Below are 461,373 nucleotides of genomic sequence, written 5' to 3'. Positions count from 1 at the left end.
CGCGCCCTCTGGGCGTCTTGTTGCAGGCCGGGACCACCGAACTTGCCCAACGCATCATGACCTCGGGCGCGGTCGGTATTCTGCCCGCCGATATTGATCCCAACCTGCTGGGCCACGCGGTGCATCTGCTGGCGGGCGGCATGCGCCTGTCGATGCTGGACGGGCATCGTGACGAGACCGCCAACGCGATCACCTCGCAGCTGTCCGACCGCGAGCTGCAGGTGCTTGCGGGGATCTGCAACGGCATGCAGAACAAGGAAATCGCCCATGATTTCAACGTGCAGGAAGTCACGGTGAAGATGCATGTGCGGGCGATCATCCGCAAGCTTGGCGCGCGCAACCGCACCCACGCGGCGATGCTGGCGCGCGACCTGCATCTGATCTGACATACGGTAGCGTTTGGCAGGCCCGGAGCGTCCGGGTCAGTCCCGGATCAATCCTCGGGCGGGGCGTCGTCCCAGCGATCCGACAGGATGCGGTGGCTGTCGCCATCCGGGTCGTCGTACTGGCTGCTCTTCAGGGTCCAGAAGAAAGCGGCCAAGCCCAGGCCGCCCAGCAGCAGCGAGATCGGGATCAGATAAACCAGGACGTTCATGATTTCCTCAGGCGCAGCGCGTTGACGGACACTGTAATCGAAGACAGCGACATGGCCAAGGCGGCGGCCAGCGGGGTGGCCAGGCCAATCAGCGCAATCGGGATGGCGATGGCGTTGTAGCCCGCCGCGATGCCGAAGTTCTCCTTGATCCGGCGGGTGGCGGATTTCGCCAGCGCGACCGAGCCGCCGAGCGGCGCAAGCGAGCTGCCCAGCAGAACGATGTCCGACACGACCCGCGTGGCCTCCAGCGCCGAGGCCGGAGAAATCGACACATGGGCGGCAGCCAGGGCGGCGGTGTCATTCAACCCGTCGCCCACCATCAGCACCTTGTGGCCCGCTTTCGCCAGCTGGCCCACGTAGGCCGCCTTGTCCTCGGGCAGCGTATCGGCCTGCCAGTCGGCAATGCCCACGCGCCCGGCAATGTCAGCGACGGCGGCGGGCACGTCGCCCGAGATCAGCGTGACCGCAATGCCCTGCGCCTTCAGCGCGGCAATCGCCTCGTCCGCGCGGTCCCGCAGCGCGTCGGTGAAGGTAAAGGGCACCGCATGGCGGTCGCCGATCTTGAGGTAGGTGGCGGTCTGCCCTACCGCATTGGCGCCCAGCCATTCGGCCCGGCCCAGACGCACTTCGCGCCCCTGCCAGTCGGCCACGATACCCTTGCCCGGGATCTCCTTCACCCGCTCCAGCGTGGCGGGGGTGACCCCGGCGGCGCGGGTCGCGCGGGTCAGGGCCTGGGCCAGCGGGTGCGAGCTACCCTCGGCCAGGGCCAGGGCCACCGACAGGTCGTCAGACTTGTGCGTGCCCAGATCGTCCAGCTCCGGCTTGCCCTCGGTCAAGGTGCCGGTCTTGTCGAACACCACATGGTCAACCTCCGCCAGACGCTCCATCGCGGTGGCGGATTTCAACAGCATACCCTGTTTGAACAGGGTGCCCGAGGCGGCGGTGGTCACGGCGGGAACAGCCAGGCCCAGCGCACAGGGGCAGGTGATGATCAGTGTGGCAACCGCGATGTTCATCGCCATGCGCCAGTCACCGCCCGAGTACCAGACCCAGAACAGGAAAGCCGCCAGCGCCAGCAGATGCACGACCGGCGCATAGACGGCGGCGGCCTTGTCGGCCAGCGAGGTGTATTTGTTACGCGCGGTTTCCGCGATGGCGACCAGATCGGCCATACGGTGCAGCGTGCTGTCGCGCCCGGCGGCGGTCACGCGCACGGTCAGGGGGCCGGTCAGGTTCACTTCGCCGGTCATCACCGTGCCCTCGGGCGCGGTCGGCACAGGCAGGCTTTCGCCGGTCAGCAGGGACCGGTCCAACTCGCTTTCGCCGGTCACAACCACGCCGTCCACCGGCACGCGCGCACCTGGCACCACGCGCACGATGTCGCCGACATTGAGTTCGGCCACCGAGATCACCTCTTCACCCTCATCCGTCAACCGATGGGCACGCGGCACTTCCAGCGCCGACAGTTCCTCGGCGGCCGAACGGGCCACGGAGCGGGTGCGGTAGTCCAGATAGCGCCCGGCCAGCAGGAAGAAGGTCAAGGACAGCGCGGCGTCGAAATAAGCGTGTTCGCCCGAGTTCATCGTCTCGAAGATCGACATGCCCACCGCCAGCAGGATCGCCAGCGAGATCGGCACGTCCATGTTCAGCCGCCCAACGCGCAGTGCGGACCAGGCGGATTTGAAGAAGACCTGGGACGAGAACGCCACGGTCGGAATGGCGATGCCTGCCGAAATCCAGTGGAACAGGTCGCGTGTCGCATCGGTGGCGCCGGACCAGACCGCGACCGACAGCAGCATGACGTTCATCATGGCAAAAAACGCCACGCCCAGACGCATCAGCAGATCGCGGCCCTGCTTGTCGGTCTCGGTCGCCGACAGGGCCACACCGTCCAGCTCATAGGCCTCAAAGCCGATGCCGGTCAGGTAATCGGCCAGGTCCTGCGCCTCGACATCCGGGTCGGCCTCGACCGTGGCGCGTTTCAGGGTCAGGTTCACCCGGGCCGAGCGCACGCCCGGCTGCGTCGCCAGGCCCCGTTCCACGCCCGAGATACAGGCCGCGCAATAGATCTGCGGCAGCGACAGCATCAGCCGCTGCGCCTCCGCCCCGTTGCCCCGATATCCCTTGCCCGCCTGCTCTTCGGCAAGCGGTGCGGCGTCACAGGCCGGACAGGCGGAAATCGGCACGGACATGGCTCAGCGCCCCGCGATATAGATCTGGTGAAGCTGCTGGAACGGTGTTCCGTCCTTGGCGGTGGCCTCCATGCGGAAGTTCCAGTATCCCCCGCCCAGCGCGCCCACATGGGCCACATAGGCGCCGGAAGAGCTGCGGTTGAACTCCGGGGTCTGGTCGTCCTTCACATGGGTGGCACGGCCGAAAATCCCGGCAATGCGCAAGACCTCGACCGCCTCGCCTTCGGCATCCTTGATGTCGATGATCAGCTGCTCGCCCTCGATCTCCGCCTGTACCGTCCAGCCCAACGCCTCCTGCGCCTCGCGCAGCCGGTCGAACTGCTGCGAGGCGACATAGGAGTTCTTGGTCTCGAGCCCGGGGAAAGTGCCCACGGCGCTGAACGCCATGAACAGGTTTACCCCGATGATCACGGCAAAAGCCGACACCGTGATGGCCAGCACATGCTTGCCCTTCAGCTCAAACTCCGGCTTTTCCCCGTTCTCGCTCATCGCTCAGCGCCCCCGTCCGTTGAACACCGTGTCCTTGAAGGTCCGGTCGCCGGTCACGCCATCCTTGATCCAGATGCGCAGGTCCGACCGATCCCGTGTCGCCATGTCGCTGCCCTTGGGCGCGATGACATAGACGCGGACCTTCTTCTCTTCGTCGGCTTCGGCAATTACCACAAGCTCGTCGGTGCCTTCCAGTTCGATCTTCAGATCGGTGCCGTCGGACAGCGCGAAATAATAGGGCCGGTCGTCGCCATGACGGTTGCGCACACCGATCTCATAGGTGTTGCGGATCGAGCCATCGGCCAGGGTCACATAGGTGGGGTTGCGCACCGGGCGAATGGTGACCTCCAGCGCCGGGCGGATGAACAGCGCCACGGTCAGCGCCACGCCGACCAGGGCCCAGAGCCCGGTGTAAAGCAGCGTGCGCGGGCGCAGCATGTGCTTGATGATCGGCGTCTTCGGGTTGCCCGCGCGTTCGTTCTGTTCGTCCTTCAGCGCGATGTAATCCACCAGCCCGCGTTCGCGACCCAGTTTCTTCATGATGTCGTCGCAGGCGTCGATGCACAGGGCGCAGGTAATGCATTCCAGCTGCTGGCCGTCGCGGATGTCGATGCCCATCGGGCAGACGTTCACACAGGCCATGCAGTCGACGCAATCTCCATACTCCGTCGTATCGCCCTTGCGCGCCTTGCCGCGGGGTTCGCCGCGCCAGTCGCGATAGGCAACGACGATCGTATCCTCGTCCATCATCGCCGCCTGAATGCGCGGCCAAGGGCAGGCATAGATGCAGATCTGTTCGCGCGCGATGCCGCCGAAGAAGAACGTGGTCGCGGTCAGGGTAAAGACGAAGGAATAGGCCATGGGGTGGGCGGTGCCGGTGACCAGCTCAACCGCGATGGTCGGCGCGTCGGCAAAGAAGAACACCCAGGCGCCGCCTGTGGCCAGGCCGATCAGCAGCCAGGCCACCCATTTGGTCAGGCGCAGGCGGATCTTCTGCAGGTTCCATTTCTGCTTGTGCAGGCGCAGGCGGGCGTTGCGGTCACCCTCGATCCAGCGTTCGACCAGGATATAGAGGTCGGTCCAGACCGTCTGCGGGCAGGCATAGCCGCACCAGACCCTGCCGAAGGCCGAGGTGAACAGGAACAGCCCCAGCCCCGCCATGATCAGCAGCCCGGCGATGAAATAGAACTCATGCGGCCAGATCTCGATCCAGAAGAAGAAGAAGCGGCGGTTGGCCATATCGACCAGCACGGCCTGGTCCGGCAGGTTCGGGCCACGGTCCCAACGCACCCAGGGCAGCAGGTAATAGATGCCCAGCAGCACCCCCATCGCCCACCACTTGAAGGAGCGAAACGGTCCTTTCACGCGTTTTGGAAAGACGGGTTCGCGGGCTGCATATAGCTGTTCAGGGGCGTCTGACATGGACGGTATCCGATCCTGGTATTGGCTGCCCCCTTCTAGAGAAAAGCAGGCCGGGGGGGCTTTGACCTGAATCAATAGATATATTCTAAAAACAGGTTTGGCATTGCGACATTCGGCCACCGTTAGCTACAGTGTTAAGCAATCGGTCGCGGCGCCGCGCCAGACCCTTGTTTTAAGGGGTGCCGCACAGGTGGCATCACGGGGGATGCCACCTCGCGCAGATATGACGGCGGAGGATGTGGCTGGGGGCTGGACTTCGTCAGCCCAGCCCCCCGTATCTGGTGGCACCGACCCCGGAGAAACGCGCGAACAGGATCAGGGATCGGTGCCGTCCGGGGAGTGAGGCCCCGGATCAGGAACTGGCCAGCTTATTCGCCGCCGCCCAGTTGGTGTACATATGCCGCAACAGCGTTGATCTGGCTATCGGACAGTTTGACGCTCCATGCGGGCATCACGCCGAACGGACCTTCGGACACGATCGCGGTGACCTCGGCTTCGCTTTTGCCATACAGCCAGATCGCGTCGACCAGGTTCGGGGCGCCCTGCTCGCGGTCGCCGGTGCCGTCTTCCATGTGGCAGGACGAACAGTTGTCCAGGAACACTTCTGCGCCAGCCGCCGCATCGCCATTGACCGCCGACATGTCCGACAGGGACATGACATAGGCCACGACATTGGCGATTTCCGCGTCTTCCAGGAAATCGTCCCCAAAGGCGGGCATCTCCGAATAGCGCGTGTCATCGTCATCCTCGGACCGGATCCCGTGACGGATCGTGGTCGCGATGGTTTCGATGTCACCACCCCAAAGCCAATCGTTGTCGATCAGGCTCGGGTAACCGTTGCCCTCGGCGATACCGGAGGCACCGGAGCCGTGGCACTGCGAACACCAGGTCGCGAAGGTCGAGGCCCCCGACTGGATCGCATAGTTGTGCAGGCCCGAGCCCGGTTCCAGCGTGGTCAGGTCGACCGAGGCCATCTGCGATTCCAGCTCGGCGTTCATCTCCTTGAACGCTTCGATGTCAGCCGCAACCTCGGCGCGGGTCGAGAAGCCCAGGTAACCGGCGGTCGCCCCCTGGATCAGCGGCCAGGCGGGATAGGCGATGGTGTACCAGACACCCCAGACGATGGTCGCATAGAAGACCCACACCCACCAGCGCGGCAGCGGGTTGTTGAACTCCTGAATACCGTCCCACTCGTGGCCGGTCGTTTCGACCTCTTTCTTTTCAACAGGTTTTTTACTCATTGCCGGGTCTCCTTAGTGCTGAGCGCGGGGGAGTTCCCCGTCACCGGCAGGTTTGTCTTCGTGACGAAACGGGATGTTGGCGATGTCCTTGTGGGTCTCGCGTGCGCCCGGGCGGAAAGCCCAGGCACAGACGCCGAGAAAGAACAGGAACATGGCCAGGAGCACCCAGCTATCGGCGATTTCGCGGAAAATGGAATAGGTGTCCATGTCCGCCCCCTTACCGGCTTGCGTCAGGCGTGAAGGTCGAGAAGTCGACCAGGGTGCCCAACATCTGCATATAGGCGATCAGAGCATCCATCTCCGACACACCCGGCTTGCCGTCGAAATTGCGCACTTGCACATTTTCGCCGTAACGCTCCAGCAGACCGTCATAGTCGCTGTCCGGATCCGCCTGAGCCAGCCAGTCGGCTTCGGCGTTCTCCAGCATCTCGTCGGTATAGGGCACACCCACGAAGGCGTTGGTGGCCACCACATCGGCGATATGGCTGCTTTCCGGGGTCAGCAGGTTGTCCAGCAGGAACGCGTATTTCGGCATCACCGATTCCGGCACGACCGACTGCGGGTTCACCAGGTGATCCACATGCCATTCGTCCGAATACCGGCCGCCGACGCGGGCCAGGTCCGGCCCGGTCCGCTTGGACCCCCACTGGAACGGGTGGTCGTACTGGCTTTCTGCGGCCAGCGAGTAGGGACCATAACGTTCCACCTCGTCGCGCATCGGACGGATCATCTGCGAGTGGCAGACATAGCAGCCTTCGCGGATATAGATGTTCCGGCCTTCCAGCTCGAGCGGCGTGTAGGGGCGCATGCCTTCCACATCCTCGATGGTGTTTTCGAGGTAGAAGAGCGGCGCGATTTCCACGATGCCACCGATGGTGACGACCAGCAGCGAAGAGACCAGCAGAAGCGTTGCGTTCTTTTCAAGAACGACGTGTTTGTCGAGAATTGCCATCTGTCCGGCCCTCCTTATTCAGCCGGAGCCGCGGCAGCGCCGGTGCTGACTGCTTCCGCAGCCGGCGAACGCTTCACGGTCATCCACAGGTTGTAGCACATGATCAGTGCACCAGACAGGAACAGCACCCCGCCCAGGCCACGCACCACGTACATCGGGAACTTCGCGGCCACGGTGTCGGCGAAGGAGTTCACCAGGAAGCCCTGCGCATCAACTTCACGCCACATCAGGCCTTCCATGATGCCGGTGACCCACATCGACGCGGCGTAGAGCACGATGCCGATGGTGGCCAGCCAGAAGTGCCAGGACACCAGGGTGTTCGAGTACAGGCGCGCACGGCCCCAGAGTTTCGGGGTCAGGAAGTACAGGACACCGAAGGTGATCATGCCGTTCCAGCCCAGAGCACCGGAGTGCACGTGACCAATGGTCCAGTCGGTGTAGTGCGACAGCGAGTTCACCGCGCGGATCGACATCATCGGACCCTCGAAGGTCGACATGCCGTAGAAGCCGATCGAGATGACCATCATGCGGATGATCGGATCGGTGCGCAGCTTGTCCCAGGCGCCCGACAGGGTCATCAGGCCGTTGATCATGCCGCCCCAGCTGGGCATCCACAAGACGACCGAGAACACCATGCCCAGGGTCGAGGCCCAGTCCGGCAGAGCGGTGTAGTGCAGGTGGTGCGGACCGGCCCAGATGTACAGGAAGATCAGCGCCCAGAAGTGGATGATCGACAGCTTGTACGAGAAGACGGGGCGTTCGGCCTGTTTCGGCACGAAGTAGTACATCATGCCCAGGAAGCCCGCGGTCAGGAAGAAGCCCACCGCGTTGTGGCCGTACCACCACTGCGTCATGGCGTCCTGCACACCGGCCATCACCTGCACCGATTTCGAGCCGAAGATCGACACCGGAATGGCCAGGTTGTTGACCACGTGCAGCATCGCGACGGTGATGATGAAGGACAGGTAGAACCAGTTGGCAACGTAGATGTGGGGCTCCTTGCGCTTCATCAGCGTGCCCATGAAGACCAGCAGGTAGGCAACCCAGACGATGGTCAGCCACAGGTCGGTGTACCACTCGGGTTCGGCATATTCCTTGCCGTGGGTGGCGCCCAGCAGGTAGCCGGTCGCGGCCAGCAGGATCACCACCTGATAGCCCCAGAACACGAACCAGGCCAGCCCGTCATTCCAGAGACGCGCGCCCGAGGTGCGCTGCACCACGTAGAAGCTCGAGGTAATGAGCGCGGTGCCACCGAAGGCGAAGATCACCGCCGAGGTGTGCAGCGGGCGCAGACGCCCGAAGTTCAGGTAGCCTTCGGCCCAGCCGAAGTTGAGGCTCGGAAATGCCAGCTGGAAGGCGATGAACGTGCCCACCAGGAAGCCGACCGCGCCCCAGAAGGCGGTCAGCGCCACACCGATGCGGATCGGTGCGTCCAGATATCCGGTCTTTTCGGCTTTCGGCTCGCCAATTCGCCGCAGCGAATAAACGAACATGCCGCCCCCGATCAACATAACCAGAATGGCGTGAACCAAGTAGGCTACGTCGCGGGCTTGACTTGCTGCATAGGCGGCAAGGACGGCCACAAGGCCGAATGCCACCAATTTCAGGTAATCCCACATTTTGCGTCCCTTCGTCTTTGTCTTTGTGCGCCCCACCCAGGTCGGTCAAAGGGGCACTTCGCGACTGTCGACGGTTTGAACCCCTGGGGTCCAGACCGCCTTGATCCATGTCAAATGCAACGGATTGGCCCGCCGAGCAATGCCCTTGACCCATGTCAAAGCGCCGCAGGGGGTTGAAAGGCACTCTGTCAGCGATAACGAAACCGCTTGGAAAAGAGTGCCATGGCCTATCGCACCATCACGACCCTTCTGACCGACCCGAAACTGAACCAATCCTCCTTCGCCGCAGCGGGCAGGCTTGCCAGCACATGCGAGGCGCATCTGGACGTGCTCTGCCTGGGGCTCGACCGCACCCAGCCGGGGTTCTACTACGCCGGAGCCTCGGCGATGGTGGTGCAGGACAACATGGCTCAGGCCCGCGAGGATGCGGTCAAACTGGAAAAACACGCCGAGGAACAGCTGGACGGGGCGCTCTTCCCCTGGGCCGCGACCGGCCTGTCGGCACAGATGGTCGCCCTGCCCGGCCTGGTCGCCCATCGCACCCGGTTCACGGATCTTGTCGTCTTGCCGAAGCCTTACGGCGAAGGGCGTGGCCATGATCTGGAGGCAATCACCGAAGCTGCACTGTTCAATGGCGCCGTGCCGGTCATGATCGTGCCGGACGCGGTCGAGGTGCCCGCAAAGTTCGAACGGATCGTCATCGCCTGGAACGAAAGCGCCGAGGCGCTGCGCGCGATCCGCGCCGCCCTGCCCTTCCTGCAGGCGGCCGAGCTGGTGTCGATCGCCATCATCGACCCGCCGCAGCACGGGCCGGAACGCTCGGACCCCGGCGGCGCGCTGAGCCAGATGCTGGCCCGCCACGGGGTGCGCGCCGAAGTCTCGGTGCTGGCCAAGACCATGCCGCGCGTGTCCGACATCCTGAACCGCCATGTGCGCGACAAGAACGCGGATATGGTTGTGATGGGCGCCTATGGCCACTCGCGCTTCCGCGAATCGATTCTGGGCGGCGCCACCCGACATATGCTGGAAGTGGCCGAAGTTCCGGTGCTGATGGCCCACTGACGGGCCCCGATTCGCCTGTTAAGCGAATCGCCTCGCCCGAACGTTGCACCGGCAAAGGGAGCGCTCCCGCCCCCTGCCCGCGCCTGCGGCTTGCCAGGGGTTGGGCGTAGCGCGTTTTGCTCGGCAAAACGCGCGGAGGGCGACAGCGGTGCTTGCACCGCGAGAGCCGCGTAGCTTGCGGAGGGCGACAGCGGTGCTTGCACCGCGAGAGCTGCGTAGCTTGCGGAGGGCGACAGTGGGCTTTGCCCAGGAGGGCCATGTCGCTGGCACGGAAGTTGGAGGGGCACTGCCCCTCGGCCTATCGGCCTCACCCCGGGATATTTCAGGAAAGATGAAAGGGCCCGACGGCGCCGAAGCCGGGGCCGGGGCTCGCCCTGCTCAGACGATCAGCCCGCCATCCATGTCGTCGCCGGTCTCGTCGATCAGCGCCTCGAGGTCGGGCACCATGACCTTGCGCTTGCCTTCCAGCACGATCACGCCGGATTTCTTGAGGGCCGAGATCTGGCGGCTCACGGTTTCCAGTGTCAGCCCCAGGTAATCCGCCATCGCCTCGCGGGTCAGGGGCAGATCGAAACTCATCCCGTCCCTGGGCGCCTGTTTGCGCAGGGAGGCATCGCGGCGGGCCAGGATCGACAGCAGGCTCGCGATCTTCTCGCGCGCGGTCTTGCGCCCCAGTACCAGCATCCATTCGCGGGCCGAATCAAGTTCGTCCAGCGTCATCTCCAGCAGCCGCGCGCCAATGTGGGGCGTCGAGGTCATCAGCCCCTCGAACGGCTTCTTGCGGAAACAACAAATCGTGAGGTCGCTCACCGCCACCACGTCGAAGGGCGCCGCGTCGCGCCCCGGGCGGCCGATGAAATCCGACGGCAGCAGCAGGCCCACCATCTGGGTGCGCCCGTCTTCCATCGTCTGGCTCAGCGAGGCGATGCCGCTGACCACCGAGGCGACGAATTCCATTTGATCTCCGGCCCATAGCACCGGTTGCCCGGCCTCATAGGTCCGGTAGAACTTGATTTCTTCAAGCCGCTCCAGCTCGTCCGCCTCACAGCGGGCGCAGACGGCGCGGTGGCGAATGGGGCAGGAGCCGCATTCCCTCGAAGCAAAGGCAATGTCGTTCATGTTGGGGTAACTTGATCCTGATCAAGGAAGTGCGCGTCGGTTCCTCTAAATCCTATTCGAATGCAGACCCTGACGCAACTCAGACAGCTGGGGCTATTTGACGCCCGTGTGCCTCGATACACCAGCTACCCGCCCGCCACGCATTTCAAGCCGGGTTTCAGCGCCGACACCGTCGGTGACTGGATCCGTGCAATCCCCGAAAATGCGACGATCTCCTTCTACGTGCACGTGCCCTTCTGTCGGCGCCTGTGCTGGTTCTGTGCCTGTCGCACCCAGGGCACGGCCAATGCCGAGCCGGTCCAGGCCTATGTGGACACGGTCAAGATGGAGCTTGCCCAGATCGCCGAGCGCCTGGCGCCCGGGGTCAAGATCGAGCACCTGCACTGGGGCGGCGGCACGCCGACCCTCTTGCGACCCGAGATGATCACGGACCTCGCCGCTGCAGTGAAGGACATGGCGCCGCTCGCGGACAATGCCCAGTTCTCGGTCGAGATCGACCCGAACGAGATCGACGGCGACCGTCTGGACGCGCTGGCAGCGGCCGGCATGAACCGTGCCTCGATCGGGGTGCAGGATTTCGACCCGATGATCCAGGAAGTCATCGGCCGCCCGCAGAGCTATGAGATCACCAAGGACGCAGTCGAAGGGCTGCGCGAACGCGGCATTACCTCGCTGAATGCCGATATCCTTTACGGGCTGCCGCACCAGACCAAGGAACGCATGGCAGATTCGGTGCAGAAGCTGCTGTCGTTGGGCCCGGACCGCGTGGCGCTGTTCGGCTATGCCCACGTGCCCTGGATGGCCAAGCGCCAGACCCTGATCCCGACCGAGGCCCTGCCCTCGCCGGAAGGTCGCCTGGAGCTGTTCAACACCGCGCGCGAGCTGTTCCTCGCCGATGGCTTTGCCGAGATCGGCATCGACCACTTCGCCCTGCCCACGGACGGGCTCGAGGTCGCCCATCAGAACGGCAGCATGCGCCGCAACTTCCAGGGCTATACCGAGGACAAGTCCGAGGTGCTCATCGGTGTCGGCGCCAGTTCGATCAGCCGCTACCCGCAGGGCTATGCGCAGAACGAACCGGCCACCGGCAAGTACCAGGGCCGCGTGCGCGCGGGTGAACTGGCCTCGGCCCGCGGTCACGTGTTCGACCGCGACGACCACCTGCGCGGCCGCATCATCGAGCTGATCCTCTGTGACTTCCGCGCCGACCTGAACCAGGTGGCCGTCGAGCTGGACGCCAGCCTCGACGAGCTACTGGCCATGTGCGCAGGGCTGGATGAGGCGATGCCGGACACCACCACGCTGGTGGACGGGGTGCTGACCATCAAGGAGCACGCCAAGCCGCTCGCCCGCATCATCGCGCGTCACTTTGATGCCTACGAGATGAACGCGTCCGGGCACAGCCAGGCGGTCTGACGCAATCGACGAGCAGAAACGATAACGCCCCCGAAGCCTGGCTCCGGGGGCGTTTTTTGTCTTGCGGTGAGGTCAGTTCAGAACAGGCCGAACCCGGTGTAATCCGTAAAGGTAAAGCGGGCGTCATGCGCCGGTTGCGTACGGCCAAAGGGAATGACCACGCCGAACTCGAACTGGTCATCGTCATCGTCGTGGAATTTCACATATTCCGCCTTCAGGATCACGCGGTCTGTGGTGTAGGACACCAGCACACCGGCGGAATGAAACCCTTCGTTATACCGCGCCGCATTCAGGCCAAGCGTGAACCGGTCATTCGGCGTGTAGATGAGCGAGATCCCCTGGTGGTCCGCCGCATCCTCACTTTCATCCAGGTCTTCGACGATCGCCAGGTGCACCGCGAACTGGTCGTTCAGCTTGCGCCCGATCAGGATACCCAGATCTTCGGAGTCGTTCTCATATCCCACCGCCACGGCATAGGCGCCGAACCGGCCTCGATATCCGAACTCCCAATCCGCATTCACCCCGTTGAAGTCGTTCGAGAAGGCGATCTGGTGGTTGCCGAATTTCAGGTCGACACGCAGCGTATCGTCGTCGGTCGAGGTGGTATCATCAAAGCCGAAGTACTCTTCGGGAAACAGGTTGCCCGCGCCCCAGATGTCGCCATAGCTCACCGTGACTTCGCCAAAGCTGGAAATGCCATCGCCGAAAGAGACCAGGCCATAGACCCCGCCGCGACGCCGTTCGAAGCCCGAGGTATCCCCTGAATCCTCCAGGTCGCCCCTCAGGCCGACACCAAAGGTCAACCCACCTTGGGTGCCATAGGTCGCCAGCACGTCCCCGCGCAGGGTCTTGCGGTAGTCACCGTATTGATCTTCGTATTCCAGGTTGACCCAGCCGCCCACGGCGAATTCTGCCTGGGCAATCCCGGCCGACAGGCCAACGGCGGTTGCCGCCAAAAGAAGTGTCTGTTTCATCATTGTCCCAACTCATCTCCGCCTACGCGCCACCCCGAAAACGGGGCGGACAATCTTGCACAGCAGTGACAGGTAAGACGGGGGATGGTCCAGTTCCCGCCGGCAATGAGTTGGGCCGCGTGACCGCAAGGGCACGCAACCCTCAGCTGAATATATAGCAATTCGAATGTGTTGCGCCCAAAGGCTCAGCGGTACCCCGCCTCTTCTGCAATCCGTTCCAGCACCGTGGCAAAGGTCAGACCGTGTTCGAAGGTGCCCTTGTCCAGAAAGCCGATCACCTGGGCGACGACCAAGGGGTTCACCATCATGAACGTATGGGTGACCGGCAGCACGATATGATCCGTCATGCCCTGGATGCGCGTGCTTTCCACGCTGACCTTGCCGTCGTCCTCGCCCTCGATCACCGCCGAATAGATCGGGTTCATCGACCGGTTTCCGGCGATCACGCCCAGCTCGAATGCGGGCAGGCCGGTGGCATTGGGCACCGAATCCGCGCCGGTGCCCAACTGCAGCCCGGCCGGGCCGTTGATCCAGGCGAAGGGCTCCAGATCACCAAAGGCATCCACCAGTTCGCTGCCATGGTTGGGCGGGGCCATCATGACGACGCGGCCCATGTCGGCAGGGCGGTTTTCTTCCAGCCAGACCCGGGCCAGGATACCGCCCATCGAATGGGTGACGAAATGCACCTTCTGGTCCCCGCACAGGGTGACCGCGGGCGGGATCGCCGCCTCGACCAGGGTCTCGATCGGCGCCTCGGTCGACGGATACCCCATGTTGACCACGTCATGGCCTTCCTGACGCAGCGCCTCCTCCATCACCAGCAACGATGTCGGGCTGCGCGCCAGCCCATGCAGCAGGATCACGCAATCGGCCAGGGCCGGAAGCGGCAAGAGGCACAGGGCCAGGGTGCTCAGGAGACGTTTCATGCCCCCAAGATAGGGTCCCTGCGGTGGCATTGGGAGGGGCAGCGGGTCGCAGGTCGGGAAAACCCGCCCCCATCAAGCCCCCGATCCCGGCGGGGTGGGCGGCCACGCGCCCTCCGCCCGCGCAGGGGCCTGCCAGGGTGGGAGCCGGGATCGGGGGCTCAGCCCCGCCTCAGCGACAGTCCCACGCCGCCCAGCACCAGCGCCGCCGCGATCCAGAACCGCCCGCTCAAGGCCTCGCCCAGGGCCAGCCCACCCACGGCGGCAATCACCGGCACACTCAGCTGCGCCACCGCCGCGCGGGTCGCGCCCAGCCCCGGCAGCACCGAGTACCACAGCGCATAGCCCAGTCCGGAGGTCACCGCGCCCGAGGTCACGGCCAAGCCGGCCCCGGCCCATGACATCCCGTCGGGCAGCACGCCCCAAATGATCAGCCCCGCGGGCACCGCCACCAGGAAACTCGCCGCCGTGGTTGCCAGCGGGTCCGCGCCTCCGCGTCCGCGCAGGGAATAAAGCCCCCAGCCGACCGCCGCCGCCGCCATCAGCGCCACACCGCTGGGCGGCAAACTCACCGCCCCGCCCGGCCAAACCAGCACCGCCAAGCCAGCCAAGGCCACACCTGCGCCCAACCAGCGCGCCCGGGGTACGGGTTCTCCGCCGATCAGCGCGCCCGCAAACATCGTCACCTGCACACCGCCAAACAGGATCAGTGCGCCGACGCCCGCGTCCAGGCTCACATAGGCAAAGGAAAACCCCAGCACATAAAGCGCCAGGGCCCCCGCATTGCCCAGATTGAACGCGCGCCCGATCCGCCCGGGATCGCGGAGCACCACCAACAGGCACAAGACCACGGCGCCCGAGATCAGCCGCACCGCCGCAAAACTCGCGGGCCCCGCCTCGCCGCCCGCCAGGGCCGCGCGGTTCAGGATCGAATTGGCCGCAAAGGCCAGCATGGTGAGGGAGGTCAGAAGGATCAGGCGCATGGATCACGCCTAGCGCGCCTACGCAGCGCTGGAAAGACATGAATGGCGCGGGGCGGGCGCTGCCCCGCCGTGCCGCCGGGCGGGTTGTATTGCGTCAGCCGACCCTGAACCGATCCCCAAACGCAACAAAGGCGCCCCGGGGGACGCCTTTGCGTTTGTTTCTGGCGGTGAACCCTTTCGGCAAATTGGGCCAATTGGCCCAATCGCCTGTCGGGCTGGCTTTCGTGACAAAGGCGCCCGATGGGCGCCTTTGCACTATCGCATCACAAGTCCTGGGGACCTGTGATTACATCATGCCGCCCATGCCGCCCATGTCGGGCATGCCGCCGGCCGGGGCGCCGCCGTCTTTCGACGGCTTGTCGGCGACCATGGCTTCGGTGGTGATCAGCAGACCAGCGACCGAGGCCGCGTCTTCCAGAGCGGTCCGGGCCACCTTGGCCGGGTCGATCACACCGAAGGCGAACATGTCGCCGTACTCTTCGGTCTGAGCGTTGAACCCGAAGGAGGTCTCATCGCTTTCGCGGACCTTGCCAGCCACCACGGCGCCGTCGACACCGGCGTTTTCGGCGATCTGACGCAGCGGGGCCTCGATGGCCTTGCGCACGATGTGGATACCGGCGTTCTGGTCGCTGTTTTCACCTTCCAGGGTTTCCAGCGCCTTGCCGGCCTGCACCAGGGCAACACCGCCGCCGACGATCACGCCTTCCTGCACGGCCGCACGGGTCGCGTTCAGGGCATCATCGACACGGTCCTTGCGCTCTTTCACTTCCACTTCGGTCATGCCACCGACGCGGATCACGGCAACACCGCCAGCCAGTTTGGCCACGCGTTCCTGCAGCTTCTCGCGGTCGTAATCCGACGAGGTCTCTTCGGCCTGGGTGCGGATCTGGGCCACGCGGGCTTCGATCTCGGCCTTCTCACCGGCGCCGTCCACGATGGTGGTCTCGTCCTTGGTGATTTCGACCTTCTTGGCGGTGCCCAGCATGTCGACGGTGACATTTTCCAGCTTCATGCCCAGATCTTCCGAGATCACCTGGCCGCCGGTCAGGATCGCGATGTCCTGCAGCATGGCCTTGCGGCGATCACCGAAGCCCGGCGCCTTGACGGCAGCGATTTTCAGACCGCCACGCAGCTTGTTCACCACCAGGGTGGCCAGGGCTTCGCCTTCGACGTCCTCGGCAATGATCAGCAGCGGCTTTTGCGACTGGATCACCGATTCCAGCAGCGGAACCATAGCTTGCAGCGACGAGAGCTTCTTCTCGTGCAGCAGGATCATGCAGTCATCCAGCTCCGCGATCATCTTGTCGGCGTTGGTCACGAAGTAGGGCGACAGGTAGCCGCGGTCGAACTGCATGCCTTCAACAACAGTGGTCTCGGTTTCCAGACCCTTGTTTTCCTCGACGGTGATGACACCCTCGTTGCCGACCTTCTGCATCGCGTCCGCGATCTGCTGGCCGATTTCGGCTTCGCCGTTGGCCGAGATGGTGCCGACCTGGGCAACCTCAGCGGAGTCTTTGACTTCGCGGGCCATGTCCTTGATGCCTTCGACGACCTTGGCGGTGGCCAGGTCGATGCCGCGCTTCAGGTCCATCGGGTTCAGACCGGCGGCAACCTGCTTCAGGCCTTCGCGCACGATGGCCTGGGCCAGCACGGTGGCGGTGGTGGTGCCGTCGCCGGCTTCGTCATTGGTGCGGCTGGCGACTTCTTTCACCATCTGCGCGCCCATGTTCTCGAACTTGTCTTCCAGCTCGATTTCCTTGGCGACGGAAACGCCGTCCTTGGTGATGCGCGGGGCACCGAACGACTTGTCCAGAACCACGTTGCGGCCTTTCGGGCCCAGGGTCACCTTGACCGCATCGGCCAGGATGTTGACGCCGCGCAGCATCGCGTTACGGGCATCGGTATCGAACTTCACGTCCTTGGCAGCCATTATGCTGTCTCCTACGAATTCTTTTGGATGTTTGTGATTGAAAGGTCAGCGGATCAGGACAGGACGCCCATGATGTCGCTTTCTTTCATGATCAGCAGCTCTTCGCCGTCGACGGTGACCTCGGTGCCCGACCATTTGCCGAACAGGATCTTGTCGCCTTCCTTGACGTCCAGAGCGATGCGGTTGCCAGCATCGTCACGGGCACCGGCACCGACGGAGACCACCAGGCCCTCGGCCGGCTTTTCCTTGGCGCTGTCGGGGATGATCAGCCCGCCCGCGGTTTTTTCGTCGCTTTCAACACGGCGGACCAGCACGCGGTCATGCAGCGGAGTGAATGCCATTGTCTGAGACTCCCTAAGCTCAGTTGCGTTAATTCGGTGTTAGCACTCACTCTTCGCGAGTGCTAACGGCGCATAGTTAGGGCTGGGATTTGGACGAGTCAACAAATGGGGTCGAACTTTTTCCGCCGCAGTGCAGCAAGAGGAACTACTACCCGTATCCTGGACGCAAGCAGCGGGGCGGCGCCCGACCCTGGGCGGGCGCTTAGAAACAGTTCAGTGGGGCGATCTAGTAGCAACTTCCGAAACGGTAGTTCGGGTTGATACGTTGCAAAAGCGCCCTCCCGTGGGGAGGGTCGGGCGCCGCCCCGCTACGCGGTGCGAAGGGAAAGTTACTTCCCCTTGGCATCCCTTGCTTACCTGCCCCTCACTCCTCCAACAAATGCTCGTACCGCGCGTCCGTCAGCGTCTTCAGAAACGCTACCAGGGCATCCACCCGCTGATCGTCCAGCGCGGGGCCGTGGGTCAGTTCCTCGACCGACAGGGTCATCGGAATCTCCGGCTGGCGCCACTGCTCGCCCGTTTCCGGGTTGATCTGCCGCGCCGGGTCCGGCGTGTTGTACTTGTTGTAGAACAGGATGACCGTGCGCAGATCCTCGAACACGCTGTTGTGCATGTAAGGCCCGGTCACCGCCACATTGCGCAGGGTCGGCGTCTTGTAGCGCCCCCCGGCCTTGGGGTCGCGCACCTCGGGGTTGTTCACCAGCCCCCAATCGACGCCCGTGACACCACTCATCTCCCGCACCTCGGCGTTCACCGGCACGCCGATATTGTGGTATTCGTAGTTGCTGAACGTCTCGTCCGCCGCAATCGGGCTGGTGCGCAGTTGGTGGCACTGGTTGCAATTGGTGAACTGTTCGGAGAAGAACAGGAGCCGCCCCAATTCCTCTTCCTTGGTCAGCTCCACCTCGCCGCGCAGGAAGCGGTCATATTTGCTGTCAAACGGCGCGAACTCTTCCGTGCTTTCGAAGGCCGCAATGGCCTGGGTCATCGCCGCGTAGGCGCCGTCGGCATCCTCCCAGATCGCGTCGCCATAGAAGGCCTTGAAGGCCGCAATGTAATCCTCGCTCTCCAGCAGGCGTTCCACCACGCTGGCCTTGTCGGGCATGCCCATCTCGATCGGGTTCAGGGGCGGGCCGCCCGCCTGCCCGGCCAGGTCCGGTTCGCGCCCGTCCCAGAACATACCGCCGCCCCAGATCCCCTCTTCCGTCATGTGGAACCCCGGGGTGAACGTTGCATAGGCCGCAGTGGGCGCGGTGCGGTCGCCGAAGCTTTCCCCATCATCGCCCAGCGACACCGGCCCGCGCGGATCGACGAAACCCGCCGCCGGGTCATGACAGGTCGCGCAGCTTTGCGTGCGGTTCTTTGACAGGTTCACATCGAAAAACAGCGCCTCGCCCAGGTCTTCGACCGTATCGAAGGCGGCAACGGGGCTGGCGCAGAGCGTCATGGCGACGGCGAGAGCAATGCGGGTCATGGGATGTCCTTTGCGATTCCCCGCCTGTCTAGCGCAGAGGCCCGGGGAGGGTAATTGATCCCGATCAATTTTCTCAGATATTCAGCTCGTAATGTCGAACAGACGATAAACGCCCTTTTCCACCTTCTCGAACCAGCCATAGTGATTGTCGCGCATGATCGTCGTGGCGCGCTCCACCCCGGTCGCCTTCGCCACATCCCGCCCGCGCGCGGCCCCGTGTTCGGCCAGATAATCCCGACAGCGCTCCGCATCCTGGCGGTAGGCGGTCACCACCTTGCCCCGCGTGCCGCCTTCATTCGGATCGCCCGCACGCTTGGCAAACTCGCCCAAAAGGCGCGATTTTCGCAGCTTGGACTTGCGTGGCTGATAGGGGCCCGGGTCTGCGTGGACTTGCACAAATCCATCCTTCAGGCGCACAGACAGCACGCCCAGGCCCAATCTCTTGCACAATCCCGTGTTTCCCTTGAAGGCGCGCCACCCGGCCTTGCCCGCCCACCTGGGCACCGCGACATAGACCGCATCCGTCACCGCCTGCCGCGCGCAGGCCTGTTGCAGCAGCGTCAGCGAGAAGCCCGTCTTCAGTTCCACCACCACCGGCTCCGCACCGTCCTGCACCGCAACGACATCCGCCGCGCCGACCTCACCCTTGACCTCATAGCCCAGCCCCTCCAGCCAGGCCTTCACGGGGGCGTAAAGTTCGGTTTCCTTGATCCCTGCCATGGCGGCACATTAGCCCCTTTCTGCGAGCGCGAACACCCGTGACAAGCCCCGCCCCCGCGCCTATAAGACGCGCAAAATCGACCAGATACGGATGACCCTCATGACCACGCTTGTTTTCGGCCACAAATCCCCCGACACCGACTCGACCGGCTCGCCGCTGATCTGGTCCTGGTACCTGAACGAGGTGAAAGGCACCCCCGCCAAGCCCGTTCTGCTGGGCCAGCCCAACACCGAAGCCGCCTTCATGCTCGACCGCTGGGGCTTCGACATGCTCGAGATCATCGAGGACGTGGCCGACGACCAGGCTTGCGTCGTCGTTGACACCAACAACCCGGCCGAACTGCCCGCCAATATCAACGGCGCCGACGTGCAGCAGATCATCGACCACCACAAGCTGGTCGGCGGCCTGGAAACCAAGGGCCCGATCGACATCACCATCCGCCCGGTGGCCTGCACCGCGACCATCATGTTCGACCTGATGGGCGACGACGCCGCCAAGATGCCCGAGAACATCAAATGCGCGATGCTGACCTGCATCCTGTCCGATACGCTGGAGTTCCGCTCGCCCACCACCACCGAGCGTGACCGCGAGGTTGCCACCCACCTGGCCACCGAACTGGGCATCTCGATCCCGGACTATGCCGCCGAGATGTTCGCGGCCAAGTCGGACGTCTCCTCCTTCTCGGACGCCGAGCTTCTGCGCATGGACTCGAAGGAATATGAGGTCGACGGCACCAAGTTCCGCGTCTCCGTGCTGGAAACCACCTCGCCCGCGACCGTTCTGGACCGCAAGGCCAGCCTGATGGACAGCATGGTCACCGTCGCCGCTGAAGACGGCGTCGACCAGGTGCTGCTGTTCGTCGTCGACATCCTGAACGAGGAAGCGACCCTGCTGGTGCCGAACGATCTGGTCAAAACCGTCGCTTCAAAAAGCTTCGCTGCGGACGCCGCGGGCGACACCGTGGTCCTGCCGGGCGTCGTCAGCCGCAAGAAGCAGATCATTCCGAACCTGAAGGTCTGATACGGGATTTCTGAAAGAAAAGGCCCCGCTGGAGCGATCCAGCGGGGCTTTTTGTTGGAAAAGTGAAACTTGCAGCGCTGCTTGTGCAGCACCTACTCTACCGCCACCGGCCGATAGCCCTCCCGCATCAGCCGCTTCATCCCGCCCTCGACCGAGGTCACCTTGTTCTCGATCCGCCCGGCCAGCGCACCCGCCGCCGCCTGGGTCCGGTTGCCCGACCGGCAGATCAGAACCACCTCGCGCCCATCCGCGATCTTGTCGCCCAGGGCCGCCAGAAAAGCACCGGCAAAACTGCCCGTGCCCTCGAAGGTCACCAGCTCTGCCCCCTCGATCACGCCAGTCTGCGCCCATTCCGGCGGGGTGCGAATATCGACGATCAGGGCGCCGCGCGCCCGCATTTCCTCCACCGACATGGGCTCATGCATATAACCCGCCCCTGCCAATTCACTCGACCGCCCCTGCCCGGCCAGCAAAGACACCACACCGACACCAGCGACCCCCGCGGCCCCACCCAACATCAAGAATCCACGTCGATCCATCACACCCTCCAATCCTTTCCCAACAGATAGGCCCGCACCCCGCACCACACACTGGTCAATTCTGTCGCAGCCCCTATAGATGGGGGCAACTTTTGCCAGCCGAGGCCCCAATGACCCGCATCATCCAGTCCCTTGCCGAGATTTCCGAACCCTATGACGCGCTGTTCTGCGACCTCTGGGGCTGTGTGCACAACGGGGTTGAACCCTTTGACGAAGCCGTCGCGGCGCTGCGCGCCTTTCGCGCCAAGGGCGGCGTGGTCGTATTGGTGACCAACGCCCCGCGCCACCGCGCCTCTGTCGAGGCGCAGCTCACCGCCATGGGCCTCCCGTCCGATTGCTGGGACACGATCGCCACCTCAGGCGACTCGGCCCGCGCCGCGATGTTCACCGGGGCGGTCGGATCGAAGGTCTGGTTCATGGGCGAGGCGCATGATCACAGTTTCTTCGACCCGCTGGCCCTTATCGAAAATCCCGTGGACATTCAGGAGGTTACCCTGGAGGACGCCGAGGGGATCGTGTGTTGTGGCCCCTTCGATCCCCATGCCGATCCGTCCGACCTGCGCCCGCAACTTCTCTATGCCAAGCAGAAGGGTCTGCCGCTGCTATGCGCCAACCCGGACATCGTGGTGGACCGGGGCGAGAGCCGTGAGTGGTGCGCCGGGGCCATCGCCGCGCTTTATACCGAGATGGGCGGGCAGAGCCTCTATGTCGGCAAGCCCCACCCGCCGATCTATGACCTGTCGCACCGCCGCCTGGCCGCCCTTGGCCGCGATTTCAACAACGCCCGTATCCTGGCGGTGGGCGATGGCATTCACACCGACATTCGCGGGGCGTTGGGGGAGGACATTGATTCTCTTCTGATCACCGGCGGATTGGCCGCGGCCGAGACGAAAACCGTCACGCAACCGGAAGCCGAGGCGCTAACTGCCTATATCGAAAAGGAAATGGTCACGCCGACCTATGCCATTGGCTTCCTGAGATAAGGCAAATCGGGGCTTGATTTTCTGCAACTGCAAAGTAATAATGTTGCCGAACGTCGCACCCAAGGGTGCTTTTGTTACCCGGAGGATCAGATGTTGGACAATCACGCCCGTGGCACGATCTGTATCGAAGATCTTGAGATCGGCATGATGCGCTCGCTCACCAAACAGGTGACCGATCGGGATATCGAACTGTTTGCCGAGGTCTCGACAGACCGCAACCCGGTGCACCTGGACGACGATTTCGCGCGCGATACGATCTTCCAGGGGCGCATCGCCCACGGCATGCTCAGCGCCGGTCTGATCTCGGCCGTGATCGGTGAACAGCTGCCCGGCCATGGCACGATCTACATGGGGCAGCAGCTGTCCTTCCTGGCCCCGGTGCGTCCGGGCGACGTGGTCACGGCCGAGGTCACGGTGATGGAGATCGACCACCAGAAGCGTCGCGTGACCCTGAAGACCGAATGCAAGATCGACGGCAAACCGGTCCTGAAGGGTGAGGCAAAGGTGCTCGCACCGTCGCGCAAGTTCGACTGATTGCGCCCGTTTACACCCGTTAATGTCTTTAAACCCCGCCCCCTGCGGGGTTTAACAACTTGCCAATTCCCCCCCGCGACCCTTTAAAGACTTGCAAGTTTCGGCGTGGCTTGGCAAAGCCCTGACCATGCAGATCGTTCGAGACTTCCAGTTCGTCCACGCCCGTGACCGCGGCGCCTCCGCCGCGATCGGTAACTTTGATGGCCTCCACCTGGGCCACCAGTACGTGATCGACCTCGCCCGCGAAAAAGCCAATGAAATCAATGCACCACTGGGGGTTATGTGTTTCGAACCCCACCCGCGCCAGTATTTCGCGCCCAAGGCCCCGGCATTTCGCCTGATGAACGCGGAAACCCGCGCGCACCGGATGGAGAAACTGGGCGTCGATACGCTCTACGAACTCAGCTTCAACGACACGCTTTCCGCCCTCTCCCCCCGCGAATTTGCCGAGCAGGTGATCGTCGAGGGACTGGGTTTGAAACACGTCGTGGTGGGCGCGGATTTCCATTTCGGCAAGGGCCGGGCGGGAAGCCCGGATGACCTGCAAGCCCTTGGAAATAAACTTGGATTCGGCGTGACCGTGGCTCCGCTGATGAAGCTCGACGTGGGCGAGGTCAGCTCCACCGCGATCCGCGACGCGCTGTCTGATGGCCGCCCGCAGGATGCGGCCAACATGCTTGGTCACCTGCATCGGATCGACGGAAAGGTCATCCGCGGCGACCAACGCGGCCGCGACCTGGGCTTCCCCACCGCGAACATGTCGCTGATGGGTCTGCACCTGCCCAAGTTCGGCGTATACGCGGTAAAGATCGACGTGTTGACCGGCCCCCATGCGGGCGAACACGGTGGCGCGGCCAGCCTGGGCACGCGTCCCATGTTCGGTGAGAACCAACCGAATATCGAAAGCTATATCTTTGATTTCAAAGGGGATATCTACGGCGAACATCTGTCAGTAGCGCTGGTGGATTACCTTCGTCCGGAACAGGTGTTCGACAGTCTGGACGGGTTGATCACCCAGATGGACGCCGACTGCGCCCGTGCGCGCGATATCCTCGCCGGTCTGTGACCCCTTTCCTTTTCGCGCACCGTGCGTAATCTGCCCCGATGAAAAAGCCTCTTCGCCCCAAGTTCTGGGACCTGCCCCTGGACCAGCTCACGCGCCCCGAATGGGAGGCGCTTTGCGACGGCTGTGGCAAGTGCTGCCTGAACAAGCTGGAGGATGAAGAGACCGGCCAGGTTGTCTTTACCCGGCTGGCCTGCCGCCTGCTGGACGGAGAAACCTGTCAATGTTCTCAATATGATATCCGTCTCTCCCTGGTGCCGGACTGTATCGTCTTCACGCCCGAGAACATCGAGACGAGCCGCTATTTCATGCCATCCTCCTGCGCCTATCGGCTGCGCTACGAAGGCAAGGCCCTGCCCGACTGGCACCCGCTGATCAGCGGCGATGCCGAACGGATTCACCGCGAAGGGCGCTCGGTCCAGGGGTGGACAATTCCCGAATACGAGGTCCCGGAAGAAGACTGGGAAGACCATCTAATCGACGAGGATCACTGATGTTTTTTGCTTCCGACAACACCGGCCCGGTGCATCCGAAAATCATGCAGGCGCTGGTCGCCGCCAATGACGGCTATGACATGCCCTATGGGGTCGACGGGCCGATGGAGCGGGTGCGCGATCAGGTCCGTGAAACGTTTGAAGCGCCCGAGGCGGAGGTCTTCCTTGTAGCCACCGGCACCGCGGCAAACGTGCTGTCGCTGGCCACGCTGACCCAGCCCTGGCAGACGGTTTTCTGTGCCCCCCAGGCCCATATTAACGAAGATGAATGCAACGGGCCCGAGTTCTACATGGGCGGCGCGAAGCTGACCCTGGTCGACGCGCCCGACGCCAAGATGACGCCCGACGCCCTGCGCACCCGGATCGAGGGCGAAGAGACGCGCGGCGTGCATGGGCCGCAGCGCGGGCCGGTGTCGATCACCAATGTGACGGAACGGGGCACCGTCTATTCCGTCAGTGAAATCAGTGCCTTGAGCGAGGTCGCGAAGAGTTACGACCTGCCCGTGCACCTTGACGGGGCGCGGTTTGCCAATGCGCTTGCCACCACCAACGCCAGCCCCGACGAGATGACCTGGAAGGCCGGTGTGGACGTGCTCAGCTTCGGCGGCACCAAGAACGGTTGCATGGGGGTCGAGGCGGTGGTGCTGTTCGATCCGAAACTGGCCTGGGAGTTCGAGCTGCGCCGCAAACGGGGGGCGCATCTGTTTTCCAAACACCGGTTCCTGTCGGCGCAGATGGCGGCCTATCTGGAGGACGGGCTGTGGTTGCAGCTGGCACGCCAGGCAAATGCGGCGAACGCGCGGCTGTGCGAGGGGTTGCGTGACACCGGTGGGGTGCGGTTTCTGCACGAACCGGATGCCAACATGAGCTTTGCGGGATGGACCCGCGCGGGACACCAGCGGCTGCATGAGGCCGGGGCGAAATACTACATCTGGGAGGGTCAACTTGACGGCTCCGACCCCCAGGAGGAGTTGACCGCGCGCATGGTCTGCGACTGGTCCGCGACGGATGAGAATGTCGATCAGTTCGTCGAGCTGGTGCGCGGATAACTGCGTGCAGAACAACGGAAAATTCGAATTTTCCGGTCCGGAAAACGGCTACGCCCAACCGGGTGTGCCCGACAAGGGCAAAGCCGGACGGGAGCGTTACGCCCGCGCCCGGACCAGTCCCATGTGGTCAGAGATCGCCGCGGCCACCTGACGCGGGTGAGTAATCGGCACCATGTGCCGCGCGCCTTCGACCACCACGCGGGAGGCCTCCGGCAGGCGGCTCTGCAAGACGTCGTGAATGGCCGCGACGATCGGCGGCGACCCCGCCCCTTCGATCAGCAGGACCGGGCAGGCAACGGCCTCCAAGGCGCCGGGGGCGGCCTGGTGATTCACATCTCCGTCTGTCACCGCCGAGCCAGCCGCGATCAGGTGCATGCGGGCGGCCATGGCCTGTTGATGGGCGGCTGGCACCTCGTCCCAGGGGGCACCGGCGCCCCAGACGCGGTTAAACAGACGGGCCGCCAGCATCGTATCCCCTTGCCACAAGGCATTGAAACAGGGCGCGATTTCGTCGTGGTAGGCGTCATAGATCGGCTGACCCTTGGTGAGGTGGAACATCACCGGTTCGATCAGGGTCAGGCTGCGCACCTTCTCGGGGTGCATCTGCGCCACGCGCAGGGCGATGGTCGCGCCGTAGCTGTGGCCAATCAGGTCGGCTCCTCCGTCGATCAGGCTCTCGGTGACCTCGGCGGCCACGTCCTGAAACTCCGTCTCGCCATCCCAGGGGCCGCTTTCGCCGTGACCCGGGAGGTCGAAGGCGCGCATCGACAAGTGGTCCTGCAACTGCCGCTGCACGCCGCGCCAGGCGCCGCGATGGGCCAGCGAACAGTGGATCATCACCGCGCGGCGCGCGCCTTCCGTGCCCTCGTGGGTCCAGCAGATGCGATGCCCGGCCCGCGTCTCGATCCCCGCCATCAGGCGTCGGCCAGGAATGTGTCGAGCATGTCCAGGCGGTCCTGGCCCCAGAACACCTCGGTCCCATCGACCACATAGGTGGGCGAGCCGAAGACGCCCGCGGCGACAGCGTCCTCAAGGTTGCGCGGATAGGTCTCGGCGCCGGCCAGGAGGGACGTGTCGGCCAGCGCGGGGTCGAAGCCGGCGCTTTCCAGGCAGGATTTGATCACCGCGTCCTCGGCAATGTCCTTCTCCTCGGCCCAGCAGGCGCGCAGCACGGACTGCACCAGCGCGCCAGTGTTGCCCCCGCCCGCCACCTGGGCGCCGATGATTGCATAGGAGGCCGGGGCCGCGTTGGTCGGCCAATGGGCCGGTTGAAAGGTCAACGGCAGTCCGGTCGCCTTTTGCCAGCGCTTCAGCTCCTGCATCCGGTAGTCCAACCGCGAGGAGTGCCGATCCTTGGGCGCCGCCCCCCCGGTGCGCGGAAACAGAGCCATGATATCCAGCGGTTTGTAGGTCACCGTCGCGCCATGTTTGGCGGCGATCTTTTCCATCCGGTCCCCGGCCAGATAGGCCCAGGGCGAGAGCACTGTGAAATAATAGTCGATATGGGCCAATTTTGCCTCCCCGTTTGCGCGTGAGCGGTTCCCCGAAACCTATCCCGGTGGTATGGGGTGTCAACGTCACGATTCTGTCATATGGACCAGCCCGGGGACACTGCTGCCATGCCTTCCATCACTGAACCGAAACTTATTTCCGGCAACGCCAACCAACCGCTGGCGCGCTCCGTTGCCAAGCGCATGTCGATGCATCGCGGCACGGCCATGGGCCTGGTCGACGCCCGTGTCGAGCGTTTCAACGACGGCGAGATCTTCGTCGAGGTTTACGAAAACGTGCGCGGCGAGGACATGTACCTGCTGCAAAGCACTTCGAACCCGGCGAATGACAACCTGATGGAGCTGTTGATCATGGCCGACGCGCTGCGCCGGTCGTCTGCCAGCCGGATCACGGCGGTCATGCCCTATTTCGGCTATGCCCGCCAGGACCGCCGCACCAAGGCCCGCACGCCGATCAGCGCCAAGCTGGTCGCCAACATGATCGCCGAGGCCGGGATCGAGCGGGTGCTGACCATGGACCTGCACGCCGCTCAGATCCAGGGTTTCTTCGACATTCCCGTCGACAACCTCTATGCCAGCCCGATCTTCGCGCTGGACATCAAGCATCACTTCAAGGACTGCCTGTCCGACGTCATGGTGATCAGCCCCGACGTGGGTGGCGTGGCCCGCGCGCGCGAGCTGGCCAAGCGCATCAACGCCCCGCTGGCGATCGTCGACAAGCGCCGCGAAAAACCCGGCGAGGTCGCCGAGATGACCGTGATCGGCAATGTCGAAGGCAAGAAATGCATCATCGTCGATGACATCTGCGACACCGCCGGCACCCTGTGCAAGGCCGCCGAAGTGCTGATGGAGCACGGCGCCACCGAGGTGCATTCCTATATCACCCACGGTGTCATGTCAGGCCCTGCGGTCGAGCGCGTGTCGAACTCGGTCATGAAGAGCCTGGTAATCACGGATTCGATCGAACCGACCGACCCGGTCAAGAACGCCGAAAACATCCGCATCGTGCCCACGGCGCCGATGTTTGGCCAGGCGATCCTGAACATCTGGGGCGGCACCTCGGTCTCGTCGCTGTTCGATCACGGCACGCTGGAGCCGCTTTACGAAGGCATGTATTCGTAAGCTTGCGATCATCCGGAATTGCAAACGCCCGCGCGGATCAGCGCGGGCGTCTTGCGTTCCGGGGCTGGTGGCCTCAGTAGAGCGACCAATCCTCCTCGTCCGCGACCTCGCCCATGGCGATCCAATCGGCGCGCACGCGCGCCACGCGGGTGTCGCCCCAGGTTCGAAAGACGATCTCGAACCCCAGTTCGGTGATATTTTCGGCGGCAATGTCGACGCGCTGGTTGGTCTTCTGGTCCAGGTCCCACATGGACATGCCGACCTGCACAATGGGCAGATCGGTAAAACCGCCGTCCTTGAAGCTCACCCCGACCCGGAACTCGCGCGGGCCTTCGCCGGTCCACATTTGGCCGTCATGTTCGAAATCTGAAAAAAGGACCTGGCTTCCCTGGTCCACACCCAGCCTATGTGTTCGAATTCGACGCATCCGCCGTATGCTCCTGTTCCGTCCCGAGCCTCAGAATGGCCCGAAACACCTCAGGTCTTCAACCCTTGGACGCCTTTCCCGGGTCAAGGCGCAGCCGCCAGAAGAACGGCAGCGTCGCCAGCACGATGACCCCCGCCATCAGGAAGGGCGCACCGGGCAGGTAGAGCACGGCGTCGGGGGCAGCAAAGCGCTGGAATACCCCGGTGACGATCATCGGCGCGATCACTGCCGCGATGGAGCCGAGCGAGGCGATCACACCCTGAAGCAGCCCCTGCCGATCCTCGGCGACCATGTTCGACATCATTGCCGTGACCGTGGGAGGAGCCATGTCGGCCAGCGCTGCCACCAGGATGAAGGCGAACAGCACCCAGGCCGAAGCGGTCAGGCCAAAGACAACGAAGGCAAAGACGGCGCAGAAAAGAGCGAACATCAAGGTACGCCATTCCCCCAGCCGCGCCACCAGGTGGCGCAGCACAACGCCCTGGGTAAAGGCCACGCTGGCGCCATAGGCGGCCAGGGTGATACCAATCAGCGCGGCGCTCCACCCGAACACCTCGCGGGTCCAGAAGGACCAGAGCACCGGGTAGACCATGTTGGCGAACTCGAACAGGAACAGAAGCACCAGGGGCAGCGCCAGACCGGGCAGTTTCAGCGCGTCCAGGATCGAGCCGAACGGGTTCAGGTCCCGGCGACGAAAGGCGCGGCGTTTCTCGGGCGCAAGGCTTTCGGGCAGGACGAAGAAGCCGAAGGCCACGTTGATCCCCGCAAGGGCCGCCGCCAACCAGAAAGGCGCGGTGATGTGCCAACTGGCCGCCAGCCCACCGATCCCGGGCCCCAGGACAAAACCAAGACCGAAAGCGGCACCCACCAGGCCGAAGTTGGCCGCGCGTTCTTCTTTTGAAGAGATGTCGGCAATGTAGGCCGATGCGGTGATATAGGTTGCCCCGGCAATGCCCGCCAGGACACGGCCAACCAGCAGCCACCAGAAAGTGGTGGCCAGCGCCATGACAATGTAATCCACCGTCAGCGCCACAAGCGCCAGCAGCAGCACCGGGCGTCGCCCGACACTGTCCGAGATGCCACCAATGATGGGCGAGAACAGGAATTGCATCGCCGCATAGGCTGCCATCAGGACCCCGCCCCAGACCGCACCATCCGCCGTACTGCCAGCCCCGACCCGTTCCATCAGGTCGGGCATGATCGGAAAGACAATGCCGATCCCGACCGCATCCAGAAACAGGGTCGCCAGGATGAAACGCGTGGCCATTGTGTTTTCCATCGAACCCTCCGACCCGCGGACCTGATGGTCCCTGCGTGCGTCCCTATGTGAGGGTTTGCACGCCCTGGGGCAAGGGGGGCCGCGCCCTCCAGCAGATGTTTACCTGTTGTTTGCTCTTTTCAGCGAGACTCGCCCCATGATTGAAGGTCGACATCAGATAAAGCCGCGCCTCATTCTCGCGGTGCTGTTCAGCCTGCTCTTGACCGGGCAGACAGCGGCGCAGTGCATTCTGACCGCCGAGGTTGGGCGGCTTGTCGAGGCGATGGAAAGTGCCATGGCGCGGCCTGACGGGATCAGCAGTTCCGACGCAGCCGACCTGTACCGACGCGCCCAACGGGTGTCCCCCCCGGACGTGGCTGACCGGTTGCGCGAGGCAGGCTACCCCGCAAATACCCACGCCGTCGACATGTTGATCCGTGAAGCGCGCACCGTGGCGCAGAACCGGCTTGTCATGAGCCAGAACGTCACCCGGCTGCGCCTGCGGCGGGTCGAAAAGCTGCGCGAACGTGTCTGCGCCGCAGAAGCGCGGCTGGAGATGGCGGGCAACGGCAGCAAGACACATGGCGGCGCGGGCCCGTCCGGTGACGAAGCAGGGTTGTTCACGGGCAGCGGCGGGGCAGGCAATGTTGCTCTGCGCCTGGGCATGGTTCCGGTCACGCTGGTATCCGTGGTTGGCACCATCTACCTGATGCGGCTGGGCTATGTCTGGATATTCGCTCTGCTGTTCAACCGCCGTAAATGCTGGGTCCCGGCCCGATTGAAGATTGGGGTGGACGTGATCCCTGGCCATATGTCGATCCTGGGGCGTAAAGGGTGCCGGTTCCAACCGGAAAGCCCCGAACTGTCCCTGCGCATGGAGGCGCAGGCTCCGTGTATCGATGCGCATCTTATCGTGAACCACCTGGTCCTACCCGCCCGGTTAGAAGCGGTCCATGAGGGGTTCGGGGTGGTCTACTTCGGAGGGATGCTCGGACCAGGAACACAGAAGTCCTTGCTGGCAAAATCCCGGATTGAACCCACGCTGGTTCCGAAATCCACCCCGCGGCCAAAGCACGCACGAACCCGGCAACCGCGCAGGTCCCCGATGGGAAGACCGGAAACCTCCGGGGCAGACTAACCCGAAATCCCACCTCTGGAACAAACGAAAAGCCCCGCCGTCGGGCGGGGCTTCCTTATCTCGTTCGCGCTGCGTTCAGCTGTTGGCGTTCAGGCCAAGCTCGGCAGCCACGCCAGCCAGTTCGGTCGCCCGTTTCGCCAGGTCGTCCAGCATCTCGGGCGTGGCATTGTCGCGGGCGTTGACCGCATCGGTCATGAACTCGTCCAGGGTATCCTGGTTGAACTCCGACACCGGCACGGCGCGTTCGGCCAGAACCGAGGTGCCAGCGGCATTGATCTCGGCGAAACCACCGGTCACCACATAGTCCGCGTCACCTTCCGGCGACTGGACACGCACGATGCCCGGCCGCAGGGTGGTGATGGTCGGCGCGTGATCGGGCATTGCCGTCATGTCGCCTTCGGCCCCGGGCAGCTGCACCGCGCTCGCCTGGACGGAAGACAGCTTCCGCTCGGGCGAGACCAGGTCGAATTGCATCGTGTCAGCCATGATGGGCCTCCTTCAGATTAGGCGGCGTCCGCGGCCATTTTCTCGGCCTTGGCGATCACCTCGTCGATGCCGCCAACCATGTAGAAGGCGCCTTCGGGCAGGTGGTCGTATTCGCCGGCCACAACCGCCTTGAACGAGGCGATGGTGACGTCAAGCGGAACCTGCACGCCGTCCGAGCCGGTGAACACTTTCGCCACGTCGAAGGGCTGCGACAGGAAGCGCTGGATCTTACGCGCACGGGCCACGGTCAGTTTGTCTTCTTCCGACAGTTCGTCCATGCCCAGAATGGCGATGATGTCCTGCAGCGACTTGTAGCGCTGGAGGATCTCCTGCACTTCCGAAGCCACGGCGTAATGCTCTTCACCGACGATGGCCGGGTCCAGCAGGCGCGAGGTCGAGTCGAGCGGGTCAACGGCCGGGTAGATGCCCAGTTCCGAGATCGCACGCGACAGAACGGTGGTGGCGTCCAGGTGGGCAAACGACGTGGCCGGCGCGGGGTCGGTAAGGTCGTCCGCGGGCACGTAGATGGCCTGCACCGAGGTGATCGAGCCAGCTTTGGTCGAGGTGATGCGTTCCTGCAGGGCACCCATGTCGGTGGCCAGGGTCGGCTGGTAGCCCACCGCCGAGGGGATACGACCCAGCAGAGCCGACACTTCCGAACCCGCCTGGGTGAAGCGGAAGATGTTGTCGACGAAGAACAGAACGTCGGTCCCGGACTGGTCGCGGAACTGCTCGGCCAGGGTCAGGCCGGTCAGAGCAACACGGGCACGGGCCCCCGGAGGCTCGTTCATCTGGCCGTAAACCATGGCCACCTGCGAGTTTTCCAGGTTTTCCGGGTCGATAACGTTGGATTCGATCATCTCGTGGTAGAGGTCGTTGCCCTCACGGGTCCGTTCACCCACACCGGCGAAGACCGAGAAACCCGAGTGCACCTTGGCGATGTTGTTGATCAGTTCCATGATCAGAACCGTCTTGCCCACACCGGCGCCGCCGAACAGGCCGATCTTGCCCCCCTTGGCGTAGGGGGCCAGCAGGTCGACGACCTTGATGCCGGTGACCAGAACTTCCGATTCAGTCGACTGTTCCGAGAACTCGGGCGCGTCCTGGTGAATGGCGCGTTTTTCGTCCGCCTTGACCGGGCCCTTTTCGTCGATCGGCTCGCCGGTGACGTTCAGGATGCGGCCCAGGGTGGCATTGCCGACGGGAACCGAGATCGGTTCGCCGCTGTCGACCACTTCCTGACCACGAACGAGACCTTCGGTCGCGTCCATGGCGATGGTGCGCACGGTGTTCTCACCCAGGTGCTGGGCAACTTCCAGCACCAGGTTGTTGCCGTTGTTGTCGGTGGTCAGGGCGTTCAGGATTTCGGGCAGCGCGTCTTCGAACTGCACGTCCACAACGGCGCCAATGACCTGGGTCACCTTGCCTTTTGCGTTTGCCATGTTGTTACTCCGGTTCGGTTAGAGCGCCTCGGCGCCCGAAATGATTTCGATAAGCTCGTTGGTGATGACGGCCTGACGCGAGCGGTTGAACTCGATGGTCAGCTTGTCGATCATGTCGCCCGCGTTGCGCGTCGCGTTGTCCATGGCGGACATCCGCGCGCCTTGCTCGGACGCGGCGTTCTCCAGCAGGGCCGAGAAGATGGCCGTGGCAACACCGCTGGGCAGCAGCGTGGCCAGGATGCCTTCTTCCGAGGGCTCGTAGTCATAGACGGTCGAGCCTTCGTCAGCGCCTTCTTCCGCCTCGAAGCTGGCCGGGATGACCTGCTTTTCGGTCGGGATCTGGGTCACGACGTTTTCGAACGTGTTGTAGAAGATCGTCGCCACATCGAACTCGCCACCGTTGAAACGGTTGATGAGGTCGGTCGCGATGCCTTGAGCGTTGGCGTAGCCGATGCGCTTTACTTCGGTCAGATCGACGTGGTCGACCATCATGTCCTCGTATTCGCGCTTCAGCTGCTCGCGGCCCTTCTTGCCAACGGTCAGCATCTTCACCGTCTTGCCCTGGGCGAGCAGCTCTTCAGCTTTCGCACGGGCCATTTTGACGATCGAGCTGTTGAAGCCACCGCAGAGGCCGCGTTCAGCGGTCATGACCACCAGAAGGTGGACCTGATCGCTGCCGGTGCCTGCCAGAAGCTTGGGCGCATCTTCGCCGCCCGCCGACGCCGCCAGCCCCGCCATCACGGCATTGAACCGTTCGGCATAGGGGCGCGAGGCCTCGGCTGCTTCCTGTGCCCGCCGCAGTTTTGCGGCGGCCACCATCTGCATGGCCTTGGTGATCTTCCGCGTCGACTTGACGCTTTCGATCCTGTTTTTAAGGTCCTTGAGACTCGGCATTGCCCTTAGTCCCCCTTAAGCGAAATCAGCGGCGAACGCGTCCAGTGCGGCCTTGACCTTGTCTTCCAGCTCACCTTTGACCTTGCGGTCGTTGTCGGTGATGTCGGCCAGCAGATCGGCGCAGTTGGTGCGCAGGTGGTTCAGCAGGCCCTGCTCGAAGCGACCGACCTCTTTCAGGTCGACCTTGTCCAGGTAGCCGTTGGTGCCGGCGTAGATGACGCAGACGATCTCGGCGTTGGTCAGCGGCGAGTACTGCGGCTGTTTCATCAGTTCGGTCAGGCGGGCACCACGGGCCAGCAGCTGCTGGGTGGCGGCGTCCAGGTCCGAGCCGAACTGCGCGAAGGCAGCCATCTCGCGGTACTGAGCCAGCGACAGTTTCACCGGACCGGCAACCGAGGACATCGCCTTGGTCTGGGCCGACGAACCCACGCGCGACACCGACAGACCGGTGTTCACGGCGGGGCGGATGCCCTGGTAGAACAGTTCGGTTTCCAGGAAGATCTGGCCGTCGGTGATCGAGATCACGTTGGTCGGAATAAACGCCGACACGTCGCCGCCCTGGGTTTCGATGATCGGCAGAGCGGTCAGCGAACCTGCACCGAAGTCTTCGTTCAGCTTGGCCGAACGTTCCAGCAGACGCGAGTGGAGGTAGAAAACGTCACCCGGATAAGCTTCACGCCCCGGCGGGCGGCGCAGCAGCAGCGACATCTGACGGTACGAGACGGCCTGTTTGGACAGGTCATCGTAGATGATCAGGGCGTGCTTGCCGTTGTCGCGGAAGTATTCCGCCATGGCGGTGGCGGCGTAGGGGGCCAGGAACTGCATCGGCGCGGGGTCCGAGGCGGTGGCGGCCACGACGATCGAGTATTCGATCGCGCCGGTTTCTTCCAGCTTCTTCACCAGCTGGGCAACGGTCGAACGCTTCTGGCCGACGGCGACATAGACGCAGTACAGCTTTTTCGATTCATCGTCGCCGGCGGCGTCGTTGTAGGATTTCTGGTTCAGGATCGCGTCCAGGGCCACGGCGGTCTTGCCGGTCTGACGGTCGCCGATGATCAACTCGCGCTGGCCGCGGCCGATCGGGATCATCGCGTCGACCGATTTCAGGCCGGTTGCCATCGGCTCGTGCACCGATTTACGCGGGATGATGCCCGGGGCTTTGACGTCAGCGATCTTGCGCTCTTTGGCTTCGATCGGACCCTTGCCGTCGATCGGGTTGCCCAGACCGTCGACAACGCGCCCCAGCAGGCCTTCGCCGGCGGGAACGTCCACGATCGAGTTGGTGCGCTTGACCGTGTCACCTTCTTTAATGTCGCGGTCCGACCCGAAGATAACCACACCGACGTTGTCGGCTTCCAGGTTCAGGGCCATGCCCCGGATACCACCGGGGAATTCGACCATTTCACCGGCCTGCACGTTGTCCAGGCCATGCACGCGGGCAATACCGTCACCGACGGAAAGCACGCGGCCGACTTCGGCCACTTCGGCCTCCTGGCCAAAGTTCTTGATCTGCTCCTTAAGGATCGCAGAGATTTCGGCTGCTTGGATACCCATTATCCGACCTCTTTCATGGAATTCTGCAGTGCATCGAGTTTCGAAGCGATCGACGTATCGATCATCTTCGAACCCACCTTGACGACAAGACCGCCGATGAGAGCTTCATCGACGGCCACATTAACTTTCACATCCTTGCCGATGGTCGCTTTCAGCGCCTTGGCGAGTTTGTCTTGTTGGGCCTTGGTCATCGCCTTGGCGGCGGTCACTTCGGCGGTCACTTCGCCCTTGTCCTCGGCGATCGCGGCGCGCAAGGCGGCGGTCAGCTGAGGCAGCACGAACAGACGACGCTTCTCGGCCATCAGGCCCAGCGTGTTCGTCATCGTCGGCGAGAGTTTCATCTTCTTGGCGATGGCAGCCATCGCGGTGGCCTGTTCCTCGCGGCTCAGAACCGGCGAGTTGATCAGGTCAACGAATTCGCTGCTTTCGGTCAGTGCGGCGTCCAGGGCGTCGACATCGCCCTCCACCGCTTTAAGGCCTTTGCCTTCTTTCGCCAGGTCGATGATCGCCGTGGCGTAGCGTTGGGCAATACCCTGTGAGATCGAGACTGGTTCGGACACGTCCACCCTTCCATGTCTTTGAGCCCCATCGTGACCTGCCGGGCGGCAAGTCGGGGCGGCCTGCGATGCCGCGCGGTTGCACGGTTTCATCAAAATCGCGTGGGGTGTAACAGAGCAATGCTATTGAGGCAACGGGCTTGGCGTAGTTTAACGCCAACATTCTCGCCCTTGTTTTCAAGGCATTCGCCACCGTGTGGGCGTAAAGCCCACTGAGCAAGGCAAAATCACTTATTGAACAGATGCAGAATCGCCTGACATTTTTTGCATACCACCGCATACCGGCCTGCGATATTGCGTAGCTTTCACAGTGCGTTTCCGGATCTGCGCTTTATCGTTCCGTCGTCACGAACTAAACTCTTGCGAGACTCTTTGTTCGTGATTCACGAGGTGCGGCCGTGGGACCGTTGTTGCTGTTGGGATTGTTGGGCCTGGGTGCGGGCTGGGCCATGTGGGATATACTCGACGAAAAGGATGATGCCGAACCCGCCCCTGAACCAGAACCCCAAGTGTCACATGGCAGCACCGATCCCGTCGACACGGACACACTGGACGAGCTCAATACCTTCTTCGATGAGTTCCGCCCCAGTTTCACCGACGATTTCCACGATGCGACACAGGGAACCGCGGGGGATGACCTGCTGCTGGTTCATGGCGCGACCGCGTCGGACGGTGTGCTCGACGCCGGGACTGGCGATGATCTGATTTCGTTGAACCACGACCCGTTCTCGGCCTCGGGTCTGTATGACAGCACGCTCGACAATGACCAATCGCTGCGTTTCGCCGGGGGCGAAGGGCGCGATGTGGCGGTGATCAGCCTGAACGACATAGGCCATGTCGGGTTCCCCGAGTTCCTGGATTTCAATCCGGATGAGGACGAGATCACCATCTGCGATGCACTGGACGGTGGGCTGGACAGTATCACGACCATCGCAGGCGGCACGGATGACGCCCCCTATGTGGACCTTGTTTTGACACGGGACGATGCTGAAACCACAATCCGCCTGCACGGGATCAGCGAATTCGACCCCGACAGCATCCGCTTTGTCGAGGAGTTTGACCAGCCCGATGCCCAGCCAGGCATCCCGGATTTCTTCGATCCCCTTGCCCTCAGCACACCGACCACCTGGGTCGAGGCCGGCAGTGACGAAGCGGACGTCGAGACCCAGGAGGCGGGCGGTTACATGGACCTGGGCGCGGGCGATGACCTTGTGGATATCACGGGGGCTGCGGGCAGCATCACGGTGCTGGGGGACGGCAATGATACCCTGACTGGCGCCGTCGGTACGTCAGGCGCGGCGGGAAGCATCGCGGTGGACGGCGGCGCAGGTGATGACGTGATAGACGTCACCCATGCCACGGGCACGCTTTTGGGGGGCGAAGGCGATGACATGATCACCTTCGGCACGGGCGCCGAGGTTGATGGCGGTCCGGGGGTGGACAGCCTGACCCTGGTGGTCACACCCGACGCGCCGAGCGACCCGGCAATTATCAACCTGACCGATGAAGAGGACAGCCTGCACATCGCGGTGGATGAGGACCTGCCCCAAGGCGCACATATCAGATACAGCACCGTCACAGACACCTCCTATGGCCAAACCCACGAAGGCACGGTGCATCTGAACGTCTATCTGAGCGACGAGGCGGACCCCGACCTCGATGCCCTGACCCCGATCGCGACAATCGAGATTGGCACGTTCGAGCTGCGGCAGAACTCCGACGACGGCAGTTTCTACTACGCCTACGAAGACAATCTGGACCCGGATATCAGCTACGGCATACCAGTCCTGTCGCAGGACACGCTGTCCGTTCACGCGGCGTGATGCGACATGGAGTCCGCGCCGCTGACCCTTCGTTCGACCCACCGGACCGCTAAACTGCCGATTGAGTGGATTCGATTTTAAGCGAGATAAAACGTGGGCTTGACAGTACTGCTCGGCCTTCTGGGGCTCGGCGCCGGTTGGGCGCTGTGGGATGCGTTTGACGGAAATGGCTCGGCAGAGGACGAGACCGCGCTTGATACATCCGATCCCGAAAGCATCGAGGAGTGGGTCGACACTTACCGTGCAGGTGAAGGCGCGGGTGGCGCGGAGGTGCGACACATCAGAGACACGGCAACCGAAGGGAACGACATATTGGAGTCGGACGCGACCCGTCACGATGCTCCAGTCGAGGGCGGCGGCGGTGATGACCTGTTTCTGCTGCAGCGTAACCTCTCCAGCGGCGACCCGGTTCTGACAGGCGGCGAAGGATCCGATTTCTTCCTGTCTGATGACTCCTACCGCGCCGGGCGCGACGAGGTTTTTGAGATTACCGATTTCGACCCCGAAGAAGACCTGTTGGCGGTCTCCCCTCCGGCTGGCTTGTCGTGGCAGCCAAGCGGCGTCACTGCAACACCATCCGAGGATGGGAGTTTCACGGATGTCATCGTATCCTACGAATTCGAAGCGAAAACCTTTTCCACCATATTCCGCCTGCAAGGGGTTTCCGAATTTGATCCAGATGACGTGATCTTTACCCGTGGAACCTTCTGGGAAGCAACGGACGACGGGTGGGTCTTGGGAGTGCATGAACCGCTTGACCTTGTCCACGCCCCTGGCGGCGATGTGACCATCGAGGACGCCAGCTGGCTGGTTGGCAGCGCTGGGGATGACAACGTGACCCTGATCGACCAGAGCGCTGGCGTCATCAAGACCGCGGGCGGGAATGACAGCGTGATCGGGACGGCGGACAACATGATCATCAACACGGGGGACGGAGATGATGTCATCGACGTCACCGCGCCGGACCAAATCTTGTCGGGGCATGGGGCGGACCAGATCACCCTTCATGTGACCGCCGACAGTGTTGCGGCGGGCACGACCACCGAAATCGATTACTTCTCGGAAGAAGACAGCCTGACAATCGAGTTGGACAAGGATGTGGAGGGCCAGGTCTATGTGCAACTGGAGTGGACGAGCGAGAGTGGTGAGGATTGGTATCACCGGGAGCACCGCATCGTGTATTACTTGGGTCAGGGGGACGCGCATGACCCGGAAACAGATCAGAGGTTCCTGGTGATGGATCTGGGATCGTACTCGGTTTTAGACGGGGCGACGCCAGACATCAGGGACGGCTATAACGAAGACCCGGACATCACCGTGAACCGCGAGGTTACCCAGCTTCCCACAAGTTGGGTTCCTCCATGGGCCTACTAGCGGAAGCGTGCGCCCTGGCTAGGCGGACCTCCCCGTCGGTTCCGGCACCGGCTGGCCCAGCCCTTCGAGCACCTTGAGCGGCTTGCGCACGCGCTGCGCAAGGCCCGGGCGGCGCGGCGCCGGGATCTGTTTCGAGGCTTCGACCATCAAGACGCCCCCCGCCATCAGGATCGGGGTGCGGGTGCCCAGGCGTTCCCACATCGGGCCGGTCTTCAGCCAGAACCGCCGAGCCGAGGGCGGCTGATAAAGCGCGGTCATGTGGCGTTCCGGGATCAGCCCGTGATAGCGCAGCTGGCTTTCCAACTGCGAACTTGTATAGGGCCGCCCAAAGCCGAAGGGCGTCTTGTCAGACCGCGACCAGAGCCCGGTCCGGTTCGGCACCACGAACAGCGCCCGCCCACCGGGGCCGAGCACCCGGTAGCATTCCTCCAGCAACAGCGCAGAGTCGGAGGCGGTTTCCAGCCCGTGCATCAGCACCAGCTTGTCCGCCACCCCGGTATCGACCGGCCAGAGATACTCCTCGACCAGCGAAGACACATTGGGCATGCCCGCGGGCCAGGGCATCACCCCCTGTGGCGCGGGCATCAGCCCCATGACCCGGCGGGCGTGGTTCAGATAGGGGCGCAACAGCGGCACGGCAAAGCCAAAGCCCACCACCGTTTCGCCCCGGGCCCGCGCCGGATCCCACAGCGCGGTCACCTGGTCGCGCACGGCCTTCTGCGCAGCACGGCCCAGCGTGCTGCGATAATAGAAGTTGCGCAGATCCTGAACGTCCAGATGCATGGGGCCTCTCGCCGGGTTTCAGGGACGATTTGTCAGGGGCGAGCTTAGCGGATTGTTGCAAAAGGTCCATGACCCTCGACACCGCCGCACCCGCCCGGTGAGATCAACTGCGTTCGGTGATCAGCATGAGATTGTTGGCGGGCATTTCGACCAACTCGCGGCGGGTAAGCCCTACGTCCCGCGCCAGGCCCTCGACCCATTCCAAGTCCTTGTAGCCAATCGCCGGATCATGGGCTGTCAGGCTTTCGTGGAAGGTCAGATCTCCCTCACTGCGGAACCCGCCGCCAGTGCGGAACGGACCGTAGAGCGCCCAGCGCCCGCCGGGTTCCAGGCTGCGCGCGATGCCACGGATCAGGTTCTCGACCGCCGCTTCAGGGATCAGGTGCAAGAGGTTCACGGTCAGGAAGAAATTGAACCCCGGCGCGCACCAGTCCGGGGTCGAGGCATCCAGATGCTGCGCCAGCCGCATGTTGCGGTGCCCCTTGACCGCACGCCAGCTGTCGATCGAGACCAGCCGGTCCGCGTCGATATCCGTGGGCTGCCAGACCACGCCCGGGAAAGCCTTGGCGCAGGCCACCGCATGTTCGCCAGTTCCCGAGGCGATCTCCAGCGCATAGCCCGCATCAGGCACGTGACGGGCCAAAACCTCCAGGATCGGCGCCGCATTGCGGGCCGCCGAGGGGGCCGAAAGCCGACCATCGTCGCGGGCGTGTGCCGTGGAATGGGGACGCTCGCCCGCCTGGGGTGCAGGTGTTGTCATACCCCCAGTATTGTCCCCGTCGCGCGAATGGGCAACAGTTGGCGCTATCGAATGGAGCGCAAAATGACCCTGACTCTCGTCACAATCCCCTGCCGCGAAGACAATTACGCCTTTCTGCTGCATGACGCCGCGACCGGCCTAACCGCCCTGGCCGATGCGCCGGAGGCAGCACCAATCCGCGCGGAGCTTGACATGCGCGGCTGGAAACTCAGCCATATCCTGATCACCCATCACCACTATGACCACGTGGACGGGGTCGAGGAGTTGCGCGAGGCGTTCAAGCCGCAGGTGATCGGCGCCAAGGCCGACGCACACCGCCTACCTGCGCTCGACACGGCGGTGTCGGACGGCGATGTCTTTGACTTCGCGGGCCATGAGGTGCGGGTGATGGATGTCTCGGGCCACACGGTCGGCCACATCGCCTTTCACATCCCCGCCGCCCAGGCCGTGTTCACCGGCGACAGCCTGATGGCTCTGGGCTGTGGCCGCCTGTTCGAGGGCACCGCGCCGCAGATGTGGGGCAGCCTGTCGAAACTCGCGGCCCTGCCGCCCGAGACCCAGGTCTGTTCCGGCCATGAATACACCGCCGCCAACGCCGCCTTTGCCCTTACCATCGAGCCGGACAACACCGCGCTGACGGATCGAAGCGCCGATATTGGCGAGGCACGGGAGGTGGGCATTCCCACCGTGCCCTCCGCCCTGTCGCTGGAGCTGGCCACCAACCCCTTCCTGCGCGCCCACCTGCCCGAGGTCAAAGCCGGGCTGGGCATGGCGGGCGCTCCCGACGCCGAAGTCTTTGCCGAGATCCGCGCCCGCAAGGATCGTTTCTGATCCGCTCACCTAGGAGCCTGCCATGACCGACTTCCTGCTGCTTGCCTTCATCTTCCTCTGCGCCGGTGTGGTCGCGGTGCCCATCGCGTCACGCTTCGGGCTTGGTTCGGTCCTGGGCTACCTGATCGCGGGTATCGCCATCAGCCCGATCCTGGCGGTGCTGGGGGTGGATGTCGTCTCGATCCAGCATTTTGCCGAGTTCGGCGTGGTCATGATGCTTTTCCTCGTCGGGTTGGAGCTGGAACCCAAGCGCTTGTGGGAGATGCGGGCGAAACTGTTGGGGCTGGGCGGCATGCAGGTTGGCGGCACGGCGGCAATTGTTACGGGGTTCGCGCTGCTCTTTGGTCTGCCCTGGACGGTCGCGCTTGCGGTCGGGCTGGTGCTGGCGCTGAGTTCGACGGCCATTGTGCTGCAAACGCTGAATGAAAAGGGGTTGATGAAGTCCGATGGTGGGCAGTCGTCCTTTTCCGTGCTGCTGTTTCAGGACATCGCTGTCATCCCGATGCTGGCGCTGATCCCGCTGCTGGCCATGCCCGAGATCACCGAGATGGCAGGCCATGCGGCGGACTCGGCCCATGGCGCCACGGAGGCACATGGGACGGACAGCCATGGCGACGCAGGTCACGGCATCAGCTTGGTCGACGGGCTGACCGGCTGGCAGACCGCGCTGGTCAACCTTGCCGCCATCGCCGCCGTGGTCTTCATCGGCTCGCGCCTGACCCGCCCGATCTTCCGCTTCATTGCGCTTGCCAACCTGCGCGAACTCTTCACTGCAACCGCCCTGATGATGGTGATCGGCATCGCCCTGTTGATGAGCCTTGTCGGCCTGTCACCCGCGCTTGGCACCTTCCTGGCGGGCGTGGTCCTGGCCAACAGCGAATATCGCCACGAGCTGGAAAGCAATATCGACCCGTTCAAGGGGCTTCTGCTGGGCGTCTTCTTCATCACAGTGGGCGCAGCAATCGATTTTGATCTGCTGTTCGACCAGTTTGCCGCAATCCTCGGCCTGACCCTGGGGCTGATGGCGATCAAATGCCTGGTGCTTCTGATGCTTGCGCGCAGCTTCAAGCTGACCGGCTATGACAAGTGGCTGTTCGGTCTGGGACTGGCCCAGGCGGGCGAGTTCGGCTTCGTGCTGCTGTCCTTTACGGTGGCGAACTCGGTCATCCCGCAGCCTCTGGCCGATCAACTGTCGCTGGTGGTGGCCCTGTCGATGCTGCTGACTCCTGCGCTGTTCATCCTTCTGGACAAGGTCATCGCGCCGCGTTTCAGTGCGCCTGAAGAGCGCGAGATGGACGAGATCACGGATCCCGCCAAGATCATCATCGCGGGCCACGGGCGCATGGGCGGTATCATCAATCGGGCCCTGCGCGGCGCGGGATACGAGACGACGGTGATCGACTTTTCAATCGAACAGCTGGAGATCCTGCGCAAGTTCGATTTCCATATCCACTACGGCGATGCGACCCGGCCCGACCTCCTGCACGCCGCAGGCATTGCCGAGGCCAAGATGCTGGTCGTCGCCATCGACGGCAAGGAGGCAATCAACACCCTGGTTAGACACGCCATGGCCACCTACCCGAACTTGCATGTGGTCGCGCGCGCGATGGACCGCAACCATGTCTATGACCTTTGGGGGCACGGCTGCCGCGACATCATCCGCGAGACCTATGACAGCTCGTTGCGCATGAGCCGGTCGGCCTTCATGGCTCTGGGCCACAGCCAAGCCGAGGCCGAACGCATGGTCGCCGCCTTCGACCGCATCGACCGGCGGGTCATGCTGGACGCGGCCGAAGCCTATGATCCGACCATCCCCGCGCATGAGAACGAAGCCTATCTTGCGCGCCTTCGTGAAATGCGCGACGATTGGGAAGAACAGCTACGTGGCGACATGCGCCCGGCCTCTTCTGCGTCGGGGGAATGAGCGATTTGCCATTGCCCGCCTCTTTTCCACAGGAATTTCACCCGATCAGGCGGATGTGAGCAGTTTTTGAAGGAATGGGGGTTGAAGTACCGGTCGGAAAACCGAACCTTAACCATATGAGTCCACGGTTGTACGTGAGGGACACGAGGACCATACGGGCAACCACATGGACGAGGAGCAAGAACAAGTGCCATCCTTTTCGACCACGCTGGAAACAGCAATCCACCAGGCGCTGGCCCTGGCGAACGATCGCAAGCACGAACTTGCGACGCTCGAACATCTTCTGCTGGCGCTGATCGACGAGCCGGATGCGGCCCGGGTCATGCAGGCCTGCTCGGTCGATCTGGAAGACCTGCGCAAGACCCTTGTCACCTTCATCGACGAGGAGCTGACGACGCTCATCACAGATATCGACGGATCCGAAGCGGTGCCGACCGCCGCCTTCCAGCGCGTGATCCAACGCGCGGCGATCCACGTGCAAAGCTCGGGCCGAACCGAAGTGACCGGCGCCAACGTGCTGGTCGCGATCTTTGCCGAACGCGAAAGCAACGCCGCCTTCTTCCTGCAGGAACAGGAAATGACCCGCTATGACGCGGTGAATTACATCGCCCATGGCGTGGCCAAGGACCCCGCCTTTGGCGAGGCGCGGCCGGTCTCCGGCACACCTGAGTTTGGCGAGACGGTCGATGAACCGGAGGCCGAGGAAAAAGACAGCGCACTCGCGAAATACTGCGTCGACCTGAACGCCAAGTCGCGTGATGGTGACATCGACCCGCTGATCGGCCGCGACCATGAGGTCGAACGCTGCATCCAGGTCCTGTGCCGCCGCCGCAAGAACAATCCGCTCCTGGTCGGTGACCCCGGCGTGGGCAAGACCGCCATTGCGGAAGGCTTGGCCAACAAGATCGTCGAAGGCGAAACGCCCGAGGTTCTGGCCAGCACCACCATCTTCTCGCTCGACATGGGGGCACTTCTGGCGGGCACCCGTTATCGCGGCGATTTCGAAGAACGCCTGAAAGCTGTGATGAAGGAGCTGGAGGATCACCCCGACGCGGTTCTGTTCATTGACGAGATCCACACCGTGATCGGCGCCGGCGCCACTTCCGGCGGGGCGATGGATGCCTCGAACCTGCTGAAACCCGCTTTGCAGGGCGGCAAGCTGCGCTGCATGGGCTCGACAACCTACAAGGAGTTTCGCCAGCATTTCGAAAAGGACCGCGCGCTGAGCCGCCGGTTCCAGAAGATCGACGTGAACGAACCCACGGTGGATGACGCAGTCAAGATCCTGAAGGGGCTCAAGCCCTACTTCGAGGAACATCACGGCGTGAAATACACCCAGGATGCGATCAAGACCGCAGTGGAACTGTCCGACCGCTACATCAACGACCGCAAACTGCCCGACAAGGCGATCGACGTGATCGACGAAGCCGGCGCGGCGCAGCACCTGATCATCGCCTCGAAACGGCGCAAGAGCATCGGCACCAAAGAGATCGAGGCGGTCGTCGCCAAGATCGCCCGCATCCCGCCGAAATCCGTGTCCAAGGACGATGCCGAAACCCTGCGGGACCTGGAAAAGTCGCTGAAACGCGTGGTGTTCGGTCAGGACAGTGCGATCGAGTCGCTCTCCTCGGCCATCAAGCTGGCCCGCGCGGGCCTGCGCGAACCGGAGAAGCCCATCGGCAACTACCTGTTTGCGGGTCCGACCGGCGTCGGCAAGACCGAGGTCGCGCGTCAGCTGGCCGACAATCTGGGTGTGGAGCTCCTGCGTTTCGACATGTCGGAATACATGGAGAAACACGCGGTCTCGCGCCTGATCGGTGCGCCTCCGGGTTATGTCGGCTTTGACCAGGGCGGCCTTCTGACCGACGGCGTCGACCAGCACCCGCATTGCGTGCTGCTGCTGGATGAGATGGAAAAGGCCCACCCGGATGTCTACAACATCCTGCTTCAGGTGATGGACAATGGGCGCCTGACCGACCACAACGGCCGCACGGTCAGCTTCCGCAACGTGGTGCTGATCATGACCTCGAACGCGGGTGCTGCCGAACAGGCAAAGGCTGCCGTGGGCTTCGGTCGCGACCGTCGCGAGGGTGAGGATACCGCCGCCATCGAACGCACCTTCAGCCCGGAATTCCGCAACCGTCTGGATGCGGTGATCAGCTTTGCCCCGCTGGGCAAGGAGGTGATCCTGCAGGTGGTCGAGAAATTCGTGCTGCAGCTCGAGGCCCAGCTGATGGACCGTGGCGTGCATATCGAACTCACCCGCGCGGCCGCCGAATGGATTGCAGATCGCGGCTATGACGACCGCATGGGCGCGCGCCCTCTTGGCCGGGTGATCCAGGAACATATCAAGAAGCCCCTGGCCGAGGAGCTCTTGTTCGGCAAGCTCGCCAAGGGTGGGCTGGTCAAGGTGGGCGTGAAGGGCGGGCAGCTCGATCTGCGCATCGAGGAGCCGCAAAACGCCCGTATCGGCTCGAAGAAGAAGCCGCCGCTCTTGACCGCGGACTGATGCGTCTTCCCTGGGCCCCACTTTGGGCATGTGTTCTTGCCGCCGCCGCGTCCCCCGCGGCGGCGCGCGACCCTTTGCTGGGGCTGCCGATCGATTGCAGCTTGGGCGAGGACTGTTTCATCCAGAACTATGTCGATGCGGATGGCGGCCCGGGTGCCGCCGATTTCACCTGTGGCGGCCTGTCCTATGACGGGCACAAGGGTACAGATTTCGCCGTGCGTTCCCACGCGGTGGCACAGGCGGGCGTGAATATTCAGGCCGCGGCACCCGGCGTGGTGCGCGCTGTACGTGATGGGGTAGCAGACCACTGGCGCGACACCCCGATGACCTTCCCGGACGGGCAGGATTGCGGCAACGGGCTGGTGATCGATCATGGCGGTGGATGGGAGACCCAATATTGCCACCTACGCGAAGGCTCGCTGCGTGTACAAAAGGGCCAGCGTGTCGCCATGGGAGCGGTACTGGGTCAGGTCGGCATGTCCGGCCGAACCGAGTTTCCCCATCTGCACCTGTCGATCCGAAAGGACGGGTCCGTGGTCGATCCGTTCAACACGGATGGCATAATTTCGTGCGGGGAAACCGGCAACGACCAGCTGTGGCAGGTCCCTATTGACTATGAACCAGGCGGGTTGCTCCAGGCAGGTTTCGCCCCCGGCCTACCCGAGTTCGGCCCCATCAAATGGGGCGAGGCCCATGCGCAGACATTGCCTGCCCAGGCCCCGGCCCTGGTGCTCTGGACCCATGTATTTGGCGCGCGTGCAGACGATCATATCCGCCTGCTGATTGAGGGGCCTGGGGGCGTTTTCTCAGACAAGACAGTCGAAATTGACGCCGCCAAAGCGCAGCTTTTTCGTGCGTCCGGGCGCAAGCTTCACGCGGACAATCACTCTCCCGGCCTCTACACGGGCACGGTGATCCTGCTGCGCGACGGAGTAGAGATCGACCGGATGAAAACCTCCACCACGCTTGGGAACTAGCGCTCGGTCAGCTTCAGCTCGATCCGGCGGTTCTGTGCCCGCGCCTCGGGCGTATCGGCCGGGTTGACCGGTTGGAACTCGCCAAAGCCCGTTGCTGCCAGGCGGTCGGGCGGGAAACCCAGTTCCTCGGTCATGTAGGTCACGACCGAGAGGGCGCGGCCCTGCGACAGTTCCCAGTTGTTGGCATATTCGCCCGTGCCCGCCAGCGGCACGTTGTCGGTGTGACCATCAACCCGGATGATCCAGTCGACCTCGGGCGGGATCTCGCCCGCCACTTCGGACAGCAGCGCGACCACGCTGGCGATCTGGGCGCGGCCTTCGGCGGCCAGCTCGACCTTGGCGGGCTCGAACAGCACTTCGGAGGAGAAGACGAAGCGGTCGCCGACAATGCGCACACCTTCGCGGTCACCCAGGATCTGGCGCAGCTTGCCGAAGAATTCGGAGCGGTAGCTTTCCAGCTCCTTCGCCTCTTCCTCGAGCCGCCGACGTTCGGCCTCTTCCAGTTCGGCGCGGCGGCGCTGTTCGCTGGCAACCTGGGCCAGGGCCGCGTTCAGGCGATCCCCCAGCGATTGGATCTGCGTCTGACTTTCCGCATCCCGCGCCTCGGAAGCATCCAGAACCGCCTGCAGCGATCCCAGCTGCACCCGCAGCTCGGCGATCTGGGCGTTCAGCAAGGCCAGCGTGCGTTGGTCATCCGCACTTGCAGCCTCCTGTTCGGCCAGAACCTCGTTGGCCGTGGCGAGCAGCGCGGCCTGGCGTTCGGCGCGATCCATCGCGTCTTCGGCGGTCTGTTCGGCGGCAATGCGCGCGGCCAGCGCAGCGGCGAGTTCCTCTCGCAGAGTATTTTCGTCCCCCGATGCGGTGCGCAGGCCTTCCAGTTCCAAAAGGGCGGCGGCGAGTTTCGTATCCAGGTCGCTCTGGGCAGCCTCGGCGGCGGCCAGCAGGGTCAGGGTGTCCTCGGCCCGCTGGCGCTGTTCCTCCAGCGCCAAGGTCATCGCGGTCAGCTCGTCCTGGGAATTTGCGAGCTGTTCGCGCAGGGCCTCGGCGGCGGCGAGGTCGGCCAGGCGGGCAGCCTCGGCCTCGGTCAGCGCCCCTTCGGCATCGGCCAGGCGGGTGCGCAGTTCTTCGGCGGCAGCCAATTCGGCAAGGCGGGTGGCTTCCGCTTCGGTCAGATCCTGTTCGATCCCAACAAGCCGTTCACGCAGGGCTTCGGCGGTGGCCAGATCGGCCAGGCGGGCGGCCTCGGCGGCCGAGAGTTCCTCTTCCACCCCTTCCCGCGCTGTGCGTTCCGCCAGAACCGCGGCCTCGGCGGCATCCAGGGCGGCCAGCGCGGCGGTCAGGTCGCTGCGCAGCCCGGCCACTTCGGCGTCGCCGCTTTCAAGGCGCGCCAGGGCGGCCGCCAGAGAGGTCTCGCGTTCGACCACATCCGCTTCGAGCTTCGTGATCAGCGCCTCCAGCGCCTCGCGACGGGCCGCGGCCAGGCGGGCGGCCTCGGTCTGGGCGTCGATCTCGTCGCGTGCCTTGGCAAGTGCCAGGTTCAAGGCCTCCTGTTCGGAAATCAGCCGCGCCTGGGCGTCCTCCAGGTCGGCCAGAGAGGCCGCCAGCGCAGTGCCTTCGGCCCGGGCTTCGTCACGTTCGGCTATCAGCGACGCCACCTGCGCCTCGAAGGAAGTGATCGCGGCCGCGCGGGCGGCGAGTTCATCCTGCTGCCCGGAAATGGTGGCATTCAGCGAGGCGATCAACGCCTCCTGCGCAGCGGCGGTGTCGCGCGCCTCGGACAGGGTGGCCGACAGGCTGACCACGCGCCCCTCAAGCGCATCGGCGCGGCCCTTTTCCAACCCCAGTGCATCGGCCAAAGACGCCACCTGCGCCGAGAGTTCATCCAGCTCATCCGCCTGACCCGAGATCGTCTCGCGCAGCACGAATTGCACCACCATAAAAATGGTCAGAACGAACATCAGAACCAGCAGAAGCCCGGTCATCGCATCCACGAATCCCGGCCAGATCGAACCCGCCATGCGGTTGACCGATCTGCGTGTCAGGGCCATGGATCAGGCCCGCCCGCTTTGACGAATGGCCTTGGTCAGCTGGGCCAGGTCCATGCGCAGCTCGGCCAGGCTTTCCTGGCGACCGGCGGCCATTTCCTCGAGGATGCGCAGAAGCTGCACATCAATCGAACGCAGGCGCATACGGCTTTCGGCATCGGTGCCAGCGCTGCCCTCTTCCTCCGCCCGGGCCTCGGCCTGGGCTTCCATCAGGGCCAACATGCGGTCCTGCCCTTCGGCCATGCGGATCAGGATCGGGGTGGAGACGCCTTCGGCCTCAATCCGGTGGCTCAGGCGGTCGACAGCCTCGGCCAGAGTGCCCAACCGCTCATCCACCAGCGCGCGCGAAACGTCGGATTGTGTGAACAGGTGCTGCAATGCTTCCATCTGTTCGGCCATGTGGGCGGCGAGGGCTGCCACCAGACCAGCATCGCCAGAGGCTTCCTCGCTGTCTCCGGTGGTGAAGCCGACGGTGGTGATAGTGGACAGCCATTCCTCCAGTTCCCGATAGAAGCGGTTCTGTCCATGGCCCGCGAAAAGCTCCAGAAGGCCGACGACCAGCGAACCGGCGAGGCCCAGCAGCGACGAGGAAAACGCCGTGCCCATGCCGCCCAGCTGCTCTTCCAGCCCGGTCATCAGGCGGTTGAACACCTCGACGCCTGCCTCGCCCTCGCTGGGGGCCAGCGAGCGGATCGTGTCAACGACGGCGGGAACCGTGGTGGCGAGGCCAAAGAACGTGCCAAGAAGGCCGAGAAAAATCAGCAGGTTGGTGATGTAGCGCGTGATGTCGCGCGCTTCGTCGATACGGGTGGCAACGGAATCGAGGATCGACCGCGACGAGGCCGCACCGATTTGCATCCGTGCCCCCCGCGAACCCAGCAGCGCGGCCAAAGGGGCCAGAATGCGCGGGGCGCGGGCGGCGTCAAAGCCCTCGCGCTCGCCGGTAAAGCCCTTGATCCAGCTGACCGAGGTGCGAATCTGCCAGACCTGCCAGAAACAGGCGAACAGGCCGATCACGAAGACGAACAGGATGAACCCGTTCAGATACAGGTTCGCCTCGATGACCGGCCGGACCCGTGGCAACGCGACAAACACGCCCGCGCCGACCAGCCCCAGCACAGACAGCATCAGAATCGTTTGTGTCACCGGGCGGGTGAAATTCAATTCGGCCCTCACGCGAGGTGCCTGATCCGGCTGCTCCATCCCGGACCCCCTGTCGACGTTATCGTTGTCGCGAAGGATAGGCCGGGCGCGCGCCGCTGCCAAGCGGCGATTATGCGGTCAGTTCGCGCACACGGCCCGCCAGCCAGGTCAGGTCGGCGTCTTCGATACCCAGCTCTTCCAGGTGGTCGGCGGTGTTGTAGAGGTATTCGGTGTTCGGCCCGCGCCCGCCGACGGCGGTCGAGATGATCTGCGCCTGTTCTTCAAGCCCGAGCGAGCAATATTGCACGTGGTCGGGGTCGATCACATAGGTCACCGCCTGCACCCGGCGCCCGTCGTGCAAAAGAATTTCCAACTCGCGCTCCAGATAGGCCGAGGAAATCAGCTCGCGTTCGCGCAGGGCCGCCATGGTCTTGTCATGGCTTTCCGGGCAGACGCGAAAGGCCAGCCCGTCACATTCGGCGCCGCCGTGTTCGTCCAGCGCAAGCACCAGGCCCGGGTGATCCTCGGTCCCGCGATGGTGGATCGAGCGCATGCAGAAGCTGCGCCAGTAGCCCGGCAGGGTGGCGGTCAGTTTTTCCACATGGGTAAAGCCCGGGTGCCACATCAGCGATCCATAGCCGAACACCCACAGTTCCGATTTGCTCATCCGTCTGGTCCTTGTTGCGCGGGGTCTATAAACACGGGTTGAGATCGAAGGGAAAGAGGCGAAATGCGCAAAATTCTGGCAGTGGCCCTTCTGTTGGGTGGTATCTGGGGCGGGTATTGGTTTGTTGGCTCCTCGGCGATGGAACGAGCGCTGGTGGCCTGGATCGGGGATCGGCAGACTGACGGGTGGGTCGCCGAGTACGAGACGCTGAACACACGCGGCTTTCCGAACCGGTTCGACACCACCGTGACGAACCTGGAGTTGGCCGACCCGCGCACTGGTGTCGCCTGGTCGGCACCCTGGTTCCAGATCCTTTCCCTGTCCTATCGGCCGCATCACGTGATCGCGGTCTGGCCAGACAAGCAAGTGCTGGCCACGCCTTTCGAGCGGATCGACATCACCGCGGCGGACATGCGTGGATCGCTGGTGTTGGAGCCGACAACGGCACTGGGGCTGGACCGATCATCAGTCGTGGCGGAACGGGTCGAGTTGGCCTCGACCCTGGGCTGGACCGCGTCGATGGAACATGCGCAGCTGGCGGTGCGCCGCACGCCCACGGTGGTGAATTCCTATGACCTCAGCCTTGAGGCGCGGGGCGTGAAACCGGCCTCGGGCCTGGTGCAGATGGTCTCACGCGGAGTGCTGCTGCCGGAGGTGTTCGACGGGCTGGAAATCCGTGCCACGGTGGAATTCGACGCGCCCTGGGACCGCTTCGCCGTCGAACGCGCACGGCCTCAGCCCAAGCGCATTCAGCTGGACATCCTCAAGGCGCAATGGGGCGAGCTGGACCTGTGGATGGCAGGTGAGCTGCAGGTGGACAGCGTTGGTTTGGCAACCGGAGAGATCACCGTGAAGGCCAAGAACTGGCGCGACATGGTGAAGATCGCGGTGGGCGCGGGCGTGATGGCGCCGGAGTTCGAAGGCACGATCACCTCGGCACTGGAGTTCCTGGCCGGGCTGTCGGGCGACCCCGAAACGCTCGATACGCCGTTGAAATTCGACCGGGGCCGGGTTTGGTTCGGCCCCGTCCCGCTGGGCCAGGCCCCGCGTTTCGTCATCCGCTAGGGCTCAGCGGCAGTAGGACCCGCCGCGATGGCGGGCGGTGTCCATGTGCAGGTGATCCTGGTGATACCGGTCCGCGTTCGGGCCCAGCACCGTGCCGAAGGGCCCGCAGGCGGCAGCGTGAGCGGCCTTCAGAACCTTGCCCTGCACCGGATCACGCCAACCGTTCAGTACCGAGATCGTGACCCCGTTCTTCAACACGAAACCCGAGATGTCGATGGCATGGCCCTTGCCATGTTCGCTGATCTTCGCACCCGGCTGGTTGTTGCGGGTGCGGCAGGAATAATGCGCGGCGACGCGCAGGCTGGAAAGTCCACCGCCCAGACGTCCGACCGCCGGTTTCACGCCGGTCTCGACCCAGCGGTTCAGCGCCTTGGCCGTGTCGCAATCCATGACCGATGCCTGGCTGAGCGTTACCCCTGCAATCTCGGTCACGCGCACGGCGTCCGAGATGCCGCAACCGGGCAACCGTCCGGGGATCGGGTCGATCTTCTGGCCGCGGATTTCCCGCACGCCGCAGACTGAGCCGCGGCGGGATTGGCGGCGGGTGCGCGTCTCGCTCACCGGTGTCGGGGCTGGCGTGGCAACGGTGGCGGTGCGGACCGCCGGGCGCCGTTTCGGACGCGGGGACCGGCTAACTGCAGCCTCGGTGACGGGCCCAGTTGCCTGCGTGACGGCGGTCTCGATGGCCGCAGTCGTAACCACTCGGCTGCCAGGTCTGCGCTGCGGGCGCGGCGAGCGGCGCGGGGCCTCGGCAGTGGCCGTCGCGACCGAGCCGACAATGGGCGGGGCGACGGTTTCCGTTCCGGGCCGCTTGATCGGACGCGGTGACGTCGCGGGCGCATAGGCCACGGCCTGCCCCACCAGCGAGAAGGTCAGCGTTACAACCAGAGCTGCCAGCGATTTCACTTCTGCGTCCCTCCGCGCCCGAAATCCGGGGCGTCGGTGTCCTGCCCCGCCTCGATGATACCACGACGGATCGCACGCGTATGGGTGAAATAATCGTGAAGCAGCTCACCATTGCCAGTGCGGATCGCACGTTGCAGGGCGAAAAGCTCCTCGGTGAAGCGGCCAAGGATTTCCAGCGTGGCTTCCTTGTTGGTCAGGAAGACGTCGCGCCACATGGTCGGGTCCGAGGCGGCGATGCGGGTAAAGTCGCGGAAACCGGCAGCCGAATACTTGATGACCTCGCTGTCAGTCACCCGGCGCAGGTCGTCGGCCACGCCGACCATCGTATAGGCGATGAGGTGCGGCGTATGGCTGGTCACGGCGAGCACCAAGTCGTGGTGATCGGCATCCATCACGTCGACATGTGAGCCCATGCCCTTCCACAGGTCCCCCAGCCGCTCGGTCGCGGTCTCGTCCGTGCCCTCGACCGGCACGATCAGGCACCAGCGGTTGTCGAAAAGCTCGGCAAAACCCGAGGTCGGGCCGCTGTGTTCGGTGCCTGCCAGTGGGTGGCCGGGGATGAAATGCACGCCCTCGGGGATGTGCGGCTGCACGGCCTCGATCACGGCTTTCTTGACCGAGCCCACGTCGGTGACGGTCGCGCCCGGTTTCAGATGCGGCCCGATCTCGGCGGCAACGGCGCCCATGGCGCCCACGGGCACCGCGAGCACGATCAGGTCAGCGTCCTTAACCGCCTCGGCGGCGGTTTCGGTGACGCGGTCGACCAGGTTGATCTGGGCGGCCACATTGCGGGTCTCGGCGGATCGGGAGGTGCCGACGATCTCGCCGACCAGACCACCGCGACGCATCGCATGGGCCATGGAACCGGCGATCAGGCCCAGCCCGATCAGGGCAACACGTTGATAGATCACGCTCATTCCACCGTCCCCTTGAACCGTCCGATCACATGGGCCACGCGGCGGCAGGCCGGTTCGTCACCGACCGTAATGCGTAGCGCCTCGGGGAAGCCATAGCCACCCACGCGGCGCACAATCAGCCCGTCGGCTTTCAGCGCTTCATCGCAGGCGACGGCCTCTGCCTCGTCGGCAAAGCGCACCAGCAGGAAGTTGGCGTGGCTTTCATCCACCTCCAACCCATGGCCGATCAGCGCCTCGCGCAGCCAGGCGCGCAGGCGGTCGTTTTCCCGCACGCAGCGGTCCACGTGGTCACGGTCGCGCAGCGCGGCTTCGGCGGTGGCCAGCTGCGGCTCGGACAGGTTGAACGGCCCGCGGATGCGGTTTAGCACGTCGATCACCTCGGCCGGGCCATAGCCCCAGCCGACGCGCAACCCGCCCAGACCATAGGCCTTGGAGAAGGTGCGCGTCATCACCACGTTGTCGCGGCTGTCCACCAGCGAGGCGCCGCCGTCGAACCCATCGGCGAACTCGGCATAGGCGCCGTCCAGCACCAGGAGCACTTTTTCGGGCAGGCTTTCGGCCAAGCGTTTCAACTCGGCAGGCTTGACCATCGTGCCGGTCGGATTACCCGGGTTGGCAATGAACACCAGGCGCGTGCGCGGGGTGCAGCCCGCCAGGATCTTATCCACGTCGACCACGCGGTCGGACTCGCCGACCTTGACCGGCGTGGCGCCTGCGGCCAGCGCCGAGATCTTGTACATGGAGAAGCCGTGTTCGGTGTAGATCACCTCGTCCCCCACGCCCGCATAGGCCTGGCAGAGGAAGGCAATGATCTCGTCCGAACCGACGCCGCAGATGATGCGGGTCACGTCCAGGTCGTGCTGTTCGGCGATGGCTGTACGCAGGGGCGTGTGATGCGTGTTGGGGTAGCGATGCAGGTCGTGGCTGGCGCGACGGAAGGCTTCCGTCGCCTTTTCGCTGGGCCCGAACGGGTTTTCGTTCGAGCTGAGTTTCACCACGTCAGTCACGCCCTCGATCTTCGAGGCCCCGCCCACGTAAGGCGCGATCTCCAGAATTCCTGGCTGCGGCTTGATATCGCTCATGTCCCGGCTCCTTGATTGCGCCTCTCTTAACGCCGGGCCGGGGTGGCGAAAAGGGGCAAAGGAGGGCACGCGCAGATTGCGGCCCCCTGTGGCGCTTAGGCCGCTTTGGCGCGGCGCGACCATTGGCCGCTGGCCGGGTCAAAGGCGTATTTGGGCCGGTGCTGGTCGATCTGCGCGGTCAACTCGGTGATCGCATCCAATATGCGCGCCACCTTTGCGGTGTCGTCCAGATAGGTAAAGTTCAGCCGCGTCCAGCCCGGTTTCTCGACCATGTCGCCAGCCGCCAGCGCATCGTGGATCGCCTGGGACTGCGCCTGTTCAATGCCCAGCAGCCGGTGCCCATACGGCCCCGCACAGGCACAGCCCCCACGCGCCTGGATGCCATATAGGTCCGACAGCATGCGGGTGAACAGCTGGGGAGAGACCACCTCCCCTGCCCCGTCGCGAATGATCAGCGAGAAGATTGGCAGGCGGTGCGGCTTGTCCGCGCCTAGGATTGTGATCTGCGGGTTGGCGCCCCAGGCGGCTTCGGCCATGGCGCGGAACTGCGCCTCACGGGCCGCGATGGTGTCCTCACCCACTGCCTCCTTGACCAGGAAAGCAAGCCCCGCGCGGATGTCACCAACAATGTTGGGCGTGCCCGCTTCCTCGCGTGCGGCCAGGTCATCGACATAGTCATGCCGCCAAGGCGAGACGAAGCTGACCGTACCACCGCCTGGCCAGGAGGGGCAGCGTGCCCGCACAGCTTCCTTGCGCAGAATCAACACACCCGAAGCGCCCGGCCCGCCCGGGAACTTGTGTGGGCTGACAGCGATGGCATCCATGCGCGTCGCGTCGATGTTCAGGTAGGGACCGGCGCCCGCATAGTCCCAGACCGCCAGCGCGCCATGCGCACGCAGGAGGTCGATCACCGGATCCGGATCGGTGATGATGCCGGTCACGTTCGACGCCGCCGAGAAAGCGCCGATCTTCAGATCAGCCTGGCCGTGTTCATGCAGCGCCCGGGCCAGCGCCTCCAGGTCGGGACCACCTTCGGGGGCCTCGGGGATCTCCACCACCTCCGCCCGGCTTTCGCGCCAGGGCAGGATGTTTGAGTGGTGTTCATACGGCCCGATGAAAACCACCGGCCGTTCGGCACGGTTCACGCCCAGAAGATGCACCAACCTGTTCAGCCCGGCGGTGGCACCGGAGCCGGTAAAGATCACCTCATGCGCGTCACCTGCCTTGGTGATACGCGCGATCTCGGCCCGGGCAGCTTCCCGCAGCGCCGTGGTATGGGCGCCGCAGAAAGAGGCATCGGTGTGGGTGTTGGCATAGAAGGGCAGCACCTCGTCGCGGATGAAATCCTCGACCTGTGTCAGGGCGCGGCCGGAGGCGACGTTGTCGGCGTAGATCAGCGGCACATCCCCCTCGGGACCCGGGATCAAGCGCCCCTCGCCAATGAGCCCTGCGGACAGATCGCGCACGGCGTGAGTGGTGGTGATACGTGTGCGAAAGGCGGCAAGGCTCATGGCGGGGACTCCTGTGTTTCATACAGGATGACCCGCAGCGGATGGGAAATCGTTACCTATTTCTGCGTTGTTAACACGTTGTTTGGGTCATATGATCGCGTTATGAACTTAAATGTAGACCAAATTGATCGTGCCCTCTTGGCGGAGCTGCAAAAGGACGCCTCCCTGTCGCAGCGCGAATTGGCGGAGCGCGTGGGCATGTCACAGAACGCCTGCTGGCGACGATTGCAGGCGCTGACAGCCAAGGGCGTACTGGACGGATCGCGCGCCCGTATCAACCGCCAAGCCCTGGGGCTGGACCTGGTGGTGTTCGTGATGCTGCGCACCCGGCACCACTCGGCCGAGTGGCTGGCCACCTTCCGTCGCCACGTATTGACCATTCCCGAGGTGGTGGATTTTCACCGCATTGGCGGCGACTACGACTATCAGCTGAAGGTCGTGACCCAGGACATGGCCAGCTATGACCGGGTCTATCAGCGGCTGATCGAGGGGGTCGAGCTGGACAGTGTCACCAGCTACTTCGCAATGGAGGCGATTGCCGAGAACCGCCCCCTGCCGTTGTAGGTCGCCTTAGCCAGCGAATTCGTAGGCGGTCTTGACCACCGTGTAGAACTCGGCGGCGTAGCGCCCCTGCTCACGCGAGCCGTGGCTGGAGCCTTTGCGCCCGCCAAACGGCACGTGGTAGTCCACGCCCGCCGTCGGCAGGTTCACCATGACCATGCCCGCCTTCGACCGACGCTTGAAGGCACGCGCGTGTTTCAGGCTGGATGTGCAGATGCCCGAGGACAGGCCGAACTCGGTGTCATTCGCCACCGCCAGCGCCTCTTCATAGTCCGCAACCTTGATGATCGACGCGCAAGGGCCAAATATCTCTTCGCGCGACGAGCGCATAGCGTTGGTCGCATTCACGAACATGGCCGGAGCCTGGAAAAAACCTTCGGTGTCACGGTTCAGGCGTTCGCCGCCGATGACCTCGGCGCCCTCTTCGCCCGCAATGTCGACGTAAGACAGGTTGTTCGCCAACTGCTTCTCCGACACGACCGGACCCACTTGGGTGGTGGTGTCCAGTGGGTTGCCAATGGTCAGCGCCTGCATTTCGGTGGTCAGGCGTTCGACGAAAGCGTCGTGAATGCCCGCCTCGACCACGATACGCGACGACGCGGTGCAGCGTTGACCGGTCGAGAAGAAGGCGCCGTTCAGAACAGCGGGAACAGCCACATCCAGATCGGCATCGTCCAGCACGACCATGGGGTTCTTGCCGCCCATCTCCAGCTGGATCTTCTTCATCCCGCGCGCGGCTTGGGCAGCCAGGTTCTGACCCACGGGCACCGACCCGGTGAAGGAAATCGCATCGACCTTCGGGTGGTTGACGATGGCGTCGCCGACAACCGAGCCACGGCCCATCACCAAGTTGAACACGCCCGCGGGGCAGCCCGCGGCATCGATGATCTCGGCCAGAGCATGGGCCGAGGCCGGGGTCAGGTCGGCGGGTTTGAACACCACGGTGTTGCCATAGGCCAGCGCCGGGGCGATCTTCCACGCAGGGATGGCGATGGGGAAGTTCCAGGGGGTGATCAGACCGACCACACCGACCGGCTCGCGGGTGACTTCGACGGCGACATCCGGGCGGACCGAGGCGACGGCATCGCCGGTCACGCGGATGGCTTCCCCGGCGAAGAAGCGGAAGATCTGCGCGGCGCGGACGGTTTCCCCCTTGGCCTCGGCCAGGGTCTTGCCCTCTTCGCGGGCCAGAAGCGTGCCGATCTCATCCGCGCGGGCAAAGAGCTGCTGCGCGACCGCTTCCAGCAGGTCCGAACGCACCTGCGGCGAGGCCATGGCCCAGCCGTCCAGCGCCGCATCTGCGGCGTCGACGGCGGCATTGACCTGGTCCACATCGGCGCGGGCATAGGTGCCAATCACATCGGACAGGTCGGCGGGGTTGCGGTTTTCGGACGCATCGGACGCACCGATCCATTCCCCGGCAACGAGGTTCTTTTTCATCGTCATGTCTCCGAAAGGAAAACGGGCGGCCTCTTCAGGCCGCCCGGGGTGAGTTAGCCGAACGCCTGCAGTCCGGTCTGTGCGCGTCCGAGGATGAGGGCGTGCACGTCGTGGGTGCCTTCGTAGGTGTTCACGGTCTCGAGGTTCACCATGTGGCGCATCACGTGGAAGTCCTGGGAAATCCCGTTGCCGCCGTGCATGTCGCGGGCGTGGCGGGCGATTTCCAGCGCCTTGCCGCAGTTGTTGCGCTTGATCAGGCTGACCATTTCGGGCGCGGCTTTCGCTTCGTCCATCAGGCGGCCGACGCGCAGCGCGGCTTGCAGGCCCAGGGTGATCTCGGTCTGCATGTTGGCGAGTTTCAGCTGGAAGAGCTGGGTCTGCGCCAGCGGCTTGCCGAACTGCTTGCGATCCAGCCCATATTGCCGCGCGCCGTGCCAGCAGGCTTCGGCGGCGCCCATCGCGCCCCAGGCGATGCCATAACGCGCGCGGTTCAGGCAGCCGAACGGGCCTTTCAGCCCCTCGACATCGGGCAGCAGCGCGTCTTCGCCCACCTCGACATTATTCATCACGATCTCGCCCGTGATCGACGCGCGCAGCGAGAGTTTTCCTTCGATTTTCGGGGCCGACAGCCCGGCCATGCCCTTTTCAAGCACGAAACCCTTAATTTTCCCCTCATGGGCGTCGGATTTCGCCCAGACGACGAAAACATCCGCGATCGGCGCGTTGGAGATCCACATCTTGGACCCGTTCAGAACGTAGCCGCCATCGGTCTTCTTGGCGGTGGTTTTCATGGCTCCGGGATCCGATCCCGCGTCCGGTTCGGTCAGGCCGAAACAGCCGATCCACTCGCCTGATGCCAGCTTGGGCAGGTATTTTTTCCGTTGTTCGTCAGTGCCATAGGCGTAGATCGGGTACATGACCAGGCTGGACTGGACCGACATCATCGAGCGGTAACCTGAATCAACACGCTCCACCTCGCGCGCGACCAGACCATAGGTCACATAGCCCGCGCCGATGCCGCCATAGGCCTCGGGAATGGTGGTGCCCAAGAGGCCCATCTCGCCCATCTCGCGAAAGATCTCGGGGTCGGTGGTTTCCGTCGCAAAGGCGTCGGTGACGCGGGTCATCAGCCGGTCCTGGGCATAGGCGGCCGCGGCATCGCGCACCATGCGCTCGTCCTCGGCCAACTGGTCTTCGAGGAGGAAAGGGTCGGACCAGGTAAAGCCCGCGAGCGCCGGTTGCGACTGGGGGGAAAGGTCTTTTGCCATGATCTAAGCTCCTTATTCAGCCGCTTGGGCGGTGGTGTTTACGGCAGCCTCGACCGAGGCTTCGATGATGTCCAGGGCCTCTTCGACCTGGTCCATCGGGGTGGTGAGTGCTGGCAGCAAGCGCACAGCGTTGGCGCGGGTGCCGCAGGGCAGGATGATCAGACCGCGGGCCTCAGCCTCGGCCACGATGGCCTGGGTCAGCGCCGGGTCCGGGTTGTTGGTGACCCGGTCGGTGACCAGCTCGAAGGCCACCATCGCGCCCAGGCCGCGCACGTCGCCGATGGCTTCCATGCCCTGGCGGTCGGCGATCGCGTTCAGGCGGGCCTTGATCACCTCGCCAATCTCGGTCGCGCGGGCACAGAGGCCCTCTTCCTCGATCACCTCCAGCACGGCGTTGGCCGCAGCCACGGCCAGCGGGTTGCCGGCATAGGTGCCGCCGATGCCGCCAACGGGGGCGGCATCGACGATCTCGGCCCGGCCGGTCACGGCTGAGAGCGGGAAGCCGCCCGCCAGGCCCTTGGCCATGGTCACGAGGTCCGCGGCCACGCCTGCGTGTTCGAAGGCGAAGAGCTTGCCGGTCCGGGCGATGCCCGCCTGCACCTCATCCGCGATCAGAACGATGCCATGGTCGTCACAAATCTTGCGCAGGGCGCGCAGGAATTCGGGCTGTGCGATATTGAAGCCACCTTCACCCTGCACCGGCTCGATGATCATCGCGGCGACACGCTCGGGGTCGATCGAGCTTTTGAACATGTTGTCCAGCACCGCCAGCGACGCCTCCATGGTGACGCCGTGGAACTCATTCGGGAAGGGGGCGTGCAGCACTTCGGGCGGCATGGCGCCGAAGCTTTTCTTGTAGGGGGTGACCTTGCCACAAAGCGCCATGCCCATCAGGGTGCGGCCATGGAAGGCGCCCGAGAAGGCGATGACACCGGAGCGGCCGGTATAGGCGCGCGCCATCTTGACGGCGTTTTCAACGGCTTCGGCGCCGGTGGTCACCATCATGGTTTTCTTGGCAAAATCACCGGGGGTCGCGGCGTTCAGACGCTCAGCCAGGGCCACGTAGCTTTCATAGGGCGCGACGTGGAAGCAGGTGTGGGTGAACTGTTCTGCCTGGGCGGCAACGGCGGCCATCACCTTGGGATGACGATGGCCGGTGTTGTTCACCGCGATCCCGGCGGCGAAGTCGATGAAACGCTTGCCATCGGCGTCCCACAATTCCGAGTTTTCGGCACGAACGGCATAGATGCCACGGGTGGCCACACCATTGGCGACAGCAGCGTCGCGGCGGGCTTTCAGATCCTGACTGTTGCTCACAGCGTCCTCCTCAACGAAAGTCGATACGATTCCCAGCGTGTATTGCTCAAAAATTTGAGCATTGCTAGTAAAAAACGAGCAGTATCCTGCGATTCGCCGCTTGGCACAGCTCGGCCAGACCCAAAGGAGGGCCAAAGGTGACCAATGATTTTGATGTGGGCTCACGACTCAAGGAGCTTCGCACACAGTTCAATCTCTCGCAAAGACAGCTTGCGGAGGCGGCTGGCGTGCCACACGGACAGATCTCGATGATCGAAACGAACCGGTCCTCCCCGTCGGTTGCAAGCTTGCGCAAAATTCTGGGCGGATTTGGAATCACCATGTCCGAGTTCTTCGAGCCAGACGAGGCGCCGATGCAGCAACCCTTCTTTACCCCGAACGAATTGCGCGACCTGACCTCGCAGCTTTACGCGGACGGGGACGGCATGATCCGCCTGAAACAGGTGGGTGATGCGAAGGCGCACGGGTTGCAGCTGCTACATGAACGTTACGAGCCCGGTGCGGACACCGGCGAAAGCATGATCGAACACGAAGCCAACGAGGGCGGGATCGTCATCGCGGGCGAGTTGGAGGTCACCGTGGGCGACGAGGTTCGGGTGCTGAAGGCGGGCGATGCCTATCTGTTCGACAGCCGTAATCCACATCGTTTCCGCAATATCTCGGATCGGGCCTGCGAGGTCATCTCGGCCTGCACGCCCCCCTATCTGTAAAGGACGCACATGCACCCTCTTGAAGGCCTGAAGGTCGTTGAACTTGCCCGGATCCTGGCCGGGCCATGGATTGGTCAGGCACTGGCGGATCTGGGCGCCGAAGTCACCAAGGTCGAAAGCGCGGCCGGGGATGATACCCGCAGCTGGGGCCCGCCCTTCATCGAACGCGATGGCGACAAGACGGCAGCCTATTTCTATGCGGCAAACCGGGGCAAACGTTCGGTCGTGGCGGACTTCCGTACGCCGGAGGGGCAGGAGCTGGTGCGCGATCTGATCAAGGATGCCGACATCCTGATCGAGAACTTCAAGGTGGGGGGCCTCGCGAAATACGGGCTGGATTATGACAGCGTGAAGGACCTGAACCCGCGGCTGATCTATTGCTCGATCACCGGGTTTGGGCAGGACGGACCCTATGCGCAGCGCGCGGGATATGACTTCCTGTTGCAGGGCATGTCGGGGCTGATGTCGATCACCGGGGAACCTGACCGCCAGCCGCAGAAGGTCGGCGTGGCGGTGACTGATGTGGTCACCGGGCTTTATGGCACAATCGGTGTGCTGGCGGCGGTCGAACAGCGTCACCGCACCGGCAAGGGGCAACATGTGGATATGAGCCTGCTCGACTGTGCTACGGCGATGCTGGCGAACCAGGCGATGAACTACCTGGCGACCGGCGACAGCCCGATGCGCCGCGGCAACGCCCACCCGAATATCGCGCCCTATCAGGTGCTGCCGGTGAAGGACGGGCATTTCATCCTGGCGGTGGGCAATGACGGGCAGTTCCTGCGCTATTGCGGTGTAATCGACCGGCTGGACCTGGCGGGCAATCCGGATTATGCGACCAATCAGCTGCGCGTACAGAACCGGGTGGCGCTGACCGCCGAGATCGAGAAATCGCTAGCCGGTTGGACCGCAGCGGGCATCCTTGAGGCCTGCGAGAAGGCGACGGTACCGGCGGGGCCGATCAACTCCATCGGGCAGGCGTTCGACGACCCGCAACTCCAGCATCGCGGGATGGAGATCGCGCCGGAGGGCGTGAAGGGCGTGCGTGGGCCGTGGCGGTTCTCGGAGGCCGAGCTGAAGCTGGACACGACTGCGCCGGTGCTGCCGAAGGGCTAAGGACCGAAGCGGGGCGGCGACCGACCCTGGGTGGGCGCGTGCGCAACGAAGATGTGAGGCAAAAAGAGCGCCCAAAGCGCACCGGAAGTTCTGGTTGAAACGTCGCATTGCGCCCTCCCGTGGGGATGAGGAGGGGACCGTCGCCCCAGTGGGGCGGCGAAAGCCCCGACGAACGGGCGCCGCCCCGCTTCGCGGTGCGAGGGTTGCACCGTAAAAAAGAGGGCCGCCTTGGGGAAAGGCGGCCCTAAGTCGGGGAGAAAACCCGGAAGATACGGCGCCCTACGCAGGCGCCGTTTTTCGTTTCAGAACAAGAGGCTCGGCAGCCAGAGCGCGATCTGCGGGAAGGCCACGACCAGCCCCAGCCCGATGATCTGCAACGCCACGAAGGGCAAGGCTGCCTTGTAGATGTCGCCGATGGTGATCTCTGGCGGCGCGACCGAGCGCATGTAGAACAGGTTGTAGCCGAAGGGCGGCGTCAGATAGGCCGACTGCATCGACAGGATGAACAGCACGGCAAACCAGGTCGTATCGAAGCCCATCTCGCGCACGATCGGCACGAAGAGCGGTACGGTGATGAAGACGATGGCGAAATCATCCAGGAACATGCCCAGGATGAAATAGGTCGCCAGCATCGCCACGATGACCATCATCGGCGGCAGGTCGAAATCCTCGATCACCTCGCCAACGATCATGCCCGCGCCAAGGCCGACGTAGATCTTCGAAAAGAACACGGCGGCGATGGTGATCCACATCAGCATGCCCATGAGCTTGGTCGTGGTCAGCATGACGTAACGCATCATGTCCCAATTCACCCGCCCATGCAGCGCGGCGATCACCAGGGCGCCGAAGGCACCGATGGCCGAGGCCTCCGACGGTGAGGTCACGCCGCCGATGATGCAGCCCAGCACGGTGGTGATCAGCAGGCCCGGCGCGATCAGGTGGCGCAGGGATTTCAACTTCTCGATGCCCGAGAAGCGTTCCTCCGGCGGCGCGGGCGGGCCGAGCTCCGGGTTGATGCGGCAGCGGGTCAGCACATAAAGCATGTAGATCCCCGCCAGCATCAGCCCCGGCATCAGACCGGCAGCAAAGAGCTTACCGACAGAGTCGCGGCTGAGGAAGGCATAGATGATCATCAGCACGGACGGCGGGATCAGGAAGCCCAGCGCACCCCCGGCCATGATCGTGCCGGTCACCAGTTTCTTGTCATAGCCCCGGTTCAGCATGGCGGGCAGCGCGATGATGCCCAGGGACACCGTGGCCGCGCCCGACACGCCCGCCATGGCGGCAATCAGCGCACAGATGATGACCGTGCCGATCCCCAGACCTCCGGGCACGCCGCCCATCAGCTTGTGGATCATCTCGAACAGGTCATCGGTTATGCCCGACCTTTGCAGCACCAGCCCCATGAAGATGAAGAGCGGCAGGGCAACCAGCAGGAAGTTGTCCATCGCCGAATAGGTCGAGCTGACCAGCAGGTCCAGGCCGCCCGGCCCCCAGAGCACATAGGCGCTGCCGACGCCCGAAATCGTCAATGCCCAGGCCAGCGGCGCACCCAACGCCATCAGGGCCAGCATCGACAGGAACATGATTGCCGTGATCGTCAGCGGATCGAGTTCGGCCATGAGTTTCCCTCCCCCGGACGACGCCCGCGTCGCCCGTCCGTTGTTGTCAGCCTTTCGGCGTCTCGCCTTGCGCCTTGTCCAGGAGCTCGGGGTCGATGTCGCTCTCGACCGAAGACTGGCGTGGATCGACGAACTCGATCCCCAGCATGGTCAGAAGCGACCGCAGCCATTCGGCGATGTTCTGCAGGATCACCAGCGCGACCGCGATCGGGATCACCGTCTTGATCGGATAGACCACCGGTTGCCAGATCGACTTGTTGGAATATTCGCGCACCTCCCAGGAATGGGCGGCGAACTCCACGGCCAGTTTCAGGAACACGCCCAGCACGACGAGGCCCAGCGTGTAGACCAGGACGTCACAGGCGGCCTTCACGCGCGGATGCATCAGGCCATAGATGACCTCGGACCGCACATGGCCACGATGGCGCAGCGTGTAGCCGCCCGCCAGCATGCAGAAGGCACCGTAGAGCATGGTCGAGGTCTCATGAGCCCAGATCGTCGGCGCGTTGAGAAAATAGCGCGCCACGATTTCCAGCATGAGCACGCCGATCATCGCCAGCGTCAACCACGAAATGGCCCGCCCGACAAAGTCGGACAGGCCATCCTGGAGGACAAGATATCTTGTCACCAGCTTCATTATTGCAGGCGACCCTGCGCCTTCGCGTTGGCGATCAGCACGTCGATCATGGCCTGGTTGCGCGCCGAACGGGCGGCCTCTTCCTGCCAGACGCCCTGGGCGGCAACGGTGATCTCAGCCGAGTCCGCTTCCGGCAGGGTGGCGTATTCGAAAGTGCCTTCGGCCACGCCCTCGTTGCCTTCGGCCAACCAGTTGTGGATGTCATCGGCGAACATGGCGATACCGTCCGACAGGATCTGCTTGTGCTCGTCGGACAGGGCTTCCCACTTGGCCGGGTTGGCGAGGAAGGTTTCGGTCCAGCCGGGCATCAGCATGTTCATGAAGGTGTAGTGGGTGGCGGTCTCGTGCAGTTTCAGCTGCTCGTATTCCACCGGGCCGCCGTAGATGGCACCGTCGATCACGCCGGTCGACATGCCGATATACAGCTCCTGCGCGGGCAGATAGACGGTCGGGATACCGAAGTGGTCCAGCACCTTGGCGACGTTCGAGGTGGCGCGGATCTTGCGGGTCTGCAGATCGGCCAGCGAGGTCACCGGTTCCTTGGTCAGCAGGTCGTAGTTGTGGCCGTAACCCTTGCCGAGGAAGACGGTGTCGGCTTCGGCATAGGCTTCGGTCAGGATCGACTGCATCTCGTCCGAACCGAACAGGGCCTTGGCTTCCTCGACCGAGGTCCAGGCGCCCGGCAAACCGGCTTCGATGTTGCCGATATCGACCTGGCCGGACCAGTAACCACCGTGGCCGTGCACAATGTCCAGGGTGCCCTTGGCAACCGCATCGGCGAACTGGTCGGAGGCCACCAGCTCACCACCGCGGAAGTACTGGATGCGCAGCGACCCGCCCGAGGCTTCCTTGACATAGTCCTTGAACTTGTCGGCGATCGGGTCGATTTCGGTGCCGTAGAAGGTGTGGAAGCGCAGGCGCACGGTCTCGGCGCTGGCGGCGGTGGCCATGGCGCCGAAGGCCAGCGCACCGGTCATCGCACCCAGGACGGCGCGGCGGGTGATGGTCGTGAAGTTCATGATGTCTCCTCCTCAATGGGCGCACAAAAGGCGCCCGGTTCCTTGCGCTGCCGGGGCGAAGGCGACCCGCCCGGAGTGACAGCATGCTCGTCCCCTACACAGCGAAAGCATGTCGCGCAAGATTTTAGGCATTATTTTGCGCAGAAAAGGAACTGAACGCTCGCTATTTCTGAGCACCACCTTATCGCATATTGCGATTTTCTTAGGATTTTATGGCATTCTGCTCAAACACGACTCGGGGAAGTCGAAAGCGGCACGCTTGGAATTTCAAGCGCAGCATTCATGAATTCACCTAGAAAATGCACATGTTTTGATTCGACACCTTTCGGGCGCGCGCAAAAGAAAAGCCGCCCCGAGGGGCGGCTTCGATGTCAGCGAAGGTGGCAGGCGACCTGTTGTCCGTTGCCCAGATCCTTGAGCGGTGGCTTGGACTGCCCGCAGCGCTCTTCGGCAATCGGACATCGCGTGCGGAACACACAGCCCGAGGGCGGGTTCAGCGGCGACGGCAGGTCGCGGTCCAGCAGCATGACCTCCTTCTCGCGTTCCGCCTGCGGGTCCGGGATCGGCACCGCCGAGATCAGCGCCTCGGTGTACGGATGTCCGGGGGATTTGTAGAGCTGCCCACTTTCCGAAATCTCGGCCACATTGCCCAGGTACAGCACCATGACCCGGTCCGAGATATGTTTCACCACGCTCAGGTCATGGGCGATGAAGATCAGGCTGAGCCCCAGTTCCTCCTGCAACTCCATCAGCAAGTTGATGACCTGCGCCTGGATCGACACGTCGAGCGCCGAGACGGGTTCGTCACAGATGATCAGCTTGGGCTTCACGATCAGCGCACGGGCGATGCCGATACGCTGACACTGCCCGCCCGAGAACTCGTGCGGGTAGCGGTTGATCATGTTGGGCAGGATGCCGACCCGGTCCAGCACCTCGCGCACACGGTCCTTGACCTCGGATGCCGAAAGCCCCGGGAAATGGGTCTTGAGCGGTTCGGCAACGATCTGGCCGATGGTCATGCGCGGATCAAGCGAGGCCAGAGGATCCTGGAAGATCATCTGCATTTCCTTGCGATGCGCGCGCATTTCCCGCTTGGACATTTCCAGCAGGTCCTGCCCCAGCCACAGCGCCCTGCCCGCCTCGGTCGGGACCATGCGCATGACGGCGCGCGCCAGCGTGGACTTGCCACAGCCGCTTTCACCGACGATGCCCAGGGTCTCGCCCGGCTTCAGGTCGAAGCTCACGCCATCCACGGCCTTGAGCTTGTCGACCGGCGTCCAGGGCATGGCGCCGGCGCGTTTCACGTCGAACCAGACCTTCAGATCGCGAACGGTCAGAAGGGGGGATTGCTCAGTCATTGCTCAACTCCTCCAGCACACGGTGACAGGCCCGGCGGCGCACCTCGCGCCCCGGCACACCGGCCAGGGCCGGTCGGTGATGCAGGCAGGTCTCGTCCGAAAAGCCGCAGCGCGGTTCGAACGGGCAGCCATGGGGCATGTTCATCATGTTGGGCGGGCTGCCCGGGATGGTGGCCAATTCCGTGCTTTCCACATCCAGACGCGGCACCGCCTTCAAGAGACCCATGGTGTAGGGATGGGTCGGCAGTTCGAACAGGCCCTCGGTGGTGCCATATTCCATCTGCTGCCCGCCATACATGACCAGGGTCTCCTTGCAGGATCCCGCCACGACGCCCAGGTCGTGGGTGATCAGCACAATGGCCATGCCGAACTCCTGCTGGAGGTCGGCCATCAGTGTCATGATCTGCGCCTGCACGGTCACGTCGAGCGCCGTGGTGGGCTCGTCCGCGATCAGGATGTCGGGCTTGCACAGAAGCGACATGGCGATCATGACCCGCTGGCGCATCCCGCCCGAAAACTCGTGCGGATACATGTTCACACGTTTCTTGGCCTCGGGAATGCGCACCGCATCCAGCATGCGCACGCTTTCCTTCACCGCATCCCGCTTGGACATGCCCTTGTGCAGTTGCAACACCTCGGCCATCTGGTCGGAAACCTTTAGGTACGGGTTTAGGCAGGTCATCGGATCCTGGAAGATCATCGCGATACGTTCCGCGCGGATCGAGTTCAGGATCGGCAACGGGGCGTTCAGGATCTCCTGCCCGTCCAGTTTCACCGAACCGCCCGCGCGACCGTTCTGGGCCAGGAGGCCCATCATGGCGAACACAGTCTGGCTCTTGCCCGACCCGCTTTCGCCGACGATGCCCAGGGTCTCGCCGCGACGCAGGTCGAAGCTGATCCGGTCCACCGCGGTCACGGTGCCATCGGGGGTGTCGAATGTGACGCTCAGGTCACGGACTTCAAGAAGTGCCATCGTCAAACCTCAGCGATCCTTGGGGTCGAGCGCATCGCGCAGACCGTCCCCGATGAAGAAGAAACAGAAGATCGTGATCACGAAGAAAAAGAGCGGGAACATGAGCTGCCAGAGCGTTCCGTAGTTCATGCTTTTCACCCCTTCTGCGATCAGCGCCCCCCAGCTTGTATCCGGTTCCTGAACACCCAGGCCCAGGAAGGAAATGAAGCTTTCCGTCAGGATCATCTGCGGCACCAGCAGGGTGGCATAGACCACCACCACGCCCAGAAGGTTGGGCACGATATGGCGCAGGATGATGCGGTGGGTGGGCACGCCGATGGCCACGGCGGCCTCGACGAATTCGCGGTTCTTCAAGGACAGGGTCTGGCCCCGCACGATGCGGCTCATGTCGAGCCAGGCGGTCAGGCCGATACCCACGAAGAGCATCGAGATCGAGCGCCCGAAGACCACCAGCAGCAGGATCAGCACGAACATGTAAGGGATCGACATGAAGATATCGACGAAGCGCATCATGATGCCATCCACACGGCCGCCAACGAAGCCCGCGACGGAGCCATAAAGCGTGCCGACCATCACGGCGATGAAGGCGCCGACCAGGCCGACCGACAGCGAGATACGGCTGCCCTGCACCACGCGGGCGTAAAGGTCACGCCCGCTTTCATCGAAGCCGAACCAGTGGCCGTTTGCCAGCGACGGCGCACCCAGCTCCTTGACCGAACCCATGACGTCCCAGTCGATGGTCTCGTTGTCGAATTGCGTCAGGTAGTCGCCGAAGAGTGAGAAGGCGAAGATCAGTGCCAGCACCACGACCGAGGCCATGGCGGCGCGGTTCGCGACAAAGCGGCGGCGCGCGTCGGCCCAGAGGGAACGCCCCTTGACCTCGCCGCCGGCCGAGAGGTTCTCGGCCAGTTCGGCGGTGCGCTTCTGCGAGAAGGGTTGTGCGAGTTTGTCAGTCATTTCACCCTCCTCACAGCCGGATCTTCGGATCGATCCAGGCGTAGAGGATATCGATCACCATGTTGAACAGGATCGTCATCGAGCCCAGAAGGATCGTCAGCCCCATCATCACCGCATAGTCGCGGTTGAAGGCCGAGTTGACATAGAAATAGCCGATGCCGCCGGTGCCGAAGATCGCGTCGATGATGAAGGATCCCGTGACCATGCCCACGAAGGCCGGGCCGAGGTAGGAGATCACTGGCAGAAGCGACGGCTTCAGCGCGTGGCGCAGGATGATGGTGCGGTCCGGCAGGCCTTTGGCGCGGGCGGTGCGGATGAAGTTCGACCGCAGCACTTCCAGCATAGACGAGCGCGTCAGGCGCGCGATCGAGGCCATGTAGGAGGTCGACAGCGCAATGACCGGCAGGATGATGTGGTCCCACTGCCCGCCGTTCCAGCCACCACCAGGCAGCCAGCCAAGCCAGAGGGTAAAGACCAGGATCAGGATCGGACCCATAACGAAGTTCGGCAGCACTTGGGCGCCGATGGTCACGCCCACGGCGAAATAATCCAGCCAGCTGTTCTGGCGAATGGCCGCGGCCACGCCCAGCGCGCCACCAACGATCACGGCCACCAGGAAGGAGATCACGCCATAGGTCAGCGTAACCGGGAAACCCTGCGCGATGATGTCGTTCACCGTGCGGTCCTTGTATTTGTAGGAGGGGCCGAAGTCGAATTCAGTGAAGATGCCGACCAGGTAGTTCCACAGCTGCGTCCACAGCGGGTCGTCCAGGCCGTATTTCGCGTTGATGTTGTCTAGAACCTGCTGCGGCAGCGGGCGTTCCGAGGTGAAGGGGCCACCTGGGGCCGTCTGCATGAGCCAGAAGGACGCCACCAGCAGGATCAGCAGCGTCGGGATTGCCACGGCAACCCGGCGAAGGATGAAGTTGAACATAGGGTCTCGGGCCTTGTGTCTGGGGGCGGCGCGTCGGGGCGCGCGCTCTCCGGGAAGGCGAAGGGGCACCGCGTGGAGTACACGCGATGCCCGGTTTCAGGTCAGATCATTCGGCAATCTTGTACAGGTTGCGCGAATACCAGTTCTGCTCGACGTTCTTGATCGGCCAGTTTTCCAGGTCCGAGGCGATCATGAACTTGCCGGTGTAGTGGTAGATCGGGATCAGCGGCATATCGACGGCTATGATTTCCTCGATCTTGGTGTAGTTGGCTTGCGGGTCGGCCATGGTCTTGGCTTCGGCCAGCAGCGCATCCACTTCAGCGCTCGCATATTTCGCGTCGTTGTAGCCCGAGCCCGACTGGACCAGGTCCAGGAAGGTCGAGGCTTCGTTGTAGTCGCCACACCAACCGGCACGCGCGATTTCGTAGTCCTGGTTGCCGCGGGTCTCCAGGAAGGTTTTCCATTCCTGGTTCGACATGGTGACCTTCACACCCAGGGTCTGCTTCCACATTTGGGCAATCGCGATGGCGACCTTCTTGTGGGCTTCCGAGGTGTTGTAGATCAGGTCGATCTCCAGCGGGTTCGACTTGTCATAACCAGCTTCGGCCAACAGCTCGGCCGCGCGCGCGTTGCGTTCGGCCTGGGTCATGCCCGCAATCTCGACCGCCGGAACCTGGAAGTTCGCCGTGGCGGCCGGGGTAAAGGTATAGGCCGGGAACTCACCGCTTTGCAGAACCTTCTCGACAATGATGTCGCGGTCAACGGCCAGCGACAGGGCCTGGCGCACGCGAACGTCCTTCAGGAACTCGGGCGCGTTATCCGACACGTTGATCGTGTAGTAGTAGGAACACAGGCGCGGGAAGACGGTTGCCTCGTCCGGGTGCGCTTCTTTCAGCGACGGGTATTGACCGGCGGGGATCTCGGTGCGGTCCAGCTCACCAGCCATGTAGCGGGTCAACGCGACGTTCTCGTCGTTGATGACCAGGGCGACGACCTTGTCGATGATGGTGGCGTCGTTGTTCCAGTACATCGCGTTGCGCTCACGCACAGAGCGTTCGTTCGGCACATGCGCGGTGAGGGTATAGGCGCCGTTCACGACGATGTTGCCCGGCTTGATCCAGTCCGACCCATGGGCCTCGATCGCCCAGGCGGGGGCGGGGAAGGTCGAAGTGTGGGTGGTGGTCAGCGCGAAATAGGGCATCGGGCTTTCCAGGGTGACTTCCAGGGTGTGGTCGTCGATGGCTTTCACACCCAGTTCTTCAAGGCCCATCTCACCGGCCATGACACCGGCGGCGTTCTTGAGGTTCATGACCTCGACATACCACTGGTAGGCCGAAGCGGTGGTCGGGTCGGCCAGGCGGCGCCACGCATAGACGAAGTCACCAGCGGTGACTGGCTTGCCGTCCGACCATTTGGCGTCGGGGCGCAGGGTAAAGGTGTAGACAGTGTTGTCGTCGTTCACGGTATGCGACAGCGCCACGCCCGGCTCCAGGTTGCCGTCGGCATCCTGGTTGTAAAGCCCTTCGAACAGGTCGCGCACAATCTCGGAACCGGTCACGTCCTCGACGATCTGCGGATCAACCGAAGTATGCTCGTCCAGCACGCGGTAGGTGAAGGTCTGATCGTCGGCCAGCGGCTCGCCGGTCACGGGGTGGGTGCCAGCGGCGAAGGCCGGGCTGGTCAGCGCAAAGGCCGAGGCCAGCAGAAGGGCTTTGGTGGAAAAGTTCATGAACGAGACTCCCTTGTCATGTGTCCAGAGCGCGGGGCCGGTCTTGTTTTCAAGGACAAGACTCACCTCTCCCCGCGGATGGAGGAAAATAGGCGCGTTGTTAGCGGGGAAACAACCGCTTTGGTCAAGGCGTGGCAACGGGCCAGATTCGGCTGTCGATCTGCTTGGACATGAGGCACTTTGACGTCATTTCAACGAAGAGTATGGGCATTACGGCGGCGAATCAACTCATTCCTGCGCGTGCAGTATGCCGGAGTGTCGGCGAAACCCCGCCACATTGCTGCGACCTCGAGTCGCAATCTGCCTGTTTCTCTCAGGTTTCCGGGCGCTCGGCGGGGCGGTGATACACCCCAAGCCTCACAACGCGGGGCCAAGCGTCAGCGAAATCGGCTGAAGCCCCTCGACCCCGCCGGTCAGGCGATCTCCGGGGGTGACCGACCCGACCCCGGCCGGGGTGCCGGTCAGGATCACGTCTCCCGCGCGCAGATGATAGTAGAGCGACAGGTCGGCGATGATCTCGGGCACCGAATGCACCATCTCGTCCAGCCGTCCGTCCTGCCGGGTTTCGCCATTTACCGCGAGGTGGATGCGCTGTGTGCCGGGCGCAAAGTCATCCGCCCGAGTCAATGGGGCCAGCACTGCCGAGCCCTCGACATCCTTACCCAGGTCCCAGGGCCGCCGCTTGTCCTTCGCCCGTGCCTGCAGGTCACGCCGGGTCATGTCCAACGCGGCGGCGTAGCCAAAGACCATCGCCCCGGCCTCGTCCACCGACACGCGAAACCCGCCCGCGCCCAGTGCCACGGCCAGTTCGACCTCGTGGTGATAGTCCGACGTGCCTGGCGGATAGGGCTGCACCTGACCCGACAGTGCCAGCGCGCTCAGGCTCTTGGTGAAATAGAATGGCGCCTCGCGGTCCACTTCCGCCCCCATTTCGGCGGCATGGGCGGCATAGTTGCGCCCAACGCAGAAGATGCGATGCACCGGGTAGAGCGCTTCGGTGCCTTCGACCGGCACCGTGCGCACTTCAGGTGCGGGAAACAGCAATTCCGCCATGATGGACCTCCTGTCAGCCTGACCCAGCCATAGCGCGCAGCCGCCCACCAGAAAATACCCGTTTCGAGTTTTTCGAACATAAGGGGGCGAAACTGCGTTAGCCTGCGAAAAACCGCGATGTGATGGAGAGGATATGCAACGCTCACGGCTCAGCCTCAATGCACTGGAGATCTTTCAGCACACCGCACGCGGCGGCTCGATCCAGGGCGCGGCAGAGGCTCTGGGTCTTTCGGTCAGCACCGTCTCGCACCACCTCAAGCGGCTCGAAGACAGTCTAGGCTGCGCTCTGCTGGATCATGGCCGCCGCCCGATGGTCCTGACCCCGGCGGGTGAACAGTTCCTGCGCCATGTGGACGAAGCGTTGAGCCTGCTTCAACGGGGCGAGGCTGCGGTGGCTTCTGGCCAGCTGGCCGAAACTGCCAGCCTACGCTTAGGTCTGATCGAGGATTTCGACAGCCAGGTCGCGCCGGAACTGGCCCACACGTTGGCGCGCACCCTGCCCGTCTGCAGCTTTCGCCATTTCACCCGCCCCAGCCATGACATCCTGCAGCTGCTGAAGGACCGGCGCATCGACATGGGCGTGGCCACGCGCCCGCCGGGCGGCAGCGGCGGATTGGTCGAATTCCCGCTGCTGCGCGACCCTTTCGTGATCGCCCTGCCCCGGTCAGCTTCTGAGACCGCGGCTGCGCATCTGGCGGACCGGACAGACCGCCCCCTGCTGCGATATGCCCAGACCCAGATCATCGGACGGCTAATTGAAGCCCAGCTGCGCCGCCTGCGCGTTACGCTGCCCAACCGGTTCGAACTGGAAAGCAACCAGAGCCTCATGGGCATGGTGGCCGAGGGCCAGGGCTGGGCCATCACAACGCCCACCAGCTTTGCCCGCGCCGCCCGCTTTCACGACCGCATCGCCCTGCACCCATTCCCCGGCAAAGGCTTTGCGCGCACCCTGTCGCTCTTTGCGGGCGAGGTCCACGTGGCCGCCTTGGTCGACCTTGTGCATGGGCAGCTGAGCGAGCTTCTGGCCCGCCACATCATCACCCCGGTGATCGACCGCGAGCCCTGGCTGGCGGAGGGTTTCGAGCTGCTGCATTAACCGGGATTTTCGAATATCATCCCATATAATCTTCGATTTTATCGAATTCATAAAACGTGCGTTGACCCACCGCGCCACCATGCCCTGATTGGAAGGCAACTCCCACGGGTGCCCGTATGAAAACTCAGACTCGCGTCGTCGTGATCGGCGGCGGCATTGCCGGATGTTCCACGCTCTACCACCTGACACAGGAAGGGTGGAGTGATGTGATGCTTCTGGAACGCGACGAACTGACCAGCGGCACCACCTGGCACAGCGCGGCGCAGGTGACCAATTTCGGCATGACCCAGACCATGGTCGGGCTGAAAAGCCATTCGATCCGGCTCTACAAGGAACTGGCTGACGATCCCGATTACCCGATCAACTACCACCACGGCACCGGCGGCATCCGGCTCGCCAACCGGCCCGAGCAGATGGACGGCTATCGCCATTTCGCCTCCATGGCGCGGGGCATGGGCGTGGAGTTCGAGGTGATCGATGCGGAGGAATGCGCACGCCGCCATCCTCTGTTGGCGACAGGAGATCTGCTGGGCGGGCTCTGGGATCCGCTGGACGGCGATATCGACCCGGCACAGCTGTGTCAGGCCCTGGCCCGGCGCGCCCGCAAGGCCGGGGCCGAGGTGCACCGCCACACGCCGGTCACGGGCCTCACCCAGCACAGGGATCACAGCTGGACGGTGCACACACCCAAGGGCGACATCCGGGCTGAGATCGTGGTCAACGCCTGCGGCTACCGCGTCAACGAGGTCGGTGCGATGATGGGGGTACATCACCCCGTCGCCTCGATGGAGCATCAGTATTTCCTGACCGAGGAAATCCCCGCCATCCGCGAGGCCGGGCGCCGCATGCCTCTGATCCGCTGCCCGATCAGCGACTTCTATTCGCGACAGGAGAAAAACGGGCTGCTGGTCGGGTTCTATGAACAGGATTGCCGCACCTGGGGCATGGACGGGATCGACCCGGGCTTTGCCAATGCGCTCTGCCCCGATGATCTGGACCGGGTGACGGATGTGCTTGAAGGCGCGATCGACCGCATGCCCGCTCTGGCCGAAGTCGGCATCCATACGGTGGTGAACGGGCCGATCACCTATACAATCGACGGCGCGCCCCTGGTCGGGCCGATCCCCGGCAAGCGCAACGCCTTCTGCATCATAGGTCTGCGCGCCGGGCTGGGCGAAGGCGGCGGGCACGGCTGGCTGCTGGCGCAACAGATCGTACATGGCGAGGCGGAGCTGGACACCTGGGTGATCGACCCGCGTCGCTTTGGTCCGCATTGCAACACCGAACTGACCGCGCTGAAGGCGGTGGAGGATTACCAGAACGAGTTCCGCTTCCACTACCCGCATGAACACCGCCCCGCCGGGCGACCCGCGCGCACCACGCCGATCACGCCCCTGCTGGCGGCTGAGGGCGCCGCGTTCACCGTGGCGAACGGCTGGGAGCGGGTGGACTATTTCAAGCCTTCGCCAGGTTTTACCGAACCGCACACATTCCGCAAAAGTCCGGTCGAAGATCTGGTCGCTGCCGAGGTTGCCGGGGTACAGACCGGCGTCGGCCTGACCGAGGTGAACGGCTTTACCCGCTATGAGCTCACCGGCGCGGATGTGCGCGGGTTCCTTGACCGCATGACCCCGTCTCGCCTGCCCTCGCGGGAGGGCCGCGTGTCGCTGACCTACCTGCTCAATCACCATGGCTGCGTCAATAGCGAAGCGACGATCGCCGCCCTGCCCGATGGTCGCTTCTGGTATGGCGCGGCGGCCGCGGCGGAGCGACACGACATGGATTGGCTCCTGGCCCATATCCACGCAGACGAAGACGTGCAGATCCGCGATCTTACCGGCAGCCATACGATCTTGTTGCTCGCCGGGCCAAAAGCCCGCGGGGTTCTGGCGGAGGTGAGCCGGGACGACTGGTCCGCCAGCGCATTTCCTTGGCTGTCTGTCCGCGAAGGTTACATCGGCATCGCCCCTGCCGTGGTCATGGCCGTCAGCTTCTCCGGCGAACCTGCCTTTGAAATCCATGTCGAAACCCAATACGCCGCCTCTGCCTGGACCACATTGCGAAGAGCGGGGGAGGCGCATGGCCTGACCTTGTTCGGCGCCCGCGCGGTGGAAAGCATGCGGCTGGAAAAGGGCTTTCTGCACTGGAAATCCGAGCTTCTGACCGAGTTCGATCCGTATGAAACCGGACTGGATCGTTTCGTCACCGACAAGCTGGATTTCATAGGCAAAAAGGCCCTGGCGGCGCGCCAGCCCACCCGCCGCCTGGTCACCCTGCAGATCCACGGCGACATCCCCGCCCATCCCGGCAGCTCGGTCGAGCTGGACGGCCAGGTGGTCGGCACCGTCACCGCAGGCGCTTTCGGCCACCGCACCGGTCTGAACCTGGCCATGGCCTTCCTCCGCCCGGACCTTGCTGCACCGGGGACCACTCTGACGCTCGACCTGATCGGCGAGAACGTGCCCGCCATCGTCATTCCCCCCTGCCCCCACGACCCCAGCCACGCCCGCCTGAAGGAGGCCCCATGATCACCTATCTCAAACGCGCCACGCCACGCCCGCCCGAGGAAAACAGCGACCTGCGCGACCAGGTGCGTCTCATGCTGGCCCGGATCGAGGCCGAGGGCGAAGCGGCCGTGCGCGACTACGCCCGGCGACTGGATGGCTGGCAGGGCGACATGATCCTGTCCGAAGACGCCCGCCGGGCCGCCTGCGCGCGGGTGCCCCAAGCGTTGCAGAACGACATTCGATTTGCCCATGACAACATCCGCCGCTTTGCCGAGGCGCAGATGGCGACGGTGCAGGATTGCGAGGTCGAGCTGTTGCCGGGACACTGGGCAGGGCAGCGGCAGATCCCGGTGGCGGCGGCGGGCTGTTATGTGCCGGGGGGGCGGTATAGCCACGTGGCCTCGGCGTTGATGACGATCACCACGGCGAAGGTGGCGGGCGTGGGCCACATCACCGCGGCATCGCCGCCACGCGACGGCGGGCTGCCCGACGCGATCGTCTTTGCCATGGACCTGGCCGGGGCCGATGCGATCCTGACACTGGGCGGCGTGCAGGCGATTGCAGCGATGGCGAACGGGCTGTTCGGCCTGCCCGAGGCCGATATCCTCTGCGGCCCGGGCAATGCCTACGTGGCGGAGGCAAAGCGCGCACTGTTCGGGCGGGTCGGGATCGACATGTTCGCGGGGCCCACCGACAGCCTGGTGATTGCCGACGAAACCGCCGACCCGGAGACCGTGGCCTGGGACCTGATCGGCCAGGCCGAACACGGGCCGGACAGCCCGGTCTGGCTGGTCACCACGTCCCGTGCCCTGGCCGAGCACGTGTTGGCCCGCGCGCCAATGCTGGCCGAGACCCTGCCAGAACCCAACGCCGCAGCCGCGCGCGCGGCCTGGGCGGACCGGGCCGAGGTGGTGCTGTGCGACACGGCCGAGGAAATGGCCCAGGTCGCCGACCGCTACGCCCCCGAGCACCTGCATGTGCAGGCCGCCGATCTGGACTGGTGGCTGGGGCGCCTCACGGCCTATGGCTCGCTGTTCCTGGGGGCGGAGACAACCGTGGCCTTCGGCGACAAGGTATCAGGCCCGAACCACGTGCTGCCGACCTCCGGCGCGGCGCGCTATACCGGCGGCCTGTCAGTACATAAATTCACCAAGACAGTGACCTGGCAGCGCAGCACGCCAGAGGCGCTGCCGGCGCTTGCGGGCACCACGGCACGGATCAGTCGGCTCGAAGGGATGGAGGGTCACGCCCGCAGCGCCGACATCCGTCTGCCGCGCGCAGCGGAGTGACGCCCGGGCTCAGCCCCGTGCGTACAGAAGCCGCTGCAAGGCGCTCTCCAAGGGCATGGTGACCCGTCGGCCGGAACACTGCGCCAGCCCCTCGTCGGCCAGACGCTTGAGTAGGCGCGACAGTGTCTCGGGCTGGATGCCCAACATGTCGGAAATGTCCTGACGCGAGATCGGCAGGCGCATCTGACGCGCGCCGTCCACCTCGGCGCCGTGGGCCTCCATCATCTGTTCCAACAAGGCGTGCAGGCGGTCACGGTTGGACCGGGTGGCCGCGGCCTGCAGGCGATCCTGGTAGCTGTCGAGCTCATCCGCGCAGCGGGTCGCCAGGCGTTCCATCACCTGGGGCGTCGCGCGGATGATCTGCCTGGCGTCTCGGGCGGCCACGGTGCAGACCCGCGAGGGCAGAAGCGCCTGCGCCTCGGTCCGGTGCTCGCGCCCAGTCAGGAAGGCGCGGTAGCCGATCAGCTCGCCGGGATAGGCCAGGCGCAAGAGGTGCGAGCGGCCATCAGGCGCAAAGGCGCGCAGGGCGATGAGCCCGCGCGAGACGCAATAGACACCGGTGCTGGGCGTGCCCTGGCTGAACACGACCTCGCCTGCCGCGAGGTCACGGCGTACGAAACCACGCGCGAGGGTGGACAGGGGGCTGCCTTCGACCGGTTGCCACAGGCTGTCCTGTTTGAACCGGCACAGGGCGCAGGGGTGTTTCGGATCGGTCATCGAACCTCGATGCAGAAAACCAACGTACCGATGGGGTACGGCACAGTAGAGGCGGTTTACACGCCTCGGGCCGCCTTTTCCTTGATCCGCGTCAAGCGCGCCCGGCACGGCACCAGGCGGCCAGGGCCTGCGCGTCAGCAGGCAGGGCTTCGGCCATTCCGGCGGTGAACTCCTCGAAGGCTGCGCGGGTCTGCGCGCCCAGGCCAAGGCCCACCAGGACCGGCACACCCGCCTCAAGCGCCGTGGCGATGGCGGTGCGGAAGCCGCGCCCTTCGGCCTCTTCGGGCCCGAACTTGTTGAGGATCATCAGGTCGGCATTGGCCAGGTCCCCGCCCTCGACCGCCGCCACGGACGCGGCGATGCCCGCAGGGTCCAGACGGCAGGCGTCCGACCCCGCGCCCAGCGCCTGGGTGATCGGGATCACCGGCCCGTCCGGCAGCACCCGCACATGCATGTCGCAGCCATTGTCGAACTGGCTTTCATGCGCCATGTGCTTGACGATCCCGGCGGCGTTCACGCCCTCGGCGATCAGGGTCTCGGCCAGCTCCGCCAGCAGGCGGTCGGTTTCACCCCGCCCTTCGGCGGTCAGGGTCGCAATTCTCATGCAGTCTTCCTTTCGTCACGCGCGGACCAGTCTGCCCCACGCGCGCCGGTAAGGAAACCGTCGGAAAGTCGCATGCCCTCCACCAGCCCTTCAAGCCGGTCGGCCAGGGCGTCACCATCGAGCCGCCCGGCCACACGGTCGGCCCAGGCGGTGCAGACACCCATGAAATCGCCCGTTTGCGGCGATAGGCGCAGGGCGGTGACGCCGGCGTCCTTTAGGGCCTCGTACTGCAGCGCCATCGAGGCGCAGCTGTCCGACAGGGTCTGCACGCCGTTCATGGCGAGGAAGGGCTGATCCTCCATCGTCTTCACCGACAGCCCGTCCGGGTCATCCTCGCAGGCGAATTGACAGTTGTCTTTGGTGCGCTTGTGCAGGCGGGCGTGGTAGCAACGGCCGGAGATCGCCAGAGGCAGGCGACCGTGGGCCCAGACCTCAATTGTCACACCGCGTGCGGTGCCCTCGGCAGCCAGGGTCGCGACGGAAGACAGCGGCAGTTCCGGCGGGATGCAGATGCGGGTGGCGCCACGATCTGCCAGCCAGGCCAGCGTGCCCTCGTTGTAGACATTGACCAACGGACCGACGGAAAACGCCGCGCCTTCGGGCAGATAGGCCAGCGCGGTGAGGTCGTTCACTTCGACCTCCACACCCGCCTCAGCCAGTTCCGCCATCGCCTTGCGTTCGCGTTTCAGCGTGATCAACGCGAGCGAGGTCAGGCAGACCTGCTTGCCCGCCGCCATCAGCGTTTCGACCGCGGCCGGGATACGGTCCTGATAGAAGGGCATGCGTTTCGAACAGACAAGCTCGCCCAGCACGACGCGGTCGACGGGGGCGTCGGCCATCTGGTCATAAAAGGCGGTCCAGTCGTCGGCTTTCCAAAAGAACTGGTTGGCTCCAAGCGTGAGTTCCATACGCGTTACCTCCAGGTCTTCTTGTAGGCGCCGGTGGTGGCGGCCTGGCCTTCGGTGAGGCGGGCCAGCATGCCCTCCGGCAGCGGGCGGCCTTCGGCCTGGGCATCCACGGCGGCGCGGAAGTTCTTGACCACCTGGGCCACATAGCTGCGCGAGCGCTGGCGCCCTTCGATTTTCAGCGCGGTGACCCCGGCCTTGGCAAGCGCCGGGATCAGTTTCTCGGCGTTCAGGCTGACGGGGTCCTCGAACAGGTGGCCGGTTTCCTTGCCCGCACTGAAACAGCCCTTGCAGAGCGTCGGATAGGGCGCGGGTTCATCTTTGCCCACCTGGTGGATCACATAACCGCCCAGCTTGGCCGACAACGCGCCCTGGTCTTCCTGGTATTCCACATGGCTGGCGGGCGAGCAGACGCCGTTCATGTTCGGGCTTTCCCCGGTGGCATAGGAGGACAGCGAGCAGCGGCCTTCCGCCATCACGCAGAGGCCGCCGAAGACGAAAACCTCGGTCTCGACCTCGGTTTCCGCGTTGATGGCAGCGATTTCAGGCACGGACAGGACGCGCGGCAGGACCACGCGTTTCACGCCGAACTCGCTGGCGTAGAAGTTCAGCATGTCGGCATTGGCGGCGGCGGCCTGCACGGACAGGTGACGGCGCAGCCCGGGGTGGTTCTTGGCGGCGTAGGCCAGCAGCCCCAGGTCGGCCAGGATCACCGCATCCACGCCACAGCGTTCCGCATCGGCCACGGCGCGATGCCACAGGGCCTCGGCGCCCGCACGGGGATAGGTGTTGATCGCCACCAGCACCTTGGCGCCGTGGTCATGGGCGAATTTGACGCCCTCGCGCATTTCCTCGCGGTCGAAGTTCAGCCCTGGGAAGTTACGCGCGTTTGTCTCGTCGGCAAAGCCGCAATAGACCGTGTGCGCCCCGGCCTTCACAGCGGCCCGAAGCGAAGCGGGCGTGCCAGCGGGGCAGACGATTTCCATTACCATTCGTACATGTCCTCCTGGCGCGACAGGGCCACGCCGGTTCTGCGTTCAGCAAAGTCGATCAGGCGGCGCACGCGGGCACCCAGGGGGCCCGAGATCGCCTCGGCCTCGGCGGCCAGGTCCAGTTCGGCATTGTCCATGGCATTGCGCAGGGCCAGAACAGCGGCCGTGTCCCCCTCGATCACCAGATCGCGTGAAAAGAACAGCGCGTCGCCGTCATAGGCGCCGTGCACCATGCCCAGAAGAGCGGCGAGCGGGCCCGCGATGCGCGCGTCCCCCTCCAGCGGCGCGCGGGAAAGCTGCACACGCGGGCGGCCTTCAGCGGGCTCCAGCGCCATGCAGATGGGCAGGTCCGTCGGGTCCAGCACGAAGCGCGCCTTGGCGTGGTCTCCCAAGCGGCGGAACATCGAAGGGTGGCGCGTGGCCATCCGGCGGGCGAAGGCCGACAGGGTCAGGGACAGGGGCGCCAGCGGCAGGCCCCTCAGGGCCAGTGCAGGCAGGCGCGGGAAACGGGGAAGCTCGACAGCGTGATCGTGCAAGACGGGGTCCTTTCAAGCGCGGACGGGGCCGTGTTTGGCGGCCCTGCGTCCGACCTGTCCTACCGGCTTTCAAACCGCGCGACTTGACGATGATCAATTTTTGCAAGGGCGCGCATGATATGGCGCAGAGGTTGTCGCGAAAGGAGCCCGCATGCGCAGCCTGCCCCCCTTCCCCACCCTGCGCGCCTTCCTGGACTGGGCCGAAGCGCGTGGCGAGCTGGCCGCGCTGCCTGATCCGGTGGAGGTGAAACACCAGATGACCGCCGTGCACCGGCAGGTGCTGGAGGCGGGCGGGCCGGTCTTGCGCTTCGATACCCCGATCCTGGCGGATGGCGCGCAGTCGGAGGCCCCGGTGGTGGTCAACCTCTTCGGCACCACGGAGCGTGTGGCCGCCGGGCTGGGCGTGGGGCTTGACGGGCTCGACGATCTTGGCGCCTTCCTGGCCGCATTGCGCGCGCCGACACCGCCCGAGGGCATGCGCGATGCGCTGTCACGCTGGCCGATGTTGAAGGCGGCGCTGTCGACCCGCGCCAAGATTGTGCGCAAGGCGCCGGTGCAGCAGGTGGTGGATGAAACGCCGGACCTGGCCCGCGTGCCGATCCAGACCCATTGGCCGGGGGACGCCGGGCCGCTGATCACTTGGCCTGTCGTGCTGACCCGACCGCATGGGTCGGATGCCGCCGACGTCAACCGCTACAACGCCGGGGTCTACCGTGCGCAGGTGATCGGGCGCGACAAGATCATCATGCGCTGGTTGGAGCATCGCGGTGGTGCCGCCCATCACCGGAGCTGGCAGGCCGCGGGCGAGAAGATGCCCGTGGCCATCGTGCTGGGCGCCGATCCCGCAACGCTGCTGTCCGCCGCCCTACCCCTGCCCGAAACCGTGTCGGAGCTGACCTTCGCCGGTGTCTTCTCCGGCGCGCGGCCCCGGCTGGTGCCCGCCAAGACCGTACCCCTGATGGTGCCTGCGGACGCCGAGATGATCATTGAAGGCTGGGTGGATCCGGCTGAGACCGCCCCCGAAGGCCCCTTCGGCGACCACACCGGATATTACAACCCGGCCGAGCCTTTCCCGGTCATGACCGTCAGCGCGCTGACCACGCGGGAAAACCCACTCTATCTGTCCACCTACACCGGTCGCCCGCCGGATGAGCCCGCCATCATCGGCGAGGTGTTCAACCAGCTGGCCCTGCCGGTGATCCGCGACCAGATGCCGGAAATCCGCGACCTCTGGCTGCCGCCCGCCGCCTGCAGCTACCGAATGGCGGTGATCTCGATCAACAAACGCTACCCGGGTCAGGCGCGGCGGGTGATGATGGGGCTGTGGGGCATGCTGCCGCAGTTCAGCTATACAAAGATGATCGTGGTGGTCGATGATGACATCGACCCGCGCAATTGGGATGACATCGCCTGGGCGCTGGCCACGCGCATGGACCCGTCGCGCGATGTGATGATGTTGGAGAACACGCCGATGGATTACCTCGACTTTGCCTCGCCCGAGCCGGGGCTGGCTGGCAAGATCGGCATTGATGCCACCACCAAGCTGGGGGCCGAGACCAGCCGTGAATGGGGCACGGTGATGAAAACCGCGCCCGAGGATGCGGCCTTTGCTACCGAGCTGTTGGCAAAACGGGGGCTGGCATGAGCGCGCGCGTCGTTTTGGGCGTCGCCGGGGCCTCGGGCGCTGCATTGGCGCTGGCCTGCGGGCGGCACCTGGCGAAACTGGGCGTGGAGATCGACCTTGTGGTCTCTGCCGCCGCTGAACGCACTTTGGCCGAGGAATGCGGGCCGGAGGCGTTCGACACCCTGACCGCCATGGGCACCTTGCACGCACGCAGTAATATCGGCGCAACCATTGCCTCTGGCTCGGCGCCGGTGGCGGGCATGATCATCGCGCCCTGCTCGATGCGGTCACTGGCAGCCATCGCGAGTGGGCTGGACGACAACCTGCTGACGCGGGCCGCCGGCGTTCAACTAAAGGAACGCCGACCACTGGTGTTGCTCACCCGCGAGGCGCCCCTGACACTCGCGCATCTCAGGAACATGACGTCGGTCACCGAGATGGGCGGCATCATTCTGCCCCCGGTGCCCGCCTTCTACCTGCACCCGGAAAGCCTGGACGCCGTGGTCGACCAGATCGCCGCACGGGCGGTGGACCTCCTACGCCTGGCCCCACCCGTGGCCCGCGACTGGAAGGGCTAGGCAAGTTCCGCTTTCGCCTTCAGGTGGTATCGGCCTATAGTGAGCCTCCGACACACAGTTTCCGGAGCACCCCTTGGCCGAATTCCACCGTCACAACCTGACCCCTTCCGCCAATGGCGTGTTGGACATGGCGCACAGGTTGAAAGGCGTGACGGACGCTGACGGGATTGCCGAGGTGCTGACCGAAGTCATCCACCCCTTCGGCTATGACAGTTTTGTCTATGCCCGCATTCCCACAGATGCCGATGGCGCACTGGAGGACTATGTTCATCTGGATACGCTCGATCCCGATTGGATGCAGCATTACCTCGAGCATGACATGTTCCGCGACGACTGGCTCGCGCAATACTGCCAGACCGGCACCCGCGCGGTGCTGTGGAGCGACGTGCGACACAGGATTGATACGGGTCAGATTACCGGGGCTGAAGCCCATGTGATGAACAGCGCGCGCGACTGGGGGGTGCAGAATGGCATCACACTGCCTCTGCCCTGTCTGGGTCGCGTCTTTGCCGGTATCAGTCTGGTTGGCGATCCAATGGCGGATCAGGCCGATCAGGACCGGCAATTCCGCGCCGCCGAACAGCCCATCGCCGCCACGCTTCACGTGTTTCACGCAGGCGTCGAGATGGGGGCCGTGGCGCGCGACTTCTACGGGTTGACCCGACGCGAGATCGAGGTGCTGAAATGGCAGTCCGAGGGGTTTCGCACCCGGGACATCGCCCTGAAATTGCGCACCAGCGTGCATACGGTTGAGAAACAGGCCAAGAGCGCGCGCAGTCGGCTGAACGCGGCCTCGACCAGCCAGGCCGTGGCAAAGGCGGTGCTGATGGGGATCATCGACTGAGCATAACCATTGTCGCGGCGTCCAAGCGCGAAATGCACTTGTGTTTCGTGCCCCTGCGACGCCAAACTTGCTACACGCAGGACGTGCGCCTATGCAACCTGTGCGGTGCCAAGTACAATTCGAAGCTGAGCCAACGTCCGAGCCTGAGGAAAGAGATCGAGATGCCGCAATTGACCTCCGTACTCGCAGGGCGCGCCGCCCTGCACGGAACACTTGCGCATGCCGGGCCGGGTTCTGGCGGGCGGTTCGAAGGCGCAGGCGGATGATCACAGGGCTTCGCAACATGGATAGTGATGGGCGCGAGATGATCCGCAGCGCCGGGCTGGCCTTTACCCTACGCGGCCTGGGCGCGGGTCTGGCCTTTGCCTTCAATGTCGCATTGGCCCGCCTTCTGGGGGCCGAGGGTGCGGGGCTCTATTTCACCGCCCTGTCGGTGGTGGCGCTGGCGACCATCGTCGTGCGCATGGGGCTGGACAATGCCATGTTGCGCCTGATTGCCGCCAATGTGGCCGAGGGCAACTGGCCCCGCGCGCTGGGCGTGTACGGATTGGGCATGCGCGCCGTCGCCATCCTGTCGCTCGCGACCTCGGTCGCGCTGGCGGTCAGTGCGCCACTGCTGGCCGATCACATCTTTGCCAAACCCGAAGTCACCCTGCCACTGAGGGTCATGAGCCTCGCGGTTTTTACCTTTTCCATGATGATGCTCGGCGCGACCTGCCTGAAGGCGATCAAACACATCCGTGACGCGATGCTGGTCTCGGGCGTGATCTATCCGCTGGTTGGACTGGTGCTGATCTGGCCGCTTGCCAGCCAGTTCGGCCCGGCAGGCGCCTGCTTGGCCTACCTGCTGGGTACAGGCCTGTCCGCCGGGATCGGACACATCGTCTGGACCCGTTCGCGACCGGCAGGGGCGCCTGATTTTGCCGTCGGCCCCGACCTGCGTCAGTCGGCAGCGCCCCTGTGGCTGATGACGGTGATCACCACGGGTGTCATGCCCTGGGCGCCGCTTCTACTTCTGGGCATCTGGGGCACCACGGAAGAGGCCGGGCTCTACGGTGCAGCCAACCGGTTGTCACTGCTGGTTTCTTTCTTCCTGGTCGCGGTGAATACTGTGGTCGCCCCCCACTTCGCCGCGCTTTACAAGCAAGGTAAAATGGCCAAACTGAAGCGTACCGTGCAGCGCGCCTCGGTCCTGATCCTGACCTTGTCGAGCCCAATGCTGCTGGTCCTGCTGGTCGCCAACAGCTGCGTGATGAGCCTGTTTGGTCCGGAGTTCGCCAAGGGCGGAACCGCGCTGGCGATCCTGGCCGTGGGTCAAGCGGTCAGCGCGGCAGTGGGCTCGGTCAATCTGCTTCTGATGATGTCGGGTCATGAGCGAGAGGCGCGTAACACCGCCCTCATCGGCGTAGTCGTCATGCTGGCCTGCGCGGTGACGCTGATCCCCGCCTGGGGGCTGATCGGCGCGGCCACCGCCACCTCAGCGGGCGTCATCTGTGTTAATCTCAGCGCCTTGTGCTACGTGCGCGTACGCCTTGGTTTTCTGACCCTGCCCTTCTGGCCGGGTGGAAAGGCCGCCCAATGAGGGGGGGCAGGACAGGTCACAACAATGCCGAACCGGTGTTCATGCTGGGCTGCCCGCGCTCGGGCACCACGCTGTTGGCCAGCCACCTCGGCCGCCATCCCGATGTCCTGGCCCTGCCCGAAACGCATTTCTTTCCCGGCTCCTATGGCGGCAACGCGCTGAGCCGTGCCCGCGCCCAGCGTGATCCGGCACGATTTTTCGAATACATCTGGACGCGCAACCCGCGTATCCAGGACGTATCGATCGACCCCATGGCATTGAGAGAAGATTTCGTCGCACAGGGCATTCACGACGCGCGCGCGGCACTGGACCTGATCTTTGCTCATGCCCTGAAAGGCACCGGCAAGCGTCGGATCCTGGAAAAGACCCCACGCCATATCGAACAGATCGACCGCATCCTGCGCTGGTATCCGCGTGCAAAAATTCTGTGTGTTGCCCGCGACGGGCGCGATGTGGTCAATTCGCTGATCGACGCGCCCTGGACCCATTCGAACGCCGCGCGTCACACCGCGCTCTGGCGCTGGTGCACACAGGTCAGCCTTGATCGTGCCGCGCGCCACCCGGATCGGGTGAAGGTGGTGCAATACGAGCGTTTTGTCTCCGATCCCGAGGCCAGCCTGCGCGAGATCTGCGCCTTCATCGGCACGCCATATGACGCGGCAATGCTGGACAGTTCGATCCGGACCGACACCGCCCCGGAGTGGGAAAAGGCCTGGAAGGGCACAGCGACAATGGCGGCGGACACATCCGCCCTGTTCAAGTGGAGGCACCACGCCGATCCCGCCCTGATGGCTCGCCGCGAGGGCATCATGCGGGCCGAGCTGGCAGCCCTGAACCTGCCCCTGACCGGCGCACCCGCCGCGCGCGCGCCCCTGCGCTGGTCGCGGCCCGTCTTTCGCCTGACACATGCCCTGCGCAATGCCCTGCTGACCCATGTGATACACAGGTCCGGCGCCTTTCGAACCCGAAAGCCCAATCCGACGAAGGGAGCTGACGCCGCGTGACCTGCCCCCGCCCAGCATATATGACACCCCTGGGGGAGGTCAGCCGATGATCGCCGTAGCACAGTTGTCGGTGGTACTGGGCGCGGCGGTTTTACGCTATCGCTGGGCTGTCTATCTGTTCGTGTTCTTCCTGGCCTTTGCACCACGGTCGCTGGGGGTAATCCTTGGCGGAGGATCCCTGTCGCTGACCTTCGCCCGCCTGGCCTTTCCCCTGTTGATCATCGCTTTCGCCATGTCCCGGCTGTTGAGCCGCGCGCCGCGGCTGCCCGGAAAGCCGAACCTTTGGGGCGAGCCGCCATTTCAGATTCTCCTGATCCTGTCCCTGATCAAGATCGCCGCGACGCTGCTGAACGGGCTCACCCCGATCTATGCGCTGGATGACATGCTATTCACCACCGTGGCCTTCGCCATGTTCTATCACCTGTCCACCGAGCGGATGATCGAGGGGCTGCGCCTGGTGGTGGTCCTCGCCGCAATCGTGACGGCGCTTGTGGTGCTGCAGGAAATGGCCATGCAGCGCCCGCTGCACTATGTGGTCGCCAACCTTGCCCTGTTGGCCGAGGATCAGGCCAGCGGCGTTGTCCGTGACGGCGTCTACCGCGCGCAGGGGATCTTCGACAACCCGCTGTCGATGTCCGAGTTTGCGGTCTACGCGCTCCCGATCTCCCTGGGCGCAGCGCTTGGTCCGCGGGGCACCCCGCGCAAACTGGGCCTTGCCGGGGTTCTCTGCGCCGCTTTCCTGATCCTGGCGTCTGACAGCCGCTCAGGCATTCTGGCGGGCGTCACCTCGGTTCTGGCTTTCTGGCTTGCGCTGATCTGGCATCGGTTCTCCACCGCCACAAAAGTCATCGTCTCAACCCTTTTGCTGATGCTGTTTTCCTATCTGCTGATCCTGTCCCTTGGTTGGTTCAGCTCCCTGATCAGCGAAGCGCAGGGCGTGGAGTTCTTCCGGGTCGAGGATGGCGGCCATCGCTCGACCCTCAGTCGTGCCCTGCAGTTCGTCGAGGTTTCGGCGGCTGTTGCCGAACGCCCTCTGACCGACTTCGGCGTGATCCAGAACTTTGCCCAAAACCTGGAAGAGGTGCGAAAGATCGACAACTACTACCTGCGCACGGCGCTGGAGGCGGGCGTGCCCGGCGTCGCCCTGTTCATCACCTTCCTCATCGTGCTGTTTCGCCGGTTGACAACCCATCTGCGCCGTACCGGCTGGCGGCGCGAGGACCTGCTGCATTACGCCATGTGCACGGGCCTTTTGGCAGGGTTTGCAGCGAAGAAGCTCTTTGTCTCCATGCCGACCAACAATGTCTATTTCTACGCCCTGATGGGCGCGTTCTTCGGGCTGCTGGCCAGCCGAACCCTCAAGCAAGACGGGATCTGATGCGCATTCTTCTGGCTCATAACAACTACACGATCCAGGGCGGCGCCGAGGTGTTTTTTCACGAGATTGCCCGGGTGCTCGAAGCCCAGGGGCACGAGGTTGCCATGTTTTCGGCCGCCGAAGGGGAGGAGTTGGAAACGCCCTGGGCGGATTATTTCCCCGAGGTGGCCGACCACAAGGGGGGCGGGATCCTGACCAAGGCCGCGCGCCTGCCCAAGGTGATCTACAACCGCGACGCCAAGGCGGCCTTCGCCCGGCTGATTGCTGATTTTAAACCAGACGTGGTGCATGCCTTTGCGATCTACGTCCGCCTGACCCCGTCGATCCTGGACGCCGCCCGCGAAGCGGGCGTGCCGGTCGTGCTGTCCTGCAACGACTACAAACACATCTGCGCCAACTACAAACTGTTCCACCACGGGCACACCTGCGAGGACTGCCTGGGCGGCAAGTTTACCTCGATCCTGAAGAACCGCTGCTGCCACGGCTCCACCGCGCTCAGCGCTGCGTCGATGTTGGAAGCCATGGCCCATGACCGACTGGATATCTGGCGCAAGAATGTGGACATCTTCCTGTTCGCCAGCCGGTTCATGGCGCGGAAGACCGAGGGGTTCTGGGGCAAGGGCCGCGTTCAGATCGATTTCCTGCGCAATCCGTTCGATGCCGAGAAATACCATGTCCCCCCCAACGTCGGGGACTATTTCCTCTATTTCGGGCGCCTGATCGACGAGAAGGGCGTGGACGTTCTGATCGAGGCCGCGCGCCTGCGGCCCGAGGCGCGTGTGGTCGTGGTCGGTGACGGGCCGGACCTGGCCAAGCTGGAGGCAGAGGCCGCAGGCATGGACAATGTCGATGTGGTCGGCCCCGCCTGGGGCGATGAGCTGGCGAAGTGGCTGCACGGCGCGCGCGCGGTCGTCGTGCCCTCGGTCTGGCACGAGAACTTTCCTTATGTGATCTTCCAGGCCTTTGCCGCCGCAACCCCTGTGATCGGTTCGCAGCGCGGGGGCATCCCGGAACTGATCGAGGCAGGCGATCATGGCTGGACCTATGAGGCAACCAATGCCGCCGCGCTGGCGGATCGTTTGGGCGAGGTACTGGCGCTGCCCGACGAGAAAATCGCTGAAATGGGCGCGGCCGCCGCAGATTACACGCGACGTGAATTCAACGACGACAGCCTCTATGCGACGCTGATGAAAATCTATCAACGGGTGGTGAACTGACATGAAGATCCTGGTTCTGGGCGGAAGCGGCTTCATCGGCTCCCACGTGGTCGATGCCCTGCTGGCGGCGGGCCACGCGGTGCGCGTCTATGACCGCGCGCCGGAGCGGTTTCGCCCCACCCCTGCGGGGGTCGAATTCATGCAAGGTGAGTTCGGCGATACCGCGTCGCTGGCCGAGGCGTTGGCTGACGTCGACATGGTGTTCCACCTGGTCAGCACCACTGTCCCCTCGACCGCGAACCTCGACCCGATTGCCGATGTGCAAGGCAACCTGATCAATACGATCCGCTTGATGGAGCTGATGCGCGCACAGGGTGTCGAGCGGCTGCTTTACCTGTCTTCGGGCGGGACGGTCTATGGCGTGCCATCCGCGGACCCGGTTCCGGAAACCCATCCGCGCAACCCGGTCACATCCTATGGTATCGTCAAGGTCGCGATCGAGAACTACATTCGCGCCGAACAGCATCTGCATGGGCTGAAACCGGTGATCCTGCGCCCTTCTAACCCCTATGGGCCGCGCCAGGGCCACGGCGGGGTTCAGGGCGTGATCGGCACATTCCTGTGGCGTGTGGCCCGGGGCGAGAGCATGCAGCTTTGGGGGGATGGGTCAATCGTGCGTGACTTCATCCACGTACGCGACCTGGCCGCGCTTTGCCTCGCTTGCGCCGAGCAGGGCATCACAGGCACCTTCAATGCAGGCGCGGACGAAGGCCGTTCGATCCGCCAGGTGCTGGACGAGATCGCCGAGGTCTCGGGCCAATCGGTGGACCCCGAAATGAAACCCGGCCGTGCGTTTGACGTGCCACGCGTGGTGCTGGATGTCAGCGCTGCGAAGGCCGCCACCGGTTGGACCCCGGGTATCAGTTTTCGCGATGGGCTGGCACAGACCTGGGACTGGGTGCTGGCCCAGAAGGAGGCGGAGGGATGAACGCCGCCGTTACAGACAAGACCTTCCTGATTGTCGCGGGGCAGCCCAAGGCCGGCACGACCTCGATCTTCGACTGGATTGCACAGCACCCGGATGTCTGCGCCTCACGTACCAAGGAAACGCGATTTTTCCTGGATGCCGACTACCCTCTGCCGCGCAGCTTCGGCTTCGACGGGACGAACCTCGGGGACTATGCCAAGCTCTTTGAACACCCCGAACGCCGGGTCATGCTGGAGGCCACGCCGGATTACATGTTCAGCCCGCAGTTCCTGAAGGTGGTAGACCTGCTGCCCAATGCCCGCATCGTCGTGCTGACCCGCGACCCGGTGGACCGGGTGACCTCGGCCTACAATTTCTACAGCCAGCGCGCGAAACTGCCCAAGGGCTGGTCGCTGGACGACTATGTGTCCCACATGGCAGCAACCCCGGTCACGGCTGACACACCTGCTCCCCTGCGGGTGCTGGAGCAATGCAGGCCCCACTACTTGGACCGACTGCGCGTTTGTTTCGGAGAAAGGCTCAAGGTCATCGAGTTCCAGGCCCTGCGCGACCGCCCCGCCGAAGTGCTGGCGGAGATTTGCGCCTTTGCGGGCCTACCGCCAATCACAGACATTACCTTCGACAACCGCAACAAATCGCGCGGCGTACGCTATCGCAGCTTTGCACGGGTCTTCTATTCACTGCGCCCGCGGTTGGTCTACCTGTTGCAACGCCTCCGCCTGGATCGCCTGATCCCGCTGCTCAGGCGCGCCAAGAACCGGTTCGAGGCCGCCCTGTCCTCGGACCTGGAAAAAACCGAGGTCTCGGAACAGACCGCCGCCGCGATCCGCGCCTATCTGGAGCCCCAGCCATGAAGAAGGACCAGACCACCACCCAGCGCGGTTATTCCCCCAAACGGGCGCTGCGCAAGATTGTCATGAGCCTGGGGCAAAGCGCGCTGATCCCCTCCCGTCTGCGCGCGCGGCTGCTGAAATACACGGGCGTCAATTTCGTCGACCCGAAATCGACCTTCATCGGCGCTGGCGTCTATTTCGACAACATCCATCCGGAACTGATCACGATCGGGCGGCGCTGCCTGATCACCACCGGCAGCCGGTTCCTGAGCCATTTCCTGGACACCCGCCACGAAGGCACGCCCGATTGGCCCTTTCACTTCCAATCCGGCAGGGTCGCGGTCGGCGATTATGTGTTCATCGGCTCGGGTGCGGTGATCTCGAAACCGCTGACAATCGGCGACTGGGCCGTTGTGGGGGCCAATGCGGTGGTGACGAAGGATGTGCCGGAGGGCGCCATCGTCCTGGGATCGCCCGCCCGAGTGGTCGGCTACCGCGCCGGGTTCTCGGCGCCCGATGAGGCGCCAGTCACTGCCGAGGCGTCTGTCATATGACCCCCGCCATGCACATGCCGAAAGCCGCACCGTCCCCCACCTTGCCGAACCTGATCATCGCGGGTGTCAACAAGGGTGGCACAACTGCGGTCTTTCGCTACCTCGCCCAACACCCGGACGTCTGCGCCTCGGCGGTGAAAGAGACCTGCCATTTCCTGCCTCCTCGCTACGGTAAGCCAATGGCGCCTCTATCCAGCTATGAAGCCCAGTTCAGCCATCACGCGGGCGAACCTCTGGTGATCGAAAGTACGCCCGGGTATTTCTACGGCCGCGCGGCGGTGGCGGATGAAATCCTGCGCTGCCTGCCTGACGCCCGTCTGGTGCTGATCCTGCGCGATCCGGTGGAGCGGTTCCTATCGTTCTTCCACTTCACCCGGTCGAACCAGGCCTTGCCGGCCGATCTGGATGCCGAAGCCTACCTGCGACAATGCCAAAACACGTCGCCCAAGGCCCTGCGGGATCAGGAGATGAACCCCTGGTTCGGCCTCGAAGGTGGGTATTACGCCCGCTATCTGGATCCGTGGATCGAACGGTTCGGCGACCGGTTGTTCATCACGTTTTTTGAGGCGCTGAAGGCTGATCCACAGGGGTACATGCGGGATCTGGCACAGTTTTCCGGGATTTCCCCGAGCCCGTTCGAACAGGTGGAATTCACCCACGAGAACAAGACACGCGCCTATGGAAACGCTCGGCTGCATGGGCTGGCGCTGGCCGCCTACCGCCGCCTGTCGCCCATGCTGAACCGTAAGCCTCGGATCAAATCCTTGGCTGCCGGGGCCTATCGCAGGGTGAACGAAGTGCCGATGGAGCGCGACCGGGTGGCCGAAGACAGGCTGCGCGCCGACCTGCAGGAGCTGTACGCCAATAGCAACCGCGCCCTTGCGGGCAGGCTGGCTGCCCCGGGGGCGGCCCGGGTGCAATCCCCCCTACCCGCTTGGCTTTGCGAGGGGTGAACAGGTCTTGCGTGCATTAGATTTCGGAGAGCGGCATGGTCGCACAGATTGACAGGCACTACATCCGCACCCGCCCCTCGCGGCTCTGGTCGCGATTGATCAGCTATGGGCTGTTCGAAGGCCGCCCTCTGACCACGCGCGGGCAGTGGATCAACCCGTTGGTCTTCGCCCATTTCGCGCTGGAAGCCCAGTTGCCGCCGCTGAAACGCTCGAAAGCCCCGATCTTCGTTCTGGGCGCCGGGCGCAGTGGCACGACCATTCTGGGCATCCTTCTGTCGATGCATCGCGATGTCGGGTTCCTCAATGAGCCCAAGGCAATGTGGCACGCGGCCCTGGGCGGCGGCGAGGATTTGATCGGCAGCTATGACCGCGGCGCAGCCCGCTACCGTCTGGACGCGGCGGACGCCACACCCGAGGTCATCCGCACCCTGCACCATATCCAGGGCGCCTATCTGCGCCTGACCGGAACGCGTCGTGTGGTCGACAAATACCCCGAGCTCGTCTTCCGCCTGCCCTTCGTCAAGGCGATCTTTCCCGACGCGCGCTTTCTGTTCATCGCCCGCAATGGCTGGGACACCTGCGCCTCGATCAAGGGCTGGTCCGGGCGCCACGGCACCGAAGCGGATGGCGAAAGCCATGATTGGTGGGGGGCGGACAGCCGAAAATGGCATCTTCTGGTCGACCAGATCGTTCCCGAGCATGCCGACCTTGCCCTCCACGCGGCCGAGATGCGCGGCTGGACGGATCAGGAGCAGCGCGCCATTGTCGAATGGATCGTGACCATGCGCGAAGGCCACGCGCTGGCCCAGGCCCATCCCGACGAGGTGCTGCACGTGCCCTATGAGGAGATGTGCGCAGCCCCGCGTGACTGGATGACCCGGATCGCCAATTTTGCGGGGCTGTCCGGCGACGAAACCTTCCTGTCCTATGCCGAAGAGAAATTGACCGAGGCCCCACGCCACGCGTCTTTCGCCCTGGCCCCTTGCCTCGAAGCGCCTTTCGACGAAACCATGCGCCGCCTCGGGTACGAGAATTCCTTGCCATGACCCGTACCGCGCCCTTCCAAACCGCCCCCGTCCAGGCGGCCTCCGCCGCAAACCGCACCCGCGTCGCCATCATCGGCACCGTCGGCGTGCCCGCCAATTACGGCGGGTTCGAAACCCTGGTGGAAAACCTCTTGCGCCACCACCAGGCGGTCGGCGCGGATGAGGTGCTGACGGTCTATTGCTCGGACAAGGCCTATGAGGCGCGCCAGGTGCGCTTCCTGGAGGCTGACCTGGTCTACATTCCGCTGAAGGCCAATGGCGCGCAGAGCATTCCCTATGACATGTGGTCGCTTCTGTCTGCCGTGCGGCGTGGGGTGGATGTGATCCTGTTGCTGGGCGTTTCAGGCGCGCTGATCCTGCCGTTCCTACGCCGCATCACCAAGGCACGCATCGTGACCAATATCGACGGCATCGAATGGAAGCGCGACAAATGGGGCGTGGCGCAGCGCAAGCTGTTGCGGACAAGCGAAGCGATGGCCGTGCGCCATTCCCACCAGGTCATCGCCGACAATGGCGCGATTGCCGATTATGTGCGCGAGACATATGGCACCGACTGTTCGGTCATCGCCTATGGCGGCGATCATGCCCTGGCCGCCGATCCCGCCCCGGTGACCGAGGTCGAGCTGCCCGATCGCTACGCCTTCAACGTCTGCCGGATCGAGCCTGAAAACAACGTGCACATGCTGCTGGAAGCCTTTGCCGACAGCGCCGACTTCCCCCTGATCGCGGTGGGGAACTGGGATCGGTCGGACTATGGTCTGGAGCTGAAACGCCGCTACGCCGATGCGCCGGGGCTGCGCATCCTCGACCCGATCTATGACATCGGCAAGCTGCGCACCCTGCGCCAGGGTGCCTCGGCCTATCTGCACGGGCATTCGGCGGGCGGCACCAACCCGTCACTGGTCGAGATGATGCATTTCGCCATCCCGGTCTTTGCCTTCGACTGCACCTTCAACCGGCACACGACCGAAGATCGTGCGCTGTTCTTCTCGTCTACCGACGAGTTGAAGCGTTTGGTCAAGGACACACCCGCAGATGTGCTGGAAACGGTCGGCCAGGACATGCTGCGCATCGCCCGCGACCGTTACACCTGGGAAGCCGTCGGCGCGGCCTATTTCGACCTGTTGCGCCGGGCCTGAGGAAACGGGGGCCAGCCTGCGCCAGCCCCCGATTTTTCTTACCGACGCTTTTTCTTTTTCCGGTTCAACCAGAAGGGCGGCACGTCGCCTGCCATGATGCAGCCGTAGGGATCAATGTAGTCCTCGATCTCAGCCAGGTCATAGGACTTGATCTGGCGCACCACCGCATCGGCCCGCTTGTAGGAGGACGGCAGCTCCGACGCGTCCACCTTACCCGCGAAGAACCGCACGTCGAGCCCCTCGGTCTCGGCCACAAGCGCCTGGTCCGGGGTCATCTCGCCCATGCGCCGACGATGCTCGGTCCGCGAGAAGTTGCGCCCGGCCCCATGCGGGGCAAAGCCCAGCCCATGGCCCGCATCCTTGCCGCGCACGACCAGAACCGGCTCCGCCATGTTTAGCGGAATGAGCGTATGCGGCGTCGCATCCGTCGCCCAATCATCCCAGGCCGGAGTTGCCCCCTTGCCGTGCAGATAGAGGTCGCCGCGTTTGAACACGAAGTTATGCTCATTCCAGAACCGGTCATGGCTTTCGGCCCCCGCTGCCTCCACCGTGGCCTGGTGAATGGCGTTATGGTTGGCCTTGGTCCATTTGCGGATCAGCTGCAGCGCCTCCCAATAGGCACGTCCCTCGTCGGTATCCGCCGGGATCCAGGCGTTCTGCTTCAGCGTCTCGGGCGAGAGCTTACGGCGGAACTTCTCGGCCACCTCCATGCCCAGCTTGTACAGAACCGCCCCCGGCCCGCGTGAGCCGTGATGGGTCACCATCGCCACCCGCCCGGTCGCACGCGAACGCCCGATGAACAGGAAATGGTTCCCATCGCCTTGGGTTCCCATGTGCTCCTGCGCCATGCGCAGGATCTTCGGGTGGTTCAGGAAACGGTTTTCGCGGAAAGCATCCATCAGCTTCATCGACACGGTAAAGCGTTTGCCCTGCGGTCGCCCGCCGGGCCCGAAATGGGTCACTGACTGGGCGGCGTCCAGCACTGCCTTGGGGTCAACCGCGCCCAGATCCGTCATCATCACCGAACAACAAATGTCAGCCGAATGCATCCCAGGATGGATCGCCCCACGCGCGGCGGCCACACCACCGACCGGGATCGTGCCCACCGGCCCGGCCGGACAGGCGTCCGGCATCACGGCGCCCGCCTCGATCGTCGGGGTCCGCATCAGCGCGGTCATCGTCTCGCGCACCTTGGCGACATTGTCTTCCTCATCCGGCGTTTCGGCCTCGATGGTCAGGTGAAACGGCACCTCACCCGGCGCACGCAGCGGCAGGGTCGGCGGCGGCACGATCCGGTCCGCCTCCAGCTCGGCGCGGATACGCACCAGCCCGAAACCTTCGGCGCGCAGCGCATTGGCCTTTTTCAACAGCGCCGGGAACTGTTTGCCGGGCGGATGCCCCCAGTCCTTCAGTTGGTCACCGGTGACCGGATCGAATTCAGTCGTCGTCATGATCTTGTCCTCGTTACGTCTGCCCCGGTTGTGGCATGGGTCTTCGCGCCGAATGAGGAAAAAGAGAATATCGGTTAGAGCACTGAAATAATGCAGAAAAACGCAAGATTGCCCAGAATGTCGCTCCAAAGTATGCTCTGTTCAGATAGGCTTTTATCTGATTGGATAAGATTATGCGCAACGTAGCCATCGGTTTCCTCGGCACGCAGCTCGACATGGGGCGAATGAAACGGTGGAAACCCACGGTCGGGCTCTGCACCGATCCCGGCTTTCCGCTGGATCGGCTAGAGCTCTTGCACCATGCGCGCAATATCGGTCTGGCCACGGGCATCAAGGCCGAGATCGAGGCGAAATCCCCCCTGACCGAAGTACGCCTGGTCGAGATGAACCTCGACGATCCCTGGGACTTCGAGGAAGTCTACGGCAAGCTCTTCGATTTTGCGCGCAGCTACGGGTTCGACGAGGATCGCGAGCGGTATCATGTGCATCTGACCACCGGCACCCATGTGGCACAGATCTGCTGGTTCCTGCTGACCGAAAGCCGCCACGTGCCTGCGCATCTGATCCAGACAGGACCGCCGCGTCGGGCGGGCGACCTGCCCAAGATGGACGTGATCGACCTGGACCTCAGCCGCTACAACGCGCTGCAGCAACGGTTTGACGTGCAGGCGCGAGAAAGCGGTGACCTGCTGCGCGGCGGGATAGAGACGCGGGATGCGGGCTACAACGCGCTGATTGACCGGGTGGAGCTGGTCGCGGGCAGCTCGGATGGGCCGATCCTGCTGACCGGAGAGACCGGGACTGGCAAGACATCCTTGGCGCGGCGTATTTACGAGCTGAAACTGAACCGGCGGCGGGTAAAAGGCCGACTGGTGCAGGTCAACTGCGCCGCCCTGCGCGGGGCGGAGGCACGGCCGATGCTGTTCGGCCAGCGGCGGGGTGCGACCGGCGTGGCCGGCAGTGAACGCACGGGCGCCTTGCGTGAAGCGGATGGTGGCGTGCTGCTGCTGGACGAGGTGGACGCGCTGGGATGGGACGAACAGAGCCTGATCCTGCAGGCGATAGAGACCGGACGGTATCACCCGGTGGGTGCGGATCATGAAGTCACTTGCCGATTTCAGGTGCTGGCCACGGCGGGCACGGATCTGGCCGGGCTGGTGGCACAGGGACGGTTTCGCCCCGACCTGTTCGCCGCCCTGTCCCTGTGGCAGTTCGAGCTACCCCCGCTGCGCGACCGCCGTGCGGATATTGAAGCCAACCTGACCCACGAACTGGCCCGGGTTGAAGGACTGTTGGGCCGCCGGGTCGGTTTCAACAGCGATGCCGCCGAGGCCTGGCTGCGGTTCGCCACGGACCCGGCCACGCCCTGGTCGGGCAACTTTCGGGACTTCGGCGGGGCGGTTCTGCGCCTCTGCACGCTGGCCCCACGCGGGCGCATTACCCGCGCCATGGTCGACGAGGATATCGCCGCGCTGCACGCCCGCTGGCAGGCGGCGGAGCGCAATGAGGACGCACAGCTGGTGGCGGAAGTGTTGGGGCCGGAGGCCGAGGTCGACCCCTTCGACCTGGTGCAGCTGGCCCATGTGCTGCGCACCTGTCGCCGCTCAGCCAGCCTGTCAGCGGCGGGGCGCAGCCTGTTTGCCGTGTCACGGGCGCAGAAGGCCACGCGCAATGACGCGGACCGGCTGCGCAAATACCTTGCGCGGTTCGACTTGGATTGGGCGGCGGTTCAGGAGGGGTGAGGCTCAGCCCGCCTCGACCTCACCTTCGGCCTGCATGCGCTCCAGCATCTCGCGTTTGCGCTTGCATTGCAGCTTGTCGCGCAGCGGGCTGTCCGGGTCGATATCCTTGGAGCAGACCACACATTTGTCGGCGCCCGAGATGGCATTCAGACCGCCGCAACTGCCCTTGATCGTCTTGCCCATCAGCATCACGCCAAGGCTCATGCCGACCACGACCAGCATCAGAAGGACAAAGGCCAGGATGAAAGTGCTCATGTCGGGTCTCCGGAGTTACTGCGCGGTGGCGGCGGTGAAGGCCGCGCTCTGCGAGGTGATATAGGTCTCATCCCCGCCGGGCGCACCCCGCGAGATGAAGAAAACCGCGATATCGTGATCGGCCGCGACCTCCAGCCCACGCTCGGCGCCCAGCACCAGCATGGCGGTGGCCCAGGCATCGGCCATCATCGCGTCCTCGGCCAGCACCGTGACCGAGGTGGTCAGGTGGGTGATCGGACGGCCCGTGGTCGGGTCGATGATGTGGGAATAGCGCTGGCCTTCATGAGTGAAGAAATTGCGATAGTCGCCCGAGGTCGCCATGCCCATATCGCTGACCGGCACAACCAATTCGATGGACCCCTGCACGCCCGGTTCCGGCGTCTCGACACCGATCGACCAAGGCTTGCCTTCGGGGTTCGTGCCCTTGGTGACAAGGTCACCACCAATCTCGACCATATAATTGTTGATCCCCGCGGCGGTCAGTTCGGCGGCCACGGCGTCGATACCATAGCCCTTGGCGATGGCGGCCAGGAAGACCTGCGTATCCGGGCGCCCCTTGGCCAGCGTCAGCGCGCCCTCGTCCAGGGTCAGCAGCCGGGTCTGGCCAATGGCCTCCATCGCGGCAGCTATATCGGCGTCGGCGGGGATCGGGTCGGCGGGTTCGCGCGATCCGAAACCCCAGAGCTGAATGAGCGGACCCAGGGTCACGTCGAACATGCCACCGGATTGGCTGTGCACCTCGTTTGCCGCGGCGATCACCTTGGCAAATTCGGCAGAGACCGGTTGCGGATCGGTGTTGTCGGACTTGGCAAACAGGGACACTTCGGAGTTCGGATCCCAGTTCGACATGCTGGCGTTCACGGCGGCCAGGGCAGCGTTGACACGGGTCGCCAGGGCCTCCTCGTCCAGGTCGTCGCCGATGGCGGTGATGTTGAAAGTGGTGCCCATGGTTTCGCCCGACAGGCGAACGGTTTCGGGGTCCTTGTCGAACAGACAGGCAGCCAGGAAAACAAGCGGGGCAAGCAGGATCAGACGGCGCATTTGGCGGGCTCCTTGAGGTCGCGGGGAGCTATGGCACAGGGGGTAAATCGAGTCAAATCACGCCCTGTCGCAGTCAGTATTCGAGCGGCAGAAAACCAAGGGCAAGAAGACCCAACAGGGCGGGCACGCCAAAGATCCAAGCACGGCGCTGCCAGCCGTCCTCCTGTTCCTTCCAGGCCTTGCGAAACCGGTGCCCGCAGACCACGACAAGAAAGACCAGGATCATGCCGGTGGTCGGGGTCAGGTGAAGCTCGGGCATTCTGGGTCCTTTCACTTTATTTTTCTAGTCTTTTCAGAAGGCCCAAGCGCGCTAAGATGGGGGTAAGAGGCGCGCAGAACAAGGAGAAGACCATGGCCCCCACCTCATACCAATCTCCCCATGTCGGCGACAAGGACGACAAGCACACCTATAGCCAGAGTGCGGAGTCGAACCTTTCGCATTCGCAAAGCACGGTGGCCAATATCCTGGCGCAGAAAGGCAGCGACGTGGTGACGGTACGTCCGGGGGATCAGATCGGCACCGTGGTCGAAACCCTGCGCGACCATCGCATTGGTGCCGTGGTGGTGACGGATCAGAACGGTTCGGTCGTGGGTATCCTGTCTGAGCGCGACATCGTGCGCCGTCTGGCGGATACGCCGGGCCATACCCTGCCGCAGAAGGTCGAAGATCTGATGACCCGCGAGGTGCAGATATGCCATCCCGAGGACCCGCTGTTCGAAGTGCTGAAACACATGAACGAGGGCCGCTTCCGCCACATGCCGGTGATGAAGGATGACGCGCTCGCGGGGATCATCACCGTGGGCGACGTGGTGGGCTTCCGCCTGAACGAGCTGGAGTACGAAGCCCTGCGCATGCGGATGATGATCGTGGGCTGAGTGGCGAGAACGCCGGAGAGTTTGAGCCGCTCCCTTCGGGGGGCGGCTTTTTATTTGAAGCGAGCGAAGCGAGTTTTCGAGACACGCACCGCGCAGCGGGGCGGCGCCCGACCCTCCCCACGGGAGGGCGCTTTTGCGACGTATCAACTCAAATTGGCGTTCCAGATGGGGCGAGCGGCTTGCCCCACTTAAGCGTTTCCAAGCGCCCACCCAGGGTCAGGCACCGCCCCGCTGCTACCCGCAAAACGAAAACCGCCCCCCGAAGGGAGCGGCTTCGCTTTTCTCACCTGCTCCGACGATCAGCCGCCGAAGTCATCCAGCATGATGTCTTCGCGATCCACGCCCAAGTCCAAGAGCATGTTGATCACCGACTGGTTCATGATGGGCGGGCCACACATGTAGAACTCGCAGTCCTCGGGCGCCGGGTGGTTCTTGAGGTATTCCTCGAACAGGACATTGTGAATGAAGCCAGTGTAGCCGGTCCATTCGTCCTCGGGCATCGCGTCCGACAGGGCCACGTGCCATTCGAAATTGTCGAACTCGGCGGCCAGGCCGTCGAAATCCTCGACAAAGAACATTTCGCGTTTCGAACGGGCACCGTACCAGAAGGAAATCTTGCGATCGCGATTCTCCAGCCGCTTGAGCTGGTCGAAGATATGCGAGCGCATCGGGGCCATGCCGGCACCACCGCCGATGAAGACCATTTCCTTGCCGGTCTCGCGGGCGAAGAACTCGCCGTAGGGACCCGAAATGGTGACCTTGTCGCCAGGTTTCAGGTTGAAGATATAGGACGACATCTTGCCCGCCGGAATGTCGGACGAACCCGGCGGCGGCGAGGCCACACGGACGTTGAGCATGATCATGCCCTTTTCATCCGGGTAGTTGGCCATCGAATAGGCGCGTTCGACCGGTTCGGCCACGTGGCTTTCATATTGCCACAGGTTGAAGCGGTCCCAGTCCTCGCGATACTCCTCCTCGATGTCGAAGTCGGTGTATTTCAGGTGGTGCGCAGGGGCCTCGATCTGGATGTAGCCACCGGCGCGGAAGTTCACGTCCTCGCCTTCCGGCAGGTCCAGGACCAGCGCCTTGATGAAGGTGGCGACGTTCTCGTTCGAACGCACCGTGCATTCCCACTTCTTCACGCCGAAGACCTCTTCAGGCACTTCGATGTCCATGTCCTGTTTCACGGCCACCTGACAGGACAGGCGGTCGCCACAGGAGGCTTCGCGTTTGGTGATGTGGCTTTCTTCGGTCGGCAGGATCGAGCCGCCGCCGGAATGCACTTTCACCCGGCATTGGGCGCAGGTGCCGCCGCCGCCGCAGGCCGAGGGGACGAACATCTTTTCGCCCGCCAGGGTTTGCAGCAGCTTGCCACCGGCCGGGACCGAGATGGTCTTTTCGCCGTTGATGGTGATGTTCACGTTGCCGGTCGAGACCAGTTTCGAGCGCGCTGCCAGGATGATCGCCACCAGGGCTAGCACGATCAGGGTGAAGAGGATGACGCCAAGCGTAAAGGTTTCCATGTCCTCAGCCCCCTTACAGTTTCACGCCCGAGAAGGACATGAAGGCCAGCGCCATCAGCCCCGCGGTGATGAAGGTAATGCCCAGGCCTTGCAGCCCATCCGGCACATCCGAGTATTTTAGCTTCTCGCGCACGCCTGCCATGGCGGTGATTGCCAGCGCCCAACCGAAGCCGGAGGACAGACCGTAGGTCGTCGCCTCGGCGAAGTTGTAGTCGCGTTCCACCATGAAGAGCGAGCCACCCAGGATGGCGCAGTTCACGGTAATGAGCGGCAGGAAGATGCCCAGCGCATTGTAAAGCGGCGGGAAGTACTTATCCAGGATCATCTCGAGGATCTGCACCATGGCCGCGATCACGCCGATGTAGCTGATCAGACCCAGGAAGGTCAGGTCGACATCCGGGAACCCGGCCCAGGCCAGCGCGCCCGGCTTCAAGAGGTAGGTCAGCAGCAGGTTGTTGGTCGGCACGGTGATCGCCTGCACGATCATGACCGAGATACCCAGCCCCAGCGCGGTCGAGATCTTTTTCGACACGGCGATGAAGGTACACATGCCCAAGAAGAAGGACAGCGCCAGGTTTTCGACGAAAATGGCCTTAACGGCCAGGGAAATGAGCCCTTCCATCAGTGCTCCTCCACCGTCTGGATCTTGAATTCACGGGCTTCGACCTGCGCGGGTTTCCAAGTGCGGAAGCCCCAGATCAGAAGACCGATGATGAAGAAGGCCGAGGGCGGCAGCAGCAGCATGCCGTTGGGCACGTACCAGCCGCCGTTGTTCACGGTCTCGAGAATGGTGATGCCGAACAGGCTGCCGGCGCCGAAGAGCTCGCGGATAAAGCCGACCAGCATCAGGATCAGCCCGTAGCCCAACCCGTTGCCGATGCCATCGAGGAAGCTCGCCACCGGCGGGTTCGACATGGCGAAGGCCTCGGCACGGCCCATCACGATACAGTTGGTGATGATCAGGCCGACGAAGACCGACAGGGTCTTGGAGATCTCGAAAGCGTAGGCTTTCAGGATCTGGTCCACCAGGATCACCAGCGAGGCGATGATCACCATCTGCACGATGATCCGGATCGAGTTGGGGATCTGGTTGCGCAGGATCGAGATGAACATCGACGAGAACGCCGTCACGAAGGTCACGGCCAGGGCCATGACGAAGGCGACTTTCAAGGACGAGGTCACGGCGAGGGCCGAACAGATGCCCAGGACCTGCAAGGTGATCGGGTTGTTGTCGACCAACGGGTCGAGCAGCAGTTCGCGTTTGGTCTGCGCCATCAGAACTCTCCTGCTTGCAGTTTGTCCAGGAACAGGGCGTAGCCCTCTTCGCCCATCCAGAATTTCACCAGGTTGTCCACGCCGCGCGTGGTCAGCGTGGCGCCGGCCAGACCGTCGACATGGAAGTCGGCACCGGCAGCCGGAGCCGACTTGGAGACGGTGATCTGAAGCGTGCCCGCATCGTCATGCAGACGCTTGCCGTTCCACTGCTGTTTCCAGCGCGGGTTGTCCACCTCGGCGCCAAGGCCGGGGGTTTCCGCGTGGCTGTAGAACTGCAGGCCGAAGATGTCGTTGCCGTTCTCCTCGATGGCGATGAAACCATAAAGGGTCGACCACAGGCCATAGCCGTGCAGCGGCAGGATCACCTTGTCCAGTTCACCCGCGTCGTCGCGCAGCAGGTACACGGTGCGGAACCGCGCCTGGCGACCGATCGAGGCCGGATCATCCTCCAGCGCGCGGCTGAGTTCGGGATCGTCGGCGGCAGCCAGATCGTCGAAGGTGGCGGCGTCGAAGGCGTCGGTGAACTCGCCGCTCTCCAGGTCCAGCACCTGCGGCTCAAACGCCGCGAAGGCTTCGGTCACATCGCTGGCCGGATCATAGAGCCCCGCGACCTGCAGGATGTTCACCTGCTTGTCGCGCAGCTTGTTGGCCTCCTGCGTCGGGCGCAGGGACACAGCGGCGGTGGACACGATCATCGAGGCCACAAGGCAGACCGAGATTGCGACGAACAACGTCTTGCCGACACTGTCCGGCGGCGCGGCCAGGAACTGGGCGATGGCGCCCTTGTTTTCATTCGACATGGGCTCAGACATGGCGGCGGGCCCTCCGTTTGATATTGGCTTGCACAACGAAGTGGTCGATCAGCGGGGCGAAGACGTTGCCGAACAGGATCGCCAGCATCATGCCTTCCGGGAAGGCCGGGTTCACCACGCGGATCAGCACCACCATGATGCCGATCAGCGCGCCGTAGATGTAGCGGCCGACGTTGGTGTGGGAGGCCGAGACAGGCTCGGTCACCATGAACACGAGGCCGAAGGCATAACCGCCCAGCACCAGGTGCCAGTACCAGGGCATGGCGAACATCGGGTTGGTGTCCGACCCGATCAGGTTCAGAAGGCCCGAGAAGGCCATCATGCCGCCCATACAGCCCACGATCAGGCGCCAGTTGGCGATCTTGGTGGCGAGCAGGAAGACAAGACCAATGGCACAGGCGAGCGTCGAGGTCTCGCCAAACGAGCCCTGGATCGTGCCCAAGAAGGCGTCCATCCAGGTGATCCCTTGCCCCGCCAGCGCCTGCACGCCCTCGGCAGCCGACACGCCCAGCGCGGTCGCGCCGGAGAAGCCGTCGACCGGGGTCCAGACCGCATCACCGGACATGTTGGCCGGGTAGGCGAAGTAGAGGAAGGCCCGCCCGGTCAATGCCGGGTTCAGGAAGTTCTTGCCGGTGCCGCCGAACACTTCCTTGCCGATTACCACGCCGAAGCTGATGCCCAGCGCCACCTGCCACAAAGGCGCGGAGGCCGGCATGATCAGCGTGTAGAGCATCGAGGTGACCAGGAAGCCCTCGTTCACCTCGTGACCGCGCACGGTGGCGAAGAGCACTTCCCAAATGCCGCCGACCACCAGGGTCGTCAGGTAAATGGGCAGGAAATACAGGAAGCCATGGGCGAAGTTGCCGAAGTAGCTTGCCGGGTCCAGCGAGACGCCCAGGGCGTTCAGGATGGCGATGCGCCAGCCGGTGGCCGCCTCGGCGCTCATCATCGCGATGGCGCTGTTGGCCTGGTAACCGGTGTTCACCATGCCCCAGAGGATGCAGGGGATGGTCGCGATCACCACGTAGGTCATGATGCGTTTCATGTCCACGTAGCTGCGCGCGTGGGGGGCAACCGTGGTCACCGCCTTGGGCGTGTACAGGAACGATTCCACCATCTCGTAGATGGGGAAGAGCTTTTCGTATTTGCCGCCCTTGGTAAAGTTCGGCTCGATACGGTCAAAGAAATTGCGCAATCCCATGGATCAGCCCTCCTTCTCGATCTTGGTCAGGCTGTCGCGCAGGGCCATGCCGTATTCGTATTTCGCCGGGCAGGCGAAACCGACAAGGCCCAGGTCCTCTTCGTCCAGCTCCATCGCGCCCAGCGCCTGGGCCTGGTCGGTGTCCATCACCAGCAGCGCACGCAGAAGCTGGGTCGGCAGGAAGTCCTGCGGCATCAGCTCTTCAAAGGTGCCGGTGGGCACCATGGCGCGGCGGCCACCGTTGAGGTTCGAGGTCAGCGGGAACAGCTTGCGCGCAAAGGCCGAGCCCAACACCGGCTGCACCGCGTATTTCTTGCCCATCGGAAGGATCCAGCCCATCGGGTGCTGATCACGGTCTTCGCGGATCACGGTGATCTGACGGGCAAAGCGGCCCAAATAGGCCAGCGGCCCGGCGGCCTGGCGGCCCGACAGGATCGAGCCCGAGATGACGCGCGGCTCACCGGTTTCGATCTCGCCCTCGGTCAACTCGTCGGTCGAGGCGCCCATGACGGTGCGCAGCAGGCGCGGCTGTTTCGCCTCGGGGCCACACAGCGCGACCACGATGGACGGGTCCAGGTGGCCGGTTTCGATCAGACGACCGATGGCGATCACGTCCTGGTAACCGATGGTCCAGACCGTATCTTCGGCGCGAACCGGGTGCAGGAAGTGGATGTGGGTGCCTGCCAGACCGGCCGGGTGCGGCCCTTCGAACGAAGCCACCTCGACGCCCGGCACATCGGCCAGCGCGGCGCCCGGGGCCTGACACAGGTAGGTCTTGCCCTCGGTCAGCTTGGCGATGGCAGCAAGGCCGGTGGCGAAGGCGTCAGCGGCTTCAGCGATGATCACGCCCGCGTCTGCGGCCAGCGGTTCGCTGTCCATCGCGGTGACGAAGATCGCCTGCGGGGCGCTGCCCGGCACCGGCAGTTTCGAATAGGGACGGGTGCGGAAGGCAGTCCAGAGCCCGGCGGCGCAAAGCTTCTCGGTCAGGCCCTCGGCCGTGTCGGCATTGCCGACGCCCGAGAAGTCGATGCCGGTGTCGGCTGCGTCCGAGACTTCGATCACCACGCTCTGCAACACCCGGCGGGCACCGCGGTTGATGCGGATGACCTTGCCGGTCATCGGCGCGACCATCTGGGCGGCCTCGGCCTCCTTGTGGCAGAACAGCGGCTGGCCGCGTTTGACCTCGTCGCCCTCCTGCACCGCCATGCGCGGCTTGAGCCCGACATAGTCCGCCCCCAGCACCGCCACATGGCGCACGGGTGGCGCGTCGTGAATCACTTGATCAGGGGCGCCGGTGACCGGCAGGTCCAACCCCTTTTTCAATCTGAAACTCTGCATGTTGTTATTGCTCTCTTCCGCGTGGCTGCCAACACGAAGGCGCGGGCCTTCGGTCGACGCTTCCATATATGGCTGCGCCACGCCCGACAGTCAGTCGGCGCGGCGCAACGGATCCCGGGGCTCTTTTAAGGGTGAATGTCGCAAATGGCCAGCGGGTGGCGGCCGGTTTTGCCATCACATTTGCGACCTTTCGGACACAGGAACCGATGTTAGCGCCTGTAGTGTCCAGATCGGGCCAGACCGGGGCGCCCTCAGGCCAACGCCCGCGCGGGATTCGCCCGCGCGTTCAACTTTCAGGAGTGCGTGGCGATCACTCGGTCACGGCCGCCATGAAACGTTCACGAATGGTGATCGGGTTCATAGTGATCACTGGCACTTGAACGTTACCACTGTCGCATTTGGACACGATCACGGTCATGCGCCCCGCCGCAAGCGCGTCGACCAGCGCTTGGGGCGTGTCCTCGGCTGACACCTCGATCACATTCTCACAGCCACAGGCCGTGGCCACTGCGGCCAAAGAGGTCTTGCCGCCCGAATAGGTCGGCTGATCCCCGGTCGAGCCGTAAGATCCGTTGTCCACGATCATCAGGATGTAGTTGTCACGTGGGTTGTTGGCTATGGTCGACAACGTGGCGAGGTTGGTCAGGACCGAGCCGTCCCCGTCGATCGAAATCACCGGCTTGTCCTGCGCAAGCGCCAGACCGAAGCCGATCGAACTGGCCAACCCCATCGTGCCCAGCATGTAGAAGTTCGTGGGCTGATCATCCAGCGCGTGCAGCTCCTGGCTGGGGGCGCCGATGTTGCAGACCACCAGCTGGTCACTGATCACCGGGATCAAAAGTTTCAGAAGGTCATGGCGGATCATGTGGCGGCCCTCCAGAAGCTGGCATCGGTCAGGATGGCGACGGGTTTGGAACACATCTGAGTGTGGTTCAGAATGCCCGGCAGTTCATTTGCGTCCTCGGGCTTGTGGAAGTGATAGGTCGGGATATGCAGCTGGTCCAGGATCGCCTTGGTGTGCAGGGCCATCTCGACCTGGCAGGCGACCGGTTCACCAACCTCGCCGCGATAGCTGATCAGCATCGGCAGCGGGATTTGGTAGAACTGGATCAGCGTCGCCAGCGTGTTCACCACCACGCCCAGCGCCGTGTTCTGCATGAAGATCGCAGGCCGCATCCCGCCCATGTAGGCGCCTGCGCAAAGCCCCATGCCCTCGTCTTCCTTGTTCGAGGGCACATGCGTGATCGCAGGGGTTTGGTCGAGCACTTCGATCACCCCCGCCAGTTGCTTGCACGGAACCGAGGTGACGAAATCCACCCCGTTGTCGACGAAATCGCCGATGATCCGCTTGTCCATCTCCTTGGCCATTGGTCCTCCCTGAGCCTTGTCTATCCGAGCCGCTCCAGCACGAGATCGGCGATCATCGCGCTGACGCGGGTGTTGCTGTCCTGAGTGACCCCGGCGATATGCGGGGTCAGGATGAGGTTCGAAAGCCCCTTGAAGATCTGCGCCCCTTCGGCGGTCAGGGGCTCTTCCTCGAACACGTCCAGCGCCGCGCCGCCAATGTGGCCCGCGCGCATGGCGGCGGCCAGGGCGGCTTCGTCCACCACGCCGCCACGGGCCGCGTTGATCAGCACCGCGCCTTCGCGCATCATCGCGAAGGCCTCGGCATTCATCATGTGTTGGGTCGCGCCGTTCAGCGGCACATGCAGGCTGATCACATCCGAGGTTGCCAGGACGGCCTCGAGATGCCGCGCTGTTGCGCCCTCCCAGGCCGGGTCATCCACCGGCACATGCGGGTCATAGGCGCTGACCTTCATGCCCAGGGCCGTGGCCAGCCGAGCGGTTTCTTGCGCGATGGACCCGAAGCCGATCAGCCCCAGGCGACGACCGAAGGCTTCACGCCCCGAACACTCCGCGCGCGGCCATCTCCCGGCCTTCATCGCATGCCCCGCCTGGTAGGCGTTTCTGAGCAGGATCAAGGCATTGGTCACCACATACTCGGCAACCGACAGCGTGTTCGCCCCGGTAGCCGGGATTACCTCCACCCCGCGCGCAGCGCAGGCATCCAAGTCAATATTGTCGAGGCCGACCCCGAGCCGCCCCACCACTTTCAGGTCGGGCGCAGCATCCAGAAGGGTCTGGGTGACCTGCGTCCGGTTACGTACGATCAGCGCTTGGATGCCCGCCATACGCGCCGGGATATCCTCCTGCGCATCGGCCAGCCCGGGCACATAACTGGTGGGATGGGCGGCGCGCAGGATCTCAACCGCCTCCTCATCCATGAACTCCGTGATCAGGATCATGAAAGCCCCGCGACGCACATGTATTTGGTCTCGAGGTAGTCATCGAGCCCCTGGCTGCCGCCCTCTTTGCCCATGCCACTTTCCTTGAGCCCACCGAAGGGCGCCTCGACCGTGGTGATCAGGCCCGAATTGATGCCGATCAGCCCATATTCCAGTCCGTCGTTCAGACGGAAGGTGCGGCCCAGATCGCGGGTGTAGGCATAGGCGGCCAGCCCGTATTCGGTGTCATTGGCCGCCTCGATGGCCTCCTCTTCGGTATCGAACTTGAACACGGCGGCCAGCGGGCCGAAGATCTCATCCGTTGCAAAATGCATGTCGCGGGTGGCGCCAGTCACAACGGTGGGTTCAAAAAAGGTGCCGCCCTTGGCATGGCGCTTGCCCCCCTGGACCACAGTGCCGCCCTTGGTCTTGGCATCGGCGATCATCTCTTCAACCGTCGCGACGGCGCTTTCGTCGATCAGCGGCCCTTGCTGCACGCCATCATCGGCGCCATTGCCCACGATCATGGCGCCTACAGCCTCTTTCAGTTTTGCAACAAAAGCGTCGTGAATGCCCGCCTGAACGTAGAACCGGTTGGTGCAGACGCAAGTCTGGCCCATGTTACGAAACTTGGCAATCATTGCCCCTTCAACTGCGGCATCCAAGTCTGCATCATCAAACACGATAAAGGGCGCGTTTCCGCCCAGTTCCATTGAGACCTTCTTGACGGTATCCGCCGACTGGCGGATCAGGGTCTTGCCCACTTCCGTCGACCCGGTGAATGTCACTTTTCGAACATCCGGGCTCTCCATGATCGCCCCCCCGACCTGGCGCGCGGAGCCGGTGACGATATTCACGACACCTGCCGGGAAGCCGACATCCTCGCAGAGCTTGCCCCAGGCCAGCCCCGAATAGGGCGTGGCGGTCGCGGGTTTCGCCACCACAGTGCAGCCCGCCGCCAGCGCCGGGCCGAGCTTGCGTGCCAGCATCGAGCTGGGGAAGTTCCACGGCGTGATCGCCCCCACCACGCCGACCGGGTGGCGGGTGACCATCAGGCGGCGATCGGCTGTCGGGGCTGGCACGATCTCGCCTTTCGCACGGCGGATTTCTTCGGCGAACCAGCGGATATAGGCGGCACCAATGGCGATCTCACCGCGGGCTTCGAACAGTGGCTTGCCCTGCTCGGCGGTCAACAACTGGGCCAGCGCCTCCTGGTTGTCCATCAGCGCGTCATGCAAGTCTTGCAGCAAGGTCACACGGGTCATCAGATTGGCACGCGACCAGGCGGGAAAGGCGGCCTTGGCGGCGGCGATGGCGCGCATCGTCTCGTCCGTGCCCGCGTTCGGCACGGAGCCCAGAACTGCGCCGGTGGCCGGGTTGGTGACGTCGATGGTCCCGCCGCTATCTGCCGCGATCCAGTCGCCGCCCACCAGATTGGCCTGCATCATCAAACCGTTGAAATCGCTCATGTGTTTTCCTTCGTGAAGACGAACTGCGTGTGTTGGTGATAGCGGTCCTCGGGCCGCAGAAGCGCCTGGGGAAAGTGATCATGATGGTTGGCGTCGGGCCAGACCTGCGGCTCCAGTGCGATGCCCGCATGGGCACTCATCGGACGACCGGTCAGGCCGGGCAGATCGATGTCGATCTTGGCCCCGTCGTAGACCTGCAATCCCGGCTCGGTGGTGCGGCACTCCATCGTCACACCGGAGCGTGGGCTTTTCAGCCAGGCAACCGGACGCAAGGCGGTCCGCTCATCGGACAGGCAGAAGTTGTGATCGACCGGGCTGGCCTGTCGCACTGGTGCGAAGTTTCGGAAATCAAACCCCGTACCCGCGACTTCGCGTACCTCTCCGGTCGGGATAAGCTCGTCATCCACCGGCAAATAGCTGGGCGCGGCCACCTTCAGCAGGTGATCCGAGATCGTCGGCCCGTCATCCAGAACAAAGTAGCTGTGATGCGCCAAGTTGCAGAGCGTGGGCGCATCCGTCCAGGCCTCCATGTCGATGTCCAGCACACCACCGCGCAGCAGTTGGAATGTAATGCGCGCGGTCATCGTACCCGGAAACCCCATGTGCCCCTCGGGCAGGGTCACCGCCATCACCGCGTGATGCGGCCCGTGGCCTTCGACCCGCCAGAGCCGCTTGCCCATGCTGTCGGCGCCACCATGCAGGCAGTGCTTGCCCAGGAAATTGCGGTCAAGCTGGTAGGTCGCGCCGTTGATCTCGGCATGCCCCCCCGCAATCCGATTGGCACACCGTCCCGCGATGGCCCCGAAATAGGGCGAACGGCTGAGATAGGGTTCAAAATCCGGAAAGCCCAGCACCAAAGGGGCATCATGCCCCTCCAGTCGCAAATCCTGCAACACCGCGCCGCTGGTCAACAGGTGCGCGGTCAACCCGCCCCCCGTCAGCGTCAGTTGGTGCACGGTTTCGCCCGAAGGCAGGGTTCCGAATTCCTCCATGTCTCAGCCTTTCACAGTGATCGCCTGGCCAGTACGTGCACTTTCCTCCGCCGCCTCGCCCACGATCACGGACCAAAGACCATCCGCGAGCGAGACCTCGGGCACGCCCTGCCCCGACCTTACCAGATCACGGAAGCGCTGGTGCTGGAAAAAGGTCGACCCGTGGTGATCGCCTGCGGCAAGCACTGTTTCGTCCACCTCGACCTCTTCGCGGATCACCCGTTTGGAGGCGCGATGGCTGATCTCGATCTCGGCTGCACGTTCGCGACCATCGACGGAGAAACGCGCCGGGCCGGGCACCTTGGCCTCCATCCGGGCACGTTCCCCAGTGACCGAAATGACCTCCTGCCAATATGATCCTTCGGCGAACATGCACAGGTCCAGCATGCCCCGTGCACCGTTTTCGAAGTCGACGGTAACGAAGGCATTGTCCAGGATATCCGGGATGCGGCCATCATAGCTTTCGTCCAAGTGATTCACATCCACACCGGCCGAGGCATAGACCCGTACGGGATCCGATTGCAGCGTCAGACGCATCAAGTCCCAGAAATGGCAACATTTTTCGACAAGCGTGCCGCCGGTTCGTTCGTTGAAACGGTTCCAGTCGCCGACCTTGTCGAGGAAGGGAAAGCGGTGTTCGCGAATGGCCATCATGCGTGGCGTGCCTGCGGTGCCAGCGGCGAGTTCCGCCAAAAGCCGCTGCACCGGCGGCATGTAGCGGTATTCCATCGCCACCCAGATCGGGGCTGCTCGCCCCTCGGACTTGGCCATGACCTCGCGACAGTGGGCCGAAGTCGTACAGAGCGGTTTTTCGCAGAGGATCGGCAGGTTCGTGTCCAGCACCTCCATCAGGATCGCATGATGTGTGTCATTGGGCGCGGTAATCACCAGCGCGTCCTGCCCGCCTGCGGACAGCATGTCACGCCAATCAGCAAAAGCCTGCGCGCGGCCTCCGGCGGTCTCGACCGAGCGCTGGCGCATGCCTTCATCCGGATCGGCAATCGCTGTCACCTCGCATCCCTCCAACAGGCCCAGGTTGCGAATATGCTCCTGCCCCATCATGCCTGACCCGATCAGGCCGTATCGTATGGTCATGTCATAGCTCCAGAAGCGGCAGACCCATCGCGCCAGCCGTGCCCCGCAGGACCTCACGGTGATCGCCATAGACCAGGGCCATGTGATGTTCCAAGCCGCTGGCAATGATGTCATTCAGCACCTCGCCAGCGGGGCGGTCGAAGCGCAGAACACCGGAGGTTCCGGTAAAGGCCATGGGGCGTTTCAGCATTTCCGCATGGCTCAACACCATGTGGGGCCGCCCGTGCGCCTGGCTGATACGCATCAGAGTGACCTCACCGGGTTTCAGCGGGAACTGATACAGAAGCGGTTGCTTGCGGTTGGTGTGAATCGTGGCCTCGGCAGGCACATCCGGGTCACGCATGGACATCGGTGCCTGGCCGCAATGCCAGACCACGCCAGTGTCGTCTTGGCCGTCCATGTCCACCAGGTCGGTCAGAAAGACGGGGGCCTGGGCGGCTTCCATCAACACCAGTTGGGTGAGCGCACCGTAGACGTCGGCCTCGCAGGCGCAGGGCACGCGGCCTTCTCCCATCATCGCTGCCGGGCCACAGACCGCGCCGCCGTAATCCGTGAAGGTTTCGGGCCAGCAGCGGATGGCGAAAGCATCATAGCCGCCCGTGTCGCGGAGGGTATCCAGCCCGGCCTTGAGGCGCAGCGAGCGGTCGAGCTCGTCGGGGTTGACCTCATCAAGCCCCGCCAGGTCCGCTTCTGCCTGGGCCCGCAGGCTGGCCGCAACCTTGGCCGGGACAGCGCGCGCGGTGTCGAATAGGTCGTCCAAGGCCAGCTCCTCCACCTCCACACCGGCCAACGCCTTCATGGCCGCTTTATCATAGGCGCAGGTGTCGAACCCCACGGGATGTTCGCCGATTCGCGCGATACGGCGGCCGTTCACGGCCTGTGCAACGCGCTGGCCCGCATCCGTTGCCTCGGGCACCGCCGTCAGTTCCAGCTTGCCCGCCGGGCGCCTCCCGGCCAGGAGCGCGGCCAGGTCGCCGGCCGCATTCCCGGTTGGGTCGGCGTAGAGCCAACCGAAACCGCGCCCACTCAGCGCCAAGGCGTGGGAGGCCAGGTTCAACCCACAGAAAGCGTTCAGCCGCAACCGCCCGCCGAGGCGAGGTTCGGGCACGGCCCAGACCGACAGAGGTTGGTCGAATGCGGCACCGATGGCGACGGTCATGGAAGCGTCGCTAAAGGTCACCTGCAGGATCAGGATTTGCTCCACCCTTGCGGCCCGCAACTCTGCTATCGCCGCGCGGGTGGTGTCTTCGTCGAACAGCAGGCGGCGCGGTCCAATGAGCTCGTGCCCGCTGGCCTCCAGAACGGCCAACATCGCGGCCAGGTTGTCTTCGGCAAAGGGCACGTCAAAGGTCGGACGGCCCAGGGGCAGAATGCCTAGTCTCATGGTCTTTCCTTCAGATGGCGGCATAGCCGTGTCGGAAACTGGCGTCGGCGGGGGTAAACCTTGCACCGCCGTCACCATAACACGCATGGGACGCCCAATTCGCGGCCTTCGCATCGGCCAGGGCCGAGATATCCGCCATGTAATCGGCCGCGCCGCCTTCCAGACCCGCGCAGATGGCATCCCAGTCGGGATAGGCCTGGAACGCGTCCAGCCAGATCGCACGGCCTGCCAGGAACCCCGAGGCACCGGCGGCGAAAGCGTGCTCCAGGACGCGGCGGAATTCGGGCTTGCCGGCCCCGGCCGACAGCATCACCCAAGGGCGGCCCGCCAGGCGCCCCATCTCGTCGAACACGGCCTGCACCTCGGCACTGCCATCGGCATCCGCCGCATTCACCGGGCTTTCCAATTTGAAAACATCCACGCCATAATCGGGCTTGGCGAACTCTTCGACAGAGGCAAGTACGTCATCCGCCTTTTTCCCCTTCATTTCAATGTATTCCTTGGTCTGATGCAGATCCGACGCCAGCGGGTAGACCAGCAGTTCAAAGAGGAACGAAATATCATATTTCGAACATTCCTCGCCAATGCGCTTCACATAGTCCTGCTGCGCGCGGTTCACCTCGGGTCCCGCATCCGGGCGGTACCAGGCCAGCACTTTCACAGCATCCCCACCCATGCGCTTGATCTTGGCTACCGACCACTCGTCAATGTCCGAGGACAGGCGCCCCCCAGGCGTTTCGCCGAACAGGCTGTCTTCCAGCGTGACGATCAGCCCCTTGGTGGGGGACAGCGCACCAAGGGCATGGGGGATGGCATAATGCGGGTCCAAGAGCATCGCGGTCGACTGGGCCTGCAGCGTTTCGACCAACATGCCCTTGAAGCGCGCCACCTGGTCCCAGGGCGCCTGTTCGACACCCAGATGCGCCGCGATCGGCCCCTTGATCGGCGGGCGTTGGTCCACGGCGGTCATCTTGAAAATGCCCTGTTGATCGGCCATGCGGCGCAGGCCCCAGAGCTTGCCGGGGGTAAGGGTGATCATGGCGTCGTCTCCTTCAGGAAGTCTTGCAGCTGGGCGCGGGTGGGCGCCCCCGCCCGCCCCCCTTTGGTCATGCATTTCAGGGCCGCCGCAGCGTTGGCGGTGCGGATGGCAGAAAGCTCATCTTTGCCCTCCGCCAGGGCGACGGCAAAGGCGCCATGCCACACGTCACCCGCAGCAAGGGTGTCGACCGGGCAGATGTCATGGGCCGGGATGTGGCTGACGCCGATCTTGGTCGTGAACCAGACGCCGTTCGGCCCGTCGGTCACGCAAGCCCAGGCGTCATGTTCGGTGCGGATACAGGCCAGCGCGGCCTCGATGGACAAGTCGGGGTAGAGCGATTGCAGACCTTGCATTGACAGGGCCACGTGGCTGGCCGCCGTCATCAGCCGGGGGTCGACAGGCGCCTCGCCATCCAGAACGCCCGAAATGCCGCGCGCCTTGGCGAGGTTGAGCGCCGCCAACGCGGCGTCCACCCGGCGTGTATCAGTTAACACCGCACCAAGGTCCTGTTGAGCCTCGAACCAACCAGTATCCAGCACCAACCCGGCGCCACGGAAATTGACGATCTGCCGCTCTCCTTCCGCGTCGATGAAGACCGAAGAATAGCTCGACCGCGCACCGGGCGTGCGGGTGACGTTTCCGACGTCCACCCCTTCCGCCACAAGGTCGGCCAGGATCATGTCGCCGATGGGGTCCTCGCCCAGCCGCGCACCCAGAACCGCTTCACCGCCCAGCCGGGCGATGGCCACCGCAGCATTCGCCGCGCAGCCTCCGCCAACGATCTCGGCCTCTTCGGTGCCGTATTTCTGGGGCTTGCCGGGCAGGCTGGGCAGGTGGAAGACGAAATCGACGACGGCCGCGCCAATGCAAAGGACCCGGTTCATTTCGGCACCTCCAATCCGCTGGGCACGCGGTCCGGAATACCCAGGCGGCCCTTGATCGACTCCGTACCGGTCAACGCGTGCAAGAAGGCGATGAGCTGGGTGATTTCGGTGTCTGACAGCGAGACCGGCGCGATATCCGCTCGCGCCGAAAGCCGCGCCCGTTCTCGCGGGTCATCCAACGGCAGGAAATCGGTGCGGGCCAGCCAAGGCACCTCGGGAAGAGCGGCCATCTGCGGCTGCCAGTGAGCGAAGCCCGCAGCCGGGTCCAAGTGGTGGCGCAGCATCGCTTCCAGGGTGGCATAGGCGCCATTGTGACCATAGGGCGCGGTCAGGGTGACATTGCGCAGGCTGGGCGTGCGGAAACGATAGGCATCCTCCAACCGATCTGAGGCTCCCATGCGGCCCACATCGCGCACGATCGGGTCCCATTGGCGGGTCTTCCCGGGGCCAAAATGCGGCAGCATGAGCGCGTGGAACTGGTGGTCGGTCAGAAGCGGGCCGGAATGACAGGAGGCACAACCGGCCTTGCCGTAGAACAGGTCGAGGCCAGCGCGTTGATCAGCTGTCAGCGCGCCTTCGCTCCCGGCCAGGAAAGCGTCGAAGGCACTATCATGGCTGCGAAACTCGGTCCCCTCGAAGGCTGCGATGGCGTTGACCACATGGGTGATCGTGATGTCGAGCGGGTCGTTCACGTCGTCAAAGGCCTCGGCAAACAGATGCGCGTATTCCGGCACGTTCCGCACCCGCTTGGCAATGATCGGCCAAACCGCGTCGACCCGGTCATAAGCCGCGCCGGCAACGTGGTTTTCATCCGGGTCGCCCGCCATTTCGAACTGCGAGGTCATGGGAAACAGTGCCTGGGCGGCGAGGATGGAATTCAGCCCCTCGGGCAGCCATTCTTGCGCCGGGTTGTCGAAGCCGTTGTCATAGATGTCCGAGACCGACAGGCGGCCGTCGTGGAACAGCACGTCGATCTCGCGCGCACCGAGGTTCCAGAGCGCAGGGGCGTTGCGGGGGATGCGTTTCCGGATGCGATCCGCGCCCTCGCCCGGGGTGCGCTTGGCGCCCAGCCCGTCGCCCCCTTCGCCGATCCCCAGGCTCAGACCGTCACTAGTGCCCAGGGTCGGATGGTGGCAGGTGGCGCAGGCGATGTTGTGGTTGCCGGACAGGATCGGGTCGAAAAACAGAAGTTGCCCGAGCTTGGCCTGGTCCGGATCGAAAGCGATGAAATCGGCCTCTTGCAAGGGGGCCGGAAGCGGGTTCCCATACGCGGGCGCACATGCGAGCGCCGCCAGGATGGAGACCACATGAAACACCTTGCCTCGACCCTTTTCTGCGCCCTTGCCCTTCTGACCACCCCGGCGCTGGCCGAAATCGAAACGGCACGCGACCTGATGGATGCCAAGGACTATCCTGCGGCCATGGCTGAACTTTTGCCCGCCGCGCGGTCGGGCAATGCCGAGGCCGAGGAACTGATCGGCGTCATGTATGCCCTGGGGCTGGGGGTCGAGCGCGACGACGTTCGGGCGTTCGAATGGTATCTGCGGGCCTCGATGAAAGGGCACGCAGGCGCGCAATCGGGCGTCGGCTGGTATTACGAGGTCGGCCGCGGCATGGAAGCGCCGGACCTGGTCCGGGCCTACATGTGGTACACGCTCTCTGCCATCGGGGGGGATCCCGATGCGGCCATTTCCCTTGAGGAAGTGGTGAAGAAGATGACGTCCGAGCAAATCGAAAAGGCCCATATTCTGGTGGATGACTACCGGGCCTGGCTCTACCCGTTCAGGTAGGGCCAGGAGGGCTTCAGGGCCGCAGGAGTGGGCGGCCCCGAAACGGTGTAACGCGGTTACTTGATGTCCATGGACATGCCCGCGTCGATCTCGGCCTCGGCCTCGGCCACGGCGGCAGTCAGGGCGTCAAAGATCTCTTCGCCGCCATTGATATTGGCCTTGAACCAGTCATAGACGGGCGCGGCGGCCTCCTTGAACGCGGCCTTTTCCTCGGGCGTCGGCACGTAGAGGTCCCCACCACCGGCGACGAAATCCTCATAGGCCTGGATCGACTTGCGCTTGGGCGAGGCGAAGGTGGCCTGTTGCAGGGCCGCAAACCCATCGACCACGACGCGGCGCAGGTCTTCGGGCATGGACATGAACTTTTCATTGTTCATCCACCACAGCGCACCCATGTAGGCGTGCCCGTCCAGAGTCACATATTGCAGGCCGGCATCCGGGAATTTCATGCCCATGATGTCGGTGATCCCGTTCTTCGATCCTTCAACCACGCCGGTCTGGAAGCTGGTGAACAGCTCGGGCCAGGGGATCGGCGTCGGCGAAGCACCCAGCGCACGGACCAGCTCCTGCGGCAGGTCGGCGACCACGGTGCGGATCTTCAGCCCCTCCATGTCGGCGGGCGTCTGAATGCGCCGCTGGGTGTTGGCAAAATTGCGCCAACCGCCGGTGTTGCCGATGGTCATCAAGCGGATCGCCCCGCCACTGTCACGCAAAGCCATCTCGCGCATCTTGCGGGTGAAGTCACCGGCCAGAACGGTTTCGGCGATCCGGTCATTGGCCATCAGATAGGGCAGGTCCAGCACCTGGACGTAGGGAAAGATCCCCGACGCCCCGCCGGAGGTCGAGATGTAGACGTCGATCGAGCCATCGGCCACGCCCTGCAGACATTCCGCGCCCTTGGAACAGAGCTGCGTGCCGATGAACAGCTCCACCTCGATGGCGCCGTTCGAGGCGGCTTCGACATAGTTCTTGAAGACGATCAGGCCGTCATAATCCTCGTCCGCCTCGTTGGAATTCGCGGTGGCGCGAATGGTGAAATCGGCGGCATGGGCCGCGACGGCGCTGGCGGCAAGAAGGGCCGCGGCTGACAACGCCTTGAGGGTCGATTTGAACATGGTTTCCTCCGTGTTATCTTGTTCAAGTTGTTCTTGTTATTGGACAAACCCGGTCAGACGCGGGATCGTCATGGAAATGGCCGGCACATAGGTGATCAGGAAGATCACCACGATTTCGACCAGCAGAAATGGCAGAATGGCGCGCGAGATCGTCTCGACTTTCTCGCCAGAGACCGAGCTTGCCACAAAGAGCACCAACCCCATCGGTGGCGTGGCCAAGCCGACGGTCAGGTTGACGCTCATGATGATCGCGAAATGCAGCGGGTGCACGCCGAGGTCGACGAAGATCGGACCCAGGATTGGACCCAAGATGATGATCGCGGGGCCTGCGTCCAGGAACATGCCGACGATGAACAGAAGCACGTTGATCAGGAACAGCAGGATCAACGGGTTGTCGGACAGGCCAAGGATGAACCCCGCCATGGTCTCGGGCGCATGGGACAGGCTGACCACGGTCTTGAAGGCCACCGCCGCGCCGACCAGAAGCAGCACGGTCGAGCTGGATAGAGCCGCGCGGGTCAGGATGGCCGGCAGATCGCGGACCTTCATCGACCGCAGCACGAAGAAGGCGACGATCAGCGCATAGGCGACGGCAACCGCACTGGCCTCGGTCGGGGTGAAGACGCCAACCAGGATGCCGCCCAGGATGATGATCGGGGTCTGCAGGGGCGCGACGGCCTTCTTGCAGATGATGCGAAAGTCCGAGGACACCCGCTTGCGCAGCCCCATCAGCAGCACATGGGCGATGGGCAGGAAGACCAGGAAGATCAACCAGCCGTTCAGCGTGATGTCGATCCCGGTCAGGGCCAGCAAGGACGTCACACCGGCGAAGAGCGCCATCAGGACGCCTGCAAAGTTCAGGCGCAGCAGAACGAAGCTGACGCCGGATTCCAAGGGCGTGATCGCCTGGTCCGGCGTGACGATGCGTTCGGCCTTGGGCAAGTCGTATTTGTCAGCCATCAGCCGCACGACAACCATCAACCCCACCCCCACCAGCACACCAGGCACGATCCCCGCCAGGAACAGCGCAGCCACGCTTTCGCCCATCACATAGGCATAGATGATCATGATGCCGGAGGGTGGGATGATCGGGCCGATCACCGAACTGGCCGCGGTCACGGCGGCGGCGAATTTGCGGCTGTAGCCGTTCTTTTCCATCGCCGGGATCAGGGTCGAACCCAACGCCGAGGTATCCGCCACGGCCGAGCCCGACAGGCCCGCGAACAGGATCGAGCTGAGGATATTCACATGCGCCAGCCCGCCCCTGAAATGGCCCATCAGGGCCTGGCTGAACTCCACCAGGCGGGTGGTGATCCCTCCTCGGTTCATCAGCTCCCCGGCCAGCACGAAGAATGGCAGTGCCATCAGCGGGAAACTGTCCACCCCATTGTAAACATTGCGATAAAGCAGGGCGATATCCCGCTCCTGCCCGTTCAGCCACAACAATGCGCCGGGGGCCAGAAGCAGGGCAAAGAAGACCGGCAGGCCAACCATCAAGAGGACAAGGAAGACGGGCAGGAATAGGGCCAGCATCACTCCGCTCCCCCTTGCAGGTCGACCGGAGCGTCGTCGCCGGGCAAGTCCACATCCGGGTCGATCAGGCGGGCAAGCGCGCGCAGGATCAGCTCGAACGTGACGACGGACAGCAGGCAGACGCACATGAGCAGCGCGCCGTACATGTACTTGAGCTTGACCTTCACCGCCTCCATCCCGATCCAGTCGAAAGGTAGCCGCAAGGACGAACTGTCGAACTTGCCGCCGAAGCCGAAGGTGTGCGCCCAGCCATGCCCGATTGCCACTGTCAGGACCATCAGCGACAGGCACAGCAGGACGAGAGTCAGCGCCAGCCCGGCCCGGCGGGGCAGCGCAGCGGGCAACATGTCGATCGCAACGAACCCGCTCCAACGCATGGCAGACGGCGCCATCAGACCTGTCATCCACAGCATCAGGAACCGTGCGGCCTCATCCGGCCAGGCCAGGGCGTTGTTCAGCACGTAGCGAAAGAAGACCTGGGTCAGGATCACCACGACCATCAACGCCAGGGCCATCCAAGCAAGATGGCGCCCAAGGCGCAGGATCTGGGTGTTCACCCAGGCAAGAGGCCGCAGAAGCAGCAGCATTGGCAATCGATCCTCCCGACGAGCCGGGGTCGCGAATCTAAATGCGCGAGTTTGGCTTCGTTTCTTTCGATTGCTTCACAAAACGAAGGTGTCCGTCAAGAGATTCCGTCGCGGCGACCTAGCTGGCGGTGACCAGGCGGACGCCGTGACGGGCGCAAAGGGCACGCAAATCCGAAGGGCAACCGTAGTCCGTAACCACGGTGCCAGCCTGGGCGATATCGCCAAATCGCACCGGCGCAAGGCGGTCGAATTTCGAGCTGTCCACCGCCAGGATCACATTGCGTGCAGAGGCGATAATTGCCTGGCTGACCGCGCTTTCACGGAGGTCGTAGTCGAGCAAGGCACCGGTCGCCTCCACCGCCGCGGTGCCCACCACAGAGATGTCTGCGCGGAACTGACGGATGAAATCCACGGCTGTCTCGCCCAGGATGGCGCCATCCGAACCGCGCACGATCCCGGCCGGGACCATGACCTCAACGCCGGGAAATTCCCGCATTAAATTAGCAAGATAAACGGAGTCTACGACAACCTTCAATCCAACATGATGCGCCAGATGTCGCGCCACGGCCGAGGTCGTCGTGCCTGCGTTCAGGATCACGCTGGCGTGGTTCGGAATCTCGGCTGCAACAGCGCGACCGATTGCATCCTTCTCTTCACGACGAATTGCATTGCGGACGTCGAAGCTGGCGTATTCGGTGCCCGCCGCTAGAGTTGCCCCACCATGAAAGCGGATGATCTGGTTGTTTTCGGCCAGGGTGCTCAGGTCCTTGCGGATGGTCTGAGGCGTGGTGTCCAGGTGTTCGGCCAGGTCGTCGACCAAGGCACGCCCGTCCTGCTTCAGCAGGCGCAGGATCTCGGTCTGACGGGCTTTCGTTTTGGTCCCGGATTTCATCGACACCCCTCCATTTCTTTCGATTCTTAGACCAAAACGAAAGAAAACTACAAGGCGGAGTTGCGAATCGGGCGAAAAGAAACCCGCCAACCGGGGCTGGCTGGCCTATCGCGCCTCAGTCAGCGCTTCTTCTTGAGCGCATCCTGCAAGGCGGCGCCCAGCGCTCCTTGCCCGCCCCCCTGCGGCGGGCGACGATTGCCGCCACCCGGCTTGCCACCACCCGGCTTGCCGCCACCGGGACCACGCCTGGGAGGATCATTTCGACGCGCATTGCCCTGCTCACTGGCGCGCGCGCCACCATCCTTGCGCATGGACAGGCCGATGCGCTTGCGGGGAATGTCGACCTCGGTGACACGGACCTTGACCACGTCACCGGTCTTGACCACCTCATGCGGGTCCTTGACGAAACGGTCGGCCAGCTGGCTGACATGCACCAGGCCGTCCTGGTGCACGCCGATATCGACGAAGGCGCCGAAGGCCGCGACATTGGTCACCGTGCCTTCCAGCATCATGCCCGGCTTCAGGTCCTGGATTTCCTCCACCCCATCGGCAAAGCTGGCCGTCTTGAAGCTGGGACGCGGGTCACGGCCGGGCTTTTCCAGCTCCGAAAAGATGTCGCGCACGGTGGGCAGGCCGAAGTCGTCGGTGACAAAATCCTCGGCTCTGAGGCGCGTCAGCGCCTTGGCATCTCCGGCGATGGCCCGCAGGTCGCGCCCGCATGAAGACACGATTTTCCGCGCAATATCATAAGCTTCAGGATGCACTGCGGAGGCGTCTAGCGGCTCTTCGCCATCACGGATACGAAGGAAGCCCGCGCATTGTTCAAAGGCTTTCGGACCGAGGCCCGACACCTCCAACAGCGACTTGCGCGAGCCGAAGGCGCCGTGGATATCACGGTGCGCCACGACGGAGCGCGCCAGCGACGCGCCCAACCCGGCGACGTGGGCCAGCAGCGGTGCAGAGGCGGTGTTCAGATCAACGCCCACGGCATTCACCGCATCCTCGACCACCCCTTCCAGGGCGCGGGCCAGGCGGCGTTGGTCGACGTCATGCTGGTACTGGCCGACACCGATGGATTGCGGTTCGATCTTGACCAGTTCGGCCAGCGGATCCTGCAGGCGGCGGGCAATCGACACGGCGCCGCGCAGGGACACGTCGAGGTCCGGGAACTCCTCGGCAGCCAGCTGGCTGGCGGAGTAGACCGAGGCACCGGCTTCGGACACCACGACCTTGGTGGGTTTCTTCACGTCCGCGGGCAGCAGTTTCAGCGTGTCACCGACCAGGCGTTCGCTTTCACGGCTTGCGGTGCCGTTGCCGATAGCGACCAGTTCGACCCCGTGGCGTTTGATCAGCGTGATCAACGCCGCCTCGGCCCCGCGAATGTCATTCTTGGGCTGGAACGGGTAGATCGTGGTGGTTTCCAGCAGTTTTCCGGTGGCATCCACCACGGCCACCTTGCAGCCGGTGCGAATGCCCGGGTCCAGACCCAGGGTCGCGCGCGGCCCTGCGGGCGCGGCCAGCAGCAAATCCTTGAGGTTGCGGGCAAAGACGGTGATCGCTTCCTCATGGGCGCGGCGGCGCAGCTCGGCCAGCAGGTCCATGTACATGGACAGCGACAGCTTGATGCGCCAGGTCCAGTGGGCGGCGTTTCGCAGCCAGGTATCCCCTGGCGCCTCGCCCTCGCAACCCACGGCGGCGGCAACCATGGATAGGGCGCGCGGCAGGCCCGTCTCCTCGTCGGGCGCAATCTCGATCGTCACCACGCCTTCGTTCGAGGCGCGCAAAATGGCGAGAGCCCGGTGACCGGGGATGGTGGCCCAGGCCTCGGAATGGTCGAAATAGTCGGAAAACTTGGCGCCTTCCTGCTCCTTGCCCGTGACAACCCGTGCAGAAATCTGGGCGTTTTCCATCATGAACCCACGCAGGCGCCCCAACAGGTCGGCGTTCTCTGTCAGCTCCTCGGACAGGATATCGCGCGCGCCATTCAGGGCGGATTTCACGTCCGGCACGGCTTCGGACAGATAGGTCTGCGCCAGCGCCTCCGGGTCAGCAGACCGATCCGCATCAATGGCCCGCAGCAGCGGCTCCAGCCCGTTTTCGCGGGCGATCATCGCCTTGGTGCGGCGTTTCGGCTTATAGGGAAGATAGATGTCTTCCAGCGCCGCCTTGGTCTCGGCGCCCGCAATGGCGCGGGCCAGATCGTCGGTCATCTTGCCCTGTTCGTCGATGGATTTGACGATGGCCGCGCGGCGATCCTCCATCTCGCGCAGGTAGCTCAGGCGGTCGGCCAGCGTGCGCAGCTGCGTGTCATCCAGCCCGCCCGTGACCTCCTTGCGGTAACGCGCCACGAAGGGAACCGTGGCGCCGCCGTCCAGAAGCTCGACCGCCGCGCCCACCTGATTGGTGGAAGCGTTGATTTCGGTGGCAATCGTTCGGGCGATACGCTGTGCGGTCTGATCCAAGGCTATCTTCCTCAACTGTTGGAAGATTGGTGATACCGGGCCGAGTGCGTGGCGCCAAGGGGAAAAGGCGCCTCAGGTGCGGGCTCGGCACCAAACCGCGTCATGGTCCGACAGCGGGCGGCCTGAGCCATCCAACGAGGACAGAACCCCTTTGCCAAGCGGAGTCAGATCGCGCCCGGCCAGCCAATCGAGCTTCATCACCCGGTCCGGATGCGGCGTGATCAGGCTGGGGCGGGTGGTCATGCCCTCGGCGGTAAAGGACCAGTCATAGCCCTGCCCCTCGGCCAGTTCGAACAGCGTCTCACGACGATGGTCGAAGTCGGGCGGCAGGTGGTTGCCTGTGTTCAGATCGCCGCCGATCATCACCGGCATGTCCGGGGCGAAGGCATCAATCTTGTTCATCAGCTGGGAGAACTGCACATGGCGATGCGCCGCATCCGCGTTGCTTTCCAGGTGAGTCGAGACGACACAGATCGGCCTCTCGGCCCCCGGCACCACGGCCGCAATCGCCATGCGGCCACCCAGACGGGGCTGGTCGGGATCGGACGCGCCCTCGTCCGCTGCAAACCAATGCCCCTGATCGCATAGCCGGAACAGGGCCACCTTTTCGAAGGGCACGGACGACAGCACCGCGTTGCCATGCCAGCCCAGCGCGTTGAAGTCATCCGAGCAGAAGGCGCGTTCGGTGGGGCCGCCCAGGTCGAGCTCATGGAACTCGACCCCGAAAGCGTATTGCATGCCCAGTGCCTGGGCCATGGCCTCGGTCGTGTGGCGCTGGCTGGTGCGGGCCATGCCGTGGTCAACCTCTGACAGAAGCACGATGTCGGGCGCGATGGGGGCGAGATGTTCCGCGGTCGCCTCGGGGAAAAGGCAGCGTTCGACGTTCCAGGCCGCGACGGTGAACTCGGCGGGCAATTGGCGCGCCGACGCCGCGCCGCCCAGCTGTACGGCGTTCATCGCGGGCACCTCGCCCAGGATTTCGCGATGCGCCTCGGCGGTGCGGGGGGCCGACAGGATGCGGCCCCGTTCGGCATCGGTCACCGCGGGGAGCTCAGGCAGAATGGTGGTGATCACAGCGCTTTTCCCGTGTCCTTGTCGAAGAGGCGCAGCGCCTCGGGTTTGACCGCGACGCGGGTCTCGCCCGGTTCGGCCGGGGTGTCCTTGCCCACGTGAATGGTGAAAGGCTGATCTGCCAGTTGGCCGTGCAACAGGCGATGCGCGCCCAGTTCCTCGACGATATCGACGCGGAAGGAGACATTGCCTTCGGGGGACAGCTCGACATCCTCGGGGCGGATGCCCAGGGTGATGTCGCCCTGCCCGTCTGCAGGCGCCAGCGCCGTGGCACCGTTGACCATGACCTGCCCGCCTTCCACGCGCGCGTCGATCAGGTTCATGGGCGGGGCGCCCATGAAGCTAGCAACGAAGGTCGAGGCGGGGGAATGGTAGATCTCGGCCGGTGTACCGATCTGTTCGATCTTGCCGCCGTTCAGCACGATGATGCGGTCGGCCATGGTCATGGCTTCGACCTGGTCATGGGTCACGTAGATCGAGGTCACGCCCAGGCGCCTTTGCAGCGCCTTGATCTCGATCCGCATCTGGTGACGCAGCTTTGCGTCGAGGTTCGACAGCGGCTCGTCGAACAGGAACAGCGACGGGTCGCGCACAACCGCGCGGCCCATGGCGACACGTTGACGTTGACCACCAGAGAGTTGCGAGGGTTTGCGGTCAAGATAGTCGGTCAGGTTCAGCATCTTCGCCGCTTCCTGCACCTTTGCCTCGATCACATCCGCCGGGGTTTTGCGGTTCTTCAGCCCGTAGCCGATGTTCTTGCGCACCGTCATATGCGGGTAGAGCGCGTAGTTCTGGAACACCATCGCAATGTCGCGATCCGCAGGATCCACGTCATTTACGACCCGGTCTCCGATGGCCAACTGGCCCTCGGTGATGTCCTCCAGCCCCGCCACCATGCGCAGAAGCGTGGACTTGCCGCAGCCCGAGGGGCCGACAAGCACGACAAACTCGCCATCCTGGATGTCAAAGCTGGTGGGCGTGACCGCCTCGAACCCGTTGGGGTAGATTTTTCGAACATTTGAGAGCGTTACTTGCGCCATTTTTCTGTCCTTACTTGTCCGATTCCGTCAGGCCCTTGACGAACCAGCTCTGGAAGAAGATCACGACCGCCACCGGCGGCAAGATTGCGATGAGGGCCAGCATATTGGCCCGGCCAAACTCGGGTACGTTATTGCCTTCCAGAACCTGGGTGATCTGCTTGATGCCACGCACCAGGGTAAACATGCCCTCTTCGGTGGTAATCATCGTGGGCCACAGGTATTGGTTCCAGCCAAAGACGAACATGATGATGAACATGGCCGCGATCATGGTCTGGCTGAGCGGCACCAGGATATCGATGAAGAACTTCACCGGCCCGGCGCCGTCGATCCGGGCGGCCTCGACCAGTTCCTCGGGAACCGAGCGGAAGAACTGCCGGAAAAAGAAGGTCGCAGTTGCTGAGGCAATCAGAGGCAGGATCAGGCCCGTATAGCTGTTGAGCAGCCCCAGTTGCTGGGCAATCTCATACGAAGGCAGGATGCGCACCTCCAGCGGCAACAGCAGCGTGGTGAAGATCAGCCAGAAGGCCAGCGTGGCGAACCGCAGGCGGAAGTAGACCAGCGCGTACGCGGCCATCATGCCGATGACGATCTTGCCGATGGCAAAGCCCAGACCCAGGATCATCGAGTTGATCAGCATCGACATGCCGGTGTTCTCGCCCGAGAAGCCCGAGGCGGTGAACATGGCCTTGGCAAAGTTGTCGTCGAACTGATCCCCGACGACCAACTGCGGGCCGTATTTGATCGTGTCGACATCCGTGGTGGTCGTGGTTTGCAGCACCACCAGAAGCGGGATCAGCATGAAAAGCGAGCCGGCGATCAGCACCGCGTGATCCAGCACGCGGGACCATTTGATGCGGCGGGCATGCGGGTGGGCGGCCTGTGTCATGTCAGTCATATCCAGCCCTCACGTGTAATGGATGCGGCGTTCAACCAGCCGGAACTGGAACACCGTCAGGGCCAGCACCAGCACCATCAGGACCACCGATTGCGCCGAGCTTCCGCCCAGGTCATTGCCCCGGAATCCGTCGACATAGACCTTGTAGACAAGGGTCATCGGGTTGTTGCCCGGCTCGCCTTTCACCAAGGTATCAATGATGCCGAAAGTATCGAATAGCGCGTAGGTGATGTTGATGATCAGCAGGAAGAACCCGGTCGGTGCCAGCAGTGGGAAGGTCACATCCCAGAAGCGGCGGGTCGAAGAGCGGTTGTCGATCAGGGCCGCCTCGCGCACCGAACGCGGGATCGATTGCAGGCCCGACAGGAAGAAGATGAAGTTCACCGGCACCTGTTTCCACACTGACACCAGCACCATGGCCGTAGCGGTGTCATTGAAATTCACACCCAGCTTGAAGTCCCAGCCGATGGATTGGGCCAGCTCGGTCAACGGCCCCCAGCTCTGATTGAACATGATCAAGCCGATGAAGCCCGCAACCGGCGGGGCGACCGCATAGACCCACATGAGCAGGGTGCGATAGCCGCGTGCGCCACGAATGACATTGTCCGCCTTCACCGCCAGCAGCAGCGCCAGCGAAAGCGAGAAGAAGGTGACCAGCACCGTGAAGACCAGCGTGAACTGCGCGATGTTCACATACTCGCCGTTGTTCGCCAGGTCCGTGTAATTGTCGACACCGACGAAGGTCGAGCCGAAGCCGAAGGGATCCTGCAGGAAGAAGGACGATTGCACCGCGTGGGCTGCGGGCCAGTAGAAGAAGATGGCAATGATCGAGAGCTGTGGAACCAGCAGCAGGATCGGAAGCCACCTGGTGGTAAAACCAGCGCGTTTCATGGGGGTCTCCGAGTACGGGTTGGACGGCCACAGTGTCGTGGCCGTCCGGTCAGGCGGTCAAGCCCATTCAGTTCTGGGTCTTGGCGAAGCGCACCAGCAGGGCGTTGGCTTCTTTCTCGATGTTGGCGAAGGCGTCTTCGACCGAGGTTTCACCGGTCAGGATGCGGCCGTATTCACGGTTCATCACGTCACGGATCTGCACGTAGAAGCCCATGCGGTAGCCCTTGGTGTTGTCACCGGCGGGCAGCGACAGCTGCTGGATGCCGATCTCGGCAGCCGGGGCGCGGTCATAGTGACCATCGGCCTTGGCCATCTCATAGGCGGCCTCGGTGATCGGCACGTAGCCGGTTTCCTGGTGCCAGAAGTACTGGGTTTCCGCTTTGGTCAGGAACTCGAAGAAGGCGGCAGTGGCCTTGTTGTCCGCTGCGTCATGACCGGCCATGGCAAACAGCGAGGCACCACCGATGAAGGTCTGCTTGGGTTCGGTGGTCACGCCTTCCCAATAGGGCAGGAACGTGGCCGAGAAGGTGAAGGGCAGATCTTTCTTCGACAGACCGCCGAACGAGCCCGACGAGCCCAGCCAGATCGCGACCTTGCCTTCTTCGAACGGGGTCTGGTTGTCGCCCCAGCCGGTGCCGAACCATTCGAAATAGCCTTCCTTTTGCCATTCGGTCACGGCGGTGAAGTGGGCCTTGATGGCGTCGTTGTTGACCAGGATCTCGGTGCCGTCGGTGCCTTCGTAACCGTTGTTGTTGGTGGCGAAGGGCAGGTCATGGCGCGACATGAAGTTTTCGGTGAAGATCCAGGGCAGGTGCGACTGCGACAGCGCGGTGTAGCCAGCGGCCTTCAGGGCGGGCGCGGTCACGCTCTGGAACTCTTCCCAGGTCTTGGGCGGGGTCACGCCGGCTTTTTCCAGGGCCTCGACGTTGTAATACATGATCGGCGAGGACGAGTTGAACGGCATGCCGATCATCTTGTCATCCGCGTCGGCATAGAAGTAGCGCACGCCCGAGATATAATCGTTGATGTCGAAGGCCACGCCGTTGTCGGTCAGCAGATCCTGAACCGGAACAGTCGCGCCCTTGGCACCGATCACGGTGGCGGCGCCGGCATCGAACACCTGCAGGATGTTGGGCTGCTCACCCGCGCGGAATGCGGCGATACCTGCGGTCAGGGTTTCCTCGTAGGTGCCCTTGAAGACCGGGGTGATGGTGTATTCGTCCTGGCTCGCGTTGAAGTCGGCCGCGATCTGGTTGACCGTCTCGCCCAGGGCACCGCCCATGGCGTGCCACCAGGTGATTTCGGTTTCAGCATGGACCGCAGAGGCGGCCAGAGCGACGGCGGCTGCCGCCGCGCTGAATTTCAGGGATTTCATGTCCTATCTCCGTTTCTGTTGGACCCGTATTGGGACCGTGTGCAACCGCACCTTTTTGACGAGCTTTCGGACAACACATCGAATCGCGTGGTCCAACTCAGGTTTGCACAAATTGTGCACACGTGTTCATATACTGCATGCGTGTAACAGTTCCGTCAAACTTTTCTATCATTCTTGACAAAAACACGGAGAAGGGAGGAGAGCAGGACCATGACTGGCGACAGGGATGAAACCGGGCGCGTCTCGCGCCGCGTGACCGCGCAAATGGTGGCAGACGCTGCAGGCGTTTCCCGCTCGGCCGTGTCGCGTGCCTTTACCGAAGGTGCCTATCTGGATGCCGAAAAACGCCTTAAAATCCAAGAGGTGGCCACCGAACTGGGTTACAAACCCAACGCCCTGGCGGCCGGCTTGCAGGGGGGGCGTTCCCATCTTGTGGCGATCTTCGTCGGCAATATGCGCAGCCCCTATGACACCGCCTTCGTGCGCCGTCTGGTCGGGCAACTGAACGCGCGCAGCAAATGGCCCCTGCTGATCGACGGTGGCGGCGAACAGGCCGAATCGGCCGTCTCCGAGGTGCTGCGATATCCACTGGACGCGCTGATCCTGCGGGGAGGCTCGATGGCAGAGGAGATCGTGACCCGCTGCGCCAAGGTGGGTATCCCGATGATCTCGTCGGGCCGTCTGGTCATGGCGCCGGGGGTGGACAATGTTTGCTGCCACAACGCCCAAGGCATGCGGATGGCGACCGAGGAGTTGCTGTCGCGCGGTCGCAATCGCTTCGCTTTGATCAGCGGCCCTCAGGCATTCTTCTCATCTGGTCGCCGCCGGGCCGGCCTGATCGAGACATTGGCAGAGCGGGACATGACGCTCATCGGTGAAGAGACGGGGGATTACACCGTCGAAGGCGGGTATGACGCGGCCCGCAGGCTGTTTTCCAACGCCCGCCCCGATGCGCTGTTGTGCAGCAACGACGCGATGGCCATCGGTGCACTGACCGCGGCACGAGAGATGGGGCTGTCAGTGCCCGGCGACATGTCGGTGATCGGGTTTGACGACATCCAGATGGCCAGCTGGCCGACTTTCAACCTCAGCACCGTGCGCAACCCGATCGACGCGTCGGTGGACAGGATCATGGAGCTGTTGGAACGTCGTCTGGAGACGCCGATGAAACCAGCCGAGACGGTCTATACCGATCCGGTGCTAAAACTCCGCGGGACGCACTGATCTCGGCATTGCACATTTTCAACCTTGGGGTGCTGTGCTGATCTATAACGCGAATACAAACTGCACGTTTCGAACACTCTTTGTCACAGGAAGATTATTCAGCCAGAGCTTCCAGCTCTTTCGCTTCGCTGCGTAACACGTCCTTCAAAGCCTCCAGCGGCAGGGGCTTGTAGATATTGCTGCCAACGGCCAGATGGTTGGCTTCGGCGATGACCTTGGCCGCTCGGATCGAGGTGTCGGAACCGCCGGTGATGAAGCGCAAACGAAGCGGGCGGGCCAGCGCGGCAAGCCCTTCGATCGCCTCGATCCCGTCCATTTCCGGCATGTTCACATCAATCAGAAGAAATGCAGGCCCCTCGGAAGCGGCCAGCTTGTCCAGCAGCACCCGCCCATTGGCGCAGATTTCGACCTGCCACCCTTCACGCTGTGCGACGGTGGCGATGTAATTTGCGAAATCAACATTATCATCGGCGATATAAAGTCTCTGCGCCATAATCTGGACGTTTCCCACCGTGTCCTGATCTAATTCCTTCTATCCTAGGCCGAGATTGGCAGCCCGGCTAGCCCCTAGATACGATTTGATTTTCCGAGCCGTGGGCTGCGCCCGAGCTAGCCCACCTCGACCGTGCTGGCGAAGACATAGCCTTCGCCCCGGATCGATTGGATGAGCGAACTGCGCGCCTCCGCCCGATCAATCTTGCGACGTAGACGCGAGACATGGGCGTCCACCGCCCGATCAGTGATCGCCACCGAGTTTCCGTAGAGCGCATCCATCAAATAGTCGCGGCTAACGATTTGTCCGGGTCTCTGTACGAGAATGCTGAGCAGCGTGAACTCCGCCCCGGTCAGCGCGATAACCCGATCCTCGTCCAGATGCCGCAGCCTCCGTTTCACGAGATCCAGTTCCAGCCCGCCAAAGCGCAGGCTGTCGGGCGCCTCACCGACATCCACTTCGTCCGCATTTACATCCAGCCGACGCAGCACCGCCTTGATCCGCGCCAGCAGCTCTCGCGGCTCGTAAGGCTTGGTCAGGTAGTCATCCGCTCCCAGCTCCAGCCCGACGATGCGATCGAAGACCTCGTTGCGCGCGGTCAGCATGATGATTGGCGTCTTCACTTCGGCGCGGAACTCCTTGACCAGGTCGAACCCGTCCGCATCGGGCAGGTTCAGATCCAGCACGATCAGGCTCAGGTCATCGGCACGATAGAGCCCCCGTGCCTGTGCCCCCGAGGTCGCCGTGCGCACCTTGAACCCGTGCTTGTCCAGGAATCTGGACAGGAACGAGGTCAGCTGCATGTCGTCATCAACGATGAGGATTACTTGATCCATCTCAAGTCCCGTGGCAGCGTTGGCGTTAACATGGCGCGACATCCCGACCGTTGCAAGGTGCCCCGTCATGCAGGCTCAAACCCATTCGTCCAACCGTTTCTATCTGGTCGGATTCCTGGCCTTTTTCCTGCTTCTGACCACGGTTCTTCTGGGCCTGTACCTTGGCACCGAGACCCGCCGCCAGTTCGGTGAAATCGAGGCAAGCTGGGCCCATTCCAACGGCGACGTGGGACAGAAGGGCGTCTGGATCAGCTCGATCCGCGGCTACATGGGCTATGGTGGGATCATCCATGATTTCAAGAATTACGTACTGCGCCGCGATGAAAGCTACGTTGAACGTGCCGAGGAACAGGTGCGCCAGTTCAACGCGGTGGTGGAACTCTACCTGTCGCAGACCACCGACGAACGCGAGCGCCAGGCGCTATTTGCTCTGAAGAACACCATCGACGAATACGCCAAGAACTTTGCCGTCGCCCGCGAAGGGGTGCGCCTGCGCCTGACCATTGCCGAGGTCGACACGCTTGTGCGGGTGGATGACCGCGCCGCCGAACAGGCCCTGGCGGACCTCGAAGAGGTCTGGACCGACGCGCGGCTGATCTTGACCCGGCGCACCTTCGCCGCCGTGCACCAGGGCCGTGCGCTGATCGGCATCGGTTTCATCTCGATTGTCGCGCTGGTGCTGGCGGCGGGGGCGATCGGCGTCATGCTGTTCTTCATGTTCCATGACATGGGCACCACGCTGAAACGCTTGTCGCGGGAACTGACCGCCCGGCGCGACGCGGAAGCCTCAGAAAAGCGCCTGGCCAGCGTAGTGGAACAGAGCCCGACGACCATCGTCATCACCGACACCTCCGCGCATATCCTCTATGCCAACCGGCGCTTCCGCGAGCTGACCGGCTGGGAGGAAGACGAGATCGAGGGCCGCACGCCGAAGTTCCTGCAGTCGGGGGATACTTCGACCGACACCTATGACGAGCTGCGCCGCGCGCTGGCCGAGGGGCAGGAATGGCACGGCATCTTCCGCAACCGCAAGAAGGACGGCAGCACCTACTGGGCCGAAACCCGTATCCTGCCGCTGATGGGACCGGATGGCACGGTGCAGAATTTCATCGGCATCGGCGAGGACATTACCGAGCGGCGACAGGCCCGCGAACAGGTGGCGCGCGCGCAGAAGCTCGAAGCGGTGGGGCTGCTGGCGGGTGGCATTGCCCATGACTTCAACAATGTGCTGACCACCATTGTCGGCGCGGCCCACCTGGCGGCCATGGACGCGCCCGAGGGCAGTGACCTGGCGGGCGAGATCGAACAGATCGAAATCGCGGCGAAACGCGCGCAGAGCCTGGTGCATGGACTGCTGTCCTTCGCCCGTCGCGAGCCGGGCCAGGCGCAGCCGGTCAACCTCTGCTCGGTGGTGCAGGAGGTCGCAAGGCTCTTGCGCGCCTCGCTTCCGCCAACCGTGCGCATCGACATTTGTGACGCCGAAGACAAGGTCATGGTCCTGGCCGACCACACCCATCTGCACCAGATCGTGATGAACCTGGCCCGCAACGCGGCCGAGGCCATTGGCGCTGAGGATGGGCGCATCCGCATTCGCGCCAAGACCGCCGAGGCGACACCCGAAGGTATGGCCGACCGCCCAGACGGCTGGGTCAGCCTGAGTATCGAGGACAACGGCCCCGGCATGTCATCCGAGACCCGGGCACGACTGTTCGACCCGTTCTTCACCACCAAACCTCTGGGCAAGGGCTCGGGACTGGGGCTGGTCGTGGTGGCAGGATTGGTCGAGGAAATGGGCGGCCGGATCGACGTGCACAGCGCCCCGGGAGAAGGCGCGCGGTTCGTGATCCTCCTGCCCGGCACCACCTTGGCCGAAGCCGAGGGCACCCTGCCCGGCGCCTCCGCCCCGGCCCCGCGTGGGCGCGAGCGTATCCTGGTGGTGGATGACGAGACCGAGATCGCCGCCACCTGGCGCCGTATGCTGATGCGGCTGGGCTACCGGGTCGAGGCTTATACATCGCCGCGGATCGCCGCCGAGAAACTGGCGGCAGACCCGGGACGCGTGGATCTGCTGGTCACCGACATGGTCATGCCCGAGATCAGTGGCGAGGCGCTGGCAAACCAGGCTCGTGCCCTCAGGCCCGACCTTCCGGTGATCATCTGTACCGGCTATTCCCCAGGCGCGATCGAGGTCGATGGTCTACCGCCAGACATCCTGCCCAAACCGGTCGACCCCACCCATCTGGCGCACCGGATCCGGGCCGCCCTGGACGGCGAAACGGGTGCAGCCTCCAGATGAATGTCACAAACCGTCACACTTCAGAACAGTCCGAAACCCTGCGCGCAACACATGTATCATTCCACGGGAGTAGCGTGACACCCGGAGAAACCCCGAGTCGCACAAACGAACCGGGAAGCGCAGCAAGAGCGATGATGCTTCAGCCAGCGGAAACACTTGGCTCTTGTCTAAAACCACGGTCGTCCAGCTGGCACGCCAGACGACCCGACAGGAGGCAATGATGATCCGAACACTCACCGTCATGGGGGCGTTGCTTGCGGGAACCGCCGCAATGGCCCAGGAGAGCGTTCCCATTCAGCCCATGGATGTGAACGCCGCGCGCGCCGAGTTGGGCAAGCGCATGTTCTATGACCCGCGCCTGTCCGGCGACACCAGCCTGGCCTGCGCCAGCTGTCACGACCCGGCCAAGGCCTTTACCGATGGCGAGGCGCTGTCGGCCGCCTATTCCGGCGCCATGCATTTTCGCAATGCCCCCACGCTGGCCAATGTCGGCTATCGCGCGGCCTGGATGCATGACGGGCGCCTCGGCACCAACCTGAACGATGTCGCGCGTGAGATGATCACCGAGACATACCTGATGAACATGGACATGCGCATCATGCAGGAACGCATGAAGCAGGATCCCAAGTATGTCGAGATGTTCGCCGCCGCCGGCATGTCCGAACCCTCGAACGGCGGGGCGCGCAATGCGTTGATGGACTTCATGAAGACCATCGTCTCGCGCAGGGCACCTATCGACACGGGTGAGCTGTCGGACGCCGCCCAGCGTGGTCAGGCGATCTTCGAAGGCAAGGGCAACTGCGCCTCCTGCCACTCCGGCCCGCGTTACACCGATGATCAGCCGCACAACACCGGCGTGCCGAACAACCCTGAGATCTGGGCCGACCCACAGCGCCATTCGGCATTCGTCACCTATGCCAAGTTCATGGGCGTCGAAAACTACATGAACCTGCGCGAGGACCTGGGCGCCTATATCCGCACCCACACCCCGGACACCAAGCGCAGCTTCCTGACCCCGACCCTGCGCGAGCTCACTTGGACCGCGCCCTACATGCACAACGGCACCATGGCGACGCTGGAAGAGGTCGTGGACTTCTATGACGCCGGCGGCGGGGACGATCCGCTGAAGGACGAGGCTCTGACGCCGCTGGGTCTGACGGCAGACGAGAAATCCGACCTGATCGAATTCCTCAAGGCGCTGTCGGGCGAAAGCTTTGATGTCGATGAATACGTCTGGCGCGAAGACGACTTCGGTTACGCGCTGATCGAAGACTGGCGCAATGTGCAGAACTGAGGAGCCCGGACGATGAAACACACAACCGCAATCGCCTTCGGGATGGCCTTGGTGGCAACCCCGATCCTGGCCGAGATGCCGCGCCCCGACGGGCTGGCAGCGCTCGGTGAACCGCCGATCCCGGCCTCGAACCCGCAGACCGACGCCAAGGTCGAGCTGGGCAAGATGCTGTTCTTTGAGCCGCTGCTGTCGGGCAATGGCAACATGCCCTGTTCCGCCTGTCACCTGCCGGATGCAGGTTGGGCGATCCTGTCGCCGATCAGCTTCGGTTACCCGGGCACGACCCACTGGCGTAACAGCCAGACGGTGGTGAACTCGGCCTATTACGGCAAGCTGTTCTGGGCTGGTTCCTCCGGTTCGCTGGAACACCAGGCGCGCTCGGCTGCGCGCGGGGGTGTCGCTGGCAACGGCGAAGACGACATGATGGAAAGCCGCCTGGCCTTCGTGCCGGAGTATCGCGAACGCTTCAAGGAAGTGTTCGGCGACGACTGGCCCAACATCCGCCACGCCTATGACGCCATCGCCGCGTTCGAACGCACCATCGTGCAGACCGACACGCCCTTCGACAATTACATGCGGGGCGATGACTCGGCACTGACCGAACAACAGGTGCGCGGGTTGGAGCTGTTTGCCGGCAAGGCAAACTGCATCCAATGCCACAACGGCCCTCTGCTGTCGGACGAGAAATACTACAACACCGGTGTGCCACCCTACTCGGGCTGGGAAGACGACGAGATCGCCCAGATCACCTTCCGCTTCGAGCTTTATGCCAAGGGCGTGACGGAAGAGATGTACCGGTCCACCAAGGACGACCCGGGTCTGTATTTCCGCACCAAGGAAGTGGCCGACAAGGGCAAGTTCCGCACGCCCAGCCTGCGTTACACGGTCTACACCTATCCCTACATGCACAACGGGATGATCGAGACGCTCGCGGACGTGGTGGAGTTCTACAACCAGGGTGGCGGCGAGAACGAATTCGCCGCGAACAAGTCTGACCTGATCCAGCCTCTGGGCCTGACCGACGACGAGAAAGCAGACCTGGTCGCCTTCCTCGAAAGCCTGTCGGGTGAAGAGATCCTGATCGAGGAACCCGACTTCGTCGAAATGCAACCGCTTCCCGACCCGATGGTCGCGAATTGAATAGGAGACAGGGAAAATGAAAGACCTTGATCCCAAAATCGCCGCCTCGATCAATGGCGAGAACGGCGAAGCCCAGAAAGCGGGCACGCGCAAATGCCTGATGAACCGTCGGCAATTCCTGCTGTCCTCGGGCCTGACCACCACCGTGGTCATGGTCGGCATCCCCGGCATGTCCGAGGCGGAAACGCCCGCAGTCGTGTCGACCTATCCGCGCAAGCTGATCGGCAAGCTCAGCGAGCTGAAGCAGGATGAACCGCTGACCTTCGAGTACCCCGACACGGGTGAATACGCGGAATCGATCCTGGTGAAACTGGGCACGAAAGCCGGGGGCGGTATCGGCCCGGACGGCGACGTGGTTGGCTTCAACTACACCTGCACCCACCAGGGCGGGCCGCTGCAGGGCACCTACAAGGCGGCCGACAAGGCGCTCGGGCCCTGCCCGCTACACCTGACGACATTCGACCTGACCCGCCACGGCATCTTCATCGCCGGGCAGGCCTATCAGTCGCTGCCGCAGGTGCTTTTGGAACTGGATGGCGACGACATTTACGCCGTCGGCATGTTCGGCCTGATCTATGGCCGCTTCGACAATCTTCAGGGCTGAGGAGGAACACTGATGTCCACACCATATTACATCCCCGAAGAAAGCGTACCGCTGCCGCCGCCGGATGCCGATGTCATCTCGACCGCCTGCGACTATTGCATCGTGGCCTGTGGCTACAAGGTCTACCGCTGGCCCGTGAAGGGCGGCAAGGTGGGTGGCCCCGCCGCTGACCAGAACGCCTTTGGCGAGGACTTCCCGGTCGCGCCGCTGGGTCCGTGGATCGCACCGAACCAGCACAATATCGTGCTGCACAAGGGCGAACCGCACCACGTGGTGATCATCCCCGACAAGGACGCGGAATTCGTGAACCTGTTGGGTGACAGCTCGATCCGCGGCGGCGCGATTGCGCAGAAGGTCTATAACCCGCAGACCCCGACGCGTGACCGGCTGACCCAGCCCATGGTGCGCATGTTCGGTGTGCTGATGCCGGTGACCTGGGACTTCGCGCTGGAGATCGCATCCGAGGTTGGCAAATACGTGCTCGAAAAGCACGGCACCAACTCCTATGCGGTCAAGACGTTCTCCTATGGTTACATGGAGAACACCTACGCGATCACCAAATACGCACTGGGCAATATCCGCACCGCGAACTTCACCTTCCACGACACGCCGTCCGACGTGACATCGACCCCGGGTTTCCGGGACGCGGGTTTCGACAACTTCGGCCCCAGCTATGAAGACTGGGCCAGCGCCGATACCCTGCTGATGTGCGGCACCGACCCCTATGAGACCAAGACGATCCTGTTCACCGACTGGATCAAACCGGCCATCGAAAGCGGGCAGAAGGCGATCTTCATGCTGCCGCGCCGCTCCACCGGCACGGCCTTTGCCGAGGCCAACGGCGGCATGGTCCTGGACATCCAGCCGGGCACCGACCTTCCGGTCGTGCTGGCGATCGCCCGCGTGATCGTCGAGAACGGCTGGCAGGACAAGGAGTGGATCGAGAAGTGGGTGAACAACAAGTGGGAAAGCTCCTCGGGCTTCGGCCAGGGCACCCGCAACACCCCGTGGCAGTGGCGCACGACCTGGGGCAAGTTCCAGACCGGCGGCTATGACGACTGGGTCAAGTGGCTGATGGAGCAGGACTATGCCGTGCCCGAAAAGGCCGCGGAAATCGCCGATATCGACGTGCAGAAGATCTATACCGCCGCCGAGTGGATGGCGAAACCGCGCGAAGACGGCTCACGGCCCAAGACCTCGATCATGATCGAAAAGGGCTTCTACTGGTCCAACAACACCGGCAACACCCAGGCGATTTCCTCGCTGGGTATCACCGTCGGCGCCGGTGGGCGTCCGGGTCAGGTGATCGGTCGCGCCGGTGGGCACCAGCGTGGCGGTCTGCGTGGCGGTGGCTATCCCCGCAATAAGTCGCCCGAGAAACTGCCCGGCCGCCGTCGCCGCGCCATGGATTGCGACCGCTACTTCATGGCGGGTCACACCCGTCTGGCCCATGTGATCGGCAACACCTGGGTGCAGGCCATGTGCGGGTCGCAGTCGCTGCAGGCCAAGTTCGAGGAACAGACCGTGCGCAACCCGCACCAGGTCATGTCCTTCGACAAGCAGGAGATCATCGAGACCCTGAAGGCCCGCGCCGACAGTGGCGGCACGGTGGTCTGGGATCAGGATATCTATCTGGTTGATCCCATCGGCGCCCGTTATGCCGATATCGTCTTCCCGGCCGCAGGCTGGGGCGAGGATACCTTCACGCGCGCCAACGGCGAACGCCGTCTGCGCCTGTACCCGAAGTTCTACGACGCGCCGGGCGAAGCGAAGCCGGATTGGTGGATCATCGCCCAGTTGTCGCAGCGCATGGGGTTCGAAGGCTTCGACTGGCAGGACTCGAACGATGTTCTGGAGGAAGGGGCGCGTCACTCGCGCGGCTCGCGCAAGGACTTCAACATGGTCCTGGTGGCGGCGCGCCGTGAAGGCAAGACCCTGCACGAGAAGATGGGCGAGTTCGGCACCAACGGCATCCAGGGCCCGGTCCTGATGCTGGACGACGGCACGCTCGAAGGCACCAAACGTCTGCATGATACGACGCGGAAACTGCCGGAAACCGGCCCCGCAGGTGGGAACATGTTCAACAAGAAACTGACCCACTTCAACTCGCAGACCGGCAAGTGCAACATCCAGAAAGCGCCGTGGTCGCTGTTCAGCTCCTACTGGGAATGGCTGAAACCGCGCGAGGAAGATGACGAGATCTGGATCACCTCGGGCCGCATCAACGAACGCTGGCAGTCCGGATACGACGACCGTCGCCGTCCGTATATCGTGCAGCGCTGGCCGGAAAACTGGATCGAGATCCATCCCGATTTCGCCGCCAAACACGGCATCGAAAGCGGCGACTACGTGCAGGTCTATTCCGACCGGATCCCGGTGCAGAAGGACACGATCGTAGGGGTGGAAGGCGATGACTTCGACTTCGCCAGCCTGATGAAGAACGGCCATATCGAGCTGACCAAAGCCTCGATCACCGCCGTCGCCATCGTCACCCCGGCGGTCAAGCACAACATGGGCTACATGGACTTCCTGCACACGTCCCAGCCCGCCAACGCCCTTGCGGGCCGCGTGGTCGACTGGATCAGCGGCAACTACAACTACAAGATGGGCGTCGGCAACGTGCGCAAGATCGGCGAGAGCCCGTACAAGACGGAAATGCGCTCGATGTCCTTCGCACGGCGCGACATCGCCTGATGACAGATCGGTGTCCGGGGGCAACCCCGGGCATCGTCCCCCTTTTCAAGAATTCCCGCCCAGATGACCCTCAGGAGGCCCCAGATGCTGAAACGCGCGACCCAGGTGAGTGACGATTTCGATCCCGTCCCGACCCTTCTGCATCACCTTCAGATCGGCAATGACGTGATCCGCACTGACGCGGTGCGTGCCCTGGCCGCGCAGGCGCCCGGCGACGAGCGCGTGCGTCTTGCCCTGATCGAGGCCCTTCTGGACGAAGACCCCGACGTGCGCTCCGACGCCATGGATGCCCTGCCGCTGTTTGCCCAGCCCGAGGATGCGGACCGCATCCGCGAGAACCTGGTGGGCGACCCGGTGCGAGAGGTCAAACTGGCCGCCATCAACATGTTGGCGGACCTCGGCGACACTGCCTCCATCCCGCTTCTGCGCAAGCTGGCGCTCAGCCGTTGCGAGGACGAGGTCGCCTGGGAGGATGAGATCGGCCTCTGGGACGAATGGCTCGAAATCCAGACCGCAGCGATCCACGCCTTGGGCCGTCTGGGCGCCGTGGACGCCATCGAAGACATCCTGGCCGCCCGCGATGACGAATATGGCCAGAACCTGGACCTGCCCGTCTGCGAAGCCCTGTCCGGCATGGGCGAGGCAGGCATGGTCTGGCTGCTGGCCATGGCGCAGACCGAAGGTGGGTTGCCGCGCAAACGTGCGTTGGAGGCGATGGGCAAGCTCGACGCCGAAGCCCTGCTGCCACATCTGGATTTCCTGCTGGGTGACGACAGCGCAGAAGTGCGCCGCCTGGCCCTGCCTCTGCTGGCGCCTGACGACGACCGCGCGGGCTACCTGGCCCTGAAGGACGCCGACCCCGCCCTGCGCGCCGAAGCGCTGGCCCATGCGGCACCTGCCCGCCCGGACCTGGCGGTGTCGGCCCTGTCCGACCCCGACCCCATGGTTCAAGCTGCGGCTCTGGACGAGTTGCAAACGCCTCTCGTCCCCGAGCTGGCCGAGGCGCTTTCGGCCAACATGCAGGCCTGGCTGCTCACAGACAACAGCGCCCTCGCCGCCGCCGTGGCGCGCAACTGGGTGCGCCTGATCGATAACGCCACGCCGGAACCATTGGAGATGCTCTTGCGCAATGGCAACCGCCCGCTGGACGCACGCGTCGCCGCGGTGGAGGCACTGGACGCGCTGCAGGATGACGGCGCGAACGAGCGGCTGGTGGATCTGCTGACCAACCCGGCCCAGCAAGTACGCATGGTCGCTCTGACCTGCCTGGTTGAACGGGCCAAGACGGGCGATGACGTCGCCGTGGACGCCTTGGAAGCGGCGGCAACGAACACGCTGATCACACCCGAACCCGCCACCGCGCCGCTTGCCCTGCCCGAGGGCGAAGATGTACCGCGCTTGCGCATCGACGAAGACGGGCAAATCGCCGCTACGAGCGACAAGGCGCCCTCCGCGCCCACCTCGACCCTCGAAGCGATCCAAATCAACCGGCTCGCCAAGCCCGAAGTCGCCGAGGCGGGCAAGGATGCCACCGGCCCCGACGACAGCAAGGGCAACAAGGGCAAGAAAACCAAACGTCGGCGCAGCGTCGAAGGACCAGCCGAGATCGGCGAAGACCTGACGCGGGTCTGCCTGGGGCTGATCGGCGCCCTGCCCGACCCGCGCATCGGCGCGGCCATCCGCACCATGACCGAGACCGGCCAGGACAACCTGCGCGCTGCCGCCTACCAGGCGTTGGTGGCGCGAATGGAAGCTGGCTTGGCCAATGACGCGGACCTTCGACGCCTGCGCACTGGGCTGATGGACCGACTGGACCGTGTCCGCGGGCTCTGTGCTCGCCTCGCCGTGGGGCATCTGGAATTGCATCCGGCCCTGGCCCAGCACCTAGACGATACCGATGCCCAGGTCCGGGCCCATGTGGTGGCCGTGATGGACAACCCCGAAGATTTGGGTGCCGCCCTGGGCGATCCGGATGCGCGGGTGCGTGCAGCGGCCTTGACCCGTTTGGCTACCGACCTGGATGACAGCGGTGACACCGAGGCCGCCGAAGCATTGCTGTCCCCGCTGCTCAATGCCGAGGCCACCGAAACCCTGGCACTGGCGCTGACCTTGTCGCGGCTTCTGCGGGCAAAGGCCCTTGCGTGTCTTGCCAATGAGAGCACGTCGAAACGCCACCAGCATGTGCTATTGCAGGCGTTTGCCGGGGGTGTGGCTGGCGTCGGCTGAGGTGCGGCTACTCGATATCCAACTGCAGATCCGCGGGTGACAGCGTGATCGGGCCGGTCCGTGCACCTTCGGCGCTCAACAGGCGGATCGCCGGGCCGTGCATGCCCTCGTTGTGATGCCCCTGCATCGCCTGCAGCGCCATGCGCACCCCAAGGCGACCTTGCGCCACCGGGTCGTCAAAGGGCACAGCCGCGACCTGGCCGTTACGCAGACCGCGCCGAACCGAGTGGCTGACATAGGTCGCGATCAACCGAGGGAACGCCCCGTCATACCGGGCAGCCAGCCCCATGGCGCCTTCGATCGCCGGGGCGGTGCCGACCAGGTAGTCGATAGTCGGCGCGTGGCTGAGCACATGTTCAACCTCGCGCAGCTGCTCGCGCAACCCGCTGTCCGCATGTCGAGTGATGGCGATCTCGACGGCCGATCCATCCAACCCTGCGCGCAGCCCACCCTCCAACAGGGGTGACCAACCGCTGTCCTTGGGCCCGGTCACGAAGCCGACGGTGACCGGCGCACTTCCTGCAGGGTGCCTGCCCGCCAGAAAGTCGCCAACCGCCCGCCCCATGTCACGCCAGTCGACCCCAATGGCCCCCGCAAGGTTCGGCGCGCGCAGCTCGTTGACCAGGGCCAGCACCGGCATGTCCGCGGCGGTGCGCGATACGGCATCCAGCAACACCGGATCATCCGCCGACACCGCGCCCAGCAACACTGCCCCGGCCCCGGCCGAGCGGCAGGTTTCCAACAGAGCAACCTGGCGATCCAGCGCGTGATACCCGCCGCTTTCGTGGATCATGAGCGCAACCCCGGCCGCCCGCGCTTCCTCGCGCAGGCCGAACCCGACGCTGAGCCAGTACTCGTCCTTGAAATGCGGCACCACGATGCAGATGGCCCCTTGCCGGGCGACCGCTTCGGCGCTCCCCCCCTGCGGCGCGACGCAGAGGCCGATTGCAGCCGCCAGGGCCAGCGCATAGGCTCGCCCCATGCGACATACGCGGTTCGACCAACAGCTATTGCGGGTCTTCAGTTTCATCGTGGGCCTGTCGATCCTTGTCAGCCTGGTGGCACTCGGGTCGAACAGATACCTGTCCGCACAGCAGCGCGCCTTGATACAGAACAACCTGCCAGCGGCCGCAACTGCCCGCAAGATTGCCGATGAAAGCGCCTTTGTCGCCGCCGTCGCCCCGGCCTTTGCCGAGCTCGGCAATGCCGATGAGCTGCGCGCCCTGGTCGGCTCGCTGCAATCTCAGCTGGACGCGCTTGAGGCAGATTTCCGAGCGCTCGAAGGGATCGCGGTGGCGCCGCCATCCCTGTCCCGGCTGGGCGAGCTGGTTGCACGGCTGACCGAGGCGACACGCCTGCGCCTGGAGGCCCAGGACCGCCTGGCCCGGGATCTGGACGGGGTCCGTGCGACGATGGACGAGCTGCAAGCGCTTCTGGCTGCGGAACTGGACATCGCCCGGGTGCGTGTCACCGCGACCATTTCGGACATGTATGAACAGGGCGAACGGGATCGCCGCGCCATGCTGGACGCCTTGGCCGACCGCGACTTCTTTGCCTATGATCGCCAGGTTGAACTCGGCCGCGCGGTAGATCGCATCGGCAGCCTGCTGTTGCAGATCGAGACCCTGCGCAGCCCGAACCTGCTGACCACTCAAACCAACCGGGTGACCTCCGAGCTCGCCACTGCACGCGGGCGGTTGAGCTACCTGGCCTCTGCCTCGACCCGGGAACGCGCCAGCGACCTGTTGGACGTCCTGGCCCACGAGCTCGACACAGATGGCAGCTTCGCAACCCAACTTGCGCGGATCGAAACAGAAGCACAGGCAGAGGCGTTCTTGGCCGACATCCGCCAGGAGGTCAGCGCGTTGACCGAATTTTCGCAGGCCCTGCTTACCCAGCTCAGCACCCAGGCCGTGACCTCGCAGGCCCGCACCGAGGCATTGGCGCGCCAACTGGCCGCGGGGCTTGCGCTGTTGCTGATCCTGGCCACGGGCATCGCCATTGTGACCTGGCAATATGCCCGCCGCCAGGTGGTGGGGCGGCTGCGCGGCGTGGCTGAACATATCGAAGCACTGGCCGCCGAAGATTATGGGCGCGACATTCCCGTCTCGGGTTCTGACGAGATCGGCGAGATGGAGCGGGCTCTGCACATCCTGCGCACCCGAGCCGCCCGGGCGCGCGAACTGCGTGATCAGCTGGAGGATACCGTACGCCAGCGCACGGGCGATATCGTGACCGAGATGAAGGCCCATGACGCGGCCCGCGCCGAGGCCGAGGCCGCGAACCGCGCCAAGTCGGAATTTCTGGCGATGATGAGCCATGAAATCCGAACGCCCCTGAACGGCATCATCGGCATGCTGCGCCTGATGGAAAGCGATAGTGACAAGGTACCGCCTCGCCTGGTGACCGCGCGGGCTTCAGCCGAACAGTTGCTGGGGCTGACCAACGACCTGCTGGATTATGCCTCGACCGAGCAGTCGAAACTGGCCAATGATCCGGTGCATTTCGACCTGCGCGCCCTGATTGGCCAGCTGGGAACATACCTGGCGGTGAACGCCGAAGCCAAGGGGCTGAGCCATTCGATCAGCGCGGCGTCGGACCTGCCGCCCGCCCTGTTCGGGGACGTGGCCAAGATTCGCCAGGTGCTGGTGAACCTCCTGTCCAATGCCACGAAATACACCGATGCCGGGCAGGTCAATCTGCAGATCGACCACGCGCTCGACCCCGACCGCGGACATGTGTTGTCCTTCTCGGTGCAGGACACGGGGATCGGCATTGCCGCCAAGGACATGGACTACATTTTCGATGCCTATGGCCGGGCTGACCCTGGACGGCGGGCGGATATCCAGGGCATGGGGCTGGGCCTGTCGATCTCGCGCCGCCTGACCGAGGTGATGGGTGGGCTTCTGAGCGTCGAAAGCGCGCCGGGCGAAGGCGCGCGGTTCACGCTCACGCTTGCGTTGCCCTTGGGGGACCTGGCCCGTGTGGCCCGGCTGTCCGAACGGGCGGTGCGCGCCGAACTGGGTCAGGCCGTTCTGCTGGTCGAGGACAACCCGGTCAATCGCATGGTTGCACGTGGCTATCTGGACCGGCTGGGCTGCCGGGTCGAAGAGGCCCAGGATGGTGCGCACGCGTTGGAGCTGGCCGGGAGGCATCGGTTCGACGTCGTGCTTCTGGACATCGACCTGCCCGACATGAGCGGGGACGAGGTGGCGCGACGCCTGGCTGCGGCGCTCGATCCGCTGCCCCGGCTGGTGGCCCTGACCGCCCACCACCTGCAAGACAGCCCGGAGGAACGGGCACGCCTGGGGGTCGAGAGGGTCTTAACCAAACCGATCTCACCCCGCCTGCTGCACGAAGTGTTGGAGGGCGATACCCCCATCGAGGCCCCCAAGACCCACGCTGGACTGGCCGAAGACATCGAAGATCTGGGCGTCGAGGAAACCGCCGCCATCTTGACCGAATTCCTGGCCCAGGTGGACCTCAGCCTGCCGGAACTCGAAGCCGCAGCCGACCAGGCAGACCATGAGACCGCCCGCAAACTGGCGCATCGCCTGAAAGGGGCGGCAGCGAATTTCCACCTTGCGGAATTCTGCGAGGCCCTGGCCCGGATCGAGGCACGGGCACGCGAGGGGGCTGACCTGTCCGGCACGTCAAAGGCGCTGCGTAAGACAGCCCCTCCAGCGGTGGAGCAGCTCAGGTCAACGGCTGCAGCGCTGGGGCTGTCCCTACCGGATTGATGCTCAATTGCCGTCTTCGACGAACAGGTAGCCTTCACCATGCACGGTAATGATCCAGTCCGGCCGCGCCGGGTCGGCTTCGACCTTCCGGCGCAGGCGTCCGACCAACACGTCGATGGTGCGATCCTCGGGCGCGCCCTGGCGGTGCTGGGTCATTTCCAGCAGCCGGTCGCGCGACAGGATCACGCCCGGGTGACGCATGAAAGCATCCAGCAGTTCGTATTCGGCGCGGGTCAGCGGCTCAATCTGCCCGTCCGACGCTTCAAGCCGCCGCCGTGACCGGTCAAGGGTCCACGCGCCGACCTGCGCGGCGGCCGCCGGTGCGGGAGCCGCAGCCTTGATCTGGTCGATACGCATCAACAGGTTCTTCACCCGGGCAAACAGTTCGCGCTTGTCGAAGGGTTTGGTGACATAGTCATCCGCCCCCATCTCAAGCCCGACGATCCGGTCGATCTGATCATCGCGGCTGGTGAGAAGGATGATCCCCGCGTTGGAGGCCGCCCGCTGTTCACGCGTGATCGTCAGCCCGTCCTTGCCATCCAGGTTGATATCCACCAGCAACAGGTCCGCCGGATCGCGTGCCAGGATCGCCTCCATCTGGGCGGCATCCTCGGCCTCGCTGACCCGGTACAGCTGCTTGCGAAGCGCGCCCGCCAGGCGGCGGCGGGTCACGGCATCGTCTTCGACAATGACGATATGCTGGCTCATTTCATCCTTTCCTAGCCCTTTTGCCAAAGGCTCGGAACGCATTTTTACATTCTTTCACAAACTCGAACAGCCCGTTCATGCCCGGCGAAAGACCGGTTCATCGCGCGTCCATAAGGTCGAGGTCAGACAAACGCTCTGATCCCATGGAGGACATCATGACACTCGCCACACCAACCCGCCGAGCTTTCCTGCAAGGGGGCGCCGCCTTCTTCGGTTCCGCCAGCCTGATGGGGTCCACCGCGCTGGCCTCGATCGACCCGAACAGCTTCTCGGGCCGCAGCTTCCACGCCAGCCACTATGGCCCGTTCGAGGCCGTGGTGCGCGACGGCAAGATCGTCGGCATCAACGCGATGATGGAGCTGGATGCGCGCCCGACCGAGATGCTGACCTACGGCATCCTGGATCGCACCTATGACAAAACCCGCGTGAACTATCCGATGGTGCGCAAATCCTACCTGGAAGGGTGGGAGACCGGCGACATCAAACCGGAGCTGCGCGGCAAGGAAGAATGGGTGCGCGTCGATTGGGACACCGCCTGGTCGCTCGCCGCCAAGGCCCTGCTGGACACCGCCACCAACCACGGCAACGAAGCCATCTTCAGCTCGTCCTACGGCGGCTGGTCCAACGCGGGCGTGTTCCGCCCCAACGTGCTTCAGGGTCGTCTGCTGAACCTCATGGGTGGCTGCACCAACACCGCGGGCGACTGGTCCGCCGGCGCCGGTCAGGTCGTCATGCCGCATATCATCGGTGACATGGAAGTGTACTCGGCCCAATCCGCCTGGGAAACCATTCGCGACAACACCGAGGTCTTCGTGCTGGTCGGCTGTGACCCCATCAAGAACAACCGCATCGAATATCGCGTCGCCGACCACGGCATGTATGCCCATTGGGAGGAAATCCGCGACAATGGCGTGAAGTTCATCTCGATCAACCCGCAGCACACCGCGACCGACGAATATCTGGGCGCCGAACGCACCGCGATCATCCCCAACACCGACACCGCGCTGTTCCTGGCCATGGCCTATCACGCGCTGGAAATGGGTTGGGACGACAAGGACTATATGGCGAAATACACCGTCGGTGCCGACAAGTGGATCGCCTATGTGAAGGGCGAGACCGACGGGCTGCCGAAGACGCCTGCCTGGGCCGCGAAAATCACCGGCATCGAGGAAGCGAAGATCAAGGAGTTCTGCGAGCTCATTGCCTCCTCCAACACCGCCATCGCGGGGTCCTGGGCCATTCAGCGCGCCCAGCACGGTGAAATGGCCTATTGGTCGATCGTCAACTTCCAGGCCCTTCTGGGCAAGATCGGCAAGCCGGGCCAGGGTGTGGGCTTCAGCTGGCACTACGGCAACGGCGGCATGCCCCAGGGCGGCAACGCCACCCCGGTCGGCATGAGCCAGGGCCGCAACTTCGTCAAGAAGATCGTGCCCGCCTCGCGCATCACCGAAGCGCTGGAAAACCCGGGGGTCGAGTTCTTCTACAACGGGCAGACCAACCAGTATCCCGACATCAAGATGATCTTCAACGCCGGCAACAACTTCATGTCGCACCAGCAGGATACCAACCGGCTGATCCGCGCGCTTGAGAAGGTCGAAACCATCGTCTGCGTCGACGTCTGGTGGACGGCGGCGACCCGTTGGGCCGATATCGTGTTCCCGGCGTCCTCGACGCTGGAACAGGACGATATCACCTCGGGCGGCACCTATTCGAACGACCGGGTCTACGCGATGAAGAAGGTGATCGAACCCATCGCCGACAGTAAACCGGATTACGAGATCTTCGAAGGTCTGGCCGACAAGCTGGGGCTCTGGGCGCAGTTCACCGACAGCGAAGACAAGATGTATCACATCAAGCTCGCCTACGAAGCCTCCGGCGCCGCCAAGGAGATCCCGTTCGAAGAGTTCTGGGAAAAGGGCTATGCCCGGATGCCGGTCCCGGCCGAAGCCCGCAAGTGGACCCGTCACGGCGCCTTCTACGAAGACCCGGAAGCCAACCCGCTGCATACCTCGTCCGGCAAGATCGAGATGTTCTGCGAGACCATTGCCGGTTTCGAGGTTGAGGATTGCCCCGGCATGCCGATGTGGCTGGAGAAACACGAGTTCCTCGGCAACGCCAAGGAAGGCCAGCTGCACGTCGTGTCGCCCCACCCGTGGTACCGCCTGCACAGCCAGATGGGCAACTCGGAACGGCTGCGTGACCTCTACATGGTGCAGGGCCGCGAGCCCGTGCGCATCAACGCTGAAGACGCCGCCGCGCGCGGCATCGAGGATGGCGATCTGGTCGAGCTTTACAACAAGCGCGGCACGGTCATTGCGGGTGCCGTGGTGTCGGATGACATCATGCCCGGCGTGGTCTCGATCTACGAAGGTGGCTGGCCGCAGCTGGACAGCAAGGGCCGTGACAACTCGGGTCTGGCGAACTTCCTGACCTCGACCCAGCGCGCCTCGGGCCTGTCGGAGGCGACCACGGCCAACACGACCCTGATCGAGATGCGCAAATGCGAGGACCCGGAAGGCCCGAACATGGCCTACCACCCGCCCGCCATCATCGAGGACATGGACGTGGCCGCGATCGACGACGACAAGCTGGGATTGGAGCGGCTGGATGCGCTGACCTCTGCGCTCTATGCCGACATGACGCCCGGCGAGAAGATGTTCTTCGAACGCTGCACCGTCTGCCACGCCCCGCGTGAAGTGACCCACTACACGCAACAGCAGTGGAAAGGCATCGTGCCCTCGATGTTCGAACGGGCCGGTCTGGAAGACAGCGAACGCGAGCTGGTCATGGACTACCTGATGAAGAACGCCGCCGACGCAGCAGCCCACTGAACCCAAGGTGCCGGCCCCTGACCGGGGGCCGACCCTCCTCCCGGAGACCGGTGATTGGCCCTGCGTCCCTTGGCTGACCACCGGTTTTTTTACGACGGAGACCGACATGCCCTTCGATGCCTCCCCCGCCCCGCTGATCGACGGCTTCGGCCGTCCGGTCACCTACCTGCGCCTATCCGTCACCGACCGCTGCGACCTGCGCTGCCGCTATTGCATGCCGGAACGCATGACCTTCCTGCCGAAGAAGGACATCCTGTCGCTGGAAGAGATGGCGCGCATTGCGGGGCTGTTCATTCGCCACGGTGTACGCAAGATCCGCCTGACCGGCGGCGAGCCCCTGGTACGCAAGGGTGTCATGTCCTTGGTCGAGGCACTGGGACAACATGTGGACAGCGGTGATCTGGACGAGCTTTGCCTGACCACCAACGGCACGCTCCTGTCGCGCCATGCCGAGGGTCTGTTTGCCGCCGGGGTGCGGCGGGTCAATGTCTCGCTCGACACGTTGGATGCGGCACGGTTTCGTTACATCACCCGGCTGGGCGACCTGGACCGTGTGTTGGAGGGGCTGGATGCGGCGCAGGCGGCCGGGCTGAAGATCAAGCTCAACGCCGTGGCCAGCCGGGGCGCCTTCGAAGAGGAAGTGGACGATCTCATCCGCTTTGCCCATGAGCGCGGCATGGACCTGACCCTGATTGAAGAAATGCCCCTGGGCGACACCGGCCGCGACCGGGACGCGAATTTCCTGCCGCTCTGGCAGTTGCGCCGCGATCTGGACCGCCGTTGGACGCTGGACCCGCTGGCGTTGTCGACCGGCGGTCCAGCGCGTTTCGTGCGGGTACAGGAAACCGGTGGGCGGCTGGGTTTCATCACTCCGATGAGCTGCAACTTCTGCGCCCTGTGCAATCGCGTGCGCCTGTCGGCCACCGGCAAACTCTATCCCTGCATGGGGCACGAAGGGGCCAGCGACCTGCGCGCCGCTTTGATCGACGGGGATGCCGAGGTCCTGCGCACGATCCGGCAGACAATCGCCCGCAAACCCGAACGCCATGACATGGTGGGCCAAGACGGGCAGGCCTTGGCGCTGTCCCGGCACATGTCCGAACTGGGCGGCTGAGTTTCAAGTTGTCATGACGACAGGCGTCACACCACACAACATCTGAAGCCCGTTACCAGTCCGGGGACTTACCCGCTATGCGCGACTTCCCCTAGCTTCGTTTCGCCTCTAGTCTAGCGCAAACGGAGCCATCCATGCTGTTTAGCCTTTTGCAGAACGTCGCCCTATTGACCTTGGCCGGGATCGGTATCTTGGCCATGCAGCTGCAACACAAACGGCTGGGGGATCCTTGGCTGCGGCGGGTGGTCATCGGGGGCATTCTGGGGGTTGTCACCGCGCTGATCACGGCAAACGCCTTTGTTGCCGAAGGCGTCCGGGCACCGCTGGATGCCAAGGTCGGGCCACTGGTGTTTGCAGGCTACCTCGGAGGCCCTCTTGCCGGAGCGATTGCCGGGGGCATCGGCGCCCTGGCGCGGGTCTGGATTGGCGGGCCGAACATTCTTCTGGGTGTAACCATATTCCTGTTGCTGGGTCAGGTTGGTGCACTGGTCGCGCGCATTCGCCCCCCCCACCGTCACAAACTGGTATCGCCCAAGGCCCTCGGCCTGTTGATCCTGGGCGCGATCCTGGTTCATGTTCTTCCCTTGTTCATGGCGCGGGGCATGCCTGAGGAGGCGGGTACAAGCTGGTCCGTGACAACGTTCCTGGCGTTCCAGGGCTTCGCGATCTTGTCGATCCTCGTCATGACTGCCATCCTCCACCTTTCGAACCGGTTCACGATGGAAAGCCTGCGTGCTGACGAACTGGGGCAACGGCTGGAGCTGGTTGCCCGTTCCGCCCAGCTGGGCGTGTTCGAGCGCAACGCCGGCAGTGACAGGATCCTGTTCGACAAGGGCATGATGTCGATCTACGGGCTGGACCGTGACCCGGGCCATGTGATGGCGTCGGAATGGATCGCGATGCTGCACCCGGCCGACAAGGCCGATATGCTGGACATGGTCGCGCGACTGTGGGCCGGGGATCCGGATGTGCGCCAGATGGAGTTCCGCATCCTGCGCGGCGACGGGAAAACCCGCAATATCCGTATCCACTGGGCGACCCAGTTCAACCGCAGGGGCGCCGTCACGCGTGTTCTGGGCATTCAGGAGGACGTGACCGACATTCGCCAGGCCGAACTGCAGCGCCAAATCGTCGAGGCACGACTGGAACGCATCATGGCCAACCTGCCGGGGGTCATCGTCAGCCTCGACCTCAGCGACCCCAGCAAACCCAGGCCCATTTTTGTCAGCCCGCAATGCAGGGAGATCTGGGGGTTTACCCCCGAGGAATTCCACGCTGCCGAACGTCCTCTCGACTTGCTGCACCCGCCCGCCGAACGCGCCGACATGCTGACAAAGCTGGCCTCGGCCGCCGAAAGCCTTACCCCGTTCACACATCGGTTTCGCGTCTCGTCCGAGGACGGGGTGGAAAGGTGGTTCGAGACCCACACCGGCGCCTCGCGTCTGGCCGACGGCTCGGTTCAAACCGACGGGATCATTCTGGATGTCACACCCGAAATGCGCGCTCAAGAACAGCTCGAGGCACAACGCATCGTCGCCATGCGCGCGCAGAAACACGAAAGTATCGGCCAGCTGACCGGCGGCGTGGCCCATGATTTCAACAACCTGCTGGCCGTGATCATGGGCAACCTCGAACTGTTGCGCGATGAAACCGATACACCGGAAAAACTGCGCATGATCGACACAAGTATCGGGGCGACACGGCGTGGTTCCGACCTGACCCGCAACATGTTGGCCTTTGCCAGCAAGGCGCGGCTGGAGCCCGAGGTGCTCGACCTGAACCATCTGGTGAGCGAAACACGCAACTGGGCCGGGCGCACCCTGCCCGCCTCGATCTCGGTGGAAACGAGCCTTCTGGCAGGGCTGTGGGCCATCAAGGCCGATGCAAGTTCGACCGAAAGCGCGCTTTTGAACCTGATCCTCAATGCCCGCGACGCGATGCCTGATGGCGGGCACCTAACCATCGAGACCGCACATGTGAACATGGACGACGACGCAGAAGAGCTGCACGCCGAGAACCTGGAGCCTGGCCGCTATGTCATGCTGGCGGTCAGTGACACCGGCCGTGGCATTCCTGCCAACAGCCTTGCACAGATTTTCGAACCCTTCTATTCGACCAAACCCCCAGGGGCCGGGTCGGGGCTGGGCCTGTCCATGGTCGAGGGTTTCATGCGACAATCCGGCGGCACGGTGCGGGTCGTTTCCGAACCCGGCAGCGGTACGACGTTCCGCCTGTATTTCAAAGCCCACGCCGCCAAGATGGAAGAAGAGGTCCCGATCATGGCCGGTCCGCGCCCCGAGCAACCTGTTGCGGGGCAGCGCATTCTGGTTGTCGAGGATGAACCCGAGGTGCTCTCAATCCTCGAGACCACTCTGACCCGGGCTGGGTACACGGTCGCCACCGCGCGATCCGGCGACATGGCCCAGGCCCTGTTCGAAGAGGATCCGAACTTCGACCTGCTTCTGACCGATATCGTGATGCCCGGCCGCCTACAGGGCACGGCGCTGGCCAGTGCGCTACGTGAACGCAGGTCCGACCTGCCGGTCGTCTTTCTGTCGGGCTACGCCAGCGAGACCACGGTACGGGGGATCGCGTTGCGCTCTGACGACATTCGCCTGACCAAACCAGTGGGGCGCGCCGACCTTCTGGCCGCGGTTCGACGGTCGCTGAGTGGTCAGCCTGCAAAGTGAACGCGGTTGCGGTCAGAGACGGCGACGCGCAATCACTGGCCCATCACCCTGCGCTTCGATCCGGATGATCGCCGCGTCGATCCCTTCATAGGCCACCGCCATGTGATGCGCATTGGCATGGATGATACGGTTCTCGTCCACCACCATCGCGACATGGCCTTTCCAGAACAGAAGGTCGCCACGCTGCAGGGCGCCGTCGATATCCGCGCCCAGGCTTTCCTGCATGTCACTGTCGCGCGGGCAGGCCCGTCCGGCCGCCCACAGCGCCAACTGCACCAGGCCCGAACAATCGATTCCGCTGCCACAGTTGCCGCCCCACAGATAGGGTGTGCCAAGGAAGCTTTCGGCCACGGTGACCGCATCCGCCGCGACCCAGGACAGAGGTTCAACATGTTGAAGTGGCACGAACCCACCACTGGCCAGTTCGGCAAAGCGGCCAACCTCTCCGACCACCTCCAGTTCACTGAGAAAACTCAGGCTAGCCATTTCTCGGCTCTTGAAGTCTGGCTGCGGATAGATGTGGCTTTGCCGCACGGCCAGCCGATGCGTCGGCGACTCGGCCTGGGCGATCACTTCCTGGGGCAGATAACCGACGTAATCGTCCACCGGGTCAAACCCGAAAGCCCAACCGTCATGGATGTCCAACATCGTGAAACCCTGCCCCAACAGCATCTGCTTGTCCCGCGCACCCGCAGGTGCCGCGCAGAGGTCGACCACCGGCTGGGTTATCCGCATATTCTGCCCAGGCACCAGACGCACACCGGGGGGAGGCACCTCCATGCCCTGGAACGCGACGCGACCATTTGCCGGGGTCAGACGGCGATCCATCACAGGCCCAACAGTTCTGGCAGTGCCGCCAGCACCGCCCGCGCGCCCATTCCCACACCGCCTTTCGGGCGGCCCGGCGCGGCAGTCGGGTTCCAGCCGTAGATGTCGAAATGCGCATAGCGCGGGGTTTCGGTCACAAAGCGGCGTAAAAACAGGGCAGCCGTGATCGATCCGGCGAACCCGCCCTTGGGCGCGTTGTCCAGATCAGCGATGCCGGGTTCGATCATCTTCTCGTAGGGGTCCCAGAAAGGCATTTCCCACACCGGGTCGGCGACCCGGGGCGCAGCGGCCTTGATTGCCGCGGCATCGGCGGGCTCGGTCGCGTAGAAGGGCGACAGATCCGGCCCGACGGCCACCCGGGCCGCGCCGGTCAGGGTGGCCATCGACAGGATCAGGTCGGGCTGTTCCTCATCCGCCAGGGCCAGCGCGTCGGCCAGCACCAAGCGACCCTCGGCGTCGGTGTTGTTGATCTCGACCGTCAGCCCCTTGCGCGAGGTCAGGATGTCGCCGGGGCGCATCGCATCAGAAGCAACCGAGTTTTCAACCGCCGGGATCAACACGCGCAGCTGCACCGGCAGCTCCAGCGCCATGATCATGCGCGCGAGCCCCATGACAGTTGCTGCCCCGCCCATGTCCTTTTTCATCAAGCCCATCGAGCCGCCGGGTTTGAGGTTCAGCCCACCGGTATCAAAGCAGACCCCCTTGCCGACCAGCGTCAGGCTAGGGCCACTCTCGCCCCAGCGCAGGTCGATCAGACGCGGCGCCTGTGGACCCGCACGCCCCACCGCATGGACCATCGGCAAGTTGTCATCCAACAGCGCACCGCCGGTGGTCACGCCGACCTCGGCGCCGAACTCACCCGCCAGATCCCGCGCCGCTTGTTCCAGTTGTGCAGGCCCCATGTCGGAGGCGGGTGTATTGATCAGATCGCGGGTCAGGGCCTCGCCGACTGCGATGGCTTCAAGCCGTGCTGCGTCCACCCCGTTCGGCGCCGCCAACTCCGCCTTGGGGGCGGATTGATCCCGATATCGGGCGAACCGATACCCCGCCAGCAGCCAGCCTAGCGCCGCCTCTTCCAAAGCATCACCGGTCAGGTCGGTCTCCAACCGCCAGGTTCCTTCAGGCAGTTTTGCCCGTGCCACCGCCAGACCAAAGCGCTGCCGCGCCCGTGCCTTGGCATCACCGTAGCCGACCAGCGCCCTGGCTGGCGTGCCCTCCGCACCTGGCAAAACGAGAACCTCGCCCAGGCCCGCCTTGAACCCCTGTGCCTCGGCCCAGCCCCGGGCTGCGGGCTGCAACCCGTCCAAGGCCTCTGCCAAACCTGCTTTATCCACCACCTGGAGCGGCAGGGCATCTTTGGAAGGGGAAGCGAATGTCAGGGTCATAGGGGCCTCGTCTGCAGAGTTTCGCACAGACTACAACGGTGGTCAGGGGCCGCAAGCGTCCCCTTCATCATTCCACCTTTACGCTGCAAGCCCTGGGGTCCCCAAGATCAGACAGGAATGTCCTGAATATCCCAGACCGCCATAAGACTGCCTTCACCAATTCGCCCCAACCGCGCCATGGCCGCGCAATAGGCGGCCCCGTCGGTTGTTTCGGACAGCTCAAGCACATCCCGCGCCACCCGGGCCAGCGTTGTCATGCCGATCTGCTGCGCGATCGAGACGACGCCTTTCATGCCTCTCCGCACCTCATCCATTCGGCCTGATTTGTGATGTTTCTCGACCCTCGCAAGTGCGACGGCCAATTCTTCCAAAGCATGGCTTACCAGCTTATCGGCCCCGGCGGGCCCCAACTGAACATAGAGCACTTCCAGTTGATCCCGGTCGAGCCGAACCTTTTCCTCAAGCGTCAATTGCACAATCGCGTTCACGATCACACCCCATAGTCTTGTCCCTCTAGCCTGCCAAACATGCCGCAGACGGGCATAAGAAAAGGTTTATCACCGCCACAGAAATCGCTCGAATTTCAAGCAAATGCGCCGTAAACCGAAAGGGGGCATAAGGGCGTCCTGGACGAATTGAGCCCGAACGTCTTCGGTCCGCTCCGGCGGAATATGCGGGCGCGAACGCAACCCTGATTTTCGGTGCCCGGCCAAGGGCGTTTCAAATTGTCTGAGCCGCGCAATTGGTGCGGGAGGTGGCATGTGTTGAAGAACTGGATTGCCTGGATTGCGGGCGAAGTGATCGTGATGTTTGCCCGCCTGCTGACGGCGGTGCGCGGGGTGTGGCTGGGGGCCGGGCCCACCCGACGCCAGCGCATCTATTTCGCCAATCACACCTCAAACGGGGATTTCGTGCTGGTCTGGGCGGTGCTGCCGCCCGCCCTGCGCTATCGCACCCGGCCGGTGGCGGCGGCGGATTACTGGCTGACCTCGCCGCTGCGCGCCTTTGCCGGGCGCGATGTGTTCCGCGCGGTGTTGATCGACCGCAACCCGGACACACGCGATGACGATCCGGTCAGCCAAATGGTCAGCGCCCTGGACGAGGGATCGAGCCTGATCATCTTCCCCGAAGGCAAGCGCAACATGGGCGACGTCCCCGCCCTGCCCTTCAAGACCGGGCTTTTCCACGTGGCCAGCCGTCGGCCGGAGGTCGACCTGGTCCCCGCCTGGATCGAGAACATGAACCACGTGATCCCGAAGGGTGAGATCATGCCAGTTCCGCTCTTGTGTTCCGTGCGCTTCGGCGAGGCCATCCATCTGAAGGAGGGCGAAGATAAAACCGCCTTCCTCGACCGCGCCCGCGCGGCCCTCGTGGCTCTGTCCGAGGAGGGTGCGTCATGAGCACCATTCCCGAGTTCGGCATTCTGGCCCTGGCCGCCCTGGGTCTCCTGCTGGTCGCCACGCTCATCGGCGAATGGCTGCAAGCGCAATTTTCCCCCGAGGGGGAGCATCCCGAGGTCGAGGCCTACATGTCGCGCATCCATTCCTGGTGGGGCATGGCGTTGCTTCTGGGACTGGCAAGCCTGTTCGGACGGCCCGGGCTGATCGTGCTCTTTGCGCTCATATCCTTTGCAGCCCTGCGCGAGTTCCTGTCGCTGACCGCCAAGCGCCGTGCGGATCACTGGGCACTGGTCACCGCCTTCTTCGTCATCCTACCGGTTCAGTACGGGCTGATCTGGATCGACTGGTACGGCATGTATTCGATCTTCGTGCCGGTCTATGCCTTCCTGTTCCTGCCCATGGTCTCCGTCCTGCGTGGCGACACCGATCGTTTCCTGATGCGGGTGGCCGAGACACAATGGGCGTTGATGATCTGCGTCTTCGCGGGTTCGCACATACCCGCCCTGTTGGCCCTGCCAATCGAGGGTTTTGAGGGGCGCAACCTGCTATTGGTCATCTTCCTGGTGCTGGTGGTGCAGCTGGCGGACGTTTTGAGTTACGTGGCCGGCAAGTTCCTGGGTCGACACCCGGTTGCACCCGGTCTGTCCCCATCCAAGACCCGGGAAGGGTTTGGTGTTGCCATCCTGGCCGGTGCGGTGATCGGCGCGGGGTTGAGCTGGATGACGCCTTTCGGCCTGCTCGGCTCTGCAGGCCTTGGCCTGGTCGTTGCCGCGCTGGGACTGATGGGCGGCTTGGTCATGTCGGCAATCAAACGCGACAAGGGCGTGCGCGACTGGGGGCATCTGATGGCCGGGCATGGCGGGTTCATCGACCGGCTCGACGGCGTGGTCTTCGCCGCGCCGGTCTTCTTCCACCTTGTGCGTTACGGCTGGACCTGAACCGGCCCGGCGCGGCGGGGTGGGTGTACGCAACGCAGCCACAGACGTGACACCAGCCAGGGTGGGAGCCGCGCAGGGGCCGTCCCCAACCCGCCTCAGATGCGCTCAATGGCCAGAGCGATCCCCTGCCCGCCACCAATGCACATGGTGATCAGCGCTTTCGAGCCACCGATCCGCTCCAGCTCATACATCGCCTTCACGGTAATGATCGCGCCGGTGGCCCCCACCGGGTGGCCCAGGGCAATCGCGCCGCCGTTCGGGTTCACCTTGGCCGTGTCCAGCCCCAGCCCGCGATTGACTGCGATGGCCTGGGCGGCGAAGGCCTCGTTCGACTCGATCACGTCGAAATCCTCGACCGACAGACCAGTGCGTTTCAGCAACATCTCTACCGCCGGGATGGGGCCGATGCCCATCACTTCGGGGCGCACGCCGGCATGGGCGTACCCGATCACGCGGGCATGCGGTTTCAGGCCCGCAGCCTCGGCAGCATCCGCACGCGCCAGCACCAGCGCCGCGGCGCCGTCATTGATGCCCGAAGCGTTGCCCGCCGTCACCGACCCGTCCTTCTTGAAAGCCGGACGCAGCCCCGCCAGCGTCTCGGCGGTGGTGGGTTTGGGATGCTCATCGGTGTCAAAGGTGACAAGCTCGCGACGCTTCTTCACCTCGACCGGCACGATCTGGTCCTTGAAGTGCCCGGCCTTGATGGCGGCCGCGGCCCGACTTTGGCTTTCGGCAGCAAAGGCGTCCTGGTCTTCGCGGCTCACCGCATGTTCATCCGAGACATTCTCGGCCGTGATCCCCATGTGCCCGGTGCCAAAGGGGCAGTTCAGCGCGCCCAGCATCATGTCCTGGGCGCCGACATCGCCCATTTTCTGCCCCCAGCGCGCGGCAGGCAGGATATAGGGCGAGCGGCTCATGTTTTCGGCCCCGCCAGCCAGGGCAAAATCCGCGTCGCCCAGCGCCAGGTTCTGGACTGCCGAGACAATTGCCTGAACGCCCGAGCCGCAAAGCCGGTTCACATTCATCGCCGGGGTGGTGTCAGGAATACCTGCCTCCATCGCCGCGACACGGGACAGGTACATGTCACGCGGTTCGGTGTTGATGATATGGCCGAATGCCACATGGCCGATCTGGCCACCTTCGACCCCAGCGCGAGCCATGGCTTCGCGCGCCACGATGGCGCCCAGCTGGCTGGGCGGTGTGGCGGCAAGGCTGCCGCCAAAGGTGCCGATCGCGGTGCGCGTGCCGCTCAGAATGACGATATCGTCCATGGAAAGTCTCCCGTATTTCGCAGTTGCGCGCAGGTTGCCACAGGGGCGAAACCCTGTCGCTTGTGACGCTCCGTCAGGAGATAGGGCGGGCCGCGTGACGTCCCGTCAGCTGGCTCAGCCGTCGGTCAGCGGATCGCGGGCGGCTTCGTTCAGGCTGCCAACCAGGCGGCGGAAGGTTTCATCCTCCGAGCCGATGGCCTGCAGAAGCCGTTCTTCATAGCGCAGAGCGATTGGGGTCAGGTCGGCAATCATCGCCCAGCCCTTGTCGGTCAGGCTGAGCTCGACCAGCCGTCGGTCGGTGCTGTTGGTGAGCTTGGTGACATAGCCCGCCTCTTCCAGCCGCGAGGCCGCACGGCTGACCTTGGGCTTGTCCATGTTCACCCGCTCGTGGATCTCGCGCACGCTGACCGCGTCTCCGCGCGACAGATGCGCAACCACGCGCCATTCGGCAACCGAGATCCCATAGGCCTTCTTGTAGTGGCGCGCAAAACCCGCGCTGACACGCGCGGCCAGGACGGAAAGCTGGTAGGGAAGGAACGTGTCCAGGTCGAAATCGGTCTTGAGCGTGTCGGTCATACCCTAGCAAGCACATGAATCGTTGTGATTTGCAAGGGTTGTTGACAGGGCGCCATCCCGGGCTTGCATCCGCATTGGTTCCGGTGTGTTCTTCGCCGGTTATACTTGGGGAGATTGGTATGCGAACCGGGCTCATCTTTCTGGTCCTGGCCTACGTGCTGAGCCAGTTCTACCGCGCCTTTCTGGCGGTCATGGCGCCTGTCCTGGACACGGATATTGGCGCCACTGCCGAGCACCTGTCCCGGGCCTCCGGCCTGTGGTTCATCGTCTTTGCGGTCATGCAGTTACCCGTAGGCTGGGCGCTGGACCATCTTGGGCCGCGCCGTTTGGCCGCGGGACTGTTGGCTTTGGGAGGTGCCGGTGGGGCGGCAATGTTTGCCCTGGCGCAGGGGCCTGGCCATGTGCAGATCGCGATGATGCTGATCGGCGTGGGCTGTTCGCCGGTGCTGATGGCCTCTTATTACATCTTTGCGCGCATGTATGCGCCTGCCGTCTTCGCGTCGCTGGCCGGTGCGGTGATCGGCATCGGCGCGCTTGGCAATATCGCGGCGGCCCTGCCGATGGCCTGGGCAGTCGAGATCCTGGGTTGGCGCGAGACCATGTGGGGACTCGCCGCCGTTACCCTGATCGTGGCCGTTGCGATCCTGATCTTCGTGATCGACCCACCCAATGCGCGGCGTGAAGGCGCGCCGAAAGGCTCGCTGCTGGATCTCCTGCGCCTGCCCGCACTGTGGTTCATCCTGGTGATGATGTTCGTGAACTACACCGCCCCCGCAGGCCTGCGCGGGCTCTGGGCCGGGCCGTTTCTGGAGGAAGTGCACGGCTTGGGGTCCGAAGGGATCGGCTGGGTGACCCTGGCGATGGGTCTGGCGATGGTGGTGGGCAACCTGGCCTACGGGCCGCTCGACCGGGTGTTCGGCACGCGCAAATGGGTCGTGGTGGTTGGCAATGGCCTGGCGCTTGCCTGTCTTGCGCTGCTGTGGGCGGCGCCCACGGCCAATGTCTGGGTCATAACCGCCTTGTTGGCCGGGATCGGCCTGTTCGGGTCAAGCTTCCCGATGATCATGGCCCATGGGCGCAGCTTCTTCCCGCCGCAACTGGTGGGACGGGGCGTGACCCTGGTCAACATGTTCGGGATTGGCGGCGTGGGATTGTTCCAGTTCGCCTCGGGCAGTGTCTTTGCCAGCGCGAGCAAAGGGGCCGCCAGCCCGACCCAGCCCTATCAGGCGGTGTTCCTGTTCTTCGCGGTGCCACTGGCACTGGGAATTGGCGTCTACCTGTTCAGCCGGGATCGCACCGACTGACGAAGCGGATCGCCGAAACAAAACTATTAAATGGTTTTCGATAGCGCGGCGGTGGCTGGGGGCTGCCCCCCAGACCCCCATGGCCCCCGTCAGGCGGCCTTGCCGCGCCGACGACGACGGCGCCGACCAGGTTTGGCCTCGCCTCCGGATCGCGCGGGTTGTGCAGGCTTCGGTGCCGGTTTCGCCTGCGGACGACCACCGCGGCGACCACCACCGCCACCGCGGTTTTGTCCCTGCACGCGTTTCTCGGCCTCGGGTTCTTCGCCACCCAGCACCGGGATCGAGATCTTCATCAGCTTTTCAATGTCGCGCAGCGGGCCCATGTCGACGCCAGCCACGAAGGAGATCGCATCCCCATCCGCCCCGGCCCGCGCGGTACGGCCAATGCGGTGCACGTAGTTTTCAGCCACTTCCGGCAGGTCGAAATTGAACACGTGGCTCACCCCCGGGATGTCGATCCCACGCGCGGCCACATCGGTGGCGACCAGCACCCGCGCGTCGCCATCGCGGAAGGCCTTCAGGGCGCGCTCGCGCTGACCCTGGCTCTTGTTGCCATGGATCGAGACGGCGGCGAACCCGGCCTTTACCAGTTCCTTCATCAGCCGTTCGGCGCCGTGTTTGGTGCGGGCAAAGACCAGCGACAGGCCCGAGGGCTCATCGGCCAGATACTCTTTCAGCAGCGCGACCTTTTCGGGTCGGTCAGGGGCAAAGTGTACGCCCTGGGTGATCTTGTCGGCAGCCTTGCCCGGGGGCGTCACCTGCACCTTGACCGGGTCCTTCAGATAGGCGCGCGACAGTTCCTCCATCTGCTTGGGCATAGTGGCCGAAAACAGCATGGTCTGGCGCGGCGTGCCGATCTGCGGGGCGATCTTGCGCAAGGCGTGGATGAAGCCCATGTCGAGCATCTGGTCGGCCTCGTCCAGCACCAGGAAGCGGGCCAAGTCCAGGCGAATGGCCTTCTGGTCCATCAAGTCGATCAGGCGACCCGGGGTGGCGACCAGGATGTCCACACCACGTTCCAAACCGCGGATCTGGCGGTTGATCGAGGCACCGCCGACCACGGTCATCACCTTCATGCGCGTGCCCTGGACGTAGAGGTCCAGGTTCTCGGCAATCTGGTTGACCAGCTCGCGGGTAGGTGCCAGCACCAGTGCCTTGATGGATTTCGCCACCGGCTTGCCCGGATGCGCCAGCAACTGATGGATCAGCGGCAGGCCGAAAGCGGCGGTCTTGCCTGTGCCGGTCTGGGCCAGGCCCATCACGTCACGGCCTTCCAGAACCGGCGGGATCGCACGGACCTGGATCGGGGTCGGGGTTTCATAGCCGGCATCGGCCACGGATTTCAAAAGCTTCGGGTCCAGCCCGAGGTCATCAAACGTCGTCATATTCATCTTTCTGGCACGCAGCATCGGCGCACCGTTCGTCACGGTCACGGGCCATTGCCCGTCGGATGGGTGCGGCCTGGCGCTCGCAAAGGGGCCTCGTGCCCGCCTTGCCGATCCGGCCGTCAGTACCCCCGCGTGATCTGGGAACCTTGTTTGGCGCATCCGGCGCCAATCCTTCCGGCCGTGGCGCGCAGTCGCGCCGGGCTGTTCACGCCCCAGCGGGCCGGAATGTGCCTCCATTACAGCACAGAATGGTCAAGTCAACGTAAATCCATGCCCCGCCCCCTTCCCCAAGGGCGCGGTTTCGGCTAAACCCCGCCCGTCTTTGCAAAGACAGACTCGTAAAAGGAGACCCCGTAATGGGCTACAAAGTCGCCGTCGTTGGCGCCACGGGTAACGTGGGCCGCGAAATGCTGAACATTCTGGCTGAACGCCAGTTTCCTGTGGACGAACTCGCCGCGCTCGCTTCGCGCCGTTCGCTCGGCACCGAAGTCAGCTTTGGCGACACTACCGTGACCACCAAGGACCTGGACACCTTCGACTTCGCGGGCTGGGACATTGCGCTCTTCGCCGTGGGGTCCGAGGCCACCAAGGTCTATGCGCCCAAGGCTGCCGAGGCGGGCTGCGTGGTGATCGACAACTCGTCGCTTTACCGCTACGACCCGGACATTCCGCTGATCGTGCCGGAAGTGAACCCGCAGGCGGTGCACGGCTACAAGAACAAGATGATCATCGCGAACCCCAACTGCTCGACCGCGCAGATGGTTGTGGCGCTGAAGCCCCTGCATGACCGCGCCAAGATCAAGCGCGTTGTCGTGTCGACCTACCAGTCGGTTTCGGGCTCGGGCAAGGACGCGATTGACGAGCTGTGGAACCAGACCAAGGGCATGTATGTCCCGGGTCAGGAGGTCGAACCGTCGGTCTACCCGAAACAGATCGCCTTCAACGTAATCCCGCATATCGATGTCTTCATGGACAGCGGTGACACCAAGGAAGAGTGGAAGATGATCGCCGAGACGAAGAAGATCGTCGACCCGTCGATCAAAGTCACCGCCACCTGCGTGCGCGTGCCGGTCTTCGTGGGTCATTCGGAATCGATCAACATCGAGACCGAGGAGTTCCTGGACGAGGACGAAGCGCGCGACATCCTGCGCCAGGCGCCGGGCATCCTGGTTGTCGACAAGCGCGAGGCGGGCGGCTACGTCACCCCGATCGAATGCGTCGGCGACTTTGCCACCTTCATCAGCCGCATCCGCCAGGACGTCACGGTCGAAAACGGCCTGAACCTGTGGTGCGTGTCGGACAACCTGCGCAAGGGCGCCGCCCTGAACGCGGTGCAGATCGCCGAGCTGCTGGGCCGCGAGGTCCTGAAGAAGGGCTGATCCGTCAGGACTGAGAGTTTGGAAACCCCGTCCATTTGGGCGGGGTTTTCTTTTGTGCGGCTATGGAGAGACGGAGAGAGAGAACCGTCGCCGGTGCGTGCCTGCGTGATGCTCGACCACCGGCTGGCCCGATCTGTGGTCCGTCACGGTGGTCTCGACCGGTCTGCCTTCCGGACCACCCACCACTTCGATCCCGATCACATCCGCCGCGCTGGTGTCTGACAGGTAGAGTTGGAAAACAACCTCCAGGTCTTCGATACTCTCCTGCCCGGGGAAGGCCGTGCAGATGTTGAGCAGTTGCAGGCTCGGGGTCAGCCCCGGATAGAGGCCAACCGCCCCGCGCGTCACCACCAGCGACAGGGTGCCCAACTCAGGTGTGACCTCCTGCCCGTTTACGGTGAAGCGGTAGTCCCTCAGCAGGAACGCAACGAACCCCGAATAGTCGTCCTCATAGGCGGCCTGGTCGATGTGGACGTGCGTCTTCCCTTCCCGGGTGTCCGTGACCAGAAACCCCGTCGAAACCACCCCGCCGCCGACCAGCGCCATAGGGAAGCGCAGGATCACCTCAGCCTCTCCCCAGTCGGGATCATTGATCAGATGAATTTCGCGCGACAGAGCATCCGCATCACTCCAGGCCGAGGTTGGTCCGGTGAGACCCAGGAAAACGGTCAGAACCGTCGCGAGGGCCCGAATTGGTGTGATCAGTCTCATACTGCGCATCGGTTGTCTTCCTAAGCAGGCAGGCGCGGTGTCGCAAGTCCACGGCGCATAGCGGAGCAACGCCCGCGCGGATTAGCCCCGCCCCGCGTCAGCTGTCGAAACTCAAGGTCAAACGGTCCGACCGGGCAACCGACTGGCAGGTCAACACCTGCCCTGCGGCAATGTCGGCATCCTCCAGCGCCATGCGCGCACGCATGTGCACCTCGCCAGTCCCCAGCTTGGCGCGACAGGCGCCGCAGACACCGGACTGGCAGGAAAACGGTGGTGAGATGTCGGCGGCACGCAACGCGTCCAGAAGAGTCTGTCCGGCGGCAACCGGCACCGTGTGGGTGGCGCCATCCAGCATGACCTGGGCCGCGGAGGCGATCCCCTCGACCCCGTCCGCCGCGACCTCACCACCCCCGAAACTTTCCATGTGAATACGCTCCGCGGGCACATCCAGCCCCATCAGCGCTGCCTTTACATCCGCATTCATGCTGCCCGGCCCGCAGATCCAGTACTGCACATCCTGCGCCTCGGGCGGGGTCTCGGTAATGGCCGCCGCAATGGCCTCAGCGTCCACCCGACCCTTGCGCCAGGGGGTGAACCAGCTCCACATCGAGGGGGAGGAGAGCACGTGGCGCAGGGTGAAACGTTCCGGGTGGGCGGTTTGCAACGCCTCCAGCGCCTCCTGAAACAGAATGCTGTCGGCATCGGCATTGCCGTAGATCAGATGGGCGACCGACCAGGGCTCGCGCTCCAGCACCGCGCGGATCATCGCGTAGAGCGGGGTGATCCCGCTGCCCGCGCCAAAGAAGTAGTGGGTGCGCCGGGCGGTCGCGCCCGGGTCGAGGCGGAAGCGGCCGAAAGGCGGCATGACCTCGACCAGATCGCCCGGTTTCAGGGCGTCTCCGACATGGTTCGACACCACGCCCTTGTGCACCCGCTTCACGGTGATGCGCAGCGCCGCGCCGGGCGGGTTGGAGATCGTGTAGCTGCGCCGGAGTTCCTCACCATCCAGGTGAAAGCGCAGGGTCAGATGTTGGCCCGCGCGCCAGGCGAAAGTCTCGGCAAGGCCCGGTGGCACATCGAAACTCACCGAGGTCGCCGCCCCTTCAATCTCAGACGTGACCGCAGCTACGCGCAGGGTTTGAAAGTCACGCATCACACGCCCCCTTCCATCGGCAAATATCCAAATCCAATCCAAATCAACACCAGCACGACCAGGACTCCGCCCCAGGCCCAGGCAGGCGGTTCGAAACCGGTGATCCAGATCGCCAGGTAGTCGGCCGCGAACCAGGCCAGCAGCCAGAGCGCCCAGACCGACAGACCGACGCCAGAGACGGACAGCCAGGCAAAACTGGCCAGGAATGCAGCATTAACCAGCAGAAACAGCAGCATCGGCGTCACCTGTAGTCGTAGGTTGCGTCGACCCGGCGGATCACCAACTGGCCCGCGATGCGGGTGATGTCGAATTCCTCGGTCTCGGTCATCGCACCGGCATAGCCGCCAGCGACATAGCGCACCGTGCGACGGGTCACGACGCGATAGCCCGCCTCGGTCTCTTTGATCTCATGGTGCCGATCACCGTGCGATACCTCGCGATAGTCGACCATCGTCTTGGCGACCTCGGGTGCTTCCTGCCAATCCGGCAAGCTCTCCCACTCCGCAGCCTTGTAGTTGAACCGGTCATCCGGTGTGCCGTAGCCGTATTTCACCGTGACGTGGACCTCGGCCTCCGGGTGCCAGTCGGCCCAGCTGGCCACCAGCCCGTTGGCGCCGGTGGTCACATGGTAACGGTTCACCAAGTCCTCGGGCTTGACTTCGGGGGCCGCCCAGACCAGCCCGGCGGACAGCACGCTGCCGACCAGGACCGCGAGAAGAGGTTTCATGCCATATCCTCCGTGGCGTTGATCCGCGCCGTGATTTCACTGAGGCGGGACAGCGATTGCAGGGTCATCGGCAGGACCAGGGCGGCCTCGACGAAATCCCAGGAATAGGTGACGATGGAAAAGACCCGCCCGGCGGTGACCTCGGTCACCTGGGTGGCGACCCAGAGGTTGGTCATGACGAGGCCCAGAAGCACCGCGAAGATCAGGCCATAGACCAGCGCCTCGGTGTCGGACACGCGGATTTCGGACTTGCGCAGACCCAGAAGGTGCGCGCCAAGGCGCGGCATGGAGCGGGTTTCCAGCACGCTGACCTGTTGCTCCATACGCTCGTTCAAAGCGCTGTTGAGGCGAAAGAACCGGCCATGCGCCAGGGCGTAGATCACCAGCATGGCGACAAAGGCACCGATGGTTGCCAGCCCCAGGGTGGTGTGGAACCCGGCCAGGATCACCACGGCAGCCAGGGCACGGATCACCGAAGTCATCGCCTCCGGCGCCTCGCCCTCCAGGAAATCAACCAGTTCGCGCCCCATGTCGAGCCGTGCGTTCAGGCGCGAGACCGGAAGCGCGGCGGCGCGCCGGGCCAGGGCCTTGCCCAGCTCGACCCGCATCAACCCATAGGCGCGGGTGTCATAGACGCGACGCCCGGTCGCCAGCACGATCAGCGCCGCCAGCACCCCGCCCAGCTGCCAGAACGCGGCGGGATCGGAGGCCAGAAGCCCATCAATGGCCTGGCCGATCAACAGCGGGATCAGGGCGAAGAGCGCCACCTCGACCAGGGTCAGCGCCCAAGTCACCCCGACCTGGGGCCAGAAGGCGGCAAAGAGGCTGCCGAGGGTCAGGGACCGGCCCTCCATCAGCGCGGCCCGGCGAGTGGCGAGGCTCATGTCTCCACCCCGTCGGCCGCGGCCATGAAATCCAGGATCGCCTGCTGGTGGCCCAGGATCGGGCTTTCGCCCTCCGCCGCCGGGCCGATCTCCAGATAGGGGCTGGCCAGCGCCTTCTGCTGCTGCTCGCAGGCATAGATGTCCTCGGCGGTGAAGTCGCCCGAGGCCATCGGGTCATCCTCGCCCGCCACGTCATCGCCCTGGTATTTCGGACCACCGAAGCTTTTCCAGAACGACCAGCTGCGCCATTCCTGTTTCGTGAACTCCCAGGAGGAGACATTGGCGAATTTCGTGCGGTTTTCGACCCGGGTCAGATCGGGCGCGAGCGGGATGATCGAAAACAGGTTCCAGCTGTCCTCGCTTGCGCCCAGGCCGAGGCCCGGAAACAGCATCGGCACCCAAGCGCCCACATGCGGTTTGGGGATCACGCGCGGGGTCGGCAGATTCTTTTCCAGTTCCTTGGCGTAATCCGCACTGGGTGGCTCCCAGAAATGGTAATGCGGCCCCTTCCAGCCGTACTCGCCGCGCGCGTGGTCATACATGTGCAGCGTGTTCGAATGCAGGTGGGACAGGTGGTAGACGTCGATGTAGTTCTCGACCACGATCTTCCAATTGGCCTTTATCTCATAGCTGCCGCGCGCTTCCGGGTACTCGACCAGTTCCTCGGGCCGGTGCGGGCCCAGGAAGGCGTCGACCGGGCCGAACCATTCGGCCAAGCTGGGTGCCTGCGGATCGGGGTGCACGAATAGCATGCCGCGCCAGACATCCACACTGGCCGGTTTCAACCCAAAGCATTTCTTGTCGATCCCGTTCGGATATTCGGTGGCCTCGTCGGGGACCGAGATCAGGTTGCCCTCCAGGTCATAGGTCCAGTCGTGATAGGGGCAGGTCAGCGCCTTCTGCGTCTTGCCCACGGCGCGGATCAGCTGGGTGCCACGGTGGCGGCAGATGTTGTGAAATGCGCGCAGGCGGTGGTCGCGCCCCATGACGATGAAGATATTGTTCAGCCCGGCCCGGACCGAGACGTAGTGGCCGGGTTCGGGCACATCCTCGGCCAGCCCGGCAAAACGCCAGCTGCGGGAAAAAATCAGGCGCTGTTCGCGGTCGAACCAGTCCTGCGAGGTATAGGCCTCAACCGGGAGGCGATGATACATGCGGGTCATTTACGTCTCGTCAGACGAGCCAGGGGGCGTATTGCGGGAACAGGGAGGCGGCGATCAGCATCAGGCCGAAGGCGGCCCACATAACAACCACGATCCAGAACAGGATCGGGTCTTGATCGCGGTCGACCTCGAAGACGAAATGGGCCAGGCCGGTGGCGATGGAGGGCACGAGCCACCACAGGAACAGTAGCCCCCAGACCCAGTAGAGCCCCGTGACGGCGGCGGCCAACAGGACCGGCAAGGCAAGGTAGTTGATCAGGCGGGACCGGCTCATGACGAGGCCTCCAGATGGGCGGCCAGGATCATCGCGGCCTGTTTCAATTCCGCGCGCCATTCGGCAGGCGGGGACAGTGGCGACAGCGCATCCAGGTTCACATGAGAGGCGGCAATGCCTTGCGCCACAGCCCGGACCAGACCGCGTGGCGCGGCAGGCACCGCCCTGCTAAGCGCCTGTTCGATTACGTCGAGGAACCGCGCCAGGCTGCGCAACAGCGGGTCACGCATGTCGGGGTACTCCGGCGCGGCGGTGACCAGTGCCTGGTAGGCCAGCATCAGCCGCGGATCGGTGCCGCCCTCCTCCGCAAACAGAAGCTCGACCAACTCGGGCGCGGATAGGTCTGGGGCCAGAGCGTGTTCAAGCATCTCAATTGCCTCACCATATTGCGCGACGACATGATCGGTCAGCGCGCCGATCATCTGGTCCCGGTTGCCCAAGTAATGGCGCAACAGCGGGCGCTTGACCCCGGCTTCAGCGGCAATGCGTTCCTGCGTGGCACCGTCCAGCCCGAACCGGGCAACACAGGTCAGATAGGCATCAAGTATTTCAGCGGACCGTTGGTCCTTGAGAGAGGGGCGTGGCATGGCATTTCCATTTTTTGTCACAACTGACAAATAACCATGTTAGATTTATTGTCAAGAATGACAATTATCTAATTTCACAAATGCCGTGCCGACCGGAAATCGGCGCCAATCAATGTCCGTCATAAGCTCAAAAAACAGCGAGTCGGTTGCAGGTACGGCTATCCACTCCATCCCCGACCACCGACAGGTTCGAAAATCCTATGCGCGTATGAGCAACTTCACTGGTTCAACAATTTCACTGGTTCAACAATCCGGTTAGCTTCCCTGCGCTCAGCATCGGGCTCGTAAGGAACTCACATCTGGCGCCCACGTTAACCGTCCCTGAACTCCTTTCTGCCATCGTTGTGCCATGGCCAAGCTCAGCGCACGCCCGACCCCGAGTCACAGCGGGGGGCCGCATCGCCCCTTGAACGCCGTCCGGCGGTGGTTGGATTTGCGTACCTATCTGCCAACACTGATCGCATTTGTCGTGGTCGTGGGGGCCATCACCTTCGCGGAAAGGCAAAACCGCCTGCTCGCCCTGCAGGAAAGCCGCGCCGCCGTCAGGACGGAGGCAAGCCTGATCCGCTCCCGGCTCGAAGGGTATCTGAACGCGGATATCGAACTGGTGCGCGGCCTTGTCGCGGTACTGTCGACCAATCCCGACATGGATCAGGCGCGTTTCAGCCAACTTGCCGCCCAGGTGATCGGCGATAAGGAGGGGATCCTGAACCTTGCCGTGGCGCCGGACCTCGTGATCACGATTGTGCATCCCTATGAGCGCAACAAGGCGGCTATTGGGTTGGACTACAACAAGAATCCGGCCCAACGGGAGGCCGCCTTCCGCGCACGCGACACCGGCGAAACCGTCCTCGCAGGCCCTTTGAACCTGGTGCAGGGCGGCCGAGGTTTCATTCTGCGCTTTCCGATTTTCGTACAGGAAGATGGCAAACGCCGCTTCTGGGGCCTGCTCGCCGCCGTTCTGGATGCCGATACGCTCTACGCCGACACCGGGTTGATCGATCCGAACATGGGGATCGAGATCGCCTTGGTTGGCCAGGATGGCACCGGTGCCGACGGCCCACTGTTTCATGGCGATCCCACAATCCTGAACGACAACCCAGTTCTTACCGACATCCTCTTGCCCGTCGGCAGCTGGCAGATGGCCGCGCGCCCGCTTGGCGGATGGGACACAACCCCGCCCCATGCCTGGCAGCGACGGCTGGCCTATCTCGTCGCGGGGCTGCTGATCCTCTACCCGACATTTCTGGCTGGACGCCAATCCGAAAAGCGCCGCGAAGCCATTGCCGAGCTACAGAGTCGAGAGGCCGAGCTTCGACAACTTTCACTCGTCGCACGTCATGCGACGGACAGCATTGTTCTGACTGACCCGCAGTCAATGGTCATCTGGACCAATGACGCCTTCACACGTATGACCGGGTACTCGAGCCGTGAGGCTGTCGGCAAGCCTTTGGGCACCTTGCTTAATGGTCCGGACACCGACTTGGATACGGTGCGCGACATCAACGCGCACAAGGCACGCGGGGAGCCCTTTCATGGCGAGATTCTGAATTATGCAAAAACGGGGCGCGAGATCTGGGTCGAAACCAATTCGGTTCCGATTCTGGATGAGAATGGTCAGGTATCGGTGATTGTCGGGATCGAACGGGACATCACCCGCGCAAAGGCCCACGCTCGCGAGTTGGCGGAAGCGAAACAGGCCGCCGAACAGGCCGACCGTGCCAAGTCCGAGTTCCTCGCCAACATGAGCCACGAGATCCGGACACCGATGAACGGGATCGTCGGCATGGCCGACCTGCTGGCGGAAACCGACCTGCCAGACGAGCAGAAACAATATGTTGAGGTTATCCGCAACTCCTCCCAGGCACTGCTGACGATCATCAACGACATTCTGGACCTGTCCCGCCTGCAAAGCGGCATTCCCACGATATCGGAGGTTGATTTCGACCTTCGTGGCTGCGTCGACAGCGCGGTGGATATTCTGCGCCCGAAGGCACAACAGAAGGGGCTGGCCCTGGACGTCCACTATGACCCGGCTCTGCCCGACAAGGTGCGTAGTGACGATGGGCGTTTGCGCCAAATCCTGGTCAACCTGCTGGGAAACGCGGTGAAATTCACTTCAGACGGCGGGGTGACCCTGCGGGTGGCGACGGTAGATGGCAACCCGCGGCGCCTGGAAATTGAGGTCGAGGACACGGGGATCGGCATCTCGGAGGAACAGGCCAGGCACGTTTTCGACAGGTTTTCGCAGGCCGATGCCGCGACCACCCGCGAGTTCGGCGGCACCGGCCTGGGCCTGACCATATCCAGCCTCCTGGCAGAACTGATGGGGGGCGGAATCAGCCTGCGCTCCACCCCCGGCAAGGGCAGCTGCTTCCGACTTGAGGTCCACACTTCGCCCTTGGCTGGCGACAGCCCCGCGGCCAACGTCCCCGGCGTCAGCCCCACCACGCTCCGTGGCGCCTGTATTCTGGTTGCGGAAGACAACCGCACCAACCGGTTCCTTGTACGTAAGTACCTTTCCGATCAGGATGCTGAACTGGTCGAGGCAGAGAACGGTTGCGAGGCGGTCGAGCTCTGCCGCTCCATGCACTTCGACCTTGTGTTGATGGACATGTCCATGCCCGAGCTGGACGGGATAGAAGCCACCCGGCAGATCCGCGCCCTGGACATCGCCCAACCCCCGATCGTGGCCTTGACGGCAAATGCCTTCTCCAGCGACCGGCAGAGCTGCCTTGAGGCCGGTATGGATGATTTTCTGTCGAAACCAATCAATCGCAGACAGTTGCTGGAGACGATCAGCAACAACCTCGCGATCCGCCGGGGGGAACCCACACATCAGCGCAGCGCCTAGCCCGGTAATCGGTGGCTCAGCTCATTGACAGTTGCCGCCTCTTCGCCGCTCGTTCCTCTCGCGCGGTCTGCTCCTGCCAGCACCGAAAACTCTCTTCGACAAAATCCAAATGTTTGCGCGCCGCTGCCTCGGCGCGGTCCGGGTCGCCTGCCAGAATTGCCTCGACGATCTCGCGATGCTGATCCAGCAATTTGCGCCCGGTACCATCCATCGTTCGCAAGAAGGCCCGATTGTAGAACAGGCCCTGCCGCGTGAGATCGTAGATCGAGGCCATCATGTGGATGAAGGTTGTGTTCTGGCTGGCATCGACCACGGCCACGTGCAGGGCCAGATCGGCTTCCTGGCTGGCCTCGGCGTCGCCCTCTTCCCAAGCCTTCTGCAAGGTCTCCAGAATATCCCCCAACCGAGCCAGGTCCGATTTGGTGGCCCGTTCGGCGGCCAAACGGCTGGCAAAGGCCTCCTGCTCGCGGCGGTATTCGAGATAGTCGTAGAAAGCCCGCCCATGACGGGCATAGAGCGCCAGAAGCGCGGGTGACATGGCCCGCCCGGACAGGGCAGCAATAAAGGTGCCATCCCCATGGCGCACATGCACCAACCCACGATCTTCGAGCGCCTGAAGCGCCTCACGCAGCTTCGGGCGCGACACGCCCATGGCCTCGGCCAACTCCCGTTCGGAGGGCAGTTTGCGCCCTTCTTTGAGGATGCCGTCGACGATCATCGCCTCAATCTGATGCACCACTGCGTCGGCAATCGATTCGTGTCCGACCGGATCGAAAGGGCTGGTATCGCTCATTTTGTGCACCTCCTTCGCCGGGACGCTTGCCCGGTGGTTGTCTGAAATATTTACCAACGGCGTGCATTTTTCAAGAGCCGGGTGAACGCGGAGTGACAACAGGAAAGTCGCGATTTCCCAAGTACTTTCAACGGCCTTGCGCAATTCCCCGTTTCAAAAACGCCACCTCGCACCTCGCAGTATCGGCAGCATGCACTGCACCAGTGGTAAATAAACTTGTTGACCAAAACCAGTGGTAAGATTTATTTACCAACACCATGCCGAGCCTTTCGGCACCGAGAAAAGCCGTGGAGGCGGCTTTGCGACCACTCTGGAGGAGAGATATGAAAAAGACCCTGACCTCGCTGGCCATTGCCGCCACCGTTCTGACTACCGCAGCCACCACCGCGGCCAACGCGGCCGACAAGCTGCTGCTGAAAACTCCGATCGCGTTTTCGACCGCCCTGCCCGGCCTCGGCTCGCCGATCCCGCGCGTCGCCGAACAGTTGGACCTGATGTCTGGCGGCACGCTGCGCATGAAGGTCTATGAGCCCGGCAAACTGGTGCCGCCGTTCGAGATCCTGGACGCCGTCAGCTCGGGCAAGATCAACTCGGGCTACACCACCGCCGGTTATTGGGCGGGCAAGATCCCGGCCGCGCCGCTGTTCTCCGCCGTGCCCTTCGGCCCGGAAGCGGGCGAATACATGGCCTGGCTCTACTACGGCAATGGTCTGACCCTGTATCAGGAGATGTATGACCAGGCCGGCTTCAACGTGAAGGTCATTCCTTGCGCCATCATCGCGCCGGAAACCTCGGGTTGGTTCAACACCGAAATCAACAGCCCCGAAGACCTGAACGGTCTGAAGATGCGTTTCTTCGGCCTGGGCGGCAAAGTCATGCAGCGCCTGGGTGTGGCAACCTCGCTGCTGCCGGGTGGCGAGATCTTCCCGGCGCTGGAGAAAGGCGCAATCGACGCGACCGAGTTCTCGATGCCCGCCATCGACGCCCGCCTGGGCTTCCACAAGTTGGTCAAGTTCAACTACTTCCCCGGCTGGCACCAACAGGCCACCGTGTTCGAACTGCTGGTCAACAAGGACGTCTGGAACGAAGCCACACCGCAGCACCAGGCAATCATCGAAAACGCCTGCAAGGCCTCGATGACCGACAGCTTTGCCGAGGGTGAAGCGATCCAGCACGCGGCCCTCTTGGACAATGTCGAAAACAACGGCGTGACCATCAAGACCTGGTCGGATGAGATGCTGGCGACTTTCCGCGAGAACTGGGAAGCCGTGGCCAAGGAAGAGGCCGCCAATGACGCCTTCTTCGCCAAGGTTCTGGAAGACATGACCGCCTTCCGCGAAGGCTATGCCATCTGGAAGGAAAATGCCTTCCTCCCGCGCAAGTAAACCCTGCTTGCGCCGCGGGGCGGCCCCACCTGCCGCCCCGCATTTCCCATTCGTTTCTCCCTTTATCGACCTGACGCCCGCGCAATTTCGCCGCATCGCCTGTGGAGGAGACCATGGCCCAGACCCCGCATACCCACGAAGTGGACCCCGCCGATCCCGTCGACGTGTTCGAGCACATCCTCGAGCATGAGGACCGCGACACGCAGGCCACGGCCGTTGCCATCGACAAGACCGTCAAGGGCATCGGCAATGTCGTCATGTGGGCCAACCTGTTGTTGGTCGCCGCAATCGTGACCCAGGTCAGCCTGCGCTACCTGTTCAACCTGAACTTCCCCAAGCTGGATGAGGTGCAGTGGCATTTCTACGGGCTCGTGACGATGGTCGGCATCTCCTACGCGCTGGTGACCGACAGCCATGTGCGCGTCGACATCCTGCACATGCAGCTGTCGCGTCGTGCCCAGCGGGTGATCGAGGTGATCGGCATCCTGACCCTGCTGACCCCATTCATCTACCTGATGGTCGATCAGGGCTGGGACTATTTCTATGAGAGCTGGCGGGTCAATGAACGCTCTGACAGCCCCACCGGCCTGCCCGCCCGCTGGGCCTTCAAGGCGGTGATCCCGGCCAGTTTCGTGCTGCTGGCCCTGGCCGCCGTGGCGCGGCTGATCCATGACGGCCACGCCATCCTGGTGAACTACGCCGACGAGCGCATGGGCAAGGATCTGCGTCTGATCCTCTGGGCGCTGGTCGCCTTCGCCGTGGTCGCGACCGCGCTGACCTTCGTGGTGGAAACCACCGAGGAAAAGCTGGTCATCGCCATGTTCCTGACCTTCATCGCGCTTCTGTTTACCGGCTTCCCGGTGGCCTGGACGCTGGCGGGCGTCGGCGTGGCCTATTGCGGGCTGGCCTATCTGTTCGACAATGACCTGATGGCCTGGACGGGGTTGGAAAGCACCTTTACCGGGCTTGATTACCTGACCCTGGGCGCCGTTGTGAACCGGGTCTATGCGACCATGTCCAACGCGGTTCTGGTGGCCCTGCCGATGTTCATCTTCATGGGGCTGATGCTGGACGAAAGCGGCGTGGCAGAGCGGCTCATGACCTCGATGCAGCGCCTGTTCGGCACTGTGCGCGGGGGGCTCGCGATCACCGTGACCATGATCGGCATCATCCTGGCGGCCTCGACGGGTATCATCGGTGCTTCGGTCGTGCTCCTGGGCGTGCTGTCGCTCCCGTCGATGATGGAACAGAAATACAACCCCTCGCTGGCGGCTGGTGTGGTGTCTGCCTCTGGCACGCTGGGCATCCTGATCCCGCCGTCGATCATGCTGGTGATCATGGCCGACCAGATGGCCCTGTCGGTGGGTGACCTGTTCATGGCCGCGGTGTTCCCGGGCGTAATCATCGGCGTGCTCTACCTGACCTATATCTTCGTCATCGCGCTGGTGAAACGCGACGTGGCCCCGGTGCCGGAGGGCGCAACCCGTCCCGATTGGGCCGCCATCAAGGGCGTGCTGATTGCCGTCCTGCCGACCCTGGGCCTGATCCTGGCCGTGCTGGGGTCGATCTTCGCTGGTCTCACTACGCCGACCGAAGCCTCCGGCGTGGGCGCCCTGGGCGCGACCCTGCTGGCGCTGGGATATCGCAAGCTGACCTTCCGCAAGCTCGTGAACGTGCTCAAAGCCACCTTCAACACCACCGCCTATATCTTCGCCATCTTCCTGGGTGCAACCGTGTTCAGCTATGTGTTGCGCGAGCTGGGCGGCGACCAGTTGATCGAGGACATTATCCACGGTGCGGGCTTTGGCCCCACCGGTACGGTGTTCATCATCCTCGGGATCGTCTTCCTGCTGGGCTTCGTGCTGGACTGGATCGAGATCACTTTGATCGTGCTGCCACTGATGCGCCCGATCGTGAACGGTCTGGGTCTGGACATCCCCGGCTTTGGCGCCATCGATGAACCGGCGCTGATCTGGTTCGTGATCCTGGTGGCGGTGACGCTGCAAACCAGCTTCCTGACACCACCTGTAGGCTTCGCGCTCTTCTACCTGAAAGGCGTCTGCCCGCCCGAGATCAAGCTCACGGATATCTACAAGGGCATCATCCCCTTCGTGATCCTGCAGCTGACCGGCCTGTTGTTCGTCTTCCTCTGGCCCGCGCTGGCAACATGGTTGCCCTCGGTCGCCTACTGAGGAACAGTTACGCCATGACTGAGCAGGACCTGATCGACAGGCTGAAACAAATCTGCGGGCGGCGGCATGTGCTGACCGGCGCCCGACGCACCGCGCGTTTTCGCAAGGGGTTCCGGTCGGGCGAAGGTGAGGCGCTGGCAGTGGTGCAACCCGCCACCCTGCTGGAGCAATGGCAGGTGCTGGAAGCCTGCGTGGAGGCCGACAAGATCGTCATCATGCAGGCCGCCAACACCGGGCTGACCGAGGGGTCGACCCCCAAGGGCAGCTATGACCGCGACGTGGTGCTGATCAATACCCGCCGCATGGACCAGTTGCAGCTGATCAAGGGTGGGGAGCAGGTGATCTCCTTCCCCGGCTCGACGCTCTTTGCGTTGGAGAAACTGCTGGCCCCGCTGGGGCGCCAGCCGCATTCGGTGATCGGGTCGTCCTGCATCGGCGCGTCCGTGGTGGGTGGCGTCTGCAACAACTCCGGCGGCTCGCTGGTGGAGCGCGGTCCGTCCTATACCGAGCTGTCGCTCTATGCGCAGATCTCGCTGGATGGGCAGTTGGAACTGGTCAATCACCTGGGCGTCAAGCTGGGCGAAAGCCCCGAGGAGATCCTGACCCGCTTGCAGAACGGAGACTATACGGAGGCGGATGTCGCCAGTGACAACCGCAAGGCCTCGGACACGGATTACGCCCGCAGGGTGCGCAACGTGGACGCCGACACGCCCGCGCGGTTCAATGCCGACAAGAGCCGCTTGTACGAGGCCGCTGGTTGCGCGGGCAAGCTGGCGGTTTTTGCCGTGCGCCTGGATACCTATCCGATGAATGCCTCCGAGGGGACATTCTACATCGGCGCGCCCGAGACCGGCGCCCTGGGCGATCTGCGCCGCGAGATCCTGTCGGGGTTCGAGACCCTGCCCGTCTCGGCCGAATACATGCATGAGGACGTGTTCGACCTGTCCGACCGCTACGGCAAGGACACGATGGTGATGATCGACAAGCTGGGCACGGACCGTTTGCCGATGTTCTTCGCGATGAAGGGCGCGGTGGATGCGCGGTTGAACGGGGTGCCGGGGCTTGCCAATTTCACCGACAGGTTCATGCAGGTGCTGTCGCGGATGTGGCCGAACATCCTGCCTGGCAAGATGCGTGCCTTCCGCAAGCAATATCCGCACCACCTGATCCTGAAGATGCGCGATGGTGGCGTCGGTGAAGCCCGCACCCTGCTGGAGCGCATGAAGGCCGCCGGCGCGCTGGACTTCTTCGAATGCAACGCGCGCGAGGCCAAGATGGCAGGCCTCCTGCGCTTCGCCGCGGCCGGCGCCGCCGTGCGCTACATGAATGTGCACCAGGGCGAGGTCGAGGACATCATCGCGCTGGACATCGCGCTCAGGCGCAATGACCGGGACTGGTTCGAACAGCTACCCCCCGAGATCTCGGACCAGCTGGTCAGCAAGCTCTACTATGGCCATTTCATGTGCCACGTGCTGCACCAGGACTATATCGTCAAGAAGGGTGCGGATCCGAAGGCGCTGAAGGCTGCGATGCTGGAGATCCTGGACCAGCGCGGCGCGGAATACCCGGCCGAGCACAATGTCGGGCACCTTTACCCGGCGAAACCGGACCTGGCGGCCTTCTACAAGTCGATCGACCCGACAAACAGCCTGAACCCAGGGATAGGCAAGATGTCCCGCAACAAGCACTACAGCTAAAGAAAAGGGGCGCCGCGCGCCCCTTTTTCATGCGACCTGCCGGGTCTGTTCCAGCCGGAAGGCCCGGTGGCGCAGGTCGCGCGGTGTGGCGGAATAGACCTGTTTCACACAGCGCGTCAGGTGCGAAGGCGTCGCGAAACCGGTGACCAGGGCGACCTCGGCCAGGGGTAGGCTGGTGCGGGTCAGCAGCTCATGCGCCTTTTCCGCGCGCAGCACGCGGTAGATCGCCAGCGGCGTTTCCCTGAGCACATTCATGAAGCGGCGCTGCAACTGGCGCGGCGAGACATGGAGTTGTTTCGCAATGTCATGGATCGACTGCGGGCTTTCCAGGTTCTGCTCCATCAGGTCCAGGCAGCTCGCCACCACCCGGTCCCCGCCAGAGCGGCGGCGGATGTCCAGGGCAAAGGGGCTGCGCGCCTGTTCAGGCCCGCTGTCGATCCCGACGTAACCCGCCAGCGCCGAGGCCGAGAAATCGCCATGCACCTCGCGGATGTGATCCAGCAGCAGCTTGATCACGGCAAGCGGGCTGATGGCGCTCTGAATGCGTCCCTCGCGCAGGTAGAGGTCCGTGGGGGCCGCAACCTGCAGCCCTTCCTCGCCTGCCGCCAGGGTGAAGTTCGGGTGGATCGCCAGGGTCGTGTCCTGTTCATAGGCCGACCCGGTCAACAGGAAGGCCGCGCCCCCGACCAGCACGCTGGTGTAGGACAGGTTCATGATCTGCTGCGCGCGCTGCCACAGGCGACGGTCCGTCTGCCAGCGTGATTGGATATCGCCCAGAAAGATCACCATGCGCTGACGCCAAGGGGCGGGATCACCCACGGGCGCGTCCGACAGGTGGCGCATGTCGAGCGTATAATCCGCCTCGCTGATCAGCTCGTTGGCGGCGCGAAACAGCTCGGCCAGGATCTGCGCGTGGAAACAGGGCACCCCTTCGGGCAGGATGATGGTCACACCTTGCACATCCGGCCTGGTCGAGGTCACGGCCGGGCTGTCGGGCTTGAGCTCTTCGAGATAGGACATGGGACCTCCATTCTGTCGGGGGGGAAACCTGCCCGAACACGCCGGGCAGGTCTTTGTTTTCAAAGAGGGACTTACACCTCGCCGTCGTCTTCGTAGTCCGACATCGGCGGGCAGGTGCAGATCAGGTTGCGGTCGCCATAGGCGTTGTCGACCCGGTTCACGACCGGCCAGTACTTGTCGACACCCAGGTTGCCCGGCGGGAAGCAGGCCTGTTCGCGGCTATAGGGACGATCCCATTCGCCCACCAGGTCACGCACCGTGTGGGGGGCGTGTTTCAGCGGGTTGTTTTCCGGGTCGATCTTGCCGTCGATGATATCCTGCGCCTCGGCGCGGATCGACAGCATGGCGTCGATGAAGCGGTCCAACTCGGCCTTGGGTTCCGATTCCGTCGGCTCCACCATCAGCGTACCGGCCACTGGCCAGGACATGGTCGGGGCGTGGAACCCGCTGTCGACCAGACGCTTGGCCACGTCATCCACGCTCACACCGCCCTCGTCGTTCAGCGGACGGGTGTCGAGGATGCATTCATGCGCCACGCGACCGGTGGTCGAGGTGTAGAGGATCGGATAGGCGTCCTTGAGCCGCGCCGCGATGTAGTTGGCGTTCAGGATCGCCACCTTGGTTGCCTGGGTCAGGCCAGCGCCACCCATCAAGAGCACATAGGCCCAGCTGACCGGCAGGATCGAAGGCGAGCCAAAAGGCGCGGCCGAGACCGGACCGACGGCGGTGCCGTATTCCGGGTGACCCGGCAGGTGCTCTTCCAAGTGGGCCTTCACGCCAATCGGACCCATGCCGGGGCCACCCCCGCCGTGCGGGATGCAGAAGGTCTTGTGCAGGTTCAGGTGGCTCACGTCGCCGCCGATCTTGCCCGGTTGGGCCAGGCCCACCATGGCGTTCATGTTGGCACCGTCGATATAGACCTGACCGCCGTGATCATGGGTGATCTGGCAAACCTCCTGCACGGTTTCCTCGAACACGCCATGGGTCGACGGGTAGGTGATCATGCAGCCGGCCAAGTTGTCCGAATGCTGGATCGCCTTGGTGCGGAAATCTTCCAGATCGATGTTGCCGTCGTCATCGGCCTTGATCGGCACGACCTTCCAGCCAACCATCTGCGCGGACGCCGGGTTGGTGCCGTGGGCCGAGGTCGGGATCAGACAGACGTTCCGGTGTCCTTCGCCATTCGCGATGTGGTAGTTGCGGATGGTCAGAAGCCCGGCATATTCGCCCTGCGCGCCAGAGTTTGGCTGCTGCGAAATCGCGTCATAGCCGGTGATCTGGCACAGCTTGTCGTTCAGGTCGGCGATCATCTCGTGATAACCGGCGGCCTGATCTTCGGGAACGAACGGGTGCAGGTTGCCGAACTCGGGCCAGGTGACCGGGATCATCTCGATCGTCGCGTTCAGCTTCATGGTGCAGCTGCCCAGCGGGATCATCGCGCGGTCCAGCGCCAGGTCGCGGTCGGCCAGGCGACGCATGTAGCGGGTGATCTCGGCCTCGGCCCGGTTCTGGTGGAAGATCGGGTGGGTCAGGTACTCGCTTTCACGCAGCGCATGTTCCGGCAGGCGGTACGAACGGTTGGCTTCGCTGTCATCGGTCTTGTCGATGCCGAAGGCGCCCCAGACGGCCTCGATGGTTTCGGGGCGGGTCTGTTCGTCCAGCGAAATGCCGACCTTGGTCTCCCCCACCTTGCGCAGGTTGATGCCACGGGCCACGGCGGCCTCCATGACGGTGGCCTGCAGGGCACCAACCTCGACGGTGATGGTATCGAAGAAAACCTCAGGCTCAACCTTGAAGCCGTGCTCTTCCAGCCCAGCAGCCAGGCGCGAGGTCTTGCGGTGCACGGACTGGGCGATGGCCTTGATGCCATCGGGACCGTGATAGACGGCATACATCGAGGCAATCACGGCCAGCAGGGCCTGGGCGGTACAGACATTGGAGTTCGCCTTTTCACGGCGGATGTGCTGTTCGCGGGTCTGCAGGGCTAGACGGTAGGCCTTGTTGCCACGCGCGTCGATCGAGACACCGATGATACGGCCCGGCATGGCGCGCTTCAGCTTGTCGGTGGTTGCCATGTAGGCGGCGTGGGGGCCACCGTAGCCCATGGGCACGCCGAAACGCTGGGTCGAGCCGATGGCAATATCGGCGCCCATTTCGCCGGGCGACTTCAACAGCGCCAAGGCCAGGATGTCAGCGGCGACCACGGCGATGGCCTTGTGCTCATGCAGCGCGGCGATCTGGTCGGTAAAGTCGCGCACGTGACCGTCGGTGCCCGGGTATTGGAAGATCGCACCAAAGACAGCACCGGCATCCAGCGTGTCGGGGTCGGCAACCTGCACGTCGATGCCCAGGGGCTCGGCGCGGGTCTTGATCACGGCGATGGTCTGCGGGTGGCAGGCGGCGTCGACGAAGAAGGAGGCGTTGTTGGCTTTCGAGCGCGAGCCGCGGTGCGCCATGGCCATGGCTTCTGCGGCAGCGGTGGCTTCATCCAGCAGCGAGGCGTTGGCGACTTCCAGACCGGTCATGTCGGACACCATGGTCTGGTAGTTCAAGAGCGCTTCCAGACGACCCTGCGAAATCTCGGGCTGGTAGGGGGTATAGGCGGTGTACCAGGCCGGGTTTTCCAGGATGTTGCGCAAGATCGGCGCGGGTGTCGTGGTGCCGTAATAGCCCTGGCCGATCAGCGAGGTCAGAACCTTGTTCTTCGACGCGATCTCTTTCATGTGGAACAGGGCGTCGCGTTCGGACATGGCCGGGCCCCAGTCCAGCGCCGCCTTCTGGCGGATCGCGGGCGGCACGGTCGCGTCAATCAGCGCGTCCAGGCTATCGAAACCGATCACCTTCAGCATCTCGTCCATTTCCTTGGGCGAGGGGCCGATGTGGCGGCGGTTGGCGAAGTCGTAGGCTTGGTAGGTGGTCAGTTCGAAAGCCATCGTTCGATCCTCATCAGGGCGTGGGGGGCCCGCCGGTTGCCCGGCGGGGAAGTGGGTTCAGCCGATCAGGGCCTTGTAGCCGTCCAGATCCATCAGATCATCCAGCTGCGACAGGTCGTTGAGCTTGATCTTGTAGATCCAGGCGTCGCCCTCGGGGCTTTCGTTCAGCGCGCCAGGGGTCTCTTCCAAGGTGCCGTTCACCTCGATCACTTCGCAGTCCAGAGGCGCGTAGATTTCGGAGGCGGCCTTGACGCTTTCGATCACGCCGATCTCTTCGCCCTTCTCGAACTCGTCGCCTTGGTCGCGCTGTTCGACGAAGACGATTTCGCCCAGCTGGTCGGCGGCGTGTTGGGTGATGCCCAGAGTGGCGGTGTCACCTTCGACGGTGATCCATTCGTGTTCTTCGGAGTAGTAGGTGGTCATGATGCTGGCTCCAGGTTTCAGCGTTTGTAGTTCTGTTGGACGAAGGGAAGGGCAACGATTTCAGCCGGTTGCGCCTTGCCGCGGATGATCAGGTTGACTTTCTCGCCGGGGGCGCCGTGGCCCTTGGCGACGTAACCCATGGCGACCGGGCCACCGACGGTGGGGCCGAAGCCGCCCGAGGTGACCTCGCCAATCGTGTTGCCTTCCAGGCATTGCACCTCGACGCCCTGGCGGGCGGGGGCGCGGCCTTCGGGTTTGATGCCGACCAGCTTCTTGGCGGCCCCTTCGGCCAGCTCGCGCTGGACGCGTTCGGCGCCCGGGAAGCCGCCTTCTTCCTTGCGGCGTTTCTGGATCGCCCAGGAAAGCGACGCTTCAATCGGCGAGGTGCTGGTGTCGATGTCATTGCCATAGAGGCACAGGCCCGCTTCCAGACGCAGGCTGTCGCGCGCGCCCAGACCTGCGGCTTCGCAGTCGTCATGGGCCAGGAAGGCGCGGGAAACTTCGACGGCGCGATCTTCGGGGATCGAAATCTCATAGCCATCTTCGCCGGTGTAACCCAGGCGCGAGATGCGGCATTCGGCACCCAGGATCTCGGCCACCGTGGTTTCCATGAACTTCAGATCGCGCGCGGCGGGGCACAGGCTGCCCACGACCTCTTCGGCGGCGGGGCCCTGGACCGCGACCAGGGCGCGGTCGAAAATCTCGGTCACTTCGACGCCGTCCAGGTTCGCCGCCATGTGCGGGATGTCCTGGTGACGCATCGAGGCGTTGACGACGACAAAGAAATGGTCACCGGCGTTCGAGACGATCAGGTCGTCCATGATGCCGCCGTCGTCATTGGTGAAGAAGCCGTAGCGCGCCTTGCCTTCCTTCAGCGTGGCATAGGCCTGCGGGCAGATCGCTTCCAGCTTTTCGCCGACGTTGTCGCCTTTCAGGATCACCTGACCCATGTGGCTTACGTCGAACAGGGCGGCTTTCTCGCGGCACTGCTTGTGCTCGCCCATGATGCCCAGCGGGTACTGGACCGGCATCTCCCAGCCGGCGAAATCGACCATCTTGCCGCCCAGTTCGACATGCAGGTCGTAAAGCGGAGTGCGTTTCGGGGTATCGGTCATCGGATGCCTCGTAATCTCTAGAGTGGGGTGGGAGGGGGCGGGCTGGCCGCCCCCGCCTCTGGTTATTCGGCCGCTTGGCCTTTTTCTTCGGTCTGGCCGTTCGAGGCGAAGAATTCCTTCGTCACCTTGAAGACGACCGGGCTCAGCAGCGCGAGCGCAATCAGGTTCGGCAGAGCCATCATGGCGTTCAGCGTATCGGCCAGCAGCCAGATGAAGCCCAGATCGGCGGTGGCGCCGAAGTAGATCGCGATGATCCACAGGATGCGGTAGCCCAGAAGGACCTTGGCACCCAGCAGAAAGCCCACGCATTTCTCACCATAATAGGACCAGCCCAGGATGGTGGTGAAGGCAAAGATCGACAGCGCGATGGCAATCATGTAGCCGCCGAAGCCGGGCAGCGAGGTCTCGAAGGCCAGCGAGGTCAGCGCCGCACCGGATTCACCCGAGGTCCAGGCGCCCGAGGCGATGATGGCGAGGCCCGTGATCGAGCAAACGATGATCGTGTCGATGAAGGTGCCCAGCATGGCAATCAGGCCCTGGTTGACCGGACCCTTGGTCTCGGCCGCCGCGTGGGCAATGGGCGCAGAGCCCAGGCCTGCTTCGTTCGAGAACACACCACGTGCCACACCGAAACGGATCGCGGCCCAAACGGCGGCGCCCGCGAAACCACCTTCGGCAGCCGAGGGGGTGAAGGCATGGGTGAAGACCAGCGACAGGGCGTTGCCCAGCTCACCGGCATTGATCACCAGAACAACCAGACCGGCCAGCACATAGGTCACGGCCATGAACGGCACCAGCTTACCGGCGACGGCGCCAATGCGGGTGATGCCACCCAGGATCACGGCGGCGGTCAGACCCATCAGCACGATACCGGTGATCGAGGTGTTGAAGCCGAAGTTGGTCTCAAGCACCTGCGCCACGCCGTTCGCCTGCACACCGTTGCCGATCCCGAAGGCGGCAATCGCGCCGAACACGGCAAAGGTGGCACCCAGCCAGGCCCATTTCTGACCCAGACCGTTCTTGATGTAATACATCGGACCACCGACATAGTTGCCCGCGCTGTCACGCTCGCGGAATTTCACCGCACAGACCGCTTCCGAATACTTGGTGGCCATACCGACCAGGGCGGTCATCCACATCCAGAACAGCGCGCCCGGACCACCCAGGAACACGGCCGTGGCCACGCCCGCAATGTTCCCGGTGCCGATGGTGGCCGACAGGGCCGTCATCAGCGCATTGAAGGGCGTGATCTGACCTTCGCCAGTACCCTCACGGCCCTTGAACATCAGGCCAAAGCCCATGCCCAGCTTGCGGATCGGCATGACCTTCAGGCCGATCTGCAGGAACAGGCCGACACCCAGGATCAGAAGCAGCATCGGCGGCCCCCAGACGATCCCGTTCACCCAGCCTACAAGATTTGACAACGCTTCCATGGTTTCCTCCCCTTAGCGTCCTCAGTCAGGCCCGTGCCGCAAGCGCCGCCTCACGGGCTTGCTTGAGGGCCGCGAAATCTTCGTCCGCGTGGAACGACGACCGCGTCAGCGGTGTGGCCGAGACACCAAGGAACCCCTTGGCACGCGCGGCGCGTTCCAGCGTTTCGAAGTCCTCCGGGGTCCAGAAACGGTCCACCGGATGATGCTTTGGCGTGGGCTGCAGGTATTGGCCCACGGTCAGAAAATCGACATTCGCCGCGCGCAGGTCGTCCATCACCTGGCGCACCTCTTCCATCGTCTCACCCAGGCCGACCATCAGGCCGGATTTGGTGAACAGCGACGGGTTGGCGCGCTTGGCGTCATCCAGCAGACGCAGCGATTGATAGTAGCGCGCGCCGGGACGCACGGTCGGGTAAAGGCGCGGCACGGTTTCAAGATTGTGGTTGAACACGTCCGGCGCTGCCTCGAACACCGCATTGCCCGCATCGCCCTTGCCCAGGAAGTCGGGCGTCAGCACCTCGACCGTGGTGCCCGGGTTCTGGTGGCGCACGGCGCGAATGGTCTGGGCGATATGTTCGGCCCCGCCATCGGCCAGGTCGTCGCGGTCGACGCTGGTGATCACCACATGGCGCAGGCCCAGCTGTTTCACGGCGCGGGCCACCCGGCCCGGTTCGAACGCATCCAGCGCGTCGGGCTTGCCGGTGGTCACGTTGCAGAAGGAACAGCCACGCGTGCAGGTCTCGCCCATGATCATCATGGTGGCATGACGCTTGGACCAGCATTCGCCCACGTTCGGGCAAGCGGCCTCTTCGCAGACCGTTGCCAGGTCGTTGTCCCGCATCAGGCGGCGCGTCTCGTAATATTCGTTCGAGACGATCTTCTTCTGCCGGATCCAGCGCGGTTTGCGCGAGACCGCATTGTCCGGCTTGTGAGCCTTTTCCGGGTGGCGCAGCTTGGGCGGGGTCTGGACGTTCATGGCGGGCCTCAGGCGTGCAGGGCGCGGCCAAGCGCGTCCAGGCAGGCTTCCTTGACCGCTTCGGCCATCGAGGGATGGGCATGGCAGGTGGCAGCGACCTCGGTGATCGTGGCGCCCTTGGTCATCGCCAGCACCAGCTCCGCGATCAGGTCGCCCGCATGCGCCCCGCAGATATGCGCGCCCAGCAGCTTGCCGTCGGGGCTGGCCAGCACCTTGACTGCACCGTCGGTTTCACCCGAGGCGCGGGCGCGGGAGTTCGCCATGAAAGTGAACTTTCCGGTAATATAGTCGGTGCCCGCATCCTTGAGCGCTTCTTCGGTCTGTCCGACCGAGGCCACTTCCGGGTCGGTGTAAACCACGCCCGGCACGGTGCCGTAATCGACGTGCCCGTTCAGACCGGCCAGGTGTTCGACACAGGCCACGCCGTCCTCTTCGGCCTTGTGGGCCAGCATCGGGCCGGGCACACAGTCGCCGATGGCGTAAATACCGGGAACCGAAGTGCGGAAGGTCTCGTCGACCTCGATGAAACCGCGCCCGTTCACCGCGACGCCCAGCGTGTCCAGGCCGAGGCCACCCAGAACCGGGCGGCGGCCGATGGCGACCAGCACCTTGTCGGCCTCAAGCGTTTCCTCGGTGCCCTTGCCGACGCGTTCCATGGTCAGGGTCAGGCCGTTGTCGCCCTTCGTGACCGATTGCACTGCGCGACCCAGCTGGAACTTCAGCCCGCGCTTGGACAGGGCACGCTGCGCCAGTTTCGCGATGTCACCGTCGATGCCGGGCAGGATACGGTCGAGGTATTCCACCACCGTGACCTTTGCGCCCAGGCGGGACCAGACCTGGCCCAGTTCCAGGCCGATCACACCAGCGCCGATCACCACCAGATGCTCCGGCACCTCTTCCAGCGCCAGCGCGCCGGTGGAGGAGAGCACGTCCCCCTCGTCGATCTCGACACCCGGCAGCGGGGTGGGTTCGGAACCGGTGGCGATCAGGATATTCGCGGTCTCGTAGGTCTCATCACCGACTTGCACGGTGCCCGCGGCCGGGATCGTAGCCCAGCCTTCGATCAGGTCGACACCGTTCTTCTTGAACAGGAAGGCAATGCCCTTGGTCAGGTCGCCCACGACCTTGTCCTTGCGTGCCATCATCGCGCCCAGGTCCAGGCTGGCGCCTTCGACGGCCACCCCATGAGCGGCCAGGTGTTTCAACTCGGCGTATTTGCCCGAGGAGGTCAGCAGCGCCTTCGACGGGATGCAGCCCACGTTCAGACAAGTTCCGCCCAGGCTGCCGCGCCCTTCGACGCAGGCCACTTTCAGCCCCAGCTGGGCCGCGCGAATGGCGGCGACATAGCCGCCGGGTCCAGCACCGATCACGATCAAGTCGTACATGCGTTCCTCCTTTGCCCCGCCACATTCCAGTTGTCGCATATAATGGAATGTGTTTCCTAAGCGGGAATTGCTGTTCCCTATAGGAAACTTTTGAGGAAAGTGCAACATTTGTGTGCAATTGGATACTTTGACAGGCACAGGCGCCGGAATTAAGTTTCGAGAGAACAAGGGAGAATTCCGGATGGACGTCGAGATCGAAGAGCAGGCCACCCCGTCGGCAGAGGGTGCGGAGGCGCCGGATGGCGAAGTTCTGGGGCGCATGATTCGTGAGGCGCGCAAGGCCAAGAACCTCACTTTGGAGGAAACAGCGCGGGCTGCAGGCATCGGTCGGTCAACCCTGTCGAAGATCGAAAACAACCAGACCCGGCCCAGTTTCGACATCATCCGCCGCCTGACCCAGACCCTGGGGCTGGAGACGCCGCAGCTCTTCGTGCAGGCGCCGCAGAGCAACATTTCAGGTCGACGCGATTTCACCCCGGCCGGCCAGGGCGAGGTCAAGGACACCCCGACCTATCACCATGAACTGCTGTGCAACGAACTGTCGAGCAAGCGCATGCTGCCCTATATCTCGACCATCCGCGCGCGCGATGTCAGCGAGTTCGACACCTGGGTGCGCCACACGGGTGAGGAGTTCATGTTCGTGCTCTCCGGCGAGCTGATCTTCCATTCGGAACATTACCGCCCGCTGAAGATGCGGGTGGGCGACAGCATCTATTACGACAGCGGGATGGGGCATTGCTGCACCACGGTCGGCGACGAGGATGCCGTGGTGCTGTGGATCTCGCTGGATATCTGACCCTGCGAAATCGCAAAAAGCTGCGCCCCGCCGGGATGGGCGGAGCGTCAGGTGTTTCGGGGTCAGTTGCGGCGGTGATCGTCGCGCTCGTAGTCCCGGTCTTCGAACCAGTGGCCTCGGTTCCGTTCCGTCCAGCCATCCATCTGGTGTTCGAACCGGTCGTGCCAGCCGCGGTCCCGACCGTGATGGTCGCTGTCGAAGACGAGCCCACCGAAGGCGAGGTTGGAGGCGACAGCGAGGCTCAGCACCACCGCGCCGCCGATCAGGTAGATACGCATCCTTCCCTCCTTACGCGGGCTGCGCTTCAGCGTCCGGGGCGTCCTTCTGGACCGGCTCGGCATCCACGGTCTCGGCGTCGGCCTCTTTGGCCTGACGCGCCATGGTGGTCACGGCCCCGGCGGCGATCAGCGACAGGCCGAACGCCAGCCCCAGCATGAACAGGCCAAAGAAGGCCACGAAGGGGGCGAGGATCAGCGCGCCCAGGATACCAAAGGTTACGGCAAAGAAGTTCTTGATGGACGACATCTGTTGTTCCTTTCATCGGTTCGTCTTTCGATGGAAAACAGATATGGCCCCTACCCGCGCCTTGCCTGACCGGCGGTTTACAAGTTTGTAAGCTAGGTTGACGGGGCGAATTCCGCACGGATGAACAGGCCCCTGCCGGTGGCGGGATCCGGGCTCAGCACCACCTTGGCGCCGTGCAGCTCCGCGATGGTGCGCACCAGGGCCAGCCCCAGGCCCGCCCCTTCTGTGGTGCGGCTCTTTTCCAACCGGTAGAGCGGCTGGAGCACCTTGTCATGTTCCGCCTCAGGAATGCCCGGCCCGTCATCCGCCAGTCCCAGCGCGCCGTTTCGGGCGACCAGGCGCAGCGCGGTGCCGTCGGGCGTATGGCGCAGGGCGTTCTCGATCATGTTGGCGAGCATCTGGATCAGCAGCACCCGGTCACCCGTGATCTGCATCTGCGCGTCGACATCGACTTGCAGCGAGCGGCCGGAATCCTCGACGACAGGGCCGTAAGCGGCGGTCACTTCACCCGCGAGATCCGCAAGAATCAGCGGCACAAACTCCGCCTTCGTGGCCCCGCTCTCCAGCTTGGCAATGCGCAGGAAGGCGTCGAAAATGCCGATCACCGTCTCGGTCTGCTCCAACGCAGCGCCGATCTGCTCCGCGCTGTCGCCGGTTTCCAGCTCGGCGGTCAGAGCGGTTTCCAACCGGATGCGCAGCCGGGTCAGGGGCGTTTTCAGATCATGGGCGATATTGGCGGAAAAGTCCCGTGTCTGACGCATCAGGCGGTCGAGCCGCGCGGTGGTGTCATCCACCCGGCGCGCCAGGGCATCCAGGTCATCGCGGTTGCGGGCGGGCGCAACCCGCGCGTCCAGGTCGCCCTCGGCCACCTGCGCCAAGACGCTGGAAATCGCACTGATGCGCCGCTGGTTGCGCAGCCCGAACCAGAGCCCGACCACCACGGCCGCACCGGACGACAGCAGCCCGACCAGGAGCAGGGTTTCAAAGGCGATCTCTTCAAACTCATCTCGGCGGCTGAGGTTGCTGCCGACCACCAGGTGCCCGCCCTCGATCGGGCCGCCTAGGAACAGCCATTGGTGGAAGCCACGAAAATCGCGCTCGTGGTCGTCGGCGTCGTCCTCGTGATCGTCGTCATGATCAAAACGGTCGCGATGGCGCGGCTCCCCCTCTTCGAAGAACCCACTGCGCCCTGCCTCGGTCAGGCGTACGATTTCAAGGCTGGTGATCGGATAGTCGGCCGGGTCAAAACTGCCCGCCTCGATCTCGGCCGCGACCTGATCGAAGCGCGCCTGCAGCTCTGTCTGCATCCGCCGGGTGAACTCACGCTGCAACTCGAATAGAGCGCCCGCCCCGGTCAGCACCAGCACCACCAGGAAGGCGAGCGTCAAGAGCGCGGCCTGGCGCAGGCCCGACATCTTGCGATAGGGGGTACGGTCAGGATTTCGGCTCAAAGATATACCCCGCGCCGCGAATGGTGCGAATGACGCTGTCGCCGAACGGTTTCTCGATCTTGGCGCGCAGGCGGCTGACATGAGTTTCTACGACACTGGTGGTCGGATCGAAATTCATGTCCCAGACCTTTTCCAACAGCATGTTACGCGTGAGGATGCGCCCCTTGGCCCGCAGGAAGGCCTCGAGCAGCCGGAACTCCTTGGCGTTCAGATCCACCGCCTGGCCCTGCCGGGTGGCGCGCTGTTTCAACAGGTCTAGCGTGATGTCACCCGCCGTCAGCCGCGTGACCTCCGGTTCCGGCGAGGCCATGGCGCGGCGGCCCAGTGCGGCCACGCGCGCCTCCAACTCGGTAAAGGCGAAGGGTTTCGGCAGGTAGTCGTCGGCCCCCGCCTGCAAGCCCTCGACCCGGTCATCCACATCCGACAGGGCGGTCAGGAACAGTGCCGGGGTCACATTCTTTGATGCACGCACCGCCTTCAGAACGGACAGCCCGTCAAGCTCCGGCGTCATGCGATCGAGGATCAAGAGGTCGTAATCGGTGGTCGTTGCCGCCACCAGCGCGTCGCGCCCGTTCTCGACCCAATCGACCACGTGTCCCACTCGGGTCAGCCCGTCGCGCACCCAAGTGCCGATTTCAATGTCATCTTCGAGAAACAGGATCTTCATGTGACCTTCCTAGCGTTGTCACGCGGGGGGCGCCACAGGTTTGGGCACTGCCGGGATATCAGCAATATCGCCCTTCACCCTGCCGCCTTCCTGTTGCGCGGTTTACATCTTTGTAAGGTTCCCGCCCCCACCACACCACTTTTCCAATTGAAACGCGTCGTCACCAAGGTCACTCTGCGCGGTGGGACACACGCGGGGAGGAGCATGGAACAGAAACATGTCGTCATCGTCGGCGCGGGGATCGTCGGCGCCGCAACGGCCATCTGGCTGAGACGCGCAGGCGTCGAGGTCACGCTGCTCGACAAGGGGGAACCCGGCATGGGCGCCTCTTACGGCAACGGGGGCATCCTGGCCAGCTGCGCGGTGGTGCCCGTGACCACGCCGGGCCTGCTGACCAAAGGACCGGGCTACCTGCTGGACCCGAGTTTTCCGCTGTTCCTGCGTTGGAGATACCTGCCCAAGCTGGCCCCTTGGCTGACGCGCTACTTGTCCCATGCAAACGAAATGGATACGCGCCGCATTGCGCAGGGGCTGACCCATGTGATCGGCGACAGTCTGGAACAACACCAGGCACTGACCTCGGGCACAGAGGCTGCGAAGTGGGTGCAGCCCAGCGATTACAGCTTCGCCTACCGCAACCGCGCGGCTTACGAGGCGGACAATTTCGTTTGGAAGCTTCGCGAGGAAGCCGGGTTCGTGCCCGATCTGCTGGAGGGTGCCGAGGTGCGCGAACGCGAGCCGATCCTCAGCCCCGATATGGGCCTGCTCGCCGTCATGAAGAACCACGGCTACATCCTGAACCCGGCTGGTTATGTGAAAGACCTCGTGGCGCTGCTGGGGCAGATGGGCGGCAAGTTCGTCCGCGCCGAGGTCAAGGATTTCGACCTCTCCGGCGGGCATATCCGCGCCGTCGAGACCGACCAGGGCCGCATCGCGTGCGATCAGGCGGTGCTGGCCGCCGGGGTCTGGTCCGGCCCGTTGATGGGCAAGCTGGGCTTGAAGGTGCCACTGGAGGCCGAACGCGGCTATCACATCGTCTTCAAGGGCCCCAGCGAGCTGCCACGCAGCCCGATGATGCTGACCTCGGGCAAGTTCGTGGCCACGCCGATGGACCACGGCCTACGCTGCGCGGGCGTGGTCGAGTTCGGCGGCATGACCGACAGGCTGTCTTCCGCACCGCTGAAACTCTTGCGCAAGAAGGTGGCGGAGGTTTTCCCGAGCCTCACCGCCACCGAGGAAGAGGAATGGATGGGCTTTCGCCCCGCCCCGTCCGACAGCCTGCCTCTGATCGGAGAGCTGCGCAACACTGGTGTCTTTACCGCCTTCGGACATCACCATATCGGGCTGACCGGCGGCCCGAAAACCGGGCGCATGGTGGCCGATCTGATCACCGGCACACCGACGAATGCCGACACGCGCCCCTATACCCCCATGCGTTTTTCCCGATAGGATCGCGAGCCATGCAAGCGCGATCGGCGGAGAAACATAACATGACACCAGGTTTCGCCATTCCCACGGCGCGCCGCTGACATGGGCTGGCTTCTGGAAACCCTCGCCCGGCATGGCCGTCTGGCTCTGGTCGCCGGGTTGGTGGCGGGATTGGCCCTGCCCTCCGTGGCGCTGGCCCTGAAACCCTGGCTTGCCCATCTCGTGGCACTGCTTCTGTTTCTCACTGCGCTCAGGATTGGCCCGACAGAGACCTGGCGCGGGCTCAGGCAGGGCCGCGGGGCGCTGCGCATGGTTCTGATCCTGCAACTTGCCCTGCCCCTCGCAGTCATGGCGCTGCTGGCGCTCGCGGGGCTGCTGGACACGCCCGTTGCGCTCGCGCTGCTCCTGATGCTCTCCGCCCCCGCACTCACCGGATCGCCCAACCTCTCGCTGCTCTTGGGAGCCAAGCCCGAACCCGCCTTTCGCCTACTGATCCTGGGCACGGCGCTGGTGCCGCTAACCATGCTGCCCGTGTTCTGGCTACTGCCGCAACTGGGCGATTTCGGCGCGGCGGTCTGGGGCGCGCTGCGCCTGCTCGCGGTGATCGCGGTGGCCGTTGCCTTGGGCTTTGTCCTGCGCCACCGCTGGATCCCGACGCCCACGCAGACGCGGCAGGTGGACGGCGCCATGACGCTGGCACTTGTAGTGATCGTGGTGGGGCTTATGTCCGCCCTGCGCCCTGCGCTGGAGGCCCGCCCGCTGGACGCCCTGGGCTGGATGCTGCTGGTCTTCGTGGTGAACTTTGGTCTGCAGGCAGTGACCTACCACGCCAGCCGAAGCCTGGGTCACAGGCACGAGGCCGTGCCCTTCGCCATCATCGCAGGCAACCGCAATGTGGCATTGTTCCTGGTCACCTTGCCCGCCGCCCAGGTCGAACCTCTGCTGCTGTTTCTTGGCTGCTATCAGCTGCCCATGTATCTAACCCCGCTCTTGATGCGCCGCTTCTATACCCGCGCCTAAGGGGTCAGCCACTTCTGTCTCTCAGAACCGTCCTGCAACGCGCGGAGTGCGCCGCGCAGGTGGTCGGCGAACCCCATGGCCAGCCCGGAGGGCGCCCGATGCGCCGGCTGCAAGAGCGACACGGACAAGGTGACACCGGGGCGGAACGGGCGGAACACCACAGGACGTGGACCCGGGCGGGAATTGACATAGCCAGCTGCAGTGATCGGGTCACAAATGCAGGCGCAATGCCCTCGCGCCACCAGGGTCAGGGCCGGTTCGAACGTCCGTAGCTCGAACCGCTGCACAAAGTCGGCATCCTGCGCGACAAAGGCCCGCCCGGTCGCAAGAAGATTGGGATGGCCCGCCTGCAGGGCCGCCAGCGGCCTTCCTGACAGGTCGCGCGCCTCGATCACCTCTCGGGCGACCAGCGGGTCATCCGCTGGCAGCGCACAAACGCATTCCAAGGCGAAGTCTTCGGACCGCAGCGCCGGGTTCGGCTGCGGCGTTTCGGCAAGGCCAATGTCATATTGCTGAGAGACGATCCATTCCACCACCACGGAAGAGGCGCGCATCATCAGCGATGCCTTGACCTCCGACCGCTCAGCCAGGAAATCCCCCAGCAACTGCGGCATCATCTGGCTTGCCGCCGAGGGCATGCAGGCGATGTTTAGCCGTCCCTTGGTAAGCGCGCCGATCTCTTGCATCGTTCTGGTCGACAGGGACAACCGGTCAAGGATCGCCTCCGCCTCGCCCTGAAGGAATCGCGCTTCCGGTGTCGGCTCCATCCGGCCGTGTTGGCGACGAAACAGGGGTTGCTCCAACTCGGCTTCCAGGTTGGCGATCAGTGCGCTGACCGCAGGTTGGGTCCGGCCCAGCACCCGCGCCGCCTGGGACACGGAACCGCTGCGCATGACTTCGCGAAAAGCCTGCAGTTGCCGAAAGCTGATGTTCATGGGCGTTCCCGATATCTCACGCCAACCATAAGCCAGATCTATGGATACATCAATTTAATCGCTTTGACTTGATAGGTGCAGCTTTGCATCTTGCCCCGATCCGCATCCCTGCTTCGGAGGCCCCATGTACAGATCCCTCAGACCCGATCCCCATTTGATAGAGCTTGAGATAAACGGCAAACCTGCCATGGCCGCCGAAGGCACTACCGTCTGGTCTGCCATGGCCCTTGTCGGTCAGGACGTGACCCGCAAGGCCGCCCTGTCCGAAGCAGATCGCAGCGCCTTTTGTGCCATGGGGGTCTGTTTCGAATGTCTGGTCGAGATCGACGGTGAGCCCAACCAACAGGCCTGCCTGCGCCGCGTGTCCCCCGACATGAAAGTGCGCAGCCAGGTGATTACCGACAGGTCTGTGGTTGACCATGAGTGATTTCGACTATGCCATCATTGGTGCCGGTCCTGCCGGGATGAGCGCCGCCCTGACGTTGGCGGAACACGGCCTGCGCCCCTTGGTGCTTGACCGCGCCCCGCGTGCGGGTGGGCAGGTGTTTCGCTCTGCCGCGCACTCTCCCCTGTCGGATACCACCCCCCTCGGTCCTGACTACACAGATGGCGCCGTGTTGATTGAGGCCTACGAGGCATGCGGCGCCCATCATTCCGCCGGTGCCGATGTCTGGCATGTCGGCGAGGACGGGCGCATCCTCTATTCACTGGACGGTGAGACGCACCAAGCGGAGGCGCGCGAGCTGCTGCTCTGTCTCGGCGCCATCGAACGCCCGATGCCGATCTCCGGCTGGACCCTGCCCGGAGTGATGACCGCCGGGGCTGCGCAGGTCATGCTGAAATCCGACGGGCTGGTGGCCGAAGGGGCGGTCTTCGTCGGCTCGGGGCCGCTTCTGCTGTTGATCGTCGCGCAATACTTGCGCCTTGGGGTCAAGGTTCGAGCGGTCGTCGACACCACGCCCCGCCGCAACTACCTGGACGCAGCGCCTCTGCTGCCCAGCGCGCTGAGCTCCTGGCCCATGTTGAGAAAAGGCTTGGCCCTATTGGCCGAAATCCGCCGCGCGGACGTACCGGTGTACCGGAACGCGATGAACTTGGAGGTGATCGGCACCACTCGCGCCGAAGGTTTGCGGTTCCGCACGGGCAAGGCGCGGGAAATCGCGTCCGACCACATCTTTCTACACCACGGCGTGACCCCGAACCCGAACATGACCCGCGCCATGGGGCTCGATCATGTCTGGAACGAAGACCAGTTGACCTGGCACGTGGCGACAGACCGGTTCGGCCAAAGCTCCCTGCCCCATGTCGCTGTCGCTGGCGATGGCGCGGCGATTGTCGGGGCGGAAGGCGCGCAGCATGCCGGACGGCTCGCGGCGCTCAACATGCTCCACCGTATGGGCCGGATCGACCGCGACACGCGTGACCGCGAAGCACACGGTGACCTTGCTGCCCTGACCCGGCTTGCCCGCGCGCGCCGCTTCATTCACCGGCTCTACCGCCCCACGGAGGCCCTGCGCTTGCCCAGCCGTGACGACACCCTGGTCTGCCGCTGCGAGGAACGCACGCTCGGCGACCTGCGCGAGGGTTTTGCCGAGGGCGCGCGTGACCCAAACGCTTTGAAAGCCCGCACCCGCTGCGGCATGGGTCCTTGCCAGGGCCGTCAATGCGGACCAGTCGTCAGTGGGTTGCTGGCCAATTGGCGCGACGAAAGAATGGAAACAGTCGGGTACTACCGCCTGCGCAGCCCACAACGGCTGCTGAGCCTCGCCGAGTTCAGCCGCTTCCGGACCGTTTCACCTGCACGACGGGAGGCTGCGGAATGAAGGCGGATGTGCTGATCGTTGGCGGCGGCATCCAGGGCTGCGCCACCGCCTGGAATCTGGCCCGCGCGGGGGCCTCGGTCATTCTGATCGAGAAAGACCACGTGGCCCGCCATGCCTCCAGCGTGAACGCGGGCGGAGTGCGTCTGTTGGGCCGGGACATGGCCGAAGTGCCCCTGTCCAAGGCCGCGATGGAGATGTGGCAGAGCCTTGATGAAGACTTGCAGGGTGACACCGGCTTTCGCGCCACCTCGCTGATCAACATCGCGGCGGATGAGGTGGATATCACCACGCTGAAGGCACGCGAAGCCCGGATGCAGGCCGCCGGGTTCACCCACGAGCGTATCATTTCCCGCGATGAGTTGCGCGAGCGTCTGCCCCATGTGCATCCGTCCTGTAGGGGTGGGGTGATCTCGAAAAAGGACGGGCTGGCGATCCCCTACAAGGCCACGAACGCCTTCCGCCTGAGTGCCGAGCGCCACGGAGCGCTGGTGTTGGAGGGCTGCGAAATGACCTCCCTGCGCCGAGTTGGACCGGCCTGGCTGGCCGAGACCTCTGCCGGACGGATCGAAGCGGAGACGGTGGTCAACTGCGCCGGGGCCTGGGCGGATCGCGTGGCGCTGATGATCGGCGACAACGTGCCCCTGACCCATGCCGCGCCCATGCTGATGATCACCGCGCGCATGCCGCGCTTTGCCGATCCCGTCGTCGGCGCGGTAAGCCGCCAGTTGAGCTTCAAGCAGTTTGACAATGGCACAGTGCTGATCGGCGGAGGGGCCAAGGGATTTGCCGACCGCGCCGCGAACCGGACCCGGCTGGACTATGCCAAACTCGCCAACGCCGCGCGCATCACGACGGAGTTCTTTCCGATCATGGCGCGCGCCTCGATCAACCGGATGTGGGCCGGGCTGGAGGCCTACATGCCCGACAACCTGCCGGTGATCAGCCCTGCCGTGAACGCCGCCCGCGCCTTCCACGCCTTCGGCTTCTCTGCCCATGGGTTCCAAATGGGCCCGATTGTGGGCAAGGTCATGGCCGACCTGGTCCTGACAGGGCGATGCGATTTCGACCTGTCCCCGTTCCACATTGACCGCTATGACCGCAAGGTCCTTTGAACGGAGAGCCCCATGACCATCACCCGTATCGAAACCGGCGCCCGCATGAGCAGGATCGTCAAGCACAATGGCGTTGCCTATCTCTGCGGCCAGACCTCGGACGCGCCCACGGTGGCCGAGCAGACGCAAGTGATCCTTGAGAAGGTCGAGGACCTGCTGGCCACGGCGGGCAGCGACAAGACCCGCATTCTGCAATGCGTGATCTGGCTGTCGGACATGGCCGATTTCGCCGAGATGAATACGGTCTGGGATGCCTGGGTGCCAGAAGGCCACGCCCCTGCCCGCGCATGTGGCGAGGCGAAATTGGCGCGCGACGTGCTGAAGGTCGAGATGATCGTCACCGCCGCCTGCGACTGAGTTGCCCTGGTGGCGGGATCAGCCCCGCCACCGTGAACAGCCTGCCGAACTTGGGCATCGGATCGGTGATCCCGGCCAGCCGCAACATATGCCAGGCCAGCGCCTGGTTGCTGGACAGGACGGGTTTGCCGATCTGCGCCTCGACCTCGGGGATGATCCGTAGGCAGCGCAGGTTGGTGCAGGAAATGACCACGGCGTCACAGGGCGCGGTCTCGGCCACGTGGATCGCCGCCTTGGCTATCGCCGCCTCGCTGATGCGCGCCACGACCCGGTCATCACCTTCCTCGAAAGACCCGAACCCCGCGATGGAGAAACCGGCTGCCTCCAGACGGTCCCGCATGGTCTGGCTGACCTCGGGCAGGTAGGGCGTGACGAAGCCCAACCGTTCCGCGCCCAGCGCCCGCCCCGCCGCGATCAGTGCGGCCAGTGGGTCGGTGACCTGCGCCTTCGGGTGCACGGTGCGGATCGCTGCCGCCACCCGGTCGGACCCAATCACGCTGGAGGCCGAGGTGCAGCCGTAGCCGATCACGTCGAACGTGGTCGCCTCCGGGAACTGGCGGGCGGTGGCGGGCAGGTCTGCTTCCATCCGCGCCAATGTCTCGGGGCGCACTTCCGGCACCATCGGGATGCGGTTGTGATAGAGCGCCACGCCGTCGATCCCCATGATCCGGGCGAACTCGGGCTCCAGTGTTTCGTCCGTTTCCAATACGATCACGCCGAGCGTGGCGCGGGTGCCGATGCCATCATCCGTGTCAAAGGGCAGTTTCATGGGACCTCCTCAGATCACGGGCAGGTCTGGCGCGGCGCGGCAGGTCAGTAGCTCGGCGCCGCCCGCACGGACCACGATGTTTTCCTCGTGCACCATGATACGCCCGTCACCATAAGACAGCGAGGGTTCCAGGGTCAGCGCCATGTTTTCCTCGATCACGGTCTGGTCGAATGCTGCATGCGAGGGCCATTCGGTCAGCTGCATACCCAACCCATGGCCCAGGCGACCGACGTCGCCGCCGGCCTCGTCCAGCTCGGCAATCACACTGCGCATGGCCTCGAAGAGGTCACGACAGGTGGCGCCGGGCCGGGCCGCAACAAGGCCCGCTTCGGTCGCCCGCCACAGCACGTCATAGGCCCGGCGCGAGGCGTCATCCGCTTGCCCCATGGCCCAATTGCGGTCGAAATCGCAGAAATAGCCGTCCCAGGTCGCACCGGTGTCGAGCATGACAATGTCACCGCGTTGCAGGGGCCTTGGCGTGGGCGGGGAGATCACGTCATGATAGCCGCCCTGATCCGCGCCGCCGACAAGGTAGGGCACGTCATCCGCACCTTGCGTCAGCGCCTCACGGCGAAAGGCACGGAAGAGGTCTTCGAAGGGCAGACCCTCCTGCGCAAACTCGGGCACCCTGGCGAAGGTTTGTGAGCCGATGGCGCAGATGTGGGCCAGTTTTTCGATCTCGGCCTCGGATTTCACCATGCGCAGGGCGCGCACCAGCCCAGTGCAATCGGCCACCTCCAGCCCCGGCAAACCGGCCATCAGCCGTTCGTAGTCGCCCAGAGGCATGCGCAGGCTGGTTTCGTGCCCTTTCATCACGCCAATGCGCGCCTTGCGGGCGGCGTAGGGGCTGAGCAGCTCGGTGAGCAGGGAAATCCCGTCGTCCTCAGGCGCGGGGGCCGACCAAGTGCGAATGTCCTCGACCCAGGTGCGACGCATGAGATCGGCGCCGATTTCGGGGATCACCGCGATGGGTTTGCCGCTCGCCGGGACGAACAGGAACCAAGGCCGGGTCGGGCTTTGCCAGAACAGAGTGTGAAAGCCGCTGAAATAGCGCACCTCGGGTTCGGTCAGCAGCAGCAGACCATCCAGGCCTTCGTCGGCCATCCGCGCCTGGGCGCGGGCGGTGCGGGCTGCGAACTCCGCCTCGGCAAAGCCGCGACGCGGCGCCTCAGACATGGTCAGCCCCCGCCATGATCGCGGCGAAGATGTCCGGATCGGTCACCCCTTCGGAGCCGATCAGCAACACGCGCGCGCGCGCGTCCAGGCCCAGTTTTGCCCTCAAATCCGCGTCCTGACAGGCGGCAATCACGGCGGCGAGCCCAGCCACGGCGCTTTCGCCCGCCTCGACTTTTGGGCTGCCTTGCGCCAGCAAACGCACCGTCGGCGCGACAATGTTGTCCGGGATAGTGAGGAAATCGGCGGCCTCCTCGGCCAGGATTTCCCAGGCCATTTCCGATGGTTCGCCACAGGACAGCCCAGCCATGATGGTTTCCTCGTCAATCGGCACGGCGGTGGCCGCCCCCTGTCGGGCGCTTTCGTAAAGGCAGGCCGCCAATTCGGGTTCCACGATCACCACACGCGGCGCAGCGTCACCGTAGAACTGACGCAGGGCAGCGACAACCGAGGCCGCCAGCCCGCCAACGCCGCCCTGCAGGAACACATGGGTCGGCGCCTGTTCCTGCGCCTCGCAGGCCTCGCGCGTCATCACGCCGTAGCCCGCCATCACGTCGCGCGGCGGTTCGGTGTAGCCCTCCCACGAGGTGTCCGAGACGACGAACCAGCCGTTTTCCTCGGCCTCATCCCGGGCCAGGGCGACCGAGGCGTCATAGTCACCGTCGATGCGGATCACCTCGGCGCCCAGATCACGCATGGCCGACGCGCGTCCCTCGCTAACCTCGGCGTGGATGTAGATACGGCAGGGTGCGCCAACCATTTGGCTGCCCCAGGCGAGCGAGCGGCCATGGTTGCCGTCGGTGGCCGAAACCAGAGTGACCTTGGCACATTCATCGCGCAGGGCGCCGCTGCGGATCTCTTCCAGACTGACCTCGCGACCCAACCGATTGGACAATTCGCGCTGCAAGACACGCATGGCGGCATAGGACCCGCCCAGTGCCTTGAAACTGCCCAGGCCGAAACGCGGGCCTTCGTGTTTGTAGTCGATCCGGGCGAGCCCCAGGTTGCGTGCCAGGTCGGTCAGCGCCACCAGCGGGGTGGGCGCATAGCCCGGCCAGGCGGTGATCTCGGCCCAGGAGGCGGCGAAATCCTGGTCGGACAGGACCGTATGGGCCGCCTGCCCGCCGGTCGGCTTGCCCGCCACATGGGCCAGGCGGGCATTGGTAAACGTATCGAACATCATCAGTCCTTTCCTTCCGGCAGCCGGTCGCGGACCAGCTGGACCCAGAACTCCGCCCCGATCGGCAGGAGGTCGTCGTTGAAATCGTAATCCGCCGCGTGCAGCGGTTGGCCATTGGCGCCTTCGGTGCCGTTGCCCATCAGAAGGAAGCAACCCGGCACGGCGGCGGCAAAATGGGCGAAATCTTCGGAAAAGGTCATGGGCGGGCGGTTACGGATCACCTCGCAGCCTGCGGCCTCTCCTGCACGGTAGACCGCCTGCACCGGATTCGGTGCATTGATCGTTTCCACGAACTCGGTACGAAAATCGACTGTGATCTCCACCCCATGGGCGGTGGCCACGCCCGCCGAAATCTGACGCATGAAGGCTTCGATCTTCTCTCGGTCCTCCGGGGTGCCAGCACGTACGTCGCCTTTCAACACCGCACGACCGGGCAGGACGTTTCTCTGCCCATCCGTCAGGAACTCGGTCACCGACACGACCGCCCCGGCCCCTGGGGCCAGCTTGCGCGCGACGATGGTTTGCAACGCCCCGACCAGCTCGGCCCCGACCGTGATCGCATCCACCCCGACTTGCGGCATCGAGGCATGGCCGCCCTGGCCTTGAATGGTGATCTCGAACAGGCTTTCCGAATTGCAGATCAGCCCGGCCCGGGTTGAGAGCTGGCCCAGCGGTGCGCCGGGCAGGTTGTGGATGGCGTAGACCTCTTCGATCGGGAACTGCTCCAGCACACCCTCGTCGATCATCGCCTTGGCGCCCAGCCCGTGTTCCTCGTTCGGTTGGAAGATCAGAACGACCGTGCCGTCAAACCCCTGCTCGGCCGCCAACCGCTCGGCGGCGCCCAGCAGCATGGTCATATGTCCATCATGGCCGCAGGCATGCATGACACCCGGGGTTTCGGACGGGTAGTCATGGGTCGACATCTCGGAGATCGGCAGCGCATCCATATCGGCGCGCAGCCCGATAGCCCGGTTGCCGGTTCCGACCCGCAACACGCCAATGACGCCCGTCCCTTCATATACCTCAGCCCCAAGCCCGCGCAGAATTTCGGCAACGCGCGCCTTTGTGCGGTGCTCTTGAAAACCCAGCTCGGGCTTGCGGTGAAACCCGCGGCGTATTGTGGTCAGTCTGTCGTGAAACTCGGTCATGGCACAGCCTTGGTGTTGGTTCGATAAGTCTAGGCCGGTTCTCGGGCGGGATGACATGGATTTTCGCCCACTCTGTGACGAATTTCATTGCCGGTTTTCAAGAATACGACAAAATTCGGATCATGGATGACAAGGATCTACAAATCCTCCGCCTTGTGCAGGAGAATGCCCGCCTGACCGCCGATGCCATCAGCCAGGACGTCGGCCTGTCCCCACCTGCCGTGCAGAAGCGACTGAAGAAACTGCGCGACACGGGGGTGATCGAGCGTGAAATCGCCGTGCTGTCTCCGGCCAAGCTTGGGCGCGAGATGACAATCATTGTCGAGGTGTTGCTGGAGCGCGAGAACCGTGCGCATCTGGACGCGTTCAAACGCAAGATGCGCGATGCGCCCTGCGTACAGCAATGTTACTATACCACTGGCGAGGCGGATTTTCTGCTGATCCTCACCGTGCGCGACATCAAGGAATACGAACAGTTCACCCAGGAGCATTTCTTCGACGCCTCCAACATCAGCCGGTTCAAGACGGCGGTGGTGATGGATCGGGTCAAGACTTCGCTTGACGTGCTTTGAGCTAGGCCGACCCCGTCAGCCCACCTTGGACTGTGGTGGCCAGGCCGGAAAATCCGGGCGGCGCTGAAACGCCTCCCAATCCGGGCCCAGAAGATCGGTCAGGTCACCGGTCTGCGCACGAATCTCCGCACGTTCCTGTTTGAAATCCGCACCGCCGGAATAGACGAGCTTCTTGAAGGGAACGACTTTCAGCATGGTGACCAGGCGGCGGAAGCCGACCGCGCGCATCGTGCGTGTGGTTGCGTGAAACACACGCGCCGCGATCAGGTTGCGCGGCACCTTGGCCGCGTTCACCGTCTTGTCGCGCAGCCCCGGGTCCGGCGGCACATAGGGCACGTCCAGCAGTGCGCAAAGCTCGCGGCAGAACCCCGCTGGGTCGTCACACATCTGGCGGAAGGACAGCAGATGCACGTTCTCGGCGCCAAAGGCCTCTTCCCAGCGGCGGGTGTTGGTGTGGAACAGCCCGCTTTCGATCACGTCGGGATACTCATTTGCCATGCTGGCGAGAGATTGTCGTTCGACACCCATCTTTCGGTAGTGGAAGTAGTGCGACACGGCACGATCGAACGGATTGCGCACGATGCAGATAATGCGGGCTTTGGGCACAAGGTCGAGAGCCCGTTCACAGGCATAGGGTTTGTGAAACAGCGATGGCGCGACCTCGACCCGGATACGTCCATCAGGATCGGCAGGGAACAGCGAGCAGTACCAGTCAAACCCATTCTCGAACACCTTGTCGAAGAAGAACGTCTCTTTCCGGTCGAGCGGCAAGGCCACCTGGGCGCAGGTTTCCAGATAGGCCTGCACCCAGGTCGTGCCAGCCTTCGTCGGACCGACCACCAGGGCAAATGTCTCGCTCAGCGCCATGGGTGCGCCTCCCTTTCCAAGCCCCTCCCGGGCTAGATATCAACCTCCGATGCCGAGACGCCCGCCAGCATCGCGCCAACCAGTTTCGGTGGGCCGATGCCCGCGACGGACAGCTCATGTGTCAGAGGACCCTGGCGGGTTTGTTTCCAGTCGGACACCAGGGCGAAATGCGTGACGACCTCGGACAGGACGGATGCATCCGAGGACATGGCCAGTGGCGACAGGTCCAGGACCACGTCATCGAATTCCCGCAACAGCGCCCCAACCATCTGTTTCAGACGGCTGGGGTCAAAGACCGCGGGCGACAGGGCGACCTCGCCCCCCTGTGCGCGGTTCGGCAAAACGTGCAGGCCGATCTGGTCCTCGTACCACAGCGCCTGATCCAGCGGCGCGTCGGCCGAACTCAGATCCAGGTCCGCCACCCCCTGCGTGCTGGTCGGGCAGAGCGCGCGCGACAGATACATGTCGTTCCAGTCGAAATCGACCAACAGGGTGGCACTGCCGCCAATGGCCAACATCTGTGCGAAATTCGCGGCTGCGATGCTGCGTTCGGCGCTGGGTTGGTCCGAGATGAAGCCAATCACATTGCCGCTGGCCCGCTGCGCGTCACCATAGGGCGTGGCTGCATCCACTTCGGCCTTCAAACGGCGCAGGGTCTCGCTGTAGCGCGACAAGGGCGCACGGATGGCGGTGCACATCTCGGGCGCGTCGGACAGCAGTTTCAGGTGGCGTTTCGGGTCGGCCAAGGACATGCGCGGCGATCCTGGTGGTTTCTCCGGCAGCGCAGTTAGAGGGCTGTCGGCAGCCCCGTTACGCCCCAGCCACCCCTTGCCGCGCCGCGCCTTTTCGCGGTCGGCCTTGCCGGGCAGCAGGCCCAACACCGGCGCCTGGGCGGCATTGGCCAGCTGTGCAGCGCTGCGCACGCGGCCATCTGCGGTTTCCAACAGGAAGGCCCCGCCAGTGCCCACGGTAAGGCCGATGAGCAGTCCCAGAACCGCCAGTCGCCTCAGGCTGGGACCCGCGGGAAACTCCGGCGGCTGCGCCTTCTCGATGATCGTTGCCACCGCCTTGGGGAAGCTTTTCTGCTGCACCGTGCGCAGGTAGCTGTAGAGATAGCGCTCATGCAGCTGACGATAGATGCGCGCCTCACCTTCAAGCGTGCGCAGTTCGGCATCAATCGACACCGGCACGGGCTGGCCTTCCTCGCTGCGACTGGCCTCGAAGGCGGCCAGGGCGGCGGTTTCGGCGCGGGTGGCCTCTTCGACACGCAGCTGCGCCTGGGCGAGTTCCTCGCGCAACAGATCCCGGCCATTGTCCTCAAGCGCGGCGATGCGGGCGTCAAGCTCCACGAGGATCGGATCGTCCAACGGCAGGCTGCCCGCCGCCTGTTCACGCTCCAATCGCACGATCTCCGCCTCCTGGATGATCGCATGCAGAGCGGGATGGTCGCTGGTGTCCAGAATGCCGCGCAGGCCCAGTTCACTTTCCAAAAGCGCAGTCAGACGCAGCACTTCGGCCTGCGCCAAGCTGCGCCGATCCATGGTCCGTTGCAGCTCGCTCCGCGCGGCGTGCTGGCGGGTCGTTGCCACCGCTTCCTCGACCGAGACGCGCCCCCGCCCGCGCAACAGCTCCATACGCGCTTCGGTGTTGCGGATTCGCACGCTCAATTCCTCCAGGCGCGCATCAAACCAGCCCGCAGCCTTGTCCGCCGAGCTTTGGCGCACATCAAGGCGATTGTTGATATAGGCCTCGGCGATGCCATTGACGACATCCGCCGACAGCTCGGGCGAGGCTGACGAAAACTCAACACTCAGCACCAGGGTCAAGGCGTTGCGATTGATCGCAACATTGTCGCGCAACCGGCTGACCGCGGCCTGGAACAGCTCGTCCTCGTCCATCGGCTCCACATCGGCTGCAGGCCATCCCAGAAGCACCAGGAAGTCGCCGATTGCCGTGCGTAGGGGCGTGGTAGCCTCGCCCATGAATTCCTCGTTGTGATGCAGGTCCAGCTCGCGCACGACCTGGCTTAGCAGCAAAGGCGACCGCATCAGCTGCATCTGGCTTTCCACCACCGGGTTGGTCAGCTTGAGATCCTCGAAGATCTCCTCGTCGCGGCCAAACGGGTTCAGGCTCTGTTCATCCAACAGAATGCGCGACTTGGCCGAATAGCTGTCCACCCGCGTGGCATCCAGCAGGGCGGTCACGGCCAGGCAGAAGATGGTGAACAGGACCACGGCCGGCCAACGCCGTCGCAGCACGCGCAGCACCGCCCGAAAATCGAACAGGGGCGGCGCAGCAGGCATGATGCCCCCGGACGGGCGGTCACCAGGCAGGGACGCGGGGCGCATCTCGACCCCGGTGGTGGTGTTTCGACCCATTTCGCCCATCATCTTCTCCTTCCCTCGACGTGTCCTCGGATCATTGGAGCCTCCTCCATGGATCCCGGTTCACGCTCCCCTGCCCCGCGCCCCTCCTCCGGACGCGCGGCAAAGCCCCCTTCACTCGGCAAAACGCACATGCACCACATCGCCCGGCAACAGCGACGTGCCCGGCGTGACCTCGATCTGCAACGCCTGATCGCCCAGCTTGCGGAACACAGTGATGCGCGGCGCGCCCAAAACCTCGCCCTCGCGGTCCAGCTCGGCCAGCCCGGCGGTGCTGAGGTCGATCTGAACCCGCAACTGCGACGCCTGCTGCGCCAATTCCTGAATACGCTGCTGATACTGCAGCGCGCCCTCGCGCAGGGCCTGGTTCTGCTTCAGCACCAGTTCACGCCAGCTGTCTTCAGCGCTGAGCCGGTCCGCCTGCACGCCTGAATACCGTTCGGCCGCTTGCAGATACAGCCTGCGCGCCTGGATCAACAACGTGCTTGGGCGCACCCCCCGCGCCACGAGGTTTTCCATCTGGTCGACCTCCTCGCGCTCGCTCAGCACGATACCCGACATGACTTCCTCATGGCGTAGCGCCGCCATGACGCGGGTCTCGGCCTCCTTCACGCTGCGTTCAAGGAAGGCCAGTTCCTCTTCCAACAGCGCGTTGGTTGTGGCGACCTGGCTGCGGGCCAGTTCGATCGCCGAAGTGATCAGGATCGGCGGCGCGTTCAGCTCTTCGATCTCAGTCGGGTCAATGTCCTCGGCCCCTTCCAGCAGGGCGCGTTGGACGGCCATCTCGGCCATCACGCCCACCAGTTCTGCCATTAACACCTGCGGATGTTCACGCACGCGAATATCCGGGCCGTCGGCAGAAAAGAATTGATTCTTGATCCCCTTCGCCGCGGCAATGGCCTGGCGCACATTCATTCCGACAACAAAGGGTTGCTGACCGGGCGAATTGACCGCCCCGTCGACAAAGATCGGCCGGTATTCGGCCAGGGTCACACTGACCTCTTCCGGCGAGATCGAAACCAGCAGCTCCTCACCATTTACCCGCTCGCGGAACACCGATCCGGTCATCAGCACCGGAATGTCCTTGCGCAGCTGGTTGATGGTGCGCCCGGCGACGGTCAGCTCGCCGGCGAAGGGCAGAAAGATTGTGCCATCATTGCCCACCACGACCTTTCGGTTGAATTGAGAATTCGACAGGAACGTGACCGACAGCACATCGCCTGGCCCGATCGGATAGTTCTGCTGCGCGCGGGCGGCAGGTGGGCTCAGCATGATCAACAGCGTGGCAACGAGGGCAAAAATGACGTGCGACCATCGACAGTGGACCCGGTCGGGCGTGAACGCGGAACGGGCTTGAAACAGGTGCCAAATGGGTCGCATCATATCTGTCCATCGTTGCGGTATAAGTGTCAAAATCAAGTCACTGGTCATGGGAACAAAATCCCCAGGTAAGCGTCGGTAACTGTTTCTATACCATATTTTTCTGCTCTTTTCTCGGCCCTCTCGGAAAAGTGGTTACGACGCGCCTCATCACAGATGTCCCGCATGGCTGCCGACAGGGCGCGGGTGTCCTCCATCGGCACCAGGATTCCGTGTGCCTTGTCGTCCCAGGGCGGGGCTTTGCGGGCCTCGGTGCCCAGCACTTCGGCAGGGCCGGTAGGACAGTCGGTGGCCACAACGGGACAGCCCAGGCACATGGCCTCGATCAGGGTGTTTGGGAAACCTTCGGCGCGCGAGGCCGCGATCAGCGCATGGGCCCGGCGCATGATCGGATAGGGATTGTCCGCATAGCCCGCCAAGGTCACGCGGTCGGCAATGCCCAACCGCCGGGCCTGGGCCTGCAAACGGTCCCGCTCCGGCCCCTGGCCCAGGATTACAAGGGGCGGTGGGTCGTTCAACCGTGCATAGGCATCAAGCAGCAGCGCGAACCCCTTGTTCGGCACCAAGCGCCCAACCGCCAGCAGGAACCGCGCAGGCAGGGGGATCGCCGGATCGTCCTCCGCCCTGACCCGCAGGTCAGCCGCGTCAATCGGATTGCCGATCACGGAAATGCGGTCACGCGACACGCGATAGTTTCGCGCCAGGTCATCGGCAATGCCGTGGCTGACAGCAATCACCCGATCCGCCCGGGGATAGGTGGTCCGGATCACGTGCCGCTTCAGCAAAGCCAGGCGCGAGGCGGCCGTGTGGCTGGTGGTCTGAACCCTCTCGCTGATGATCACCCGATGGCCGAACCGGCGCCCCAGCCAGGCATTCAGACTGTTGGCGCGGGTCAGGTAGCTGACGCAGGTGGCCGGACGGTGATCGAGGTCACGCCAGTGCCGGGTCAGCATGCGCAAGCTGCGCAGAGTGTTGCCACGCCCGTCCAGACGGTGCACGGGAATGTTCTTGGGCAGATCCTGCGCGATGGGCACATCATCCAGAAGGACAAGTTCGACAGGCCGCCCCTCGAGCGCGCCGCGCAGATGGCGTAGAAGGTTGGCCATGGCGCGCTCGGCCCCACCGCCCTCCATCGAGTTGATCAGGAATGTCAGCAAACCCTGGTCCTGAACAGGCACCGTAGCGGCGGGCACCCTGCGCCGCACCGTGTTCATGTCACCCCCGTGGTCAAAGCGCGGCGACGGCCGAGCTTGAGCACTCCGAACGGGTCGGAGGTCGGCCGCGGTGCTGGCGACCCATAGGGCGCATCTCGCAGCATGGCAAAGCCCACCACCGGCAGGACCCAATACAGGGTGTTGTGCAGCAGGAAAAAGGACCCGGCCCAGTTGCCGACAAAGGCAAACAGGACAATCACCAGCCCCAGGACCGAGATCTCGACCCGCACGCCATTCATCAGATTACGGAACGCCATGACCGCCAGCCAGCCAAACAGCACCAGGACCATACCCAGCCCGAAGAACCCGATGTCCACCGCCAGATCCAGATACCCATTATGAGCATGGCCGACATCTGAACCGGTCAGGGCCAAAAGCCCGGGGCCAACCACGGCCCACCCAGCGCCATATCCGCCGCCAAAGACCATCATGTCCTGCATCGAAACCAGCACGCCCTCCCAGATCGTGGTGCGACCGGTCAGCGTGGCATCCTTGCCCAGAATGCCCAGCACGGACACAAAGATGATCTGCACGGACAGGGCACTGATCACCGCAAAGGGCAGGCCCAGCAGCATCAGCACCGCACGGCCGGCCGCAGACATCCTGCGCATCGCAAACAGCACGGCGGTAGTGGGCAGGATAACCGCCGCCATCAACTGGGCCTGCGAGGAGTTGGACTTGAGGATCATGAACAGGCCCAGCACGGTCACCGACAAAAGCACGGCCTGACCCAGGCGCCCTCCCGCCCGCAGCACGACACCCGCAAACAGGACCGACACGCACAGCGCCATCAGGCGGCCGAAATCGTTCTTGTGTCCGAACAGCCCGCGCCAGCTGCCCGCGTGGCCTGCATCATTCAGGTCTTCGACCTGATGAATGCCGATCAGCGGATCGGTCTGGATCACGACAAAATTCATCACCACAAGGCCGATGCAGACGGTCAGCAGCATCGCAAAGAACCGCTGCGGCGTGAAACGCAGCACCAGCCAGAAGGCAAAGGCAGTGGTCAGCACAAGGCTGCCCGCCCGACGCAAGCTCAGGTTCGGATCCTCGGACCAGCCCAGAGACAAAACGGCCAGCCCCACCGGTACCAGCACCGGCCAGTAGAGCCCCAGGATGCGGGCCACCGCCTGACGGTGCAGCAGCAGCGCCAGCACTGCGTAGACGCCCAGAAGCGCGCCGATCAACTGCACCATGGGGGCCGATTCCGATCCTTCCGGGGTCAGGTAGGTGGTAAAGGTGCGCGACATGAAGAACAGGCCGCCCCAGGCGACCAGGTATTCGACATATCGCAGCAGACGCCTCATGCGGCCACAGCCCTGGACAGGAACGCCTGCGCGATCCGGCCGATCTGATAGCGCTCGGCAATGGCAGCCAGGCGCGCGCGTTCCGCCTCGGCAGAACCCAGTTCCTTGGGCGACAGCACCTTGTCGATAACGGCAGCCATTGCACCGGCTTCTCCAACCGGAACGATGCGATCTGGGAAATCTTGTGCCAGGATCTCCCGCGCCCCGTTGCCGGCGCAATCGGTCGAGATCGCGGGCACCCCGGCCGACACCGCCTCGATCAACGCGTTGGGAAAGCCTTCGGTGATGGAGCTGATCAGGAAAAGATCGGCCTGAACCAGATAGGCAAGACGGTTCATGCAGAAGCCCATGAAATCGACGCGGTCGTCAATTCCCAAGCTCTCAGCCTCGGCCTCCAACGCCGCGCGCTCCGGGCCATCTCCCAGGATCATAAGCCGCAGGTCCGGCCGCGCCCCAGCCATGGCGCGCAACATGGTCGAATAGTCTTTCTGCGCGACCAGGCGCCCCATGGCGATGGCGACGGGGCGATCCTCGTGAAACCAAGGGTGGTCGGCCGGATTGGCGCGGGCCTCTTCAATCTGTTCCAGGTCCGGCGCGGGATTGTGGATCACGCCGGTGCGCGCAGCGCTCAACCCCGCCACGGACGAAATATCACGCGTCACCTCACCCGTATTGCCAATCACCGCCCGAGCGGATGGGTACAGCAGCCGAACAAGCTTGGTGACAAGCACCCGACGCAAAGGGTTGTAGCCCGCCGACAAGGTCGAGAACTGGTTGCGTTCGCAGACCACCACCGGCGTCCCACACCCGGCGAGCCTGGCGGCAATCAGGGCGGTCAGATTGTTACGTGTCAGAGCCGAAATCAAGGCGGCCGGTTCATGCGCACGCAGATGCGCCACCAACCGGGGCAAAGCACGGATCGCCCGGGTCTTTCCCAGCACATGCAACTGCACGCTGCCGGACACGAGGTCACGCAGCGGGCCACCCGTATGATTGACGACCAGGTGTACCTCCTGCCCGGTTTCGGCCAGATGGTTGGCCAGGCGAATGAAGATACGCTCCGCGCCCCCACCCGAGAAGGCCGGAATATAGAAATGCACAGCGTGGCTTTGTCCAATTCGAGACACCACCATCCCTCCCAGAAAACGATGATTGTCCCGCTCGGGAATGTGACGCCGACCCCCCCGAGCGGCTGAAAGCACTTCCTAAACACGGCAAGGTTGACACCTGACCGGCCTTTAGGCAAGGATTCATTGGCATCACAGCCTTAGCCGAATTGGCGAGACCATGACCCATTTGAGCCCTTTCGCGGCGCTTCGGGGTCGCGCCCATGGGCCGATCTCCGAACGGCGTGACGATTGATGACGGGTGGGCAGGATACGCCAACGCCCGGCCCGCCGGACAGCGAACTGCCCCTTGGCAGCGTATCTGGCGACGAAAAGGGTGGCTCCCTGACCAGCCGCACCCTGCGCAATTTTCTGTGGATGTCCGGCGGCAACGGTGCCGAGGCGGTTTTCAAGATCTTGGTGCTGACCATTCTGGCGCGCTTGCTGCTGCCTGGCGAGTTCGGCTTTGTCAGCGCTGCCTTGACCGTGGTGGCTCTGGCCGAGGTCACCGGCCGCATCGGCGTCGCGCCCGCATTGATCCAGATGCAAGAGCTGCGGCGTGAACACATCGCCACCGGTTTGGTGGCAACCCTGGCCTCGGGTTTCATCGTCGCCGCGATTGTCTATGCCATCGCTCAGCCAATCGCCCGGCTCTACCGCATGCCCGAACTCGTGCCATTCGTTCAGGTCTTTTCGCTTCTGTTCATCATCAAAGGGGCGGGGCTTGTCGGCGAAGCGCTGATGCAGCGCGCCATGCGGTTTCGCGAGTTGGCGATCATCCAGCTGTCGAGCTACCTGTTCGGCTATGCGCTGGTCGCGGTGACAATGGCCAGCCTTGGTTTCGGCGCCTGGGCCCTGGTCGCCGGTCAACTCAGCCAGTTGACCATCCAGAGCGCGAGCTTTCTGATCCTGACCCGACGTGATCTGACAGTCGGCTTTCAATGGCCCGTGTTTCGCGGGCTGTTCCGCTTCGGCCTCGGCGTAACCCTGACCCAGATCGGTGGCTACCTGTCGCAGAACGGGGATTACTTCATTGTCGGGCGCTGGTTGGGAGCCGAGGCCCTGGGCTTTTATTCGCGTGCCTATCTTCTGCTGAACCAGCCCGCGCAGCTGGTCGGACGCGCCGGGGATCAGGTTTTGTTTCCTGCTCTGTCGCAGGTTCAGGATGACCGCAAGCGGGTGGAGCGCGCCTTGAACAATGCACTATCGCTGGTAGCAATGACCCAGGTGCCTCTGACCGTACTGCTGCTGGTCTGCGCCCCCGAGATCATACATCTGCTGATGGGGCCGCAATGGGGGCCGGCGGTGTTGCCCTTCCAGATCCTGGTCGGCGTATTGTTCTTCCGCACCGCCTACAAACTGGTCGGCGCGATGCTGCGGGCGACCGGCAAGGTTTATTACATGGTGCTGTGGCAGTGGAGCTATGCCGGTATGGTTCTGGCGGGGGCTCTGCTCGGCCAGAAGGTCGGCATTTGGGGTGTGGCCATCGGCGTCAGCATCGCGGTCATGTTCTGCCACCTCTTTGCGCTTCTGCTATCTTGGAAAGTGGTCGGGGTCAGCAGCCTGTCCAGCCTACGCCGACTGCTCAGCTATACCGGCCTGGCCCTGCTGGCGGCCATCGTCCTGATCGCAAGCCGTGCTGGACTGGCAGCTATTGGCCTGCCAGGCACGGCAAGCCTCCTCCTCCTCGTCGCTGGCTTTACAGCAAGCTACGCTTGGTTGTTCTTTTCCCATCCACGCCTGTTCGGAGCCGAAGGTGACATTCTGCGGGATCGTATCCTGAAGGCTCTGCACCGCAAGCGGGGGCGGAGCTGAGCCGCGTCTGACCGACACACGAAGAAGCAAGGATCGACCCAAATGCCTTCATTCCAATTCGGATCCCGGCGCATCCTTTATTTTCACATCCCCAAGGCGGGGGGCACGTCGACCGAGGCCTGGCTGTCCAGCCAGGGTGAAATGGGGCTCTATCAGAAATTCCGCTCGCCCGAGATGCCCTGCGTGCCGCAGCATTTCCACGGCGCCATGATCGCCGAGCAGTTCGGGCCAGACCATTTCGACTATTCCTTTGCCATCACCCGAAACCCCTATGCCCGCATTTTGAGCGAGTACAATTACCGCATCACACGCCCCATGCTGCGCTATCAGCTGCTGCCCAAACCCCGCTTTGCCAGCTGGTTGCGCCGCGCCTTTCGCAGCTATCGCAAGGACCCGTTTGTCTATTCCAACCACATCCGCCCGCAGCACGAGTTTCGCCTGCCAGACACCGAAGTCTTTCGCATCGAAGATGGGTTCGAACCGCTGCGGGTTCGCCTGGCAGAGGTCACGGGGATCGAGCCGCCTGACCAGGTGCCCCGCAAGAATGTCTCGGCCAAACGCGTCACCCGGCTGACCGACCGCACGGCCCGCATGATCCATGACTTCTATGCCGAGGATTTCCGCATGTTTAATTACGACCCGGAAAGCTGGCGTGCGATTGGGCAGGACTGACGCCCGCGACGATACTTGAGTCAGAGCGCTTGCAGCTCTTCGCCGGTCCAGAAAAACCGCCCGCTGACCGGAGTGTCCCCCAGCAGGACGTCGACCAGTTCCAGATACCCCGGCGCGCCCTTGACCAGGTCGGTCTCGGGATCTTTGACGATCCGCCCCCCTTCCATGCGCAGTTCAGCCAGGCGCTCGGGCGCTTGGCCCTTGCCGAAGCGGAACGGGGGCATGTTGCCCGTGGTCTCAAGCACGCAATCGCGCAGGATGACCTGCCCGGCAAGCCAGATGCAGGCACCCTCGTTGCCCGGACGCGAGATCGGCTCACGGACATGGCAGGCCTTGATCAGATTGTCGGGGTGGTGGCTCCAGATGCGAATACCCAGCTTGCAGCGGGTGGCGCTGCAGCCAATCAGCTGGACGCCGACTGTCTTCAGATCGAACCCGCCATCACCCATGTCACTCGCGTGACAGTCTTCGATCCGGGCATTATAGGTGTCTTCCTCCAGCACGATCCCGTCACCCTGGATATAGTCCGAACCGCGTTCCTCCGCCCCCAGTGCGTTCACCGCATTGGCAACACGGATGCGTTCAAAGCGCAGGTTGCGCCCGCGTGTCACGGCGAGGATCTGACACACCGCCCCCCCACCGCCATCCAGGAAATCCGCATCCAGGTCGAGGTCGCGAAACACCGCATTGTCCAGGCTACGGAACCGGGCAAATCCGCGGATCAATCCGCGAGCGCTGCAATCGGACAGCTCGAAACCGTCGATGTGACTGTCCTTTGCCGTGTCAATCACCCGGCCCGCACGGCGGGCGTGAAGATGGCGAAAACCGAGGTCGAACAGCTGCGCCTCCTTCGCGACCTTGAACACGCCATTTTCGCCCGCACGATGCACCACCGGGCCGGTCACCCGCAGATGGGCGGTGCCTGCGCGCAGAACGGCAAAAGCGGGGCCCTTGGGGTTTGGGCGCCCTTCGTCGGTTTCCAGGTCCACACCCGCCATCCTCAAGCAGGGCGGGTCGTCAATGCCCGGGCCCGGACGGACCGCCCCATCCCCATCCGGCGCACCAAAGGACAGGTGCACCGGCGCGTCGGCCGTCCCACCGCCTTTCCAGCGCATACGGGTCTCCTGCCAGGCGAACGGTTCCTTATCCTCGGGAAAGCCGAACAGCACATGCTGGCCGGGCACCGCCCGGCGTACCAGCTTGTCCGCCGTGTCGAAGGGCGCTGCGTTGGCCCAGTTGGCCCCGTTGCGCCGCCCCTGCCCGGTGGGCAGGATATGCAGGCTGGGCGGTCTAGGGGGCTCTCCCCCCTGGGCGCGCAGCACACCCGGCACGACCGTGCTGGCCAGGAGCCCCGCCAGCACCCGGCGCCGCGTGGGGTCTGCGACCCGGTATGGCTGCGCCTCAGTCATTCTTATGTTGATAAATGTCCGCCGTGCGTTGGGCAATGCTGGACCAGTTGAACTCGCTCAACAGATCACTGGGAGGCAGGGACAGCGCATCGCCTGCCAGCCGCCCGGCCAGTTCCTCGACATTGCCCACGCGGTAGTAGTGGTTGGCCTCCAGCCCCACGTCCAGATTGGGCACGATATCGCTGAGCAACAGCGGCGCGCCCATGGCCCCGGCCTCAAGTGCCGCGATCGGCAGGCCTTCGTGATGGGAGGCCAGGACGAAGAGCTTGGCATGTGCCAGCAGCTGCGCCACCTCCGCCATCGGCAGCGAGCCGGTCAGGATCACCCCCTCATGGGCCAGATCTTCCAGTTCCTGATCATGGGGCGAATGGCTCTGTCCGCCGACAATGACCAGCGGAGTGTCAATACCCGACGCTTTGTGCGCACGGATCAGATCAGCAAAACCCTTTTCCGGCACCAGCCTCCCGACCGAGACAATGTAGCCCTTGTCCGTCAACCCGAACCGCTCCAACAGCTCGGCGCCGTTCGCCGTGCGGCTGCGTTCGACAATATGATCCGCCCCATTGGGCACATAGCGGATCCGATCGGCCCGTTTTGGATAATCGGCCTTCAGCCGTTCGGCCAGCGAGGGGGAAACCGCGATCACCCGGTCAGCACTGGCCACCCCCAGACGCTCGCCCAGGCGCAGCGCACCACGGGCAATACGGTTCCACTTGGCGCGGCGGAAGTCGTCGCCGTGGTGGGTCAGCACAACCCGCAAGCCCAGTAGGCGCGCCATCGGCGCCAACAGCCCCGGACCGATCGCATGCAAGTGCACATAGTCGGGCCGCTGCCCGAACCGCGCCCGCCAGAGCGACACGAAGGTGTTGCTGATCGTCTCGAGGTACTTGTTGCGCGCGGCAAAAGTCGGAACGACCTGCAACCCCGCCGACGTGCGATAGGCCGCCTGGCCGATATAGGGCGCGCGCCCGAAGATCACGATCTCGACCTCTGGCCGGTGTTCGGCCATGCGCAGGAAGAGGTTTTCACAATGGGTTTCGATACCCCCCGGCACGTCGGGAATACCCCGCAGCCCGACCACACAGACCTTTACCACATGCACCTCCCCTTACCGGGCGTCGCGCCCGGTGACAGGGCCGGAAGGCAACAGTCAAGCCGGGCGCAGGCAGGGCCTCCCCGCAGGCCGACAACACGGAACAACCCGGGGCGATGCCCGCGCGCGCGCCATACGGCAGGGTACGGTTCACCATGGACCTTGAGCAACATCCTGCGCGTCATGGCCGACATGGCCGACATGGCCTCGAGTTTCCGTGACGTCAGCAGCATGACGTGGTAGTCCTTTCTTGACCCATATTAAGGAAGGCTTAACTTCCTCAGGCAAAGTTACGAGGCAGGCACAGGGCGCGCTGACTGGGATGACCGCACGAAAGAGACGATCGATGCATCACGACCGCAGGGCCATGTTCGACAATACAAACGCGTCGCCGAACGCGGCCTCTCCTGTTGCAGAACAACCGCTTCCGGATCGCAGCGCGACCCGCCTGCGCAGACTTATTTTCTGGGCTTCGGCCGCTGTCAGCATTGGCCTCATCACCCTCCTCGTGCAGAGCACGGTCTGACACCACCAAGGCGCCGACCCGCCGATCTGCGTGACCGGCTGCTCTGCCCCTTGAAACTCAGTACCCCGACCCGCTGACAAACTCGGTCCAGAAGGTGCGGGCCGTGATTGCAATATCCAACGGCAACGACTGACGGCGGATATAGTCCAGATCATGGTCCAACCGTCCCCGCGCCGCCTGGGCTGTCATGGTCTCACCCCGGAACCCGTTGACCTGGGCAAGGCCGGTCAGCCCGGGCTTCACCACGTGACGCCCCATGTAGCGGCTGTCGAAATCCTCATACAGTTTGCCCGCGGCCAACATGCCCGGCACATGCGGGCGCGGCCCGACCACGGACATCTCGCCCTTGAGAATGTTCAGAAGCTGCGGCAGCTCGTCAAAGCTGGTCTTGCGCAGGAGCTTGCCGATCCGTGTAACCCGCGGGTCATCCTTCACGGTCTGCTGCACGCCGGACTGGTCGCCATCATCGGGTCGCATGGTACGAAACTTGTAGACGCAGAACAGTTCGCCATTCAGACCATAGCGATCCTGACAGAAAAACACCGGCCCCGGGCTGGACCGCTTGATCGCGATGGCGATCAGCAGAAAAGCCGGCGCCAGCAGCACCAGCGCCGTCAATGAAACGGCGATGTCGAAGATGCGTTTGGCGATAAGATAAGCCCGATCGTGCCGCGCCCGTGGCATGGCAGTCACAAAGGGCACATTGGCCGCATGCCGCGCGTTACGCGCGGCCTTGCGATGGTCCAGGAAAATTACGGCCCGGTTCGAATTCGTAGCAGGCTTATGGACAGGAGCATTACGAGCTCCCTTTAAGGCACCCATATCACCACCCCCCTGATGAAAAGAGCAGATTGAATGATACTCAACCGACCATTTAAAAACTCTGGGGCTCCTCCCCGCTGAACCCCTGCAAAACAGAAACTCATTGTGGCATAACAATTCGCTTTCGCAAAATTTATGCAAAAGCGCCACAAGCTGTTGTGGATACAGAAAAAAGCGAGACTAGAATTAATCCAGCGCGTGCGCTTTTCGCTTGACTTTCAACCCAGGGTTACAGGTGTGGCCGACATTTTTCGAATCACTCCTTGTTGGTTTCTCACAAATCCCTTCAACCTGCACGGCAAAATACCGCCGAATTTGACAGAAAGCCCGGGCACCGGGATGATGAACCCACGACCTGCCACGCTGAGATTGTCCGTGGCACCAGATGGTAAGGGATCATTACTCGGGAAGATTTCAGGAAAACTTCAAGAACACGGAGCCAAGGATAGCCCCATGACAAACGTGACGCGTACCTCACTTTTTCTCTGCCTCGCCATGATGTCGAGCGGAATGCCGCTCTCGGGTACGGCATGGGCCGAACAGGCCCCGCCCTGCAGTGATCAGACCATTGGCATCAGCTGCGTGGTGATGCGCGACACCGTGGGTGACTGGCAGCTCGAAGAGGTCAAGCCGCCGGTCGGAAGCCAGAACTCGCTGGTCGCCTTTGTCGAAAGCTTTCAGGAGATGCCCGGCCTGTTCAACCGCCCGAGACGCGCCGAACTGGTGCTGTCCTGCATCGAGAACACCACCAATATCCAGTTCCGTTTTGGTGAGAATTACATGTCCGATGTTGGCGAATACGGCACTCTGATCTACAAGTTGGACGACCAGGCACCGGTGCCGCTGCAACTGCAGGCCTCACCGGACAACGACGCCTTGGGCCTCTACACAGGGGGGGCGGCCATTCCGGTGATCAATCAGTTGATTGGCGCCGATCGCCTGTTCGTCAGCGCGACCACCTTTACCGGCCGCCCGATGACCGCCAGTTTCCAGATTGCCGATATGGAAGAAGCCCTGATCCCACTGCGCGAACTTTGCAACTGGTAAAATGCACACGAACGACCGAAGGGGCACCTGGATGTTAGGGTGACGGCTGTAAAGAGCAACGCAGATCGCGTTTCTGCAAAGTGGACCACGAGGCACGCAACGGCGGCGCGACTGCATTGCCCGAGCAGGCATGTTCGGAACGATGTCAGCTGGAATAACGCACTACCACGTTTCAATCTCTCTGGCGTTTATTGACCACCACCCACTCACCAACATGGCCGTTGCAAAGCGCTCACTCGGGACTATGCGTCACCGCTGCGCCTGTTGTGCCCAAACAGAGGGGTAGCTTACTGAGCGGCCTCGCGCACCGAGATGGTCTGCAAATCTGCAGAGTGCTCCCAGTCAGAGACGTCTACACCAAAGGCCGCGTTGAGCTGCATGAAGTCATCGCGAAAGGTGCTGTAATACTCCATCGCCTCATCCCGGATCCGACCACGCCGATCCCCTTCGGGCGGCGGGCCATAGATCATGCGCCGCACTCCCGGCGTTCGGATCAGGTTGACCAGACGATGGGCCCCCAGAAAGCGCAGTGTTTCGGCCGTACGGCGCCCGGCGCGCGCCAGCCAGCGTAGCGGCGGGTCTCCGTCCTCGTTGATCCGCGCAGCCAGGACATTCGCGGGCGGCATGTTCTCGGGCAAACCCAGCAGGGCATCAATCTTCTGACAATAGGCAGCTGCATCCTGGGCCAACAGGTCATAGCGCAGAACCTTGACCTGATCGGGGCCCAGCAGATCCACCCACATCGCCAGATGCTTTGCATACATGCCGTTGCTCAGAAGCTCCGGGTGTTTCTTGGCCATGGCGCGAAACCCCATATCCCGCTCGCCGCCCTTGAGGTGGTGAAAGTAATGCGCCACCCCCCGGTCGATCGGATTGCGCAGGGTGCAGATTACCGTGACATTTGGCAGATCGCGCGCCACCCGTTTGGCCGCTTCTGGCTTGTCCAGCAGTGACGGGGCGACCTCGACGCAGATGCGTTTGCCCGGTTCACGGTCGCCATATTGCGCCTTGTACCACCCTTCACCGCGCTCATAGAGCTTGTCGAAATAGAAGGTTTCCTTGGTGAGCGCAGGCAAGGCCACGTCACCACGGTAGCGTAGATAGTGATCTATCCAGGTCGTGCCGCTTTTGTGCGGCCCGATGAAGATATACTCCGGTAACACGTCCTTCCCCTTTTCTTATCAGGGTAGTGTGGTCAGGGCTTTTTGTCACAGAAATTTCACATCACAACTGTGGCAGCAGTTGGGCGCAAAACGGGATTCATCAAGTTTTATTGGGGATTTGCGAGCAAAAGCCGGTGAAGATGGCCTTAATGTTGCCACAATCTACTCGAATCGCGCCGCGCTCGCCCGGTTTTCAAAGCCGCCCCTTCCGACGGCTGTGTATGCGTGGAAGCCTGCGCGTTTTGCGTCTTTGGGGGAGTAGATGTTGCGCAGGTCGGCCATGCGCGGGGTGGTCATGCGTTTGGCCAGGCGTTTCAGGTCCAGCGCGCGGAACTCGTTCCATTCGGTCAAAAGCACCACCGCATCCGCGTTCTGCACCGCCTTGTAGGCGTCGTCGACCCAATGCACGCCGGGCAGCAGCGCCTCGCCCTCGGAGAGCCCCTGCGGGTCGACCACGCGCACCTTCGCCCCGCCGCCCACCAGCGCCGGGATGATCGTCAGCGAGGGCGCGTCGCGCATGTCATCCGTGTTCGGCTTGAAGGTCGCGCCCAGGACCGCGATCACCTTGCCGTTCACCGAGCCGTCGCAGAGGTCCATGACCTTGTCGATCATGCGCCGCTTCATCTCGTCGTTAACCTTGATGACCGTCTCGGTAATCTGCATCGGCAAGCCCAGCTCCTGGCCGATCCGGGCCAGCGCGCGGGTGTCCTTGGGGAAACAGCTGCCACCATAGCCAGGCCCTGCGTGCAGGAACTTGTTGCCGATCCGCCCGTCCAGCCCGATCCCCTTCGAGACCTGTTTCACATCCGCGCCGGCCCGTTCGCACAGCGCGGCGATCTCGTTAATGAAGGTGATCTTCGTGGCAAGGAAGGCATTGGCCGCGTATTTGATCATCTCGGCCGATTCCAGATCGGTCGTCACGACGGGAAAATCGCGCAGGAACAGCGGGCGGTAGATCTCGTCCATCACCTCACCGGCGCGCGGCGTCTGCACGCCGACGACCACCCGGTCGGGGCGCATGAAATCATCGATCGCCGCGCCCTCGCGCAGGAATTCGGGGTTCGAGGCGACGTCGAAATCAAGCTCCGGTCGGGCCTTGTGAATGATCTGCTTCACGCGCCGGTTGGTGCCGACGGGCACGGTGGATTTGGTCACGACGACGGTGTAATCGGTGATCGCCGCGGCGATTTCTTCAGCGGCGGCAAAGACATAGGTCAGGTCCGCATGACCATCGCCGCGCCGGGTGGGCGTGCCGACGGCAATGAACACCGCCTCGGCGCCATCGACCGCGGCCTTGAGATCACCGGTGAAACTGAGCCGCCCGGCGGCGACATTCTTGGCCATCAGCTCATCCAGCCCGGGCTCATAGATCGGCACCTCGCCCCGCTCCAACATCGCCACCTTCGCCGGATCCTTGTCAACGCAGACAACCTCATGCCCGAAATCCGAAAAACAAACCCCAGAGACAAGCCCAACATAACCCGTCCCGATCATCGCTATCTTCATGATGACCTCTTCATCAAACCAGTTTCAGCCCCGACCGTTTCCGGCCGGGGCCAGAAAAATCCGTTCAGGAATGCGTGCCGGTTTTCGGCTGCGTCAATCGCTCGGCCTTGAGCATGATCACATCGGCGAAGTCTTCGGCAAAATCCGGATGTGTCAGGGCGTGATCTACAATCGCTTCGAGATAGCCGAATTTCGAACCGCAGTCGTAGCGTTTGCCGGTGATCGGAACCGCGTCCACCGCACGCTGGCTGGCCATGATGTTGATCGCATCAGTCAGCTGGATTTCCCCCCCGACCCCGGGCGGAAGATTGCGCAGATGGTCGAAGATGTCATGGTCGAAGACATAGCGGCCCACGGCGGCCAGGTTCGACGGTGCCTCGGCCAGATCGGGCTTTTCGACGATCCCGGCCATGCCGACGGCCCCGACCGAGGCCTCGGTCACAGGCTTGACCACACCATATTGGTGGATCTGGTCCTGGGCCACGGGCATCACGCTGATCGCCGGTTTGCCGGTCTGGGCAAAGTGATCCACCAGCGCCTTGGTCGGGCTGGGCGCCCCTGCCATCAGGTCATCAGGCAGCAGCACGGCAAAGGGCCCACCACCCACCGCCGGTTCGGCGCAGAGCACGGCATGGCCTAACCCCAGGGCCTCGGCCTGGCGCACAAAGACGCAGCTGATCCCAGGCGGGATGATGTTGCGCACCATCTCGACCAGCTTGTCCTTGCCGCGACTTTCCAGTGTCGCTTCAAGCTCGGCATTGCCATCGAAATGATCCTCGATGGCGCGTTTCGTGCGCCCGGTCACGAAGACCATGTCGGTGATCCCGGCCTCGATCGCCTCTTCGACCGCGAACTGGATGATGGGTTTGTCTACAATAGGCAGGAGCTCCTTGGGCATCGCCTTGGTGGCTGGTAGGAACCGGGTTCCCATGCCGGCGACGGGAAAGACTGCTTTACGAATGACTTTTGGTTTTGACATGTTCTGGTCTCACTTTCTTCAAGTCGAAACGGGAGCGGAGGAAACACCCCTCCGTGGCCGACTGATGTCTGGCCAGGCCTTCTCACGACCTCGTTCCACACCCAAATACGGGGTGGATCGGGGCGATACTCGTTTCTGCTCGAACGGCAGTGTCGCGCGCACTGCGTCTATCTGGGCCAAACCCTCGGGCCATTGAGCCAGAGGCCGGCAACACTGTCGGGAACGCCCGCCAAGCGGCAGGTACTACCTGTCCCCGTAAGTCCGAAGGGCGTCTCTTCGAACCTTTCTCCCACACGCTTCGCAGCAGCAAAATCGCGGGACCGGACGCTGGTCGAATGCTCCTTCCAAACAGGTCCATGGAAAAAGCGTAGCGCAAAAGCCCTTGTCTGCAAAGGGTTTCGTGCCCCTGCCCTGACCGCCGAGAGATCACCCGGACCTGATAAGTGCAGCAGCCTTCTCGCCGATCATGATGGCTGGCGCGTTCAGATTGCCCGACGGGATGGAGGGGATCACAGATCCGTCCGCTACGCGCAACCCGTCGAGACCATGCAGCCGCAGCTGGCCATCGACCACGGCCTCGGGGCCGCTGCCCATCCGGCAGGTCCCGCAGGGGTGATAGCCGGAACTGGCCGAACGACGGATGTAGGCGTCGATTTCTGCGCGGCTCTGGACCCCGCTGCCAGGCCGCAATTCGGGGCCGCGGTAGGGGGAAAAGGCCGGTTGTGCGAAGACGTCGCGCGCAAGTCGCAGCGCATCGCGCATGCCCTGCCAGTCGTCGGGCTCGGAAAGATAGCGCGGATCGACCAGGGGCGCGTCACGATGATCCGCACTTCGCAGCCACAGCCGCCCGCGCGACATGGGGCGTTGCGGCCCGGCATGGACCTGGTAGCCCTGTTCGCCAACCAGCTCGCCACCGCCGTTGCGTCTCATCGCATGCGGGGTGAACTGGAACTGGATGTCCGGCCAGGCGGCTTTGTCACCGGAGCGCACGAACCCGCCCGCTTCAAAGTGGTTCGTCGCACCCCAACCGCTGCGCGTCAGAAGCCAGCGCAATCCTGTGAGCAGCTGCATATGGCGGTGCGACAGGGCATGCAGGGTGACTGACTGCACGCATTTGTGGGCGACGGTGATCTGCAGGTGGTCATGCAGGTTCCGCCCGACCCCGGGCAGGTCCAACGCGACTGGGATGTTCAGTGCGGCCAGCTCATCCGCCGGGCCGATCCCTGAGCGCAACAGCATGGCCGCCGAGCCGATCGTGCCCGCGCTGAGGATCACCTCTCGCAGGGCCAACACCTCCTGCGCCTCTCCCGCACGGTCCAGAGCCACACCCTGACAACGTCCGCCGTTGATGTTCAGGCGAACGACCTGCGTATGATCCCAGACCGTCACGTTCGCCCTCCCCAGGGCAGGCCGCATATAGGCATCCCAGGTCGACAGGCGCCGACCGTGATGCACATTCATGTCCAGCAGGCCAACCCCTTCGGGATTGGGGCCGTTCATGTCGGCAATCTCGGCATGGCCCGCCTGGGTGCCCGCCTCAACAAAGACCCGGCTCAGCGGGCTGGCCCCGCTGGCTGTGCGAACCTTCATCGGTCCGCCCTGCCCCCGAACCGACAGATCGGAACCGTCGGTCGGATCATGATCCTCCATCTTGCGAAAGAACGGCAAAACACCTGCATGGTTCCAGTCGGACAGGCCGGGGTCCGCGGCCCATGTGTCATAGTCTGCCGGGTTACCGCGGACGAACACCATGCCGTTGATCGCCGAGGATCCGCCCAGCGCCCTACCCTGATACCAAGGAATGCAGCGATCATTCAGCTGTGTCTGTGGTTGGGTTGTATGCCCCCAATTGAACGGCGATCCCGTCAGTGCCATACCCTTGGCCGCAGGGATATGAAGGCTGAACTTCCACCAAGGCACCGGTCCGCCAGCTTCGACCAATAGCACCCGGACATCAGGATCTTCGCTAAGCCGCGCCGCCAGCACGCAGCCCGCGGAGCCCGCGCCGATGACGACGTAATCGAATGCCTGCTGTGGCGGCGACATGGTTGTTCTCCCCACGGGCGCGACCGGGTGTCGGCTGCGCGCCCGCCCAGACACAACCATAACGCAAGTCACCTAATCTGGAAACGGCGCATGGCCCGGAATGCTTCATACAAAGGCGATCCATCGAATCCGGGCTCAGAAATGAACCGCGGCGCGGCCGAAGCCGCGCCGCGGTGCTTTGTTGGTCGACGTCCGCCGAAGATCAGTACGGATCCTGCTGCGGCCCCGGGTTCTCGGCGACTGGCGAGCCACCGATCAAATCCACGAGGAACCCGATGCATTCGTCATCGGGTGACGTCTCAAGAAGCCGCTCAAGCTCGCGCTGCAACACTTCCGTGTCGGAGATGGTGCGATACATCGCGCACCTTTCATCAAGGTCATAAATCTCCGCTGCTTCAACTGGCGTCCCCACTTGTGTCGCCAAAAGCGTCAAGGCGGACAAAACGCCGATCTTTCTTCCAATTCTTCGTGCCATGCCACTCCTCCACAACACTGAAAGTACCCCCAAGCGTACGGAGCCACGCCGAATTGAGTCAAGTTTTACGGGATTTTCGGCGGTTGCCTGCCGGTTCAGGGTGAACGGAATTGCATCGATTTCAACCTGAGGCCCGTTTCCGAGCGAAACCTGGCACCGCCCCTTCAATTCGCGGCCGACCCGGGTTTCGGCAAGAACCCGAGGAACGGTCAAAACCATGATAGGCAAAACACCATCACAACGATTAACCCTAGGGAAACTTGAAGCAACTTCCGCCAAAGAGCCTGGCGAGGAACACACCCGGAACCGCCTGCCCAGCTCGGGTTTCGCACCCCGCCCTTGGAACCTGATCGCCACCTGCCCTTGTGGGTTTGAGGTCTGGCACGCGCAGTCGAATTCAGCGACACTCGATCAACTTAAGAACGAAGAGCGCGCAGACGACTTCGTTGCAAAACCTGCGACCACAAACGGAAAATTCGATTCGCCACGACACCGGAAGATCCCCGAAATCATATCGCGACGAATGGCACAGGCCCTATGGCGACAAGACAAGCGGCCAATCAGTTGCGCACCCGATTTTCGCTCAGGACGCTGCGCGCATCGGCGGATTGAAGCTCACCTGCGCGGGGCCGCAGATTAGCGATTGAGCCCGCGCCCCCTTCGAACTTAAGACTTCGTTCAACTTGATCTGCTAGGGCTGGGAAACAGCCAGTGGGATCTGGCCCTATTGTTGCCATTCTTCCGCCAGAATGGGAGAATATGACTGAAGGCCTGTAATGAACTTGAGTGTCCGCGTGGGACAGCGCTTGCCGGAAAAAGACGTGCAGTCAGACCGGGGACGACATGAACCGATATTCGACAAACAGGGGGTTCGAATGTCGGAAACGGAGCCGCAAAGGCCCCTTGTCGATACCTGTATGCATGGCCTTGAACCGCCGGTTGTGCGCCGACCGCGTGCAACCTGAAGAGGCAAGAGCATGAATATTCTCCGCAAAGCCGGAACCGCCGCCCTGATCTTCGGCCTGACCCTGTCGCAAGGCGGTCTGGCGCTGGGCAACAACGCCAACCCCGCATTGATGGTCGTGCATTCCGACAATGGTGGCCATGTGGTCGATTACGCGCGCACCGTCAGCAAGGTGCGCAGCCAAGGCACCAAGGTGCGCATCACCGGGCGCTGTGATTCTGCCTGCACGCTTTATCTGGCCCTGCCCACTGACCAGACCTGCATTTCGCCCGGTGCATCTTTCGGATTTCATCGCGCCTATGGCGCGTCGCAATCGGCCAATGCTTGGGGCACGGATTACCTGGTCCGCCACTACCCGGCCTGGGTCCATCAGTGGATCAACTCCCACGGCGGCGTGTCGTCGGACATCAAGCGCATGAGCTTCTCCTATGCCTCGCGCTTCATGAACGTCTGCTGAGCTGAACGCCCGTCGGCCCGTAGGGCCGTATCGAGAAACCTGTGTTCCCACCCCCAAGCCGCAGGCCGTTTCACACGGCCTGTAGGCGACCATCTGCGCCACCTCCCTACATCCCGCCGGAGGCGTCGAGCGTGCCACGGCCAGCGCAGGCCTGCCCTTCCGACCCGCTAATTTCCAGCCGCCCCAGCCGCCCATTTGGCGGACCTCTGGACCGGTCCCTAGACGCGGGATTTCCAAGTTTTCATTGACGAAACCCCGGTCGGTTCGCATCCTCAAGGCAAAAGCAAGGGGTATGAGAGCGCCGATTTAGTCCTTCAACTTCAACATTTTTCGCGAAATCCGCCATGTCGAGACACATCGAAAGCAAGGACTTCCAGACCGCCGCCGAGACGCAGGTCGATGTCCTTTTTCTGGGCGATATGACACGACCGGGTGACAGCGGATTGCGGCTGCGCCAGGACATTCTGATCTGTGACGAGATCGGTTTGAGTTGCGCGGTCATGCACCTTCCGGTTGAGGGTGCCAAGCCCCGTGTTTCGAACGATCTGCATCGGTGCGTGCGTGAGGGTATGGCTTCTGTCCTGCCCCAAGGTGCCCATGTCCACGCGCGGCTTGCCGTGGTCCAATCACCGGGCAACCTGGCGTCGCCGGGTACGGCACTGGAAGGGGTCAGGGCCGACCAGGTGGTGCTGGTCGTGGACCAGGTTCCCAACGCCGAACAGATGGGGCAGTGGTTCCATTTCGCGATCGGACCTATGCTCTGGGCCCCGACCAACCGCTGGGTGCGAGCCGGACTTTCGCAGCTGGGCATGTCTGTTCCCCTAACCCCCGCCGACTGGCGTCCAGCCGCCTGGCCGCTGGCCTTTGACCGATCCGAACGCCGCCTTGACGAGCGTCTGGTCGTTGGCCGGGTCAGCGCGCCTGGCGCGGCCCAATGGCCAAAGAGCGCAGATGAGGTCCGTGCCACCTACCCTTTTGACGAGACAGTGGATTTCCACGTTTTGGGCAGTCCACCCAAAAGCCTGAAGGACAAGATCTCGGCCACGAAATCCTGGATCGAACACACGCCTGCGCATGTCGCCGTGGAACGCTTCCTTGAGCCCCTGGATGTGATCCAGTATTTCCCTGGAGCCATCGCACCGGAAATGCCCGAGGCGGCGATCGCCGCGGCCATGGCCTCGGGCAAAATCGTGGTCCTGCCTCCCTATCTGCGGCCGCATTTCGGCGATGGCGCGCTTTATGCCGAGCCGGAAGACGCCTTTGCCGAGGTCACCCGCCTGTTCGCCGACCCCAAGGCCTTGGCCGAAGCGCAAGCGGCAGCGGCCCATCACGCGCGGTTCCAGTTCTCGCCCAAGGTCAAGGGCGAACAGATCCGTGCCCTAATCGGGCCGGGCAAAACCCGACGCCGCCGCCGGAAGCCAGCTCAACGCAAGCGCGTGCTCTTCGTGCCATCAAACGGGGTCGGCATGGGCCATGTCACGCGGCTACTGGCATTAGCGCGCCGCCTGCCGGACGGGATCGCGCCGATCTTTGCCACCCTTTCCCAATCCGCACGCATCATCGAAAGCTTTGGCTGTGCCGTGCAATACCTGCCCTCGCACAAGGAGATCGGCACGGAGATCGCCCCTTGGGACGATTGGTTTCGGCATGAGCTGGGCCAGATGATCGACCGGTTCGACGTGGACGCAGTGATCTACGATGGCAACAATCCTACGCCCGGGCTGATCGATGCAACCCGCGCGCATGGACGTGCGCGCTTGGGCTGGGTGCGGCGTGGCATGGGGGGATCGGTGCCTTCACCCTATCTGGACAACGCCCGTTACTGCGACCTGATCATTGAACCGGGCGAAATCGCTGGAGAGTTGGACACAAGCCCAACCGCCCTGCGCCGCGCCGAGGCGCTGCTGGTCGACCCAATCCGCCTGCTGGACGAAGCGGAGCTGCTGCCCCGGGCCGAGGCGCGCGCACGGCTTGACCTGGACCCGGAGGCGCCGGTGGTCTTTCTACAACTCGGTGGCGGCTCCACCCGGGATATTGTCGCGCTTGTGGACGAGATCCTGACCCAACTCCGCACCTTCGAAACATTGCAGGTCGTCGTGGCGGAATGGGGTAGTGGGCTGGCTTCCCTGCCGCAATGGCCCAATGTGCGGGTGCTCAGGGGCTTTCCGCTGAGCGCTTATTTCAACGCCTTCGACTTCTCGATCGCAGCGGCGGGCTACAACGCCTATCACGAGGTGATCAGCTTCGGCCTGCCCACGGTCTTCCTGCCCAACCGCGCGCCATCAATGGATGACCAGGCCACACGGGCCGAGTTTGCGCAGGACCATGGCGCAGGCTTTGTCCTGCCGGAGGATCAGATGTTCCACCTGCGCGCCCTGGCCGAGGTGTTGATGACCGAAGAGGCACGCGGGGTTGTGCGCGGGAACTGTCAGGCGCTGCGGCGACCGAACGGGGCGCAGAGGGCAGCGGCGGCCATATCGGAACTGGTGGGGGCGGTATGAACGATCAGGACGCAAAATCCGGCCTTCCGGGCGACCTTGGCCCAGGTGCGCGCAACCGCGCCGAGGCGATCTCACGTCGTCTGGCCGAAGAGGCGATGCAGGATCGGGTCTATGAGGTGGAATGGGCGGGCGCCCAGGCAACGGCCCCGTCTCTTGAACCGGCCTATCAGTTGGATGACGATCAGGCAGGGGCTTGGCCACTTGGTCCGGTCCCGTCGAAACCGCTGCGCCCCAAACCCGGCTATGCCGCCCCCGCCCGCGATCCAAAAGCCAAACCAGCAGTGGCCGCCGTGGCCCTGTTCGGCCAAAGCGCCGAGCGCATCCAGTCGCTGTTGCGTCAGATTGAGACCAAACAGTCCTGGGGTGCGGGGTTCATTCCGATCTTTCTGACCGACAACCCAGATCACCAGGTGCTGCGGCTCGCGGGCTACAATCTGGAGTACTTCCCCACGGGCATCTACGGCGCGCCCGACCAGGCCGCGGCCTTCCAGACCCGGTTCCGCACCGTCTATCGCAAGTGGAAGGCGGCTTTCCTGATCGACCTTGGCCAGCCCGGATTCCTGCGCGACCGGATCGAGAACCTGGATCAGCTGTTTCAGCGCAAGACGACCGGGGGCGCACATTTCTCGCCCATGCTGCCCAAGCCCGACCCGGGCTTCCCACCGCCACAGGATCTGGCCGGGCTCAGGGCGGAATATCACCTCAAGGGGCTCAACCGGCGGCCGGACCGGTTCGTGCTCTATCGTATTCTGGGCAATGACCTGCCGCCGCGCCACGAGATGGGCCAGACGGTGAAGAACCTGCAGTTCATCCTGGAGAATGAGCCGCCGCTGCCCAATGTCGACAAGCGCTGGGTGGTGAACCGGATCATCGACCCGGAACAGGAGGCGGCGATCCTGGCGCTGCTTCAGGAACACGAACAGCCCTTCCTGCACATTCCCTTCGTGCTGGAGGATTACGCCCGCATCGATTGGGACATCGAGGCCTTCCCACAACCCGGCTTCTTCCTGCGCGGCAAGTATGGCGACATGCTGCCCTATGACCAGAAACTGGCCGATTACCAGCTCCATCGGTTGAAGAACTCCTATGTCATCAACAACAACGGCGCGCGCAATGCTGCCCTGCGGGATGGGCGCGAACGGGCAAAATGGGTGCTGCCCTGGGACGGTAACTGCTTCCTGACCCGCTCAGCTTGGGAGGAGATCCTGACAGCGGTCAAGGACACGCCCTGGCTGAAATACTTCGTCGTGCCGATGGCGCGCATGATGGACAATGCGCATCTGCTGGATGACAGCCACCGGCCCGAAGCGGTGGAAGAGCCACAGCTGATCTTCCGTTGTGACGCCGAGGAGGAATTCAACGAGGAATTCTTCTACGGCCGCCGCCCGAAGGTCGAGATCTTCTGGCGCCTGGGCATTCCCGGCGGTTGGGATGGCTGGAAGGACACGATCTGGGACCCGCCCCGGCGGGAATATTCAGACGAGGCCGGGGCCTTTGGATACGCCGGTTGGGTGGCGCGGCTGTTCTCGGGCCAAGGCCAGTTGGAAGTGGCGGGCAAGGCGCAGCTGCGCTCGCGTGGCGAGGCACGGATGAGCGCGGTCTGCGACCTTCTGGGCGGGCTCGACAAACAGGCGATGGAGCTTGTTTATGACCCGACCCGGCTGACGGCCTATGACGAGGACAAGATTGCGTCCCTGACCGAGGCGCATCCCGACAGTGCACGTGGGCACCTGTTTGACCGGCTCAAGCTGGAGGCGGACCTGGCCCTGCAACGCGGCCCCTACACAGTCACCGACAAGACGGCCCTGCCGCCTTCGGGCGATCCGCAGGACTATTTCAACCCGGCGCCCTACTGGTGGCCCAACCCGGACACGCCAACCGGCATTCCCTATGTCTTCCGTGATGGCGAGCGCATTCCGGGCACACGGCTTTACGAACCCGCCAGCGACAGTTTCGACCGCACCCGGCTGCAGCGCCTGTTCGACGACACCACGGTCCTGGCGCTGGCCTGGAAGGCGACCGGCAAAGCGGAATACGCCACCCATGCAGCGGCGTTGATCCGCACCTGGTTCATCGACCCGGAGACCAGCATGAACCCGCATCTGCGCTACTCGCAGCCGCGCTCGCAGAAGCTCAATGACGAGGGCTCCAAATCCGGCCTGATCGAGATGAAAGACCTCTATTACCTTCTGGACGCCGTCCGGCTGGTGGAACAAGCGGGTGAGCTGACCGCCCCCGAACGCGCAAGCCTGCGCGAGTGGCTGGCCGAATACCTCGACTGGCTGCAAACCGCCGACCAAGGCCAGCAGGAACGCGCCACGAACAACAACCACGGCACCTGCTTCGATCTGCAGACCGGCGCGATTGCCGCCTTCCTGGGCGACACGGACCTGCTGCGCCGCACCTTCCGCACCAGCCGCGAACGGGTGCTGGAGCAGTTCGAACCGGACGGGACTCAACCTCATGAGATGAAACGCACCCAGACCCAGCACTACACGCATTTCAACCTGCAATGCTGGATGAACCTGGTCACGCTGGCCGACAGCTGCGGCGACAATCTGTGGCAATTCGAAGGGGCGGACGGGCGCGGGCTGGCCGTCGCATTCAGTTGGCTCATGCCCTATCTCGCCCAGCCCGATTGGCCGTTCGAGCAGATCGAGGCCTTCGACCGCGACCGGTTCCTGCCGCTCTTTTTCGCTGCCCGCGCCTTCTGCGGCCAGGGGCAGACCGGCGCCGGTGCCTCGCCCGACAAGGTCAAACCGCTGTTCTTCCCCCATGACGGGATCAAACCCTTCTGGATGCTGGGCCCCGACCCGCGTGATGCAGCGGAGGGCGAAAGCTGGCAGACCCTGGGCGAGCAGCTCGAGACCCTCGAAGAGGCCGCCGCCGATCAGGCCGACATCCCGCCGCTGGCCGAGGCACCCGGCGACAGCGCGGGGGATCTGGACAAGAAACTCTGGGGCGGCTTCTCGACCAGCGCCCTGGTCGAACTGGAACGCATCCGACAAGGCACCAGCGCCGAACGGCGCAAGGCCAACCTGGCCGCCCGCAACCTGGCCCGCTGGCACCACGTGCACCGGGATCGGATGCGCAGCCTGGAAGCGCTTGAAAGCATGGCCGATCTCGATCCGTCCAAGGAGCGTGAACGCCTGCTGGTTCAGGCCGACTGTCTGCAGCAGCTGGGCAACGGACCCGCCGCCCGGTCGGTGGCAGAGACGGCACTTGCCTCGCTGCGCGATGATCCGGACTTCTGCATGGTCATGGCCAACACCCACTTGGATCCAACCTCCGCCAACCCCGACGGCAATGCCGCCCTAGGCTGGCTGAACCGGGTCTTCCTGCGCAGCGGCATGGCCGGGCTGGCAATGATGGACGAGGCCGCCGGGTTCGATCTGGACAACCTGCAAGCCCGCCTCGGCGAAGCGATCCCCGCCCCGACCGACGGTGTGCCGCTGGTCTCGATCCTCGTACCTCTGGCCGACCTGTCACGCCACCTGGGCGCCACGGTGGACAGCCTGCTGGCCCAGAGCTGGCAGAATATCGAACTTCTGTTGATCGGCGATCCCGGCCGGATCAAGGACGCCCTGGGGCCGGAACGGCAGGACGACCGGCTCAATATCCTGTCCGGACACGGCCACACGCTGGAACATGAGCTACTGAACCTCGGGCTGCGCCATGCCAGCGGCGAGTTTGTCACCCCGCATCGCGGCAATGAACTTGCCCACCCCGAAAAACTGGCCGCCCAGGTCAACGCCTTCCACGGCGCCGACCGCCACGCAGTGCGGACCTGTCACGGGCTGGTGGGGGCGGACGGGCAGTTCCTGGGCTGCTGGGCGCCGGAGTTCACCTTCACCGCGACCAACAGCTCGGGCGTGATGCTGCGCAGGGCTGACCTGCGCCTGCTGGGAGGCTGGGATCCGGTCGACAGCGAACCGGACGACTACCTGCTGTGGCGCATCGAACAGGCCTTCGGCAAGAAATCGGTGTATCTGGCCGCCCCGCGCGTGCCCCTGGCCTTTACCCGTCTGAACGGCGAACACCTGCGCCCGACCCATATGCGCTTCCCCCACGGCGGGCGGCGCAACGACTTCCGCCGTCTCATGCGTCAGGCCTCCATGCGGCGGATCGAGATGGCCACCCAGGGCGACAGCACCGGCAACCCGGGCTATGTCTTCGCCCCACTGTCCCCGCGTCCTCCCACCCCGGAACAGTTGAACCACGTGCTGATTGGCGACCTATCGGTCGAGGCGGTCGGGCTGGACCAGGTACTCTCCCGGATCGAGGCCCATCTGGAAGCCGAAGAAAGCCTGGGCCTGGTGCATTGGCCCGATTATCGGTCCGGCTGGAACAGCTCAATGGACCCGCGCATCGCGGAAATGATCGATGCGGGCACGCTGGTTCTTCTCGATGGGGACAGCCGGACACACGCCAGGGCGCTGACCCTGTGCAACCCCTATCTGATTGCCCACAGGCTGGATGACCTGCCCGATCTGTCACCAGAGCGGGTTCGGGTGCTGGCCGGTCCGCCCCTGACCATGGTCGAACGTTTTGACGGCACGCGCCGCAGCCTGCCGCGCGACGCCGAGGTCGAGGCCCTGTTCGGTGCGCCCTGTGACTGGGTGTCGATCTGATTGAAGCCCCCCCGATACGCGGGGCGGAACGGAGAGAGCAATGACTGCCTTCAGGATTTTCCTGGGTGGTCCAAGCCAGTCGGGCAAGACCACCACCGCCGCGCGGCTTGCGCGCAAGATGGACTTTGTTCACATCTGTCTGGACAAGGATCCGGCTTTGCGCACGGTCATGCATGGCCCGCCGATCGAAAACAAGCACGCCCACCTGCGCCGTCGGGTGTTCGAGATCGTCGACCATGCCCGGCGAGACAGCATCATCGAAGGCAGCCAGGTCACGCCAGAGGAAATCACCGCGCATCTCGACGGGGATCCCACCGCGCTTTGCGTCTTCTGCGGCTACCCGCGTGCGAACCTGGTCGAGAAACTGCGCAGCCTGCGCGATGCCGATTTCCCGAACGCGGCCCATCTACGTCGTCGCACCCACCTGGAACGTCTGGCCCGGCTGCAAAAATATCGCGACACCGGGCGCCGGGTGGAGAAGATGTGCGAGGAGTTGGGGCTGATCTTTGGCGATTTCTCTGACCTCGACAGGCGCGACGCGGATCAGGAGGTCTTCATGACCCGCATTGCGGAACAGGTCGCCCGGCAGCGTGCACAAGGCTGAGGCAGCTTACTCCGCTGCACTGCGCCATCCGCCGCGCTGGAAGCTCAACCCCAACCGCACCGCGAAATATAGCCAGGTCGCTGCACCGACGAACTTGAACCCTTCCTCCAGCACCTGCGTATGGGCGTAGCGCCAGGGGATCATGCCCTGGAAGAAATCTGTGACGATGGACATGGCCAGAAAGAATCCGGCCAACAGGAACGCAAACCCGTCCGTACGGATGATCTGATCGAAATGGCGCAAAAGAATGGACAGGGCGATGATCGCATAGACCGGGAAGATATAGCGCTGGCTGATAAAACGGTCGTGGATCATGAAGAAATCATCGATTGCCAGAAGAATCGAGAGCGCGCCCAGCAACAGCAACAACTCACGCAGCTTGCCGTCGCGCCCGCGGCCCACCGCCAGCGCACCAAAGAAGTTGATCGCCGCAGCCGAGACCCACACCCACACGCCGATATTGGACAGAAAACCCAGAAAGCTCGACTGATCCAGCTGCTGCCCCGGATCGCGCAGGATCTGCATCAGTTGAAAGCCTTGGCCGGTCAGGCTGACCAGCGAGAGTGAATAGAAGATCAACGCAGGCAGGCAGGCAAAGGCGAAGCATTGCCAGACCCGCTCGCGCGCCAGAACCCTTGCCGTCGCCTGTTTCAACGTCATCCGCTCACCCTCCTTCCGGGATCTCTCATGGATCCTTCCTACCAGTCAGGTTAGGAGCCCAAGGGGCACAGGTGAAGCTTTTTCATGGCGGCCAATGGGCAAATTCGGGGCGGCAACCGCGCGTTCAAGCCTGCAGATCGGCCAAAATGCGCGTCATCATCGTTTCACAGGCGGCCAGTTGCGACAGGTCCAGCCCCTCGTCCGGCTTGTGCCCGTCCCGCGCCATGTCACCTGGGCCGATCACCACGGTGGGCAGGTCCAGCGCGGCGAAGAAGCCGGCCTCGGTTCCGAAGGCGACCTTGGTGACCTCCGCCCCCTCCGCCATTCCCTGCGCCCAGCCGACCACTGGCGCGTCGGCGGCTGTGGACAGGCCGGGATAGGCGTTGACCTCTTCGACCGTGATCCCATCGGGCGCGCCGAACCGGGAGGCGACGGCCTGCGCAGCGGCGTCGATCCGCGCGCGCAGCTCGGGGCCGGGCGTGTCGGTCAGGTGGCGATACTCCATCAGGATACGCGCCTGGTCCGGCACGATGTTCAGGGCGCGCCCGCCTTCCATGCGACCTACATGCACGGTGGAATAGGGCACCGCGTAGGCCGGGTCCTTTGCCTCCTGTGCCAGGGCGTCCTGCAAAGCAACCATTTCAGTCACGAAACCGCTGGCCAGGTGCAGCGCGTTGGTGAAGTTTGGGGCAAGCGCGCTGTGACCGGATTGACCGTGACAGGTCACCTCCAGCGCCGCCTTGCCCTTGTGGCCCATGGCCACCTGCATTGATGTCGGCTCCCCCACGATCACCGCGCGGGGACGACCAAGGATCGGCTCAAGCGTTGGCATCATCTGGCGAATACCCACGCAGCCTACCTCCTCATCGTAGGAAATCGCCAGGCTCAGCGCGGCATCGGGCGCCTCGTGCCTCGCCCGTTCCGCCAGCGCCAAGGCGGAGGCCAGGAACCCCTTCATGTCCGTGGTGCCGCGCCCATAAAGTCGGCCATCGTCCCGAGTCAGGCGAAAGGCATCCCGGGTCCAGTCCTGCCCGGCCACCGGCACCACATCCGTATGCGCCGACAGGCAGACCCCGCCTTCCGCCGCGCCGATCCGGGCAAACAGCCCCGCCTTCAGGCCACAGGGCGACGGGATGCGGGTCACCGCGAACCCGGCCCGGGCCAGCAGGTCCTGCACATAGTCGATCAGCGCGAGATTGCTGTCGGCGCTGACCGTGGGGAAGGCGATCAGCCGGTCGAGGATCTCCAGGGTGCGGCTCATGCGGTCGGTTCCTTATGCTCAGGTGCCCGGGTCGATCGGATGGCCTGGATAGCCCCATTCGGTGACCATCTTGCGGGCGTGTTCGGCAAAGGCGTTCACTGTCAGCACGCTGCGCGCCCCACGGGGCAGAACCAGCCCCAGTTCCATCTGCCGCACGGGGCCCGCGAGCGGAATGAAACACAGCTTGCGACCGTCCGGCGACAGGTCCGAATAGGGGCGAATGTTGGCAATGGCATAACCGAACCCATTCGCGACCAGCGAGCGCATCACCGCCATGTCGCGGGTGCGTTCGGCAATCTTCGGCTTGCGGCCCGAGGCCTCGAAGAACTCCAGGAAATAATCCGAGGACAGCGGCAGATCCAACAGGATCATGGGGTCGTCCTTCAGCTCCTCCACCGTGACCGAGCCGCGCCCGGCCAGCGGATGACCCTCGTGCACCATCGCATAGGGTGGCAGGCGGCGCAGCGGCAGGAACTCCAAGTCCGGCGGGATGGCGAGGTCATAGGACAAGGCCACATCGATTTCGGCCCGGCGCAGCGCCTCAATGATGCCCATCTGGTTCAGCTCGAACTGGCGCACCTGCACATCCGGATAATCGGCAACGAAGCGGCGACGAAGCGCGGGCAGGATCATCTGCGCGAAGGTGACAAGGCAACCGATGTTCAGCGGCCCCTGCACATTGCCCGAGATATCGCCCGCCAGCCGGTTCAACGCCTCGGCCTGGGCCAGCACCTGGCGCGCCTGGTCCAGGAATTGCCGCCCGGCCTGGGTCAGGCTCAGCCCGTGCGCGTGCTTGCGCACAAAGAGCGGCAGGCCGAACTCGTCTTCGAGCTGCGAGATCGCCGCCGAGATCGAAGGCGAAGACACGTTCACACGCTCGCTCGCCTGCGCGATCGAACCTTCCTCGCCCACGGCGACGAAATATTCCAACTGTCTGAGGGTGAACCGCAACGCCATGGGTGAATTATGCCGCCCGCCCCCCGGCGTTCAAGCCCGATCCGCACCGGCGGGGAAAATCGGTGCGGACCCGAAGGCCAGGAGGCGGGAACGAGGCACCCCGGGGAAGGTGCCGCGTGGGCGGTCAGGCGTCGGGCCTGATCATTCCGCTGCGTGGGCCGGGGCGTCCTGTGCCGCCAACCAGATTTGGAAATCACGGATTGTGCCTTCGTAATCGTCACCCGCCAGCGGCCCCTCCAGCGCGTGATCCGATGCCAGCGCGACCTGCATACGCTCCAGCTTCTCGCGGTCCTCGCGGTTCACCTCCTCCCAAAGCTTGATCCGCTGCGCGATGGTCTCGTCATCCAGGTCATCGCCGTAGGTCGACATGGTCCATTTCACCCGGATCAGCCCCGCGTTGATCGGGAAGATCGAGATCGAGACCAGCAGGCTTGCCGCCTGGCTGGCGACTTGGGTCGGAAATTTAGCAAACAGGGTCGAGCGCATGCGCTCTTCGTCGCTCAGCCCCGGCGCGCCGTGGCCGCGCGACGGGATGCCGTCCGGGTAGTTCGCACCATAGCTGGTAAAGCCGTCACCGGCCCGCAGCTTGCGCGCCAGACCCGTTGGCGTGTAGCTATGCAGGGTCTGCGGATGCACGACCGACAGATGGTAGCCCTCCATGAAGTTCTCGACCAGGCATTTCCAGTTGGTGTGCCAGTTTTCCTCCGCCACATGGACCAGGCGCATCTTTTCGGTCTCATAGGGCGCCAGAAGCCCGTCCAGATCCGGGTGCTCGAAGGGGGCGGCCGCCTTGTCCAGGTTCACGTAGATGAACCCGTTCCACAGCTGCACATTGTGGCCGTGCAGTTTGCAATTCTTGGCGTCAAAGCCCGCGTTCTCCATCCGTGCGGCCCGTAGCAGCGCTCCATCGCGACCATAGGCCCAGGCGTGATAGGAGCAGACAAACCGTTTGGCGGTGCCGCGCCCCTCGGCCAGGGGCATACCCCGGTGGCGACAAACATTTGCCAGTACGCGGATGTTGTCGTCGTCGCCGCGCACTACGATCAACGGCTCGTTCAGAAGCTGCACCGTGAAGAAGTCGCCAGGGTTCGGGATTTCATCCACCCGACCCAGGCAGTGCCAGCCATGGCGCAGCACGGTGGCCGCTTCGTGATCAAACTGATCCTGGCTGGTGTAATAGGCCCCCGGCATGCCCATCGGCCGGTCGGCCGGCAGGGCTGCCAAGGCCTGCAGTTTCTCGCGTAGATCGGTCATCGAACCCTCCCAGTTCCGGTTTCCGTTAAGTCGCTTCAGTTGAGGTTATTCGTCGGTGTCATTCATCGCCGGGCACCCCGTAGGAGGGCGCCTCGCGTGGGTCCAGCGCACGCTGGATGTAGGCGTCGAGCTGCGGTTTGTAGACCTCCCAGGCGGTGGCGATCTGTTCGATCGGGCAGTCTTCGGTCCAGTCGCAGCGCAGGTCCGCCACGGGCCAGGCGACTTCATCGACCAGCATCATGCCCGCCGAATGCACCGGCCCCGCCTCGCCGCCCGCGGCAAGCCCTGCCCGCATGGCGGCAATCAGCCGATCACCCAGATGGCCTTCGGCGGCTTCGAACCCGTCGACGATGGCCTGGGGCACGCTGTCATTGGCCAAGAGGTTCCCGCCCGAGGCAACGTCCCTGCCCTGCGCCTGGGTCCAGATGCCCAGCGAATTTGGCCCCGAATGGATCGCCGTGCCGCCCGCCCGATCCACCGCCAGCACCTGGCGATATTCGATATGCTTGCCGCGGGCCTGGACTTCCTCGATGGCTTCGGCGGCGGTCAGGCCGCTTTTCATCAGATCCAAGGTCAACGGCCCCAGCGTCGGGTCGGTCACGTTCTGCGAGGCCACCGCACCAACACCGGCCCGCGCATAGGCGCAGCGCGCGGCCACCGCCGGCGAGGACGAGGATATCGCCATGCCGAACATGCCGGTTTCTGCGCAACGTGCGACCAGGGAAAATGTCATGCGCCTCTCCTTCCTATCAGGGGCTGCCGGGGCGGGATCAGTCCGGGATCACCGCAGTGCCATCAATTTCGACCAGCCATTCGGGCCGCGCTAGCGCCTGAACGACAAGTCCTGTCGAAACCGGGTGCACCCCTTTGATATATTCACCCATGGTGCGATAGACCGCCTCGCGGTGGCGCACGTCGGTGATGTAGACCACGACCTTGACCAGGTGCTCCATCGAGCCGCCGGCCTCCTCGATCAGCTGGCGGATGTTCTGCATGACCTTGTGGGTCTGTTCGACCGGGTCGTGGCTGTCGATGTTCACAGCGTCGTCCAGATTCTGCGGGCATTGGCCGCGCAGATAAACGGTCTTGCCGCCCTGGGTGACCACGGCCTGGCACAGGTCGTTGTCCAGGTTCTGTTCCGGGTAAGTGTCCGAGGTGTTGAACTTGCGAATGCGGGTATGGGCCATGTGGGGTCCTGTGATCTTCGGGTGTCAGGCCTGACGGCCTTCTTCGATCTTCGCCATGAGGTATTGGGCGAAGTCATAGTTCGGGCGTTCGAGGTGGCTGAGGTGGCCGGGCACGGCGCGGTCCGAGCACAGGCCGTTGTAGACCTTTTCGGTGCAACCGCGATCCTCGACGTTCACATCGTCCAGCAGCGCCTTGAGGTCGGCGAAGTTCTGTTGCGCGTCGGCGTCGTCCTTGTAGTCATCCGACATGCCGCCGCCGAAACGGATATGCACCTTGCCCGGCCCCTGCGGGTGCAGCGACAGGTACCAGAAGTAGCCCGGCGTCAGAGTAATGAGCAGGCTGGGATAGATCGCCAGCAGGAAGGTGGTGCGCCGTTCCTCGCCCTTCAGACGATCGTTCTTCTCATGCGCCATGGCGATGCGCAGGCTCTCTTCCTTCAGGATCGTATGGTAGTTGAAGGCGGGCAGGCCGGGCGGGCAAACCATGTCTTCAAGCTTTGACAGCCCGCCGATGGTGCCCGCGTGACAGACCGGCAGGTGGTAGCTTTCCATGAAGTTTTCCGCCAGCACCTTCCAGTTGGTGTCCCAGACGTGCTCCTCATAGAAGGCTTCGGTATAGTTGGTCATGTCGTAGCCGACGATCAGCTCCTCGACCTGGGCCAGCTGGTCGGCCACGTCCGGCGCGTCCTCGTTCAGGGTGACAAAGACCCAGCCCAACCATTCCTGGCAACGCACCTTGGGCAGCTGGTACTGGTCCTTGCAGAACCCTTCGTTCAGGGTCATCGCAGGTGCCCCGCGCAGGGAGCCGTCCAGGTTGTAGGTCCAGGCGTGGTAGGGGCAGACGATGGCACGGGTCTTGCCGCGGCCGTGCAAGAGCGTCGACATGCGATGCAGGCAGACATTCGACAGGGCGCTGAGCTGCCCGTCGCGGTCGCGGATCACCAGAATCGGCTGACCGGCCAGCTCGCAGGTGGTGTAATCGCCGGGGTTGGCCAGGGCATCGGCGCGGCCGACGCAATACCAGTCCTTGGCAAAGATATGGGCCAGCTCCTCGTCCAGGAATTCCTGCGAGGTATAGACCGAGGGCGGCATGGCATGGGCGCGTTCGAAGGGTTGGGCAGTGTTGGCGCGCAGCTCTTCGACGGGGTCGATCTGATCCTTGGGCATGTGGCTGTTCCTCGTCAGGCGTCTTGAGTGATCTGTTCGGCGGTGACCGTTTCGGCCGAGCCGTCATAGGCCAGGTAATCGCGCTGGATCGCGATCTGGTCGGCGATGTGTTTGGCGTCGTGCCACACCCCCCACAGGAAGGTGGAGCCACGCCGGGACTGCCAGGGCAGGCCCAGGAAATAGATATCGGGTTCGACCGAGACACCGCGCTGGTGGATTGGCGCGCCACGTTCGTTGAAACCGTCGACCTTCATCCAGTTGAAATCCTGCCGGAACCCGGTGGCCCAGATGATCGTGTTCACTCCTTCGGCGGCCAGGTCGATCTGGGACAGCGGGGTGGTCAGGCAGTCGGGATCGGGCCAGGCCTTGCGGGCCTCGGGCTCTTCGGGCAGGTCCAGACCGGTGCGCGCGACATAGGCATCGGCGGCGTCCAGCATCTCATGGTAGTTCTCGTCGCCAGCGGCGACATTGTCCTGCAGGTCGCCGCGGAAACTCAGCACGCCGTCCTTGTAGCTGTCGGTCATGCCGGTCAGGGTCACGCCCTCGCCCGCCAGGCGCCGGAAGTCCATCGTGTGCCCGCCATAGGCGCCACTGACCGAGATGGTCACATGTTCGGTGCCTGGCTTCTGTGCGGCAACGTCCCACAGGCCCAGCACGCCCAGCCACCAGACGAAATCACGGTCACGATAGCGACGCGGCGGGCGGTCATGCGGGCCGACCGACAGGAAGACCTTGCGCCCGGCGCGGTTCAGCTCGTCGGCGATCTGCGCGCCGGACGATCCCGCGCCCACCACCATCACCGCACCCTCGGGCAGTTGTTCGGGGTTCTTGTAGTGGAAGGAATGGATCTGCTCGATCTTTTCGGTCTGCGGCACGATCGGCGGGATCACCGGATGCTGGAAGGCGCCTGTGGCAGCAACAATGCGCTTGGCTTCGATCTCACCTGCCGAGGTTTCGACCCGAAAACCCGCGCGGCCCGGCAGGCGTTCAGCCTTCAGCACCTCGACCCCGGTGCGGATCGGCGCCTTCACCATCGCCGCGTATTCCTCCAGGTAGTCCGCCACCCGGTCCTTGGTCACGAACTCATCCGGCGCATTGCCCTTGAATTCAAGGCTGGGAAAACGGTCATGCCAGACCGGTCCATTGGTGACCAGCTTGTCCCAACGCCCGCTGCGCCAAGCTTCGGCAACGCGGTTTTTTTCCAGGATCAAGTGCGGCACGCCGCGATTACCCAGGTGTTCGCTGAGCGCGATCCCCGCCTGTCCGGCGCCCACGACCAGGGTGTCAATCGTCTCAACAGGCATGTGCGTTCCTTCCTTCAGCGGGCCATCGGCGGGGGTTTGCGGCGAATCCGGTTCGGGGCCGAAATCCGTTTACCTGCCCTAAATTGCCGTTGGGCGCGCTTCGCGAAAGAACAGTCTGCGTCAGCACTGATTAGGCCCCCTCTAATTCGCGACACCAAAACATAGGCGAACCCTAATTTACACGTGAAGCAAGCGGTGCAACCGCCCAGCGAAAGGCACAAGATTACAGAAATGTATGGTTCGCGCAGGGGCCGGGAAAACCTGGCCTGTCACCTGTCCTAAACGAGTTTTAGAATCAGGAGCCTCCCCGTGTCCGACCTGTCACACCCCGCCCCACCCCGGCGCATGTCCGCCCGGCCTTCAAACCTGCAAGGGCTTGGCCTGCCCCTTGTCATTGTCCTGGCGCTGACCACGCTCGTCGGCGCGACCACCCAGGGGTTGAGCGGCCCTTCCACCCTGACCCAGGGGCTGGGTCTGGGTGCGGTCGTGGCGATGGCGTCCGCTCTGGTTCTGGCGTCGCGCTGGCGCTGGCTGGATGCCCTCATGGGCGGGCCGGACCGCTCCTATCGCGCCCACCGCTGGTTCGGCTACGGCGCGGTGATAACGCTCGGCCTGCACTGGGCGATGGAGCCAAACCTGCGCCTGCCCGAGACGGGCTTGGGCGAGCTGGCAGGCGGCAGAAATGGGCCGGATCACTCCGAAGGCAGAGCTATTCCTCTGCGGTCCCGAGGGGTTGAAAATCTTGACCCGCGAGGCCTGGCAGGCCCAAGGCGGCGGACGGCGCGTGCATGACGAAGCCTTCGATTTCCGTGCCGCGCTTTGACCCACGAAAAAGGCCCGCCACGTTCCCGCAGCGGGCCCTTTTCAACACGCTCCCAGCAAGTTACCCATCCCGCTCCATGATCCATTCGACTTCCGGCGCGGGGACGAAGCGCCAGTTGCGGCGGGGGCCGGCCATGACGTTCAGATAGTACATCTCGAACCCATAGGGTGCACCGCAGGGGTGGTGACCGCGCGGCACGCAGACGACGTCACCGTCGCTGACCGCCATGGTTTCATCCAGGCTGCGATCATCCGTATACACCCGCTGGATACCGAACCCATCCGCCGGGTTCAGCCGGTGATAATAGGTCTCCTCCAGGTAGGTGATACGCGGGAAATCATCTTCATCGTGGCGGTGGCTGGGAAAGGACGACCAGTGGCCCGCCGGAGTAAACACCTCGGTCACCAGCAGGCTGTCGGCATAATCCTCCGCCTCCATCGCGATATTGTTGATGTAGCGCGTGTTGGTGCCCTTGCCGCGTTCGGTCAGGGTGATGCCGTCCGGGCCAATGCGGCGGGCATCGTGCCCGCCCTTGCCCGGCGCGGCACAGACCGCGATGGTGCAGTCGGTTTCCGCCACCGCCGCCCAGTCGCTGCCATTGGGCAGGTAGAGGCAATGTGGAGCGGTCTTTTCGAACACATTCATGCGCTCACCCAGCACGCCCCAGTCCTGCCCCGCCCCGGTGACTTGCGCCTTGCCTTCGACCATCACCAGGATGACCTCATTGTCACCGGTCGCCTCGGCCACCTGGTCGCCCGCCCGCAGTCGGTGCAGTCCAAAGCCGACATAACGCCACCCGGCGCTGGCGGGGGTGATGTCATGCACCTTGCCACGGGTGCCGAAGGGTCTTTTCAAAAGCTCTGACATTTCGGCTCCTTTCACGGTCTCTGGCGCGCGGCGAGCGCGGTCAGGGTTTCGGTCAGTTTGGACGGGGCCCAGCCCTCGTCAAGGGCGCGGCGCAACAGATCCGCCTGGCTGTCGGGGGCATTGCCGCCAATCGGCGGGTCGGTATCCAGGTTCGTGGGGAAGGCATAGCCCTCGGCGCAGGCAGCAATCGCAGCGTCGATCTGGGCAGCATCCAATCGGCCCGCTAGTTTCAGCTCCGCCAAAGCCGGGAACAGGGCCTCGCTCATGGCACGACGGTCCAGCGCCTCCATGGCACGCCCGAAAGGCGACGAGACCTGCAAGAGGTTCACCATACGGTGGATATCAGAGCTGACATTGGCCCCGGCGGCGTGAAAAAGCGCCGGGTTGAAGAAGACCGCATCGCCCTTTTCCAAGGGCAGTTGGATGCAGGCCTGGTCGAAATAGGCCTGGTGGTCTTCCTCGTGAAACGCCAGGTAGCCGGGCCCGTAGAGCTGCGAGAAGGGCAAGAGCTTTGTCGGCCCGCTTTCCACCGGCATGTCCACATGGGCGACAGCGCCTTGCAAGGTCAGAACCGCGGTCACAGCATGGGAATGCGCGGGGTATTGCGCGGCCAGGGCCTGCGACTGGAAGCCCAGGTGGTAATCGCGATGCGCCGTTTGCGCCTGCCCGCCAGGACGCACCTGGTTCACCTGTGCGGTGACCTGGTAATGCGGGCCCAGCCAGGCCTCGGCCGCCGCCGCGATCGCCGGGTTGCCGAAGTAGAGCGCAAAGCCCTCCGGGTCGCGCAGGCAATGTTTCTGCGCCGAATTCCAAACCCGGTCATTGGCACCGGAGGCCGCGAAATGGTCGCCCTTGCCAGCCCCGCCTTCGCGTTCCTCGGCGATCAGTGCGCGGAACACATCGCTGGCGCGGTCGATCACGGAGGTGTCCGCATAGGCGTGTTTCAGCACAATCACACCTGCCGATTGCAACAGCACCCAGCCCCATTCGGCCAACAGTTCACGCCGCCGCGCAGGGTCCTCCAGCGCGGGTCGCAGCACCGTCATGTCATAAAGCGGTACGTTCTTTACCACATCCGCAGCCAGAGGCACGGCGGCGGGGGAGAGGGCTTGCGAGGTCAACACCTTGAACTCGTCGAGGTCGCAGGACTCCCGATCGAAATAGGGGATAAATCCGAGTTCGCGTTCTACCATGATAACCTCCATCGTCATGGTGTGGTGTTGACCCCGTTAGGGGCGGTGAAATCAGGTCTGGATGGCCAGGCCGGAGTGTTTACAGATCTCCACGATGTGGTCGTAGCCCAGCTTGGAGTAGTCGTAGGGCGCGGCCTTGGCGGGGTCCTGTTCGGCCTCGACCACAATCCAGCCCTTGTACTCCATACGCGCCAGCGCGTCCGTCACGGCCTGGAAGTCGATGGACCCGTCCGGGTCGCCGGGTACGGTAAAGGCCCCGGCGATGACACCGTCCAGGAAGCTTTTGTTTTCCTCGCGCACCCAACGGGTCACGTCCGGACGCACGTCCTTGAAATGCACGTGGCGCACGCGATGGCCCCATTTGTTCAAGGTCGCCAGCACATCGCCGCCGCCGAACAGCAGGTGCCCGGTGTCGAAGAGCAGCGTGACCTCGTCCGAGCTGCCCTCCATCAGCCAGTCGATATCCTCGGCATCTTCGATCATCGAACCCATGTGGTGGTGGTAGGCCAACACCATGCCCCGGTCGGCCATGGATTTGGCAAGCTCTGAGAGCTTGGCGGCATAGCCCGTGACCTCGTCGCGGGTCAGTTTCGGGCGATTGTTCACCGGGGTCGAAATGTCCCCCTGCACCGTGTTCGAGCATTCCGCATAAACGATACAGGGGCCATCGAGCGCCACGAATTGCTCGACCTGCTGGCGGGTGGCCTCGATTTCCTCCGCCACCGAAGCGACCAGCAGGTTGCCGGAACACCAGCCCCCGCAGAGCGCGATATCGTTGGCGGCCAGATAGGCGCGCAGCCCCTCGGTGTCCTGGGGCATGCGGCGGCCACGTTCGACACCGGTATAGCCGATCTGCCGCGCCTCGCGCAGGGCCTGTTCCATCGTATAGGCGGCAGTCAGGTCCGGCAGGTCATCATTCTGCCAGGCAATGGGGGAAATCCCGATCTTCACGGTCATGTCGTCGTCCTTTTCCGCGCGGAGGGGTTACTGGATACCCGCCAGGGCGACCGGCTTGCCCTCGGCAAGTGAGCGCGCGGCGGCTTCGGCCATTGCCAGGGCGGCGACGCCGTCGGCCAGGGTCACGGGCATGGGCGTGCCAGCTTCGACCGCTTCCACGAAAGCGGCCCATTCGGCCTCATAGGCGGGCATGTAGCGTTCCAGGAAGAACCAGGTGGGCTTCGCCCCAGTCACCCCGCCCGCGGTGGATTTCACCACCAGGTTTTCCAATTGGTTCTGCGCCTGCAACAGGCCTTCGGAGCCCAGCAGCTCGATGCGCTGGTCGTAACCATAGGCCGCGCGTCGGGAGTTCTTGATCACCGCAATACGACCGTCGGCATAAGTCATGGTCACGACCGCCGTGTCCACATCACCCGCCGCACCGATCGCCGGATCGACGATCGAACTGCCCGCAGCGGACACCGTCACCGGCGCCTCGCCCATCAGGAAATTCGCCATGTCGAAGTCATGGATCATCATGTCGCGGAACAACCCGCCCGAGACCTTTACATATTCCACCGGCGGCGGGGCCGGATCGAAGGAGGTCAGGGCCAGGAGCTCGGCCTTGCCGATCTCTCCCCCCTGCGCCGCGGCCTTCAGAGCGCCGAAGCTGGGGTCGAACCGTCGGTTGAAGCCGATCATGACCGGCTGGCCGGTGGGCTCGACGGCCGCCAGACAGGCGCGGGCCCGCTCCAGGCTCAGGTCCACGGGTTTCTCGCACAGAACCGCCTTGCCGGCGGCCGTCGCCGCCTCGATCAGCGGCGAATGGGTGTCGGTCGAGGTGGCGATCAGCACCGCGTCGATGGCAGGATCAGCGATGATCTCCTCCGAGCTCTTCACCGCAACTCCATATTCAGCCGCCAGTTTCTCCGCGTTTTCCGCAAAAACATCCGAAACCGCGACCAGTTTGCTACCCGGATGCGCCGAGATTGCCTTTGCATGCACATTGCCGATGCGCCCGGCGCCAAGAAGTCCGACCTTGAGCACGTTACCCTCCAAGAATCTGTGATCGGGCACCATCTAAGGCTGTTTTGCAACCGGATGCAATATTGTTTTGCACTCGCGTGCAAAAAGGCAATAGCCAAGCCGGCTTTTCCCCACTAGCTTGCGGGAAGGAGGCTGGGATGAGCGACGGATCGGACAAACGGACAGGCGGTGCAGTGACGGCTGATGACGTCGCTGCCCTGGCGGGCGTGTCGCGCTGGACGGTGGGCCGCGCCTTCAAGGCGGATGCCTCGATCTCGAAGAAAAGCCGCGAGAAGGTCATGGCTGCGGCCGAGGAACTGGGCTATGTGCCCGACCTGCTGGCGGCCAGCCTGGCATCCGACCGGTCCAACCTGGTGGCGCTTCTGGTCGATGACTTCATCAACCCTCACAAGCTCATGATGATGGAGGCGCTGACCCGCAGCCTGCGCAAGGCGGGGTGGGACACGCTGCTGGTCAATACTCTGGACGAGGAGGATACCTCTGCCGCACTACTGAACGCCAGCCAGCGTCGCGTGGATGCGGCGGTGTTGATCGGCAGCCGGTTCTCGGACCAGGTGCTGACCACCGCCCTGGGCGCGCGGAGGGTGCGCAAGCTGATCGTCTTTGCGCGCTATTCGGAGAACCCCGATACGATCTCAATCTGTTGCGACGACGAAGCGGCTATGGGAACAATTGCGCAGTATGTGATCGACAAGAACTATCGCCGCCCGCTGTTCTTGGCCGGGCCACAGACGCAGTCGGCTCACCTGATGCGCAAGGAAACCTTTGCGCGTGACTGGCAGACGCGCATGGGCACCGCACCCGACATCGTCGCCGTGCCCGCCTATGATCCGAACCTGGCCTATGACGCCGTCGCACGGCATCTGCGCACGCAGCCCGCGGGGCAGCAGCCGGACATCCTGGTCTGCGAAAACGACGCGCTGGCGATGGGCGCAGTGGATGCGATCCGCCACGCGTTCGGCCTGCGCGTGCCCCAGGATATCGCCGTCACCGGCTTCGACGACGTGCCCCAGGCGCAGAACCCGCATTACCGGCTGACCACCTATCGCCAACCTCTGACCGAGATGGCCGAGGGGCTGGTGGCCGTGCTGAAGGGAGACGCGGATGGCGAAGCGCTGGACCGGTTCCAGGGCGCGCTCGTTCAACGCGAAAGCGCTTGATGATCAGCCCCGCTTTCGGGCGACGATCCAAACCGGGTGGTAGGTCAGCGGCACGCCCTCTTCGGTTCCGAATGCGCGGATGTAATCGGTGCTGAACCGCGCCAGCCGCGACTTGCTCCAGGCCCCCTGTGCACGGGCGTTGACCCCGGTGCGGCGCAGGTGACGCAGGACGTCTACGGGGGTCGGGAAGAGCTGCAGCCTCCGGGCCTCACCCATCGCCATGACTTCCAGGTGTTCGGAAACGGCCTCAGCCAGGGCCTCAACCGCGCAAAGCCCAGGTGCCGCAGCCTTCGACCCAAGCTGCGCGAGCTCACGGTACTGATCCGGTCCGAATCCAGACACGGCCAACCAGCCACCGGGTGCCAACTCCTCTGCAGCCGCCCTCAACACCCGCATGGGGTCGTTCAGCCATTGAATGGTCGACGCCGAGGCCACCAGTTCCATCCCGGCGGGCCAAGCCAGCGTTTCGACATCCCCGGGCAGGAAGCTGGCCCCGTGCGCTTTGGCCGTGGCCCGCGCATCGGGCGTCAAGTCGTTCAGCGTCAGTTGATCAAAGCCATAGGCCTCAGTCAGAGCACGGGTCAAGTGGCCGGTGCCGCAGCCAAACTCGAAGGCGCGGTGAAACTGCGTCGGAGCGCCCGCATCCCGCAGCGCCGTCACCAGCCGGTCCGCCACCCAAACCTGCTGATCCGCCGCGGCGTGATAGCTGTCAAAACTGCGGCTGAAACTGCGCCGCACACGGTCGGAATGCTGCGGGGTCATGTCAGCCACTCCTGCCAGCTCTGGCCCGCACGGAAGGGCACGTGGCCGCCGCCGACCTCTCGAACATCCGGATGTCCGGCCCAGGCGGCATGCTGCGCGCGGGTCGGGATGATGCGGTCGCGTTTGGGGATCCAGACCTGGTCGAAGCCGGGGTCCGGCGCGGCACCGCGATCCGCGATGGCCAGAAGTTCGGCCCGTGCGGCCTTGATGTCGATCTCCGGCGCCGGACCGTCCAACCCGGCGCGGCGGCAGAATTTGGAGAAGGTGTCGGGGGTCAACCCCTCGGCGGTGGCGCGCACGGTTTCCGGTGCGATCCCCTTCTCGGCATCTGCCGGGTAGAGCGTTCCGGCTACGGCGACTTTGCGGTCAACCTTGGCGCCCGTCTGAGCCAGCCAATGCGCTGCCGAGGCCACGCCGAAGGAATAGGCCAACAGCGCCACGTGACCAAAGCCCGCAACTTCAGGGAGTTCATCCAGCGTCGTGTAATCCTCGACCAACAGCACATCCGCCGCGCCAGTCAGCCCCGCAAACGGCTCAGCCCCCAGCACCCAGCCGGAAAACACAAGCACCAGGTCGGAGCCGTCGCCCCTGGCCAACCACCGGCGTTGCATTCATTCGCCTTTCGCCAGGGCCACCATGGCCGACGTTACACGCGACAGCTCGTCGGGCGAGATTACGAAGGGTGGCATGCAATAGATATTGCGTGCGAAGGGGCGCAGCCAGACGCCGGTCTCTATCGCCGCGCGGTGGGCGACGGCGGGGTTCACCGTGTCGGTCATCTCGATCACCCCAATCGCGCCCAGTGTACGCACATGGGCCACGCCGGGCAGGTTCGCCGCCGGGGCCAGTTCTTCGCGCATCTGTGCTTCGATCGCGGCCACCCGCGCCTGCCAGTCGCCTTCGGCCAGCAGGGTCAGACTGGCCACCCCGGCGGCACAAGCCAGCGGGTTTGCCATATAGGTAGGCCCATGCATGAAGACGCCCGCCTCGCTGTTGCCGATCTCCATCGCCACATGGGCCGAGGTCACGGTAGCGGCGAAAGAGATATGCCCGCCGGTCAGCGCCTTGCCGAGGCAGACGATATCCGGGGTGACGCCTGCATGATCCATAGCAAAGAGCTTGCCGGTGCGGCCAAACCCGGTGGCGATCTCGTCGAAGATCAGCAGCACATTGTGCGCGTCGCACAGCTCCCGCGCGCCGCGCAAGTAGCCGGGGTGATAGAAATACATGCCGCCCGCGCCCTGCACGAGTGGCTCGAGGATCAGCGCTGCGATCCGGTCGCCCTTTTCGACCAGCAGCGCCTCCAGCGCGGCCAGACCGTTGTCTTCGGGTGCCTCGGACCAGTCGTCCTCCAGCCGCACCGTCGGGCACGGCAGGAAGTGCTGGATCGACAGGGCGCCACGGAACAGCCCGTGCATGCCGTTCACCGGGTCACAGACGCTCATCGCCTTCCAGGTGTCGCCGTGATAGCCGCCGCGAATGGTGGCGAACTCGACCTTTCCACTGCGGTCTTGCGCCATCTGGTATTGCACCGCCATTTTCAGCGCCACCTCGACCGAGACCGAGCCGCTGTCGCAATAGAAGATGCGGTTGAGGTCGCCGGGCAGCAGATCAAGCATCTTCTGCCCCAGATCCACCGCCGGTTGGTGGGTCAGCCCGCCGAACATGACATGGGGCAGCGTGTCCAGCTGCGCCTGCATGGCGGCGGTGATCGCCGGGTGACGGTGACCGTGAATGGCGCACCACCAGGACGACATGGCGTCGATCATCTTGCCGCCATCGGCCCGTGTCAGCCAGACGCCCTCCGCCCCAGTGATCAGGTGCATCGGGCCGGGGTTGGCGACGTTGGTATAGGGGTGCCAGAGGTGCTGGGCGTCAAACTCAAGCGGGGTCATAGCGCGCCTCGGATCGTGTCCATGTCGATGGCCTCGAAGGCCCTGGTGAGGCTTTCAGGTGTCACATTTGCGATCGGGTCCAGGCGGCCCAGGTGGGGGATATCGGACATCTGGGCGATGGTTTCCTCGACCAGCGGTTCGGCCTCGCCAGAGAAGGCCACACCGACCACCGGGCAGCCCGCGTTTCTGAGCGCCATCAGCGACAGGGTGGTGTGGTTGATCGTGCCCAGCTGGGTGCGTGCGACCAGGATCACCGGCGCCTTCCAGCTGGCAATCAGGTCGAGGTAATAGGTCTGGCGATTGAGCGGCACCATCAGCCCCCCAGCCCCTTCGACCACCAGCGGGCCGTCGACCTCGGGGATCACCAGCGTATCCGGGTCGATCTCGATCCCTTCGGCCTCGGCTGACAGGTGCGGCGAGGCGGGCAGTTGCAGCCGGTAGGTCTCCGGCAGCGGGGTGACCCCGGAGAGGCGCGCGACAACCTCGCTGTCGGTCTCGTCTTCCAGGCCCGATTGCACGGGTTTCCAATAGGCCGCCCCCAGGGCAGCGGTCAGGCCAGCGGAAAAGAGGGTCTTGCCGACGCCGGTATCGGTGCCGGCCACGATCAGGGCGGTCATGGCTGCTCCTGTTGGATGTCTGAAATGGCGGCGAAGAGGGCCGAGATGTCGGCCTTGGTCACATTCCCGGTGATCGAGATGCGCAGCCGCGAGGTGCCGCGTGGCACGGTGGGCGGGCGGATGCCGCGCACGTCGAAACCGCGGGCCTGCAGGGCCTTTGCGGTCTCCATCGTGCGTTCGTCATCACGGAGGATAACCGGTATGATCTGGCTGTCGAGCCCTTCGAGCCCGAGTTGCGCCTTTGCCGCGACATGGGCATGGGCCACGCGGGTCTGCGCGGCAGCTTGCAGGGACGGGTCTGATTGCAGCGCACGCAGGGCGGCGCGGACCAGCGCGGCGGTCAGCGGCGCGGGGGCCGTGGCAAAGATGAAGGGGCGGGCGCGGTTGATCAGCGTGTCGATCATCACACGCGGCCCGCAGAGGAGCCCACCCGACAGGCCCAGCCCTTTGCCACAGGTGTGCAGGGTCAGCACCTCGGCGTCGAGCCCATGGGCCAGCCCCGCGCCGTGGTTGCCGAAGACGCCGGTCGCGTGGGCCTCGTCCACCACCAGCACAGCCCCGTCGTCGCGGGCCAGGCTGGCTAGGTCTTCCAAGGGGGCAACCGAGCCTTCCATCGAATAGACGCTTTCGACCGCGATCCAGACCTGCCCCGTGCCGCCCTCGGCCCGCCAAGCGGCCAGCACATCGCGTGCAACATCCACGTCATTATGCGCAAAGGCGCGGGTCTCGGCGCGGCCCAGGCGCATGCCTTCATGCGCGCTGGCATGAACCAGTTCGTCATGCAGGATCAGGTCGCCCTTAGCAGGCAGGGTGGAAAACAGTGCCTGGTTGGCCTGAAAGCCCCCACCCATGAACAGGGCGGCCTCGGTGCCGAAGAAGGCGGCGGCCTCGGCCTCCAGCGCCTCATGTTCGGCGTGGTTGCCACGCAACAGGCGCGAGCCGCCCGCGCCCAGGGGCACGCCACGGTCCAGCGCGTCGTGCGCGGCTTGGGTCAGCAGCTCGGAGCCCGACAAGCCCAGGTAATCATTCGATGCAAAATCCAGCCCCTGCGCCGGGATCAACCGTCGCAAGCGATGGCGCGCGGCCAGGGCGTCCAGCGCACCGGAAAGCCGCGCGGTTGCGCTCATTCAGCAGCCTCGACCTTTGCAAAGGGCTTCAGATTGGGCGGCTGCACCTTCGGCGCGGAGCGGTGGTCGCAGTGATCCTCGGCCTTCATGGGATTGATGCCCAGCTTGGCAAACAGCGCCATGTCATTGTCTTCTTCCGGGTTGTCGGCGGTCAGCAGCGTGTCGCCGACGAAGATCGAGTTCGCACCGGCGAAGAAGCACATCGCTTGCGTTTCGTCCGACATGTCGGTGCGACCCGCGGAAAGGCGCACATGCGAGGTCGGCATCATGATGCGGGCAACGGCGATGATGCGCACGAAGTCGATCGGATCGACCGGTTTCGCATCGGCCAGCGGCGTGTCGGCCTGCGGCATCAACATGTTGATCGGCACGCTATCGGGCGCCTCGTCGAGGTTGGCGAGCGAGACCAGCATGTCGATGCGGTCCTGCTTCTCTTCGCCCATGCCCAGGATACCGCCCGAACAGACCTTGATCCCCGCCTCGCGCACGCGGTTCAGCGTGTCGATCCGGTCGGCGAAGGTGCGGGTGGTAATGACCTCGGGGTAATACCGCTCGGAAGTGTCGATATTGTGGTTGTAGTAATCCAGCCCGGCATCGCGCAGGCGCAACACCTGGTTATCCTCCAGCATGCCCAGGGTCATGCAGCTTTCCATGCCCAGCGCCTTCACGCCCTCGACCATGGCGATCAGCTGATCCATGTCGCGTTCCTTGGGCTCACGCCAGGCGGCGCCCATGCAATAGCGGGTGGCGCCGGCATCCTTGGCCTTGCGGGCCTCGGACAGCACGCGTTCGACCTCGATCAGTTTCGAGGCGGACAATTTCGAGCCGTTGCGCGCCGATTGCGAGCAATAGGCGCAGTCCTCGGCACAGCCGCCGGTCTTAATCGACAAGAGCTTGGACATCTGCACCTTGTTGGGATCGAAGTTCGCGCGATGGACCGTCTGCGCCTTGAAAAGCAGGTCCATGAAGGGCAGGTCATACAGGGCCTGCGCGGCGTCTCGGGTCCAGCTGGTCGCTTGATCGGTCATTTTATCTATAGAATCCCGCATTTGATTCGGTCACGGGCGAGATTTATAGATAATCCCGCCCGGCGCAACACGTTAGCGCCGAAGCCTGGCCCCGCGCGCCGCTACGTCACTTTCCCTTACCACAGCCTGCCCCTGCCCTGCCTCCGCGAATTTGCCGCATTTGGCAAAAAATGCTACCCTCCGGGTCCTTTCTGCATGTTCTGGCCGTATGCCAACCACGCCGATTGCCCCCTTCGAGGGCGGTCCAGTCAGCCTTCGAACTCTCGGGGAGGGGAGCGCGATGCTTGGTCCGATTTCCACATTTCTGCGCCTGCTTGCCTATTTGATTTTCGGCATGCTGGTCCCGCTCGTCGCCACGGCGCAATCCGACGGGCTGCCCGGTGGGCCGATGCGCCCGGACGTGCTGCGCGACATTCAGAAGGTCGCGACCATCTGCGACAAATGCCGGAACGAACAGGCGGTCTACCACGCCGCCGTCGACCACTATGACGCCGCCCGCGCGACCTATGAGGCCGGGATGGCCGAGGTCCGCAGAGCCACCGACGCTTTCCTGGCCGCGCGCCAGAAAGCGGCTGAAATCGAAGCGACCCGCAAGGCCGCCGAAGACCTTGCCCATGCGCTTCTGTTCGACCGGCCCGAGGGCACATCGCTCGACACGAATGCCTATAACGAGGCGAATTGGGCCGAAGAGGAGGCCTATGAACAGCTGGTCGAGGCTCAGGGGGTCTTGGCCCGTGCCCGGGCCGAGCTGGACGCCAAGCTGCGCGCGTTGGAACCCTTGCGCGAACAGGCGGTGGCCGCGATGCGCGCGGCCCTGCGTCTGCAATCCGCCATGCATCAATGCGAGCTGCAATGTGACGTGGCCGAGCTGGACCTCGACGAACCGATCGAGACCCCGCCACCGGTCACCCCCGGCACCATCCCCGCCAGCGCCATCCCGACGCCTGAGAACTTCCTCGGCGTCGTCGCGAAATGCGCCGAATGTCAGCCCTTTGCCAAACAGGTCAACCAGATCCGCGCGCACCGCCGCGGCTTCGCCGTGGATGCGCAATGGACCCATGAGAGCCTGACCCGCAACCACGCGACGCTGGAACGGCTGGGCCATGAGGCGCGCGATCTTCTGCTGCAGGAACAGGCGCTTTATCGTCATCTGCTGGCCAGCTTCAGCCCCTCAGCCCCGCCGGAAAGCGCAGACTGGATCGATCAGCGCTATGACCAGATGGACCAGGCCGAAGCCGAGGCCGCCCTGCGCAGCCTGCGTGACAAGCGCGCGCAGAACATGCGCGATCAGGAGGGGCTGGCGCGCACTATCGAGACACAGACACGCGCCCTGTTGGAGGCACTGGCCAACTACCAGCTGCACACGCTGCTACTGGAAGCCGCGCGGAAACGCCTGGCGGAGTGCGAGGAAAACTGTCCAGCCACCGCTGTAGATGGGCCAAAGACCAGCCTTTATGACCCCGCATACCCGGTGCCCGAGAACTTCGGCCCGATCCTGGCCGCCTGTCCGGAATGCCAGCCGCTGGCCGACGAACTGGCACGTATCATGTCCGCGCGACGCGAGGTCGCCCATGACATCCAGTTCGACGTGCAGATGTTGAAACACGCCCGCCGCATGCTGGAACACGCCATTTCCGAAGATGCCAAACTGGCCCGCGAGGAACGGCTGATGGGCCAAATCCTGCGCGTCGGGGCCGAGGGTGGCGCGAATGAGGATGCTGCGCTCGATCGGCTCTGGGAGATCGACGGTGAACGCTTCCGCCTGCTGGAAATGCGCCTGCGCGCCGAAGAGAACATCGCCGACTACGAAGCCCGCATTGAAGAAAACCAGGCCAAGCACCAGGAGTTGACCGTGCAGATCAACGCCCTGCGCGCCCAGCTGGAGATTTGCAATTTCAACTGCAACCCAGAGGCCGAAGGCAATGAAATCGGCCTGGGCGGCGGAACATTCGACCCGGCCTGGCCGCAGCCTGAGAAATACCAGTACGCCACCACCGATTGCCCGGAATGCCAGGATCACGTGGACGCGCTGAACCGGCTGATGCTGAACCGCTATATCCTCGCCCATGAAATCCAATCGACTGTGGCCGAGCTGAAGACCCATCGTGCCAAGCTGGCTGAACAGAAGGCGGCTCTGGCCGCGCTGGATACCCGAGAGGCGGAGGTGAGCCCGGTGGGCACCAACCCGCTCGACCCGGCGATCCGTCCGCAGCTGGATGCCATCGACACGGAACGGCGTGTGGTCGAACGGCAGATCGCCAGCACCGAGACGGTGATCGAAACCACCCGGACCCGGTTGCGCGAAGGCATGCGGCGTCACGCCAGCCTGAGCCGCGCCATCGAAGCAGTGCGTGGTCTGATTGCCTCCTGCGAGGCGAAATGCACCTCGCGCGGCGACGACACCGCCACCGGCCTGGGGCAAGACCCGACCTATGGGCAGGACGACTTCGTCTCCACCGACTGCCCGCCCTGCGCGGCGCTGGCAAGCCTGGTCAACGACGCCGTGGGCTCCGCCATTGCCGCCGAACGTGCGCTGGCCGAGGCCAAACAACGGCTGCGTGACCTGACCCGCGAACAGACAGACCGCGAAACGGGGCTGAACCGGTTGTCGGCCCGGGAACGGGCCCTGAACGAAGAATGGCTGACCTCCGCCGATGCCGACCGTCAAGCCGAGATCGATACCGAGCTGCATGAGGTCGATGGTGAACGCCACGCCTTGGAGGATGCCCGGGCCGCAGGCGAAATCGCACAGTCCGAGGCGGTGGAGGTCATCGAGGCCGCCGAGGCCACCTTCGACGCGGCCAACCGGCTGGTGGCGGAGCTCAAGGCGCAGCTGACCGAATGTGAGAAACAATGTGCCCCGGCCGAGGACGGCGGTGCCATCGCCGTGCATGATCCCGCCCCCTTCGTGCGCACCGATTGCGCCCCCTGCGAAGCGCTGGCCAGCATGGTCAACGATGCGGTCGGCACGCTGATCGGCGCCGACCGCGACCTGAAGGCGGCGCAGGACAAACTGGCGGGGATCCAGTCGGCCTCGGCCAAACGGCAGACCCGGTTGGGTGAGCTTGAAACCCACGAGGCCAACCTGAACGAGGAATGGTTAACCTCGAAAGACGAGGGGCGCCGCAACGAGATCGATGCCGAACTGCACCGCGTGGACGCCGAACGCCACGGCCTGGAAGATGCCGAAGAGCTCGCCCCCGCCGACACCGAACTGGCCGAACAGGAGGTCACCACCGCCCAGGCGCGGGTGGACGAGCTGACCCGACAGGTCGCCGACCTCAAGGCGCAACTGGCCGAATGCGAGAAACAATGCGCCCCCACTGACGAGGATACGAATGTCGCGCTGAATGACGATCCCTCGCCCTTCGTGCGCACCGATTGTGCCCCTTGCGAGGTGCTGGCGAGCCTGGTGAACGATGCGGTCGGCACTCTGATCGGCGCGGAACGCGACCGCGACGCCGCCCGGGCAGCACTTACTGCTCTGGACACCGCAGCCACGGCACGGGCCGAGGCATTGGCCGGGCTCGAAGCCCGTGAGGCAGCCCTGAACGAGGAATGGCTGACCTCCGCCGACGATGCGCGCAAGGCCGAGATCGACCAGGAGCTGCACGGCGTCGATGCCGAGCGGCACGAGCTGGAGGAGGCCGAAGAGCTCGCCCCCGCCGATCGCGAACTGGCGCAGCAGGAGCTGGAAACCGCCCAGGCCCGCGTCGACGAACTGACCCAGCAGGTCGCGACGCTGAAAGCCCAGCTGGCAGAGTGCGAAAAGCAGTGTGCACCGGCCGAGGACGGGTCCGAAACCGCCTTGGACGACGGTCAACCCCAGACCGATCCGCGTTTTGCCAGCACCGATTGCGCCCCCTGCGCACAGATCGTGAGCCTGCTGAACGATGCCATCGGTTCGGCCATTACCACCGAACGGCTGTTGGGCGAAGCACAGACGCGGCTGGACACCCTGCGCGGCCGGGTCGAGGCGCTGGAGGCCGACAAACGCGCGGCCCAGGACGCTTTCACCGAGGCTCTGGTCGAACGCGCCCGCCTGGAAGACGCGGGCCAGGATACCTCCGCGGCGCAGGAGATCATCGACCGCGAAAGCGCACGCGCCGCGGACCTGCTGGGCGAGATCGATGCCTTTGCCTTTGACCTCCTGACGCAGGAGGAAGCCGTTGCCGACCTCTCCACCCTGCTGGAGCGCTGGCGACAACAGGAGGCCGTCCTGCGCGCGCAACTTGAAGAGTGCGAAAAACAATGCGAACCGGCAGAGGAAGACACAGCAACCGCCGCGCCAGACCCCGAACCCGAGCCTGAACCGGTCGCACTGACGCCCGAGATGTTGTTGGACAAGCTGCAGCCCGACCAATGCCGGGCCGGGCGTGGCTGTGGGTTCGAAATCTCGCTCTCGAACCAAGGGAACGCCCCCCTGCCCGGCCCCGTCTTCCTCAGCGAGACACAGCGGGTCGATGCAGGGGCAAATGGCACCGACGTTGGCGGTTGGCATTGCAGCCCGGCCGGTGGCGGCCGGTCGCTCTGCCTGTACCCGGATCCAATCGTGCCCGGCGCTGGCAGCAATATTTCAATCACTGTACGCCTGCCGGGTTGGGTGGCCAGGGGCACCGAGAACTGTATCGAACTGGTCTATGCCGTCGATGACCGCGCCTTGGTACGCATGGTCCAGGTCGGGCTGGCCGCACGAGGATTGAACCCGGGCATTGCCGATGGCATCCCGGGGCGGCGCACCCGTGCTGCCGTGGCCGCCCTGTCCGAACAGCTGGGTCGCGAGATTGATCCCGAGGATATGGCGGCGGTCTACGAGGCGCTTTATGGCCGAGCGCCGAACGCGCAAGGCGCGCCGGGCAAGGCCTGCACACGGATGGACGTGATCAACCCGCCGCGCCGCACTACCCCTGCGCCGGCACCCGCGCAAACGGCCCCGCCCGCCGAGCCCGAACCACCTGTCGAGCAACCACGCACCCGCCCGCGTATCATCTTCGACTTCGGCATCGACCTCGGCCTAGGCCGCAGGCGCGGAGGCCGCGACCATGAGGGGGGTACGGAGGAATACAGCGAGTAGTTCCCTCCTAAAGCCGGATCGGAAAGCGCGCGCGGATCTCGACGTCGATCTCGGGCGGCACATGGGATGGGTCCGGTTCCGCCAACAGGGCGCGCGTGCGTTCGCGGGCACGCGCCAACAGGTCCTTGTCCGGCGCATCCGCCCATTCCTGCGGCGTGCGTCGGTCGGCCAGCGCCGGGTAGAAATAATCCGCCTCCATGCGCGCAAGCGTTTGTGCGTGCCCCAGGAAATGCCCCGGCCCGCCGATGCAGACATCGCGGATCACCTCCAACGATAGGGTATCGGACGTCACCTCGAACCCGCGCGTGGCCCGCATGAGCGAGCCGATCATGTCATTGTCCAAAACGAAGCTTTCCAGCGAGCAGCCCAGCAGGGATCCATACATCCCCGCCGCTTCATAAATCAGGTTGGCGCCTGCAAGGGCCGACAAAAGTTCGGTATAGCCCTTCTCATACCCCGCCTGGAAATCCGGCATCTTGCTGTCCGTCATCCCCGCCGACACCGCGCAGGGAATGCGATAGAACCGCGCCATCTGCGCGCAGGCGGCCATCAAAAGCCCCTGTTCGGCGCTGCCCCCGGACATGGCCCCGGTACGCAGGTCGCTGACAAAGGGTAGGGCGCCGAAGGTGGCCGGGTGGCCGGGGTTCAACAGGTTCACATAAACAAGTCCCGCCAGCACCTCGGCGGTTTGCTGCGCCACTGCGCCCGCCAGGGGCGCCGGGCTGGTCGCCCCCGCTTGGCCCGCCGAGACCAACTTGATCGGGATCCCATGCCGTGCCGCACATTCGATCACGCCCAGCGCCTCCTCGGCGAAGGTCAGGGGCGGCACGATGAAACAGGTGGACACGCATAGGGGCGGCCGGGCCCGCAGAGCATCGTGCCCACCCATGAGGATCGCGGCCATCTCGACAGCCTCCTCCATCACTTCGCCTGAGCCAAAGGACATGCCCACCGGTTTCGCCGTGCCCTTCAGGCAGGCATAGGCGGTGTTCAGGTCCATCTCGCGCGGGTCGGTCACGTCTCGGGCCACCACGGTGCGTTGGAACATGTGGATGTTCGGCAGCGCCTCGGCCAGACGCGCCATGTCATAGAGGTCGCGCAGGGTACTGTCGCGGACCCTGCCGGTCTCGCTGTCGATGATATGCACCGCCGCGCCGGACGTGCCGAAATGGATGCGGCTGCCGGAGGGATCGAGGTCGTATTCCGGCCTCTGCCCATGGAGCTTGAAGCCCCGCCCAGCAGTCTCCAGCACGCGCCGCACCATGTCTTCGGGCATCAACAGTCGTCCGTCCTCGGTCAAGCTGCCACCCGCTGCACAGATCGTGTCAACGCAAGTCGGAGTAGCACCTTTCACGCCGATTTCTTCAAGGATGCGCATGGCGGTCTCGTCGATCATGCGGATCTCACCTGCGGTCAGGGGGCTGTATTGCCCACCCTCGATACCTGGCCAGATCGCCTCGGTCGTGCCAGACCCGGCACCCTGGGCACGTTCCTGCCTGCGCGCGGCACGACCACCGCTTCGTCTGGGGCTATTCATTGGGCCATCTCCTTGAAGAAAAGCGAAATATCGGGGGCGGCGGGCCAGTCCAGCAGGCCATGAACAGCTTGCGCGGGCCGTGCTGTGATCGCGTGAAATTTGTCGGCCAGCGCCTCGGGGCTCATGGGGTTGCCAGGGGCACCCAACGGCAGCGCGCAGGTGGTTTCCAACGTAGTGCCATCCGCCAGGGTGATGCGCAGCCCGTCGGGCTGGTCGGGGTCGTAGTTCAGCGTGGGATTGCGCGCGGGTTCGGGCGTGACCGACGTGAGGCTGATCAGCCGGGCCACCTCGGGCGCCTGCCAAAACGCGGCCTCACTGTCCGCCAAAGTCAGACCACCGGTCACCAAAGCCTGGGCCAGGCAAGCCGGAGCCGAGAACAACGCCTCGTTACGGGATTTCGGCTGATGAAACGGCAAGATTGCGTGGTGAAAATCGGGCATCCAAGCGTGGATTCCCGCGACCTCGGACAAGCAACCAGCGAGCTGCGGGCGCAGCTCCAACGCGGCCGTCATCAGCCGGTGGGTATAGCCGCAACTGGGCCAGGGTTTCAGGATCAGCCCGTATTGATCAAGCGCCCAAGGTGCGCCCAGACGTTCTGCCATGGCCTCAAGGCGGGACGGATCATGATCCCCCATCAACCCGGCGAACCCGCGTGGATGGTCCAACACTTGGGCCTGCCCGGTCGCGCCCACACGCGCCAGCAAAGCCGCCTCGACCCCGGCACGGGCGGCAAACCCCGCCTGCAGCGGTTTGGCGTTCGAGCCAAACTGCACCGTGTAGCCGCTGGCCTGCGAACCGGCGATGGCAAGCGCGTGGGTAGCCTGCGCCTCATCCAGCCCGATCAACCGCGCCACTGCCCCGGCGGCCCCGATGGCGCCCAGGGTGCCCGTGGAATGAAAACCACGCGCGTAGTGATCGAGCGAGAGCGCCTCGCCCAGGCGCATGATGATCTCGGTCCCCACGGCATAGGCAGCGGCCAGGGTCTGCCCATCCGCCGGGTGCAGATCAGCGGCGGCAAGAAGGGCGGGCAGCAGCACGACCGTGGGGTGGGTGTTGCCCGGTTCCTCCCAATCATCCAGGTCCCAGGCATGGCCCGCCACTGCGTTGGTGAGCGCGGCATGGGGGGCGGGCAGAGACATCTGCGTGCCAAAGACGGGCGCCGTCCCGGCGCCAAGCGGCGCGATAGCCTCGCGCGTGCGCAGCGCCACCTCGCTGTCGGCGCCCGCCAGGATGCAGCCGAAGCAGTCGGCAATGGCGGGGGCGATGATCGGCATCAGCGCCTCGGGCGGCGTGGCGGTGACGGCAAACCGGGCCAGGGCCGCGGCGGCACTCATACGGCACCCGGCAGGATCAAGGCGGACAGCAAGGGGTCTTTCGACATGGATCATTCCCCGGGCATCTCTGCCCCCAGCTTTGCCCGCTTGAAACAGGTGAAAAAGGCTGAAAAGGTGAATGCATATCATTCATCAAGGGAATGACCATGCCTCTGGACCGCGCCCAGCTGCACCAGATCACCGCCTTCGAGGCCGCCGCACGCCACCTGAGTTTCTCACGCGCAGCGCAGGAGCTGAACGTGCAGCAACCCGCCATCAGCCGCCGCGTCGCCGCGTTGGAGGAAACCCTAGGGGTCGCACTGTTCCTGCGTACGAAACCGCGCCTGACCCTGACCCCAGAGGGCGAGGTTCTGGCCCGTGCAACCGCCAAGGGATTTGCTGCCATCGAAGCGGGATTGGCAGAAGTAACCACACAGGAGGTCGGGCAAGAGATCGTCGTCAACGCGCCAATCGGCTTTACCAGCCTCTACCTGCTGCCCCGGCTGGCCGAGTTCCAGGCACTGCATCGGGAGGTGCGCGTGCAGGTCATGACCCGCGACCAGAGTCCGGATTACGACCTGGCCCGCTGCGATGTGGTCATCCTGTTTGGCGACGCGGACACGGCAGGCGCGCGCAGTCGGCAGATATTCCCCGAATGCATGGTGGCGGTGTGCAACCCCGCGCATCTGGCACCCCCGGTTGAACGCCCTGCCCTCGCGGACCAGCACCTGCTGCACATGTCCGGCCCCGCCCATGTCGACGATTGGACCCGCTATCTGGAGGGGAGCGGCGCCTCCGCCGTGCCGCCACCGCCCCATGACCGGTTGCTCAGCTACATGGTCTATCTGCGGGCGATCCAGAACGGGCTGGGAATCGGCATCGGCTGGCGCCCGATGATCGACGATCTGCTGGACAGCGGCGAACTGGTGCTGGCCTGCATGCATGAACAACGCACCGCGCGGGGGTATTTCTGCACGATCTCGCCGCGCGGGGCTGCACGGCCCGAGGCGCAGCTGTTCCAGGACTGGCTCTGCACGCTGGAAGGGGCGCCACGGCCAGGATGATCCCGGCCGCGGCTTGAGTTGTTGCGTCAGCCCTGCGGGGCCAGTTCCTTGACCGCCGCCAGCAGCTTGGCCACCTCACCTTCGGTGTTGTAGTGGCACAGCGAAATGCGGATGCAGTCGGGCAGACCCAGGGGCGTCAGCACATTGCCCGAATAGTGGTCCGCCTTGCGGGTGTGGGTGCGAATGCCCTGCTGGTTCAGGGTCTCGACCACGTCCGGGCTTTCCATGCCCTTGATCACGATGGACACCAGCCCCTCGCGCGCCGGGTTGTCCTCGCCCGCCAGGATCGTCACGTGATCCATGTCGCGCAACCCGGGCAGGTTGCCGGTGCCGTTGATCATCGCGTTGGTCAGGTGGGTCTCATAGGCGTGGATGGCGCGGCCCGCCGCCTCAATCCGTTTGCGCGGCTCGGTCTCATCCGACACTTCACCGCCCAGCCAGTCGAAATAGGCCACCACGTCCGATACGGTCGCGAAGGAGCCGGTGTCGCGGGTGCCGAACTCCCACCCCGTTGCGGGGGCGTCGATCAGCATGTCATGAGGCGCAGCACTGAGCCGATCGGATATCCAGGCAATGCCATAGCCGTGGCGCGAGAAGACCTTGTAGGGCGAAATCACGTAGCCATCGACATTGTACGCGTCCAGGTCCAGCTGGCCGTGGGCGGCGTGCTGGATGCCATCGACGATGATCATGCAGTCCGGCGCCACCGCGCGGATCGCCTTGGAGATCGCAGCCACATCCATGCCCATGCCGGTCACCGGCGAGGCGTGCAGGATCGTCGCCACCGCTACATCCGGGGTCATCAGGGCCGCGTAATCCTCGGCGGTGACCAGACCAGCCTCATCGTTATGCTGAACGTTCACGTAGTCCAGCCCGGCGATCCCGGCCCAACGGCGCGCAGCCGAGCGGGTGGCGGGGTGCTCAATCGACGACCCGATCACCTTCGCCCCCTTGGGCGCGTTCACGCAAGCCGTGCGGATCAGGCGAAACAACAGCTCGGTGCCGCTTTCCCCGGCAAAGAACTGGCCCGAGGTGGTGTTCATGAACACGCCCAGGTCCGCCTTGGCCTTGTTGATCACGTCCTGCGTGCCCTGCCCCGCCGGATTGATGCGGCCCGGATTGTCGGGGATCGCGGCGTAGAAGCCCGAGGTCTCGACCACCTTCTTCAGGGTCAACGCGCCACCGGCGTTTTCAAAGAAAATGCGTTCGCCCTGGAAGGGGCAGCTGTCCACATGGGCGAACCGGTCGCGGATCGCGGCGATGAGGGCGGGGTTGTCTTGGATCATGTCGTCTTCCTGTAGATCTCAGAGCGCGCGGCTCACGATGGTGCGGCAGAGTTCGGCCACACCGATATGGCTGTTTCGGGGGAAGCCGTCGACTGCATCGTCGACGATCCCGTGGGTCGAGTTGATCAGGCCGTTCGCGACCATGGTGTCGAGCAGAAGCGCCTCGCGTTCGGGCGTGTGGAGCAGGCGCGCGTCGCCTGCGCGGGCAGCCATGGCGGCGGCAATCGCGGTGCAGCACCAGTTGGAACAGGCCGCCGTCACCAACACGTCGCAGGAGGTCACAGCCCCGATCCCGCCACCGCAACCGCATTGGCATGTGTCGCCATAGGGCACATGAGCCTTCACGTGGTCGGCCACCTTGCCCATGCCGATCTCATTCCCGCCGTCACCCACGGCGACCACCGGAATGCCACGAGTCAGCGCCTCATCGAACAGGACATCCACCCGCGCGCGGCCCATGCCGTAGTCGATCCCGCGCATGGAGTGGTACACGCCGAATTCATTGCGCCCGACCCGTTCGGTCGAAAACAGCAGGTCCGGTTTCAGGTCATCCAGCATCTGGGTCGCTTGCACCTTGCCGCCTTCGTTGTCGGTGGCATAGGGCAGCATCACGATGGTGGCGAGGCTCTTGTCCGCCTTTGCAATCGCCGCCTGTTCCAGCGTGACCGGGAACAGCCCCGCCGCCTGGCAGGTGTTGCGGATTGCGGGCAGAAGCGTTTCCTCGCAAAGCATCACGCAGGTCACATTGCGCGCCAGCACCAGGGCGCGGGCAATCGCCGCCGCACCCGACGGCCCGTCGTTTTCGCCCAGCTCAGGCGTGATCCAGGCGCGCGAGACCGACCCGGTGGTCATGATCACCGTGCCGCCTTCGGGCACCGCCATCAGCGCATCCGCCGCCGCCCCGACCAGGCTTTCGCCTTGCAGCGCGCGGGCGGCTTCGAACAGGTGTTCGACCCCGCGTTCGCCCATGTCGATATTCACCAGCTGGTCGAGCCGGTTATCAAGTCGGGTGATCAGGTCTTTGTCAGCCATTCATCCCTCCCCGAACAGCAGGTTTTGAAACCAGGTCTCATCACCCAGATGTTTCGCCACCTCGTCCAGCGCCGCAACGAGGCATTGCGCCACGGCGGCGGCCCCGCCTGCGCGCGCCACAGCGCCCGAGGTCGGTTTCAGCCGGATCGAGACGCGCCCGCCGGGCTGGCCGTGGGTGTTCACCGTGACAATACCCTTATCGCGCAGCATCAACATGCCAACGGCGGCGGTGACCTCGGCAGGCACACGGGTGGTCTCCGCCACTCCGGCCATCTCCAGCACGATCTGCATCGCGTCCTGTTCGTCGATCTTGGGGCCAAGGGCGGAGCGGGTCACGCAGTCCGCACCAAGCGCGGCCTCCAGTGCAGCGGCCAGATCCTGGCCGTCCTGGGCCTCCTGGATCAGGAGATCCGGCGTGAACCCCTGCAGGCTGCGCATGGCACCGACGGCGACGGGGGCGCGGGCTTCCATGCCCAGCTCGCTGGCCTTGGCCTGGACCGGCACGACAGCGGCCGGATCGCCGCAGAGCACACCGGCACGAGGCCCGGACAGGCCCGCCTTGTCGGCATTGGTGATGACAAGGTCCGCACCGAAGGACAGCGCGGGGGCGCCGCCATGCAGGACCGGGCGGAACCGCGCGCCATAGGCCTCGTCCAGCAGCACCACGCAGCCCGCGCGTTTGGCCAGGCGGGTGGCGGCGCCGATCAGATCGTCGGGCAGCATCGCCAATTCCGACGTCACCGTGGTTATGACCAGAAGCGCGGGCAGGTGCGCGGCCATGAGGCGTTTGACCTCGGGCAGGTCATGCGCCTCGATCACCGGCACATCGGCCAGTTTCGCCCCGCGCGTAACGGACGCATGCGAGCGATCCCCGCGCGGCACCAGCGACAGGACCGGGCGGCCCTGGCTGTGCGCCAACACGGTCGCCACGATACCTGCACTGGTGCGGTTGATTACCGCCGCGGCCTCGTCCCCATCCCCGCCCATATGGGCAATGGCAGCCTGGCGCAATTCTTCGCCGTAAAGCCCGGGCCCAACCCATTCCTCACAGAGCTCGGGCAGGTCGTCGGGTGCGACCGGGTAGAACCGCAGGTTGCCGGTGCAGATGGCGACCTTGTCGATCCCCTCGCGACCGACGAAATCAGCGGCGACGCGGCCTGCCTGGGCCAAGCGCCGCACCTCATCCGCCGAACCTGCCAGCAGCTCCCCGCGCGCGTAGCCCACGCCGGGGTCGATGGCATTGCCGAAACGATCTTCGCTCATTCACCCGCCTCGATGTTGATGGTGACGCATTTGCGATAGGTATAGGCCTCCAGCGCGCCTTCGATCGAGTATTCGCTGCCCATGCCCGACTGTTTGGTGCCGCCATAGGACATGCCGGGGATCTGCCCGCCGCCCTGGTTGACCTGGATCCATCCCGCGTCGATGGCGCGGGTCAGGCGGGTGATGCGGCTGACATCGTGGGTGAAGATGAAGGCGGCCAGGCCGTAGTGGGTGTCGTTGGCCATCTCGATCACCTCGGCCTCGGTCTCAAACGGGATCGCCACCATGACGGGGCCGAAGACCTCTTCGCGCGCAATGCGCCAGGTGTTGTCGACACCGGTGATGATGGTCGGGTTGGGGGTGAAACCGGCCGGGTCCTCGGCAGGGGTTTCACCGATCAGGAAGGTCGCGCCCTCGGCCTCGGCCTCCGCCACGAAGGCGCGGATTTCGCCGTAGCGTTCGGCGTTCACGACCGCGCCCATGTCCACATCCGGGTCCAGCGCGTCGCCGACTTTCAGGGCCGCCGATTTCTCGGCCACTTTCGGCATCAGCTCGTCCCAGATGTCCTTGTGCACGAAAAGGCGCGAGCCCGCGGTGCAGCTTTGGCCCTGACGGGCAAAACGCATCGCGTTGGCGACCTGCTGGGCGGTCGCGTCCAGGCGGCCGTCGGCAATCGCGTCGGGGAAGACGATGGTGGGGGATTTGCCGCCCAGCTCCAGCGTGACCTTGGCAATGCGGTCAGCGGCGCTATGCGCGATCAGCTTGCCCACTTCCGACGACCCGGTGAAGGAGACCTTGTCGATGCCCGGATGATTGGCCAGCGCAGCACCGGCCTCTTCGCCGAGGCCCGTGACCACGTTGAACACGCCCGACGGGAACAGGCCGTCGGCCAGCTCAGCCAGTTTCAGGATCGCCAGCGGCGCGTCTTCGGCGGGTTTCAACACCAGGCAGTTGCCAGTGGCCAGCGCCATGGAGATTTTGACGGCCCCCAGCTGCAAAGGCGAGTTCCAGGGGATGATCGACCCGACCACGCCATGCGGTTCGCGGGTCGAATAGGACAGGATGCCGGGGCCGAGCGGCAAGGTCTCGCCCTTCTGTTCCACGGCCACGCCGCCGTAGTATTTCAACACACCCGCCGCGCCCATGGCTTCACCGCGCGACTGGGTCTTGACCGCGTTGCCGCTTTCGGCCGCCAGCACGCGCGCGACCTCTTCGGCGTTTTCCTCAAGGCGGCGGCCGAGTTCCGTCAGCAGCTTGCCACGTTCGCTGGCGGCAAGCGCGCGCCAGGCAGGCTGGGCCGCGCGGGCGGCTTTCACGGCCAGGTCGACCTCGACCCCGGTGCCGCGCCCGACCTCGCAGATCGGTTGCCTGCGCGAGGGGTTTTCGACTGTCAGGGTGCGGCCATCCGCAGGCCGGTGCCAGGCCCCGTTGATATAGCTGCCGGCCAGACCGGCGTCGGGCAGTTTCGGTTCGAGAAACGCGTTCATCCCTGTTCTCCTTGCCATCAAGGGGCATTCTTACATGTGAAAGCGCCGCCCCGGGGAAATTTGGGGCGGCGCCGGGTTCGGGCGAGAGCTGTGACCCGACCCCAGGTTGGTTCAGATCTTGGTGCGGACCACGGCCCAAGCATCGTCCAGCGCGGCCTTGAAGCGGTCGGTGGCGATGTCGATTTCCTCTTCGTTAATGATGAGCGGCGGCATGAAGCTCATCCGATCGCCGATTGCGCGCAGGTAGAGGCCGCGATCATGGGCGAAGTTCTGCACCAGCTCGCCGACTTTCAGCGCCGGGTCGAAGGGCTCGCGGGTCTTGGCGTCCTTCATCAGCTCGAAGCCGCAGAACAGGCCCACGCCGCGCACTTCGGCGACCAGCGGGTGGTCGGCCATGGCGTGGCAGCGGTCGAGGAACCGCTTCGACACCTTGCGCACGTGGCCGACCAGGTCGATCTCGTCATAGATGTCCAGCGCCTCAATACCGACCGCGGCGCCGACCGGGTGACCGGCGTAGGTGTAGCCGTGGCCGAAAGTGCCGACCTCGTCCGAGTTTTTCATCATGTCGGCATACATCTCGTCCTTGAACATCAGGGCCGAGATCGGGAAGAAGGCCGCCGACAGCGCCTTGGCGCAGGAGACCATGTCGGGCTCAAGCCCCCAGGTCTGCGAGCCCCACATGTTGCCGGTGCGGCCGAAACCACAGACGACCTCGTCAGCCAGGAGCTTGATGTCATACTTGCGCAGAACCGCCTGCATTTCTTTCCAGTAGCCTTCTGGCGGCATCAGCGCGCCCCCGCCCGAAATGGCGGGTTCGGCAAAGAAGGCGGCGACGGTTTCCGGGCCCTCGGCCAGGATCAGCTCTTCGAACTTCGCGGCCATACGGGCCGAGAATTCCTCTTCGCTCTCACCATCGATGTGGAAGCGATAGTAGTTGGGCAGCTCGGTATGCTTGAACTCGGGCAGCGGCAGGCCGAACTTGGCGTGCATGTGCGGCTGGCCGGACAGGGACACGGTTGCGATGGTGTTGCCGTGATAGCCGCGCACACGACCGATGATCTTGCGGCGGTTAGGCTCACCACGCGCGGTGTTCGTGTACCACAGCAGCTTGATCGCGGTGTCGTTCGCCTCGGACCCCGAGCATTGGAACATGACCTTGTTCATGTCGCCAGGTGCAAGATTGATCAGACGCTCGCCCAGCTCGGCCACTTTCGGGTGCGAGCGGTTGTAGAAGGTCGGCGCGAAGGGCAGCGTGTTCATCTGCCGCATCGCCGCATTGGCCAGACGCTCGTTGTGGTAGCCCAGGCTGACGCAGCCCAGCCCCGAGAACCCGTCGATGATCTCGCGCCCTTCGCTGTCATAGATGAACACGCCCTTGCCATGGGTGATCATGGTCGGGCCCTGTTCGGCATGCTGGCGCAGGTTGGACTGGGGGTGCACGTGATGCGCCATGTCCTGGGCAATCGTACGGTTTGCGTCGACGTTCATTTCGCGGCTCCAATGGGAATTGTTGTCGGAGATTTCACATTCATCTTGACTGAAAACCAATCTCGAATTTCTCTTGCTTTGTTGAAAACGATTCAGGCAACTCCCGTGAAACCACTGCTCGACCTTCGTCACCTGCAACTGATCCAGGCGATCATCGAAACCGGGCGCATCACCGATGCGGCCGAGAAGCTGGGGGTCACGCCCTCGGCCCTGTCCCACCGTCTGCGCGAGGCGGAACGACGCCTGGACGTGCCGCTTTTTACACGTATGCACAAGAGGTTACGCAAGACACCGGCGGCCGAGTACATGGCCGTTGTGGCCGAGCGTATTCTCACCGATCTCAGCCGCGCCGAAGAGGACGTGCGGCGCATGAACGCGGGCGTTCAGCACGTCGTGCGCCTGTCAGTCGAGGCCTATTCGAACTACCGCTGGCTGCCCGCCTTCATCAAGTTCCTCAAGTCCCGGACCGAGGGCATCGACCTGCAGATCATGGCCGGCGCGCGGTCCGATCCGCTGACCTCGGTGCAGAACCGGCATATCGACATCGCGGTCGTCTCCGGCGACATCGCGCAGGCCGGATTGTCGTCTCTTCCGCTCTTTGAGGATCCGCTTCTTTATATCATGTCGCCCACCCACCGGCTGGCGGATCGCCACTTTGTCGAGGGCAGCGATATCGTCGGTGAGCCCTTCATCACCTACACCAAGGTGCCCGAGCCGGACCGTGAGTTCGCCCGCCTGTTCCGCCCCACCGACAGCTATCCGAAATGGGCGGCCACGGTGGAACTGCCCGAGGCGATTGTCGAGCTTGTCGCCTCGGACTTGGGCACCAGCGTCCTGTCGAATTGGGCGCTTCAGACCGCTCTGGCCGAAGGGCGTATCATTGGCGCGCAAGTCACCGAGGAGGGCATTACGGTGCCCTGGTGCGCAGTCCTGCGCACTGAGGACATGGCCGAGGATGACCCAACCCACATGGTCGCCGCCCTGCTGGCGGAATGGTGCGCTCAGCCGGATGCCGGATTTCACACCACCTGAGTGGCGCGGATGCGGGGTTAACCCCGCATCCGATCATTGGAGGGATCGATCAGGGCACGCAGGCTGGCCGTAGCGGACACGGCACGCCCCGCAACCATGATCTGATAGGAGGCCCCGGCCAGGTCCTTCAGGCTCGCGCCGTCAGACCGGGAGACATAGCCCATGCCGACACCGCCCCCGACGCTCCAACCAAAACTTGCCGAGGTCAGCCGCCCGACAATCTCGCCATCCCGCAGGATCGGTTCCTTGCCGAAGACCAGTGCCTCCGGGTCATCGAGCTTGAACAGGAGCAGACGGCTGTCCGCGCCTTCGGCCCGTTTCGCCTCGATCGCCGGTTTGCCGATGAAATCTGTGTCGAAGTCGCACGCAAAGGTCAGGCCGCTTTCCACCGGCCCGTCATGCGGCCCGATGTCGTGGCCCCAGTGGCGAAAGCCCTTTTCGATCCGGCAGCTGTCCACCGCCATGCCTCCACAAAGGCGCGGTGGGTTGTCGGCGCCCATCAGGGTTTCGAACACCTGCTGGGCGAACTCGGCGGGCACGTGCAGCTCCCACCCCAGCTCCCCCACATAGGTGATGCGCTGCGCGCGCACCGGGCTGTGGCCGATATGCAGATCCTGCCAGGTTCCAAACGGGAAGGCCCCGTTTGACAGGTCCGCGCCGCTGAGCGCGGTCAGGAAGTCACGCGACCGCGGCCCCATGACGGCGAGCGTGGCCTCGGACGAGGTCACATTGACCACCGACACACCGCTGCCCGCCAGGTTGGTCTTGAGCCAGGTCTCGCATTGCGGCTCGGCCCCGGCGGAAGCCATGACCAGGAAACGGGTGCCCGACAGGCGCGCGACGGTCACATCTGCCTCGATCCCGCCCTGGGCGTTGAACATGTGGGTATAGACCAGCGCACCCGGCGGAACGGCCAAGTTGGCCCCGCAGAGGTGCTGCATCTGCGCCTCGGCGTCGACCCCATCGACGATGAACCGCCCGAAGGTCAGGTCGATCAGCCCGAGGTCCTCGCGCAGGACGACATGTTCGGCCTGCCAGTCATCAAACCATGGCTCACGCCCGAACCCGTCGGTCATTTCGCGACCGTAATACAGGGGGCGTTCCCAGCCATTGGCGCTGCCGAACTGGGCGCCGGCATCCTTCAGCTGGGTGTAATAGGGCGTGCGGCGCAGCCCACGTGCCTCGGTCTTGCGCAGGTAGGGCCAGTGCATGCCATAGGCGTGGGACAGGGTTTCCGCCGCCTTGGTCGCGGTGTAGCTGCGCGCGTTCAGGCCGGGCAAGATGCGGCGGCTGTCGACGTCGGTCAGGTCCATGGTCATATGGCCCGCGATGATCCACTCCGCCAGGGCCTTGCCCGCACCCGGCCCGTTCTGGATGCCGGTCGAGTTGAACCCGGTCGCCATCCAGTAACCCTTCAGGTCGCCCACCGGCCCCAGGTAGTGTTTCGCATCCGGGGTAAAGCACTCGGGCCCGTTGAAGAACTTGCGAATGCCGCTTGTCCCAAGCGCAGGCACCCGTTCCATCGCCGCTTCCAAAATGGGGTAGAGGTGTTCCTCGTCACAGGGCAGTTCATCGAACTCGAAATGCTCCGGCAGACCATCTTTCGGCAGCCAGGGCGTGGCGTGGGGTTCCGAGCAACCGATCAGCAGCTTGCCCGCGTCTTCCTTGTAATAGGCGTATTCATCCATCACCCGCAGCACCGGCAGGTCGCCGGTCACGCCCTCGATCGGGTCGGTGACGACGTAGTAGTGGTTGGTGTAATGCAGCGGGATCTGCACGCCGTGTTCCAACCCGAACTCACGCGCCCACATGCCGGTGGCGTTGACCACGTGCTCGGCACGCACCAGCCCTTCGGCGGTTTCCACGCCCACGGTGCGACCGCCCTCGATCACCACGCGCGTGACCTTGGTATCCTCAAATATCTGCGCCCCGTTCATCCGTGCCCCCTTGGCCAGCGCCATGGTCGTGTCGATCGGGTTGGTGTAGCCATCCCCGGGGAACCAGAAGGCGCCCTTGGCATCCTGCAGCGACAGGAGCGGCCAGCGGTCCTGCGCCGCCTCGGGTGGGATTTCCTCGGCCTGGATGCCGCAGCCATGGGCGTAGTCGACCTTGCGCCGCAGCTCCTCCATGCGGGCGTCATTCAGCGCCAGCGTGATCGAGCCATTGCGCTTGAAGCCCGTGTTCTGGCCGGTCTCCTCCTCCAGGCTTTCCATCAGGTCGAGGCCATATTTGGCCAGAGCCGACATGATCGGCACGCCCTGGGTTTCCGACACCAGCCCGGCGGCGTGCCAGGTGGTGCCGGAGGTCAGTTTCTTGCGCTCGAACAGCGCCACCGACCAGCCCGCCTTGGCGAGATGATAGGCGGTGGCACAGCCGACGATCCCGCCGCCGATGATGGCGACCTGCACGTCCGTTGGGATAGGTTTCGCCATGGGTCAGCCTCTCAACCGATCGTTTTCGGGATCATAGAAGGGCACGGTGGCGACAGTGGCCTTGATGGGCACGCCCAGCACTTCGATGTCGAACTCGTCGCCGGGTTCGGCGGGCACAGTCAGATAGCCCAGCGCGATGCGCTTGCCGATGCGGAAGCCCGTGCCGCCGGAGCTGACATAGCCCACCGGCTTGCCGTCCTTGCATATCGGGTCCGAGGACAGGGCGTCGGCGCCGTGGCCGTCAAGAACGAAGGCGGTGAAGTGATAGCCCTTCGGCGCCTCGGCTTGCGCCAGGAAGGCGTCACGACCGACGAAATCCTCTTTCTTCTTGCTCACGAACCGGTCCAGCCCCGCGTCGAAGGCGGTGTATTCGATGCCGAAATCCGCGCCCCAACCATGGTATCCTTTCTCCAGCCGCATCGCGTTCAGCGCGTAGGAGCCGAACTCGACCATGCCCTTGTCCGCACCCTCAGCTATGATTGCTTCGTAGACCTGGACCAGGTCGGCGGAGCGCAGGTGCAGCTCCCACCCCAGCTCTCCCACATAGGACACGCGCAGGGCAATCACCGGGGCACCTGCGATGGTGATCTCGCGCACCGACATCCAGGGGGCTTCGGATTTGGACAGGTTGTTGTCGGTCAGCGCCTGAAGCACCGCGCGGGACTTCGGCCCCATGACCATCAGGGCCGCGTCGAAATCGGAGCCGCGTTTCAGGCTCACACCTTCCCCGGGCAGGTATTTCGACATCCAATCGAAGTCGCGCTGATCGGCCAGGGTGGGCCCACAGAGCAGGTATTTCTCCTCGCCCATCCGGGCAATCGTGGCTTCGGACCAGACCTTGCCCTTGGGCGTCAGCATGTAGCTGAGCTTTACCCGCCCCACGGCAGGCATGGCCCCGCAGAAGACCTTGTTCAGGAAATCGGTCGCACCCGGCCCTTCGACCTCATACCGGGTGAAACCGCCGTGATCCATCACACCAACATTGTCACGCACGCCCTCGCATTCGGCTTTCACCGCGTCATGCCAGGCCTCGTGGTGGAAGCTGAGTTGACCGTCGTTCTTGACCGTATCGGTTTCGAACCAGAAGGCGCGTTCCCATCCGGCGACCTGGCCGAATTGCGCGCCCTTGGCCTTGAGCGTGTCGTAGAGCGGGGTGGTCCGGACCGGACGGCCCGATTTCCACAGGCGATGCGGATAGGGGATGGCATATTGGTGTTCGTATAGCTCGCTCGACCGTTTCACCGTGTAGTCGAACGTGGCCCATTCCTCGCCAAAGCGGCGCGGGTCCCAGAAGGACATGTCCCACTCGGTCTCGCCCTCGGTGATCCATTCGGTCAGGGTCTTGGCCGCCGCTGCGGAATGGGTAATGCCGACGGGGAAACAGCAGGCGTGGTAGAAGTTCGGCAGGCCGAAGGCTGGACCGCAAAGCGGTGCGCCATCGGGGCTGTAGGGGATCGGGCCGTTGACGAAACGGCTGACACCGGCCTCGCCCAAGAGCGGCACGTGCTCCAGGGCGGCTTCGAGGATCTCGGCAATATCATCGACACTGTCGGGATAAAGCTGGTTGGCAAAGCAATCGGGCATCCCGTCCAGCCAGGCCGGGCGGCCTTCGTGGCCGTAGGAGCCCAAGAGCAGCCCGTTCCGCTCACGCCGCAGGTAGTACATGATGTCCGGATCACGCACGAGCGGGAAGTTCTCGGGGTTGGCCTCAAGCTCCGGCAGGCTCTCCGTCACCAGGTATTGGTGCTCCAGTGTGACGACGGGCAGCTTCTGGCCCACCATCTCACCCACCACGCGGCCGTAGTAGCCGCCCGCGTTGATGACGATGTCACAGACGACATTGCCCTTGTCGGTGACCACTTCCCATTCACCCGACGGGCGGCGGGTGATGTCGGTCACCTGCGTAAAGCGCGCAATCTGCGCACCACGATCCCGCGCGCCTTTCGCGAGGGCCTGAGTCAGCTGGCTGGGGTCCACGTCGCCCTCATAGGGGTCCAGGATGCCGCCAATGATGCTGTCGCCCGAGCTGAAATAGGGGTGCATGTCGTCCATTTCCGACGGGGTCAGCATCGCCATGTCATAGCCCAGCCCCTTGGAGATGCCGGTAAGGTGGCGGAACAGATCCATGCGCTCTTCAGTGTGGGCGGGCCAGAAGGCGCCGGTGTGCCGGTAGGTAATCGGATAGTCGACCTCGTCCGCCAGGTCCTTGTAAAGCCGCCAGGCATAGTTGCCCGCGCGCATCCCGCCCCAGCTGTTGGCATAGGTCGGGATATTGCCCGCCGCATGCCAGGTGGAGCCGCTGGTCAGCTCGTTCTTTTCGATGAGCAGCGTGTCGGTCACCCCGGCCTTGGCCAGGTGGTAGAGGGTCGAGACACCGACGGCACCGCCGCCGACAATGACTACTTTCGCTTGGGTCTTCATGGGCTCAGGCTTTCACGGGGGCAGGGTTGGTTTCGGCCAGTTGAATGGGCAGGCGCGCGCGGATCGCGGCCTCGATATCGGCGGGCAGGTGGCCAGGGGCGGGCATGGCTTCGATCTCGGCCACGCGGGTCACGGCGCGGTCCCAGATCGTCTGCGCGCCGCTGTCCAGCCAGTCGTTCACGCTTTGGCGGTCGCCCAGCGCCGGGTAGACATATTCCTTGTTCATCAGGTCGAGCGTCTGGCCCGTGCCCAGGAAATGGCCTTCGCCGGTCACCACCTCTTCGATCACGTCCAGGTCGATGGCGCTATCGAACATCTCGACCCCACGCACCGACCGCAGGATCGCACCACACATATCATTGTCGATCACCAGGGCTTCCTTGCTGGCGGCCATGATGGATCCCAACATGCCGACCGACAGGTTGATCATGTCGGCCCCGGCCTGGGCGGCGAGCGCGACGGTGTAACCCTTTTCATAGCCCGACTGGGCATCGGCGGTCTTGGCGTCGGTCATGCCCGCCGAGACAGTTGAGGGCAGGCCCAGGTTCAGAAGCAGCTGCGCGGCGGCGGCATTGGCCACGGCGGCCTCGCCGGAGCCGCCGGTCATCGCGCCGGTGCGCAGGTCCGAGATAAAGGGCAGGAAGGCGAGGATGCAGGGAAAGCCCGGCTGCATCATGTTGACCAATACGATGCCCGCCAGCGATTCCGCCAGGCCTTGGGCCAGGGCACCGGCCAGCGACGCCGGGCTGGTCGCGCCGGCCTGGGCGGCCGAGCAGAGCTGGAGCGGCATGCCCCGACGCACGCATTCAAACATCACGCCGCAGGCTTCCTCGGCCAGGGTCAGGGGCGGCACCACGTGACAGATCGAGGCAAAGCAGAAAGGCTGCGCAGCAAAGCTGCCCTGGCCGCCCAGCGCATGGTCGAACATTTCGATTACCGGGTCCACATTGGCCGGTTCAAAGAAGCTGGTGCCGATGGGTTTCGAGGTCGCCTTCATCGCCGTGAAAGCGGTATTCAGGTCCAGGGTCAGCGGGTCCTCGATATCACGCGCCACGACCGGGCGCAGTGAGTAGTGGATGCTGTCGCAGGTATCAACGATGCGCATGAGGCCGTAGAGGTCGGCCAGGGTGCTGTCGCGGAACGTGTTGGTCGCCGCGTCCAGCACCTGCACCGCCGCGCCGCCGGTGCCGATATGCACCTTGCCGCCGCCGACCTCGATACCCCGGTCGCGTTTAAAGCCGGGCAGTTCGACCCTTTTACAAGCGACCGCGATCATTTCCTCGACCAGGCTGCGCGAGAAGGTTAGGCGGCCGTCGTGGCGGCTTTCAGCCCCCTTCTCCAGCGCAAGTGCGCGGATTTCGGGTGTGGCACCAGAGATGCCGATGCGCGCCAGGATATCGAAAGCCGCGTCGGTGATCTGCGCGACTTTCTCCTGTGTCAGGGGCATGAAACGCCCCCCCTGAGGGGGCAAGGTGGCGGGGTTGGCCGGGCGTGCGCCGCCCCGCTTCTGTCTGGTTCGCCGCATGAGGTCCTCTTGGTAGTCGGGTGAGCAGTCAGGTGTGCAGTCAGTTGTCGGGCAAGTCTAGAAACGGCTTCTTGTTAGAGCAATTCCATTAAATGCGCATTTTGATGAGCCAGATTCACACATGACCGCCGCGGGACGCCAAGACCTTGTCCAGCCAGCTCGGGTCCATCTCGGGCACCGAGGACAGCAGAAGCTCGGTATAGGGCGCGTGCGGCGGGGTCAGGATGTCTTCCTTCACGCCTGCTTCGACCACCTTGCCGTGCTGCATCACCACCACGTCATCGGCAATCGCCTGCACGGTCGCCAGGTCATGGGTGATGAACATGTAGGTCAGGTCGAACTCCTGTTGCAGGCGCACCAGAAGACGCAGGATGCCCTCGGCCACCAGTTGGTCGAGCGCCGAGGTGACCTCGTCACAGATGATCACGCGGGGTTCGGCGGCCAGCGCCCGGGCAATGCCGATGCGCTGTTTCTGCCCGCCCGACAGCTCGCCGGGGAAACGGTCGAAATAGGTGTCGGGGTCCAGGTCGATGGCGGACAGCAGTTCGCGCACCCGTTCCTTGCGGGCCCGGCCGCGCAAGCCACTGTAGAAGGTCAGCGGCCTGCCGATGATATCGCCGATCCTTTGCTTCGGGTTCAGTGCGGTGTCGGCCATCTGATAGATGATCTGGATCTGCTGCAGCTGGTCCTTGGTGCGCTTGTGATAGTCTGGCGGCAGGGACACCCCGTCCAGCAGCACATCACCTTCGCGTCGGGGCAGCAGCCCCATGGCGCAGCGAGCCGAGGTCGTCTTGCCCGAGCCGCTTTCACCCACAACGGCGACGGTGCGGCCCTTGTGCAGGTCAAAGCTGACGTCCTTCAGCACATCTGGCCCAGAGGCGCCGTAGCTGGCGGTCACGTTCTTCAGCGAGACCAGCGGCACGTCATCTGCCGCCGGGCGCGGCTTGGCAGGCGCGTGGAAGGACCGCACCGCCCAGAGCGATTTGGTGTACTCCTCCTGCGGGTCCGACATCATCTTCTGCGTCGGTGCCTCCTCGACCAACTTGCCGTGACGCAGCACCATGATCCGGTCGGCCATCTGCGAGACCACGGCCAGGTCGTGGGTGATGTAGATCGCCGCGGTGCCGAACTCATGCACCGCCTCGCGGATGGCGGACAGCACCTCGATCTGGGTGGTCACATCCAGCGCCGTGGTGGGTTCGTCGAAGATGATCAGGTCCGGCTTGCAGGCCATCGCCATGGCGGTCATCGCGCGCTGCAACTGCCCGCCCGAGACCTGGTGGGGATAGCGAAAGCCGATTTCCTCGGGGTTGGGCAGGTGCATGCGGCGGTAGGCCTCGACCGCGTCCTGTTCGACTTCGCTGCGCGCGCGGCCCTCAGCCAGGACGGGGAACTCGGCATATTGGCGGATCAGCGAATAGGCCGGGTTGAAACTGGCCGCCGCCGATTGCGCCACGTAAGCGATCCGGGTCGAGCGCAGTCCGCGACGCACCTTGGGGGAGGCCGTGGTCAGCTCGATCCCGTCGAACCGGACCGAGCCCCCGGCAAAGCGGCAACCGTCGCGGGTAAAGCCCGTGGAGCCAAGGCCGATGGTCGATTTTCCCGCGCCGCTTTCACCGATCAGCCCCAGCACCTCGCCCTTGTTCAGGGTCAGGCTGAGCCCGTCGATCAGCGTCTTGGCGTCCTCGCCCTGACCCGCGTCGATAACCAGGTCGGTAATGGTCAGAAGGGGTGTGTCAGTCATGGCTCAATCCTTCAATCCGCTGGCGACATGCAGCATCCAGTCGACGATGAAATTCACGGCAAGGGTCAGGAGCGCGATGGCCCCTGCGGGCAGGAGCGGCGTGAGGTCGCCGAAGGTGATCAGCGAGGCGTTTTCCCGCACCATCGCGCCCCAGTCCGCCAGCGGCGGCTGTACGCCCAGTCCCAGGAAGCTCAGCGCCGAGATGGTCAGGAACACGAAGGTGAACCGCAGGCCGAACTCTGCCACCAGCGGCGTGGCGGCATTGGGCAGGACCTCGCGGAACATGACCCAGGCCATGCGCTCGCCGCGAATGCGCGCAGCCTCGACATAGTCCATCACGACAATACCCATCGCCACGGCGCGGGCGATGCGGAAGACCACGGTGGAGTAAAGCAGCGCGATGATCAGGATCAGGTTCAGCACCGAGGTGCCGAAGATCGTCAGCAGCAGCAGCGAAGTGATCAGCGTCGGGATCGACATCATCACATCCACCGCCCGCGACAGGGCCTGGTCGACCCAGCCCTGCATGGTCGCCGCCACCAGCGCCGCCGAACAGCCCAGCGCGAAGGCGATGATTGTGGTCGCCAATGCAATGCCCAGCGTGTTGCGCGCCGCATAGATCAGGCGCGAGAGCATGTCGCGGCCCAGGCTGTCGGTGCCCAGGGGGAACTCATCCGACCAGGGCAGATATTCCTGCCCGACGATGGCGGTTTCGGGATGGGGGGCGATCAGCGGGGCAAAGATCGCCACCACGGCGTAGATCACGATCACCACCACCCCAAACAGGGCCGTCAGCGGCATCTTTCGCAAATGTCGGGTCATGATCACTTCCTGTGCAGAAGACGCGGGTTGGACAGGATCGAAATCACGTCCGCCACCAGGTTGAAGAGGATGAAGGCCGAGGCGAAGATCAGGCAGGCCGCCTGCACCACGGTCACGTCCCGTTTGGCGACGCTATCGACCAGCAGCTGGCCCAGGCCCGGATAGACGAAGACGACCTCGACGATAACCACGCCCGCAATCATGTAGGCGATGTTCAGCGCGATCACGTTGACGATCGGGGCCACCGCATTGGGCAGGGCGTGCACGACTACCACGCGGCCCTGCGAGGCGCCTTTCAGACGGGCCATCTCGATATAGGGAAGCGCCAACAGGTTGATGATCGAAGCCCGCGTCATGCGCATCATGTGGGCGGTCACGATCATGGTCAGGGTCAGCGCGGGCAACACAGTCAGGGTGACGCGCTCGGCCAGGGACACGCTGCCGGAAATGACCGAGATCGACGGGAACCAGCCCAGTTTCACGGCGAAGATCAGGATCAGCCCATAGGCCACGAAATACTCCGGGAAGGAGATCGCGGTCAGCGTGCCCACATTGATGGTCCGATCGACCCAGCTGTTGCGCTTGAGCGCGGCCAGGATGCCCAACCCCACCGCCAACGGGACCGAGATCAGCGTCGCCATCAGCGCCAGGAACAGGGTGTTGCCAAACCGCTGCGCCAGCAGCTCGGTGATCGGGCGCTGGCTGATCACGGACTGGCCGAAATCCCCCTGCAACACGCCACTCAGCCAGGCGACATAGCGCTACGGCGCGGGCACGTTCAGCCCCAGCTGATCGCGCAGGGCGGCCAGGGTCTCGGGCGTGGCGGATTGGCCGAGGATCTGTTCGGCGACATCGCCGGGCAGGAACTCGACCGAGATGAAGACCAGCACGGACACGACCAGCAGGGTCAGTATCCCCAGGCCGATCCTCTGCAATACCATTTTTAGAACAGCGTTCATCCCCGCCCTCCCTTGGCCGATCGCAACCGGCGGCGTCTACGTCAAAATCCTGCCCGCGCGATAAGGCGCGGACAGGACCGAATGTTTCGGGGTCAGACGGATCAGGCCGTCCACCAACGTTCCATGGCGCGGTGACCGTCCAACGGCCAGTCGCTGCCCAGCTGACCGGAATGCGCAATCGCGGTCGAGCGGCCATAGACATAGCTGCGGAAAAACGGGATCACGGACCCGCCTTCGTCGCTGAGGATGCGCTGCATCTCGCCATACATCGCACCGCGCTTGGCCTCGTCCAGCTCGCCACGGGCGGCCAGAAGCAGCTCGTCGAACCGGGCGTTCGAGAACGCGCCTTCGTTCCAGGCGGCGGTGGAGGCATAGGCGGTGGTCAGGATCATGTCCGGCACCGGGCGCGGGCCCCAGGAGCTGGCGAAGAACGGCTTCTTCATCCAGACATCGGACCAGTAACCGTCACCGGGCTCGCGCACGACCTCAATGTTCAGACCGGTGGGCGCGGCATGTTCACGGTAGAGCGTCACCGCATCGACGGCACCGGTGTACAGACCATCCGAGGCGCTCAACTGCAGGGTCAGGCTGTCGTGGCCCGCCTTCTTCAGGTGGAACTTGGCGCGGTCCGGGTCATAGGGGCGCTGCTCGATCGAAGCATCGTGATAAGGCATCGAGGGCGAGACCGGGTGGTCGTTCGCCACCACGCCGTGGCCTTTCAGCACCGTGTCGACAATGGCCTGACGGTCGATGGCGTATTTCAGCGCCAAACGCAGGTCGTTGTTGTTGAAGGGCGCATTGGCCGAGTTCATCGCGAACGAGCCGTGGAAGCCCCCGGGCACGCTTTCCACTGCGATGTCGGGACGACGGCCCAGCAGCGACAGAGTTTTGTATTCCGAGCTTTCAATCGCGTGCACCTCGCCGGTGACCAGCGCATTGGTGGCCGCGGTCGGGTCGTTGATCAACAGGATCTCGCCCTCTTCGAAATGAGCGGCACCCTCTTTCCAATAGTTCGGATTGCGCCGCACGCGGGTGCGCACACCGGGGTTGAACTCCTCCAAGATATAGCCGCCGGTGCCGGTGCCCGAGACATCCACCGTGCCATCGGGGTTCACCGGGCAGATGTTGAAGTGATAATCCGACAGGATATAGGGGAAGTCCGCATTCGGCCCGTTCAGTACCACGCGCACCGCAGTGTCGCCCTCGGCGGTGATCGAGACGACACTTTCCAGCAGTGCCTTGGCGCCGGACTTGGAATCCTCACCACGGTGCAGGTTCAAGGACGCGATCACGTCCTCGGCGGTCAGCGTCTTGCCGTTGTGGAACTCGACCCCCTTGCGCAGGTTGAAGATCCAGGTCGTGGCATCATCCGAAGACCAGCTTTCCGCCAGTTCCGGTTTCAGCGCGCCGTCCGAGCCGATCTCGGTCAGGTTGTTGCGCAGGGTCCAACCCAGGAATATCTGCTGCGAGCCCGAGAAGGTCGCCGGATCCAGCGTGTCGCTGGTGCCGCCCTGGGCCAGGGCCACGCGCAGCATGCCGCCTTTCTGCGGTTGGGCCAGAAGGCTGCCGGGCAGGCCCATCATCGCGGTCGCGCCAAGGGCGGCGCCCCCTTTCAGAAGATTACGGCGGCTGACCGCACCGGCCACGGCCGCGGGAATGGATGTGTTCATGGTGTCCTCCTCTACACTCGGCGCTCCGGTTACGCGGCATACAGCTCTCCCGCCCGGTGCCGGGGTGACCGGTACCGATGGCTTGCCGGGGGCAAGTCGGATGTCAGGAACAGCGATGCGCGTGCTTCACCCAACCGGGGAAACGCGGGCCCATCTTGCACAAAACAGACTGAACGAAACTCGAAAAATTGGCCGTTTCTCGTGAATAAATTTCACACGAAACCGACACATCGGGGTCAAGAAGCGAAGGCGGCTTCCCCTAGGGCAGCCTATCCGCGCCACAAAGATCGTGGATCAACAGCTCCACCGCGCGCCGATGGGCCTGGGTGCGCCTTGTGGCCAGGTAGAAGGTCGAACTCCAGCCAGACGCGCCGGCGCTGAGCTCGCGAAAGATACCGTCCTGAACCCGGGATGCGACGAAATGGGTCGGCAGCATACCGATGTAATGGCCGCTTTCGATCAGCATCGCCATTGCTTCCATGTTGGCGACCACCGCCTTGGGTTCCGGCGTACCCAGATCGGGCGCGACCAACAGATCGTAGGACAGTTGGCAGCGCGGGTTTTCGGCCACACGCTCGGCCGTGATTTCGACCTCTGGCAGGTCGAACAGGTGATGATTGGCGCTGCAATAGAGCCTGTGTTCCTCTGTACAGAGCTCGGTATAGGAGAGTTCCGGCAACTGGTTGCGGAATGGCGCAACAGCCACGTGCAGGTCCCCCGAAATCAACCCCTGCGCCAGATCGCTGGGCGAGGCGACCAACACCTCCAACCGCACGTCGTTGGGGCGCGACAGGAACCGGCGCAGCGCATCGGCCAGACCAACCCCGGGCAGGCTGCTGATCGCGTCCACCACACCAATACGCAGATCACCGGTGATCGTGTCGCGCAGCTCCAGCAATTCGGCGTCGAAATCGCGCACGCTGCGCAGGATTTCGCGGGCCTTCTGATAGGCAATCTCGCCCCGTTCGGTCAGGCGAAACCCGCCCCGCCCGCGCTCGCAAACCCGGTAGCCCAGCGAGGTCTCCAGGTCGCGGATTCGCACGGAAATTGCAGATTGGGTGATGCCCAAGGCGAATTGCGCATCCGAGAATCCGCCGCATTCCACCACGGTGACGAAGGTTTCCAGAAGCGTATTGCGCAAGAGTTTCAAAGGGTTCTCCATTTTCTCCCAATTGTCGGGATGAAGCATGAAAGCTCTTCATGCAAAAATAAGCAATACGATATTTTTTCATGTGATGCCGTCGTGCTGTCCTAGATGCCGATACAAACCCGACATGCACTGGGAGGAGACCCGCATGCCCCTTAGCCTCAAACAACTCAAGACCACAGCCGCCGCCACGCTGCTGACACTGGCGCCGATCAGCGCCTTTGCCGAGGATTGGAAATTCGCAATCGAAGAGATCCCGGGCTCGATCATGGATGCCTATGCGCAGGAGTTCAAATCGCGCATCGAAGCCGCCACCGACGGCGAAGTGACCGTGACCGTCTACCCGATGGGCACCCTGGGCACGCCGACCGAAACCGTGGAACAGGCCGCCGATGGCGTCATCCATTTCACCAATGTTTCAATCGGCAACCTGGGCACCATCGTGCCGGAAAGCCAGGTCTTCCTGCTGCCCTACCTGCTGCCCTCGGACCCGGCGGCGATCTCGAACATCCTGTCGGGGTCGGAAACCATCTATGGCCCGCTGAACGAGGATTTCCAGAAACGCGGGTTGGAAATCATGACCATGTATTCCGAAGGCGCGCAGGTCTGGACCACCAACCGTGAAATCCGCACGCCCGAGGATTTCGCCAACTTCAAGATGCGCGTCATGGTCTCGCCGATCCTCTTGGAGACCTACAAGAACATGGGCGCGAGCCCCACGCCCCTGCCCTTCGGCGAGGTTTTCGGCGCGCTGCAACTGGGCGCGGTGGACGGCCAGGTGAACCCAATCCCCACGATTGAAGAGATGAAGTTCTATGAGGTCACCAGCCACCTGATCTGGGCCGGGGAACAGGAGCTGGTCACCACCGTGGTCGCGGGGTCTGACTGGTTTGCCACCCTGTCGCCGGAACGCCAGGCCCTTGTGCGCGACACGATGGCCGACATGACCGGCTTCATCGACGGCGTGGTCACCGACTTCAACCAGAAGCGCCTGGACATCATCAAGGAAGCCAAGCCGGACATCGGCATCGTGGTCCTGACCGAAGAAGAGCGTGACGCCTTCCGCGCCCGTTCGGGCGACACGGCGGCGGCCTACCTGGAGACGGCGGGTGACCGCGGCAAGGCGCTGCTCGACGCGCTCGAGGCCGAGCTGGCGGCCAACTGATCCCCTGTCCCAACCGCCCCGCGCCCTCCTCTCCCGGCGCGGGGCCCCTTGCAGGGAGCCCCTCATGACACAGTCAAACCCCACCCCCTTTGGCCTTCTGGGTCGGATCGACGCCGCCATCGGCAAGGTCGAGGTCGCGATCCTCGGCACCGGCATCCTGCTGATGGCGCTGAACACCATCGCCAATGTCTTCGGACGCTATGTGTTCAACCAATCCATCTATTTCTCCGAGGAGCTGAACGAGTTCCTGATCGTGATCGTCACCTTCATGGGCCTGGGCTATGCGACCCGCAAGGGGATCCATATCCGCATGTCCGCGATCTATGACGCGCTGCCGGTAAAGCTGCGCAAAGGGCTGATGGTGGTGATATCGGCCACCACCGCCGTGATGATGGCCCTTCTGGCCTGGTACGCGTTGGAATATGTGCAGAAGGTCGCCAGCCGCGGCCGGATCACCCCGGCGCTGCAGCTGCCGCTGTACCTGACCTACGTCTGGGTTGTGGTCGGGCTGGTGCTGGCTGCCTTCCAATACCTGCTGACCGCGCTGCGCAATCTGAACTTCGCCGAGGACGAGATCTATGTCTCCTACCTCGAAGTGGACAGCTACGAAGACCCGGAAACCGCCGCCGCGATCCTGCGCTATGAGGAAAGCGAACAGGAGGACAAGCCATGACCGAGTTGATGCTTGCCGTGATGATCCTGCTGCTTCTGGCAGGGTTCCCGATGAAGATGCCGCTGATCTCGGCCGCCGTGCTGGGGTTCCTGGTCTACTTCCCCGACATGAACATGCAGATCCTGATCCAGCAGATGATCGGAGGGGTGAAACCCGCAGCCCTGATCGCCGTGCCGATGTTCATCCTGGCCGCCGATATCATCACCCGTGGTCATTCGGCCAACCGGCTGATCGACGTGGTGATGAGCTTCATGGGCCATATCAAGGGCGGGTTGGCGATTTCCGTGACCTCTGCCTGTGCCCTGTTCGGTGCAGTCTGCGGCTCGACCCAGGCGACCGTGGTGGCCATCGGCGGCGCAATGCGGCCCAGGATGCTGAAATCCGGCTACAAGGACAGCTTTGCCATCGGCCTGATCGTCAATGCGGCTGACCTCGCCTATCTGATCCCGCCCTCCATCGGCATGATCATCTATGGCGTGGTTTCCGGCACTTCGATCTCGCAGCTGTTCATCGCGGGCATCGTGCCGGGGCTGCTGATCGTGGTGCTGTTCTCGGCCTATTGCATGGTCTACGCCTATCGCCATGACATCCCCGTGCTGCCGCGCGAGGGGTGGGGGCAGCGTCTGACCGCCATGCGCCGTGCGCTCTGGCCGATGGGTTTCCCGGCGATCATCGTCGGCGGCATCTACGGCGGGGTGTTCTCACCCACCGAAGCCGCCGCGATCTGCGTGCTCTACGCCGTGGTGCTGGAGCTGGTGATCTTCCGGTCCGTGAAACTCAAGGACCTCTGGGATATCGCCCTGTCGACGGGTGCCATTACCTCGGTCGTGTTCATCCTGATCGCGGCGGGTGCTGCCTTCAGCTGGACGCTCAGCTTTGCCCAGGTGCCGCAGCAGATCATCGCCTCGCTGGGCCTGAACGAGGCCGGACCGCTGACCGTGCTTCTGGCCGTCAACGTGGCCTTCTTCATCGGCTGCATGTTCGTGGACAGCATCGTGGTCATCCTGATCCTGGTGCCGATCTTTGCTCCGATGATCAAGGCCGCCGGGCTGGACCCGGTGCTGGTCGGCGTGCTGATCACGCTCCAGGTCGCCATCGGGGCCGCAACCCCACCCTTCGGTTGCAACCTGTTCACCGCCATCGCAGTGTTCAGAAGACCCTTTGTCGAAGTGGTGCGCGGTGTGCCACCCTTCCTCTTCATCCTTCTGATCGTGACCGGTCTGCTGGTCGCCTTCCCCCAAATTGCGCTGTTCCTGCCGGAACTGGCCTACAGATAAGAAAAGAAACGGAGAAACACATGTCTGGACACGGTTATGAAAGCGGCCGCCTGAACTTGCCCTTCGTCGGCATCGCCACCTTCGGCAAGAAACCCTATGTGGAAAACTGGGACGAGATCGACGCCGATGTGGCGGTGCTGGGCGCGCCGTTCGACTTCGGCTGCCAGTTCCGCTCGGGCGCGCGCTTTGGCCCGCGGTCGGTGCGCGAGGCGTCGACCCTGTTCAGCTTCGGTCATGCCGGCGCCTATGATCACGAGGATGACGCGACCTACCTGGGCGAAGACGTGCGCATCGTCGATCTGGGGGACGCCGATATCATCCACACCAAGACCGAGGAAAGCCACGCCAACATCGAATATGGGGTCAAGAAGATCCTCGATGCGGGCGCCATTCCGGTCACCATTGGTGGCGACCATTCGATCAACATCCCCTGCATCAACGCCTACAAGGAGGATTGCGCCGACAAGGGTCCGATCCACGTGGTGCAAATCGATGCGCACCTGGATTTCGTCGATGAGCGCAAGGGCGTGACCGATGGCCACGGCAACCCGATGCGCCGCGCGATCGAGAAGGATTATGTGTCCGGCATGACCCAGCTGGGCATTCGCAACGTCTCCTCGACCGCGAAGGAGGGCTATGAGGACGCCCGTGCGCGTGGGTCTGACATCCTGTCGGTGCGCCAGGTGCGCAAGCTCGGCACCAAGGGCGTGCTGGAGCGTATCCCCGAAGGCGCGCGGTACTATGTCACCATCGACATCGACGCCTTCTGCCCCTCGATTGCGCCGGGCACCGGCACGCCGTCGCATGGCGGGTTCCAGTATTACGACGTGCTGGAGATCCTGCAGGGTCTGACCAAGCGCGGCGACGTGGTCGGGATCGACCTGGTGGAAGTGGCCCCGGCCTATGACCCGTCGGAAAGCACGCAGATCCTGGCCGCTCAGCTTTTGCTGAACTTCATCGGCTTCATCTTCCACAACAAGGGCTGAGTTTCCTCCCCGAGGCGGCTCCCCTTCCCGCCACGGTCTGGCCGCGAGCGTCTCCGTTCGCGGCCTTTTTCACGTCACACGGCGGTGCGGATGGCCTGCTTCAGGGTGGCAACTGCCGGTGTTTCCGCCGCACCGACCCGGATCAAGAGACCAACCGGCCGAGCAATGTCCAGCCCCTGCAAACGCACCTTCGCCACCTTTTGGGTCGGCGCCGAGAACACGGTTTCCGGCAACAAAGCCGCGCCCATACCTTGTCCAACCAGTTCCAGCGCCGAGGTGCTGCGCCCGACCTCCATCGTCCAGACTATCGGCTGGCGCGCCCTTGCCAGCGCGTCGTCAATCAACAGCCGGTTGCCGGTGCCTCGTGCGGGCAGGATCAGCGGGGCGTCTTTCAAATCCCCCAAAGCCACCGCCTCTTGTCCCGCCAGCGGATGAGCGCCTGGCAGGGCCAGTAGAATCCGATCGTCGAACAGCGGCTCAAACAGGGTCGACGGCTCCAGGGTCGGGAGCGAACAAAGTCCGAAATCCGCCTCGCCCCCCGCGACCGCCTCGGCCACCTCATTTGCGGATCCGTCCAGAAGGCGCAGGCGCGCTGGTTGATCAGCCGCCCGGAACGCCTGCAAGGCGGGGATCAAAAGGCGCGAAAGCACCGTTGGCACGGTCGCAACCGTCACCAGAGCCCCACGCTGATGGGCAAAGGCCACGCTTTCATCGCGCATCGCCCGGGTGGTCTCGCGTGCATCATCCAAGATCGCCTCGGCCCGGGCCTGCAACCGCTTGGCCGCCAGGGTCGGATTGACCGCCCGGGTGGTGCGTTCAAAGAGCTGCGTGTCCAGCGCCTGCTCCAGTTTCGCCACCCGCCGGGTGACCGCTGATTGCGACAGGTTCAGCGCGGCTGCTGCGCCATGGAAACTGCCGGTTTCCTTAACGGCCAGAAAAGCCTCCAGGTCGCCGAAATCATAATTGATGTGCATGGCGCATCAATCTCACAAAAACCATCATTGGTCAAATCAAAGACCCCCCGTTAGGCAGGGGCCAGCCAAAGGACTTAGCCATGACAGACCATGACATTGCAGTAATCGGCGGCGGCAACGCAGCGCTCTGTGCAGCCATGACAGCAGCCGACGCGGGCGCGCGCGTGTTGATCCTGGAAACCGCCCCGAAGCCCTATCGCGGCGGCAACTCCCGCCACACCCGGAACTTTCGCTGTATGCACCAGGGGCCGTTGGGACCCCTGGTTGAAAAGTACAGCGAGGACGAATACCTCGCCGACCTTCTGAAGGTCACGGGAGGCAAGACCGACGAACATCTGGCCCGCCTCGCCATTCGCACCAGCGAGGAATGCCTGCCCTGGATGCAGGAACGCGGTGTGCGCTTTCAGCCGTCGCTGTCCGGCACCCTGTCGCTGGCGCGTACCAACGCTTTCTTCATGGGCGGCGGCAAGAGCCTGGTGAACGCCTACTACCGCACCGCCGAGGCCCTGGGGGTCGAGGTGCTTTACGAGGCCGCCGTGACCCATCTGGAGCTGGAAGGCGACCAGATCACACGAGTGGACTACACACACGGGGGGCAGGCGCATTCGATCTCGCCGAAATCCGTCGTGGTGGCCTCCGGCGGGTTCCAGGCCGATACCGACTGGCTGACGCGCGCCTGGGGGCCTGCCGCCAAGAACTTCCTGATCCGAGGCACCCCTTACAATCGCGGCGTGGTACTGGCGGATCTGCTGGACCAGGGCGTGGAAAGCGTCGGCGACGCCGATCAATGCCACGCGGTCGCCATCGACGGGCGCGCGCCTAAATTCGACGGGGGCATCGTGACCCGGCTGGACTGCGTGCCCTTTTCCATCGTCGTGAACAAACACGCCGAGCGGTTCTATGATGAGGGCGAGGACGTCTGGCCCAAACGCTATGCGATCTGGGGCCGCCTGGTGGCTGCGCAGCCGGATCAGGTGGGCTATGTGATCATCGACTCCAAGTCGCTGGAGCTGTTCATGCCTTCGGTCTTTCCACCGCTGAAAGCGGACAGCATAGAAGAGCTGGCCGCGATGATGGACCTGCCTGCGGGCAAGCTGCGCGCGACGGTTGACGAGTTCAACGCCGCCTGTGGCGACACTTCCGCCTTCCACCCGACCGAGTTGGACGGGGTGACCACCACCGGGTTGACCCCACCCAAGACCAACTGGGCGCGGCCCATCACGGAACCGCCCTTTTACGGCTATTCGCTGCGTACCGGGGTGACCTTTACCTACCTCGGCCTGAAGGTCGACGACCACGCGCAATGCCGAACCAAAGATGGCCCAATCCAGAACCTCTGGGCAGCTGGCGAGACCATGGCCGGGTCCATTCTAGGCCAAGGCTACCTGGCCGGGTTCGGCATGACCATCGGAACCGTCTTCGGACGCATCGCAGGACGGGAGGCCGCAGCCCATGCAAACCGCTGATCTAATCCAGGAAGCCCGCCGCCAGGCCGAGATCTGCAACGCCTGCAGGTATTGTGAGGGCTATTGTTCGGTCTTCCCGTCCATGCACGCGGGCCGGGCCTTCACGGACGGCGACATCACGCAGCTGGCCAACCTCTGCCACAACTGCCGGGGCTGTTACTACGCCTGCCAATACACCGCCCCGCATGAGTTCGAGCTGAACCTGCCCGGCGTTCTGGCCGAGGTGCGGCGCGACAGTTGGGAGGCCCATGCCTGGCCGCAGCCTCTGGCCCGGCGGTTTCACAGTCATGGCGGAGCAATTGCGCTGGCGTTGGTGGTCGGCTTTGCCCTGATCCTCTGGGCGCTGCGCAGTCTTGGTGGTGACGGGGAAGGCTTCTATGCCGCGCTTTCTCACAACGCCATGGTGGCAATCTTTGCCCCGGCCTTTCTGCTGCCTCTGGCCAGCCTTGCCATCAGCCTGCGTCGCTTCTGGCGCACGGTGGGTGGCGAGAAGATTCGCCTGTCCCACCTGACCGCCGCCATTGGCATGGCCGGAAAGATGAAGGACCTGGCCGCGGGCCATGGCGAGGGCTGCAATTTCGAGGATGAAGACCGCTTCAGCCAGGCGCGCCGCCATGTGCACCAGGCGATCATGTATGGGTTTTTGCTGTGTTTCGCGGCCACATCGGCTGGCACGGTGATGCACTATGTCTTCGACATGCCCGCCCCCTATCCGCTGTTCTCGCTGCCCAAGCTGCTGGGTCTGTCAGGTGGCGGGTTGCTGACCCTTGGCTGTGGCTGGATGGTGGCGCTGAAGCTGCGCTCTGCTCGTGAGCTGGGCGATGCAAAGGCCTGGAGCGGAGAGGTCGGCTTCATCCTGCTCCTGGGCTTCGTCGGCCTGTCCGGTCTGGTGCTCTACGGACTGGGATCGACCGCTCTGATGCCAGCCCTGCTGGCCCTGCATCTCGGGGCCGTGCTGAGCTTCTTCCTGCTCACCCCATTCACCAAGATGGCGCACGGCTTCTATCGCTTGGCGGCCCTGGTGCGGGATGCACAGCGCAAAACGGCAAACTGACAGGTGCTGATCGGCAGAGCGTGGTCACGCTCTGCCGGTTTTCTCAAGGGGCTCACAGCCGCATGTTTGCACCGTTCGGGTCATAGATCGGCGCGCCCAGCACCTCGGCGTCGTGGAACTCACCCAGGATCTCCACCTGCAGCCTCGTGCCGGGCTCCGCGTTCTCGGCACTGACATAACCCATGGCCATGGACTTGCCGACCCGGTGTGCATAGCCGCCCGAGCTGACATAACCGACCGCCTCGCCATCCTTTAGGATTGCCTCGTCATTGGACACGTCGATCCCGTCCACGTCGATCACCATGGTCACCAGCTTGGTCTTCGGACCAGCTTCACGTGCGGCAAGGGTAGCATCCTTGCCGACGAAATCCTTCTTCCAGTTGATGAACGCATCCATGCCGCTTTCGACCGCGTCGAAATCGGGGCGGAACTCCAGGGTCCAGACGCCCCAGCCCTTTTCCAGCCGCATCGACATCAGCGCGCGCGCGCCGTACCAGCGGTAGCCCAGATCGGCGCCGACACTCTCGATGGCCTCGGCCAGGCGTAGAAGGTATTGCGGCTTGCAGTAAATCTCGTACCCCAGTTCGCCCGAGAAGCTGATGCGGTTCAGGATCACCGGCACGCCGGCCACGAAGGTCTGGCGCAGGTCGCGGAACTTGAACGCCTCGGCCGAGACATCATCGCGGGTCAGCCGGGCCAGCAGCTCGCGTGACTTGGGGCCGGACAGGGCGATGCCGTGCCAGTCGTCGGACACATTGGCATAGGCGATGCCCTCCGGCAGGTCCTTTTCGAACCAGCGACGGTGCGCCTCTTGCATGGCACCCGATCCGAACAGCATGAAATGCTCCTCACCCAGGCAGGCCACGGTCAGATCGCCATAAAGCTTACCTTTGGGGGTCAGCATCGGTGTCAGGGTCAGACGACCAGGCTTGGGCACGAAACCCGCCAGGATGCGGTCCAGATGCGCTCGCGCGCCGGGGCCCTTGAACTCGTGCTTGGCGAAGTTGGCGATCTCGATCCCGCCGACAGCATTCTGGACGGCGGCAACCTCACGCGCGACATAGTTATGCGAGCGGTTGCGTTCGAAGGTCGGTTCCTCGTGCGCATCCTCGGGCCCATCCGCGAACCACAGCGCGTTTTCCAGACCGAACCCCTGCCCCATCCGCGCGCCCTTGGCAACCAGCCGGTCATAAAGCGCCGTGGTCTTCTGCATCCGCCCCTTTGGCAGGGTCTCGTTCGGGAAGGTCATGACGAAGCGGCGTTCGTAATTCTCGGTCGATTTGATCGTGCCCCAGTCGGGGGTCGCAAACTCGCCGAACCGCGCCACATCCATGGCCCAGACGTCGATGGACGGCTCGCCGTCGATCATCCATTCGGCCATGGTCAAGCCGACCCCACCGCCCTGGCAGAAGCCCGCCATGACGCCGACCGCGACCCAGTAGTTCTTCATCCCCGGCACCGGGCCGATCATCGGGTTGCCATCGGGGCCGAAGGTAAAGGGACCGTTGATCATGTCCTTGATGCCGGCTTCACCAATCGCGGGGATGCGTTCAAAGGACATCTCAAGCCGGTCGGCAATGCGGTCCAGGTCAGGCTGCAACAGCTCATGCCCGAAATCCCAGGGTGTGCCATCCACCTTCCAGGGCGTGCCCTTGGGTTCATAGGTGCCCAGCAGCATGCCCTGACGTTCCTGCCGGAAATAGATGTTGGCCTCGTAGTCGATCCCAGCGGGCAGGCGCGAACCGTGGTTCACCACCGCGTCGATCTTGTCCGTGATCAGATAGTGATGCTCCATCGGCTGCACCGGCAGGTGGATGCCGGACATATGCCCGACCTCCCGCGCCCAGAGGCCGCCGCAGTTCACCACGTGTTCGGCGTTGATCACCCCCTTGGGGGTGGTCAAGTCCCAGCTGCCGTCGGGGCGCTGGCTCATGGCCGTCACACCACAATGGGTGAAATACTGCGCACCATGGACCTTGGCGGACTTTGCGAAGGCATAGGTCGCGCCGGAGGGATCCAGATCGCCATCCTGATCGTCCCACAGGGCAGCATAGTAGTGTTTCGGGTCGATCAGAGGGTGGCGTTCCGCCAGTTCCTGGGGCGAGATGAACTCCTGGTCCAACCCCATATACCGCGCCTTTGAGCGTTCGCGCTTCAGATAGTCATACCATTCCTTGGTCGAGGCCGCATAAAAGCCTCCGGTGATGTGCAATCCCACGGAATGGCCCGAGGTCTCTTCAATTTCCTTATACAGATCAATCGTATAACTCTGCAGGCGCGAGATGTTCGGATCCGAGCTGATCGTGTGGATCTGCCCCGCCGCGTGCCAGGAAGAGCCCGAGGTCAGTTCGTCCCGTTCCAGCAGCACCGCATCCTTCCAGCCAAACTTGGCCAGATGGAACAGGATCGAACAGCCGACCACCCCGCCGCCGATCACCACGACCTTGGCGTGGGAGGGGAGCTTCTTGTCGCCCGCCCCGTCTTCCTTGTGAATGTTCAGGGTGGATTGCGCGAAAGTATCTGACATGTCGGTGTCCTCAGTTGAGCGGCAGGCGGCGGAAGCGGCCGGGCAGTGCGGGGTCGTGGAAATGGTCGAGCGGTCCGTTTTCAACCAAATGGTTGTGCCAATGGGCCAGGGCGTCCGGGTCAAGGGTCACGCCCAGGCCAGGGCCTTCTGGCACGGCGATCACGTTGTTTGTCTGACGGAACGGACCGCCTTCGATCACGTCGCCGACCTGCCAGCGAAACAGCGATTGGCTGGGCTCGGTGATCCAGGGCATGGCGGCAGACATGTGCAGATAGCCTGCCGTCGCGATGCCCGCGTCGCCCGAATAGCACCAGAAGCCGACGCCCATCGTCTCGCAGGCGCCAACAAATCGCATGGCACGGGAAATGCCACCCAGCACCGCGAAATTGGTCACGATATAGTCCGGCGCACCCAGTGCCACCGCACGGCGGATGTCGGGCACATGGGTCGAGATCGGGATGGTGAAATGCCGCCTGAGTTCGGCCATTTCCTCGAAAGTTGCGACCGGGTCTTCGTAGTTGCGGATGTCGTAGGGCTCGATCTCGCGGAAGACCCGCATGGCGGTGGGCAGGGACCATTGCATATTGCTGTCCAGCCGCAGCATGGCGTCTTCACCAAGGGCGGCGCGCAGGGCCTTGACCGTGTCAATTTCCAGCTTCGGGTCGCCCAGGATCAGCTTGCCCTCGAACATGGTCGACCCGTGTTCCTCGCGCATCCGCACGCAATAGTCCGCCACCGCCTGAGGGTCCATCTCGCCACCCGCGCGGAAGCCGAAATACTCAGTGAACGGGATTTCCTTGCGCACAGCCCCGCCCAGAAGGCGATAGAGAGGCTCCCCGGCCACCTTGCCGCGCAGGTCCCAAAGGGCGATCTCGATCGCGCCGAAGGCCTTCACCACCGAGCTATCATCGGTGTTCTGCACGATCTGCCAAGGCGGCACGCAGAGGCTTTCACAGCCCGCAATGTCCAGCGCATCGGCGCCGACCAGCCGCTCACCCATAGCGCGGATCGTCTCGACCACATCGACCGAGGGCGCCTCGCCCAGGCCGACCAGGCCCTGATCGGTCTCGACCTCGATGATCGTCTTCGATGTGCCGGGATAATGCCCGCCGGTCCACCACATGGGCTTTTCCAGAGGGATATTGATGGGCGTGGCACGAAGGCCGGTGATCTTGAGGGCGGGCATCCGGAGCTCCTCCAAGCGGCGGCATTTCCCATCAGGCTACCGCCTGTGCCGCGGTTTGTGACGCTTGAAAAAATATATGCTTTGGATAATTTCAAATTATGCAGGAACTGTGGAAACATTTCGGCTCCCCGCGCCACCTGGTGGTGTTCGAAGCCGCCGCACGACTGGGATCCTTTACCCAGGCGGCACGGGAGCTAAACGTGCAGCAACCCGCCGTCAGCGCCTCGATCCGGCAACTCGAAGGCTGCCTGGGCGCGGCCCTCTTCACCCGCAGCCACCGCAAAGTGGCCCTTACCACGGCCGGGGAGCGCCTGTTGGCGGATGTGACCCGTGCTTTTGAGCAACTCGCCCACTCCGCCTCCGCCATCCAACAGCTTTCCCGCCCCGAATACGTGACACTGAACGCCTCCACCGCGTTCAACAACTATTGGATGATGCCGCGCTTGGCGGACCTTCAGGCCAGTCACCCGCAGATCGATCTGCGTCTGCAATCCAGCGATCGGGAGCCTGACATCGACGCCGAGAACATTAGCCTGGCCGTGCGACGCGGGGACGGAAACTGGCCCGGATGCGACAGTGCTCTGATCGCCGAAGAAGTCATTTTTCCGGTCGCGGCCCCCCGGGTGATGGAGGCGGCCACCGGGTTGCGAAACCTACGCGACCTATTGACGCAAAGAATGATTCATCTGGAGGAACCCGTGCGTGATCGCCCCGGCTGGGACGACTGGTTTGCCCATTTCGGCATTCGCGACGCACGGGTCGCAAGCGGGCTGCGCCTGAATGACTACGCGCTGGTTCTACAGGCTGCCATGGCCGGAGAGGGCTTTGCCTTCGGCTGGCAACACGCAACTGATGGCCTTCTGCGCCAGGGCCTTCTTTCCGCCCGACAGGAGTGGCAATGGCGGACCGGACAAGGGTTTTACCTGGTCTGGTCCAAGGCCCGCCCCCTGAACTCCGAAGCGGAACTGGTGCGTGACTGGATCCTCTCGCAACGAGATGCGCCAGAGGTCTGATCGACACAAGGAACGGCGAGGAATCGATTGATTTCAGCTCAGTAATCCTTATCAAAAGCACAATATCATTAATCAAAGCTGAGCAAATGACCCAAGCCATCCCGCCGCAGCCCCGCCACGCCAAACTCTTTCAACCCGCCCCCTCCGATACCACCTTTCGCAAGATCGGGTCGGATGGCTTGCGGGAAGTCGAGTTGGATGGCGAGACCTTCCTCAAAGTCTCGACGGACGCCATCGAACATCTGACCACAGCGGCCTTCAGCGATGTCTCGCACCTGCTGCGCCCGGCGCATCTGGCCCAGCTTCAGGCCATTCTCGAAGACGCGGACGCGACCGAAAACGATCGGTTCGTCGCACTGGAACTCTTGAAGAACGCCGTGATCTCGTCCGAACGCGAGTTCCCCAGCTGTCAGGACACCGGCACCGCGATCATTACCGGCAAGAAGGGGCAGAACGTCCTGGTCGAAGGCGACCTGACCGACGCGCTTGCCCATGGCGTGCACGACACCTGGGCCGCCCGCAACCTGCGCTTTTCGCAGATGGCCCCCGTGACTATGTATGAAGAAAAGAACACCGGCACCAACCTGCCCGCCCAGATCGACATCGCAGCCACCGACGGCGCGGCGTTGGAGCTGATGTTCATGGCCAAGGGCGGCGGCTCGGCCAACAAGACCTTTCTCTATCAGGAGACCCGCCGCCTTCTGGAGCCCAAACGCCTGCTGGCCTTCTTCGACGAGAAAATCCGCACGCTGGGCACCACCGCCTGCCCACCCTATCACCTGGCCATTGTCATTGGCGGGCTGTCGGCGGAACAGACGCTGAAGACGGTGAAACTGGCCTCGGCCAAGGAATTGGACACGCTGCCCACCACGGGCGATGCGACCGGGCGGGCCTTCCGCGATATCGAGCTGGAGGCGCAGATCCTGGAGCTGACCCGCCACATGGGCCTGGGCGCGCAATTCGGCGGCAAGCATTTCTGCCACGACGTGCGGGTGATCCGCCTGCCCCGCCACGGCGGTAGCCTGCCGGTGGGCATGGGGGTCAGCTGTTCCGCAGACCGTCAGATCAAGGGACGCATCGACCGCGACGGCCTCTGGCTGGAGGAGTTGGAGCGCGACCCGGCGGCCTATCTTCCGGACCAGAGTTTCGAGGCCCGCGCGGCCACCCGCATCAACCTGGACCAGCCGATGGACCACATCTGCAAGGCATTGTCCGTGTTGGAAGTTTCCACTCCGGTCCTGCTGTCCGGCACGATGATCGTCGCCCGCGACCTGGTACACGCCGAATGGGCCCGCATGTTGAAAGAGGGGGCGCCCCTGCCCGATTACGTGCGTGACCACCCGGTCTATTACGCCGGCCCTGCGAAGACGCCGGAAGGCTACGCCTCCGGCTCCTTCGGCCCCACGACGGCGGCGCGTATGGACCCCTATGTGCCCGAGTTGCAGGCGGTCGGCGCCTCGCGCGTGATGATCGCCAAGGGCAACCGCGCGCGCCAGGTGGTGGACAGCTGCCAGACCCACGGCGGCTTCTTCCTGGGATCGGTCGGCGGCGCGGCGGCGGTGCTGGGCAAGGAGGTGATCAAGAGTATCGAGACGCTGGACTTTGCCGATTTCGGCATGGAGGCGGTGTTCAGGATCACGGTCGAGGACTTCCCCGCCTTCATCATCATCGACGACAAGGGCGGCGATTTCTTCACCCGCAAACCGGCGCTGGCCGGGGGCCAGGCGAAATGACCCAAGGGGACATGTCCAAGATCACCCTGCGCCAGTTGGAAATCTTCCTGGCCGCGGTGGAACATCGCAACTTCATCCGCGCAGCCGAGCAGCTGGGCCTGACCCCACCCGCAGTGTCGATGCAGATGACACGGCTCAGCGAAGAACTGGGCGCGCCGCTGTTTGAAAAGGACGGGCGGTCGATCCAGCCGACCGCGGCGGCCACGGCGCTGATGCCCTATGCGGAACGCGCGACCGAGACCGTGCGCGAAGGGGTCGAGGTCATTCGCGCCCTGCAGGGGCGGCTGGACAACCTGGTGCGCGTCGCCATGGTCTCGACCGCGCGCAACTTCGGCCCGCACCTGGTGCAGGCCTTCAAGCAGCAGCACCCGGGCACCAAGGTCGAGTTCACCATCGCCAACCGGCAAGGCGTGATCGCGCAGCTGGAACATGGCGAGGTCGACCTGGCGCTGATGGGCCGGATGCCGCGCCGGTTCGAGGTCGAGGCGGTGCGCTTTGCCAACCACCCCTATGTGCTGATCGCCCATCCGGACCATCCGCTGACCCGGTTTACCCGCATCCGCCGCGCCGACCTGTCGGCGCATCGCTTCATCGTGCGCGAACCTGGCTCGGGCACGCGCATGGTGCATGACCATTTCTTCGAGGCCGCAGGGCTCGACCTGCCCCGCGCGCAGGAAATGGATAGTAACGCCAACATCAAACAGGCGGTGATGGCGGGCATGGGCATGGCATTTTTGTCCGCCCATACGATCGCGCTAGAACAGGGGGCAGGCAAGCTGACCGTGCTGGACGTGACCGGCATGCCGGAGAACCGCGACTGGTTCGTGTTGCACCTGAGTGGCAAGAACCTGTCGCCTGCCGCCCGCGCCTTCCGTCAGTACGTCAAGGACGAGGGTCCGGGCTTCATGCAGGGCTTTTTCGGCGACCTGGCGTAGCCAGCAGAGCCTGGGCGCGGGCCACGATGGGCGGGTCGATCATCTTTCCGTCCAGCTCCACCGCCGCGCAGTTCTCGGCCAGGGCCTGGTCGAAGGCCGCCATGATCCGCGCGGCCTGCGCGCGTTCCTCTTCGCTCACGGCGAAGGCCGCGTTGACCTCGGCCACCTGTTTCGGATGGATGCAGAGCACCCCATCAAAGCCCATGTTTTTAGCCTGTCGGGCGGTGGCCGCAAACCGCGCCATGTCGCGGATTTCCGCGATAGATCCGGGCAGACCGACGGCCTGAACCCCGGCGGCGCGGGCGGCCAGGATCAGCTGCTGCGCCGGGGCGAAAAGGTTCTCCGGCGCGGGCGCGAACCCGCACTCCGTGGCGAAATCCTCGGTGCCCAGCGCCAGCGCGGTCAGGCGTGGGGTGGCGGCGATCTCGGGCGCTTTCAGCAGCGCCGCCGGGGTTTCGATCAGCGCAATCAGCCCGACAGAGCGATCCGCCCTCCCCGCCGCCCGTTCACAAGCGGACAGGCATTCATCGACCAGCGCCACATGGTCGGGACCAACTACCTTGGGCAGCATGACCGCATCAACGCCTGCCAGGACTGCAGCCTCCAGATCCGAGGCGCAGCCTAGAAGATCACGGTTCACCCGTACAACCACATGGACGCCCTTCCCGTGCAGCTGCGCCACGCTGCCCGCCAACGCCTCCCGCGCCTCAGCTTTGTTCGCCAGGGGCACGCTGTCTTCCAGATCCAGCAACACCGCATCCGCGCCGCGTTCATGGGCGCGGGCCACCAGCTTCTCCTGATGCGCGGGGGTAAACAGATACGACCGGATCATGAGGCCAGCACCGCGCAATCCGCGAACTCCGCCCGGATCGCCGCCGAATGCTCGCCCAGCGCAGGCACCCGGCCGAACTCCGGTTCAGCGGGTTCGAAACTGTGCTGCACCGGGGCAGCGACCAAATGGGCGGTCTCGCCATTTTCCAGCGTCACCGGGGTACGGCGCAGTTGCGGGTGGTCTGCGAAGGTCTCGACCGAGTTCACCGCGCCATAGGCGATGGCGGCGGCACGCAGCATCGGTTCCAGCTCGGCGCGGGTCTTGGTCAGAAAAAACCCGGCCACGATGGCATCCAGCGTCGCGCGGTTTTCCACGCGCCTGGCGGCATCACTGAAGCGTGCATCCGCAGCCAGATCGGGCTGGCCAAAGACCTCGGCGCAGAGTCGTTTCCACTCCCGTTCGTTCTGGATCGAGATCGCCAACACCTCGCCATCCGAGGTTTCAAACCCGCCATAGGGCGCAATGGACGGGTGGTGCAGCCCAACCGGCTGCGGCGCCTTGCCCGCATAGACCGTGTGCATCAAGGGCACGGTCATCCAGTCGGCAGCGGTGTCGAACAGGGACACCTTGACCGCGCTCCCCTGCCCCGTGCGTTCGCGTGCGACCAAGGCCTTCTGAATGCCGATGATCGCGTTCATGCTGGCACCAATGTCACAGACCGACACACCAATTCGCCCCGGCGCCCCCGGCGCGCCATTGACCGCCACCAGCCCGCTTTCGCATTGCACCAGGAAGTCATAGGCCTTCATATCCTGATAGCTGCCCGCCTCGCCATAGCCCGAGATATCACAGGTGATCAGGCGCGGATTGCGGGCGCGCAACACCTCCGATCCGAACCCGGCCCGACCAATGGCGCCCGGCGCGAGGTTCTGGATGAACACATCCGCCGTATCCAGGATCCGGTGCAACAGCGCCGCATCGCCCGGATCCTTGATGTCCAGACACAGGCTCTCCTTGCCGTGGTTGGCCCACACGAAATACGAGGCCGAGCCCTTCACCGCCTGGTCATATTTGCGCGCAAAATCGCCGCTGTCGCGCTCGATCTTGATCACCCGCGCGCCGCCCTGGGCGAAGTGGCAGGACGCGAGCGGCGCCGCCACCGCCTGTTCCAGAGAAACAACGGTCAGGCCTTCGTAGGGTTTCACGTAGTCACTCATCTCAAGCCGCCTTTCGTGCTGACAGAAGGGCCAGGTTGCGGTGCATTTCATTGGCGACGATGGTCATGCCCTCGTCGAACCCCATGCCGGGTTTGACCAGAACCCGTTCCGGCCGGGTGGCCTGGGCCACGTTGACACAGGCGCGGGCGGAGATATCGGTCTCGTTGCAAGTGCCGCCCTGGTAGGCCGCCACACCCTTGGATTTGCAGTACAAAACCGCTTCGATCGTATTGTGCAGGCTGCCCAGGTCCGGCGTCTTGATCTGCACCATGTCGCAGCAGTCGGCATCAACGAAGTCAATGACGTCTTCCAGCGTGTTGCACCATTCATCCGCGACGATGCGCACGGAGCTTCCACGCGCCGCCAGCGCCGATTTGATCTGGCCCAGCAGAGCGATCTGCCCCTCTTTCGATCCCGCATCCGCAGGTCCTTCGATGGACAGCTGAAAGGGCGCCGCGCGGCGTTCCAGCACGCAGAGGTAATCGGCGATCCGCGCTGGGTCATTGTCAAAAATCAGCCCGATGGTGCCATAGACGTCGATATGCAGTTCGGGGGTGTAGCTCGCATCCGGGCGCAGGGTCTGGATGCGGCCGGTCAGCCAGGTGACATATTCCTTCAGCTTGCCGCCGTTCTCGCCCAGCTTGGTCTGCACGTTGTTGATCAGCCCGTGGGGCAGCGCATCGACCCGTTTCAACACCATCTTGTCCACCGCACCGTAACGATCATCGCCGCTTTGGCCGAACAGGGCCAGCGGCTCCGTGATCAACGGCAGGTCATATTCGGCGCAAATCACTTCGACCTTCAGCCGCCCGGTGGCCTTGGCGGCAGCGTCCAGCAACGCCTGGCTGAGCCCGTAGCGGATGGCGGTGTGCAGACGGGTGCCCTCGACCTCCAGCGTATCGAAAAACGCGGCGGTCTCGCGGAAACAGTCGATATCGCGCCCGATCAACAGCGGCGCAACATGGGCCTGCAGATAGGGAATGAACCGCGCGGCGGTAAACAGCGGGTCGCGCCCGGCGGCGCCGGAATATTGCACAGCAGAACAGTCACCCTCGGCGATCTGGCCGTTTTCAAGTTCCAGCAGGATCGAGATGCTCTCGCCGCGCTGGCGGATCTGCTCGAAACCATCCGTTGCGGCCTCGCCCAGGTAGGTGAACCCGTCCTGCTTCGCCCCCGCCTTGATGGCGCTTTGATCGTCGAAATAGAAGGCGGCGAAGCCGGGCGAGAAGGTGATGTTTCTGATCTTCATCTGTCTGTCTCAGGTCTTGGAAGGGGCCACGCTCGGCCGCCCGATGAGTTTGCTGGCGGAAATGGCGTTCACATCATCCACCACCATGTTGAACGATGCTTCGCGCCCCTCGGCCCGGGCCCGTTCGGCGATCTTGTCGCGGTGAAAGGCGATCACATCGGCGGGCAGCGGCACGTCGCCCTGATCGAACACGCGAATGGCGCCAAAATTGTCGCGCACCGGGGTCAGGCGCCCGGCATTGGCGGCGGCGGGGGCGAAGGGCACGTCCATCACGCCCGCCTCGAAGGCCAACACCGCGCCGCGCGCAATGTCGCCTTGCCCCAGTTTCAGAATCCGACGCATGACCGCGTGAACCTCGGCCTCGATCATCTCGACCTCCTGGGCGATCTCGGTCGTGTTCATCTGGCCCTGATCCGAGACCATATTGACCATTTGCCGCGTCGCCAGCAGGCCCGCCTGGTTGGCCTCCAGTGTGGGGATGCCGCTGGCCTCATGCGGGGTTTTCACGATGATCTTGGTTGCGCGAGCGTATTTCGCGGCCATCGCCCCAAGGCAGATCACGGCGGTGGCCTTGGCTTCATCCTCGGGGAAACCTCCCATCCACTGGTGGAACACCGTGGTCAGCTGGTAATCCTCGTGGCCCGCGGCCAGGAAGTAGTGATGCGCCACCTTGCGTAGACTGCGCAGAGCGGCAATATCCTGCGCCATATTGCCTGCCTGGCCGTAGCCGAGGGTAATGCATTTCACCCCCTGCTCCAGCGCCAGCAATCCTTCCAGAATCGCAACCACGTGGCTGACGAAGGGCGGCACCAGCGTGCCGGTCAGGGGGCCGAAGGGCTCGCGGTTGATGCGAATGCCCGCTTCCTCGTAAAGCCCCACCAGCCGGTCACAGTACTGCCAATGTCGGATCGATTGCGCCAGCGGCACCTTCTTGGCATAGGGGATGTTGTAGCTGATCCCGCCGCCCTCGTAGCTGGTGAACCCGGCGGCCAGGGTGATCTCCGCCATCAGCCGCGCGTCCGGCGTGCCGTGGCGCACCTGTACGGGTTTGGGCAGGTCCTCGATCAGGCGGCGGCATCCATCGACCCCGTGGTTCACCGCTGGAAAGCCGTTCAGCAAAGAGGTGCCTGCCGCGCGCGAGCGGTCGATGCCCGCCTGCGCCTCGGCGTAGCGGTTGTGGCGGGTGTAGGCATCCACGGTGGTCGGCAGCACGTCGCAGTAAGGCGCAAGCCCGTTCAACAGCTCGGTATGTTCACGCAGCAGCGCCACACCGGCGCGTGGCTGCAAGAGCGTCTGACCCTCGGCCTCGGCCCGGGCCAAGGCGGCAGAGAAGCGTTTCTCCTCCGGCAGGGCAGTTTGCAGCGCGGTGCCCCGTTTGAAACAGGCCTCTGCCCCGGTGCGCCAGGTGTTCAGAACCTCGGCGCGTTCGGCCTCGACCGTGGTGCGGTCCAGGCGGGTGTTCGATATGTCCATTGCATCCAGCATGGGCCCATCCCTCTCGGGCCGGTGCCATGGGCACCGGGTCGCTTCGTCAGGTTGTCGGTAGTGTCAGGAAGTCTTGTCGTAGACGGCGGCTTGGCTCCACATACCGGCGGAGTTGTGACCATACGCTGCCGGACGTTTGGCGCGGATATCGTCCTTGAGCATCTGGCACACGGCATCCAGGTCCACGCTGGGCTTGAACACCCGGTCGAACCCCATCGCCTTGAACTGCGCCTCGACCGAGGCGAAGTCGCGTTTGCCGATCACCAGGTTGCCGCCAACATAGAGGATGATGTTGTCCAGCCCGCGTTCCTCACACCGGGCGCGGAAATCCTGGCAATCGATTTCGCCATGGCCGTAGATCGACGAGACCAGGATGGCGTCCGCCCCGCCCTCGATCGCAGCAGAGATGAACTCCTCCTGGCTGACCATGACACCGAGGTTCTCGACCTCGATCCCCTGGCCGGTCAGCACCGTGGTCAGGATCTTGTTCCCAACGGCGTGGCAGTCGGCGCCGATCACTCCGAGGACGACCTTGAATTCCGAGATTTCGTTCAGCATCGCTTTTGCCTTCCGAGCTTGTTCGCGTTTTTGCGTTGTTAAACGATTCCAAAATCCACTCAAAAAGATTTACTCAAAAATATCTATTGATAATTATTGTTTACCATTTAATTGCACCATGCCCGCCCAAGCATACGCTACCGTATATACTGGGAAATGATATCTGCGCGGATTGCGCAAGTTCCGCCATCGAAGCGCAATAGTGGTTTATTTCCAAAGTGATAAAGGTGCACACATACTCGCGTCGAGGCCCCTCTTAACTGCCCGTGAAGGGAACGCTCCGGACCCCGATGCCCTCTTCGAGTTGATCCAGCTGAACGTTCGCGAGGTCACCGCGATGGATGACCTGACATTCGGTGCGATAGTGATACTGTTGCCCCAGAACGGGTTCCGGCTCAGATCAACCCGCCGTTTACGTGCAGCACCTGGCCGGTCATGTAACCGGCTTCGACCCCCAGTAGAAAACAGATCGCATGGGCCACGTCCTCGGGCGTGCCAAGCCGGGCCAGGGGAATGCGGCCTTCGATCTCGGCCAGGGTGACCGCGTCCAGCCCGTCCGCCGTACCCGCGTCCTTGCGGATGTAGCCGGGCACGACGCAGTTCACGGTGATCCCATCCTTGGCCAGCGCCAGCGACAGGCTTCGTGTGGCCACTTCGACCGCGCCCTTCGACGCGGCAGAGGCGGGAAACTGCGGCATATCCGTGCGAAACACATGGGCGGTGAAACTGCCCAGGGTAACGATACGTCCCCGTTCGGAACCGCGCAGCAGCGGCAGGCAGGCCTGGGCCAGGGCGAACAGGCTCTGGCTGTTGCCACGAAAGGCATAGTCGACGTCCTGAGGTGTCATATCCTCCAAGGCGGTGAGCAGCGGGAAACCGGCGTTTGCCACCAGCGCGTCCAGACTACCGAACCGCGCCTGATGGCTAGCGACAAGCCGGGGAGCGACCTCGGGATCAGCCAGATCGCCCAGCACATAGTCGACATGGGCCCCAGCGGTGCGGGCGGCTTCGGCCACAGCTTGCAGGCGGGCCTCACTATGGCGGGTGTGCAGGGTCAGCCGCGCGCCCGGCATCGCCAGGCGCCGCACCACGGCCGCGCCGATACCCGAGGCCGCGCCGGTCACAATTGCCGAAATGGCATCGCTCATGTGGCGGTTCCCTCCCAATCCTGTGCCGTTACCCAATCGCAGAAATTCGCGACCCCGCTGACCCGCCGATGCGCGCGTGGCAGAACCAGGTAGAAGCCGGGCACCTGCGCGTCGGGCATGTCGCGGATCAGCTCAACGCCCAGGGGTGCCACCAGGTCGCCCGAACGGATGTCCTTCAGCGCGTCGGCCCGTGACACCAGCCCCATGCCCATGCCCGACAGGGTCGCGCGACGCATGGTGGCGGCATCATGAAAGGCGATTTCCGAGGTCGTTTCGGGCAGGTCCAGCCCCAGAAACCGCAGGATGTCCGACCAGAGCGTGTTCTGCAGCACCGGATGCAGCAGGGTCTGGCCCAGCAGGTCCTTAGGCGCCTTGACCTTCTCGGCCACTTCCGGCGCGCAACAGATCACCTTGTGATCCTTCAAAAGCAGCGTCGCCTCCAAATCGCCCCAGTTGCCATAGCCCCATTGCACCGCCACGTCGATGTCATCGCGGGCGAAGTCCGGCGTCTCGACCATGGTGGTCATGCGCAGGTCCGATTGCGGCACGAATTCACGAAAGGTCTCAAGCTGCGGCAGCAGGTAGCGCGTGGCGAAATAGGGCGAGACGTTCAGCGTGATGCGGTCCTTGTACTTGCGGTTGGTGACCCGGCGCACGCCCTCGGCCAACTCCTCGAACCCGGCGTCCACGTAACGCGCCAACAGGATCGCCGCCTCGGTCGGTTCGATCGACCGCCCGCGCCGTTCGAACAGTTTTACCTGCAACGTGTCCTCCAGCAGCTTGATCTGCTGGCTGACCGCCTGAGGTGTGACCAACAGCTCATCCGCCGCGCCCCGGATCGACGCATGACGCGCAGCGGCATGGAACGCTTTCAGCGCGTTCAACGGAGGCAGGCGGAGACGGTTTTCGGTCATGAGTTCAACCAGGTGATGGCGGGTCAGATCACCGCCTTTTCCAGGAAGGGTTCGTTGCGCACAACCCGATCATAGCCGATTTCCGTCAGGTCGAGCGATTTGAAGGCACCATAGGTGATCCATTCGGCCACGCCACGCCCCACGGCGGGGGATTGCTGCAACCCGTGGCCCGAGAACCCATTGGCAAAGATGAAGTTCTTCACCTCGTTATGGGGTCCCGCGATGACGTTGTGATCGAGCGTATTGAAGGCGTAATGCCCGGCCCAGAAGTTCACCAGCTTGATCGCCTCGAAAGCCTCGGACCGTTCGGCCAGGTCCATCCAGATCCGCTCGAACTCGTCATGGCGGGGTTCGAAATCATCCCAGTCCACCGCCAAATCTTCGGTCGGCACGGTGCCGGACAGGAAATACTTGCCCTCCGGGCGGCAGAAACTGCCCGAGGGGTCGATCATCAAGGGCAAGCGGCCGTTGTTCACCGTCGCCGTGCCCTCGGGCGTCTTGGCGCAGTCGAACACGAAGAGCGAGCGTTTGCGCGGCTCGACCGGCACCGTCAGCCCGGCCATGGCGGCGGTCTGTGCAGCCCGGGGACCGGAGGCATTGACCAGTGTGCCGCAGGCAATGCGCTGCCCGCTTTTCAGAACCACGCCGGTGATCCGGTCACCCTCGCGGGCAATATCGACCACCTCGTCTACCAGGTAATCCGCCCCCTGCGCGCGGGCCTTCTTGCGAAAGCCGTTCATCAGGCCGGTGTTGGAAAACCACCCTTCGCCCGACTGGCCGTAGCTGGCGAGTTGCAGGTCATCCACGCGCAGATGCGGGAAAGCCGCCTTGATCTGTTCGGGTTCCCACAGCACCACATCGGCGCCCAGACTTTTCTGCACCACGTGGTTTTCGCGCAGGATCTGCACCTGTTCGTCGGTCGAGGCCAGGAACAGATAGCCGCCCTCGTGGAAGTTCAGGTCGGGCTTTTCGCCGTCCACCTCCATCACCTCGGCGAACTCGCGGATGAACTTGGTGCCGAACTGGCCGATCTGCACGTTGATCGGGTTCGAGAACTGGTTGCGGATCGCAGAGGAACTCAACGAGGTCGAGGCCTGGGCAAAGGTCGGGTCGCGTTCCACGATCAAGACCGAGCCGTCGAAATCCGGGTTCGCGGTCAGGAAATAGGCCACGGCGGATCCGATCACGGCGCCACCGACGATCACCACGTCATAGGAAACTTGCATCATTTTGCCTCGTCATCGGGGTGGCCCAGCTCGCAGAACCAGCCGCCAATGAACTTGACGCCGGGCGCGTTGGGATCAGGGGTTTCGGTCCTGGCCTCCATCGCCTCGCGGAAAGGTTCGGCGCTGTCCTGGGGGTGGAAGCCGATATGGCCCGCCTTGCTGTCATCGACCACCTTCAGCCGGTTGTCGGAAATGCCGTGGCCGATGGTGTGGCCCAGGCGCGGGCAGGTCAGCGCGCGTTCGACATATTGCACGCAGTCGGCGAAGGAGAGCCAGCTCCACAGCATGCGCCGGTCCGCCGGTTCCGGAAAGGACGAGAATATGCGCAGGCACAGGCTTTCGATGCCAAACTTGTCCCAGTAGAGGCGGCTGAGGCTCTCGACGAAATTCTTCGACACGCCATAGAGGCTGTCGGGCCTGACCGGGCTGTCCGCGTCGATTTGCGCGCCGACCTCGTGATAGCCGATTGCATGCACGGACGAGGCATAGATCACCCGCATCGCCCCATGTTTCCGCGCCCCTTCGAAGATGTGGTAGGAGCCGCGGATATTGCTGTCGAGGATGGTCTCGAACTCCACCTCCAGCGGCGCGCCGCCGAAATGCACGATGGCGTCCACATCTTTGGTCAGGGCCATGACGGCGTCATAATCACCCAGCTCGCAAATGATGGCTTCTTCGTGCGGCTGCACGTCGGCCATTTCCACGCGGTCCGAGATGCGGATGTGCTTAGCCAGTGGCGCCAGCCCCCTGCGCAGCTCGGCGCCCAGACGGCCCGCTGCGCCGGTGATCAGGATACGGTTGAATTGGGTCATGGTCAGTCCTTAGCGCAGGCGGGCGACAGCGTCGCGGATGCGGGAAATGGCCGCCGTCAGAACCTCGTCGGCGGTGGCGGTTGACAGGCGGAAGAAGGGCGACAACCCGTAGGCTGCGCCGGGCACGGCGGCCACGCGGGCCTCGTCCAGCAGGAACTTCGTCACCTGCGGGTCGGTTTCCAGCACCGTGCCATCGGGCGCGGTCTTGCCCATGATGCCAGAGCAGTCGACATAGGCATAAAACGCCCCCTGCGGCGCATCGAGCGCCAGTCCCGGGATGGCATTGATGCCGTCGACCACCAGGTCGCGTCGGCGTTCAAAGGCATCGCGGAAGCGGGCGACCTCATCCTGCGGACCGATCAGCGCCGCCACGGTGGCGGCCTGGGCGACAGAACAGGCATTGGTGGTCGATTGGCTCTGCACCGTGGTCATGCCCTTGATCAGTTCGGCGGGCCCGGCGCCATAGCCGATACGCCAGCCGGTCATGGCATAGGCTTTCGCGACACCGTTCACGATCAGGGTGCGGTCGCGCAGCTCCGGGCAGGCCTTGCCGAAAGAGGTGAACGCCCGCCCGTCAAAGACGATATGTTCGTAGATCTCGTCGGACAGGATCATCAGGTTCGGGTGATCGGCCAGCACGCGGCCAAGCGCCTGCAATTCCTCGACCGTATAGACCGCACCCGAGGGGTTGCCCGGCGCGTTCAGGATCAGCCATTTCGATTTGGGCGTGATCGCCGCGGCCAGCGCCTCGGGGGTCAGTTTGAACCCGTCTTCCCGCGCGCATTCCACCACCACGGGCCTACCGCCCAGCATCAGCGCCATGTCGGGGTAGGAGACGAAATAGGGCGCGGCCAGGATCACCTCGTCGCCTTCCTCCAGCGTCGCCATCAGCGCGTTGAAGATGATCTGCTTGGCGCCATTGGCCACGACCACCTCGTCGGCCGAGAACTCCAGCCCGTTCTCCCGCCGGAATTTTTTGCAGACCGCCGCCTTAGTCGCGGGCGCGCCACCGGTTGCGGTGTAACGGGTGTCGCCCGCCAGCGCCGCCTGGTGGGCGGCCTCGATCACATGGGAGGGCGTGTTGAAATCGGGCTCTCCCAGCCCCAGGTCCGCAACCTCGATCCCCTGGGCGGCCAGCGCCTTGGCGGCCTGGGAAACAGCCATCGACGGGGACGGTTTCACCACTGACATTCGGTCTGCGAGCATGGTCATTTCTCTTCGCTTACATAGCCCTTCAGGCGGTCATCCGCGCGGGCCTCTTCATCACGTTCGCTGGCCGGGCCGAAACCACCGCCACCGGGAGCTTTCAGGATCAGACGCTTACCGGCGGGCACGTGCTGCCAGCCCTTGGGGCGCAGTTTCGTACCGTCGCAGAGTTCCACCACACCGGGCGCGCCGTCTTCGCCGCCATCGCGGCCACGGGCCGGGTGATTGACCCGGTCGAACATGGCCGAGAAGTCGAACTCGTGCCCCTCGGCGGGTGCGATCTCGATCACCTGGCCCAGACCACCGCGCAGGCGCCCTGCCCCGCCGCTGTCCTCGCGCAGCTCCTTGCGCCAGACGACGATCGGGCCGGTATGCTCAGTTGCTTCGATCGGCATGGTGTGCACGCCCGACGGAAACGCCGTGGCCGCCAGCCCGTCCAGCCCCGGCCGGGCGCCGGTGCCGCCGGAATTGAACATCAGCACCTCGGACCGCCGCCCCTCGCGCCCGGCCTCGGGACGGGCCGAGATATGGATGTTCCACAACGCGGCGGCGCCTTCGGCCATGATCTCGCCCGGCTTGGCCTTGGCCAGCGCGCCCAGCACCAGGTCGGGCACCATGTGGCCCATCACGTGGCGCAGGCTGACCGGCGCGGGGCGTTCGGCATTCAGGATGTTGACCGGCGAGGTGACGGTGAACGGCTCCAACGAGGCCGAGTTGTTCGGAATATCCGGCGCCACGACGCATTTCACCGCGTAACAGGCATAGGCCTTGGAATAGATCAGCGGGCAGTTGATGCCCCATTTGCTGATCCCGTCGGTGCCAGTGAAATCAACATTCACCTCACCGTCGCGCACCGACAGGGTGGTGGCCAACTTGACCGGCACGTCATAGCCATCGACCGTCATCTGGTTGTCCCAGCTGCCCTTCGGCAGGGCGGCGATACGCTCCAACGTGGCGGCACGCGAACGCGAGAAGATGAAATCGCCCAGGTCGTCCAGACTGTCCATGGCGGTCTCGTCCATCATGTCGATCAGACGGCGGTGGCCGACCTCGTTACACGCCGCGAGAGAATAGAAGTCGCCCACCACCTGGTTCGCCTCGCGCACGTTGTTGCGCAGGATGTTGATGAGGTCGCGGTTCACCTCGCCACGTTCGGCGAATTTCATGATCGGGATCAGGATGCCTTCCTCGTAGACCGACTTGCCATCGGCCCCGAAACCGCGCCCACCGACGTCCACCACATGGGCCGTGCAGGCAAAGAAGGCGACCAGCTTGCCGTCCTTGAACGAGGGCGCGACCATGGTGATGTCATGCAGGTGGCCGGTGCCCTTCCAGGGGTCGTTGGTGACATAGCAGTCGCCCTCGAACATCTCTTCACGCGGGATCTCGGCCAGGAAATGCAGCACAGCCTCGGCCATGGTGTTCACATGGCCCGGAGTGCCGGTCACCGCCTGGGCCAGCATCAGCCCCTCGGGATTGAACACGCCCGCCGACAGGTCACCCGCCTCGCGCACCGAGGTCGAAAAGGCGGTGCGCAGCAGGGTCAGCGCCTGTTCCTCGACAACCGAGATCAGGCGGTTCCACATCACCTGCATACGGATTTCTGAGATACCTGACATGCTCAACCCTCCTTCCGGGTCAAAAGAATGGTGCCGTCGCCCTGCAGCACCGCGTCAAAGGGCGCGGTCACAACGGTCGAGGTTTCGCGTTCGACGATCACCGCGGGGCCCACCACACGCTGTCCGGCGGTCAGGGTCTCGCGCGGGACAATGGCGCTGTCGCGCAGAGCGTCCGAGCTGGGGTCGAACACCGCGCGCAGGTCTGGCGCGTCAATCGCCTCGCCCTCGGTCACCAGGGCCCCGGCCTTGGGCGCGGGACGCACGTCGCTGGCCTTCATCGACCAGGTGACGATCTCGATCTCCAACCCGTTCAGCCCGTCGATGGCGCGGCCGAAGAACCGGGCGTAGTTGTCGCGGAACCGGTCGCGGATCAGGTGGATATCCGCCTCGGTCAGGGGGCGATCCGGGATCGCGACGGGGATTTCCCAGCCCTGACCCTGGTAGCGCATGAAGGCGATCACCTCGCGCTTGATCTCGCCGTCGGTGCCCGCGCGCACGAAGCCTTCGGCGGTCTCGCGCAGGTCGCCCAGCATGGCATTCACCGCCGCCACATCGAACTCGGACAGGCGCACCAGCCGCGAGGCCAGCGCCTCATAGCCGAATGGTGCCTTGAGGAAGCCGATGGCCGAGCCGACCCCCGCCCCCGGCGGGATCAGGCATTGATCGACGCCCAGTTTCTCGCACAGCCTTGCGGCATGCAGCGGCGCGGCGCCGCCAAAGGCGATCATCGTATTGTCCGAGATGTTCTTGCCGTTCTCGACCGCATGCACGCGGGCGGCGTTGGCCATGTTCTCGTCCACCACCTCGCAGATGCCGAAGGCGGCTTCCAGCGGCTCCAGCGACAGCTTGTCGCCGACATCCCTGGCAATCGCCGTGGCCGAAGCATTCTTTGACAGCTGGATCGCGCCGCCTGCGAAATTGTCCGGGTCGATCTTGCCCAGCATCACGTCGGCGTCGGTGATCGCGGGGCGTTCGCCGCCGCGCTGATAGCAGGCGGGCCCGGGTTCCGAGGCCGCACTTTCCGGCCCGGTCTGGATCCGCCCCATGGCGTCCACCCAGGCGATCGAGCCGCCTCCTGCCCCGATCTCGATCATCTCGATCACCGGGATCGAAATCGGCATGCCCGACCCCTTGCAGAAGCGATAGGTGCGCGCGACCTCGAAGGTGCGGGCAGTCTGCGGTTCGAAATCTTCAATGAGGCAGATCTTGGCGGTGGTGCCCCCCATGTCGTAGCTGACGACCTTTTCCAACCCGAAACGCGCGGCCACATCAGCGGCGAAGATCGCGCCACCCGCCGGGCCGCTTTCGACCAGGCGCACGGGAAACGCGATGGCAGTCTCGACCGAGATCAACCCGCCGCCGGAATGGATCATGAAGACCGGACAGGCCGCACCCTGGTCCTTCAGGCGGTCCTGCAGCCGGATCAGATAGTCCTCCATCTGCGGGCGCACATAGGCATTGGCGCAGACGGTGTTGAAGCGTTCGAACTCGCGCATCTGCGGGCTGACCTCGGCGGAGATCGAGATCGGCATCCCCGGCAGCTTCGCCGTCAGGATCTCGCGCGCGCGTTCCTCATGCGCGGGGTTCTGATAGGAATGGATGAAGCCGATGGCCACGGCACCGAAACCGCCGTCGCGGATCACCTCGGCCAGCTCCTCCAGCCGCGCTTCGTCCAGCGCTTGCAGCTCCCGCCCCTGCGCGTCAATCCGGCCTGCGACCGGAAACCGGTCCTGGCGCGGAATAAGCGGCGCGGGGAGTTTCAGGTTCAGGTCATATTGCTCGAACCGGTTTTCGGTCCGCATCTCGATCACGTCACGAAAGCCCTCTGTGGTGATCAGAGCGGTCTTGGCCCCGCGCCGTTCGATCAGCGCATTGGTGGCCAGCGTTGTGCCGTGGATGATGATATCCAGGTCGCCAAAGCCGATCCCGGCCTGTTCCGTGACAATGGCAATCCCGTCCAGGATCGCCTGTTCCGGCGCGGTGTAGTTGGTCAGCACCTTGGTCGAGAAGATCTGCCCGCGCAGGTCCAACGCGATGTCGGTAAAGGTGCCGCCGATGTCAGCGCCCAGGCGAATGTCTTGCGTGGTCATGCCATGGCTCCTTTCGCGGTGTCGCGCATCTGGCTGAGGGTCTGGCGCGGTGTCAGCGCCTCGGGAGAAATGTTCAACTCCAGCACAGCGCCAGTGGTCGAGATCATGGCCCGTTCGAAGGCCGCCTCAAAATCTTCCGTCTTTTCAACCCGTTCGGCATGATAGCCGTAGGACTGCGCCAGCATCACGAAATCCGGGTTCTCCAGCGAAGTGCCCGAGGTCCGCTCAGGGTATGTGCGTTCCTGATGCATACGGATGGTGCCGTAGATGCCGTTGTTCAGGACCAGCACGATGGGCTGCGCACCTGCCTGCATGGCGGTGCCGAGCTCCTGACAGTTCATCTGGAAATCGCCGTCGCCCGCGAAACAGACCACGGTGCGCTCCGGGCAGGCCACCTTGGCGGCGACGGCGGCGGGCAGGCCATAGCCCATCGCGCCCGATTGCGGCGCCAGCAGGCGCTGGTCCGGGCCGAATTTGAAGAACTTGTTGGGCCAGACGGTAAAGTTGCCCGCCCCGTTGGTCAGAACCGCGTCGGCAGGCAGCCGTTCGCGCAGGAAGGCCGTCACCTTGCCCATGTCCACCGGGCTGGGCAGATCGGGCAGATCGAACCCTGCCTCGAAGCCCTCGCGGGCTTGGGCGCGCCAGTCGGCCCAATCGCCGGACAGCTCATGCGCCGCCAACGCCTCGGCAAAGGCGTTGGGGCCCGCGTGCACCGCCAGATCGGGCTGATAGACCTTGCCCAGCTCGCGATCCGACGGGTGCACGTGGATCAGCGTCTGTTCGGGCACCGGCACGGACAGCAGGGTGTAACCGTCGGTGGTGTTCTCGCCGAACCGCGTGTTGATCGCCAGGATCAGGTCGGCCTCGCGCATCAGCGCCTTGGTTGCCGGCGTCATGCCGACGCCTGCGTCACCCGCATAGGTCTGCGAATGGTTGTCATACCAATCCTGATAGCGAAACGAGGCCAGGACCGGCAGGTCCGACGCCTCGGCAAAACGTTGCAGGGCCTGGCTGCCTCCCGGGGTCCAGCCACCGCCGCCCATCATGATCAGCGGGCGTTTGGCCTGCGCCAATGCTTCGAGCACCGCCCCCACGGTCGCATCCGCAGGGGCGGCCTCGTGCACGGATACGGGGCCGGTGAGAGCGGGAGTGGCAGATGTATCCGTGAGCATGTCTTCGGGCAGGGCCACGACCACCGGGCCGGGGCGACCGGATACGGCGGTGATCCAGGCGCGGGCGATGACCTCGGGGATGCGGTCGACATCGTCGATCTCGGTCGCCCATTTGGCCACGGGGCCGAAATAGGCGCGATAGTCGATCTCCTGAAAGGCTTCGCGCCCCTTCATGTCTCGCCCCACCTGGCCAATGAACAGGATCATCGGCGCGCTGTCCTGCATCGCCGTATGAACTCCGATCGAGGCATTGGTGGCACCCGGCCCCCGGGTAACGAAACACAGGCCCGGCTGGCCGGTCAACTTGCCATAGGCGGCGGCCATGAAACCCGCGCCACCCTCGTTGCGGCACAGGGTGAAATCCAGCGCGCCCTGGGTGTCATGCAGCGCGTCCAGCACCGCCAGATAGCTTTCGCCGGGCACTCCGAAACTGGTCGTTGCCCCCAGGGCTTGAAGGCATTCCACAAGGATCTTGCCGCCGTTTCTCTGTTCCATTCTCGGACCTGTCTGAGTGTTCGTTCTTCTGTCAGGCTACACGCCCGGTTGCGGGGGTGTCGGTGCAGAAAAACTTGGTTTCGTTCAGAATTTCTGCACCAACTGGGATCAGATCACCCCGTGGTAGGGTTTGCGCGCAAGGGTCTCGTGCACATAGTTGATCATGGTGATGAAATCGAAGACCGGCAGACCCGTGGCCGCCTGCACCGCATGGGCGTAGGGCGGCAGGTCGGAGCATTCCAGCAGGATCGCGCCAAGGTCGTCATGTTCGGCTTGCAGCTTTTGCGCCACCTCAACCACGCCCCGGCGAATTCCGTCATCGTCCAGTTCACCGATATTGGCGATGATGCCCTGCATGAAGGCCTCTTTCGTTTCCATGCCGCCAATCGCCAAGGGGATGTCATCCGCAATGCCGGTGCCGGTGAAATGCGCGGGTTTCAGGCAGGTGCTGTCGGCCGTGATGATGCCCACGCGTTTCCCGGTAATCTGGTGCACGAAGGGCACCTGCAACAGGGACGAGGCAAAGACCGGGATGTCCACCGCCGCGGCGATTTCCTTCTGGAACAGCGCCATGAACCCGCAGGCGCCGGTGATCGCCTTCACACCTTCATCCTGCAACTTGCGCGCGGCGGCAATGAAGGGCTCGATCAGGGTCGGATCGGCCTGATAGAGCAGCCGGTCGGCCGTCGCGCCCTCGACCACCGCGTAACGCACCGGAAAGTCATAGGTGGTGGCATTGGCCACATTGCCCGGCAGGAACGGGTAGTAGCAGTCCAGCACCAGGATGCCGATGGTCTCGCCAGCCCAGCTTTGGCTTTTCAGTCGGGATTTATAGATCATCTTCAGCCCCTTATGCGTAGATATAGCCGCCGGAGACGATGATGTTCTCGCCGGTCATGTAGGTGTTCTTCGGCCCGCCCGCCATCATGACCCATTCGGCCATTTCGCGCGGTTCACCGCCCCGGCCCAAGGGGCTTGCGGCGGCCAGTTCGCCCAGGAACCCGGCCTCGCGCGCCTTGTCGGTGGCCATGCCGGCCGGCGCGACGGAGTTCACCAGGATATTGTCCGGCGCGACCTCGTGGGCGAAGCTTTTGGTCAGGCTGACCACGGCGGCCTTGGTGGCGGCGTAATGGGCGTTCTGCGGATGCGCCTTGAAGGCATCGACCGAGGTGATGTTGACGATACGGCCCTTGACCACGCCATCGGTGTCCTGCGCGCGGAACTGTTTGATCGCGGCCACGCACATGTGGAACGTGCCCTTGATGTTCACCGCGTTCGAGGCGTCCCAGTCGACGTCGGTGATCTCCAGCATCGGTTTGCGCGGATAGATCGCGGCGGAGTTGATCACCGTGTCGACCCGGCCCAGGTCGGCGGCGACCTGGGCAAAGCCTGCATGCGCCGCCTCGGCCGTGCGGATGTCACAGGCGGCATAGGCCGTCTTCAGCCCTGCTTCGCGCGCCCTGGCCACGGCCGCCTCGGCGGCCTCGGCATTCACGTCGATGATCCCCAGCGCGGTCGCGCCCTGCTCCACCGCCATCTCGGCCAAAAGCAGGCCCAGACCCGCGCCGCCGCCGACGATCACTACGGACAATCCGTGCATCTCAGTCTTCCTTCTTCGCAAAGCCCCCGCCACCGACGAACTGTGCGGTGGGCAGAATGTCGAACCGCGTCACATCCACATGCGCGGGCATTTCAAGAACCGAACGCAGCATGGTCGCCACATCCTCAGGCTGGACCGCGTCAAAGGCGCCGTACATGTCGGCGCGGGCGCGGGCGGTCAGCACCTCCTTGTACAGGTTGGTCTCCACCCGCCCCGCGACGATCTCGGTCACCCGCACGCCGGAGCCGGACAGATCGCAGCGCAGCGCGGCGGCAAAGCTGGAAATCGCAGCCTTGGACGCGCCATAGACCGCCATGTTCGGAAAGGGCGCCTGCCCGGCGGTGGAGCCGGTAAAGAAAACATGCCCCCTGCCCCGCGCCATCATGCCCGGCAGCACCATGCGCGTGGTGGCGATTGCGGCGCTCAGGTTGACCTCCAGCGTCGCGTCGATGTCGGATTGGGCCATACGATCGAAGCCGACTACCGGCGGGATGACCCCGGCGTTGTTGACCAGAACATCGATTTCTTCCCCTTCAAGCGCAGTTTCCAGCGCCTCGCGATCGGTCAAGTCCAGCGCCAGGGGACGCACGCCCGACTGGGTCTGCATCTGCTCCAACGTGGCAGCGCTGCGCCCAAGGGCGATGACCTCGTATCCGGCCTCGGCCAGGGCAAAGGTAATGGCCTTGCCGATCCCACTGGTGGCGCCTGTTACGAGGGCAACGGGTCTTTTCGTCATGCTTTCACGACCTTCAACAGGCGCCCCTCGACCATGCTGACCGCGCGGGTCAGCGGGAAGCCGATGGCGAAATAGATCAGCGCGACCGCGGTCAGGATCTCGATCGGGCGGGCGACGTTATTGGCGATATTCTGGCCAACATACATCAGGTCCGCCATGCCCACGGCCGAGACCAGCGCGCTTTCCTTGAACAGGGATACGACATTGGACAACAGGTTCGGGATCGCGCGCAGCACAGCTTGGGGCAGCACGATGTAGAAGGTGCGCACGCCAGCGGGCAGCCCCAGCGCGGTACAGGCGTCGAACTGGCTCTTCTCGATCGACTTCAGCGCGGCGCGGAAGCTTTCCGAGGTGATCGCCCCGCTGTAGAGCGACAGCGCGATCACCGCCGAGATGAAGCCAGACAGTTCAAGCCCCAGGAACAGCGGCAAGCAGAAGAAGATCCAGAAGAGCTGCACCAACACCGGCGTGCCCCGGAAAAACTCAACATAGACGGTCGAAACCCAGTAGATCAGCGGGTTGGTCGAGCTGCGCGCAAGGCTGAGCACAAAGCCCCAGACCAGCCCCAGCACCACTGCGAGGCCGACGAATTGCAGCGTGGTGACCAGCCCTTTCCAGAGCACACCCGAGTATTCCAGCAGGAAGGTGAAATCGAGTTCCATGGCGCCCTCCTCAGTTGGCCAGCAGGCGTTTGGTGCGCCGCTCGATGACGGTGACGGCCTGCGAGACCGGGAAGGACACAGCGAAATAGATCAGCGCGACGGTGGTCAGGGTCTCGATCGGGCGGAAGGTCTGTGTCGCGATATAGCGACCCTGGTACATCAGGTCCTCGACCGAGATCAGCGCGACCAGCGCGGATTGCTGGAAGATGCCGATGCCGTTGGTGATCAGCACCGGCAGGGCCAGAATCAGTGCCTGCGGCAGGATCACGTGGATGATGCGTTGGAACACATTCAGCCCCAGCGCGGTCGAGGCGTCGTTATGGGCATGCGGAATGGCCTGGATCGCGGCGCGGTAGGCTTCCGCGTTGAAGGCTGCCAGGTTCAGGCCCAGCGCCAGCACGCCCATGAATTCCGCCGACCACCAGACATTGAACAGGATCGGCACGCAGAAGAAGAACCAGACCAGCTGGATCAGCGCCGGCGTGCAGCGAAAGAACTCGATATAGGCGGTCAGCGGCCAGACGATCAGCTTGACCTTGGACAGCATGCCAAGCGCGACGACGAAGCCCAAAACCAGGCCGATCAGGTTGGCCCAGAGCGTCAGCTCCAGGGTCAGCCACAACCCTTCCATCAGCTGCGGCAGGCCCTTCTTCACATAGAACCAGTCGAACTCGTAATTCATCGGCTCACCCCTCGATGTGAAGCACATTGCGCAGGAAGTCGCGGGTGCGCTCCTGCTGCGGGTTGCCGAATAGCTCGTTCGGTGGCGCCGCCTCGATCACCTTGCCGCGTTCCTGGAACACCACCTTGGTGGCGATGTTGCGGGCGAAGTACATGTCATGGGTCACGATCATCATCGGCATGCCGGCCTCGGCCAGCTCCATCATCGTGTTCTCGACCTCATTGACCAGCTCCGGGTCCAGCGCCGAGGTCACCTCGTCAAACAACATCAGCTTGGGGTCCAGCATCAGGGCGCGGGCAATGGCGACGCGCTGTTTCTGCCCGCCAGACAACTGGCTGGGATAGAAATTGGCACGGTCGGCCAGGCCGAAGCGTTCAAGCAGGCCCATCGCCTTGTCGCGCGCCTCGGATTTCTTCACCCCGCGCGAGCGCACCGGGGCCAGGCAGAGGTTGCCCAGAACGGTCAGATGCGGAAACAGCGTATAGTGCTGAAACACCATGCCGACTTCCTTCTGCACCTTGCGGTCCAGCGTCATCTTGCCGTTCTCGGCGCCTTGGATATAGGCGTCTCCGCCCAAGTGGATCGAGCCGCCGACAATGTCCTCCAGCCCCATCATGCAGCGCAGCAGGGTGGATTTCCCACAACCTGACGGACCGATCAGCACCAGCCGGTCCGTATTGCCCATCGTCAGGTCGAACCCTTCGAAGATCGACAGCGCCCCATAGCGCTTGATCAATCCGTCTATCTCGACAAAGGCCATGACGCCCTCCCTCTTGTCGTCTGCCCAGCTCAGGAATGCCGCCCCCGCGCTGGGGCCGGGGCGGCACAGGGAGCCGGGGTTATTCGGTGGTCATGGCTTCGACGGCGGCCTCGTACAGACGCTGCACGTTGCCGGTCGCGACCTGTTCCTCCAGGTAGATGTCCAGCACCTGGACATCCTCCAGCGGCACCGACTTGCGCAGGCCGAAGGCGATGCCCTGTTTGGCGATCGCGGGATCGGGCAGCACCTGCGCGGCCCAGTCCGGGTTCTGCAGGATGGTGATGCGGTGAATGTCGCTGTCGGTGGCGAAGACATCCGCGCGTTTCGAGATGATCGCCAACCGGCCTTCATTGGCACCGTCCAGACGGATGATCTTGGCGTTCTCGATCTGCGGGGTGATCGACAGATCCCCGGCGGCGCCCTGCATCACGGCAATGGTGATGCCTTCCTTGTCGAAATCGGCCAGCGAGGTCATGTCCGGCGTGATCTTCGGGTTGCGGGTGTCATAAAGCAGGCCGATCTCGTAGCTCCAGATCGGGATCGAGTAGTTCACCGCCAGCGCGCGCTGCGGCTTGCGGTTCAGCGCCGAGGAAATGTCCCATTTGCCCGCCTGAAGCCCGGCGACCATGTTGCCCCAGGTGGTTTCAACCACTTCGACCTCGACGTCGATCGAGGCGGCAAAGCCATCCATCACGTCCAGGAAATAGCCCGACCAGTCGCCGGTCTTGGGGTCGCGCACCAGCAGCGGCGGGGCCTCGGCCACGCCCACGCGCAGGGTGCCGCGTTCCTGCACGTCGGACCACAGCGCTTCCTTGTCTTGCGCCACGGCGGGCTGGGCCAGCGCGGCCGCGCTGACGGCGGCGACCGCCGCGAGGGTCTTGATATTGGTGATAAAGGACATGGTTGCTCCTCCCGTGTGGTCCTTGGGTCCCGGGGGCAGGCACAGCTGCTCCGGTATGACGAAAAGCTTGGCCGACGAAGGGCCCGCCGCAACATCAAGAAATCCGGGGCTTTGGTAAGTTATTCTTGCGCAACCTGATGGTGCAGCATCACGCCGGGGTTCAGCAGGCCGCTGGGGTCCACCGCCCGTTTCAATGCCTGCATCAGGTCACGTTCCTCCGCGCTACGCAGTTGATCTGCAAAGGCAATTTTGGATCGCCCCAGCCCGTGTTCAGCGGCAAAGGTTCCCCCTGCCCGCTCTGCCGAGCGGTAGAGGCAAAACGAAAGCGCGGCTTTGCTGTCACCGAAACCCGCCTGCCCCTCGGGCGGGCTCAGGTTGAAGTGGATATTGCCGTCGCCCAGGTGGCCGAACGGGTTCAACCGCACCCCGGGCAGAATCGTATCAAGCTCCGGCGCCATGGCGGCGATGAAGCGCCCGACCTGGTCCACGGGCACCGCGATGTCATGCTTGATCTGCGGCCCTTCCAGGCGCTGACCCTCGGGCATTTCCTCGCGCAGCCGCCACATGGCGGCGCGCTGCGTCTCGTTGGCGGCCACCGCGCCATCCTCGACCAGACCGCCCTCGAAGGCGCGTTCCAGCGCCGCCTCCAGCATGGCGTCCAGCCCGATCCCCGGCGCGGCGGTGGCCAGTTCCACCAGCACATAGGCCGGGCTGCGCGTCCCCAGCGGAAACTCCAGCCCGGGCACGTGACGCAAGGCCATCTCCAACCCGGTCTCGCCGAAGAACTCCAGAGCCGAAATGAATTCGCCCAGCTCGCGGCGCAAAGCCGCGCCCAGGCGCACCATCGCCTCCAGGCCGGGCACCGCCAGCAGGGCCGTGGCCCGGGCCGTCGGCGCCGGATACAAACGCAACGCGGCGCGTGTCACCACCCCCAACGTGCCCTCGGCGCCGCAAAAGAGCCGCCGGAGCTGGTAGCCCGCATTGTCCTTGATCAGCGGGCGCAACCCGTTCCAGGTACGCCCGTCCGGCAGCACGACCTCCAGCCCCAGCACCAGATCCTGCATCATGCCATAGCGCAGCGCATGGCTGCCGCCCGCATTGGTGGCGATCAGCCCGCCGATCTGCGCGCTGCCCTCCGCGCCCAGGTGCATGGGAAAGATCAGGCCCTGATCCGCCACGGCGTCGTGCACCTGCGCCAGCACCACACCCGCCTCGACCACAGCGGTAAAACCCAGCGGGTCAATCGCCTCGACCCGGTTCATGCGGGACAGCGACAGGATGACGTGCCCAGCCGCGCCCGGCACCGCGCCGGCACAGAGGCTGGTATTGCCACCCTGCGGCGTGACCGGCACCCCTGCCGCATGGGCCAGACGAAGCACGCCTGCGACCTCTTCGGTGCTCTGCGGTCGGGCCACCCCCAGGGGCGCATGCGATTGCATCTTCAGCCAGTCGGTCTGGTAGCTGCCGGTGTCTTCGGTCAGCCAGCCCCTGGGGCCCAGCAGGGTCACCAGATCATCACTCAACGCCATGGCATCACCCCGCGAATGTATAGGCCGTCTTGACCGAGGTGTAGAACTCGGCCGCATACCGCCCCTGCTCACGCGAACCCACCGAGGAGGCTTTGCGCCCGCCAAACGGCACGTGGTAATCCACCCCCGCGGTCGGCAGGTTCACCATCACCATGCCCGCCGCAGACCGGCGCTTGAATTCGCGCGCTTGGCGCAGCGAGGTGGTGCAGATGCCCGAGCTCAGCCCGAACTCCGTGTCATTGGCCAGGGTGAGCGCATGGTCGAACCCGTCCGCCTTGATAACACTGGCGCAGGGGCCAAAGATTTCCTCGCGGCTCACGCGCATCTCGTTTGTGGCGCCCACGAACAGCGCCGGGGCCTGGAAAAACCCTGCGCGGTCCAGACGTTCGCCACCGATCACCTCGGCGCCTTCCTCGTGGGCCAGGTCGACATAGCCCAGGTTGCCGCGCAGCTGGGCCTCGGACACGACCGGGCCGATCTGGGTGTCGGCCTCTAACGGATCGCCCAGGGTCAACTGCCCCATGGCCACGGCCATGCGGTCGACAAAGGCGTCGTGAATGCCCGCCTCGACAATCAGGCGCGAACTGGCCGTGCAGCGCTGTCCGGTCGAGAAGAAGGCACCGTTGATGCAGGCCGCCACGGCCACATCCAGATCGGCATCCGCCATCACCACCATCGGGTTCTTGCCGCCCATCTCCATCTGCAGCTTCTTGCGATGGCGCGCGCAGCCCTCGGCGATGCCCTGCCCCACGCCCTCGGACCCGGTGAACGAGATCGCGGCGACGTCGGGGTGATCCACCAGCGCCTGGCCGATCACTCGGCCCGAGCCCATGACCAGGTTGAACACGCCCGGGGGGCAGCCCGCCTCGGCCAGCACCTCGGCCAGCACATGGGCGGACGCCGGGGTCAGGTCCGCGGGTTTCATCACCACCGTATTGCCAAAGGCCAGCGCGGGCGCGGCCTTCCAGGCGGGGATTGCGATGGGAAAGTTCCAGGGGGTGATCAACCCGACCACGCCCAGGGGTTCGCGGGTGACCTCGACATCCACCTTGTCGCGGATCGAGGCGATGGCGTCCCCAGCCAGGCGCAGCGCCTCACCTGCGTAGAACTTGAACAGCTGGCCCGCTCGGGTCGCCTCGCCGGTGGCTTCCGCCAGGGTCTTGCCCTCTTCCCGCGCAAGGATGCGGCCAATCTCGGCTGCCCGCGCCAGGATCGCGCTACCCACTCGGTCCAGGATATCGGCGCGAAACTGCGGCGTGGCCTCGGCCCAGGCCGGAAAGGCGCGTGCGGCGGCGGCCACGGCCTCGTCCACCAGCCCCGCGTCGCCCCGTGCATAGGCACAGACCACGTCTGCGGGGTTTGCCGGGCTGATGTTCTCGCCCGTCGCCTCGGCCGCGCGCCATTGCCCATCCACCAGGTTCAATCTGTCCATTGCCGCATCTCCAGTTCGTTTGGCCGGAGTATGCGGCAGCCCGCGCGGGCGCATGTTCAAGAAATGCTGGCGACAGGAAACAAAAACTTGCGCAGGCGGAACCGCGGCCAGCTCGGGGTCAACTGGTGATCTTCGTCAGCCAGTCAAACACGATCCGAGCCCGGTCAGAGGCCTGGTTGTGCAGCTTCACGTAATAATCGAGCGGTGAGGACACGGTCTGCTCGATCAACTTGACCAGCTTGCCGGACGCAATCAGCTCGTTGGTCAACCCTTCCCAACCCAGCACCGCCCCCATACCGTCCTGCGCGGCTTGCAGGGCGATGACATAGTTGTTCACCCGGTGCGCCGACTTCAGCTGCCCGTCATAACCCAACGCACGGGCGAAGGCCTGCCAGTTGGTCCAACTGGTCTCTGGTGCTTCCAGGTGGATCAGCGGGATCTCGGCCAGGTCCTCGATCCGGTCGATCTTGTGATCGGCGGCGAACCCGGGGCTGCAGAGCGCCATGATGTGGTCGTGAAACAGCGCCCGGCAGACGCCGGTCTCCCTCGACATGTCCCCGTAATGTATGCTCAGGTCACACCCCGCGATATCCGTGTCCAGGTCGCTGACGATCTGCGCCACCGAGATATGGCCGTGGCTCTGCCAGAACTGCGCCAGGCGGGGCGTCAGCCACAGCGAACTGACAGCTGTCGTGGAGCGAATCGTGACCGATGTACGCCCATGCTGGGCGCGCAATTGACTTACCGCCTCGTTCATTCCCTCAAAGCCTCGCTGCAGGGCCACAAGCAGGTAGGCCCCGGCCTCGGACAGTTCGACCCCGCGGTGAAAACGGCGAAACAGGGTGCAATGCAGCTCTTCTTCCAGCGCCTTGATCTGGTGGCTGATTGCGGCTGGGGTAACGTTAAGCTCCTGTGCTGCCGCCTTGAAACTGCCGTGTCGTCCGGCCGCTTCGAAACTGACAAGCGAGGTCATGGGGGGCAGGTCATAGGGGCGGTTGGGCAATCTATCCTCGCGCAGAATGTCGATTTCCGGCCGCTCTTCTTCGCAGTTGCGGCATTTTTAGTTTAGTTGAACTAACCCTAGTTGAGTTTTTTTGCAATTGCCAGCCTGTCGCGCATCAGTCGAAATACCCGGCAACCCGCCCCTTCTCGGATGAGAAGAAATCGCCTTTCGGCCCAAAAAGCGCCGTGAGGCGGGTTGGCGTGGAGACGAAATCAGAGGCGACGCAGAAGTTACCCAAGCAACGCGAAGGAAAGCGAGAATGAAATCACATGCGAAAGTCGTGGTCGTTGGTGGGGGCTGTGTCGGCGCCTCGATCCTCTATGGCCTGACCGAACATGGCTGCACGGATGCGGTGATGCTGGAACGCACCACGCTGACGTCCGGCTCGACCTGGCATGCGGCCGGTCTGCTGGTGACTTTCGTACGTTCGCACAATGTGTCGAAGATGACGATGGAGACCATTCGCATCTACACCGAGGTCGAGGAAAAGATGGGCAGTTCGGTCGGTCTGCGCAAGGTCGGGCAGCTGCGTGTGGCGAACACGGAAAAGCGCTGGGATGAGTTCCAGTCCTACATCTCGATCGCCGAAGCCGCGGGCGTGCCCTGCAAGCTGCTGACCCCGGAAGAGATCGCCGAGGTGCATCCTCTGCTGAACCAGAGCCCCGACATTCGCGGCGGCATCCTGCACACCGAAGACGGCTATGTGAACCCGGCCGACATCACCATGGCGATGGCCAAGCTTGCCCGAGACGCCGGCGCCAAGGTCTATCAGAACACCGAGGCGCAGTCCTATGAGAAGCTGGAAAACGGCCACTGGAAAGTGACCACCAACCAGGGCGAGATCACCTGCGAGCACCTGATCTTTGCCACCGGCAACTACGCCCGTGAAAACGCCCGCCGCGTCGGGCTGGACCTGCCCTGCATCCCGATCGTGCACCAGTATTGGACCACCGATCACGTGCCGCTGCTCTTGGAGCGCAAGAAGGAGGGCCTGCCCGAGTTCCCGATCCTGCGCGACGAGGATTACGGCGCCTACCTGCGCGAGGACGTGGGGGGCATTCAGTTCGGCCCTTACGAGTTCACCAAGGATCTCAAGCTCTTCGCCGAAGATCGTGTGCCACCCGACTTCGGTGCCGACCTGCTGCCCGAAGACTTCGAGGCGGTCGAAACCCAGTGGGAACGCGCCCTTGAACGCGTGCCGACCCTGGGCGAGGTGGGCCTCAAGGCCAACACCCGCGGCCCGTTCCAGATGACCCCGGACGAACTGCCCCTGGCCGGTCCCGCGCCGGGGCACGAGAATCTGTGGCTGGCCGAGGGCATGCCGGGCGGCATCCTCTGGGGTGGCACCGTGGGCAACCGCCTGGCCCAATGGATCGTCAATGGCGATCCGGGCATGGACATGTCTGAACTCGACCCGCGCCGCTTCTCGGACTACGCGTCGAAACGCTGGACCATGGACAAGGTGCGCGAGACCTGGGGCACCCACATGGACGCCCATGTGCCGGGCGAGGATTTCCCCGCTGCCCGTCCGATGAAGACGATGGGCTCCTACGACCTCTTGACCGCCCAGGGCGCGGTCTGGACCAGCTTCAACGGCTATGAATTCCCGCGCTGGTTCGCCAAGTCGCCGGAAGAGGCCATTCCCGAGCACTCCTTCCGCCGCACCGACCACATGGAGCTGGTGCAAGAAGAGGTGCGCCGCACCCGTGAAGAGGCCGGTTTCATCGAAATGTCGCCGATGACCAAGTTCACCGTGCGCGGTCCGGGGGCAGCGAAATGGCTCGATAGCCTGATGGCCAACAAGCTGCCCAAGGTCGGCCGCATGACCCTGTCGCTGATGCTGAACACTAAGGGCGGCATGGACGCGGAATACACCATTGTGCGCTACGCCGAGGACGATTTCTATCTGATCTCGACCCCGAACTGGCGCGCCTATAACTGGGATCAGCTGAGCCGCCTGCTGCCCGCGGATGGCTCCGTGGTGATGGAAGATATCTCGGAACAGTTGGGCGTGATTGCGCTGGCCGGTCCGAAATCGCGCGAGATCCTGGAAAAACTGACCGACAACGATCTGTCGAACGAAGCCTTCCCCTGGCTGTCGGCGCAGATGGGCGAGGTGGGCTATGCCAAGGGCGTGCACCTCTTGCGTGTCTCCTATACCGGCGAACTGGGGTGGGAGCTGCACCACCCGGTCGGCTACAACCGCCACATCGTGGATCAGCTGCTGAAGGCGGGCGTGAAACCCTTCGGTCTGGAAGCGCTGGAAAGCATGCGGCTGGAGAAATCCTACCGCGCCATCAACCGCGAGATCTGCAAGGACATGACGCCCTACGAGGCCGACCTGGGCCGTTTCGTCGCCATGACCGAGAAGGTCGGGGGGCAGGTCGTGGAGCGCGACTTCATCGGCAAGGCGGCCCTGCTGAAACAGCAGGCGGAGGGCGGCTTTAGCCAGCTCGTCACCCTGAAACTGCCCTTCTGTGACACTTCGGTGATGTTCGATGAAGGCGTCTATGCGGACGGTACGCTGATCGGCCGCGTCACCTCGGGCGGGTTCTCCTACTACTGCAATCACGACATCGCCATGGCGCTGGTGCCGCAGGACATGACCGCGCCGGGCACGAAGATGCAGGTGCTCATCCACAACGAAATGCGCGAGGCGGAGGTCATCGACACCTGCGCCGTCGACCCCACCAGCGCGCGCGCCCGCGCCTGATCGGAGACAGACACATGACTGAACGCAAAGCACGAGGCGGCCGCGGTGGCGGTCGCGCAGCACGGGTCCAGGCCCGCACCAACCCGCCCCCGGTCTATCTGTCGGCCCTGAACCGTCAGATCGGCCCGATCGACCTGTTGGGTCCGGAAGGTGTCGAAAAGATTCACAATGCCGCCATGACCATCCTGGAAACCACGGGGATCGAGTTCCGCGACCCGGTCGCCCTGGCAGATTGGAAGAAATACGGCGCGGATGTTCAGGGCGAGCGCGTGCGCATCGGCCGCGACATGCTGATGGACCTGATCTCCTCGGTGCCGTCGGAATGGGCCTATGCGGCGCGCAACCCGGAACGCTCGCTGCGGGTCGGCAACCGCCACTCGGTCTTCGCCAATGCCTATGGCGCGCCCTTCGTCTATGACCTCGACGGCAAGCGGCGCCCGTCGATGCTGGAAGACGCGCACAACTTCTTCAAGATGAGCCAGATGAGCCAGTCCATGATGGTGCCCGGCATCCTGCCGGTGGAGCCGCAGGACGTGCCGGTTCCCGAACGCCATCTGGAACTGGTGCACGCGGCCCTAACCCTGACCGACAAGCCGATCAAGGGCTCGGTCCTATCCGAACAGGCCGCACTGGATACGGTCGAGATGGTGCGCATCGTCTTTGGCGAGGAATTCGTCGACAACAACGTGGTGCTGGCGGCGCTTCTGAACTGCAACACCCCGCTGGTGTGGGACGAGACCATGCTGGAGAGCCTGCGTGTCTACGCCGCCGCCAACCAGCCCTGCCTGCTATCGCCCTTCGTGCTGGCAGGCGCCTCGGCCCCTGCCAGTCCGCAAGGCGGCGTGGCGTTGCTGATCGCGGAAAGCCTGGCTGGCATGGCCTATTCCCAGATCATCCGCCGCGGGGCACCGATGGTGCTGGGCGTGGCAATCATGGGTGTCTCGATGAAAACTGGCGCGCCGATGATGGGCTCGCCGGAGCCGGGGCTCATGAACCTTCTGGTCGGTCAGATGGCACGGTTCTACCAAGTGCCCTGGCGCACCTGCACCATGTGGACAGGGTCGAAATCGCCCGACATGCAGGCGGCCTTCGACACGGCGAACACCATGTGGCCGGTCCTGCTGGGCGGGGCCAATTACATCGTGCACTCGGCCGGGTTCCTCGAAGGCGCGCTGGGCGTCAGCTATTCGAAATGGGTGCAGGACACGATGCAGCTGGAGAACTTCCACCGCTTCTTCTCGGGCCTCCAGGACGAGAACCTCGACGCTCTGCTGGGCGATATCGAGGCGATCGGTCCCGGCGGCCACTTCCTGGGCACGGATCACACCCGGGAAAACCCGATGCACATGAACCCGCTGCAGAACAACGACAGTTTCGAACAGTGGGAAGCCGAGGGTGCCAAGACCGCCGAGGTCGTCGGCCAGGAAGAGGCCCGGCGCATGCTTGACAACTACGTTCAGCCGCCAATGGAGGACGACGTGCGCGGCGCACTGGACGAGTTCGTCGCCAAAAAACGCGTCCAATACAAGCCGGACGCGGCGTGATGACGGGGGGCGGATGTGCCCCCTCAACAACACAAGGACAGGGACGGACCATGGTGGAACACTCGACGAAAACGCTCTCAATCGACACGGTGCGCGACCTGGCCCGCTCTGTCCTTGTAAAGGCGGGGATGGACGCGCACGGCAGCGGGTTGATTGCCGAGATCGTGACCCAATCCGAACGCGACGGGCCGCGCAGTCACGGGCTTCGCATGTTGCCGGTCTATGAACAGAGCTTTTCCTCGGGCTATGCCAACCCGGCCGCGAAGCCGCAGATCACCCGCATCGCACCCGGCGTTCTACGAGGGGATGGCGACAACGGCTACTATCAGATCGCCGCCGCCGCTGCGCGTGAGGAGCTGATCGCAATGGCGCGCGAGCAGGGCATCGCGTCCTTCACTTGCGCCAACTGCCACCACCTGGGCGGGCTTCGCTTCGACACCGAACCGCTGGCCGAGGCCGGGCTGGTCGCCTTGGGCGTGGTGAATTCGCTATCCATGGTCGTGCCACAGGGAGGCGTGCGCCCGGTCTTTGGCACCAACCCGATGTCCTTTGCCTGCCCGCGTGAGGGCAAACCGCCAGTGGTCTGGGATCAGGCCTCTTCCATGGTGGCGCTGATGGATATCAAGATGGCCGCCGCCGAGGGCCATGACCTGCCACGTGCGGCGGGTCTGGACCCGTCGGGCCAGCCTTCGACCGACCCAAACGCCATCCTGGAAACCCGCAGCCTGCTTCCCTTTGGCGAACACAAGGGCGCGGCGATTGCCTTCCTGATCGAGGTGCTGGGCGCGGCCCTGGCGGGCGGCACCCTGTCCGTCGACAATGCCGACCGCGAAGCCCATGGCGCCCTGAACATCAAGGGCGGCGCGACCCTGATCGCCATCGACCCGTCCCGTTTCGGCAACGCGCAGTTCGATGCCTATATCTCCCGCATCTGCGCCGAGATCGAAGGCAATGGCGACGCCCGCGTGCCCGGTGACGGGCGCCTGGCGAAACGCGCGGCCTCTCTGGCGGAGGGCGTTCAGGTCACGCCCGAGCTGCTGGCGCAGCTGGAAGAACTGGCAGGCATCGCCGGATGACGCAAGTCGTTGTCATAGGTGGCGGTGTCGTGGGCATCTCCTGCGCGCTGTCCCTTCAGGCAGACGGGCAGGAGGTCACCGTGGTCGAACCCGGCCCGGTTGGTGAAGGGGCCAGCTGGGCGTCCTGCGGCTGTATCGCGGTTGGGGAAATCGTGCCCCTGTCGCAACCAGGCATGTTGATGAAAGTGCCCGGGTGGTTGCTGCACCCCAAGGCGCCTCTATCGCTGCGCCCGACCTCCCTGCCCGGACTTCTGCCTTGGTTCGCCCGGTTCACAGCCAACGCGCGCCCTTCGAAGATGCGGGCTATTGCGGCCGACCTGGCACGCCTGACCTTTGCCGCGACCGGTGACTTCAAGGCGCAGCTGGTCGACATCGGTGCGCCCGAACTGCTGGTCGAACGCCCGGTGCTGAAGCTGTTCGACGACGAACGCGACCGCGCCACCATGGGGGCGGCTTTTGACCTGGCACGCGATCTGGGCTGCACCATCGACGAAATCACCGGTCAGGAGGCACATGAGATCGCCCCGGCCATCGCCCCGGACTTCAAATACGCTGCCATCTTGCGCGATTGGAGCTTTGTCACCGACCCCAAGCGGCTGGTCGAGGCGCTGCACCAGACCTTCACCAAACGCGGCGGCACCGTTGTGCAGGCGGCCGCCACAGGCTTCGACCGTGAAACGCGCCGGGTACGGGCCGTGCGCCTGTCCGATGGGCGCAGCCTGCCTGCTGACGAGGTCATCCTGGCCGCAGGCACGCATTCCCGCGCCCTTGCCAAAGCCCTCGACGTCCCGATCCAGCTGGAAGGCGTAGCCGGGTATTCCACCGCTCTCAGCGATCCCGGCGTTGATCTGACCCACACGGTCTTCTACCCCAAGGGCGGCTTCGGGATGACCCCATATGAGGACAGTTTGGCCGTCGCCGGCACGATCGAGTTTGCAGGTCTGAACGCGCCGCCCAACTGGAACCGGGCGGATATTCTGGTCAAAAAGGCCCTTCGTGTGCTACCAAACCTGCAAACAACCAAGCGCGAACGCCGGATGGGGCGGCGACCATTTACCCCAGATACTCGTCCGATCATCGGCCGCAGCAAGCATGTGCAAAACGTCACATTTGCGACCGGCCATGGCCAGCTGGGCCTGACTTTAGGCGCGACCACCGCCCGCTTGGTAGCGGACGATCTGGCGCGCCGCCCGCTGCACCTTGATGTGCAGCCATTCAGCCCGGACAGGTTCTCTAACTAACAAAACACCCCGGTCAACGGGGGAAACACTCACAGGGAGACACGTGATGTCAATAAAACCTCCGTTTACGGAGCTCGAGATCAAGACACAGGACTCGGGCTTCTACAAGGACAACAGCCTGCCCATTGCGCTGATCAGCAAGGGGATCATGGTGTTGTTGGTGATCTGGGCTCTGGTCTGGCCCGCCAATGCCACCAATACCCTGGGCAGCCTCAATTGGCGGCTTCTGGAAGGGTTCAACAGCTTCTACATCGTCATCGTCGGACTGTTTGCCTTCTTCCTGGCCGTGGTCGCGATCCTGCCGCAGACCGGCAAGCGCATCATGGGACGCCCGGGCGAAGGCAAGGAGTTCTCGGATTTCTCGTGGTTCTCGATGATGTTCGGCGCCGGCCTGGGCGTGGGCCTGATGGTCTTTGCCACCGCCGAACCGCTGGGCCTGTGGGGGTCGAACCCCGTCGTGGTCGCCGGTGAAGTCGCGGGCAATACCGAGGCCGCGCTGCAGTCGGGATACCGCTATACCTTCCTGCACTACGGCTTTCATGCCTGGGCGATCTACGTGATCACCGGTCTGTCGCTGGCATACTACGCCTATACCCGCGACATGCCGCTGACGATCCGTTCGGCGTTGACGCCGCTGCTGGGCCGCGCTGTGAACGGTTTCCTCGGTCATGTGGTCGACGTGCTGGGCGTGGTCGCGACCATCCTCGGCGTCTCGGTCACCATCGGTTTCGGCGTCAGCCAGTTCATCGACGGGGTCTATGCGATCACCGGCATGGAATGGATGATGGACATGACCGGAGAGGCGCCCGCACCGGGCAAGGTCGGGCTGATTGCCGGTTTGATCATGATCATGGGCATGTCGATCATCTCGGCGGTGACCGGTGTCGGCAAGGGCGTGAAATATCTGTCCAACCTGAACCTGGTGCTGTCGATCATCCTGCTTCTGACCTTCGTGATCTTCGGCTCGTTCTTCTTCGCGATGAGCACCTATGTCTCGGCCCTGATCGACTACATCCTGCATTTCGTCAGCTTGAGCTTCGGCGCCTATGGCCCGCTGGACCAAGCCAGCTTCGCGGGGGCCCTGCCCGAGGCCGCCAAACCGCTGGCCGCCGACCTCTACGGCGGGGCGACCAATGCCTGGGGCAGCTTTGACGGGTTCAAGTCGGGCCTGGAAGGCGCGTCCGCCGAGTTGGACGAAGCCACCCTGGCGGCCGTCTACGAGGCCGGAAACCAGGGCCGTCAGTTCGGCTGGCAGGCCGGTTGGACCACCTTCTACTGGGCCTGGTGGATTGCATTCTCGCCCTTCGTCGGCCTGTTCCTGGCCCGTATCTCCAGAGGCCGCAGCGTGCGCGAGTTCATTCTGGGCTGCGTCATCGCCCCGTCGCTGGTCTGCTTTGCATGGATGACCATCCTGGGCGGCACTGCCATCGACCTAGAGCTGACCGGCGGCGCGGAAGGCGCGATCATCGGCGCTTCGAACACGGCCAAGCTGTTTGTGACGCTGGGGCAGATGCTGGACGGGCCGCTGCTGTCGGCGCTGACCGTCATGTGCGTGGTGCTGATCATGACCTTCCTGGTCACCTCGGCGGACAGTGGCATCCTGGTCATGAACACCATCATGTCCGGCGGCGCACAGGAAACCGGCATCAAGCACCGCATCGTCTGGGGCCTGATACTGACCGCCGTGATCGGCACGCTCTTGATGGCGGCTGGGGACAACAACCCGATGGATGCGCTGAAGAACGCAATGATCATCGGGGCGCTGCCCTTTACCATGGTTATGGGGTTGATGATGGCCGCGCTGACCAAGGCGCTTTATCGGGACGGCAAGCGATCCCAGGTCGGCGAAGTCAAAACCACAGCAGCTGAGTAACAGGTCGAATAACTGGGACGGCAGCGGCTGTGTTGGCCGCTGCCGTCTCCCTTTTTTGAACTGGGGGAGCCGAAGGCGATAGAGGCGACGCACATGACACGGCATTTCTGCATCCTGCTGGTGGACGGGTTTTCCCACCTGGCCTTTTCCTGTGCAATCGAACCCCTGCGCCTGGCCAACCGGATCAGCGGGGCAGAGCTCTATCGCTTCAGCCTCGCCTCGGAGAACGGCAGGACCGCGGCCTGTCTGAACGGGTTGAATATGGAGGTTCACGCGGGTCTGAATGATCTGCCGGAGTGCGACCGGCTGTTTGTTCTTGCCAGCGAGGATATGGCGGCCCGGGCAACCAGCCCCGTACTGGGCGCAATCCGACGCATGCGAGCCTGCGGCACACCGGTGGGCGGCCTTTGTTCCGGCGCATGGATCCTGGCAGCGGCCGGGCTACTGACCGGACGCCGAGCCGCGCTGCACTGGGACTATCACGACAGTTTCAACGAGCTCTTTCCCGAGGTCGACCTGGTCCAGACCGTCTTTGTCGACGACCCCCGACACCCGACCGCTGCGGGGGGCACGGCGACGGCGGATTACATGCTCCACGTGATCGAACAGGACCATGGCACCGATCTGGCAGCGGCCATTGCCGATCAGATGGTCTACAGTTCCGTGCGCAGCGATACGGCCGAACAGCGCGTCTCGCTCCAGGCGCGGCTGGGCGTGCGCAATCCGCACCTGGCCCGCGCGATCCGGATCATGCGCGAGACGATCGAGGAGCCGGTGCCGCCGAGCCAGATCGCGGAAGAGATCGGCATCTCGACCCGCCAGCTCGAACGGCTGTTTGCGCAGTTCATGAAGGCAACGCCCAAGAAGTTCTATGTCGAGCTTCGGTTGGAGCGCGCCCGCAAACTGCTGCTGCAGACCGAAGCCTCGGTGATCGAGGTCGGCTTGGCCTGCGGGTTTGACAGCCCGAGCCATTATTCGCGCCTCTACAAGGACCGTTTCGGCCTTACCCCGACCTTTCAGCGTCACAAGATGACCTGACCCACCCCTGCCGCGCGGAATCGGATTGACATCCCCAGAAATTGTATACAGGCTTGTCTACACCTCATTCCAACTCAGGGCACCAAAACCATGCAAACCTGTCACGGCGGGAAAACAGTCTACGGGGCCAACCTTGGCATCCTCATGCTCGAAACCCAGTTCCCGCGCATCCCGGGCGATATCGGCAATGCCACCACCTGGCCTTTCCCGGTGCAATACCGCGTTGTGCGCAGCGCCACGCCAGAACTGGTTGTGCGCAATGACGCGCGCGAACTTGTCGATCTGTTCATTGACGAGGCAAAGGAGCTGGTTGCCTCGGGCTGCGACGGGATCACCACCAACTGCGGTTTCCTGTCCATCGTGCAGGACAAGCTGGCTGCGGCGGTGCCGGTGCCTGTCGCGACCTCGTCGCTGATGCAGGTGCCGATGGTCCAGGCGATGCTGCCCGCTGGCAAACGGGTGGGCATCCTGACGATCTCGAAGGAAACCCTAACCCCCGCGCACCTGGCCGCCGCCAATGTGCCCGCCGACACCCCGATTGTCGGTACCGACGGGGGCCGCGCCTTTACCCGCGACATCCTGGGCGACGCGCCCGAGATCGACTTCGCCGCCTGTCGCCTCGACATGCTGGACGCCGCACGCGAGCTGGTGACGCGGCATGACGACATCGGGGCCATCGTGCTGGAATGCACCAACATGACGCCATATGCAGCCGATGTGCGCAAGCTGACCGGGCTGCCGGTCTTCTCGATCTATACCTTCGTGCGCTGGTTCCACCAGGCATTGGTGCCCGACCGGTTTTCGATCGAGCTGGACGACCCGCTGCTGGGCCTGGCGGGACAGCCGCGATGAGCACGCTTCTGGACCGCGTGAATGCGGATGGGCTGGTGCTGTTCGGCTGCGGCAAGATGGGCAGCGCCTTGTTGCAAGGCTGGCTGGACGCGGGCGTGCGGCCTGATGCGATTACCGTTCTGGACCCGCACCCCTCCGACTGGCTGCAAGGGTTGCAAACGGACGGGCTGAAGATCAATGCAGACCTGGACAGCCCGGCAGTCTGCGTCCTGGCCGTCAAGCCGCAGATCATCGCCGCCGCCAATACGCTGAACGGGCCCGGGTTCGCGGGCACGCTGTTCGTCTCGGTCGCGGCAGGCACCACGCTCGTCGTCTTGGGTGACATCCTTGGACCGGAGCCCGCCATCATCCGCACCATGCCCAACACCCCGGCCGCCATCGGACAGGGCATCACTGCGCTGGTGGGCAATGCCCGTTGCCGGGCTGAAGACCTGGCCCTGGCCGAGGTCATGCTCTCCACAGTCGGGCAGGTAGTGCGACTGGACAGCGAGGCGCAGATGGATGCGGTCACCGGCACCTCGGGCTCGGGCCCGGCCTATGTGTTCCACTTCATCGAATGCCTGGCCGCCGCCGGAGAGGCCGAGGGGCTTTCGCCCGAGGTGGCAATGCAGCTGGCCAAGGCGACCATCGCGGGGGCCGGAGCGCTGGCGCAGGCTTCGGAAAAGCCGGTCAGCACCCTGCGCGAGAACGTGACTTCGCCGAACGGCACCACCGCCGCTGGCCTGTCGGTCCTGATGGCGGAACAGAAGGGGTTACCCGCCCTGGTGCGGGCCACCGTGCGCGCCGCCACCACACGCAGCGTGGAGCTGGGCAAAGGCTGACCGCTCAGACCGGGACGTAGAGCTGGGAGAACGCAACCTGCACCAGCTCGACCGTCTGTTCGCTGCGCCGTGCGATGTGGCGGCGCAGCGCCTTGACCGCGCTGTCCGCGTCCCGTGCCTTGACCGCATCCAGGATCACACGGTGCGCCGACAGGGCAGTCAGATCCTCGTCTGACTGGTTGCGCCGGTCCCGCAGCAGACGCAGGTTGATGATCCGCACATAACGAATTCGTTCGTTCACATTGCCCAGGAATTTCAGAAGCTCTTCGTTGTCCGACAGGGCCGCCAGCGTCATGTGAAACTCTTCATCCATGCGCAGCAGCTCATTGAGGTCCTGACACTGGACCAATCTATCCTCGGCCTCGTCCAGATAGGCAACCACGGTGTCGATATCTTCATCGGCTGCGTTCTCGATCGTCTGAATCAATGCCTCGATCTCCAAGGCGCAGCGCAGTTGGTAAAGCTCAAGGATCTTCTTGGGACTCAGCGGTCGGCAGAAAAACCCCTTACCAAGGTCAAATGTCAGAAAGCCCTCTGCAACCAAACGGTTAAGGGCTTCGCGCAACGGAGTTCGACTGACATTGAGCGTCTTCGTCAGGGCGGATTCGTTCAACCGCTCGCCCGGCTTGAACTCGAAGCTGATCGCCTTTTGCCGCAGAGCCTCATAGGCCCGCTCAACGCTACCCTCGGATTTGGACATCACATTCCCAACATATGAAATTGGCCTCCTTTTACCAAAGAATACACGAAAGAAAACATTTGTCTTCACAGGTGACGAAGCTTCTGTATACAGTTCAGAATACGGATTGGTACAACCGATTCTCAGGGCTGTGAGGAAGCATGGAAGCTCAGCGGAAACATGTGGTTGTTGTCGGCGCCGGGATCGTTGGCGTGTCGGCTGCTATCTGGCTGCGGCGCAAGGGGGTCGATGTCACGATCGTTGATCGCAACCGCCCGGGCAGTGCCGAGGCCACCTCCTACGGCAATGCCGGTGTGCTGGCGGCCTGTTCGGTCGCGCCCGTGACGGCGCCAGGTCTGCTACTGAAGGGGCCGCGCATGGCGCTGGATCCGAATTTCCCGCTGTTTCTGCGCTGGTCCTACCTGCCCCGTCTGATGCCCTGGCTGCTGCGTTACATGTCCCATGCAAACGATAAGGACACCCGCCGGATCGCGGCAGGGCTTGCGCCTATCACCTCGGACGCGGTCGAACAGCACCAGTCGCTGACCAAGGACACCGATGCCGCGCACTGGGTGCAGACCACCGACTACAGCTTCGTCTATCCGGACCGCGCCGCCTTCGAGGCGGACAGCTACACCTGGATGCTGCGCAAGACCGCGGGGTTCGAGCCGGAGCTGCTGGAAGGCGAAGCGGTGCGGGAGTTCGAACCGAACCTTGCCAAGGATCTGAACCTTCTCGCAGTGATGCATGACCACGGCTACACCAAGGATCCCGGTGCCTATGTCGCCGCCTTGGCCACCGAGGCTGAGAAGCTGGGCGCGACGTTCCACCAGGCTGAGGTCAAGGATTTCGACTTCACCGACGGGCGTGTGTCCTCGGTGCTGACGACGACCGGGGCGCTCGACTGTTCCGATGTGATCCTGGCGACCGGGGTCTGGTCCGGCCCCTTGGCCAGGAAACTGGGCTTGAAAGTGCCGCTGGAGACCGAGCGCGGCTATCACATGGTCTTCAAATCTCCGGAAAATGGCCCTTCGACCCCGCTGATGGTCACCACCGGCAAATTCGTTGCCACGCCGATGGACGGCGGGCTACGCTGCGCGGGTGTCGTGGAATTCGGAGGATTGGAGGCCGGGCCGTCGAAAGCACCGTTGGAGTTGCTCCAACGCAAGGTGCAGCAGAGCTTCCCCGGGCTGAAATTCGAAAGCACCGAAACCTGGCTGGGCCACCGCCCGGCACCGTCGGACAGCCTGCCGCTGATTGGCGAGATCGGCCAGACCGGCGTGCTGGCAGGGTTCGGCCACCACCATATCGGCCTGACCGCAGGCCCCAAGACCGGTCGCATCCTGGCAGGGCTTGTCAGCGGAGACCGCGAGAATACCGATCTGAGCGTCTACGATCCAATGCGCTTCTGATCCGATTTCACCAAGCAAGCCCCGTGGCACAATGCGGGGCAGTCCAGAAAGGCAACAAGGGAGTCCATCATGCCTAAAACTCTGACCAACCTCGCCGCCGGTGTGGCGGTCGCCACTGTCTCGGCCGTCACAGCCCAAGCGGAAACGTGGGATCTGCCGATGGCCTATTCGGCAACCAACTTCCATTCGGCCACTGGCGCGATCTTCGCCGAATGCGTGACCGCGGGCACCGGTGGTGCTCTGACCATCCAGACCCATCCGGGTGGTTCGCTCTATGCCGGCGCCGAAATCAAACGCGCGATCCAGACCGGCCAGGTCAACATCGGCGAGCGTCTGCTGTCCGGCCATCAGAATGAAAACGCCCTGTTCGGCTTCGACAGCGTGCCCTTCCTGGCGACCTCCTTTGCGGATTCGGAAAAGCTGTGGGACATCGCCAAGGGCCCGCTGTCCGAGATCCTGGCCGAGCAAAACCTGCACCTGCTCTATTCCGTGCCGTGGCCGGGCCAGGGCCTGTATTTCGACCGCGAAGTCAACACGCTGGCTGACGCCGAAGGCCTGAAATTCCGTGCCTACAACTCGGCCTCGGCCCGCATGGCCGAACTGGCCGGCATGCTGCCGGTTCAGATCGAAGCGGCTGAAATCAGCCAGGCCTTCGCCACAGGTGTGGCACAGGGCATGGTGTCGTCGGGCTCGACCGGCTATGACCGCAAGGTCTGGGAAAGCCTGTCGCATTACTACGGCGTGGATGCCTGGATGCCCCGCAACTACATGCTGGTCAACCTGGACGCCTGGAACGATCTGGATGACGCCACCAAGGCGGTCATGAACGGCTGTGCCGTGGCCGCGGAATACGCTGGCGACTGGCGTTCGATCCAATACACCGAGTTCACCGTGAACGAGCTGGGCAAGAACGGCATGACCACCGGTCCGGCGAGCGAAGAGCTGGCCGCTGAACTGCGCGCCATTGGCGAGACCATGACTGCCGAGTGGCTGGAAGCCGCCGGTGAAGAAGGTCAAAAGATCGTCGACGCCTTCAAGGCCGCGCAATAAGCGCATGCATCTCCCCCGGCGGCATCTGTCGCCGGGGGGGTCTCATGACAGATAGGGGGACCTGCCATGGCGCTCTTCTCACTCTTGCGCAAGACGCTGGACGCGCTTTACCGCTGGGCCGGATATCTTGCCGCGATTTTCCTGATCATGATCCTCGGCTTCGTGACCCTGCAGATGGTGTCGCGATGGGGGGGGGAGATCATCACGGGCGCGCCCGACTTTACCGGGTATTGCATGGCTGCGGCTTCGTTCCTGGCGCTTCCCTATGCGTTGAACGGCGGTAGCCACATCCGGGTAAGCCTTCTTCTCAACGCGCTTGGTCGGTTCCGCAAGTTCGGCGAGATCTGGTGCTGGGCCGTTGCCAGCTACCTGACCGTGCTGTTCGCGCGCTATGCGATCAAGCTGACCTATGAAAGCTACCGGTTCAACGACATCAGCCAAGGGCAGGACGCCTGGCCGATCTGGATTCCGCAGATGTCGATGGTTGTCGGCACGATCCTTCTGGCGATCTGCGCGATCGACAACCTGGTCACCATCCTCTTTACGGGGCAAGACAACATTCGATCCGCCGCGGTCGACGCACACGCGGAGTAAGCCCGATGGAAGAATTCTATCTCGTCTCCATTTTCCTCTTTGCCCTGTTCCTGCTTCTGGGCACGGGTGTCTGGGTGGCGCTGGCCCTGTTCGGGGTCGCCTACCTCGGCCTGGAAATGTTCACCACGCGGCCTGCGGGCGATGCCATGTTGACACGGATCTGGACGGGCTCGTCCAGCTGGACCCTGACCGCCCTGCCCCTGTTTATCTGGATGGGTGAAATCCTGTTTCGAAGTCGACTGTCCCAAGACATGTTCCGCGGTCTCAGCCCCTGGATGCAGCGCCTACCGGGCGGGTTGGTCCATGTGAACATCGTCGGCTGCACCATCTTTGCCGCTGTGTCGGGTTCGTCGGCAGCAACGCTGACGACCGTGGGCAAGATGTCGATCCCCGAACTCCGCAAACGCGGCTATCCCGAATACATGATCATCGGCACGCTCACCGGGGCGGCCACGCTGGGCCTGATGATCCCGCCGTCGCTGACGTTGATCGTCTATGGCGTGGCGGTGGAACAATCGATCTCGAAACTCTTCATGGCGGGTATCCTGCCGGGCATCGTGCTGGCGGGCATGTTCATGGCCTATGTGGCCGGCTGGTCCTTCCTGCGCCGGTCTGAAGTCCCCGAAATCGCTGACCGCATGACCTTCCTGCAAAAGCTCAACGAAAGCCGCTTCCTGATCCCGATCATCCTGCTCATTCTGGTTGTCATCGGTTCGATGTACGGTGGCTTTGCCACCGCGACCGAAGCCGCTGCTATTGGCGTGCTGGGCGCCTTTGCCCTGGCCGCGATGCAGGGCTCGCTGACCAAACAGGCTTTCATCGAAAGCCTGCTGGGCGCCACCCGGACCTCGGCCATGATCGCCTTCATCCTGATGGGCGCCATCGCGCTGACCTTGGCGATGGGCTTTACCGGCCTGCCGCGCGCCCTGGCCGAGTTCATCGAAGGACTGGAGCTGTCACGCTTCTCGCTGCTGATCGCGCTGATGCTGTTCTACATCGTGCTGGGCATGTTCCTGGACGGCATCTCGTCCGTGGTGCTGACCATGGCGATCGTGCAGCCGATGGTGGAAGGCGCGGGCATCGACCTGATCTGGTTCGGCATCTTCATCGTGGTCGTCGTCGAAATGGCGCAGATCACCCCGCCGATCGGCTTCAACCTGTTCGTGATGCAGGGGATCACCCGGCACGAGATGGGCTATATCGCCAAGACCGCTGTACCGCTGTTCCTGATCATGGTGCTGATGGTCTTCGTGATGATCGCCTTCCCGGAGCTGGCGACCTGGTTGCCTGACAACATGGTCAAATCGGCTGGCCGCTAGACGGCCAGCCTCCCCCACCAACAGTTCTACACCCAGGGGAGTCACGCAGATGACCAAACCCAAGATCCTTGCCGCCGTGGACCTGGTCCACAAGGACAGCGACGCCCATGTCATCCAAGAGGCGATCCTGCTGGCCAAGACCCATGATCACGAGGTCGAGGTCATCTTCGTGATCCCCGACCAGGAGAACTCTTATGTCCAGGAGTACATTCCGGCCGACATGCACCAGCAGGTGGTGGATGATGCCGCCGGGGACCTGAAGGCCTATGCCCTGGGGTTCGACTGGAACGGCGTGGCCCATGATACTAAGGTGCTGCGCGGAGTGGTCTATGAAAGGCTGATCGCCCGTGCCGAAGCGCAGGGCGCCAGTTTCGTCGTGATCGGCGCCAGCAGACCGTCAGTCAAGGACCTGCTGATCGGTCCCAACGCCGCGCGCGTCTCGCGCTATGCGCCCTGCAGCGTGCTGGTCGTCCGGCCGCGCTGAAACCTCCCCCACCAAGACCTCACATCCGGAGAACACCGTGAGCGACCATAAGATCGAAACCCTGCGCGTTCATCGCATTTCCATCCCCGCCAAGGCCGTGCATTCGCATGGCTCGGGCGATGTGGCGGGCATCAACGTGGCCATCCTGGAGCTGGTGACCGACACCGGCATCACCGGATGGGGCGAGGCCTCGCCCTGGCCCGTGTTCACGGGTACGGCCGAGGGCAACGCCGCCGCCCTGCATGTGCATCTGCGCCCGCATCTGATCGGCCAGGACCCGGTGCAGGTCGAGGTTCACATGAACATGGCCGAAAAGGTGCTGGTCGGCCATCCCGAGGCCAAGGCGGCGCTGGAGATGGCCCTCTTGGACATTACCGGCCAGATCACGGGGCTTTCGGTCTGCGAACTGGTCGGCGGCAAGATGCGCGACAGCATGGGCATGAGCTTCTCCGTCGCCAACCCGGATTTCGACGCCGACCTCGACGACATCGCCGCCATGTGGGACGACGGCGTGCGCATCTTCAAGTTCAAGACCGGGTTCGCCGACCACAAGTTCGACATCATGCGCTGCGAGAAGCTGCGCGAGATCTATGGCGACGAGGCCGACATCCGCATCGACTACAACCAGGGCCTGCCTGCCTATGACGCGGTGCGCTGCATTCGCGACCTGGAAGCCTTCCGTCCGACCTTCGTCGAACAGCCGGTTAAGATGCACGAACGCGAGGTGATGGCCCATATCACCCATGTCATCGACACGCCGATCATGGCGGATGAAAGCGTCTTCGACCCGAAGGGCGCACTCTATGGCGTGCAGAACAAGGTCGCCGACATCTTCTCGCTCAAGATCATGAAATCCGGCGGCATCCGCCGTGCGCTGGAAGTGGCCGCGATTGCCCGGGCCGCGGGTGTCGAGATCTACGGCGGCTGCATGTTCGAAACGGGCCTGGCCCATGCCGCAGGCACCCACCTGATGGCCGCGGTGCCGGACCTGGTGCTGCAGGCTGAGTTCTACATGGCCACCTACTACGCCGCCGAGGACATCCTGACCGAACCCTTCCCGGTGAAACACGGCCGTATCCACGTGCCGACCGGCCCGGGCCTCGGCGTGAAGGTCGACCCCGACATGCTGGCCAAATACGCCGTCGCGGAACCGCTGACGTAAACAAAAAAAACTGCGGATTCTCTGCATACAGGCCTGTGTGCGAAAATCCGATTGAGAAAGGTGCAAAGCTATGACTGACGCAGACACCCAGCGCATGAACGGCGCACAGATCATTCTGAAGATGCTGGAACTGCATGGGGTGAGCCATGTGTTCGGCCTGCCCGGAGAAACCACCATCGGCTGGTACAAGGAATGGCGCGCGCATTCGAACATCGAATTCGTGCTGACCCGCGATGAGCGCACCGCCTCCTACGCGGCCGAGGCCTATGCCAAGATCACCGGCCGCCCCGCGGTGCTGGAGGCCCCCTCGCCCGGTGTGACCCACTGTTCGCCCGGCATTACCGAGGCCTTCATGTCCTCGGTCCCGGTGATCTATTTCAGCTCGGACATTCCGATCAATCAAGACAAGAAACACGGGTTGACCGGGGTCGATCAGACCAAGCTTTACGACAGCATCTGCAAGGAAAGCTTTGTTCTGACCAACGCGCAGGAAATCCCCTTCCTGATGCGCCGCGCCTTCCGCGTCGCCACCTCGGGCAAACCCGGCCCGGTGCATATCCGCGTGCCGATCAACATCTTTGGTGAAGAGGCCGATATCAACGACCTCTATGCCGAACCCGATTACAGCGTCTACCCGGCGCACCGCCCGGTGGCGGATCACTCGAAGATCCGTGCAGCGATCGACGTTCTGCTGGCCGCCGAAAAACCGGCCATCGTCGTCGGCCAGGGCGGGCTGATCTCCAAGGCGTCCGAGGCGATCCTGGAGCTGGCCGAGCTTCTGCAGATCCCCGTCGGCACCACCACGCCTGGCAAGGGCACAATCCCCGAAGATCATCCGCTGGCCCTGCGCGTCATCGGTGGGCGTGGCGGCATGGAGTATTCGAACCAGTATGTCTTTGACGCTGACACGATCTTCTTCATCGGCACCAACACCGACAGCGCCGCAACGGATCACTGGAAGCTCTATGGCGATCCCAAGTCCAAGACCTTCCTGCATCTCGACATTGCCGAGGCCCATGTGGGCAACAACTACCCGGTCAAGGTCGGCCTGGTCGGTGATGCCCGCGCGAGCCTGGAATACATGGTCGAGATCATCAAATCCGAGCATCCCGGCCTGAAACGCGACACGGTCGACCTGACCGCGATGAAGAAAACCGCGCTGGACAAGGTGTTCAACTCGAACATTCCGATGCCCGAGGGCACCCTGTCGCCGGTCAAGCTCAGCCAGGTGCTGGACAAGATCATGCCGGACGATGCCATCGTGACCTCGGAACCCGGTGTCAGCGCAATCTATCCGTCTGCGCTTCTGACCTTCAAGAAGCCCGGACGTCGCTACATCACCAACTACTCGATGGGCGCGCTCGGCTATTCGGTGCCCGCCTGTCTGGGGGCGTCTTATGCCAGCGACGGGCCAATCATCTCCTTCACCGGCGACGGCTCTTTTGCCTTTGTGATTGGCGACATGGAGACGCTGAAACGTTCGGGCAAGAACGTCACCGTGATCCTGACCCGCAACGACGTCTACGGCTGGATCCGGGGCGAGGCGATCCTGCTGGATGACGTGGACGAACCCTGGTCGACCGACTTCGGCGCGGTGGATTACTGCAAGGTCGCCGAAGGCTTCGGCTTCAAGACCGACCGCATCACCAAGGAAGCGGATATCGAACAAATCCTGTCCAACGCCATCGCCCACCCCGGCGCGAATTTCATCGAGATCATGGTCCCCTCACAGGACAAGATCATTCCCTTCGTGCCGAACTGGGTGCGTGCGGCACGGGCCAAGAACCTGCCGCATTTCTACTGAGGCAATCGCAGCAAACGGCCCCGGGCGCACTGGGGTCATCACCAAAACAAAGGGGGCGGGATACATCGTATCCCGCCCCCGTCTTGTTCAGCTGTCCCTCAGCTCAACTCAGAAATGCACCGATTTCGCGTCAGCCGGCTTTTGCAGCGGCGGGGCGAATTTGGTGAGGTCGATGCCTTCAACGGCGGCCTTGTATTCCTCCAGCGTAGGCGTGCGGCCCAGGATGGCGGACAGCACGACCAGCGGGGTCGATGCCAGCAGGCTTTCACCCTTCTTGTCAGCCGAGTCCTCCACCACGCGGCCCTGGAACAGGCGGGTCGAGGTGGCCAGCACCGTGTCGCCCTTGGCGGCCTTTTCCTGGTTGCCCATGCAGAGGTTACAGCCAGGGCGTTCGAGGTAGAGAATGTTCTCATACTCGGTGCGCGCGGCGTTTTTCGGGAACAGGTCGTCGAACTCGAAGCCCGAGTACTTTTGCAGGATTTCCCAGTCGCCTTCGGCCTTCATCTCGTCGATGATGTTGTAGGTCGGGGCAGCCACGACCAGCGGCGCCTTGAACTCAACCTTGCCGTTGGCCTTTTCCAGGTTCTTCAGCATCTGCGCGACGATCTTGATGTCACCCTTGTGCACCATGCAGGAGCCGACGAAGCCCAGATCCACCTTCTTCTCGGCCTTGTAGAAGCTGATCGGACGGATGGTGTCATGGGTATAGCGCTTGGACACGTCGTCGTTGTTGACGTCCGGGTCGGCGATCATCGGCTCAACGATCTGATCCAGATCAACCACGACCTCGGCGAAGTATTTGGCGTTGGCATCCGGGGTCAGGGCAGTGTTTTCGCCCGACTTGATCCCGGCAATGCGCGCATCGGCCTTGTCGATCAGCCCCTGCAGGGTCTGAGCGGCATTGTCCATGCCCTTGTCGATCATGATCTGGATGCGCGACTTGGCCAGTTCCAGCGAACCGATCAGGGTGTCGTCATTCGAGATACAGATCGAGGCTTTCGCCTTCATCTCGGCGGTCCAGTCGGTAAAGGTAAAGGCCTGGTCGGCCAGCAGCGTGCCGATGTGGACCTCGATGATCCGCCCCTGGAACACGTTGTCGCCGTGTTGTTGCAACATCTGCGCCTGGGTGGCGTGCACCACGTCGCGGAAGTCCATGTGGTCGGCCATCTGGCCCTTGAAGGTCACCTTGACCGATTCCGGGATCGGCATCGACGCTTCACCAGTGGCCAGCGCCAGGGCAACGGTGCCCGAGTCCGCGCCGAAGGCCACGCCTTTCGACATGCGGGTGTGGCTGTCACCGCCGATGATGATGTCCCAGTCATCCACGGTGATGTCGTTCAACACCTTGTGGATCACGTCGGTCATCGAATGGTATTCGCCCTTCGGATCCCGCGCGGTGATCAGGCCAAAATCGTTCATGAACTTCATCAGTTTCGGGATGTTGGCTTGGGCCTTCTTGTCCCACACCGAGGCAGTGTGGCAGCCCGACTGGTACCCCACGTCCACGGACGGCGAGATCACGGTGGCGGCCATCGCCTCCAGTTCCTGCGCGGTCATCGGGCCGGTGGTGTCCTGCGAGCCCACCACGTTCACCTTCACGCGCACGTCCGAGCCCGCGTGCAGGGTCGCGCCCGGCGTGGTGCCCAGGGCATTGCGGTTGAAGATCTTTTCAACGGCGGTCAGGCCCTGGCCCTCGACCGAGACCTCTTTCGAGGGGGCATAGGCCGATTTCAGCTCCTGGCCCAGCGCGGCGGCGGCGAAGGTCTGCAGCTTCTTGCCGAAGACCACGGCGTAGGAGCCGCCGGCCTTCATGAATTCCATCTTCTGCGGGGTAAAGGCGGCGGCGACGCTCTTCAGTTCCTTGCCGTCCGCGTCATGTAGAGTCTTGGTTTTCGAGTTGATGGTCAGCACGGTGCCGGTGGCCACCGAATAGGCCTCTTCCAACACGGCTTCGCCATCTTCATCCAACACCACATTGCCGTCCGCGTCGGTCTTCTTGACCCAGTTGTCCAGGTCGATGCCGATGCCGCCGGTCACGCCCACGGTGGTCAGGAAGATCGGCGAGATGCCGTTGGTGCCCGCGACGACCGGGGCGATGTTGATGAAGGGCACATAGGGGCTGGCCTGCTTACCGGTCCACAGCGCCACGTTGTTCACGCCCGACATACGGCTGGAGCCCACACCCATGGTGCCCTTTTCGGCGATCAGCATGACGCGCGCATCCGGGTGCTGTTTCTGCAGCTCCTGGATTTCGGCCTGGGCTTCGGGGGTGATCATGCATTTGCCGTGCAGCTCACGGTCGGCACGCGAGTGCGCCTGGTTGCCCGGCGACAGAAGGTCGGTCGAAATGTCGCCCACACCAGCGATATAGGTCACGACCTTGATCTCTTCTTCCACTTCCGGAAGCTTGGTGAAGAACTCGGCCTTGGCGTAGCTTTCCACGATATCCTTGGCGACGGCATTGCCCGCTTCAAGGGCTGCGGCGAGTCGGTCGGTGTCGGCCTCATACAGGAACACCTGAGTCTTCAGCACTTCGGCGGCCTGGGTCGCGATGCCCGCATCATCACCCAGCGCCAGGTCCAGCAGCACCTTGACCGACGGCCCGCCCTTCATGTGCGACAGCAGTTCAAAGGCGAAATCGGGGGTGATTTCCGCCACCTTTGCCTGGCCCAGGATGATCTCCTTCAGGAAGGCAGCCTTCACACCAGCCGCCGAGGTCGTGCCCGGCAAGGTGTTGTAAATGAAGAACTTCAGGCTGTCTTCGCGATGTGCGTTGCCCGTGTCCTTGATCTGTTCGATCAACTCGGCAACCAGGGCGCCATCGTCGATGGGCTTGGGGTTCAGGCCCTGCTCTTTGCGCGTTTCGATTTCGGTAAGATAGTCTGTGTACAGGCTCATGGTTTTCCCGACGCTTAGGTGTCCGATATCGCTTGGAGGCCGGGGCGGTGGTCTGTTTGGCGCGCCGGGTCAAGCTAGCTGTATGCCGTTGTATACCAGAAGAGCCCTAGGTGCAAGCTGTTCCCGATGGCACCGTATCTCTTTTGCATTTTTGCGAGATATTGCCCAGCCACTTGGGACAGGTGAGCAGGGCGGTGAAGACCGCTTCAAACGTATCCGGCACCGCGTTCAGGCCACATGACGCCCTTGGTCACTCCGCCAGATGGCAAGCGACCTTTGCGGGCCCGATCTTGCGCATCGCGGGGCGTTCCTGGCGGCAGATGTCCGTCGCGATCGGGCAACGCGGGTGGAAGGCGCAACCCGAGGGTGGGTCGATCGGATCGGGGATTTCACCCTGCGGTGGCGGCACTTCGCGCCCGAAGGCATCCATGCGAGGGGCCGCATCCAGCAGCATCTGCGTATAGGGGTGCTTGGGCGTGGTGAAGAGGGTCTCGGGATCGGCCTCCTCAACCAGGCGCCCCAGGTAGAGCACCCCGATCCGATCCGCCATGTGGCGCACCACGGTCAGGTCGTGGGTGATCAGCAGGTAGGTCAGCCCCAGATCGTCCTTCAAGTCACTCATGAGGTTCAAAACCTGCGCCTGCACCGACACATCCAGCGCCGAGGTGGGCTCGTCACAAACGATCAGACGCGGCTCTGACGCCAGCGACCGGGCAATGCAGATACGCTGCCGCTGCCCGCCGGAGAACTCGTGCGGGAACTTGCCCGCGTCCGCCGCGTGCAGGCCGACCTGTTCCAGCAACCGTTCTGCCAGACCTTCGGTCTTGCCACCCTGGGCGGCCACCGGCTCGACAATGATGTCACGCACCCGCCAGCGCGGGTTCAATGAGGCGTAGGGGTCCTGGAAGATCATCTGGATGTTCGAGCGCGACTCGGCAATCTTGCCCGCATCGCTCTCGGTCACCAGGTTCACACCCTCAACCTCGACGGCGCCCTCGGACGGGTTCAACAGCCCCACCAGCATCTTGCCGATGGTCGACTTGCCCGATCCGCTCTCGCCAACGAGGGCATAGGTCGTACGTTCCTCGATCTCGAAATCGACCTCGGAAACGGCGGTCAGGAAGGCCTTGCTGCGACGTTCCAGCAGGCGGTTCAGCAGGGGTTTGGACACGTCGAAGATCCGGGTCAGCCCCTTGACGGTGACATAGGCGCTCATTGGACCTCCTCCGGCAACATCGGGAACCAGCAGGCCGCGCGCTCATTGGCGACCGGCGGCAGGGGCGCGGCGCGGCACTTGTCCTGTGCATGCGGGCAACGGGGGTGGAAAGCGCAGCCATCAGGCATGTGGTGCAGGCGCGGCATGGCGCCGGGGATCTGGTGCAGCCGTTTCTTGCCCTGCGAGGCCAGCGGGGTCGAGGCCATCAGCCCGTGGGTATAGGGGTGCTGCGGCAGGGTCAGCACCTCGCGCACGGTGCCAAGCTCGGCCAGGCGGCCCGCGTACATGACGGCGACCCGGTCGGCGGCCTCGGCAATGACGCCCATGTCATGGGTGATCAGCATCACCGCCGTGCCGCGTTCGTGGCAGAGCCGCTTCAGAAGCGAGATGATCTGCGCCTGGACGGAAACATCCAGTGCCGTGGTCGGTTCATCGGCAATCACCAGGCTGGGTTCGGCACAAAGTGCCAGCGCAATGACCACACGTTGGCGCATCCCGCCCGAGAACTCATGCGGGTAGCTGTCGATGCGTTCGGCGGCGCCGGGGATGCCGACCTCCTCCAGCGCGGCGACGGCGCGTTCCTGCGCTTCCTTGCGGCTGATCGGCAGGTGGGTCAGCATGGTCTCGGTCAGCTGGTCGCCGATGGTCAAGAGCGGGTTCAGCGAGGTCAGCGGATCCTGGAAGATCATGCCGATCTCTTTCCCGCGCAACCGGCGCATATCTTCGCCCTTCAGGGGGTCGATACGGTTGCCATTGAGCCAGATTTCCCCGCCCGAAATATGCGCGGGCGCGTTCAAGAGCCCGATGACCGCATTGCCGGCCATCGACTTGCCCGCGCCGCTTTCGCCGACCACGCCCAGGATCTCGCCCTTGCCGATATCATAGCTGACGCCATCGACCGGTTTGACGATCCCCTGGCGGGTCGGAATTTCGACCGAGAGATTGCGGATGGAAAGAACAGAATTGGTCAAGGTCAACGGAGCCTCGGATTCAATGCGTCGCGCAGCCAGTCACCCAGAAGGTTGACGCTCAGCGCCAGGGCCAGAAGGGTGCAGGCCGGGAAGAACAGGATCCACCATTCGCCCGAGAACAGGAAACCCTGTCCGATGCGAATGAGCGTCCCCAGTGACGGTTGCGTGGGCGGTGCGCCGACGCCCAGGAAGGACAGGGTCGCCTCGGCGATGATGGCCAGCGCCAGCGAGATGGTGGCAATGACCAAGACCGGCGACAGGGCGTTGGGCAGGATATGCTTGATCATGATCGCCCAGGGGCTGCGGCCGATCAGGCGCGCGGCGGCAACATATTCCTTGTTCTTCTCGACCAGGGTCGCGCCGCGCACGACCCGCGCGAATTGCACCCAGTCGGATAGGCCGATGGCCAGGATCAGCACCCAGATCGCCATCTGATCGCGGTATTCGACCGGCGTGAACCCCTTGGCTACGCCGAAGATCAGCATGGCGACCAGGATCGACGGGAAGGTCAGCTGCACGTCGGCGATGCGCATGATGATGGTTTCCGTCCAGCCGCCGAAATATCCCGACACCAGGCCGAGGATGATGCCCAGGATCATCGCGAACAGCACCGCCGAAACGCCGACGAAGAGCGAGACCCGCATACCGAACAGGATGGTCGAGAACACGTCGCGCCCCTGATCATCCGTGCCAAGCAGGAAGGTGTTCTGGGTGAAGGCATTGGGCTCCATCGGCGGGGTGAACCCGTCCATCAGGTTCAGGCTGGCCGGGTCAAACGGGTTGGTCGGCGCGATCAGCGGCGCGAAGACGGCCGACAGGACCAGCAGGCAGACCACGGTAAACGAAACCAGCGCCACCGGCGAGCGTTTGAAGGCGTAGAAGAAGTCGCTTTCCAGGAAGGCCTGCCAGCGGCCTTTATCCTTAGCTTCGGGTGTCATAGGTGCGTCCGTCATCAGTGCCCCCCATTGCGGTCAACCCGAAGCCGCGGGTCGATGAAGACGTAAAGAATGTCGACGATCAGGTTGATGCCCACGAACATGACCGAAATCAGCATGAGGTAGGCGGCCATGACCGGAATATCCACGAACTGGATCGCGTTGATGAACAGCAAGCCGACGCCGGGCCACTGGAACACGGTCTCGGTGATGATGGCGAAGGCGATGATCGCGCCTAGCTGTAGGCCGATGACGGTCACCACCGGCACCATGGTGTTCTTCAGCGCATGGCGGAAGTTCACCACCCGGCTGCGCAGCCCGCGCGCGCGCGCGAAGCGGATGTAGTCCTGACGGAGCACTTCCAGCATCTCGGACCGGACCAGGCGCATGATCAGCGTCATCTGGTAAAGCCCCAGCGTGATCGCCGGCAGGATCAGCGCCTTCAACCCACTTTCAGTGAGAAACCCGGTGGTCCACCAGTCGCCCAGCTTGACGGTTTCTCCCCTGCCAAATGAGGGCAGCCAACCAAGCTCAACCGAGAAGAGATATATCAGCAGAATGCCGATCAGGAAGGTTGGCAGCGATACCCCGACAAGGGACGCGGCCATAATCGTATGCGCCGTTGGCCCGTTTCGCCGGATCGCGGTAAAGACGCCCAGCGCGATGCCCGCGAGGATCGCCAGGACGCCTGACACGGCAGCCAGTTCCAGCGTGGCAGGCGCGCGTTCCAACAGGATCTCGGCCACCGGACGTCCCTGGCGATAGCTCACGCCAAAATTGCCCTGCGCGGCGCCTTCGAGGAACTTGTAATATTGCACCGGAAACGGCTGGTCCAAGCCCAGTTGGGCACGCAGGCGTTCGACATCCTCAATCGTACGTTCCTGACCGAGCATGTTGTCGATCGGGTCACCCACAAAGCGGAACATCGAAAAGGCAACCAGCCCCACGATCAGAAGAACGAGCAACGACTGCCCGATACGTCGAATGACAAATGCCAGCATGTTTTTCTTATGCCCTTCCTCGCACCCGGCTGGGTCGGCGTGACGCCCCGAGGTGTCCCGGGGCGTCGTCCTAAGAGATCAGTTAACGGTGACCCAGCGCAAGATGAAAAAGTTGTCCGGTCGTTGCGTCAACTCGATGTTGCTGCGCGCGCCCCAGACCAGGGGCTGCACATAGAGCGGCACATAGGCGACCTCGTCCTGCAGGATCCCAGTCACCTCGTCGATCATCATCTGGCGTTTGCCTGCGTCGATCTCGGACTGGATCATCGGCAGAAGCTCATCGACTCGGGTGTTGGAATAGCCGCCGAAGTTCCACGAACCCAGCTTGCGTTCTTCGTTCGGGGTCGAGGCCAGGAAGCGGATCGGATGTTCGGCATCAAAGGTACCCGGCGACCAGCCCAGCAGGTACATATCGTAATTGTCCGCGCGCAGCTCGGGCCAGTAGTTCTGCACCGGCATGGCATCCAGCGTCGCGGTGATCCCCACCTGCGCCAGCATGCCGGTGACCGCCTGGCAGACGCTTTCGTCATTCAGATAACGGTTGTTGGGGCATTTCAGGCCGAAGGAGAACCCGTCAGGATAGCCCGCCTCGGCCAACAGGGCCTTGGCGGCGTCGACATCGTGCGCAGGGCGCGCGGCCAACGCGGTAGAATAGCCACTCATCGCGGGCGAGACCAGCTGGCTGACCTCCTCGGCATTGCCGCGCATGATGGTTTGCAGGATCGCAGGCACGTTGATCGCATGGGCCACGGCCTGGCGCACGCGCACATCCGCGAAGGGGTTCTTGTCCGAGGTCTCGGCCGAATATTTCAGCGCTGCCGCCTCATGCGGGAAGCCCAGCATGATCACTCGCGCCTCGATCCCCTGAATGACCTTCACCTCCGCGTTGCCCTGCAGGCGGGCCACGTCCTGGATCGGCACCGGGTTGATGAAATCCACGTCCCCCGACAAAAGCGCGGCCAGCGCCGTGGCCGGGTTCTGGATCGGTTGCACGGTGGCCTTGGTGATATTGTGTTCCACCTCACCCCACCAACCTGCGTGGGGTTCCAGAACGGTGCGCAGGCCCGGCTCGCGTGTGGTGACCTGAAAGGCGCCGGTGCCATTCGCGTTCAACGTGGCATAGTTGCCGTTTTCCTTGTCCGGCAGGGTGGCATTGTTCGCCTCGGCCCAGCCGCTGTCCATGATCATCCAGTTGGCGATCGAGCTGGGAAAGATCGGGTTCGGCGCCGTGGTCATGATGTCGACGGTATAATCGTCAACCTTCACAACCTCGCTGACCGGCGCAAACCAGCTGCGCGTGTCCGATCCCTCGTCCGAGGCGCGCTGGTAGGAGAAGATAACGTCATCGGCGTTGAATTCCGCCCCATCCTGAAAAGTCACGCCCTGGCGCAGGGTGAAGCGCCAGCCTTCGCCCGCGCCGATCGGTTCCCACGAGGTTGCCAGAGCAGGTTCGACCGACATGTCCTTGCCACGGCGCACCAGCCCTTCGTAGACGTTGTTCAAGAACCCCAGCACCGGGGCAGAGTTCACCGCATGCGGGTCCATGGTCTGTGGGTCGGTGGTGACGGCCCAGGTGAACTCCTTGGCCGCAACGGGTGACGCCAGCACCGTGGTGGCCAGCAAGGTGTAAATCGCGCGTTTCATTATTCCCCCCTATCCGGTTGAATTCTTTCAATGATCAGAGCCTGCCGTTGGCAGGATCATGATCGGTGAGTGAAAAACCCGGGAAAGCACAGCCTTCCCGGGTTCAACTTTAAGCCATGCCCGTTGGGGCCCTGCTCACTTCATCGTGATGTATTTCACCTTGGGTTGGTCTTCCGGGTCGACCTCGATGCCGACACCTTCGCCCATGCCCCAGTTCAGCACCTGGTGGTGGATCGGGATGTAGAGCTGTTCGTCCTGCACCACACGCCAGATCGCGGCGATGTCCGCGTTACGGGCGTCCAGGTCGGTGTTGGAGGCCAGCGAGGCGATCTTGGCGTCGATCTCGTCATTGTCAAAACCGGTGCCGTTCCAGGTGCCGATATCGCTTTCACGACCGTGCACGAGGAAGTTGAAGATGTATTCCGAGTCATAGGTCGGAACGCCCCAGCCCAACATGTAGAAGTCGGTCTTGCTGTCGGTGATCTTCGGGAAGTGCTGCGCCTTCGGAATGGCGTCCAGGTTCACGGTGATACCGATCTGACCCAGCATGCCGACGGCGGCCTGGCAGATCGCTTCGTCATTGATGTAGCGATCATTCGGGCAGTCGAGACGGATCGAGAAACCGTCGCCGTAACCGGCCTCGGCCATCAGCGCCTTGGCGGCTTCCACATCGGTGGAGCTTTCGCCGTCCATCGCGGCGGTCCAGCCGTTGACGAAGGGCGGTGCGATCATGCCCGCAGGCTGCGACTGGCCGCGCATCACGACCTGACGGATGGCATCGCGGTTGATCGCCATCGACATGGCCTTGCGCACGCGCACGTCGGCCAGCGGGTTGGCGCCCTCGACGTTATCGGCTTCGAGGTCAGCCGCACCCTGGTTCATGCCGAAGAAGATGACGCGGTTCTGCGGCGCCTGTTTGACCACCAGACCGGCGGCGCTGTCGACGCGGGCCAGATCCTGCACCGGCATGTCCTGAAGGAAGTTCACCTCACCCGACAGCAGCGCGGCGACACGGGTCGCGGCGTTCTGGATCGGGGTATAGACGATCTCGCTCACTTCCAGCGGGAACATGTCACGGCCCCAGTAGGCCTCGTTGCGGGTCATCACGGTCTTCACGTCCGGCTCCCGGCTGGTCAGCACATAGGGGCCGGTGCCATTGGCATTCGTGGTGGCATAGGTGATCTCGCCGCCTTCGAAGTCCTGCACGTTCACCGTGTTGTTTGCCTCGGTCCAATCCTTGTCCATGATGAACAGGTTGGTCAGGTTCGAGGGCAGGATCGGGTTCGGCCCATCGGTGACCATCTCGATCGTATAGTCATCCACCGCGCGCACTTCGACAATCGAGCCGATCAGCTCTTTCATGTCCGAGTTCGGCTGCTTGGCACGTTCATAGCTGAAGACCACGTCTTCGGCGGTGAAATCAGCACCATCATGGAACTTCACGCCTTCGCGCAGCTTGAAGATCCAGACATTCGGATCATCGGCACTCGGTGCCCATTCGGTGGCCAGAGCGGCCTCGAACGCGCCGGTGGTGTCGCGAATGATCAGCGGCTCGTACATCTGGTGACGAATGGTGTGAGTCGGCCCTTCGTTCTGGGCATGCGGATCAAGGGTCAGGGCGTCGCCTGCGCGCGCCCAACGCAGCGTCTCGGCGCTGGCAGGCAAGGCCGTGACAGCAACCAGACACGCAAGAATGGTGTTCATTGCGGTTTTCATGTGATCTCCCATCAGTATTGTTGTCATTTTTTTTGATGGCCGCAGTCTTTGCCAATTCTTTTGAAATAACAAGGGCACGGGACCACTTGACGCGACGGCAGCGTGTGCCGCATCCGGGTCTGTCGCCCGCCGCAAAGGCGGGGAAAGGACTTCACCCCCGGCCCCTTGCAGAGATCCCTCTGCTCCCCAATCACGACACGGGCGGAACCTGGCGAAATTGCAATCGTGACGGCCTGCGCCTTGCGCCTACGCGCAGGAATGATAGGCAGGACTCCTACGAAGCCCGAAGCTGCCAATGTCGGATCCATTTTGCTCGGTGGGATCATGACCGACTTTAAGACGACCGTAGGAGCGCTGTTCCTCTCCCTCGCCGTGGCCCTGACGCCAACGGCAGGGGCAAGCTTTGATCAGTTGGACTTCACCGTCAGCGGAGACGACACCGCCCTGCAATCGCGGCTCGAAGAGGCCTCTTTGCTGGTCACCGCCAAGGCCGAGGGTAAAAGCGATCCGCGTGATCTGGTCGCCGCAGCCCTGGCCGACTACACCAAGCTGCTGAACACGCTTTATGCCCGGGGCTACTATGGCGGGGTGATCCATATCCGCATCAACGGGCGCGAGGCGGCGGGGATCTCTCCCTTTTCGCCGCCCGCCCGGGTTGAGGAGATCTCGGTCCAAGTGATCCCCGGCCCGCAGTTCACCTTTGGCACCGCCAGCATAACACCGCGCGTGCCCAATCCGACCCCGACACCCGAATTCGCGCGCGGCGCCCCCGCCCGCAGCACTGTCGTGGGCGACGCGGTTCAGACCGCGGCCGGGGATTGGCGCAACGCGGGCCATGCTCTGGTTCGGGTCGAGGATCAATCTGTCACAGCCGACCATCCCCGCCACACCCTAGACGCGCGGGTCACGCTGACCCCCGGCCCTCGGGTGCGTTTTGGCGAGCTGGACCTGACCACGCCTTCCGCTGTTCGTGCCGCCAGGGTCGTGCGCATCGCCGGACTTCCGAGTGGCCAGGTCTTTTCACCAGAGGCGTTGGAACAGGTCGCCGCCCGGCTGCGCCGCACCGGCGCGTTTTCTTCGGTCGTGTTGAGCGAAACCACACCCCTGCGCGATGGCGAGGTGATGGACATCGGTCTGGCGCTGGTGGACGCCAAACCACGCCGCTTTGGCTTCGGGGCCGAACTTTCCTCGCTTGAAGGGCTCAGCGTGTCGGGCTTCTGGCTGCATCGCAACCTCTTCGGCGGGGCCGAGCGGTTCCGGGTCGAGGCCGAAGTGTCCGACATGTTGGACGGGCTTGAGGGAATGGACTTCACCCTGGACACGCGGCTGGACATTCCCGCCGCTCTTGGCACGGATACCGGGGCGTTCTTCACGTCCACCCTGGCCTATGTGGACGATCCGGCCTTCCGTCTTGCCCTAGGCGGGCTGGGGGTCGGCGTGCAGCGCCGCTTTTCTGACCAGTTGGAGGGCGAGGTCGGCGTGGCCTACACCTATGCCTCGGTCAATGATGCCCTGGGTCGGCGTCGCTTTTCGCTGCTGACCCTGCCCGGAGAGCTGACCTGGGACGGGCGTGACGATCCTCTGGATGCCACCTCCGGCATCTACGCGCAGGCTGAGTTCACCCCATTTCACGACCTGTCCGGCGGGGCTACTGGCGCACGCGCCTGGGTCGACGGGCGTGGGTATCTCAGCTTTTCCGAGGCGAATGTCGTCCTGGCCGGGCGCACCCTGATCGGCAGTGTGATCGGGGCCGAGGCGGCCTCGGTCCCATCGGATTTTCTGTTCTACTCCGGCGGCGGGGGCACCGTCCGTGGCTTTCCTTACCAATCGCTGGGCATCGAGGTGGCGCCGGACACCACCATCGGCGGGCGATCCTTCTTGGGCGCCTCCGGCGAGGTTCGTTATCGCCTGAATGACAGTTTCGGCCTGGTGGGCTTTGCTGATGCGGGCACCGTCGGCGACGACAGCTTGATGGATTTCGATGGCGACTGGCAGATCGGCGCGGGGCTTGGCCTGCGATATTATACCGGGCTGGGACCAATCCGCCTGGATGTGGCCATGCCCGTGTCCGGCCCCGGCGGCTCCGGCCCGCAGCTTTATATCGGGATAGGACAATCGTTTTGAGACGTCTTGCCGCCCTCTTCCTCGTCGCCCTGTTGACCGCCTTGCCCGGCTGGGCGCAGGAGGACGGCAAATCCTTCCTGGAGGGCTGGTTGGAGACGAACCTCTCTGCCGCTGGGCGCGAAGTCCGGGTAACGGGTTTTGCGGGCGCGCTCAGCAGTCAGGCGACGCTGGAAGAACTGACCATCGCCGACGAGGACGGCGTCTGGCTGACCCTGCGCGGGGTGCAGCTCGACTGGACCCGCACTGCGCTTCTGGCCGGGCGGCTGGAGGTTGACCACCTGCAGGCCGAGGAGATCACCTTGGCCCGCCCGCCGCTGCCCGGCGAGGACGTGCCGCAGACCACCGCCTCGCGCTTTTCCCTGCCGGAACTGCCGGTCTCCATCGAGATCGGCAAGATCGAAGCCAAGCGGCTGGTTTTGGGCGAGCCGGTTCTGGGCGTGGCGGCGGTAATGACCCTGGCCGGGTCCGCAAAGCTGAACGAAGGCGCCGGGCGCGCCGAACTGTCAGTCAACCGGATTGACGGGGCCGATGGGGCCTTCGCGCTCGCCGGATCCTATGTCAACGAAACGCGGTTTCTGGATCTGAACCTGTCCCTGACAGAGGGGCCGGGCGGGATCGCGACCACGCTGACCGGCATGGCCGAGGGCGCCCCCCTGGCGCTGAGCGTCGCGGGCAGCGGCCCGATCGAGGGCTTTACCGCCGAGATTGACTTGTCCACGGACGGGCAAAGCCGCCTGACCGGTCAAGTCAGTCTGGCTGCTGACGCCCCTGCCACGGACGCGGCCCTGGGGTTCCGCGCATCGCTGACCGGCGATCCCAGCCCGCTTGTCAGCGCGGAGATGGTGCGTTTCTTTGGCAGCGATGTTCTGCTGGACGTTCGGGGCGAACGCCATCCGGATGGGGCGTTGGATCTGCAGGAGATGCAAATCCGCACGCAGGTCATGACGTTTTCCGGTGCGGCCCGGATCAATGCCCTGGGCTGGGCAGAACGCGCGCAGATCAGCGGTCACATTCAGGCGCAGGACGGGGCGCCGGTGCTCCTGCCGCTGAGCGACGGACAAACCTGGGTGGACCGGGCAAATCTGCGCTTCGACTTCGACAGCGCCTTGGGGGCGGATTGGACCGGTTCCGCCGAGGTCAACGGCCTGAAGCGCGACGACATCGCACTGGAAGCGCTGCGGCTCTCCGGCACCGGAACACTCTCACCACAGCCGCAGGGGCTGGCCGCGCAAATCACCGGAACGCTCGACCTTGAGGCCACGGGCGTTGCCCCCACCGATCCGGCGCTGGCCCAGGCCATCGGCCCGCGCCTTTCAGGACAGGTGCGTTTCGCAAAGCGCGACCAGGCTCGCATTCGACTGAATGCGATCACCCTGCGTGGGGCGGATTACGCCCTGTCAGGGCAGGCCTCCTTCGGGATCGACTGGCAACGACTCGACCTCCTAACCACCGGCGATGTGCTGCTACAGGCGCAGGATCTGAGCCGCTTTGCCGCCCTGTCCGGACAATCCTTGTCCGGGGCCGCCGACCTGCGCGTCACCGGCGCGGCCTCGATCCTGCGTGGGGGGTTCGACGTGGTGGTCGATGGCACCGGGCAGGACCTGGCCATCGGTCTGGACGCTTTTGATCGCCCCTTTGCAGGGGCAAGCAGCCTGTCGTTCCTGGCCTGGCGCGACCAGGACGCCACGCAGGTCGAAGATTTCGAAATCCAGAGTACGGGAGCCAGCGCCGCCGGGACGGCGCGCCTTGGACCTGACAACAGCCGGATCGCCGGGCGCGTCGACGTGGCTGAGGCCGGGATGCTGATCGACGGGCTCTCCGGCGCGCTGGCGCTGGACGGGACCGCTGCGCAGAGCGGGGCAGTCTGGCAGGTCGACCTGTCTGCCACTGCCCCCGGCGCGACCACGGCCAGCCTGTCGGGCACGGTCTCCATGGGGCGCACCGGCGCGGAAACGGTTGCAGGACGGGTGGAGGCCGAGGTCGGCGATCTCTCGGCCTATGCCCGCCTCGCCGGGCGCGAGTTGTCTGGCTCGGTTTCGATAGCGACCGAAGGTACTTTCACGCCCGCGACCCAAGCTGCGGAGGCCCGCGGAAACCTGACTGGTCGTGATCTTGGGTTTGGCTTGGGCAGTTTAGATCGCTTGACCGACGGGGACAGCCGCGCGGAGTTTGCCCTGCGACGTGACGCTGACGGCGGGATCATGGTTGACCTTCTGGATGTCTCGACGCCCGAAGTCACCGCGACGATTGCCGACACGGGTGATGGCACAATCGGGTTCGACGCAGGGCTGCGCGACATGGGCCTTCTGGTGCCCGGCCTGTCCGGTCCCTTCACCGCAAAGGGCAATGCCCGACAGGGGGCCAACGGATGGGACGTTGCCGTGACAGGCACCGGCCCCGGCGGCATGGGTGTCGCTGCCTCGGGCACTGTTGCCACGGATGTCAGCACGGCCAATCTGAGCCTGAGTGGTCAGGCTCCTCTGGCGCTGGCAAACCCGTTCATCGCACCACGCCAATTGGACGGCACGGCGGACTACGACCTGCGTCTGAGCGGTCCATTCGCGCTGTCCGCCCTGTCCGGCACGGTGCGGGTCAACGGCGCACGCGCCGCCCTGCCACACCTGCGCCTGTCGCTTGAACCGGTCAATGCGACGGTGAACATCTCTGGCGCGCGCGCGCAGGTGGATGTGTCAGCAGGTGTTTCCTCGGGCGGGCAGGTCACTGTCGCGGGACCGGTTGGATTGAACGCCCCCTACCCGGCTGATCTTACGCTGGGGCTGAATGCGGTCGGACTGAAGGATTCCACGCTATACGACACCACTGCGAATGGCCGCCTGAGCTTGCGCGGACCGGTGACGCGCGGCGCGGTTGTGTCCGGAACGGTGACTTTGGGCACGGTCGAGCTGCGCATCCCCGAGACCGGATTTGGCGCCGATGGGGCCTTGCCGGAGCTTCAGCACATCGGGGCCTCCGCCGCCGTTCAGGCCACCCGTGCACGCGCCGGGCTAACCGGACAGGGCAGCACGGGTGGCGGTGCGGACCTGGGCCTGAACCTGACCATTTCTGCCCCTGACCGCGTATTCCTGCGCGGTCGCGGTCTGGACGCGGAGTTGGGCGGAGAGTTGCGTTTGGGCGGCACCACATCACAAATCGAGGCCCAGGGCGGTTTTCAACTGATCCGCGGCCGCCTGGACCTGCTGGGCAATCGCCTGACCCTGACCGAGGCCACCGCCACCCTACAGGGCGCACTTGACCCATATGTGCTGGTCGAAGCGGAAACCCAGGTCGAGGAGGTCGCCGTGATGATCCGCGTCGAAGGCCCCGCAACGGAGCCCGAGGTCAGCTTTACCTCCGCCCCCGACCTGCCGGAGGATGAGATCCTTGCCAGGCTGGTGTTCGGGCGTGGGCTTGACCAAATCTCTCCCTTCCAGGCGCTGAAACTGGCCTCGGCCGTGGCCACCTTGTCGGGGCGCGGCGGCGCGGGCACGATCGGACGGCTGCGCACGGGCTTCGGCCTCGACGATCTGGATGTGACCACGGACGCCGATGGTGAACTCAGCCTGCGCGCCGGAGCCTATATCTCGGACAACCTCTATTCAGACGTCACCGTCGGCGCCGATGGGCAATCCGAGATCAACCTGAACCTCACGGTCAACCCGAGCGTCACGGTACGCGGGCAGGTGTCGTCGGACGGTGACACCGGGATCGGCGTGTTTTTCGAGCGCGATTACTAAAGCGCCTCGAACTGAACCAAGGCGTCCTTAATTGCGACGAGCTTCAGGACCCGGTCGATTGACACGGGCAGAGTTCCCTTTCAGGTCATGCCCGGTTGTCGCGCATTCTGTCGATTTTGACATCAACCTTGTCCGAAATCGCATCGGCAGGCCCCTTCGATATCATTGCTAATGCCTCGGCAAACGCACGAGGAGCCATCATGCGATATTCCGCGCTGAGATTGATCAAGGAGAGCCTGACCGGCCACAAGGGCTGGCGTCCGCAATGGCGCGACCCGTCCCCGCAAGCCGCCTATGACTATGTGATCATCGGCGGCGGCGGACACGGGCTGGCCACCGCCTATTACCTGGCGAAGGAGTTCGGCGGCGCGCGCATCGCGGTACTGGAAAAGGGCTGGATCGGCGGCGGGAACGTGGGGCGCAACACCACGATCATCCGCTCAAACTACATGCTGGACGGCAACGAGCCCTTCTACGAGTTCTCGATGAAGCTCTGGGAGGGGCTGGAGCAGGATCTGAACTACAACGCGATGGTCAGCCAGCGCGGCATTCTGAACCTTGTGCATACGGACGCACAACGCGACGCGGCGCGCAGGCGCGGCAATGCGATGATCCTGAACGGCTCGGATGCCGAGCTGTTGGACACGGACGGCGTGCGCGCGATGTACCCGTTCCTGAACTTCGCGGACGCCCGTTTCCCGATCAAAGGCGGGCTTCTGCACCGACGCGGCGGCACCGTGCGCCATGACGCAGTCGCCTGGGGCTATGCGCGTGGCGCGGACAGCCGCGGCGTGGACATCATCCAGAACTGCGAGGTCACAGGCTTTCGCATTGAAAACGGCAGCTGCCTGGGGGTCGAGACCACGCGCGGTTTCATCGGCGCGAAGAAGGTCGGCGTCTCGGTCGCGGGCAGCTCCAGCCGGGTGATGGCGATGGCCGGGATGCGCTTGCCGATTGAAAGCCACGTGCTTCAGGCCTTTGTCTCCGAAGGGCTGAAACCCTTCATCCCCGGGGTGATCACCTATGGTGCCGGGCATTTCTATTGCAGCCAGTCCGACAAGGGCGGTCTGGTGTTTGGCGGCGACCTGGACATGTACAACTCCTGCGCCCAGCGCGGAAACCTGCCGGTGGTCGAGGATGTGGTGGAAAGCGGCATGTCGTTGATCCCGGCGCTGGGGCGCGCCCGCCTGCTGCGCAGCTGGGGCGGCATCATGGACATGTCGATGGACGGCTCGCCCTTCATCGACCGCACCCATATCAACGGGCTCTATTTCAACGGCGGCTGGTGTTACGGCGGGTTCAAGGCCACGCCGGCGGCGGGTTACTGCTTTGCGCATCTGCTGAAAACCGACCGCCCGCACGAGACCGCCACAGCCTATCGCCTGGACCGGTTCATGACCGGTCACATGATCGACGAAAAGGGCCAGGGCGCCCAACCGAACCTGCATTGAGGAGGCGGCCATGATCAACACTTTCGCCCGCGACCTGATCGAACACTGGCACCTTGGCTTCGTCGCCACGGCGGATGCCGAGGGCAACCCGAATGTCTCGCCCAAGGGCACCTTCGTGGTGCATGACGACACCACCATCAGCTTTGCCGAGATGCGTTCGCCCGACACGCTGGCCAATATCGCCGCCCGTCCCCAGGTCGAGGTCAACTTCGTCGACATCCTGACCCGGCGCGGCGTGCTGATCCAGGGTGAGGCGAGCTATGTACCCCGCGATGACGCGCGCTACCCGTCACTGCGACCGCTCTACACCAACCGTTGGCCCGATCTGGAACCCATGTTCTCGGGCTTTGTCGTGATCAAGGTCTCTGCCTGCAAACCGCTCGCCACGCCGTCTTACGACATGGGTGTCAGCCAGGAGGAGCTCTGCGCCAAATGGGTGCAGCGGGTGCGCGACATCAACATCATTCACAAACAGGCGGAGGTCGACGCATGTTGATCAACCACCCCCTTCTGGGCCCGCGCGACACGCAGGAGTTTACCTATCTGGGCGACGCCAGCCTGATGAACCGGCCCGACCCCACCGCACTTGGCGCGGCGCAAGCCTTTCACGACTACCTCTACCTGCGCGACAATCCGGCGGGTGAGCACCGCGAGCTGTGGTTCCACGAACAGGGCGACCGGTCCTGGCTGGTGGTCACGCGCAATACCGTGACGCATGAGATCCTGAAGGTCGAGCTGGCCCGCGACGTGGCCCTGGCCCAACCCGCATTGGAGGCCGCGCGATGACCCAGATGAACCGTTTGAGCGGCGGGCTGATCGACCAGTCCACCCCGCTGAGCTTCACCTTCGATGGCAAGACCTATCAGGGACACCCCGGCGACACGCTCGCCTCGGCGCTTCTGGCAAATGGCGTGCGCCTGATGGGCCGCTCGTTCAAATACCACCGCCCGCGTGGCGTGCTGACCGCCGGGTCCGAGGAACCGAACGCCCTGGTCGAGCTGCGCTCGAGCGGGCGGCAGGAACCCAACACCCGCGCCACCGTGGCCGAAATCTTCGACGGGTTCGAGGCCCGCTCGCAGAACCGCTGGCCTTCGCTGGAACGTGATGCGCTGGCAATCAACGATCGCTTCTCGAACTTCCTGACCGCCGGGTTCTACTACAAGACCTTCATGTGGCCCAAAGCATTCTGGGAGAAGCTCTACGAGCCGATCATTCGCAAGGCCGCCGGGCTTGGCAGCCTGACCGGAGAGGATGACCCCGACGCCTATGACAAGGGCTTCCTGCATTGCGACCTCCTGGTGGTTGGCGCGGGTCCCGCGGGTCTGGCTGCCGCGCTGACGGCAGGCCGTGTCGGCGCGCAGGTTATCCTGGCGGATGAGGATTTCCGCCTGGGCGGGCGCCTGCTGGCGGAAACCGCGCCTCTGTCCGACCTGTCCGGCGCCGATTGGGTGGCGCAGGCACAGGCCGAGCTGTCCAGCCTGCCGAACGTGCGCGTGATGCCGCGCACGACCGTCTTTGGCGCCTATGACCACGGCATCTACGGCGCGGTCGAACGCAACGCCGACCACCTGCCCGCCCCGGCCGCCGGTAAACCGCGCCAGACGCTCTGGCGGATTTACTCGAAACGCGCCCTGGTGGCGAGCGGGGCCATCGAACGGCCCATTGCTTTCCAGAACAACGACCGCCCCGGCGTCCTGCTGGCGGGCGCGACCCGCGCCTATGCCAACCGCTGGGCCACCACGCCCGCGCGCTCGGTCGTGGTCTTTGCCAACAATGACAATGCCCACCAGACCGCCCGCGACCTGATCGCCAAGGGGGTAGAAGTGCCCGCCGTCATCGACATTCGCCCGGATGCCCCCGGCATCGACGGCACCGAGGTGCTGGCCGGGGCGCAGATCGTCGACACCAAGGGCCGCCTGGGCCTGAGCTCGGTCACCGTACGGCTGGCAAACGGTCAGACCCGCGTGATCCCCTGCGGCGCGCTGGCCATGTCCGGCGGCTGGAACCCGAACCTGGGCCTGACCTGCCACCAGCGCGGCCGTCCGGTCTGGGATGACGCCATCCACGCCTTCGTGCCCGGCGCAGACCTTCCCGTCGGCCAGCTGGTTGCCGGGGCGGCCATGGGCGATATGTCGACCCACGCGGCCCTGACCGGAGGGGCGGCCAAGGCGGTCGAGGCTCTGGCCGATCTGGGGATCACCGTCCCCCCGGCGGACCTGCCCAAAGCCGAGGATGCGCCCGTTGCCCTCACCCCCTTCTGGCACGTTCAAGGCGCCAAGCGCGCCTGGCTCGATTTCCAGAATGACGTCACCGTCAAGGACGTGAAACTGGCGCATCAGGAGAACTTTACCTCGGTCGAGCACCTGAAACGCTACACCACCCTTGGCATGGCGACGGATCAGGGCAAGACCTCGAACATGGGCGCGCTGGCGGTGATGGCCGAGCTGACGGGCAAGTCGATCCCGCAGACCGGCACCACCATCTTCCGCCCGCCCTATACGCCCGTCGCCATGGGCGCTCTTGCAGGCCGTGCGGTTGGCAAGGCGTTCCACCCGACCCGCCTGACCCCCAGCCATAAGTGGGCGGAAGAACAGGGCGCGGTCTTTGTCGAGGTCGGCAACTGGCTGCGCGCGCAATGGTTCCCGCGTCCCGGTGAAACGCACTGGCGCCAGTCGGTGGATCGCGAGGTCGTGCAAACCCGCAACTCGGTCGGCATCTGCGACGTGACCACCCTTGGCAAGATCGACGTGCAGGGCGCGGATGCCGCCACTTTCCTCAACAAGATCTACGCCAACGGGTTCGCCAAACTGCCCGTGGGAAAGGTGCGTTACGGGTTGATGCTACGCGAGGATGGCATTGCCTATGACGACGGCACCGCCGCGCGTCTGGCCGAGGATCATTTCGTTGTCACCACGACTACGGCCAATGCGGTTACGGTCTATCGCAACATGGAGTTTGCCCGTCAGTGCCTGTGGCCGGACCTGAACGTGCAGCTGATCTCAACCACCGAGGCCTGGGCGCAATACGCGGTCGCCGGCCCGAACGCGCGCAAGCTTCTGCAAAAGATCGTGGATCCCGAGTTCGACATCTCGAACGAGGCGTTTCCCTTCATGGGTTGTGGCGAGGTCACGGTCTGCGGAGGCAGCCGCGCGCGGCTGTTCCGCATCTCCTTTTCCGGCGAACTGGCCTATGAGATCGCGGTTCCCACCCGCTACGGCGACGCTCTGATGCGCGAGATGATGGCGGCGGGCGAGGAGTTCGACGTGGTGCCCTATGGCACCGAGGCTCTGGGTGTCATGCGGATCGAAAAGGGCCACGCGGCGGGCAATGAGCTCAACGGCACCACCACCGCGCTGAACCTGGGGCTGGGGCGCATGGTGTCGAAGAAGAAGGACTGTATCGGCAACACCCTTTCCGAACGGCCCGGGATGAATGGTGACGACGCGCTGAACCTCGTGGGTCTGCGCCCGGTCAATCCGGCGGATGCGGTTCCTGCGGGTGGTCACCTGATGGCCACGACCGGCCCGGTCGATGCCGCCCATGACCAGGGCTATGTCACCTCGGCCGCCTATTCGCCGATCCTTGAAAGCGCGATTGGCCTGGGCTTCGTAAAGGGGGGCAGTGCCCGCATGGGGGAACGCCTGCGCCTGGTCAATCCGCTCGAGGGCCAGGAGGTCCTGGTCGAAATCACAAGCCCGCATTTCGTGGACCCGGAAGGGGAGAAACTCCGTGCATAAACTGAAACCCATGACCGCGCTGGGTGCGGATGCCCCTCGGGTCGACACCATCGGCACCGTAACGATCGGTGAGAACCCTGACTTGGCGCTGGCCTCTCTGGCGGCGCGTCGGGGGCAAGCGGATACGCTTGCGCAGGCGGTGCAAGCGGCGCCGGGACTGGACCTGCCCGTGCCCGGCAAGTCCACCCGCACAGAGGAGCATGCCGCCTTCTGGATGGGGCCGGAACAATGGATGGTCACTGCGGCGCATGACAAGCACGAGCTGCTGGCCGCCGAGCTGAAGGCAATTGTAGGTGACGCGGGCTCGGTCACGGAACAGACCGACGGATGGTGCTGTTTCGATGTCACCGGCCCCGCGCTGGCCGATCTGTTCGAACGGCTCAGCCCCGCGCCCCTGCGCCAGATGGCGCCGGGGGACGCGACCCGTACCACGTTGGAACACCTGGGTGTCTTCCTGTGGGTTCAGGCTGAAGACAAGGTCGCGGTTCTTGCGCCGCGCTCCTCGGCAGGGTCACTGCACCATGCCTTGACCGCCGCCGCGCGGTCGATCGCCTGAGGCTCAGTCATAGGGCAGCGCGTCGCTGTCCTTGACCCGCAGGGAATTCTTGGCACGCCGGTCGCTGATCGGCGTGATCCCGAAGGTCTCGCGGTAGTGGCGCAGGAAAGTGCCGGGCGTGTCATAGCCGACCATATAGGCGACCTCGGTCACCGGGGTGTTGGTATAGAGCACCAGCTGACGCGCCTGGTTCATGCGCATCTTGCGATAGTATTTCAGCGGGCTCTGGCCGGTCGCCTCCTTGAAGCTGCGCTCCAGGGATCGGGTGGAGAGGCCGACCACCTCAGCCACTTCACTGATCTGCACCGGGCTTTCGATATGTTCGGCGAAATGCCGGATCGCCCGGGCCACCGGCTTGGGCAGCAGATCCAGGCTCTTGCCTGTGGAATGGGCCGGGGTCTTCTGCGCGGTCGCGGCGCTGCGGATGAACGGGTGCTGGAACCAGCAGGCGACCTCGGCCATGACATCGCCGCCCAAGCGCTGTTCGATCAGGGTCAGCATGTGGTCGAAGGCGGCTGAGGCGCCCGAGATTGTTGTGAGTCCACCCTCCTCGCAGATCACGGTGTCGCGAACCGGGTTCTCGGGAAAGGCGCTTTGAAACGCGGCCTCGTAACACCAATGCACCGACAGCGGCGCGTCGCCGGTCAACCCAGTGTCAGCCAGGGCGAAAACGCCCGCGCTGATCGCGCCCAGCTGCACCCCGCCGCGTCGCAGCCGTTGCAGCGCCGCATTGGCCCGCGCACGGTTGTCGAACCGGGCGTTCGGGCTGGCGGTGAACAGGATCAGGTCCAGCCCCTCCGCCTCGGCCAGCGGGTGATCCGGCGCGAAACTCACCCCTGCCGAAGAAGCGACCGGCCCGCCACCCTCGGCGAGAACGGTCCAGCGAAACGCCTCCTGCCCTGAGATTTCATTTGCCGCCCGCAGGGGTTCGATGCAGGAGGTCAGGCAGGCCATCGGAAAGCCGGGAAACAGCAGGATGCCGAGGGTGAAAGGGAGGGTGGTCTGGTTCATGACGGCCCTCCCAAGCCCATTTCGCGGGCGCATTCCCGGATATGTTGCTCCAGCAGACGGGCCGCCGGAGACATGGTGGAATCGGCCCGACGCAGCAGGTGAATCGTGCGCTTTGCGGTTGTATCTGCCAGCGGCCGGAAGGCCAGACCGGGTGAATAGCTGGTCCGCACCGCCATTTCCGGCAGGATCGTGACGCCAATTTCCGCATGCACCATCGCCAGGATCGACGTCAGGTTGTGTGCCGACAGAAGCGCCCGGTCGTGCAATTCGCGTGAGGCGTCGGCGCCGATCTGGGCCGACAAGCTGTTGGCGATCAGGCGCTCTTCGGCCAGCGCGTCCCAGCTCACCGGGCCCTGGGTCTGCGCCAGCGGATGTGTCGGCGCACAGATCACGCCGAACCGATCCGACAGCAGCGGTTCGCTGTGCAACCCGACACCATTGTCGCCCAGAGTTGCGATGCCAATATCGATGCGGTCGCGCGACAACTCGTGCAAGATCGAGCTGGAATCCATGTCTCGCAGCACGATATCAACATTGTCGAAATCGTTGATATGGCGTGAGAAAACCTGTGGGATAATGGTGCCTGCCACCGAGGGCACGGTGGCGATGCGCACATGACCATGGGTGGCCTTGGCAAAGCCTTCGATCGCCTTGACCGTATTGTCGAACTGCTGCAACTCGCGTTCGGCCTGGTCCAGAACGAATGTGCCCAGGGCGGTCAGCTTGTTCTTGCGATCGGTCTCGAACAGCGGTTCGCCCAGGTGCGTTTCCAGCTGTTTCAGCATCATCGACACAGCCGACGGGGTACGCCCCAGCCGTTCGGCGGCGTCGCTCAGATTGCCGCTTCGGGCCACGGCCGCGAAGCCGCGCAGCATCTCGATTTTCAGCGCCATCGCCTCATCACTTCAGATCAATTGAAATCAGGTTCAGTTATTTGAGTTTGATTGAAGCGCATCCCGGAGTCCATACCCGAAGAAACGAATTCCGTGTGAGGCGACACATCATGACCGATATCCAAAAGAACCTGATTGCCGGCGAATGGCTGGCTGGCACCGGCGAGATCGAAAACCGCAACCCCTCGGACCTGTCCGACCTGGTGGGCATCTTTGCCCAGGCCAGCGGTGACCAGCTGGAAGCCACCCTGGACCAGGCCCGCGTCGCGCAGCGCGAATGGGCGGCTTATGGCATGGAGCGCAAGCAGGCGGTCCTGATGGCCATCGGCAACGAGCTGATCGCCCGCTGCGAAGAGCTGGGCACGCTACTGGCACGTGAGGAAGGCAAACCCTTTGCCGAGGGCAAGGGTGAGGTCTATCGCGCCGGTCAGTTCTTTACCTACTACGCCGCCGAATGCCTGCGTCAGATCGGCGAGAACGCCGACAGCGTGCGCCCGGATATCGAGATCGACGTGCGTCGCGAGGCCGTCGGCACCGTCGCCATCATCTCGCCCTGGAACTTCCCGACCGCGACCGCCTCGTGGAAGATCGCGCCCGCGCTCTGCTACGGCAACGCCGTGGTCTGGAAACCCGCCAATGTGACGCCCGCCTCGGCTGTTGCGCTGGCCGAGATCATCAACCGTCAGGACATTCCCAAGGGTCTGTTCAGTCTGGTCATGGGCGCCGGTCGCGAGATCGGTCAGCGCCTGGTGGAAAGCCCGAAGGTCAACGCGATTTCCTTCACCGGCTCGGTGCCGGTCGGCAAGGGCATTGCCGCAGCCGCCATTCAGAACCTGACCAAGGTCCAGATGGAGATGGGCTCCAAGAACGCCCTGGCCGTCATGGATGACGCCGACCTGGATCTGGCCGTGACCCTGGCGCTGGGTGGCGCCTTTGGTGGCACCGGTCAGAAATGTACCGCTTCCTCCCGGCTCGTGGTCCACGCAGCCGTGCACGACGCCTTTGTTGAGAAACTGGTGGCCGGTGCACAGGCCATGAAAGTGGGCCACGCGCTGGAAGAGGGCACTCAGATGGGCCCCGTTGTCAGCGAACAGCAGCTGAACGAGAACCTGGCCTATGTGGACTTGGGCAAATCCGAAGGCGCCGAACTGGCCTGTGGCGGTGCGCAGCTCGATATGCCCCACCAGGGCTTCTACATGTCGCCGGGCGTGTTCCTGAACACCACCAACGACATGCGCATCAACCGCGAGGAAATGTTCGCGCCGCTGACCTCGGTGATCAAGGTCGGCAGCTATGACGAGGCCCTGGCCACGGTGAACGACACCAACTTCGGCCTGACCTCGGGCATCGTGACCAAATCGCTGGCCCGCGCCACCCATTTCCGCCGCAACGCGCAGACCGGTGTTGTCACTGTGAACCTGCCGACCGCCGGCACCGATTACCACGTGCCGTTCGGGGGTCGTGGCGACAGCTCTTATGGTCCGCGTGAACAGGGCAAGGCCGCGGCGGAATTCTACACCACCGTGAAAACCGCCTATATCAGCGCAGGCCCCGTTTGATGCGCATTGACGGTCTGCAATATGCCAATTGGTCGGAAAAGATCTTCCGCCAGCTGCGCGAGGGGGGCGTGGACGCGATCCACGTCACCATCTCGTACCACGAGAACTTTCGTGAAACGGTTCTGAACTTCGAAAAGTGGAACCGCTGGTTTGAACAATATCCCGACCTGATCATGAAGGGGCAGTGGGCCTCGGACATCGATGTGGCCCGTGAAACCGGGCGCACGGCGGTGTTCTTCGGCTTCCAGAACCCGTCACCGATCGAGGACGATATCGGCCTGGTCGAGATCGTGCACACCCTGGGCGCGCGCTTCATGCAGCTGACCTATAACAACCAGTCGCTGCTGGCGACCGGCTGTTACGAGGCCGAGGACATGGGCCTGACCCGCATGGGCAAGCAGGTCGTCAAGGAAATGAACCGCGTGGGCCTGGTCGTCGACATGAGCCATTCGGCGGATCGCTCGACCATCGAGGCGGCGGAGTTTTCGACCCGCCCCATCGCCATTACCCATGCCAACCCGCATGCCTGGTCGCCCGCCCTGCGCAACAAGAAAGACGCGGTCATTCGGGCGGTCACCGAAAACGGCGGCATGTTCGGTTTTTCGGTCTATCCGCACCACCTGAAGGACAAGTCCGACTGCACGCTGGAAAGCTTCTGCGAGATGATCGCACGCACGGCCGAGACCTATGGCGTGGAGCATCTGGGGATCGGCACCGACCTGTGCCAGGACCAGCCCGACAGCATCGTCGAGTGGATGCGCGTGGGGCGCTGGACCAAGGAAATCGACTATGGCGAGGGATCGAAATCCGCGCCCGGTTTCCCAGCCATGCCCGGCTGGTTCGAGGACAACCGCCATTTCGGCAACATCGAAAACGGCCTTCGCGCCGTGGGAATGAGCGAGGCCGAGGTCGCCGCCATCATGGGTGGCAACTGGTACCGCTTCTTTGCAGAGAATTTCGGTCCCAAAGCCGCAGGCTGACGGATCCGGGGGAGTGAAACTTGGCCTGAAGCGAACAGGACAGGCCATATCTAGGGAGGGATAGATGTCTGAAGCATCTATGGAAACCAACATGCAGGAGAGCCGCGTGAACAAGCCGCTTTTCCTGATCTCGGGGGGCTTTATCGCGCTCTTCTGCCTGGCAGCACTTGTCAATCTTGACGCGCTGTCGGCGGCTGTGGACTGGGGCTTCAATGTCTCGGCCACCTACTTCGGGCTCTACTGGCAGGTGCTGCTTCTGGCGACCTTCCTGATCGGCCTGGTGCTTTGCGTCCTGCCCGGCGGCCGCGCGATCATGGGCGGGCTGGCTGCGCCCGAGTTCACCGTGTTCCAATGGGGCTCGATGATCATGTGTACGCTGCTGGCTGGCGGCGGAGTGTTCTGGGCGGCCGGGGAGCCGATTGCCCACTTCCTCTATTCCCCGCCGCTCTTCGGTGCGGAAGGCGGCACAGCTGACGCCGTGAACCCGGCGATTGCGCAGAGCTTCATGCACTGGGGCTTCCTGGCCTGGGCGATCCTGGGCTCGCTGTCGACCGTGATGCTGATGCATTACCACTATGAAAAGGGTCTGCCGCTGGCGCCGCGCACGCTGCTTTATCCGCTGTTTGGCGACAAGGCGATCAATGGTCCCATCGGGCTGATTGCCGATGCCTCGTCGATCATTGCCGTGGTGGCGGGCACCGTGGGGCCGATCGGCTTCCTGGGTCTGCAGGTCAGCTACGGCCTGTCCGACCTGTTCGGTCTGCCCGATGTCTTCGCGACCCAGTTCGTCGTGATCGCGGGCCTGGTGGCGATCTACACGATCTCGGCCATGACCGGCCTGTCGCGCGGCATTCAGCTTCTGTCCAAGGTCAACGTGATCCTGGCCGCGGTGCTGCTGGTCTTCGTGCTGGTCGCGGGTCCGACCGGCTTCATCTTCGGCTCGTTCTTCTCGGGGTTCAGCACCTACCTGGGCAACTTCTTCCACATGGCGCTGTACCGTGGCGACGCCGGTGTCTTCGGCGAGCCGGGCTGGCTGGGCTGGTGGACCGTGTTCTTCTGGGGCTGGTTCATGGGCTACGGCCCGCTGATGGCGATGTTCATCGCCCGCGTGTCGCGTGGCCGTTCGATCCGCTCGATCATCATCATGCTGTCGCTTGTCGCCCCGATCGTGACCAACTTCTGGTTCACCATCATCGGCGGCACCGGCATCTCGATGGAACTGGCCGAAGCGGGCACGATCTCGACCGCCTTCGAAGGGTTCAACCTGCCTGCCGCCCTGCTGGCGATCACCTCGAACCTGCCGATGGGCTTCCTAGTGTCCCTGCTGTTCCTGATCCTGACCACAATCTTCGTGGCCACCACCGGGGATTCGATGAGCTACGTGATTTCCGCTACCATGAGTGACGGAGAGAACCCGCCCGCCATGGTGCGCGTGTTCTGGGGCGTGGCCATGGGGGTGATGGCGATCATCCTGATCTCGGTCGGGTCGGGCGGCGTGTCCAAGCTGCAAAGCTTCATCGTCGTAACCGCCGTGCCGGTGTCGCTGATCCTGCTGCCGTCGCTCTGGGATGCCCTGCGCATTACCTTGGCCAAGGGCCGCGAAAGCTGACCAACCTGCCGGGCGTCCTCGGGCGCCCGGCACCGCATGCCCGACCTGTTCACCCAATTTCGGGCCCCTCGAACGTCCAGACTGCAAAGGCTGACCGGAATGACCGACATTCTCTGCCGTGACCCGAACACCGTGATGCGCCTCGCGCGCCTGGGGTCGATCCACCAATCCCGCCTCTCTTTCATGCGCGTGCTGACCCGCCGCCTGGCCCGCGAGGGCTGGCGTTTCGAACAGACCGCGTTCCAGGTCAACGACAAGGGCGAGGGCCACGCGGTCTATACCGCCCATGGTCCCGACCGCGCCTATTCGCTGATCGCCTACGCCCATGACCTGCCCGCCGAGAAACGCTCGGACCGGGTCATCGCGGACGCCTGGGACGCGACCTTTACCCTGTTCGACGGGGTGCCGACGGATGCCGATATCGAACGCCTGTCGCACAATATCCCGGTGCAGGAAGCGGGCCGCGTAACCGGTTCCGAACTGTCCGTGTCGCGCGCCAACCGCTCCGTGCGGCTGTGGGAACACGTGGTCAGCGAACTGGCCGCCGGGCGCCAGCCCGATGCGGGTCAGATTGAGGCCGTGGGTTACCTGATGCGCACCACCGCCGTTTACGGATCGGGCAAGCTGGGCGCCGCGGATCGCGAGATGATCGCCGACCGCCCCGAATTCCGCGCGCCCTTCCAGGTCGAGATGCTGTCGGTCTACCTGACCCGCTGGTTCGTGCTGGACCTGGTGCAGCACATGGCCAACCGTCGCGCGGCTGCCGCTGGGGCCCAGGCCGCCACCCTGGAGCCCGAACTTGCCCGGTCGATGGGCATCGGCAATTCGACCGGCCTGGGCATGGCGCCCTTCCTGCTCAACCACCCGGTGTTGTTCAACAACTGGGTCGCCGCGCGTGAAAACGCCATTCAGGCCGTGCGCAACCTGGACAAGGCCAGCGCCGAGGAAATCGCCCTGTTCCGTCAGTTGGTTGAACGCAGCAAGGCTACGATTGCCGCCTGGCATTCGGAACACCCGATCCAGATCGAGAAACTCGCCGACCTGAACGCGGATGTGGCCAAGCTGGACGGCTACCTGGCGCAACATGACCTGGGCGGGGACCAGCCCTGGAACGCGCTTTACACCTGGGCAGAAGGCGCGCTGAGCCTCGAGGGGCAGGAATGGATCGCCTCGCTGATCCTGGAACCCTACAGCGCGCTGGTTGATGGCTTTGCCGAGGAGATGGCAGCGGACAACACCGCCACCTTCCGCATTGCCGGTGCGATGAGCATCGGTGAGCTGCGCGCGCTGCTCACGGACATCTACGCCTGGGCCATCGATACCGACTGGCAGGCGCCCGAAAACCGCGCGCGGGCCTGGTATGTCTCCGAGGAAAAGCTGGAGCCGCGTCTGGGCGAACGTTTCGAGGAGCCGATCGAGGAATACGAACAACCCCTCGCCCCGGGCCGCGATGCCGCCCAGCTTTACCGTGCACTGGCCCATTGGCCGGACGAGGCGCAGGTGTCGGATTTCCTGCTGCGCCACCCCGAACACCGCCACGTGCTGCGCCGCGCCCAGATCGTCGGCCGCGCGCCCTATGCCGAGATCCGCGACAATACGATTTCGGACCGGGTGCTGCCGATCGACATGCTGCGCTGCAAGCTTGCTTTCTTCGGCGCCACGCAGTTCGACCCGCGCTCGGACCGCTGGGTGCGCATCTGCATGTATGGCAACGCGCCGCTGCCCACCGAATTGACCCCGGAGAACGCAGATTTCTGGGTTTTCCCCGATCTCGAAACCGTGCTTGAGGAGGCAGGGGCATGAGCCATTCGCTGAACGAAATCGAAGCCATGAGCAAACGTGCCGCCCGCGGCGCGGGCCTGTCCTGGGGCCTGGCCGAGGAAGCCGCCAAGGGCACCCGCTGGCTGTCCGCCTTCGGCTTTCCGGGCACCGAGATGCTGGCCGAGCTTCTGACCCTGAACGACCGGGTGCCGCCAATCGACGTGTCGCCCGTGTCGCTCGGCGCCGATGTCTGGCATGCGCCTGCCCGCCGGATGAGCCCGCTGATTGCCGGCGCCTCGCTCAGCGACTGCGCCGTGCGCCTTCTGGAACGCGGCACGATCACGATGGAGAATGTAACCCTGCCGCTTCTGGCCGTGCCCTTCATGGGCGGCGCCGCGCTGCGCCTGGGCGTTCCGGTCTGTGCCGAATGGAACGGCGCACGCCTGGCGACGGATGGTCGGCAGCTCTGCGTACAAGGCGACCCCGAGGCGCTGCGCGCGGCACAGGCGGATCAGCTGGTGTTCTCGGCTCCCGCCGAGATGACCGGCAAGCGTGAACCGGTGATGCGCGCCGAGGTGTGCGAGGACAGCTGGACCACCCTGGGCAGTTTCGCCCATCGCACATTTGCCCCCGCGACCGAAGAAAGCCGTCTGCTGGGCGCCGGTGCCGGGCTCAGCGACAACGACTAACAGAACAACAAGAAGAAGAGTGACATGACCGCGACCGAGACCCTCTCCCTTTCCGAAATCGAAGATCTGGCCTTCCGCGCGCTGGTCAAGGCCGGCACGTCGGAGGCCAACGCCCGCCCGCTGGCCGTGGCGACCGCGATGACCGAAGCCGATGGCGTTGCCTCCCACGGGCTCGCCTATATCCCGATCTACGCCCAGCACGTCGACTGCGGCAAGGTGGACGGGCAGGCCCTGCCGGTGGTGGATCAGCCCCGCCCGGCGGTGGTGACGGTGGATGCGGCCACCGGCTTTGCCCATAGCGCCATTGACCTCGGGTTCGACAAGCTGATCCCGCTGGCGAAGAAGATGGGTGTTGCGGTTCTGGCCGTGAACAATTCGTACAACTGCGGGGTTCTGGGGGTGCATACCCAGCGATTGGCTCAGGCTGGGCTGCTGGGGATCGGGTTTACCAACGCGCCGGCCTCCATTGCGCCCTCGGGTGGGGCCAAACCGGTAGTTGGCACCAACCCGTTTTCCATCGCCGCCCCCGGTGCCGATGGCACGGCCGAGCTGCTGATCGACCAGTCCGCCAGCACCATCGCCAAGAGCGAGGTGATGAAACATGCCCGTGAAGGCAAGCCGGTGCCGGAAGGCTGGGTGCTGGACGCCGAGGGCCAGCCCACCACCGACCCGGAGGCCGGGCTGAAGGGCTCGATGGTGCCGTCCGGTGGCTACAAGGGCGTGGGCATCGCGCTGACCGTCGAGCTGATGGCGGCGGCCATGGCAGGCGCCACGCTGGGGTCGGTCGCCAGCCCCTTCTCGGGCACTGCAGGTGGGCCGCCGAAGACCGGGCAGTTTTTCATCGCAATTGACCCGGATGCCACCTCGGGTGGGGTGTTCCAGGAAAAACTGGCTGACCTCATCGCCTCGATCCGCGACCAGGACGGCGCGCGCCTGCCGGGCGACGGCCGTCAGGCCTGCCGCATCCGCGCAGCCAAGGACGGTGTGGCGGTCAACGCCGCCCTGCTAGAAAAGGTGCGCGCCCTGATTTGACCGATCCAAGCGTCGGGGTGGCCGTTGGTCACCCCCGCGCACCCGAAAGCGACAGAAGCGCGGCGCTGTGGTATCCTTCTGACCGGAGGACCGCCATGACCCCATCCACCCGCATTCTTCTCGGCACCACCAAAGGTGCCTTCGTGCTGACCCCGGACGGCGAGGGCTGGTCGGTCTCCGGGCCGCATTGTGACGGATGGAGCATCAATCATGTCATTGGTGACCCGGACAGCGGCACGCTCTGGGCGGGCGGTGGCGGGGAATGGCCCGGCGCCGGGGTCTGGCGATCCGAAGATGGGGAACACTGGGAACTGTGCAAACTGTCTAACGGTCAGTTGGACGAATGGGCGGCATCGGACCCGGATACGGCGGCCTTCTTCGATTGGACGCCCACCGATGTGCCCTTCGATGACCTCAAATCCGTCTGGTCGCTGCACCATGCGCATGGTGTGCTTTACGCGGGCACCGATCCCGCAACCCTTCTGTCGAGCACGGACGGGGGTAGGACATGGGACAGGAACACGGCGCTTGACACCCACCCGTCACGCGACAGCTGGACCCCCGGCGCGGCTGGCCTGGTGCTTCACACGATGCTCAGCGATCCTCGCGATGCCCGGAAGGTCTGGCTGGGCATTTCCGCCGCAGGCGTCTTCGCGACAGAGGATGGCGGCGAAAGCTGGGAGCGACGCAACCGCCTGTCCAATGACACGGTCTGTGCAGAGCACCACCACCCCGCCGCGCCGCACGATGGGGAGACCGGTCACTGCGTGCATAACATGCAACGGGGGCCGGGCGATTTGATCTATCAGCAAAACCACCACGGCACCTATCGCAGCGCCGATGGGGGGCGCACCTGGAGCGATATCACCGCAGGCCTGCCGTCCACGTTCGGCTTCCCGATTGCCATCCACCCACAGGACCCGGACATGATCTGGGTGCTGCCGCTGAACGGCGATGCCCAGGGGCGTTTTCCGCCAGACGCATCCGCTGCCGTGTGGAAATCCACCGACGGCGGCCAGACCTGGGCCGCCAAACGCGATGGCTTGCCCCAGGGGGCCTGTTTCTTCACCGTGCTGCGCCAATCCATGGCCACGGATGCCCAGGCAGGTCTTTATTTCGGAACCAACACCGGGTCGGTCTTTGCCAGTGCCGACGAGGGCGAAAGCTGGTCGGAAATTGCCCGGCATCTGCCGACGATCCTGTCGGTGGAGACTGCGCGCGGGTAACCGGATTCCGCCCGCACAGTTCACCGAGCCCTGTGTTCGGAGCGCAGTTCCCAGCTGGCAGCCCGGACCTTGCGAAGGTATGCGGATCGCCAAAAGGACGCTGCACTGCAAAGCAATAACCTGGCCCAGATTACCGAGGCGCTCACCGGCGACGGATGTCTGTGTTGACGCGGGAGCATCAATCGGCGGCTTCCCGACCCCGTTCCAGTTCTCCCAGAACAGCATCGGTGTCCGCCCCATGACGCGGTGCGGAAGGCAAGGGGGGACGCGGCAACCCAGGCCCTATTCGGAAAGGCAGGCGCGGCACGCAAACACCGTCATTTGCTTGTGCGACGAACCCTCTCGCCTTGACCTGTTCATGCGCCAGGCACTCCGGCAGGGTACGCAGTTTTGCCGCCGGAACCATATGCTCTGCCATGATCTCTTCCCATTCGCTCGCGTCCCGGGTCGTCAGAACCTGGGACAGCTCCCGCTCAAGCTCCTTGGCATGTTCGGTTCGGCTTTCACGATCCACAAAACGCGGGTCACGCAGCCATTCAGACCGCCCCAATGCCACGGCCAGGCGTCGGAACTGGCCTTCCTCGTTCACCCCAAGGCTCAACATGCCCTGCTTGCACGGGAAGTTCCCTGCACCGGGGGACCGGCTGTTGGCGGCGTTACCACGGGGCTCGGGCGTGTTGCCGGTGGCCAGGAAGTCGGTCACGGTCGAGGCCATCAATGTCAGTCCGGTTTCCAGCATCGAGACGTCGATGAACGTGCCCTTGCCGGTTCGCGTGCGCTGGTAGAGCGCCGCTGAGATCGCAAAACCAGCGGCCAGGGCGACCGAATAGTCCATGATCGGCGCGCCGGTCCTGAGCGGGCCGGTGGCCTCGGTGCCGGTCAGCGTCATGATTCCGCAGGCCGCCTGGATGTTCACGTCATAGGCGGGCATGTTTTCCAGCGGCCCGCCCCGGCCATAGCCGGTCATGGCGCAATGGATCAGCTGCGGATGCGCTTTCATGGTGCGCTCCTCATCCAACCCCAAACGCGCCATGGTGGCGGGCAGATGGTTTTCCACGAAGACATCCGCCGAGGCCAGCAGATCCTGCATGTGCAAACGCCCCTCCTCGCTTTCCAGATCCAGCGAGACCGAGCGTTTTCCTGCGCCCTGGGTCAGATAGGCCGTGCTCATTCCCTGTTCCGCTGCCTTGCGGTCGGTCCCGCCGCGATAGCGCATGGCATCACCGCGTGTGGTGCTTTCGACCTTGATCACCTCGGCCCCGAGCAGGCCGAGGTAAAACCCGCAGGCCGGACCGGCCAGAACATGGGTGAAGTCGATCACCCGGATCCCTGTCAGCGGCCCGGTCATGCGTCACCCAGCGACGCGGTCTTGGCCTGCTGGCTCAGACTGCGCACCCGCATGAACACGGCGGCAAATCCGATCACCAGGAACAAAAGCGCCACGGGACGGGTCACAAAGATCAGCACGCCCTGATCGGACAGCAACAGCGACTGGCGGAAGGTCTCTTCGGCGCCGCCGGCCAAGACGAAGCTGATCACGAAGGCCGCCGGGTTGAAGTCGAGCTTCTTCATCAGCCAGCCCCCAAAGCCCGCGATCACCATGATCCAGACGTCGAACAGGCTGCTGCGCGAGGCATAGGCGGCGATGAAGGCGGTCAGGAAGATCAGCGGATACAGGACGCGCGTGGGGATCTGCAGGATGAACCGGCCGACAAGGGCCGCACCGTAATAGCCGATCAGCCCGTAGGCGGCGATGCCGATCAGACCGGCAGCGAAGAGCGAATAGACCAGCTCGCGCTGTACCAGGAACAGTGTCGGGCCGACCTGAATACCATGGATCAGAAACACGCCTACCATGATCGCGCCGATGGTCGACCCGGGAATTCCGAGGGTCAGAAGCGGGGCCATTGAGGGGCCGGAGACCGCATTGTTGGCAGCCTCGGGCGCGGCCACGCCTTCCAGAGCGCCCTTGCCCCATTTTTCGGGGTTCTTCGCCCGACGCTTGCCCTCGCCATAGGCAACAAAGGCGGCGATGGCCGAGCCCAGACCGGGCAGGATGCCGATGAAGGCACCGATGAAGGACGAGCGGATGACATGGGGCACGCAGGGCTTGTACTCGGTCCAGCTGAGCCGGTTGCGCGCCCGCGCCTCGTCGCTGTCGGGCTCGCCGAACTGTTCGACCTTACCCCCCTTGCTTTCAATCTGGGTAAAGACCTCGCCCAGTACGAAGATGCCGATCATAAGCGGCACCAGAGCGATGCCGCCCTGCAGGTCGTAGCTGCCGAAGGTAAAGCGCTCGGACGTGGTGATCGGGTCGATCCCCACGGTCTTGACCAGCACGCCCAGCGCGGCCGAAGCCAGGCCCTTGACGATCGACTTGCCAATGACCGATCCGATCACGACGAAGGCGGCGAAATAGACGGCGAAAAGCTCGGGCGGGCCCAATTTCAGGGCGATGGCGGCAATGATACCGACCCCGGCGATCAGCATGATTTCGCCGGTGAAATCGCCGATGACCGAGCTGATGGTGGCCACTTTCATCGCCTTTGATGACATGCCGCGTTTCGACAGCGGATAGCCGTCGATCTGTGTGGCCGCACTGGCTGCGGTGCCGGGTGTGTTGAACAGGATGGCCGCGATGGACCCGCCGTAACGGCCGGATTTCCCGATCACATACAGGAAGGCCAGCGCGGCCAGCGGATCCATGTAGAAAGTGATCGGCAAAAGCATGGCAATGGCCGCTGAAGCGGTCAGCCCGGGAATGGCGCCGACGATCATGCCCACGAGGGCGGCCAACACCACCCAGCCCATCATCGCGGGGCTGGTCAGGATGGTGGCAAGTCCGTTCAGGATGTCCATCAGAAGCCCCCCTGGATGAGGTCAAGTAGGTCGAACCATTCCCCGAAGGGTGGGAAGACGCCCATCAGTTCGAAGAAAATCAGGTGATAGGCAGCCGGGCATATGACGGCGGCAAGGGCCAGGCCCAGAGGGTGGCGAATGCCGAAAAGCCACATGGCCAGCGGCGCGACCAGACCCGTCGACATGAGGTAGCCGAGTTTGCCGACCAGCCAAGTGTACCCGATGGCCAGCGCCAGCAAGGACAGCACCGCGCGTAGGTCCTCGCTCAGCACCAGAGGACGCACCCCGCCCTGCCAGCCACGCCGGAACTCCAGCGCGCCGAGCAAGACCAGCGCCCCTGCCCCCATCACGGGAAATATCCGGGCGTTTGCATTTCCCTGCGCGTCCGCCTCGATGGCCAGACCCGCCCCCAGGGCGAAGAGGCCAAAGACGGCAATCATGCCGCCGACGACCGTCGCTTCGTTCACACGCCCGGACATGGTCACTGCGTCGCCTTCAGCGCATCGATGACCGGCTGGGCCGCCGCTTCGACATCGCGCAGCATGGCCTCAGCCTCCGCGCCGGTGCGGTAGAGCGGCAGGGTACCCTTGGCCGCCAGCAGCTCGGCGAACTCGGGGGCTGCGACGATCTCCTTGAGGGCCTCTTCGATGCCCGCGACGATCTCGGGATCAACCCCGTTGGGTGCGAAAAGCATGATCGGCGAGCTGATGATCGGCACGTCGAAACCTGCCTCGGCAAAGGTTGGCACGTCAGGCTGGAAATCGTCACGTACGGTGTCAGCCACAGCCAGGACGCGAAGGTCGCTTTCGAAGCCCTTGGCCTGTTGAATGCCGATGAAGCCGAAATCCACCTGTGCGCCGATCAGTGCCGCGCGGCTGGCCGCGCCCCCCTTGAACGGCACGTCCACAGCGCCGAGCTCTAGCGTGTTCAGGAAGGTCTGTCCCAAGGCATGGTAAGTCGCACCACGACCATTGTGACCCCAGCGCAGCGTGCCAGGCGCGGCTTTCAGCGCCTCGACCACGTCTTCAACCGTCTGGAACGGGCTGCTGGCAGGCACCACAAGCGAGCCCTTCAGATTACCAATCTGCGCGATGGTCTGGAAACTGTCGAAGGGGCCAACCTCTGTCTCCTGGAACATGTGACGCAGCAGGAACGAGCCGGTCGAATGCATCATGATCGTATTGCCATCAGGCCGTGCCTGGGCGGCGGCAATCGCACCAGTCATGCCGCCTGCACCCGGCTTGTTGACGATGACCAGCGGCACCGGAATGCGATCCTGAGCAGCCGCGGCCAGCGCACGGGCATAAAGATCGGTGCCGCCCCCGGCCTTGTAGGGCACGATGATGTTCAGCGGGCGACGCGGTTTCCAGGCGGCCTGGGCCATCGACCCGCTGGCCACGGCAAGCGTGGTGGCGCCGGTGAGTTTCAGAAAATGACGTCTGTCCATGATGTTCTCCCTACTCGTGAGAGGGGCTCACGATTCCTCGGAAAACAGCTTACTTTACGGATCGTCTTCAAAAAAATAGAATTACCAGAACCCCACATCAGGAAATTCGAAGATGAACCTCAAGAACCTGCGCGCCTTCCTGCATGTCATGGACGAAGGCGCTCTTGTCGCCGCCTCGGAAAAGATGCACCTGTCGCAGCCCGCGGTCAGCCGGTTGATCCACCTGCTGGAGGAGGAGGTCGGCACCAAACTGTTCTATCGCGACCAGAAGACCCTGGCGCCCACGCCCGAGGCCGAGCTGTTCTACCCCGAGGCCCAGCGGGTCATCGCCGCCGTCGATGATTTTCCCGAGCTTTTTCGCCAGCTGCGCACAAATTCTCTGGTGCCATTGCGGATCATCAGCCAAATGCGGTCAGCCAACGGGCTGGTCATCCCGGCCCTGGTCAAGTTCGCCCATCGCTTTCCCGAGATCCGCACCACCCTGGACATTCATCCGCGTCGCGAGTTGGGGCGTCGGGTTCAGCAGGACAAGTTCGACCTCGGGGTTTATGTGGTGCCGATGCAAGTGGTCGGCGTCGAGTTGGTCGAACGGCGCGAGACCCGGTTGCATGTCCTTCTACCCAAGGGCCATCCCCTTGCCGAGCGTCCTTTGCTGACCCCGGCGGACATGGAGAACGAACGCTACGTGGCGCTGCGACGCGGATTGATGGCGCGCGAGGCGGTAGACCGGGCGTTGGCACGCTCAGGCGACACGCTGGAGATTTTTCACGAGGTCAGCAGCACCAATGCGGCGCTGCGCATGGTGGCGGGCGGCATCGGTTTTACCTTCAGTGATCCCACCGTGCTGGACCCGGGGTTTCGCGAAAAAGTCGTGCTGGTGCCCTGGGAACCAGAGATCCGCATGGACCTTGGCCTTTATGCCCCCAAGAACCAGTCCCAGCACGAGGCCACATCGGATTTCGTCGCCTGCCTGCATGAGGTCTGGGACGAGCAGGTGGGGCGAAGTGGACCGAAAATTCTGGAAAACGGAAGGTAGTTTCATTTAATTCGATTTTTCGGATGAAATCTCCGGCGCTACCCTATGGGCAACCCTGACCAACAGCGGAGAGAGCCCGTGAAGCATCCCGTCAACCGGCTCATCCTCATGTCGGACGAACACACCCGCCATGTTCTGGGATGCTACGGCAACCCGGTGGTGCAGCCCCCAAACCTGGACCGCCTGGCCACACGCGGCACAGTCTTTACCGACGCTTATACACCGGTGCCGATCTGCGTGCCTGCGCGGGCCAGTTTCGCCACCGGCATGTATGACCACGTCACCAGCCATTGGGACAATGCCACTCCCTATACCTGCCCCCCGCCAGCTGGGATCATGCCCTGTCGGAGGCCGGGCGCACGGCCGGTTCGATCGGAAAGCTGTATTATCGCAATGTCGACGACCCTGTGGGCCTGGATTTCCAAGAGACTCCGATGCATGTGGTCAATGGCGTTGGCGACGTGCTGGGATGTGTGCGTGAACCTCTGCCCAAACGCTGGAAGTCCCATGCCATGGCCGAAAAGATCGGCCCCGGGCGAGACCGCCTACACCGCCTACGACCGGTCCATCGCCGAGGCCGTGGCACGCTGGATGAAAGCGTGCGCGGATAGCAACAAACCCTGGACCCTGTTCGTATCAATGGTCGCCCCGCATTTCCCGCTGATCGCGCCGCAGGCGTTCTATGACCTCTATGCGGATTAGGGGCTGATGCCGACGAAGCCGCATCCGGAGCCCCCCCCTGGCACAAAGCCATACGCGCCTGCATCATGTATGACAATTTCACATCGGAACGCACCCGGATCGCCTTGGCCTCCTAATCTGGGTGGTCTCGTTCATGGATGCCAACATGGGCAAGGCTCCGGACGCGCTGGAGGTCGCCGAGCTGAGCGAAAGCACGCAAGTCATCTATACGTCGGGCCACGGCGACAATATCGGCGAGCGTGGGCTCTGGGAAAATCCAGCCTGTTCGAGGAAAGCGCGGGCGTGCCCCTGATCGCCGTCGGCCCGGTGCCTCGGTGCCCGAAGATCGCCCCGGCACCTCGCTGGTCACTCTCACGAACCAGCCCGGCGACCCCAATCGTGCCGTCTTCAGCGAATACCACGCCACGGGCGCGGCTACCGGAGCCTTCATGATCGGCGCGGACAAGGTCTATCTATCCGTGCGCGTCGGCCAGTGTCGCCGTGGTGGCTCGGCTCTGTGTTCCTTTGCCTCCCTTTGGGTCGTGACCCGACTGGACGGGAAGTGGGCCGCACAGCTGCGGTCGTCCTTTGCGAAGGACGACGAGAACAGTCGCAGCCGATGAGATCAATTGGGGGTCTCCCCCCAAATGTCACTGCCCCAAGGCAATCCCTTCCCGACGCGGGTCCGCGCCACCACGCAGAACCTCACCAACCGAAATCGCATGCAGGCCCGAGTTGAGGGATCTTGCATTAACCTCATAGCCCAGCGCGGCCAAAGGCTGTTCCAGGTCCGCAGCCCAGGTGCCCTGTTCCAGGTCATATGTCCCGAACCGGTTGACCAGATGTGGCATAGACACCGCCTGCTGGACGTCCATGCCCCAGTCGAGATGGGCGATGATCGCACCCGCCACGTAGCCGATGATCCGACTGCCGCCCGGGCTGCCGATCACCAGCACCGGCTTGCCATCGCGCAGAACAACTGTCGGCGCCATGGACGAGCGCGGCCGCTTGCCCGGTTCAACCCGGTTGGCAATCGGCACACCCCCCCGGTGGCTGCGGAAGGAAAAATCCGTCAGCTCGTTGTTCAGAAGAAAACCACGCACCATGAGGCGTGAGCCGAAGGCGTTCTCGATCGTGGTTGTCATCGACAGCGCATTTCCATGGGCGTCCACGATCGAGATATGCGAGGTCGACGGAAACTCGATGCTTTCATCATCGGCAAGCAGCAGGGCGTGATCCCACTCGGGCGCGCCGGGCGCGACCTCGGGCAATGCGTCGTCGCCCAACAGCAGATCGGATCGGGTCTCTAGGTAGCCCGGCGCGACCAACCCCTTGACCGGAACCGGCACGAAATCCGTGTCCGCCATGTAGCGCCCCCGGTCAGCAAAGGCCAAACGCGAGGCATCGCCGATCAGACGCCAGGCCTCCGGGCTTTGCGACCCGAGCGCGGCCAGGTCGTGGTGCTCCAGCATGCCCAGGATTTGCCCGACCGTCAGCGCGCCCGACGATGGCGGCCCCATACCGCAGACCTCATGCGCGCGATAGGTCACGCAGACCGGGGGCCGTTCAACCACGCGGTAGAGCGCCAGGTCGATCGTCGACAACCGCCCCGGGTTGCCCTCCGCCCCGCGCACGGTCGCGACGATGTCCTCGGCGATTTCACCGGAGTAGAACCCCGCCGCACCCTTGGCGGCCAGGGTGCGCAGGGTCTCGGCATAGGCTTCGTTCACCAAGCTATCTCCGGCGACAATGGGTTGCCCGCCGGGCAGGAAATAGGCCGCTGTCGCGGGGAAACGGCTCAGCCGCTCGGCATCCCCGGCCACAAGATCGGCCAGGCGTGGAGAAACGGTAAAGCCGCCCTCGGCCAGGGCAATCGCCTCGTCAAACAGGCCTGCCCAATTGGCACTGCCCCACCGCCGGTGCGCTTCCTCCATAAGCCGTGGCGTGCCGGGCGTGCCGACGGACAAGCCGCCGACTACGGCGTCAAAAAACCCTTTCGGCTCCCCGTCTTCGGTCAGGAACTGCCGTGGATCGGCGGCCAAGGGCGCGGTTTCGCGGGCATCCAGGGTGGTCAGCAGGCCGGTTTCCGCATCATGCCAGACCAGGAAGGCCCCGCCACCCAGCCCCGAGGATTGCGGCTCGACCAGGCCCAGAACCGCCTGCACCGCGACCATCGCATCCGCCGCCGTGCCGCCCTGCCGCAACACCCGCGCACCCGCCTCGACCGCCAGCGGGTTGGCGGCTGCGACCATCCACTCCCGCGCCTCGGTGGGGGTTCCGGCCACCTTGGCCTGCAACGCCGAACGGGCGGCCTCCGACAGCCCGTCAAAGGCGCTCGCCACACCGGTTTCCGCTTCGGGCGCCACCGCATCCGCGGCCTCCTGAGCATATGTGGGAACGGCCAGAAGCGCCGCAATAAAAGCGTATTTCCAATACCTCATGGTCGTACCTCCCAAAACCTCAGGCGTCCCCAAGAGACTATCACGGGGCGCTTAGGTGAGACAGCGTTCAGGGCTTCAACTGGATTAATTCACCAAATTGCCCTATGATAGAGCGGCTTACCAACGGACTGACTGCTGGGCACGCAAGGCGTTCAGACAGCAGGGAAAGGGGCGAGATGCCGATCGTGGTCGTGCTCGTCCTAGTCGTCGTAGGGTCTGTCGCGTTCCACATTCTAAGTCCCTGGTGGTGGACCCCAATCGCGTCGAACTGGGACTATATCGACACAACGCTGGTCATGACCTTCTGGATCACCGGCGCGGTTTTCACGGCCGTGATCCTGTTCATGGCCTATTGTGTATTCCGGTTCCGTCACACCGAAGGACGAAAGGCCGCTTTCGAGCCCGAGAACCGCCGATTGGAGCTCTGGCTGACCGCGATCACCGGTGTCGGCGTGGCGGCCATGCTGCTGCCGGGGCTGATCGTCTGGGACCAGTTCGTCACCGTCCCCGAGGGCGCGGATGAGGTCGAGGTCTTCGCCCAGCAATGGAGCTGGGATTACCGACTGCCCGGCGCCGATGGTCGGCTCGGCACCTCGGGCGCGGATTGGGTCAGCGCGGACAACCCGCTGGGCATCAATCCGCATGACCGGTTCGGCAAGGACGACATCATCGTCGAGGGCGGAGAGCTCTACCTGCCGCTGGATCGCCCGGTTCGGGTCTGGCTGCGGTCGGTCGATGTTCTGCACAACTTCTATGTGCCCGAGTTCCGCGCCAAGATGGACATGGTCCCCGGCATGGTGACCTATTTCTGGATCACGCCGACACGGACCGGCGAGTTTGAGGTCCTGTGCGCCGAATACTGCGGCACCGCACACGCCTACATGCGCGGTTCGGTCATCGTGGTGGGGGCCGAGGACTATCAGGAGTGGCTGGCCAACCAGATCACTTTCGAGGAATACGCCAAGGCCGCGCGCGACGGGCGGTCGGTGCGCGTTGCCGGACGCTGACCGGGTGGGAAAGAAGCGCGGCCCATCGAGGCACGCATAATCAAAGGGGACAAAAGGACAAGAAACGAGGAGGAGACAAATGGTCGATCACCGCTCGGATGAACACGTGGATCTACCCCCGCGCGAAGTTCCGGATGTCATGCCGCCCCATGCGCATGGCTGGATCGGTCGCTATGTCTTCTCGCAGGACGCAAAGTACATCGCCATTCAATACGCGGGCACGGCAGTGGCCATCGGGCTGGTCGCGCTGGTCCTGTCCTGGCTGATGCGGTTGCAATTGGGCTTTCCGGGTATCTTCGATTTCATCACGCCTGAAGCCTATTACCAGTTCGTCACCATGCACGGGATGATCATGGTGATCTATCTGCTGACCGCGATCTTTCTGGGGGGCTTCGGCAATTACCTGATCCCGCTGATGGTCGGCGCGCGGGACATGGTGTTTCCCTTCGTCAATATGCTCAGCTACTGGATCTACCTGCTGGCGGTGCTGGTGCTTGTCGCCAGTTTCTTTGTCCCCGGCGGGCCAACCGGGGCCGGGTGGACGCTCTACCCGCCGCAAGCGGTGCTGTCGGGCACCCCGGGCGGAGAGCAGAGCGGCATCATCCTGATGCTCCTGTCGCTGATCCTGTTCATCGTCGGCTTTACCATGGGCGGGCTGAACTACGTGGTCACGGTTCTGCAGGCGCGCACCCGTGGCATGACCATGATGCGCCTGCCCCTGACCATCTGGGGCATCTTTACTGCCACGGTCATGGCCCTGCTGGCCTTCCCGGCCCTGTTCGTGGCCTGCGTGATGATGTTGTTCGACAAGCTCTTGGGCACCTCCTTCTTCATGCCCACCCTGGTCGAGTTCGGCGAGAAGCTGAGCTATGGCGGCGGCAGCCCGATTGCCTTCCAGCACCTGTTCTGGTTCTTCGGCCATCCCGAGGTCTATATCGTCGCCCTGCCCGCCTTCGGCATCGTGTCCGACCTGATCGCGATCCACGCGCGCAAGAACATCTTCGGCTATCGGATGATGGTCTGGGCCATCGTCATCATTGGCGCGCTCAGCTTCATTGTCTGGGCCCACCACATGTATGTCAGCGGCATGCACCCCTATTTCGGCTTCTTCTTCGCCACCACCACGCTGATCATCGCCATTCCGACCGCGATCAAGGTCTACAACTGGGTGCTGACCCTTTGGCGCGGAGACATTCACCTGACCCTGCCGATGCTGTTTGCATTGGGCTTCATCGTGACCTTCGTCAACGGCGGGCTGACCGGGCTGTTCCTGGGCAATGTGGTGGTGGACGTGCCCCTGTCCGACACGATGTTCGTGGTGGCGCATTTCCACATGGTGATGGGCGTGGCGCCGATCATGGTCATCTTCGGCGCGATCTATCATTGGTATCCGAAGATGACCGGGCGGATGCTGAACGAGGCGATGGGCCAGATCCATTTCTGGGTCACCTTCATCGGTGCCTATGCGATCTTTTTCCCGATGCATTACGTCGGCCTAGTCGGCGTGCCGCGCCGCTATTACGAAACCGGCGACATGGCGTTCCTGACCGCCCCGGTGGACGGGCTGAACGCCTTCATCTCCGCCGCCGCCCTGGTGGTCGGCGCCGTGCAGGTGCTGTTCCTGTTCAACATCTTCTGGAGCATGCGCCACGGCAGGGCCTCCGGCCCCAACCCCTGGCGCGCCACCAGCCTGGAGTGGCAGACGCCGGACACGCCACCGAAACACGGCAATTGGGACGAACTGCCCAATGTCTACCGCTGGGCCTATGACTTCAGCGTGCCCGGCGCGCCCGAGGACTTCGTGGCCCAGAACGACCCATGGGTGCCGGATAAGCCGGAGGGTGCGTCATGACCGTCATTCTGACCTTCCTGGCGATCATCGCGATCGGGACCGGCTGGTGGCTATCGCAGCAACGGCTGATGTCGAAACCCTGGCTGGAGAGCGGAACTGCGCACGCTGCACATGGGCCAGCACACCACTCGGCGGGCGGCACCGGGCTGCTTGTCTTCGTGGTGGTGATCGGCGGGCTCTTCCCAATGCTGGGCAGCGCCTTCGTCATGCAGATTGACGCAACACCCTGGCAACTGGCCCCGTTGCCGCGTGTGGTCTGGGCCAACACAGGCCTTCTGGTGTTGGGCAGTCTCTTCATGCAGCTCGCGGTCCGAGCTGGCCGACAGCACAAGACACGTCTTTTACATTTCGGCCTGACTGCTGCCAGCCTGGCCACCCTGGCCTTCCTGGTCGGTCAGATCGAGGCCTGGCGCATGCTGACCGCCGGAGGATACCAACTGGGCAGCGCCCCCGCGGCGAGTTTCTTCTACCTGATCACCGGACTGCACGGGCTGCACATCCTGGGCGGGCTGCTGGTCCTTGGCGGGGTCTGGAGCGGCGGGCGTGGCGGGGCGAACCCGGACCAGAGACAGACACGCATCCGGCTCTGCGCCCTCTACTGGCACGCGCTGCTGGGCGTCTGGCTGATCCTGTTCGCACTGCTTCAGGGCTGGGGAAACGCCTTCCTGGCCCTGTGCCGCGCGGCCCTGACATGAGGAGGTTTCGATGGCCGGAAACACCATAGACAACGCACGGACCGACACGCGCAATGACATGGGCGGTTTCGTTGCCGACTGGAGCTCGGACCAGCGCGCCTTCAAACGCGTGTCCTGGGGCAAGGCGATGATGTGGATCCTGCTGCTCAGCGACACGTTCATCTTCGCCTGTTTCCTGGTGGCCTACATGACCGCGCGCAGCTCGACCCAGGTCGATTGGCCCAATGCCAGTGAGGTCTTCGCCCTGCACATCGGCGATCAGAATTTCCCGCTTCTGCTGATCGCCATCATGACCTTCGTGCTGATCTCGTCCTCCGGCACCATGGCGATGGCGGTCAACAACGCCTATCGCAAGGCGCGCGGCCCAACCGCGCTTTTGATGCTGGCCACGGCCGCGCTCGGCGCCACCTTCGTCGGCATGCAGGTATTTGAATGGAGCAAGCTGATTTCCGAAGGCGTGCGGCCCTGGGGCAATCCCTGGGGGGCGGAACAGTTCGGCGCCAGCTTCTTCATGATCACCGGGTTCCACGGCACCCATGTGACCATCGGCGTCATCTTCCTGTTGATCGTCGCCCGCAAGGTCTGGCGCGGCGACTTCGACCGGGACGAGCGTAGCTGGCTGTCCTCGGGCAAGGGCGACTACGAAAGCGTCGAGATCATGGGGCTCTACTGGCACTTCGTCGACCTGGTCTGGGTCTTCATCTTCGCATTCTTCTATCTCTGGTAGGGGGAAAACATGGCACATTCACCACAAACGAAATCCACCCTTGGCGACCACGAAGGGCAACAGCACCCTATCCGCCTCTACCTGACAGTCTGGGGGTTTCTGTTCGTGCTCAGCGCGGCCTCGTACTTCGTGGATTATGTCGGGCTTCAGGGTCTGCTGCGCTGGAGCCTCATCCTGATCTTCATGGCGCTGAAGGCGGGGCTGATCCTGGCGGTCTTCATGCACATGGCCTGGGAACGCCTGGCGCTGAGTTACGCGATCCTGTTGCCGCCGCTGGCCATGATCGGGCTGCTTGTCATCCTCATCGTGGAATCCGACTACACGGTGGCCACGCGGGTGATGGAGTTCGGATCGCCCTAGGTCTGATCCGGCTCCTCGAACCACACCAGCTTGCGATAAAGGTGCCAGGTCGCATGGCCCAGGACCGGCAACACGACAATCAGGCCGATGAGCACCGGCAGCGCACCGATCATGAGCAACCCAGCAACGATCGCCCCCCATGCCAGAACCGGCCCCGGGTTCTTGATCAGCGCAAGCGCGGATACCGACACCGCAGCGATCACCCCGACATCCCGGTCGAGCAGCAGCGGAAAGGACACCACGGTGGTTCCCAGGACGATGAAAGCAAAGACCAGGACCGCAAGGTTGCCATAAAGCAGCAAGACCCATCCCCGTTCCGTGCCGAACACGGCGGACAGAAACTCTGCTGGTCCGTCGAAGACAAGCCCGGAAAACACCCGGCCATAAAGCATCTGCGCAAACAGCAGCCAGCCCAGGAACAGAACCGCCAGCCACAGGCCCAGCGCCGCGATGGCGGGCAGCGCCGGGGAGCCCAGCACGGCGAAGATTTTCCGGGGCGCCGTGTCGAGCCCAAGCTCGCGCCGTCGGCTGAACTCATACAAGCCAAGCGAGACGAAGGGGCCAACCAGCGCGAACCCCGCAGTGAACGGATAGATCAGATGCCAGGCGCTCATCCTGGCAGTCAGGGCAAAGAGGCACAGCCCGATCAGCGGACAGATGAGCGCCGCGAAGATGTAGTGAGAGAACCCGGCGCCAAAATCATGCACCCCCAGCCGCAACGCCTCGCGCAAATCAGACAGAGGGATTCGGCGCACCAGAATCCTGGTCCCGACGGACCCGCCTGCGCGGAGAATATGCATGTGTCTCATACCGTCCCTCCCGTGATGTCTCTCGGTGCGACGTCGTCTCTTCGGCGCCGCATGTTTGGCGGGCCGGTTTGGCGCCACTTTGAGGCGGCCAGTTGCTGCCGGGTTCAAACGGGCCGAATGACGCGTGGCACCAGCCCCACGCCCCTGTTGGACGTTGAGGTTTGCCCCGCCTCCCATTTGGAACAACGGACCTCATGATAGCACGTTTTAAAGCGCAGCGCGGCATTCAAATCCCGTTCACGTTCGATTGAAACCACCCCCGCGGACCGGCGTAAACATGACAGTCGGGCCTGTTTCTGCTAGACTTGAGGGGTCTTGGCACAGGTCCGATGCGGTCATCTTGCTGAGCGGCCGCGCCTGTCGCCTTCAGATGGGTGAGGAAACGCGCATGGTCAAAACAATCGGAAATCCATTCTCCTGGACCGCACGGATGTTCGGTCAGGGCGCGCAGGGTGCAGGCGAAGCGACGAAAGAGTTTGCTGGCCGGGACACTGCGCCAATCGAAATCCGTGACATTGGGGTCTCTGACCTCAAGGTCGCATTGCAAAAGGGCGCACAGGACTTCATGGCGTTCCGATCGGACGTGATCTTCATCATCGTGATGTATCCGATCATCGGCTTCCTTCTGGTCTGGTTCGCGTCGAATACCGACTTCCTGCCGCTCGTGTTCCCGCTGATCTCCGGCTTTGCCCTGGTGGGTCCGATTGCAGCCATCGGCCTATACGAGATGAGCCGACGCCACGAACGCGGAGAGGCGGTCAGTTGGCGTCACGCCTTCGACGTCCTGCGGTCGCCCTCCTTCGTTCCCATCCTCGTTCTCGGCGGCTTCCTTCTGTCGATCTTTGTGGTCTGGATGTATGTCGCATCCTGGATTTACTTCCTGACCCTGGGGCCGGAACCGCCGACCTCGATCGCGACATTCGCACGGGACATTTTCACCACAGGCGCTGGCTGGGCGATGCTGGTCAGTGGCATCGGGATCGGGTTCCTGTTTGCCGCACTGGTGCTGGCCATAAGCGTGGTGTCCTTCCCGCTTCTCATCGACCGCCACGTGGGTCTGCCCGCAGCGGTCGTGGCCTCTGTGCGGGTCACCGCGCAAAACCCCGTCGCCATTGGGGCCTGGGGCCTGGTCGTCGTGGCATTCCTGGGCATTGGCGTTCTGACGCTGTTCATCGCGATGATCATCGTATTGCCAATCCTGGGCCATGCGACCTGGCACTTGTACCGCCAGGCAATTGCCGATCGCAGATAACGCGGCAAGGCCGGTCGTCGCCCCTTGGGTCTCAGGGACCTGGACGCAACCAAGCACAGCCAGCAGGCGCCTGAACGCTCGCTTTGATCGGCGCGGTCGCAACCGTTCCGGGTCACGTTGCAGTTTAACAAGGGGAGGAACACATGGAGAAGCTTTCTGATATTCCCGAACTGAAAACCGCACACATGGGCATGTTGCGCGAGGCGCTGCGGCTCGGATGGCGCGACTTCCGCAGCGCCCCGATATTCGGCCTGATCTGCGCCGGGCTTTGCGTGGCGGCAGGGTGGGTCATGGTCTGGATAACACTGCAGACCGGGATGATCTTCTGGCTGCTGCTGGCGGCCTTTGGCTTTCCACTGATCGCCCCCTTTGCCGCCATCGGGCTTTACGAGGTGTCGCGCCGTCTGGAGCGCGGGGAGGCGCTGTCGCTTGGCGCGGTCTTCGGTGTCGTGCTGCGCCAGAGCCGCCGACAGCTGCCTTCAATCTGCATGATGGTGCTGGGCCTGTTCCTGATCTGGGTCTGGCTTGGGCACATGATCTTCGCCCTCTTCATGGGGCGCGTGACGATGGTCAATATCATGACCTCCTTCGAAGTCTTCGTGAGTCCGAATGGCGTCGCGATGCTGGGTGTCGGCATGGCCGCCGGGGCGATAATCGCCTTCCTGCTCTTTTCAATCACGGTCCTGTCGATCCCGATGCTTCTGGACCGGGAGCTGGATTTCGTGACCGCCATGGTCGCCAGTTTCTCCTATGTCATGACCAACGGCGCGGTCATGTTGACATGGGCCCTGTTCATCGGCGCCCTCACGCTGCTGGCCCTGGCGCCATGGTTCCTGGGGCTGTTCATCGTACTGCCCCTGCTTGGGCATGCCAGCTGGCACCTCTACAGCCAGATTGCGTCGATACAAACACAGGCTACGGGCGCGGTGCAGGCCTGACCCGCCCCTGTGGCATCAGGATGCGGGGCACTTCCGGTTGTAGCGAACGGCGCAACAATTGTGCTTGCCAGACTGCTCTTGGCAAGGGCTCTCCGTACAACACGCTCAGCCAACCTATGACCACATCTGCAATAAGGTGAGGCTCACAACCAGGACCGACAGCCGGGAAGGACTCTGCACAGTACCCGGACCTGCATGAAGACAAGAAAATAGCAGCCAGAATATTCCATATATTGACAGTAGTCGCCTTTCGACCCCAATATCATGTTGCTTCGGTTCCTTCGATTCTGATCGAGGGCTAAGAGGGAAACCGGTGAAAATCCGGTACTGCCCCCGCAACTGTAAGTGGATAGCAAGGCCGATCACGCCACTGAAAGCACGCTTTCGGGAAGGCCGGTCAAGCGAGAATCCGCGAGTCAGGAGACCTGCCGCGAGCGCGAAAATATGACCACGAACGGAGGGTTCGGGGGCGTGTTCAGGGAGGTTTCCCGGCACTGCGTCCTCGAGTTTGCCAATAAAAGGACAGAGGACAGATGAGCATCATCGTTTATTCCAAACCCGCTTGCGTGCAATGCACCGCCACCACCCGCGCACTGGATGCGAAAGGTGTCGATTACGACGTGGTGGACCTGACGCAGGATGATGATGCGCTGTCTCATGTGACCGAACTGGGCTACCGCCAAGCCCCTGTTGTGGTGGCCGGTGGCGACCACTGGTCGGGCTTTCGCCCGGACATGATCGCCCAGCTGGCCTGAGGTGGGCGGCCAAGCCCCGGCGCTGGTCTATTACTCTTCAAGTTCGGGCAATACCGAACGGTTCGTGACGCGGCTGGGATGGTCTGCCGCGCGCATTCCGATTGACCCTGACGCGCCCACGCCCGCCCCGGAAGGCCCGTTCGTTCTGATCTGTCCGACCTATGCGGACGGTGAAGGGCGGGGGGCGGTCCCGAAACAGGTGATCCGTTTCCTGAACGATCCTGCCACCCGCGCGCGTCTGGTGGGCGTGATCGCGACCGGCAACCGAAACTTCGGTGCGACCTACGCCCTGTCGGGTCGCATCATCGCAAAGAAATGCCAGGTGCCGCAGCTCTATTCCTTCGAGCTTGCGGGCACCGAAACCGACATCGCCCGCGTGCGCGAGGGCCTGACCAAACTGGGGGAAAACCTATGCTCGACAGCGACCTGAACACGCTGGATTACCACGCGCTGAACGCGATGCTGAACCTCTATGATGGGGACGGCAAGATCCGTTTCGACGCCGACCGCATGGCCGCGCGACAGTATTTCCTGCAGCATGTGAACCAGAACACCGTGTTCTTCCATTCGCTGGATGAGAAACTGGGATATCTGGTCGAGGAAGGTTATTACGAAGACGCGGTTCTGGACCAATATTCCAAGAACTTCATGCGCAAGATCTGGGAAGCGGCCTATGCCAAGAAATTCCGTTTCCCGACCTTCCTGGGCGCCTTCAAGTATTACACGTCCTACACGCTGAAGACCCGCGACGGGCAGCGCTATCTGGAGCGCTATGAAGACCGCGTCGTGATGACCGCGCTGTGCCTGGCGCGTGGGGACGAAGACCTTGCCATGTCCTTCATGGACGAGATGCTGTCGGGCCGGTTCCAGCCCGCGACGCCCACCTTCCTGAACGCAGGCAAAGCGTCACGCGGCGAGCTGATTTCCTGCTTCCTGCTTCGGTTGGAAGACAACATGGAAAGCATCGGGCGGGGCATCAACTCGGCGCTGCAGCTGTCCAAGCGCGGCGGCGGCGTGGCGCTTCTGCTCACGAACATTCGTGAGCACGGCGCACCGATCAAAGGGATCGAGAACCAATCCTCCGGCGTCATTCCGGTGATGAAGCTTCTGGAAGACAGCTTTTCCTACGCCAACCAGCTGGGCGCGCGCCAGGGCGCAGGCGCAGTCTATCTGAACGCCCACCACCCTGACATCATGCGCTTTCTGGACACCAAGCGCGAAAACGCCGACGAAAAAATCCGCATCAAGACACTGAGCCTGGGCGTGGTGATCCCGGATGTCACCTTCGAACTGGCCAAGAAGAACGCGGACATGTACCTGTTCTCGCCCCATGACGTGGAGCGGGTCTATGGCGTGCCCTTCTCGGAAATCTCGGTCTCGGAAAAGTATCACGAAATGGTCGAGGACAAGCGCATTCGCAAGTCCAAGGTGAACGCGCGCGCCTTCTTCCAGACGATCGCGGAAATCCAGTTCGAGAGCGGCTACCCCTACGTGATGTTCGAGGACACAGTGAACCGCATGAACCCGGTGGACGGGCGCATCAACATGTCGAACCTGTGTTCGGAAATCCTGCAGGTGAACACGGCATCCGAGTTCAATGACGACCTGAGTTATGCCCACCTGGGCACGGATATCTCCTGCAACCTGGGATCGCTGAACATCGCCAAGACCATGGATGGCAAGGATCTGGGCCAGACCGTGGGGGCGGCGATCCGGTCGCTGACGGCGGTGTCGGAAATGTCGGCGATCGACAGCGTGCCGTCCGTGCGGCGCGGCAATGACGAAAGCCACGCGGTCGGGCTGGGGCAGATGAACCTGCATGGGTATCTGGCACGCGAACGGGTGCATTATGGCAGTCCAGAGGGGGTGGAATTCACCTCCGTCTACTTCGCTGCCGTAGCCTTTCACGCGATCCGTACCTCCTGTGAGTTGGCACAGGAGAAGGGTGAGGCGTTCAAGGGGTTCGAGAAATCCGACTATGCCTCCGGCACCTTCTTCGACAAGTACACCACCCGCGACTGGCTGCCCGAAAGCGAGACCGTCCAGCATCTGTTTGACGGGGTCGACCTGCCGACCCGCGCCGATTGGGCGTCGCTGAAGGCGGACGTGATGAAACACGGGATCTATAACCGCAACCTGCAGGCGGTGCCTCCGACCGGGTCGATCAGCTATATCAACAACTCGACCAGCTCGATCCACCCGATCGTGTCGAAGATCGAAATCCGCAAGGAAGGCAAGATCGGCCGCGTCTATTACCCGGCCGCCTTCATGGACAATGACAACCTGGACTATTACCGCGACGCCTATGAGATCGGTCCAGAGGCGCTGATCGACACCTATGCGGCGGCCACGGAACATGTGGACCAGGGGCTGTCCCTGACCCTGTTCTTCCCGGCCGAAGCGACCACGCGGGATATCAACAAGGCCCAGATCTATGCCTGGAAGAAAGGCATCAAGACCATCTACTACGTGCGCCTGCGCCAGGAGGCCCTGGAGGGCACCGAGGTTCAGGGCTGCGTGTCTTGCACGCTGTAATCGCGCTTTGATCGGAGAGAACCCATGAAAGACATGCCCACCACCACGGTCCCGCGCGCGATCAATTGGAACCGCCTGGACGACGATAAAGACTTGGAGGTCTGGAACCGCCTAACGGTGAATTTCTGGCTGCCGGAAAAGGTCCCGCTTTCCAATGACATTCCCAGCTGGGCCACGCTGACGGACCACGAAAAGGAACTGACCATTCGCGTGTTCACGGGCCTCACGCTTCTCGACACGATCCAGAACACGGTCGGCGCGCCGTCCCTGATGCCCGACGCGGTGACCCAGCATGAAGAGGCCGTTCTGACCAACATCGCGTTCATGGAGGCGGTGCACGCGCGCAGCTATTCGTCAATTTTCTCGACGCTCTGCTCGACCAAGGAAATCGACGAGGCCTTCCGCTGGGCCGACGAAAACCCGCATCTGCAAGCCAAGGCCCGCGCGATCCTGGACACCTATGCGCCGGGCAACGATCCCTTGAAGCGCAAGATCGCCAGCGTCTTCCTGGAAAGCTTCCTGTTCTATTCCGGCTTCTACCTGCCAATGTACTGGTCCTCGCGCGCCAAGCTGACCAACACCGCTGACCTCATCCGCCTGATCATCCGCGACGAGGCGGTGCATGGCTATTACATCGGCTACAAGTTCCAACGCGGCTATGAAAAACTGTCAGAGGCCGAACAGCAGGAGTTGAAGGACTATGCCTTCTCGCTGATGTTCGAGCTATACGGCATCGAGAACCAGTATACCGAAGAGCTTTATGACGAGATCGGCCTGACCGAGGATGTCAAAGTCTTCCTGCATTATAACGCCAACAAGGCCTTGCAGAACCTCGGGTTCGAGGCGTTGTTCCCGCCCGAAGTCTCCGAGGTAAACCCGGCAATCCTGGCCGCGCTCAGCCCCGACAGCGAGAACCATGATTTCTTCTCGGGCTCGGGCTCGTCTTATGTCATCGGCAAGGCGGTGGCCACGGAAGACGAAGACTGGGATTTTTGAACGCAAAGGGGCGCCGCTTTGTGCTACCCTTTTGTTCCTATCCTTAACTGGATGGTTCGTGGGCGAACAGGGGACGGGCATGGCACATTTTGAAGGACTTACGCCAAACAGCGGACTGACCGAGGTCTTGAGGGCCTTTCCCCGGAACTCCAAGCCGCTGCTCCACCTGCTCAATAGTATCATGTGCGCCGATGGAGAGCTGTCGCGGGGGCAGCGTGAAACGATTGCGGCCATCGTTTCGCAGCAGAATGATGTCGCCTATTGCGCCTTCTACCACTCCTTATTCGCCGAGGTTTTGACAGCCCCAAACGCCCAGCCCAATGTCGACGTCGAACCGCTGGCGGAATATGCACGCCGCCTGATCGTGGGCGATAGCGGAGAGCTGGATCGCGCATTCAAGGCAGCCTTGAGCGCTGGCTGGAGCCAAGCCGCACTCTACGAAACCGTTGAAGTCGTCGGGATCTTCAACTTCATCAATACCATCGTCAAAGCCGCCGGTCTTGTTCAACCGCAAGCGCGCCCCTGCCCCATGCCCACAGCTGAGGGCCTTGCGCATTCCTATATGGACATGGCTGAAAGCATTGGCAGTTGTTCTCCCGGACCAGTGTCCAGTTGCCGTTCTCGATGATCGTGCTTTCATGGACCACCTCGCTGCGATCAAAAGTGCGCAGTTCGGCACGGAGTGTAGAGTTTTTGAGGTTTCAGTGAGTGCATGTCATGCCCTGCAAGCACGAACGCCTATGGGGATGCGAAGCGGGCCGACGTCGCCAAGGAATCCTACACCTTACTGTCTTTCATTGATTTTTAGGTACGTTTTTGGCGGAGGAGGTGGGATTCGAACCCACGGAGGACTTTCACCCTCGCCGGTTTTCAAGACCGGTGCATTCGACCACTCTGCCACTCCTCCGGGGGTGCGGGCCGCATTCGCACAGGGTTAGCCCGGGTCGCGGGATTTTGAAAGGGCGAAATGCGGGCTGATTTGTGCCGAATGCACGGCGCGGCCTTTTCAGGGGCGTAGCGGCTCGCTAGACTGCGCGCAACAAGGGGTGGAAGCCCCGAACAGGGCAGTTGGGTTCAAGGGGCATGACATGAAACGCAGGACCACGCAGGCAGTGGCGCTACTTCTGGGCAGCGCGGTAGTTCTTTCGGCATGCGAACCTGGGCAGATGCCCGGTTTTCTGCAAGGCGGCGGAGGGGAAACCGCGCCGCGGGCCGGGGGCGAAACGCGGCTGGTCGAACGAGATGTCGAAGCACCTGAGGTCTTTCAGATCACCGAGAACGGACTGTGGGACGGGCGTCCCAGCCTTGGCGGCGTCTGGGTGGCCCACCCGGAGGCTCAGGACCCCGAACGCGTCATCATCCGCAATGAGGCCAACGGCAAGTTTGTCATCGGCGCCCTGTTCCGTCGCGAACGCGAGGTGCCCGGGCCGCGCTTCCAGGTCAGCTCGGATGCTGCCGACGCGCTGGGCATGCTGGCGGGATCGCCGGTCACGCTGAACGTGACCGCCCTTCGTCGCGAAGAGGTGCCAGATCCGACTGCTGAACAGGATCCCACCGCAGGAAATGATCCGCTGGAACCGGCGGAGGAGATCGCGGCAGAAACGTTGGACGACACCGGCGAGGTTGAGACGAACCCGATCGCCGCCGCTGCCGCGGCTCTGGACGAAGTCGAGGCCGCCACCGGAACCGGTGCCACCACCGCCGCAGTCGAGACACCGCCGCCCGCCGCCCCTGCCCCGCGCGCGCCGGTTGCGTCCGGCTTGGCCAAACCCTTCATCCAGATCGGCATTTTCAGCGTCGAGGGCAACGCCGCCAACACCGCCGAAAGCCTGCGCCGCGCCGGGATGGTTCCGACCATCAAGCCCGGCAGCTCCGCAGGCAAGTCCTTCTGGCGCGTCGTGGTCGGCCCGGCCACCTCGGCCAGCGAACGTGCTGCCCTTCTGAAGAAGATCAAGGCATTGGGCTTTGCCGATGCCTACTACGTGACCCACTGAGCCGGAAAGGACGCCCCACATGCGCCGTCTTGCCCTTCTAGCCGCCGCCTTCGCGGCCGTCTTGGCCGTTCCCGCCCACGCATTCGAGACCCGCGCCAGCTCGGCCTTCGTCTTGGACGTGACCACCGGCACGGTCCTGTTCGAGAAAGAGGCCGACGTGCCTCTGCCGCCAGCCTCCATGTCCAAGCTGATGACGCTGAACATGCTGTTCGAGGCACTGGCGGACGGGCGCGTACAGATGGACACGCAGTTCGGCGTGTCGGACCGGGCCCAGGCGATGGGCGGCTCGACCATGTTCCTGAACACCACCGACCGTCCCACGGTCGAGGAACTGATCCAGGGCATCATCGTGCAATCGGGCAATGACGCCTGTGTGGTCGTAGCCGAGGCCCTCGGCGGCACCGAGGACGCCTTTGCCCGCATGATGACCGAACGCGCCGAGGCCCTGGGCATGATGAACAGCTCGTTTGGTAACTCCTCCGGCTGGCCGCACCCGGCGCAGCGCATGTCGATGGAGGATCTGGCAATCCTCGCCAGCCGCCTGATCACCGAATTCCCGCAGTACTACCCCTATTTCAGCCAGACTGAGTTCCTGTTCGATGGCCGTGCGCCCGACAACCGCCGCAACCGCAACCCGCTTTTGCGGTTGGGCATCGGCGCGGACGGGTTGAAGACGGGCCACACACAGGAGGCGGGCTACGGCCTGGTCGGCTCAGCCCTTCAGGGTAAACGCCGCGTCGTCTTCGTGATCTCGGGGCTGGACAGCGAATCCGCTCGCGCCGAGGAGAGCGAGGCCGTGGTCAACTGGGCTTTCCGCCAGTTCGCCATGCGCACGCCCGTGAAGGCGGGCGAACGTGTGGCCGAGGCCGAGGTTTGGCTGGGCGACGCCCCAAGCGTTGGCCTGGTCCCCGGGGCTGACATTGAAATGCTGGTCCCCGCGATGCAGCGTGACGGGATCGAGGCCAAGGTGACCTGGAACGGCCCCATCGAGGCGCCGATCACCGAAGGTCAGGAACTGGGCCAAATGATCATCGCCCGCGATGGGCTGCCGGAAATGACCGTGCCGCTTTATGCCGAGGCCGCCGTGGGCAAGGCAGGGTTCGTGCCGCGCCTACAAGCGGCTGCCGGCAAGGTCATCGGCATGATCCAGGGCGGAAGCACAGGCGCTGCGCCCGAGGCGGCCACCAACTGATGCAGGACGGGCTGTTCATTACCTTCGAGGGCATCGACGGGTCGGGCAAATCGACCCAGGCGCGCCTGCTGGCCGAAACCCTGCGCGCAGAAGGCCACAACGTGATCCACACCCGCGAGCCGGGCGGCAGCCCGGGGGCCGAGGAAATCCGCGCCCTTGTGCTGGAAGGCGACCCGGACCGTTGGTCGGCCGAGACGGAACTGCTGCTGTTTACCGCTGCGCGGCGCGACCATCTGGAACGGCTGATCGAACCGGCCCTAGCGGAGGGCAAGACGGTGATCTGTGACCGGTTTGCGGATTCCACGCGGATTTACCAGGGCAGCCGTTCCGGCAACAAGCGCGCCCAGGTGGACGCACTTCATGACCTCATGATCGGGCGCGAACCGGATCTGACCTTCATCATCGACATGGACCCGAACACCGGCCACGCCCGTGCAAAAGGGCGTGGCGGCACCGAGGAACGGTTTGAGGATTTCGGCGCCGAGCTGCAGGCGAAGATGCGCGAAGGCTTCCTGGACCTGGCGCTGGAGTTTGCCGACCGCTGCGTCGTGGTGGACGGGGCGCGCTCGATTGACGAGGTCGCCAAGGACGTCGCCCATATCGCCCGGACCCGCATGTCATGAGCGACCCTGCCGACCTGCCGGAACCGGACCGTGTTGAAGGCGCCCCACACCCACGGGAAACCGAAAACCTGCTGGGCCAATCCGAGGCCGAGGGCCGTTTTCTGGAGGCCTACACCTCCGGTCGCCTGCATCACGCCTGGTTGATCACCGGCCCGCGTGGCGTGGGCAAGGCGACGCTCGCCTGGCGGCTTGCGCGATTTCTGCTGGCGACCCCGCCCGATGATGGCGGCATGTTCGCGCCCGAACCGCCATCGACCCTGGATATCGACCCCGAACACCCGGTGGCGCGTCGCCTGATGGCGCTGTCCGAACCCGGGTTGTTCCTGCTGCGCCGTGGGCCGAACGACAAGGGCGACAAGCTTTCCCAGGACATCCGCGTCGACGAGACCCGCAAACTCAAGGGTTTTCTGCACATGTCAGCCTCGGACGGCGGGCGGCGTGTGGTCATCGTCGACTCCGCGGATGAGCTGAACACAAACGCCGCCAACGCGATCCTGAAACTGTTGGAGGAACCGCCCGAGGGGGCCGTGTTTCTGCTGATCTCGCACCAGCCCACGCGGCTTCTGCCCACCATCCGCTCGCGCTGCCGCGAACTGCGTCTGGCCCCATTGCCACCGGACGTTCTGACCCAGGCGCTGGCCGCCGCCGGAGCCGAGGGCGACATCCAGACCGATGCCCTGGGTCAGCTGGCCGCAGGGTCGGTGGGTGAGGCGCTGACACTGACCCATCTGGATGGGCTGGGGCTCTATGGTGAAATCTGCGCGACCTTTGCCGAGGCACCGCGTTATGACCGACCCCGCGCGTTGAAGCTTTCTACGCAGGCGACCGGTGCGGCGAACGCGGATCGTTATGACCTGATCCTGCATCTTTTCGACCTGTTCCTGACCCGCTTGGCCCGCACCGGCGCCGGTCTGCCCCCCGCCGCCGAAGCCGCGCCGAACGAGGCTGCGATCCTGTCCCGCCTGTCGCCCGGCGGTCCCGCCGCCCGCGCCTGGGCCACGACACAACAGGAGCTGTCCGCCGCCGCCCAGCATGGCCGTGCGGTGAACCTTGACCCTTCTGCGCTCATCCTTGATATGGTCTTCAGGATCAATGAAACGGCGGACGCAGTTGCCGCCCGATGAGGCGGCCATGAGCATTCCCCAAATCACTGATAGCCACTGTCACCTGGACTTCCCGGATTTCGAGGGCCAGCTGGATCAGATCATCGCCAATGCGGCCGAGAACGGCGTGACGCGCATGGTCACGATCTGCACCCGCCTGCGCAACATCCCGCAGGTGCAGGCCATCGCCGAGGCCCACGCACCTGTCTTCTTTGCCGGAGGCACCCACCCAATGAGCGCCGCCGAGGAACCGCTTGCCACCGTGGACGAGCTGGTCGCTCTGGCCGAGCATCCGAAATTCGTGGGCATCGGTGAAAGTGGGCTGGATTACCACTACACCGCCGAAAGCGCGCAGGTGCAGAAGGACAGCCTGCGCATCCATATTGAGGCCGCGCGCCAGACCGGCCTGCCCCTGATCATCCACGCCCGCGCGGCGGATGAGGACATGGCCCGCATCCTGTCCGAGGAACACGCCAAGGGCGCATATTCCTGTGTGATGCATTGTTATTGCTCCGGCCCGGAATTGGCGAAAACCTGCGTGGATCTGGGTTTTTACCTGTCCATGTCCGGCATCGCGACCTTCCCGAAAAGCCAGGAGGTGCGCGACATCTTCGCCGCCGCCCCGATCGACCGCATCCTGGTCGAAACCGACGCGCCCTATCTTGCGCCGCCGCCCTTCCGTGGCAAGCGAAATGAACCGGCCTATACGATGCACACGGCCAAGGTCGGGGCCGAGGTCTTCGGCATGGACTACGCCGATTTCGCCGCCCAGACCCAAGCCAATTTCGATCGGCTGTTTTCCAAAGTCACGGCCTATGAGGCGGCTGCCTGATGGGGCGCCTGACCTTCACCATCCTGGGCTGTGGCAGCTCGGGCGGGGTGCCGCGGCTGGGCGGCGAGTGGGGCGATTGCGATCCCGCGAACCCCAAGAACCGGCGCAGCCGCTGTTCGATGCTGGTGACCCGTGAGGAGGCCGCAGGCACCACCCGCGTGCTGATCGACACCTCGCCGGACATGCGCCAGCAGCTTCTGGACGCGGGCATCGGCAACCTGGACGCGGTGGTCTATACCCACGCCCATGCCGACCACGTGCACGGGATCGATGACCTGCGCATGATCGTCTACAACCAGCGCGCCCGCCTGCCGGTCTGGGCCGACCCGCCCACCCAGGACGCGCTGTTTGCCCGTTTCGGCTACGCCTTCGTGCAGCCCGAAGGGTCGAGCTACCCGCCGATCCTGGACATGCACACGATTGACGGCGACGTGACCATCGAGGGCGCAGGAGGGGAGATCACCCTGACCCCGTTCACGGTCGGCCATGGCCGCATCAATTCGCTGGGGTTCCGGGTGAGCGACCTGGCCTACCTGCCGGATGTGAACGAGATCCCGGAAGACACCTGGACCACGCTCATGGGGCTGGATTGTTGGGTGATCGACGCATTGCGCTACACCCCACACCCAACCCACGCCCATCTGGAACAGTCGCTGGAATGGATCGCGCGATCAGGCACCCGCCGCGCGGTGCTGACCAACATGCACATCGACCTGGACCATGCCCGGGTCGAGGCCGAGACGCCGGACCATGTCACCGCCGCCTATGACGGCATGACAATCAGCTACGATATCTGAGCCATGAGCGCGCTGGTCGAGGTCATCCTGCCCGTCTTTCTGGTGATCGCGGCGGGGTATGTGACCGTGTGGCGCAGGCTGTTCACCGGCCAGGTCATGGATGCGCTGATGAGCTTCACGCAAAGCTTCGCCATCCCGGTCCTGCTGTTTCGTGCAATTTCGCGGCTGGACCTGGCGGCGTCCTATGACCCGGCCCTGCTGATCAGCTTCTACACCGGCTCGGCGGCCGGGTTCACCGTGGGGCTGCTGGGCGCGCGGTACCTGTTCAAACGGCCCTGGACGGACTCTGTTGCCATCGGGTTTGGCGGGCTGTTTTCCAACCTGCTGCTGCTGGGCCTGCCGATTACCGAACGCGCCTATGGGGCGGAGGCTCTGGGGCCGAACTTCGTTCTGATCTCGCTTCACGCGCCGTTCTGCTACACGATCGGCGTCACCGCGATGGAGTTCGCCAAGGCAGAGGGCGTCGGTCTGGGCCAGACCCTGATGAGCGTGATGCGCTCCATGGCGCGCAACCCGCTGGTGATCGGCATCGTGGCAGGCTTTGCGGTGAACCTGTCGGGCCTCACCGTACCCGGCGTGGTCAATGACGCGGTGGACCTGCTGGCGGGCGCCGCCCTGCCTGCCGCCCTGTTCGGCCTGGGCGGGGTGCTGGTGCGCTACCGGCCCGAAGGCGACATGAAGATCGTGGCCCTTATTGCCGCCACATCACTGATCCTGCACCCCACGATCACCTTTACCCTGGGCAACCTCCTGTCACTGTCCACGGGCCAAATGCGGTCTGCGGTGCTGTCGGCGTCGATGGCGCCGGGGGTGAACACCTATGTCTTTGCCAATATGTATGGTGTCGGCAAACGGGTGGCGGCGACGCTGGTGCTGGTGGCCACGGGCCTGTCGATCCTGTCGATCTGGGTCTGGTTGGCAATCCTGGATTACACAACCGGCTGAGTGCCTCAGCTGATAGCCCCCGATAGGACCGAGCGCAGCTCCCCCGTCAGCTGGTCGGTCCAGCGCCCTCCCCGATTGCGCAAAGCGGGCATCAACTTGCCGCCTTGGGGCAGCAGCTCCAACGCGCAGTGTTCAATCCGCGTCACCTGGCGCATGGCCGGACGGCTAATCATCACCAGCCCCGGATAGACCTGGCTGTCGGACAGGGCCGGGTAGGACAGAAAGCTGAAGCTCAGCCGTTTGCCCGCAGGCTGAAAGGCCTGCATGACGATCCCATCGTCCTGATCCATCAGCCAGCCGCGAATGTCACGGCCCGGACGCCCCGGGATGGCCGGGTTACCATCGCGTCCCGGATCCTCCAGCGCACGAAACATCATCGCGCCCTGATGCCAGAACAGCCGCACTGTATAGCTGTTCACCCAGTCCTTGTTCAGTGACGAGCGCTGCCAATAGCGGTGGATACCCTCCGGTGGCGGGCTACGCAGGGCCAAAAGCTCGCGCCCACGATAGAGATAGTCGAAGATCGCGTTGAACGGCTGGATCATTTCGGCCCGCGTGTCGGAAAGCTGGTGCAGCGGCTCCAGCAGAATGCGCGCGTCCACGCCGAAATGGCTGCAGATGCGTTGCAGGACCTCCGGGCGCGGGCTGGCCTGGCCGCTCAGATACCGGTTGAACTGGGTGCGATTCACCCCCAGCTCGCGGCACAGCTCGGAAACAGACCGCTGCCCCTGCGTCAGAATGCGGAGATTGTCGGCGAAAATACCGTACAGCTCACGAGTGCTGGACATGATCCATCCCAAGAAGAGTCATCCCCTAGGACGACCCGTTGTTGCGTTTTGCGAAACCACCTTTTTGCATTTTGGGAATGTTTGCCACCAAGCTCAACCCGCCGAAAAGGTCAAGTTACAGAAAACTGCTCGCGTTCCAGTTTTTGTAACAAATCTCTTGCGCCGAATCACAGGCATGATTATTGCTGACCATGCGGTCGGGTTTGTTCGCCCCGACCCGTAAGGGAGGACCACATGAACGCATTCATCTGCGACGCCGTCCGCACGCCCATCGGGCGTTACGGCGGGGCGCTGTCATCCATCCGCACCGACGACCTGGCCGCGCTTCCGATCAAGGCACTGATGGAGCGCAACCCGGGCGTGGACTGGACATCCATCGACGACGTGATCTATGGCGACGCCAACCAGGCGGGCGAAGACAACCGCAACGTGGCCCGCATGGCCGCGCTGCTGGCGGGTCTGCCGGTTGACGTTCCGGGCACCACGGTGAACCGGCTCTGCGCCAGCGGAATGGATGCGGTCGGCATGGCTGCGCGCGGGGTGAAAGCCGGGGATTATGACCTCTGCATCGCCGGCGGTGTGGAAAGCATGAGCCGTGCGCCCTTCGTCATGCCCAAGGCGACTACGGCCTTTACCCGCGCCAACGCTGTCCATGACACCACAATCGGCTGGCGCTTCGTGAACCCGAAGATGGACGAGGATTACGGCACCCATTCGATGCCCGAGACCGCCGATAACGTGGCCGAGGATTACGGCGTGAACCGCGCCGATCAGGACGCTTTCGCGGTGCGCTCGCAAGACCGCTGGCAGGCCGCACAACACGCCGGTTACTTCGCCGAGGAGATCGCCCCGGTCACCGTGCCGCAGCGCAAGGGCGATCCGATCATCGTCGACACCGACGAACACCCGCGACCCGGCACGAGCGTCGAGAAGCTGGGCAAGCTGAAGGGCGTCAACGGTCCGAAGCTGACGGTCACCGCCGGCAATGCCTCGGGCGTGAACGATGGCGCCGCCGCCATGCTGGTCGCCTCGGACGCAGCGGTCGACAAGAACGACCTCACCCCGATGGCCCGCGTGGTTACCATGGCCGCCGCCGGCGTGCCGCCCCGCATCATGGGCATCGGCCCCGTGCCCGCCGCCCGCAAGGCGCTGGCAAAGGCCGGGCTGAGCATCGAGCAGATGGATGTGATCGAACTGAACGAAGCCTTCGCCGCCCAGGGCCTTGCCACCCTGCGCGAGCTGGGCGTCGCCGACGACGATCCCCGCGTGAACCCCAATGGCGGCGCCATCGCCCTGGGTCACCCGCTGGGCATGTCCGGCGCGCGCCTGGTCATGACGGCCGCCTATCAATTGAAACGCACCGGCGGGAAATACGCGCTCTGCACCATGTGTGTAGGCGTGGGCCAGGGCGTTGCACTCATTCTGGAAAGGGTCTGACATGTATGCACAGATGATCAAGACGGCACGCTCCGGCGTGAAGACCCGCGAGGAGATGACGGATCAGGAACGCGAGTTCCAGGACCGCATCGACCGCGGCGAAAAGATCGAACCCAAGGACTGGATGCCCGATGACTACCGCGCCACGCTGATCCGCCAGATCGGCCAGCACGCACATAGCGAGGTCGTCGGTCAGCTGCCCGAAGGCAACTGGATCACCCGCGCGCCCACGCTGGAACGCAAGGCGATCCTGCTGGCAAAGGTGCAGGATGAAGCGGGCCATGGCCTGTACCTCTATTCCGCCGCCGAGACCCTGGGCGAAAGCCGCGACGAGCTGGTCAAGCTGCTGCACGAAGGTCGGATGAAATACTCCTCGATCTTCAACTACCCCACCCTGAACTGGGCCGATATCGGCGCGGTCGGCTGGCTGGTCGACGGCGCGGCCATCGTCAACCAAGTGGCGCTGCAACGGACCTCCTACGGTCCCTACTCGCGTGCCATGATCCGCATCTGCAAGGAAGAAAGCTTCCACGCCCGGCAGGGCTATCACGCGATCATGCAGATGGCCTTCGGCACGCCCGAGCAGAAGCAACAGGCCCAGGACGCGGTCAACCGCCTGTGGTTCCCTGCGATCATGATGTTCGGCCCGAATGACAGTGAATCGACCCACTCGGAACAGTCGATGGCCTGGAAGATCAAGGTGAAGTCGAATGACGAGCTGCGCCAGCAATTCGTCGACCAGACCGTGCCGCAGATCGAATACCTCGGCCTCGACCTGCCGGATCCCGGCATCAAGTGGAACGAGGAACGCGGGCATTACGACTTCTCGGATCCCGACTGGACCGAGTTCTTCGACGTGATCAAGGGCAACGGCCCCTGCAACGTCGATCGCATGAAAGACCGGGTGAAGGCCTGGGAAGATGGCGCCTGGGTGCGTGACGGCCTGATGGCTCACGCCCGCAAGAAAGCCGCACGCAAACACGCTGCCGAGTAAGGGAGAGAGAACATGAGCAACGAATGGCCCCTGTGGGAAATCTTCATCCGCGGTCAGCACGGCATGAGCCACCGTCACGTGGGCAGCCTGCACGCCCCGGACGCCGAAATGGCGATCAAGAACGCGCGTGACGTCTACACCCGCCGCAACGAAGGCGTGTCGATCTGGGCGGTCGAAGCCAAGCACATCGCCGCCTCCTCGCCCGAGGAAAAAGGCCCGCTTTACGAGCCGTCGAACACCAAGGTCTATCGCCACCCGACCTTCTTCGACATTCCCGAAGAAGTGGGGAGCATGTAATGGACGCCCTGTTTCAGTTTCTGCTGCGCATGGGGGACAATACCCTCGTGCTCGGCCACCGCGTATCGGAATGGTGCGGTCACTCGCCCATCCTGGAAGAGGACATCGCGCTGGCAAACACGGCGCTGGACCTGATCGGGCAGACGCAGCTGTGGCTGGGCCTGGCCGGTGAGGTCGAGGGCAAGGACCGCTCGGCCGATGACCTGGCCTTCCTGCGCGACGCCTGGGATTTCCGCAACGTGTTGCTGGTCGAGCTGCCCAATGGCGATTTCGGCCAGACCATGATGCGCCAATTCCTGTTTGACGCCTGGAACGTGACCATGCTGGGCCGGTTGATGAAATCGTCCGACAAGCGCGTCGCGGATATTGCCGAGAAGGCCTCGAAAGAAGCCGCCTATCACGTGGAGCGCTCCGGCGACACGGTGGTGGGTCTGGGCGACGGCACCGAGGAAAGCCATGCCCGCATGCAGGCCGCGCTCGAATACCTCTGGCCCTATGTGGGCGAGATGTTCGAAAGCGACGAGGTCGACGCGGCCATGGTCGAGGCGGGCATCGCGCCCGATCCGGCCTCATTGCGCGCCGAGTTCGACGAGCTGGTCGGCCGGGTGCTGGGCGAGGCGACGCTGACCATTCCGGCCAGCCCCTATGCCCACAAGGGTGGCCGCACCGGCTACATGCACACCGAACATCTGGGGCACCTGCTGACCTCGATGCAATGGCTGCAACGGGCCTATCCGGGCGCCAAGTGGTAAAGGGGTAACCGTTTTCTTCGAAGAAAACGGGCCGGAATTTTCGAAAATTCCGGTCACCCCGACCCAAGGGAGGAGAGCGATGGCACACCCATCGACACAACAGGTCTGGGACTGGCTTGACCAGGTGCCCGACCCCGAGATCCCGGTGATTTCGCTGGTTGATCTGGGCATCATTCGCGGCGTGGAATGGGAAGGCGACATGCTGAATGTCACCGTCACCCCCACCTACTCCGGCTGCCCCGCCACGACCCAGATCAACCAGGATATCCTGGCAGGCCTCGCCAAGCACGGGCTGACCGATGTCACCCTGCACCGGCAGCTTTCCCCCGCCTGGACCACCGACTGGCTGTCGGACAAGGGCAAGGCCGCGCTGGAGAAATTCGGCATCGCGCCCCCCGCGCCGAAAGGCACCCCCGAACGCTGCCCCCATTGCGGTGGGCAGAACCTGGAGAAAACCAGCCAGTTCGGCTCGACCCCCTGCAAGGCACTCTGGCGCTGTACCGACTGCCTTGAACCCTTCGATTATTTCAAGTGCATCTGAGGAGACCCAACATGGCGCGCTTTCACAAGCTGACCGTGACCGACATTCACAAGACCATCCGCGATGCGGTGGTCGTGACCCTGAAACCGGAAACCCCCGAGGCCTTCGATTTCACCCAGGGCCAATACCTGACCTTCCGCCGTGACTTCGACGGGCAGGAGCTGCGCCGCAGCTACTCGATCTGTGCGGGCAAGGACGAAGGCATCCTGCAGGTCGGCATCAAACGCGTCGAGGACGGCGCCTTTTCGACCTGGGCCAATGAAGAGCTGAAAGCGGGCGACACGCTGGAAGCTATGGAGCCGATGGGCACGTTCTTCATCCCGCTCGATGCCGCCGCCAACCGCCACTACCTGGGCTTTGCCGGTGGGTCAGGCATTACCCCGGTGCTGTCGATCATCAAGACCACCCTGGCCACGGAACCCGCCAGCCAGTTCACGCTTGTCTACGCCAACAAGGCGGTGAACACGATCATGTTCCGCGAGGAGCTGGAGGATCTGAAAAACCGCTATATGGGCCGGTTCAACGTGATCCACATCCTGGAATCAGACGCGCAGGAGATCGACCTGTTCACCGGCCTGGTGGACGAAGACAAATGTGCCCAGCTGTTCAAGCACTGGATCGACATCCAGCACGTGGACACCGCCTTCATCTGCGGGCCGGAGCCGATGATGCTGGGCATCGCCAAGGCGCTGCGAGATCACGGGCTGGACGACAGCCAGATCAAGTTCGAGCTCTTCGCCTCGGCCCAGCCGGGCCGCGCGCCGAAGAAGGCGGGCAAGGCCACGAAGGCGGGCGACAAGGGCACGCAGGCGGTGATCACGCTGGACGGCGGCTCGCGCACCGTGACCATGGACGGCCAGACCTCGATCCTGGACGCCGCGCTCGAAAACCAGATGGACGCGCCCTACGCCTGCAAGGCCGGGGTCTGTTCTACGTGCCGCTGCAAGGTGCTGGAGGGCGAGGTCGACATGGTCGCCAACCACGCGCTGGAGGACTACGAGGTCGAACAGGGCTATGTGCTGTCCTGCCAGAGCTTCGCCGTGTCCGACAAGGTAACCGTCGATTTCGACCAGTAAGGGGACAGACATGACCGAGATGAAGATCGAAGACTACCTGGCCCAGGGCGGCAAGCTGACGAACCCGTCAAACGTGCCCGCGCGCTACCGCGCCGAACTGATGCGCCTGATGGCCACTTTCGTTGACAGCGAACTGGCGGGCGCCGCCGGCTTTGCCGACGTGATCAACGCAGGCCCCGGCATCAAGGAACGTATCGCGGCGGCCAAGATCGTGATGGAAAAGACCGACAATGCCGACAAAGTATTGAAGATCATGGGCGAATTCGGTGCCAATACCGAAAAATACGCCAACCATCACCCCTGGGCCGACCGCCTGCCCCGCGACGCCGACATCGGCACCAACCGGACTGAGGGCGACATGCGCCTCGCGGTGTTCAACTACCCGCTGGCGGGCTGGTCCGATGCGGTGGTGATGAACCTGCTGATGGGTCTCGCCGTGGGCGTACAGATGAAGGAGTTCACCCAGGTCTCCTACGCCCCGCTGGCCGAAGCCTTCCGCGAAATCGCACCGGTCGAGGCGCGTCACGCCGAACTGGCCGCCGAGGGTCTGGAACGCATGTCTGCGGACAACCGTCAGGCTTCGGTTGACTATTGGTGGCCCCGCGTGGCCGCGAGTTTCGGCAAGGACGTGTCGACCCGCGCCACCCAGTTGGAGGCCTACGGGTTGCGCAGCGCCACCAATGCGGAACTGCGCGAGGAATGGGCCGCCACCGCCGCCAAGGCGCTTGAGAACTTCGGCCTCACGGCCCCGAAAGGATAATCCATGACGATCATGAAAGTTGCCAGCTTTGCCGCTGGCGAATGGGTTCAGCCCAACAGCGCCGCGCGTGCCATCGCCTCGGCCATTACCGGCGCGCAGATCGCCGAAGCGGGCAATGACAACCTGGACATGCAGGCGATGCTGGACCACGCGCGCAATGTCGGCGGCCCGGACCTGCGCGCCATGGGCTTCCATGACCGCGCCAAGATGCTGAAGGCGCTGGCGCTGCACCTAGGACAGCACAAGCAGGAGCTCTATGACCTGTCGTTTGACACCGGGGCCACGCAGAAGGACCACCTGATCGACATCGACGGCGGCGTCGGCACGGTCTTCGTCTTCGCCTCCAAGGGGCGGCGCGAGATGCCGGACGGGCAAGTCTATATCGACGGCGACATTGAAGAGCTGTCGCGTGGCGGCACCTTCAAGGGCATGCATATTGCCACGCCGCTGAAGGGCGTCGCTGTCCACATCAACGCCTTCAACTTCCCGGTCTGGGGCATGCTCGAAAAGCTCGCCCCAACCCTGCTGGCCGGCGTGCCCGCCATCGTGAAACCGGCGACCGCATCCTGCTATGTCACCGAGGCCTGCGTGCGCATCATGCTGGACAGCGGCATCCTGCCCGACGGTGCGCTGCAGCTGATTTCCGGTGGCACCGGCGACCTGCTGGACCGTCTGACCGCGCAGGACGTGGTCAGCTTTACCGGCTCGGCCCAGACCGCCTCGATGCTGCGGTCGAACCCGAATATCCTGAAGAACTCGGTGCGTTTCGTGGCCGAACAGGACAGCCTGAACGCGTCGATCCTGGGTCCGGACGTGACCCCGGGCACGCCCGAGTTCGACCTGTTCATCAAGGAAGTCCACCGCGAGATGACCACCAAGGCGGGGCAGAAATGTACCGCGATCCGCCGCATCATCGCGCCGGAAGGCCAGGTGCAGAACGTGATCGAGGCGCTCTCGGCCAAGCTCGACGCCACCCCGATGGGCGATCCGCGCGCCGAGGGCATCCGCATGGGCGCTCTGGTGTCTGCTGCGCAGAAACGCGACGTGTTGGAGAAGGCCGCGATGATCGGCACCGAGTCCAAGCGTGTCTATGGCGACCCCGAGGCGCTGCCGCAGCAAAACGCGATGGGCGACGTGAACCCGGACGCCTTCGTGGCGCCCATGCTGTTTCACTGCGAAAGCCCCGACACCGCCACCGTGGTGCATGAGACCGAGGCCTTCGGCCCGGTCAGCACCATCATGGGCTACCGCGACATCGACCACGCGATTGAACTCGCCAACAAGGGCGAAGGCTCGCTGGTGGCTTCCGTGATCACCGCCTCGGGCGACGTGGCGCGCGAGGTCGCGATGGGCGCGGGCGCCTTCCATGGACGGCTTTACTTCAACAACGCCACCTCGATGAAAGAATCGACCGGCCACGGCTCCCCCCTGCCCCATATGGTGCATGGCGGTCCGGGTCGCGCTGGCGGCGGCGAGGAGATGGGCGGCATTCGCGGCGTCATGCATTACATGCAGCGCACCGCGATCCAGGGCAGCCCGGACATCCTGTCCTCGATCGGCGGGCGCTGGGTGCCGGGTTCCTCCGAGGTCGAGGCCCCTGCGCATCCCTTCACCCGCCGCTTCAACGACCTGGCGATTGGCGAGACGATCCACACCGCGCCCCGCACGGTCACGATGGACGATATCGAGCTGTTCGCCAATTTCACCGGCGACACATTCTACGCCCACATGGACGAAGACGCCGCCAAGCGGAACCCGTTTTTCCCGGGCCGGGTGGCTCACGGCTACCTGCTTCTGTCCTTCGCCGCGGGGCTGTTCGTTGAGCCAAATGAAGGCCCGGTTCTGGCCAACACGGGGCTCGACAACCTGCGTTTCATGACGCCGGTGGCGGCCGGGGAAAGCATCCAGGTGCGCCTGACCGTGAAGGCCAAGACGCGCCGTACGGACGAGTATGGAGAGGTGCGCTGGCACGTGACCCTGGCCAACCAGGACGGTGACCTTGTGGCGGAATACGAGCTTCTGACCATGGTGGCCTATTGATGGATGTCGCAGCGCTCTCTCCGGCCGTTCAGGCCCTGCGTGGGGGGGAGCTGCGCGTCTGGTCCTTTGTTGTCACCATCTTCGGGGACATGGCGCGGGCGCCGGGGCAGGAACTGTCCGGCGCCCAGCTGTCTGCCCTGACCGAAGCCGCCGGGATAAAACCCCAGGCCCTGCGCACCGCGCTGCACCGGCTGCGCAAGGATGGCTGGATCGACAGCCGCCGCGTTGGGCGTGGGGCGATGCATCACTTGACCGATCACGGCCGGGCGCAAGCCGAACAGGCCGCTGCGCGTATCTATGATTTCGCCCCGGTGGCACCCGGCAGGTGGCACTTGGTGGTGCTCTGCGATCGTACGCGCATCCTGCCCGGTCATGTGCCGCTGGCGCCCGGCTGCTTCCTTGGCCATGGAGAGCCACCCGAGGTACCAGGGGCCTTGGTTCTGTCCGGGCCGGATCTGACCGTGCCCGACTGGGTGCGCGCGCAGGTCATGTCGACCGACCTCTCCCAGGACTACGAGGCATTTCAACAGGCGCTGCAACTGGCGCTGGCGGTACCCACCCCGGCCAGCCCACTGGAAGCCACGGTCCTGCGCCTTCTGGCCGTTCATGGCTGGCGCCGCCTGGTACTGCGCCATGCGGCTCTGCCTGACGGGCTCTACCCTGCCGACTGGGCCGGACCTGCCTGCCGCGCGCTGATGGCATCACTGCTTGACCGTCTAGGAGCCTCTGTCGCACCCGAATGACACAGGGGGGGGCGCCCCAGATTCCGGGTATTCGGCATTCAGCCATGCACACGCGGCAATACAGTTTTGCGCTAACATCCATTGTGCCGAGGCCGAATAACCACCAGATTGCCCGCCATGGGAGGAGCCCTTGATCCAATCCGAACCCGAGGTCTCCAATGGCACATATTCTTTCGCATCCGAACACGGGCGCATTCCACCTTTCCGACATCCTGATGGCTCCGCTGCGCGCTGTCGGTCGGTTCTTCATCACCGTGATGGAGCAGAACAGCCGCGTGCAATTGGTCGAGCGCCTGAACGCCAAGAGCGATGCAGAGCTTGCCAAGATCGGGATTGAGCGCGACGAGATCGTGCACCACGTCTTCCGCGATCTCTACTACCTCTGAGGGGCCTGCCCTTCGTTTGCGAAAGCCGCGCCAGGGCGTCCCGGCGCGGCTTTTTCATTCCGCCGCCACCGGGGCGTGGGTGGCAATCAGCACGGCCAGCTCGGGCTTGCAACTGCCGCAGCTGGTCCCGGCCTGGGTCGCGGCACCCAAGGCGTCGACGCTGTGACACCCGGCGGCAATCGCCGTTCGCAGATCATTGGCGCCAACACCCATACAGGCACAGACCACCGGACCCGGATCGGGCCTGTCAGCCGCCATGCGCCCCGCCAGAACCGCGAGCGGCTGCGCGGGTTGCCCGATCTGCGCGAGCAGGTGACTACGCGCGGCCTCCACCGGCCCCGACCCGGCCAGGAACAGTGCGGCAAGCGCCCCGTCCCGTTCCAAGGCGATCCGCACCGTGCCACGCACCGGGTCTTCAAGCAGACTCACCTCGGCCTCCGGCTCGTTCGCCAAGGCCCGCACCAAAGCGGGCCAGTCTTCGGGCGCCTGCCCGAACACCTCCGCCGACCATCCATTCGACGCAGCGGCAATGGCCCCGTTCACCCCGCCCAAAGTTATCGGACGCGTGCAGGCCAGGAAGCCCTGCCAGGCGGGATCGTGTTTCGCGATGGCGACCTGTGCCCCTTTCGAGGCGGGTTGGCCCGAGACCGGATCCGTCACCGCCGCGACCAGAGGCCCAACCCTCCCATAGGCTGCCGTTTGTTTGGTCCAATGCATCGGCACGAAGACCGAGCCCCTCTGCGCCCGGGCGGAGATCAGAACCCGCAAGATCGCTGACCCGGTGTCCGATGAGACCCGCGCCAGGTCCGCGTCCCGCAGACCCAGGGCCAAGGCGTCCTCCGGGTGCAGCTCGATATAGGGTTCGGCCATGTGGCGCGACAGGCGGGCGGAACGGCCGGTGCGGGTCATCGTGTGCCAGTGATCGCGCACCCGGCCGGTGTTCAGGGTAAAGGGAAAATCTGCGGGCAGGCCGAACGGCTTCGGCGCGGATACCGGCAGCATCCGGGCCTTGCCATCCGGGTGGTAAAAACCACCGTCCGCAAAGAACCGACCACCCGCTGTGGCGTCTTGCGGCACGGGCCATTGCACAGGTGCCAGCGCGTCATACTCCCCACGGGCCAAGCCCCTGAGGCCGGTCAGGTCCAGCTCCCGCGCGAAGTCGCGAGAGACCGATGTCGAGCGCGCGTATTCGTCGAACACCTCCGCCTCGTCCGCCCAGTCAAACCCTTCGAACCCCATGCGCTGCGCCACATCCGCCACGATCTTCCAATCGGGCCGCGCGGCACCGGGCACGGGTAGGAAGGCACGTTGGCGTGAAATCACCCGTTCCGAATTCGTCACCGTGCCCGATTTTTCTCCCCAGCCAGCGGCGGGCAGCAACACGTCGGCCAGGTCGCCCGTGTCCGTACGCTCAAGTATGTCCGAGACCACCACAAAGGGCACCGCGCGGATCACCTCGGCCACCCTGTCGGCATCGGGCATCGACACCGCCGGGTTCGTGGACATGATCCAGAGCGCCTTGATTTTGCCGTCAGCACAGGCGCGATAGAGGTCCACCGCTTTCAACCCCGGCGTCTCGCAGATGGTCGGACTGTTCCAGAACGCCTGCATGGCCGCCCGGTGGGTGGGGTTCTCGATATCCAGGTGGTTGGCCAGCATATTGGCCAGCCCACCAACCTCGCGCCCGCCCATTGCGTTGGGCTGGCCGGTGACGGACAACGGTCCCATGCCGGGACGCCCGATCCGTCCGGTCGCCAGGTGGCAGTTCAGGATCGCATTGACCTTGTCGGTGCCGCATTCGGATTGGTTCACCCCCTGGGAATAGATCGTCACGACCTTCTCTGTCCCGGCCCAGAGCGCGGTGAAGGTCTCCAATTCCTCAGCGCTCAGCCCGGTCTCTCCCCCCGCACGCGCAGCCTCCACCGCGGCGTCGATCCCGTTCACATGGGTGGCGACATAATCCGTATCCACCCGGCCGTCATCCACGATCCGACACAGCACCGCGTTGAACAGGGCCACGTCGCCGTCCGGCGCCACCGACAGGTGCATGTCCGCCACGTCCGAGGTCGCCGTGCGGCGCGGATCGATATTGACCACGCGCATTTCGGGCCGCGCCGCCTTGGCCGCGACCAGCCGCTGGTAGAGCACCGGATGGCACCAGGCCAGATTGGACCCGACCAGCACCACTAGGTCGGCCTCTTCGATGTCCTCGTAACAGCCCGGCACCGTGTCCGAGCCGAAGGCACGTTTGTGCCCCGCCACCGACGACGCCATGCAAAGCCTTGAATTCGTGTCGATATTCGCACTGCCGATATAGCCCTTCATGAGTTTGTTGGCGGCGTAGTAATCCTCGGTCAGCAACTGACCAGAGACATAGAAGGCCACGCTGTCTGGCCCGTGTTCGGCAACCGCCGCGCAAAACTTGCCCGCCACCAGACCCAGCGCGTGGTCCCAGTCCACGTCCTGCCCATGCACGCGCGGGGTCAGCAGGCGGCCTTCCAGCCCGATCGTCTCGCCCAACTGCGTGCCCTTGGAGCAGAGCCGCCCGGCATTGGCCGGGTGGGTCGGATCGCCCTTGATGGAGCCATCCGCCCCGACCAACACCCCACACCCTACGCCACAGTATGGACAGGTCGTGCAGGTGGTCATGCCGCGCGCGCCTTGAGGAAGCTGGTTTCCAGCAGGATGCGCCCAGCCTCAATGCGTGCCGGGTAGGTTGCAACGCGCCCCTCATCCGCCCCCAGCGCCTCGCCGGTTTCAAGGCTGAAGACCCAGTTGTGCAGCGGGCAGGTCACGGTCTTGCCATGCACGATGCCTTCGGCCAGCGGGCCCTGCTTGTGCGGGCAGGCATTGTCCAGCGCAAAGACCTCACCCGTGCCGGTGCGAAACACCGCGACGCAGCCATGCACCGTCTTCACCACCCGCGCCCCACGCGGGGCAATGTCATCAAGCGCGCCAATATCGATCCAGTCCGTCATTCCGCGGCCTCCAGCATCAGGTTTGCAATCGGGGTGTAGCTTTCCGCCTTCTCGGCCACATGTTCAGCCCAGGGGTCGGTCCGGTAGATGCTCTGGCTCAGCTCGAACCGCTCACAGAGCGCCTTGCGCGTGGCCGCGTCACCGACCTGCTCCTTGACCCAGTCCAGCCCCACCTTGGCGACCCATTTGTAGGGCCGGTCCAGATACTTGGCGTTCTCACGGTAGAGCTGCATGAAGGCCGTGGCCCATTCGATCACCTCGTCTTCCGTGGTCAGATCGGCCAGACGCTCGGTCTCCTTCACATCCATCCCGGCAGCCCCGGCAACGCCCAATTGATAGCCGGAGTCCACGCAGACCACGCCGATATCCTTGCAGGTCGCCTCGGCGCAGTTGCGCGGGCAGCCGGAGACGGCCAGCTTGACCTTGTGCGGCGTCCAGGAGCCCCAGAGGTGTTTTTCCAACTTCACGCCCAGCCCGGTCGAATCCTGCGTGCCGAAGCGGCAGTGATCCTTGCCGACACATGTCTTTACCGTCCTGAGCCCCTTTGCATAGGCGTGGCCCGAGACCATGCCGGCGGCGTTCAGATCGGCCCAGATATCCGGCAGATCCTCGCCCCGCACCCCCAACAGGTCGATGCGCTGGCCGCCGGTCACGTGCACGGTGGGCACCTTGTATTTCTCGGCCGCATCCGCAATGGCGCGCAGCTCGTCCGGCGTGGTCATGCCGCCCCACATGCGGGGCACGACCGAATAGGTGCCGTCCTTCTGGATGTTGGCGTGTTTGCGTTCATTGATGAAGCGCGATTGCGGGTCGTCCTGGTATTCGAGCGGCCAGTCGGCCAGCAGGTAGTAGTTCACCGCCGGGCGGCAGACATGGCAGCCGTCGGGGGTTTTCCAACCCAGCTCCTGCCAGACGGCGGCCTGGCTTTTCAGCTCCTTGGACTTGATCAGGCGGCGCACGTCCTCGTGGCTGTGATCGGTGCAACCACAGATGCTTTGCGCGGCGGGGATGACGAAATCATCGCCCAGGGTCGCGCCCAGCACTTGCTCCACCAGCCCGGTACATGTCCCGCAGGAGGCCGAGGCCTTTGTGGTCGCGCGGATCGCGCCCAGATCACCTGCGCCCGCGTTGATCGCGGCTACGATATCGCCCCTGGACACGCCGTTGCAGCCGCAGATTTCCGCATCATCCGGCAAGGCTGCAACGGCCGCCATAGGGTCCAGGGGTTCGCCCCCCTGGAACGCCGGGCCGAAGATCAGGGTCTCGCGCATGTCCGAGATGTCTTCGCCATCCTTGATCAGGCCGAAGAACCAGTTGCTGTCTGACGTGTCGCCGTAGAAAACCGCGCCGACCAACCGGTCGCCTTCGATCACCAGACGCTTGTAGACACCGCGCGCGGGGTCGCGGAAGACCACGTTCTCGCGGCCCTCCCCATCCGCGAAATCGCCCGCGCTGAACAGGTCGCAGCCGGTAACCTTCAGCTTGGTCGCAACCTCTTTCGGCACGAAAGCCGCCTCTTCGCCCAGCAGGGTCTTGGCAACAATCTTGGCCTGGTCATAGAGCGGAGCCACGAGGCCGAAGAGCTGGCCGCGATGTTCCACGCATTCGCCCATCGCCAGGATGTCCGGGTCCGAGGTCACCATCTGGTCATTCACGGTAATCCCGCGCTCCACCTCGATGGCCGCATCATTGGCCAGCCGGGTTTCGGGGCGGATGCCCACGGCCATGACCACCAGGTCGGCCGGGATCATCTCATCATCCTGCAAGAGCACACCCTCAACGCGGTCCTCGCCAACAATGGCCGCCGTGGAGGCCTGGCAGCGCACGGTAATACCCTTGCCCTCCAGCGCGCGGCGCAGAAGGTAGCCTGCCGCCTCGTCCAACTGCCGTTCCATCAGGTGGCCCATCAGATGCACCACGGTCACGTCCATGCCGCGCAGGGCCAGACCAGCGGCGGCTTCGAGCCCCAGCAGACCCCCGCCGATGACCACCGCCTTGCCGCCCGTCTTGGCGGCGTCAATCATCGTGTTGGTGTCTTCCAGGTCGCGATAGGAGATCACGCCGGGCAGGTCCTTGCCGGGCACCGGGATGATGAAGGGGGCCGAGCCGGTGGCAATCAGCAGCTTGTCGTAGGGAACCTCACCCTTCTGCCCGATCACAATCTTGCGGTCGCGGTCAATGGCGGTGACATGTTCGCCAAAGCGGCAGGTCACGCCGTTCTGGGCGTACCAATCATCGTCATGGGTGACGATCTCTTCATAGGTCTTGTCCCCCGACAGCACCGGCGAGAGCATGATGCGGTTGTAGTTCCCGCGCGGCTCGGCGTTGAACAGGGTGACGTCATAGGCGTCCGGGTCTGCGTCGAAGAGGTGTTCCAGCGCCCGACCGGAGGCCATGCCGGCGCCGATGACAACGAGTTTCTGGGTCATGTCTTTCACTCCGCTGCGAGGGCTTTGGACGATTTGGTCGGCTTGGTGGGGGCGGGTTTCGACTTCGGTGTCGCCCCGGAGGGGCGCTTTGGCGCGTTCCCGTGCTCATATTCCTCGAGGAAATCGAGCACCTCCTGCCGGTAGGTGTAGTAATCGGGATGCTCCAACAGTGCCTTGCGCGTGCGCGGACGCGGCAGGTCAACCTTGGTGATCTTGCCGATGGTCGCCTGCGGCCCGTTGGTCATCATCACCACGCGGTCGGCAAGCAGGATCGCCTCGTCCACGTCATGGGTGACGCAGATTGCGGTCACCTTGGTGCGGTCCCAGACCTCCATCAGCACCTCCTGCAGCTCCCAACGCGTGAGGCTGTCGAGCATGCCGAAAGGTTCATCCAGCAACAGCAGTTTCGGCGACAGCGCAAAGGCGCGCGCGATGCCGACCCGCTGTTTCATACCGTTCGACATGGAGTTCGCCGGGCGGTCCATGGCGTCCCCCAGCCCGACCCGTTCCAGGTAATATTCGACCACGTCCTGACGCTCGGCCTGGCTCGCGCGCGGATAGACCTTGTCGACACCGATCGCGACGTTCTCCTTGGCGGTCAGCCAGGGAAAGAGGTTGGGCGACTGGAACACCACGGCGCGTTCCGGGTCCGCCCCCTGCACCGCACGGCCATCGAGGTTGATCACGCCCTTGGAGATCTCATTCAGCCCCGCCGCCATGGTCAGCACCGTCGACTTGCCGCAGCCCGAGTGGCCGATCAGCGAGATGAACTCGCCCTTGTCGAGCTTAAGGTCGAAATCCTCGACCACCGTCAGTGGCCCCTTCGGCGTCGGGTAGATCTTGTGCAGTTGCGAGAACTCCAGATACCGGTCCGTGCGTTGGCTTTCCGTGGCGCGAGCATCCGCCTGCGCCTTGGGGATGTTGTGCACGGCGGTAATGTTGGGCAGCTCCTTGGTCACATCGAGCTTGGCGGCCATGCCCACATCCATCAGGTAGTTGGTCACCGCCAGGCGCAGCTGTTTGAACCCCTCGTGGTGGTTCATCTCACCACGATCACGCGGGCGGGGGATGGTCACCTTGAACTCCTGCCCCAGGGTGCCATCCGGGTTCAGCGCGATGATGCGGTCGGCGAGCAGGATCGCCTCGTCCACGTCATTGGTAATGAGCACGCAGGTCTTCTTGTCGGCCTGCCAGATCGCTTCGATCTCATCGGCCAGATTGGCGCGGGTCAGCGCGTCCAGGGCGGACAACGGTTCGTCCAGCAGCAGAAGCTCCGGGCTCATGGCGAGGGCGCGGGCCACGTTGACCCGCTGACGCATGCCACCCGACAGCTCGGCGGGGCGACGGGAGGCCGCGTGGGACAGGCCGACCATCTTGACGTAATGCGCGACCTTTTCCTCTTTCTCGGCCTTGGACAGACCCGGAAAGATCGCATCCACCGCCAAGGCCACATTGCCGCTGACCGTCAACCACGGCATCAGCGAGTAGTTCTGGAAGATCACCCCGCGTTCCGGCGCCGGGCCGGTGACCTTGGCGCCCTTGTAGGTGACCGTGCCCTTGCTGGGCTGCTCCAGCCCCGCCATCAGGTTGATCAGGGTCGTCTTGCCGGTGCCCGAGAAGCCCAGGAGGACAAGGAACTCACCCTCCTCGACAGTCAGGTTGATGTCCTTCAGGACCGGGGTCTCGGCCGTACCTTCCCCGAAGCTCTTGGAAACGTTCTTGAAATCCAACATGACGCTCACCGATTGTTCGAGAAGGTAAAGAGCGACTGGATCGCGTACATCAGCCGGTCCAAGAGGAAGCCGATGATGCCGATGGTAAAGACCGCGACCAAGATCTTGGCGAGGCTCTGCGAGCTGCCGTTCTGGAACTCGTCCCAGACGAACTTGCCCAGACCAGGGTTCTGCGCGAGCATCTCCGCCGCGATCAGCACCATCCAGCCAACCCCCAGGCTCAGGCGCAGCCCGGTAAAGATCAGCGGCAGGGCCGAGGGCAGCACCAGCTTGGTGATCTTGGTCCAGGTGCCCATCTTCAGCACTTTCGACACGTTCACCAGGTCCTTGTCGATCGAGGCCACCCCCAGCGAGGTGTTGATCAGCGTGGGCCACAAGGAACAGAGCGTCACCGTGATGGCCGAGGTCAGGAAGCTTTTTGAGAACAGCCCGTCATTGGTGACGTAGACGGCGGACACGACCATGGTGACAATCGGCAACCACGCGAGCGGCGACACCGGCTTGAAGATCTGGATGAGCGGGTTGATCGCGGCGTTTGCCGTGGGCGACAGACCCGCCAGGATGCCCAGGGGAATGGCCACCATGGATCCGATCAGGAAGCCGAAGAACACGGTCTTGATCGAGGTCCAGATCTGGTCGTAATAGGTCGGCTTGCCCGTATAGACCCGTTCCTTGACCTTGTCTGCGCGGCCTTCCGCGATCAGCTTGGCGTTGCGTTCATTCTGACGGACATAGAAGGCCGCTTCCTTCTCACGTTCCCGCACCGCGTCGTCGTGCAGGCTGCCCACTTGCTCCCAAACCTGCGCGGGGCCGGGGATCGCGCCCAGGCTGGTCTGTACGGTGGGGGCCAGGTTCGCCCAAAGAGCCAGGAAGCCGACGATCGCCAGGACCGGCACGCCCAGCAGACGCCAGATCTCCTTGGCCTGGGCCTTGGGGTTGTCCCCGGCCAGGGCCTTCAGGATCGGGGTCAGCCAGCTCAGGCCCAGGACCTGGAACCAGCCATCCAGCTTGTTGATACGGGTAAACAGCCGGGCCTTGCGGGCTTCGCGCTCCTCGGCGGCGATGGCTTGCGGGTCGATGGCGGTCATCTCATGTCCTCACTTGCGGGGGTGGTCCTGCGGGATGGTGGGCGGGGCGACGTTCGTTAGAACGAGCGCCGTCCCGCCAGACCGTCAGCCCTGGACCTCGTTGCCGACGACCACCTGGTCGCCCTTCAGCCCGATCGGCAGGCTGTCCAGATAGGCATTGGGGGTGCGGCCGTCGTAGCCGATGCCGTCGATCACATCCTCGGCCGGGGTCGGCGCCTTGTAGCCGTCGCTGTCCCAGGGGAAGTCACCTTCCTCGGCCAGGCCTTCCTCGACCAGCAGTCGCGCAGCCTCCAAGTAGATCTCGGGCTTGTAGACCGAGCGCGCGACCTCGTCGTACCAGCTATCCGGCTTTCCTTCCGTGATCTGCCCCCAGCGGCGCATCTGGGTCAGGTACCAGACCGCGTCCGAGTTATAAGGATAGGTCGCATTGTGCCGAAAGAAGGTGTTGAAGTCCGGCACGTCTCGCTTGTCGCCACGCTCGTATTCGAACGTCCCGGTCATCGAGTTCGCGATCACCTCGGCATCCGCACCGACGTATTCGGACCGCGCCAGGATTTCGACCGCCGCCTCGCGGTTGGCATTGTCGTTCTCGTCCAGCCACATGGCCGCGCGGATCAGCGCCTTGACAATGGCGAGCGTGGTCTGCGGGTTCTCCTCGGCGAACGCATCGGTGATGCCGAAGACCTTTTCCGGGTTGTTTTTCCACAACTCGTAATCGGTGATCACCGGCACGCCGATCCCCTTGAACACCGCCTGCTGGTTCCACGGCTCGCCCACGCAGTAGCCCGAGATCGTACCGGCCTCCATCGTGGCGGGCATCTGCGGCGGCGGCGTGACCGACAAGAGCACATCGGCGCCAATCTGCCCGGTGATATTGTCGGGCGAATAGAACCCCGGCTCCAGCCCACCGGCGGCCAGCCAGTAGCGCAGCTCGTAGTTATGCGTGGACACCGGGAAGACCATGCCCATGTTGAAGGGTTTGCCTTCGTCCGCGAATTGCTCGACCACCGGCTTCAGCGCCGAGGCCGAAATCGGATGCACCGGGCGACCATCCTCCCTCGAGGGGATGTGCGGGCGCATCAGCTCCCAGACCTCATTTGACACGGTGATGCCGTTGCCGTTCAGGTCCATCGAGAAGGGCGTGATGATATGCGCCTCGGTGCCGAAACCGATGGTCGCGGCCAGCGGTTGACCCGCCAGCATGTGGGCACCGTCCAGCTGCCCGTCGATCACCCCATCCAACAGCACCTTCCAGTTGGCCTGCGCCTCCAGGGTGACGAACAGGCCTTCGTCCTCGAAATAGCCGTTCTCATAAGCCACGGCGAGCGGCGCCATGTCGGTCAGCTTGATGAAGCCGAAGGTCAGTTCGTCCTTTTCGACATCCAGCATTTCCGCCATGGCGGGCAGGCTGATCAGCGCGGTGGTGGTCAGTCCAAGGGCGAGGGGTTTCAGCATGTTGTATCCTTTCTTTTCCGGCAGCCCGGAAACAAAAAACCGCCCATCTTGCCCGCGGGAGGACTGCGGGCAGGATGAGCGGCGTTGCTCTTGTCTGGCCGGTGGAACGCCTTTGTTCCGTGGCCTTGCTCTTGTTCTAACACTCTCGCTGCATCGCGGCGATGCAAGCGCAGCATTGCGGAAGGGCTCAGACCGGATTTGCCCGTTTTTTGAGCGGCCGGGCCGGGCTCATGTCGAAAACCTGACCGTCAAAAAACGCATCCGGGCCCAGAATCACCTCGCCACGCAGGCTGGGCGCGGCAGTCGGGCGGGGCATCGCGCCTTCCAACTTCTCCGAGCCACAGGGCAGGTTCGGCGCCAGATCAGCAAGGTTGTCGCGGTAAAGATCGGTGCGGAAGGTGGCACGCGCCACATCTGCCGCCTGGGCGACATCCAACCCGTGGCGTGCAGCCATGCGCGTGGCGATCCAGGCGGCCTGGCTGCGCCAGGGGAAGGTCGCGGCATTGTTGTGGAAACGCAGGAAATGCGGCACCCGGGCGGCCAGGGCACGCGGACGGGTCGGCAACTCCCCCCGCAGCGCCCGGTCGATCAGGGCCGCTGGCAGGTCAAGGTAGGCGCTCCGCGCAAGCACCTCCGAGGCCAGCGCGCGGTTCTCCGCCTCAGACAGCCACTCCCCAGCCCGCCAAATCGCGCGCATAAGGGCACGGGTTTCTGCTGGATGGGCGTCAATCCAGTCGCGCCGCGCGCCCAGTACCTTTTCCGGCGCAAAGGCCCAGATCGCCGCGCCGGGCAGGATCAGCTCCCCCGCCCCGCTGTCCACCGCGACCGAGCCCCAGGGTTCGCCGACACAGAAAGCGTCCACCTCGCCCGCGCGCACCGCTTCGGCCATCTGCGGCGGCGGTACGGTAACGATCTGCGGCGCCGTGTGGCCGAGCGCGCCGAGCCAGTAGTGGATCAGCTCCACATGCATGGAATGGGGAAAGGGTACGCCGATGCGCGGTGCCGGGCAGGCCGCCAGAAGGGCGCGACCGGTCTCGACTGGGGTGTCGAACCGGCCGTCCCAGCCCACCGCCCGCATCCGTGCGGCCAAGTCGGCCGAGACCCCGATCACATTGCCATTCGCCGACAGGGTCATCAGCGCATCCACCGGCGCAGCCACTCCGCCCAGGCCCAGCGACAGGGCAATGGGCAGCGGCGACAGCATATGCGCCGCGTCCAGCTGCCCCATGACCAGCAGATCACGCAGGGCCGACCAGCCGGGTTGACGCAGTAGATTCAAGGTAAGCCCCTCATCCGCCGCAAAGCCCAACTCGCGCGCGATCACCAGGGGCGCGGCATCGACCAGGGGTACATAGCCCAGATTCAGCGCAGCCCGGCTCATCCCAGCAACTCCGATGCGGTGATGAGGGCTTCGGCCACCTCGATCACCTTGCGCCCCTGATCCATCGCCGTCTTACGCAGAAGCCCATAGGCCTCATCCTCACCGATCCCCTTGGCCTGCATCAGCAGCCCCTTTGCCCGGTCGATAGTCTTGCGTTCGGCCAGCGCCTGTTTCGCCGCATCCAGTTCAGCGCGCATCTGGCTGGTGACCTGAAAACGCTCGATGGCGGTTTCCAGAACCGGCTGGATGCGATCCCGCGCCAACCCATCCACCACATAGGCGGACAGTCCCGCCCGCATCGCGGCGCGGGTCAGCTCGGGATCCGTGTGGTCGACGAACATGGCCACCGGCCGGGTGGCGGCCCCGGAGGCGGCCGAGAGGTTTTCCAGCCGGTCCCGCGACGGGTTTGCCAGATCGATCAGAACCAGATCCGGGTCCAGCTCAACCAAGCGCCGGGCCAGGGCCGATATCTGGCCGATCACGGTGACATCCTGCCAACCCGCATCACGTAGCCCGTCAATGATCAGACGGGCGCGGTCCGGGTCTGGTTCAATGACACATATGGACAACGGGGCAGCCATGCCTTGCTTGATCGCTGCGTCGCAGCGAGAAGCAAAGACGGGTACCGCGACCAGAGGGGGTTTCGTGATCGAATGCCAAAAATTTATGCGCCCCTACGCAGCGCGCTCAAATTCGCGGCAGTATCAGTTCAGCGGCACAGAGACGCGAACGCTGAACAGGTCCATGCCCGGATTTACGCGATCCAGCGAAGCGTTCGAACGGTGGTCATAGGACAGGGCAATGCGCAGCCCACGACGGTTTTCATACCCCAGTTCGATCCCCGAGCGGAACTCGACCGCATGCCCCAGATCCACCCCGTCGCCCCGCGCATATAGGCCGGGCATCAGGCTGCCTTGTGCGTACCACCCACTGTCACCGAACTCGATGGTCGAGGCAAAACCGGCCCCGACCCACAGGTCCTTCGTATCCGTGACCGAGGCGCCGATGACCGGTTGAAACGGACCATAGTTGACCGGCAAGTCATAGCGCAGGTAAACCTCGCCGCCATCCCAGCGGTCCTGACTGTGCAGCCCCCCCGTGGCGATCGAATAGCGCGCGGTTTCCTGTCCGCGCGCAAGGCACCCATCGGTCGGGCAATGGTTTATGGCCATGTCACCCAAGCTGGCCGCCAGAAAGATCAATGCGAGTGTCGGTTCCATGTCTTTGTCCTTCGCAACACCTTCAAACAGATAGTGGCCCTTGGACGCCCTGTCACTCCCCCTGCCGCAACGTCCCGAAGGGTGGTGTTTTTTCGCCATTGCCCCTGGTCAGGAAAAGGGTTTGACAAGCCCACCCTCAATTTGCTTAACATGTTAATCAATAGATCGCAGATTCGCGCTGAAGGAGCCCCGATGTCCGACCTGACCGCCAATATCGAAAAGATGACCGCCCATATGGCCCGGTTCCGCGACGGCGGCATCCTGAACCGCATCGGCGGGCAGGATGTGCCGGGATCCCTGGGCAGTTTCGACAATGCCAGCCCCGTGGATGAAAGCCATATCTGCACCGTCGCGCGAGGCGGAGCCGAGGATATGGATGCCGCCGCCAAGGCCGCCGCTGCCGCCTTCCCGACCTGGCGCGACATGCCCACAGCCGAGCGCAAGAAGATCCTGATCCGAATCGCCGAGGGGATCGAGGCCCGCGCCGAGGAAATTGCCTTCTGCGAATGCTGGGACACCGGTCAGGCACTGCGCTTCATGTCCAAAGCCGCCATTCGGGGGGCCGAGAACTTCCGCTATTTCGCCGATCAGGTCGGCTCGGCGCGCGACGGCAAGCAGCTGCGCTCCCCCACGCTGATGAACCTGACCACCCGCGTGCCGATCGGCCCGGTGGGCGTGATTACCCCCTGGAACACGCCTTTCATGCTGTCGACCTGGAAGATCGCCCCGGCGCTGGCGGCAGGTTGCACCGTGGTGCACAAGCCGGCCGAACTCAGCCCGGTCTCTGCCCGCATCCTGATGGAAATCGCCGAGGAGGCAGGCCTGCCCCCCGGCGTCTGGAACCTGGTCAATGGCTACGGCGAAGAGGCGGGCCGCGCACTGTGTGAACATCCCGACATCAAGGCGCTGGCCTTCGTCGGCGAAAGCCGCACCGGCAGCCTGATCCAGAAACAGGGCGCCGATACGCTGAAACGCGTGCATCTGGAGCTGGGCGGCAAGAACCCGGTGATTGTTTTCGAGGATGCCGACCTGGACCGTGCGCTGGATGCGGTCATTTTCATGATCTATTCAATCAACGGCGAACGCTGCACCTCGTCTTCGCGCCTGTTGGTGCAAGACAGCATCAAGGACGAGTTCGAAGCCCGCCTGATCGAGCGTGTGAACAACATCAAGGTCGGCCACCCGCTGGACCCCGAAACCGTGATCGGCCCGATGATCGGCGAGGAGCATTTCGCCAAGGTGACCTCGTATTTCGGCATCGCCAAGGAAGACGGTGCGACCGTCGCCGCAGGCGGGGAACGTGTCGGCGACAAGGGCTACTTCGTGCGCCCCACGCTGTTCACGAATGCCCACAACAAGATGCGCATCGCGCAGGAGGAGATCTTCGGCCCGGTCCTGACCTCAATCCCGTTCTCGACCGAGGAAGAGGCGCTGGAGATCGCCAATGACACGGCCTATGGCCTCACCGGCTACCTCTGGACCAACGACCTGACCCGCGCCCTGCGCATTACCGACAAGTTGGAGGCGGGCATGATCTGGGTGAACAGCGAAAACGTGCGCCACCTGCCGACCCCGTTCGGGGGCGTGAAGGCCTCGGGCATCGGCCGGGATGGCGGCGACTGGAGCTTTGAGTTTTACATGGAACAGAAACATGTCGGGCTGGCGCTCGGCGATCACAAAATCCCGCGCCTGGGCGCGTGAAGCGGAGGAAAAGACATGGGTGAAATCGTACTCGCCGCCAAGATGACCCACGTGCCGACCATGCTGATGTCGGAACAGGAGGGGCCCATTCAGGGCAAGCGCCAACCGGCCATCGAAGGCCATTATGAAATCGCGCGCCGGGCAAAGGAGCTGGGCGCCACCACGGTGATCATCTGTGACACCCACTGGGTGATCAACGCGGGCTTCCACATCAACGCCAACGCGCGGTTCGAGGGGCTGTTCACTTCGAACGAATTCCCGCAGTTCATCCAGGACCTGCCCTATGCCTATGACGGCAACCCGGAGATGGGCGATGCGATTGCCAAGATCGCGTCCGACAAGGGCGTCTACACCCTGGCGCACCACCTGGACAGCCTCGAACTGGAATACGGCACCCTGGTGCCGATGCGCTTCATGAGCCGTGAACATGACATGAAAGTCGTGTCGATCGCCGCCTGGGCAACCGTACACGGACACGATGAAAGCCGCCTGGTCGGCGAGGCCATTCGCGAGGCGGTCGAGGCTTCGGACGAGAAAGTGCTGCTGGTCGCGTCGGGCTCGCTGAGCCACAAGATCTGGGCCAACAAGGACTATGCCGCCAACAACGGCACCTTTACCATCAGCTCGGAATTCAACCGCCAGATGGACCTGCATGTGCTGGAGATGTGGAAGAACGGCGACCACGCGACCTTCCTGAAGATGCTGGGCGACTATGCGAACTTCTGCTGCGGCGAAGGATCGATGCACGACACCGCGATGCTCTACGGCGCGCTGGGGTGGGATAAGTACGACGCCAAATGCGAAGTCGTCTCGCCCTATTTCCCAAGCTCCGGCACCGGCCAGGTCAACGTGATCTTCCCGGTTCAGTAAGCACGGATCCCCGGAATTTTCGAAAATTCCGGCCCGTTTTCTTCGAAGAAAACGGTGACCGGTAGAAATGGAGACGCATCACATGCGCTTTGCCAGCTACACCGCCGAGGGCGCGCCCTTCTACGGCGCCATCACCGACGAGGGGGCCATCGCCCTGTCGCCCGATTTCCCGCAATGGCCGACCATGCTGGAGGTGATCCGCGCGGGCGGGTTGCCGGCCTTGGCCGAAGTCGCCAAGGGCCGCACGGTGACCCATCGGGAGTTCACCTACGAGATCCCGATCCCCAACGCCCCGCGCATCCTCTGCGTCGGCGTGAACTTCCCGGACCGCAACGCCGAATACAAGGACGGCAGCGCGCAGCCAAAGTACATGTCGCTGTTCCCGCGTTTCGCCAGCGGATTCACTGGGCACGGGCAAAACCTCGTGCGCCCGCCGGAAAACCACACGCTGGATTACGAGGGCGAGGTCGCCATTGTCATCGGCAAATCCGGGCGGCGCATCGCGGCCGAGCACGCATATGACCACATCGCCGCGCTGACGCTCTGCAACGAGGGCACGATCCGCGATTGGGTGCGCCACGCGAAGTTCAACGTCACCCAAGGCAAGAACTGGGACAAGTCCGGCGCCATCGGGCCGTGGCTGGTGCCCTTCACCGACCCCGCACAGCTCGATAACGCACGCATCGTGACGCGGGTGAATGGCGAGGTGCGCCAGGACGATGTGCTGTCCCGCATGATGTTCCCGATCCGCGAGGAGATCGCCTATATCTCGACCTTCATGACGCTTCAGCCAGGCGACATCATTGTCACCGGCACGCCCACTGGCGCCGGCGCACGTTTCGACCCACCGCGCTATCTGAAACCGGGCGATGTGGTCGAGATCGAGGTCGAAGGCATCGGCAAGCTGGTCAATGGCATCGAGGATGAGGTGGTGGCATGACGCCGGAGGATCACGCACAGGCCGCCGCCGACCTGCTGACGGCAGAGAAATCCCGCAGCCAAATCGGCCTTCTGACCCTGCGCCATCCCGAGATGGGCATGGACGACGCCTATAAGGTGCAGAACGCGATCCATCGTGCCAAGCTGGCCGAGGGACGCCGTGTGATCGGCTGGAAGATCGGCTTGACCTCGAAGGCGATGCAATATGCGCTGAACATCGACATTCCCGACAGCGGCATCCTGTTCGACGACATGCTGTTCGATACCGGCGCCACGGTGCCCGCCGGGCGTTTCATCCAGCCCCGCATCGAGGCCGAGATCGCCTTTGTCATGAAGGATGCCCTGGGCGGCGCAGATGTCACACGCGCGGATGTACTGGCGGCAACCGATTTCGTCACGCCCTCGATCGAGATCCTGGATACCCGCATCCAACGCGTGGATCCCGAAACCGGCAAAGCGCGCACCGTCTTTGACACGATCAGCGACAATGCGGCCAATGCGGGCATCGTGTTGGGGCGCGAACGCCACGTCGTGGACGCTTTCGACCTGCGCTGGGTCGGGGCGCTCACCTTCCGAAATGGCGAGATCGAGGAAACCGGCCTGGGCGCGGGCGTGCTCAACGACCCGGTCGAAAGTGTGGTCTGGCTCGCGCGCCGCATGGCGCAATATGGCCAGAGCATCGAGCCCGGCCAGGTGATCCTGTCAGGCAGTTTCATCCGGCCCGTGGAATGCCCCTCGGGCACAAGCATCCACGCCGATTTCGGACCGTTCGGGTCTGTTGATATCGCGTTCGCCTAAGCGCCCCGATTTCCCGTACTGGGAAATCGGACACCGCGCGCAGCGCGGCCACCGAAAGCAAAATTATTTGAAATAATTTTCCCCTGCGGGGCGGTGGCCCTCTCGCGGGCAATGCCCGCTGCCGGGCGACGCGCCCCGTAATCGGGACGCTTGCCTCGGCGCTGCGCGCCTCGGGGTGTGCCTGGCTCAGACCGGAAAACTCACCCGAAACCGCGCGCCTTGATCACCCTGCCCACCCGGTTCCAAGGTCACGCTCCCGCCATGGGCCTCAACCACATTGCGCAGGATATGCAGCCCCATCCCGGTGCCGCCCGCCTCGCGCCGGGTGGTGAAGAACGCATCGAAGACCCGGGCGTGGTTACCTTCAGAGACGCCCGGCCCGTCATCTGCGACGCGCAGCACGACCTCACCTGGAAGCTCTTCGGACCTCACCATGACCCGCCCCGCCCCATGTGCCGCCGCATTGTCGATCAGGTGCCGCAGCACCAGGCGTAGCCCGTCCGGAGACAGGGGCAACTCGGCCTCCCCCTCGACTTCGATGCGCAACCCGGGATGGCTCAACTCCAACTCCGCCACCCGTGCCCGCCCGACATGACGCGGCTCACGCGCGCGGGCCGCGTCGCGCAGGGCGTCGAGCTGGGTCTGGATCTCCGCCGCGGCGCCTTCGATCTGGCCGACCAGGGCACGGTCTTCGGCGGTCAGATCCCCATCAGACAACAACTCGGACGCCGCCCGGATCGCCGCCACGGGCGATTTGATTTCATGGGTCACATGGTCGGTATAGTTGCGAATGGTCGCCTCGCGCGCCCGCAGCGTGCCCGCCATGTCGATCACGCTGTCCGCCGTTGCCCGCAGCTCCTGCGTGCCGAAATGGTGCGGCGGATCGACCGGATCGCGCGGCCGGGCACGGACCTGGGCCGCGTAATCCTCCAACGCACGAATGGGCCGCAGCAGCAGCCGCACCAGCAGCCAGCCCAGCCCCGCCGTCGCCAGCCCGATCCCCGTGGCCAGGATCGCCGCTGCGGGACGAAAGCCGATCTCCGGCCCCAGGTATCTGAGCACCACCAGCCCGACGAGCGACAGCGCCAAAGTGCCCGCCAGTGCCCCGCCCAGCACGAACCCCAGCGACGGGCGCCACTTGCGCGCCATCAGCCCGCCCCCCGCAGGCGCACGCCGACCCCATGCACAGTTTCCACCGCATCCTCGGCCCCGGCACCCGCCAGCTTGCCGCGCAGGTTGCGCAGGTGGCTGTCCAAGGTGCGGTCCGAGACCGGGCTATGTGCGCCCCAAATTGCGTTCACAAGCTGCGCCCGGCTGCGCAGCTGGCCGGGGGCCTCGATCAACTGACCAAGAAGGGCGAACTCGGTCGCGGTCAGCGCCAGAGGGGCGCCGCCAACCCGACAGACATGCGCCGCCCGGTCGATCTCGATCCCGCCATGAGCCAGCCGATCCCGCGCAGCCCCGTTGCCGGTGCGTTTCAGGATCGCACGCACCCGGGCCACCAACTCGCGCGGAGAAAACGGCTTGGTCACATAGTCATCCGCCCCCAGCTCCAACCCCAGAACGCGGTCGATCTCGTCATCGCGGGCGGTCAGGAACAGGATCGGCACGTCCGAGCGCGCGCGGATGCGGCGGCAAACTTCGAACCCGTCCAGCTCCGGCAGGCCGACATCCAATACGATCAGATCCGGCGCCTCGCGGGCGGCGTGGGTCAGGGCCAGTTGCCCATCCGCCGCCGTGATCACCGCATAACCCGCGCGTTCCAGCGCCAGCCCGACCAGCTCGCGCAGGCGGGGATCGTCATCGACCAGCAGGATTTTCATAACGGCGTCTTTCCCTGATATGCCTCCAGAAGATAGGCCCGGACGCGCGCGGAACGAAAGCCCCATTCGCGCGGATCTCCACTGCCCGGCAAATCATCACGCCAACAGGTATGCATCAGTGAATTGCTGGCCAGATCGGGGTGTCGCAGGAACGCTTCACCAATGGCCCGGTCCGCCATGGGCCCAAGTCCGCACAAGTAGCGATAGTCCAGGGTCTGCCCTTGCCCTCGGGCCGCCAGCTCGATGTTCTCCTCGGCGATAATCGCCGCGAAGTTTACAAAGCAGCAGGCATAGAGCGTCGCCACCCCCAGCCCCGCCGCCCGCAGCATCAGCCAGCCATTCGACCGCGCGCGCAGGATTTGCCAGGCGGTCAGGCCCAGCCCGATCACCACCAGCCCCATCCAGATGCCTGCATGAATGCGCAGATAGGTCAGCCCGTATTCGCCGACATAGAGGTTCAGACGCAGCATCGCCGACAGGCCCAGCGCGACATTCTGGCCGAGCCAGAGCATCACCAGCGGCTTCAGCAACCGGTGCTCCCCCAAGAACGGTCGCGCGGCCAGGGCAAAGGCACCCGCCAGCATCGCGGTGGCCAGAAGCGGATAGGCCCCCCGATGGGCATATTCGGCGTGGCTCATCCCCTCGGGCAGGCTGGCGCCGCCCACCAGGATCGACAGGTCCATCACGCTCTGCACTGCCAGGAGCGCATTGAAGGTGATCAGCGCCCGCAGGACAGATCCGGGGTTCAGCCCGAAGCCGGGCAGGGACAGGACCGGCAGGGGCGTGGGGGCCTCTCCGGCCTCCGGCGCGTTCAAGAGCGGCCAGAGGATCAGGCCGATACCCAGCCAAAACACCGCGCGCAGCGCAAGCTCGACCAGGTCCACATCAACCGCGAAGAGTTCGATCAGCGCCAGTTCCAGCACCGGGTTAGCCCCGATCAGCAGTGCCGAGAGCACCAGCGCACCACCCAGCGGAAAGGCCCAGTTTCGCAGCCCCGCCCGAAGACGTTGGGCCAGGCCGCCCTGCCCTTCGGAGACATAGCCGCTCAACCTCCCAATCTCTGCAAGACCAAGTGCGGGCAGATGCGGAAACACCACCCTCAGCCGCTCCAGACCTGCCACGGGCAGGGCACGGATCAGCCGTTCAACACCTGAGGCGAAGGCAACTCGCCCGGCCCCTGGTGCCAGTCGCACCAGCACCAGCGCGGCGATCAGTCCTGCCAACAGGAACCCCACCGACAGGGTCTGTACATGTTCCACCACCGGCAACAAACCCAGCCCCAGCACCGCCATGGGGCCGACCAGCGACCGCCGCCGCGGACCCAGCCAGGACGCCACCGCAAAGATCAGCCCGGCGAAGATCGCCAGGGACAGGCCCGGGTTCACCTTCCAGAACAGGAGATCCGCCGCGATGATCAGTCCCAGAAGGCCAAGCCCGGCCCGCCCCAGGGGGCCCACCGCCGCACCCGGGTCCGGCGGCACTTCTTCCCGCCCGGTCACGCCACTCGCGTCGCTTGGCGTGCTGCCCAACCACCAGCTGTCATTCAGGATTGATGCGGGCACGCCCCGCAGGATGAATTCCTTGGCCATGATGTCCTCCGTTCAAAACATGGCCCCGTCATGGCCCGCCTCGCGCGCAGGTTCCGTTCAGAAGATGTGCAGAAATCGTGCAGATACATGTCTGTTGAGCGTCGTGGACCATTGGCTCTTGTCCAGCGGTTTTCTGAATCCAATCAGCGCGGCGCGTCATGCATCATTGGCCCAATCACCAAGCAATTCTGACCCAATGCCGGCTGCGCGGGACGAAGCAGACATCGACGCTTGACGGCCAATGTCCGCTCTTTGTGTCTAGAACTTGTTTATCGAATTTCCACCGTCGGCAATTATGGCACTGCCGGTCACGAATGACGCATTCTCAGAAAGCAAGAACAATGCAACTTGCGCAATTTCTGTCGGCTCAGCCATCCGTTATAGCGCATGGAGGCCACGCACGACATCGTGGAAACTGGCATCATCACCTGCCATGGGGGTCATGGTGCCTCCGGGCAAGAGGGCATTGACACGGATGTTCTCTGTACCATGTTCCGCCGCGAGCACCTGGACCATACCAATCAGGCCAGCCTTGGCGGCGGCATAGGCGGCCATGCCCGGCAATCCTATCGTATGCCCCACAAATGAAGACGTGAAGACAATGGACCCACCACCGTTTTCGCGAAGCGCAGGTATCTGGTACTTTGCGGCATAGAAGCCGCTGTTCAGATTCACATCCAAGACTGCATGCCAATTGCTGGACTGCATATCGGGGACGGGTCCCAACTCTCCCGTCATCCCCGCGTTGTTGAACGCGCCGTCAAGACCGCCGAATTCGTCCTTTGCACAAGTCACAAGAGCCTGAGAATAGGTCTCGTCACTGACGTCGCCGGACAGGCAAACTGCATGCCCGCCGCTGTGCCTGATCTGCCCTGCAATTTGTTCAAGTTCAGCTTTTCTGCGGGCTCCGAGGACAACGTTGGCTCCTGCTGAGGCGAGCAAAAGGGCGGCGGCAGCTCCAATTCCGCTACTTGCTCCGGTGACGATGAAGGTTTTATCGCTGAGTTCCATTTCTTTGCCTTTCGATCAGTGTGAATTGATCTGCTAGGGCAATGACGGGTTTTCGAGCGATCCGATTCATGCGCAGTCCGGAAACGAAAAGGTCAATGCGCAAGATCCGGGCCGATGCAACTTGAAAAATGGTGAGCCATCATTCGTGCTCACCGCAGCATCCGACAACTTGGGCTCAAACCGGATATTCTCGGACAGCCCGCATATTTGTCCGTTTTTCGAAACTTGGGTCAGTCTACGCCGCAACGGTCAAATCCGTCTGACGTTCAACGATGCCACTTCGCCGGGGTCACGAAATCATCACTTGCCCGCACGCAAGTTCGGCTGGCATTACACTTGGACCAATTGATCAATTTTGACCCGAGGCTTTCATGATCACGCATTACCTTGCGGGCATTCTGTTCCTTGGTCTGGCGCTGAAGTCGCTGGGCTACCTGGTGCGCGACGAGCTTGCGCTGCGCAGCCTGGTGGTGGCGGGCATGGTTTGCGATATCCTCTTCTATGCGCTGCAACCTGTGCCGATCCTGCAATCCGTGGCGACCAATACCTTCCTGGTGGCGATCAACACCGGACTGATCGTGCTGATCGTCTTCGAACGCACCACCCTGCGCATGTCCGACGATGCCAAGCGGCTCTATCAGCATTTTCCAACCCTGCGCCCGGGACAATTCCGCCGGGTGATGAAACACGCGACCTGGCACAAGGCCCCGACCCGCACCGAGATCATCACCGAGGGTGCAACACTTGACCGGTTCTTTTTCCTGTTCCCCACCCGGATCGAGATCGAGAAACTGGGTCGGACCTATGCGGCCCACGGTCCGGCCTTCGCAGGCGAGCTGGTGTTTCTGAACGGTGGGCGTTCGTCTGCCTCGGTTTTCGTGTCGAAGGGCAGCGCGTACGTCAGCTTTGACACGGCTGGGCTGCAGCGGGCAATGCGCCGTTCGGCACCGCTGAACAATGCAATGGTGGCGCTATTCGGCAAGGATCTGGCGGCCAAGGTCGCCAATTCGGTGCCGATCCACACGCAAGCAACCCGCGAGCAGGTATCGCCCGGCGCCGAGGTCGATCCCTCCACACACCCCAGCTCGGACCCGTCCACCGCAGCACTTGTGCCCAGCGAATGACTGCGCGGCGCTGGACCCTGGTGCTGGGGGCGGCCGTTGCCCTGATCACGCTGGCGCTTTCCTCCATCGCTCCCCCCCTGGCCACCCGTGCCACGGATGCGCTGCACGACGCATTCATGCGCGCCCAGCCACGCACCTTCGATCCGGATGCGCCGGTGCATATCATCGACATCGACGAGGTCGCGTTGCAAACCTTCGGCCAATGGCCCTGGCCGCGCAGCTATCTGGCCCGGCTGAACGACCAGCTGTTTCAGCACGGCGCGGCGGTGGTCGGCTATGACATCCTGTTTGCCGATCCCGACCGCAGCTCGCCCGAGCAGATATCCGAAAGCTGGGCGCGCTTCGGCGGACCGCAGCTTGAGCTGCCCGACCTGCCCGCCCATGATGCGATCTTTGCGACTTCCATCGGCAGTGGTCCAACCGTCCTGTCTTTCGCCGGTGCCCCGCGGGGCTCGGTGCCCGCCGCCAAGGCCGGGATCGCCTTTACCGGCACACGGCCCGATGCCGCCCTGATCGGCTGGCCCGGCGCCTTGGACAACTTGGCCGCGTTGCAGGAACCCGCCGCGGGACTCGGCTTGGTCAGCCTTGGGCGTGGTTCCGACGGCATTGTGCGCGCTGTGCCCATGGTCTCGCGCTTGGGAGACAGCCTGCTGCCATCCCTTTCCGCCGAACTGCTGCGCGTCGCCCAGGGCGCGGGCGGCTATGTGCTGCGCACCGGCCAGGGCTCCGGCGAGGGCGGCAAAGCAAGCCCCGTTGCCTTGAAAATCGGCGCGTTCGAGGCGCCACTGGATGGCCAGGGCCGTTTTCGCGTGCATTTCGCAGGCCATTATCCGCAGCGGATCACCCCGGCAGAACAGGTGCTGTCGGTATCGGATCACGACCCCGCACTGGAGGCCGCCGTGGCGGGCAAGATCGTTCTGGTCGGCAGCTCTGCCCAGGGGCTCTTTGACATCCGCGCCACGCCGCTGTCTGACCATGTGCCCGGTGTCACCCTGCATGCCGAAGTGTTGGAGCAGATCCTTGCCGGGCAGTTCCTGGCCCGCCCCGACTGGGCGCGCGGGACCGAGGTGCTGGCCCTGCTGGCGTTGGTAGCCACCTTGACTCTGGTACTGCTGCGCCAACGACCGGTGCTCAGCCTCGCCACCGCGGCCATCGCATTCACCCTTCCTCCTGCGGTAGCCTGGCTCGCCTTCGGCAAAGGGCTGCTTCTGGACCCGCTTTGGCCGATGCTCGCAGTGCTTGGCCTCTACCTGCCCGGCACCACCCTGGGCATCCTTGCCAAGGAGCGCGCCCGACGCGCGGTGCGTGACCGGTTCGCCTATTTCCTACCGCCTGCCTTACTGGCCCAGGTGGCCGACGACCCGGCGGGCGCGCTGACACCCGAAGGGGCCGACCGCACCCTTTCCGTCATGTTCGTCGACATGCGTGGCTTTACCACCCTGACCGAGAACATGCCCCCGGCGGATGTGGTTCGTCTGGTAAACGGGTTCCTCTCCACCGTGTCCGAGGCCCTGGTCGCCCAAGGAGCAACCATCGACAAGTTCATGGGCGACGCGGTGATGGCTTTCTGGAACGCACCGATCGAGACCCCGGATCACGCAACCCGCGCCTGCACCGCCGTCCCTGCCGTGACCCGCGCTGTGGATCAGGCCAACCTGATGCTCGAACGTCAGGGCCAGCCTCCGGTCCAGGTCTCTATTGGCCTCAACACCGGCCCCTGCCAGGTCGGGCTTATGGGGTCACAGAACCGGCTTAGCTATACATGCATCGGCGACAGCGTGACCCTGGCCGCACGGCTCGAAGGGCTGACCAGGCTCTATGGCGTTGGCAACTGTGCAGGCCCCGACAGCATAGGCGACCTGCCGACGGGCCTCATTGCCCCACAGCTTGACCTGGTCACCGTGAAAGGCCGCAGCGCACCAATCCCTGTGCACAGCATTGCCCCGGCCACACCCGAGACGCGCGCCCTCTGCCATCGCCTGGCCCAGGCGCGCGCCGCCTTCCTGGCCCGTAACTGGGACACCGCCGAACTGGCCTTCGCTGCCCTGGCAACGCAAGCCCTCGACGGCTGGCCACTCGACAGGCTGGCCGCGCTCTACCTCTCCCGGATCCAGACCTGCCGCACGACCCCACCCGGCCCAGACTGGACCGGCGCCCATACCGCCCGGGACAAGCGCTGACGGGTGCAGCCCCCGCGGTTTGCGCAGCAAACCGCGCCCGGCCCAACCCGTGACCAGCCCCACAGGGGCGTAGGCGCGGGGCGGGAGCACCCCGCCCGCCGCAGGCGATCAGCTCGTCAAGCAGGGCAGGCGTTTCAACTGCGCATCACGGAAGACAGGTCAGACGAGCAACTGGCAGCCCCTCTGCCTGGTCCAGCACCTGCGACGGGCTCAACGCACAGCTCGGGTCGATAGGCACCCCGCCTTCCTCCAACACGCACAGGTCAAAATCCCCCCCATAGAAGTCCGCCACATAGGTCGGATCATCACAGTTGCTCCCACCCGGATCAATCGGATCGGTCGGGTCCACAGGGTCCACAGGGGCAACGGGATCACCCGGGTTCACGCTGGGCTCCGGCAGAATGCCCGTCAGCGTGTCCCGAAGGAAGTCGCGCTCCTGCGCCCCCTCGTCCGGCTCCTCCCCGGTGGTCGACACCGGCCCGCGATCCGGCGGCGCGCCGTCTTCGATCCCAGTCCAGGGCCGTGTGCCGGGGCGCATCGGGCCGGGCGGGCCGTCGATCATCTCCAACAGCTGCGCCAGGCTCTCAGGCGCGATCCGCCCCTGGTAGCCCTCATTGGTCAACACCCCGCCCTTGCGATTGGTGCAATGGCGCGCCCCGCCCACCTCCAGGCACAGCTTTTCGCCCGCAAGGAACACCGCCAGGCTGCGCCCCGGATTCTGCACCCAGATCAGGGCCGACGATCCGCGCACGCCGATGGTCGCCGAAGGCGTGGTGATCACCCCCTCCTGCCGCTGGGTCGTCTTGCCGCCGATAAAGCGCAGCGCGCCACGGGTCAGGCCCAGCGCGACCTCACCCACCCCCCGGTCAGGGTCATAAACGAAACGATCCAGCGTGATCCGGCTGTTGGGCGCAATCGACAGGGTGGTCTGGTCCAGAAACAGCAACTGCCCGCGTCCCGAGGCCGAGCTGGTGATCTCTTCCCCGGCATGAACCGGCGCGCCCAGTGACAGGCGCCCGGCATCACCACGCAGGGTCGGGGTGAGGGACGCCACCTGCCCAATGGGTTCGGCAGAAGCGGTGTTAAGTGTCAGCAGGAAGGCAAAAACGAGTGTCAAATAACGGCGCATCTCAGAACTCCATCCCGATCATCAGGCTGACGATGTTGGCCTGGTTGTCGACCGCATCATCGGTGCTGTCACGTTCGATGTGACGCAGGCCCGTCTGCACGAACAGGTCGTCGTGCACATAGGCGCGCAGCCCCACACCCACGGACCAGACATCATCCTCGCGTCCCGCATTGCGCCAATCGACCCGATCCCAGGCCCCATGCGCCGAGACGCGCCACTTGCGGTCCGAGGCGTCGAACCCCACCGCGAACTCATGGCTCAAATCCAGCCGTGCGCCATGGCTCGACCGGCTGTCCACCGCCACCTCCGCCGACCGATCGCTGACGCGCAGGGAAAAGCGCAACCGGGTGTCGCGTGTCGGGCGATAAGCCACGCCAAGCGCCCCCGCCACATAATCCGCATCCGACCCGCCATCGAAGCTGAAACTGCGGCCCAGTTTCACATCCGCAAAACTGCTGAAAAACGCACTGTGCGTATTGGAATACTGCACGCCCAGCGCCGCCGTGCCGCGGTCTTCGTCATCGCCATCCCACCGCGCTGACACCTCCACATAGGGCCTGATCTTGGCACCATAGGCCGTGCCGTCTAGCGCCAGCCAAGGGCCCGAGCGCAGCAGAAGGCTCGATACATCCAGCCCCTCGCCTTCGAAGGCAAACAGCGCGCCCCGCGCATCCGCCTGCCAGACGGTGGTGTTCGCGTCGCCCATGTCATGGCGCCACCGTAGGCCGAGTTGGACCGCACCGCCGAAACTCTCACTCTCATCGGAATAGGACAGGCCCGCGGCAACAAAACCTCTCATCGCATCGGGCTTGTCGCGGTCTTCGCCTGCCTCGACATAACGCGCGGCCAGGCGGGCCTCCTGCGTCCCCAGCGCGCCCTTCCGCTCCAGCTGGGAAAAGTGATAGCGGGCGACCTCATAGGCGCCCAGCGCATGATAGGCCACCGCCAGCTCATAGCGCGCCTCCTGCATCTCCGGACGCAGATCCAGCAGGCGTTCCAATGTGGCCACCGCCGCCTCATAGTCGCGGATTTTCACCGAGGCCCGCGCGTAGGCCAGCATCGCGTCAATGTTCCCCGGCGCGGCCAGCATGGCCTGAAACGCCGCCTCCTGTGCGGCCACATCGGACGCGCTTGCCCAGGCCGACCCGCCGCTCATGGAAATGGAAAGCGCCGCAAGCGCTGCCAGGCAGCGCCGCGCACGCATGAAAAACTGCGTCATCAAAATCACCCCGTCGCGTTTCAATACTCGTCGCTTGGTGGCGACACGTTAACACGAGTGGGCATAGGGGATGAGTCCGGTTTTCCCCCCTCCCAAAGAGGAGGGTCAGCCTAGAAGCGTGGACAGGTGTTTCACCACGGACCGGGCCAGGGCAGCAGGCTCATAGCCGCCTTCCAGCATCGACAACACCCGGCCCTCGGCATGGGTGTTGGCGACCGTCTTCAGCTCGTCAGTGATCCATTCGTAATCGCTGTCCACCAGTTGCAACGAGGACATATCATCGGCCACATGGGCGTCGAACCCGGCCGAGATGAAGACGAATTGCGGTTTGAAATCATTCAGGTGCGGGATCCAGTGTTCCATCACCGCCTCGCGATACTCTGCCCCGCCCGCGCCGGCGGACAGGGGCACGTCGACCAGGTTGTCGGTCTCTTTCTCGTGCCCCGTGAAGGGATAGAACGGGTGCTGGAAGGACGAACAGAACAGCACGCGTTTGTCGTCCTTGAAGATCTCCTCGGTGCCATTGCCGTGGTGCACGTCGAAGTCGATGATCGCCACGCGGTCGAGCCCATGCGCCTCCATCGCGTGGGCGGCGGCGACGGCGATATTGTTGAACAGGCAAAAGCCCATCGCCTTGTCGCTTTCGGCGTGATGTCCCGGCGGACGGATCGCGCAAAAGACCGGATTGGCACGGCCCTCCATGATCAGATCGACCCCGTGTACCCCGGCGCCCGCGGCCCGTTCGGCGGCGCGCAGCGTGCCGGGCGACATCACCGTATCGCCGTCGATCTCGACCGATTTCATGTCCTGCCCCGGTGCAAGCGCATAGACCCGGTCCAGATATTCGCTCACATGCACGCGTTCCAGCTGCTCGCGGGTCACAAGCGGCGCATCGTGGTGTTGCACCACGTAATCCATGCCTGACATGATCAGTTGGTTGTTGATCGCATCAAGGCGCGCCGAGGTTTCCGGGTGCAGGGGGCCTGCGTCGTGCTCGCGGCACTCGTAATGCGAAATCATTGCCAGCATGAAAATCTCCTCCTCCGGACCGGTGCCCATGCCTGTGCCCCGGCCTGTCCTTCAATCGGTGCCCGCGCCGGTCAGAGCCAGCGTTCGACGATCACCAACTCGCGGTCGTCCGGGTCCATACGCTGGACGAAGCCCAGCTCCTTCATCAGTTTCAGCATCGGCGCGTTGTTGCGCAGCACCGTGCCCTCCATGATGTCCAGCCCGTGCTGGCGCGCCGCGTCGAACAGCGCCTTCATCAGCTTGGTGCCAATGCCCTGGTGCTGCACCTTGTCGGACACGACGATTGCAAACTCGCAGGTCTTGTCATCCGGGTTGATCACATAGCGGCAGACGCCCAGCTGGGTCCATTCGTCGGGCTCCAGCTCGGCCATGGCGACCAGCGCCATTTCGCGGCGGTAGTCGATCTGGGTGAACTGCACCAACATCTCGGGGGACAGTTCGTTCAGCGCACCCATGAAGCGGAACATCTTCGCCTCGTCCGACAGTTCGGCCACGAAGGTCTTGGTGTTTCCCGCATCCTCGGGTCGGATCGGGCGGATCACCAGCGGTGTGCCGTCGGTCAGGTGCGTTTTCCGGATCAGATGGCGCGGATAGGGATGGATCGCGACGTGGTCATAGCGCCCGTCGCGCGCGGGAGGGCGGGCGACCACCACGCGGGCATCCACCGCCAGCACCCCGTCGGGACCTGCGAACAGCGGGTTGATGTCCAGCTCCACCACCTCGGGCAATTCGCAGACCATGTCAGACACGCGCAACAGCACATTGACCACCGCCTGGCAGTCCGCCGGGTCGCGTTCGCGGAAGGCATCCAGCAAGCGCGAGACGCGGGTGCGGTTGATCAACCGGTTGGCCAGCACCTCGTTCAGGGGCGGCAGGGCCACGGCGCTGTCCTTCAGCACCTCGACCATGGTCCCGCCCGCACCGAACATGACGGTCGGGCCGAAAACCGGATCACGGGTTGCCCCGATATGCAGCTCGCGCGCGTCGCGAAGCGGCGCCATCGGTTCGACCGTTACCCCGAGGATGCGCGCCTCGGGTCGGGCGGCCTTGGCGGCTTCGGTCACCTGTTTGAAGGCCCGTTTCACATCCATCGCATCGGCGATGTTCACATGTACGCCGCCCACGTCCGACTTGTGCGAGATGTCGGGCGAGTTGATCTTGACCGCGACCGGGAAGCCCACACTTTCGGCAGCCACCAGAGCGGAGGCCGAACTGGTCGCCTCGAAGGTCGTATTGATCGGAATGTTGAAGGCGCTGAGCAGGGCTTTCGACTCCATCTCGGTCAGCACCTTGCGGCCCTCGGCCAGCACCGCCTCGATGATCATATGCGCGCCGTCCAGGTCGGGCTTGGCGTCTTCGGCCAGGGGACCCGGGATTTCCAGTGACAGGCGGCGGTTGCGATGGTGTTTGGCGAGGTAGCTGAATGCTTCCACCGCGCGTTCCGGGGTCAGGAATTCGGGCACACCCGCATCCGACAGCAGCTTGCGCCCCTCGTCCACGCGGGACTGCCCCATCCAGCAGGCGAGCACTGGTTTCTTGCGTCGCTTCGGCAGGGCACCGGCCACTGCCTTGGCCACGGCGGTGGGGTCGGTCAGCGCCTGGGGCGTCAGCAACACCAGCACCCCATCGTTATCCCGACAGTCCATCGCGGCCTTCACGGCGGCGGCGTAGGTCTCGGGCGTGGCATCGCCCAGAATATCGACCGGGTTGGCCGGGCTCCAATGGGCGGCCAGGCTCTTGCCCAGGGCCTTGGTCTGCGCCTCGCTCAGCGGCGGCAGGGTCAGCCCCAGATCCACCGCGCGGTCGGCGGCCAGCACCCCCGCGCCCCCGCCGTTCGAGATGATGGTCAGCCGGTTGCCCGTGGTCTTCTTGGTCGAGGCAAGGATTTCCGCCGCCGCAAACAGCTGCCCGAACGTATGCGCCCTGACCGCACCCGCGCGTTCCAGGGCGGCGTCGAACACCTCGTCCGAGCCGATCAGCGCGCCGGTGTGCGTGACGGCCGCCTTGGCCGAGCGGTTGTGGCGCCCCGATTTCAGCACGATCACCGGTTTCATCCGCGCCGCATGGCGCAGGGCGGACAGGAAGCGCGGCGCATGACGCACGCCTTCGACATACAGCAGGATCGCGTCCGTATGCGGGTCGGTCGCCAGGAACTGCAGCGCGTCGCCAAAGCCGATATCGGTCGAATTGCCCAAGCTCACCAGTGCCGAGAACCCCGCATTATGCGGCCCCGCCCAATCGGCAATGGCCGAGATCAGCGCAGAGGATTGCGACACCAGCGCCAGCCGCCCCTTCGGCGTCTCGCCCGACAGGAAGGTGGCGTTGAGCCCCAGCCAGGGCCGCACCATGCCGGTGCAGTTCGGTCCCAGGAAACGAATGCCCGCCCGGCGCGCGGCCGACATGACCTGCGCCTCGTAATCCTTGCCGGACCCGTCCCCGTCACCGAAACCCGAGCTCAGCACGATCACGTTCTTGATCCCGACTTCGCCACAGTCGCGAATGATCCCCGGCACGGTGCGCGCAGGCGTGGCAATCACGGCCAGGTCGATCTCGTCCGGGACGTCGGTGACTTTGGGGTAGCATTTCACGTCACCCAGGGTCTTGTGATGCGGGTTGATCGGGATGATCTGCCCCTTGAATCCACCTGTGGTGAGGTTTGTCCAGGTGGCCTCGCCCACGCTCGGCCCTTTTTCCGAGGCGCCGAACAGGGCAATGGTCGAGGGGTTGAACAACTGGTTAAGGGGACTGACGTCCATCGGATCGTTCCTTTGCGCATGGGGCCACCGCCCCGGAAAACCGGCTCCTCCGCCCCCGTGCTTTGCCACTGATTTGTCCCCGGGTCTTTGATCCCCGTCAACCTGCCGCGCAGTCATACGCGTCGGAGCCGGGAAAACCACGGCGGAAGGGCCCTGCCCGGGTCAGCGGGGCGGGGTGGCAGCCGGGCGCGGCAGGGCCTGACGATGCAAAAGGTGGGAGCTGACCCGGGCAGGGGCCCCGATCAGCATCCGGTCAGCTCTTGGCGATTCCATCCAGGATGGCACAGGTGGGCGAATGATCGCCCAGGCAGCTGTCAACCAGACTGGTCAGCGTCTCGCGCATGGTCGACAGGTCGCGGATCTTGACCTCGATCGCTTCAAGGTGGCGTGTGGCAATGTCCTTGACATCCGCCGAGGCGCGCTCGGCATTACGATAAAGCCCCAACAGGGCCCGGCAATCCTCGATCGAAAAGCCCAGCCCGCGGGCGCGCGCCAGAAAGGACAGGTGCTCCAGCTCGCCCTCCCCAAACCGGCGATACCCATTCGGGTCGCGCGGGATCTCGACCAGACCGATTTCCTCGTAATAGCGGATCGTCTTGGCCGGCAGTCCGGAACGTTGGGAAACCTCTCCGATATTCATGCGCGCGTCTTCTCCATCCAGGGTGTCACTCGTCTCAACCGCAGGGCGTTCGTCACCACCAGGACCGATGACGCCGCCATGGCTCCCGCCGCCAAAACCGGCGATAGCAAGACCCCGGATAGCGGATAAAGCACACCCGCCGCAACCGGTATCAACAGGATGTTATAGCCGAATGCCCAGCCCAGATTCTGGCGGATGTTGCGCATGACCTTCCGGCTGAGGGCGGTGGCATCGACCACGCCGCCCAGGTCGCCCGAAATCAGCACCACATCCGCCGCCTCGATGGCGACGTCCGTGCCTGTGCCAATGGCCAGACCCACGTCTGCGGCGGCCAGCGCAGGTGCATCGTTTATCCCGTCGCCGACAAAGGCCACCGGCGCCTCCTCACGCAGGGCCTCGATGGCCGCCAGCTTGTCGGCAGGCAGCAGCTCCGCCTTCACATGGTCGATGCCCAGCCGCGCCGCCACTGCCTGTGCGGTGGGCGCCGCATCGCCAGTCAACATCGCCACCTTCAGCCCCAGCGCATGCAGCGCGTCGATTGCTGCTGGCGTGCCTTCCTTGATCGGGTCGGACACCGCGATCAGCGCCGCAAACTCGCCATCCACCGCAGCAAACAGAGGCGTTTGCCCCTCGGCGGCCAACTCTGCGGCGCGCGCGGGCCAGTCGCCCAGCGCCACGCCCTTGCGGGTCATCAGACGTTCCGCGCCGACCAGCACCATATGCCCGTCCACCCGGCCCTGGACCCCGAAGCCCGGCATCGCGCGCACCGTTCCGGCGGCCGGAACGGCCAACCCGGTTGCGCGGGCCTCGATGGCCCGGGCAATCGGGTGCTCGCTGCCCGCCTCGACGGCAGCGACCAGGCGCAGAACCTCATCCGCGTCCATTCCGCCCGCCACATCGAAGGCGGTGACCGAGGGTTTGCCTTCCGTCAGCGTGCCGGTCTTGTCCAAAGCGACGATGCCCACGCCCTCCAACGCCTGCAACGCATCGCCCTTGCGAAACAGAACGCCCAATTCGGCGCCCCGCCCGGTGCCCACCATGATCGACACCGGCGTTGCCAGCCCCATGGCGCAGGGGCAGGCGATGATCAGCACCGCGACGCCCGCCACCAGCGCATGGCCCAGCGCGGGGGACGGGCCCAGCGCCAGCCAGGCCAGCACCGTGACAGTCGCAACCACCAGCACCGTCGGCACGAAGTAGAGCGTCACGCGATCCACCATCGACTGGATCGGCAGCTTGGCCCCCTGCGCCTGTTCGACCAGCGCCACAATCCGCGCCAGCACCGTGTCGCCGCCCACGGCCTCGGCCCGCATGATCAGGGCGCCGTCGCCATTGACCGTGCCGCCGACCAGGCTGTCGCCCGGCGCTTTGCGCACCGGCACCGGCTCGCCGGTCACCATGCTTTCATCCACCCAGGAGCTGCCCCTGGTCACAGCCCCATCCACCGCGATGCGTTCGCCCGGACGCAGGTGCACAAGGTCACCCGTGACCAGCTCGCCCACGGCCAATTCGACCACGGAACCGTCCCGTTCCACCCGCGCCGTGTCCGGGCGCAGCGCCATCAGCGCTTCAATCGCGGCCCCGGTACGCCCGCGCGCCCGGGCCTCCAGCCAGCGGCCGAACAGCACCAGCACCACAATCACCGCCGCCGCCTCGAAATAGACATTCGCTGCTCCCGCAGGCAGCCAGCCCGGGGCAAAGGTCGCGACAACCGAGAACCCCCAGGCCGCCGCCGTGCCCAGCGCGACCAGCGCATTCATGTCCGGCGCGCCCTTGAACAGAAGCGGCCAGCCGATCCGGTGAAACCGCCAGCCCGGCCCGACCAACACGGCGGTCGCCAACACGAACTGGATCAAATGGCTGTTGCCGGTCCCGATAACCCGCGCCACCCAGTGGTGGAATGCTGGGACCGCATGACCACCCATTTCCAGGGTAAAGACCGGCAGGGCCAGCACGGCCGCAATCAGGGTCAGCCACCCCAGCTGGCGCGCCTCCTCAGCCTTGCGGACAGAAACCGGTTCCGCCGCCTCACCTCCTGACAGAAGTGTCGCGCCATAACCCGCGCCCTCAACGGCGCGCAGCAACACCGCGGCTTGGGTGCCTTGCAACAGATCGACGTCGGCCCGTTCGGTCGCCATGTTCACCCGCGCAGCCATGACGCCGGGCACCTCGGCGACAGCGGCCTCGACCCGGCCCACACAGGCGGCACAGGTCATGCCTTCGATACGCAGCTCCACCCGGTCACTGCGCGGCGGGTAGCCTGCGGCCTCAATCGCGCGGGTCAGGTCGGCCGCGTCGGCAGGCGCGTCAAAGGAGACAGTCGCACTTTCGGCGGCCAGGTTCACCTGAGCCGAGGAGACGCCCTTCACCCCGGCCAGGGCGCGTTCCACCCGCCCCACACAAGCCGCGCAGGTCATGCCCTGCACCCCGAAAGTCACCTGTTGCATTGCGCACCATTTTCCGTTTCAAGGAAAGGATATAACCCTTCCCAGCTTGGGAAGGTCAAGAGCGTTTCGGAAGGATTTCACGCCCATGACGACCTGGACCGTACCCAGCATGCACTGCGGCAAATGCAGCGCCAAGATCGAAGCCGCGGTGACCGAGGCGGACCCCACCGCCTTCCTGGAATTCGATATGGAGGCGCGGTCCGTCGAAGTCGACAGCGTGCTGGATGCGGAGGCTCTGAAAGCCGCATTCGACAAAGCGGGATTCGAAGCCACGCAGCCGGGCTGAGGCCCCACCCTTCCCCCAAACGCACGAATTGCCCACCAAACCGGGCAAAAAGGCGCCAAATCGGCGCCAATCTCTCACTTTTGACCAAACGGTAAATCTTGCCAATCCTTTCCGCCCATGCGACCTTGGGCCGGACTGTCAAAATCCGAGGGATCCCCCGTGCAGACCGACACCACCCCCACCGCCGCAGCGGCAAAGAGTGCATCCGGCACCGCCCAACTGCCGCAGGTGACCGAACCGCGCAACCCGGGCATGGCGCTTGACATGGACTGGGTGCGCGCCGTGCAGGCCAATACTTCGGCCATCGAACGGCGCTGCAAGACCCTGCCCGGGCGCCGCTCGGTCAAGAAAAGCCACCAGGCCGCCTGGCTTTTGAAGGCGATCACCTGCATCGACCTGACCACCCTGGCCGGTGACGACACGGCCGGCCGGGTGCGGCGCCTCTGCGCCAAGGCCGCCCAGCCGGTGCGCCCGGACATCCTGGACACGCTTGGCGTCGAGGCCATTACCACCGGCGCAGTCTGTGTCTATCACGACATGATCGAACCCGCCGTCGACGCGCTGAAGGGCACCGGCATTCCTGTGGCCGCCGTCTCGACCGGCTTCCCGGCGGGCCTGTCCCCCTTCCACCTGCGGCTCGAGGAAATCCGCGAAAGCGTGAAGGCCGGCGCCCATGAGATCGACATCGTGATCTCCCGCCGCCACGTGCTGACCGGCGACTGGCAGGCGCTTTATGACGAGATGAAGGCCTTCCGCGAGGCCTGTGGCGAGGCGCATGTCAAGGCGATCCTGGCCACCGGCGAACTGGGCAGCCTGCGCAATGTCGCCCGCGCCAGCCTGGTTTGCATGATGGCCGGCGCCGATTTCATCAAGACCTCGACCGGCAAGGAAAGCGTGAACGCCACCCTGCCCGTCAGCCTCACCATGATCCGCGCGATCCGCGACTATCATGAACGCACCGGGTATCGCGTTGGTTACAAGCCCGCGGGCGGGATTTCCAAGGCCAAGGACGCGATCACCTACCTCGCCCTGATGAAGGACGAGCTGGGCGACCGCTGGCTGCAACCGGACCTGTTCCGCTTCGGCGCCTCGTCGCTGCTGGGCGATATCGAACGCCAGCTGGAACACCATGTCACCGGCCAGTATTCGGCCTCCTACCGTCATCCCATGGGGTAAGCCATGACCGTCAAAGAAATCTTCGAAACCATGGATTACGGCCCGGCCCCGGAAAGCGCGGGCGAGGCGATGGCCTGGCTGGACGGCGCGGGCCGCGCCTTCGGGTCGTTCATCGACGGCAAGATGGGCGCGATGGGTAACAGCTTCGAGGCCAAGAACCCCGCCACCGGTGAGGTACTGGCCCATCTGACCCAAGCCACGCCGGATGATGTGGACGCCGCCGTCACCGCCGCACGCCGCGCCTTCGGCCCCTGGTCGAAACGCCCGGGGCATGAGCGCGCGAAATACCTCTATGCGCTCGCCCGCCTGGTGCAGAAACACGCGCGTCTTTTCGCGGTGCTGGAGACGCTCGACAACGGCAAGCCGATCCGCGAAAGCCGCGATATCGACATCCCCCTGGTCGCGCGCCATTTCTATTACCACGCGGGCATGGCCCAGCTGATGGATGCCGAGCTGCCCGATCGCGAGGCCCTGGGCGTCTGCGGCCAGATCATCCCGTGGAACTTCCCGCTGCTGATGCTGGCCTGGAAGGTCGCGCCTGCGATTGCCATGGGCAACACGGTGGTGCTGAAACCCGCCGAATACACCTCGCTAACCGCGCTCTTTTTCGCGCAGATCTGCCAGGAGGCCGGCCTGCCCAAGGGCGTCGTCAACATCGTCACCGGCGACGGCCGCGTGGGCGAGGCGATTTGCAGCCACGACGACGTGGACAAGATCGCCTTTACAGGCTCGACCGAGGTGGGCCGCCTGATCCGCCGCGCCACAGCCGGGTCAGGCAAGGCGCTGACCTTGGAACTTGGCGGCAAGTCGCCCTATATCGTCTTCGACGATGCCGATCTGGACAGCGCCGTTGAAGGACTGGTCGATGCGATCTGGTTTAACCAGGGCCAGGTCTGTTGCGCCGGTTCGCGACTGTTGGTGCAGGAAGGCGTCGCCGACCGTTTCCACGCCAAGCTGCGCGCCCGGATGGAAGGGCTGCGCGTCGGCAACCCGCTCGACAAGGTAATCGACGTGGGTGCGCTGGTGGACCCGGTGCAGCTCCAGACCGTGACCTCGCTGGTCGACAGCGCGGCAGGCGAAGGCGACGTGTTCCGCGCACCTTGCGAGCTGCCGGAAAACGGCTGTTTCTATCCGCCCACCCTGATCACGGGGCTGAGCCAGGCCTCGACCCTGATGCAGGAGGAAATCTTCGGCCCCGTGCTGGTCTCGACCACCTTCCGCACGCCCTCCGAGGCGGTCGCGGTGGCCAACAATACCCGCTACGGGCTGGCAGCCTCGGTCTGGTCCGAAAACGTGAACCTGGCGCTGGATATCGCGCCGAAACTGGTCGCGGGCGTGGTCTGGGTCAACGGCACCAACATGTTCGACGCCGCCGCAGGCTTTGGCGGTGTGCGTGAAAGCGGCTTTGGCCGCGAGGGCGGCTGGGAGGGGCTGCAGGCCTATACCAAACCCCGTGCGAAGCCCGTCGCGCTGAAGCCCATCGCCGCCGTGGCTGCGCCGAAAGACGCCAAGGTCGACGCGCTGGACCGCACCGCCAAATTCTTCGTCGGCGGCAAGCAGGCGCGGCCTGACGGTGGCTATTCGCAGCCGGTCTGGTCGCCCAAGGGCGTGTTGCTGGGGCACGTGGGGCTGGCCAACCGCAAGGACATCCGCAACGCGGTCGAGGCCGCCCATGCGGCCAAGTCCTGGTCCGGCACCACCGCCCATCTGCGCGCGCAGATCTTGTACTATATCGCCGAGAACCTCTCGGCCCGTGCCGAGGAATTTGCCCAGCGCATCAACCAGATGACCGGCAAACGAAACGGCGCGCGCGAAGTCGAGGCCGCCGTGTCTCGCCTGTTCAGCTACGGTGCCTGGGCGGACAAGTTCGATGGCGCGGCGAAGCCCGTGCCCCTGCGCGGCGTGGCCCTCGCCATGAACGAACCCGTGGGCGTGATCGGCGCTTTCTGCCCGGATGAGACGCCGCTTCTGGGCCTCGTGTCGCTGGTGGCGCCCGCAATCGCCATGGGCAACCGCGTGGTCGCCGTTGCCTCGGAACCCTACCCGCTGGCCGCCACCGATTTCTATCAGGTGCTGGAGACCTCGGACGTGCCGGGTGGCGTGGTGAACATCCTGACCGGGGCGCACGCGGAACTGGCGGGCACACTTGCCGGGCACCTCGACGTGGACGCGGTCTGGAGCCACTCCGGCGCGGATATCTCGGCCCTGATCGAGGAAGCCTCAGCGGGCAATGTCAAACGCACCTGGGTGAACAATGCCAAGGGCCGCGACTGGTACGGGGTGGCAGGCGAAGGGCGCGAGTTCCTGGCCCAGGCCACCGAGGTCAAGACCGTCTGGGTGCCATACGGCGAATAGGCCCTTCCCAGGGGTTGCGCTACCGCGTCAAGCGCCTTCGGCGCTCTCCCCGGCATCGCCGGGGGGCGCCTCGCCTGCGGCTCGGCGCGGCAAGGGGCAAGCGGTGAGGCCCATGGACAGGACCCGCCCGGCGCGAGCGTTCAGCGATATGAGGCCTTCGGCGAGGATATTTCTGGAAAGATGAAAGGCGCAGGGGGGTCACCTCCTGCGCCTTTTGCTGGTCCACCCCGGGCAGCGCGGCGGGGTGGGTGGCCACGCCTCCTGCCACGCTCGCGACGCCTGCCAGGGTGGGAGCCGCGTTGCCCGGCTCAGCGTTTCGGCTTCGACCGCCAGGTGCCCAGCCAGCGCGAGAACCGCCCCTTGGCCTCTTCCGTGCGGGCATCGACCCGTTCCCAGGCCTCGCCTGCTTCGTTCAGCGCCGGATCGATCGAACGTTCGCGGAACTGGCGCCACATGGCGCGGATGAACAACAGGCCGACAATCAGGAAGGTGAAGAAGAAGATATTGAACCATGGGATGATACGCACATCAGGGCTTTCAACCGGACGGATCGCCACCGCATTCGGGAACGCCGAGACCAGAACATTGCGCCAGCCATAGTGGGTCATTACTGCCCATTTCGGCTGTTCGGGTGGAGAGCGCAAGTCGTCCGCCTGCGTCTGCAGGTTGGCAGTATCGAACTTGAAGTAGGGCGGCCAGGACCAGCCGGTATCCTCGTTGCGGAATACCATTTCTTCCTCGGTATCGGTGGAGATGAAGCCCAGCAGATAGGTCTTGCGCCGTATCGTCTGGATGAACTGCACATCCCGGTTTATCAGTTCCGCCGATTGATCGTCCGGCTTGGCCCAGAAAATCCGGGTCCAATCATTCAGATCCTGCCTCTCCTGATAGGTGTTCACCACCCGCACGATGTCATGCTGCGGCAGGGTGTAATGCAGCACCAGAAACAGGAAGATGCCGATCGTACCACGCAGAATCCATTTCACGTAAGCCATTTCAACCTCAGACAAAATTGATCAGATAGAGCAGAAGCGCCCCGGCCAGCAGCGGCACCACATAGACCAGAAGGATCAGCTTGGGGCGGATGCCGGCGTTGTATTCGGCCATACCGGCCTCCACAAATGCGTCCCGCTCGGCGCTTTCCGTGTCGCCTGGATGGTCCTCCGCCCATTGGTTCTCCAACTTCTCGCGCCGCACCGAACGGGAGTAGATGCTGACGGCGAAATAGACCACGGTGAGCCCGATGAAGCCGAATACCAGCAGTCGCACAAGTCCCATGCCTACCTCCTCCTGATCGCGCCCCAGGGGCCGACCAGGTCGACCAGATCCGGTTTGCGGCTTGGCGGGGGCGGCGCCTGCACGGCCACTTCCCGCCCGCCGAACAGCGCCTCGCGCGCGCCGGCCTTGTTGGCCATATAGTCACGATAAAGGAACTCCGCCACATATTCCTTCTTGCGCTCGGGCCAGCGCGCATAGGCCTGATAAAACGCCTGTTTATGGCAGATGAAGAGCTGGCGGAAGTCCTTTGCGGCGAGCTCTGCCAGCAGCTGGTTGATCAGGTCCCGATCCGGGTGATCGGGCCGCGCGCGCAGGGTGTAGAAATAGGCCGGATGGCGCGAGGTGATGCGCGGCCACTTGCCGTTGTTCTCGGCCCAGCGCACCAGGGCGGCCAGCGCCTGGAATTCCTCGGGCAGGTCCGATCCCATGCGATGGGCCAGCTGGCGCAGCTCGCGCGCCGACATGGCGCCCATGTCCTCACCCTTGGAGGCCGCTGCATCCACCAGGATGAAATCCATCTTCTGGCGCAGGATCGTCGCGCCGTTTACACCGCGCGCCTTGATCACCGGTTCGACCAGCCCGTTCACCTCCAGGAAGGTCGCAATCCCGTTGGGTTCATTGCGGGTAAAGACGTCGCCCACCGGCAGCTTTTCGACCGGCTTTTCCCCCATCGCGATCACCGCCGGGTGTTCCACGTCCCGGAACACATAAAGCCCGCCGAAATGGTCGGTCCAGAAGTTGTCCTGCTCGTATTCCGCGCGGCCGAGGTCAATCGGCGTGCGCGTCACGTCGCCAGTCTGTTTGGCAAGCCCGATCATCTCGGCGATCAGCACGTCGTCGAACCAGGCGTCCGGTTCGGCCTGGAACGCGTCAATCTTGTCCGCCAGCAGCCGTGCATTGGCGACATGAGCCTGGGTCGTGTCGGCCTCCACCACGATCTTGCGAATGTCGAAGAGTTTCGCGGGGGTCGACACCTCATAGACCGAGTTCATCAGCTCACCCGCCACCGCATCATGGGCCGTGAGCGCAAAGAGCTTCGCCTCGTTATCCTCGATGAACTGGCGCAGGATCCCGCGCGAGGTCGAGAACTTGGCATTCAGCAGCGGCGCCCGGCGTTGGTCCGTGGTCAGGATGATGAACTGCCTGTTGCAGCCGTTCGGGTTCAGATAGAGGTCATCGCCCAGCTCATCCCCGATCTCGGGCGAGTAGCCGGAGATGTCGATGTGGAAGTCGGGCAGCTGCGTGCGCTTGCCGGTCAGCCCTTCCAGCGCCCGGTTATAGCGCTCGATCAGAGCCGGGCTGTCCACCCGGATCAGATTGCCGAACATCAGGCCACGTTGGATGAGGCGTTTCATAGAGTTATCTCCCGCCCTGGGTTAAACGCTGAGGCGCAGCCGCGACGCGCCCGACCCTGGGTGGGCGCTGTCGCAACGATACAATGAGGCAAACGGATAGCCCCACCCGAAACCTGAGTTCGTGCCGAAACACCGGAAATGCGCCCTCCCGTGGGGAGGGTCGGGCGCGTCGCGGCTGCGCCGCTCCGGACACACATCTCCACATGCGCTCGATTGGCATAACGCCGAACATTTTGCGTTTGTGAGAGTTTCATCACCAGCCCTTTTTCATCTGACGAAACCAGACACCCACCGCGCCAACGATCAAAGCAGCCCAATAGGTCGAAGTGCCGACAACGCTAGCTTGGATCAGCGCACTCAACGCGGCATCGATGTTGGTTCCGTAAGCCGCACCGATACCGGGGAAAACCAACTCTTCCACCAACAAGAGCCCCATGCCAACAGCAAACGGACCCAAGATGCCGGCTAACAGCAAAACCGCCCAGCTTCCGCGCGACTTCAGTGCAATCACAATCCCAATCGCGATCAGAGCAAACAGCCCGATTGCTGCGATCACCGGATCGGGTTGAATGGTGTTCGTCACCCTTTCCCCTCCAGATACCGCCGCTTCGCCTCCTCCTGACGGCCAAAGTCGCGCACCATCGCCTCGATCGCGGCCTCATCCGACTTGTCGGCATAGCGGAACTCGCTGTCGGCGTAGCGGTTGATCTCCTGGATCACCATGTCCACGGTGATCGGCTGGCGCAGCTCCTCGATCATGGCGCGTTTGGTGTCGTAGTCCTTGAACAGGAACAGCTCGGGGTTCTCCATCCATTCGTCCGGCAGCTCGAAATCCATCGCGCGGACCTTGATCGCGTCGGTGATGTTCTTGATCGCACGCCCGGTAAAACGCTCGTCCGCCTCCTGGATGCCTTTCAGGTAGGTGCCCAGTTTCGCAATCGTATCGAGCTTGCCGATGTCCCTGGACACCCGTTCGTAGACCCGCACCAGACCGTCCTCATGCGGGCGGTTGTGGCTGTCGAAACTGGCCGCAACAGCCTTCTTGATCTCCTGCGCCGCAAACGGTTCGAAGTCGCCCAGAGGGATCGAATGGTTCTTGCCCATCAGCAGGTTCAGGATGTCCACATAGTCGTCCCGCGTCTGCGGCCCGTCCACCAGGAAGCGCGCACCGGCGCGCTGGCGCAAAGCGTCGTCCACGTTCTCGGGGTAGTTCGAGAACATGCCGAAGGTGCAGTTCCCACGCACCACGGTGCCCGCGCCGGCAAAGCTATCCATCAGCACGGCGGTGATCTCCAGCTGGCCCGCGCTGGACTGCCGATCCCCCCGTTTCCCCGCAAGCTGATCGATATCGTCAATCGTGCCGAAGCCGATCACATTCGGATCAATCACGTTATTGATGAAGGCCTTGGCGTTCTGCGCCGACTTGCCCTGATAGCTGTCGATGCTCTCCGTCGACAGGTTCTGATAGCGGAACGGATAGCCCGCGACCTGGCAATAATCGTTGATCAACCCGGCCATCATCTGGATCAGCGTCGTCTTGCCCGTGCCCGGCTTGCCGTCGCCCATGAAGGTAAAGATGAAGCCACCCAGTTCCGCAAACGGGTTCAGCTTGCGGTCGAAGTCATAGGCCATCAGCATCTTGCTGAGCTTCATCGCCTGGTACTTGGCGATGTGGTTGCCGACCACCTCGTTGGGCTTCTTGAAGCTCATGGTGATCTTGGAACCCTTGGCGGCACGAGCCGGGGTAAAGCCCGCAATGGTCAGATCATCAGCCTCGACCCGGAAGTTGTTCCCCGTGAAAGGCTCCAGCCGCGGGGCAGTCTGGGCGCGCAGACTGACCTTCTCCATCAGCTGTTCAGCATAGGCCATGACGGTGGGCACCAGCTTGTCCTCGCTGTCGGCAAAGGTGGCCAGTTCCTGGTCCAGCTCCCACAGCGCGCCGTGCAGGGCGAGCCCTGCATTGTCGGTCAGTACCTCCTCGACCGCGCCGATTTCCACCGAGGTCTCGGAGGCATGGGCGGCCAGCAGATAGGCGGTGGCATTGGCGAAAACCGACAGGGTGACAAGGCTTTCGGCGGCCAGCAGCTCGGTGAACTCCGCCGAGCGATCTGCGCCGAGAGCGCCTTCCAGGTTGGCCTTCTTCAAGCCCACCAAGCCGGTCTGCCCGGCGTATCCCTCGCCCATCGCCAGCGCAATCGAGATTGCCCGGCGCAGCGCATGCAGCACGGTCGCCTGCACCGGGCTGACCAGCGGGTCACCCTCATCCGCGCCTTCGATCCGATCGACCAGCCGCACGCCCTCAGGCCGCGCCGTCGAGCGTGTCACCAAGCCCGGCGTGGTCGAGCGGAACCGCCGCCGCGTGCCGATGCCCGGGGACCGTTCCGGCGCCGTGACCTGCACCTTCGGCTTGGCAATGCGCGGGGTATGATCCACCCCCTCCAACATCGTCGCCGCCGCCGCGTAATGCGCGCGGATTTCCTCTTCGCGAAGCTCCATCTGGTCGGCTGGCATACTCATCTCAAAACCCTGCTTTCATCTTTCTTCAAATATCCCGGGGGTTTGGTCGCGCCAGAGGCGCGCAATGGGCCGTCGCTGGCCCCCAATACCTCACCGATAACTCAACACCCGCCCGCCCGGGCTGACCACGAACTTGCGCACGTCGCGGAACCCCGGTGGGTTCTTTTCCGCCAGAACCTGATAGGGCCGCTGCGGCAGGATGATGGACCGTTCCATCCGCGTGGCCCCGGTGTCCGCGCCGCGCCCCGCGAAGGGATCCAGCGCGAAGACCTCGCGTTCGACCGAGCTGAACCAACCGGATTTCTCCATCTCCACCCGCTCGCTTTCCAGCTCCTCGACGGTCCAGGCCAGGGCCCAATCCTCGCCAGGCGGAGATTTCGCCTGTTCCAGAACCTCACGCAAAGGCCCGGTCTGGCGCGTGAATGTGTGCGAATACATCGGGCCGACATGGATGCGTTTCAGCGACTTGGGGTGCAGATCATCGAAGTCGCGGTCGAACCCGCTGGCGATGGTCACCAGTTTCAGCCCGGCCATGGCCTGGGCCATCAGATGGGACTGCGCCTGCGGCCAGCGGCGTTCATCCTTGGGCAGGGCCACGCGGCCGGTGTCCTCAACCTCCATCAGATAGAGCGTCGGGATGTTCTGCCCGCTGTCATAGACCGCCCAATGCACCAGGTAGCGACGCCGCGCGTCCCGGCCCTGGTGGCCGTTGTTACCCAGCCAGATCACGTCCGGATGGTTCTGCGGCCAGAACAGCTCGCCCTTTTGCAGCTCTTCGTAATAGAGCCGTTGCGACAGCGCATATTGCAGCTTGGTCGGGATCTTCAGCTCACCGACGATGGTCTGCACCATCTGCGATTTCAGCTCGGCGGCGGAGGGCATGCCGGCCAGGTGCTTGTCCGCCTGGGCCGCGTCGGCGGCCATCTGCAACAGCTCCGCATGGACCGGAAAGCCGCTTTCATGCCGATCGAAAGTCAGGGCGCCGTGGCCCTCGCCGCGTCCGGACCAGAAATGCTTGTTGGCCAGCGCGCGGAAGGTAAAGCCGAGCCCGACCAGGTAGCGCGCCAGCACCTCGACCTCTTCGCGGCCCATGCGTCCCTCGGCCTCCATCTGCCCGGCGACACGGGCCAAATGCCCGGTAATACGCGCAAATTTCGAAAAATAGCGCCGCGTGACCATGGTGTCGGAGAGGGACTGGTGGTCTTGGGTGAGGGTGTCGGTTTCGGTCATGTCTTCCACTTGAATTCGTACCAGCCCTTAAGGCCGTGCGCCCAATTCGACAGGCCAGGCACCCAGAAACTGAAAAAATACAGCACCCTGTCCGCCTGCCAGATCACCGGAACCACGGAAGCCGCCAGGAACAGGCTGAAAATGGCGCCGACGCCAAAGCCAAGAGCTCCGACAACCAGAACCAATAGGAACCCCAGTGGCAAGCCAACGCCCAGAGCCCACATTTCCAGCAAGTCCCGGCGCGTCATGCGCGCCGGAAACAGCAGGCGCAGGAAAGACCCGAAGGGCGGTTTGGGATCACCCCCCATAGAGGTTCTTGTCATGTTTCTCGACAATCGCCTGGAAGCGGCGGGCGAAGCGTTCGTCGGCCTTGGCCTTGGCCTCCAGCACGTCGCGGGCGAAGACCATGTGGTCCTCATGCGCCTCCAGCATGTCGGCCATCTTCTGGTTGGTCGCCGTGCCGATCGCGGCCATGGCGGCCTGGGCTTCCTTGTCGGTCTCGACCCCGATCTCGTTGATCCGGTGGGCGATGTCCTGCTGCTGCGCAGTTTTCAGCGACTTGGACAGGGCGTCATAGAGCACGACCCTCTGCTTGGTGTCCGTTTGCAACTTGTTGATCAGCACCATCTGCGTGGCGGCCTGGTTCTGCAGGCTGTCGACCCAAGTCTTGCCCTTTTCGATATAGCGCTCAAGGGTTTGGCTGTTGGCCAGCTTGACCTGTTCCTGCTGCACCATGTCATTGTACTTGGCATTCAGCTCGGCCAGCTCGGTCTCCAGCTTGGTGCGCGCGGCGGCGTCCTGTTCGACGCTGATCTTGTTTTCCAGCTCGATGATCTTCGGGTCCATGCCCAGGATGTCAGCGCGCAGGGTTTCCAACTCGCCCACCACGACTTCACGTTCATCCAACGTTGTCGCGAGGTTCGCGCCGACGCTTTCCTTCTGCTCGTTGAGCATTTCCAGCTGCCCTTCCAGCAGCTTCACGATCGTATCCGACTGGCCGATCAGCTCCTGCAACTTGTCGTCGATGCTGGCCGTGCGCATGCGCTCCTGACGCATCGATTCCGACTTGGCTTTCGAGAAGATGCCAACAAAGCTCTCCCACCCGGTTTTCGACCGCATCTCGTCGAAATCCTTGGAAAACCCGGCAGTTACGTCATCCAGCCCCATGATCAGTTCGGCGATATTGGCGTTCATCGCATCGGTGTGGGCGTGCACGTCTTCCAGCGTCGCGTTTTCGATGTCGATGCTGGCATCCGTGCCCGAGGCCATCTTCTGACGCGCGGTTTCGATCCGGGTGGTCAGCTCGGAAATCTTGGCCTGCGCCTCGGCCACCTGGCTCTGGCTTTCACGGATCTGGGTATCGAAATCGGACATGGCGCTCCCTCGGAAGTAAATAGGTGTAACATTCAGTTGGGAAGAGGTTAGCGCGATTTGAAGAGGCAAGACAGTCGGTTTTCCCGGAAAGCGTACGATTTTATGGCACATTTTCAGGGGATACAGCCTTGCGTTGCGCGGGGGGCAAAAGCCTCCTACCCTGCCGCCATGACCGATGCTTTGCTGACCGAAATCGCTGCCCGTCGCGACGACCTGATCCGCCTGACGCAAGACCTTATCCGCATCCCCACACTGAACCCGCCGGGACGCGAGTATCGCACCATCTGTTCCTTCATCGCCGAGCGGATGGGGCAGCAGGGGTGGGAAGTGGAAATGATCCGGGCGGAGGGCACGCCGGGAGACAGCACGGACTATCCGCGCTGGAATGTCATCTGCCGCCACAAGGGGCTAAGTGCCGGAGATTGCGTGCATTTCAACTCCCACCATGATGTGGTGGAGGTCGGCCACGGCTGGACCCGCGACCCGTTTGGCGGGGAACTTGACGACGGGAAAATCTATGGCCGCGGGGCCTGCGACATGAAGGGTGGGCTGGCCGCGTCGATCATTGCCGCCGAAGCCTTCGTCGCGCTGCACCCGGACCATCAGGGCACGGTCGAAATTTCAGCCACCGCCGACGAGGAAACCGGCGGCTATGGCGGGGTCGCTTACCTGGCCGAACAGGGCTACTTCAATCCCGACCGCGTGCAGCACGTCATCATCCCTGAGCCCTTGAATAAAAACAGAATTTGCCTGGGGCACCGGGGCGTTTGGTGGGCCGTGATCGAGACCAAGGGGCGCATTGCCCATGGGTCGATGCCCTTCCTGGGGGACAGTGCAATCCGGCATATGGGGGCGGTGCTGGAAGAGATGGAACGCTACCTGTATCCGCTCCTGGCTTCGAAGCGGACCGAGATGCCAGTGGTGCCGGAAGGGGCCAAGCAATCGACGCTGAACGTCAACTCGATCCATGGCGGAGAAGCCGAGCAAGGTACTGATTTCACTGGATTTCCTGCGCCCTGCGTGGCAGATCGCTGCCGCATCGTGATCGACCGCCGCTTCCTGATCGAAGAGGACATCGCGGAAGTGAAGGCGGAAGTGCATGGGATGATGCAGAAGATAGAGGCGGAGCGTCCGAATTTCGAGTATGAAATCAATGAGATGCACGAAGTCATTCCGACCATGACCGACCGCGAGGCGCCCGTGGTTTCCGCCACCGCCGCAGCGATCGAACAGGTGCTGGGCACGCCAGCGGAATATGTCGTGAGTCCAGGGACTTACGACCAGAAACACATCGACCGGATCGGGCGGCTGAAGAACTGCATCGCCTATGGGCCGGGCATTCTGGATCTGGCGCATCAGCCGGATGAATGGGTGGGTGTGCAGGACATGGAGGACAGCGCGGGGGTCATGGCGCTGGTTCTGAAAGACCTGCTTGTTTAAAGTCTTTAATGGCCTCAAGGCCGGAACTTTAACGTTTCGGGGGGGACCGGAAGGTGAACTTTAACGTCTTTAAACCCACACAAAGGGACGCCCATGTCCTGGGAAAAGCTCGACGGATTTCATGACAGTGCGTTGCGGGGAGGCCGAATTCGACCCGACCGGACCCACCCTCTCCCTGCGCTTCGTCCGTGAAAATGGGGCGCAGAGATCCCTGTGCATTAACCAAGTCCTGCAACTGCGCGCGGAGGGGTTACGAACCCTGAATGTCACCAACCGACTCACGCTGTGGGTCCGAGGCACCGGACGAGGCGCCGAGCTGGGTCTATGGCCTGGCGGAAGGCGGCAGTATCGCGATGGGGCGACACGCTGGCGGCGCATTTGCGTCCCCTACGGGACGGGAAGACGAAAATGCTCTGGCTGGACCCCAGCTGGGGCGCGGAACTGGGCGTGCATTTCGTCGGAGACCTTGACCGGCTCTGACCCCCTACTCCTCCCCTGCCTTTACCGACAGATCCCGCCAGATCCCGGTCATCATTGCCAGCCCCTCGCGGGCAGTGGATTTCAGCAGGTGTTCGTCGGGGGCATGTTGGCAACAGGAGTTGTAGCTGTGCGGCAGCCAGAGGGTCTCAAGCCCGAGGACCTTGGTGAAGATGTCATTGGGCAGGGAGCCGCCGCTGCTGGGCAGGACCTGCAGCTTTTTGCCAAGGCTGCGCTGGACGGAGCCGACCGCCCAGGCCACCCAGGGCGTGTCGGGGGAGAGGCAGGTGGCGGGGAAATCCTCGTTGCCGGGATCCTGGGTGATCCGGACCATCTCAAATCCCTGCGCGTCGAGGTGGCGGCGCAGCGCGGGCAGGATGTCGTATTGGTCGATGCTGGCCGGGAAGCGGATGCCGCAGTGGGCTTTCGATCCGGGCTGCACCGCGTTGACCGGGTTGGCGGCGTTGCCGTGGTCAAAGGCGAGCACGGCGAAGCTGGGCCAGAGGGCGGTTTTCTCCCACTGGGTCAGGCCGGGTTCGCCCCAGTCCGGGTCGGGGCGGTCGGGGCCGGTGCCCGCGTCGAAGGGACAGCCGTCAAGCGCGCGGCGCATGGCGGGGTCGAGGGTTTCGGGGCGCCATTCGGGCACGTTCAACCGGCCTTCGCGGGTCGAGATACAGGCGATGGCGTGGGACAGGATCACCGCCGGATCGGCGATGAAGCCGCCCCAGGTGCCGGAGTGGTGGGCCTCCTCTCGCAGGGAGATCTCGAGGGTAAAGTTCATGACGCCGCGATGGCCCAAGCACAGCGTCGGCACCTCGGGCGCCACGCGGGGGCCGTCGGAGGCGATGAGCACATCGGCAGACAGGAGGTCGGGGTTGGCCGTAGCGAATTCACGTAGGCCGATGGAGCCGACCTCTTCCGAGGTTTCGATCAGGAATTTGACGTTGTAGCCGAGGCGGCCATCTTGCGCGGTCAGGACGGATTTCAGGGCGAGCAGATTGATCAGGTGCTGCCCCTTGTTGTCCGCCGTGCCGCGCCCGAAGAAGCGGTCACCGGCGTCCTCCAGTTGGTAGGGATCGCGGCCCTCGGCCCAGGCGCCTTGCATGCCGGGCACCACGTCGCCGTGGCCGTAGGTCAAGACGGTGGGCAGGGCGGGATCCTCGATCCGGGAAGCGAGCAGGATCGGGCCGCCATCGGGCTTGGGGTTGTCATGGATCGCGACGGTGAAACCCATGTCGCGAAACAGGGGGCTGAGCGCCTCGTCCAGGTAGGCGCGCAGGACCGGGTGTTTGGCCGGGTCCTGGCTTTCGGTCGGGTAGCTGACGAGCCGCGCCAGATGGGTCGCGAAGGTGTCGAGCGTGGGTGTGGGTACGTCCTGTTTGACCTGCATGGCCTCTGCCTCCCTGTCCTGCCCGGTCAGGGAAGGCGTGAGCAGGCGGATCCGTCAAGAGGCAAGTCGCGGGAGTTAGACCGCGATATTGTCGATCAGGCGCACGCCGTCCAGCATGGCCGCCGACAGGAGGCGAGTGGGCTGACTGAGGTCGGTGGCGGGTTTCAGGCCCTTGGAGGTGCGCAGCTCGATATATTCCACGTCCGTGTAACCGGCGGCGAGGATGGCGGCGCGGGCTTCCTCGAGCGCCATGTCCACGGGCGTGCCGCCCTGGATGCGCGAGGCGGCCTCCAGCATGGCGCGGTACATGGCGGGCGCGATGGCGCGGGCGGAGGGCGACAGCAGCACGTTGCGCGAGGACATGGCGAGCCCGTCTTCCTCGCGCACGGTGGGGCAGCCGATCACTTCGGTCTCGATATCCAGATCCTCGGACAGGCGGGTGACGACCTGGAGCTGCTGGTAATCCTTCTGACCGAAGAAGGCGAGATCGGCGCGGGATTGCAGGAAGAGTTTCGACACCACCGTGGCAACTCCATCGAAATGGCCGGGGCGGTGGGCGCCTTCAAGCTCTTCGGTCACGCCTGAGACGGAGACATTGGTGGCAAAGCCATTGGGGTAGATCTGGTCCGGCGTGGGCACGTAGAGCGCGTCGATGCCGTAGGGGGCCAGTTTGGCCGCATCGGTGTCTTCGGTGCGCGGGTACTTGTCCAGATCGTCGGGGTTGTTGAACTGCTTGGGGTTCACGAAGATCGTGACGATCACCCGGTCGGCGCCCTGTTTGGCGGCCTCGACCAGGGACAGGTGCCCGGCGTGCAGCGCGCCCATGGTGGGCACGACGGCGACCTTTTCACCGGCAAAGATCCACTTGCGGCGCAGGGTACGCAGCTCTTCCTTGGTACGA

Annotated in this window: 396 protein-coding genes, 1 tRNA gene, 2 pseudogenes and 1 riboswitch (2 of these 400 cut by a window edge); of the genes and pseudogenes, 162 read left to right on the top strand and 237 right to left on the bottom strand. The window is 64.0% G+C overall.

The window, feature by feature from the left end; all coding sequences use genetic code 11:
* A protein-coding gene (locus ACO07D_RS12290) for a DNA-binding response regulator (RefSeq protein ID WP_421703236.1) crosses the window boundary here: on the top strand, window positions 1-386 show its 3' portion. 220 nt of this gene lie to the left of the window's left edge; the window shows 386 of its 606 coding nt (coding positions 221-606); its start codon lies beyond the left edge, outside the window; its stop codon occupies window positions 384-386.
* A 47-nt stretch (window positions 387-433) separates the two neighbouring features.
* Here the strand turns inward: ACO07D_RS12290 and ccoS are convergent, their stop codons facing one another.
* From ccoS to ccoN, 8 genes are all read right to left on the bottom strand, one after another.
* A complete protein-coding gene (gene ccoS / locus ACO07D_RS12285) occupies window positions 434-595 on the bottom strand; it encodes a cbb3-type cytochrome oxidase assembly protein CcoS (RefSeq protein WP_421703235.1) in 162 nt (53 codons plus the stop codon).
* Window positions 592-2,787: a heavy metal translocating P-type ATPase gene (locus ACO07D_RS12280; protein WP_421703234.1), complete on the bottom strand. Its 2,196-nt coding sequence runs from the start codon at window positions 2,785-2,787 to the stop codon at window positions 592-594. Before ACO07D_RS12280 ends, ccoS begins: the two co-directional genes overlap by 4 nt.
* 3 nt (window positions 2,788-2,790) lie before the next feature.
* On the bottom strand, window positions 2,791-3,276 hold the full coding sequence (locus tag ACO07D_RS12275; protein ID WP_421703233.1) for a FixH family protein: 486 nt from the start codon (window positions 3,274-3,276) through the stop codon (window positions 2,791-2,793).
* Window positions 3,277-3,279: 3 nt separating this feature from the next.
* Complete coding sequence (gene ccoG / locus ACO07D_RS12270) at window positions 3,280-4,698, bottom strand: cytochrome c oxidase accessory protein CcoG (RefSeq protein ID WP_421703232.1); 1,419 nt, start codon at window positions 4,696-4,698, stop codon at window positions 3,280-3,282.
* Window positions 4,699-5,066: 368 nt separating this feature from the next.
* Window positions 5,067-5,939 carry a cytochrome-c oxidase, cbb3-type subunit III gene (gene ccoP / locus ACO07D_RS12265; protein ID WP_421703231.1) on the bottom strand — a complete coding sequence of 291 codons (873 nt, stop codon included), beginning with the start codon at window positions 5,937-5,939 and terminating at the stop codon, window positions 5,067-5,069.
* A gap of 12 nt (window positions 5,940-5,951) precedes the next feature.
* Window positions 5,952-6,146, bottom strand: coding sequence for a cbb3-type cytochrome c oxidase subunit 3 (locus ACO07D_RS12260; RefSeq protein WP_421703230.1), 195 nt, complete (start codon window positions 6,144-6,146; stop codon window positions 5,952-5,954).
* A 10-nt stretch (window positions 6,147-6,156) separates the two neighbouring features.
* On the bottom strand, window positions 6,157-6,891 hold the full coding sequence (gene ccoO / locus ACO07D_RS12255) for a cytochrome-c oxidase, cbb3-type subunit II (protein WP_421703229.1): 735 nt from the start codon (window positions 6,889-6,891) through the stop codon (window positions 6,157-6,159).
* Between the two features lie 14 nt (window positions 6,892-6,905).
* Complete coding sequence (ccoN, locus tag ACO07D_RS12250) at window positions 6,906-8,510, bottom strand: cytochrome-c oxidase, cbb3-type subunit I (protein ID WP_421703228.1); 1,605 nt, start codon at window positions 8,508-8,510, stop codon at window positions 6,906-6,908.
* 222 nt (window positions 8,511-8,732) lie between these two features.
* Between ccoN and ACO07D_RS12245 the strand changes: the two genes are divergently transcribed.
* The gene (locus ACO07D_RS12245) at window positions 8,733-9,572 is read left to right on the top strand and encodes a universal stress protein (RefSeq protein WP_421705026.1); all 840 of its coding nucleotides are present in this window, start codon (window positions 8,733-8,735) and stop codon (window positions 9,570-9,572) included.
* A gap of 378 nt (window positions 9,573-9,950) precedes the next feature.
* Here the strand turns inward: ACO07D_RS12245 and fnrL are convergent, their stop codons facing one another.
* Complete coding sequence (fnrL, locus tag ACO07D_RS12240) at window positions 9,951-10,691, bottom strand: transcriptional regulator FnrL (RefSeq protein ID WP_421703227.1); 741 nt, start codon at window positions 10,689-10,691, stop codon at window positions 9,951-9,953.
* Window positions 10,692-10,751: 60 nt separating this feature from the next.
* Here fnrL and hemN point away from each other — a divergent pair, with 60 nt between their 5' ends.
* Window positions 10,752-12,107, top strand: coding sequence for an oxygen-independent coproporphyrinogen III oxidase (gene hemN, locus ACO07D_RS12235; RefSeq protein WP_421703226.1), 1,356 nt, complete (start codon window positions 10,752-10,754; stop codon window positions 12,105-12,107).
* Between the two features lie 77 nt (window positions 12,108-12,184).
* On the opposite strand, the gene ACO07D_RS12230 is transcribed toward hemN, so the two are convergent.
* From ACO07D_RS12230 to ACO07D_RS12200, 7 genes are all read right to left on the bottom strand, one after another.
* Window positions 12,185-13,081, bottom strand: a complete 897-nt coding sequence (locus tag ACO07D_RS12230; RefSeq protein WP_421703225.1) for a hypothetical protein — start codon at window positions 13,079-13,081, stop codon at window positions 12,185-12,187.
* 185 nt (window positions 13,082-13,266) lie between these two features.
* Complete coding sequence (locus ACO07D_RS12225; protein ID WP_421703224.1) at window positions 13,267-14,007, bottom strand: esterase/lipase family protein; 741 nt, start codon at window positions 14,005-14,007, stop codon at window positions 13,267-13,269.
* Window positions 14,008-14,165: 158 nt separating this feature from the next.
* Complete coding sequence (locus ACO07D_RS12220) at window positions 14,166-14,987, bottom strand: DMT family transporter (RefSeq protein WP_421703223.1); 822 nt, start codon at window positions 14,985-14,987, stop codon at window positions 14,166-14,168.
* Window positions 14,988-15,273: 286 nt separating this feature from the next.
* Window positions 15,274-16,917, bottom strand: coding sequence for a chaperonin GroEL (gene groL, locus ACO07D_RS12215; RefSeq protein WP_421703222.1), 1,644 nt, complete (start codon window positions 16,915-16,917; stop codon window positions 15,274-15,276).
* Window positions 16,918-16,970: 53 nt separating this feature from the next.
* Window positions 16,971-17,258 carry a co-chaperone GroES gene (locus tag ACO07D_RS12210; protein WP_421703221.1) on the bottom strand — a complete coding sequence of 96 codons (288 nt, stop codon included), beginning with the start codon at window positions 17,256-17,258 and terminating at the stop codon, window positions 16,971-16,973.
* A 364-nt stretch (window positions 17,259-17,622) separates the two neighbouring features.
* A complete protein-coding gene (locus ACO07D_RS12205; protein WP_421703220.1) occupies window positions 17,623-18,732 on the bottom strand; it encodes a cytochrome-c peroxidase in 1,110 nt (369 codons plus the stop codon).
* Between the two features lie 81 nt (window positions 18,733-18,813).
* Complete coding sequence (locus tag ACO07D_RS12200; protein WP_421703219.1) at window positions 18,814-19,452, bottom strand: DUF2161 domain-containing phosphodiesterase; 639 nt, start codon at window positions 19,450-19,452, stop codon at window positions 18,814-18,816.
* Between the two features lie 100 nt (window positions 19,453-19,552).
* Here ACO07D_RS12200 and ACO07D_RS12195 point away from each other — a divergent pair, with 100 nt between their 5' ends.
* A complete protein-coding gene (locus ACO07D_RS12195) occupies window positions 19,553-20,473 on the top strand; it encodes a manganese-dependent inorganic pyrophosphatase (protein ID WP_421703218.1) in 921 nt (306 codons plus the stop codon).
* 92 nt (window positions 20,474-20,565) lie between these two features.
* Here ACO07D_RS12195 and ACO07D_RS12190 read toward each other — a convergent pair whose 3' ends face one another.
* A complete protein-coding gene (locus ACO07D_RS12190) occupies window positions 20,566-21,012 on the bottom strand; it encodes a rhodanese-like domain-containing protein (RefSeq protein WP_421703217.1) in 447 nt (148 codons plus the stop codon).
* A 110-nt stretch (window positions 21,013-21,122) separates the two neighbouring features.
* On the opposite strand from ACO07D_RS12190, the gene ACO07D_RS12185 reads away from it, so the two are divergent.
* From ACO07D_RS12185 to ACO07D_RS12165, 5 genes are all read left to right on the top strand, one after another.
* A complete protein-coding gene (locus ACO07D_RS12185) occupies window positions 21,123-21,995 on the top strand; it encodes a TIGR01459 family HAD-type hydrolase (protein WP_421703216.1) in 873 nt (290 codons plus the stop codon).
* A gap of 90 nt (window positions 21,996-22,085) precedes the next feature.
* Window positions 22,086-22,529: a MaoC family dehydratase gene (locus ACO07D_RS12180; protein WP_421703215.1), complete on the top strand. Its 444-nt coding sequence runs from the start codon at window positions 22,086-22,088 to the stop codon at window positions 22,527-22,529.
* 127 nt (window positions 22,530-22,656) lie between these two features.
* On the top strand, window positions 22,657-23,595 hold the full coding sequence (locus ACO07D_RS12175) for a bifunctional riboflavin kinase/FAD synthetase (protein ID WP_421703214.1): 939 nt from the start codon (window positions 22,657-22,659) through the stop codon (window positions 23,593-23,595).
* A 38-nt stretch (window positions 23,596-23,633) separates the two neighbouring features.
* On the top strand, window positions 23,634-24,086 hold the full coding sequence (locus ACO07D_RS12170; RefSeq protein WP_421703213.1) for a YcgN family cysteine cluster protein: 453 nt from the start codon (window positions 23,634-23,636) through the stop codon (window positions 24,084-24,086).
* Window positions 24,086-25,135 carry a threonine aldolase family protein gene (locus ACO07D_RS12165; RefSeq protein WP_421703212.1) on the top strand — a complete coding sequence of 350 codons (1,050 nt, stop codon included), beginning with the start codon at window positions 24,086-24,088 and terminating at the stop codon, window positions 25,133-25,135. The genes ACO07D_RS12170 and ACO07D_RS12165 overlap by 1 nt, the downstream gene beginning before the upstream one ends.
* Window positions 25,136-25,231: 96 nt before the next feature.
* Here ACO07D_RS12165 and ACO07D_RS12160 read toward each other — a convergent pair whose 3' ends face one another.
* Window positions 25,232-26,050 (bottom strand): alpha/beta fold hydrolase, encoded by an 819-nt coding sequence (locus tag ACO07D_RS12160; RefSeq protein WP_421703211.1) that lies wholly within the window; start codon window positions 26,048-26,050, stop codon window positions 25,232-25,234.
* Window positions 26,050-26,646, bottom strand: a complete 597-nt coding sequence (locus tag ACO07D_RS12155) for a 2-hydroxychromene-2-carboxylate isomerase (protein ID WP_421703210.1) — start codon at window positions 26,644-26,646, stop codon at window positions 26,050-26,052. The genes ACO07D_RS12160 and ACO07D_RS12155 overlap by 1 nt, the downstream gene beginning before the upstream one ends.
* Before the next feature lie 108 nt (window positions 26,647-26,754).
* On the opposite strand from ACO07D_RS12155, the gene ACO07D_RS12150 reads away from it, so the two are divergent.
* A complete protein-coding gene (locus tag ACO07D_RS12150; protein WP_421703209.1) occupies window positions 26,755-27,768 on the top strand; it encodes a ribose-phosphate pyrophosphokinase in 1,014 nt (337 codons plus the stop codon).
* Window positions 27,769-27,841: 73 nt separating this feature from the next.
* Here ACO07D_RS12150 and ACO07D_RS12145 read toward each other — a convergent pair whose 3' ends face one another.
* Together ACO07D_RS12145 and ACO07D_RS12140 are read right to left on the bottom strand one after the other, a co-directional pair.
* Window positions 27,842-28,195, bottom strand: a complete 354-nt coding sequence (locus tag ACO07D_RS12145) for an H-type lectin domain-containing protein (protein WP_421703208.1) — start codon at window positions 28,193-28,195, stop codon at window positions 27,842-27,844.
* 58 nt (window positions 28,196-28,253) lie between these two features.
* Entirely contained in the window at window positions 28,254-29,474 is a 1,221-nt protein-coding gene (locus ACO07D_RS12140) for an MFS transporter (protein ID WP_421703207.1), read from the bottom strand.
* 136 nt (window positions 29,475-29,610) lie between these two features.
* On the opposite strand from ACO07D_RS12140, the gene ACO07D_RS12135 reads away from it, so the two are divergent.
* On the top strand, window positions 29,611-30,591 hold the full coding sequence (locus ACO07D_RS12135; RefSeq protein WP_421703206.1) for a hypothetical protein: 981 nt from the start codon (window positions 29,611-29,613) through the stop codon (window positions 30,589-30,591).
* Window positions 30,592-30,666: 75 nt separating this feature from the next.
* On the opposite strand, the gene ACO07D_RS12130 is transcribed toward ACO07D_RS12135, so the two are convergent.
* The 5 genes from ACO07D_RS12130 to ACO07D_RS12110 are packed head-to-tail and all read right to left on the bottom strand — an operon-like array spanning window position 30,667 to window position 35,533.
* Window positions 30,667-31,077, bottom strand: coding sequence for a F0F1 ATP synthase subunit epsilon (locus ACO07D_RS12130; protein WP_421703205.1), 411 nt, complete (start codon window positions 31,075-31,077; stop codon window positions 30,667-30,669).
* Between the two features lie 17 nt (window positions 31,078-31,094).
* Window positions 31,095-32,519 carry a F0F1 ATP synthase subunit beta gene (gene atpD / locus ACO07D_RS12125; protein WP_421703204.1) on the bottom strand — a complete coding sequence of 475 codons (1,425 nt, stop codon included), beginning with the start codon at window positions 32,517-32,519 and terminating at the stop codon, window positions 31,095-31,097.
* 18 nt (window positions 32,520-32,537) lie between these two features.
* Window positions 32,538-33,413 carry a F0F1 ATP synthase subunit gamma gene (locus tag ACO07D_RS12120; RefSeq protein ID WP_421703203.1) on the bottom strand — a complete coding sequence of 292 codons (876 nt, stop codon included), beginning with the start codon at window positions 33,411-33,413 and terminating at the stop codon, window positions 32,538-32,540.
* A 15-nt stretch (window positions 33,414-33,428) separates the two neighbouring features.
* Entirely contained in the window at window positions 33,429-34,967 is a 1,539-nt protein-coding gene (atpA, locus tag ACO07D_RS12115; RefSeq protein WP_421703202.1) for a F0F1 ATP synthase subunit alpha, read from the bottom strand.
* The gene (locus ACO07D_RS12110; RefSeq protein ID WP_421703201.1) at window positions 34,967-35,533 is read right to left on the bottom strand and encodes a F0F1 ATP synthase subunit delta; all 567 of its coding nucleotides are present in this window, start codon (window positions 35,531-35,533) and stop codon (window positions 34,967-34,969) included. Before ACO07D_RS12110 ends, atpA begins: the two co-directional genes overlap by 1 nt.
* A 389-nt stretch (window positions 35,534-35,922) precedes the next feature.
* Here ACO07D_RS12110 and ACO07D_RS12105 point away from each other — a divergent pair, with 389 nt between their 5' ends.
* Entirely contained in the window at window positions 35,923-37,347 is a 1,425-nt protein-coding gene (locus ACO07D_RS12105) for a hypothetical protein (RefSeq protein WP_421703200.1), read from the top strand.
* Window positions 37,348-37,446: 99 nt separating this feature from the next.
* Window positions 37,447-38,721 (top strand): hypothetical protein, encoded by a 1,275-nt coding sequence (locus ACO07D_RS12100; RefSeq protein WP_421703199.1) that lies wholly within the window; start codon window positions 37,447-37,449, stop codon window positions 38,719-38,721.
* A gap of 18 nt (window positions 38,722-38,739) precedes the next feature.
* On the opposite strand, the gene ACO07D_RS12095 is transcribed toward ACO07D_RS12100, so the two are convergent.
* Window positions 38,740-39,504, bottom strand: coding sequence for a hypothetical protein (locus ACO07D_RS12095; RefSeq protein WP_421703198.1), 765 nt, complete (start codon window positions 39,502-39,504; stop codon window positions 38,740-38,742).
* 103 nt (window positions 39,505-39,607) lie between these two features.
* Window positions 39,608-40,264 carry a DUF938 domain-containing protein gene (locus tag ACO07D_RS12090; protein ID WP_421703197.1) on the bottom strand — a complete coding sequence of 219 codons (657 nt, stop codon included), beginning with the start codon at window positions 40,262-40,264 and terminating at the stop codon, window positions 39,608-39,610.
* A gap of 63 nt (window positions 40,265-40,327) precedes the next feature.
* On the opposite strand from ACO07D_RS12090, the gene gloB reads away from it, so the two are divergent.
* From gloB to ACO07D_RS12070, 4 genes are all read left to right on the top strand, one after another.
* Window positions 40,328-41,095: a hydroxyacylglutathione hydrolase gene (gloB, locus tag ACO07D_RS12085; RefSeq protein WP_421703196.1), complete on the top strand. Its 768-nt coding sequence runs from the start codon at window positions 40,328-40,330 to the stop codon at window positions 41,093-41,095.
* Between the two features lie 22 nt (window positions 41,096-41,117).
* Entirely contained in the window at window positions 41,118-43,019 is a 1,902-nt protein-coding gene (locus ACO07D_RS12080; RefSeq protein ID WP_421703195.1) for a cation:proton antiporter, read from the top strand.
* A 187-nt stretch (window positions 43,020-43,206) separates the two neighbouring features.
* Window positions 43,207-45,528, top strand: coding sequence for an ATP-dependent Clp protease ATP-binding subunit ClpA (gene clpA / locus ACO07D_RS12075; protein WP_421705025.1), 2,322 nt, complete (start codon window positions 43,207-43,209; stop codon window positions 45,526-45,528).
* Entirely contained in the window at window positions 45,528-46,505 is a 978-nt protein-coding gene (locus ACO07D_RS12070) for a M23 family metallopeptidase (RefSeq protein ID WP_421703194.1), read from the top strand. Before clpA ends, ACO07D_RS12070 begins: the two co-directional genes overlap by 1 nt.
* Here the strand turns inward: ACO07D_RS12070 and ACO07D_RS12065 are convergent.
* The 3 genes from ACO07D_RS12065 to ACO07D_RS12055 all read right to left on the bottom strand — a co-directional run bounded on the left by ACO07D_RS12065 (window position 46,502) and on the right by ACO07D_RS12055 (window position 50,360).
* Window positions 46,502-48,553: a peptidoglycan -binding protein gene (locus ACO07D_RS12065; RefSeq protein WP_421703193.1), complete on the bottom strand. Its 2,052-nt coding sequence runs from the start codon at window positions 48,551-48,553 to the stop codon at window positions 46,502-46,504. The two genes, ACO07D_RS12070 and ACO07D_RS12065, sit on opposite strands and share 4 nt — an antisense overlap.
* Window positions 48,554-48,556: 3 nt before the next feature.
* On the bottom strand, window positions 48,557-49,753 hold the full coding sequence (locus ACO07D_RS12060; RefSeq protein WP_421703192.1) for a biopolymer transporter ExbB: 1,197 nt from the start codon (window positions 49,751-49,753) through the stop codon (window positions 48,557-48,559).
* Window positions 49,754-49,823: 70 nt separating this feature from the next.
* Window positions 49,824-50,360 (bottom strand): gamma-glutamylcyclotransferase, encoded by a 537-nt coding sequence (locus ACO07D_RS12055; protein WP_421703191.1) that lies wholly within the window; start codon window positions 50,358-50,360, stop codon window positions 49,824-49,826.
* 63 nt (window positions 50,361-50,423) lie between these two features.
* Here ACO07D_RS12055 and ACO07D_RS12050 point away from each other — a divergent pair, with 63 nt between their 5' ends.
* Window positions 50,424-51,425, top strand: coding sequence for a DUF2125 domain-containing protein (locus tag ACO07D_RS12050; RefSeq protein WP_421703190.1), 1,002 nt, complete (start codon window positions 50,424-50,426; stop codon window positions 51,423-51,425).
* 3 nt (window positions 51,426-51,428) lie between these two features.
* Here the strand turns inward: ACO07D_RS12050 and ACO07D_RS12045 are convergent, their stop codons facing one another.
* The 4 genes from ACO07D_RS12045 to ACO07D_RS12030 all read right to left on the bottom strand — a co-directional run bounded on the left by ACO07D_RS12045 (window position 51,429) and on the right by ACO07D_RS12030 (window position 55,841).
* Window positions 51,429-52,331 (bottom strand): extensin family protein, encoded by a 903-nt coding sequence (locus ACO07D_RS12045; RefSeq protein ID WP_421703189.1) that lies wholly within the window; start codon window positions 52,329-52,331, stop codon window positions 51,429-51,431.
* Window positions 52,328-53,248: a prephenate/arogenate dehydrogenase family protein gene (locus ACO07D_RS12040; RefSeq protein ID WP_421703188.1), complete on the bottom strand. Its 921-nt coding sequence runs from the start codon at window positions 53,246-53,248 to the stop codon at window positions 52,328-52,330. The genes ACO07D_RS12045 and ACO07D_RS12040 overlap by 4 nt, the downstream gene beginning before the upstream one ends.
* Window positions 53,245-54,330 carry a histidinol-phosphate transaminase gene (gene hisC / locus ACO07D_RS12035; protein ID WP_421703187.1) on the bottom strand — a complete coding sequence of 362 codons (1,086 nt, stop codon included), beginning with the start codon at window positions 54,328-54,330 and terminating at the stop codon, window positions 53,245-53,247. Before hisC ends, ACO07D_RS12040 begins: the two co-directional genes overlap by 4 nt.
* Before the next feature lie 95 nt (window positions 54,331-54,425).
* Window positions 54,426-55,841, bottom strand: coding sequence for an aminotransferase class V-fold PLP-dependent enzyme (locus tag ACO07D_RS12030; RefSeq protein WP_421703186.1), 1,416 nt, complete (start codon window positions 55,839-55,841; stop codon window positions 54,426-54,428).
* Window positions 55,842-55,943: 102 nt separating this feature from the next.
* Between ACO07D_RS12030 and ACO07D_RS12025 the strand changes: the two genes are divergently transcribed.
* Complete coding sequence (locus ACO07D_RS12025; protein WP_421703185.1) at window positions 55,944-56,405, top strand: Lrp/AsnC family transcriptional regulator; 462 nt, start codon at window positions 55,944-55,946, stop codon at window positions 56,403-56,405.
* Between the two features lie 6 nt (window positions 56,406-56,411).
* Here ACO07D_RS12025 and ACO07D_RS12020 read toward each other — a convergent pair whose 3' ends face one another.
* From ACO07D_RS12020 to gabT, 3 genes are read right to left on the bottom strand one after another with little or no spacing between them, the layout of a single operon-like run.
* The gene (locus ACO07D_RS12020; protein ID WP_421703184.1) at window positions 56,412-57,848 is read right to left on the bottom strand and encodes an aldehyde dehydrogenase family protein; all 1,437 of its coding nucleotides are present in this window, start codon (window positions 57,846-57,848) and stop codon (window positions 56,412-56,414) included.
* Between the two features lie 47 nt (window positions 57,849-57,895).
* A complete protein-coding gene (locus ACO07D_RS12015) occupies window positions 57,896-59,110 on the bottom strand; it encodes an acyl-CoA dehydrogenase (protein WP_421703183.1) in 1,215 nt (404 codons plus the stop codon).
* A 12-nt stretch (window positions 59,111-59,122) separates the two neighbouring features.
* Entirely contained in the window at window positions 59,123-60,427 is a 1,305-nt protein-coding gene (gene gabT / locus ACO07D_RS12010; RefSeq protein WP_421703182.1) for a 4-aminobutyrate--2-oxoglutarate transaminase, read from the bottom strand.
* A 137-nt stretch (window positions 60,428-60,564) separates the two neighbouring features.
* Between gabT and ACO07D_RS12005 the strand changes: the two genes are divergently transcribed.
* Both ACO07D_RS12005 and ACO07D_RS12000 read left to right on the top strand, forming a co-directional pair.
* Entirely contained in the window at window positions 60,565-61,137 is a 573-nt protein-coding gene (locus ACO07D_RS12005; RefSeq protein ID WP_421703181.1) for a cupin domain-containing protein, read from the top strand.
* A 9-nt stretch (window positions 61,138-61,146) separates the two neighbouring features.
* Complete coding sequence (locus ACO07D_RS12000) at window positions 61,147-62,253, top strand: CaiB/BaiF CoA transferase family protein (protein WP_421703180.1); 1,107 nt, start codon at window positions 61,147-61,149, stop codon at window positions 62,251-62,253.
* A gap of 302 nt (window positions 62,254-62,555) precedes the next feature.
* Here ACO07D_RS12000 and ACO07D_RS11995 read toward each other — a convergent pair whose 3' ends face one another.
* The 3 genes from ACO07D_RS11995 to dctP (ACO07D_RS11985) are packed head-to-tail and all read right to left on the bottom strand — an operon-like array spanning window position 62,556 to window position 65,531.
* On the bottom strand, window positions 62,556-63,875 hold the full coding sequence (locus tag ACO07D_RS11995; protein ID WP_421703179.1) for a TRAP transporter large permease: 1,320 nt from the start codon (window positions 63,873-63,875) through the stop codon (window positions 62,556-62,558).
* Between the two features lie 46 nt (window positions 63,876-63,921).
* Window positions 63,922-64,512, bottom strand: a complete 591-nt coding sequence (locus ACO07D_RS11990) for a TRAP transporter small permease subunit (RefSeq protein ID WP_421703178.1) — start codon at window positions 64,510-64,512, stop codon at window positions 63,922-63,924.
* Window positions 64,512-65,531, bottom strand: coding sequence for a TRAP transporter substrate-binding protein DctP (gene dctP / locus ACO07D_RS11985; protein ID WP_421703177.1), 1,020 nt, complete (start codon window positions 65,529-65,531; stop codon window positions 64,512-64,514). Before dctP (ACO07D_RS11985) ends, ACO07D_RS11990 begins: the two co-directional genes overlap by 1 nt.
* Before the next feature lie 109 nt (window positions 65,532-65,640).
* On the opposite strand from dctP (ACO07D_RS11985), the gene ACO07D_RS11980 reads away from it, so the two are divergent.
* The gene (locus tag ACO07D_RS11980; protein ID WP_421703176.1) at window positions 65,641-65,817 is read left to right on the top strand and encodes a hypothetical protein; all 177 of its coding nucleotides are present in this window, start codon (window positions 65,641-65,643) and stop codon (window positions 65,815-65,817) included.
* Window positions 65,818-65,902: 85 nt separating this feature from the next.
* On the opposite strand, the gene oppF is transcribed toward ACO07D_RS11980, so the two are convergent.
* The 6 genes from oppF to ACO07D_RS11950 all read right to left on the bottom strand — a co-directional run bounded on the left by oppF (window position 65,903) and on the right by ACO07D_RS11950 (window position 72,535).
* Window positions 65,903-66,889 carry a murein tripeptide/oligopeptide ABC transporter ATP binding protein OppF gene (gene oppF, locus ACO07D_RS11975; protein ID WP_421703175.1) on the bottom strand — a complete coding sequence of 329 codons (987 nt, stop codon included), beginning with the start codon at window positions 66,887-66,889 and terminating at the stop codon, window positions 65,903-65,905.
* Window positions 66,882-67,862 carry an oligopeptide/dipeptide ABC transporter ATP-binding protein gene (locus tag ACO07D_RS11970; protein WP_421703174.1) on the bottom strand — a complete coding sequence of 327 codons (981 nt, stop codon included), beginning with the start codon at window positions 67,860-67,862 and terminating at the stop codon, window positions 66,882-66,884. Before ACO07D_RS11970 ends, oppF begins: the two co-directional genes overlap by 8 nt.
* A gap of 9 nt (window positions 67,863-67,871) precedes the next feature.
* Entirely contained in the window at window positions 67,872-68,819 is a 948-nt protein-coding gene (locus ACO07D_RS11965) for an ABC transporter permease subunit (RefSeq protein ID WP_421703173.1), read from the bottom strand.
* A 10-nt stretch (window positions 68,820-68,829) separates the two neighbouring features.
* Entirely contained in the window at window positions 68,830-69,753 is a 924-nt protein-coding gene (oppB, locus tag ACO07D_RS11960) for an oligopeptide ABC transporter permease OppB (protein ID WP_421703172.1), read from the bottom strand.
* A 106-nt stretch (window positions 69,754-69,859) separates the two neighbouring features.
* Complete coding sequence (locus tag ACO07D_RS11955) at window positions 69,860-71,482, bottom strand: peptide ABC transporter substrate-binding protein (RefSeq protein WP_421703171.1); 1,623 nt, start codon at window positions 71,480-71,482, stop codon at window positions 69,860-69,862.
* A 357-nt stretch (window positions 71,483-71,839) separates the two neighbouring features.
* Window positions 71,840-72,535: a fumarylacetoacetate hydrolase family protein gene (locus tag ACO07D_RS11950; RefSeq protein WP_421703170.1), complete on the bottom strand. Its 696-nt coding sequence runs from the start codon at window positions 72,533-72,535 to the stop codon at window positions 71,840-71,842.
* A gap of 133 nt (window positions 72,536-72,668) precedes the next feature.
* Between ACO07D_RS11950 and ACO07D_RS11945 the strand changes: the two genes are divergently transcribed.
* From ACO07D_RS11945 to hisD, 3 genes are all read left to right on the top strand, one after another.
* The gene (locus ACO07D_RS11945; protein WP_421703169.1) at window positions 72,669-73,631 is read left to right on the top strand and encodes a LysR family transcriptional regulator; all 963 of its coding nucleotides are present in this window, start codon (window positions 72,669-72,671) and stop codon (window positions 73,629-73,631) included.
* A gap of 116 nt (window positions 73,632-73,747) precedes the next feature.
* Window positions 73,748-76,159, top strand: coding sequence for a GcvT family protein (locus ACO07D_RS11940; RefSeq protein ID WP_421703168.1), 2,412 nt, complete (start codon window positions 73,748-73,750; stop codon window positions 76,157-76,159).
* Complete coding sequence (gene hisD, locus ACO07D_RS11935) at window positions 76,156-77,427, top strand: histidinol dehydrogenase (protein ID WP_421703167.1); 1,272 nt, start codon at window positions 76,156-76,158, stop codon at window positions 77,425-77,427. The genes ACO07D_RS11940 and hisD overlap by 4 nt, the downstream gene beginning before the upstream one ends.
* A 9-nt stretch (window positions 77,428-77,436) precedes the next feature.
* Here hisD and ACO07D_RS11930 read toward each other — a convergent pair whose 3' ends face one another.
* The 5 genes from ACO07D_RS11930 to ubiT form a co-directional block, all read right to left on the bottom strand.
* Complete coding sequence (locus ACO07D_RS11930) at window positions 77,437-78,144, bottom strand: Crp/Fnr family transcriptional regulator (protein WP_421703166.1); 708 nt, start codon at window positions 78,142-78,144, stop codon at window positions 77,437-77,439.
* Between the two features lie 91 nt (window positions 78,145-78,235).
* Window positions 78,236-78,748 (bottom strand): DUF2478 domain-containing protein, encoded by a 513-nt coding sequence (locus ACO07D_RS11925; RefSeq protein WP_421703165.1) that lies wholly within the window; start codon window positions 78,746-78,748, stop codon window positions 78,236-78,238.
* Complete coding sequence (ubiV, locus tag ACO07D_RS11920) at window positions 78,745-79,656, bottom strand: ubiquinone anaerobic biosynthesis protein UbiV (RefSeq protein ID WP_421703164.1); 912 nt, start codon at window positions 79,654-79,656, stop codon at window positions 78,745-78,747. Before ubiV ends, ACO07D_RS11925 begins: the two co-directional genes overlap by 4 nt.
* 5 nt (window positions 79,657-79,661) lie before the next feature.
* On the bottom strand, window positions 79,662-80,639 hold the full coding sequence (ubiU, locus tag ACO07D_RS11915; protein ID WP_421705024.1) for a ubiquinone anaerobic biosynthesis protein UbiU: 978 nt from the start codon (window positions 80,637-80,639) through the stop codon (window positions 79,662-79,664).
* Window positions 80,639-81,181 carry a ubiquinone anaerobic biosynthesis accessory factor UbiT gene (gene ubiT / locus ACO07D_RS11910; protein ID WP_421703163.1) on the bottom strand — a complete coding sequence of 181 codons (543 nt, stop codon included), beginning with the start codon at window positions 81,179-81,181 and terminating at the stop codon, window positions 80,639-80,641. The genes ubiU and ubiT overlap by 1 nt, the downstream gene beginning before the upstream one ends.
* A gap of 151 nt (window positions 81,182-81,332) precedes the next feature.
* Between ubiT and ACO07D_RS11905 the strand changes: the two genes are divergently transcribed.
* The 13 genes from ACO07D_RS11905 to ACO07D_RS11845 all read left to right on the top strand — a co-directional run bounded on the left by ACO07D_RS11905 (window position 81,333) and on the right by ACO07D_RS11845 (window position 94,861).
* Window positions 81,333-82,826 (top strand): UbiD family decarboxylase, encoded by a 1,494-nt coding sequence (locus ACO07D_RS11905; RefSeq protein WP_421703162.1) that lies wholly within the window; start codon window positions 81,333-81,335, stop codon window positions 82,824-82,826.
* A complete protein-coding gene (locus ACO07D_RS11900) occupies window positions 82,823-83,383 on the top strand; it encodes a UbiX family flavin prenyltransferase (RefSeq protein ID WP_421703161.1) in 561 nt (186 codons plus the stop codon). The genes ACO07D_RS11905 and ACO07D_RS11900 overlap by 4 nt, the downstream gene beginning before the upstream one ends.
* A gap of 73 nt (window positions 83,384-83,456) precedes the next feature.
* On the top strand, window positions 83,457-84,227 hold the full coding sequence (locus tag ACO07D_RS11895) for a helix-turn-helix transcriptional regulator (protein ID WP_421703160.1): 771 nt from the start codon (window positions 83,457-83,459) through the stop codon (window positions 84,225-84,227).
* Window positions 84,228-84,489: 262 nt separating this feature from the next.
* Complete coding sequence (locus ACO07D_RS11890) at window positions 84,490-85,809, top strand: flippase (RefSeq protein WP_421703159.1); 1,320 nt, start codon at window positions 84,490-84,492, stop codon at window positions 85,807-85,809.
* Window positions 85,806-86,813, top strand: a complete 1,008-nt coding sequence (locus ACO07D_RS11885; RefSeq protein ID WP_421703158.1) for a sulfotransferase family protein — start codon at window positions 85,806-85,808, stop codon at window positions 86,811-86,813. Before ACO07D_RS11890 ends, ACO07D_RS11885 begins: the two co-directional genes overlap by 4 nt.
* Before the next feature lie 46 nt (window positions 86,814-86,859).
* Complete coding sequence (locus ACO07D_RS11880; RefSeq protein WP_421703157.1) at window positions 86,860-88,191, top strand: O-antigen ligase family protein; 1,332 nt, start codon at window positions 86,860-86,862, stop codon at window positions 88,189-88,191.
* A complete protein-coding gene (locus tag ACO07D_RS11875; protein ID WP_421703156.1) occupies window positions 88,191-89,408 on the top strand; it encodes a glycosyltransferase in 1,218 nt (405 codons plus the stop codon). The genes ACO07D_RS11880 and ACO07D_RS11875 overlap by 1 nt, the downstream gene beginning before the upstream one ends.
* Before the next feature lies 1 nt (window position 89,409).
* On the top strand, window positions 89,410-90,336 hold the full coding sequence (locus tag ACO07D_RS11870; protein ID WP_421703155.1) for an NAD-dependent epimerase/dehydratase family protein: 927 nt from the start codon (window positions 89,410-89,412) through the stop codon (window positions 90,334-90,336).
* On the top strand, window positions 90,333-91,190 hold the full coding sequence (locus ACO07D_RS11865; RefSeq protein WP_421703154.1) for a sulfotransferase family protein: 858 nt from the start codon (window positions 90,333-90,335) through the stop codon (window positions 91,188-91,190). Before ACO07D_RS11870 ends, ACO07D_RS11865 begins: the two co-directional genes overlap by 4 nt.
* A complete protein-coding gene (locus ACO07D_RS11860; RefSeq protein WP_421703153.1) occupies window positions 91,187-91,723 on the top strand; it encodes an acyltransferase in 537 nt (178 codons plus the stop codon). The genes ACO07D_RS11865 and ACO07D_RS11860 overlap by 4 nt, the downstream gene beginning before the upstream one ends.
* On the top strand, window positions 91,720-92,676 hold the full coding sequence (locus tag ACO07D_RS11855; RefSeq protein ID WP_421703152.1) for a sulfotransferase family protein: 957 nt from the start codon (window positions 91,720-91,722) through the stop codon (window positions 92,674-92,676). The genes ACO07D_RS11860 and ACO07D_RS11855 overlap by 4 nt, the downstream gene beginning before the upstream one ends.
* A 35-nt stretch (window positions 92,677-92,711) precedes the next feature.
* The gene (locus tag ACO07D_RS11850) at window positions 92,712-93,722 is read left to right on the top strand and encodes a sulfotransferase family protein (protein WP_421703151.1); all 1,011 of its coding nucleotides are present in this window, start codon (window positions 92,712-92,714) and stop codon (window positions 93,720-93,722) included.
* Window positions 93,719-94,861 carry a DUF1972 domain-containing protein gene (locus tag ACO07D_RS11845; protein WP_421703150.1) on the top strand — a complete coding sequence of 381 codons (1,143 nt, stop codon included), beginning with the start codon at window positions 93,719-93,721 and terminating at the stop codon, window positions 94,859-94,861. Before ACO07D_RS11850 ends, ACO07D_RS11845 begins: the two co-directional genes overlap by 4 nt.
* Before the next feature lie 38 nt (window positions 94,862-94,899).
* Here ACO07D_RS11845 and ACO07D_RS11840 read toward each other — a convergent pair whose 3' ends face one another.
* Complete coding sequence (locus ACO07D_RS11840) at window positions 94,900-96,312, bottom strand: RtcB family protein (RefSeq protein ID WP_421703149.1); 1,413 nt, start codon at window positions 96,310-96,312, stop codon at window positions 94,900-94,902.
* Between the two features lie 173 nt (window positions 96,313-96,485).
* Between ACO07D_RS11840 and ACO07D_RS11835 the strand changes: the two genes are divergently transcribed.
* Window positions 96,486-98,054 (top strand): RNA repair transcriptional activator RtcR family protein, encoded by a 1,569-nt coding sequence (locus tag ACO07D_RS11835; protein ID WP_421703148.1) that lies wholly within the window; start codon window positions 96,486-96,488, stop codon window positions 98,052-98,054.
* A gap of 3 nt (window positions 98,055-98,057) precedes the next feature.
* Here ACO07D_RS11835 and nqrM read toward each other — a convergent pair whose 3' ends face one another.
* The 3 genes from nqrM to ACO07D_RS11820 form a co-directional block, all read right to left on the bottom strand.
* Window positions 98,058-98,309, bottom strand: coding sequence for a (Na+)-NQR maturation NqrM (gene nqrM / locus ACO07D_RS11830; protein WP_421703147.1), 252 nt, complete (start codon window positions 98,307-98,309; stop codon window positions 98,058-98,060).
* A gap of 15 nt (window positions 98,310-98,324) precedes the next feature.
* On the bottom strand, window positions 98,325-99,350 hold the full coding sequence (locus ACO07D_RS11825) for an FAD:protein FMN transferase (RefSeq protein ID WP_421703146.1): 1,026 nt from the start codon (window positions 99,348-99,350) through the stop codon (window positions 98,325-98,327).
* Between the two features lie 73 nt (window positions 99,351-99,423).
* The gene (locus ACO07D_RS11820) at window positions 99,424-99,609 is read right to left on the bottom strand and encodes a hypothetical protein (protein ID WP_421703145.1); all 186 of its coding nucleotides are present in this window, start codon (window positions 99,607-99,609) and stop codon (window positions 99,424-99,426) included.
* A gap of 92 nt (window positions 99,610-99,701) precedes the next feature.
* Here ACO07D_RS11820 and ACO07D_RS11815 point away from each other — a divergent pair, with 92 nt between their 5' ends.
* On the top strand, window positions 99,702-100,226 hold the full coding sequence (locus tag ACO07D_RS11815; protein WP_421703144.1) for a CBS domain-containing protein: 525 nt from the start codon (window positions 99,702-99,704) through the stop codon (window positions 100,224-100,226).
* A 299-nt stretch (window positions 100,227-100,525) separates the two neighbouring features.
* Here ACO07D_RS11815 and nqrF read toward each other — a convergent pair whose 3' ends face one another.
* The 16 genes from nqrF to ACO07D_RS11735 all read right to left on the bottom strand — a co-directional run bounded on the left by nqrF (window position 100,526) and on the right by ACO07D_RS11735 (window position 116,767).
* Window positions 100,526-101,749 carry an NADH:ubiquinone reductase (Na(+)-transporting) subunit F gene (gene nqrF, locus ACO07D_RS11810; RefSeq protein ID WP_421703143.1) on the bottom strand — a complete coding sequence of 408 codons (1,224 nt, stop codon included), beginning with the start codon at window positions 101,747-101,749 and terminating at the stop codon, window positions 100,526-100,528.
* 13 nt (window positions 101,750-101,762) lie between these two features.
* Window positions 101,763-102,371, bottom strand: a complete 609-nt coding sequence (nqrE, locus tag ACO07D_RS11805; protein WP_421703142.1) for an NADH:ubiquinone reductase (Na(+)-transporting) subunit E — start codon at window positions 102,369-102,371, stop codon at window positions 101,763-101,765.
* The gene (locus ACO07D_RS11800) at window positions 102,371-103,024 is read right to left on the bottom strand and encodes an NADH:ubiquinone reductase (Na(+)-transporting) subunit D (protein WP_421703141.1); all 654 of its coding nucleotides are present in this window, start codon (window positions 103,022-103,024) and stop codon (window positions 102,371-102,373) included. Before ACO07D_RS11800 ends, nqrE begins: the two co-directional genes overlap by 1 nt.
* The gene (locus ACO07D_RS11795) at window positions 103,024-103,836 is read right to left on the bottom strand and encodes a Na(+)-translocating NADH-quinone reductase subunit C (RefSeq protein ID WP_421703140.1); all 813 of its coding nucleotides are present in this window, start codon (window positions 103,834-103,836) and stop codon (window positions 103,024-103,026) included. Before ACO07D_RS11795 ends, ACO07D_RS11800 begins: the two co-directional genes overlap by 1 nt.
* Window positions 103,829-105,037, bottom strand: coding sequence for an NADH:ubiquinone reductase (Na(+)-transporting) subunit B (locus ACO07D_RS11790; protein WP_421703139.1), 1,209 nt, complete (start codon window positions 105,035-105,037; stop codon window positions 103,829-103,831). The genes ACO07D_RS11795 and ACO07D_RS11790 overlap by 8 nt, the downstream gene beginning before the upstream one ends.
* 3 nt (window positions 105,038-105,040) lie before the next feature.
* The gene (locus ACO07D_RS11785) at window positions 105,041-106,375 is read right to left on the bottom strand and encodes a Na(+)-translocating NADH-quinone reductase subunit A (protein ID WP_421703138.1); all 1,335 of its coding nucleotides are present in this window, start codon (window positions 106,373-106,375) and stop codon (window positions 105,041-105,043) included.
* A 310-nt stretch (window positions 106,376-106,685) separates the two neighbouring features.
* A complete protein-coding gene (gene comE, locus ACO07D_RS11780) occupies window positions 106,686-107,240 on the bottom strand; it encodes a sulfopyruvate decarboxylase subunit beta (protein WP_421703137.1) in 555 nt (184 codons plus the stop codon).
* A complete protein-coding gene (comD, locus tag ACO07D_RS11775) occupies window positions 107,237-107,743 on the bottom strand; it encodes a sulfopyruvate decarboxylase subunit alpha (RefSeq protein WP_421703136.1) in 507 nt (168 codons plus the stop codon). The genes comE and comD overlap by 4 nt, the downstream gene beginning before the upstream one ends.
* A 20-nt stretch (window positions 107,744-107,763) precedes the next feature.
* A complete protein-coding gene (locus tag ACO07D_RS11770; protein WP_421703135.1) occupies window positions 107,764-108,681 on the bottom strand; it encodes a hydroxyacid dehydrogenase in 918 nt (305 codons plus the stop codon).
* Window positions 108,678-110,129, bottom strand: coding sequence for an NAD-dependent succinate-semialdehyde dehydrogenase (locus ACO07D_RS11765; protein ID WP_421703134.1), 1,452 nt, complete (start codon window positions 110,127-110,129; stop codon window positions 108,678-108,680). The genes ACO07D_RS11770 and ACO07D_RS11765 overlap by 4 nt, the downstream gene beginning before the upstream one ends.
* Window positions 110,126-111,121 (bottom strand): aldose epimerase family protein, encoded by a 996-nt coding sequence (locus ACO07D_RS11760; RefSeq protein ID WP_421703133.1) that lies wholly within the window; start codon window positions 111,119-111,121, stop codon window positions 110,126-110,128. Before ACO07D_RS11760 ends, ACO07D_RS11765 begins: the two co-directional genes overlap by 4 nt.
* A gap of 3 nt (window positions 111,122-111,124) precedes the next feature.
* Window positions 111,125-112,216, bottom strand: coding sequence for a Gfo/Idh/MocA family protein (locus ACO07D_RS11755; RefSeq protein ID WP_421703132.1), 1,092 nt, complete (start codon window positions 112,214-112,216; stop codon window positions 111,125-111,127).
* 1 nt (window position 112,217) lies between these two features.
* The gene (locus ACO07D_RS11750) at window positions 112,218-113,600 is read right to left on the bottom strand and encodes an L-fucose/L-arabinose isomerase family protein (protein WP_421703131.1); all 1,383 of its coding nucleotides are present in this window, start codon (window positions 113,598-113,600) and stop codon (window positions 112,218-112,220) included.
* A 10-nt stretch (window positions 113,601-113,610) separates the two neighbouring features.
* Window positions 113,611-114,639: a tagatose 1,6-diphosphate aldolase gene (locus ACO07D_RS11745; protein WP_421703130.1), complete on the bottom strand. Its 1,029-nt coding sequence runs from the start codon at window positions 114,637-114,639 to the stop codon at window positions 113,611-113,613.
* Window positions 114,636-115,523, bottom strand: a complete 888-nt coding sequence (locus ACO07D_RS11740; protein WP_421703129.1) for a PfkB family carbohydrate kinase — start codon at window positions 115,521-115,523, stop codon at window positions 114,636-114,638. Before ACO07D_RS11740 ends, ACO07D_RS11745 begins: the two co-directional genes overlap by 4 nt.
* Window positions 115,520-116,767, bottom strand: a complete 1,248-nt coding sequence (locus ACO07D_RS11735) for a cytochrome-c peroxidase (protein ID WP_421703128.1) — start codon at window positions 116,765-116,767, stop codon at window positions 115,520-115,522. The genes ACO07D_RS11740 and ACO07D_RS11735 overlap by 4 nt, the downstream gene beginning before the upstream one ends.
* 63 nt (window positions 116,768-116,830) lie before the next feature.
* Here ACO07D_RS11735 and ACO07D_RS11730 point away from each other — a divergent pair, with 63 nt between their 5' ends.
* Window positions 116,831-117,313: a tetratricopeptide repeat protein gene (locus ACO07D_RS11730; protein ID WP_421703127.1), complete on the top strand. Its 483-nt coding sequence runs from the start codon at window positions 116,831-116,833 to the stop codon at window positions 117,311-117,313.
* A 56-nt stretch (window positions 117,314-117,369) separates the two neighbouring features.
* Here ACO07D_RS11730 and dctP (ACO07D_RS11725) read toward each other — a convergent pair whose 3' ends face one another.
* The 10 genes from dctP (ACO07D_RS11725) to ACO07D_RS11680 all read right to left on the bottom strand — a co-directional run bounded on the left by dctP (ACO07D_RS11725) (window position 117,370) and on the right by ACO07D_RS11680 (window position 129,174).
* The gene (gene dctP / locus ACO07D_RS11725) at window positions 117,370-118,428 is read right to left on the bottom strand and encodes a TRAP transporter substrate-binding protein DctP (protein WP_421703126.1); all 1,059 of its coding nucleotides are present in this window, start codon (window positions 118,426-118,428) and stop codon (window positions 117,370-117,372) included.
* 36 nt (window positions 118,429-118,464) lie between these two features.
* Window positions 118,465-119,961 carry a TRAP transporter large permease gene (locus ACO07D_RS11720; protein ID WP_421703125.1) on the bottom strand — a complete coding sequence of 499 codons (1,497 nt, stop codon included), beginning with the start codon at window positions 119,959-119,961 and terminating at the stop codon, window positions 118,465-118,467.
* A complete protein-coding gene (locus ACO07D_RS11715) occupies window positions 119,961-120,548 on the bottom strand; it encodes a TRAP transporter small permease (protein WP_421703124.1) in 588 nt (195 codons plus the stop codon). Before ACO07D_RS11715 ends, ACO07D_RS11720 begins: the two co-directional genes overlap by 1 nt.
* Window positions 120,549-120,666: 118 nt before the next feature.
* A complete protein-coding gene (locus ACO07D_RS11710) occupies window positions 120,667-121,440 on the bottom strand; it encodes a DeoR/GlpR family DNA-binding transcription regulator (RefSeq protein ID WP_421703123.1) in 774 nt (257 codons plus the stop codon).
* A 119-nt stretch (window positions 121,441-121,559) separates the two neighbouring features.
* Window positions 121,560-123,902, bottom strand: coding sequence for a Tex family protein (locus ACO07D_RS11705; protein WP_421703122.1), 2,343 nt, complete (start codon window positions 123,900-123,902; stop codon window positions 121,560-121,562).
* A 72-nt stretch (window positions 123,903-123,974) separates the two neighbouring features.
* Window positions 123,975-124,973: an endonuclease/exonuclease/phosphatase family protein gene (locus tag ACO07D_RS11700; RefSeq protein ID WP_421705023.1), complete on the bottom strand. Its 999-nt coding sequence runs from the start codon at window positions 124,971-124,973 to the stop codon at window positions 123,975-123,977.
* The gene (locus ACO07D_RS11695; RefSeq protein ID WP_421703121.1) at window positions 124,973-126,013 is read right to left on the bottom strand and encodes an ABC transporter ATP-binding protein; all 1,041 of its coding nucleotides are present in this window, start codon (window positions 126,011-126,013) and stop codon (window positions 124,973-124,975) included. The genes ACO07D_RS11700 and ACO07D_RS11695 overlap by 1 nt, the downstream gene beginning before the upstream one ends.
* A gap of 10 nt (window positions 126,014-126,023) precedes the next feature.
* The gene (locus ACO07D_RS11690; RefSeq protein WP_421705022.1) at window positions 126,024-126,899 is read right to left on the bottom strand and encodes an ABC transporter permease subunit; all 876 of its coding nucleotides are present in this window, start codon (window positions 126,897-126,899) and stop codon (window positions 126,024-126,026) included.
* 18 nt (window positions 126,900-126,917) lie between these two features.
* Window positions 126,918-127,799, bottom strand: a complete 882-nt coding sequence (locus ACO07D_RS11685) for an ABC transporter permease subunit (protein ID WP_421703120.1) — start codon at window positions 127,797-127,799, stop codon at window positions 126,918-126,920.
* Between the two features lie 67 nt (window positions 127,800-127,866).
* Complete coding sequence (locus ACO07D_RS11680) at window positions 127,867-129,174, bottom strand: extracellular solute-binding protein (RefSeq protein WP_421703119.1); 1,308 nt, start codon at window positions 129,172-129,174, stop codon at window positions 127,867-127,869.
* Window positions 129,175-129,384: 210 nt separating this feature from the next.
* Between ACO07D_RS11680 and ACO07D_RS11675 the strand changes: the two genes are divergently transcribed.
* Complete coding sequence (locus ACO07D_RS11675; RefSeq protein WP_421703118.1) at window positions 129,385-130,398, top strand: LacI family DNA-binding transcriptional regulator; 1,014 nt, start codon at window positions 129,385-129,387, stop codon at window positions 130,396-130,398.
* Window positions 130,399-130,492: 94 nt separating this feature from the next.
* Here the strand turns inward: ACO07D_RS11675 and ACO07D_RS11670 are convergent, their stop codons facing one another.
* Both ACO07D_RS11670 and ACO07D_RS11665 read right to left on the bottom strand, forming a co-directional pair.
* The gene (locus ACO07D_RS11670) at window positions 130,493-130,891 is read right to left on the bottom strand and encodes a response regulator (protein WP_421703117.1); all 399 of its coding nucleotides are present in this window, start codon (window positions 130,889-130,891) and stop codon (window positions 130,493-130,495) included.
* Between the two features lie 116 nt (window positions 130,892-131,007).
* Window positions 131,008-131,727, bottom strand: coding sequence for a response regulator (locus ACO07D_RS11665; RefSeq protein WP_421703116.1), 720 nt, complete (start codon window positions 131,725-131,727; stop codon window positions 131,008-131,010).
* A 67-nt stretch (window positions 131,728-131,794) separates the two neighbouring features.
* Here ACO07D_RS11665 and ACO07D_RS11660 point away from each other — a divergent pair, with 67 nt between their 5' ends.
* From ACO07D_RS11660 to ACO07D_RS11635, 6 genes are all read left to right on the top strand, one after another.
* Window positions 131,795-134,023 (top strand): PAS domain S-box protein, encoded by a 2,229-nt coding sequence (locus tag ACO07D_RS11660; RefSeq protein WP_421703115.1) that lies wholly within the window; start codon window positions 131,795-131,797, stop codon window positions 134,021-134,023.
* A 220-nt stretch (window positions 134,024-134,243) separates the two neighbouring features.
* Window positions 134,244-135,317, top strand: a complete 1,074-nt coding sequence (locus ACO07D_RS11655; protein WP_421703114.1) for a cytochrome-c peroxidase — start codon at window positions 134,244-134,246, stop codon at window positions 135,315-135,317.
* Window positions 135,318-135,329: 12 nt separating this feature from the next.
* On the top strand, window positions 135,330-136,457 hold the full coding sequence (locus tag ACO07D_RS11650; RefSeq protein ID WP_421703113.1) for a cytochrome-c peroxidase: 1,128 nt from the start codon (window positions 135,330-135,332) through the stop codon (window positions 136,455-136,457).
* Window positions 136,458-136,473: 16 nt separating this feature from the next.
* Window positions 136,474-137,061: an arsenate reductase (azurin) small subunit gene (locus ACO07D_RS11645; RefSeq protein ID WP_421703112.1), complete on the top strand. Its 588-nt coding sequence runs from the start codon at window positions 136,474-136,476 to the stop codon at window positions 137,059-137,061.
* Between the two features lie 12 nt (window positions 137,062-137,073).
* Window positions 137,074-139,755: an arsenate reductase (azurin) large subunit gene (locus tag ACO07D_RS11640; RefSeq protein ID WP_421703111.1), complete on the top strand. Its 2,682-nt coding sequence runs from the start codon at window positions 137,074-137,076 to the stop codon at window positions 139,753-139,755.
* A gap of 84 nt (window positions 139,756-139,839) precedes the next feature.
* Entirely contained in the window at window positions 139,840-141,981 is a 2,142-nt protein-coding gene (locus tag ACO07D_RS11635) for a HEAT repeat domain-containing protein (protein ID WP_421703110.1), read from the top strand.
* Window positions 141,982-141,988: 7 nt separating this feature from the next.
* Here ACO07D_RS11635 and torT read toward each other — a convergent pair whose 3' ends face one another.
* Window positions 141,989-142,963, bottom strand: coding sequence for a TMAO reductase system periplasmic protein TorT (gene torT, locus ACO07D_RS11630; protein ID WP_421703109.1), 975 nt, complete (start codon window positions 142,961-142,963; stop codon window positions 141,989-141,991).
* Between torT and ACO07D_RS11625 the strand changes: the two genes are divergently transcribed.
* Window positions 142,962-145,721, top strand: coding sequence for an ATP-binding protein (locus ACO07D_RS11625; RefSeq protein WP_421703108.1), 2,760 nt, complete (start codon window positions 142,962-142,964; stop codon window positions 145,719-145,721). The genes torT and ACO07D_RS11625 overlap by 2 nt on opposite strands.
* 3 nt (window positions 145,722-145,724) lie before the next feature.
* On the opposite strand, the gene torR is transcribed toward ACO07D_RS11625, so the two are convergent.
* Window positions 145,725-146,429 carry a two-component system response regulator TorR gene (gene torR / locus ACO07D_RS11620; RefSeq protein WP_421703107.1) on the bottom strand — a complete coding sequence of 235 codons (705 nt, stop codon included), beginning with the start codon at window positions 146,427-146,429 and terminating at the stop codon, window positions 145,725-145,727.
* Between the two features lie 155 nt (window positions 146,430-146,584).
* On the opposite strand from torR, the gene ACO07D_RS11615 reads away from it, so the two are divergent.
* The 3 genes from ACO07D_RS11615 to ACO07D_RS11605 all read left to right on the top strand — a co-directional run bounded on the left by ACO07D_RS11615 (window position 146,585) and on the right by ACO07D_RS11605 (window position 153,064).
* Entirely contained in the window at window positions 146,585-149,260 is a 2,676-nt protein-coding gene (locus tag ACO07D_RS11615) for a molybdopterin-dependent oxidoreductase (protein WP_421703106.1), read from the top strand.
* A gap of 106 nt (window positions 149,261-149,366) precedes the next feature.
* Window positions 149,367-150,374: a GTP 3',8-cyclase MoaA gene (gene moaA, locus ACO07D_RS11610; protein ID WP_421703105.1), complete on the top strand. Its 1,008-nt coding sequence runs from the start codon at window positions 149,367-149,369 to the stop codon at window positions 150,372-150,374.
* A gap of 134 nt (window positions 150,375-150,508) precedes the next feature.
* The gene (locus tag ACO07D_RS11605; RefSeq protein ID WP_421703104.1) at window positions 150,509-153,064 is read left to right on the top strand and encodes an ATP-binding protein; all 2,556 of its coding nucleotides are present in this window, start codon (window positions 150,509-150,511) and stop codon (window positions 153,062-153,064) included.
* A gap of 12 nt (window positions 153,065-153,076) precedes the next feature.
* On the opposite strand, the gene ACO07D_RS11600 is transcribed toward ACO07D_RS11605, so the two are convergent.
* The 3 genes from ACO07D_RS11600 to ACO07D_RS11590 all read right to left on the bottom strand — a co-directional run bounded on the left by ACO07D_RS11600 (window position 153,077) and on the right by ACO07D_RS11590 (window position 155,765).
* Window positions 153,077-153,892, bottom strand: a complete 816-nt coding sequence (locus ACO07D_RS11600; protein WP_421703103.1) for an NlpC/P60 family protein — start codon at window positions 153,890-153,892, stop codon at window positions 153,077-153,079.
* Window positions 153,892-155,277: a leucyl aminopeptidase family protein gene (locus tag ACO07D_RS11595; protein WP_421703102.1), complete on the bottom strand. Its 1,386-nt coding sequence runs from the start codon at window positions 155,275-155,277 to the stop codon at window positions 153,892-153,894. Before ACO07D_RS11595 ends, ACO07D_RS11600 begins: the two co-directional genes overlap by 1 nt.
* A gap of 107 nt (window positions 155,278-155,384) precedes the next feature.
* A complete protein-coding gene (locus ACO07D_RS11590) occupies window positions 155,385-155,765 on the bottom strand; it encodes a hypothetical protein (RefSeq protein WP_421703101.1) in 381 nt (126 codons plus the stop codon).
* A 273-nt stretch (window positions 155,766-156,038) separates the two neighbouring features.
* Between ACO07D_RS11590 and ACO07D_RS11585 the strand changes: the two genes are divergently transcribed.
* Together ACO07D_RS11585 and ACO07D_RS11580 are read left to right on the top strand one after the other, a co-directional pair.
* Window positions 156,039-156,677, top strand: a complete 639-nt coding sequence (locus ACO07D_RS11585) for a lysophospholipid acyltransferase family protein (protein WP_421703100.1) — start codon at window positions 156,039-156,041, stop codon at window positions 156,675-156,677.
* The gene (locus tag ACO07D_RS11580; protein ID WP_421703099.1) at window positions 156,674-157,615 is read left to right on the top strand and encodes a phosphatidate cytidylyltransferase; all 942 of its coding nucleotides are present in this window, start codon (window positions 156,674-156,676) and stop codon (window positions 157,613-157,615) included. Before ACO07D_RS11585 ends, ACO07D_RS11580 begins: the two co-directional genes overlap by 4 nt.
* Before the next feature lie 95 nt (window positions 157,616-157,710).
* Here ACO07D_RS11580 and ACO07D_RS11575 read toward each other — a convergent pair whose 3' ends face one another.
* Together ACO07D_RS11575 and ACO07D_RS11570 are read right to left on the bottom strand one after the other, a co-directional pair.
* Entirely contained in the window at window positions 157,711-158,886 is a 1,176-nt protein-coding gene (locus ACO07D_RS11575) for an acetyl-CoA C-acyltransferase family protein (protein ID WP_421703098.1), read from the bottom strand.
* 114 nt (window positions 158,887-159,000) lie between these two features.
* The gene (locus ACO07D_RS11570) at window positions 159,001-159,462 is read right to left on the bottom strand and encodes a MarR family winged helix-turn-helix transcriptional regulator (protein ID WP_421703097.1); all 462 of its coding nucleotides are present in this window, start codon (window positions 159,460-159,462) and stop codon (window positions 159,001-159,003) included.
* A 119-nt stretch (window positions 159,463-159,581) separates the two neighbouring features.
* On the opposite strand from ACO07D_RS11570, the gene ACO07D_RS11565 reads away from it, so the two are divergent.
* Window positions 159,582-160,766 (top strand): MFS transporter, encoded by a 1,185-nt coding sequence (locus tag ACO07D_RS11565; RefSeq protein WP_421703096.1) that lies wholly within the window; start codon window positions 159,582-159,584, stop codon window positions 160,764-160,766.
* An 89-nt stretch (window positions 160,767-160,855) separates the two neighbouring features.
* Here ACO07D_RS11565 and ACO07D_RS11560 read toward each other — a convergent pair whose 3' ends face one another.
* Complete coding sequence (locus ACO07D_RS11560; RefSeq protein ID WP_421705021.1) at window positions 160,856-162,151, bottom strand: DEAD/DEAH box helicase; 1,296 nt, start codon at window positions 162,149-162,151, stop codon at window positions 160,856-160,858.
* A gap of 359 nt (window positions 162,152-162,510) precedes the next feature.
* Between ACO07D_RS11560 and ACO07D_RS11555 the strand changes: the two genes are divergently transcribed.
* Window positions 162,511-163,533, top strand: coding sequence for an aspartate-semialdehyde dehydrogenase (locus ACO07D_RS11555; protein ID WP_421703095.1), 1,023 nt, complete (start codon window positions 162,511-162,513; stop codon window positions 163,531-163,533).
* A gap of 60 nt (window positions 163,534-163,593) precedes the next feature.
* On the opposite strand, the gene ACO07D_RS11550 is transcribed toward ACO07D_RS11555, so the two are convergent.
* From ACO07D_RS11550 to ACO07D_RS11515, 8 genes are all read right to left on the bottom strand, one after another.
* The gene (locus ACO07D_RS11550; RefSeq protein WP_421703094.1) at window positions 163,594-164,253 is read right to left on the bottom strand and encodes a hypothetical protein; all 660 of its coding nucleotides are present in this window, start codon (window positions 164,251-164,253) and stop codon (window positions 163,594-163,596) included.
* Between the two features lie 88 nt (window positions 164,254-164,341).
* Window positions 164,342-165,397, bottom strand: coding sequence for a 2Fe-2S iron-sulfur cluster-binding protein (locus ACO07D_RS11545; protein ID WP_421703093.1), 1,056 nt, complete (start codon window positions 165,395-165,397; stop codon window positions 164,342-164,344).
* Window positions 165,397-165,633 carry a hypothetical protein gene (locus ACO07D_RS11540; RefSeq protein WP_421703092.1) on the bottom strand — a complete coding sequence of 79 codons (237 nt, stop codon included), beginning with the start codon at window positions 165,631-165,633 and terminating at the stop codon, window positions 165,397-165,399. The genes ACO07D_RS11545 and ACO07D_RS11540 overlap by 1 nt, the downstream gene beginning before the upstream one ends.
* A 5-nt stretch (window positions 165,634-165,638) precedes the next feature.
* Window positions 165,639-166,124, bottom strand: a complete 486-nt coding sequence (locus ACO07D_RS11535; protein WP_421703091.1) for a hypothetical protein — start codon at window positions 166,122-166,124, stop codon at window positions 165,639-165,641.
* On the bottom strand, window positions 166,121-167,008 hold the full coding sequence (locus ACO07D_RS11530) for an ABC transporter six-transmembrane domain-containing protein (RefSeq protein WP_421703090.1): 888 nt from the start codon (window positions 167,006-167,008) through the stop codon (window positions 166,121-166,123). The genes ACO07D_RS11535 and ACO07D_RS11530 overlap by 4 nt, the downstream gene beginning before the upstream one ends.
* Complete coding sequence (locus ACO07D_RS11525) at window positions 167,005-168,171, bottom strand: aromatic ring-hydroxylating oxygenase subunit alpha (protein ID WP_421703089.1); 1,167 nt, start codon at window positions 168,169-168,171, stop codon at window positions 167,005-167,007. Before ACO07D_RS11525 ends, ACO07D_RS11530 begins: the two co-directional genes overlap by 4 nt.
* 10 nt (window positions 168,172-168,181) lie before the next feature.
* Window positions 168,182-168,445 carry a hypothetical protein gene (locus tag ACO07D_RS11520; protein WP_421703088.1) on the bottom strand — a complete coding sequence of 88 codons (264 nt, stop codon included), beginning with the start codon at window positions 168,443-168,445 and terminating at the stop codon, window positions 168,182-168,184.
* Window positions 168,442-169,032, bottom strand: coding sequence for a TetR/AcrR family transcriptional regulator (locus ACO07D_RS11515; RefSeq protein ID WP_421703087.1), 591 nt, complete (start codon window positions 169,030-169,032; stop codon window positions 168,442-168,444). The genes ACO07D_RS11520 and ACO07D_RS11515 overlap by 4 nt, the downstream gene beginning before the upstream one ends.
* A 427-nt stretch (window positions 169,033-169,459) precedes the next feature.
* Here ACO07D_RS11515 and ACO07D_RS11510 point away from each other — a divergent pair, with 427 nt between their 5' ends.
* Complete coding sequence (locus ACO07D_RS11510) at window positions 169,460-171,886, top strand: response regulator (RefSeq protein WP_421703086.1); 2,427 nt, start codon at window positions 169,460-169,462, stop codon at window positions 171,884-171,886.
* A 16-nt stretch (window positions 171,887-171,902) separates the two neighbouring features.
* On the opposite strand, the gene ACO07D_RS11505 is transcribed toward ACO07D_RS11510, so the two are convergent.
* The gene (locus ACO07D_RS11505) at window positions 171,903-172,679 is read right to left on the bottom strand and encodes a FadR/GntR family transcriptional regulator (RefSeq protein WP_421703085.1); all 777 of its coding nucleotides are present in this window, start codon (window positions 172,677-172,679) and stop codon (window positions 171,903-171,905) included.
* 323 nt (window positions 172,680-173,002) lie between these two features.
* Between ACO07D_RS11505 and ACO07D_RS11500 the strand changes: the two genes are divergently transcribed.
* The 3 genes from ACO07D_RS11500 (at window position 173,003) to dld (ending at window position 177,953) form a co-directional block, all read left to right on the top strand.
* Window positions 173,003-174,064 (top strand): TRAP transporter substrate-binding protein, encoded by a 1,062-nt coding sequence (locus tag ACO07D_RS11500; RefSeq protein ID WP_421703084.1) that lies wholly within the window; start codon window positions 173,003-173,005, stop codon window positions 174,062-174,064.
* Window positions 174,065-174,177: 113 nt separating this feature from the next.
* Window positions 174,178-176,256: a TRAP transporter large permease subunit gene (locus ACO07D_RS11495; protein ID WP_421703083.1), complete on the top strand. Its 2,079-nt coding sequence runs from the start codon at window positions 174,178-174,180 to the stop codon at window positions 176,254-176,256.
* Window positions 176,257-176,270: 14 nt separating this feature from the next.
* Complete coding sequence (dld, locus tag ACO07D_RS11490) at window positions 176,271-177,953, top strand: D-lactate dehydrogenase (RefSeq protein ID WP_421703082.1); 1,683 nt, start codon at window positions 176,271-176,273, stop codon at window positions 177,951-177,953.
* A gap of 27 nt (window positions 177,954-177,980) precedes the next feature.
* Here the strand turns inward: dld and ACO07D_RS11485 are convergent, their stop codons facing one another.
* The 7 genes from ACO07D_RS11485 to lpdA form a co-directional block, all read right to left on the bottom strand.
* Window positions 177,981-178,973, bottom strand: coding sequence for a helix-turn-helix domain-containing protein (locus ACO07D_RS11485; protein WP_421703081.1), 993 nt, complete (start codon window positions 178,971-178,973; stop codon window positions 177,981-177,983).
* Between the two features lie 71 nt (window positions 178,974-179,044).
* On the bottom strand, window positions 179,045-181,906 hold the full coding sequence (gcvP, locus tag ACO07D_RS11480; RefSeq protein WP_421703080.1) for an aminomethyl-transferring glycine dehydrogenase: 2,862 nt from the start codon (window positions 181,904-181,906) through the stop codon (window positions 179,045-179,047).
* A gap of 57 nt (window positions 181,907-181,963) precedes the next feature.
* Window positions 181,964-182,329, bottom strand: coding sequence for a glycine cleavage system protein GcvH (gene gcvH, locus ACO07D_RS11475; protein ID WP_421703079.1), 366 nt, complete (start codon window positions 182,327-182,329; stop codon window positions 181,964-181,966).
* A gap of 17 nt (window positions 182,330-182,346) precedes the next feature.
* Window positions 182,347-183,444 (bottom strand): glycine cleavage system aminomethyltransferase GcvT, encoded by a 1,098-nt coding sequence (gene gcvT / locus ACO07D_RS11470; protein ID WP_421703078.1) that lies wholly within the window; start codon window positions 183,442-183,444, stop codon window positions 182,347-182,349.
* Window positions 183,445-183,506: 62 nt separating this feature from the next.
* Complete coding sequence (locus ACO07D_RS11465) at window positions 183,507-184,877, bottom strand: alanine/glycine:cation symporter family protein (protein WP_421703077.1); 1,371 nt, start codon at window positions 184,875-184,877, stop codon at window positions 183,507-183,509.
* A gap of 25 nt (window positions 184,878-184,902) precedes the next feature.
* A complete protein-coding gene (lipA, locus tag ACO07D_RS11460) occupies window positions 184,903-185,853 on the bottom strand; it encodes a lipoyl synthase (protein WP_421703076.1) in 951 nt (316 codons plus the stop codon).
* Between the two features lie 8 nt (window positions 185,854-185,861).
* On the bottom strand, window positions 185,862-187,238 hold the full coding sequence (lpdA, locus tag ACO07D_RS11455) for a dihydrolipoyl dehydrogenase (protein ID WP_421703075.1): 1,377 nt from the start codon (window positions 187,236-187,238) through the stop codon (window positions 185,862-185,864).
* A gap of 181 nt (window positions 187,239-187,419) precedes the next feature.
* On the opposite strand from lpdA, the gene ACO07D_RS11450 reads away from it, so the two are divergent.
* Window positions 187,420-188,034, top strand: coding sequence for a helix-turn-helix domain-containing protein (locus ACO07D_RS11450; RefSeq protein ID WP_421703074.1), 615 nt, complete (start codon window positions 187,420-187,422; stop codon window positions 188,032-188,034).
* 62 nt (window positions 188,035-188,096) lie between these two features.
* Here the strand turns inward: ACO07D_RS11450 and ACO07D_RS11445 are convergent, their stop codons facing one another.
* The 4 genes from ACO07D_RS11445 to ACO07D_RS11430 all read right to left on the bottom strand — a co-directional run bounded on the left by ACO07D_RS11445 (window position 188,097) and on the right by ACO07D_RS11430 (window position 190,677).
* Window positions 188,097-188,312, bottom strand: a complete 216-nt coding sequence (locus ACO07D_RS11445) for a hypothetical protein (protein WP_421703073.1) — start codon at window positions 188,310-188,312, stop codon at window positions 188,097-188,099.
* 10 nt (window positions 188,313-188,322) lie between these two features.
* A complete protein-coding gene (locus tag ACO07D_RS11440; protein WP_421703072.1) occupies window positions 188,323-188,559 on the bottom strand; it encodes a hypothetical protein in 237 nt (78 codons plus the stop codon).
* A gap of 92 nt (window positions 188,560-188,651) precedes the next feature.
* Window positions 188,652-190,010, bottom strand: coding sequence for an ATP-binding protein (locus ACO07D_RS11435; protein ID WP_421703071.1), 1,359 nt, complete (start codon window positions 190,008-190,010; stop codon window positions 188,652-188,654).
* On the bottom strand, window positions 189,994-190,677 hold the full coding sequence (locus ACO07D_RS11430) for a winged helix-turn-helix domain-containing protein (RefSeq protein WP_421703070.1): 684 nt from the start codon (window positions 190,675-190,677) through the stop codon (window positions 189,994-189,996). The genes ACO07D_RS11435 and ACO07D_RS11430 overlap by 17 nt, the downstream gene beginning before the upstream one ends.
* Before the next feature lie 204 nt (window positions 190,678-190,881).
* Between ACO07D_RS11430 and ACO07D_RS11425 the strand changes: the two genes are divergently transcribed.
* The gene (locus tag ACO07D_RS11425; RefSeq protein WP_421703069.1) at window positions 190,882-192,126 is read left to right on the top strand and encodes an NAD(P)/FAD-dependent oxidoreductase; all 1,245 of its coding nucleotides are present in this window, start codon (window positions 190,882-190,884) and stop codon (window positions 192,124-192,126) included.
* 81 nt (window positions 192,127-192,207) lie between these two features.
* A complete protein-coding gene (locus tag ACO07D_RS11420) occupies window positions 192,208-193,125 on the top strand; it encodes a hypothetical protein (protein WP_421703068.1) in 918 nt (305 codons plus the stop codon).
* Here the strand turns inward: ACO07D_RS11420 and ACO07D_RS11415 are convergent.
* Window positions 193,122-194,060, bottom strand: a complete 939-nt coding sequence (locus tag ACO07D_RS11415; RefSeq protein WP_421703067.1) for a LysR family transcriptional regulator — start codon at window positions 194,058-194,060, stop codon at window positions 193,122-193,124. The genes ACO07D_RS11420 and ACO07D_RS11415 overlap by 4 nt on opposite strands.
* 124 nt (window positions 194,061-194,184) lie before the next feature.
* Here ACO07D_RS11415 and ACO07D_RS11410 point away from each other — a divergent pair, with 124 nt between their 5' ends.
* Genes ACO07D_RS11410 through ACO07D_RS11395 form a run of 4 tightly spaced genes read left to right on the top strand, consistent with a single transcriptional unit; the run spans window position 194,185 to window position 197,352 of the window.
* Window positions 194,185-194,487: a (2Fe-2S)-binding protein gene (locus ACO07D_RS11410; RefSeq protein WP_421703066.1), complete on the top strand. Its 303-nt coding sequence runs from the start codon at window positions 194,185-194,187 to the stop codon at window positions 194,485-194,487.
* The gene (locus ACO07D_RS11405) at window positions 194,480-195,883 is read left to right on the top strand and encodes an FAD-dependent oxidoreductase (protein ID WP_421703065.1); all 1,404 of its coding nucleotides are present in this window, start codon (window positions 194,480-194,482) and stop codon (window positions 195,881-195,883) included. The genes ACO07D_RS11410 and ACO07D_RS11405 overlap by 8 nt, the downstream gene beginning before the upstream one ends.
* Entirely contained in the window at window positions 195,880-196,995 is a 1,116-nt protein-coding gene (locus ACO07D_RS11400; RefSeq protein ID WP_421703064.1) for an NAD(P)/FAD-dependent oxidoreductase, read from the top strand. Before ACO07D_RS11405 ends, ACO07D_RS11400 begins: the two co-directional genes overlap by 4 nt.
* A gap of 12 nt (window positions 196,996-197,007) precedes the next feature.
* Window positions 197,008-197,352 carry a RidA family protein gene (locus tag ACO07D_RS11395; RefSeq protein WP_421703063.1) on the top strand — a complete coding sequence of 115 codons (345 nt, stop codon included), beginning with the start codon at window positions 197,008-197,010 and terminating at the stop codon, window positions 197,350-197,352.
* Here the strand turns inward: ACO07D_RS11395 and ACO07D_RS11390 are convergent.
* Genes ACO07D_RS11390 through ACO07D_RS11375 form a run of 4 tightly spaced genes read right to left on the bottom strand, consistent with a single transcriptional unit; the run spans window position 197,333 to window position 201,622 of the window.
* A complete protein-coding gene (locus ACO07D_RS11390) occupies window positions 197,333-198,121 on the bottom strand; it encodes a maleate cis-trans isomerase family protein (RefSeq protein WP_421703062.1) in 789 nt (262 codons plus the stop codon). The two genes, ACO07D_RS11395 and ACO07D_RS11390, sit on opposite strands and share 20 nt — an antisense overlap.
* Before the next feature lie 9 nt (window positions 198,122-198,130).
* The gene (locus ACO07D_RS11385) at window positions 198,131-199,297 is read right to left on the bottom strand and encodes a M24 family metallopeptidase (RefSeq protein WP_421703061.1); all 1,167 of its coding nucleotides are present in this window, start codon (window positions 199,295-199,297) and stop codon (window positions 198,131-198,133) included.
* Entirely contained in the window at window positions 199,290-200,477 is a 1,188-nt protein-coding gene (locus ACO07D_RS11380; protein ID WP_421703060.1) for a diaminopropionate ammonia-lyase, read from the bottom strand. Before ACO07D_RS11380 ends, ACO07D_RS11385 begins: the two co-directional genes overlap by 8 nt.
* A complete protein-coding gene (locus tag ACO07D_RS11375) occupies window positions 200,477-201,622 on the bottom strand; it encodes an amidohydrolase (RefSeq protein ID WP_421703059.1) in 1,146 nt (381 codons plus the stop codon). The genes ACO07D_RS11380 and ACO07D_RS11375 overlap by 1 nt, the downstream gene beginning before the upstream one ends.
* 122 nt (window positions 201,623-201,744) lie before the next feature.
* On the opposite strand from ACO07D_RS11375, the gene ACO07D_RS11370 reads away from it, so the two are divergent.
* Window positions 201,745-202,194 carry an Lrp/AsnC family transcriptional regulator gene (locus tag ACO07D_RS11370; protein ID WP_421703058.1) on the top strand — a complete coding sequence of 150 codons (450 nt, stop codon included), beginning with the start codon at window positions 201,745-201,747 and terminating at the stop codon, window positions 202,192-202,194.
* 15 nt (window positions 202,195-202,209) lie between these two features.
* On the opposite strand, the gene ACO07D_RS11365 is transcribed toward ACO07D_RS11370, so the two are convergent.
* From ACO07D_RS11365 to ACO07D_RS11340, 6 genes are all read right to left on the bottom strand, one after another.
* A complete protein-coding gene (locus tag ACO07D_RS11365; protein WP_421703057.1) occupies window positions 202,210-203,061 on the bottom strand; it encodes a sulfotransferase domain-containing protein in 852 nt (283 codons plus the stop codon).
* Between the two features lie 32 nt (window positions 203,062-203,093).
* On the bottom strand, window positions 203,094-205,448 hold the full coding sequence (locus ACO07D_RS11360; RefSeq protein WP_421703056.1) for an exopolysaccharide transport family protein: 2,355 nt from the start codon (window positions 205,446-205,448) through the stop codon (window positions 203,094-203,096).
* Between the two features lie 111 nt (window positions 205,449-205,559).
* Window positions 205,560-206,717 (bottom strand): polysaccharide biosynthesis/export family protein, encoded by a 1,158-nt coding sequence (locus ACO07D_RS11355; RefSeq protein WP_421703055.1) that lies wholly within the window; start codon window positions 206,715-206,717, stop codon window positions 205,560-205,562.
* Window positions 206,718-206,872: 155 nt separating this feature from the next.
* On the bottom strand, window positions 206,873-208,039 hold the full coding sequence (locus ACO07D_RS11350; protein WP_421703054.1) for a glycosyltransferase: 1,167 nt from the start codon (window positions 208,037-208,039) through the stop codon (window positions 206,873-206,875).
* The gene (locus tag ACO07D_RS11345) at window positions 208,036-209,346 is read right to left on the bottom strand and encodes an O-antigen ligase family protein (protein ID WP_421703053.1); all 1,311 of its coding nucleotides are present in this window, start codon (window positions 209,344-209,346) and stop codon (window positions 208,036-208,038) included. Before ACO07D_RS11345 ends, ACO07D_RS11350 begins: the two co-directional genes overlap by 4 nt.
* Complete coding sequence (locus ACO07D_RS11340) at window positions 209,343-210,473, bottom strand: glycosyltransferase (protein WP_421703052.1); 1,131 nt, start codon at window positions 210,471-210,473, stop codon at window positions 209,343-209,345. Before ACO07D_RS11340 ends, ACO07D_RS11345 begins: the two co-directional genes overlap by 4 nt.
* A 234-nt stretch (window positions 210,474-210,707) precedes the next feature.
* On the opposite strand from ACO07D_RS11340, the gene ACO07D_RS11335 reads away from it, so the two are divergent.
* Window positions 210,708-212,267 (top strand): lipopolysaccharide biosynthesis protein, encoded by a 1,560-nt coding sequence (locus ACO07D_RS11335; protein ID WP_421703051.1) that lies wholly within the window; start codon window positions 210,708-210,710, stop codon window positions 212,265-212,267.
* 42 nt (window positions 212,268-212,309) lie between these two features.
* Window positions 212,310-212,939 carry a sulfotransferase family 2 domain-containing protein gene (locus ACO07D_RS11330; RefSeq protein WP_421703050.1) on the top strand — a complete coding sequence of 210 codons (630 nt, stop codon included), beginning with the start codon at window positions 212,310-212,312 and terminating at the stop codon, window positions 212,937-212,939.
* 20 nt (window positions 212,940-212,959) lie between these two features.
* Here the strand turns inward: ACO07D_RS11330 and ACO07D_RS11325 are convergent, their stop codons facing one another.
* Together ACO07D_RS11325 and ACO07D_RS11320 are read right to left on the bottom strand one after the other, a co-directional pair.
* Window positions 212,960-214,348: a right-handed parallel beta-helix repeat-containing protein gene (locus ACO07D_RS11325; protein WP_421703049.1), complete on the bottom strand. Its 1,389-nt coding sequence runs from the start codon at window positions 214,346-214,348 to the stop codon at window positions 212,960-212,962.
* Window positions 214,341-215,444, bottom strand: a complete 1,104-nt coding sequence (locus ACO07D_RS11320; protein WP_421703048.1) for a glycosyltransferase family 4 protein — start codon at window positions 215,442-215,444, stop codon at window positions 214,341-214,343. Before ACO07D_RS11320 ends, ACO07D_RS11325 begins: the two co-directional genes overlap by 8 nt.
* A 343-nt stretch (window positions 215,445-215,787) precedes the next feature.
* Here ACO07D_RS11320 and ACO07D_RS11315 point away from each other — a divergent pair, with 343 nt between their 5' ends.
* A complete protein-coding gene (locus ACO07D_RS11315; RefSeq protein WP_421703047.1) occupies window positions 215,788-215,967 on the top strand; it encodes a hypothetical protein in 180 nt (59 codons plus the stop codon).
* 57 nt (window positions 215,968-216,024) lie between these two features.
* On the opposite strand, the gene ACO07D_RS11310 is transcribed toward ACO07D_RS11315, so the two are convergent.
* On the bottom strand, window positions 216,025-216,651 hold the full coding sequence (locus ACO07D_RS11310) for a sugar transferase (protein WP_421703046.1): 627 nt from the start codon (window positions 216,649-216,651) through the stop codon (window positions 216,025-216,027).
* A 591-nt stretch (window positions 216,652-217,242) separates the two neighbouring features.
* Here ACO07D_RS11310 and ACO07D_RS11305 point away from each other — a divergent pair.
* Entirely contained in the window at window positions 217,243-217,836 is a 594-nt protein-coding gene (locus ACO07D_RS11305; RefSeq protein WP_421703045.1) for a type VI secretion system-associated protein TagO, read from the top strand.
* Between the two features lie 287 nt (window positions 217,837-218,123).
* Here ACO07D_RS11305 and ACO07D_RS11300 read toward each other — a convergent pair whose 3' ends face one another.
* The 5 genes from ACO07D_RS11300 to ACO07D_RS11280 form a co-directional block, all read right to left on the bottom strand.
* Entirely contained in the window at window positions 218,124-218,999 is an 876-nt protein-coding gene (locus tag ACO07D_RS11300; protein WP_421703044.1) for a sulfotransferase domain-containing protein, read from the bottom strand.
* 162 nt (window positions 219,000-219,161) lie between these two features.
* Window positions 219,162-220,505 carry a UDP-glucose dehydrogenase family protein gene (locus tag ACO07D_RS11295; RefSeq protein ID WP_421703043.1) on the bottom strand — a complete coding sequence of 448 codons (1,344 nt, stop codon included), beginning with the start codon at window positions 220,503-220,505 and terminating at the stop codon, window positions 219,162-219,164.
* Window positions 220,506-220,569: 64 nt separating this feature from the next.
* Window positions 220,570-221,484, bottom strand: a complete 915-nt coding sequence (gene galU, locus ACO07D_RS11290) for a UTP--glucose-1-phosphate uridylyltransferase GalU (RefSeq protein WP_421703042.1) — start codon at window positions 221,482-221,484, stop codon at window positions 220,570-220,572.
* 426 nt (window positions 221,485-221,910) lie between these two features.
* Window positions 221,911-223,530 carry a choline dehydrogenase gene (locus ACO07D_RS11285; protein ID WP_421703041.1) on the bottom strand — a complete coding sequence of 540 codons (1,620 nt, stop codon included), beginning with the start codon at window positions 223,528-223,530 and terminating at the stop codon, window positions 221,911-221,913.
* Between the two features lie 202 nt (window positions 223,531-223,732).
* On the bottom strand, window positions 223,733-224,224 hold the full coding sequence (locus tag ACO07D_RS11280; RefSeq protein ID WP_421703040.1) for a hypothetical protein: 492 nt from the start codon (window positions 224,222-224,224) through the stop codon (window positions 223,733-223,735).
* Window positions 224,225-224,982: 758 nt separating this feature from the next.
* Here ACO07D_RS11280 and ACO07D_RS11275 point away from each other — a divergent pair.
* The 4 genes from ACO07D_RS11275 (at window position 224,983) to ACO07D_RS11260 (ending at window position 233,162) form a co-directional block, all read left to right on the top strand.
* On the top strand, window positions 224,983-225,426 hold the full coding sequence (locus tag ACO07D_RS11275) for a hypothetical protein (RefSeq protein ID WP_421703039.1): 444 nt from the start codon (window positions 224,983-224,985) through the stop codon (window positions 225,424-225,426).
* 344 nt (window positions 225,427-225,770) lie between these two features.
* Window positions 225,771-227,927 (top strand): glycosyltransferase, encoded by a 2,157-nt coding sequence (locus tag ACO07D_RS11270; RefSeq protein WP_421703038.1) that lies wholly within the window; start codon window positions 225,771-225,773, stop codon window positions 227,925-227,927.
* Window positions 227,924-232,558: an alginate lyase family protein gene (locus ACO07D_RS11265; RefSeq protein ID WP_421703037.1), complete on the top strand. Its 4,635-nt coding sequence runs from the start codon at window positions 227,924-227,926 to the stop codon at window positions 232,556-232,558. Before ACO07D_RS11270 ends, ACO07D_RS11265 begins: the two co-directional genes overlap by 4 nt.
* Window positions 232,559-232,598: 40 nt before the next feature.
* Entirely contained in the window at window positions 232,599-233,162 is a 564-nt protein-coding gene (locus ACO07D_RS11260; RefSeq protein ID WP_421703036.1) for a hypothetical protein, read from the top strand.
* Between the two features lie 6 nt (window positions 233,163-233,168).
* Here ACO07D_RS11260 and ACO07D_RS11255 read toward each other — a convergent pair whose 3' ends face one another.
* The 8 genes from ACO07D_RS11255 to ACO07D_RS11220 all read right to left on the bottom strand — a co-directional run bounded on the left by ACO07D_RS11255 (window position 233,169) and on the right by ACO07D_RS11220 (window position 240,952).
* The gene (locus ACO07D_RS11255) at window positions 233,169-233,822 is read right to left on the bottom strand and encodes a hypothetical protein (RefSeq protein ID WP_421703035.1); all 654 of its coding nucleotides are present in this window, start codon (window positions 233,820-233,822) and stop codon (window positions 233,169-233,171) included.
* A gap of 124 nt (window positions 233,823-233,946) precedes the next feature.
* Window positions 233,947-235,083: an acetylornithine deacetylase gene (gene argE, locus ACO07D_RS11250; RefSeq protein ID WP_421703034.1), complete on the bottom strand. Its 1,137-nt coding sequence runs from the start codon at window positions 235,081-235,083 to the stop codon at window positions 233,947-233,949.
* An 18-nt stretch (window positions 235,084-235,101) separates the two neighbouring features.
* Window positions 235,102-236,040: a LysR family transcriptional regulator gene (locus ACO07D_RS11245; protein ID WP_421703033.1), complete on the bottom strand. Its 939-nt coding sequence runs from the start codon at window positions 236,038-236,040 to the stop codon at window positions 235,102-235,104.
* 141 nt (window positions 236,041-236,181) lie between these two features.
* A complete protein-coding gene (locus ACO07D_RS11240) occupies window positions 236,182-237,294 on the bottom strand; it encodes an aromatic ring-hydroxylating oxygenase subunit alpha (RefSeq protein WP_421703032.1) in 1,113 nt (370 codons plus the stop codon).
* 58 nt (window positions 237,295-237,352) lie between these two features.
* A complete protein-coding gene (locus tag ACO07D_RS11235; protein ID WP_421703031.1) occupies window positions 237,353-238,027 on the bottom strand; it encodes a DUF1028 domain-containing protein in 675 nt (224 codons plus the stop codon).
* Between the two features lie 37 nt (window positions 238,028-238,064).
* A complete protein-coding gene (locus tag ACO07D_RS11230) occupies window positions 238,065-238,481 on the bottom strand; it encodes a RidA family protein (RefSeq protein ID WP_224857210.1) in 417 nt (138 codons plus the stop codon).
* A 24-nt stretch (window positions 238,482-238,505) separates the two neighbouring features.
* Window positions 238,506-239,648: an aromatic ring-hydroxylating oxygenase subunit alpha gene (locus ACO07D_RS11225; protein WP_421703030.1), complete on the bottom strand. Its 1,143-nt coding sequence runs from the start codon at window positions 239,646-239,648 to the stop codon at window positions 238,506-238,508.
* A gap of 14 nt (window positions 239,649-239,662) precedes the next feature.
* On the bottom strand, window positions 239,663-240,952 hold the full coding sequence (locus ACO07D_RS11220) for a flavin-containing monooxygenase (RefSeq protein WP_421703029.1): 1,290 nt from the start codon (window positions 240,950-240,952) through the stop codon (window positions 239,663-239,665).
* A gap of 309 nt (window positions 240,953-241,261) precedes the next feature.
* Here ACO07D_RS11220 and ACO07D_RS11215 point away from each other — a divergent pair, with 309 nt between their 5' ends.
* Window positions 241,262-241,744, top strand: coding sequence for a hypothetical protein (locus ACO07D_RS11215; RefSeq protein WP_421703028.1), 483 nt, complete (start codon window positions 241,262-241,264; stop codon window positions 241,742-241,744).
* A gap of 91 nt (window positions 241,745-241,835) precedes the next feature.
* Here ACO07D_RS11215 and iolB read toward each other — a convergent pair whose 3' ends face one another.
* The 4 genes from iolB to iolG are packed head-to-tail and all read right to left on the bottom strand — an operon-like array spanning window position 241,836 to window position 245,818.
* Window positions 241,836-242,642, bottom strand: a complete 807-nt coding sequence (gene iolB, locus ACO07D_RS11210; RefSeq protein ID WP_421703027.1) for a 5-deoxy-glucuronate isomerase — start codon at window positions 242,640-242,642, stop codon at window positions 241,836-241,838.
* 11 nt (window positions 242,643-242,653) lie between these two features.
* Entirely contained in the window at window positions 242,654-243,835 is a 1,182-nt protein-coding gene (locus tag ACO07D_RS11205) for a phytanoyl-CoA dioxygenase family protein (protein WP_421703026.1), read from the bottom strand.
* Window positions 243,836-243,886: 51 nt separating this feature from the next.
* Complete coding sequence (gene iolE, locus ACO07D_RS11200; RefSeq protein ID WP_421703025.1) at window positions 243,887-244,792, bottom strand: myo-inosose-2 dehydratase; 906 nt, start codon at window positions 244,790-244,792, stop codon at window positions 243,887-243,889.
* Between the two features lie 27 nt (window positions 244,793-244,819).
* Window positions 244,820-245,818 (bottom strand): inositol 2-dehydrogenase, encoded by a 999-nt coding sequence (iolG, locus tag ACO07D_RS11195; protein WP_421703024.1) that lies wholly within the window; start codon window positions 245,816-245,818, stop codon window positions 244,820-244,822.
* 137 nt (window positions 245,819-245,955) lie between these two features.
* Here iolG and ACO07D_RS11190 point away from each other — a divergent pair, with 137 nt between their 5' ends.
* Window positions 245,956-246,978 carry a LacI family DNA-binding transcriptional regulator gene (locus ACO07D_RS11190; protein WP_421703023.1) on the top strand — a complete coding sequence of 341 codons (1,023 nt, stop codon included), beginning with the start codon at window positions 245,956-245,958 and terminating at the stop codon, window positions 246,976-246,978.
* Window positions 246,979-246,981: 3 nt separating this feature from the next.
* Here the strand turns inward: ACO07D_RS11190 and ACO07D_RS11185 are convergent, their stop codons facing one another.
* Genes ACO07D_RS11185 through bioB form a run of 6 tightly spaced genes read right to left on the bottom strand, consistent with a single transcriptional unit; the run spans window position 246,982 to window position 252,407 of the window.
* A complete protein-coding gene (locus ACO07D_RS11185) occupies window positions 246,982-247,740 on the bottom strand; it encodes a methyltransferase domain-containing protein (protein WP_421703022.1) in 759 nt (252 codons plus the stop codon).
* Window positions 247,737-248,351, bottom strand: coding sequence for a pimeloyl-ACP methyl esterase BioG family protein (locus tag ACO07D_RS11180; RefSeq protein ID WP_421703021.1), 615 nt, complete (start codon window positions 248,349-248,351; stop codon window positions 247,737-247,739). The genes ACO07D_RS11185 and ACO07D_RS11180 overlap by 4 nt, the downstream gene beginning before the upstream one ends.
* Window positions 248,352-249,635, bottom strand: coding sequence for an adenosylmethionine--8-amino-7-oxononanoate transaminase (bioA, locus tag ACO07D_RS11175; RefSeq protein ID WP_421703020.1), 1,284 nt, complete (start codon window positions 249,633-249,635; stop codon window positions 248,352-248,354).
* On the bottom strand, window positions 249,632-250,252 hold the full coding sequence (gene bioD / locus ACO07D_RS11170; protein ID WP_421703019.1) for a dethiobiotin synthase: 621 nt from the start codon (window positions 250,250-250,252) through the stop codon (window positions 249,632-249,634). Before bioD ends, bioA begins: the two co-directional genes overlap by 4 nt.
* Window positions 250,249-251,379 (bottom strand): aminotransferase class I/II-fold pyridoxal phosphate-dependent enzyme, encoded by a 1,131-nt coding sequence (locus ACO07D_RS11165; protein WP_421703018.1) that lies wholly within the window; start codon window positions 251,377-251,379, stop codon window positions 250,249-250,251. Before ACO07D_RS11165 ends, bioD begins: the two co-directional genes overlap by 4 nt.
* On the bottom strand, window positions 251,376-252,407 hold the full coding sequence (gene bioB, locus ACO07D_RS11160; protein WP_421703017.1) for a biotin synthase BioB: 1,032 nt from the start codon (window positions 252,405-252,407) through the stop codon (window positions 251,376-251,378). The genes ACO07D_RS11165 and bioB overlap by 4 nt, the downstream gene beginning before the upstream one ends.
* A 334-nt stretch (window positions 252,408-252,741) precedes the next feature.
* Here bioB and ACO07D_RS11155 point away from each other — a divergent pair, with 334 nt between their 5' ends.
* Window positions 252,742-257,481: a hypothetical protein gene (locus tag ACO07D_RS11155; protein ID WP_421703016.1), complete on the top strand. Its 4,740-nt coding sequence runs from the start codon at window positions 252,742-252,744 to the stop codon at window positions 257,479-257,481.
* Between the two features lie 7 nt (window positions 257,482-257,488).
* Here ACO07D_RS11155 and ACO07D_RS11150 read toward each other — a convergent pair whose 3' ends face one another.
* Window positions 257,489-259,018 carry a trimethylamine methyltransferase family protein gene (locus tag ACO07D_RS11150; RefSeq protein ID WP_421703015.1) on the bottom strand — a complete coding sequence of 510 codons (1,530 nt, stop codon included), beginning with the start codon at window positions 259,016-259,018 and terminating at the stop codon, window positions 257,489-257,491.
* Window positions 259,015-260,352 (bottom strand): MmgE/PrpD family protein, encoded by a 1,338-nt coding sequence (locus ACO07D_RS11145; RefSeq protein ID WP_421703014.1) that lies wholly within the window; start codon window positions 260,350-260,352, stop codon window positions 259,015-259,017. Before ACO07D_RS11145 ends, ACO07D_RS11150 begins: the two co-directional genes overlap by 4 nt.
* A 140-nt stretch (window positions 260,353-260,492) precedes the next feature.
* Between ACO07D_RS11145 and ACO07D_RS11140 the strand changes: the two genes are divergently transcribed.
* Entirely contained in the window at window positions 260,493-261,395 is a 903-nt protein-coding gene (locus tag ACO07D_RS11140; protein ID WP_421703013.1) for a LysR substrate-binding domain-containing protein, read from the top strand.
* A 26-nt stretch (window positions 261,396-261,421) separates the two neighbouring features.
* Here the strand turns inward: ACO07D_RS11140 and ACO07D_RS11135 are convergent, their stop codons facing one another.
* From ACO07D_RS11135 to ACO07D_RS11115, 5 genes are all read right to left on the bottom strand, one after another.
* Complete coding sequence (locus ACO07D_RS11135) at window positions 261,422-262,681, bottom strand: aminotransferase class V-fold PLP-dependent enzyme (protein WP_421703012.1); 1,260 nt, start codon at window positions 262,679-262,681, stop codon at window positions 261,422-261,424.
* 18 nt (window positions 262,682-262,699) lie between these two features.
* Entirely contained in the window at window positions 262,700-263,713 is a 1,014-nt protein-coding gene (locus ACO07D_RS11130) for a glutamate cyclase domain-containing protein (protein WP_421703011.1), read from the bottom strand.
* Window positions 263,714-264,976: a hypothetical protein gene (locus ACO07D_RS11125; protein WP_421703010.1), complete on the bottom strand. Its 1,263-nt coding sequence runs from the start codon at window positions 264,974-264,976 to the stop codon at window positions 263,714-263,716.
* Complete coding sequence (locus ACO07D_RS11120; protein ID WP_421703009.1) at window positions 264,973-266,463, bottom strand: aldehyde dehydrogenase family protein; 1,491 nt, start codon at window positions 266,461-266,463, stop codon at window positions 264,973-264,975. The genes ACO07D_RS11125 and ACO07D_RS11120 overlap by 4 nt, the downstream gene beginning before the upstream one ends.
* A 111-nt stretch (window positions 266,464-266,574) precedes the next feature.
* Window positions 266,575-267,951, bottom strand: coding sequence for an aminotransferase (locus tag ACO07D_RS11115; RefSeq protein ID WP_421703008.1), 1,377 nt, complete (start codon window positions 267,949-267,951; stop codon window positions 266,575-266,577).
* Window positions 267,952-268,056: 105 nt separating this feature from the next.
* Between ACO07D_RS11115 and ACO07D_RS11110 the strand changes: the two genes are divergently transcribed.
* Entirely contained in the window at window positions 268,057-268,983 is a 927-nt protein-coding gene (locus ACO07D_RS11110) for a LysR family transcriptional regulator (protein WP_421703007.1), read from the top strand.
* Window positions 268,984-269,000: 17 nt separating this feature from the next.
* On the opposite strand, the gene ACO07D_RS11105 is transcribed toward ACO07D_RS11110, so the two are convergent.
* The 8 genes and pseudogenes from ACO07D_RS11105 to ACO07D_RS11070 form a co-directional block, all read right to left on the bottom strand.
* Window positions 269,001-271,415: a GcvT family protein gene (locus ACO07D_RS11105; protein ID WP_421703006.1), complete on the bottom strand. Its 2,415-nt coding sequence runs from the start codon at window positions 271,413-271,415 to the stop codon at window positions 269,001-269,003.
* 3 nt (window positions 271,416-271,418) lie between these two features.
* On the bottom strand, window positions 271,419-273,836 hold the full coding sequence (locus ACO07D_RS11100; RefSeq protein ID WP_421703005.1) for a GcvT family protein: 2,418 nt from the start codon (window positions 273,834-273,836) through the stop codon (window positions 271,419-271,421).
* A 4-nt stretch (window positions 273,837-273,840) separates the two neighbouring features.
* Complete coding sequence (locus ACO07D_RS11095) at window positions 273,841-275,361, bottom strand: trimethylamine methyltransferase family protein (protein ID WP_421703004.1); 1,521 nt, start codon at window positions 275,359-275,361, stop codon at window positions 273,841-273,843.
* A 115-nt stretch (window positions 275,362-275,476) separates the two neighbouring features.
* Window positions 275,477-277,105, bottom strand: a complete 1,629-nt coding sequence (locus ACO07D_RS11090) for an ABC transporter ATP-binding protein (RefSeq protein ID WP_421703003.1) — start codon at window positions 277,103-277,105, stop codon at window positions 275,477-275,479.
* A gap of 3 nt (window positions 277,106-277,108) precedes the next feature.
* Window positions 277,109-277,927 (bottom strand): ABC transporter permease, encoded by an 819-nt coding sequence (locus tag ACO07D_RS11085; RefSeq protein ID WP_421703002.1) that lies wholly within the window; start codon window positions 277,925-277,927, stop codon window positions 277,109-277,111.
* Window positions 277,928-277,929: 2 nt separating this feature from the next.
* Window positions 277,930-278,886: pseudogene (locus ACO07D_RS11080) on the bottom strand (ABC transporter permease).
* Between the two features lie 101 nt (window positions 278,887-278,987).
* A complete protein-coding gene (locus ACO07D_RS11075) occupies window positions 278,988-280,556 on the bottom strand; it encodes an ABC transporter substrate-binding protein (RefSeq protein ID WP_421703001.1) in 1,569 nt (522 codons plus the stop codon).
* Between the two features lie 259 nt (window positions 280,557-280,815).
* A complete protein-coding gene (locus tag ACO07D_RS11070) occupies window positions 280,816-281,745 on the bottom strand; it encodes a LysR family transcriptional regulator (RefSeq protein WP_421703000.1) in 930 nt (309 codons plus the stop codon).
* 106 nt (window positions 281,746-281,851) lie between these two features.
* Here ACO07D_RS11070 and dctP (ACO07D_RS11065) point away from each other — a divergent pair, with 106 nt between their 5' ends.
* The 4 genes from dctP (ACO07D_RS11065) (at window position 281,852) to speB (ending at window position 285,804) form a co-directional block, all read left to right on the top strand.
* A complete protein-coding gene (gene dctP / locus ACO07D_RS11065) occupies window positions 281,852-282,868 on the top strand; it encodes a TRAP transporter substrate-binding protein DctP (RefSeq protein WP_421702999.1) in 1,017 nt (338 codons plus the stop codon).
* Between the two features lie 64 nt (window positions 282,869-282,932).
* Window positions 282,933-283,541 carry a TRAP transporter small permease gene (locus ACO07D_RS11060; RefSeq protein ID WP_421702998.1) on the top strand — a complete coding sequence of 203 codons (609 nt, stop codon included), beginning with the start codon at window positions 282,933-282,935 and terminating at the stop codon, window positions 283,539-283,541.
* Window positions 283,538-284,818: a TRAP transporter large permease gene (locus ACO07D_RS11055; protein WP_421702997.1), complete on the top strand. Its 1,281-nt coding sequence runs from the start codon at window positions 283,538-283,540 to the stop codon at window positions 284,816-284,818. Before ACO07D_RS11060 ends, ACO07D_RS11055 begins: the two co-directional genes overlap by 4 nt.
* 20 nt (window positions 284,819-284,838) lie before the next feature.
* Complete coding sequence (speB, locus tag ACO07D_RS11050; protein ID WP_421702996.1) at window positions 284,839-285,804, top strand: agmatinase; 966 nt, start codon at window positions 284,839-284,841, stop codon at window positions 285,802-285,804.
* A 74-nt stretch (window positions 285,805-285,878) separates the two neighbouring features.
* On the opposite strand, the gene ACO07D_RS11045 is transcribed toward speB, so the two are convergent.
* Window positions 285,879-286,778, bottom strand: a complete 900-nt coding sequence (locus tag ACO07D_RS11045) for a LysR family transcriptional regulator (RefSeq protein ID WP_421702995.1) — start codon at window positions 286,776-286,778, stop codon at window positions 285,879-285,881.
* Window positions 286,779-286,858: 80 nt separating this feature from the next.
* On the opposite strand from ACO07D_RS11045, the gene tcuA reads away from it, so the two are divergent.
* The gene (tcuA, locus tag ACO07D_RS11040) at window positions 286,859-288,244 is read left to right on the top strand and encodes an FAD-dependent tricarballylate dehydrogenase TcuA (protein ID WP_421702994.1); all 1,386 of its coding nucleotides are present in this window, start codon (window positions 286,859-286,861) and stop codon (window positions 288,242-288,244) included.
* Window positions 288,231-289,298, top strand: a complete 1,068-nt coding sequence (tcuB, locus tag ACO07D_RS11035; protein ID WP_421702993.1) for a tricarballylate utilization 4Fe-4S protein TcuB — start codon at window positions 288,231-288,233, stop codon at window positions 289,296-289,298. The genes tcuA and tcuB overlap by 14 nt, the downstream gene beginning before the upstream one ends.
* Window positions 289,299-289,350: 52 nt before the next feature.
* Here the strand turns inward: tcuB and ACO07D_RS11030 are convergent, their stop codons facing one another.
* Window positions 289,351-291,825 carry a GcvT family protein gene (locus ACO07D_RS11030; protein ID WP_421702992.1) on the bottom strand — a complete coding sequence of 825 codons (2,475 nt, stop codon included), beginning with the start codon at window positions 291,823-291,825 and terminating at the stop codon, window positions 289,351-289,353.
* A gap of 10 nt (window positions 291,826-291,835) precedes the next feature.
* Window positions 291,836-293,011: a mandelate racemase/muconate lactonizing enzyme family protein gene (locus ACO07D_RS11025; RefSeq protein WP_421702991.1), complete on the bottom strand. Its 1,176-nt coding sequence runs from the start codon at window positions 293,009-293,011 to the stop codon at window positions 291,836-291,838.
* 98 nt (window positions 293,012-293,109) lie between these two features.
* Between ACO07D_RS11025 and ACO07D_RS11020 the strand changes: the two genes are divergently transcribed.
* The 3 genes from ACO07D_RS11020 (at window position 293,110) to ACO07D_RS11010 (ending at window position 296,692) form a co-directional block, all read left to right on the top strand.
* Window positions 293,110-294,024 carry a LysR substrate-binding domain-containing protein gene (locus tag ACO07D_RS11020; protein ID WP_421702990.1) on the top strand — a complete coding sequence of 305 codons (915 nt, stop codon included), beginning with the start codon at window positions 293,110-293,112 and terminating at the stop codon, window positions 294,022-294,024.
* 86 nt (window positions 294,025-294,110) lie between these two features.
* Entirely contained in the window at window positions 294,111-295,757 is a 1,647-nt protein-coding gene (locus tag ACO07D_RS11015; RefSeq protein ID WP_421702989.1) for a FumA C-terminus/TtdB family hydratase beta subunit, read from the top strand.
* Window positions 295,758-295,768: 11 nt separating this feature from the next.
* Window positions 295,769-296,692, top strand: a complete 924-nt coding sequence (locus tag ACO07D_RS11010) for a LysR family transcriptional regulator (RefSeq protein WP_421702988.1) — start codon at window positions 295,769-295,771, stop codon at window positions 296,690-296,692.
* Here ACO07D_RS11010 and ACO07D_RS11005 read toward each other — a convergent pair.
* From ACO07D_RS11005 to ACO07D_RS10895, 23 genes are all read right to left on the bottom strand, one after another.
* Entirely contained in the window at window positions 296,661-297,524 is an 864-nt protein-coding gene (locus ACO07D_RS11005; protein WP_421702987.1) for an HpcH/HpaI aldolase/citrate lyase family protein, read from the bottom strand. The two genes, ACO07D_RS11010 and ACO07D_RS11005, sit on opposite strands and share 32 nt — an antisense overlap.
* The gene (locus tag ACO07D_RS11000; protein WP_421702986.1) at window positions 297,521-298,681 is read right to left on the bottom strand and encodes a CaiB/BaiF CoA transferase family protein; all 1,161 of its coding nucleotides are present in this window, start codon (window positions 298,679-298,681) and stop codon (window positions 297,521-297,523) included. Before ACO07D_RS11000 ends, ACO07D_RS11005 begins: the two co-directional genes overlap by 4 nt.
* A gap of 1 nt (window position 298,682) precedes the next feature.
* Window positions 298,683-299,930, bottom strand: a complete 1,248-nt coding sequence (locus ACO07D_RS10995) for a methylaspartate ammonia-lyase (RefSeq protein ID WP_421702985.1) — start codon at window positions 299,928-299,930, stop codon at window positions 298,683-298,685.
* A 9-nt stretch (window positions 299,931-299,939) separates the two neighbouring features.
* On the bottom strand, window positions 299,940-301,415 hold the full coding sequence (locus ACO07D_RS10990) for a methylaspartate mutase subunit E (protein WP_421702984.1): 1,476 nt from the start codon (window positions 301,413-301,415) through the stop codon (window positions 299,940-299,942).
* Between the two features lie 63 nt (window positions 301,416-301,478).
* Window positions 301,479-301,973, bottom strand: a complete 495-nt coding sequence (glmS, locus tag ACO07D_RS10985) for a methylaspartate mutase subunit S (protein ID WP_421702983.1) — start codon at window positions 301,971-301,973, stop codon at window positions 301,479-301,481.
* Window positions 301,974-302,368: 395 nt separating this feature from the next.
* Window positions 302,369-303,121, bottom strand: a complete 753-nt coding sequence (locus tag ACO07D_RS10980; RefSeq protein ID WP_421702982.1) for an SDR family NAD(P)-dependent oxidoreductase — start codon at window positions 303,119-303,121, stop codon at window positions 302,369-302,371.
* Complete coding sequence (locus tag ACO07D_RS10975; RefSeq protein WP_421702981.1) at window positions 303,118-304,035, bottom strand: LysR substrate-binding domain-containing protein; 918 nt, start codon at window positions 304,033-304,035, stop codon at window positions 303,118-303,120. The genes ACO07D_RS10980 and ACO07D_RS10975 overlap by 4 nt, the downstream gene beginning before the upstream one ends.
* Before the next feature lie 23 nt (window positions 304,036-304,058).
* Window positions 304,059-305,264, bottom strand: coding sequence for an NAD(P)/FAD-dependent oxidoreductase (locus tag ACO07D_RS10970; protein WP_421702980.1), 1,206 nt, complete (start codon window positions 305,262-305,264; stop codon window positions 304,059-304,061).
* Window positions 305,261-306,073, bottom strand: a complete 813-nt coding sequence (locus ACO07D_RS10965) for an NAD-dependent epimerase/dehydratase family protein (protein ID WP_421702979.1) — start codon at window positions 306,071-306,073, stop codon at window positions 305,261-305,263. Before ACO07D_RS10965 ends, ACO07D_RS10970 begins: the two co-directional genes overlap by 4 nt.
* Before the next feature lie 9 nt (window positions 306,074-306,082).
* Complete coding sequence (locus ACO07D_RS10960) at window positions 306,083-307,285, bottom strand: pyridoxal phosphate-dependent aminotransferase (RefSeq protein ID WP_421702978.1); 1,203 nt, start codon at window positions 307,283-307,285, stop codon at window positions 306,083-306,085.
* Entirely contained in the window at window positions 307,282-308,898 is a 1,617-nt protein-coding gene (locus tag ACO07D_RS10955) for a hydantoinase B/oxoprolinase family protein (RefSeq protein WP_421702977.1), read from the bottom strand. Before ACO07D_RS10955 ends, ACO07D_RS10960 begins: the two co-directional genes overlap by 4 nt.
* 2 nt (window positions 308,899-308,900) lie before the next feature.
* The gene (locus tag ACO07D_RS10950; protein WP_421702976.1) at window positions 308,901-310,988 is read right to left on the bottom strand and encodes a hydantoinase/oxoprolinase family protein; all 2,088 of its coding nucleotides are present in this window, start codon (window positions 310,986-310,988) and stop codon (window positions 308,901-308,903) included.
* The gene (locus ACO07D_RS10945) at window positions 310,985-312,655 is read right to left on the bottom strand and encodes a thiamine pyrophosphate-binding protein (protein WP_421702975.1); all 1,671 of its coding nucleotides are present in this window, start codon (window positions 312,653-312,655) and stop codon (window positions 310,985-310,987) included. The genes ACO07D_RS10950 and ACO07D_RS10945 overlap by 4 nt, the downstream gene beginning before the upstream one ends.
* Window positions 312,656-312,763: 108 nt before the next feature.
* Window positions 312,764-313,495: an aspartate/glutamate racemase family protein gene (locus ACO07D_RS10940; protein ID WP_421702974.1), complete on the bottom strand. Its 732-nt coding sequence runs from the start codon at window positions 313,493-313,495 to the stop codon at window positions 312,764-312,766.
* A 10-nt stretch (window positions 313,496-313,505) separates the two neighbouring features.
* Entirely contained in the window at window positions 313,506-314,255 is a 750-nt protein-coding gene (locus tag ACO07D_RS10935; RefSeq protein WP_421702973.1) for an SDR family NAD(P)-dependent oxidoreductase, read from the bottom strand.
* A gap of 1 nt (window position 314,256) precedes the next feature.
* A complete protein-coding gene (locus ACO07D_RS10930; protein ID WP_421702972.1) occupies window positions 314,257-314,991 on the bottom strand; it encodes an SDR family oxidoreductase in 735 nt (244 codons plus the stop codon).
* The gene (locus ACO07D_RS10925; RefSeq protein WP_421702971.1) at window positions 314,988-315,653 is read right to left on the bottom strand and encodes an amino acid ABC transporter permease; all 666 of its coding nucleotides are present in this window, start codon (window positions 315,651-315,653) and stop codon (window positions 314,988-314,990) included. Before ACO07D_RS10925 ends, ACO07D_RS10930 begins: the two co-directional genes overlap by 4 nt.
* A gap of 10 nt (window positions 315,654-315,663) precedes the next feature.
* Window positions 315,664-316,335, bottom strand: a complete 672-nt coding sequence (locus tag ACO07D_RS10920) for an amino acid ABC transporter permease (RefSeq protein WP_421702970.1) — start codon at window positions 316,333-316,335, stop codon at window positions 315,664-315,666.
* A 4-nt stretch (window positions 316,336-316,339) separates the two neighbouring features.
* On the bottom strand, window positions 316,340-317,095 hold the full coding sequence (locus ACO07D_RS10915; protein ID WP_421702969.1) for an amino acid ABC transporter ATP-binding protein: 756 nt from the start codon (window positions 317,093-317,095) through the stop codon (window positions 316,340-316,342).
* Window positions 317,096-317,174: 79 nt separating this feature from the next.
* Window positions 317,175-317,996, bottom strand: a complete 822-nt coding sequence (locus tag ACO07D_RS10910; RefSeq protein ID WP_421702968.1) for a transporter substrate-binding domain-containing protein — start codon at window positions 317,994-317,996, stop codon at window positions 317,175-317,177.
* 119 nt (window positions 317,997-318,115) lie between these two features.
* On the bottom strand, window positions 318,116-319,525 hold the full coding sequence (locus ACO07D_RS10905; RefSeq protein WP_421702967.1) for an FAD-binding oxidoreductase: 1,410 nt from the start codon (window positions 319,523-319,525) through the stop codon (window positions 318,116-318,118).
* Between the two features lie 4 nt (window positions 319,526-319,529).
* Window positions 319,530-320,957 carry an aldehyde dehydrogenase family protein gene (locus tag ACO07D_RS10900; RefSeq protein ID WP_421702966.1) on the bottom strand — a complete coding sequence of 476 codons (1,428 nt, stop codon included), beginning with the start codon at window positions 320,955-320,957 and terminating at the stop codon, window positions 319,530-319,532.
* A 118-nt stretch (window positions 320,958-321,075) separates the two neighbouring features.
* Window positions 321,076-321,930 carry a LysR substrate-binding domain-containing protein gene (locus ACO07D_RS10895; RefSeq protein ID WP_421702965.1) on the bottom strand — a complete coding sequence of 285 codons (855 nt, stop codon included), beginning with the start codon at window positions 321,928-321,930 and terminating at the stop codon, window positions 321,076-321,078.
* 289 nt (window positions 321,931-322,219) lie between these two features.
* Between ACO07D_RS10895 and ACO07D_RS10890 the strand changes: the two genes are divergently transcribed.
* From ACO07D_RS10890 to proC, 8 genes are all read left to right on the top strand, one after another.
* Window positions 322,220-324,673 (top strand): GcvT family protein, encoded by a 2,454-nt coding sequence (locus ACO07D_RS10890; RefSeq protein WP_421702964.1) that lies wholly within the window; start codon window positions 322,220-322,222, stop codon window positions 324,671-324,673.
* 14 nt (window positions 324,674-324,687) lie between these two features.
* The gene (locus ACO07D_RS10885) at window positions 324,688-326,217 is read left to right on the top strand and encodes a trimethylamine methyltransferase family protein (RefSeq protein WP_421702963.1); all 1,530 of its coding nucleotides are present in this window, start codon (window positions 324,688-324,690) and stop codon (window positions 326,215-326,217) included.
* A 50-nt stretch (window positions 326,218-326,267) separates the two neighbouring features.
* Entirely contained in the window at window positions 326,268-327,293 is a 1,026-nt protein-coding gene (locus ACO07D_RS10880; RefSeq protein WP_421702962.1) for an Ldh family oxidoreductase, read from the top strand.
* Window positions 327,290-328,534 carry an NAD(P)/FAD-dependent oxidoreductase gene (locus ACO07D_RS10875; RefSeq protein ID WP_421702961.1) on the top strand — a complete coding sequence of 415 codons (1,245 nt, stop codon included), beginning with the start codon at window positions 327,290-327,292 and terminating at the stop codon, window positions 328,532-328,534. Before ACO07D_RS10880 ends, ACO07D_RS10875 begins: the two co-directional genes overlap by 4 nt.
* Window positions 328,535-328,580: 46 nt before the next feature.
* Window positions 328,581-330,407, top strand: coding sequence for a BCCT family transporter (locus ACO07D_RS10870; protein ID WP_421702960.1), 1,827 nt, complete (start codon window positions 328,581-328,583; stop codon window positions 330,405-330,407).
* A gap of 93 nt (window positions 330,408-330,500) precedes the next feature.
* The gene (locus ACO07D_RS10865; RefSeq protein WP_421702959.1) at window positions 330,501-331,445 is read left to right on the top strand and encodes a GlxA family transcriptional regulator; all 945 of its coding nucleotides are present in this window, start codon (window positions 330,501-330,503) and stop codon (window positions 331,443-331,445) included.
* Window positions 331,446-331,535: 90 nt separating this feature from the next.
* On the top strand, window positions 331,536-332,297 hold the full coding sequence (locus ACO07D_RS10860; RefSeq protein ID WP_421702958.1) for an aspartate/glutamate racemase family protein: 762 nt from the start codon (window positions 331,536-331,538) through the stop codon (window positions 332,295-332,297).
* Window positions 332,294-333,118, top strand: a complete 825-nt coding sequence (gene proC, locus ACO07D_RS10855; RefSeq protein ID WP_421702957.1) for a pyrroline-5-carboxylate reductase — start codon at window positions 332,294-332,296, stop codon at window positions 333,116-333,118. The genes ACO07D_RS10860 and proC overlap by 4 nt, the downstream gene beginning before the upstream one ends.
* Before the next feature lie 4 nt (window positions 333,119-333,122).
* Here proC and ACO07D_RS10850 read toward each other — a convergent pair whose 3' ends face one another.
* Window positions 333,123-333,818, bottom strand: coding sequence for a GntR family transcriptional regulator (locus ACO07D_RS10850; protein WP_421702956.1), 696 nt, complete (start codon window positions 333,816-333,818; stop codon window positions 333,123-333,125).
* A 140-nt stretch (window positions 333,819-333,958) separates the two neighbouring features.
* Between ACO07D_RS10850 and ACO07D_RS10845 the strand changes: the two genes are divergently transcribed.
* From ACO07D_RS10845 to ACO07D_RS10815, 7 genes are all read left to right on the top strand, one after another.
* Entirely contained in the window at window positions 333,959-335,209 is a 1,251-nt protein-coding gene (locus ACO07D_RS10845) for an NAD(P)/FAD-dependent oxidoreductase (RefSeq protein ID WP_421702955.1), read from the top strand.
* 69 nt (window positions 335,210-335,278) lie between these two features.
* A complete protein-coding gene (locus ACO07D_RS10840) occupies window positions 335,279-336,259 on the top strand; it encodes a TRAP transporter substrate-binding protein (protein WP_421702954.1) in 981 nt (326 codons plus the stop codon).
* 66 nt (window positions 336,260-336,325) lie between these two features.
* The gene (locus tag ACO07D_RS10835) at window positions 336,326-336,853 is read left to right on the top strand and encodes a TRAP transporter small permease (protein WP_421702953.1); all 528 of its coding nucleotides are present in this window, start codon (window positions 336,326-336,328) and stop codon (window positions 336,851-336,853) included.
* Between the two features lie 5 nt (window positions 336,854-336,858).
* Window positions 336,859-338,172, top strand: a complete 1,314-nt coding sequence (locus ACO07D_RS10830) for a TRAP transporter large permease (protein WP_421702952.1) — start codon at window positions 336,859-336,861, stop codon at window positions 338,170-338,172.
* Between the two features lie 49 nt (window positions 338,173-338,221).
* Window positions 338,222-338,656: a universal stress protein gene (locus ACO07D_RS10825; protein ID WP_421702951.1), complete on the top strand. Its 435-nt coding sequence runs from the start codon at window positions 338,222-338,224 to the stop codon at window positions 338,654-338,656.
* Window positions 338,657-338,693: 37 nt separating this feature from the next.
* Entirely contained in the window at window positions 338,694-339,818 is a 1,125-nt protein-coding gene (locus ACO07D_RS10820; protein WP_421702950.1) for an enolase C-terminal domain-like protein, read from the top strand.
* Between the two features lie 70 nt (window positions 339,819-339,888).
* On the top strand, window positions 339,889-341,622 hold the full coding sequence (locus ACO07D_RS10815) for a thiamine pyrophosphate-binding protein (RefSeq protein WP_421702949.1): 1,734 nt from the start codon (window positions 339,889-339,891) through the stop codon (window positions 341,620-341,622).
* A gap of 108 nt (window positions 341,623-341,730) precedes the next feature.
* On the opposite strand, the gene ACO07D_RS10810 is transcribed toward ACO07D_RS10815, so the two are convergent.
* The 7 genes from ACO07D_RS10810 to ACO07D_RS10780 form a co-directional block, all read right to left on the bottom strand.
* Window positions 341,731-344,520 (bottom strand): bifunctional aconitate hydratase 2/2-methylisocitrate dehydratase, encoded by a 2,790-nt coding sequence (locus ACO07D_RS10810; protein ID WP_421702948.1) that lies wholly within the window; start codon window positions 344,518-344,520, stop codon window positions 341,731-341,733.
* A gap of 250 nt (window positions 344,521-344,770) precedes the next feature.
* Window positions 344,771-345,736 (bottom strand): ABC transporter ATP-binding protein, encoded by a 966-nt coding sequence (locus ACO07D_RS10805; RefSeq protein ID WP_421702947.1) that lies wholly within the window; start codon window positions 345,734-345,736, stop codon window positions 344,771-344,773.
* The gene (locus ACO07D_RS10800; protein ID WP_421702946.1) at window positions 345,733-346,707 is read right to left on the bottom strand and encodes an ABC transporter ATP-binding protein; all 975 of its coding nucleotides are present in this window, start codon (window positions 346,705-346,707) and stop codon (window positions 345,733-345,735) included. Before ACO07D_RS10800 ends, ACO07D_RS10805 begins: the two co-directional genes overlap by 4 nt.
* A 2-nt stretch (window positions 346,708-346,709) precedes the next feature.
* Entirely contained in the window at window positions 346,710-347,660 is a 951-nt protein-coding gene (locus ACO07D_RS10795) for an ABC transporter permease (RefSeq protein ID WP_421702945.1), read from the bottom strand.
* Complete coding sequence (locus ACO07D_RS10790) at window positions 347,660-348,643, bottom strand: ABC transporter permease (protein WP_421702944.1); 984 nt, start codon at window positions 348,641-348,643, stop codon at window positions 347,660-347,662. The genes ACO07D_RS10795 and ACO07D_RS10790 overlap by 1 nt, the downstream gene beginning before the upstream one ends.
* Window positions 348,644-348,721: 78 nt before the next feature.
* Window positions 348,722-350,287, bottom strand: coding sequence for an ABC transporter substrate-binding protein (locus ACO07D_RS10785; RefSeq protein ID WP_421702943.1), 1,566 nt, complete (start codon window positions 350,285-350,287; stop codon window positions 348,722-348,724).
* A gap of 135 nt (window positions 350,288-350,422) precedes the next feature.
* Complete coding sequence (locus tag ACO07D_RS10780) at window positions 350,423-352,003, bottom strand: ABC transporter substrate-binding protein (protein WP_421702942.1); 1,581 nt, start codon at window positions 352,001-352,003, stop codon at window positions 350,423-350,425.
* 324 nt (window positions 352,004-352,327) lie between these two features.
* Between ACO07D_RS10780 and ACO07D_RS10775 the strand changes: the two genes are divergently transcribed.
* The 7 genes from ACO07D_RS10775 (at window position 352,328) to ACO07D_RS10745 (ending at window position 363,605) form a co-directional block, all read left to right on the top strand.
* Window positions 352,328-354,127, top strand: coding sequence for an autotransporter assembly complex protein TamA (locus ACO07D_RS10775; protein ID WP_421702941.1), 1,800 nt, complete (start codon window positions 352,328-352,330; stop codon window positions 354,125-354,127).
* Window positions 354,124-357,861, top strand: a complete 3,738-nt coding sequence (locus tag ACO07D_RS10770; RefSeq protein ID WP_421702940.1) for a translocation/assembly module TamB domain-containing protein — start codon at window positions 354,124-354,126, stop codon at window positions 357,859-357,861. Before ACO07D_RS10775 ends, ACO07D_RS10770 begins: the two co-directional genes overlap by 4 nt.
* Before the next feature lie 200 nt (window positions 357,862-358,061).
* Window positions 358,062-359,312, top strand: coding sequence for a sarcosine oxidase subunit beta family protein (locus ACO07D_RS10765; RefSeq protein WP_421702939.1), 1,251 nt, complete (start codon window positions 358,062-358,064; stop codon window positions 359,310-359,312).
* Between the two features lie 10 nt (window positions 359,313-359,322).
* Complete coding sequence (locus tag ACO07D_RS10760) at window positions 359,323-359,808, top strand: pyridoxamine 5'-phosphate oxidase family protein (protein ID WP_421702938.1); 486 nt, start codon at window positions 359,323-359,325, stop codon at window positions 359,806-359,808.
* Window positions 359,802-360,098: a sarcosine oxidase subunit delta gene (locus tag ACO07D_RS10755; RefSeq protein WP_421702937.1), complete on the top strand. Its 297-nt coding sequence runs from the start codon at window positions 359,802-359,804 to the stop codon at window positions 360,096-360,098. Before ACO07D_RS10760 ends, ACO07D_RS10755 begins: the two co-directional genes overlap by 7 nt.
* Window positions 360,095-363,049: a sarcosine oxidase subunit alpha family protein gene (locus ACO07D_RS10750; RefSeq protein ID WP_421702936.1), complete on the top strand. Its 2,955-nt coding sequence runs from the start codon at window positions 360,095-360,097 to the stop codon at window positions 363,047-363,049. The genes ACO07D_RS10755 and ACO07D_RS10750 overlap by 4 nt, the downstream gene beginning before the upstream one ends.
* Window positions 363,042-363,605 (top strand): sarcosine oxidase subunit gamma, encoded by a 564-nt coding sequence (locus tag ACO07D_RS10745; protein ID WP_421702935.1) that lies wholly within the window; start codon window positions 363,042-363,044, stop codon window positions 363,603-363,605. The genes ACO07D_RS10750 and ACO07D_RS10745 overlap by 8 nt, the downstream gene beginning before the upstream one ends.
* A gap of 3 nt (window positions 363,606-363,608) precedes the next feature.
* On the opposite strand, the gene ACO07D_RS10740 is transcribed toward ACO07D_RS10745, so the two are convergent.
* The gene (locus ACO07D_RS10740; RefSeq protein WP_421702934.1) at window positions 363,609-364,616 is read right to left on the bottom strand and encodes a GlxA family transcriptional regulator; all 1,008 of its coding nucleotides are present in this window, start codon (window positions 364,614-364,616) and stop codon (window positions 363,609-363,611) included.
* Window positions 364,613-365,509 (bottom strand): LysR family transcriptional regulator, encoded by an 897-nt coding sequence (locus tag ACO07D_RS10735; RefSeq protein ID WP_421702933.1) that lies wholly within the window; start codon window positions 365,507-365,509, stop codon window positions 364,613-364,615. Before ACO07D_RS10735 ends, ACO07D_RS10740 begins: the two co-directional genes overlap by 4 nt.
* Window positions 365,510-365,619: 110 nt before the next feature.
* Between ACO07D_RS10735 and ACO07D_RS10730 the strand changes: the two genes are divergently transcribed.
* The 7 genes from ACO07D_RS10730 (at window position 365,620) to ACO07D_RS10700 (ending at window position 374,365) form a co-directional block, all read left to right on the top strand.
* The gene (locus tag ACO07D_RS10730) at window positions 365,620-367,068 is read left to right on the top strand and encodes an aldehyde dehydrogenase family protein (protein ID WP_421702932.1); all 1,449 of its coding nucleotides are present in this window, start codon (window positions 365,620-365,622) and stop codon (window positions 367,066-367,068) included.
* Window positions 367,068-368,048, top strand: coding sequence for a membrane dipeptidase (locus tag ACO07D_RS10725; protein ID WP_421702931.1), 981 nt, complete (start codon window positions 367,068-367,070; stop codon window positions 368,046-368,048). The genes ACO07D_RS10730 and ACO07D_RS10725 overlap by 1 nt, the downstream gene beginning before the upstream one ends.
* 64 nt (window positions 368,049-368,112) lie before the next feature.
* Entirely contained in the window at window positions 368,113-369,657 is a 1,545-nt protein-coding gene (locus ACO07D_RS10720; protein ID WP_421702930.1) for a BCCT family transporter, read from the top strand.
* A gap of 99 nt (window positions 369,658-369,756) precedes the next feature.
* On the top strand, window positions 369,757-371,460 hold the full coding sequence (locus tag ACO07D_RS10715) for a hypothetical protein (RefSeq protein WP_421702929.1): 1,704 nt from the start codon (window positions 369,757-369,759) through the stop codon (window positions 371,458-371,460).
* Complete coding sequence (locus ACO07D_RS10710; protein ID WP_421702928.1) at window positions 371,457-372,107, top strand: DUF3726 domain-containing protein; 651 nt, start codon at window positions 371,457-371,459, stop codon at window positions 372,105-372,107. Before ACO07D_RS10715 ends, ACO07D_RS10710 begins: the two co-directional genes overlap by 4 nt.
* Before the next feature lie 24 nt (window positions 372,108-372,131).
* Window positions 372,132-373,139 carry an Ldh family oxidoreductase gene (locus ACO07D_RS10705; protein WP_421702927.1) on the top strand — a complete coding sequence of 336 codons (1,008 nt, stop codon included), beginning with the start codon at window positions 372,132-372,134 and terminating at the stop codon, window positions 373,137-373,139.
* Window positions 373,140-373,234: 95 nt separating this feature from the next.
* The gene (locus tag ACO07D_RS10700; protein WP_421702926.1) at window positions 373,235-374,365 is read left to right on the top strand and encodes a WD40/YVTN/BNR-like repeat-containing protein; all 1,131 of its coding nucleotides are present in this window, start codon (window positions 373,235-373,237) and stop codon (window positions 374,363-374,365) included.
* A gap of 178 nt (window positions 374,366-374,543) precedes the next feature.
* Here ACO07D_RS10700 and ACO07D_RS10695 read toward each other — a convergent pair whose 3' ends face one another.
* From ACO07D_RS10695 to ACO07D_RS10680, 4 genes are read right to left on the bottom strand one after another with little or no spacing between them, the layout of a single operon-like run.
* The gene (locus ACO07D_RS10695; RefSeq protein ID WP_421702925.1) at window positions 374,544-375,713 is read right to left on the bottom strand and encodes a CaiB/BaiF CoA transferase family protein; all 1,170 of its coding nucleotides are present in this window, start codon (window positions 375,711-375,713) and stop codon (window positions 374,544-374,546) included.
* A complete protein-coding gene (locus ACO07D_RS10690; RefSeq protein WP_421702924.1) occupies window positions 375,710-377,224 on the bottom strand; it encodes a tripartite tricarboxylate transporter permease in 1,515 nt (504 codons plus the stop codon). The genes ACO07D_RS10695 and ACO07D_RS10690 overlap by 4 nt, the downstream gene beginning before the upstream one ends.
* Window positions 377,224-377,703, bottom strand: coding sequence for a tripartite tricarboxylate transporter TctB family protein (locus ACO07D_RS10685; protein ID WP_421702923.1), 480 nt, complete (start codon window positions 377,701-377,703; stop codon window positions 377,224-377,226). Before ACO07D_RS10685 ends, ACO07D_RS10690 begins: the two co-directional genes overlap by 1 nt.
* Window positions 377,704-377,705: 2 nt before the next feature.
* Window positions 377,706-378,671 carry a Bug family tripartite tricarboxylate transporter substrate binding protein gene (locus ACO07D_RS10680; RefSeq protein WP_421702922.1) on the bottom strand — a complete coding sequence of 322 codons (966 nt, stop codon included), beginning with the start codon at window positions 378,669-378,671 and terminating at the stop codon, window positions 377,706-377,708.
* 112 nt (window positions 378,672-378,783) lie between these two features.
* On the opposite strand from ACO07D_RS10680, the gene ACO07D_RS10675 reads away from it, so the two are divergent.
* The 4 genes from ACO07D_RS10675 (at window position 378,784) to ACO07D_RS10660 (ending at window position 381,011) form a co-directional block, all read left to right on the top strand.
* A complete protein-coding gene (locus ACO07D_RS10675) occupies window positions 378,784-379,707 on the top strand; it encodes a LysR family transcriptional regulator (protein ID WP_421702921.1) in 924 nt (307 codons plus the stop codon).
* A gap of 78 nt (window positions 379,708-379,785) precedes the next feature.
* On the top strand, window positions 379,786-380,409 hold the full coding sequence (locus ACO07D_RS10670) for a sulfatase-like hydrolase/transferase (RefSeq protein WP_421702920.1): 624 nt from the start codon (window positions 379,786-379,788) through the stop codon (window positions 380,407-380,409).
* Between the two features lie 133 nt (window positions 380,410-380,542).
* Window positions 380,543-380,701, top strand: coding sequence for a hypothetical protein (locus ACO07D_RS10665; protein ID WP_421702919.1), 159 nt, complete (start codon window positions 380,543-380,545; stop codon window positions 380,699-380,701).
* A 22-nt stretch (window positions 380,702-380,723) separates the two neighbouring features.
* A complete protein-coding gene (locus ACO07D_RS10660) occupies window positions 380,724-381,011 on the top strand; it encodes a hypothetical protein (protein WP_421702918.1) in 288 nt (95 codons plus the stop codon).
* Window positions 381,012-381,038: 27 nt separating this feature from the next.
* Here the strand turns inward: ACO07D_RS10660 and ggt are convergent, their stop codons facing one another.
* Window positions 381,039-382,829, bottom strand: a complete 1,791-nt coding sequence (ggt, locus tag ACO07D_RS10655; RefSeq protein ID WP_421702917.1) for a gamma-glutamyltransferase — start codon at window positions 382,827-382,829, stop codon at window positions 381,039-381,041.
* A 176-nt stretch (window positions 382,830-383,005) separates the two neighbouring features.
* On the opposite strand from ggt, the gene ACO07D_RS10650 reads away from it, so the two are divergent.
* The 5 genes from ACO07D_RS10650 to ACO07D_RS10630 all read left to right on the top strand — a co-directional run bounded on the left by ACO07D_RS10650 (window position 383,006) and on the right by ACO07D_RS10630 (window position 387,470).
* On the top strand, window positions 383,006-383,836 hold the full coding sequence (locus ACO07D_RS10650; protein WP_421702916.1) for a cytochrome c oxidase subunit II: 831 nt from the start codon (window positions 383,006-383,008) through the stop codon (window positions 383,834-383,836).
* A 79-nt stretch (window positions 383,837-383,915) separates the two neighbouring features.
* A complete protein-coding gene (locus tag ACO07D_RS10645; protein ID WP_421702915.1) occupies window positions 383,916-385,688 on the top strand; it encodes a cbb3-type cytochrome c oxidase subunit I in 1,773 nt (590 codons plus the stop codon).
* Window positions 385,685-386,383 carry a cytochrome c oxidase subunit 3 gene (locus ACO07D_RS10640; protein ID WP_421702914.1) on the top strand — a complete coding sequence of 233 codons (699 nt, stop codon included), beginning with the start codon at window positions 385,685-385,687 and terminating at the stop codon, window positions 386,381-386,383. The genes ACO07D_RS10645 and ACO07D_RS10640 overlap by 4 nt, the downstream gene beginning before the upstream one ends.
* 10 nt (window positions 386,384-386,393) lie before the next feature.
* Window positions 386,394-387,110, top strand: coding sequence for a heme-copper oxidase subunit III family protein (locus ACO07D_RS10635; protein WP_421702913.1), 717 nt, complete (start codon window positions 386,394-386,396; stop codon window positions 387,108-387,110).
* Between the two features lie 9 nt (window positions 387,111-387,119).
* Entirely contained in the window at window positions 387,120-387,470 is a 351-nt protein-coding gene (locus tag ACO07D_RS10630; RefSeq protein WP_421702912.1) for a cytochrome C oxidase subunit IV family protein, read from the top strand.
* Here the strand turns inward: ACO07D_RS10630 and ACO07D_RS10625 are convergent.
* Window positions 387,467-388,225, bottom strand: coding sequence for a DUF2189 domain-containing protein (locus ACO07D_RS10625; protein ID WP_421702911.1), 759 nt, complete (start codon window positions 388,223-388,225; stop codon window positions 387,467-387,469). The genes ACO07D_RS10630 and ACO07D_RS10625 overlap by 4 nt on opposite strands.
* 442 nt (window positions 388,226-388,667) lie before the next feature.
* Here ACO07D_RS10625 and ACO07D_RS10620 point away from each other — a divergent pair, with 442 nt between their 5' ends.
* The 7 genes from ACO07D_RS10620 (at window position 388,668) to ACO07D_RS10590 (ending at window position 395,383) form a co-directional block, all read left to right on the top strand.
* Window positions 388,668-389,531, top strand: coding sequence for a DUF2189 domain-containing protein (locus ACO07D_RS10620; RefSeq protein WP_421702910.1), 864 nt, complete (start codon window positions 388,668-388,670; stop codon window positions 389,529-389,531).
* 143 nt (window positions 389,532-389,674) lie between these two features.
* Window positions 389,675-390,469: a DUF2189 domain-containing protein gene (locus tag ACO07D_RS10615; protein ID WP_421702909.1), complete on the top strand. Its 795-nt coding sequence runs from the start codon at window positions 389,675-389,677 to the stop codon at window positions 390,467-390,469.
* A 256-nt stretch (window positions 390,470-390,725) separates the two neighbouring features.
* Window positions 390,726-390,916, top strand: a riboswitch (cobalamin riboswitch).
* 86 nt (window positions 390,917-391,002) lie between these two features.
* Window positions 391,003-391,224 (top strand): glutaredoxin-like protein NrdH, encoded by a 222-nt coding sequence (gene nrdH, locus ACO07D_RS10610; RefSeq protein ID WP_421702908.1) that lies wholly within the window; start codon window positions 391,003-391,005, stop codon window positions 391,222-391,224.
* Between the two features lie 22 nt (window positions 391,225-391,246).
* Window positions 391,247-391,654: a class Ib ribonucleoside-diphosphate reductase assembly flavoprotein NrdI gene (gene nrdI, locus ACO07D_RS10605; protein ID WP_421705020.1), complete on the top strand. Its 408-nt coding sequence runs from the start codon at window positions 391,247-391,249 to the stop codon at window positions 391,652-391,654.
* Window positions 391,636-393,759 (top strand): class 1b ribonucleoside-diphosphate reductase subunit alpha, encoded by a 2,124-nt coding sequence (nrdE, locus tag ACO07D_RS10600; RefSeq protein WP_421702907.1) that lies wholly within the window; start codon window positions 391,636-391,638, stop codon window positions 393,757-393,759. The genes nrdI and nrdE overlap by 19 nt, the downstream gene beginning before the upstream one ends.
* 24 nt (window positions 393,760-393,783) lie before the next feature.
* Window positions 393,784-394,755, top strand: a complete 972-nt coding sequence (nrdF, locus tag ACO07D_RS10595; RefSeq protein ID WP_421702906.1) for a class 1b ribonucleoside-diphosphate reductase subunit beta — start codon at window positions 393,784-393,786, stop codon at window positions 394,753-394,755.
* Window positions 394,756-394,834: 79 nt separating this feature from the next.
* Window positions 394,835-395,383, top strand: coding sequence for a carboxymuconolactone decarboxylase family protein (locus ACO07D_RS10590; protein WP_421702905.1), 549 nt, complete (start codon window positions 394,835-394,837; stop codon window positions 395,381-395,383).
* Window positions 395,384-395,572: 189 nt separating this feature from the next.
* On the opposite strand, the gene ACO07D_RS10585 is transcribed toward ACO07D_RS10590, so the two are convergent.
* A tRNA-Ser gene (locus ACO07D_RS10585) sits at window positions 395,573-395,662 on the bottom strand.
* A gap of 181 nt (window positions 395,663-395,843) precedes the next feature.
* Between ACO07D_RS10585 and ACO07D_RS10580 the strand changes: the two genes are divergently transcribed.
* The 7 genes from ACO07D_RS10580 to ACO07D_RS10550 are packed head-to-tail and all read left to right on the top strand — an operon-like array spanning window position 395,844 to window position 402,241.
* The gene (locus tag ACO07D_RS10580) at window positions 395,844-396,749 is read left to right on the top strand and encodes an SPOR domain-containing protein (protein ID WP_421702904.1); all 906 of its coding nucleotides are present in this window, start codon (window positions 395,844-395,846) and stop codon (window positions 396,747-396,749) included.
* Window positions 396,750-396,768: 19 nt separating this feature from the next.
* Window positions 396,769-397,941, top strand: coding sequence for a D-alanyl-D-alanine carboxypeptidase family protein (locus ACO07D_RS10575; protein ID WP_421702903.1), 1,173 nt, complete (start codon window positions 396,769-396,771; stop codon window positions 397,939-397,941).
* On the top strand, window positions 397,941-398,564 hold the full coding sequence (gene tmk / locus ACO07D_RS10570) for a dTMP kinase (protein WP_421702902.1): 624 nt from the start codon (window positions 397,941-397,943) through the stop codon (window positions 398,562-398,564). Before ACO07D_RS10575 ends, tmk begins: the two co-directional genes overlap by 1 nt.
* Window positions 398,561-399,688 (top strand): DNA polymerase III subunit delta', encoded by a 1,128-nt coding sequence (locus ACO07D_RS10565; protein WP_421702901.1) that lies wholly within the window; start codon window positions 398,561-398,563, stop codon window positions 399,686-399,688. Before tmk ends, ACO07D_RS10565 begins: the two co-directional genes overlap by 4 nt.
* Before the next feature lie 7 nt (window positions 399,689-399,695).
* Window positions 399,696-400,499 (top strand): TatD family hydrolase, encoded by an 804-nt coding sequence (locus ACO07D_RS10560; protein WP_421702900.1) that lies wholly within the window; start codon window positions 399,696-399,698, stop codon window positions 400,497-400,499.
* The gene (locus ACO07D_RS10555) at window positions 400,499-401,296 is read left to right on the top strand and encodes an MBL fold metallo-hydrolase (RefSeq protein WP_421702899.1); all 798 of its coding nucleotides are present in this window, start codon (window positions 400,499-400,501) and stop codon (window positions 401,294-401,296) included. Before ACO07D_RS10560 ends, ACO07D_RS10555 begins: the two co-directional genes overlap by 1 nt.
* 3 nt (window positions 401,297-401,299) lie before the next feature.
* Window positions 401,300-402,241, top strand: coding sequence for an AEC family transporter (locus ACO07D_RS10550; RefSeq protein WP_421702898.1), 942 nt, complete (start codon window positions 401,300-401,302; stop codon window positions 402,239-402,241).
* A gap of 5 nt (window positions 402,242-402,246) precedes the next feature.
* Here ACO07D_RS10550 and ACO07D_RS10545 read toward each other — a convergent pair whose 3' ends face one another.
* On the bottom strand, window positions 402,247-403,029 hold the full coding sequence (locus ACO07D_RS10545) for a helix-turn-helix domain-containing protein (protein WP_421702897.1): 783 nt from the start codon (window positions 403,027-403,029) through the stop codon (window positions 402,247-402,249).
* 234 nt (window positions 403,030-403,263) lie between these two features.
* On the opposite strand from ACO07D_RS10545, the gene pcaF reads away from it, so the two are divergent.
* The 10 genes from pcaF (at window position 403,264) to ACO07D_RS10495 (ending at window position 412,055) form a co-directional block, all read left to right on the top strand.
* A complete protein-coding gene (pcaF, locus tag ACO07D_RS10540; protein ID WP_421702896.1) occupies window positions 403,264-404,466 on the top strand; it encodes a 3-oxoadipyl-CoA thiolase in 1,203 nt (400 codons plus the stop codon).
* A gap of 1 nt (window position 404,467) precedes the next feature.
* Window positions 404,468-405,460 carry a 1,2-phenylacetyl-CoA epoxidase subunit PaaA gene (paaA, locus tag ACO07D_RS10535; RefSeq protein ID WP_421702895.1) on the top strand — a complete coding sequence of 331 codons (993 nt, stop codon included), beginning with the start codon at window positions 404,468-404,470 and terminating at the stop codon, window positions 405,458-405,460.
* 12 nt (window positions 405,461-405,472) lie between these two features.
* Window positions 405,473-405,757: a 1,2-phenylacetyl-CoA epoxidase subunit PaaB gene (gene paaB, locus ACO07D_RS10530; protein ID WP_421702894.1), complete on the top strand. Its 285-nt coding sequence runs from the start codon at window positions 405,473-405,475 to the stop codon at window positions 405,755-405,757.
* On the top strand, window positions 405,757-406,509 hold the full coding sequence (gene paaC / locus ACO07D_RS10525; protein WP_421702893.1) for a 1,2-phenylacetyl-CoA epoxidase subunit PaaC: 753 nt from the start codon (window positions 405,757-405,759) through the stop codon (window positions 406,507-406,509). Before paaB ends, paaC begins: the two co-directional genes overlap by 1 nt.
* A 79-nt stretch (window positions 406,510-406,588) precedes the next feature.
* On the top strand, window positions 406,589-407,050 hold the full coding sequence (gene paaD / locus ACO07D_RS10520; protein ID WP_421702892.1) for a 1,2-phenylacetyl-CoA epoxidase subunit PaaD: 462 nt from the start codon (window positions 406,589-406,591) through the stop codon (window positions 407,048-407,050).
* Window positions 407,051-407,061: 11 nt separating this feature from the next.
* Entirely contained in the window at window positions 407,062-408,126 is a 1,065-nt protein-coding gene (locus ACO07D_RS10515) for a 2Fe-2S iron-sulfur cluster-binding protein (protein ID WP_421702891.1), read from the top strand.
* 10 nt (window positions 408,127-408,136) lie between these two features.
* Window positions 408,137-408,886 (top strand): Phenylacetic acid catabolic protein, encoded by a 750-nt coding sequence (locus tag ACO07D_RS10510; RefSeq protein WP_421702890.1) that lies wholly within the window; start codon window positions 408,137-408,139, stop codon window positions 408,884-408,886.
* A 3-nt stretch (window positions 408,887-408,889) separates the two neighbouring features.
* The gene (gene paaZ / locus ACO07D_RS10505) at window positions 408,890-410,926 is read left to right on the top strand and encodes a phenylacetic acid degradation bifunctional protein PaaZ (RefSeq protein ID WP_421702889.1); all 2,037 of its coding nucleotides are present in this window, start codon (window positions 408,890-408,892) and stop codon (window positions 410,924-410,926) included.
* Window positions 410,926-411,669 (top strand): PaaX family transcriptional regulator C-terminal domain-containing protein, encoded by a 744-nt coding sequence (locus tag ACO07D_RS10500; protein ID WP_421702888.1) that lies wholly within the window; start codon window positions 410,926-410,928, stop codon window positions 411,667-411,669. Before paaZ ends, ACO07D_RS10500 begins: the two co-directional genes overlap by 1 nt.
* A 158-nt stretch (window positions 411,670-411,827) precedes the next feature.
* Window positions 411,828-412,055, top strand: a complete 228-nt coding sequence (locus ACO07D_RS10495) for a hypothetical protein (RefSeq protein ID WP_421702887.1) — start codon at window positions 411,828-411,830, stop codon at window positions 412,053-412,055.
* A 54-nt stretch (window positions 412,056-412,109) separates the two neighbouring features.
* On the opposite strand, the gene ACO07D_RS10490 is transcribed toward ACO07D_RS10495, so the two are convergent.
* The 9 genes from ACO07D_RS10490 to ACO07D_RS10450 all read right to left on the bottom strand — a co-directional run bounded on the left by ACO07D_RS10490 (window position 412,110) and on the right by ACO07D_RS10450 (window position 424,339).
* Window positions 412,110-414,704 (bottom strand): molybdopterin-dependent oxidoreductase, encoded by a 2,595-nt coding sequence (locus ACO07D_RS10490; RefSeq protein WP_421702886.1) that lies wholly within the window; start codon window positions 414,702-414,704, stop codon window positions 412,110-412,112.
* Window positions 414,701-415,033 carry a nitrite reductase small subunit NirD gene (gene nirD, locus ACO07D_RS10485; protein ID WP_421702885.1) on the bottom strand — a complete coding sequence of 111 codons (333 nt, stop codon included), beginning with the start codon at window positions 415,031-415,033 and terminating at the stop codon, window positions 414,701-414,703. The genes ACO07D_RS10490 and nirD overlap by 4 nt, the downstream gene beginning before the upstream one ends.
* A complete protein-coding gene (gene nirB, locus ACO07D_RS10480; protein ID WP_421702884.1) occupies window positions 415,030-417,462 on the bottom strand; it encodes a nitrite reductase large subunit NirB in 2,433 nt (810 codons plus the stop codon). The genes nirD and nirB overlap by 4 nt, the downstream gene beginning before the upstream one ends.
* Window positions 417,463-417,467: 5 nt before the next feature.
* Window positions 417,468-419,195 carry an ABC transporter ATP-binding protein gene (locus ACO07D_RS10475; RefSeq protein ID WP_421702883.1) on the bottom strand — a complete coding sequence of 576 codons (1,728 nt, stop codon included), beginning with the start codon at window positions 419,193-419,195 and terminating at the stop codon, window positions 417,468-417,470.
* A 5-nt stretch (window positions 419,196-419,200) separates the two neighbouring features.
* A complete protein-coding gene (locus ACO07D_RS10470; protein WP_421702882.1) occupies window positions 419,201-420,283 on the bottom strand; it encodes an ABC transporter permease in 1,083 nt (360 codons plus the stop codon).
* Between the two features lie 84 nt (window positions 420,284-420,367).
* On the bottom strand, window positions 420,368-421,735 hold the full coding sequence (locus ACO07D_RS10465) for a CmpA/NrtA family ABC transporter substrate-binding protein (RefSeq protein ID WP_421705019.1): 1,368 nt from the start codon (window positions 421,733-421,735) through the stop codon (window positions 420,368-420,370).
* A gap of 190 nt (window positions 421,736-421,925) precedes the next feature.
* Window positions 421,926-423,119 carry a CmpA/NrtA family ABC transporter substrate-binding protein gene (locus ACO07D_RS10460; protein WP_421702881.1) on the bottom strand — a complete coding sequence of 398 codons (1,194 nt, stop codon included), beginning with the start codon at window positions 423,117-423,119 and terminating at the stop codon, window positions 421,926-421,928.
* On the bottom strand, window positions 423,116-423,700 hold the full coding sequence (locus ACO07D_RS10455; protein ID WP_421702880.1) for an ANTAR domain-containing response regulator: 585 nt from the start codon (window positions 423,698-423,700) through the stop codon (window positions 423,116-423,118). Before ACO07D_RS10455 ends, ACO07D_RS10460 begins: the two co-directional genes overlap by 4 nt.
* Window positions 423,701-423,823: 123 nt before the next feature.
* On the bottom strand, window positions 423,824-424,339 hold the full coding sequence (locus ACO07D_RS10450; RefSeq protein ID WP_421702879.1) for an acyloxyacyl hydrolase: 516 nt from the start codon (window positions 424,337-424,339) through the stop codon (window positions 423,824-423,826).
* A 192-nt stretch (window positions 424,340-424,531) separates the two neighbouring features.
* Between ACO07D_RS10450 and hpaE the strand changes: the two genes are divergently transcribed.
* From hpaE to hpaH, 4 genes are all read left to right on the top strand, one after another.
* Complete coding sequence (gene hpaE / locus ACO07D_RS10445; RefSeq protein ID WP_421702878.1) at window positions 424,532-426,040, top strand: 5-carboxymethyl-2-hydroxymuconate semialdehyde dehydrogenase; 1,509 nt, start codon at window positions 424,532-424,534, stop codon at window positions 426,038-426,040.
* Window positions 426,041-426,055: 15 nt separating this feature from the next.
* Window positions 426,056-426,910 (top strand): 3,4-dihydroxyphenylacetate 2,3-dioxygenase, encoded by an 855-nt coding sequence (gene hpaD / locus ACO07D_RS10440; RefSeq protein ID WP_421702877.1) that lies wholly within the window; start codon window positions 426,056-426,058, stop codon window positions 426,908-426,910.
* A gap of 82 nt (window positions 426,911-426,992) precedes the next feature.
* Window positions 426,993-427,850 carry a fumarylacetoacetate hydrolase family protein gene (locus ACO07D_RS10435; protein ID WP_421702876.1) on the top strand — a complete coding sequence of 286 codons (858 nt, stop codon included), beginning with the start codon at window positions 426,993-426,995 and terminating at the stop codon, window positions 427,848-427,850.
* On the top strand, window positions 427,847-428,647 hold the full coding sequence (gene hpaH, locus ACO07D_RS10430) for a 2-oxo-hept-4-ene-1,7-dioate hydratase (RefSeq protein ID WP_421702875.1): 801 nt from the start codon (window positions 427,847-427,849) through the stop codon (window positions 428,645-428,647). The genes ACO07D_RS10435 and hpaH overlap by 4 nt, the downstream gene beginning before the upstream one ends.
* A gap of 186 nt (window positions 428,648-428,833) precedes the next feature.
* Here the strand turns inward: hpaH and ACO07D_RS10425 are convergent, their stop codons facing one another.
* The 4 genes and pseudogenes from ACO07D_RS10425 to ACO07D_RS10410 form a co-directional block, all read right to left on the bottom strand.
* Window positions 428,834-429,796, bottom strand: a complete 963-nt coding sequence (locus ACO07D_RS10425) for a sensor histidine kinase (protein ID WP_421702874.1) — start codon at window positions 429,794-429,796, stop codon at window positions 428,834-428,836.
* On the bottom strand, window positions 429,796-430,470 hold the full coding sequence (locus tag ACO07D_RS10420) for a response regulator (protein WP_421702873.1): 675 nt from the start codon (window positions 430,468-430,470) through the stop codon (window positions 429,796-429,798). Before ACO07D_RS10420 ends, ACO07D_RS10425 begins: the two co-directional genes overlap by 1 nt.
* Entirely contained in the window at window positions 430,467-432,059 is a 1,593-nt protein-coding gene (locus tag ACO07D_RS10415) for a DUF4173 domain-containing protein (RefSeq protein ID WP_421702872.1), read from the bottom strand. The genes ACO07D_RS10420 and ACO07D_RS10415 overlap by 4 nt, the downstream gene beginning before the upstream one ends.
* 258 nt (window positions 432,060-432,317) lie before the next feature.
* Window positions 432,318-433,070: pseudogene (locus ACO07D_RS10410) on the bottom strand (SDR family oxidoreductase).
* A 371-nt stretch (window positions 433,071-433,441) separates the two neighbouring features.
* On the opposite strand from ACO07D_RS10410, the gene ACO07D_RS10405 reads away from it, so the two are divergent.
* Together ACO07D_RS10405 and ACO07D_RS10400 are read left to right on the top strand one after the other, a co-directional pair.
* The gene (locus ACO07D_RS10405; RefSeq protein WP_421702871.1) at window positions 433,442-434,194 is read left to right on the top strand and encodes a hypothetical protein; all 753 of its coding nucleotides are present in this window, start codon (window positions 433,442-433,444) and stop codon (window positions 434,192-434,194) included.
* Window positions 434,191-436,374 (top strand): CHASE2 domain-containing protein, encoded by a 2,184-nt coding sequence (locus ACO07D_RS10400; RefSeq protein ID WP_421702870.1) that lies wholly within the window; start codon window positions 434,191-434,193, stop codon window positions 436,372-436,374. The genes ACO07D_RS10405 and ACO07D_RS10400 overlap by 4 nt, the downstream gene beginning before the upstream one ends.
* Before the next feature lie 145 nt (window positions 436,375-436,519).
* On the opposite strand, the gene ACO07D_RS10395 is transcribed toward ACO07D_RS10400, so the two are convergent.
* The 6 genes from ACO07D_RS10395 to ACO07D_RS10370 form a co-directional block, all read right to left on the bottom strand.
* Window positions 436,520-437,503, bottom strand: a complete 984-nt coding sequence (locus tag ACO07D_RS10395) for a FecR family protein (protein ID WP_421702869.1) — start codon at window positions 437,501-437,503, stop codon at window positions 436,520-436,522.
* Between the two features lies 1 nt (window position 437,504).
* Window positions 437,505-438,722 (bottom strand): tetratricopeptide repeat protein, encoded by a 1,218-nt coding sequence (locus tag ACO07D_RS10390; protein ID WP_421702868.1) that lies wholly within the window; start codon window positions 438,720-438,722, stop codon window positions 437,505-437,507.
* A 105-nt stretch (window positions 438,723-438,827) separates the two neighbouring features.
* Window positions 438,828-439,751 (bottom strand): histone deacetylase family protein, encoded by a 924-nt coding sequence (locus tag ACO07D_RS10385; protein WP_421702867.1) that lies wholly within the window; start codon window positions 439,749-439,751, stop codon window positions 438,828-438,830.
* Between the two features lie 71 nt (window positions 439,752-439,822).
* Window positions 439,823-442,507 carry a GNAT family N-acetyltransferase gene (locus ACO07D_RS10380; RefSeq protein WP_421702866.1) on the bottom strand — a complete coding sequence of 895 codons (2,685 nt, stop codon included), beginning with the start codon at window positions 442,505-442,507 and terminating at the stop codon, window positions 439,823-439,825.
* A gap of 253 nt (window positions 442,508-442,760) precedes the next feature.
* Window positions 442,761-443,147: a MerR family DNA-binding protein gene (locus ACO07D_RS10375; RefSeq protein ID WP_421702865.1), complete on the bottom strand. Its 387-nt coding sequence runs from the start codon at window positions 443,145-443,147 to the stop codon at window positions 442,761-442,763.
* On the bottom strand, window positions 443,144-445,594 hold the full coding sequence (locus tag ACO07D_RS10370; RefSeq protein WP_421702864.1) for a heavy metal translocating P-type ATPase: 2,451 nt from the start codon (window positions 445,592-445,594) through the stop codon (window positions 443,144-443,146). Before ACO07D_RS10370 ends, ACO07D_RS10375 begins: the two co-directional genes overlap by 4 nt.
* An 85-nt stretch (window positions 445,595-445,679) precedes the next feature.
* On the opposite strand from ACO07D_RS10370, the gene ACO07D_RS10365 reads away from it, so the two are divergent.
* The 3 genes from ACO07D_RS10365 (at window position 445,680) to ACO07D_RS10355 (ending at window position 449,411) form a co-directional block, all read left to right on the top strand.
* Window positions 445,680-445,880, top strand: coding sequence for a heavy-metal-associated domain-containing protein (locus ACO07D_RS10365; RefSeq protein WP_421702863.1), 201 nt, complete (start codon window positions 445,680-445,682; stop codon window positions 445,878-445,880).
* 117 nt (window positions 445,881-445,997) lie between these two features.
* The gene (gene deoC / locus ACO07D_RS10360; RefSeq protein ID WP_421702862.1) at window positions 445,998-447,056 is read left to right on the top strand and encodes a deoxyribose-phosphate aldolase; all 1,059 of its coding nucleotides are present in this window, start codon (window positions 445,998-446,000) and stop codon (window positions 447,054-447,056) included.
* 3 nt (window positions 447,057-447,059) lie between these two features.
* Window positions 447,060-449,411 carry an aldehyde dehydrogenase family protein gene (locus tag ACO07D_RS10355; protein WP_421702861.1) on the top strand — a complete coding sequence of 784 codons (2,352 nt, stop codon included), beginning with the start codon at window positions 447,060-447,062 and terminating at the stop codon, window positions 449,409-449,411.
* Between the two features lie 308 nt (window positions 449,412-449,719).
* Here the strand turns inward: ACO07D_RS10355 and ACO07D_RS10350 are convergent, their stop codons facing one another.
* The 8 genes from ACO07D_RS10350 to ACO07D_RS10315 all read right to left on the bottom strand — a co-directional run bounded on the left by ACO07D_RS10350 (window position 449,720) and on the right by ACO07D_RS10315 (window position 457,165).
* Window positions 449,720-450,406 (bottom strand): DUF1523 family protein, encoded by a 687-nt coding sequence (locus tag ACO07D_RS10350; RefSeq protein WP_421702860.1) that lies wholly within the window; start codon window positions 450,404-450,406, stop codon window positions 449,720-449,722.
* A 7-nt stretch (window positions 450,407-450,413) separates the two neighbouring features.
* A complete protein-coding gene (locus ACO07D_RS10345; RefSeq protein WP_421702859.1) occupies window positions 450,414-450,689 on the bottom strand; it encodes a hypothetical protein in 276 nt (91 codons plus the stop codon).
* 2 nt (window positions 450,690-450,691) lie between these two features.
* The gene (locus ACO07D_RS10340) at window positions 450,692-452,044 is read right to left on the bottom strand and encodes a DUF6638 family protein (RefSeq protein ID WP_421702858.1); all 1,353 of its coding nucleotides are present in this window, start codon (window positions 452,042-452,044) and stop codon (window positions 450,692-450,694) included.
* Between the two features lie 253 nt (window positions 452,045-452,297).
* Entirely contained in the window at window positions 452,298-452,627 is a 330-nt protein-coding gene (locus ACO07D_RS10335) for a hypothetical protein (RefSeq protein WP_421702857.1), read from the bottom strand.
* Window positions 452,624-454,561, bottom strand: a complete 1,938-nt coding sequence (locus tag ACO07D_RS10330) for an ATP-binding protein (RefSeq protein ID WP_421702856.1) — start codon at window positions 454,559-454,561, stop codon at window positions 452,624-452,626. Before ACO07D_RS10330 ends, ACO07D_RS10335 begins: the two co-directional genes overlap by 4 nt.
* A gap of 90 nt (window positions 454,562-454,651) precedes the next feature.
* Window positions 454,652-455,791 (bottom strand): hypothetical protein, encoded by a 1,140-nt coding sequence (locus ACO07D_RS10325; protein ID WP_421702855.1) that lies wholly within the window; start codon window positions 455,789-455,791, stop codon window positions 454,652-454,654.
* Window positions 455,788-456,099: a hypothetical protein gene (locus ACO07D_RS10320; RefSeq protein ID WP_421702854.1), complete on the bottom strand. Its 312-nt coding sequence runs from the start codon at window positions 456,097-456,099 to the stop codon at window positions 455,788-455,790. Before ACO07D_RS10320 ends, ACO07D_RS10325 begins: the two co-directional genes overlap by 4 nt.
* On the bottom strand, window positions 456,089-457,165 hold the full coding sequence (locus ACO07D_RS10315; RefSeq protein WP_421702853.1) for a hypothetical protein: 1,077 nt from the start codon (window positions 457,163-457,165) through the stop codon (window positions 456,089-456,091). Before ACO07D_RS10315 ends, ACO07D_RS10320 begins: the two co-directional genes overlap by 11 nt.
* A gap of 168 nt (window positions 457,166-457,333) precedes the next feature.
* On the opposite strand from ACO07D_RS10315, the gene ACO07D_RS10310 reads away from it, so the two are divergent.
* Complete coding sequence (locus tag ACO07D_RS10310) at window positions 457,334-458,605, top strand: acetylornithine deacetylase/succinyl-diaminopimelate desuccinylase family protein (RefSeq protein ID WP_421702852.1); 1,272 nt, start codon at window positions 457,334-457,336, stop codon at window positions 458,603-458,605.
* Between the two features lie 484 nt (window positions 458,606-459,089).
* Here ACO07D_RS10310 and ACO07D_RS10305 read toward each other — a convergent pair whose 3' ends face one another.
* Both ACO07D_RS10305 and panC read right to left on the bottom strand, forming a co-directional pair.
* Complete coding sequence (locus tag ACO07D_RS10305; RefSeq protein WP_421702851.1) at window positions 459,090-460,472, bottom strand: M20/M25/M40 family metallo-hydrolase; 1,383 nt, start codon at window positions 460,470-460,472, stop codon at window positions 459,090-459,092.
* 75 nt (window positions 460,473-460,547) lie between these two features.
* Window positions 460,548-461,373, bottom strand: the 3' portion of a protein-coding gene (gene panC, locus ACO07D_RS10300; RefSeq protein ID WP_421702850.1) for a pantoate--beta-alanine ligase. Its footprint extends 11 nt past the window's final position; 826 of the gene's 837 nt are visible here — the last part of the coding sequence; the start codon falls outside the window, past its right edge; the stop codon is at window positions 460,548-460,550.

The organism is Aliiroseovarius sp. (assembly GCF_965228805.1).
Classification (GTDB): Bacteria; Pseudomonadota; Alphaproteobacteria; order Rhodobacterales; family Rhodobacteraceae; genus JASBTN01.
This window is presented reverse-complemented; position numbering and strand designations above follow the sequence as displayed.

Coding starts and splice junctions, on each gene's coding strand:
- ACO07D_RS10890 (WP_421702964.1), top strand. CDS start 322,220: ATGAAATCACATGCGAAAGTCGTGGTCGTTGGTGGGGGCTGTGTCGGC.
- ACO07D_RS11925 (WP_421703165.1), bottom strand. CDS start 78,748: ATGAGAATTGCGACCCTGACCGCCGAAGGGCGGGGTGAAACCGACCGC.
- ACO07D_RS10590 (WP_421702905.1), top strand. CDS start 394,835: ATGGCACATTTTGAAGGACTTACGCCAAACAGCGGACTGACCGAGGTC.
- ACO07D_RS10915 (WP_421702969.1), bottom strand. CDS start 317,095: ATGGCCTTTGTCGAGATAGACGGATTGATCAAGCGCTATGGGGCGCTG.
- ACO07D_RS11885 (WP_421703158.1), top strand. CDS start 85,806: ATGAGGGGGGGCAGGACAGGTCACAACAATGCCGAACCGGTGTTCATG.
- ACO07D_RS12140 (WP_421703207.1), bottom strand. CDS start 29,474: ATGGAAAACACAATGGCCACGCGTTTCATCCTGGCGACCCTGTTTCTG.
- ACO07D_RS11245 (WP_421703033.1), bottom strand. CDS start 236,040: ATGGCGTTGCGGTTCACCCTCAGACAGTTGGAATATTTCGTCGCCGTG.
- ACO07D_RS10695 (WP_421702925.1), bottom strand. CDS start 375,713: ATGACCGGGCCGCTGACAGGGATCCGGGTGATCGACTTCACCCATGTT.
- ACO07D_RS11045 (WP_421702995.1), bottom strand. CDS start 286,778: ATGCACATCAATTATGATTTCGGCGACCTGGAGGCTTTTCTGGCCGTT.
- ACO07D_RS10705 (WP_421702927.1), top strand. CDS start 372,132: ATGACCGCGACCGAGACCCTCTCCCTTTCCGAAATCGAAGATCTGGCC.
- ACO07D_RS10555 (WP_421702899.1), top strand. CDS start 400,499: ATGGGGCGCCTGACCTTCACCATCCTGGGCTGTGGCAGCTCGGGCGGG.
- ACO07D_RS11410 (WP_421703066.1), top strand. CDS start 194,185: ATGTACAGATCCCTCAGACCCGATCCCCATTTGATAGAGCTTGAGATA.
- ACO07D_RS11270 (WP_421703038.1), top strand. CDS start 225,771: ATGTCGAGACACATCGAAAGCAAGGACTTCCAGACCGCCGCCGAGACG.
- ACO07D_RS11565 (WP_421703096.1), top strand. CDS start 159,582: ATGCGAACCGGGCTCATCTTTCTGGTCCTGGCCTACGTGCTGAGCCAG.
- bioB (WP_421703017.1), bottom strand. CDS start 252,407: ATGACCGATCAAGCGACCAGCTGGACCCGAGACGCCGCGCAGGCCCTG.
- ACO07D_RS10435 (WP_421702876.1), top strand. CDS start 426,993: ATGCGCTTTGCCAGCTACACCGCCGAGGGCGCGCCCTTCTACGGCGCC.
- ACO07D_RS11655 (WP_421703114.1), top strand. CDS start 134,244: ATGATCCGAACACTCACCGTCATGGGGGCGTTGCTTGCGGGAACCGCC.
- ACO07D_RS10740 (WP_421702934.1), bottom strand. CDS start 364,616: ATGAACCAGACCACCCTCCCTTTCACCCTCGGCATCCTGCTGTTTCCC.
- ACO07D_RS10865 (WP_421702959.1), top strand. CDS start 330,501: ATGACACGGCATTTCTGCATCCTGCTGGTGGACGGGTTTTCCCACCTG.
- ACO07D_RS10475 (WP_421702883.1), bottom strand. CDS start 419,195: ATGTTGGATTTCAAGAACGTTTCCAAGAGCTTCGGGGAAGGTACGGCC.
- ACO07D_RS11205 (WP_421703026.1), bottom strand. CDS start 243,835: ATGGTAGAACGCGAACTCGGATTTATCCCCTATTTCGATCGGGAGTCC.
- ACO07D_RS12225 (WP_421703224.1), bottom strand. CDS start 14,007: ATGAAACGTCTCCTGAGCACCCTGGCCCTGTGCCTCTTGCCGCTTCCG.
- ACO07D_RS11685 (WP_421703120.1), bottom strand. CDS start 127,799: ATGAAACGCGCTGGTTTTACCACCAGGTGGCTTCCGATCCTGCTGCTG.
- ACO07D_RS10750 (WP_421702936.1), top strand. CDS start 360,095: ATGACCCAGATGAACCGTTTGAGCGGCGGGCTGATCGACCAGTCCACC.
- ACO07D_RS11820 (WP_421703145.1), bottom strand. CDS start 99,609: ATGCCCGAGCTTCACCTGACCCCGACCACCGGCATGATCCTGGTCTTT.
- hpaE (WP_421702878.1), top strand. CDS start 424,532: ATGTCCGACCTGACCGCCAATATCGAAAAGATGACCGCCCATATGGCC.
- ACO07D_RS11695 (WP_421703121.1), bottom strand. CDS start 126,013: ATGGCGCAAGTAACGCTCTCAAATGTTCGAAAAATCTACCCCAACGGG.
- ACO07D_RS11665 (WP_421703116.1), bottom strand. CDS start 131,727: ATGGATCAAGTAATCCTCATCGTTGATGACGACATGCAGCTGACCTCG.
- ACO07D_RS10830 (WP_421702952.1), top strand. CDS start 336,859: ATGGAAGAATTCTATCTCGTCTCCATTTTCCTCTTTGCCCTGTTCCTG.
- ACO07D_RS11135 (WP_421703012.1), bottom strand. CDS start 262,681: ATGATCCAAGACAACCCCGCCCTCATCGCCGCGATCCGCGACCGGTTC.
- ACO07D_RS11890 (WP_421703159.1), top strand. CDS start 84,490: ATGATCACAGGGCTTCGCAACATGGATAGTGATGGGCGCGAGATGATC.
- ACO07D_RS10815 (WP_421702949.1), top strand. CDS start 339,889: ATGACTGACGCAGACACCCAGCGCATGAACGGCGCACAGATCATTCTG.
- ACO07D_RS11515 (WP_421703087.1), bottom strand. CDS start 169,032: ATGCCACGCCCCTCTCTCAAGGACCAACGGTCCGCTGAAATACTTGAT.
- ACO07D_RS10370 (WP_421702864.1), bottom strand. CDS start 445,594: ATGCAACAGGTGACTTTCGGGGTGCAGGGCATGACCTGCGCGGCTTGT.
- ACO07D_RS11390 (WP_421703062.1), bottom strand. CDS start 198,121: ATGAAACTGCCCTTTGACACGGATGATGGCATCGGCACCCGCGCCACG.
- ACO07D_RS11485 (WP_421703081.1), bottom strand. CDS start 178,973: ATGTCCTATCTCGAAGAGCTCAAGCCCGACAGCCCGGCCGTGACCTCG.
- fnrL (WP_421703227.1), bottom strand. CDS start 10,691: ATGAACGACATTGCCTTTGCTTCGAGGGAATGCGGCTCCTGCCCCATT.
- ACO07D_RS10835 (WP_421702953.1), top strand. CDS start 336,326: ATGGCGCTCTTCTCACTCTTGCGCAAGACGCTGGACGCGCTTTACCGC.
- ACO07D_RS11940 (WP_421703168.1), top strand. CDS start 73,748: ATGAAAACTCAGACTCGCGTCGTCGTGATCGGCGGCGGCATTGCCGGA.
- oppB (WP_421703172.1), bottom strand. CDS start 69,753: ATGTTCAACTTCATCCTTCGCCGGGTTGCCGTGGCAATCCCGACGCTG.
- ACO07D_RS10725 (WP_421702931.1), top strand. CDS start 367,068: ATGCGCATTGACGGTCTGCAATATGCCAATTGGTCGGAAAAGATCTTC.
- ACO07D_RS11445 (WP_421703073.1), bottom strand. CDS start 188,312: ATGCGTATCTACCTGATCGGCGGCGCGGTGGTGCTGAGCCTCGCTGTC.
- ACO07D_RS11555 (WP_421703095.1), top strand. CDS start 162,511: ATGGGCTACAAAGTCGCCGTCGTTGGCGCCACGGGTAACGTGGGCCGC.
- ACO07D_RS11645 (WP_421703112.1), top strand. CDS start 136,474: ATGAAAGACCTTGATCCCAAAATCGCCGCCTCGATCAATGGCGAGAAC.
- ACO07D_RS11750 (WP_421703131.1), bottom strand. CDS start 113,600: ATGAGACTAGGCATTCTGCCCCTGGGCCGTCCGACCTTTGACGTGCCC.
- ACO07D_RS11375 (WP_421703059.1), bottom strand. CDS start 201,622: ATGACCGAGTTTCACGACAGACTGACCACAATACGCCGCGGGTTTCAC.
- ACO07D_RS10635 (WP_421702913.1), top strand. CDS start 386,394: ATGGCCGGAAACACCATAGACAACGCACGGACCGACACGCGCAATGAC.
- ACO07D_RS11740 (WP_421703129.1), bottom strand. CDS start 115,523: ATGAACCGGGTCCTTTGCATTGGCGCGGCCGTCGTCGATTTCGTCTTC.
- hpaH (WP_421702875.1), top strand. CDS start 427,847: ATGACGCCGGAGGATCACGCACAGGCCGCCGCCGACCTGCTGACGGCA.
- ACO07D_RS12020 (WP_421703184.1), bottom strand. CDS start 57,848: ATGACGATGAAAAAGAACCTCGTTGCCGGGGAATGGATCGGTGCGTCC.
- ACO07D_RS11090 (WP_421703003.1), bottom strand. CDS start 277,105: ATGACTGACACACCCCTTCTGACCATTACCGACCTGGTTATCGACGCG.
- ACO07D_RS10455 (WP_421702880.1), bottom strand. CDS start 423,700: ATGGCTGCCCCGTTGTCCATATGTGTCATTGAACCAGACCCGGACCGC.
- ACO07D_RS10875 (WP_421702961.1), top strand. CDS start 327,290: ATGACGCAAGTCGTTGTCATAGGTGGCGGTGTCGTGGGCATCTCCTGC.
- ACO07D_RS10790 (WP_421702944.1), bottom strand. CDS start 348,643: ATGCTGGCATTTGTCATTCGACGTATCGGGCAGTCGTTGCTCGTTCTT.
- ACO07D_RS11855 (WP_421703152.1), top strand. CDS start 91,720: ATGACCCCCGCCATGCACATGCCGAAAGCCGCACCGTCCCCCACCTTG.
- galU (WP_421703042.1), bottom strand. CDS start 221,484: ATGTCAAAACCAAAAGTCATTCGTAAAGCAGTCTTTCCCGTCGCCGGC.
- ACO07D_RS11505 (WP_421703085.1), bottom strand. CDS start 172,679: ATGAGCGATACCAGCCCTTTCGATCCGGTCGGACACGAATCGATTGCC.
- ACO07D_RS10495 (WP_421702887.1), top strand. CDS start 411,828: ATGGCACATATTCTTTCGCATCCGAACACGGGCGCATTCCACCTTTCC.
- ACO07D_RS10895 (WP_421702965.1), bottom strand. CDS start 321,930: ATGACCTCGCTTGTCAGTTTCGAAGCGGCCGGACGACACGGCAGTTTC.
- torT (WP_421703109.1), bottom strand. CDS start 142,963: ATGGGGCGAGCCTATGCGCTGGCCCTGGCGGCTGCAATCGGCCTCTGC.
- ccoS (WP_421703235.1), bottom strand. CDS start 595: ATGAACGTCCTGGTTTATCTGATCCCGATCTCGCTGCTGCTGGGCGGC.
- hisD (WP_421703167.1), top strand. CDS start 76,156: ATGATCACCTATCTCAAACGCGCCACGCCACGCCCGCCCGAGGAAAAC.
- ACO07D_RS10565 (WP_421702901.1), top strand. CDS start 398,561: ATGAGCGACCCTGCCGACCTGCCGGAACCGGACCGTGTTGAAGGCGCC.
- ACO07D_RS11405 (WP_421703065.1), top strand. CDS start 194,480: ATGAGTGATTTCGACTATGCCATCATTGGTGCCGGTCCTGCCGGGATG.
- ACO07D_RS11145 (WP_421703014.1), bottom strand. CDS start 260,352: ATGAGTGCCGCCGCGGCCCTGGCCCGGTTTGCCGTCACCGCCACGCCG.
- ACO07D_RS10575 (WP_421702903.1), top strand. CDS start 396,769: ATGCGCCGTCTTGCCCTTCTAGCCGCCGCCTTCGCGGCCGTCTTGGCC.
- ACO07D_RS11060 (WP_421702998.1), top strand. CDS start 282,933: ATGACACAGTCAAACCCCACCCCCTTTGGCCTTCTGGGTCGGATCGAC.
- ACO07D_RS10885 (WP_421702963.1), top strand. CDS start 324,688: ATGACTGAACGCAAAGCACGAGGCGGCCGCGGTGGCGGTCGCGCAGCA.
- hpaD (WP_421702877.1), top strand. CDS start 426,056: ATGGGTGAAATCGTACTCGCCGCCAAGATGACCCACGTGCCGACCATG.
- ACO07D_RS10355 (WP_421702861.1), top strand. CDS start 447,060: ATGACCGTCAAAGAAATCTTCGAAACCATGGATTACGGCCCGGCCCCG.
- ACO07D_RS10385 (WP_421702867.1), bottom strand. CDS start 439,751: ATGCTGGCAATGATTTCGCATTACGAGTGCCGCGAGCACGACGCAGGC.
- ACO07D_RS11720 (WP_421703125.1), bottom strand. CDS start 119,961: ATGCTGGCCCTATTCCTGCCCGTCTTCCTTGTCCTCTTGATGGTTGGC.
- ACO07D_RS11500 (WP_421703084.1), top strand. CDS start 173,003: ATGAAAAAGACCCTGACCTCGCTGGCCATTGCCGCCACCGTTCTGACT.
- atpA (WP_421703202.1), bottom strand. CDS start 34,967: ATGGGTATCCAAGCAGCCGAAATCTCTGCGATCCTTAAGGAGCAGATC.
- ACO07D_RS12185 (WP_421703216.1), top strand. CDS start 21,123: ATGACCCGCATCATCCAGTCCCTTGCCGAGATTTCCGAACCCTATGAC.
- ACO07D_RS10720 (WP_421702930.1), top strand. CDS start 368,113: ATGTCTGAAGCATCTATGGAAACCAACATGCAGGAGAGCCGCGTGAAC.
- ACO07D_RS11965 (WP_421703173.1), bottom strand. CDS start 68,819: ATGACTGACAAACTCGCACAACCCTTCTCGCAGAAGCGCACCGCCGAA.
- ACO07D_RS10775 (WP_421702941.1), top strand. CDS start 352,328: ATGACCGACTTTAAGACGACCGTAGGAGCGCTGTTCCTCTCCCTCGCC.
- ACO07D_RS11785 (WP_421703138.1), bottom strand. CDS start 106,375: ATGCAGAGTTTCAGATTGAAAAAGGGGTTGGACCTGCCGGTCACCGGC.
- ACO07D_RS11010 (WP_421702988.1), top strand. CDS start 295,769: ATGTCCAAGATCACCCTGCGCCAGTTGGAAATCTTCCTGGCCGCGGTG.
- ACO07D_RS12130 (WP_421703205.1), bottom strand. CDS start 31,077: ATGGCTGACACGATGCAATTCGACCTGGTCTCGCCCGAGCGGAAGCTG.
- ACO07D_RS10345 (WP_421702859.1), bottom strand. CDS start 450,689: ATGGGACTTGTGCGACTGCTGGTATTCGGCTTCATCGGGCTCACCGTG.
- ACO07D_RS11615 (WP_421703106.1), top strand. CDS start 146,585: ATGACACTCGCCACACCAACCCGCCGAGCTTTCCTGCAAGGGGGCGCC.
- ACO07D_RS12205 (WP_421703220.1), bottom strand. CDS start 18,732: ATGACCCGCATTGCTCTCGCCGTCGCCATGACGCTCTGCGCCAGCCCC.
- ccoN (WP_421703228.1), bottom strand. CDS start 8,510: ATGTGGGATTACCTGAAATTGGTGGCATTCGGCCTTGTGGCCGTCCTT.
- ACO07D_RS10765 (WP_421702939.1), top strand. CDS start 358,062: ATGCGATATTCCGCGCTGAGATTGATCAAGGAGAGCCTGACCGGCCAC.
- ACO07D_RS11795 (WP_421703140.1), bottom strand. CDS start 103,836: ATGTCTGAGCCCATGTCGAATGAAAACAAGGGCGCCATCGCCCAGTTC.
- ACO07D_RS10910 (WP_421702968.1), bottom strand. CDS start 317,996: ATGTCCTTTATCACCAATATCAAGACCCTCGCGGCGGTCGCCGCCGTC.
- ACO07D_RS11690 (WP_421705022.1), bottom strand. CDS start 126,899: ATGACACAGGCCGCCCACCCGCATGCCCGCCGCATCAAATGGTCCCGC.
- ACO07D_RS11085 (WP_421703002.1), bottom strand. CDS start 277,927: ATGACCCGACATTTGCGAAAGATGCCGCTGACGGCCCTGTTTGGGGTG.
- ACO07D_RS12050 (WP_421703190.1), top strand. CDS start 50,424: ATGCGCAAAATTCTGGCAGTGGCCCTTCTGTTGGGTGGTATCTGGGGC.
- ACO07D_RS10460 (WP_421702881.1), bottom strand. CDS start 423,119: ATGAGCCGGGCTGCGCTGAATCTGGGCTATGTACCCCTGGTCGATGCC.
- ACO07D_RS10795 (WP_421702945.1), bottom strand. CDS start 347,660: ATGACGGACGCACCTATGACACCCGAAGCTAAGGATAAAGGCCGCTGG.
- ACO07D_RS10640 (WP_421702914.1), top strand. CDS start 385,685: ATGACCGTCATTCTGACCTTCCTGGCGATCATCGCGATCGGGACCGGC.
- ACO07D_RS11660 (WP_421703115.1), top strand. CDS start 131,795: ATGCAGGCTCAAACCCATTCGTCCAACCGTTTCTATCTGGTCGGATTC.
- ACO07D_RS10805 (WP_421702947.1), bottom strand. CDS start 345,736: ATGAGCGCCTATGTCACCGTCAAGGGGCTGACCCGGATCTTCGACGTG.
- ccoP (WP_421703231.1), bottom strand. CDS start 5,939: ATGAGTAAAAAACCTGTTGAAAAGAAAGAGGTCGAAACGACCGGCCAC.
- ACO07D_RS11360 (WP_421703056.1), bottom strand. CDS start 205,448: ATGGGCGAAATGGGTCGAAACACCACCACCGGGGTCGAGATGCGCCCC.
- ACO07D_RS11970 (WP_421703174.1), bottom strand. CDS start 67,862: ATGGCACTTCTTGAAGTCCGTGACCTGAGCGTCACATTCGACACCCCC.
- ACO07D_RS11875 (WP_421703156.1), top strand. CDS start 88,191: ATGCGCATTCTTCTGGCTCATAACAACTACACGATCCAGGGCGGCGCC.
- ubiU (WP_421705024.1), bottom strand. CDS start 80,639: ATGGAAATCGTCTGCCCCGCTGGCACGCCCGCTTCGCTTCGGGCCGCT.
- ACO07D_RS10325 (WP_421702855.1), bottom strand. CDS start 455,791: ATGACCGAAACCGACACCCTCACCCAAGACCACCAGTCCCTCTCCGAC.
- ACO07D_RS11790 (WP_421703139.1), bottom strand. CDS start 105,037: ATGGGATTGCGCAATTTCTTTGACCGTATCGAGCCGAACTTTACCAAG.
- ubiV (WP_421703164.1), bottom strand. CDS start 79,656: ATGGAACTCACGCTTGGAGCCAACCAGTTCTTTTGGAAAGCCGACGAC.
- paaD (WP_421702892.1), top strand. CDS start 406,589: ATGGCACACCCATCGACACAACAGGTCTGGGACTGGCTTGACCAGGTG.
- ACO07D_RS11535 (WP_421703091.1), bottom strand. CDS start 166,124: ATGAAACCTCTTCTCGCGGTCCTGGTCGGCAGCGTGCTGTCCGCCGGG.
- paaZ (WP_421702889.1), top strand. CDS start 408,890: ATGACGATCATGAAAGTTGCCAGCTTTGCCGCTGGCGAATGGGTTCAG.
- ACO07D_RS11330 (WP_421703050.1), top strand. CDS start 212,310: ATGCCTTCATTCCAATTCGGATCCCGGCGCATCCTTTATTTTCACATC.
- glmS (WP_421702983.1), bottom strand. CDS start 301,973: ATGCTGAACGAAATCTCGGAATTCAAGGTCGTCCTCGGAGTGATCGGC.
- comD (WP_421703136.1), bottom strand. CDS start 107,743: ATGGCCAAGGAGATGGACAAGCGGATCATCGGCGATTTCGTCGACAAC.
- nrdE (WP_421702907.1), top strand. CDS start 391,636: ATGCTCGACAGCGACCTGAACACGCTGGATTACCACGCGCTGAACGCG.
- ACO07D_RS11840 (WP_421703149.1), bottom strand. CDS start 96,312: ATGACGACGACTGAATTCGATCCGGTCACCGGTGACCAACTGAAGGAC.
- ACO07D_RS11835 (WP_421703148.1), top strand. CDS start 96,486: ATGCGCAACGTAGCCATCGGTTTCCTCGGCACGCAGCTCGACATGGGG.
- ACO07D_RS10710 (WP_421702928.1), top strand. CDS start 371,457: ATGAGCCATTCGCTGAACGAAATCGAAGCCATGAGCAAACGTGCCGCC.
- ACO07D_RS10330 (WP_421702856.1), bottom strand. CDS start 454,561: ATGAGTATGCCAGCCGACCAGATGGAGCTTCGCGAAGAGGAAATCCGC.
- ACO07D_RS10675 (WP_421702921.1), top strand. CDS start 378,784: ATGAACCTCAAGAACCTGCGCGCCTTCCTGCATGTCATGGACGAAGGC.
- ACO07D_RS11770 (WP_421703135.1), bottom strand. CDS start 108,681: ATGATCCTGATCACGGAGTTCATGGATGAGGAGGCGGTTGAGATCCTG.
- iolB (WP_421703027.1), bottom strand. CDS start 242,642: ATGTCAGAGCTTTTGAAAAGACCCTTCGGCACCCGTGGCAAGGTGCAT.
- nrdF (WP_421702906.1), top strand. CDS start 393,784: ATGAAAGACATGCCCACCACCACGGTCCCGCGCGCGATCAATTGGAAC.
- ACO07D_RS11605 (WP_421703104.1), top strand. CDS start 150,509: ATGCTGTTTAGCCTTTTGCAGAACGTCGCCCTATTGACCTTGGCCGGG.
- ACO07D_RS10665 (WP_421702919.1), top strand. CDS start 380,543: ATGGATGCCAACATGGGCAAGGCTCCGGACGCGCTGGAGGTCGCCGAG.
- ACO07D_RS10560 (WP_421702900.1), top strand. CDS start 399,696: ATGAGCATTCCCCAAATCACTGATAGCCACTGTCACCTGGACTTCCCG.
- ACO07D_RS10970 (WP_421702980.1), bottom strand. CDS start 305,264: ATGATGCAAGTTTCCTATGACGTGGTGATCGTCGGTGGCGCCGTGATC.
- ACO07D_RS10390 (WP_421702868.1), bottom strand. CDS start 438,722: ATGACGCAGTTTTTCATGCGTGCGCGGCGCTGCCTGGCAGCGCTTGCG.
- ACO07D_RS11420 (WP_421703068.1), top strand. CDS start 192,208: ATGGGCTGGCTTCTGGAAACCCTCGCCCGGCATGGCCGTCTGGCTCTG.
- ACO07D_RS10905 (WP_421702967.1), bottom strand. CDS start 319,525: ATGGCGTTGAGTGATGATCTGGTGACCCTGCTGGGCCCCAGGGGCTGG.
- ACO07D_RS10340 (WP_421702858.1), bottom strand. CDS start 452,044: ATGAAACGCCTCATCCAACGTGGCCTGATGTTCGGCAATCTGATCCGG.
- ACO07D_RS11880 (WP_421703157.1), top strand. CDS start 86,860: ATGATCGCCGTAGCACAGTTGTCGGTGGTACTGGGCGCGGCGGTTTTA.
- ACO07D_RS10950 (WP_421702976.1), bottom strand. CDS start 310,988: ATGACCACGCAAGACATTCGCCTGGGCGCTGACATCGGCGGCACCTTT.
- iolE (WP_421703025.1), bottom strand. CDS start 244,792: ATGACCGTGAAGATCGGGATTTCCCCCATTGCCTGGCAGAATGATGAC.
- ACO07D_RS12230 (WP_421703225.1), bottom strand. CDS start 13,081: ATGAAACAGACACTTCTTTTGGCGGCAACCGCCGTTGGCCTGTCGGCC.
- ACO07D_RS11680 (WP_421703119.1), bottom strand. CDS start 129,174: ATGAAATCCCTGAAATTCAGCGCGGCGGCAGCCGCCGTCGCTCTGGCC.
- ACO07D_RS10735 (WP_421702933.1), bottom strand. CDS start 365,509: ATGGCGCTGAAAATCGAGATGCTGCGCGGCTTCGCGGCCGTGGCCCGA.
- ACO07D_RS11385 (WP_421703061.1), bottom strand. CDS start 199,297: ATGTCTGAGGCGCCGCGTCGCGGCTTTGCCGAGGCGGAGTTCGCAGCC.
- ACO07D_RS11560 (WP_421705021.1), bottom strand. CDS start 162,151: ATGACGACGTTTGATGACCTCGGGCTGGACCCGAAGCTTTTGAAATCC.
- ACO07D_RS11305 (WP_421703045.1), top strand. CDS start 217,243: ATGACAAACGTGACGCGTACCTCACTTTTTCTCTGCCTCGCCATGATG.
- ACO07D_RS11495 (WP_421703083.1), top strand. CDS start 174,178: ATGGCCCAGACCCCGCATACCCACGAAGTGGACCCCGCCGATCCCGTC.
- ACO07D_RS11255 (WP_421703035.1), bottom strand. CDS start 233,822: ATGACGTTGAAACAGGCGACGGCAAGGGTTCTGGCGCGCGAGCGGGTC.
- ACO07D_RS10500 (WP_421702888.1), top strand. CDS start 410,926: ATGGATGTCGCAGCGCTCTCTCCGGCCGTTCAGGCCCTGCGTGGGGGG.
- ACO07D_RS10730 (WP_421702932.1), top strand. CDS start 365,620: ATGACCGATATCCAAAAGAACCTGATTGCCGGCGAATGGCTGGCTGGC.
- ACO07D_RS10870 (WP_421702960.1), top strand. CDS start 328,581: ATGTCAATAAAACCTCCGTTTACGGAGCTCGAGATCAAGACACAGGAC.
- ACO07D_RS11225 (WP_421703030.1), bottom strand. CDS start 239,648: ATGCCCAAGGATCAGATCGACCCCGTCGAAGAGCTGCGCGCCAACACT.
- ACO07D_RS11130 (WP_421703011.1), bottom strand. CDS start 263,713: ATGGCTGACAAAGACCTGATCACCCGACTTGATAACCGGCTCGACCAG.
- ACO07D_RS10650 (WP_421702916.1), top strand. CDS start 383,006: ATGCCGATCGTGGTCGTGCTCGTCCTAGTCGTCGTAGGGTCTGTCGCG.
- ACO07D_RS11190 (WP_421703023.1), top strand. CDS start 245,956: ATGAGCGACGGATCGGACAAACGGACAGGCGGTGCAGTGACGGCTGAT.
- groL (WP_421703222.1), bottom strand. CDS start 16,917: ATGGCTGCCAAGGACGTGAAGTTCGATACCGATGCCCGTAACGCGATG.
- ACO07D_RS11070 (WP_421703000.1), bottom strand. CDS start 281,745: ATGCTTCATCCCGACAATTGGGAGAAAATGGAGAACCCTTTGAAACTC.
- ACO07D_RS10785 (WP_421702943.1), bottom strand. CDS start 350,287: ATGAAACGCGCGATTTACACCTTGCTGGCCACCACGGTGCTGGCGTCA.
- moaA (WP_421703105.1), top strand. CDS start 149,367: ATGCCCTTCGATGCCTCCCCCGCCCCGCTGATCGACGGCTTCGGCCGT.
- ACO07D_RS11905 (WP_421703162.1), top strand. CDS start 81,333: ATGCGCAGCCTGCCCCCCTTCCCCACCCTGCGCGCCTTCCTGGACTGG.
- ACO07D_RS10395 (WP_421702869.1), bottom strand. CDS start 437,503: ATGCGCCGTTATTTGACACTCGTTTTTGCCTTCCTGCTGACACTTAAC.
- tcuA (WP_421702994.1), top strand. CDS start 286,859: ATGACAGACCATGACATTGCAGTAATCGGCGGCGGCAACGCAGCGCTC.
- ACO07D_RS11220 (WP_421703029.1), bottom strand. CDS start 240,952: ATGCCTGTTGAGACGATTGACACCCTGGTCGTGGGCGCCGGACAGGCG.
- ACO07D_RS11015 (WP_421702989.1), top strand. CDS start 294,111: ATGACCCAAGCCATCCCGCCGCAGCCCCGCCACGCCAAACTCTTTCAA.
- ACO07D_RS11550 (WP_421703094.1), bottom strand. CDS start 164,253: ATGCGCAGTATGAGACTGATCACACCAATTCGGGCCCTCGCGACGGTT.
- ACO07D_RS10420 (WP_421702873.1), bottom strand. CDS start 430,470: ATGAAAATCCTGCTGGTCGATGACGATCCCCGCCTGCGCGAGCTGGTC.
- ACO07D_RS12275 (WP_421703233.1), bottom strand. CDS start 3,276: ATGAGCGAGAACGGGGAAAAGCCGGAGTTTGAGCTGAAGGGCAAGCAT.
- ACO07D_RS12175 (WP_421703214.1), top strand. CDS start 22,657: ATGCAGATCGTTCGAGACTTCCAGTTCGTCCACGCCCGTGACCGCGGC.
- ACO07D_RS12080 (WP_421703195.1), top strand. CDS start 41,118: ATGACCGACTTCCTGCTGCTTGCCTTCATCTTCCTCTGCGCCGGTGTG.
- ACO07D_RS11800 (WP_421703141.1), bottom strand. CDS start 103,024: ATGGCGCAGACCAAACGCGAACTGCTGCTCGACCCGTTGGTCGACAAC.
- ACO07D_RS11020 (WP_421702990.1), top strand. CDS start 293,110: ATGCAGGAACTGTGGAAACATTTCGGCTCCCCGCGCCACCTGGTGGTG.
- ACO07D_RS10405 (WP_421702871.1), top strand. CDS start 433,442: ATGATCACGCATTACCTTGCGGGCATTCTGTTCCTTGGTCTGGCGCTG.
- deoC (WP_421702862.1), top strand. CDS start 445,998: ATGCGACCTTGGGCCGGACTGTCAAAATCCGAGGGATCCCCCGTGCAG.
- pcaF (WP_421702896.1), top strand. CDS start 403,264: ATGAACGCATTCATCTGCGACGCCGTCCGCACGCCCATCGGGCGTTAC.
- ACO07D_RS11285 (WP_421703041.1), bottom strand. CDS start 223,530: ATGTCGCCGCCACAGCAGGCATTCGATTACGTCGTCATCGGCGCGGGC.
- ACO07D_RS11545 (WP_421703093.1), bottom strand. CDS start 165,397: ATGCGTGACTTTCAAACCCTGCGCGTAGCTGCGGTCACGTCTGAGATT.
- ACO07D_RS11355 (WP_421703055.1), bottom strand. CDS start 206,717: ATGCTGAGCCCACCTGCCGCCCGCGCGCAGCAGAACTATCCGATCGGG.
- ACO07D_RS11580 (WP_421703099.1), top strand. CDS start 156,674: ATGAGCACCATTCCCGAGTTCGGCATTCTGGCCCTGGCCGCCCTGGGT.
- ACO07D_RS10400 (WP_421702870.1), top strand. CDS start 434,191: ATGACTGCGCGGCGCTGGACCCTGGTGCTGGGGGCGGCCGTTGCCCTG.
- ACO07D_RS10860 (WP_421702958.1), top strand. CDS start 331,536: ATGCAAACCTGTCACGGCGGGAAAACAGTCTACGGGGCCAACCTTGGC.
- ACO07D_RS12015 (WP_421703183.1), bottom strand. CDS start 59,110: ATGGCAAAAGACCTTTCCCCCCAGTCGCAACCGGCGCTCGCGGGCTTT.
- ACO07D_RS11900 (WP_421703161.1), top strand. CDS start 82,823: ATGAGCGCGCGCGTCGTTTTGGGCGTCGCCGGGGCCTCGGGCGCTGCA.
- ACO07D_RS10375 (WP_421702865.1), bottom strand. CDS start 443,147: ATGAATATCGGAGAGGTTTCCCAACGTTCCGGACTGCCGGCCAAGACG.
- dctP (WP_421703177.1), bottom strand. CDS start 65,531: ATGAACTTCACGACCATCACCCGCCGCGCCGTCCTGGGTGCGATGACC.
- ACO07D_RS10620 (WP_421702910.1), top strand. CDS start 388,668: ATGGTCAAAACAATCGGAAATCCATTCTCCTGGACCGCACGGATGTTC.
- ACO07D_RS11005 (WP_421702987.1), bottom strand. CDS start 297,524: ATGATCCGGTCGTATCTGTTTACCCCCGCGCATCAGGAGAAGCTGGTG.
- ACO07D_RS11540 (WP_421703092.1), bottom strand. CDS start 165,633: ATGCTGCTGTTTCTGCTGGTTAATGCTGCATTCCTGGCCAGTTTTGCC.
- ACO07D_RS11000 (WP_421702986.1), bottom strand. CDS start 298,681: ATGAGTGACTACGTGAAACCCTACGAAGGCCTGACCGTTGTTTCTCTG.
- nirB (WP_421702884.1), bottom strand. CDS start 417,462: ATGACCCAGAAACTCGTTGTCATCGGCGCCGGCATGGCCTCCGGTCGG.
- ACO07D_RS10975 (WP_421702981.1), bottom strand. CDS start 304,035: ATGACCGAAAACCGTCTCCGCCTGCCTCCGTTGAACGCGCTGAAAGCG.
- ACO07D_RS11865 (WP_421703154.1), top strand. CDS start 90,333: ATGAACGCCGCCGTTACAGACAAGACCTTCCTGATTGTCGCGGGGCAG.
- ACO07D_RS11595 (WP_421703102.1), bottom strand. CDS start 155,277: ATGACCCTGACATTCGCTTCCCCTTCCAAAGATGCCCTGCCGCTCCAG.
- ACO07D_RS10925 (WP_421702971.1), bottom strand. CDS start 315,653: ATGGAACTCGATTTCACCTTCCTGCTGGAATACTCGGGTGTGCTCTGG.
- ACO07D_RS10715 (WP_421702929.1), top strand. CDS start 369,757: ATGACCGACATTCTCTGCCGTGACCCGAACACCGTGATGCGCCTCGCG.
- ACO07D_RS11125 (WP_421703010.1), bottom strand. CDS start 264,976: ATGAGCGAAGATCGTTTCGGCAATGCCATCGACCCCGGCGTGGGCTAC.
- ACO07D_RS10315 (WP_421702853.1), bottom strand. CDS start 457,165: ATGTCCGATTTCGATACCCAGATCCGTGAAAGCCAGAGCCAGGTGGCC.
- ACO07D_RS10935 (WP_421702973.1), bottom strand. CDS start 314,255: ATGCACGGATTGTCCGTAGTGATCGTCGGCGGCGGCGCGGGTCTGGGC.
- gcvH (WP_421703079.1), bottom strand. CDS start 182,329: ATGACCACCTACTACTCCGAAGAACACGAATGGATCACCGTCGAAGGT.
- lipA (WP_421703076.1), bottom strand. CDS start 185,853: ATGAACGTCCAGACCCCGCCCAAGCTGCGCCACCCGGAAAAGGCTCAC.
- ACO07D_RS11640 (WP_421703111.1), top strand. CDS start 137,074: ATGTCCACACCATATTACATCCCCGAAGAAAGCGTACCGCTGCCGCCG.
- ACO07D_RS12145 (WP_421703208.1), bottom strand. CDS start 28,195: ATGCGTCGAATTCGAACACATAGGCTGGGTGTGGACCAGGGAAGCCAG.
- ACO07D_RS10630 (WP_421702912.1), top strand. CDS start 387,120: ATGGCACATTCACCACAAACGAAATCCACCCTTGGCGACCACGAAGGG.
- comE (WP_421703137.1), bottom strand. CDS start 107,240: ATGATCCGCCATGACCTTCTGAAACTTTTGATCCCGGTGATCAGTGAC.
- ACO07D_RS10845 (WP_421702955.1), top strand. CDS start 333,959: ATGGAAGCTCAGCGGAAACATGTGGTTGTTGTCGGCGCCGGGATCGTT.
- ACO07D_RS11430 (WP_421703070.1), bottom strand. CDS start 190,677: ATGAAGATCCTGTTTCTCGAAGATGACATTGAAATCGGCACTTGGGTG.
- ACO07D_RS11120 (WP_421703009.1), bottom strand. CDS start 266,463: ATGAACGCGTTTCTCGAACCGAAACTGCCCGACGCCGGTCTGGCCGGC.
- ACO07D_RS10690 (WP_421702924.1), bottom strand. CDS start 377,224: ATGGACATCCTGAACGGACTTGCCACCATCCTGACCAGCCCCGCGATG.
- ACO07D_RS10365 (WP_421702863.1), top strand. CDS start 445,680: ATGACGACCTGGACCGTACCCAGCATGCACTGCGGCAAATGCAGCGCC.
- ACO07D_RS11980 (WP_421703176.1), top strand. CDS start 65,641: ATGTCGCGCAAGATTTTAGGCATTATTTTGCGCAGAAAAGGAACTGAA.
- ACO07D_RS12160 (WP_421703211.1), bottom strand. CDS start 26,050: ATGGCGGGGATCGAGACGCGGGCCGGGCATCGCATCTGCTGGACCCAC.
- ACO07D_RS10825 (WP_421702951.1), top strand. CDS start 338,222: ATGACCAAACCCAAGATCCTTGCCGCCGTGGACCTGGTCCACAAGGAC.
- ACO07D_RS10510 (WP_421702890.1), top strand. CDS start 408,137: ATGACCGAGATGAAGATCGAAGACTACCTGGCCCAGGGCGGCAAGCTG.
- ACO07D_RS11870 (WP_421703155.1), top strand. CDS start 89,410: ATGAAGATCCTGGTTCTGGGCGGAAGCGGCTTCATCGGCTCCCACGTG.
- ACO07D_RS10810 (WP_421702948.1), bottom strand. CDS start 344,520: ATGAGCCTGTACACAGACTATCTTACCGAAATCGAAACGCGCAAAGAG.
- ACO07D_RS10425 (WP_421702874.1), bottom strand. CDS start 429,796: ATGGCGCGCAAGTGGCGCCCGTCGCTGGGGTTCGTGCTGGGCGGGGCA.
- bioA (WP_421703020.1), bottom strand. CDS start 249,635: ATGACCCCGCTTGAGTTTGACGCCCAGCACCTCTGGCACCCCTATACC.
- gcvP (WP_421703080.1), bottom strand. CDS start 181,906: ATGGCTTTCGAACTGACCACCTACCAAGCCTACGACTTCGCCAACCGC.
- ACO07D_RS11365 (WP_421703057.1), bottom strand. CDS start 203,061: ATGGCGCTGAGCGAGACATTTGCCCTGGTGGTCGGTCCGACGAAGGCT.
- ACO07D_RS11235 (WP_421703031.1), bottom strand. CDS start 238,027: ATGACATTTTCCCTGGTCGCACGTTGCGCAGAAACCGGCATGTTCGGC.
- ACO07D_RS10840 (WP_421702954.1), top strand. CDS start 335,279: ATGCCTAAAACTCTGACCAACCTCGCCGCCGGTGTGGCGGTCGCCACT.
- ACO07D_RS10450 (WP_421702879.1), bottom strand. CDS start 424,339: ATGGAACCGACACTCGCATTGATCTTTCTGGCGGCCAGCTTGGGTGAC.
- ACO07D_RS12060 (WP_421703192.1), bottom strand. CDS start 49,753: ATGGAGCAGCCGGATCAGGCACCTCGCGTGAGGGCCGAATTGAATTTC.
- ACO07D_RS11850 (WP_421703151.1), top strand. CDS start 92,712: ATGGTCGCACAGATTGACAGGCACTACATCCGCACCCGCCCCTCGCGG.
- nqrM (WP_421703147.1), bottom strand. CDS start 98,309: ATGAGCACTTTCATCCTGGCCTTTGTCCTTCTGATGCTGGTCGTGGTC.
- dld (WP_421703082.1), top strand. CDS start 176,271: ATGACTGAGCAGGACCTGATCGACAGGCTGAAACAAATCTGCGGGCGG.
- ACO07D_RS12220 (WP_421703223.1), bottom strand. CDS start 14,987: ATGCGCCTGATCCTTCTGACCTCCCTCACCATGCTGGCCTTTGCGGCC.
- ACO07D_RS11570 (WP_421703097.1), bottom strand. CDS start 159,462: ATGACCGACACGCTCAAGACCGATTTCGACCTGGACACGTTCCTTCCC.
- ACO07D_RS10645 (WP_421702915.1), top strand. CDS start 383,916: ATGGTCGATCACCGCTCGGATGAACACGTGGATCTACCCCCGCGCGAA.
- ACO07D_RS12090 (WP_421703197.1), bottom strand. CDS start 40,264: ATGACAACACCTGCACCCCAGGCGGGCGAGCGTCCCCATTCCACGGCA.
- bioD (WP_421703019.1), bottom strand. CDS start 250,252: ATGACCGCCCTGATCGTGGCCGGCACCGATACCGGCGTCGGCAAGACC.
- ACO07D_RS11310 (WP_421703046.1), bottom strand. CDS start 216,651: ATGCCACGGGCGCGGCACGATCGGGCTTATCTTATCGCCAAACGCATC.
- ACO07D_RS11075 (WP_421703001.1), bottom strand. CDS start 280,556: ATGAACACATCCATTCCCGCGGCCGTGGCCGGTGCGGTCAGCCGCCGT.
- torR (WP_421703107.1), bottom strand. CDS start 146,429: ATGAGCCAGCATATCGTCATTGTCGAAGACGATGCCGTGACCCGCCGC.
- proC (WP_421702957.1), top strand. CDS start 332,294: ATGAGCACGCTTCTGGACCGCGTGAATGCGGATGGGCTGGTGCTGTTC.
- ACO07D_RS12025 (WP_421703185.1), top strand. CDS start 55,944: ATGAACTTAAATGTAGACCAAATTGATCGTGCCCTCTTGGCGGAGCTG.
- ACO07D_RS11025 (WP_421702991.1), bottom strand. CDS start 293,011: ATGCCCGCCCTCAAGATCACCGGCCTTCGTGCCACGCCCATCAATATC.
- ACO07D_RS12170 (WP_421703213.1), top strand. CDS start 23,634: ATGAAAAAGCCTCTTCGCCCCAAGTTCTGGGACCTGCCCCTGGACCAG.
- ACO07D_RS12055 (WP_421703191.1), bottom strand. CDS start 50,360: ATGAGCAAATCGGAACTGTGGGTGTTCGGCTATGGATCGCTGATGTGG.
- ACO07D_RS12150 (WP_421703209.1), top strand. CDS start 26,755: ATGCCTTCCATCACTGAACCGAAACTTATTTCCGGCAACGCCAACCAA.
- ACO07D_RS12065 (WP_421703193.1), bottom strand. CDS start 48,553: ATGGCCCTGACACGCAGATCGGTCAACCGCATGGCGGGTTCGATCTGG.
- ACO07D_RS11760 (WP_421703133.1), bottom strand. CDS start 111,121: ATGGAGGAATTCGGAACCCTGCCTTCGGGCGAAACCGTGCACCAACTG.
- ACO07D_RS11345 (WP_421703053.1), bottom strand. CDS start 209,346: ATGAGGCGTCTGCTGCGATATGTCGAATACCTGGTCGCCTGGGGCGGC.
- ccoO (WP_421703229.1), bottom strand. CDS start 6,891: ATGGCAATTCTCGACAAACACGTCGTTCTTGAAAAGAACGCAACGCTT.
- ACO07D_RS10760 (WP_421702938.1), top strand. CDS start 359,323: ATGATCAACACTTTCGCCCGCGACCTGATCGAACACTGGCACCTTGGC.
- ACO07D_RS11520 (WP_421703088.1), bottom strand. CDS start 168,445: ATGAGCCGGTCCCGCCTGATCAACTACCTTGCCTTGCCGGTCCTGTTG.
- ACO07D_RS10780 (WP_421702942.1), bottom strand. CDS start 352,003: ATGAAAACCGCAATGAACACCATTCTTGCGTGTCTGGTTGCTGTCACG.
- ACO07D_RS11675 (WP_421703118.1), top strand. CDS start 129,385: ATGACTGGCGACAGGGATGAAACCGGGCGCGTCTCGCGCCGCGTGACC.
- nrdH (WP_421702908.1), top strand. CDS start 391,003: ATGAGCATCATCGTTTATTCCAAACCCGCTTGCGTGCAATGCACCGCC.
- ACO07D_RS11945 (WP_421703169.1), top strand. CDS start 72,669: ATGCAACGCTCACGGCTCAGCCTCAATGCACTGGAGATCTTTCAGCAC.
- ACO07D_RS10470 (WP_421702882.1), bottom strand. CDS start 420,283: ATGACCGCCATCGACCCGCAAGCCATCGCCGCCGAGGAGCGCGAAGCC.
- hisC (WP_421703187.1), bottom strand. CDS start 54,330: ATGAGCGATATCAAGCCGCAGCCAGGAATTCTGGAGATCGCGCCTTAC.
- dctP (WP_421702999.1), top strand. CDS start 281,852: ATGCCCCTTAGCCTCAAACAACTCAAGACCACAGCCGCCGCCACGCTG.
- ACO07D_RS10380 (WP_421702866.1), bottom strand. CDS start 442,507: ATGGACGTCAGTCCCCTTAACCAGTTGTTCAACCCCTCGACCATTGCC.
- ACO07D_RS11990 (WP_421703178.1), bottom strand. CDS start 64,512: ATGAAGCTGGTGACAAGATATCTTGTCCTCCAGGATGGCCTGTCCGAC.
- ACO07D_RS11280 (WP_421703040.1), bottom strand. CDS start 224,224: ATGGTTTTGACCGTTCCTCGGGTTCTTGCCGAAACCCGGGTCGGCCGC.
- ACO07D_RS10955 (WP_421702977.1), bottom strand. CDS start 308,898: ATGTCAGGTATCTCAGAAATCCGTATGCAGGTGATGTGGAACCGCCTG.
- ACO07D_RS10980 (WP_421702982.1), bottom strand. CDS start 303,121: ATGAGCGATGCCATTTCGGCAATTGTGACCGGCGCGGCCTCGGGTATC.
- paaA (WP_421702895.1), top strand. CDS start 404,468: ATGTATGCACAGATGATCAAGACGGCACGCTCCGGCGTGAAGACCCGC.
- ACO07D_RS11745 (WP_421703130.1), bottom strand. CDS start 114,639: ATGATCACCCTTACCCCCGGCAAGCTCTGGGGCCTGCGCCGCATGGCC.
- ggt (WP_421702917.1), bottom strand. CDS start 382,829: ATGAGGTATTGGAAATACGCTTTTATTGCGGCGCTTCTGGCCGTTCCC.
- speB (WP_421702996.1), top strand. CDS start 284,839: ATGTCTGGACACGGTTATGAAAGCGGCCGCCTGAACTTGCCCTTCGTC.
- ACO07D_RS10880 (WP_421702962.1), top strand. CDS start 326,268: ATGGTGGAACACTCGACGAAAACGCTCTCAATCGACACGGTGCGCGAC.
- ACO07D_RS12195 (WP_421703218.1), top strand. CDS start 19,553: ATGACCACGCTTGTTTTCGGCCACAAATCCCCCGACACCGACTCGACC.
- ACO07D_RS10545 (WP_421702897.1), bottom strand. CDS start 403,029: ATGTCCAGCACTCGTGAGCTGTACGGTATTTTCGCCGACAATCTCCGC.
- ACO07D_RS10940 (WP_421702974.1), bottom strand. CDS start 313,495: ATGATCTATAAATCCCGACTGAAAAGCCAAAGCTGGGCTGGCGAGACC.
- ACO07D_RS11295 (WP_421703043.1), bottom strand. CDS start 220,505: ATGAAGATAGCGATGATCGGGACGGGTTATGTTGGGCTTGTCTCTGGG.
- ACO07D_RS11380 (WP_421703060.1), bottom strand. CDS start 200,477: ATGATGTTCGATACGTTTACCAATGCCCGCCTGGCCCATGTGGCGGGC.
- ACO07D_RS10920 (WP_421702970.1), bottom strand. CDS start 316,335: ATGAATTACGAGTTCGACTGGTTCTATGTGAAGAAGGGCCTGCCGCAG.
- ACO07D_RS10685 (WP_421702923.1), bottom strand. CDS start 377,703: ATGTCCGGGCGTGTGAACGAAGCGACGGTCGTCGGCGGCATGATTGCC.
- gcvT (WP_421703078.1), bottom strand. CDS start 183,444: ATGACCGATACCCCGAAACGCACTCCGCTTTACGACCTGCATGTCGAA.
- ACO07D_RS11275 (WP_421703039.1), top strand. CDS start 224,983: ATGAATATTCTCCGCAAAGCCGGAACCGCCGCCCTGATCTTCGGCCTG.
- ACO07D_RS11730 (WP_421703127.1), top strand. CDS start 116,831: ATGAAACACCTTGCCTCGACCCTTTTCTGCGCCCTTGCCCTTCTGACC.
- paaB (WP_421702894.1), top strand. CDS start 405,473: ATGAGCAACGAATGGCCCCTGTGGGAAATCTTCATCCGCGGTCAGCAC.
- paaC (WP_421702893.1), top strand. CDS start 405,757: ATGGACGCCCTGTTTCAGTTTCTGCTGCGCATGGGGGACAATACCCTC.
- nqrE (WP_421703142.1), bottom strand. CDS start 102,371: ATGGAAGGGCTCATTTCCCTGGCCGTTAAGGCCATTTTCGTCGAAAAC.
- oppF (WP_421703175.1), bottom strand. CDS start 66,889: ATGACTGAGCAATCCCCCCTTCTGACCGTTCGCGATCTGAAGGTCTGG.
- ACO07D_RS12040 (WP_421703188.1), bottom strand. CDS start 53,248: ATGAGCGTGATCTATCAACGTGTTGCCCTGATCGGGCTGGGCCTGATC.
- ACO07D_RS11325 (WP_421703049.1), bottom strand. CDS start 214,348: ATGACTGAGGCGCAGCCATACCGGGTCGCAGACCCCACGCGGCGCCGG.
- nqrF (WP_421703143.1), bottom strand. CDS start 101,749: ATGGAAACCTTTACGCTTGGCGTCATCCTCTTCACCCTGATCGTGCTA.
- tmk (WP_421702902.1), top strand. CDS start 397,941: ATGCAGGACGGGCTGTTCATTACCTTCGAGGGCATCGACGGGTCGGGC.
- ACO07D_RS11635 (WP_421703110.1), top strand. CDS start 139,840: ATGCTGAAACGCGCGACCCAGGTGAGTGACGATTTCGATCCCGTCCCG.
- ACO07D_RS11100 (WP_421703005.1), bottom strand. CDS start 273,836: ATGAAGACCCAAGCGAAAGTAGTCATTGTCGGCGGCGGTGCCGTCGGT.
- ACO07D_RS12000 (WP_421703180.1), top strand. CDS start 61,147: ATGCACCCTCTTGAAGGCCTGAAGGTCGTTGAACTTGCCCGGATCCTG.
- ACO07D_RS11055 (WP_421702997.1), top strand. CDS start 283,538: ATGACCGAGTTGATGCTTGCCGTGATGATCCTGCTGCTTCTGGCAGGG.
- ACO07D_RS12095 (WP_421703198.1), bottom strand. CDS start 39,504: ATGCATCTGGACGTTCAGGATCTGCGCAACTTCTATTATCGCAGCACG.
- ACO07D_RS10615 (WP_421702909.1), top strand. CDS start 389,675: ATGGAGAAGCTTTCTGATATTCCCGAACTGAAAACCGCACACATGGGC.
- ACO07D_RS11315 (WP_421703047.1), top strand. CDS start 215,788: ATGCATCACGACCGCAGGGCCATGTTCGACAATACAAACGCGTCGCCG.
- ACO07D_RS11715 (WP_421703124.1), bottom strand. CDS start 120,548: ATGCTGCTGCTTCTGCGGCCTCTTGCCTGGGTGAACACCCAGATCCTG.
- ACO07D_RS10550 (WP_421702898.1), top strand. CDS start 401,300: ATGAGCGCGCTGGTCGAGGTCATCCTGCCCGTCTTTCTGGTGATCGCG.
- ACO07D_RS11155 (WP_421703016.1), top strand. CDS start 252,742: ATGCTGGTCCCGCTCGTCGCCACGGCGCAATCCGACGGGCTGCCCGGT.
- ACO07D_RS11930 (WP_421703166.1), bottom strand. CDS start 78,144: ATGACCGATCCGAAACACCCCTGCGCCCTGTGCCGGTTCAAACAGGAC.
- ACO07D_RS11350 (WP_421703054.1), bottom strand. CDS start 208,039: ATGAACACGGTGCGGCGCAGGGTGCCCGCCGCTACGGTGCCTGTTCAG.
- ACO07D_RS10900 (WP_421702966.1), bottom strand. CDS start 320,957: ATGGACAGATTGAACCTGGTGGATGGGCAATGGCGCGCGGCCGAGGCG.
- ACO07D_RS11815 (WP_421703144.1), top strand. CDS start 99,702: ATGGCCCCCACCTCATACCAATCTCCCCATGTCGGCGACAAGGACGAC.
- ACO07D_RS10415 (WP_421702872.1), bottom strand. CDS start 432,059: ATGGCCAAGGAATTCATCCTGCGGGGCGTGCCCGCATCAATCCTGAAT.
- ACO07D_RS11395 (WP_421703063.1), top strand. CDS start 197,008: ATGACCATCACCCGTATCGAAACCGGCGCCCGCATGAGCAGGATCGTC.
- ACO07D_RS12180 (WP_421703215.1), top strand. CDS start 22,086: ATGTTGGACAATCACGCCCGTGGCACGATCTGTATCGAAGATCTTGAG.
- ACO07D_RS11415 (WP_421703067.1), bottom strand. CDS start 194,060: ATGAACATCAGCTTTCGGCAACTGCAGGCTTTTCGCGAAGTCATGCGC.
- ACO07D_RS11950 (WP_421703170.1), bottom strand. CDS start 72,535: ATGGCGGAATTGCTGTTTCCCGCACCTGAAGTGCGCACGGTGCCGGTC.
- ACO07D_RS11860 (WP_421703153.1), top strand. CDS start 91,187: ATGAAGAAGGACCAGACCACCACCCAGCGCGGTTATTCCCCCAAACGG.
- ccoG (WP_421703232.1), bottom strand. CDS start 4,698: ATGTCAGACGCCCCTGAACAGCTATATGCAGCCCGCGAACCCGTCTTT.
- ACO07D_RS11465 (WP_421703077.1), bottom strand. CDS start 184,877: ATGGAAGCGTTGTCAAATCTTGTAGGCTGGGTGAACGGGATCGTCTGG.
- ACO07D_RS11095 (WP_421703004.1), bottom strand. CDS start 275,361: ATGCGGCGAACCAGACAGAAGCGGGGCGGCGCACGCCCGGCCAACCCC.
- ACO07D_RS11440 (WP_421703072.1), bottom strand. CDS start 188,559: ATGTCGTCCATCAAGAACTTCTTTGCCGTAACCTTTGGTATCCTGGGC.
- ACO07D_RS10580 (WP_421702904.1), top strand. CDS start 395,844: ATGAAACGCAGGACCACGCAGGCAGTGGCGCTACTTCTGGGCAGCGCG.
- ACO07D_RS11240 (WP_421703032.1), bottom strand. CDS start 237,294: ATGACCGATCTACGCGAGAAACTGCAGGCCTTGGCAGCCCTGCCGGCC.
- ACO07D_RS10990 (WP_421702984.1), bottom strand. CDS start 301,415: ATGCTGGATGCAATGGACATATCGAACACCCGCCTGGACCGCACCACG.
- ACO07D_RS11425 (WP_421703069.1), top strand. CDS start 190,882: ATGGAACAGAAACATGTCGTCATCGTCGGCGCGGGGATCGTCGGCGCC.
- atpD (WP_421703204.1), bottom strand. CDS start 32,519: ATGGCAAACGCAAAAGGCAAGGTGACCCAGGTCATTGGCGCCGTTGTG.
- ACO07D_RS11955 (WP_421703171.1), bottom strand. CDS start 71,482: ATGAACTTTTCCACCAAAGCCCTTCTGCTGGCCTCGGCCTTTGCGCTG.
- ACO07D_RS10755 (WP_421702937.1), top strand. CDS start 359,802: ATGTTGATCAACCACCCCCTTCTGGGCCCGCGCGACACGCAGGAGTTT.
- ACO07D_RS11650 (WP_421703113.1), top strand. CDS start 135,330: ATGAAACACACAACCGCAATCGCCTTCGGGATGGCCTTGGTGGCAACC.
- ACO07D_RS12030 (WP_421703186.1), bottom strand. CDS start 55,841: ATGAGCCTTGCCGCCTTTCGCACACGTATCACCACCACTCACGCCGTG.
- ACO07D_RS11825 (WP_421703146.1), bottom strand. CDS start 99,350: ATGCGCCGTCTGATCCTGCTTGCCCCGCTTGTTTTCCTGGCTGCCTGT.
- ACO07D_RS10515 (WP_421702891.1), top strand. CDS start 407,062: ATGGCGCGCTTTCACAAGCTGACCGTGACCGACATTCACAAGACCATC.
- ACO07D_RS11335 (WP_421703051.1), top strand. CDS start 210,708: ATGACGGGTGGGCAGGATACGCCAACGCCCGGCCCGCCGGACAGCGAA.
- ACO07D_RS10350 (WP_421702860.1), bottom strand. CDS start 450,406: ATGGCTTACGTGAAATGGATTCTGCGTGGTACGATCGGCATCTTCCTG.
- ACO07D_RS11670 (WP_421703117.1), bottom strand. CDS start 130,891: ATGGCGCAGAGACTTTATATCGCCGATGATAATGTTGATTTCGCAAAT.
- ACO07D_RS10850 (WP_421702956.1), bottom strand. CDS start 333,818: ATGTCCAAATCCGAGGGTAGCGTTGAGCGGGCCTATGAGGCTCTGCGG.
- gloB (WP_421703196.1), top strand. CDS start 40,328: ATGACCCTGACTCTCGTCACAATCCCCTGCCGCGAAGACAATTACGCC.
- ACO07D_RS11265 (WP_421703037.1), top strand. CDS start 227,924: ATGAACGATCAGGACGCAAAATCCGGCCTTCCGGGCGACCTTGGCCCA.
- ACO07D_RS10680 (WP_421702922.1), bottom strand. CDS start 378,671: ATGGACAGACGTCATTTTCTGAAACTCACCGGCGCCACCACGCTTGCC.
- ACO07D_RS12135 (WP_421703206.1), top strand. CDS start 29,611: ATGATTGAAGGTCGACATCAGATAAAGCCGCGCCTCATTCTCGCGGTG.
- ACO07D_RS11230 (WP_224857210.1), bottom strand. CDS start 238,481: ATGGCCCATACCCGCATTCGCAAGTTCAACACCTCGGACACTTACCCG.
- ACO07D_RS11400 (WP_421703064.1), top strand. CDS start 195,880: ATGAAGGCGGATGTGCTGATCGTTGGCGGCGGCATCCAGGGCTGCGCC.
- argE (WP_421703034.1), bottom strand. CDS start 235,083: ATGAGCCGCACCCTGGAGATCCTCGACCGGCTGATCGCCTTCCCCACG.
- ACO07D_RS12165 (WP_421703212.1), top strand. CDS start 24,086: ATGTTTTTTGCTTCCGACAACACCGGCCCGGTGCATCCGAAAATCATG.
- ACO07D_RS11845 (WP_421703150.1), top strand. CDS start 93,719: ATGACCCGTACCGCGCCCTTCCAAACCGCCCCCGTCCAGGCGGCCTCC.
- ACO07D_RS12245 (WP_421705026.1), top strand. CDS start 8,733: ATGGCCTATCGCACCATCACGACCCTTCTGACCGACCCGAAACTGAAC.
- ACO07D_RS11450 (WP_421703074.1), top strand. CDS start 187,420: ATGGACGTCGAGATCGAAGAGCAGGCCACCCCGTCGGCAGAGGGTGCG.
- ACO07D_RS11755 (WP_421703132.1), bottom strand. CDS start 112,216: ATGACCATACGATACGGCCTGATCGGGTCAGGCATGATGGGGCAGGAG.
- ACO07D_RS11185 (WP_421703022.1), bottom strand. CDS start 247,740: ATGACCCCGCAGCATTCCGACCGTGTGCGGCGCAGTTTCAGCCGCAGT.
- ACO07D_RS11575 (WP_421703098.1), bottom strand. CDS start 158,886: ATGGACGATATCGTCATTCTGAGCGGCACGCGCACCGCGATCGGCACC.
- ACO07D_RS10700 (WP_421702926.1), top strand. CDS start 373,235: ATGACCCCATCCACCCGCATTCTTCTCGGCACCACCAAAGGTGCCTTC.
- dctP (WP_421703126.1), bottom strand. CDS start 118,428: ATGTTCAAATCGACCCTCAAGGCGTTGTCAGCCGCGGCCCTTCTTGCC.
- hemN (WP_421703226.1), top strand. CDS start 10,752: ATGCAGACCCTGACGCAACTCAGACAGCTGGGGCTATTTGACGCCCGT.
- ACO07D_RS12070 (WP_421703194.1), top strand. CDS start 45,528: ATGCGTCTTCCCTGGGCCCCACTTTGGGCATGTGTTCTTGCCGCCGCC.
- ACO07D_RS11530 (WP_421703090.1), bottom strand. CDS start 167,008: ATGAGCCTCGCCACTCGCCGGGCCGCGCTGATGGAGGGCCGGTCCCTG.
- ACO07D_RS12260 (WP_421703230.1), bottom strand. CDS start 6,146: ATGGACACCTATTCCATTTTCCGCGAAATCGCCGATAGCTGGGTGCTC.
- ACO07D_RS12190 (WP_421703217.1), bottom strand. CDS start 21,012: ATGGATCGACGTGGATTCTTGATGTTGGGTGGGGCCGCGGGGGTCGCT.
- tcuB (WP_421702993.1), top strand. CDS start 288,231: ATGCAAACCGCTGATCTAATCCAGGAAGCCCGCCGCCAGGCCGAGATC.
- ACO07D_RS12280 (WP_421703234.1), bottom strand. CDS start 2,787: ATGTCCGTGCCGATTTCCGCCTGTCCGGCCTGTGACGCCGCACCGCTT.
- ACO07D_RS12210 (WP_421703221.1), bottom strand. CDS start 17,258: ATGGCATTCACTCCGCTGCATGACCGCGTGCTGGTCCGCCGTGTTGAA.
- ACO07D_RS10995 (WP_421702985.1), bottom strand. CDS start 299,930: ATGAAGATCAGAAACATCACCTTCTCGCCCGGCTTCGCCGCCTTCTAT.
- ACO07D_RS11370 (WP_421703058.1), top strand. CDS start 201,745: ATGGATGACAAGGATCTACAAATCCTCCGCCTTGTGCAGGAGAATGCC.
- ACO07D_RS11140 (WP_421703013.1), top strand. CDS start 260,493: ATGACCATGCCTCTGGACCGCGCCCAGCTGCACCAGATCACCGCCTTC.
- ACO07D_RS11710 (WP_421703123.1), bottom strand. CDS start 121,440: ATGAAATCCGGGACCAAAACGAAAGCCCGTCAGACCGAGATCCTGCGC.
- ACO07D_RS12120 (WP_421703203.1), bottom strand. CDS start 33,413: ATGCCGAGTCTCAAGGACCTTAAAAACAGGATCGAAAGCGTCAAGTCG.
- ACO07D_RS10310 (WP_421702852.1), top strand. CDS start 457,334: ATGACCGATGCTTTGCTGACCGAAATCGCTGCCCGTCGCGACGACCTG.
- nirD (WP_421702885.1), bottom strand. CDS start 415,033: ATGACGGACTGGATCGATATTGGCGCGCTTGATGACATTGCCCCGCGT.
- lpdA (WP_421703075.1), bottom strand. CDS start 187,238: ATGTACGACTTGATCGTGATCGGTGCTGGACCCGGCGGCTATGTCGCC.
- ACO07D_RS11105 (WP_421703006.1), bottom strand. CDS start 271,415: ATGGCGAAACCTATCCCAACGGACGTGCAGGTCGCCATCATCGGCGGC.
- ACO07D_RS11150 (WP_421703015.1), bottom strand. CDS start 259,018: ATGAATAGCCCCAGACGAAGCGGTGGTCGTGCCGCGCGCAGGCAGGAA.
- ACO07D_RS10960 (WP_421702978.1), bottom strand. CDS start 307,285: ATGACCATGCTCGCAGACCGAATGTCAGTGGTGAAACCGTCCCCGTCG.
- ACO07D_RS11260 (WP_421703036.1), top strand. CDS start 232,599: ATGACTGCCTTCAGGATTTTCCTGGGTGGTCCAAGCCAGTCGGGCAAG.
- ACO07D_RS10305 (WP_421702851.1), bottom strand. CDS start 460,472: ATGCAGGTCAAACAGGACGTACCCACACCCACGCTCGACACCTTCGCG.
- ACO07D_RS11165 (WP_421703018.1), bottom strand. CDS start 251,379: ATGAGCGCAACCGCGCGGCTTTCCGGTGCGCTGGACGCCCTGGCCGCG.
- ACO07D_RS11180 (WP_421703021.1), bottom strand. CDS start 248,351: ATGCAACGCCGGTGGTTGGCCAGGGGCGACGGCTCCGACCTGGTGCTT.
- ACO07D_RS11600 (WP_421703103.1), bottom strand. CDS start 153,892: ATGGATCGCCGTCTGACCCCGGCAAATGGTCGCGTCGCGTTCCAGGGC.
- ACO07D_RS11625 (WP_421703108.1), top strand. CDS start 142,962: ATGCGACATACGCGGTTCGACCAACAGCTATTGCGGGTCTTCAGTTTC.
- ACO07D_RS10320 (WP_421702854.1), bottom strand. CDS start 456,099: ATGGGGGGTGATCCCAAACCGCCCTTCGGGTCTTTCCTGCGCCTGCTG.
- ACO07D_RS10965 (WP_421702979.1), bottom strand. CDS start 306,073: ATGACCCAATTCAACCGTATCCTGATCACCGGCGCAGCGGGCCGTCTG.
- ACO07D_RS11995 (WP_421703179.1), bottom strand. CDS start 63,875: ATGGCCGAACTCGATCCGCTGACGATCACGGCAATCATGTTCCTGTCG.
- ACO07D_RS11030 (WP_421702992.1), bottom strand. CDS start 291,825: ATGTCAGATACTTTCGCGCAATCCACCCTGAACATTCACAAGGAAGAC.
- ACO07D_RS11525 (WP_421703089.1), bottom strand. CDS start 168,171: ATGACCCGCATGTATCATCGCCTCCCGGTTGAGGCCTATACCTCGCAG.
- ACO07D_RS10945 (WP_421702975.1), bottom strand. CDS start 312,655: ATGGAACAGAGAAACGGCGGCAAGATCCTTGTGGAATGCCTTCAAGCC.
- ACO07D_RS12200 (WP_421703219.1), bottom strand. CDS start 19,452: ATGGCAGGGATCAAGGAAACCGAACTTTACGCCCCCGTGAAGGCCTGG.
- ACO07D_RS10490 (WP_421702886.1), bottom strand. CDS start 414,704: ATGACCACCTGCACGACCTGTCCATACTGTGGCGTAGGGTGTGGGGTG.
- ACO07D_RS11115 (WP_421703008.1), bottom strand. CDS start 267,951: ATGAACGTCGACGCAAACCGTACGATTGCCCAGGACATGGCGCATCAC.
- ACO07D_RS11765 (WP_421703134.1), bottom strand. CDS start 110,129: ATGAGCGATTTCAACGGTTTGATGATGCAGGCCAATCTGGTGGGCGGC.
- ACO07D_RS10930 (WP_421702972.1), bottom strand. CDS start 314,991: ATGACGAAAAGACCCGTTGCCCTCGTAACAGGCGCCACCAGTGGGATC.